This window comes from Calditrichia bacterium (assembly GCA_020634975.1).
GTDB lineage: Bacteria > Calditrichota > Calditrichia > RBG-13-44-9 > J075 > JACKAQ01.
Map to the genome: position 1 here is coordinate 1 of JACKAQ010000004.1, position 379,475 is coordinate 379,475.

A 379,475-nucleotide genomic window follows, 5' to 3' on the forward strand; every position below is an offset into this window, starting at 1 on the left:
TAACAATCAGCTCCACAGGATTCGCTCGCTCTCCTGTGAGCCCGGGCGTTGGGCGGCCTTGAAAGACTATCGAAGGGTAATACAGCATTAATGGAGATCTAAACCGTGGCAAATGCCGAATTTGAAGATAGAGACTTACTTATCAACGAGATTGAACGTAATCTGTGGGAAACATGGGCAAACTGGGGTCGAGGGCCTGGCTGTGTCCTCCATGACGAGAGCGATGTTCTCTGGTTCGAAACTCCCCTACCAATCATTCCCTATAATGGCGTACTCAGATTCAGTGTCAGCAACGACTCCGAGCATCAGGTCAACGCCATCATAAACCGCTTTCAAGATCGTCGTGTTCCCTTCATTTGGGTGCTCCATCCTTCCTCGCAGCCCTCTGATCTGTCGCACCGATTAGTTGATCGCGGCCTAAAGGATGTTGAGCCAATCTATGGTATGGCGAGAAGCCTGGCTTCCTTACCTGACCTTCCGGCGTTGCCTTCCAACATCCAGGTTCGGAAAGTCGAGGATGAGCACGATGCAAATGCATTGATCCAATTCGCTTCCTGGCGCTGGAGTATTCCAGAAGAACACCAACCGGCGTATTCCAAGATTGTTTCCCAAGGGTTCCGCTTCGGAATGCCAGAGGCTAAGGCGCATATGTGGCAAGCGTGGCGCGAAGATCAGCCAATTGCGAAAGTCGCGCTATATCTCGGCTCCCGTTCAGTGGGGATCTATGCCGTCGCAACTCGCTCAGAAGCTCGCCGCCTCGGTCTCGCAAGTTTTCTGACTGTCACGGCTCTTCATTATGCGCGTGATGCCGGTTATCACTTGGCCGTTCTACATTCCACTCCGATGGCTCAAAGGCTATACAAGTCCTTAGGGTTCAATTCAATTGCGGAGTTTCGTCTCTTCGCTTCAGACGATGTTCATATATAAAGGGTGGCCGCCCAACACCGCGTGCAGCAGACAAGTGGGATTCGCCCCCTAAAAGGAGTGATTCTGTGGTCGAACCTTTTCCTTCAAAGCAGCTTCGTCTTTTCCCACCCACTTGCGGCTAACGCAAACCGATATATCCCTTAACAGCTTAACAGAAATAGGAGCAAGAGATGAATGAACGAAAGAAAGTTGTCCTGGTAGGGTGGAATCCAGATGTGGTTGACTACAAAAAATGGCCAGGACTGACTGCTGAGAAGTTACGTGCAGCATTAGAAGGAGATCGAGATAAACTTAATTCGCTTGGATATAGTGCTGAACTACTCTACATAAATCACGCAGATACGGCTTTCGAAACAACGAGTAAGGCACTGACAGAAACAGCATATGATTGTGTTCTTATTGGAGCAGGAGTCAGAACTGTAGACGAACACTTCCTTGTTTTTGAACAACTGATCAACGCTGTCCATCAGTCTGCTCCTTCTGCCAAGATTTGTTTTAACACCAATCCCGGCGACACTGCTGAAGCTGTGAAACGCTGGATATAACAAGACCTTTCAGCGGACGCAGTTGCTAACGCGCCTGCTCCACAAAAGGCTGGCGTTATACGCTTTTGTTAAAATTAATTTGGCAAAATCGTAATGCTTGTGATAATGCTAAAATATAAACAATTGCATATATACTGCTAATTGGTAGGATAAGAACAGAAATATCCGCCATCGGTGTCCTCAATATTAAACAAATAGAATCAAAACTTTATACAATAAGGCGTTGAAAAATGGATATTAAAGAACTTTACAAAAGACCAAATATCGAACAAGACAAAAAATTGAAGAATAAGTATGTTTTTTTCAATAAACTGATTAATGAATTAAAGAAAAAAGAAATACCTTCAGCGATAGTTACTTCAGTTAACCAAGATATTGAAGGGATTAACTCATTTTCCGGTTCGAATAAAGACTTATTGAAACAATTGAGAAAAGCGGAGTCCAGCATATTGAAATTGATTGAGCAAGAACTTAAGCTCGTAACGATAAATCATTACCGTAATCGGTTAATGGCTTTAGGCATTGCATTTGGCGTTTCTTTAGGAGTAGCGTTTGGAGCTAGTTCAGGAAATATGGCGTTTATAGGAATCGGAATACCTATAGGAATGGTTATTGGTCTTGCTGTTGGAACTGCAATGGATAATAAAGCTAATGAAGATGGCAATCAGCTTGACGTAGAAACTGAACGCTAAACGAGAAAAAATAAACCGTATAAGACGCAGTTTATTCAAATCGTTAGAATTTATATTTTTGGTTATTATCGCGTATAACAAATCGTTCAAGCCGACCCCGTCAAAGGCGGGTCGCCTTAACTCTTGTCGTTAGATTAAACCTGTCTATCTTGTCCAACTACTAAAATTGACAGCTCTACCCCAAAAACAATCCCTTGCAAAAACCCCGGTAAACCGGTAATCTGTATCGAACAACCGTTAACTACAACCGATGGAGAATCGCATGGCAGACGATGAGCAAGCGACATTCGAATGGCAGGTAAATATCGTATGCGGAAAATAATTGCAGCCTTAAATATGACAATTGACGGGGTTTGCGACCATACTGCCGGAATACCCGATGCCGAATTACATCAACATTATACAAACCTGTTAGATCAGGGAGATACAATTCTGTATGGCAGGACGACGTATCAACTGATGGAATATTGGCGAACCGTGCTGGAACATCCTTCTGAAGAACAAGCAATGAATGACTTTGCAAGGGCTATAGACAGGATTCCGAAAATCGTTTTCTCCCGCACGCTTAATACGGTAGACTGGGAAAGCGCAACCCTGGCAACACGTGACTTAAAGGATGAAGTGTTGGCACTCAAGCAATCCCGCAATGGCGGGAGTAAGCCCATTTTTGTCGGTAGTCGCAGTTTGATTATTCAGCTGATAAAACTAAATTTGATTGATGAATGCCAGCTTTGCATTCATCCGGTTGTTGCAGGTAAGGGGTTGCCTTTATTTGAAGATATTAACGACCGGATTCTTTTTAAACTCGTTAAGCATAAAACCTTTAACAGCGGCGCGGTAATCCTGTATTATCAACCGAAGTAGGAGAACACCATGGCAGACGATGGGCAAGCGACATTCGAATGGAAAGCACCTCAATTTCATTTTCAGGTGAATTGGGGCGGTGTGCTCATGTCGTTTCAGGAAGTAACCGGGCTGGACAGCGACACCGATCCAATAAAATACCGTTCCGGCAATAGTGATGCTATTTCATTAGCCGAAATGCCCGGATTAAAGAAATCTGGCAATATCATCCTGAAAAGAGGTACTGTGGCAAGCGATACCGCATTCCGGGAATGGTTTAACCAGATTCAACTGAATGAGATCAAGCGCGTGCCGGTTACTATCCGCCTGATGGACGAAACCGGTGCAGCAACAACAACCTGGACAGTAACCAATGCCTATCCGCTAAAGATTTCCGGCACTACTTTAGACGACGGTAGTGGCAATGCTGCTATTGAATCTATCGAAGTTGCTAACGATGGGTTTACGATAGGGTAATGCCGGGAGATTCCTGCGCAGTTCGAAGAATTGACATCCGCCTTTGTCACCCGTTCGAAGAGTTGACATCCCGCTTTTTCCTCCTTTGAAGAGTTGACATCCCCCTCAGTCCCCTTCGAAGGGGAGGTTTTAGAATCTTTCCCGTTCGAAGAGTTGACATCCGCCTTTGTCACCCGTTCGAAGAGTTGACATCCCGCTTTGTCCTCCTTCGAAGAGTTGACATCCCCCTCAGTCCCCCTTCGAAGGGGGAAGTTTTAAAGGTTCGCCCTTTGTAGGGGAATAATGACTGTGCTGTACTTTACCTGCCTGTTCAACACCGCCGTGTGTCCAATGTTACAACATTGTTAAAGTTACAGTTTGAACATATCGATAATTATTCTCGACAATTCTAAGCAATACGGCATCCTCGATGCTGTTACAACAATTCGGTTGAACAAATTATTTTCGGAAAGTGCGGGGTATGGTAAAGACCTTTATTCTCAATCAATTGCATAGTATCCACGGTAAGGTGATGTTGGCGGTTACAACTGTTATGGTTCTGGTATTGGCTGCAAATGTCGTTATTTCGAACTATGCCATCCAGAAATATGAAGCATATACCGCTTCGCTCACCAATAAGCTCCTTACAGAAACGTATGAAAAAGAGCTGATGAGCACAACCCAAACGGCGGTTTCTATTGTAAAGGCGGTGTATCAACGCACCGATCTGAATTCGGCTGAAAAGCTGGCGTTAACCCGTTCGCTGTTACATCCGGTTCGTTTTGGCAAGGAAGGTTATTTTTTTGGTTATGAGTTGAACACCGGTGTAAACCTTATCCATGGCTCCAAACCGGAGTTAAACGGGAAAAATCTCTGGGATGCAAAGGATGCCAATCAGGAATATTTTATTCAGGCGTTAAACAAAAATTCGCAAAAAGATGGCGTGTTTACCAAGTATTTTTATCCCAAAATAAATAGCGGTGCGAATGAATCTTATCCGAAACTGGCGACATCCTATCTGATACCTGAAGCCAATATGTGGATCGGAACCGGTGCCTATATAGATGATATCGAAACCAACCAGGCCAAATTTTCAACGGAAATTCACGATATGATCGGCGGTTACAAAGCAACCGCGCTGCAGTTTTTTATCATCTTGTCAATTGTCAGTTTGATCAGTATTTCGTTTGTCGTAAAAAAAATCACCCGACCGATCAAAACCGTTACTGCCATTGCAAAAAGTATCTCGTTGGGCGATCTCGATCACCGGATTTCTTCTACCCGGAAAGATGAGGTGGGGCAGTTGTTACAGTCCTTCCAGCTAATGGGTGATTATTTACAGTCGATGGCAAACACCGCAGAAAAGCTGTCCACCTTTGATTTAACGGCAGATGTCCACCTTCAATCTGAAAAGGATCGATTGGGATTGGCTTTCACGCAAATGGTGGACAGTTTGAAACACCAGGTAAAAGAAATATCGGAAATGGTTCGCGTGCTAAATGCTGCCGCAAACCAGGTTTCTGCATCTTCCACAGTAGCCAGTCAGGCGACGTCACAAATCAGCGCGGCAATCCAGCAACTTTCCATTGGGGCAAGTGAACAATCCAATGCAACGGTTCAGGCAAACAGTTCTGTTCTGGAAATGAAACGAACCATCGATGGCGTTGCCGAAGGCGTTAACAAGCAATCTGAGGCGGTGGCAAAGACGGCAAATTTTAGCAATCAAATGGCGTACGAAATAAAGCAGGTTGCCAAAAGTGTTAAAGTGGGGATGGAGATGGCCACCAATGCGACCGGCGCCGCAAACAAAGGTGCGGAAATTGTCAATTCGACCATAAACGTGATGCAAGTGATCAAAACCAAGGTCGATAAATCGGCTGAAAAGATGTTGGAAATGAACAAAAGCTCAGAGCAGGTTGGCTCCATTATCGAAACAATTGATGATATTGCATCGCAAATTAACTTGCTCGCCCTGAATGCGGCAATCGAAGCCGCCCGCGCCGGTGAACACGGCAAAGGGTTTGCCGTTGTTGCGGACGAAGTGCGAAAGCTGGCTGAAAAATCGTCGAATGCTACCAATAAAATTGCAGCCCACCTCAATGCCATTAAAAGCAATGTGGTTTCGGCAATTTCATCGATGGAAGAAGGATTGGCAGAAATCCAGAACGGTGTTGAACATTCAAACCAGGCCGGCAATGCCATCCAGACCATTATTCATGCGGTTAAAAATGTAAATGCGCAGGTTAACGGCATTTCAAATGCTTCGATAAAAATGAGCGAATCTTCCAATGATATGATTTCGGCAATGCATCTGGTATCGGATATTGTCGATCAAAACAGCGCTGCTGCGGAAGAAATGGCTGCCAGCTCTGTTCAAATCTCTCAGGTTATCGGTAATATCGCACATGTCAGTGAGGAAATCAGTTCCGCCATTGCTGATGTCGGCAAAGCCACAGAACAAATGGATCAGCAGGTGAGCGCGGCGAGCACTTCTTCGCAATCGCTGGGCGAGATTGCCGTGGCGTTATCAAATATTATCAATCAATTTAAACTGTTGGACAAGCCGGCAGTTGGTCGTGACGAACGAGTCCCCACAGTTGAGATATCTGCGCCATACACGGTTCAGGTTTAATGTGATTGATTGATATTAAGCTGTCACGAAAATGCGGGACGCATATATGCGTTCCGCAACAGAAATGATGGTTAACATCCTGCCCAACAGCCACACGCTTTGTCAATCCTGCTCGGCGGCGAGGGCGCTCCTTTGGGGCAGGAATCTCCCGAAAGCCAGCATCGTTTTATTCCCGTCCCGGAATTCCATCAGAAACAAAACCACAACCCTCGCGTAAGCAACATTCAGGAATCCACCGTTTACAGCGTTTTACGTCCTGATGTGCATTTGGCAATTCCCCAACAAATCAAACAGCAGTGTAATGTCCATCTCAATAAACAGAAAGCAATATGAATGAAAATTATCCCGATCATCGCAATAGCCGTTACCGGGTTCTGGATTAATGCGGTTTATTCACAGGCGTTGACAGACACAAATTCTGCGATTATTCAGCACACGATTCATTCTGATATTCTGCAACGGGACCAGCATATCCAAATATATCTTCCCGATGCGTATGTTAGCGCATCGCGCCGTTTCCCGGTGCTGTATATCCTCGATGGCCAGTTTTATTTTTATTATGGCGTTGCTTTTCAGCAAACATCGGAATGGCAGAGCAAATCGCCGGAATTTATTGTGGTTGGTATCTCTACGAGCGATAAACAGCTTCGCGAACTGGATTTCGATATCGACCAGCGGCGCCAAAATTATCGCGAATTTCTGGAAAAAGAGCTAATCACATTTGTCGATAGAACCTACCGGACGATGGATGACCGCATGATTTTCGGTTGGCAGTCTGCCGGGTATCTGGTGATCGAAACATTATTCCAGCGACCTGATTTGTTTACCGCATATTTTGTCGCCAGCGGTGCCGTTGCCGATTCGGCTGACTTCGAGCAATTTGCCAAGCGCGGACTGGCATCCGAAAGATTTCTTTACTATACCCTCAGCTCCAGCGAAACCTGGGCGTTGGGTGCGTTTAACGATATCACCAAAAAGCTGGACGAAAAAGCGCCCGAATTTTTGCGCTGGAAAAACGAAATGCTGCCGGAGGAAGATCACTGGTCGACGCCATATCGCACCATTTACCGGGGGATAACCGAATACTATCGCCCGTTTCAACCGCTGCAATTCGATAGTCTTGAGGCTTTTGAACTTGCCGGTGGGTTGGATCAGTTGGTCAGCCATTACCAACAAAGAAGGGAGCGGTATGGCGTATCTCCGGCAATCCATCCCTCAACCATTTTCAACCTGTTAATGCTTTCAATGCGGGCTGATGATTACACGTCGTTCCATTTTTTTATGAACCACTTTACGGGTGAAGTTCCCGGGCTTTATCCGGCTCGCTGGCATCATCGATACGGCGCGTTTTATTTACAACACGATCAGCCGCAACAGGCGTTGGTTGTATATCAAAAGGCAATTGAACGGATGCCCGGGGAAGCGCAATTATATGCGGGAATGGCGGAAGTTTTCCTGAAGCTCGGAGATAAAAAGCAGGCAGCTGTGGCGTATCAAAAAGCAGCAGAAATTGCCAAAGCAATGGACGATCCCGAATGGATGGAATACAGTAAAAAACAATAGTGGCACTACCTGGTTGATTGCGCAATACTTTTTCCAAATCGAGAAATAAAAAATTATAAAATGAATTTCATTTAATGGGTTGGTATCTTGTTGTTGTTTGTTATCGATAAACCCAAATGGAACGAAAATTATGCCGAAATCCGCGAAACCTTCTCCGGGCGTGTTGCTCCGCAAACCGTTTGAAGATGAAATCAACCGTTGTAAAAATGCCATTACCACCAACCCGAATGACCCTACTTTTTACGCATATCTGGCACATGCGTATATTGTGTTGTGGTGTTATGGTTTTATTCCGCATGCAGAAGCGCTTCCTCCAGCTACTGAAGCGGTTGAAAAAGCGTTGGCAATTGATCCGGAATGCGGTATGGCGCATACCGTTTTGGGGCTGATCCGGGAGTCGCACTGGCAATGGGACGCTATTGAAAGCGAGCTGAAACTGGGCATCCAGTTCGCGCCGGACGATGCGCTGGCACATAACTGGTATGCCAATTATCTGTATGCCAACAGCCGTTTTGCAGAAGCTTATATAATGGCGGAAACAGCCGTAACGCTGTCATCGGACCCCGGATTGAAGATCGGTTTGGGCGCCATCAGCTATTTTACGCAGGATTTTGAACGATTGAAGCGGGAAATGCTGGCGGTGATTGCGGATCATCCCGATTATGCCCCGGCGTATGACTGGCTGGGAATGGCATATATCCAGCTTCAGGAATTTGATAAATCCATAGAAGCATACGAAACGGCTGCAAAACTTTCCGGCAGATTGGCGGAGATATTGGGCGGGTTGGGTCATGCCTATGGCATCGCCGGAAGGGAAATCGACGCCCGGAACATCCTGAACGAAATGAAGGAATATGCCGAAAGCGTGCATGTGCCGCCGGTGCAAATCGCTTTTGTTTACGCCGGTTTGGGGGATGATAACAACACTATCGCGATGCTGGAACGCGCCTTTGCCGAGAAATCGTGGGAACTGATTTTTATACGAACAGAACCGTGGTTTGAACATTTGCACGATGATTCCCGGTTTCAACGGATTGTTGAGCGAATGCAATTCCTGCCGTTGGGCTAATTCAATAGCACCGGGTTTAAGCCCGGTGCTATTGAATTTCGGTAATTAATGTGCGTTCGGGCAGCCGCAGCCGGGCAGTGTGATGCCTTCGCCGGGTTGCCAGATCATCGCGTCGGAGGTGTTGGGATTTTCCCAATAAAACGGCATCCGCTTGAAGTTGCCGGTCACCGTTTCGTTCATCGAATCTGCATCAAATAACCGACCGTTGACCATCACATATTTCACAAATTCAGTGTTGCGGATGTTTTCCAGCGGGTTTTTGTCCAGCACCACCAGATCGGCCAGTTTGCCGGTTTCCAGCGAACCGATATCGTGATCCATCCCGATGTAATGCGCTCCGTTCAGCGTTCCGGCGCGGAGCACTTCCAACGGCGTCATGCCGCCCTGGGCAAACATCCACAATTCCCAATGGGCACCCAATCCCTGCAATTGTCCGTGTGCACCAAGATTCACCTTCACACCGAGGTCGGTCAGCGCTTTGCAAATTTTTGCATGTTCCACATGTCCATATTCGTCATCCGGGGAGATATCCCGGCGGCGGCTGCGCGAATCAACAATCGCCCGGGGCGTAAAGTTCAGCAGGCGCGATTTTTCCCAAACGTTGGTGTGGTGATACCAGTAGCGCTCACCGGACTGCGTGCCGTAGCTGACCACCAATGTTGGCGTGTATCCGGTTTCGCTGTTCGACCATAATTTCAGCACATCGTCATACACCGGCGCGATGGGAATATTGTGTTCGATGCCGCTGTGCCCGTCCAGAATCATGCTCATGTTGTGGAAAAAGAACGAGCCGCCTTCCGGCACCACATTCATTTCCAGTTCGCGAGCTGCCTGAATCACCTGCTGGCGCTGTTCTCGGCGTGGCTGGTTGTAGCTTTTTACGGAGAATGCGCCGACCGCTTTCATCCGGCGCAAATGCGAACGGGCATCGTCCAGACTGTTGATCACTGCCTTGAAATCGCCTTCCGCACCGTAAAGAATCGTCCCGGTGGAGTAAACCCGCGGTCCAACCATTTTCCCGGCTTTCACCAGTTCCGATTGGGAAAAGACCACTTCGGTGGTTGCCGAAGGATCGTGGGTTGTGGTTACGCCATACGCCAAATTCGCGAAATACGGCCAATGCTGCTGAGTTGTGAGATCGTTCGAAAAGTGCCCGACGTGGGCATGCACATCCACTAAACCGGGGATAATCGTTTTGCCGGACGCATCAACTGTTTTGGCATCCGACGGAATATTGACAGATGCGCCGATTGCCGTGATGCGATTGCCATCGATAAGTATCGTGCCGTTTTCGATCACTTCATCACCCTTCATGGTGATGATGCGGGCGCCGGTGAGCGCCACTTTCCCGGCAGGCACATCCGTTGCCACAAACACATCCAGCGCAATGCCGGTGGTGTCGATTGCCGGAAGGCTGTCCGGTGCGCCGGGAACAAAGGCAAAGGTTTCCTGCAAATCACGGGTGAAATATTCCGGTCCGGTTACCCAGTGCAGCGATTTGCTATCGCCCGACCAGTGCAAATTGGTGCCCGCGTCGCGGGTCACTTTTTTCACGGGAATGGCGCTGCTCTTGCTGCTCAAATCGATCGCGCCGCCGGTTTTGGGGAAGGGCGTGATATACACATTATACAATTCCTGAAAGGCAACCCATTGTTCGTCCGGGCTGATGGCAACTTCTGTTGCATATTTCGAGGTGAAGTGGTCGCGTTCATTTTCACCGAATAAGTCCACACTTTTCAACGATTTACTGCCGCCATCGCGAAACAGGAAAATACGGTCGCTGGCGCGATTGAAACGGGGATATTCGCCGCGTTCCGTCACAAAGTTGCCCACCTGATTGGCAACGTCTGCGGCAATCCAATAGATGCCCGGTTTTACGGCGTAAGTATAGCCGCGCACCGAGTTGCCGCCCGCTCTGCGATACGCGATCATCGTGCCATCCGGCGAAAACGCCGGTGTGTAATAATGCCCTTTGCGCCGGGTGAGCTTTTCGGATTTGCCGCCGCGCAACTGCACCTTGCGAATGGCACCCATCGCAGTATCGTTCCAGGTCACGTAAACCACCGATTTGCCATCCGGCGAAAACGCCGGGAAAAACTCGAACCAGCCGCTGTCGCCGGTGAGACGCTCGATTTTACCGTTCGGCAATTGCTTTTTCCACAACTGCCCGACAGCGTTAAACACCACCCATTTTCCGTCCGGCGAGGTGGTGGCATGGCGAATCATTTTGGACTGGAATTCCGCCGGGGCAACGTCCTGTTTGAAGCGAACGGCTGTGGCAATCGATTGTTTGGATTCCACTTCGAAGGGGATTTCCATGAGTTGTTTGGTGGCAACATCAATTCGCCAGATTTTCCCTTTTGCCCAAAACACGATCGATTTGCCATCGGGCGTCCAGTCGAAATTGGGATACACGCCGAAGATCGCCCAGGTTTCCTGCTGATCGCGATTGAGACCGTCGAACAACGGGCGCATTTCGCCGGTGCGCAAATCGTAAGTGAACAGCACGGATTTGGCGCGAACCCGCCGCACAAATGCCAGATGATTCCCGTCCGGTGAAATTTGGGGACGCGCTGCGCCGCCCTGCACCGAAATCAAATTGTCCAGTTCGCCGGTTTGCAAATCCAGCCGGCGGATCACATAAATTTGTCCGTTGGGATCTTTGTTGTATTGGAAGGTGCTGCCGCCGCTCATGTCCTCGCTGTAATACACGTATCGTCCGTCCGGGCTGATGCACGGCTCTCCGGCGTCCTGCTGGTCGTTTTTGCGTTTGGTGAGCTGCAAGCCTTTGCCGCCGCTGCGGTGATACATCCACATTTCCCCGGCACCGAGCGAACGTCCGCTGGTGAAGTGCTTCCGGGCAACCAGATATTCGCCGTCGGGTGTCCACACGGCGTTGTTGAGCAACCGGAAATCTTCGTCGGTCACCTGTTTGCGGTCTGAACCGTCGTGGTTCATCGTCCAGATGTTGTCGCCGCCACCTGCATCGCTGGTAAAGCTGATTTTTCTGCCGTCCGGGCTGAAGCGCGGCTGCACTTCGTAAGGCAATCCGCCGGCCAACAGCGTTGCTTTTCCGCCGCTCATCGGCATGATGTAAATATCACCGAGCAGGTCAAATACAATTGCCTGTCCGTCCGGACTGACATCGAGATTCATCCACGTGCCTTCTGTCAGAGTGAACGAAACCGTGTCCGCCGGTCCGTATTGGTGGTCCACTTTCCAGTGTTTGAAATCCGGTCCGGTGTTGCTGCTGTCTTTTTCCTGCGCGAACAGCAGTCCGGCCGATACAATTATTGCAAACAATGTGCGCATTGTTTTTTGCATTGGTCCTCCGTAAATGTCATTTTTTGCACCAAAACATACAGAAAAATTGCCGGATTGCAAAACGGTTTCACATCACTTGTTTTCGAAATAGGTGGGGAGTAAGGATTTTTTGATTGAATTGAGAATGTGTGGTGCTTTCAAAAAATTTGAGAGCACCACAGATGGGTAAGTTTTCTATCGCACAAACTCAAAATTGGGATCGCCGTAATAGATGTATGCCAGAAAGGTCGGGTCGCCGTTTTCTGTAAAATTCTTACGGGTTTCGCGGAGCAGATCGGCAACGTTTACCGGACCGTCTTTCAATTTGTCATCGAGAATTTCGTAAAATCTGACCGCGAAATCCGCAGCGCTGGCATCGCCGAGCGGCCACAATCCGCCGATGTATCCGCTGGCGCCGGTTTCCAGAACGGCTGGCGCCCAGCCATCCACAAAATTGGCTACGTTATGCGATTGCCCGACATCGCAGGCGTTGAAAAAGAAAAACGGGTTGTTACGCGGGGAGCCGGAGGCAATGCCGCGCCAGGTCAGCAGATCGAGTTTGGCATCTTCCAGCAAAATAACATACTCCGGAATATTCTCGAAGCTTTGTTGCACTTCACCGTGACCGGCAAAATGAATAATACCCGACGGAAAATTACCGAACAATTCCTGCAGCGGATCAAATTTGCCGGAAACCTGCCGGAATCCGTTGATTGATTGAAGCGCGGCAATTTCTTTCTGTTGACTGGGAAGCGCCATCCGGCCCTCATATCGCGGTGAAATGAGCACCAATTCGTTCATTCTGTTGCGCTGCGGCGGACGGGACAGCACGTTAAAATTGCCGCTGATGTGCCATCGGGCGATGCGGAATCGCGTACCCAAAAAATCCGGTTTATCGAATCCGTTCATCGCTTCGGTGGTGTGCATCAACTCCCAGGGAATTCCGGGATTGTTGGTGTAAATCTGGATCGATTTGAATTTGTCGCCGCGTTTTTGCAGCAATTCGCGGATGGCACTTTTCAACTCTGCTGGTGCCAGTTCTTTATACAATTGTTTTCCGAAAGCCTGCAACCGCAGCACCCGTTGGGCTGGTTTTTCGTTGCTGACAGTGCCGGTTGGCGCGTTGATGGGCACCGCGCCACGGGTGATGGTCATCGTTTGTTTTTGCAGCCAATCCGAGCTGCGCGGGGTGATGACAAATTCTCCGGAATACGGCTGCAAATACGGCGAGTTGATCTGCAACTCATATCGCCCGGCGTTTTCGGCTTCAAAATCTTTGAGAATCCAGACAGTCAGATCAGGTGTCTGGTAATCTTTCGCCAGACTGATGCTGGGCACCTGGGTAATTGTTTCGCTGCCGCCGTTGATTTCGGGAAGATCGCCCCGGAGATTCGGCTCTGAACGAATGCCCGGACGGGCACCCGGTACACTTTCGATTTCTTCGTTGGCGCTGGCAAACAGCTCATTTTCCAGCCCGGAAACCAGAATCCTCCGGGAAATTTTTGCCAGAAAAGTGCCTTCGTGCCATAGCGTTGCATAAATGGTGCTCTGCGAGGGCGCACAGTCCGCCCCCGGCACCCGTATTTTATAGATTGCCTCGCTGGAATTTCCCTCACGCGGCAGCGTAATTTGGGCAATATTTTTGCCGTCGAGCACCTCAAATTGCGGCGCTGCGATAATCACATCGATTTGCCATTTATCGCGATCGGGCAGCCGCATCACCAGTTCGCCCCGGGAGGTCGATTGTCCGGCGAGAATCTCCACTTCCGGCGTCAGCAAATCGGTGGTCAGCGAAATTTTTACATCAAAAGTGGAAGCGGGTGTCACTGTTTCTGGCGCTTTTAGGGTCGGGTAGCGAATGACATCGATGACCATTTCTCTGGGGGGGAGTGAATTTTCGGCTGATAAAACTGGCGATCTGTCATCAAACTGGTTTGGACGATCCGGAAGACCTTCCAATGATTTGGGTTTTTGATAAAACACAATTTGAGAATCCCTCAGCCGCGCTATCTCGTTGTTTGCTGCGAGAACATCCGGGTGGTTTTCGCCAAGAAAACGGGTCATCTGCGGCAAGACATATTGGTATATTTCCAACGCGTTGCCGGTATAATTGCGCCGTTCGTAGGCTTTGGCGAGAACGATCAAATCGTTGCAGGCTTCCAAAATTTCCTGCTGATTGTCGCTGTTGCTTTCCTCAAAAACATCGATGGCGCGTTTTAGCAACGCACTGATTTTATCGTAATTATCGACATCATTGCCATTGTATGCGCCGGCCAAATCCCGAAAATCCCGCCCGATAACCGGTAACGCCGGATGACCGCTGCCGGCTTTTTCAATCACAATTTTATAGGCGCGGTTGAACAATGCTTCGGCATATGTCAATTCGTTCATCGATTCAGCCGATTTGCCGAGCAGCCGGTAATCGCTGGCAAAATCCGCGAGTTCCGGGTTGTCTGCACCCAATTGCACGGCCATTATCCGGAAATTATTGTCAAACTGGGCTTCCGCATCGCGCAGCAAATTGTTTTTCTGATACAGCTTGCCAAGATCGCGAAAATCCATAGCCAAAATAATTCGGTCCGGATGAATTTTGTCGATGGTATCATCCCATATTTCTTCGGCTCTGTGAAGATGACTTTCGGCGTCGCGGAGCTTCTCTTTGGTCATTTCCACCCGGGCGAGCACCCGGTAATCCTCGCCGAATCCGGCAATATATGCATCATTTTTGCCCAACGAATTGGTGATATATTTGTAAGATATTTCCAGCGTCGTTTCGGATTGATCGAAATTGAATTCCGCCAAAAACTGTTTGGAAACGTCCCGCAGATTTTCGGCAGAACGCAGCACTTCCGGATCATCAGTGCTGAGCAGTTGGCTGAACTGGGTCAACGTTTTTTGATACAAACTCGATGCGTCGGATAATTCCCCGCGTTTGGAATAGAGCAGCGCCAACGCCCGTAAATCACGGCTCAAATAGGTTAAATCGTAAGTCCTGTAACCGATTGCGAGTGAAATAATCCGATACGATTGCTCATACAATTGCTGCGCACGCGGCAATTTTCCCCGCGATTCGTAGAGAACTGCCAGATTCCGCAAATCCTCAGCCAGCGGGCGCATATCCGGATGATATTGTTTCCGGGTGACCAAAATGCTGCGATATGCATGCTGATACAGCGAATCTGCCGCACCAAATTCACCCAACCGGCTTTTGAGCAAACCGAGTTTCCGTTGGGTTTCGGCAATCAGTAGGTGATTTTTGGGAAGCAGTTTTTCGCGAATCCGCAACGCATTTTCCAGATTTGGCAATGCCGCAGCGTATTCACGCAAATTGAATTGGAATTCGGCGATGTTTTGGTAAGTTGTGGCGACTTCCAGATGATTTTCACCGAAAACATCGGTATAGAGCTGCAACGCAACTGTAGAGGAATCGATGGCCGTTTGGTATCGCTTGTTTTGATAGAGCTTCAATACTTCCAGATCCAGATGCCGCGCTTTTTCCAGTTTTGTGGATTTTGTTTCATCGTCCAATACCGGACGCTGAGCAACAAGAGGTTGTATCAATAAAAGCAGAATTGTCAATAATAACAACGGTTTATGTCGGCTAAACCGGGATGCTGATTGCCTCACGCAATGCATACAAATCTCCCATATTTGGTATATTTGTAAGATAAATCCCACACATGAATATGCGATCAATCTACATCACAAATTTGTTTTATGCCAAAAATTTTGTGGTAGGCAAAAAAAAGGGAGCATTAATGCTCCCTTTTGTAAATAAAACAGCGGAAATCAGTGAATATTTTCAGAAATAACCGCGCCGGCAACTAACGGCGCAATGGCAACCCACGGTTGATCGTAATTGCCGAATGGCGGCAAATTGCGGCGGCTCGGGGTGCGCAAATGGTATTCGGTGATCGCGGCATATTTTCCCGGCGAACGGCCGTGGAACAATTTGTAGCTGATCACCCGTCCGGTGCGGTCTTTCTCAACCGAAACCACAATCCCGATGTGGTGAATTTCTTTACGATTTTTCAGGTCGTGTTCGGTAAACTTGTCGAACTTTTTACCGCGATTGCCATAAAACATCACCATTCCGGGACGGATAAGGTGCGACATCCGCAGCGGATCGCTCACCAAAATCAGCGAGCCGCGCTCGTGATACCACAGCGCCAAATCGCGGGAACTGCGGTATTTTTTGGGTGACGGAAAATCCTGGTGCTCGCAGGTTTTTTGCATTTCCCGCAAAAACCGGTGGAAAATGCCGGAACAATCCGTGAGTTCGCGGCTGTTGTAATATATTTTTTGCGCCTGAATCCGTTGGGCAATTTGCTGAACGGAACGCGCCGCAACTGCCGGACTGCCGTGAAAACTGCACCCGTAAACGTCCAATTTAGCGGGATTTACATATTTTTTTACCAGACGTTTGTCCGTCGATTGGGATGGTCTGTTTTCCTCTTTTGTGTGGGTGGTTTTCCGGGTGGTTCCGGAGCCATCGCGGGATGCACTCCCGGTGTAGCTGCTGCGGTAAGTGGATGAACAACTGAACAGAAAAACCGGCAGAAACACGAACAGCAACCATCTGTTTCGTGCGCTCACCAAATCCCTTTTAAACATTCGCTTATCCATAAGTGTCTCCCTTTTTCTTTGCGTTAACGGTTTTTGTTTGCCCCTCACCGTTAATCTGCCTTGCATCTGTTATTGTATTCGGCAACAACAGTGCCAACCTGATATTTGTATTTTTATTGAAACGTTTGGACGATAATTGTCAGGGTCAAAATTGGGATATTGATTGACGTAAGCACCGGAAATTTATATCTTTGGCATGTTATCGCTGCATTGCCGGAATAACCGGCTTCAAATGACTCCGTGAATCAGCAAATATCCAAATAAAATTTGAACAGAAACCAATGATTGTTAATGTGGGGCGAACATGTTAAAAAAAATTGACCTCAACCGAAAGCTGGAAAAATCGGTTTACAAAGAAAAAATGGATGAACTGGAAATCCATTTGGGACAACTGCAACGCCAAATTCTGGAATATAAAATTCCGGTAATTATTTTGTTCGAAGGTTGGGAAGCGGCGGGCAAAGGGACGCTCATTAACCGACTGATTTTACGGCTGGACCCGCGCCAATTTAGTGTTTTTACTGCACGAGAGCCCAATGAGGAAGAAGCTTTTCGCCCGTTTTTGTGGCGATTTTGGAAACGAACGCCGGCAGACGGACGGATGTCGATTCTCGACCGGAGCTGGTATCGCCGGGTGTCGCAGGATCGCGTGAACGGTCGATTTCCGAAATCCGAATGGGAGCACACGTTTCGCGAGATCAATTTTTTCGAACGCCAGCTAACCAGCGACGGTGCAATTATCATCAAATTTTTTCTGCATATTTCCCAAAAAGAGCAGAAAAAACGCTTCAAAAAATTGCAGAAAGATCCCGCGATGGTTTGGCGAATCACCGACGAAGACTGGATCAGCCATCGCCAATACGATGAGTATCTCGCGGCATATGAGGACATGCTGGCGGAAACCGACACCGCCGTTGCGCCATGGCACATCGTCGAATCGCATGATGTGCGTTTTGCAACCCTCAAAATATTTCAGATCGTTTGCCAGAAATTGGAAAATGGACTGAACATCGCCAAAAAAGCAGCGCAGGCAACGGAAGCTGTTCCGGTTGAAGCGGCGGGCACGGATGTGGAATTGCGCACCTCCATTCTCGCCGGTGTCGATCTCGATAAATCGCTGGATCGCAAAGATTACGAAAAAGAGCTGGATAAATATCAGGAACGCATTCGCGAACTGGAGCACACGCTGTATCAAAAACGCATTCCGGTGGTCATCGTTTACGAAGGGTGGGATGCCGCCGGAAAAGGCGGCAACATCAAACGGCTGACCCAATTGATGGACCCGCGCGGTTACGATGTGATCCCGATTGCTGCACCCAACGATATCGAACGCAAACACCATTATTTATGGCGATTTTGGAAGGAATTTCCCAAAGCCGGACATTTTGCCATTTTTGACCGCAGCTGGTACGGGCGGGTAATGGTTGAACGTGTGGAAGGATTTTGCAGCGAAGCGGAGTGGAAACGCGCTTACCGCGAAATTAACGAAATGGAGGCGCAGTTGACCAATTTTGGCACGGTGATCGTCAAATTTTGGCTGCACATCGACAAAGAAACCCAGCTACGCCGCTTCAAATTGCGCGAAGCAACGCCCCACAAACGCTACAAAATTACCGACGAAGATTGGCGAAATCGCGAAAAATGGGATTTGTACGAAGCCGCAGTGGACGAAATGCTGTTCCGAACCAGCAGCACTTACGCACCGTGGACGATCATCGAATCCAACTGCAAACTGTATGCACGGGTTAAAGCGCTGAAGACGGTTGTCGATGCTATTGAACAGCGATTAAAATCCGAAAAGAAAAAATCTTGATCCAATCGACGAAATAAGCGCAATATTAACAATGAGTTATGTATGTTGAAAATTGAATTTCGCATCGCAGAAAAACTGAATCTGGATCGATTGTTGAGCGAATCCGGTCTGCCGTTTTCTTTAGAAAAAGAGAGCACTGCCAATGGCCGGGTGCGTTATTTTGATACATTTGACTGGCGATTGTTTGCCAAACAACTGGCACTCGCAAAAAACGGCCGGAAATGGGAACTGCACAATTTATCTCAAAATGAAGTTATCGCGGCAGAAACCCTGACCGGTTCACCGAAATTTTCTGAAGATTTTCCCGATGGCGATTTGCGCCGGAAAATTGCGCCGTTGCTGGAGATGCGTGCGTTGCAACTGCGCGGTGATGTGCACATCGAAACGTCATCGTTCAGGGTGCTGGATTCGATGGAAAAAACAATTGCCAGGTTGAGTATAAACAGGCTGTTAACGAATACAGAATCAAAACCGGTTTATCATTTAACGATGGTCGGTTTGCGCGGTTACGACGAAGCGTTCAACCAGCTTTCGAACGCTGTTGCGGATCATCCGGCAATCGAAACGAGCAACAGCGCTTTTGAAGCAATTATGGCTGCCGCCGGTCAGCAACCCGGTGAGTACAGCGGCAAATTGCAGCTCAATTTGCGGCAGGAAATGACTGCGCTGGATGCTGCGCGGGAAATTTTCGGGCAATTGCTGGATATCATCCGGCAAAATGAGCAGGGCACAAATGACGATCTGGACAGCGAATTTTTGCACGATTTCCGGGTGGCGATTCGCCGGACACGATCCGGATTGAGCCAGATTCGCGGCATTTTTCCGCCGGACGATGTTGAGAAATTCAAAAATGCTTTTGCCGATTTGCAACGCCAAACCAACGATTTACGTGATTTGGATGTTTATCTGATGGATGCGCCAACGTATCGCCAATTGCTCCCGGAGCAGCTTCGTCCGGCAATTGAACCGGTGTTCGCACATTTGCAATCGGAGCGAAAAAAAGCGTTGCGGAAAGTCCGTCGGGCGCTGAACAGCAGCGAATATGTGGAATTGCTGAACGATTGGCAAAAATATCTGAAATATGCCCAACCGGAAGTGGCACCGAACGCGGTTATGCCGGCTGTTGAATTGGCAAAACAGCGGATTTACAAACGCTACCGCCGGGTGATAAAAGACGGCAAAGCCATCGGCACAGATTCGCCGGACGAGCAATTGCACACGCTGCGCATTGATTGCAAAAAATTGCGCTATCTGCTGGAATTTTTCGAAAGCCTGTTTCCGGCAGGCGAGGTGAAACAGTTGATTAAACAGCTCAAAAAATTACAGGATAACCTTGGAAAATTCAACGACTTAAGTGTGCAGATCGATACGCTGTACGATTGGCTGAATTTGTTCTCCAAAAAAGGAAGCGGCGTGCAAACCGTTGCGGCAATCGGCAGTTTGATCGGCACATTGAGCGAACGCAAACGGCAAATGCGGGCAGCATTTCACGATACATTTGCGCAATTTTCGTCGCAGGAAATTCGTTCGCAGTTTAAATCTTTGTTTGCGGAATAATTTGGGGAAAGCGGGCGCTTTCCCGGAAATGGTGTTACGATACCAGTGTCGTAACGAATATAAAATTATAAACTTACGGGCTTTTTTGTTTTGCAAATAATCGCAATTTATCACAGCAAAGGCGGTGTGGGTAAAACCACAACTTCGGTAAATCTGGCGTATCAGGCGGCGCAGAGCGGGCAACGAACGCTCATTTGCGATCTCGATCCGCAGGCTGCATCCACATTCTATTTCCGGGTGAAGCCCAAAATCAAATCCGGTGTTAAAGGATTTGTAAAAGGCGGTAAACAGCTTGCCCAAAATATCAAGGCAACCGATTTTGAGAATCTGGATTTGCTGCCGGCGGATTTCCGTTTTCGAAGTATGGATCTGGAATTGGCGGAAACCAAAAAATCGAAAAAACGCCTGCCTAAAATTCTGGCGGATGTGGCGGAAGATTATGATTTGATCATTCTCGATTGCCCGCCGAACCTGTCCAATGTGTCGGAAAACATTTTCAACGCGGCGGATAAAATTGTAGTACCGCTGATTCCCACCACGCTTTCCGTGCGCAGTTTTGAGCAAATATTGCGATTTTTTGAGAAAAAAGGCTACAAAACCCGTAAAATAATCGCGTTTTTCTCGATGGTGGAAAAGCGCAAACTGCTCCATCGCGAAGTAATGGCTGAAATGATTTCCGGGTACGACAATATTTTGCCCGTTGCCATTCCTTTTCGCTCCGATGTAGAAAAAATGGGTATCTACCGGACGCCGGTTCAACTACTCGCACCGCGATCGCCGGTGGTGAAGGCTTACCGGGAATTGTGGAAAGCGTTGCAAACGCCTGCAAAATGATCGAATACTGCAAATCTTAACACAATTGTAACACACTCGCTGCCAAAAGATTGTAATTTGAACGTTATCCAATTTGCTATTTCCGAACCGGAACCGGCGCTCATTTTTCCACAAACGACTACGCATATTATGAGAACAGACATTCGCAACAAAGAACTCAGTTGGCTATCGTTTAACGAACGATTGCTGCAGGAAGCGGAAGATTTAACCGTGCCGCTGCTGGAACGCATCAAATTTTTGGGGATTTTCTCGAACAACCTCGATGAATTTTTCCGGGTGCGGGTGGCGACGCTCAAACGCATCGAAAAGCTGGGTAAAAAAGCGGTCACCATTATGGGGAATGCACCGCAGGATGTGCTGCACGAAATTCACAAAAATGTGCTCTCCATGCAGGCGCGATTTGAACACATCTATCAAAATATTCAACATGAGCTTGCGCAGCACCACATTTATATTATCAACGAAAAAGAGCTGGACGTTCAGCAAGCTGAATTTGTGCGCAACTTTTTCCGGTTTGAAGTGCGCGGTGTGATCACGCCGTTGATGATCGATCAACTGGTAAATTTCCCGGAGCTGGATGATCATGCGATTTACCTCGCCGTGCGGATGTGGAAATCCAATGATCCGGAATCGGAAAATCATGCGCTGATCGAAGTGCCGACGGCAACGCTGTCGCGATTTGTGATTCTGCCGCAAGTCGGGGAAAAACAATGTATTATCCTGCTCGATGATGTCATTCGATTCAATCTCGATGCCATTTTTGCGATTTTCAAATACGACCGATTCGATGCGTTCACCATCAAATTAACTCGCGATGCGGAGATCGATCTCGATGACGATCTCTCCGAAAGTTTGCTCAAAAAAATTTCCAAAGGCATTTCCAAACGGAAATCCGGAACACCGGTTCGTTTCATTTTTGATCACGAAATTCCCGGCAAATTTCTCAAATACCTGATCCAGCAAATCCACCCGGATCAGGTGAACAGCAATTTTATCCCGGGTTCGCGCTATCACAATTTCAAGGATTTTCTCGGCTTCCCGAAAATTGGTCCGGCGAGTTTGCAATACGAACCGCACGCACCGCTGCCGCATCCCAATCTGGATAATCACGAAAGCATTCTGGCAGCTATCGCCAAACAGGATATTTTGCTGAGCTATCCCTACCAAACATTTGTGCACGTGATTTATTTTCTGCGCGAAGCGGCGATCGATCCGCATGTGCGGTCGGTTCACATCACCATTTACCGGCTGGCGGGAAAATCCAAAGTGGTGAACGCGCTGATCAACGCCGCGAAAAACGGGAAAGAAGTGACGGTTGTGATGGAGCTGAAAGCCCGTTTCGATGAAGAAGCGAATATTTATTGGGCAAAAGTGCTCCGCGACGAAAATATCCGGGTGATTTTCAGTCCGCCGAAATTTAAGGTGCACGGCAAATTGATTTTGGTGACCCGCAAAATCGGCGATAAAATTACCCGTTACGTGAATATCGGAACCGGGAATTTCAACGAATCGACCGCAAAATTATACACCGATCACGCGCTGCTGAGCGCAGACCCGCGACTGACCGGCGAAGTGCAAAAAGTGTTCGAAGCGTTGGAAATCAACTTTGTGCAAACAACTTTCCGGCACCTGCTGGTGGCGCCGTTCAACATGCGCAAACGCTGGGAAAAGCTCATCCAGAACGAGATTTCCAACGCGAAAAAGGGAAAACCGGCGTATATCATCGCGAAATTGAATAATCTGACCGATCCGAAAATTATCAAAAAATTGTATAAAGCAAGCCAGGCGGGCGTAGTCATCCGGCTGATGATTCGCGGGATGTTTTCGGTTGTGCCGGGCGTTCCGGAAATGAGCGAGAATATCGCGGCAACCGGAACGATCGATCGCTATCTGGAACACACGCGCATTTTTTTATTTGCCGATGGCGGAAAAGAGCAGATTTTTCTATCTTCCGCAGACTGGATGCCGCGCAATCTGGATAACCGGGTGGAAGTTGCCTGTCCGGTTTACGACAAAAATATTCGCGCTGAATTGCGGGATTATCTGGAAATTCACTGGCGTGGAAATGTAAAAGCCCGGGTGTTGGACGCAAAATTGAAAAACGAATACAGCCGGCAGGATGAAATCTGCAAAGTTCGGGCGCAGGAAGTGCTGCACGAATACTACCGGCTGATTCTCGAAAATAACGGCAAACGCCCAAAATTGAGTGATTTGCTGCCCAGAATTGCGGATTGCAACACCAACGGCACGCTGCCGAATGTCAAAAATTTTAATGATTTATCCATCGAAACCGTTGAAGCTAATCATGAAAAAGACTGATTTACCACCCCATACGCTGGAATTTTCGCCGACCGTTCACCCGACCGCGTTTATCGCGCGCGGCGCGCAGGTGATGGGCGATGTTCGGCTGGCGGCGCACGCGTCGATCTGGTATAATTGCGTGGTTCGCGGCGATATCAATTATATTTCCATCGGTGAGCGCAGCAATATCCAGGATGGCTGCATTTTGCATCTGGAAAACGATTTGCCCTGCGTTGTCGAAAACGATGTGACGGTAGGGCACGGCGCGATTTTACACGGTTGCCACATCGAGCCGGGTTGTCTGATCGGCATGGGCGCCATCGTTCTTTCCGGTGCGGTGGTGAAACGCGGCAGCGTGATTGCCGCAGGCGCGGTGGTTCGCGAGCATTCGATTGTTGAACCGTATTCGCTGATGGCCGGAATTCCTGCCAAATGCATCCGCACGATGGACGAATCCAGTTATGAAAAAAATTTGCTCTGGGCTGAAAAATATGTGAAAGTCGCCCAAAAACACCGCGAAAAAGGATTTGCCGCTACGGAGTAGCGGTTACGCGGCTGTCCTCCCACAACAGCATCGCTTTTTTGCGAGCGCTTCCCCAACGATATTCATTAAATGCACCGGATTTACGAATTACCCGATGGCATGGAATCAGGTAAGCTACGGGGTTTTTCCCCACGGCGCTGGCAACTGCGCGAACCGCCGTCGGCTGGTTGATCGCTGTCGCAATCGCTTCGTACGATATCACCTGTCCCGAGGGAATTCGCAGCAGTGCTTCCCACACTTTCATCTGAAAATTGGTGCCTTTCAAATACAAATGCAGCGGTGCCTGCGGCGTTTGGTCATCGCGAAAAATATGTTGCAGCATCTCGCCGGTTCTCGACTGATTTTGCACCAGATTCGCATGTTTCCAGCGGTGTTGCAATTCATCCAGCAAATTTTTGGAGGTTTCCCGCACAAACATTAAATTGGTAATTCCGCGATCGGAAACCGCCAGCAAACATTCACCAAAAGGCGAGGGATGAAAACCGTATTGGATATCGATACCGGCGCCGTGCTGTTTGTATTCGCCGGGCGTTACGGCTTCGCATTGCACGAACAAATCGTGCAGCCGTCCGGGGCCGCTCATCCCGCTTTCGAAGCTGGCATCCAGAACGCTGTGTGATTGTGCGAGCAATTGTTTGGCGTGCTCTTTGGTCAAAAATTGCAAAAAACGTTTCGGGCTGATGCCCACCCAACGGCTGAACAATCGCTGAAAATGGTATTCGCTGAGATTGGCGGCAGCGGCAACCGACTGCAAATCCGGCTGTTCGCGATGGTGCGTTTCGAGATAGTTGATCGCCGTTTCGATGCGCCGGTAATCGCTGGAAAGCTGTTCTAAATTCATGGTCATTCCTTTTTTTATCAAAATAATAGCGATTCTGCAACGGAAAAACCACCCGCTTCTTGCGGATGTTTATCGAAAACGGAGAAAAAATGAGTCACTACCGGAAAGAATTTGGCGATTGGGGAGAGGATATCGCGGAGAAATTTTTGCTGGAAAACGGTTTCACAATTCTGATGCGCAACTTTCGTGCGGCGCGCGGGGAAATCGATATCATCGCGCGGGAGAAAAATTGCATCGTTTTTGTGGAGGTGAAAACGGGAAATTCACACAAATTCGGACCGCCGGAGGAACGGATAACGCCCGCGAAGCAGCGCCAATTGTATAAAATTGCCAATCAGTTTATCGCGGAAAATCCCAAACTGGACTGCGATTTCCGGTTCGACGCAGTGATCATCGACGGCAGCCGGGAACGGCACGAAATCCGCCATTACCGGAACGCGTTCTATTTCTGATCAGGAATGAATAACCGTATTTGCCGTAATTGCGCCGGTTACCGTTGCGACAACAGCGGCTTGCACGCTTTCGGAAACGGCATCGCCAACCGGATCATCGCTGATCAGCATGCGAATGCGCTGCTTTGCCAGCCGGCGCTCCGGTTTCGCGAAAACCTCCTCGACCAATCCGCAGGCTTTGACGAGGCTGAGCAGCGCCATCGTTTCCGCATCAGCGGGCGCGTTGTTCAGCACGACAGCGTGAAGCTGTTGCCGAACCAGCGTTTCCTGCCGGCTGTCGATCATCGGATAACGATGCGTTGCAAAAAAGTGCAGGAATCGCTGCTCGTCATCGCGAAGAATGCCTTTTTCGACCAGTTGCCGGGCAACCCGTTTTTTGATGTCCGAAAATTTCATGTAAATCCGGGCAACCCAATATTTTGGAGAGCGCGGTCGCGCAGATTCGCGGATGAGCCGCAGCACATCGTCCAGCAGCGGATCGCCGGTTTCCCGGTCATCGGCAACTACAATATTTTTGTTGACGACCGACAGGCATTCGCGAAACGTCAGTTCCATCAGTGCGGCGCCAGCCAATCCGTGCGGTAACGCATGCGACGCGTTGAAAATTACCGTGCCTTTTTGGTCGTGAAATGCTAATAACAAAACTTTTTCGGGCAGGGTGAGTTCTACTGTTATATTTTTCATGATAATTTTATATTTTGAGTTAAACTGATCAAATCGTACCTATATATTTGACGCAAAATGGCTAAAAAAGTTTGTTAAATAATTTTAGAGAAAGCTGATGAAACGGATCGTTTTTGTATGTTTGGGAAATATTTGCCGGTCACCCGCCGCGGAAGGTGTGATGCAATCGATGGTCGAAAAAGCGGGGCTGGCCGATGCCATAAAAATAGATTCTGCCGGAACTTCCGGGTGGCACATCGGTGAAAAAGCGGATCGGCGTATGCGCCAAACGGCGGACAATCGCGGTTATTCGCTCACCAGCCGCTCGCGCCAATTCCAGTCTCCGGTCGATTTTGAGACCTTCGATTTAATTGTGGCGATGGATGACGACAACGTTCGAGATTTGAAATCACTGGATCGCAGCGGATCATTTGCGCATAAAATTGTGAAAATGACCGATTTTTGCCAAAATTGCCGGGAAACCGAAGTGCCCGATCCGTATTACGGCGGTGCACAGGGATTTGAACACGTACTCGATTTGCTGGAAGACGCCTGCGCCGGACTTCTCGAGCACATCAAAAAAACGCTGTAAATTTTGGACAGGATAGATAGTAGCGGTAATTCATGAATTACCGCTACTTCTGATCCACAAACTCAATTATGACAAATTTACACAAACAAATTGAAACATGGGCCGGTGAGCCGATCGCCCAAAAAAGTGGTGTCGGTGGCGGGAGCATTGCCAGCACCAGCCGGATTCGCTTTGCTTCCGGTCGCGAAGTGTTTTTGAAAACCGGTGCGAATCATCCAAAAATGTTTCCTGTAGAGGCAAACGGGTTGGCGGAATTGCGCAAATCCGGCGCCATTCGCGTGCCGGAAGTGCTGCATGTGACCGGCGAAATGTTGCTGCTGGAAAATATTTCCACCGGAAATCCGCGAGGCGATTTCTTCGAACGTTTCGGGCGTCAGTTTGCAGAATTGCATCGCCATCATGCGGAAACATTTGGTTTTTATGAAGATAACTTCATTGGTGCAACGCCGCAAATCAATCTTGCAGCAGGCAAATCTGCCCAAAATTGGGCAGAATTTTTTTGGGAAAAGCGCCTGCTGTTCCAATACAAACTTGCGGAAAAACGCGGTTACGCCACGCCTGATCTGACCAAATTATTCGGAAAACTGGAATCTGCAATTGCTGATTTGCTGGCTGGCAGCGAAGAGCCGCCATCGCTGTTGCACGGCGATTTGTGGAGCGGCAATTTTTTAGCGGATGAAAATAATGAACCGGTACTCATCGATCCGGCGGCATATTATGGTCACCGCGAAGCAGATTTGGCAATGACACAACTGTTCGGCGGTTTCAGCGAATCCTTTTACGCAGCCTATCGCGAGGCTTTTCCATTGCCGGATGGCTGGCGGGAACGGGAAAATTTATACAAATTGTATCATGTGTTAAACCATCTCAACCTGTTTGGCCGCGGGTATTACAGCCAGGCAATTTCGCTGTTACGAAATTATTTCTGATGCAATCTTAAAAAATTTCGTATATTATAAGAACGGACTAAAATATGTTGTCCGGGCTTTGCTTGATTGTCCGTAACTTGTTTGCAGGGCAATTTTTCAGGAAGTTTGATAATACAAGGAAGCAGCAGCGAAGCCAAGAATTACCATTAGTTAGAAAGGCACCTATGACTGAAGTGCAGTCGCGTCAAATTTTTTTGGTGATGGTGTTTTGGGCATTTGCTTTTTTTTGTCGTCCGGTGGCTGCTCAGGCAACAGCAGACCACCCGTATTTACCACTTTCCATCCCGGATCACGACGTAAAACCACTCCGTAATTTGGTCGATCCCCAGTTTCAAAAATCTCTCGAAGCACGGTTGCAGCAAAATCCCCTTTGGGCGAAATTGATGGCAGACAAACGGCTGGCTGTCGGTTTGGTAGATTTGAGTGATCCCGAAAATGTAAAATTTGCCAGAGTCAACGGCAACCAGATGATGTACGCAGCCAGTTTGCCAAAGCTGGCGATATTATTGGCTGCGGAAAATGCCATTGAGGAAGGGAAAATCCCGAATACGCAGGATGTGCAAAATGATCTGCGTATCATGATCAGCCAATCGAATAATCAAGCTGCAACCCGGATGTACCGAATGGTCGGTGGCGCAAAATATATCGAGAAAGTGCTCCGCAATCCACACAACCAATTTTACGATACGCGTTACGGCGGCGGATTGTGGGTGGGACGTCCGTATGCCAAAGGCGGGCAGCGATACGGCGATCCGATGAAAAACCTCAGCCACGCTGCAACGGCAACGCAGGTTTGCCGCTATTATTATTTGCTGGCGATGGGCAAATTGATCAACCGGCAGCGCAGTGAAGAAATGTTAGGCTATCTGGTTGATCCGGAACTGCACCACAAATTTGTGAACAGCATCGAACGGGTTGCGCCGGATTGCAAAATATACCGGAAATCCGGCACGTGGCGAAACTGGCACGCGGATTCCATGTTGTGCTGGGGACCGAACTGGCGCCGTTATATTTTGGTGGGGTTGGTGGAAGATGCCAAAGGCGAGCAGATTTTACGTGATCTGGTTCCGGCGGTCGAAGAAGTGTTGCGCAGTCATTCCGCCGCATACGAAGTTCAGTAAAAACAAAGAATTATCAATTGAAAATATAAGCTCCCGGAATTCCGGGAGCTTTTTTTATTCGCTCAAAATTTTATCGATGAATGTTGCAATCGACTGATGCTCAACGGCGGAATTTTTTTTGAGCACGTTGGACATCAACGCGACGTAATAAATTCGTCCATCCTCATGCTCTACTATCGCGACGGAATTCATATAATTATCAACATTCCCGCGATATTTTCCGCACTCAAAACCCTCTTCTTTTTTGCATTTATACAAGCTGCCGGATTTGAAATAGACCTTTGCCGAATTCAGTCGCGGCGATGCCGCATAACGAATTCTGCGGGCGGTCAGGTATAACATTCGTTTGATTTCCAGGCTTGACCACGAATCCACCAGCTTGCCCCGTTCCATCGCAACCAGATATTTCATCAACGCGCGAGGTGTGGCGTAACTGCGTGCGCCGGGCACACGGTTTTGTCCGGTTGCGGTGAAAAAGCTGCCCAATTGCCACTCGTTTTCGGTAATGCCGACGGCACGAAGCGGGTCGTTCACAACCGAAAGCGCCATGATTTTCAGCGAATCCTTGCGGGTATTTTTGAAAAATTCGGCTTCCTGCTCGAGTGATGGTGGGTAATTTTCGCCAAATTGACGCATTAACAGCATCTCTTTCCAAACGGTGCTGGCTGCGGCGTTGGAACTGGCGGAAAGCATGTGATCCGTCCATTCGTATAGCGAAAACGTGTCGCCAATCCGCACGGCACGCACGGCAAATGCTTTGGTTTCGACATTGTAAACCGGTACTTCGTGATGGTTGGGCATCGCCCATTGATCGGCGATAATCATGCGGTTTCGCATCAGTTCGATGCGTTTTTCCGGTGCATCCGGGAACAGCCGCTGGAGTTCGGTGAACAATCCGGCGGCAATCGCAAGCTTGCCAACGCTGCCGGGATTAAATTCGCGATCCGCCTGCCGTTCGGCGTAGCGAACCGGTTTTCCGGGCGTTACTTCCAGCACGGAAACAGAATAGCTTTCGTCACGATTGGGGAACAGCGCATCGATTTTTTTCTGAAAATCTTCGCTGACAGGTGGCAAACTTGCCAGGCTGTCGCCCCGTTCGTTTTGCAGATTTAGCAACATATCGCCGATGCTTTTCTGCCCACCGGACGGCGGTTTGGTGCCGCGCAACTCGCCGTTCATCACCAGTTGCAGTCGCAACAATCTGCGAATGCCGGTGATCAAATATCCGTCATACGGATATGCCTGCAAAAAATCACTTGCAAACAAACTCAATATTAACAGCAATTTATAGATTGGTTTTTGCATATTTCGATTCCCAGTTTTCAGTCAAGTTTGATAAACGTGCGATGGAATGTTGCCGCAAAGGTGCAAAGCACACAAAGAAAGATTTTGAATTACACTGACACCTTTAGCGTTGCGAAGCAGGAGCTTCGCAACGAGTATAAAAAAAATCGCGATCTTGCGCCTTTGCGGCAAAAAAATCCTAAAACACAACCGATCGCGCGATGAGGTATTGGGCAATAAAATACGTCGAGAGAATGAGCAATTGCGCATTGCGAAATCGTTTCACGAAACGGTTGAACGCCAGCGAAGTATCGGAAATGACGAACAGAATTGCGCCGATCATTCCCCAAAGCGCAGCCGGCGATTGCAGTTGATCCCACCGTGCGGCAGCCAGCCAGCCCATCGAAGCGATTGCCGTCGCGTAAATTGCAACCGGTATTCGCATTTTTCCGAGATGCCGCCATGCGTAAGCCACAAATAATCCTGCCGCGAGAAAAAATATCACCAAAAAGATGATGCTGTCAAACGGCACAATTTCCCGGGAAAATGCCGCAATATAAAACAGATGCGCGATCAAAAAACTGACCAAACCGGGAATAAAGCGATCGCCCGGCAGCATCAAAAAAATATCGCCGAACAGCGAGAACAGCAACCCGAGCAAAATCCATTGCTGATAGGTTGCATCCGCACAAACGAGCGAACCGGCGAGCAGTAAAATAGCAATTGTCGTCAGCGGCTTGAACAAATACACCTGCCAGCGCGGACCGGAATATTCGGCGCGAATGTTCAGCGCAGCAGAAAGAAAAATGGCGGTTGGCAAGATGATTTCGGGCATTTTCGTAATTCGTTTCTGTGGTAAAAGGAGGGATTTTCTGCATCCCAAATCCCAATTTGATTGGAAAGAGATAAAGTTTAGCCGGGAACAAATACATGATTCGGAGATCATTTTATGTCATTCCCGCAATCTTTAAGCGGGAATCAAAAGCTTCAATATTCCGGATGCCCGATAAAAGCGCTCGGACAAGGCAACACCAGTTGTGGATAAAAAAACGCAATCCGCAAATGGAAAATTTTGGTAACTACCTATTTATTCAACACTTCGACCACTTTTCCGCGCAAAATATTCACGGTGGCGTCGGTGATTTCCACGTTCACAAACTGACCGCGGCGAAAATCGCCTTTCGGGAAAATCACGATTTTGTTGGCATCGTTGCGACCCTGAAATTCATCTGCAGATTTTTTGGTGAATTCCTGATCGATCAGCACTTCGTGAATTTGCCCGATGTGCGCCAGGTTTTTTTGGTAGGAATGGCGCCGCTGGATCTCGTTCAATTTCACGATGCGTTCGGTTTTTACCGGCTCGGGCACGTCGTCCGGAAATTTGCGTTTGGCAATGGTTTGCGGGCGTTCGGAATATTTGAAAATGAACGCGGAATCGTATTGCACAGCTTCCATCACGTTCAGCGTTTCCGCAAATTCGGCGTCGGTTTCGGTGGGGAATCCCACGATAATATCCGTGCTGAGCGCCATTTGCGGATACAACTCGCGAATCTCATCAACGAGATCGAGATATTCTTTTTGGGTGTAGGTGCGGTTCATCATTTCCAAAACGCGGTCGTTGCCGGCTTGCAGCGGCAGATGAATCTGTTTGCACAATTTGGGATTTTCGGCAATCACTTTCAGCAGTGGGCGCGGGAAATCTTTCGGGTGCGGGGAGGTAAAGCGGATGCGCTCGATGCCCTCAACTTCGCTCACTTTTTCCAATAAATACGCGAAATCGTTGCCTTCAAATTTGTAAGAATTGACGTTTTGCCCGAGCAGCGTGATCTGGCGAAAGCCCTGTTCGGCCAGTCGTTTAGCTTCGTCCACCACGTTTTGAGGGGATCGGCTGCGTTCGCGACCACGGGTGTAAGGCACAACGCAAAAGGTGCAGAAGTTATCGCAGCCGCGCATCACGGCAATCCATGCGTTCACACCTTCTGTCTGGGTGGGATAGACATCGCTGTAAGTTTCAAATTCTGATAGGGTTACGTCCCAATTTTTTGCATCATTTCCGTTGACATCCATATCTGCCAGCAGTTGCGGAAGGCGTTTGTAGCTGTCCGGTCCGGCGATAAAATCGATGGGCAATTTGGGATTTTCCAGCAATTGTTTGCGGAAATTGGTGGCCATGCAGCCCAAAATTCCGACCTGCGCTTTACCTTTTCCGTTGCGTTCAGACTGGATCCTATTGATCCGGCTGAAAACTTTGTTGTTGGCGTTTTCCCGAACGGAGCAGGTGTTCAGCAGCACGATGTCCGCATCCGTTTCCGTTTGGGTCAGTTCGTAGCCGCTTTCCGCCAGCACGGATTTCACGATTTCCGTATCATACACGTTCATCTGGCAGCCGTATGTTTCGATAAAGACTTTTTTCATCCGATCATTCCTAAAAATTTTTTCCAATAGCCCAAAAATTTACAACCTTTCGCCGGATGAACAAAGAAAAAATTAACTCGGCAGGATTTTGCAAACGCAAAAAATCGATTGCCGGAAGCGCTTGAATATTTCCAACGATTGCGATAACTTGTTGAAAATTTGTAAGCTGGATTGGATGTTACATTTTTGAAATCCGGTTGTTTTTGGATTCAGGCGACTCCTGCCGCCACGCCGAAAGGCACTCCATCGGAGCAGGAGTGACCGGAATATTGTCATTCCTGCGATGGCAGGAATCCCCATATTCAGGTTAATCACGAACTAATCGGGAATTATCCTGCAACTGACGGTTAACAATTAAAAAGGGAGAAAACTGTGGCGACGACTGATCAACGGGTTATCCGGCGCGGGCCATACCCGGAACTCACCTGGCCGGCGATTCTTGTGGGCTATTTTTTGGGTGCAATTATTACGTTGAGTATTGGTTACGCCAGTCTGATTCTGGGCTTTTCAATCGAAGGATCGGAACTGGCGGCAATTTTAGGCTTCGGGATTTTGCGCGGCATCATGAAGCGATCGAGCATTGTGGAAAACAACATCAACCAGACGATCGCCAGCGGCGTAAACGGCGCTTCGGCGGGGATGATGTTTTCTGTACCGGCGCTGTTTATTCTCGGCGAAACCAGTTTCAACCCGATACTGATGGTTTTTGGCTGTATGGCTGGCGCTGTTTTGGGTATCGCATTCATCATTCCATTGCGTAAACAAATGATTGATTATGAAAGACTTACCTATCCCGGCGGTGTAGCGGTAGCTGCAATCTTGAAATCACCCGGCGCGGGCATGCGCAAAGCCATGTTCATGCTTGGCGGCGCGGCGATCAGCGGGATTGTGCATTTTCTTTCGCTGTCCACCGGATTTGAAAACTGGGAATTAGGCGCCATAATCGGGATGCCCGGCTACATGAACGGCGTTTGGTACGTATCGATGCTGACGCTCGGTGTGGCGTTCATCGCCGGTCGCGGCGGCGTATTTTTCATTATTGGCGGTTATGTGTGTTACTGGATTTTGGCGCCGATTTTAGCGGCGCAGGGGCATATTTTGGCAGATGTCAACCCGAATACCTTGCGGGTGGAATTGTTTCGTCCGGTGGGTATCGGGATGTTGATCGGCGGCGCAGTTGCCGGAATTTTACTGGCCTTCCCGCTGATCGTCAGCGCGATTCGCAGCATGCAGAACGCCGCAAAAATGGGCACCGGACTCTCGAAAGATGAAATGCCCATCAAGTTTTTGTATTTCGCAATTGTCGGTGCAGCGATTTTACTGTTCATCATTGCGGTAACTTCAACGCGGGAAATCGGGCTGGTTCGTGGCGGATTGATGGCCATTATGGGCACGCTCTGGATCTGGATTGCCGGCGTTATTTTATCCGAATGCATCGGGCGTACCAACTGGTCGCCGCTCAGCGGGATGACACTCATCGCAATTACCATTTTTATTTTTATCGCCAGCGGCATTGCTGATAGCGCAGCAATTATTTCTGCGGTTACTGTCGGTGCTGCCGCATGTGTCGCAATGGCGCAAGCTACAGATTTGATGCTCGATTTGAAAACCGGATACCTTGTTGGCGCGACGCCCAAAAAACAGCAAATCGGACAGTTTTTGGGCAGTTGGCTCGGTCCGATTTTGGTGATGACGCTGATATTTATTTTGCATCAGGCAGATGGTTTGGGCAGCGAAAAATTGCCTGCGCCGCAGGGACAGGCGCTTGCCAGCGTAATTGAAGGCATTTTGGGCGGCGATGTGCCTCGAATGAAATATCTCGCCGGCGCAGGTTTGGGCGCGTTGCTCAGTTTCAGCGGCATCGGCGGACTGGGAATTTTGGTTGGATTGGGATTTTACCTGCCGTTCAATATTGTGCTTACTTACAGCCTCGGCACGCTCGGGCGAGTGGTTTTGGATCGTGTGAAAGGTCATCGTTTTAGCGAAGATATCGGTATTCCGGTTGCCGCCGGTTTGATCGTCGGCGAAGCGCTGGTCGGTGTCGGTTTCGCAATGGTGAAAGTGATTCAGGGTGCGATGGGTGGCTGATGCAGCGGCACGGAATAATGGAAAAGGATAAATGATAAAGGATAAAGTGAAGAAGGCAAATAGCTGATCGCTAATGGCTTTAACATAGAGGAATTTAAGAATGAAATTATTTGGTTTTATTTTGATTGCTGCCGGCTTTTTGGGCGGATCGTATCTTACTTCGCTGGACCCGAAACTGGTCGAATGGAACTACTTTTTACCGATGCTGGTTGTCGGTATCGTCGGCGTTGTGATTGTGCGAATGGGCAACAAACAGGCTGCACAGGAAAGCGGCAAAGTGAGCGAAAATTTAGGCGTAATTGATCGCAGCATCGCAAATCTCGTAAAAAATGTTTCCCAATTGAATCGCGACAAAGACAAAATTCATACCTATGATATGCACAAAAAAATCGATGCGCTCTTGCTGGAAGATCTCGATGCGTTTGCAGAAGCGCGGGAAACCATTGCGCATGTGCACGGTTTGGCAAATTATGCGGATGTGATGAATCATTTCGCCGGTGGCGAACGCTATCTTAACCGGGTTTGGTCGGCTTCCGCGGATGGATATATCGACGAAGTGAATGAGTATATCGGGCGGGCGCAGGAGCAATTTGAGGAAGCGCAAAAGTTGTTGAACAAATTTACCGGAAAATAAATTCTTGCCGGTAACAGCTTTGATGTGATTTCACGGTTCAATAAAAAACGCATAGCGGCAATAATAACCGCTATGCGTTTTTTATGGGTATCTAAGCCTAGCTAAAACAACAACTAAGCTTCGTCAATGATTAGAAACCAATTGATGCGCCGATTGCAATTACCTGGTTCTTAACGTCTGCTTCATCGGCAGAATCATCAAAGGAACTCAGGCGAGTAAATAGCGTCATCAAATCCAACCGTCATTTTACCGGCTCCAATATTGATACCCCCGCCGAACACGAGGTTAAAATCCGTACTTTGATATCTTCGATATCTTCCTCAAAGAATCCCGTTTGCTTCGGCTTTGACTTTCGATGAAGCTTTGATACCCAGCGCCGGTCCGGCGAAATGTTTGGTTTTACAGTGCTGCCTTCGACCGGGATAATGAATTTGAATAATACCGGTATTTGGATGTAGTCTAACTTCATCGTTACATCAACCGTGGTTCCGTTAATATCCTCTTTCGATTTGGCACCCTGCATTGAGTAATATACTTCCGGTTGAATTGCAAACATTTTGTCGATGCCAATCTCACCAAACAATCCGGCAGCAAATCCGGTTCTTGAGTCCACATCGGAGATGTCATCACCGCCTATTGTTGCGATGTTCAATCCCGCTTTTACGCCTTTAACAAAGGTTGGTTGTGCTTTAGAAACTGTTGTTAGAATCAAGCATGCAGAAACAACCATAATAGCTAAAATACGTATTTTCATGATATTTCTCCATACGTTAATTTGATATAAATTTTATTTAGAGGGAAGTTTCAAACAATAGGACCTCGTCCTTGTAGCACTGACCGAATTTAGTATCATAAAGAGATAGATCAATGGTTATTTATTATTCACAAATCATAGCGAAGTTTGGTTGTAAATTGTAAAATAATGAGGGTTGAGTGTCTGAAAAACAGTTATAAATCCGGGTATTTTGTAGGGTTAATTTAAACAAAATTTCATATAAAATAAAAGCCGGGACAATTGACTCTGGCAACAATCCCGGCAAATGTCCATCACTAACGATGAGGAAAACTGATAGTAAATCGCTTAAGTGTTATACACATGCACATCCCGTTGCGGAAACGGAATGCTGATGCCTTCGGCATCGAACCGGGTTTTCACGGCTTCGTGCATATCAAAATACAAATCCCAATAATCTGCAGATTTTACCCACGGGCGGCAAACGAAATTAACGCTGCTGTCGGCAAGCTCCGAAAGCGCGATTTTCGGTGCGGGTTCTTTTAACACGCGCGAATCTTTTGCGATCAGATCGTTCAAAATTTCTTTCGCTTTTTTAATATCGTCATCATAACCGATGCCGAAAACCATATCGACACGGCGCATTTCTTTCGCGCTGTAATTCTTTATATTTCCCGAAGTTATTGCAGAATTTGGAATTACCACAGCTTCGTTTTGTGGGGTTGCCAAATTGGTTGTCAGAATACTGATGCCCTCAACTTTTCCGGCAACACCGGCTGCTTCGATAAAATCACCCACTTTGAACGGTCGCAAAATAATCAGCAAAACACCCGCGGCAAAATTGGACAACGATCCCTGCAACGCCAAACCGACCGCCAAACCGGCAGCACCGATTATTGCAACAAATGAGGTTGTTTCGATGCCCATTTGCGTTAACGCCGCCAAAATGGTCACAATCAATAAACCAAAATAGACGATCTTTTTCAGAAAATCGACGAGCGTCTGGTCAACTTCTTTGTTGATCAGGAGCTTGCTCATTGAATTGCTGATCTTCCGGGAAAGCCATTTACCGATAATATATGTCGCTATCGCGCCAACCAACCGCAGGGCAAACAGCGTAAAATTTTGCTGAACATATGCCAAAATTTCATTGAAATTTTCCAAAATACGACCTCCGTCATTTATGTTAAAATATGCATATATTAGATATAACAATAAATTGAGCTGTTTTCCACGTTTATCTAAATTAGGGATTTTGAGCAAAATTGGGTGAAAATTTGAGGCTTTTTGGTGGGAAATGAGCAAATGCGGGTTGAAAACTGCGTAAAAATGAAAAACCGGATTGTCCGGTTAGAACAATCCGGCGTCATCGTTAAATGCTATTGTTGTTCGATGCGGAAGTTGCCGCCGCCACTGCTTTCGAAAAACAGGGGTTCCATCGACTGAATGGATTGCTCGCGAATCGATTTGCCATTCAGCGAAACGCGATAGCTTCCGGCAGCCAAACCTTCAATCACATGCAGCATTTTTTTGGATGATTTTGCCGAATACGACAGCGAAAGCTGCGGCACATCGGCGGTGTTAAACATCGCTACGCGATTTTGGTTGATGAACGCGCCGGTAAAAACGCCATCCGATAATTTGGAAATATCTGCCATCTTTTGCAGCGTTCGGCTGTCGCCAATTTGCATGACAGTAAGGTATTTGGAGAAACTGCTGTCTGTCACATCTTCCGCTTCCAGCCGGTGACTGCCTGCCCAATATGCGCCCCAATCTGTGTAAGGTCCGCGTTTGGCGAGTAGATTGCCTTCTGCATCGGTGAACCAGTAGTGTTCGCCATTTTCGGAGCCGCCGCGCAGCCGCAGTTGCAAATGCTGCGGTTCCAGAAATTTGACAAATAATCTGCCATGCGCGTCAATCAAATTATTAGTAACGGAAACGGTGCTGCCGCTGTTTGCCAGCCAAAATGCGGTGCCTTTTTTCTGCCATTCGCCATCGAGCAGTTCCGGGCGAGTGGGCATTTGCAGCAGCCAGCGCCGTTTGATGGTCGAATCGCTGAGCGCGATATCGTCGAAAATCACCACAAATTCGTTATTTTGATAATCCGGTGCTGCCGGATCGCGAAAATAGAGCAGCACACGGCGCATTTTCTCGACATAATTTTCACCTTTGTATGCCCGTGTTGCGTCAAAATCCACGAAATCAAATTTGCCCGGCTCGAAGTGCGCATTCCGCAGCACACCGATGTGGTTGGCGCCGCCCGTCTGGTTGGCAGCGTCCCACGGTGCATCTGCATCGTCGTTCACTTTGGTGGAATAATCGTATAATTGGGACTCCTCTGGATTATACAGCGCCACTTTGCTGTGATAAACCGCCGCGCGGGTTTTGTTCGATTTTGGCAGATCGCTTTTGCCTTTGGCAACGCCGCCGTCCAGCGCCAGCGTGCCGTATTTGAAAATGGTAAACGCGCCGTGATCTTCATCCGCATGGCGCGGCAGCGAATATTGCGAGGTGTAGAAATTGATTTTTGTGGCGTTTTCGCTGTGCAAATCGCTGAGTAAAATGACATCGCCAAGCCCGAATCGCCCGGAAAGCGGCAGTTTGAACTGCTCCGCAGTAACGGATTTTACATCCGAATAGCCCCACAAAAATTTGAAAAATAGCCAGTATAATCGCGGCGGCATTGTTTCGTAATAACCGGCAGGTTCGGGTTTTCGCTCGCTATCTTCGATAAACCAACGGTAAAATCCGGCGAGTTCCGGCTGTGCTTTTTTGACGGCGGCAATCACCGGCGTTACCTGTTTTACGGCATCGGCATCCCATTCACGCAGGGCAACCGTGTCGTTTCGCTGCGCGTAAATTTTGCGTTTTTCACCATCGCTGATTTTTCCAGGGAGCAGATAAAAATAAATGTAGCGCGGGATATCGCGGAACCAGTCGAAACGGGTGAACATATTTTCGCCCAACGCGGAAGACAGCGCAGCAGCCATAAAATACACATGTGATGTGCCGCCGAAAAAATAGCTCGCGCCTTCGCTCCAACCGCCGGCGTTTTCCATCACGTGATCGCCGTGCGCAAAAATGCGATCCACCCAAACCGCCAGCGACATTTCGAACATTTCATCGGTGATGGCTTTGTACGAATCACCGAGCGGATCGCCCCAAAGCACAATGCCGCCGGCACCGGCGTGATGGCAGTGCACCAGCAGCGTTTTCCCGATTTTTACTTTTTTGCCGGGATTAACTTCTTTGTCGCGGCGATTGTACAGGGTGATCAGCGCATCAGCAATCGTGCGGCGCTGTGGCAGCGAAAGCTTATCGTAGCACCAGTCGTAAACAATTGATAATGCAATATTTATATAACCACCCTGACCCTCGGATTCAAAAATATTGCAATGCGTCGTTTCGCGATATTTTTCGCTGGCAGCCACGCGCTCGGCGATGATTGCAGCGTGCTCAAACGCCTTTTGGGCGTATTCATCTGCGGAAAATTTGAATGTAAAATTACCGAAAAATCCGCTGGCTGCGGCGTAGCTCATGAATGAGAAATTCTGGGCGTCCAGCAGCAGATAGTTGTGTTTTTTCCCGGCGGGATCGTCGTAAAATGCCGTGTCCACCGCCTGAATATACGTTTCGAAATCCGCCGGCTCGTAGCTGGAAATATAGTCGGCGATTTCCGAAAAGCCGGATTCGGTGAAAAATAAACGCGGATGCTGGCGTTTGGCTGCCGGGCTGTCCGGCGAAATTTTGTATGGCTCTGCACCAAAACCGCTGGCGCTTATCGTGCACAAAACGACTAAAAAGGTTAAACATTTGCTGATTGCTGACATCAATTTTCTTTCCGTTTTATGAAACTATATCCGATTTTCTGGTGCATATTACAACAATGGGCATTTTGTGTATTGATTTGGTTCACAATAAAATAAAGCTGAGCGCTAAATCGTTAATTTTACGAAATGGTGAATCAATTTTACGCCTTTTTCCGTAAATTGGCGTGTTCAAACAGTAAAAATCAGGTGAAAAATGGGCAAACCGATATCGGAAACATTTCAGCGAATTTATAAATTATACGCCAGCGATCTGAGTATCACGGAGATTGAGCGACTCGTAAAACGCGATGCGCCGGGTATTTACGATTATTACCTGCGCGAAGCGCAAAAGGTGGATCAGCAGAAAAATCCCGTTGAGCGAACCATCCGTTTGGTTGGCAATTTGTTTGAAGCGTTTCTGCGAAAATTGTCGCCATCCCGGCGATTGTTTTATTCACTGATCCTTTTTTTGTTCATTTATTCTGTGGTTGGCGCGAGCTGGTTTTGGGCGATCGGCTCATTTGTGCTGCTGAATGTGTTGCTGGCGTTTGAACTGGCGGACAAATTAATCGCCAAAGATGAGCTGGAAGTCGCCCGCGATATCCAAATGAACCTGATGCCGCAACAGCCGCCCGCACACCCGAATTTCGAAATTTCCAGCTATTGCGAAGCTGCCCGCGAGGTTGGCGGCGATTATTTCGATTTCATCCACCCGAAATCGGAAAAAGGCGTAAGTTACGTAATGGTGGGCGATGTTTCCGGAAAAGGGATGGCTGCCGCATTGCACATGGTTCAGGTTCAGGCGCTGTTGCACAGTTTGATCGAACAATATGATTCGCCAAAAGCAGTGTTGCAAGCGCTCAATAAACAGGTGAAACCGATCTTCAATTCCCGCTGTTTTTTTACCATCAATCTTGCTAAACTGACCAACGACAACTCGCTGCGGTTTTGTCGCGCGGGACACATGCCGTTGCTGATTTACCGCGCTGCAACTGATGATTGCGAAACGATCACGCCAAACGGTTTGGGAATCGGTTTGCACAATGGCAAATTTGACGAATGTCTTGCGGAAGTTGAAGTTGGAACACATCCCGGCGACGTGCTTTGTTTTTTCACCGATGGCATTGTGGAAACGATGAATGCCCAAAAAGTGGAATTTGGCGAGCAGCGATTTCAAGAGGCGCTTTGCGCAAATGCCCATAAATCTGCCCAAGACATCCAGACGGCAATTTTATCCGAACTGGCGCATTTTCGCGGCGCAGCCAGCGCCAACGACGATCTGACCTTGGTGATCATGAAAGCCCGCTAACGTTATTAAACAACGGTCATGCTGAGCGAAGTCGAAGCATTTCCGATGATTAAAATCTGAAGCCATAAACACTATTTCCCCGGCGATTGCATTGCCGTAAATCGATAAACCCGGATAAACACCTGTTTCCTGCCGAACAAATCCCGATGCGGATATTCTGTTGTTTTCACCAGATTTGCAATTCCCGACAATTCACCCACCAGCTTTTTTTCATCCGTTCCAAAATGTGATGCAATAAAATAAATATTTGTTTTTGTTGAAATTAGTGATTGCCGTAAATCGGCGGTTATCAGCGAATCGCTTTCGCGGGAAATGCCGATGATGCGCTGCGGTAGCGAGCTTCCGTAATAATCGAACACATCGCGTTTGCAAAAATCCGCGCCGATTAGCAGCAGGTCGTCCGGTTTCGCCAGCTCCCCGATGTCCGTTGCAACATTGCGCCACGGCGCGCGTGTGTCGTTCGAATAATAATTGAACAGCGACCAACCGCCCAAACCAATCAGCAGGACAATTGCGGCGTTTCGCCAGCGTAATGGCAATCGGGCAACGCCGATAGCCGCCAACATATAAAACGGAATCGCCGCCGCAATCGGGTAGCGAATCAGATAAAACGGACGCAGCACCAGCGACATCGTGATAGGCACGAGAATAGGGGTGAGCATCCAAAACATTAAAAATTTGAGCGAAGATTTTTGGGGTGATCGAACGCCAAAACCGACACCGAGGAGCGCAAAAATAATCGCAAAAATTCCGAGTGATATCGATCCGCCAAATTGGATAAACGTCGCTAAAAAATGTTTGACTTCCGGTGGGTTGATCCAATATCCTTTTTGAATCTGGAGCACCAATTGCATTAAATGCAGCGCATACGGCAGAAAAGCAAGTGCGGTTAATCCCTGTAAAATTAACCAGTTGGGGAGGGAAGGTGCCGGCTTTTTTTGCAGGGCAAGATAGAGCCACCACAGATTTTCGAACAGTACGATGAACCATCCGAAAATATGGCTGTAAACCAGTAAAATGTTCACGGCAAGCAGCGCGATTTGCCAGATTTTCCGGTTGTTCCGCAGCCATTCCAAAAAACAAAAAACGGAAGCCAGCGACAGCAAATTGAGCAACGCGTAACTGCGGGTTTCCTGTGCGTAATACACCTGAAACGGGCTGATTGCGAAAATGAGCAGGGTAAGCAGGGCAATTTTTTTATCGAATAACCGGCGAGCCAGCAGCCAAATTAGCGGGAACGCCGCAATGCTGCAGAGTGCCGAAAAACTGCGCGCGGCAATTTCGCCGGTGCCAAAAATGTTCAGCCAGAAGTGCAACAGATACAAAAATAGCGGCGGATTGTGATCCACCGGCGCTGCGGCTGCAAAAATCTGATCGAACGGGTGCGCCGCGAGCCGGATGCTCAAGCCTTCGTCCAGCCATAAACTGTCGGCGCCGATCGCAAAAAAGCGGGTGAAAATTGTAATTGCAAACAATCCCCCGAGCAGATATTTCCCGTAATTTTCCATCACCAATGTTGCGGAAAACCAACCGGATTTGCAATACCGGCAAAAAAATAACGCGGCAAAAATTTGCCGCGTTTGGAAAAAGAATGATAATCAGGCGATGATCAGCGGATAAAAATCATCCGTCTGGTTTGCACAAATTTCTCTCCGGCATCGATGCGGTAAAAATATACGCCGGAGCTGATCTGCGCTTCCGGCTGCCACTGCAATTCGTATCGTCCGGCGATGAACTGGCGATTCGCAAGTGTAGCAACCCGCCGACCGAGCAGATCGAAAATTTGCACTTTCACTTTTGCTGATTCCGGCAAATCAAACAATATTGTTGTTTGTGGATTAAACGGATTCGGGAAATTTTGATAAAGCGCAAACGTTTCCGGAATAGCCGGATGGCTTGTTTCGTCGATTCCCACAAAAATATCGTTGATTTGGCCGGGCGTTCCATTACCCAGTGAAGCCGTCCAACTTCCCGGCAGCGTATTATCGAGATTGGGATTTTTTAGCGATAGTGAGGCCCCATTTCCGTCTGGTTCTGTGGGCCAGGGCGCGTTATCGTCATAGGTGAGCGAATCGACAATTTCGTTGGCGGCATTATACAGCCGGAGCAGTTCGCCGTTGCCGCTCAGCCCAAAACCGGTGTTCCCGAGATAATTGGTGACCGACGGGTAAACCGATGTGAACAGCACGGTATCGCTGCAAATTACCGCAAATGAATCCGGCTGAAGTACAAACCCATCCGGGAAAAAAAAGTTATGGGTATCGTCTTCATCGCGGAAATACCAGCCGCTCATGTCCACCGGTTCGCCGCTGTTGTTGTAAAATTCCACCCAATCTTCCGAATCGAACGGTGCTGCGGAATTGTAATTGACTTCATTGATGACAACCGTCGCAAACTGGCTGTTGTCCTGTTCAAAATTGGCGACGGCGAGTACGCCTTGGCTCATCGGCACAACAACGTGGGCAGAGTCTGCCGGTTCGATGCCTGTCCAGCCGGTGAATCGGAACCCCGGACGCGCAATTGCGGTCAGTTCAACAGGAATATCTTTAAAATATTGTCCCAGCCAGGGAAATTTGCTGACAGTAATTGCATTCACCTGAACTGAACCGGCATCGCGTAAATTGCTGCTGAGAACAATGTTCAGCGTATCCGAAACACCCAGTTCCTGCATGATGTGCGATCTGAAATATGGCTGACGCTTTCGGGAAAATGAGCGCATCTGTTCGATATTCCATTCCCAATCTGCCGGGTTTTGGTCCCAACGGGATAATGTCGTATCGATTTCGCTGGCAATTGCTGCTGCTTTTGCATCGATTTGCGAAAGCAATATTTCCGGACGAAAAATGCTGTTCATATAATCCGCACTGCGATTGATAAAATCTTGCCGGAATTCGGGGTTTTGGATCAGTTTGCGGAAAAGCAGTGTCGACCACGGCGGATTTGGCCAATCTTCTCCAACCGGATCGAGCATCATCGCCAGTGTATTGTAGGAATGGTTTGATGAGCTTAATAGATTAAAGCCGAAATCTGTATCGAAAATAATCCAACGCCAGCGTCCGTCCTGCCGGGCAGGGCGCCAGAATTTGATATTATTTCCCGGCCAATCGCGGTTGTCTATAAAAATTTCTGATACTGTGTAGCGGAGAAAATTTTCCACATCCATTTTGGTTTTGAGATACGCATAATTGGCAGGGTCACTTAAATCGTTGGATTCAACAAAGTTGATCATTGCTTTGTAGTGATCCGTTGCTCCGTAAACACTGACAGCGTCACCTTCGAGAATCTCAATACTATCCGATGGAATATGGGTGTTTGATTCGATGAAATGTTCGTTGATTTTTTCGCGGATATTGAGAATGCCCCAATACACACCGTTTAAATAAAGCACAGCCGGACGGTAAGCCAGCCGTTCAATTCCGGTCGGAGCGATGGCATCCTGAATAAATCCATCGCGAAACATGGTTCTGCCCCAGTCGTTGCCGCTGTTGCGCAAGATAAATGCCTGAAATTCATTGATATTTTTATCGGCAAATATTGGGTAGTCAAAGCTGCCGGCGCCATATTTTCCACGGGCGAACACCGCAAGTGATTTTTGGGGATTTGCCCGGGAAAACCCGCCATAAATTTTAACACCCGCACCCTGATTTATCACCTGTGAACCATCGGTTTCAAACAGCTCGATATTTACCGGGCGTTCCCAATCCTCCCAAAAGTTGGCACCGAAAAATGGCGGCACCGGCTCGTAATCGTTTCCGAATACGTAAATGCCGGAATCCTGATCAAAAAAATGTCCAATGTCCGTGCTGATGGAAATTACCGGCAGGTCATGATTTGTACCAAAAAAATAAGTTTGGGTATGCTGACCGCTGGGCAACTGCCCCGGCGCAAATGTTCGTGCACGAATAACAGTTGTTGTATTGATTTCGATCGGGTTGCTGTAAACTGTCGCGGTTTCGGTTGGAGCTTCGCCATTTGTTGTATATCGAATGGTTTCGCCGGGATTTAATCCGCTCAATACGATGCTTTGTGGCATATCGAAAAAACCGCCGGAAATCGAAAATTGCGGTTCGGAGGCAATGCCACTATACCCATTACTGATGTTCGGGAAACCGGGTGTCGCTGGTGCAAAATAATACAGTGTGTCGCTGCCGTCCGGCATACGACCCCAGCTGATATCCGATGGCAGGTTGACATACGCCAGAGAGTCGATTACCATGCCTGTTGGCCCGCTCAAAAAAACAGTTTCGCTTTCAGCGGACAGTTTAAAATTGGTGTGTAATCTGGGCAGATTCGGCTCGATCAGCGGATGTACCGGTCGTCTGCCTGGAAACTCATTACGAAAGCCCAGTGTCAAAAACGGGATCATCGTCAGATCTGATGATCCGGCGCTAATGTTATGCGCCTGTATCGCCAGCACATTTTCACCCTCCCGGAAAAGCGTGAGCAAGCTATCCAGAGAGAACCGGTGCGGCGGTTTGCCATTGATAATTAATGCCTCATGCTGTTCGTTGGCCGGTTGATTAAATGCCGGATGAATACCGTCCATATTTGCCCGGGCAATTTCCGTTCCGTTGAGATATGCAACAAAACCGTCATCGTAATCGATGTGTAAAAGCGCGTGTGTCAGTTGGCTCGTATCGGCAATGTTAAACGTATTGCGGATATAAACCGACAGAATGCCGTTGGCAACTATTGTGGAATCGTCATCATCGCCATAGCCAAAGCCACTGGGTCCCCATTCCCATTGAGAATCGTTGAAAGCGAGCGTATGCCAATCAGTTGGCGGTTCGGAAAATCCGGGTTGATATCGCCAAAAGTCACCCCAGGTGATTTTGGTTTCCCAATAATTGGCTGTGTTGCGGCGATTTTTATCCGATGCGTAAATTATCCTGAATTCACCGGGAGCCATATTTACATCCGGAAACTGCCATTTTTGAAGATTTGAACGGTTGTCGGACAGCCAGAAGCCAGTGAAATTCTGTGTTGTGTTACCTGCGTTAAACAGTTCAATCCAGTCCGGATAATCGCCGTCTTCGTCGATGAACGATTCTGTGTTGGAAGCGACAACTTCGTTAATTTTAATGGATTGAGAAAATAGTGCGGAAGTTGTGTAAAAACAGAAAGTTAAGATCCATAAAAGCAATTTCATTCAGGTGCTCTCCCGAAAAAAAACAACCTCAAAAATTTGATAAATCAACATCTGATCACAGCTATTAAGGTAAGAAAAAATTATGAAAATATGCAGAAAACCTTTTTAATTTCAGGAGCATCCCGGTGAGCGCATGCGTAAAAATCCAAAAAAAATGCATCGATCAGAAAGATGGATGCATTTTGGTTAACAGCTAACGTGTTTGATTTCACTTTAGAAGTATTGTTGGCGAGAAAAAAGCCCGGATTAATCCGGATTTCCCTCATCACCGGACACAAAATCGCGGGAAGCTTTGTGCAATGCAGTGAGTGCAAACATATACGAAAATACGGCAAGCGACGGAAATTGGGTGTTTGCAGCAATTGCACCAACTCCGAGAATCGTTGAAACGATGCCTTTTTCGATATTCCGTTTGCGCTGCTTTTTGGACGTGCGGTCTATTTTTTCGCTTCGCAGGGCGTCGTACATCGCAACTGCTTTGCGATGGTTTTTTTCCAGCAATTCCCGAAGCGACTGATTTTCTTTGATCAGCTCAGCCTGCTCCTTTTTCAGCAACTCGGCTTCGTGCAGGCGTTTGGCAAGTTCATCCCGTTTCATTTTCATTTCCTGCATCGCCCGTGCTTCTTTGCCAACAATTTCTGAGTGATTTTTACTGAGCTTTTTCTGAATGTCATCCATTTGCGACTGCAATTTTTGGGCGTTGCCTGTAATGATTTCGTCGAGTAACTCAACGAGCTGCGGATCCTTTAGCTGTTCCATCACCACCTGAAATGCGCGTTCTGCCTTTTGCTCGGCGATGCGTCGGTTACCGGACGACTGGCTGAGTCGCTGGTGCGCCGTTTTCAATTTGCGCAAATTCTCCAATAATTTCCGGATATTTGGATTAATAATAGCCATTTGTCATTCTCCCTTGAAATGGTCTGAAATTACGCGAATTATCCCTCAGCACAGACAACGATAATTTGAAAAACGGGCAAAAATTTGTTTTCCCGTGACCAAAATATTGCTATCATTCTTGCTCTGTAAACGCCCGGTCATTTAAAAAAGTTTTGGAAATTCACGAGGAAATTGGAGATAGGCATGATTTTATCCGGAAAAGACATTTACTCACGTTTGGGAAAAGAAATCAAAATTGAACCGTTTTCGGAATCGCAGTTGAACCCGAACAGCTACAATTTACGGCTACACAACGAATTGCTGGTTTACAACGAAACCGAATTGGACATGCGCAAAAAGAACGAAGCAACATTAATTACCATTCCGGAAGATGGGTTGCTGTTGGAAACGCACAAACTTTATTTGGGCAGAACCATCGAATATACCGAAACTGACGGTTTGGTGCCGATGCTGGAAGGTCGCTCCTCCGTTGGGCGATTGGGGTTGTTTGTGCATGTGACCGCCGGTTTTGGCGATGTCGGTTTCTGTGGATTTTGGACGTTGGAAATTTTTTGTGTGCAGCCGATCCGGATTTATCCGGGGGTGGAAGTTTGTCAGATTTATTACCACTCCATTTCCGGCGATTACGAAAAATACCACAGCAGCAAATACCAGAACAATAGCGGCATTCAAACAAGCAAATTGTATAAGGATTTCGAGAAATAAAGAACCAAGTGTAATCCGTACGGGACAGTAATAGTACCGTACGGTACACTTATTTTAACACCCCGCCAAAGTGTCCCTTTTCGTACAGATCATCATTTTTAAAAAATAATTAAGTCTAAATTTTTGTAAATAATAGATTTATGGCATCTTGATTTTTACGATCACCATTCATTTTCCTGTTTTGGCACGTCGATTGTTTTATCCCAATGCGAATGCGATGAAATAAAATGTAATCAGATTATTCAACAAACTATACCAAAACCAAAGGAGAATGTATCATGAAAATCGCAGCAGGAATTCGCAGCAAAGCAGCAATTGCAACGTTCGCAGCAGTATTATTTAGTGGGTTCGCATTTGTCGGGTGCGACAAAGAAAACAGCGTCGCGCCGAACACATCGCAAAATGATGTTAGTGCTACGTCTGATGCCGCAGAAGTTACCGCCAGCGCCGTTGGTGAAGAAAATGGCGGAATGGTGGATCAGTTGGGCGATGCGTTGGAAGGTGCCAGCACCGACAATTTTCAGGGATTAGCCAAAACAACTGACGGTGAAACGATGGACGCCGTTTACGATCCGGTTGCCGGAATGTGGACGATTACCATCAATCGCGAGCGCGGCGATATCAACGGTAATTATTATGCAGCAATCGCGCGAGTGTATCACTACCAATTTTTGAATCAGGCCGGCGATCCGCAACAGTTCTGGATCACCAATGGCGATACCGCCCGAACCATCAAATTTGACATCGTTTCCGGCAGCGGCCGGCACATAACGCCACGTTTGTCGCAACAATTGAATCAGCTGGAAGGCAATTTTGTTGTCACTCAGGCGCACCTCCGGAATCTGGTGATTAACGGCACTTACGCCCGTGCCGCTGTGGATACGGTCACTACGCATCGCGCAGTTCGCACACTCGATCACAGTATTTCGCTCCAAATTACCGATCTCACCGGACCTCGCGGCAAACGCTTCGATCTGTCCCGCAAAATCAGCGGAACGATTAGCGGACATGTGAGCGCGTATGCCACATTCCAAAGCGGCAGCGGTTACGGCGAACGCAATATCGAACGCGATTTTACCATCGTGATCGGCGACGGAAAAGCGAACATCAACATCGGTGGGGAAACATTTGAGGGCGAAGTGCAAACCGGTGAAATTGTCGACTAAAAAAACAGTATCTCGTAGCTCCTCCACACAAAAAAGGCGGTCAAATTGACCGCCTTTTTTTATGCAATTTTGGGCTGATTTCCAAATTTTTTGGGTGAAGAATCCGACGCGATTTGCCGGAGAATGGTGCGGATTCCGGCGGAACCGGCAACGATAACCGCGCTGGTCAGGTTGAGAAACAAACCGTGTTCAACAATTCCGGCACAGTTGTTCAATTGTGCAGCCAGTTCGTTGGGTTGGGTAATTTCGCCAAAATCGGTATCGAGTATCAAATTTAGTTGATCGGTGAAAAACGGGGTTCCGTCGGGTTTTTGGCGCAACGCGACAGTCCCGCCAATCGATTTCAAGAAATTGGAAACCGCATCTACCGCAAACGGAACAACCTCGATGGGCACTGCCCATTTGCAGCCGAGTGCCGGTGAAAGCTTGCTTTCATCCACGATAATCACATTTTTCCGGGAAGCCTGGGCGAGTACTTTTTCGCGGAGCAACGCACCGCCGCCGCCTTTGATGAGGTTGAGTTGCGGGTCAACTTCGTCCGCACCGTCGATGGTTACGTCGATCACCGTGTGTGCCGCAAAATCGGTCAGTGGAATGCCAAGTTCGCGGGAGCGCAATTCTGTTTGTTCGGAGCTCGGGATGCCTGCGATGTGTTGCAATTCACCGGTTCGGATTTTTTCAGCGATTTTTTCCAACGCAAACCGAACGGTACTGCCGGTACCGAGTCCGACAATCATCCCGTTTTCGATCCACTCAACGGCGGCGTGGGCAGCCTGTTGTTTCAGCTTTTCCTGCGGTGTCATGCCAGTTTTTCCGTCAATTCGTTGATTGCTGCAATCACATTTTTGGCGTGGATCCGGATGACCTCGCGACCGGCATCTTCCAAAGCTTTCCGGTCACCGAGCGCCTGCGAATGTTTCAAAACCCCAAAGGAAACCGCGGAAAAATCCATCCCGGGTTGATCGGGAATTGCGGCATCTTCCAATATTTCATCAGTTATTTGAATGAACAATCCGTTGCCTGCATCGCCTTTGTGCAACTGTCCGGTGGAGTGTAAAAATCGCGGACCGTAACCGATGGTGGTTGCGGTGTGATAGCGTTTTTGCAAAACCGTGCGGAATTTCTGCAGCGCTTCATCTGTTGCGGCGTCCATTTTTACGTAAGCCTGAATAGAAATATAGCCACGCGGCATCAGGTCGCCGTTGCCATCCGGCAGATGTTTCAAGAATTCAGAGAGCGCTTCGTCCGGCGTTTTTCCGCTCACTTTTCCAAAAAGCGTCATTTTTTCGGTGCTGAGTGCCGGGGTTTCGTCGGGTAATTTGCCTTCTTTTTTGTAAGCATCCAGCATTGCGCGGGCAGAAATTTTGGCGGATTCCACATTCGGCTGATCAAACGGATTGATTTTCAGCGAAACACCGCTGATTGCCGTGGCGATTTCCCACCGGAAAAATTCGGTGCCGAGATCGTAAATATCGCGCAACGTGATGTGCACAATCGGGTGTCCCGCGTCCGCAAGTTTGTCCAAAGCTGCTGTCGTTTTGGGATCGGATTTGAGGCTGAGATAGACAAAAACGCGGTCGTTTCCGTAAAACTTGGGCGCGAGCAATGCTTCGCCATCGACCGGCAAAATGCCGAGGCCTTCTTTTCCGGTGCTTTCGGCGATCAGTTGTTCCAGCCATGCGCCAAATGCACTGATTTCCGGTGCGGTTACGAGCGTCAATTTGTCGCGACCGTTTTTGGCGAGTTCGCCCATCATTGTGCCGAGAATGAGTGGTTCATTATCGGATAAATTGCTTTCGTGTTTGCTCATATCTACCGCAATTTCGGCACGTTCCAGCAGTTGGCGAATGTTCATTCCGATGACCGCCGCCGGAACGATTCCGAAAAACGAGAGCGCGGAATAGCGTCCGCCGATGTCCGGATCGTTGAGAAAAATTTTACGGAAATTCAATGATTTTGCCATGTCTTCCAATCCGCTGCCGGGATCGGTAATGGCAACAAAATGTTCGCCAACCTTATTCTCACCCAATAATTCCAGACACTTATTGTAGAAAAATTTCAAAAACGAAAGGGTTTCCACTGTGCCGCCGGATTTGGTGGACACAATGTAAACAGTGTTTGCGGGATTACTGTTGGCGTAGGCATCCAGCACTGCGGCTGGATCTGTGCTGTCCAAAACAGATAAATCGAGATACCCTTCCCGCACGCCAAATGTTTTCCTGAACACTTCAGGTGCCAGGCTGGAGCCGCCCATTCCCAACAGCAGGGCGTGGGTAAAGCCTTCATCGCGAAGCTGATCGACAAAAGATTCGATTTCACCGGCAGCTTCCAGCGAAACGTCCGCGCTGCTCAACCAGCCCAAACGATTGGTAATTTCGGTGGGATCGTCTTTCCAAATGGTGTGGTCTTTTTGCCACAAACGGCTGGCGATTTTCTGCTTTTGGAACTGCTGCAATGCCCGGTTGACGGTGTTTTCATATTTGCCGAGCGAAGCGCCAAACCGTTTTTGGTCAGACATCATTCGCTGGCGTTTGTCGGTAATGCTGTTCATCAGCGATTCAAAAGATTTGGCAAATGCGACAACACCCTCATCCTGCAATTTTAGGGTAATTTCGTCAATATTGATTCCCAAATCGCCCAATTGCACCAGTTGGCGCTCGGCTTCAGCCACATTTTCAGTAATAGTTGTGGCAACAATTCCGTGGTCTTTGAATGCGTCCATCGTTGCAGGCGGGAGCGTGTTGACGGTATCCGCGCCGATGAGCGAATCCACATACATCGTATCCGAATAACCGGGATTTTTGGTGCCGGTGCTGGCCCACAGCGGTCGCTGAACGCGGGCACCCAGTTTTTCGAGCGCATCCCATCGGGAACCGCTAAAAATTTCACCGAACATTTTATAGGCAACTTTGGCGTTAGCGATGGCAATTTTGCCTGCTAGATCGCTGTTATCGATTTCTTTTAATTGATTGTCAACCGCCGTATCCACCCGGCTGACAAAAAATGAAGCCACCGAGGCCACCCGGTTCACCGGATGTCCGCCCGGCACTTTCGGTCCATTTTTGGCGAGAATTTCTAACCCATCCAGATAGGCATTGGCAACTTGCAGATAATTGCTCAAGCTGAAAATGAGGGTCACATTTATATTGATGCCAACGCCGATCAGCTCCGCGATTGCCGGAATTCCGGCAGGCGTTGCCGGCACTTTGATCATCACATTCGGGTGATTGACCGCTTGATAGAGGCGTTTGGCTTCTTCAATGGTTTTTTGCGTATCGTTTGCCAAAGTGGGATCAACTTCGAGGCTGACGAAACCATCTTTTGCATCTGTCGCATCGTAAACCGGGCGTAAATTTTCTGCTGCCATGGCAATATCCTCAATCGCCAACGCTTCATAAATTTCCTGAACGGTGTAATTTTTTTCGATGAGCAATTGCATTGCGCTGTCGTAATCGGAACTGCCCGCAATGGCTTTTTCGAAAATAGTTGGATTAGAGGTGACACCGCCTAATCCTTCTGAAACCAGCTGTTTCAGTTCACCGGTGGTTAAATATGAACGGCGAATAAAATCCAGCCAAATGGATTGTCCATGATTGGCTAACTGCTTTAATTTGGACATAAATACTCCCGGATGTGTAAACTCAGGTTTCATTGTTAGTTGATCAATTTTAAGGCTAAAAAATTAGCGGTACAACGCTGCCAAAGCAAAATCAATTTTATTTTCATTTCTCAAACCAACTGCAGACGCCATGCCAATCACGCAGATTTTTGAAATTTGAATAACACCACTTGTGCAGTTGCGATTTACAGTTAATACCGGTATTTTCCATCGCAAACTTTAATTTGATTCAGGATACCCGCTGCAAATGTTAGATATAGACGCAATTCAACTCAATTTTGATCCGGGAAGCTTGCTGGCACTGAACATTATTTTGGGCATCGTGATGTTTGGTGTTGCCATAGATATGCGACTCAGCGATTTTCGCACAATCATTTCACTGCCGCGTTCCATGCTGGTTGGGATGACTGGGCAATTTTTGCTCTTACCGGCGGTTACATATCTGCTGGTTCGGCTGATGGCGCCGCACCCATCCATCGCGTTGGGGATGATGTTGGTTGCCGCATGTCCGGGCGGAAATATTTCCAATTTTATTACGCATTTTGCCAAAGGGAATACGGCGCTATCGGTGGCGATGTCTGCAACATCCACGATGGCAGCTGTGGTAATGACGCCGATCAATTTTGCATTTTGGGCATCGCAATACGAACCGACCGCTGCAATTCTGAAAGAAGTTGCGCTCAGTCCGCTGGATTTGATGGGCACTGTTTTTCTGTTGCTCGGATTACCGATGACCGTTGGTTTGCTCATTTCTCACCATTTTCCGCAATGGGCGGAACGCGCCAAAAAACCGCTCCGCTATTTTTCGATGGCGTTTTTCGGCATTTTTATCACCGGTGCGTTGCTGGCGAATTTGGATAATTTCATGAATTACATAGGTTTAGTGGTGCTGGCTGTTTTCCTGCACAACGCGTTGGCGATCTCTATCGGTTACACGGGTGCGCGGCTGCTCAAATTGCCGGAAGCGGATCGGCGGGCGGTGGCCATCGAAACCGGCATCCAGAATTCCGGGCTGGGTTTACTGCTTATTTTCGATTTTTTTAGCGGATTGGGCGGGATGGCGCTCATCGCAGCGTGGTGGGGCATTTGGCACATCATCAGCGGAATGACGCTGGCGATTTTCTGGTCACGCCGGAAATCGACAATCTGATTTATTTGCGACCTTTTTTCCATGGAAAATAATCCCGTTTCATCGGTGGCCGGTTATTGGGCACTTCCCGCAGCGGTTCGCAGGGTTTTAATGTGTCACTAAGCTGTGCGGGCAATTGTTGATACAGTTGTGTACCGGCCGTTTTCCACGCCGCCATTTCATCGGTGACATCTTTTACGATTTTTGCCGGATTGCCCACCACTATTTTTCGATCGGGAATTGCCATCCCCTCCGGCACAAAACAAAGCGCACCGATGATACATTCCGCGCCGATAACCACGTTGTCCATCACCACCGCATTCATGCCCACCAACGAATTTCTGCCGATTGTTGCACCGTGAATAATTGCACCGTGACCGATATGCGCCGATTTTTCCAATCGCACAGTTACACCCGGAAACATGTGGATGGTGCAGTTTTCCTGCACATTGCAACCGTCCTCGATGATGATTTCGCCCCAATCGCCGCGAATGGCTGCGCCGGGTCCGACATACACATCCTGCCCGATGATCACATTGCCGGTTACGGTTGCGTTCGGATGCACAACGGCGCTCTCATGCACCACAGGGCGATATCCGTTGAATTCAAAAATATTTGCCATAATTAGTAAAGGATAAAGGTTAAAGGATGAAGAAAAAAAACAATTTGATTAGCATTCAATAATATTGACTGGGATTTGCAATGCCAATCCGCCTTCGGAAGTTTCTTTGTAGCGGCTGTTCATGTTTTGGGCGGTTTCCCACATGGATTGGATGACCGCATCCAGCGAAACTTTTGCGGCTGCCGGGTCGCTATCCAATGCGATGTTGGCAGCGGTGATCGCTTTAATTGCACCCATGCTGTTGCGCTCGATGCAGGGAATTTGCACCAATCCGCCGATGGGATCGCAGGTGAGCCCGAGGTGATGTTCCATTGCAATTTCCGCAGCCATCAACACTTGCTCAACGCTGCCGCCGAGGCACTCCGTTAGTGCACCTGCCGCCATTGCAGAAGATACGCCGATTTCCGCCTGGCAACCACCCAATGCGGCAGAGATGGTGGCGCCCTTTTTGAAAATGCTGCCAAGTTCTCCGGCAACCAGCAAAAATTTACGGACAGCTTCATCGGTTGCGTCATCGCAGAAATAGCGATAGTAAAACAGCACTGCCGGAATTACACCGGATGCGCCGTTGGTTGGCGCCGTCACAATCCGCCCGAACGCTGCATTTTCCTCATTTGCGGACAGCGCAAAACAGCTCACCCATTTCAAAATGGTCTGAAACGAGGGATGAATTATTTTTAGCGCAGCCAGCCATTCCTGCCGGTTTTGCGGCTGAATTTCGCCCAACAATTTGCGGTTCATTCCGGCGGCGCGGCGTTTCACATTTAGTCCGCCGGGCAATTCGCCCTCGGTGTGACAACCGCGGTAAACGCATGCTTTGATCGTATCCCAAATGTCGTCCAGTTTTGTGTTCACTTCGTCGGGAGTTCGCCAGGCGATCTCATTTTTCCAGACGATTTCACTGATCGATAATTGATTTTCAAGACAATAATATAGCAAATCCGCCGCCCGGTTGATCGGATACGGCAACGGTGGGCGTTCATCGATGATCGATTCGCCTTCTTTGATGACAAATCCACCGCCGATCGAAAACCAGGTTTCGCGGAACGGTTTGCCTTCAGATAAGTGGAATGTCAATCGCATGCCGTTTGGGTGAAAGGGGAGGGGATCGGGATGAATAATCAGCTCAAACGGCACCGGAAATTGTCCGGCGAGGTTGAGTTTTCCGCAATCGCGAATGGCGCGGAATCTTTCCCGGACCGTTGATGTTTCGGTGGTCAGATAATCTTCGCCGCTCAATCCCAAAACGGCAGCCATGTTGGTGCCGTGACCGGGACCGGTTTTGGCTAATGAGCCAAAAAACTCGATGGTTATCCGAACAACTTTATCCAATAATTTTGCGGAACGGAGTTCCGAAAGGCTCAATTGCGCGGCTTTCCACGGTCCCATTGTGTGCGAACTGGATGGTCCGATGCCAATTTTGATCATGTCAAAAACGCTGATCTGTTCCACAGAGTGATATTTCCTTTCCCCAAAATCGGGCGAATTTTTCAAAATCAAATTTAACGAGCGGTAATCGTTAATAAAAATGAAATACTAAATGGTGGTCTATATTTGGAAGGCAATTTTTTTCAACACAAAAAAAGCCCTCTTTTTACGGAGGGCTTTTTGATAGAAATTTTCTGACACAATAATTTACGGCAACAGACTGACAGCCGTTTGGGCAACACTCATATTGCCGGACGGGTCGAACGCGCGAACGTAAATGGTGTGTGTAATGCCGGTAGCATATCCGCTGAAATTCCATTGATATTCATACAACGGAACGGTGTCGGTAACCTGTTTGATGCCATCGATGAAAATCTGGACGCTGTCCACTTTTGTGTCATCGAAAGCATCGGCGACAACCCGGATTGAGGGGATCTGGCTGACCGAGAAAATATTTTGGGCATTCGGATCCGGGAAAATAATCGATACGGTCGGTGGGATGACGTCTGATCCGTTGTCCGAATCAACTGTTACGGTGATAAAATCCGTTGAAATGTTAAATTGATCAGTATCGTAAACCACCGCAAAAATGTTGTGTGTTGATGCATCCGGCAATGTGGAAGTATCCCACTGACGGGTGAACACATTGTCTGTATTGTCTGTATCCGTACCGATGCGGAAGCCGTCAACCACAAATACCACGCTGTCAACTGCGTTTGCGCCAACCAGATTATCCACTCGCGCAACCAGATTTACCAACCCGCGAACCGTTTGGCGATCGATCGGGTTTTCCATGGAAGCAACCGGCGTATCCAGTTCGTAGTTGTCGCTATTAACGATGACCGATGTAACATTGGACGAAATGTTGTATCCGAAGCGGTCGTATGAAATCGCAAAAATGGTGTGAGCGGAACCATCAACCAGCGAAGCAACATCCCATTGATACAAATACGGGAATTGGGTATCTGTCAGCACTTTGGAGCCATCAATGTAAATTTGCACACTGTCAATCGGGTTGTTGATCGACCGATTGATGCCGACTGCAACATTCACAACACCTGTGACAATTTGCGCGTTCACAGGATGTTGAATAGTAACAACCTGCGGCAGTGTATCTTGCGAAAGGTCTGTTAATGTTACAGATGTAATGGCAGAAGGCCCGATGTTGTCATCTTCATCAATTGCATATGCGGTGATAAAATGTTGCCGGTTATCGGCAATGGGCGTTGTATCCCATTCGTATCGAATCACATCGTCATCAACAGTACGAACTTCAGTACCATCGATAAAGAGGCGCAGCTTGGTAACAGATTTATCGTCAGATGCTGTAACGAGGATTGGCACAACCCCATCAATGACAGCGCCACTTTGGGGGTTCAGAATGGTGGTTACGGGCGGACCATTATCCAGTTGTTCCAAACATCCCGGAGCAATAAACATTAACAAAATGGTCAATAAAAAAAATAGCGCAAATTTCCATCTGCGTTGCTTCATCGATTTCCACTCCTGTTTAAAAGTTATATCCGTTTTCAAGGCACGTAAAAAAAGGCATTTTCCATAATGAATTGTGACAGGTATCATTAAACTGTGCAGTATATTCTTTTCGTATGCGAATGTTGAATTGTGTTATCAAATTAGTTCGTTCGAAAAACTGTGAGAATGCAAAAATCCTTTTACATAGATTGAAATCTGTTTTATATTATTATGCTTGCATCATCGGCGTAACCGCCGCAGGAATTGAATATTTTTTTAAGATTCCGGGATAAATTTCGGTAAAACACCGGACAAACAAAACAGGAAAAAATAATGAGAATGACTAAAAAATTGATTTGTGGTATTTTTCTCGGAATAATAGTCGGCATTGCCGGCAGTGGGTGTAGCTCCACGATGCCACCGGTCAACAGTGGCACAACTACCCAACCGGCAACTACCGGAACGATTGATGAATCGTTTGATCCGGTTCTGCTAAACGACGATAATCTGTCCTTTCCCGAAGCCGCCAGCATCTCAACCCCAACAATTGACAACAACCAAACCAACACAGACAACCAGGATACCAAAGTTTTCAATAAGCCGGTTGATGGCTTCCGGATTCAAATTTTTGCAACCAAAGATATCGAAGTTGCGACGTTGCAGAAAAAAGAAGCCGAATACGAATTTGCAAATGACGGCATCGCAGTTTATATCGAATTTGATTCACCATTATACAAACTCCGGGTTGGCGATTGCACCACCCGCGAAGAAGCTGAACAACTGCACACACGCATCAAACAACGTGGATTTTCTACATCATTTGTTGTTAAAACCAAAGTGAATACTGTTCCTGTATTGCCGGAATTATCAGCACCGGAAACTCCGGAAGCGCTGCCTCGCGATAATTAGCATAATTCCGATTTTTTTCAGCTGCACTGCACAATGCAGGGTGTGCGTCGGTTATGTACGGCTTACAGGATGTGAATATGAACAATCATTATTTGTGTTTCAGGAGGATTTATGGCCGGCCATTCTAAATGGGCGAATATCAAGTTTCGAAAAGAGCGTCAGGACGCCAAAAAAGGTAAAGTTTTTACAAAATTGATCAAAGAAATTACTGTCGCTGCCCGTTCCGGTGGTGGCGATCCGGTGATGAACGCACGATTGCGACAAGCTATTCAGGTTGCAAAACAAGCCAATATGCCCGCCAAAAACATCGAGAACGCCATTAAAAAAGGCACCGGAGAAATGCCCGGTGTTATTTACGAAGAAATCAATTACGAAGGCTACGGTCCCGGCGGTGTGGCATTATTTATCGAATGCATGACCGACAACAAAAACCGCACTGTTGGCGAAGTACGGCACATTTTGTCCAAACATGGCGGAAATCTTGGGGAATCCGGCTGCGTTGGGTGGATGTTTGATCGCAAAGGATTGATTCGGGTAGAAAAAGAAAATTACGATGAAGAAGAGTTGTTGATGGTTTCTATCGAAGCCGGAGCAGAGGACCTCAAAGTGGAAGATGAGGTTTACGAAATTTTCACAGCATTTGAAGATCTGGAAACTGTCCGCACCGCTTTGGAAGAGCAGGGAATCACCATTAAAGAATCGGAAACTACCCGCGTTCCTCAAAACTATGTGCCCATCGACGGAAAAGACGCCGAAAAAATGTTGAAAATGCTGGATTCGTTGGAAGATAACGACGATGTCCAAAACGTTTTCGCCAATTTTGATATGGATGAAAACGTAATGGAAAGCTTGAGTAACGAGTAAATATGATTATTTTGGGGATTGATCCCGGGTTGAGTATTACCGGGTACGGGGTGATCGAAATTGTCAACAACCGACCGCAATGTGTGGCTTACGGCGGCATTTATAACCGCGGAAAAGATTTACCGATCGCCCAAAAACTCCAGAAAATTTATGAAGGTATCGAAGAGGTTGTAAAAACGCATCAGCCAAACCATTGTGCCATTGAGGATATTTTTTATCACGAAAATGTAAACACCGCAATTGTTATGGGGCATGCCCGTGGCGTTGCGATGCTTGCGGCACAACAGTCAAACGTCAATATTTTTGAATATACGGCGAGAGAAGTGAAAATGTCTACCGTCGGATTTGGTGCGGCGGCAAAACAGCAGGTACAGGCGATGGTCAAAAATCTGTTGGGGTTGCCAAAACCACCGACACCGCAGGATGCCGCAGATGCCTTGGCAGTTGCAATCTGCCATTTTAACCGGGTTAAATTTTTGTCATTGAAACGCGGGGCCAGATAACCGAGGATGATCGAGAGAATTTCGGGAAACATCATCGAGAAAGCCCCCACATTCTGCATCGTGGATTGCCACGGAATGGGAATTGGGTTGCATATCTCGTTAAACACCTTCCAGTATTTGGAACGCAGCGACGCCAGCCAGCCGGTTCAATTACTCACCTATTTACACGTCCGCGAAGATGTGTTGCAGCTCTACGGTTTTTCGGAAATGTCTGAAAAAAAGCTGTTTCAGATGCTGATTTCTATTTCCGGGGTGGGACCGAAATTAGCAATTGCTATTCTCTCCGGCAGCTCAACAGCAGATTTGACCCAAGCGATAGCCATGGAAGATGTGGCAATGCTCACCCGGATTCCCGGTGTCGGCAAAAAAACCGCGCAACGGCTGGTGCTCGAGCTAAAAGAAAAAATTGGCAAACAAGCCGAAGTGCAAAAAATTGCTGCGATGGCACAAGCCGCCGATTCGCCGCAACGGCATATAAACGAAGCAATAATGGCGCTTTCCGAGCTTGGCTACAAACCGCGCGATGCGCAGGTTGCCATCGAAAAAGTGGTGAAGCGCGCCGGAAAAACGCTTTCTCTCGAAGAAATTGTTGTCAACGCTCTGCGGGAATTGTAGATTGTTCGGCAACAACAGGTGATGAATATGGCAGAAGAAGAAAAATATCATCGGGATGCGCTCGATCCGTTACAGCGAATGGACGATCAGGCCATTGAAGCGGCATTGCGGCCATCTGCATTTGATGAATTTGTCGGCCAAACAAAAGTAGTTGACAATCTCAAAATATTCATCGAAGCCGCATTGCAGCGAGGAGAAGCGCTCGATCACGTGTTGCTGTATGGTCCGCCGGGACTCGGCAAAACCACACTGGCGAATATCGTCGCGCGGGAATTAAGTGTGGATATCAAAACCACCTCCGGCCCGGTGATGGACAAAGCCGGCGATCTGGCGGGAATTCTCACAAATCTGCAGGAAAAAGATGTTTTGTTTATCGATGAAATTCACCGATTGAACAACATTGTTGAAGAATATCTGTATTCCGCAATGGAAGATTATACGCTGGATATTATGATAGACCGAGGCGCGAATGCCCGGAGTATCCAGATCAGTTTGCCCAGATTTACTCTCGTTGGCGCAACCACCCGCGCGGGATTGTTGACTGCGCCGATGCGGGCACGGTTTGGTGTTGTGCTGCGGCTGGATTATTATAATGCAGAAGATTTGTTTCACATCATCAAACGATCTGCCGGATTGCTGCAGGTTACAATCGATGATCAGGGCGCAATGGAAATTGCCCGACGTTCCCGTGGAACACCACGCGTTGCCAACCGGCTGCTCCGCCGCACCCGTGATTTTGCCCAGGTTAAAGCAAATGGTGAAATTACCAAAGAAGTTGCCGATCATGCCTTGAAGATGTTGGAAGTTGATGAACTGGGTCTGGACGATATGGATAAACGCATCATCCAAACCATCATCGAAAAATACAACGGCGGTCCGGTTGGCATCAACACAATAGCAGTAGCCGTTGGCGAAGAAAGCGATACGATCGAAGAAATTTACGAGCCGTTTCTTATACAAGAGGGTTTCATCAAGCGGACGCCAAGGGGAAGGGTTGTAACAGCGTTGGCTTATGAACACTTTAACTACAAAAGGCGTGGAGAAAATGGATTTCAAACCGAGCTTTTTTGAGGATGACAGCGGGGGGAAGTATAAGTTATCCGATTTTTCGTATGACTTACCCAATAAATTGATTGCCCAATATCCGAACCCCGAAAGAGGCAAAAGCCGGATGTTGGTGATCAACCGGGTAAAAGAGCAAATTGAACACCGCTCTTTCGAAGATATTGTTGAATATCTCAAACCCGGCGATTGTCTGGTAATCAATAACACCCGTGTTTTTCCGGCCAGATTAATTGGCACAAAAGATAAAACCGGCGCAAAAGTAGAAGTCTTTTTGCTGCGAAATCTCGAAAACGGGATTTGGGAAGTGATGGTCAAGCCGGCCCGGAAAGTCCGTTTGGGCAATCGCATCGTTTTCAGCGACGATTTTACCTGCGATATAATTGATAACACGGTATCCGGCGGACGCATTATCGAAGTGCACTGTCAAAGCGATTTTTACGAAACGCTGGATCGCATCGGACAAACACCGTTACCACCCTATATCAAACGCCCGAACGAAGAAATTGACCGGGAATTTTATCAAACGGTATATGCCGAAAAACGCGGTGCCGTTGCCGCACCCACTGCAGGACTGCATTTTTCGAAAGAATTGGTAGAGCAGATCGAAGCCAAAGGTGTGGTTCTCGCTCCGGTAACTTTGCATGTTGGAATGGGAACGTTTAAACCTGTCCAGGTGGATGATATCTCCCGGCACCAGATGCATTCTGAATTTTATGAGATTGGCAGCGATTCCGCAGATAAAATTAACAATGCACGCGAAAAAGGGAAACGTGTTCTGGCAGTCGGCACAACCAGTGTCCGAGTGTTGGAAACCATGGCCGGCAGAAACGGCAAAGTGCGCCCAGGTCAGGGCTGGACAGATAAATTTATCTTTCCGCCGTATCAATTTCAGATTGCAGAAAGCCTGGTAACCAATTTCCATTTACCGCAATCGACATTGTTAATGTTGGTCAGCGCATTCGGTGGACACGAAATTGTAATGCACGCCTATCGCGAAGCGGTAAAAAAGGGTTATCGCTTTTTCAGCTATGGCGATAGCATGATGATATTTTGATCAAATGTTCAAATTAAACTGCGTTTTATGTAAATGATCAGATATTGAGCCAGCTATATTTTTTCGATAAATGATTTGCCGTTGATTCCAAAAATCACGGCAATTCCTTCCTCAAATTCTGTTGCTCGTATCCCTCCGCTGTTGATACTAAATACCGTTTTTTATTGAAAAATTGCCAATTTTGGTGTGGTTTGATATTCATTTGTTCACGTGTATTGTTTTGCGTTGCGGGCACAAGCTGACGAATATCGTATGTTCTGAAAATATTCCATTTTTTTCTTGCATTATTAGCTCCAAAATGTGATATTTTGTGGCAGAAAGTGGTAAAGATTCCACTCTTTTCCACTGAAAAGGAGAAAATAGGAAGCATGAGCGGATTTTGGGGAAGTTTCAACAGCAAAATGGATGGCAAGGGCAGAATTAATTTTCCGGCCAAATTCCGCAAAAATCTCACGGAAGAAGATTTAGATACGCTCATTTTGATTCGCGGCAGCGAAGGATGTATTTCCTGTTACCCGCTCACATCGTGGGAGGCAAAAATACAGCAAATCCGTGATCAGGTTGCAAGTGATCGGGAATTTGCGGTTGTTTCCCGGCAGTTGATGTATCAGGCCAGCGAACAAACTGTTGATAAACAAGGGCGTTTGAACCTGACATCTGAATTGGTCAAATATGCGGAATTGAATTCGGATGTATTGATCATGGGTTACGAAAATAAAATTGAAATCTGGAATCGGGATAAATACAATCAGTTGGTAAAATCGACGGAGGTGGATTACTTAAAAATTACCAGCGAATTGGATATTTAATAACCTGCAAGGATGTGTACATGGGCTATGGTTTTCATGAGCCGGTGTTGGGGAGGGAGGTTGTTGAATACCTTGTCATCGATCGGCGCGGTAAATACGTTGATTGTACGCTGGGTGGCGGCGGCCATAGTCAATTAATTCTTGAATTTCTGGAAAATGATGGATTTTTGATTGGGCTGGATGCCGACACGGAAGCTATACAATACGCATCGCAACGGCTTCAGCGCTTTCCGAATACGCACTTTCGACAAACATTCTACGATCAAATTGATGTTGCACTTTACGAAGCTGATAAATATCCGGTTCAGGGAATTTTGTTTGATCTCGGTGTTTCATCGTGGCAAATAGATGTGGACGAGCGAGGGTTCAGCTATCAAAATGACGGCCCTTTGGACATGCGGATGGATCAGCGACAAAGCCAGAACGCTGCTGATGTGCTGAATAATTATACGCAAGATCAGTTAGAACATATATTTAGAGAATTTGGCGAAGAACGGCACTGGCGTGCCATCGCCAGAGAAGTTGTGCGCACACGTTCATCGCAATCATTAAAAAACACGAAAGAATTGGTAAAAATTGTCCGTTCGGTTATTGGTGAGCGACATCTGAATAAATCGTTGGCCCGGATATTTCAAGCGATACGCATCGAAGTAAACCGGGAATTGGAGCGTCTGGAATTTGCGCTCGAAAGTTCATTTCAAATGTTGGATAAAGGCGGCAGACTCGCCGTCATTAGTTATCATTCTCTGGAAGACCGCATCGTAAAAAATTTTTTTAAGGAAAAAGAACGGGACTGTATCTGTCCGCCGGAATTCCCAACCTGTGTGTGTGATAAGGTTTCGGAAATGCGATTGGTAACCCGAAAGCCGGTAACTGCATCGGCGGAGGAAGTCAAAAATAATCAGCGCGCCCGTAGTGCAAAGCTTCGCATCGCGGAAAAAACGATAGCGTTTAAAGGCTAAGCCGGAAATTAAGGGATTAATGGCAACTGTAAAAACCAAAACCAGGCAACCTGTGAGAAAACCTGCAACCGGACGAAAATCACAGAAAATACCAAAAAAAACCAACCTGAATTTAAAAAAAGGGGTTCGGAGGGCGGTTTACGATTTATACATCATCAGCGTTATCTTTCTGATTATGTTGATGTTAAGCTCTGCATTTCTGTTGTATCAGTGGAAAGATTACAAAATAGTTGAATACAGTAAGGAGATTCAGGATCTACGCTCGGATGTGCTGAAATTACAAAGCGCGGAAAGTCGCTATCGCGCACGGATCAATTCCGATTTAATCAAATATCACCGGATTGCAGAGGTTGCCAAAGACAAGTTGCAACTGTTGCCATCTGTGGAAGAGCCGGTCATTTTGACGGTCGATAAACGCCTGCTGGATGCATATGTTCAAAAAGATAACGAAAACAAAAACGAAAACTAAAACCCGTCGGTCGGCAAGAAAAATGGATGCCGGAACCCGACGGATATTGGTTGTTGCCGGGTTGTGGGCCTTTGGTTTGCTGCTGGTTGTTGGCAAGTTGTATCAGGTGCAAATTCGCCAGCATGAATTTTATAAAGAAAAAGCCCGCAGCTACATTGAGCACAAACGAACAATGCAAGCTGCCCGTGGGACCATTTCCGATCGCAATGGCGAACCGTTGGCGGTCGATTTGATGCATTATTCTTTGGCTGCGAAACCGGCGCAATTGGTGGAAAAACGTGCTGTTGCGCGAAAGATTTCCAAAATTATTAATGAATCGTATGATGATGTTTATTCTAAAATTAACAATAAAAAATCGTTTGTTTACCTGGCACATCGTTTAACGCCGGAACAGGCTGCACAAATCCGCGATTTGTCGGACAAAGGGTTGCTACTGGAGCGCAAGTTTAGCCGCTCTTATCCATTTAAAGAAGTCGGGGCACATTTGGTTGGTTACTGCGATAACGATAATAAGCCCGGCGCTGGCATTGAATTTTCATACGATGAGTATTTGCACGGAAAAGACGGATCGTCCATTTTTTTGCGCGATGCACACGGCGGTCAATTTCCGAGCATGGATTTGCCGACCCGCGAGCCGCAAAATGGAAAACACATTGAAACGACAATTGATATTGTTTATCAGGGCATTTTGGAAGCAGAATTGGGCATCGCCGTCAATCAGCACAAAGCGGACAACGGCTCAGCAGTGCTGCTAAATCCGCGTACCGGCGAAGTGCTGGCAATGGCCAATTATCCGCAATTTAATCCGAACGAATACAGCAAATATCCGGTGAAAAATTTTAAAAATCAGGCGGTTTCGGATTTGTACGAACCGGGATCGACATTTAAAATGGTTTCGCTGGCGATGTGTTTGGAACAACTGCATTTGAATATGGATAGCGAATTGGTTTTTTGCGAAAACGGTCGTTACCAGCTTGCGCAAAAAACGGTGCGGGATCACCAAAAATTTGCCTATCTGACCGCCCGGCAGGTGTATGAAAATTCCAGCAATGTGGGCGTGATAAAATTGGCGGAAAAATTTCCGGCAGCGCAATTTTACCGGTATGCCCGGGATTTCGGTTTTGGTGAAAAAACCGGCATCGATTTACCTGCGGAAATCAACGGGATTTTGCACAAACCGGATAAGTTTTCAAAATATTCGGTGTCGTACATGAGCATCGGATACGAAGTTGGCGTTACGCCGCTTCAGCTTGCCTCGGCGTATGCCGCTGTTGCCAATGACGGTAAATTGATGCAGCCGTATGTTGTTCGTCGGGTGGTTGATGAAAGCGGAAGGGTTGTCAAAGAAAATCGGCCGACAGAACTGCGGACGGTCATTTCGCGGGAAACCGCCCGTCAAATGAAAGAAGTGCTCAAAGGCGTGGTTGAAAACGGCACCGGACAGTCTGCCCGTGTTACCGGTGTTACAATTGCCGGGAAAACCGGAACGGCGCAAAAAATTGATCGTTCGACAAATAGTTATACTTCAGAAAACCATATTGCATCATTTGCGGGATTTTTTCCGGTAGAAAATCCGAAATTTGTGTTGCTGGTTGTGGTCAACAATCCACGAAACGGGCAGTACTACGGCAGCCAGGTTGCCGCGCCCGTGTTTCGCAGAATTGCTCAGCGAATTGTTGGTTTGGCAGTGGAAGACGAGCCAGTCAGCGATCAAAATCTGGCAAGAATCGCACTGCCGGAAATGAAAAATATGCTTCCGGCGGTTGAAGGAATGTCTGTTAAAAATGCTACAAAAACACTGGAAAAACGCAACCTGAAAGTAGATATCACCGGCGATGGCGACACCGTTTTCCGGCAAGAACCGGAAGCCTTTTCGCAGTTTAAGGAAGGGCAACTGGTCACGCTTTACACAGAAACACGCCCGTTGGCGGAAACCGGAAAAATGCCGATGGTTGTCGGAAAAAGCATGAAAGAAGCCCTGCGGATTTTGGGAGAATGGGACGTTCAGGTAGAAATTGAGGGAAGCGGCATCGTAATCAAACAGCTACCGGTTGCCGGTTCGAAAATGGATAATAGCGGTAAAATAAAATTAATCTGTAACCCTGCGTGAGCATATTCAACATGCGCAAATTTAGTGAAAACAACAGTTTCGCAAACTTTCTGAACGGGTATCCCGGTTTGGTAAGTTGCGATGCACCGGCAGAAGAAATCAACTACTGCCAACTATCGATAGACAGCCGGACGATTACGCCCGGTGCGCTGTATGTTTCGCTTCGCGGGGAAAATCACGACGGTCATGATTTCGCGCTGTCTGCATTGGAAAAAGGCGCATCAGCAGTGGTTGTGGAGGATGGTTGGTGGGCACTGCACCGGACAGAATATCCGGTTTTTGCCGATCATTCCACCCGGATGCCGGTAATTATCGTGCACGATTCGCTGGATTTTTTGCAGCAATTGGGCGCCTGGCATCGCCGGCAATTTGATGTGCCGGTCATCGGCATCACCGGGTCGAACGGGAAAACCACTACCCGGGAAATGATCGCCACAGTTTTGGAGCAGCGATACACGGTTTTTCGCAGTTCCGGCAATAAAAACAATCACATCGGATTACCGCTAATGTTGTTGCAACTGGATGATAATATTGATGTTGCGGTGTTGGAGTTGGGCACAAATCATCCCGGGGAAATTGCGCTACTGGCAAATTTGGCGAAACCAACGGCTGCAGTAATCACGAATATCGGCAAAGGACACATCGGATTTTTCGGCACCGAAGCAGCTGTTTATCATGAAAAAACGGCGTTGTTTGACGCGGTTTCTGCCAAACAACCGATTTTTGTGAATGTGGAAGATAAGTATTTGAAAAACTATCCGCTTAACGGGCGGAATGTGGTAACCGTTGGTTGGGATAAATCCTGTAAAATTTGGGCAACACCGGACGGGCAGGACAAGCTCGGCTGTCCCCGGTTTTTGTTGAACGGAAAACAGGCGATTCAACTGAAAATTCCCGGTCAGCACAATATTATGAATGCGCTGATGGCCGCCGCCATCGGTTTTGAATGGGGATTAACCGATCAAGAAATTGCCGATGCGTTGCAATCGTTCGTTCCCACTAACCAGCGCATGCAACTGATCGAAAAAAATGGCATCTTGATCATCAACGATGCATACAACGCCAACCCGAATTCGATGCACGCGGCGATCCGGTATTTGTCAGATTTACCCTGCGACGGGAAGCGAATTGCGGTTTTGGGCGACATGCTGGAACTTGGAGAATTCTCTGATTCAGAGCATGCACAATTGGGGAAAATGATTGCGCAAACACATGTGGATATTCTATTTACGTATGGCACTGCAGCGCGATTGATCCATGATTCCGCAGTCGAAATTGCAGGTGATTCAATTATTGCAAAATGGTGCGAAAGCCACGAGGAAATTGGTCGAGAATTAAACCAAGTCTTATCCACGGGTGATGCACTGTTGTTAAAAGGGTCTCGGGGAATGCGCATCGAGGCAGTGTTGAATTATATCAAATTTTGACGTTATTTAGTCTTCCGCGCATTGGTTCGAAAAACAGGGATGCAGTTGTTCGTGGAAAATCAGAGGGTTCAAAAGGGAAAAATTTCCGGAAAAAGGTTCCGGATCTGATGATCCACTCGCTTCAGGGGAATTGGCATGCTGGCAGATTTACTATTTGAAATGCGTGATATCGTAAGCGGTTTTAACGTGTTTCGCTATATCACCGTCCGGGCGGCATTTGCGGCAATTACGGCGTTACTGTTCAGTTTTGTGATCGGTCCGCAAATTATCAACGCGCTGCGGAATTACCAAATCGGCGAAACCATTCGCACCGATGGCCCGGCAACGCACCAGGTTAAAAAAGGCACACCCACAATGGGCGGATTGATCATTTTGGGCGCCGTTTTTCTCTCGGTTTTTTTGTGGGGAAAATTGAACAATTTTTATATCCAGATGATTTGTTTGTGCACTTTTTGGATGGGCGTTGTGGGATTTATCGATGATTATCTAAAAGTCATCAAAAAAATGAAGCGGGGGCTGATCGGACGCTATAAAATGGCGGGTCAAATAACCCTGGGGTTAATCGTGAGTTCATTTATTTATTTTAATCCGGAATTTGTAACGAGCGGCTTGAATGACAATACCAGCGTCCCGTTTTTCAAAAACTGGGAATTTGATTTTGGCATTTTATACATCCCATTGGTGATTTTTGTGATAACAGGAACGTCGAATGCTGTTAATCTAACAGATGGGTTGGACGGGCTGGCAGCCGGATTGATCGCTATTGCGATGCTGGCTTTTGCCGGAATGAGCTATGTTACGGGAAATGTTGTATTTAGCGATTATTTAAATATTGTTCACCTGCCCGGAAGCGGGGAGTTAACCGTTTATTGTATGGCAATTGTTGGTGCGGCGATGGGGTTTTTATGGTTTAATGCACATCCTGCGGAGGTTTTCATGGGAGATACCGGGTCATTAGCATTGGGAAGCACGCTCGGAGCCATCGCCGTATTGATTAAAAAAGAAATTTTGTTGGTTATTATTGGCGGCGTTTTTGTTGCAGAAACGGTAAGTGTAATTATCCAAACCAGCTATTTTAAATACACCCGGAAAAAATATGGTGAAGGGCGGCGATTTTTCAAAATGGCGCCGTTGCACCACCATTTTGAGCTGAAAGGCTGGCCGGAAACGAAAGTAGTTGTGCGGTTCTGGATTATCGGAATTTTACTGGCGCTGATGACGCTGACAACGTTTAAAATTCGCTAAAATTTTTGCGAAATTCAGACAAACATTTTTAAGAAAAAGACTAAGTAATAAGTTTGTAACCATGATATAATATTTAACTTAGGTGATTCAAAACAAACGCAGGGACTTGCGGAGGATTCATCATGAAAAAGGATTTGCAGGAAGCAAAAAATCCGGTGCAACTTTCACTTTCGGGCAAAAATATTGCCATCTTAAACGATAAAGTGGAAAGCACAGAACTGGTCGGGCAGTTATTGGAAGAAGGTGCAAAAATTTTGTTGAGCAACGAAATTCCGGAACCCAAATCTAACCCGACGCTAACGGAACTGGCCAATCGTGGTGTGATGATGGAATTTGGCGGACACAGCGATATCGTGCTGGCAGCAGAGCTCATTTTTGTCTGCAACACCGTCGAATCGGATGTTCAGGTAATTAGCAGTGCGCAAAAAATGGGTATCCCGGTACTCGGTTCCGATGAAATGGTAAAAATGTTGAACAATCAGAAAAAACAGCGGGCAGAAAAAGAGGAAACGATCGATATTTCCGAAAAATTTTTGCAGATGGAAGATGTCGCCAGTTTCGCTCCGCCCGGTTTGATAAATAAATAAAGTAACAGAAACGAGTTCAAAATTTCCAGTGCAGCCATGAAAAGAAGACAGTTGAACAAGCCATTGGTACTCGCATTTTTTGGGTTGATGTTTATCGGTATCATCATGGTTTACAGTTCGAGCCCGTTTTATGCGGAAGCGATCAGCGGTGATCATTTTTATTTTTTGAAACGGCACTTGCTCAATCTTTTTGTGGGATTAATTGCGTTGGTGACCGCGTTTAGTTTGCCGGTCAATAAAATTCGCGGTTATACGTGGATTCCGTTGGTTATCGCCGGATTTTTGTTGATGTATGCCGCAATTGCCGGAACGCGCTGGGTCAATTTTGTTATCATCAAAATTCAGGCTGTTGATATTGCGAAGCTTGCAATTATTCTGTTTTTTGCAGATTCTATCAGTCGCAAAGAAAAAATAATGTCGCAATTTAGCGAAGGTTTGTTTCCGCACTTGTTCCATTTGGCGCTATTTTCGCTATTGGTGTTGATGCAGCCGGATTTCAGCAGTGCTTCGATGTTGCTGCTGATCGGGTTGACCATCCTTTTTGTATCGCCGGTAAAGCTTTCGCACCTTGCTCTGACGGGTTTGGCGGCTGTGCCTGTGCTGATTGTTGCTGTGGTTACATCGCCATATAAAATGCGCCGGGTGATCTCATTTCTGAACCCGAATGCGGATACGCAGGGTATCGGGTATCAGGTTCACCAATCGCTGATCAGTCTGGGAAAAGGCGGCGCGAGCGGTGTCGGATTTGCCAACAGCACCCAAAAAATGTTCTTTTTGCCGGAGGCGCACACCGATTTCATTTTTTCGATCATCGGTGAAGAATGGGGATTTATCGGCACGTTGATTGTCGCGGGTCTATTTTCGGTGATTTTATATCAGGGTATCAAAATGGCATTGCATGCGCAGGATAGTTTTCACAAATACCTGATTGTTGGCATTACAGCACATTTTGTTTTTTATGGAATGATAAATATGATGGTGACATTGAGCATAATGCCGGCAACCGGTTTACCGATGCCGTTTGTGAGCTATGGCGGAACCGCACTCGTTTTGTCCTGCTTTTTTGCAGGATTGATGCTCAATATTGCCGGCGAAATTCAGCCGGTTCGTACACGGCGCGTTAAACAGCGATCGCCAAAATCAACACGTATGGCGACGCCATCATTGCGGAAGGCTTAACCAAAATGGAGCGATCGAATATTCGTGTGCTGATTGCCGGCGGCGGTACTGGCGGGCATGTTTATCCGGCGCTCGCGACTATCGAAGCTTTGAAAAAACAGGGAGTTACGCAATTTTTGTATGTGGGTGGAAAAAAAGGTATCGAAACGAAAATCGTGCCCAAATATGGTATCCCGATGGAAACTATCTGGATATCAGGAATCGCCCGCAGCTTTACCTTAAAAAATTTGCTGTTTCCGTTTAAAATGATGTCCAGTCTATTGAACAGTTGGCGAATTGTCAGCAATTTTAAGCCGCACGTTGCGATCGGTACCGGCGGATATGTGAGCGGGCCAATCCTTTTTGCTGCGGCAAAACGCGGTGTTCCGGTGCTCATTCAGGAACAGGATGTGCATCCGGGTGTCACAACCCGTTTGCTTGCGAAGTATGCCAAAACCATTTGCCTGGCTTTTCCGGCTGCTGTCGAAAAATTCAGGGAAATGGCAGAAAAATTAAAAGTAACCGGAAACCCGGTCCGGCAGGATTTGGGAAAGTTGAGTAAAAATGAAGGTCGTGACATTTGGAAACTGGCGCAAAATCGCCAAACTATTTTTATTTTTGGTGGCAGTCAGGGTGCGCGATCTATTAATATTGCCATGCAAAATCTTCTGCCGAAGCTATTGAAAACATATGATTTGCAGGTGATTTGGCAAACCGGTGAAAGTCAGTATCAATCGGTTGTGGAATCTGTCGCAATCGACCCGAAACGGGTGAAGGTTGTGCCGTATGTTCAGGATATGGATGCTGCATACGCAGCAGCAGATTTGGTAATTTGTCGTGCCGGTGCGTTAACGCTGGCAGAGCTGGCGATCGTTCAGAAACCGGCGATATTGATTCCGTATCCGTTCGCAGCGGGCGATCACCAAATTCATAATTCACGGATGATTGAAACTGCCGGTGCAGCAACGATGATCCCGGAAGGGGAGGGGTGGGAATCCCGATTACAATCGGCGATTGAAAACGCACTCAATAAACCTGAATTGTTGGCGCAGCAACAACATGCATGGCAGCCATTAGCGCGCCCAAATGCCGCACGTGATATTGCAGCCGCAGCACTTTCGCTCGTTGAAAACCGTTAATTTTGAGGATGTAGAATGGCAATTAACAACAAAAAAAGCTTGCCCGGATTGATGTATCCGACGCCTAAAATTATTTTTTGGGTGGCTGTTTTGGCAATTGCAGGCTACGGATTGTTTTTTGTTGTGAAGCAAATTGCCATTCGTAGCGGGTATTTTAAAGTCGAATTTGTAAAGTTTTCCGGCAACCGTTATTTGGATGAAAAAAATATTCAATCGTTTGCAAAAGTTGATCTGAATCAATCGATATTTGATGTAAATTTAGCATATATTACCGATAAGATGTTGGAGAATCCGTACTTACGCGGTGTAAGTGTTTCGCGGATTTTGCCTTCGTCAATTCTTATCGATGTTCAGGAACGCGAGCCAATTCTTTACCTGGCAGATCAATCTGTTTATATGGTGGATGAAACTGGGATGGTCTTACAAAAACTGCCGCGTATGCTTATGGGAAAACTCCCCATCATTACGGGGCTTTCCAAAAAAGCAATCGAAAAAGATAGCACAGCTATTCAGGCAGCTATTCAATTGGTTCGTAAAATCCGCGAAGTGGACGCTTCTCTCGTTTCATTCATTTCCGAAATTAATTTCCGCGATCAAAAAACCCCGGAGCTGGTGCTGGTTAAAGGCGCTGCTCGGGTCAAGTTAGGCACTACTGACTACTACCAACGCATTTATCTGTTAAGCGAGCTGCTCAGCAAACAACCGATTATGGATCGGTTACCTACAATCCGAACGATCGATTTAACGTTTGCCGATCGTGTTATAGTTCAAAATAAAAGTTAAGTAACAGAAGAAAAATCAAAGAGTTGAGCATCAATGGAAGGTAAAATTATTACCGGATTGGACATCGGCACAACCAAAATTTGTGCTGTAATTGTCAAAGAAGATCCCGACGGCACGTTGAATGTCGTTGGCATCGGGAGCTCGCCATCTTACGGTTTACGCAAAGGCGTGGTCGTGAATATCGATAAAACCGTTCATGCAATTGAAAAAGCGATGGAAGAAGCACAGGCAATGGCCGGTGTGGATGTGGATTCTGTTTTTGTCGGTATTGCAGGTGATCACATTCGCAGTATCAACAGCAAAGGGATGGTCGGTGTTTCCCGCGATGATCACGAAATTACCCAGGAAGATGTTGATCGTGCAATCAGTGCAGCCAAAGCGTTGGCATTGCCCATCGACCGCGAAATTATTCACGTTATTCCGCAAGAATTTATTGTGGATGACCAGGATGGAATTGCGGATCCTGTCGGGATGTCCGGTGTGCGGCTGGAAGTGGAAGTACACATTGTAACTGCGGCGGTAACTTCGGCCCAAAATATCATGCGCAGCGTGCAGCGGGCGGGTTACAACGTGCGGCAAATTGTGCTGGAACCGTTGGCATCCAGCCTCGCGGTTTTGGATGACGACGAACGGCAACTTGGCGTAACGTTGGTAGATATTGGCGGCGGCACAACGGATATTGCCATGTTTTTCGAAGGGCATATTCAGCATACGGCAGTGGTTGCGTTGGGTGGACAGCATGTCACCAACGATATCGCCGTCGGATTGCGCACACCGCCGGAACAGGCTGAAAAAATCAAAGTTCGCTACGGCACGGTTTCCCGCGCGACGATTACGGAAACGGATTCAATTAACGTTCCCGGTGTAGGCGGACGGGCGCCGCGGAGTATCTCCAAATCTGTTTTGGTGGATATCGTTGCCCCGCGAATGGAAGAAATTTTGACATTGGCTTACCAAAAAATGCAAAAATCCGAATTGCTGGATTTGATGGGCGCTGGCGCCGTAATCACCGGCGGCGCAGCATTGTTGGAAAGCTCTGCAGAAATGGCCGAATCAATTTGGGGAATGCCGGTCAGGCTTGGCATACCTAAACACCTCGGCGGTTTAACGGATTCCGTAAAAAGCCCGATTTACAGCACCGCAGTTGGGCTTTGTCTGTACGGACCAAAATATCACGATGACGAACTATTAGCCGGCACGGATGACGAACCAGGATGGGATGATGTGTTAGGCAGCTTTAAGAAAATATTCAAGCGTTTCTTTTAAGGTTCACGGAGGAGCTGAAAATATGGGTAAGGAACTTTTACGCTAAAAGGAGGCATTCATGGCCATTGAGTTTGACGAACGAGCAGAACTGAACGCCAAGTTGAAGGTGGTCGGCGTCGGCGGAGCCGGCGGAAACGCAATCAACACGATGGTTCAGGCAGGATTGGCCGGTGTGGATTTCATTTCCATTAACACCGACGGCCAATCGCTGGAACAGAACAAAGCACAGACCCGCATTCAGATCGGCAAAGAGCTGACCCAGGGTTTGGGCGCTGGTGCAAATCCGGAAATCGGACGCAAAGCGGTTGATGAAGACCGCGAAGAAGTGAAGCGCTCTATCGCCGGTGCGGATATGGTGTTTGTAACCGCAGGTATGGGCGGCGGAACCGGAACCGGTGCTGCACCGGTTGTCGCGGAAATCGCTAAAGAAATGGGTGCGCTGACTGTTGGTATCGTCAGTAAACCGTTCAATTTTGAAGGCATCAAACGACTGCAGCGGGCTGAGGCCGGCATACAGGAAATGCGCCGTCAGGTGGATACCCTGATTGTCATCCCCAACCAGCGGCTGTTTGCGGTAGTCGATAAATCCACCCCGTTGTTGGATGCGTTCAAAGTTGCAGACGAAGTGTTGCTCCACGCAACAAAAGGCATTTCCGATTTGATCACCGTTCCCGGTTTGATTAACCTGGATTTCGCCGACGTTCGCACAATTATGTCCGAAATGGGCGACGCACTGATGGGAACCGGACACGCCTCCGGCGAAAGCAAAGCGGTTCAGGCTGCCCAGCAGGCCATCTCCAGCCCGTTGCTGGAAGGCGTTTCCATTCGCGGCGCGCGCGGCGTTTTGGTGAATATCACCGGTGGAACGGATATGTCTTTGTATGAGGTAAGTGAAGCAACCTCAATTATTTACGAAGAAGCCGGCGAAGACGCAAACGTCATTTTCGGTGCTGTGATCAACGAAGAGCTCAACGATGAGATTTTTATCACTGTGATCGCAACCGGATTCAATACCGAGGAAAAAGTGGTCATCCAACCGCCGGCAACCAAAACGGATGCCAACGCTGGTACTACTTCCCGGTTACTGGATTTGCCGACGTTTATGCGTGAAAAGAAAATCCGCACCGATGAATCTGCAACGCCTGCAGCCGGAATGCGTCGTGTGGAGAACTCGGGTTCCGACGATCTGGATGATTTGGATATCCCCACATTCCTTCGTAAACAAATGGATTAATTGCTACAATATTTTCTGCTCGTCGTGCCAGTTGGCACGGTCATGAATGCCAGGAACGGCAACACATTCGCGGGGAAAAGCAATATCTTTTCCCCGTTTTGTACGTCAATGGCAACAATTCCTTTTTTCCGCTCGAAAAAGTGGTTCCGTTGATTTGGTAATCAGCCCAATAAACTGCTTGATTTACCTGACACATCATCTTATTTTTCGCGCCATGGAAACCAATTATTTAATGATATTTTGCACGGTTCCCGATACCAAATCAGCCGAATCCATCGCATCTGCGCTGGTGAGCGAACAGCTTGCCGCATGTTGTAATATTATCCAAAATGTGCGTTCCGTCTATTCATGGAAAAACGAAATTTGCGATGATACGGAGTTGCTGCTCGTTATTAAAACTACTGTTGATGCATACGATAATCTGGAAGCAAAAATAACCGAACTTCATCCGTACGAAGTCCCGGAAATTTTGGCTATTCCGATATATAGAGGGTCAAAAGATTACTTAAACTGGGTGGATAGCAATGTCAATATTGGATGAACAATTTGATGAACAAGATGACAATCTTGAGATGGAATACTGGCGGGATGATGTTGCCAAGATTCGTGATGATTCAACACACGGTTCTATTTTTCTGGCAAATATTGCGCTGGATGTTGTAGAAGAATTTGTCCAGAAGCAATTGTATCGCAACCGTACCGAGCTGATTCAGGCGCTTTCCAAATTGCGAAATGCGCTGGTGCGGGCAAAACCGCTGATGGCACTAATTTACAACCGCACATTTCATGTCCTGAAATTTATTCAGGATATCCCCAAAGAGCAAAAAGATATCGACATCATCAAACAATCCACACTGGATGAAATCGCACGGATTCGGGCACAGGGCGTAAAAAACGCAGCTAGTGTTGCTAAATTTGGCTGCCGGTTGATCCTCGAACATCACACCGTGCTCACGCATTCCTCCAGCAGTGTTGTCGAATCCATTTTGATGGCAGCCCGCAAACAGAAAAAACGCTTCCGTGTAATTTGCACGGAAAGTCGCCCGTTGAACGAAGGCGCAGCAATGGCTAAACGACTAGCGAAAGCCGGCGTAAAAGTGAAGCTGATCGCCGATGCAGACATTGCGCGTGCGGTGGAAGAAAGCAATTTTGTTCTCACCGGAACGGATCGTTTTACCGAAACACATTTTGTCAACAAAACCGGAACGTTCGCAATCGGATGTCTCGCAAAATATATGAACAAACCAATGTATATCGCCGGGGAATCGGACAAAGTATTGCTGAAACGCACCTATCCCGTGCGCTTTTTGCCCGACGAACCCAAAGAGCTGTTTTCGGACAAAGTGACCAATTTACAGGTCGATAATTTTTATTTTGAAGAATCCCCGCTTTCCTTTGCAGATAAAATTGTGCTGGAAGACGGCATTATTGAACTGAAAGAATTTATTGATCGCTACCTGTAAGTTGAATTGATCAGGCAAGGTGATGGAGCGAATATGGCGAGGGAAGATGCCCGTCTGCGAATTTTAGCGGCAGATGATGATCCGGTAATGCGCAGGCTGTTTCAAAATTATCTGGCGGACGACCAGTTTGAACTGGCGCTCGTCAGCGATGGTGAAAGCGCGATTGAGAAGGCACCGCTCTTCCAGCCCAAACTTGTTTTTCTGGATGTCATTATGCCCAATATGGACGGGCTTAGCGCGCTGGCAACGCTGCGTGAAATGAGCGGATTTCGCCAAACGCCGGTTATCATCATCACCTCCCGAACGGATACCGTAACGCTGATTCAGGCCATCGAAAACGGTGCAACCGACTTTCTCTCCAAGCCATTCACCAAAGAAAAACTCAAACACAAAATCCGGTTTTTGTTACAGCCGGAAGACGAACGACAGGAAATTGCAGGGTTATTTTTTATTGAGTCTATTGAAGAAACAGTTGAAAATATCTCCGATTTACGTCGGAAAATGTTGCTCAATATTGAATATATCTATCTGTATTTATTGAAATTAGTTGTGATGGAAAACCCTGCCGAAATCACACCCGTTGCCTGGCGATTATTAAACAGTATTTCCGCTTTAAAACTTAATCCTTTAAAAGGAAAAGTCGTGCAAATGATGGCAGCGGTAAAAACCCGTGAATGGGAAGGCGCCATAATCTACCTCGAAGAAATTTATATATACCTCAAAGATTTAGCCCGTCAGGAACAACTATCCTGATCCGGATAATTGCTAAAAAAATATTGAAATTTTGTTGGATCAGCCACTGGTTATTTCCACCCAAAACCTTATATTAGCCTGTTCTGTCCAAAACCTGTTTGACAGAAATATTTCACGAATAGGAGAATTGCGTGTGAAGGAGCTGGCAAAACGGATTTCTGTTGCGCTTTGGGGCATTCCGCTATTGTTGTATTTGACTTACGAAGGCGGGTATTTTTTCGCCCTGTTTACGCTGATTGTGAATGGTATGGCGCTCTGGGAATTTTACCGTATGTTTGAAAATCAACAGATTTTTGCTCACAAAATATTGGGCACGATATTGAGCAGTGTGTTTTTGGTTGCCACTTTTTTTTACCCGGAAATCTGGAATTTTGGTGTGATTGCAACTATTGCGCTGTTGCTTTTGGCGCATCTGCAAGTTCAGAAAGGCTTGGCGAGTACCAATACCGTTTATACAATTTCCGGATTTGTTTACATCACTTTATTGCTTTCTGCGTTGCTGAACTTGCGATTGGCATTCGCTGATTGGTCGCCGGCGTATGTGATGTCGGATGCTCACATCGGCGGTTATTTTGTGATTGTTTTTTTTGCATCGATCTGGATTTGCGATACGGCGGCATATTTTGGCGGTCGATTGATGGGCAAGCATAAACTCGCACCCAATGTCAGCCCCAATAAAACAATTGAAGGTGCGGCTTTCGGTTTCATTTTTGGGATACTCAGCTTTTGGGGATTAGCAGCGGTGTTGGTTCCGGAAATGCGGGTTGAATATGCGCTCGTCAGCGGCGCAATTGTCGGTGTTTTCGGGCAAATCGGCGATCTCATCGAATCGCGTTTTAAACGCGACGCAGGCGTGAAAGATACCTCTGCACTGTTGCCCGGACACGGCGGATTTTTCGATCGTTTTGATTCAATTATCTTCGTATCGCCCTTTTTGTGGACGCTGTTTAAATTTCAACTGCTTGGATGATCAAATGGTTGTAAATATTATGTTTACGCCCGTTGTTTTATCGCACCTGTTTCACTAATAAATACATTTAGAGGTAAATCCCGAATTAAAATTAGAATTCTCAATTTTGTTTAAAATCAACATTGCTATCGAACAAGTGTTCTAAATTAGTTGTCAGGAAATACGGAAGTTAAACGCTTTAACCAACAGGATGCTGCAAGGATGAAAACAATTTTACACACGGAAACGCTCGATTCAGCTGCTGCGAATTATCTTGCGCTTTATAAAGAATTTGTCCAGCTGCAATTGTATCAAAAAGCAGAGCAAACCTTGCTCGTTGCGCTGGAAAAGCTCACCCACCATCCCGATTTGCTCACACAACTCATCGAACATTATATGATGCTGGATATGACCGATAAAGCGATGACCATTGCCAACCGGTTGATTCGCCAATACCCCGATTTGAAAATTGCATACAGCTTGCGAGGAATGCTTCACGAAAAAAACGGTGATGAACGCCGCGCTCAAAAAGATTACGAACGCGCCGTGAATCATGTAAGTGAGGACGAAGTTTTTCTGCGGCGACTGCTCAAAATTCAAATCAAATTCGGTGAATTTGATGAGGCGCTGCAGTTAATCCGGGCATATCAGGTTGTGTTGCGCAATCCCGGTTTTATGGCGGATGTCCAGGCACTTCTTCATTTACAATTGGGTGAATCCAATCCGGCATTTTCTACGCTGCGCGGCGCGTTAATTCGCAATCCGGGCAGCAAAGATTTGCTGATGGATTATCTCAAACAATCGAATCGCAACGGTAAAAGAGCACCGGGCGAAGTCTATTATTTGCTCCAAAATTCAATCCCGAATCTCACGGATCTTACCATTGATGATCTTGCCGATCTGGAAATTGATTTTTATGAGCAGCAGGGCGATATTGACCGGGCACTGGAGTTGGTCAGCGAAAAGCTGATCGAAGAACCGGACAACTATTTCTGGCGGAAGCGCCGGGCGTTTATCAAACTGGAATCGGGGCAAATTGAGGAAAGCGTGCCGGAAATGCGCATCCTTTTTTTGCAAAACGCGGCGGATAAATCATTACGTAAAGCATTGGAAAATTACTACTTAATGATGGATCAATCCGAGCAGTGGAAAATGCTGGTGCAGCAGGCACTTCGCGAACAGGAAAACCAGTTGCCGCTGTATCATTATTTGCGGCGCATCGGTGGAAACCCGGATTGGCTGAATTTATGCCGCATGACCAATGCAGAATTCCAAACAGAAATTGAGCAACTTGAGCTGGCTACTTCGGATATTCGCGATGTGACATATCAAAAATTACCGCCCTATGCGCTGGAAATGTTTCTCTCGCATCTGGCGATTCATCACTCAATTCCCAGTCCCGAAGAATTGTGGCGGTTGATTTCAAACGAGCGTGCAAAACGTAAACAAATTCCGCCGTTCGAACTTGATGATTTGCAAGATTCCTATCCAGCCTGGCTGTTTGGCATCCACATTTATTTGATGTTCCGCCATCACACCCAACTCAACGTGGCGTTTGTGCCGTCGTTGTATCAGTCCGAGCAAATTGCCTCAATCGTTATCAATAACGAAATTGAGATAGAAATTGACCTTTCGCCCACATTGGCGACCAGTAAACGTTATCTCAAATCTGTGGTGAAAACCAAAAACGGTTTCCGTTGGCGGATGCATGAATTTGTGCCCAAAACGGATCTCAACATCAACAAAATTCCGCTGTATTCCGCACATCAATTTACTGCATTGCTGGAAGTTTTTTCAAATGATCTGGAAGAAGAATTGCCCGGATTGCTGACGAACACTGAAAAATAATCCGCTTTTTTTACCTGAAAATATTGTGAATAACATCGATCGCGTGCTGCTGTGAGATAAAATACGGGCTGGTCGCGATGGTGACAAATTGTGCAATTCCGAGATATGAACGAATTGCATCCAGCTTGTCGCTGTCGCGGATGTAGCGCATTTCATCAGCAAAAAAATCCACATCGATATCCAGCACAATCGGCTCGTCGAACCGGCGGGTGAGCGAATAACTGCTGTCAATAATTTCTACAGATGAAAACAAACCCAACCGCAGTGCAGGCTGAATAAAATTCCCGACATTCAACTGGAAATTAGTGTAATCGAACGCCGCAGGAATGGTCATTTCATCAAGTGACTTCGGATAAACGGTCGGTTCGCGCATATCGCTGTGCTGATCGACATGAACCAGCCGTAATCCTGCCGGAAAAAAACCGGCGCGATAAGCCGCAATCCAGAAACAAAAAGCGTGATTGTGATTGTCAAAAATGAAGATAGGTTGATGGTTGCGTTGCCAAAAAATGAACTGCTCCAAACCGGGCAGGTTGTGTTCCTGCCCGGTTTCAACTTCAGAAAAAACAGTAGCTTCGCCAATTTGTAAATCCGACAGCGAACCCAAAATCAGCGGCGGTACAAAAATGCGCCGGTTACTGCGTTCGGCAAAAGAAAAGGCATTGTTTCCCACCGGATCTTCGATATAAAAACCGCTGTAAAGCCGCTGCAATTCTGCAATATCGATGGCGCGATCCCTCGCTATTTCAATTTGATCATTTTGAACGAATCTACAAAATCGTTCACTTTCAGGCGATAAATATAAACGCCGCTGGCGGTTTCCTGCCCGAAAGAGTTGCGCCCATCCCAACGGATTTCGTAAAATCCGGCAGGCTGTTCGCGATCCACCAGGGTAACCACTTGCTGACCCAAAATATTGAAAATCGCAAGTTCCACATTGCCCGGAGCAGATAATCGGTAGCGAATATACGTTTCCGGATTGAATGGATTCGGGTAGTTGCTCAGTAGCGCATAACTTTCCGGCTGGATCATTTCGATGGCGCCGGACTGCGCTTCGATAAATGCCGGCGTTCCGGCAAGCAGTGCAAAACGGTTGTTTTCGGATGCATCCAGATCGCGTAGCCGAACAATGCTTTCGCTCGTTAATTCAATGATATTATTGTATTTACGATCAATCAATTGCAGTTGGAATCCGGCTGGCAAGCTTTCCACGCCGTTCACAAAAAAGTCTGAAACGCGGTTGCTGCTGCGCAAATCGAAATACCAGATTTGCCCTTCTGCATCCACTGGGCGGAAATCGCTGCAGAAATTTTGGTAGCGGCTTTGCCATTCCGGCCGGTGAAATTGCAGCGACACAAAATCGCGGGCAACCGGTGTCGGGTTGCGAAAATCGAGCGCGTCGCGGGTTGGCAGCGCATCGTTGCGCATCCCGATAACGTTCACATCAAATGTCCGTTCGCCTTCGGCGATAAGCTGCAATTGCCACTCGTTCGCCGCTAATTCTTTCGGTAATCGGTTACTTTCTGTTGCTGCCAACGGATCAAAAGTTAGTGTCATCGCTGCGCCGGTCGGGTTGAAAATGGCGTATCCGTTAAACGGTGCCATCGCAAAATCCTGCTGGATTTGCGGTGTCCAGCCCGATTTTTTGGCGAGCGAACCCCACCCGTTATCCCATGCGTAAACCGCCAGCGAATCTTTCAAATCTGCCGAGACCTGGCTCCAGTTTACCGGTACGGTGAACGGATTTCCAACCTGGTTCCAGCCCGGTTGCAACGTGTAATTATATGGCTCAGTGGGCAAAACCCTGCTTTCCGGGAAGTCCGGCGAAGTGCTGGCAACCGAACCCTGCGCATCGTTACGAAGATATATCCAGAACGCGTTGCCCGGTTCAAATTGTCCGTAATCGCCCATCGCATCGAGTGCTGTGCGATCATAATAATTGATGCTAAATCCTGTAGAATCAGTGCGATAGATGCGCCAATTATCGTCGCTTTCCGCACCAAAATCCGCGAGAACTGCGCTGATCGCGCGATCACTTTCGTTAATTGGCTGCATCGGAAGCGAGAACATTTGCCAGCGATTTTGGGTCGTTTCCGGGAAGTTGTGCACAATTGCGCCAGCCGGCACCCGAACGGCAGAAAAAACGGTGTCCGTGGTGGTCAGTTGATAATCGTCATCAACCATCGTTACGATCGTCAGTCCGGCGAGGGTTACGGCGCTGGCAGGAATAACGGCTTCGTAACTGCCGCCGTTGGCTGTAAAAGTGAGCGTTTCATTTACGGATTGATCCGCGGAATATGCCACGCCGGTAACGCTCCGTATCGTCGTATCCGCCTGAACGGTTGCGGTAACGGTTGCTGCTGTTTGATAAACAACATCCGAAACGGATAGCGCGGAAAATGTCGGTGGATTGACCACTTTCGCTTTCATAAAAACGCCGGTTGTGCGTCCGGTTGCCGAGTTGCTGTAAACAATCAACCGGGCGGTTTTGTTGCCGGTTGTGGCGGATTGCGCACTGAGCATTTTGGTCAGCATTCCGCCGTTGGGGGCGATGGTATCCGGGAATGTGGTTGCATCAACCACCTGAAAATCGTCGGCGTTCAACCCGGTGATGCCCAGACTATCGATAATCAACGGTGCGCCGCCGCTGTTTTCCATCACAAATTCAACAAGATTTTGTCGATTCACCGCCGCAAAATCGAAATCGAGCGTATCTGCCGGGAGCAACAATCGGGGCAAAACGCCCAAGCCGGTCATCGGTACTTCAAAATTAGGGTGATTCGGGTCATCGCTCAAAACGACCAAAGTGGCTTGAAAATCGATTTCGGCATCCGGTAAAAATGAAATCGACAGCGGATAAACGCCACCCGGTAAAACGACGCGCGGCAACGTTGGTGGTGCGGTAAACCCGAAGTTCAGCGATTGCGTGCCAGTGATTGCCAGCCCGTTGATTGTCAACGGAACGCCGCCATTGTTTTGCAGAAACACAGTGTCTACCGTGCTTTCGCTGACCACAACTGCGCCAAAAGCGAGTGTGTCAATAGCACTGCCAATTTCCGGCAGCGCGCCGATGCCGTTCAACGCGATGCTGAGTAACGAACGATTGGGATCGTCGCTGATCAATTCCAATGTGGCATTTTTTTCGCCCAGTGTGTTCGGGGCGAAGCGCACGCCAATTTGCAGCGTATCGGCATTCGGCAACATTTTTATCGGAATATCCTGGTTAAGTATCAGATTAAACTGGGTGTTATCGTCGCCAACGAGATTGGTATCGCTGATGGTCAAAATCGCTGTGCCGGTGTTTACGATATTAAAAAATTGCACCGGTGCGCTGCCCAGCCGAACTGTGCCGAAGCCCAGCGAATCTGCGGACGCGCTGATTTGCGGCTCCGTACCCGATCCGCTCAGTGGAACGATGTATGGATTTTCATTCGGCGAATTGTTGGTGATGCGCACTTCCGCCGCTTTTTGTCCGGTCGATGTCGGGGAAAATGCGATTGCCAGCTTCAGCGTATCTTTATCCGGCTGGATGGTGAGCGGGAACGAAGGCAGTTGGACAATTTCAAACTGATCCACCTGCGCGCCCTGCAAAATAATATTGGTGATCACCAGCGGCGCCTGACCTTCGTTGAAAATGTCCAGCGTATCGCTGAAAGTTTGCCCGACGCGAACACCGCCGTATGCGATGCTTGTCGGATCGGAATTGATATTCGGTGCGACACCCGTTCCGGAAAGTGCGTAAAAAAACGGGTTTTGCAGACTGTCGTTACTAGTGACGGTTACGGTTGCAGTTTTCAGTCCGTCCGTTTGCGGGCGGAAACGGATGGTTACACCCGCAGAATCGCTGCCCGGCTGAAGCTGTGCCGGCAGGGTTGGCAATGTCACGATGTCAAAATTCGCGGTGTCGCCGATGGTCAGTTCAATTGTGTTGATGATCAGCAGCGCTGTGCCGTTGTTTTTCAGATAAAATGTCCGCTCCAACTCTTCGGAAACCGGCACGCTGCCAAATTCGAGATTTTCCGGATTGGCAACCAGCACCGGATTTACCCCGTTACCACTCAGGTTGATGAGCAGCAGGCGATCTTGCGGATCGGGATCGTTGTTGGTAATTGCCAGCGCTGCGGATTGCACACCGGCGGTATCCGGTCGAAAACCGAGCTGGAAAGTGAGCGTATCGCCGGGATGAATGTTGTGCGGTCGCGGTGGGAAATTGAGTATTTTGAACAACGAGTCCGGATCGCTGAGAATGCTCAAATCGTCGATAATCAGATCGCCTTCGCCAGTGTTGTAAATCGCGAAGTCCAGTGTTTTCAATACTTTAACCTGAACATCGCCAAAGTTGAGATTTGTTGCGGAAACTTCGATTTGTGAGTGAACACCTCGACCGGAGAGCGGTACCTGCAGCGATGGCTGAGCCGGATCGTCGCTGAGAATGACCAATGTTGCAACATAATTTCGTTCGATATTCGGCGCGAAACGGAGCGTGACGGTCAATGTGTCGCCAGCGGGAACTGCCTTCGGGAAAACCGGCGGATTTACCAAATTGAAGCGGTTGGCGTTAGTACCCACGACCCCCGCATCGTCGATGGTGAGCGTGGTGTTACCGGTGTTGATCATGTGTAACGTCATCAGCGAATCGTGATCAACCAGCACATTCCCGAAGTTCAGCAAAGTGGGTGAAACGGTAATTTGCGGTGCGATGCCCGTTCCGGTCACCGGAACGGTTGTCAGCGGAGAATCAGCATCGTTGCTGACAATTTCCAACGCGCTGCTTTGGAATCCCCGGAATTGCGGGGAAAATTGCACGGTCACGTTTATCGATTGGCCGGTGAGCAAGGTTTGCGGCAAAACCGGCGGAGAAACGAGCGAAAAATCTGCCGCGCCGCCAACCGCCAGCCGAACGCTGTCGATTTGCAGTGGTGCGCCGCCAATATTTTCCAGCGTAATGATTTCGGTGACGCTCGAATTCATGACCACTTCCGCAAAGCTGAGGCTGTCCGGCGAGGGTTGCAAATCCGGCACGATGCCGGTACCGCGCAACTGGACAATTTTCAGCGAATCCGCGCCATCGATGTTTGTAAAAATCCGCAACGATGCCGCTTTCGCACCCGGAGAAAGCGGGGCAAAGCGTACCGAAACCGGCGGCGATGTGCTGTCCGGCGCAATGGTCAGCGGAAATGTCAGCGGGTTGGCAAGGGCAAAATTGCCTTCAACGCTGTTCATTACGATGCCGTTGATCACCAACGCAGAATCGCCGCTGTTGGTGATCGTCACCGAACTCAGCGAGTCTTCGCCAACCAGCACTTCTGCAAAATTCAATGTGTCGGGCGTTGTGGCAATTCCCGGTTGTGCAATTGCTGAAATGGTCAATCCTGCTATAAAGATTGCGATCAGCCGTAGCCAAATGTTCATCCTGTGCTCCATTTTTACCTCAAATTCATCATCAAAAATCACCGAGCTAAAACCCAAAATCACCCTTTTTTCATCTTCAAACCCAAAATTACGGCATATTCGGCGGCAAGCCGATGGCGGTTTTCGTTTTTGGCGGATCGTCGCCGTTGTTGGAAATTATAAAGTATGCTGCTGTTCCCACCGCCGCTGCGCCGCCGTACAGCAAATATTGCATCAACCCGATACCGGCAACTGGAATAATTTTAGCCTCGTTATCTGCTGCTTCGAGCGATTCTTTCGTGATCACCGGTTGCGCCATCGCTGCGGCATCGGAGCGGGTGAGCGTGTATTCGGGCAGGCGATAGGGGATGATGTCATCGCCATAAATTTGTGCGAGATATATTTTGAATACATCGCTTTCCTGATTCACAAAAATGAAGTTGTTTTTGCGGGCATCAAATTCCAGAATGTAGGGATAGGCTGTGTGCAGTTTTCCGAAATAATAAACGGATTGCTCTTTTTTCTCCAGCCGGCGCTGCACATTTACGGAATACAACGGGTAATTTTGCTCCGGTCGATTTTCCTGGCAAAGGATTGCATCGCCGCCGGCCAGCCACAGCCCGTATGTTCCGGCGAGGTGCACATTCGGGAAAATCTCCGATTTCAACCCTTCCAGATCCTTGTTATGAAGATTGCCGTCTGCGTTGTATTCCATCGTGACAAGATACAGCGATGCCATTTGGTCATCCAGCAAGCCTTCGCCGACAAACAGCAATTGCGCACCCGTATGCGGATTCCACGACGGGCGGCTGTAATTTGCCAGCGGATCGTTGGTTACGGGGTAGTAAACTTCCGGTGTTGCCAGCACATCCGCAACGCGAATTTGGTAGGTTGGCACCTGCCGTCCCTCAAACCGGACGAGTTGGGAAAATGCAATCAACTGGGCATTCGGATCGGGATTCCATGCGATGTCTTTTTCTTCCAGTGGCGTGTTGGTGACCTGTTTCAGCCGGAAATTGTCGGCGTTCCGATTCAATTCTGCGATGATGTTGTCCACTTCCTCGACAACGTAAATATCGCCATTGCCGGATCTGTGGGAAATAAACGCCAGTTGCCGTCCGTCCGGGCTCCATTTCGGGGTTTCGTCAACGGATTCATTTGTCGTCAATCGCAGGAAAGTTGTGCCGCCGGCAAAGCCGAGATAAATATCCGCGTTATCCGACGCACCATTGCTTTTGAACGCGAACCACTGGCGCCCCTGATCGTCCAGTACCGGTCGCCAATCGAGCTGGGTGTGGTAAATGCCAGCCAATTTCAGGCTGTCTTCGAGACCCAATTTTACACCGGCTTCGGGAATTACAGTTCGCACTTCGGTCAGGCTTTTTGCAGCCAAATCGTAAACATATAAAAAATTGCGGTTGTCCGAAATGCGCTCAAATGAGATCACCTGTGTTGGAAACGGCGAAAATTGCGGTCGGGTTAACAACCCGTCCAGCCCTTCGGTTGCGCTGGAAAAAACCTCCAGTGCGTTACCCTGCATTTGCAGTGCAGACTGCGCCTGCAACATTCCCCCGATCAACAACCCAACCCAGATCATGCGAATTAATCGATGCATTCGTTTACCCTATGTTATTTTATTTACTGATGTTTAGTGCAAGTTAATAATATTCCGGCGATGGGGAAGGATCGCCCGAGGAAAAAAATAAAAGTGGAAATTCGAGTGATAAACAAGGAAAGCTGCAGTAACGGTAGCGTTGCCGTAAAATTCATACCTTTGCCGTCATCAGATGCATCGCGGTGTTCCCCAACAACCGAAATGCAGAACCATTTTAGATGGTAAAAAAACTACAAAATCAGCGTAAATAATTTGACTTTTCTGGAAAATTATATAGTTGAAAACTTACATAATTCAGGCGTTAAATTCAATATTAAAATACAGTTGTTGCAAATATCACAGCCAAGATAAATCATTCCTGAGCCGCTGCCGTGACGAATGCAACTTTCGACGGGCGATTTGTAACATGTTGGCGCTTTTTTGGCAAAATATTACAACTTTCTATCCCGGATTTTCATAAAAAACGAAATTTGTTTTTCCGAAATGGGTTAAACCGATTCGCCATTGGCGATTTTCGTTTTGAGAACTGTGGCATGTTTACGGATTTCGGCAAGCTCGTTATCGCTTTTCCGGTCGAGATTGCGATATTGCATCGCCATCCGCTGGTTTTGCGAAAGCCGGTTTTTGTGACGATCCAGAAAATCCCAATAAAGTGTGGTAAACGGACAGGCATTTTCGCCAACCGCCTGTTTGTATTGATAGTTACAGCTGCCGCAATAATTGCTCATTTTGTTAATATAATTGCCGGATGCGCAATATGGCTTTGTTCCGACAATGCCGCCATCGCCGAACTGGCTCATGCCAAGCGTATTCGGCAGGCTCACCCAATCGATCGCATCGAGATACATCGCCATGTGCCACTCGTGGAATTTTCGGGGATGTGTGCCGCTCAACTGGGCGAATAATCCGAGCACCATCAGCCGGTGAATGTGATGGGCGTAGCCGTGATCAATCACCATTTTCATCGAATGGCGCACACAATTCATGTCGGTTTTGCCATCCCAGAAAAATTGCGGCACTTTTGCCGTGTGGTTCAGCGCGTTCATTTTCAGAAATTCCGGCATTTTCTGCCAGTAAATTCCCCGGACAAACTCCCGCCAGCCCAATATTTGCCGGACAAATCCCTCCACCGCGTTGAGTGGTGCGCGTCCGTTTTGCCACGCGTTTACGGCGGCGTTCACACATTCGCGTGGATCGAGCAGCTTCACATTCAGCAGCGCGGACAGCCGGGAATGGTAGAGAAACGGTTCGTCGCTCCACATGGCATCTTCAAATGTGCCGAAATCCGGCAGGCGTTTCTCGATGAAATCTGCCAGAAAAGCGCGGGCATCGTCGCGGCTGACCGGCAACTGAAAATGCGCCAGCGAGCCCGGATGATCCGCAAATCGCAATTCGACCAATTCGATAACTTTTTGGGAAATCGCATCCGGCGCGAACGACGGCATCGCCGGAAGGTCATCCGGCCCGCTTTTCGGGAAGGATTGGCGATTGTCGTGATCAAAATTCCATTTGCCGCCGACGGGCTCGTTTTTGCCGTCCATCAAAATGCCAAATTTGCGGCGCAAATCGCGATAAAAAAACTCCAACACCATATTTTTACGCGACTTAGCCCATTCACCAAATTCATCTGTCGTGATGTAAAAATGATTGTCTGTACGAATTTCCAGCGGCACATTCTGCGATTTCGCAACGGATTTCAACTGTTCGTGCACCCGCCAATCGCCCGGCTCGGTGACGACCAGCTTTTCCGGTTTCAGCGATTGAATGTCTTTCGCCAGGATTTCCGCAAAATTTTTCCCGCGATCGTCCGCAGGATTTTCGCCCATTTCCGTGTAATGCACGGTGAAACCGCGGACGCGCAATGTATCCCGAAAATGGCGCATCGCCGAAAAAAAGAAAGCGATCCGCAGTTTGTGGCACCAAACGTGGGTCGTTTCTTCGGCGTTTTCCGCCATCCAAATGGCATCGGCTTTTGGATCAGCATCGTCGAAAATCGGCGCGGTTGTGCTCAGTTGATCGCCCAGCACGATCAGTAAATGTCTCGGTTGATGTTCGGGATTGTGTGCGGGCATATATTTACCTTTTTAGGTAGAAATGACAGACTTGCGTTCCTTTTTGTCATTCCTGCGAAGGCAGGAATCTCATTTGTCATTTAAAAAGAAACGAATCCAGTCACCCAACGCAACGGATTCCGAAAATGAGGTTTTTTACAACCGGCGGGAAATTTCGTGGTGATTCACCAACACGTGGCTGATGTATTCGGTGGATTGCTCAATATGCGGAATTTTGCCGTATGGCTCAAACCGCCCGATGTCCTGAGTAGTGGAAAGTCCGGCGTTGTAGCCGACCACGGCGGGCAGCACATTGCCGTTTCGGGCGCGAAGATGGCGCGCCATCATCAGCACCATTCCGGATAGCGGTTTTTTGTAGGTAAAGCGCTCATCGAATCCTAAAATGAAGTTTAAGTCGTTGCGATCAAACAAGTTACGGTGGGCAACATTTGCGGTCAGATAGTCACGAAACTGGTCGCGTGCCTCCGATCTGCGCCGGTCAAATTCATCCAGCCGTTCGATATAATCTTTATATATTCGCGCGTCGCGGGCGTATCGATCGGATTCGTTATTGGCGATAATCGCCAGCATTTCGTTAAAATCGAAGCGCCGTTTCGGGCGGCTGGTGCGGTAAAAATCGCGCCGATCACGGCGAATCTGGTAATATTCCGCGTTTTTTCCGGCGTAATCCGCCATCCGGTACGGCGGTCTGCCGTGTTCGGGCAGCGTTCCGGCACAAAGCATCTGGTATTCCTGCGCGGTCGGTTGCACAAATTGGCAAATGCCCACCGCCAGCGAAACGGAAACGGCATATTCGTAAAAATAGGATTCTTTCATGATCATCGCGAGGATGAGCACGGGATCGACCGGATACACCCGTTGGTGCTGGCGCAGCGCAGCCATCATCCATTGGATAATCCAGTGCACCCGGATTTCCAGATCAATCTGATGAAACGGTTTGCGCCAAACCGGCATATTTTGAGTGGAATAATGGGTTTGCAGCATGTCCAGAACGGCGCGTTTCAGCGATCCGGCAAATGCATCATCGGTGCGCGGGCGATAGCTTTCGGGAATGACGATATTCACCGGCACATCGCCAACTTGCGGCGGTGGCGCAGCCATCAGCGAACGGCTGTCACAAAGCGCGGCAATCGCTCCCGCGCCCACCAATTTTAGAAAATCTGTTCGATTTAAGCTATTCATTTTCAATATGTTGTGTCAACCGTTAACGGATCACCTGAAACCGGTTCATTTGCACGCCCTGCGGTGTTTCCAGCCGGTAAAAATAATTGCCGCTGGGCAAATCACTCGCATCGAAAAATACGCGATGGGTAGTTGCGCTGCGATAGCCTTCGTCAACAACGGCAATGCGGCGACCGAGAATGTCGTAAATCGCCAGCCGGATTTCCTGCGGCTGCGCCAGTTGATACAAAAATACAGTGGACAACGTCGTCCCCGCAGAAAGCTGCACCGGATTGGGATAATTTTGCCCCAACGTGACGTTCTGTCCGTAATTTGGTGCCGGCGTTCCGGCCATAGCCGTTACCACCAAACCCAAATAATCCGAAATGCCGTGCAACGTTGCGAACGCAGTCTGGTCGTATTGCCCGGCGGTGGCACAATTCATATCTTCGTAAGTTAACGCCATCACGTCTTCGCCGTGATTCATCCACCACCAGCTTTCCGGGTATTGGTTCGGCGTGCCGTTTGCCCAGCTTACATAATAATCCCACGGTTCGATGCCCGTTGGGAAATAGCTTTGCACGCCGCCGATAAATTGTTTCTCCAATTGGGTGAACGGGAGCGATGTGCCGTTTTCGTGATGATACACAAAATAGCGTTTGCAGGCGATCGCCGAGTGCATGTTTAGCGCCACTTCGATCGGCTCCGGCGCGTTCATCAATTCGATAAAACGGTTACGCAATACCGTAACTTCCGGCTGTTGAACCGCGTCATCCCAACCGCTTTCGATATCGATGCCGTTGGCGTTTTGGCGCGGCAGCCCGAGTTCCACACCGTCTGGATTATACATTGGCAAAATGAAAAACGTGCAATTATCGCGTAAAAACTGCGCAAACGGATCTTCGGACAACAACATGTTGATAATTTCGTCCGTCACCCAAAATGCCTGCACCTCATTCGGGTGGGTCCGGGCGTGGATAAAAACGGTGCGCCGGGGAACCAGCGGCAGCGTTTCGGCAGTAATTTTCAACTGCCAGATTGCCCGGTTGAGCACGCTCGCGCCAATCGAATCGATGGTCACGTATGGGCTTTCCGACCATTTACCGAGATCGACCAGCAAACTATCGTAACTATAGCCCCAGTTTTGCCCGAGCAAACGTTGCATTTGTGCGGAAACTTCCGGGTCGAAGCCGCATTTGTCCTCACCCAAACTGATGTAATTTTGGGCGTTCAACACGCCAAATCCTGATAAAATCAGAAAAAAAACAGATGTTCGGAGAAATTTTCGATTCATTTTAAAATAGCCTTTTCATTTTACTTTTGAGAAAAATAACCAACTGCACCGGCGAATTCCACCCCTTTTTGGGCGAATTCCGGTAAAATTAAGGAGTTACAAAAAGCAGATATCGGTTGAAAATATGATGCGATACACCTATTTTTCAGGGTCATTGGAAAAAATGAGGCTAAACAATTGAAGAACATTTGCAATTATTGGCAGATCGCGATGCTGATGCTGTTGATCGGCTGTGCGCCGAAATCCACCAAAACCGCTGTGCCGGAAGATCCGAATGCACCGATTTTCACGGATGCCGGCGAGGTGATGTCCGTTTCGGTTGCAGCGGAAAATGTGCGGCAACGCCCGAACGGAAAAATTCTCGGTCAACTTCGGGAAAATCAGAAACTTACGATTGTGAAAAGAAGTGGAAACTGGGTATGTTTTTCCAATGAAAAATTTGCCCGTGGCTGGATTTGGGGACCATCGGTGGGTTACGATTACATCAATTTATACAATCCCGCAACCTATTTTGACAGCACTCGGAAAACGTTTTACGATATCGATTATTTCCGGCGGATGTTTTCGCAACGCGGTGAGGTTCGCCAATCATTTTCAACGTCGTACGAATTGTTTTTTGGGGAAATCGGGTTGGGCAGCCACGAAACCACAGTGCTGAACGTGGTGGAAGCCAGTGACGAAATTGTTGCGCACGGCGTTACGCTTTTTGTTGAACGCAATAGCGAGCGAATCACCAAAATTAAAGTGAATTATTACCAACCGATGGACGGAATAGAGAATGCGTTGGCAAAAAGCGAATTGCCAAACATTCAGCCAACTGAAGAAAATAACGGACATGTCATTTGGCGGGAAACGCTCGTTCCGGGGTTGATTGTCGATCTCGAGCGCCGAGAATGGGACAGCAATTGGTTTTCCGGGCTGTGGTTTATGTTGCCGGAAAAGTAAGCGGTAAAGCGCTGTTGTGTTTTCTTAGTTGAGTAAAAACAATAACTTGGTTTTGATGCGGTAACGCTCGCTCACATAATTGTGTGAAAAAACTTTGCCAGCAAACTATCTTCGTAAAGGCTGCGCCCGATTTGTGACGAATCGATAGCATTGCCGCCCATTGTTGAATCGGCGAGTTCCACAAACTCGCTGTTCTTTTGCGGCGGGTCGTCCGGTTGAATGTGCGGCGTTCCGCTGAGCAACATCACCAGCAGCACTACGGCAATGCCCAAAGCCGCCTGATACAGCGGCACTCGGTGCTGAAATATCCCCGAAAATTTCTCCCAAAAACTGCTTTTCGGCTGCTGTTTGCGTCGCTGTTGCAGATGCAATTGCAGCAATAATTGTGTTTCCGGTTTGGGCTGCAATGCTGCTGCTTCCGACTGCAAAACGGTCGGAACGATGCCAATGTTAAGGGCGACAGCACTGCATTTGGGGCAATGTTGCAAATGTGCTTCCAGTTTTTCGGCGTCGGCGGTGCTCAGCTCATCCGAATACTGTTGTGCCAGCCAATTGTCGAATTGTTGGCAATCTATTTGTACATCATGTGTGGGTTTCATTGTCGTTATCCTCCTGTTTTTCCGGATGATACGCCCGGAATTTTTGCGCCAGTTTCCGGGTCACGTAATGCAACCGGGATTTGGTTGTTCCCTCTGCACATTTCATCACGGCGCTGATTTCCTTTATTGAAAGTTGTTCCTGGAATCGCAACACAAAGGCGTTTCGCTGATGCGCATCCAGTTGTTCCAATTCTTGCCCGATCAATTCGCGAAGTGTCCGCATATCAATTGTTTCTGCAATATCGCTGCCGATATCGGGCAGCAAATCCGGATCGAAACCGTTTACTGTGCCGCGCCTAACCGCCTGCCAGCGATATTCATTTTTGCACATATTTCCGGCGATGGTGAACAGCCAGGTTGAAAATCGCGCGCCGTTGCGGTAACTGTCGCAATTATCGATGATTTTTGTGAACAAATCCTGCAAAAAATCCTGCGCTTTTTCCGCATCGCCGCCGAGCATCCGGTAAAAATAGCCGAGCATTCGCTGGCTGTATCGCCGGTACAGCTCGTCGAATGCGTGCGTATCGCCCGCGCTGATGCCAGCCATCAAATCTTCATCGCTGATCTGGCGATAATTTTTGCTGAAAAAACTCATTCGTTCTCAATTTTCCGGAGTTGCGCGGAAACGGATTCGCTGAGCTCCGCTTTTTCCGCGGTTCGCAAAATCAGGCTGCGAAATTTTTCCGCTGATTCGGTCTGATTATTTTTTTTGGCATTTTCGAACAAAATAATCATTGCCGGGAGGTAATTTTGGTTGAGATATTTCTCCACCAATCGCCGGGAAATTTGCTGTTCCCGATACCAGTCGTTCGACAAATAATCCGTCCGGAAGCGTGACCAGTTGTTATGCAGCGGCAGCAGATTATCCATTCGCGATGCGCTGTATCGCGATGCCAAACCGGTCAAATACAGCGATTTGCTAATCGGTTTTAGCTGATCACTTTCGACGGTAACTGCAGCGTAAACAGGCGTTTGCGGCGATTTTTTTGCAATATATCGAATTAACTCAGGCAAAAATTCTTCGGCAGAGAATTCCGGTAAATCCGACAGGTCTGCGGTATTCAATTTGCTTTCTAATTTGTTGCGTAAATAATCGCGATCTGCCTGCAGCAGATAAATATTCCACACGGCAACATCCTGTCGGATGCCCTGCGATTGCAGCACCCACGCCGGATAACTGTCGTTATCGCCATTGGTGAAAAGAATCGCGTTTTCTGCGCAACTCATCAACATATTATAATTGTAATCCAGCAACGCGGTGGGAATGTCGCCGGTTTCGTATAATTTTTGGCAGAGAGTTTTTGCCGCCGCATTATCGCCGCTCAATTCCCGAGTCACGATCAATCCGTAAATCGGTTCGGGATGTTTGGGATTCAACCGGTGCGCTTTTTCCAGCGAAGCCTGATCGCTTTGGTCAAACCGGTGACTCAAAAACAGCGTTTCGATGGCGTCGGGTACCTGCGTGCGCATCTCCCGAATGATCTGTTCCAATTGCCCATGTTTTTCCGGCGATGGCTTGCCAAAATAACTGTATTCCGTGCTCAGATAATAATTTCGCCAGGCTTTTGCATCTTTGGGCGTTTGTTGCACCTGTTGCTGCCACAATCGGGTTTGTTGGCGATACCAATCGTGTCCCAAAAATCCGCTTTCGCGAATAAACGGCACATATTCCGGTGTCGATTGGGAAAATCCAAACCCGATATTCACGAACAATAGAACTAAGATCAGCGAAAATAAGCGGTTGCGAAACATCTTCATTCCCTTTTTGCTTTGTTCGTAAAGTTGATACACGTAAATTTTGATTCGGTTCAACGGAATGATAAAGTAGTTAATTTTTTTATGCGCCACAGCGCAACAGTGGCAAAAAAATATTACTGATTGCAATTAATGAAATTACCGAGAGCACATCATTTGAGCGATGCGGAAATTGCGGCGCAGTTGTTGGTCGTTCGTGCGGATTTGCCGTTTTTGAATCGCGAAAGCAGCGAAGCGCGACAATTGTTGCGTATGCAGCAGTCGCCCGTTGGCGGATGGCAACTCACTGCCGGGCATCCCGCTGATTTGCGATTTTGGACCCAACGACTGGCTGCGGAGAGCCGGATTCCCCAAATTTTTGCGGGCGAAATAGCGAACGGAATGGCTGATGTGCTGCCGCAAGCCACCCGCTTTCCGGCGTTTACAGAATTGTCGTTAATGGATGATCCGTCACTCGTTGCCGAAGCTGCGGGAATAATCGCGCGGGAAGCGCGAAGCGTCGGACTGAATGTGCTGGCGGGAATTCCGTTTCCGGAAACAGATGCGAAATTGATTTCCAAAAAAATCGTAAAAACGACGCAGCAGTTCAATATTGCATGTTTTGCGAAGATTGCCGGGAACGATTCAAGTGGACTTTCGGGGGAAATTGGCGATGCGGCATCCGCCGGTTTTTCCGGTGTAGTGTTTGATACCCAATCGTTCGATGCAGCGATTTCGGGTGTTCAATCGGCAAAAAATATCATCACGATGATCGACTGGCAGGAAGAAAACTGGCAGCAGTCGTTGGTTTCCGGCATCGCTTTGTTGCGGATCGCCACCGCCGATTTTGGCGATGTTCATCAACAAATTCATGCGGCAATTTCAACAAACAGCGATCTGAAATCCGTTGCCTGCGCTGCGGTTGACCGGTTGCTCCGGTTCAAAAAATGGCTGCATTCGATCCGACCATCGCAAACCCACCCGATGCGTCCGTTCCGGGAAATTGCCCATCCGAAACATCTCAAATTTGCGGCATTTCTGGCAAAGCGCCTCACCGAACTGGCGAAATAAAATCGGGCATTCTCACCAATCAATCTATTCCGATACAAATTTGCGAATGGCAGTGGCAACCATTTCCAGGTTATCCGTTGCCAGAATGTCTGCCCCGTTGCGCAATAAATCTGTGTAAACGCCAATACCGCGGTTGTTTGCGCGCCGGTCCAGGTTACCGATGGTGCCGAGAATTGCGCGAATGTTGTGGCTGTGAATGGCGTCATACAATTCCCGCTCCGGCTCGGAAACGCCGGTGAAAACCACCAGATTTTCCGCTGGAATTTCGCTGGCAACCAACCGGCTAAACCCTTCCATATCACCCGCCGATGCGGAAATCATCAATTTGGGATTGCGTTGAAAATATGCTTCGGCGGTTGCCAAATTGTAGGTAATAACCATCACATGCGATTCAGCGGCGTATGCGGCAATCGTATCGACGATGGTTTCCGGCTGAATGCCGCCTTTGATATCGAGTGACAAAATGGCTTTGCCATCCGCCCATTTCAGCACTTCGGCGAGCGTGGGCACCTGAAAATCGGTGAGGTTGCCATCGGGACCCACCAATTTCTTTGAGCGAATTTCCGCAAAAGTCATTTCGCTGACATTTCCGCGTCCGTTGGTTGTGCGATCGATGGTGTCATCGTGCATCATCACCAACACATTGTCGCTGGTTTTGCGGACATCGCATTCCAGAATTGCCGGTGTATACCGAAGGGTATTTTCAAATGTTTCGATACAGTTTTCGGGGAATCCGGGCATCGGGCCGCCACGGTGGGCGCTCGCCAACGGCGTCGATTCCGGTTGCCAGCGAAGGTATTCGCTCAGCGCTTCGAAAGATTCGAAATCGCGATATTGTGGTTCGCCGATGACCGACGGATTCGTTTGGCAGGCGAACAAAATTGCCAAAAAAACAACACAGAAAGAGACCAGAAATTTTCTCAATTTTTCCTCTTTTACATTCAAAAATAATCAGATGCAAAGCATACCAAATAAATGATGCATTTCCAAATCTGATTGAAAAATTGTAGCTAAAAAAAGCAATTGCCTAACTGTTGATGAAAGTGCCGTTACCAAGCTTTTGAGGTGATGATTAATGCGTAAACTAAATTATTTCAACAGATCGAGCCACCTGTCCCATCCGGTGTCGCGGGCGGTTTTGTTGGCTTCGGATGCATTTTCGGCTTCCCCGGCGCGCATAAATCCGTGACCGGCGCCGTCGTAAATAACCGGATCGTAGGTTTTTCCGGCGGCTGTCATCATTTCGGTGATGGTGGGAATGGAAGCGTTGACGCGGGCATCGTTTCCGCCATAAAATCCATAAACCGGGCAGGCAATTTTCTCGATCAGCGATGTGTCATCCGGCGGAGTGCCGTAAAAAACAAATGCTTCGGTGAGTTCGGATTGGTTGGTTGCATACAAAAACGACTGGCTGCCGCCCCAGCAAAAACCGGCTACGGCAACATCGCCGGATGCGGCGGGAAGGCTTTTTACGTATTCAAAAATTGCATTCAGGTCGGCGGTGACTTGCTCCTGTTCCAATTTGTAAATCGCTTCGCGGGCGGCGCTTTGATCGGCAAAATCGCTGGTTTTCCCGCCGTCTGGTGCCATTCCGGAGAGCAGATCCGGCGCTATTGCGATATATCCTCTTTCCGCCAGTTGATCGGCAACGCTGCACACCCAGTCGGTCAATCCGCGATTTTCGTGAATCACGATAACGGCTTTGGCTTTATTTTCCACTTCCGGGAACACCAGAAACGCCTGCACTGCGCGTTCGCCATGTGTAACGGAAACCCACTCGTGATGGCGCGGTGAGTTGTTCAGCCGTTCGCGATCCGGATTTTGAGCGAGCAGCAAACTGCTCAAAAAAATGAATACAAATAATCCGGTGAACAACCGGAAGTCACATTTATTTACCATAAATCTTTCCTTTCTTATGGGATTTTCGGCAAAAAAACGTCCTTTTTACCCAACCTATCGCCGAAAATATTCAATTTAATTAACTTAATAATAAGCGAAAGCATGCAACAAACCAATCGAATTTTTATGGTAAATGGCAGTTTAGCGGTTTGTAAATGTTGAAAAATGACACCACCATTTTGGGAATCTTTGCCATTTTTTAATCGATCAGAAATTCGAACATCCAATAAATGTTCAAAAAATAATCAGTAAATTAAAACAGAATTTGATGGAACGGGTGAAAGAATTGGGCAGGAACATTCCCGGGTCCGCAGTTTTCAAACCGGATTGCTAGCCAGCCCCGAACGAAAACACGAGCCAATATTGCGATTGCAAAATAATGGAAACCACAGTATCTTTTGAAAAAAGAAAAGCTATGCAACAACCCGTTATTCTGATTACCGGCGCAAGTCGCGGCATCGGTGCAGCAACCGCAACTTTGGCTGCGCATAATGGTTACGCTGTTTGCATCAATTATAATAAAAATAAAACGGCTGCGGAAGCGCTCGTCCGCCAAATTAAGGATTTGGGCGTTCGTGTGATGGCCGTAAAAGCAGATGTTGCCAACGAAACCGAAGTGCAGCAAATGTTCCGAAACATCGATAGCACATTCGGGCGATTGGATGCGTTGGTGAACAACGCGGGCATTCTCGAAAAGCAAACCACTGTTCAACAGATTGATGCTGCGCGGCTGCAACGGGTATTTGCAACCAACGTGTTCGGCAGCTTTTTGTGTGCGCGGGAAGCCGTTAAACGAATGTCTGTCCAAAACGGCGGGCGCGGTGGCGCGATTGTAAATGTTTCGTCCGGTGCTTCCCGGCTCGGTTCGCCGGGTGAATATGTAGATTATGCGGCATCGAAAGGCGCAATCGACACATTAACCATCGGTTTGGCAAAAGAAGTTGCGGCGTCCGGCATCCGCGTGAATGCGGTTCGCCCGGGATTTATTTATACCGATATTCACGCCAGTGGCGGGGAGCCGGGCAGAGTCGATCGCATCAAAAACAGCATTCCGTTACAGCGCGGTGGAAATGCTATCGAAGTTGCTAAAGCCATTTTGTGGTTGTTGTCGGATGAATCATCGTATTCAACCGGTGCAATTCTGGATGTAACCGGCGGCAAATAATTTTTTTGCAATCCATTTCAAATAACAATATTGTATGAATTAGCAGAAAGGTCTTCCGATGGAGCACACCAAATATCATTATCAGGCGATTGTGACCAGCGTTTACGACGGCGATACCTGCACGGTGGATATTGATCTGGGTTTCAGTATGTGGATAAAAGGCGAAAAGCTGCGGCTCTTTCGGATCAACGCACCGGAAATTCGCGGCGCTGAGCGCGAAAAAGGACTGGTGTCGCGCGATTTTTTGCGCGAGCTGATCGACGGAAAAGAGATTCTTGTGGAAACCATCAAAGATAAAAAAGGGAAATACGGTCGTTATCTCGCCGAAATCTGGCTGGAAACACCGGACGGCTGGCTGAACATCAACACACATCTGGTTGAAAACGGACAAGCCGTTTTTGCTGAATATTGATTTGCAAAAGTCGTGCGGCGTTAAAAAATAATCACAATGTTGCTCTGTGTTTGATCGCTCGAAACAGGATGATTGATAAGGTTATCGCCGTCAATGGCAAAACAAAAAACAGCATGGCTGAACTAAAAATGGGCAGCGCATCGTGTTGAGTGGCAGCCAGCACCAGATATAATGTGTATGCAATATAATAGCCGAGCAGCAACATGCCTTCCCAGCGCGAAATTTGCCCGTCTGTAAAAAATATCGGGAAACAAACGAATGCTACGGCAATCATAACGGGAATATCAAACCGGAAAACGGCATCGGAAATGGTGATTCCGTTTGGGGAAACTACGCTACTTAAACCCAATACAACCATAATGTTAAACAAATTGCTGCCTACCACATTCCCGACGGCGATATCACGCTCTCCGCGAATGCTCGCGATGATGGATGTGACCACCTCCGGGAGCGATGTGCCGGCTGCAATTATCGTCAGCCCGATAATCAACTCGCTGATGCCCAAACGTGTGGCGATAATTACAGCGCTCTCCACCAGCCATCGCGAACCAAAAATCAGCAGTAGTAAACCGCCAAGCACCATTGTAATATTTAGCAACCACTGTCGTTGCGGAGATTGCCCGTTTGCCGGATTTGATCGAACATCTTCGGTAGAAACCCGCTCTTTTCTACTCTGGTAAACCAGAAAAATTGTGTAACCGATAAATCCGCAGAACAGCAACAGCCCGTCGATTCGCCCTAAATTGCCATCCATTGCCATAAATAAAACCGCTACCGAAATGATAATCATTAGCGGTACATCCAGCCGCACCAGTTGAACAGATACAACCAACGGCGCAATGAGGGCGGAAATACCCAAAATCAACAGCACGTTAAAAATATTGCTCCCGATGACATTTCCCAAAGCGATACCGGATTGACCGGTCAACACAGCTTTAACGCTGACAGCCAATTCCGGCGCGCTCGTGCCGAAAGCCACCACTGTCAATCCGATTATCAGCGGCGAGATGCCCAGAGCGCCGGCAATCCGGGATGCACCGCGAACCAAAATTTCAGCGCCAACTATCAAAAAAACGAGTCCGGAAACAAATAAGAATGCTACCAAAGTATGTCTCTTTCATTTTATGTTTTAAACATTCTATGGAATTTGCTATTTCTTCGGATCATCTGCAATAGAATTCGCCGTTGGAAATATCTGAGAAGATTATTCTTGCATTCCTCAATTCAGATTTTTAATTTTTCGCCTAATGCAGCCGGGATCTCTCCTTAGAAACCTCCCCCCTATATTTAATTTAATTAGACCCGGCTGCAGCTTTATTTTTTCTCCGAAACCTTCACCCAAAAGATGAGAAATTATTATGATTCGCACGATTGTATTTTTGTTGGCTTGCTGCATTTTCCTGCCGGTTTTTGCACAGGACTGCGATTTTGATTGTACGCTCAAAAAGCATTTGGATGCCATCCAAAATCAGGATTACGAAGCGTTTGCCAGTACCGTAACTACCGGTGACAGCATCATGTTTATTTTGCCGAACGGCAAATATTTTGAATCCACAGCTACATTTCACGAGTTGATCAAAGGCTGGTTTGCCGAAACAGGCTGGCACTTCAATTATAAAATTATGCGCAAATTTGTGGGAACCGATTTGGCAACAGCGCTGCTTTTGGTGAGCTACGATGAGGATGACCGGAATGGAAAACCGTATCACATCAACCATTTTTTGAACCTTATTTTCCAAAAAGAAAATGGGGAATGGCGGTTGATTCACGATCAAAATACGAAAACAGAACTCGAATAATTAAAAGTTGCATGCACTTTAATTTACAGATTTGAGTCGTCGTCCCTCGCATTTGAAATCACCGTGTCACAATCCGGAGATAGAGTCTTGAAATACCCCGAAGTTGAACAATTAGCCAACACTGTAAAACGACTCGGGTTAACATTTGCAATCGGCGAACCATCAGAATCACTGGAAAAATTGTTTTACCGGCGAATTGAAATGACCGTTGGCGATGATACTTTTTCTATCCCGGTGATGGACGAATTTGAGGATGTACCCGATTGCAAACCGGTTGTTATGTTGCAACTGGTGTTGCAGGAATGTGAATTTTTTGAGGACGCAGCGGATTTTTCACATTGGGCGGAAGATGTTGGATTAAATAAATCGGAGCCTGTGGTTGTCGAAATTTACAATGAGATCGCCGGACTTGTTCCGAAATTGCGGCGTATTTTTGGCGAGAATTTACACGCCATCCCGGTATTTGAAATAGAGTTCAACACCGGAATGGCTAAATATTTACGCGATTTTTAAATGATGATAAATGGTTAAAAAACAGAGGTTTTTATTACTTTCCTTTGCCGAGACCGTAAGGTTTGTAGATATATTCTTGTACAGCGTAACCTGAGATATACCAATTTGTAAATGTCGATCCACCGGAGGTTCGCCAATCATTATAATGATAATATGCCTCATCAATGAATCTACCTTCAAAGGGATATTCCCAAAAAAGCGGTAGTTCCAAAGCCCAACTATTATTATCTGCTGTCCTGTAATATATTCCCATAGTAGTATCCGAAGCATCGTCAACGGTGTTAAAATAGCTATTATCAGCCATTTGGGTAGGTGGGTAGTTATTCAAATGAATTTCACGCCCGCGTTCACCATCAACAAATATAAACGGATTTAACTGCAAATCACTCAAAGGTCTATCGAATTCAATACTCAGGTTGATTGTGTCAATAGGGCTCGCTTGGTAACCTTCCTGTGTATTAACGGTTGTTGCGCCACCGATGGGCGAAATTAATGAAAGAACATCATCAAAAACGATGATGACGGCATTTGATGACCCCAATTCTGTTCCATTGGGAGATAGTTGAATATTACCTGTTGTAAGCTGACTCCCGGTTAAGTTTTTGATATTGCTTTCGAGTGTGTTTAATTCAAAACCAAAACCGTTATTTTTGTCTGAACCAGCCGCACGCACGAGCAACGTAATGAACAAATCAGTTATCTCGTTTGATGAATTGAACCATTTTTCAGTCTTGTAAGAAATTACAAGATCATTGAAATCCTTATCACCCATGGTTGGCCAATCATCTTCAATAGCCAAGGTTTTATAATCGCTGATTATAATATAAGAACATCTCGGATCACACGGAAATTCATCCCAATAATCTGGAATGCCATCGTTATCACAATCGGGTGGCGTTTCAACGGGCGGTACATCTGTCAAGTCTAAAGAATCTGCATCAAAGAAAACAACAATATCGTTAAAATCGTCGTTCATTTTTCCCAGATAATTATCTCGCCGGAGCTGCTCAAATCCCACAAATACTTTGTTTATGGCTAAATCTTTTATCATCACCATGTGCTGCTGTTCCGCAGGATCGACTACCTCATTGTATTGCGGATCGGAGTACAGTTGGTAATATCCGGGATCGATGGTGCTATTTGACAAAATGAAAGAATCGAAAAGCAGTCCCCAGCCAACCTCGGTATTTGCCGGAATGGTTCCCAAAGAAACCGTATTTCCGGGGAGAATCGTGTGCCACCAAGGTTCAGTCGGATCGGAAAAAACTTCATATTCAACGTGTGGGAAAATGATATTAAGGTTAATATCTTCCTCTGTTGCCGGCGGGTTGCCAACCGGATAAGTATAATACCCGAATGAATTTGGGTAACCGGTTCCTTCATGAAGAAAAATCACCGACAAATCCACTTCGCCGATTGTTACAGCGTTTGTTTCATTGCCGGTTGCCACATATTCGGGATGATAGGTGAATACGCTAACTTCTTCCGGCAATGCGTTGTTCAGAGAGATCAAAACGTCCGCAGGCACTGGTGTGTCCGCGGCTAGATAATCCGGCGTTCCGCGACTGTCCCATGTGCCCATGTAAAGGATATTTGGCGAATAAATGCTGGTATCGACGGAAAATTTTTTGGGTGTCTGTTTAAATGTTTTTTTGGCGAATGATTGTTGAACACCTTGCCCCAATCTTAAAACAGCATTTCCCGATGACGGGTTTAAGACCCCCGCATTTTTTATCCCGAAAAATGCGATTTGCATATATAGTTCGCGGATGTCAAACGGGACCTCGATAGTAGTTTCGAAAACGCCATCGTTTTCAGTAAATCCCTCAACAATAATATTCGTGGGGAGACCGTCATCATCAAATTCATTTGTGGATAAAATACATCGTCGATTGTTTAGCTGTTCCCCGGTTGGCAAAATGGCTTCAAATCGAACGGATAGTGTATTGTTTGTCTGGTAGGTAAACGTTGCAGGGATTTGGGGGTTATCGCTGCTATCATCGGTGACGAGTTTTTTACAACCTGATCCCAGTAAAATAATTACGATAAGTGCAAGAAAAACATCCCTTAAGTATCTCATGATTAACATCCGTGTTAAAATTGATAATGATTATTTAACCATATTTTTTATCGGAATATTGGGCAGGGATATTAGCGAGAATATAATATTGTGAAAGATAGATAAAAAAATCGCCCGATTTGGTAACCGGGCGATTCATCATCCGGTGGTTACACCGAGATGTTGCAGGGATGGTATGCTGGTATCTTTTTTTCTCGAATTTTTCACTGGAATCAAAATTCAGTGAACTGTTCAAATATCAAGTTAAACAGCCACAAGTTCGTGATAAACATTGATTAATCAAAATATTTTTTTTGAAATATTACGATGTCGGGCGTTCCGGCGCCGGCATTTTTGTGTGGAAATCGCTATCGAACCGGAATGCGTATTGATCGAGCAATTCGATGATTCTTTCGTATTTGTCGGATTGAATAATCAGCCCCGCATGATGGTGCCGGTTCATGCGCCAAACCACTTCCGGATCGCTATATGCCGTTGTATCCGGATGCTCCTGTTTTGCCAGCGTGGTAATTATTCCGCCGTAATCGTTGCGAACTGTTGGTAATTCATACATTTTTCCGTTTGGCAACGATTCCAGCCGTGCCCACTCCCGCCACAAATTGATGCCGCTGGATGCCTCAACCATCTCCGCGAGATGCGCCCCACCGACCCGTGCGGATGTTTCCAGAAAATAAAACCGTCCGTCCGATTTTGCTTTGATGTATTCCGTGTGCGAAACCCCGCGAATCAATCCCAACGAGTTGAGCAGTTCGCGATTGAGCCGGTTCAGTTCAACTTCGTCGGCGGAGCCGTGCAGAACGGTGTGGCTGCGGAATATGCCGCCTTCGTGGGTAACTTCCCACGGCGTTGCCATATATTTGCTTACGCGATTGAACAACACCTGGCCATCCACCATAATGGCATCCACGTGATACACTTCGCCGGGAATAAATTGCTCAACGAGATAGTGCGATTGCTCATCGCCGAGTGTGTTTACAAAATCCCAGAATTCCTGCGCATTGAACGCTTTTTTGATACCCACAGCCGACGCCTGCATCCGGGGCTTGATCACCCACGGTCCCGGAACGGCGGCAAGATATTGGTTAACCCGCTCATGATTCAGCACATGCTCAAACGGCGGCACCAGAATGCCGTCTTCGTGGGCTTTTTTGCGCATGGAAAGCTTATCGCGGAAATAGCGGGTGCGGGTATCGCCCATGCCCGGAACGCGCAAATGCTCGCGGAGCGCAGCTGCTTTTTCCAGATCAAAATCGTCCATCGGAACGATGCGGTCGATATGTTCAGTGCGCGCCATAAAACTGACGCCTTTGATCATGTTTTCGATATCCCATTCGTAATCCGGTTCGTCCATGTAAAAAATTTCATCGATGCTTTCGCGGGGCCAGTTTTCGTGCTCCAACGATTTTGCCGTGAGCAACAACACCCGGCAACCCTGCCGTTTGCATTCCCGCAAAAACTCCTCGCCTTTAAAGTAACAGGCAATGCACAAAATAGTGATGGGTCTATGATTATTTGACATCGGTGAATTCTCCGCCGCCGGTTTAAATAGTTGTAAATTAGTAAGTTAAAAAAATGATTTTGTTGTAAAACGATCCTGCAGATGTTGGGAAATTTCAAAAATTATCCGGTGAATTTGCCGCTGCGCAACCGCTGCGATTCCATGAGTTCCAGTTCCCGAGCACCGGAAATCACCACTTTGGCATCCGGCACAAAATTCAGTTTGTTATCCAGCCGTTCGTAATTCACCACGTTTAAAATCACTTTCATGGCGTTTAGACGGGCTTTGTGTTTGTTATCCGAACGGATGATCGTCCACGGGCATTCCACGGTGCTGGTGCGTTTGAGCATGCGATATTTCATTTCAGTGAAATCGTCCCAGCGATCTTGCGCCTGCAAATCCACTTCGCTGAGTTTCCATTGGCGAAGCTTGTCGTTTTTCCGGCGTTCAAACCGGCGTTTTTGCTCATCTTTGGTAACGCTGAAATATAATTTGATGAGGATTGTGCCCTGGCGAACCAAATCTTTCTCAAAACCGATCACCCCGTGCATGAAATTTTCATATTCTTCATCAGTGCAAAAACCGAAAACCGGCTCCACCATTGCGCGGTTATACCAGCTCCGGTCGAACAACACAATTTCGCCGCCGTGCGGGAATTCCGCAACATATCGCTGGAAAAACCACTGGGTTTTTTGCTCCTCGGTGGGTCTGCCCAACGCGACAACGCGATAATGCTTTTCATTCATATAACGGGTTACCCTGCGAATGGTGCCGCCTTTTCCGGCTGCGTCTCGCCCTTCGAACAGGATAATCATTTTCTGTCCGGTTTTTTCCAGCGTTTGCTGCATTTTGATCAGCTCCGCTTGATAGGGCTTAAGCTCCTTTTCCTGAAGATACTTACTTACTGCTTTTCGATACAGTTTTTTGTTGGTGATGGCGTTGTCTTTCAGGGATTTGTATTCGCGGATCAGTTGATCATATTCGATGGTTTCCCCGTCAATTTCCACCATTTTTGAGTTACTTTTTTCGATTTCGTCTGTTTGAAGTGACCCGTTATCCGGTTCCATTTTACGCCCCCTGTTACGTCAAAAATTCCTGAATTCTTACAATAAAAGGTTACAAATTAGTATTGAATATTAATCAAAAATCGGATGTTATCCAAAAGTTTCCATTTTGAATGCAAACGAAAATCTTTCGAAAAGTGAAAATGTTGGCAAGAAAATGGGTTTTTAGGATAAATGAATAATGGATCGCTGTCGTCTAAATGCAAACGACCCAAAAATGAATGTTACCAACGAGGTATGAGATGAAAAAATTACTGCTGCTGTTGCTGATGTCAACGGCAATTGTTGCCGGAGATTACGGAAGTGTGGAGGGATTTGTCCGCGCAAAAACGACCGGAGATGTGTTGTATGGAGCCAATGTGCATTTAGGAAAAACCAAATTCGTTGTAACTACAGATTCGCTCGGCTATTTCCGGATCGAAAATGTGCCAGTGGGTAGATACATGCTTCGGGTCGATTGCTTCGGTTACCATATGTTAAATCAACTGGTGAGAATTTCAGCGAATTCTTCTGTACGGATGGACGTCAACCTGATTGAAAAGACAATTGAAAGTGAGCGGGTTTTCAATTCTGACAAAGAAACACCACAGATGCAAAATAAGGAAAAAAGCGGGGTATTCGCTTTAGCGACTGGCGCATTTGAATACAAAAAAAATTCAGTCAAAATAGAAGATCTGTTCGGTACCGAAGAATATTCCCGGATTACCGAAAGCGGATTTCGGGAAGTGATTGCCAGTCCGATGTCCACATTTGCGGCGGATGTGGACGCTGCATCGTATGCCAACGCCCGCCGGTTTATCATGCGCAACCAGATGCCCCATCCCGATGTGGTTCGTACCGAAGAATTTGTGAATTATTTTGATTACGATTATCCGCAGCCGGAGGGTGACCATCCATTGTCGATCAACATCGAATACGGCGAATGTCCGTGGAACAACGATAACCAATTGGTTCACATCGGTTTACGCGGAAAGGAAATTGCCAAATCCGATCAGAAAGCGAGCAATCTGGTTTTTCTGATCGATGTTTCCGGATCGATGAAATCGCCGGATAAATTGCCATTGCTGAAAGAATCCTTCAAAATGTTGGTGGATAATTTATCGCCGGAGGATCGCATTGCGATGGTTGTTTACGCCGGAAATGCCGGGTTGGTGTTGCCCGCCACAGACGGAAATGAAAAGCGGAAAATTATCGATGCGTTAGACGAATTGCAGGCTGGCGGCAGCACTGCCGGCGGCGAAGGTATTCAGTTGGCATACAAAGTTGCCAAAGAAAATTTCATTAAAAATGGCAACAACCGGGTGATTTTGGCAACGGATGGCGATTTTAACGTGGGCATTTCCAACACGGCGGAACTGGTGCGTTTCATTGAGAAAAAGCGCGACGACGGCATTTTTCTCACCGTTCTCGGATTCGGCAGCGGCAATTACAAAGATAACCGGCTTCAGGAATTGGCGGATCGCGGAAACGGGAATCATGCTTATATCGACAATATTTTGGAAGCGAAAAAAGTGCTGGTCAACGAGATTACCGCGACGTTGTTCACCATCGCAAAAGATGTAAAAATCCAGGTTGAATTCAATCCGGCTAAAGTGAAATCATACCGGCTGATCGGTTACGAAAATCGCAGGCTGAACACGGAAGATTTTACGGATGACAAAAAAGATGCGGGTGAAATCGGCGCCGGGCATACAGTTACCGCGCTGTATGAAATTGTGCCGGCGAATGCGACGGTTGCCCGATCCGGTGATAACAAATATACCCAAACCGTCATCAAAAAGTGGCGTTCGATACGGACGAAGTCCTCACGGTTCGCATTCGTTACAAAGCGCCGGATGGCGATGTGAGCAAAGAATTCAGCAACGTGCTGGACAGCGCACCTCAATCCGTCCGCGAAACCGGCGAAAATTTCCGGTTTTCCGCCGCCGTTGCCGAATTCGCGATGCTGCTTCGCGATTCAGAATTCAAAGCGAACGCATCGCTGACATCGGTTTACAATTTGGCGAAATCCGCCAAAGGCAACGATCCGTTCGGCTATCGCGCCGAATTTATCAGTCTCGTTGAGCGCGCAGATATTCTCACCAAAAACCGGGAGTAGGGGAGTGATGCCATAATCCGGGGATGAAATTGAACAGGAATTCTTCGATGCGGTTTATGTATTTATTTAACAGTAACGCAACTATTTTTGACAGGATTTACAGGATTTACGTGAAAGTAGAGGCAATTCATGAATTGCCTCTACTGCCGTTCATTGCAAATCAGATCAAAAAATCAGCTGAGCAAATCGCGGATAAATGTTTCCGCATTTTTCCAGCACAATTTCTCAAGTTCATCAGTGCTTAAAAACGGTCGCAGATTATCGAGAATTTGCGGGAATTTCCCGGCGTTGTTGTGTTCGGGAAAGTAAACGCTTTCGCGATCCGTGCCTTCCAGCAGCGGTTTTTCGTAAAAGAAATCCGCACCGAACGCCAGCGCATCGCCTGCGCCGATTTCTAATCCGTATAAAATGTGATCGGTGATTCGCTCCGGCTCGGCAATGTCGATGTAGGGGCGCATAAAATTCATCCCGATCAGCCCTTTTCGTTCGATGACAGCTTTCGCCAACTCGTCAGGCAAATTACGTTCGTGATCGCAAACCGGACGGAAATTGGAGTGGCTGGCAATCACCCGGATGTCCAGTCCTTTTTTGTCGATGTAATTCAAAATGCCGTGCGCCAGTTCGTCACTGGCATGGGCAAAATCGACCGCGATTTTTCGTCCGTCGAGATAATCCAGCAGTTTTTCGCCATCCGGTTTTAGCCCGATATGACAATCGTTTCCACCGCCAAAACGGTTTTCGCTCCAATGGGTAAAACCGATGTAAAGCGGTTTCCCGCAATCTTTTATCATTTGCTCCAAATTTGCGAAACCGTTATCCAGCGATTCATTTTCTTTGCAAAATACCGTTGCGTTTTCGATAGAACTGATGACCTTGATGCGCTCACGCCAGGTAAAATCCGGTTTTCCGGAATTGTCCAGCAGCGGCTCCAGGTATGCTTTGAATTCCTTCAACATCCTGCGATACATTTTAACCTGTTTATCTCGCGGATCTTTTTTTTGCGGTTTGGGCGGAGAAAATATAGCCATCACTTGCAACCGCACATTGCCGCGCTGCAAATGGGGAATGGCGCAACCAATGTCGTCTTCGTTCATCGGGTCCAGCTTGTTAACGTAAGCCAAATATCCCGTCATATCGCAATGAAGATCGAAGATCCATTCCATTTAGTTGTCCTTTGGGTGTTAAGTTATTAAATATTAAATGCTTATAATTTTAATAAGTATGGTCTCTAAAAACGCAGTTCATAAAATAAGCAAAAAATAAAAAAATCGGCATGGGAAACTGAAACATATTTTTAAAACGTGCCGTAGTCTGTTGCGTGTCTCTAAATCAATACCTCCTCCTAAGCCGTCAATTTCTCCAGGATTGACGGCTCTTTTTTTTGGAGGATTTTCCCTGCAACAATGTTTAGAAAATTTCTCACAAAAAAACCAACTTTATCATCGATTCGTTTAATTAATCAAACTGTGGAGCCTTTTCTCTAACGGCTAAATTTTTTTACAAAAAAAATCAAATTAGCTTGTGAGATATAATTTCATGGTTTAAGTTGAACGGACTTTTAGATAAAAATGCCTGCTCCAACTCAAGCTTTCTCATTATTTACGCTCGCTCGTTTTGTTCCGGAGCTTTAAATAAACTACCCATAGATACTTTTTTAAGCCAAATGAACCATTACAACGAGAAAGAAGTCGTTCAAAAAATTTTAGATAATGATCCCAAAGCGATTGAGATCATTATCGATGTTTATTTGGAACGAATTCGCCAGATTGTTTTTCACAAGCTGGGACGTTCCAATGAAAAAATTGAAGATATAAAAGACATGTCAATGGAAATCGTATGGGAAGTTATTGTAAAAATTCAATCCGGTAATTTTGATCACGAAAAGGGCACGCTTTCCCAATACATTTATGGCATTATCAACAACACTTGCAAAAATTATTTCAAACAGCAAAAGCGGCTGCAAGTGAAACGGTTCAGTGATCACATTACGATGGAAGATCAGGACCCCAATCAAAATCTCGACAACATTTTGAGTATGCTTCATTTTAAAGATGCCCAACTGAGCGAGCGCGATAGAGAAATTGCAAATATCATCGAGCACGCACTCCGGCAATTGGATGAAAAGCATCGAAAATTGGTATATTTGAAATATTTTAAAAAAATGTCCTATGAAGAAATCGGGGTTTCAGAGAACATTGAGATTAAAAAAGTTAAGAGCCGGCTTTTTGAAGCACGGAAGCGTTTAGAATCGCTTATTTCAAATTTATTAAACAGATTTCCAAACATTTAAAAGGAATTAGATAATATTTGGAAAAGGATGATCAAGTATGTGTTTCTTTCAAAATAAAATTGGGGACATTGACATGCATTTGGAAAAGTATTTTTCCGGTGAGTTGTCCCAATCCGATTTAGCTGAATTCGAACTACATTTAATAGAATGCCCGGAATGTTTCGAAAAATTCCGAAATGCATCGAACTTTTGCAGGGTTGTGGACGAACGTGGCAGCGAAATATTCAGGGAGTTTCTTGACGAAAAGGAGTTTGATAAACATATATCGATTGAGAAAGATGCCGGCAATTCCCGAATCTGGTTTTCGTTGGCAGCCGCTGTAGTATTGTTATTGGTAACAATATCAGTTTTCTTTTTTGCGTTTCCCGATCAGAAATTGGCTGGCGAGGCATTCGAGCCAAATCCTTATTTGGAAGAGCTGGTTAGTCTGGAAACTGGTGCGTATCGATCGATTGAGGTTTTTAATCTTAGAGCGCCCAAAAAAGATCAGGTTTTCGAATCCGGAGAAGAAATTGTTTTCTCATGGAATGGGCAATCAAATTCCGGTTTTTCATTAAAAATTCTGAATAACGATGGCAAACAAATCGTAAAATTTCAGACACCGGGAACCGAATTTCAATACGCAAATACCCTCACAGCCGGATTATATTATTGGAAAGTTGAAGCCGGCTCAAATATTTTGATGAACAGGTTTTACGTCAAATAGAAAGTCTCTCCGCATCACTCTCACTCCCTCCCGTTGCTTACCTCCGATGCAAAGCAATCCAAAGCGGGAGGGATGAGAGCTTTTTTTCTCCAATAATTCACTTACCGCAAACCATTATTTACAAAAAAAATTAATATCACAAGAAAAAAACTTGAACATTGTTCAAAATTGTTGTAAGTTGAAATTGAACACTGTTCAAGCGTCGAACGGGTAATTCAAACCATAGGGATTGACATGGCTATTGCTGTCAAAAATAATTTGCGTCGACAAATTCTGGATGCGACCCGGGAGTTGTTGGTAGAACGCGGCTTAACACAACTTTCTGTCAGAATGATCGCCAGTGCGGTTGGTTGCAGTGTCGGAACGATTTATACTTATTTCGAAAATAAGGATATTTTGATCCATTCACTGATCGAAGAAGGGTTCGACAGGCTGGTAGAATCACAGACGTCTATCGCTGAGGCAGTAACAGACCCGATGGAGCGGTTGAAGGCATTATGCCGGAATTATGTCCGTTTTGGGTTAAATAATCCCGAATATTACGAAATTATGTATCATTTGAACCCGGAACGGATGGCGCGATACCCGGCTGAAAAATATCGTAAAGCGCGGCGAAGTCTGGAAGTGTTGGCACGTGCATTGGAAGACGGCAGCAATACCGGAAATATGCAGGTTCACGAGCCATATCTTGGGGCTCATATTATTTGGTCGATGTTGCACGGTTTGGTAACGCTGATCCAGTTTCAGCGGGTTGATGTAAAAATAGATCAGGATGAGTTGATTGAGCAGGCGATCCAGCAATCCGTTTTAATTAAAACGGTGTAAAAAAAATTTACTTACAAATTGAACGCTGTTCATTGTTTTAAAAAGAGAGCATGTTTAAAATAAAATTGTCTTTTATGTAAAAAAATCAGGAGGTCTTCATTATGCCAGCAACGGGTGGATTTTTACCCTTTCGCAAAGCGGCGGTTTTAGGCGCAGGTGTGATGGGTGCGCAGATTGCCGCACATCTGGCAAATGCCGGTTTGCAAGTTGTTTTACTGGATATTCCCGCCAAAGAGGGCAACAAAAACAGCGTTGTTGAAAGCGCTTTTGCAAAAATCAAAAAACTGAAACCGGCGCCGTTTGCAAATAAAAGTGCAATCGACCGGATTCAACTGGGAAATTTTGATGAACATTTACATTTGTTAAAAGATGTTGAATGGGTGATCGAAGCGGTTATTGAATATTTGCCAATCAAACAACAGTTGATGGCAAAAGTGGAAGCCGCCGTCGGCAAAAATGCAATTATTGCCACCAATACCAGCGGTCTGCCGATCGCCCAAATTGCAGAAGGCAGATCCGAAGATTTCCGCAAAAGATTTTTGGGTACCCACTTTTTTAACCCGCCCCGCTATATGAAATTACTCGAATTGATTCCCACACCGGATACGAATCCGGAGATTCTCGCTAAAATCGAGTGGTTTGGTCGGGTGCATTTGGGAAAAAGTATTGTCATTGCGAAAGATACGCCAAATTTTATCGCAAACCGGGTTGGTGTTTACGCAACCATGCAAGCGATGCGGTATTTTACTGATGGCGATTATTCGATCGAAGAAATCGATGCGCTGACCGGGCCGCTCATTGGACACCCGAAATCTGCAACGTTCCGTACGGCGGATGTCGTCGGTTTGGACACGCTGAAATATGTTGCCGATAACCTTTACGAAGCACTGCCCAATGAGAAAAATCGGGAAAAATTGAAATCGCCGGAATTGCTCGGCAAAATGGTTGAAAACAAAATTCTGGGACAAAAATCCGGTGCCGGATTTTACAAAAAAGCCGGCAAAAACATTCTTTCGATCAATAAAAATACTTATCAATATGAGCCGGCCCAAGCGATGGATTTAGGCGATTTGGAAGCCTTTCGCAATGCCGGAAAATTGCCGGATCGCATTCGGGCGCTGTACAATGATTCGGGTCGCGCCGGAACATTCACCCGCGAAACACTGCTGGATTTGATGGGTTATTGCGCCAATTGCGTGCCGGAAATCGCGGACAATCCCGCTGATATCGACAAAGCGATTCGCTGGGGTTTTGTCTGGGATATGGGTCCGTTCGAAACATGGGACGCTCTCGGATTTGACAGAGTGCTTGCAGATATGCAAGAGCACGGCATCGATATTCCCGATTGGGTGAAAGATATGCAAAAAAATGGTGCGAAATCTTTCTATCGTTCGGAAAACGGTGGTTTGGCAGCATATGTTCCGGGCAGCGGATACATTGCGGAACCGGTATTTTCCGATGAAATTCATATTCCCCAAATCCTTTCCGGTAAAAATAATATTGTGTTCGAACGCAAGGAAGCCGCGCTGCTGGACATGGGCGATGGTGTTGCATTGTATGAATTTCGCTCCAAAGCAAACTCTCTGGGCACGGACGTTGTGCAGGGCATTTTGCAAGCCATCGGGACAGTGGAAAAAGGCAATTTCCGCGGATTGGTAATCGGCAACGAAGGCAAAAATTTCTCGGTTGGCGCCAATCTCGGCGAAGCTGCATTTGCGTTACAAGCCGGTAAATTTGATCTGGTGGAAGGTGCAGTTGTCGGATTTCAGGAGATGATTAAAGCGATCAGATACGCCCGTAAACCGGTGGTGACCGCGTTGCACGGCATGGCGCTCGGCGGTGCCTGCGAAATCGCGATGGCCAGCACCAACGTGGTAGCCGCGCTGGAAACATATATCGGGTTGGTGGAACTCGGCGCCGGATTGATTCCGGCCGGTTGCGGCACAACCCACATGGCAGCATGGGCCGCCAATCGCGCCGCAAACGAATTCCCGAGCCAGGTGCAGGAATTTGTGGCGAAAGCATTTGAAAATATCGCCACGGCAAAAGTGGCAACCAGTGCGTTCGAAGCGATCGAAATGGGTTATCTCGGTGCGCAAACGCGAGTTGTTATGCATGCGGATCGCCGGTTGTTTGTGGCAAAAGAGGAAGTGCTGCGGCTCGCCAATCAGGGATACGCACCGCCACCGGTTCGCCAGATTTATGTGCTAGGTGCAGATGGACGCGCTGCGCTGGAAACCGCTGCATATCTGATGCAGCAGGCGCATTTCGCAACGGAATACGATCGCTATCTCGCCAATCGATTGGCGTGGATTATGACCGGCGGCGACATCACCATGCCTGCCACAGTGGACGAACAATATCTCTACGATCTCGAACGCGAAGTGTTTTTGGAGCTGCTACAACAGAAAAAAACGCATGAGCGAATTCACAGCATTCTAACCACAAACAAGCCGTTACGAAACTGATGTAAACGGTTGAAATTATTAAAAATGCAATTGTGAAAATCGAGAAAAAACGGTATTAAAAAACGACGGAGATAATCAAATGACAAACAACGCATACATTGTGAGCAGCGTGCGAACTGCAGTCGGCAAAGCCAAACGCGGAACGCTGGCTGCCACCCGACCGGAAGAAATGGGCGCAGTTGCGGTTAACGGCGCCATCGAAAAAGTTAAGGGGTTGCAGCCGGAAATGATCGACGATGTGCTGATCGGTTGCGCCATGCCGGAAGGTTCGCAAGGGCTGAATATGGGGCGACTGATCGCCCAAAAAGCCGGGCTGCCGGACGAAGTGCCCGCCGCAACCATCAACCGGTTTTGCAGCTCCGGGTTGCAAACGATTGTGATGGGTGCGCAGGCAATTATGGCCGGACACTCGAATGTTGTTGTGGCCGGCGGTGCAGAATCAATGAGCATGGTGCCGATGACCGGATATCATTTTTCCCCCGATCCCGAATTGCTGGCGAAAGACCCGGATGTCTACATTTCAATGGGAATAACCGCGGAAAACGTGGCACAGCGATTCAATATTTCCCGAGAAGATCAGGATCATTTCGCGCTGAAATCGCACCAAAAAGCGGCGGATGCGATTTCGTCCGGGCGTTTCCGGGATGAAATTGTGCCGATGCATGTGAAAGCTGCGATGTATCAAAATGGCAAAGTTGTCAAAATGGAAACCGAGTTCAACGTTGACGAAGGTCCGCGGATGGATTCGACATACGAAGCGCTGGCGCGATTGCGTCCCGCATTCAAAATGAACGGAACGGTGACCGCCGGAAACGCATCGCAAATGTCCGATGGCGCTGCAGCATCGGTGGTGATGAGCGGTCAAATGGTTGAGGAATTGGGTTTGCAGCCGATGGCGAAACTGGTCGGTTACGCGGTCGCCGGTGTTGCGCCGGAAGTGATGGGCATCGGTCCGATCAAATCGATTCCGAAGGCGCTGAAGCAATCCGGTTTGTCGCTGAAAGATATTGGTTTAATTGAACTTAACGAAGCTTTTGCATCGCAATCGCTGGCGATTATTCGCGAACTTGGCATCGATGAATCCATCGTAAATGTGAACGGCGGCGCGATTGCACTCGGGCATCCGCTTGGCTGCACCGGTGCAAAATTAACGGCATCGCTGCTGCACGAAATGCAGCGTCGCGGTGTTCGCTACGGTATCGTTACGATGTGCATCGGCGGCGGCATGGGCGCAACCGGCATTTTCGAAAATCTGATGCATTAATCATAATTTTTAAATCTGAAATAGAATTTCGAATCAGTTTCATTTTTTAAAGGGGTCAAATTATGGAAGCATTTTTAGGTTTTTTAACGCAATTCCCGGTTTGGGCGAGTGTGGTCGGTGCGGTGGTGCTGGTTACCTTGCTCGGATTTTTTGGCGTGTCGCTGTGGGGATGGATTGCGCTGGGCGCCGTGCTGCTGGCCGGATTTGCCGCACCCGTTTGGCTGTGGGCAATTCTGGGCGTTGTGGCGCTGTTGTTTGGCGTTCCGCCGATTCGCCGCGCCATTGTCACCAGTCCGTTGGTGAGTTTTTTGCGCGCCAATAATTTTTTACCGGTCATTTCGCAAACCGAACGCACCGCCATCGAAGCCGGAACGGTTTGGGTGGATGGCGAGTTGTTTTCCGGCAAACCGGATTTCAAACGGCTGATGAACGAGGCATATCCCGATTTAACGGATGAAGAAAAAGCATTTCTCGACGGACCTGTAGAAGAAGTTTGCAAAATGACCAACGATTGGGACGTTTACCAAACCCGCGATTTGTCGAAAGAAGTTTGGGATTATCTCAAAGAAAAACGTTTTTTCGGACTGATTATTCGCAAAAAATATGGCGGGCATGGGTTTTCCGCATCCGCAAACAGCGCGATTGTCAGCAAGGTTTGCACGCGCAGCGGCCCGTTGGGCACAACCATCATGGTGCCGAATTCTTTGGGGCCTGCGGAATTATTGCAGCATTATGGCACAAAAGAGCAGAAAGAATATTATTTGCCGCGATTGGCGCGCGGGGAAGAAATGCCCTGTTTCGCGCTGACCGAACCGAACGCGGGATCGGATGCCGGCGCTATCTCATCGAATGGCGTGGTTTTTCGCGGTTCCGACGGTGAGTTGTATCTGCGCCTGAACTGGAAAAAACGATACATCACACTGGCGGCGATTTCCACGGTTTTGGGTTTGGCGTTTAAACTGCGCGATCCGGAAAATCTGCTCGGCAAAGGGGAAGATTTAGGCATCACCTGCGCACTCATTCCCACAAAAACCGAAGGTGTTGTGCTCGGTCGTCGACACGATCCGTTATACAACCCGTTCTGGAATTGCCCGACAGAAGGTCACGATGTGGTGGTGCCGATCGATTCGATTATCGGCGGGCCGGAACAAGCCGGAAACGGTTGGCGGATGCTGATGGAATCGCTGGCGGTCGGTCGCGGAATTTCGCTACCGGCATCGGCGGTTGGCGGCACCAAATACGCCGCTCGCGTTGCGGGCGCATATTCGCGGGTTCGCCAGCAATTTGGTTTGAACATCGGTAAATTTGAGGGCATCGAAGAACCGTTGGCGAGAATCGGCGGTTGGGCGTATCTGCTGGAAGCATCGCGCCGTTACACTTGCGGCGGTTTGGACAGCGGCGCAAAACCGGCAGTCATTACGGCGATAGCAAAATACAACACGACAGAATTGCTCCGCAAAGCCATCAACGATGGCATGGATATCCTCGGCGGTGCAGCTATTTCACGCGGACCGCGTAATTTGCTGGCACACGGTTATTTTTCAATCCCGATCAACATTACTGTGGAGGGCGCAAATATTCTGACCCGGACGCTGATGATCTTCGGTCAGGGCGCCATTCGCTGCCATCCGTACGCATACAAAGAAATTTCTGCATTGATGGAAGGCGACGTAAAAGCATTCGACAACGCATTCTGGAAACACATCGGTCACGTGGTGCGCAACATGTTCCGCGCGATGGTGCTCAGCCTTTCCCGTGGCGCATTTGCCAGTGTTCCGGTGAGCGGTCCCGGTAAAAAATATGCCAAAAAATTAGCCTGGGCTTCCGCATCTTTCGCATTTTTGGCAGATACGGCAATGGGTATGTATGGCGGCGATCTGAAACGGAAAGAAAAAATCACCGGTCGTCTGGCGGATATTTTTTCGTGGTTGTATTTGTTGACCGCAACACTGCGCCGTTTTGAAGCCGAAGGCCGCCGCAAAGAGGATATTCCGCTGCTGGATTGGAGCATGGCTTACGGTTTATCGCTCATGCAAAATGCATTTGCAGAAGTTTATCAAAATATGGGATTCCCGTTTGCCGGTCCGGTTGCGCTGTGGTCGCGAATGAACGTGCTCAGCAAAGCACCCAGCGATTACACCGGTCACAAAGTTGCGCAAATTCTGCAATCTCCCGGCGAACAACGGGATCGATTGACGAATGGCGTTTTTGTGCCGGATGATGTTCAACAAGCGCTCGGTCGTTTGGAAAACGCTTTCCGTTTAGCGGTTGACAGCGAACCGATTCTCAAAAAAATCTATGCTGCAATCAAATCTAAAAAATTGCAGAAAGACCGCCCGGATAAACTGGTGATGAAAGCGGTGGAAGCCGGTATCATCACTTCAGCCGAAGCCGATATTCTGGCAAAAGCTCACGCTGCCCGCGAAGATGCCATTCAGGTCGATTCGTTTACGCAGGAAGAATATCTGGAAACAGCTAAATCGAATCCTGTTCAAAAAACGGTCAGCCGTGAAGTTATTTTGAATTAACCTGAGTCATTACAGCAACTCAACAAAAAGCCGCAGGGGTTTTGGAACCTGCGGCTTTTTTGTTGTGATGCCGATTTAGTTTGTTTGATATCATCTATTAAAATGATATGTATCATGAAAATAGCTGCGCAGGAACGATTTTATTTGACAAATTCGCTAAATGATGGTAAAATATCGAGTTTGATACAGATTTTGGTCCAAATTTGCAAAGTTAGACAAGCCTGTTGAATTTTGAATTCATTTTATTGGTTGTGCTTAACTATACTACTTAACGTGGAGGATTACATGAAAAAAGGGTTAATAGTGCTTTTCTGTTGGCTGCTTGTCTTCGGACTTTCGGCATCGGCACAAAACGGGTCGATTGCCGGAACTGTCATGGATGCGGAATCCGGGGAAACGTTGCCGGGTGTAAATATCATTGTGGTCGGCAGCACGATGGGCGCTGCCAGTAACATTGATGGCAATTATGAAGTACGCAACGTTCCGGCAGGTAATTACCGGGTTTCTGCCGATTTTATCGGATATCAATCCGATACGCTGAGTGTTACTGTTGTTGCTGGGCAAACCGCCCGTTTGAATTTTTCTCTGGCAACCGCCGCTGTAGAACTTGGCAATGTTGTTGTGGTTAGTGCATCCCGCCGTGCGGAAAAATCGCTGGAAGCACCGGCTTCCATTTCTGTGATTAATGAAGCAGAAATTCGCGGCGAAATTGCACCCACATCCGTTGCGATTTTGCGAAATACAACAGGCGTTGATATGGCTCAAACCGGCGTTGACCGTCAGGAAGTTGTTCTCCGCGGATTCAACAACGCATTTTCCGGTGCGGCTTTCATTCTTACCGATTTCCGTCAGGCAGCTGTCCCGTCGTTGGGCGTCAATATTCACTCCATTATGCCAAATATGACGGTCGATATCGATAAAGTGGAAATCGTGCGCGGTCCCGGTTCGGCGCTGTATGGCCCGGGTGTGGATGCCGGCGTTATCCATTATATCACCAAAGATCCGTTCCAGTATCCCGGAACATCCATTTCCGTCGGTGGCGGCGAGCGCAATTTGGCGTTTACCCAATTCCGTACCGCCGGTGTCAGCCAGGCGAACGGCAAGCTGGCATACAAATTTTCCGGTCAATATTCCCGCGCGGATGACTGGGAACTTGATCCCAACAATCCTGTCGATGCAATCCAATTGGATGGCAATGCTCGTCCGCGGGATTATGATTATCAAAAAATTAACCTGAACGCATTGTTGAAATATCGCTTTAACAACGAAGTTTCCTTCACATTGAACGGCGGTTATGCCGCTTTGGATGGAACCGTGCAAACCGGTATCGGCACCGTTCGTGCTGAAGATTTCGGTTATTCCTATCTGCAAGGTCGCCTGCAGGCCGGCAGATTGTTTGCCCAGGTTTACAAAAATTTCAACAACGCCGGAAAATCATTTGTGTATGACAACGGTTTGGCTGTGGTTGATAACAGCACCCAGTTGAACGTACAGGCACAATATGATTTTGACATGTTGAATGATAATATGAACGTCATCGTCGGTGTGGATATGGACCAAACGACACCGGAAACCGAAGGCACTATTAACGGCCGCAACGAAGGCAGCGATGAAGTGACAGAACTTGGCGCATATGCGCAATCGCTGTTTAAGTTGGGCTCCAAACTGGACTTAACCCTTGCTGCTCGCGGCGATTATAACAACATTTTCGAAAAGTGGGAATTCTCCCCGCGTGCTGCGCTGGTTTTCAAATTAAACAATACCAATTCGTTACGTGCAACTTACAACCGTGCGGTTACCTTGCCGGGTAACAACTCACTGAATCTTGATATTGTTGCCGGAACCGCAGGTGGCGGTTTAATCACCGTTCGTGGTCGCGGTGCCCGCGATGGCTACACCTGGCAGCGCAATTCCGCATACGGCACATTCGCCAATTCCGATCTGGTTGCCCGCAGCCTGAACCCGGCAACTTTGGGTGCTGCACAGCCGGTTGGGTTACCGTTAGACGCTGTTTACAGCACTGTCTATAACGGTTTGGCTGCCATTCCGTTACAAACACTCCAGCAATTGCTTGTTGCAAACGGATTCCCCTCATTACCGTTGCAAAGCCTTGGCGCGTTGGTTGCCTTGCTCAGCCCGCAGGCTACGCCGGTTAACGGTTTCTCGAATGGCGTGTTAGGAATTGTAAATCCGACAACCGGTGAATTTTCGATTGTTCAAGATGTAGATGACGTAAAACCGTTGGATAACACCGAAACCCAATCCTTCGAATTCGGTTACAAAGGCATTTTTGGCAACAAGCTGTTGTTTGCCGCAGATGCATATTATACCAAAAAGAAAAACTTCATCGGCCCGTTGCTGGTTGAAACACCGATGGTTTTGGTACCAACATTGTCTGCTGATTTGGTTGCGGCAATGGCAACAGGAATCTCCAACAATGCTGTGTTAGCTGGAACATTGGCACAATTAGGCCTCACACCAGCCCAAGTTGCCGGGTTGCTGGGCGGACTTGCCGCCGGCAGCTTGCCATCAGCAGAAACACCGGTAGCGATTGTCGTCCCGGCTGAAAATGATCTGGGTGTTGGTCAAGTGCCCGAATTGATGCTCACCTACCGCAACTTTGGTCAGGTTGAATATTGGGGCGTGGACGTTACGATGCAGTATCTTTTCAACGAAAAACTGAGCTTTTTCGGAAACGTTTCAGTAGTTAGCGACAACTTCTTTAATAATGAAGATTTGGATGAAGCCAATGCAGATTTGGCGCTGGCTTTAAACGCACCGAAACTGAAGGGAAAAGGCGGTTTCAGCTATCAGGTTCCCAAAAGCATCAGCTTTGGCGCATCCGGCAGATATGTTGAAGGCTTCCCGGTTGCCTCCGGCCCATATGTTGGCGGACGCCCGGCACCGTTTACGGACGACCCGACAACCGCTCCCGGCGTGGAAGATTACTTCCTGCTGGATGTAAATGTGGGTTACGATCTTCACAATGTGATGCATGGTTTGCGCGCAGACCTGAACATTTACAACGCATTGGATAACCTCCATCGCGAGTTTGTCGGTGCACCGGAAATTGGTCGCATGGCAATGGTTCGTTTGGGCTATACTTTCTAAAAATTAGCAATCCATTTTATTGCGAAAAATCCCGGTATTTCTGCCGGGATTTTTTTTTATCCAATCCAAATTAGCCTCCCGAAAATCTTCTTTTTTTGCTGTAATGATGTTCCACAAATGTTAATTTCAGATAGTATTTAACACACATTTATGGGGCGAAAATTAATTTTCGCGAGGGGAAAATGATGAAAAAAGTGTTGTGCCTGCATTGGGAGAGCACCGAATCCACAGAAACAGTAACATTCCTGAACAAAAATATTCAATTTATTCGCAAAGGTTGCCGGCAAGCGGTTCACCGCGCCCGGGAAATAATCGCGGAATATGACGGGCAGGTGGATGCCATCGCGTTGGAGAATATTCCCATCTGGCTGGAGCTTGGCAAAAATCGCGAAGCACACGATGTTGGTGAGGCGCTGGCAGGCATTGCCAAAAAAACACCGGTAACCGACGGCGCAACCATTCGTGGCGGATTGGAAAAATGGGGCATCATTTTAGCTGATCGGGCGCAACCGGGCATTTTCAGCAGGAAACGGGTGTTGCTCACGCCCGGGCTGAACCACAGCGGAATGGCGATTGGTTTGGAGCGGCGCGGATGCAAATTGCGTTACGCCGATCCGCTGGTGTATTTCGGATTGCCGGATTTTCCCGGCGTCGGCAGCCGGCTTTCGCTGGAAACGGCAGCTGCGCCAACGTTGGAGCGGCTCAAAAATATGCCCTATCAACGGCTGAATTTCGAGAGCATCGGGCAAAAACGGCTCGATCACGATGACCTGTTTGCCAAATATGATATCATCGCCGGCGATGTGTCGATCATCCGGAAATGCGCTCCCAAATTATTGAAGCGAAAAATCATTCTGGTCAATTATGCGACAGAGGCGGATATCGAAGATCTGCGCCGCCGCGATGTAGCGATTGTGGTTACGCTGATGCCATCTCCGGACGGTCCCGGTGCGCTGGGACGTTGGCCGGCTGCCGTTATCGAGGCATCGTTAATGGCTGTCCAAGCTGATGGAAAACAACAGTTTAGCGAAGATGTTTATCTGGATTTACTCTCAAATTTACGCTGGGTGCCGCACATTCGTTATTTGCAGCCGGGCGAAGCAAATGTCAACCGGTTTGCGTTTGTGATTCACCCGTTGAATATTTCGTTTATCCACAAACACCCGAGTTATCGCTGGACGAGCAACTTGCCGGACGGTTTGGTCGAAACCATTTCTGCATACATGCCGCCCCGCTATCTTTCCCGGATCACCGGTGGAAAATCGCCGACAACCGGGCAGCAAATTGAGGGACATCTCATTTCGTTGGGCGCAACGCCCCGCCAAATGATGAAACGCGGCGAACGGTTTACCTATGACCGGTTAAACCAGGCTGCCAAAATTGCCGAGCGGCTCGGTGCCCGGATTATGGGTTTGGGCGCATTTACCAGCGTGGTTGGCGATGCGGGCATCACCGTTGCGCACGAAGCGGATATCGCCATCACCAGCGGTAACAGCCTGACGGTTGCGGCAACGCTGGAAGCTGCCAAACAGGCCGTTGTGCAAATGGGCACCTCCGATTTAACACGCGGAAAAGTGATGATTATCGGCGCAACCGGTTCCATCGGATCGGTTTGTTCGCGGCTGTTGGCGCAGGCGATTTTGGATGTCGTGCTGGTTTCCATCGAGCCGGAACGGTTGATCGATCTCAAACAAACCATCCTCAAAGAAACGCCAAAAGCCAAAGTAACCATCGCAACCCGGGCGGATGAATTGCTCGGCGATTGCGATTTGGTGGTCACAACCACCTCCGCATTCGGGCAACGGGTGATCGACATCAGCAAATGCAAACCCGGCGCGGTAATTTGCGACGTGGCGCGTCCGCCCGATATCAACGAGCGCGAAGCGGCGCTGCGTCCGGATGTGCTGGTTATCGAAAGTGGGGAAGTGCTCATTCCCGGCGATATCGATTTTGGTTACGACATCGGGTTGCCGCCGGGAACCGCGTACGCATGCCTCGCAGAAACCGCGTTGCTGGCGATGGAAGGGCGTTTTGAAGATTACACGCTGGGCAGAAATATCACCACGGAACGGGTGAAAGAAATTTATCACCTGTTCAAAAAACACCAGTTTCAACTGGCGGATTTGCGCTCATTCGGAAAAGTAATAACACCAGCGGATTTTGCCGCAAAACGGGCGCTGGCTGCCAAATTTCACGAAAATCAGGAAAAATTCCGTAAATTTCAACGGGAAGCGGGTGAAAAACTGGCGCGAATTCCGGTGATGGCTAAAGGCGTGCAATCGTCCAAAGGAAACGGCATCGCCAAAACCGTCGGCGCTGCGCTGGCAATCGGAACGGCAGCGTATTTGTTGGGCAAGCGGAAAGGCAAAAAAGGCGCAAAATAAAGCCGCATTTATATGTCAGGACACGGTCGCGACCGTTCCGAAATAGAAAATTAGTTCTGCTCAAAAAAAAGGCACCGTTTTTCAAAAAGGTGCCTTTTGTAATTAATGTCCGGTTCGTCCGGTAAATTCGTCCATCGTTTTGTTGATGCCGAAAAAGCTGATCACCGCATCAAAAACGCTCAGCGGCAACACCCGAACCATGTATGCAGACATGACAAATCGCGGCATCACCAATCGCCGCCGGTTGCCGCGAATGGCACCGATAATCCGTTTGGCAGCATATTCCGGTTTGAGGATCGGCAGAATCCACGGAAAGCGCGTTTTTACGCCCGCGAACATGCCCGTGTCGATGTAAAACGGGCAAATAACGGTCGTCCGTACCGGCGATTTCAGCCGTTTCAATTCCAGCCGCAACGATTCGTCAAATCCGATCGCGGCAAATTTGCTGCTGCAATAGTCCACCATTTTGGATGTGCCGACAATCCCGCCGGCGGATGCAATGGTCACGATATGCCCGCTTTTCCGGCGCATCATTTCCGGCAAAAATGCCCGGCTCGTCCAAAAAAGCGCCAAAGTGTTCACCTGAAAGGTGCGCTCAATTTCTTCATCGGAAATTTCGGTGAGTACTTTTCCGGACACAATACCGGCGTTGTTGATCAAAATATCCACCGGGCCGCATTCGCTGAGCACCCGTTTTCCGGTTTCGGCAATGGCTGCGCGATCCGTCAAATTGCAGACATACGTGGTTACTTTCGCGCCGGTGTTGCGCAATTCTGCGGCAGTTTGATCCAACCCTTTGGCGTTCACATCCCACAAAATAAGGTTCGCACCTAACGCCGCCGATTTTTGGGCCATCAGTTTTCCGATGCCGCTGGCTGCGCCGGTGATCAGCACGTTCCGTTGGTTAAAATCAGACATTTCACCCGCTCCGTTTCATTTTTAAATAATTGTATATAATAAGGTTATAGCACTTTTTCAACCAACCGGATCAATTTTTTCACAGTGCCCGTGTAGGGCGGGAACAGCAGCGTGATCGGCGTATTTGAAAAATGTTTGAGCACTGCACGACCGTGTGAAAACGCTTTAAATCCGAAAAATCCGTGAGAGCTGCCGATACCGCTGTGATTCACACCACCAAACGGCAAATTGAGGTGAGAAAACTGCAGCGCGACATCGTTAATGCAGGTGCCGCCGCTGGTGGTTTGATTCAAAAAATAGTCCGTGTTTTTGCGATTGCGGCTGAAAATATACAGCGCCAGCGGTTTCTCCAGTTTGGCAATTGTGGCGGTCGCTGCTTCGAGATGATCGAAACGCAAAATCGGCAAAACAGGACCGAAGATTTCCTCCTGCATCACCCGCGAATCCGGCGAAACATCCGTGAGAACAGTGGGGGAGATGTATTTTTCCGCAGCGTCGGACTGTCCGCCGGCTGCCAGCGTCGCACCGTTTTCAACGGCGTCGCGGATCAACTCAACCAATCGCTCGTGATGCCGTTGGCTGATCACCCGGGGATAGCTGTTGTTCGCTTTGCGCTCCGCTTCGGTTTCGCCGTAAAGTTTGGCGATGTAATGCTGCACTTTTTCCAAAAATTCCGGAAATACTTTGCTGTTTACCAACACATAATCCGGTGCAACGCAGGTTTGCCCCATGTTGAGATATTTGCCCCAAACCACTTTTTTGGCGGCGTCGTTGATATTGGCGCTTTCGTCAATGATCACCGGCGATTTTCCGCCCAATTCCAGCGTCACACTGGCGAGGTTTTCCGATGCCGCTTTCATCACAATTTTCCCGACATTCGGGTTTCCGGTGAAAAAAATGTGGTCAAACGGCAATTTGAGCAATTCTGTGGCAACTGTTGCATCGCCTTCGATCACCGCGATTTCGTTTTCCGGGAACACTTCCCCCAAAATTTTGCGGACAACCGCATTGGTTTGCGGCGTGAATTCGGAGGGTTTTACCATGATGCAATTACCCGCTGCAATCGCGGAAACGACCGGTCCGAGTGTCAAATTGAACGGATAATTCCACGGTGAAATAACCAGCACAACGCCGCGCGGTTCGTAGCGGATCCAGCTTCGGGTGGTGAGCGCGACCAGCGTTGGCGCAACCCGATGCGGTTTCAGCCATTTTTTGAGATGCCGGATGGCATAGCGAATTTCCCCGACAACCTGCATGATTTCCGTGAGATCGGTTTCCGCTTCGGATTTGCGAAAATCCGCGTTCAGCGCGCGGTAAATGGCATCGCGATTGGCTTCGATGGCTTTGTGCAACTGCTTTAATTTTTGAATGCGTTCTTTTGCGGTGGTATTGGCAATCTGTGGATGAAACGCTTTCTGCTGTTCAAAAATTTTGGGGATTTGCACCGAGGTTTCCGCACCGTTTGTTCCGGTGTGGTGCGATTGCAGGGTTGGGGAATTCATGGTTAATTCTCCTAAATCGTTGAATATCTGGTAAAAAATGTGTTACTTAAACGCTGTATCAGGAAAATGCCAATGGTATGTTTGCGAAAACTGTCTCGGATTCTGGCAGGCTCAGCGTCAAAGTTTTTTGCTAAAAAATTGCAGTGTTCAGTAGCGTTTCGCTACTTATTTTCTGCGATGTAATTTACGCATTATCAGAAATTTATGCAAAAGTAATATGCAATTAAAGTGGTGAATTTTCACATTATGTTGAACGCTGTTCAAGTTCAGTGAATACAACTAATTAACCTAATTACAAATCAGAAAAACACCGGAAAAAGTGACAATGGCAGACAAATCATCCGCAGCGCCGACAGTGCTGATCACCGGCGCGACAGAGGGTATCGGTTACGAATTGAGCAAAATTTATGCAAAAGAAGCCTACGAATTGGTGCTGGTTGCCCGCAACGAGGAACGGCTGAAATCCCGCAAACGTGAGCTGGAGGATGAATTTGGCGTGCCGGTAGCCATCATCCGGATGGATTTGTCGGAGCCGGGTGCTGCAAAAAAACTGTTCGAGCTGACCGAAAAGCATGAAATTGTGGTGGATGAATTAATCAACAACGCCGGATATGGATTGATTGGCAGATTCGATAAAATTTCGCTGGACGACCAACTCAACATGATTCAACTAAATGTCGCCGAAATGACGGCGCTGTGCCGGTTGTACCTTGAGCAAATGGTGGCGCGGGGCAGCGGTAAAATTATGAATGTCGCATCAACCGCATCCTTCCAACCGGGACCGATGATGGCAGCTTATTACGCCACAAAAGCCTTTGTGCTCCATTTAACGGAAGCAATTGCTGTGGAAACAAAAGGTACCGGCGTGACGGTTTGCGCCCTTTGCCCGGGACCAACGGCATCGAAATTTCAGGAACGCGCGGGATTCAAAAAACCGTTGCTGACGCAGATGGGCATGATGTCTTCGGCGTCGGTTGCGAAAACCGGATTCACCAAAATGCAGCGCGGCAAAACAGTGATCATCACCGGTTTGATGAACCGGTTGTTTGCGCAATCCTATCGCTTTTTCCCGCGAAAAATGATTCAATCGGTTATTCGGATGTTGCAGAAAAATCGGGAATAAAAGGGATAAAGGATAAAGGGTAAATGATAAAAAAAATCGGGCAGGATAAAAGGCTTAACTGTTTACCCTGCCCGTTGTTTGCAAATTGGTTATTTGCTGTAATAATCGATAATTTCCTGAATGGCAGCTTCGCAAACGACACAAAATGTTTCCGCACTTTTGGTAAACATGATGCAATCGATTTCCGGGCGATACATGCCTTTTGAGGCATAGCCCGCGCCTTCGAACGCACCAACTTTTCCGGCAAATTTGCTGTTTTGCAAATAGCGGTGCATTTTCTCGCTGTGCTCGCGATCGAGGCGATTGTATAATTCTTCCGCAGATTTCACTTCCGCAGCCGGTGCATTATTGCGCTTTAGTTCTGCCACGCGATTGTTCAATTCCCGCCGTTGTTGTTGCCACGCCAAATCCATCGAATCAAAATCTGCTTTTTCCCACGGTGTGGGCATTTCGATGCCCGGCGTCAGTTTGTCGCGCCATTTTATTTTGGCGGGATCGGTTTCTTTGGTGACATTCGGCTCCGCCGGCTCCACGCCTTCGGGATAAAATTCGTTGTAGGCAACGGATGATGTGTAATATTCATCCGCCAAACCGAGCAGCGAATGCCCGAATTCGTGGACAAATAAATAAGTGCTCCACTGGTTATCCGCGGTAAATGAGCAATACCAATTGTAAATCCCGCCACCACCGTAACGATAATGGTTGACCATAATATACAGCGCGTCGTACGGCACATGTGCGGCAATGTCGCGCAACGTTTTGTTGTCTTCGGTGAGCAAATATCGTTCGGAACCGAGTGAGTTGAAGGTTGCGTTCAGCGCCGTATTTTTAAATGAATTGTGGCGCGGTTCGTCCACACCGCTGTCCAGCGAGGGTTTTAACACACCGTATATATTGAAGTTAGCGCGATTGGATTTATACGGTTCTTTGCTGAAAAAATAATCGGTAAACCGTTGTAAATCTTTTTTGAATTTCGCGGTTTCATCTTTTGTGTAACCTTCGCCGATGAACGCGATATCCACTTTTTGGTGCGGAACGCCCCCGTTTTGACTTTGGATTACCAAAATATCCGGGTCTTTCGGCTCTTCGCGAATCACGGAAACCGCTGCCGGATCGATGGTTACGCTGTAAATTTCTGACATTTTATTGTATTTATCGCGCTTTTCGATGCTCATCCGAATCGGCGCTTTCGGATACGGCAGCAGCGCCGATTCGTGATAGCTGCGTTTGATGCCGTTCGCTGCATCTTCGCTGGTGGCGTATTCATAAAAATAGGTGTTGAAACCTTTGGAATAAATCAGTTCGCCGCCGCCTGCGTCGTAAATTTTCAGATAATATTGACCGTTATCGAAATGATCGATCAACTGGTTGCGGCTGCCCGCCCAAACGCCGTATTGATACACATGATCCAGCGTGACAAATTCGCTGGCGGCATCGCCGATGTGGAAATAATCCACCCGCATCGTTTTGTCGATGAAATATTGCTCAAATTTGGGATTGGCGTTTGCCGAAATCGCAAAAAACAACAGTGTCGCGCACAGCATTTTACAGGTTTGCATAGGTTCCTCCAATAACGGGTGATAGATTTTCGAAGTTGCAACTATCTTTTGACGGTGATTTTTGGCTTGCTATCCGCCAGCTCAAACCGGATGAGATGTTCATCCATTTCTTTGGCGTTTGGCAGTTTTGAGAAATTGAATGTTTCCAACAATTTTATTGAACGGTGATTTTCAAAATGGACTATCGCCAAAATGGATGTGAGGCGCAACTGTCGAAATCCAAATTCGATGACGATCGAAACGGCTTCCCGCATCAGCCCTTTACCGTGAAAATCCGGCAGCAGCTCATATCCGATTTCGGCAGTGAATTTATCCATCGAAAAATTAAACAAACAGATGGTGCCAATCAATTTCCCGGTGAGATTTGACATGATTGCCCAATAAAAAGCGTCGCTATTTTCAATGCTTTTGTTGATGTTCAAAATAAAACTTGTGGCATTTTCAATAGAAAGGCACGGCTGTCTGTCAAGATATTGGTTTACGGATGGGTCGGCGCGCAACGCAAAAATTGCTGCGCTGTCGCCGGTCGCCGGTTTTCGCAGGGTTAACCGGTCGGTTTTCAAAATGGGGAATAGTTCACAATTATTGTGTATCATTTCATTTGGTTTCAGGCTGCCGTTATTGGCAGATATTTGGTTTGAGTGTTTGTTGAAAACGCATCAAATTTATTGTGCAAAACGCTATTTCAGCAACAGCATTTTGCGCGTTTGGCTGAATGAAGCTTGTTGCGATGTGGGAGAAATGGCGCTGAGTTGATAAAAATATACCCCGCTCGCTAAATGACTGCCATCGAAAAAAACGCGGTGTTCACCGGGATTCTGCGGTGCATCGATCAGCGTGCGAACTTGCCTTCCGGCGGCATCAAAAATCGTTAGCCGGATATGGGCAGATGTTTCCAATTCAAAAAATATGGTAGTTTGCGGGTTGAAGGGATTGGGATAATTTTGCGCCAGCCGGAATTTTACCGGCGCATTTACGGGATTTCCGGAGATGCCGACAACCGGATGATCGTATCGGTAAATGACGCCGCCAATTCCCACGGCAAACGCTTTTAGCGAATCCATAAAAACGATGTCGAATAAATTGGTACTGTCCGGTGTGTCAAAACTTTGCCATGTGATACCGCTATCCGGCGAAATAATGTATTTTTCCGATGTGCCGACCGCTGCCCAGGCTTCGGCATCTGTTCGGAAATCGACGGCTGTGGCCGTTCCGCGCGCATTGATTCCCGCCAAAGTGATGTATTCCCAACTATCGCCGCCATCGGTGCTGCGGGCGACGCTAGCGCCGTACTCAAAGTCGCCGCCAACGGCAAGTATGTTCAGCGAATCGAGAATGTGGATATCGTAAAGCGGCTCCGGACCGATGGGCGTAACGTCCCAATTTTGCCCGTAATCCTGCGATCGCCAGATCATCCCGGCGTTATCGATAAGCCCGCCGCTGGCGAAAGCATATTTCGTGCTGTAAAATGTTAAACATCGCACCGGGAAAAACTGGAACATTGAGGGGTCCAGCCGTGAATAATTCCATTTTACGCCGCTGTCTGTTGTGCTGGCAATAATGCCGTTTCTGCCGGAAACCCAGCCATGAAGGGCGTCAAAAAAGTGGATATCGAATAAAATCTGGTTTTCCTGCGGAAACAATTGCTGGCTCCAGGTGTCCCCGCCGTTTGTGGTGCTCAACAACAGCGTTCCGATGGGCGGTGCATCGTTTTTCCAGCCGATCACCCAGCCGGTCAGAGAATCGATAAATGAGATGCCCACAATATTAAAACCGATTCCGCTATTCAACAATTCCCAACTGTCGCCGCCATTTGTTGTGCGCAAAATGGTGCCGCCTTCGCCGACAATCCAGCCGTGCTGATCATCTACAAATATGATTTTGTTGAGATCCTCTGATGTTGGCGACGTTAGTTTTGTCCAATTTGCCGAAACAAACGCGGGGGAAACGATAATGCAGAGCGCAAAAAGCATGCGCAGAAATTGGGGCAATGGATGCATGAACCTACCTTTTTCATGTTCAAATTGGTTTACCGGTCAGAATTTAATGATTGGGGAAACCAAATGCCAATCTTTTACTCCCCAAAACTTTCGGGCTTGGGCGCATAAATTTTTTGGAATCATCTCTTTGGTTTATTATCATTTGAAGGTTCAAATGTTCACATAAATTTCCGATTACACAATCGAAACCGATGCGCCCTTTTGTCGTCACGGCAGATGCCAGAATAGAAAATCTGTGTTTTTAAATTCAATAATATTAATTGATTAGGAGACGTTCATGAATTCAATGCGACCCTTCCGGAAGTTGTTATGGATGGCAATAGTTTTTTCGCTGTTGATCGCGGGAACTATGATTGCCCAACAAGCGGAAACGCCGTTTTTTATGGCTACATACGAAATGGAATCCGGATTGAAAAGCGCACCGATGACCGCGGAAAAACCGGTTCTGGTTTTCTCGGACGATGTGTATGTGCCCAAAACACCGTGGCTTCGGGTGTTTTTTGAAAATGTGGCGCTCGGTGAAAACAGCTATTTGCAACTCACCGGGTTGGCAGACGGTGCCCGCCAGGCGTTAACTGCCCGGACAATTGCGGAATGGGAAAATGCCAGCGCATTTTTCAACGGCGACCGGATTCGCATTGAATTATTTGCCGCACCCGGCGATATCGACATCCGGTTTTCGGTAAAGGATGTGATGGTTGGGGAATGGGTTGGCAATGTGCCGCTGCCGATGAGCATTTGCGGCGCTGATGACGACCGGATTCCCTCCGAAGATCCCAAAGCCGGGAGAATTGTGCCGATCGGCTGCACCGGCTGGATTATTTCCAACGGATTGCAACTCACTGCCGGGCACTGCCTCGATGCAACAACTGCGCAAGTGCTGGAATTTAACGTGCCGATGTCGCTGCCGGACGGCACTGTCCAGCATCCCGCACCGGAATTTCAATATACCATCATCCAGTCCAGCCGCGTTTTTGTAAATGGCGGCGTCGGTAACGACTGGGGAAAATTTGAAGTGCAAAACAATTCGGAAACCGGCGAACAACCCATTCAGGCGCAGGGCGAATCGTTCGAATTTGTGCAGGATTATTCGCCGGCAGAAATTCGCATTACCGGCTATGGTGTGGACGGTCCCGCACCCGGACACGGCAATGGTCCGCGCGACGAAACCAACCAAACCGAACAAACCCACGTCGGACCGAATATGGGTTCCAGCGGCACAACCATGCGCTACCATACCGATACGCAGGGCGGCAACTCCGGCAGTCCGGTTATCGACGAAGCAACCGGAAGAGCGTTGGGCATCCACACCCACGGCGGCTGCAGCACCGGTGCCACATCCAGCAACGCCGGAACCAGCTTTTTTCACCCGGATTTGTGGGAAGCGATTAACATCGCCGATCCGGAAGATCCACTACCGCCAACAAATATCACGGCTTTCAGCGATGCAACAACGCCCACATCGATACAGATCGATTGGACAGCGCCCTCGGCTTTGGTGGACGGAACACCGATTTTACCGACAGATTTTGTGATCGATATTTTGCGTGAAGGTTCGCTGTTGAATTCCATAAACGGAACTATTGAAACGTTCACAGATGAAGGCTTAACCACAGGACAAACATATACTTACACATTGTTGACCAGGCTCATCGCAAATGACAGCACCAGCCAGGAAGTGAGCGTTAGCGCGGTTGCCGGCGGCATCGATGCGCTGATCTGGAATCCCACATTGTTGGCGAGCGCCCAACAAATTGTCGATCGCGCCAAAAATGACCCCCGGGGCGAAATCAACTTTTCAGATGCCGTTGCCCAATTATCAAAAAACGCCGAAAACGTTGCGGCAATTTCCGATGCGTTGAGTGCCAACGGTATCGTCAGTTTGACCGTTGCGGAGCTGCCCGCGGATTTGAGCAACGTGGATTATCTTTTTGTGGTGCTCGGTCATTTTAGCAGTAATTATGTGATCACAGCAGGTAGCGCGGAAGCCGCAACCATCGAAGATTTTATCGCCAGCGGCGGACATGTTTACATGGAAGGCGGTGATGCCTGGTTTTGGGATCCGGGTAACGGCGGTCACAATTTCGGAACCACATTTGGCATCAACGGGCTTTCCGATGGCAATAGCAACGGCGAGTTAACCACAATTGCCGGTGCCGGAATTACTGCCGGACAGGATTTTGCATACAATATCGGCAGCGACAGCTATCCCGATCACATCGCTGCGATCGGAACCGGCGCAATCATTCACAGCAACACCAGCCCGGCGTTCAATTGCGGCGTTGCCAATGCCGCACAACCCGGCGAAACCCGTGGGAACACCGTCGGCGTTTCGTTCCAGTTTATGGATTTGGTCGATGGCGCATCGCCCGCAACCAAAAATGAGCTGATGGCAACCTATCTCGCATTTTTCGGGCAAACCTCGGAAATCACCCAAAACATGGTGTTGAACGAAGGCTGGAACATGATTGCCAGTCCGGCGCAAATGGCTGATTCTGCTGTTGTTACGATGTTCCCGAGTCATGTGAGCGGCACCCTTTTCAGCTTCAACGGCGCGTATGTTTCGGAAACGCATCTCGCCCGTAGCAAAGGCTATTGGCTGCGATTCGATTCCACCGAAACAGTGGCATTGAGCGGCACGCCGCTGGATGCGTTCACCGTAATTCTGGATGCTGGTTGGAACATGATTTCCGGTCCTTCCTGCGAAGTGGCAACCGCCCAAATTTTCGATCAGGATTCGGTAATTATTCCCGGCACATTTTACAGCTTCGATGGCAGCTATTCACAATCGGATACGTTGAAACCGGGACTCGGATATTGGGTTCGCGCCAGCGATTCCGGCGCAGTGACGATCTCGTGCACCGCACCGGTCGCCAAAATAGCGGCGCTCCAAAAACCGGATTTGAGCGCAATTCCGGCAATCATCATTTCCGGTGAAAACAATATTTTCCAAACACTGTACATTGATGCCCGTTTGCCGGAAGCTGTTGAAAAAACAAGATTTACACTGCCGCCGGTTGCTCCGAAACCGCTGCTCGATGCCCGTTTTGCAGATGATTCGTATCTCAGCGAAAGCAGTGAGCAAACCATCGTTTTGCAAGCTGAGCGATATCCGTTGCGGTTGCAAATGACCAATTTGGGCAGCGCAAGTTTTGAAATTTCAGAGATGGCGGGCACTGCGATAATTGCCACCCACACGCTCCGCGATGGCGATATTTTGCAACTGACAAATCCTGCCGTGAAGCGATTGTCCATCCGCAAAAGCGGGTTGGAAACCGGTATTCCGCTGCAATTTGCGGTTGAGCAAAACTACCCGAACCCGTTCAACCCGGCCACTGAAATCCGTTTTGCGCTGCCGGAGCAATCGGACGTCCGGGTGGAAATTTACAACGCCATCGGGCAAAAAATCGCAACGGTGATGGATGCCAAATTACAGCCGGGCTACCATCAGGTTCGTTGGGATGGCAAAAACCAATCGGGCAATTTTGTTGCCAGCGGTATTTATTTTTACCGCGTTTCCGCCGGAGAATTTGTAGCTCATAAACAAATGATTTTAATGAAGTAAGGCGAGCAATTTATTCTATCAAAACAGCGCTGTTCAACCGTTCAGCGCTGTTTTGTGTTGCTTCGGAAAAAATAAAAAGGTCATGCAGCTACAAATGAATAGTGCATATCGTCAATAGATTTAGAGGCAATCGTGTGATTTCATTAAGCAAAATAATCTCAAAAAAGAGGGATTATTATTGTAAAGCCCGCATTATTTTATTTTATTAACCCGTCTTCAACAGCTAATTTGGCTGCACAGCTGATGCCATACAAAATGTAAATCCGGGTCCAAATCCCTGAAATTATCTTTCACTGTAAAATTTTGATGCCATGTTAAAACATCTTATTTTGTTTTTTGTGATTGTGAGCTTGCTTTCCTGTAATAAAACCACCCGCTCCGATGCTCCCGAAAACTCCCCCGATCAACCCGCACCAGCAACACAATCAGTGGAAAAATACAAAATGATTGCTGCCGATAAATATCAAAATAATGTGCGATACAGCCTGAATGACGACAGTACATATGTGATTTGTACGAGCGTAACAAAATCGGTGCAGCTAAAAATTACCCGATTTTTCATATTTGACATCGCCAATGACAAAGTGTTGTTTGAAGATTCGGTAATCAACGGCTCGGTTGCTTGGCTAAATGCAACGCAGGTGCAAATCTATTCGCAACCCGGCATTGTAAAAGGGGATGAGAGCGAAACCGCAGCGCCGGGCAGCTATATTTTTGATGTGGTTCAGCAGAAAAGAATCGCTCCGGCGGGATAAAAGTGTATCTTAAGCATTTTCTATTTGATTGTAAGTCTTTGTAAAATAAATATTTAATCATTTCGTATTTTTTACAGGAGTAAAAATTGATGAAAAAAATATTACAGATTGGATCTGTGGTTTTGGCATTTTGCCTGACACTCATTTTTCTGATTAACGGGTCTTTTTTGCCGGAAGCACGCCTGTTTTCAGATGCTGATCAATCGATCGCGGAAAGTGCGGACGAACAAACGGCGATTGCACAAAAAAAAGCCGCGTTGTTTTCTGAAAAGAAAAAGAAAGTGAAGGGCATCGAAAAAAAGGATAGCCCGAATTTATATGCCGAATGGCATAACGGCATCCGCACCCGCGATGGCGAAACCCGTCCAGGTTACCCGATGAATTATAAATTTAAAGAATTGTTAAAAGCGCGTAACATGCAGTCTACTATGGAGTTAACGACGGCCAAAGCGAGTGCGGATTCACTGGACTGGATTGAGCGCGGGCCGGGAAATGTGACCGGACGCGTGCGCGGTCTGATTGTAGATCCGGACGATCCATCACATAATACCTGGTATGCCGGATCTGTCGGTGGCGGCGTTTGGAAAACTGCGGACGGTGGACAAAGCTGGGAAAACCTGACAGCAGATTTACCGAATTTGGCCACCAGCACTTTGGCGATGGCGGCATCCAATACCAACGTTATTTACATGGGTACCGGCGAAGGATTTGGAAATGTGGATCAGCTTGACGGTAGCGGATTGTGGAAATCGACCGACAAAGGCGCAACTTGGTTGCAGTTGACCAGCACGGCAAACAATCCCGAGTTCGAAAATGTAATGCGAATAATCGTCGATCCGGCGGATGAAAATGTGGTTGTTGCCGCCGTTGCACCGGGATTTTACGCATCGTCGAGCCAAACGGCAGGCATTTATCGCAGCGAAGATGGCGGACAGACCTGGACCAAATATTATACCACAGGCATCCGGATCGAACATTTGATTGCTAATCCCGAAAATTTCAACACCCAATACGCCACGCTGAACGGCAACGGCGTCATCAAATCTACCGATGGCGGATTGTCCTGGGCGAACGCATCCACCGGAATCGGCAGCGTCGGTCGTCAGGAAATTGCCATCGCCCCGACGGATACAAACCGGCTTTACATTTCAGCGGTTGGCGGGTCAACGGGGTCCATTTTGTATGTATCGGATAACGGTGCTGCATCGTGGTCTGCCGCATCGGAACTGAGCGGCGGCGGTTTCAATTGGTTAGGCGGACAGGGTTGGTATGATAACACCATCGCCGTAAATCCGTATGACGAAAACGAAGTTTTTGTTGGCGGCATTAATATCTGGCGCATCAATGTGGTGAACCAGAGCGGCAACTGGCGGAGCACAACTCAATATATTACAGATGTTTACGGTCAATTTGGCGGTAACTCGAAAGGCGTGCACCCGGATCAACACAACATTGTGTTGACAAAATCTACCTTTAGTGCCGGAGATTATTTATTGTTGAACGCCAACGACGGCGGCGTTTCGGTATCAGAAGATAAAGGCACCACCTTCAAACAAACCGGTTTTGGCGATTTTTCCGGCGGAGGGCTTACCTCTTTCCAAACCAGCCAGTTTTATGGCGTCGATAAAGCGCCGGGCATCGATCGCTATGTAGGTGGTACGCAGGATAACGGCAGCTGGGTGTCGCCGGAAAACCCCAACGAAACGTCAACCTGGATTGCCGCGCCCAGCGGCGACGGATTTCAGGCGGTTTGGCATTATGGCGATGCCAACAAAATTCTCGAAACATCGCAGTTCAACAGCATTTATCGCTCGTTAAACGGTGGACAAAGCTGGCAATCGGTTTCCGGTGGTGTTAGCGGTAACGGGCCGTTTTTCACCAAACTTGCCAAATCCAAACAAGACCCGGATCTGGTGTTTGCGGTCAGTTCATCCGGTGTTTTTCGCACTGAAAATTTTGCAAATAGCTGGACAATGACCCCGATGCCATCCGGCTGGATCGGCAACAGCTCGTTCACACATATCAAAATATCGTTGATTAAACCGCAAGTTGTTTGGGCGGGACGCGATTTGAGCAGCAGCAATCCACTGTTCGTTTCAACAGATGGCGGACTTTCGTTCAGCGCGACAAATGTGTACAGTCAGGTGCCGATGGGGCGCATCTCCGGATTGGAAACACACCCGACCGACCCAAATACAGCGTTTGCCCTGTTCTCGTTTGCTGAGGCACCCAAAATTCTCAAAACTACCGATCTCGGGCAAACCTGGGAAGATATCTCCGGCTTTGGCACAAACAGCACCAGCAGCGCCGGTTTCCCGGATGTTGCGGTTTACAGCCTGTTGGTGATGCCCTATAACACAGATATTATTTGGGCCGGCACCGAAATCGGCATTTTTGAAACCACCGATGGCGGCGCCAGTTGGGCATACGCAAATAACGGATTTCCGGCAGTTGGCATTTATGAAATGCTGATTGTTGATGACCAAATTGTGGTTGCGACCCACGGTCGTGGCATTTGGTCGGTATCCCCGCCGGAGTTGGCCGGTTACACACCGCCGCCGGCAACGCTTTCGCCACGGCTGCTTTCCGCCAACGGAGTGGGTGGCGTTATCAATTTGAATGTGCAATTGCTTTCCGAATTTGATTCTACACAGGTTGTCGTTGCCGGACAGGTCGAGTTTACATTGGGCGCAAATGTTGCGCCGTTTGACACAACATTTGACGTAATTCCGCAAACATCCGGTTCGGTGGATGTTTCGCTGGCTTCGTTTAAAGATGGCGAATTGTTCAAATCTTCATCCACTACCGTTCAGTTGATTTCGCTATCACCGCCGCAGGCATCATATTCGAACAATTTTAACAGCCCAACCAGCGATTTTATCGGCAACGGCTTTTTTCTTCGACTTCCTGCCGGATTCAACAATCGCGCCATTCATACGGCGCACAACTATTCTAACGGCGTAGAGCTGACCTATATGCTGACGGTACCGATTATCGTCGCGAACACCAATGCGCTGATCAGCTTCGACGAGATTGCCATTATTGAACCGGGCGAACCCGGTTCCGTTTTCGGCGATAACGATTTTTGGGATTACGTAATTGTGGAAGGCTCCGCCGATCGCGGTTTAACCTGGGAATATTTGCTCGACGGATACGATGCACGAGAATATCCCGAATGGTTATCCGCATACAATAACACCGGATCGATCGATTCCACGCTATATAAAAACCGGGTGATCGATATATTGGATACGTTTTCACCCGGCGAAGAAATCCTCATTCGCTTTCGCCTGTTTGCCGATGCCGCAGCCGTTGGTTGGGGATGGGCGATTGATAATTTGAATATCCAGAACGTTGTGGGCATCGCCGAAGACGGTGCGTTGCCGCAGGCGTTTACGTTGGCGCAAAATTATCCCAATCCGTTTAACCCGAGCACAACCATCAGCTACCAATTACCTCAAAACAACGATGTCGTGTTGAAAATTTACAACACACTCGGGCAAGAAGTCCGGACGTTGGTAAACGAACGCCAAAACGCCGGTCGTTACGAAATTGTGTGGGATGGGTTGAATAGCAACGGTGCGGCCGTTGCCAGCGGCATGTATATTTACAAAATCCAATCCGGTGAATTTACCCATCAGCGGAAGATGATGCTGGTTAAATGACGGTTATTTGAAAGAAGAGATTTACCATCGGTCATGCCCGATTGTCTTTATCGGGCATCCGGACCACCGGAATCGATTCCTGCTAAAAAATTGCGGGAATGACAAATGCTGCGGACAACGAATTCAGCAAAGCCGGTCATATAATGGACAGATGACCTGATAGCAAATAAAAAAATCGAACGCTACCCAAATAATCTCATAAGATTTTAACGAAAAAGCCCTGCAAATCAGCAACATTTGCAGGGCTTTTTTGGTTTCAGATTTCCGGCTTTTTTCATCTTGAAAAATTCCTCTGCCAAAATCGAATATATAATGATGTCCTCAAAAACGCCGTCTTTTAACACCTTTTGGCGCAACAACCCTTCCCGACTCATCCCGATTTTTTCCATCACTTTTTGAGATGCCACATTTTTGGGAATAAAATTGCCGTGAATCCGGTTCAGTCCGAGTTCCTCAAAACCATATTTCAAAAGTCGTTGCGCTGCTTCTGTAACAATACCTTTGTTCCACCACGTTCTGCCAATCCAATATCCGATTTCCGCAGATTTGTTGTGTGGATCAAAATCTTTCAAACTGATCGAGCCAACCAGCGCATTCACCTGTTTCAAAATAATTGCAAATGGTGTTTCCGTGCCGGATTCGCGCAGTTGCGGATGCATGGCAATCCACTGTTCCGCATCATGCCGGGTGTACGGATGCGGTAAACGGAGCGTCATTTCGTAAATTGAGTAGTCGTTTGCCAACTCTGCAACGCGCTCAGCATCGTTCATTTCAAACGGTCGCAAGCGCAACCGTTGCGTTTCCAAAAAAGATTTATAAATATTCATATGCTGCTCGTCAAAATTTAATGTCTGGTTACTTTCCTTTATGGAATATATATTGCTCAACCGATTTGTGGCGATTAATTTTGTAACTACTCAATTAAAGAACAGATTTCCGGCAGGTCAATGGATTTTGCCGAAATCCAAATGTGAACAAAAAATATTGTTTTCTGATGACTGAAAAGAAAGAGAATCCGCAAGCCGGCAACCCGCTTCACGGAGTAACCCTTGAGATGATGTTGAACCAGTTGGTTGACCATTACGGATGGGAAGAATTGGGGAAAATTATCAACATTCGCTGTTTTAATTACGATCCGAGTATTAAATCCAGCCTGAAATTTTTGCGCAAAACACCCTGGGCCAGAAAAAAAGTAGAAGATTTATTCCGCTGGCTAAAAGCATCGGAATCGTATCTTTCGGGCGATGAATCTTGATTTATTATTTTGTTTATATTTTGAAATAAGGTAGCTTGCGGTCATCGCTTGTTTGGTTTACCTTTCATGATGGATTTGTAAAGCTTGCCAAGTTCTTTATCCCGCTGCCGTTTTTCCAGATATGTCCGTTCGTTATACGCCGATTCCCGTTGGATTTTCATGTAACTTTCGTATCGTTCGTTACTGATTTCACCGGATTCGAGTGCCTCCAAAACCGCACAACCTTTTTCGCCGGAATGTGTGCAATCGTTGAAACGGCAATTTTCTGCGATCTCCGCAATCTCCGAAAATGTTTCCGAAATCCCCGATTCCACACCAATATTTCCCAATTCTCGCATGCCAGGTGTATCGATCAGCAATGCTCCATTATCCAAAATAATCAATTGCCGGCGGGTGGTGGTGTGTTTTCCGCGTTGATCTTTTTCGCGAACTTCGCCGGTTTCGAACCGTTCGTCTTTCAATAAAACGTTGAGCAGCGTGGTTTTGCCAACGCCCGACGAACCGATCAGGCAGTAGGTATGCGCCGCTTTTAATCGATCGGTAACTGCCGGAACACCGACACCGCTGACGTTGCTGAACGGAAATATCTCAGTTTCGGGCGAAATTTCCTCGATTGCGTTACACTTTTCCTGCAGTTCCTCCGGCGAAAGCAAATCGCTTTTGCTCAGCAAAACTGCCGGCTGGATGCCGGCTTCGTAAATCATCACCAAATAGCGCTCCAATCGCCGCAAATTAAAATCCCGGTCGAGCGATTGAACGATAAATGCGGTGTCCACGTTGGCGCAAATCACCTGAAAATCGATTTTTTTGCCCGGTGTTTTGCGTTTTAAAACAGAATTTCGCGGAAAAATTTCGTGGATAATCGCGAACGTATCGTCATCAAAATATTGAACGTGCACCCAATCGCCAACTGCCGGATAATCGAGCGGGCTCGACGCGGTTAATAGCATTTTTCCGGTAATTTCCGCGGTTAAAACGGCTTTGCCGTTGTGGATCAAATAATTATCCCGATTGACGGCAACCACTCGCGCCAACGGATAATCCGCCAGTTTTTGCGGATCTATTTGATCTGTCTGAATGCGCTCAATGCCTAATTTTTCCAGTGCCATAGCGTTGTTTTCTCTGGATTTAGGTGCATCAACAAGTGTTTGAATCCTGTAAGATTTGATCCATTAAAATAATCGGGAACGAATGTGCGTTTCAAATACATGATTATTGTTTCTCAATCAACGACACCATTTTTTCAACATCCGTTGTTGGTAATTCGCAGGCGAAATTGCGACAAACATACGCCGTCGCTTTATTTTCGATAGCGGATAATTCGGCGGTAAACGGCGCAATTTTGGTAATTTCGGGATTTCTTTCATTCGCGGGACGATGCAGCACCACCGCATTCGGCAAAAACCGGCGGTGCAGTTCGCGAATCATGGTTTGGGTATCTGCATTTTCGCGGTCGCCGACAACCACAATTTCGCTGGTTTGGCGCGTGCCGAAATCGAGTCCGCAAAGCAACATGGTGTAGGCGATGGGCGATTGCCGGATCATATCCGAAAATGCCCGCCCGATTTTCTCGGCATGATTTTCAAACTCCGTTCGTCCGGTGAGGCGTGCGAGGCGTTGCAAATTGAGCATCATTACTGAGTTTCCGGAAGGAACGGCGCCATCGTAAATTTCTTTTTTGCGAACCAGCAACTGCTCTGCAGCGTCTGCGGTGAAAAAATATCCGCCGTTTTCGTTATCCCAGAAATCACTTTCCAAAATATCCGTAAATTCAATTGCAGCCTGCAGATAGCGGGTGTCAAATGTCGTTTGGTACAGTTCGGTAAATCCCCAAATCGCAAATGCGTAGTCATCCAGATAGCCGTTGATTGCGGCATCGCCGTTGCGATAGCGATGGAAGAATTTGCCATTTTTCTGGCGCATGTTTTCCAGCATAAAATCGGCAGCATTTGTTGCGGCAGCCGCGAATTCAGGGGCATCGAACGCCTGCGCCGCGCGGCTGAGCGCCGCAATCATCAGCCCGTTCCAGTCGGTGAGGATTTTATCGTCTTTCAGTGGATGCACCCGTTTTTCGCGTTCCGCGAACAGCTTTTGGCGCATGTTTTCCAAATTTGCCGCCAGCGAATCGGCGGTTGTGTTCAGCCCCGCTGCAAGTTTTTCCAACGGTTGGCGCAGATGCGGAATATTCGCGCCGGTGCGGTGCCCGGTGGCTTCTTCCATAAAATTGCCCTCTGGCTCAATCCCATAAACGCGATTGAACAATTCCGCGTCAGTTTTGCCCAAAATTTCCGCAATTTCCTGCGCCGTCCAGACGTAAAATTTGCCTTCTTCGCCTTCGCTGTCCGCGTCTTCGGCGCTGTAAAATCCGCCTTTTGCGTCGGTCATATCCCGCAACACATACGTGATAATTTCCCGGGCGGTTTTTTCGTAAAAGGAATTGCCGGTAATTTGGTAAGCTTCGGCGAACGCGATGGTCAACATCGCCTGATCGTAGAGCATTTTTTCGAAGTGGGGGAGGAGCCAATATTCATCCGTTGCGTATCGGTGAAACCCGAAACCGACGTGATCAAAAATGCCACCGAGGCGCATTTGCTGCAACGTGTGCTCAACCATTTGCAACGAAATTTTATCGCCGGTTCGTTGATGGTAACGCAATAAAAACAACAGGTTATGCGGTGTCGGAAATTTGGGTTTCTCGCTAAAGCCGCCATAATTTTTATCATAATTTTGAGCGAGTTGGGCGAAGCCGGTATTCAGCAATGTATCTTCCAGCACGCCGCCCGGCGTGTTGCCGGAAACGCGGTTCAGCGCGGCGGTAATTTGCTCCGCAGATGTCATGATTTTATCGCGGTCATTTTGCCATGCTTCTTTGATGATGGGAATCAATTCCATCATTCCCGGGCGATTAAACCGCCGGTTTTTGGGAATGTAGGTTGCCGCATAAAACGGGCGTTTATCCGGCGTCATGATGATCGTGAGCGGCCAGCCGCCGCTTTGGGTCATCATTTGGCAAACGGTCATGTAAATATTGTCGATGTCCGGGCGTTCCTCGCGATCAACTTTGATGTTGATAAACGCATCGTTCATGAGCGCCGCAACGCTGGAATCTTCGAACGATTCATGTGCCATTACGTGGCACCAGTGGCAGGTGGAATAGCCGATCGATAAAAAAATGGGTTTGTCCTGCGCTTTTGCGGCAGCAAATGCTTCTTCGCCCCACGGATACCAGTCCACCGGATTTTCGGCGTGCTGGAGCAAATAGGGGCTTTTTTCGTGAATTAAACGATTGTATGCGTCATTTTGCATGATGTTTCCGGTTTTGTTGGATTGATCCTGACAGCTGATTGCCAGCCCAAATAAAACTATCAGCAAAAATGGCGAATGGCAAACGGATTTTTTTCGGAAATCAGATTTTCGGGATGTAAAAAAGTGGGAGTGCATGACAGAAATTTCGGGATTAACCGAGCCGCCGGATTGCCAGCATCGTTACGTCATCTGCCTGCGGTTCGCCATCGGCAAACGATTCGATTGCGGTGAGAATTTTTTCGACGAGCTGTTGCACCGGCTGGTTTTTCGGGGCGGATGAAACGAGTTCGTAAAGCGGATCTTCGCCCCATTCCTCGCCATCGGCGTTCACCGCTTCGTTTACGCCGTCGGTGTAGCTGAGCAGCAAATCGCCTTTCCGCAATGTGATGTTTCCGGTCTCGTAAGTGTAAACCGGCAACACGCCCAAAATCAGCCCGCCGATGTCTAAAAACTCCATTGTTCCGTCGGCACGCAGCAAAATGGGGTTGTTGTGTCCGGCGTTTACGTATTCAATATTGTTTGTGGCTTTATCGAGAATCGCGACAAAAAAGGTGATGAATTTATCCATTCCGGTGTTGTCGTAAATCAGTTTATTTAATCGACTTACGACTTCCTCGATTGGCAAGCCGACTTTTACGAGCACCCGCAGTGCAGCCTGCAAATTGGCCATCAGCAGTGATGCGGGAACGCCTTTTCCGGACACATCGGCAATTGCCAGCGCAATCCGCCGGTCGTCGATGGGGATGATGTCAAAATAATCGCCGCCAACCTGTTTGCTGGACGCGTTCATGCCGTACAAATCGTAGCCGTCTAATGCGGGAATGGCCTTCGGCAGCAGTTTTTTCTGGATGTTCCGGGCAACATTTAGCTCCTCTTCCAATCGCTGTTTTTCCAGCGTTTCTTCGAAAAGCCGGGCATTTTCCAGCGATGTGACCGCCTGGCTCACCAACGTGGATAAGAATTCCCGGTCGGTTTCGGTATAAGTTTGTCCGGAGATTTTTTTGCCGAGCAGCAAATAGCCGATCAATTTTTCCTGATGCTGCATCGGAATTAGCGTTTCAACTTCTTGTTTTTGCAGGAGTTGCTTTAGTCGTTCATTTTTGATTTGAGAAACAGCAATTGCGGATTCCGGTTGTTTGAACGCCAGCAATTCCGGGTAAAGTCCTTCCAGCAGATCACTTTTGAAACCGCGCGATTCCTGCCGAACCAGATGATCGTCGCGTTTGAGCAACAGCGCATATTTGGTGATGAGCATTTGCCCCATCACCGCGTAAATCAATAATCGCAGAATTTTTTGGGCGTCCAGCGTTGCGGAAAGACCGCGTGCGATATCGAACAGCGTGCGGAGTTCCTGCACTTTTTCATCGAGCTGCCGGTTGATTTGTTTGATTTCTTCCAGTTGCAGCGCGTTATCGATAGTCGTGGCAGACATATTCGCCAGCGAATTGAGAAAATTGACTTCGTCATCGCTGAATTCATTTTTCGTGAGCTTTGCGCCAAACATCATAAAACCGAGCAACTGGTTGTTGTTTACAAACGGAACACCCAATTCCAGCCGCGATTCTTCTACAAAAGCTTTCAGTTTTGGCGGGCATCTCTCGCCCATTTTTTCGAAATGTTGGGGTGTAAAACAATCTTCGGGAATGTCTTTTTGATCAAAAACAGTTTCCTGCAAGGCTTTGGAAATACCTTTTGCCATCACAACTTTGTATTGGCCATCCTGTTTGAGGATGATGCCGCCGCGCGAAATCATCATTCTGCCCATGGGAATAAGCATCACATTGTTGAGCACGCGCCGCAGCTCCAGCGATTCGTTGATCAGTTGGCTGATTTCAAATAGTGAGGAAAGCTCCAGCAATCGCCGGTTCACTTCATCGATCGATTGTTGGGGATATTTTTCGGAAAGATAGTCGAACAGTTGGGTCATTTAGTTACCCGTTGGTGCGGATTTTGACCATTTTTACTTCGTTTCGCACACCGGGTTTTATGTTGAAAGATACTTTATCCATCAATGTTTTGATCAGGTGCACGCCAAGTCCGCCCGGTTTCATGCGTTTGAGGTATTCGTTCATATTGGGGGATTTCAAATCGTTGGGATTAAAACCCATGCCACGGTCTGCGATGGTAATTTCGATGCGGTCCTTCCGGGTGCGAACGGTGACCAGTATTTTGGGATCACTTTTGTCATCGCCGGTGTATGCGTGGGTAACCACATTTGCACATGCTTCGTCCACTGCCAGTTCAATCTGATAAATATCGTCATCAGAGAAACCAATATTTGCTGCAATTCCGGAAATGAACTTGCGTACAATATCCAGATTTTCGGATTTTGCCGGCAGATTCAATCGAAAAGTGTTTTTAGCAGTGCTCTTTTTGGTTTTATTCATGAAATTAATATCCTGACATTTCACTGGGTAAACTTGCCCGTCGCTTCGCTGGTGCTGTCGTAAAACTCGTATAAACTGGGGAAACCCAACAAATCAAATACTTTAAATACGCGCGGTGTTACCTCTGTCAGTTTAATATCGCCGTTATTGTCTCGAACTTCTTCGATGAATCCCATAAATACACCTAACCCGGCAGAGCTGATGTATTGCAGCTGTTTCATTTCAACAACAATGTTGAAGCGATCTTCAGCTACAAGGGTATTCAAGGCATTTTCAAACTCGGGCGCTGTATGCGCATCCAGATAGCCTGACAAACACAGGATACTTACCTGGCCTTCGTCTTTGCGCGCGACTTCAAAGTTTGCCATCCATTCCTCCTTCTAATACAGGCAGTGCATTATCTACGTGGGTAATACCTGAGTTGTTACCCGATGCCACATTTTTTTGCATTTTAAACGGAACAAAATCTTATAAAATCTTGATTATCCCAGATAATTGAGACGATCGTATTTTCAACAGATACAACAGCTTGCGAAAATGAATTTTCCGCATTGAATTTTTAGCATATAAAATAACCCGTACGAACGAGTAATCAAAATATATTTCACGATTTTTATATCAGATAACGGGATTACACGATTTTAGATGCAATAATATTTTTTATTTTTCAGGAATACCGGTGGGGGCGAAAAATTTATTAATCGAGCAGCAATTCCAGTGGTTCCGATAAAATTCGGGTGCCGGCGCTGTTTCGGGATTCGCTGATGCGGTTGCCCTGTGGATCGTGCAAAGAAACGATGCTGCGGCTAACATCCGCCACCACAATAGTTTGGTCGGATGGGTTCACACCAATGGCTTCGATGCTGCCGAACTCCGCTTTGCGGAAAATTTCCTGACCGGCGGCGTTCATTTTCACCAGTGCGTCGTCGCTGCCATCAATTTCCTGTGCCAGAAAAATAGCATCGGGGCCGATCACGGTAACCCTGCGGTAACGTCCCTGCAAACTGATCGGTGTTGTATTATTTTGATTGTCGATTTGCAACAACTGGCTGGCAGTTGTTCCGGCGGAAAGCGCATAAACATTCCCGCCCAAAACAGCAATGTCCCGACCTGTAAAGCCGCTATCAAACGGCCAGTCGGCGGTTAGGCGGGCAACGCCGGCGTTGATTTCGTATCGTGATATTGCCTGATCGCTCATCACCCAAACGGCATCGCTTGCAGCGCTTTGTTTGATTCGCCGGTAATCGCGGTTTTCATCCAGTTTCGTGATGCCGATTAAATTATTATTGAACAGCACAAACAGCCGTTTTCGCACATTGTCAAGTACATATAATTGCCGTTCATTCACATTAAAAAACAGGTCCTCGGCTTTGGACAGCGAATCGAAATAGAAAAACCTTTCCCGCCCATTTTGCCGGTTCAAACTGACGATGCTTTTGAGATACGTTGGCGTGCTAAACCAAAACAGAGAATCGCCGGATGTTGGTGTCGCCCAGTTTTCGGATAAAAATTCGGTTCGGTAGTCGCGGAGGGTGTGTTGCAAATCGTAACTGAGCAGCTTCACATTTCGGTCGTCGGTGGTGAGCACCCACCACTTGCCGTTTCCGATGAGTGTGCTTTCCACATTTGAGGGTGTGGATTCCACATTTGTGCCGAGCACGGAAACTCGGTAATAATAGCGCTGACCGGGCTGCACTTGAAAATCTGTGAATTGCGTTGTGGTTTGGGATACTTCCTGAAATCCGAGCAAATTTTCTGGGCTTCCGATTGAGCGATAAACCCGGAATCCGGTGATATCCTCAACCTGTCGGTTGAGTTGCCAGCGCAGCGTAATCTTATCCGATTCCGGCAATAGTGTTAGCGAAATTACCTCATCCGTTTCTCCGGGTTCAAACGGGTTGCTGCGTCCCCGCTCGGTACATCCCCAAAAGTAGAGAGATGTAAATACAAAAAAAATAAGCAGATAAAGAAATAGATGTGGTGATTTTACCGGCGGTTTCATGGATGTCCGAATGTTCAGTTCCGTTAACAAAATTTATTCATTGCGGCACATCGCCCAAAACATGATCGCATGCCGTTTGAAATATAACATCTCTAACAACAAAAGGTTTCCACAGCGCCGTGAAAACCTTTTGAATGAAAATTGAAAAATAGTCTATTTACATCAGTTTTTTGTTGCTGCGATAACATCGTCGTAATCCGGTTGCTGAGCAATATCCGGAACCAATTGGTTGTATTGAAGGATGCCCTTTTATCCACAATAAATACCGAACGTGCCAGTTGACGCCATTCTTTTATTAACACACCATAATTCGTGCCGAACGAAACAGTCCGGTGATCAGAAAGCAGAACAACTTTGTCAACTCCTGTTGCGCCGCACCAGCGTTTTTGGGCAGGTGGTAAATCTACACTAATGGTTAAAATGACAACATCATCGCCAAGTTGCCCGCTATTTCATTAAACCGTCGGGTTTCCATATCGCAAACACCGGTGTCCAGGCAAGTGCATGCAGAAATTATTATTGTCTTTCCTGCAAAATCGCTGATGGACTTTAACTGGCATCAACCCAATTGCAGAAAAATCCGGTGCTTTTTGTCCAATAGAAATATTTTCACCAACCAAATTGAGCACATTGCCGCGTGACGTAACAGTTTTTTGATCACTCATAAAAACACTCCGTATATTGTATTGAGTTTAACCTGTTAAAAATGATTGCGAAATATAATTCCCTTTGATAACGGATGGAAATCCTTTCAAAAAAACAGGTTTTTCGCTATGAAAAATGTGATAATTCCAATCGATTCTTTTTTTTTGGAAATAGTTTGTTAAATTTTGCTACACGTATTTTAAAAAAATATAGATTGAAACAATAAATTAAATGACAGCAACAACAGATTTTTCTGAAAAAGCGGCAGCGATTGCGGAGATTTTGAACCGGCTGTATCCCAACCCTCCGATACCTCTGAAACATGAAGACGCTTACACACTGCTCATCGCGGTGCTGCTTTCTGCGCAATGCACGGATGAACGGGTGAACAAAGTAACGCCAATGCTCTTCGATCGGGCGAAAACACCGGCAAAAATGGTAACCCTTGCTGTTGCTGATATTCAAGAAATTATTCGTCCGTGCGGGCTTTCGCCGCGAAAATCCAAAGCGATTTATGAATTATCGCAAATTTTGCTGGATAAATTTGATGGCGAAGTTCCGGCAACCTTTGAAGATCTGGAAGCATTGCCCGGCGTTGGGCACAAAACGGCATCTGTGGTAATGACGCAGGCTTTTGGCGTTCCCTCATTTCCAGTTGATACCCATATTCACCGGCTGGCATACCGTTGGGGATTATCGTCCGGGAAAAATGTTGAGCAAACAGAAAAGGATCTCAAAGCAATTTTTTCGCCGGAAAGTTGGGCTAAATTACATTTGCAGATCATTTATTTTGGGCGCGAGTATTGTCCCGCACGGGGGCACAATCCGCAAGAGTGCCCAATTTGTAGCAAATACGGGCGCGAAAATCTCGATCGGTGATCCGCCAAATTCGGAAAATTCGCATAAAAAATTTAAAATTGTGCGATTTGAAAGAGAGATTACCCCGAATTTGTTGTTAATTTCTTTCGGAGTTGAGAAATACATTCTATCGTCGGTCATCCTGACCAGTAAATTCCGTTATCAACAATATGCCTGTGCGAATGAGATTAAATTGAATCAGGAGCGGTAAGTGACAGATTTATCAAGGGAGGAGTTTTCTTCCTACAACTACTCTAAATATTTTGATCTGGCTCCGGTCGGTTACATGACGTTGGACGCTGCAGGAACAATCGTTTCGACAAATTCGCAAATTGCTGCAATGCTGAACGCGAATGTTGAAGAATTGGTATCGAGCAGTTTTATCAATTTTGTTTCATTGGAAGATCAGGATAAATTTTTACAATTTCTGACACAGCTTTCCGATTCCGGAGAACGGGCAACTTGTGAAGTTGATATCCCGTTGGATAATGTTGAAAACATAGTGCTGGAGCTGCACGGTATTGCCGTTTTTGATGCAAATGGTAACCAGAAAGGCTATTATCTGGGATTGATGGATATTACGCGAACGAAACGACTGGAGCTTCAACTGGTGCAATCGCAACGGTTAGAGGCGTTGGGCGTTCTCGCCAGTGGTGTCGCGCACGATTTCAATAATATTTTGGGTGCCATTTTGGGCTTTTCGGAATTGACGCTGTATGAGTTGCCAAAAGATAATCGCCAGCGAAGTTACATCGAGCAAATCCAAAAAGCGGGTCTTCGCGGTAAAAATCTGGTGGAACAAATATTTGCCTATAGCCGCCGGGTATCGATGGATCAAAAACCGGTGCCGTTACAGGTTGTGCTTGCCGAGGCAGTGAAAATGCTCCGCGCATCCATTCCCGCGAATGTGGAAATTCGCACCAATTTCAGCATGGAATGCGAAAGCGTAATGGCAAACATTACCCAAATACACCAAATTGTCATCAATTTATGCACGAACGCGTTTCACGCCATTCACCCTGGTCCCGGAATAATCGAGCTTATTCTCGAGCCGCTCACCAACGATTTGGTTGATGAGCAGGTCGAGTTGATGCCAAAACCTGAATATTTCATTCGGCTAAAAATAAAAGACAACGGCAAAGGGATGGATGACGACACGCTCCGGCAAATTTTTAATCCTTTTTTTACCACAAAACCGGCTGATTTGGGAACCGGGTTGGGATTATCGATAGTCCAGAATATCGTCAAAAGCCATTATGGGCAGATGTCCATTTACAGCACGCCCGGCGTCGGCACGGAATTCAACATTTATTTTCCGGTAACAGATGTAGACAGTGCAGACGAAGTGGATGAAATTGAAGACATGGAACGCGGCGACGAATCCATTTTGCTGGTGGATGACGAGCAATCGCTGGTGATGGTCGGGCGTAAATTGCTCGAGCATCTCGGATACAAAGTTACCGCAGTGAATGAGAGCTCGCAGGCTTTGGAGTTGTTCAAAGAAAATCCGTTCGGTTTTGATCTGGTAATTACCGACCAAACCATGCCGGAACTCACCGGTGTGGAACTGGCGCAGCAAATTACCAGTATACGTGTGGGAACGCCGATTATTTTGCTGACAGGCTACCGGAATTCGGAAACGGTTTCGGATGCGCGGGCAGCGGGCGTCTCGGAAATTTTGACGAAACCGATTGATATTCGGGTGTTTAGTCAAAAAATCCGCAGGGTGTTGGGAAACACCTGAGTCCCTGAAAACTGAAACGATCGAGATAATATGTTTGCCAAATTACTATTTGTTTTTGTCACCATTCCGTTGGTCGAAATGCTCATTTTAATCAAATTGGGCGAAGCTATCGGGTTTTGGCCGACGATGGCAATGGTTGTCGTAACCGGTATCATTGGCGCATCGCTGGCAAAAGCGCAGGGATTTCTGGCGCTGAATCGCATTCGCAGCGAGTTGAACACCGGCAAATTGCCCGCCGACGAACTGGTGGATGGGCTGCTGATTCTGATTGGCGGCATCGTGCTGCTAACCCCCGGATTGCTCACCGATTTAGCCGGATTTTCGTTGATGGTCCCGGCGATCCGCACGGTTATCCGGAAATGGCTGCAACGCCGCTTCAAAGGATTTTTGAGCAATCGCAGCAATGTTTTTGTAACCGGTTATTCCCGAAAACCGGAATACACCGACGACTACCGGATCGAAGAATAGCGGAAAAATTTCCGATTGAAAAACGGGCTCAGCGTATGATACAACAGTATTTTCTGGGCTGCCCGATATGGGCAAACCGCGAATGGGTCGGCGAATTTTTTAGTCCGGACGCCCGCCCGGCAGATTTTTTGAAACAATATGCCGACGTGCTCAACACAGTGGAAGGCAACAATACGTTTTACGGATTGCCCAAAAAAGACACCGTAAAACGCTGGTACGCAGAAACACCCGCAAATTTTCGCTTCAGTTTTAAATTCCCCAAAACCATTTCGCATGAACACAAACTCGGTCATACGGACAAATTGCTGGCTGAATTTTTGGATACAATGTCGCCATTGGCGGAAAAACTGGGCATCCTCTTTTTGCAGTTGCCACCCGGTTTCGGTAGCGAAGGGCTGCCCGCTTTGGCGCGATTTCTGGAACAATTGCCGGGCGAATTTGAATATTCGGTTGAAGTTCGCAACGAGGATTTTTTCCGGGAAAACGGCGCCGGCGCCGCGTTGAACGAGTTGCTCGCCAATCGCAACGTAAATCGAGCAATTTTCGATACCGCAGTATTGCATGAAATGGAAAGCGACGACCCGTTTGTAATTGCTGCCCAAAAACGCAAACCCAAAATGCCCACCCAATTTGTGGCAACCGGAAATCACCCGTTTGTGCGATTTGTGGGACACAACACGGTAAAACCCAACCTGCCATTTTTGCAACAATTAGCCGTAACCGTCGCCAGTTGGATTGAGGGCGGGCGCGCACCGTTCGTCTTTTTTCACTCGCCGAACGATTTTTACGCACCGCATTTGTGCCGCGCATTTCACCAAATTTTGAAAGAAAAATTGACATCCGTTGATGTGGGAAATTTTCCCGCGTTTCCTGCGGAACGGCGGGATGGGGAACAACTCAGCCTGTTTTAGCTGTCAGCGCAGCGATCGCCATTTTTCCGCTAAGCGCTGCACTTTCGATGGTTGCGGGCAGTTCTGTATCTATCCAGTCGCCGGCGAGAAAAAAATTGGCAATCCCGGTTTCCGTCATCGGGCGATGGCGCAGGCTTTCCGGTGTTTGCAAAAATGTGGCGCGTTTTTCGCGAATAATTTTATGTGCTGCCAACCCGAAATCTGATTGCAAATCCTTCAAAAAATAGTGCCGGAATTCGCTGTTCACCTGTTCGAGAATGGCTGAATCATCGGCGTTCGCCAGATCGAACGCGGCGCTGATCACCAGCGAATAGCCGTGCAAATCTGCGTCACCGGTTGCCGGTAATTCAAAAATCCATTGTACCGGCGAATCGACCAAAGCAGCCGGAAATTGTGTTGGGATCGGTTTCCGCAACCACAAATACACCGTAATAATTGGCGAATACTCAAATTTATCCAGCGACAACGACAGTTTGTTTCGCGCTTCCGGCGAGGATTCCAAAATGCGGGAAAGTGCATGCGGCGGTATTGCAGAGATTGCGGTTTTGACTTCAATTCGCTCACCGCGATGCGTTTCCAGTGCAGAAATGCGTTTATTTTCCACGAGCATTTTTCGGACAATTGTTCCGGTGCGCAACGCACCGCCGTTTTTCGCCAAATATTCTGCAAATGGTTTGGCAAATAACTCACTCAACCCGGTTTTCGGGATTCCCAATCCACAGGTTTTGGCGTTGCCCAAAAATGCCAGTTTCAGGGTTTGGTGCAGTAAAAAGGCACTGGCTTTGTGAACCGGCGTGTTCAGCGTTGCCAGCGTGATCGGTTCCCACAATAATTTTTCCAAAAACGGGGCGTTGCCGACGGAATCCAGCCATTCGCGGACCGTCGCGCCGCGCAGATCTTCCGCGGAAGTTTTCAGCCATTGCCAACCGAATCGCCGCAAAAATCGCCAGTCAGCACCAGTCAGCGGCGCATGTCGCACCAGCGGCAGCAAAAAATGAAACGGTGCGGGAAGCCGGCTGGAGCGGAACGCGAATTTTCGCTGATTGTTTAGTTGAAAATAAATTTCGAGAGCAGGTTGAAAATGCACACCGTCGATCGAGCCGAGCTTTTTCAACAACCAGATCGTTTCGTGATAGGCAGCGGAGAGCACATGCTGTCCGTTGTCGATGGTGTGGGAAATATCTTTGGCAAAAAGGGAGCGGGCACGACCGCCGGGATTTGGTGTGGCTTCGAGCACCAGCGGTTGCCAACCGTTTTCGATGGCGTGAACGGCTGCGGAAATTCCGGCAACGCCGCCGCCGATGATCACAACCTGGCGATCGTCCATTTTAGCCGAACATTTTTATTGTTGAAACCGTGCGGGCAGTTACCCAGATTTTTGCGGGCTTGCTGAGTTTGATCGGCGTTTCCAAAACCTGGAATTTTTCAGACTCTATCTTGTGCAATAATTTAAAATAAACGTTTTTCATGATTTCTGCGACCAGCATGTTCCGGCGTTCATTTTCCGGCAAACAGGCGTTGGCTTTGTCGTAAAATTCGTGGGCACGCTGCGCCTGAAATTCCATCAATGCCACAAAACGATCGCTGTAATTGGCTTGCATAATTTCGTTTTTGTCCACGTTGAAGCGATATAATTCATCGTCGGGCAGGTAAATTCGCCCCAATTTTGCATCGGTGCCAACATCGCGGATGATGTTGGTCAACTGCAGCGCGATGCCCAAATTTTCCGCATATTCTTTGATCATCGGATCGCGATAGCCAAAAATCTGGATGCACATCAGCCCCACACAGGACGCGACGCGATAGCAATACAATTTCAGATCGTCGAACGAGCGATATTGTAAATCGTTGAGATCCATCCGAACACCGGCAATCAATTCCAGAAAATATTCGAATGGAATTTTGAAGCGCTCGGCAACCTGTTGCACAGAATCGAAATAGTTGGAAACTTTGCGGCTGAAACAATTCTTCAGCTCAATTTCCCATTTGTTGAGCTGACGGATGCGCTTTTCCAGCGGGCTGGCATCGTCTGCAATATCGTCGGTTTGGCGGCAAAATGCATACAGTGTGTAAATCGCCTGCCGCTTTTCTTTCGGCAGAAAAAAGAACGAATACAGAAAGTTGCTTTTGCTCTCGAAAGTGATTTGCTGTTCGGTTTGTTGTTGCATATGAAATCCTATTTTCCGCTGGTTATGGTTCGAAAAATCAGTTTGATCCAATCCGTTTTAGCCAGTTTCGGTCGCGTTTTGAGCACATCGTAATTCATATTTTCAATTTTTTGGAGAATTGCCAAACCGCCTTCAACGGTGAGTTGCAACTCCTTCCGCAGCCGGAAATCGACGCTGGAAAGCAGCGGTTTTCCGGTGTTGAACAATTCTCGGGTTTCCCGCACCAACGCTAGGATGCAGTCGCGAAACGCCGGATTTGTGTCGCCAGCAAACAGTTGATCTTCTGAAATACGGTGCTTTTCCAAAAAATCTTTCGGAAGATACACACGATTTTTGGCAAGATCAACACTAACATCCTGCCAAAAATTGGTGAGTTGCAACGCCGTGCAAATGGCGTCTGAGCAGGCGAATCGTTCCGCATCGCGATAGCCGTTGAGCAGCAAAATCAACCGCCCAACCGGGTTAGCGGAACGGCGGCAATAGTCACGCAACTCTGCCATATTTTCGTATCGATTTTTTTCGAGATCCTGCAAAAATGCGCTCAGCAAGTCATCGAACAGCGAAACCGGTAAATCGCAAACCCGGATGGTGTTTGCCAGCGCCAAAAAAATCGGATGCGTCGTTTCGCCGGAAATTGCCGCGTGCAACTGCTCCCGCCAGCGCAGCAAGCCCTCGCGATCAGCAAACTCGTCTGCGAGATCATCGGCGTGGCGGGCAAAAGCATAAATCGCGTAAACATGCCAGCGCATTTTTCGGGGCATCAACACCGAGGCAACCGGAAAATTTTCGTAATGGCTTTGGGTAATCTTTCGGCAGTGCGCATATGCCGACCGCAATTCGGGGGAAATGGTGCTAAATCGAATTTCCGGTGCTGTTTTTTTGTCCAATCGGTTGCTGTCCGGCGTTTAAATTTTCAGGTTAAAAATAGCGTGTTAGCGCAATGCGTTCAATGGGAAAATCATATTTTTCGGGAAATACGGCGCAGAATCCGGGTGTTTTTGCAAATTACGCGTTGTGAATCCGGCTAATGCAACAAGGGTTTTGGACGATAATTCATCAAATAAACGCCATTTTTGCCTGCGTTTTTTTGTGAAATTTCAATACCGTGAAAGGAAATTCATGAGTACCAGCCGGGCGAAGGAAATTGCCGAAAACGAAAAAATCAAACGACTGCAGGTGTTGGAAACCGCTGAAAAAATGGCGCGCAATCATTGGTATTTTAACGATCTGGTTGAGCACATTAACGTTGGCATTGTGGTGTTTGATTTGCTGAAAGAGCGCATCGTTGCGATGAACAAAACCGCCGAAGGCTATTTTCGCAACACGGTTAAACCGAAAGATTTTTATACGTTATACAACATTTTTTTCCGCAACAATCAGGATTCCCAGTTGAACATCAACTGGTATATTCCCCGGGCGCAGGTGCTCACATACGGCAGCCGCACTTTTGGCTACACGATCCATCCCATGCAGGGCGGTTACATGGGGCTTTTTGTTCAGGATATTACCCAAAAAGAACGCCAAAAAGCGCTGGAGGATGCCCGGGAATTTGTGGAAGTGGTGGATTCCGTTTTTGAAGGCGTACGCGATGCGATCGATTCGCCAACGGAATCGTTAAAAATGACCCTGCAATCCCTTCGCGATCAACTGTTGAAAGATGAAGACAGCGCCAAACTGGCGCAAATGGATCGCGCGCTGGCGAAAGTTGAGCAAATTGAATCGCTGCTGCAATCGATGAAAGATGTGCAATCTTTCGAACCGGTGAAGATTGAATGTGTCGATTTGGTGCTATTTGTAAAACGATTTGCGAAATTGTTGAAACCGTATCTGGACCGGCGGGAAGTGAAGCTGCAAACCGTTTTTCCGGATGACGAGGTGCTCTGCGCGATCGATCCGGAAATGTTCAAACGCGCACTGCTCAACGTTTTGGCAAATGCCATCGATGCGATCGAAAATAATGCCGCACCGCAAATCACTATCACGGTTTTCCAGAATAATGACCGGATTCATTTGACGGTTGAGGACAACGGCATCGGCGTGCCATCGCTGTTGCAGGACAAATTATTTTACCCGTTTTACACCTCCAAACTCGAAGCTACGGGTTTGGGATTAACCACTACACGAAAAATTATCACATTGCACAACGGCGATATTTCCGTAAAAAGCATTCGCGGTGTGGGCACGGTTCTGGAAATTATTTTGCCGGTGGAAAATCCGCCCAAAAACGCCATGAAATAAATTTTCAAAATTGGTTCATTAAGAAATTGAACGCCAGCCCAACCGGTTGGCGTTTTTTTTTGTAAATTTCGTGAATCAGTGGAAATACAATTTCATGAAATATCGCTTTACAGAATAAAATTCTCGCCGTATTTTTCAACAAATCAATAGATAACAAATAGATAGGTGCGCAAATGGCCATTTTCCGCAGTTCGATAAACACCGGTGATTCCGCCTTTGGGCGATACGACGGCCTCAGCCGGATCATCTCAAATGTGCTGGATGAGCTGGATCCCGGCGCAGACAAAGCCGATAAACGGCGCTGGATTCGCTGGCATTTTCTCTACATCATTTGGTGGGAGGGCGACCGCGCACGGGCACGGCAACAATACAGCGGCGGACCGGCGCGCGGATTGATGCAACTGGAACCGGCAACTTTTTGGGACATCACCCAAAATTTCACATTTAAGGCAACGCGGCGCATTCAATGGCTGGCGGATGCCGCCGGTGTCAGTTACAGCGAAATGGAACAGGCGCTGAATGCATATGTCGAAAATAACCGGGTTTGGGACGACGGGCTAAACTGGTGGCGCGGCAAAAATAGTTGGCCAACTTCCGGCGGTGCCGAAAGAAAAATCGAAAATTGGCTCTCCAATGTGGACAGTTTCGCGATGGTGATGATGCGGTTTCACTTTGCACGATTGGGCGGCGGGCATCGGTTTCCACCGGAAAATACCGCAAATTTATCCGATAACCCGCAACGCGACCCCTATAAACCGGAACATTCGCTCGGCTGGGCTCGATGGTGGAAACGCTCGTTTCCGAATGCCGGGGAAGAGGAGCGTCAGCGCCGGAATTTTGAAACCCGTGCAGCAGATCTGGACAATGTTGCCACCGGACGCAACGACGACCCGGGTTCCGGCGATCCCGGTAGTGGCGATCCCGGTAGCGGAAACGGTGGCGGCGGTGGCAAATGTTTTATCGCGACAGCCGTTTACAGCGCAGACAGCCCGGAAGTGCAATTGCTCCGGCATTTTCGCGATACGCAATTGCAACCCACCTTTTTGGGGCGTCAGTTCGTAAAATTATATTATCGAACCAGCCCGCCGATGGCGCGGTTGATTCAAAAATCGCGATTGCTGGTGCGGATTTCCCGGTCATTGCTGGATCGCGGCATCTCGATTCTCAAAAAGAAAAAATGAATTTTTAAACAGGAAAAATAGATGAGTCAAATTCAAGAAAAACAATCGGTTAAGTCAGTGAAACATCCGCATTTGCAACGGTTGTTGACAGAAAATAAAATGGTTGCAGAAGCCAGCGCCACGCTCGTTTCCCAGTTTTCACCGGCGCAGCTAAACTGGAAACCGGATGCCAAAATATGGAGTATGCTGGAAAATTTTGATCATTTGAACATCATTATGGGAATGTATTTCCCGGCGATGGAAAAGCATTTGAACATGCTCAAAAGCCGCGATCTCAAAAGCACCGATGCGTTCAAACCAACCTGGTTTGGGAAAATGTTTGTCGGGATTGTGTTGCCGGAGAGCACCCGCAAAATGAAAACGGTGGGCGTTTTTGTGCCGCAACAGGGCACGAAAGACCCGGAAGAAGTGATGCAGCAATTTGAGAAAAATATTGCACAACTGGATCAAATGATTTTCGAAAGTGACGGATACGCGCTGAATTATAAAAAATTTGCATCGCCAGCCAGCGCTTTGGTGCGGCTGACTTTGGGCGAAGCGCTTTGGCTGCAGGTTGCCCACAATCACAGACATTTGTTGCAAGCCAAACGTTTACAAGAACTTAGCGATTTCCCGAAAGTGTAAAAATATTAGTGCGATTCCTGATTCGATCAAATATTACATAGCTGCAGAGAATTTTCCCTGCAGCTTTTTTTACATCAATATTGATTGGGCATCGTGCCAACCATTGCCATTGTCGCCAGAAAAAATATGATTCCCACTACAGCCAGCACCAAACCGATGATCAGCATAACTTTGGTGATAAAAAACGCCGATTTCTGTTTTTCGAACGCCATTTCCAACGTAACCGTACTGCCTTCGTTTAAATAGCGATTAAAATTATCTGCCGCTTCGCGAATGCGCAGGCTGGCGATAATATACGGCACGCCGATAATCGCGCCGATAATGCTGAGGCAATTGAGCGCACCGAGAATGATACCCATAATTCCTACAAAATTCATGTGACCGGTCATTTCCCGAACGTCCTGCTGGGCTTTGGGGCTAAGTGAATCATTCATAAAATGATCTCCCATATTGATGTTAAGTAATATTATTTAATGATTTGCGGAGAAACTAAAACTGGATTCGCATGCCTTCTTCGGCAATTTTATAGCCTTTATCGATAACTAATTTTCGTGCATCGCTGTCCGGCTGCATCACCGGATTGGTGTGATTAAAATGGATAAACACAATTTTAGCGCGTTCCGATTCTGGCAGTGAATCAAAAAGCGCCATGCTTTCGCTGATAAACGGATGAGGGATTTCACTCATATCGCGACCGGGAATTTCGCCATTTTCAAAAAATGTGCCGTCGAGAAATGCCACATCCACCTTGCTTATCTCGTTGATAATATTGTGGTTCCATTGGTTCCATTTATCGATGTCCGGAATAAACAGCGCCGATTTTTCCCGCCCGTTGATGCGAAACGCCACGGTTTCGCTGAATTCATCGCGATGGGGAACGCGGATGGGCTGAATCGTCAGATGTTCGGATAGCGTGATAACAGAATCTTCAGCTATCGGCATCAGCCGGATGTTTTCCAATTCCACCAACAATTTCCACGGCCCGTTAAGTTGCAAAAAATCAGTCATTTGCGGCATTGCGAAAACCGGCACATGTTTGGCGCCCATAGATTCGCGACCGAGATACATCAAGCCGGTGTAGTGCCCGATGTGCGCGTGCGTCAAAAAAATACCGTCGGGAATTTCCGAATCGAGCGCCGGAGAGTTGGATTGCAAATTGCGCATCTGAAAACGCAAATCGGGCGTTGCTTCGATCAGCCAGCTTTTGCCGGCAGCTTCGTCCACAATTCCGATGCTGGCGACCATTTTTCGCAAGCCGGGCTGTTGCCAAACGGCTGCACAACATGATTTTTTGCAGCCAGCCTGCGGAAATCCGGCATCCTGCGCGATGCCCAAAACGATTAAAAATTGTGTGGGTGAATTTTTTTTGCTTCTGTGCCAAAACAGTCATGCTTAAAATCAGCAAAAACAATATGTTGTATTTTATAAACGGTTGATTCATCCGGTATGTCACCAATTCAGTTTTTCATTGAAAAAAGCGACTAATTCATCTGCATTTTTTTCGTGTTGTGCAACATTCGGATGCCAATCTGCACCGAAACCATTTTCGCCCTGTGTGCTCAGCGAAAAAGTGAAAACATTGCTGTCGCCATTTTTCTCTGCGATCGTAACCGCCTGTTTTATATAGTGTTGGCAGGTTGACAATGCATCGCTGGAAAGCATCGGACCATCCAGACAAATGATTGTTGCCGCCGGATATGCCACCCGGATTTTGCCGAGAAACGCGGAATAATCGCCGATAAATTCAGTTGCTTCGGGAATGCCATTGGCAAAATCGTTGGTGCCGAGATTGATAACGGCGACATCGGGCTGCCACTGCGAGAATTGCCATTTTTGGGGCGATTGTGGGTAAATTTGCTCGAACAATTCCGGCAGCAATCCGGTGCGGCTGCCATCGTAATTCCGGTGAACGCCGCGTCCCGAAAAGCAAATAGCGCGATATTCCGCGTCCAGTTTTCGGGACGCGATTGCGCCGAACGCCCGGTAGCCATCCTCTGTTGCAGCGGTGAAACCTTCGGTTTCGGATGCGGCTTCGTTCCCAAATCCGCAGGTGATGGAATCGCCGATAAACTCAATTTTTCGCTGGGGCAACTGTGGTGGGGAAAGCAGCAATCCGCCCGCATTCAGTCGGATGCCTTCGAAAATCCCCACGCCGCACATCGCCTCCGTTCGCCGGAAAATGGTCACACTGTGCGCTGCTTCCGGCAAATTTTCGGCAAGTCGATATTCGTTTTTTTCGGGAGCGGCGTGCAGCAATTGCGGTGGATTGTTATCGATAATCACGGTGTAAACATTTTCCGTGTGCTCCGGATCGTCGGGCAGATGCCGCAAAAAAATGCCCAAATCCGAACCAAAAAACCGGAACCGGATGCATGAGCCGCTCCATGAAAAATGCGGAACTTGTGGGTCGGTGCGATCAAATCGCCCGATATATTGGAAATGCGGATGATCCGCAGAGATATCAACTATCATTTTTGCCGGATCTGCTAATTGCGTGTAAGTTATTGTTTTACCTGAGCTTGTTGTTAGAATTATTGGTTGCGCAACTTATCAAGAAGCGGTTTTACCAGATCGCTCCACATTTTATAACCTTCCGGGGAAAGGTGCAAACCGTCTTCGATAAACCAGTGTTTTTCCGGTGTGCCGTCCATTCCGAGCATCGGCGTAGCGGTATCCACATAGTGCAACTGTTTGTTGCTTTCGCTGAATTCGCGGATCATATCGTTGCAGCGCGCCATTTCCGTCCATTGCTCCCAGCGCAAAATGCTCGGTTTTATCGGCACGTAAACGATGGCTGTTTTTGGCAGCGATTCGCCGACAGTTGCGACAAATTTTTGATAATCGGCGAACACCCGTTCTGCTGATTTGCCGTAGGCAACGTCGTTATCGCCGGCGTAAAAAACGATGATTGCGGGGCGATAGGGCAGCACAATTTTATCCGCGAATACGTTGACATCGGAAATATGCGAACCGCCAAATCCGCGATTAATTACCGGCAACCCGGGAAATAATTCAGCTGTCATCCACCCGCGGATGCTGGAACTGCCAACAAACAGCACGCCGTTTTCCGGAACTGCGTTTTGTTTATCCCAATCGGTAAACCGGGAAATTTCCGATGCAAATCGGTCCGGGTTGGGATCTTTGATCTCTTCCTGCGCCAATATCGGCAAAATAATGCACAAATAAAATGCAGCTAAATATTTGAAATTAAACAAAATAAGCCTCCAAAATGAATGGTAAAATTTCTTACGGGAAACGATTTTCGCTTTTCATTACAGCCAGAAGATATTACAAAAAAATAAGTTATCTTCGAAATAATTTTGCGGTAATTTTTTTTGGATTGGTGGCAAATCGGGGAGAATCGGCAAATTATCAAACGCTGTTTCGAAAACAGAACAGCCGGCAAAAGTTGATTTTTTGCCGGCTGTTTGCAGGTATTCGGTCAAAAGCGGTTCAGAAAATCTGAGTTGCTTAAGTTAAATAATACCATCATTTTAGCTTGTTATCGTTACACCATTTTTTCGATGTTGACCATGAACGCTCGCGGCGGATGATCGTCATCCTCTTTTTGGGGCATTTCCGAAATATCATTCATTACTGCCTCTGCCAAATCTTTTTCCACAATTGTAAAATAGAGTGTGGAATACAGGTTCTCATCAGGTGCGCTGCTGGATGACCACCAGCCATATTTTCGCAGTGTGTCCGCTGTGTGACCGACAATATCCACTTCGCTGTAAATATGCACTTTGTGGCGTTTCAGTACTTCGCGAATCTCATTTTTGTAATCCGAAAGACTCATTAAACCGATCAATTTCATGGCTACCTCCGGCTATTTTTTGCTTTGGGCTTTAACCGCTGCCACTGTGTCCTTCGTTGCGGAAGGTTCTTTTGGCGGTGATTTTTTTACATTTGTGGAATTCCCGGACGCGGATTGTGGCGTGGTTTCGGGATAATTTTTGCGTTCGACTAAATAGTAAATCATCGGGACTGCGCCCAGCGTGAGCACAGTGGATGCCATTGCGCCCCACATCAGCGCGATGGCCAAACCTTGAAAAATGGGGTCGAACAAAATCACGATTGCGCCGATGACCACGGTTCCGGCAGTCAGCAAAATCGGTCGGGTTCGTACGGCGCCTGCTTCGATAACGGCTTGTTTTAACGGCACGCCATCATCCAGCCGCAGTTGCACGAAGTCGATAATTAATATGGAGTTACGCACCATAATTCCCGCCAGCGCAATCATCCCGATCATCGATGTTGCAGTGAAAAATGCACCGTGCAGCCAATGCCCCGGCAGAATCCCAACGAGGCTCAACGGAATAGCAACCATCATCACCAGCGGCACTTTGAACGACTGGAACCAGCCGATGATCAGCAAATAAATGATCACCAAAACCACCGCAAACGCAGCGCCGAGATCGCGGAAAACTTCGTAGGTAATTTGCCATTCGCCGTCCCATTTCATGGAAACTTGTTCTTCCAGAAACGGCTCGCTGGTGTATAGCGGGTCGATTGAATAACCTGCGTTCAGGTCAATTTTTTTGATTTTTTCGTCCATGTCGAGCATGGCGTAAACCGGGCTTTCGATTTGATCGGCGACATCGCCCATCACGTAAACCACGCGCCGCTGGTTTTTGCGATAGATCGTTTTATCCTCATACCGTTCTTTCACAGTCACTAAATCGGTGATGGGAATGAGTTGACCGTTTCGCGATTGCACCGAAACGTTGGTTAGCTGGTCCACCGATGAACGCTGTGCGCGACCGAGCCGCAGCTCGATACCAACCGGCTCGATTTCCGAGGGCAGGTGCAGCAAACCGACATCTGCGCCGTTCAGCGCGATGCGCAGGGTTTGCGCCAGTTGCTCGGTGTTCACGCCGGTGAGGGCCGCTTTTTCTTTATCCACGCTGATGGTGTAAATGGGTTGATCGTCTTCCACCATCCAATCGACATCCACCACGCCGGGCGTTTGTTCGAAAACCTCGCGAATTTGTTTGGCGACCGCCAGTTGCTGGTCGAAATCCGGTCCGTACACTTCTGCCAAAAGGGTGGAAATGACCGGCGGTCCGGGCGGCACTTCGGCAATTTTGATGCGGGCGCCGTAGCTCTCACCGATTTTCTGGATTTCCGGGCGCAACCGTTTGGCGATATCGTGGCTTTGGTCGTCGCGTTCGGATTTGTGCACAAAATTCACCTGGATATCGGCGACGTTCGCACTTTCGCGCAGATAGTAGTGGCGCACCAATCCGTTAAAATTGATCGGTGCATAAGTGCCCACATAGTATTGATAATTCTCAACTTCCGGCACTTCTCTGAGGTATGCAACAACGTCCTGCGCCACCGTCGCGGTTTGTTCCAGCGTGCTGCCTTCCGGCATATCGATGATCACCTGCAGCTCGCTTTTGTTATCAAACGGCAGCATTTTTACTTCCACAACCCGGAAAAACAACATCGAAACAGCCAGCAGCAGCAGTCCTGCAATACCCCCTAAAACGATTTTCGCTTTGCGGGGATTGTTCAACAGCGGCAGCAGCGTTTTGTTATAAAAACGATAAATAAATGAATTTTCCAGCCCTTCGGTTTCGTCGGTGTGTTCGCCCTGTTTGAGCAGTCGGTACGCCAGCCACGGTGTGGCGATCAGCGCAACGAGCAGCGAAAACATCATCGCCAGCGATGCGCCGATGGGCATCGGGCTCATATACGGACCCATCAAACCGGAGACAAAAACCATCGGCAATACCGATGCGATCACCGTAAACGTTGCCAGAATGGTCGGGTTACCGACCTCGCTGATGGCCGCCAGCGCCGCCTGCATTTTTGGCAATCGCCGCATTGAGAAATGCCGGTGCAGGTTTTCTGCGATGATGATCGAATCGTCCACCACAATCCCGGTTACAAAAATCAGCGCGAACAGTGTCACACGGTTTAGGGTGTAATCAAACAAATAATAGACAAACAGCGTGAGCGCAAAGGTGATTGGCACAGATGCAAACACCACCAAACCACCGCGCCAGCCGAGAAAAATCCCGACGATAATCGTTACCGCGATGATCGCGCCGAACAGGTGTTCGAGCAATGTGTTCACTTTTTCCGATGCGGTTTTGCCGTAATTCCGCGTTTCAACAATGTTGATATCCGACGGAATAAGGTAACCTTGCAACCCCTCTACTTTTTTGGAAACCATATCCGCCACGTTCATCGCATCTGCGCCTTTGCGTTTGGCAATAGCGATGGTTACGGCGGGCATATCCTGCGGAATCCCGTTGCTGAATCCGCCCTGACCGGCTTTCGCCGCCGGTCCGATGCCGTAAAACACGTAATTGCTGACTTCCTCCGGACCGTCAACGATGGTGGCTACATCCCGCAAATACACCGGATTATTGCCGAAAACGCCGACAACCAGATTTTCCACATCGCGGACATCCTGCAAAAAATCACCGGTTTCAACAAGATAATCTTTGTTCATCTGCTGAAAACTGCCCACGGTCAGGTTTTGGTTGGCACCCTGAATTTGTTGTGCGATCTGCAGCGGATCAACATTGTGCGCACGCATCCGGGCCTGATCGAGAATGATCCGCACTTTCCGGCGCAGCCCGCCGGTGAGTTCCACTTCGGAGACGTCGGTGAGTTTTTTCAATTCTTGGGTGAGTTCGCTGCTGACGCGCCGCAATTGGTAATTGTCGTATTGTTCGCTCCACAGCGTGAGCGTCATAATCGGTACATCGTCAATGGACATCGATTTGATGAGTGGCGGAAAGGTAACGCCGGCGGGCAACTGGTTCATGTTTTTCATCATGGTGCTCCAGAGCTTCACCAGGCTTTCCTCGGTATCGTCGCCGACAAAAAAGCGGGCGGTGACGATTGCAAAATCCGGGCGCGATGCGGAATACACATATTCCACACCGGCAATTTCGCTGATAATCCGTTCCAGCGGTTTGGTAATTCGTTCCTCAACCTCTTTGGCGCTTTTGCCGGGATAGGGGACAAAAATATCCACCATCGGCACCACAATTTGCGGTTCCTCTTCCCGTGGCGTGAGGTATGCCGCGAAAATCCCGATCATCAGCGCCGTGATGATCAGCAGCGGCGTCAGTTTCGAGTCGATAAAACTGTTGGCTAATTTGCCCGCAATTCCGATTTTCATCCGTTCACCTCCGTGTCTTTGGCGTTGGAAATCGGGCTGTTTTTCAGTTGGACGTCAACCGGCTGGCCGTCCAGCAATTGCGGATTGAGATCGGTAACGATCACATCTCCGGGATTTACGCCGCTGAGCACTTCAACGCTATTGTCGTATTTGCGTCCGGTGCGCACCCAGCGAAGCCGGGCTTTGTTTTCCGAATCGATCACAAAAACGCCTTCCAACTGTCCGCGTTTGAAGATCGCCGAAGTGGGCACCAGCAACGTTTCATCGGTCGATTTGCTCAGCGAAATCCGCGCGAAAACACCGGATTTGATATCGTGACCGGGATTATCCAAAACCACTTTGATTTCAAATTGACGGCTCATCGGATCGGCGCTCGGCAAAATCTGGTCGATCGTTCCGGTCAGATTCCGGTAGCCGGATTCGCGCTCGTTCGCCCCGATGCTGACGTTGACTGCCATGCCTTTTTCCAAACTGCCGATCACATTTTCCGGCACTTTGGCAACGATTTTAACTTTGTCCAGATTCTCAACTTCCAGCAGCGGCATGCCCGGATTAGCCAGATCTCCCGGTTCAATCATTTTGCGCGTCAAAACGCCGGAAAACGGGGCGCGAAGCTGGGAATAGCGCAGCATTTCTTCAACTTCTTCTTTTTGTTGATGCGCCGCATTCTTCTGCGATTCGGCAGCGGTGAAAGCGGTTCGCATGTCGTCCAGCTCTTTGCTGGTTGCTGCTTTGCTGGCAAACAACGCTTCGATTCGCGCGAGATTCTTTTTGGCATTTTCATATTGGGCATCTGCCGCAGCGATGCCGGCTTCTGCCTGGGCAAGTTTGGCTTGCAAATCCGCATTCTGCAACTTAAGCAATATTGCGCCTTGCTGAACACTTTGCCCTTCTTTTGCGTAAATGGCGTCAACCCATCCGCTCAGCCGTGTGGAAAGCCGGACGCGCTCCAGCGGTTCAACCGTGCCGCTGTAACTGCTGCTGGCACCAACAGATTGCGCTGCAATTTTAACCGCGCTCACCGGAACCGTTTCTTTGAATGTCGTTTGTTTGGGCGCTTCCTCGCCACCGCAACTGACCAACAGTAACCCCAAAATTAACCCAAATACCGTCTTCATTTTTACTCCTTAAAATGGTTTCTATTTTCTGATTTTTATTGTCCGGTTGCGAAATTCAACTGGCTGACTGCCAGCTGAAAATCGTGTTTTGCTTTCAACAATCGCAATTTTGCGTTGGTAAACATGGCTTCGCGATCCAGCAAATCGCTGGTTTTTTCCAACCCTTCGCGATAGCGCTGTTCGGTGATGTGCAAGCTTTGCTTCGCCTGACGAACACCCTGTTCCGCCACTGCGATGCGTTTTTCTGCAACTTGCAGATTGCGCTGAGCCGCGCCGATTTCGTTGCGTGCCTGCTGCGTTGCCTGCTGCAATTGCAGCGACGTCTGATGTTTTTGTGCGGCAGCCTGTTTCCGGCGACCGAAATGTCCGAGTCCGTCAAATAGTTGCCACGAAAGGCGAACGCCGACGGTGTAATTGTCCGCATCTTTCGCAAATGCGTCGGCTGCGTTCCATTCCTGCATGCCGAATGCGTTCAGCCGGGGCAGCCATGCACTGCTTTTCGCGAGCAAATTTCGCGATGCCGCTTTTTGGTAAAAATGGATCGCCAGCAAATCAGCGCGATTCAACAATGCCGATTCAAATTTCCGGTTTTCAGGTTGCAACGCGATGTGCGACAATGTGTCGGTTGGCTGCAAAATCGTCGATTCCTCCATTCCCAAAATCAACCGCAGGGCGTCGCTGGCGTTTTGCACCTGATTTTCCGCGAGCAACTGCTGTTCCTGCAACTCCGCCAACCGCACTTCCGCCGCCAAATATTCCGCCTGACTAATGATGCCCTGATCATATGCGGCTTTGGCATCGTCGCGGTGCGCCTGCGCCGATTTCAGCGCTTCGTCAATTGCTTTCCGGCTCTGATCGGTGAGAATTAATCCAAAATATGCCGCACGGGTTTGGTGCGCAATCGCCTGCCGGGTTCGTTCAACGCCTTGCTGTTTGGCTTTCGCCATCATGCCGGCTGCGGCTTTGCCAAAAATGGCGTCAAGGTTTATCAGCGGCAATTCAATCTTGAATTCAGTTGTGTAATTTTCAAACGCATCCGGTGCATTGAGGGAGGATAGCGCAAAATCTGTTTCGGCAAAAACACCCTGTTTCAGCTTCAATCCAAAAACCGTCACCGGATCGTCAGATTTTACAAATTGTTCGGAAATGGTAAAATGGGGGAGAAATCCGCTCCACGCTTCAAGATTTTGCCCTTTGGCTTCATCATATTGGGCTTGCGCGATGCGGAGTTGATAATTGCTTTTTGCGCTCATTGCCAGCGCTTCATCCAGCGAAATCGATCGCCGGGGGAGCTCATCGGATAAACCGGTGAGCGCAAACATCAGTGAAAATAGTAGATAACCAATCACAAATCGTATGTTCATTTATTCTGCTCCTGAGGCTTCAACCGTTTTCTGTATTGCGTTTATTTATTAATTTTAAACTATTGATAATAATTAACTTGATTCAAAAATTAATAACGTTTCCTGAGTGCTCAAATCCGTTCTTTCACATGAACGAATATTTGATGTGTGCAAGTATTGCTGGTTACAAAACTATATATATAAATTTTTATATATTATTTATTTCTTGAAAATTCTGATTTTCAGAGAGGAGAGTTAAAATCAAAACAGAAAGTGCATGTTCCGGAAACAGGATCAGCCGTCACGGCGCATAGATTTTTTAATGGCATCGATCTCTTCTGCCGAATATTTGCGTCCCAAACCGATTCCGGGGCATTCCTCCGCAACAATATTCCAGCGATAGGCCGATTTCAGATTTTCCGGCCAAAACGGGAACGTGCTGCACTGCAGCGGTCGCGCCGTGTAAACGCTGCAGCGATCGTTTTCCAACAAAATGCAGTCGCCGTTGTCCCGTGATTTTAAGTGAAGTGTATCGCCATCGTCAAATGATTCCGCAAATTTTTCGAGAAATTCCGGTTTTGGCATTTGCAAAACGGCGGCAATATTTTCTGCTTCTGCATGAGTTAAACTGACAATTCCGTCGGATTTGGTGCAGCAATTGCCGCACTCTGTGCAGCCAAAGAACAGTCCGTTGCGGTAAAATTTCTTTTTGAATTTTTTGTTCATTTACAATCAATCATCCGGCATTTACGGGCAAGCTGCCATTGGTAGACGGTGTTTTTTTATCTGCTGTTAAACCGCTTTGCCAATCTTTAAATTTTTCTATTTCATCGTTTAGCAAGCTTACCACAAAACCGATTACCGCTGCATCATCAACAAAACCAAATCCGAACAGAAAATCCGGTACCAGATCCAGCGGATTGACGAAATATAAAATCGCCGCCATTATCGCAATGATGGTTTTCCACGGCAGGTGTTTGTAATCGCCGCTGCGATAGGCTTTGGCCATTTGAATCAGCATGTCCAGTTGCTCCCAAACATCTTTCAATCGCTGGCGATAAAATTGTGCTTTTTCCGCCGCGTTGGACAGCAATCCGGCAGTTTTATCGGGATCGTTGAGTATTTCTTCTGCTTTGGCTTTGGCTTTCTGGTAACCGCGCGGTTCTTTTTCATTTGCCATTTTACATCTCCAAATATTTGAAAATACCGAGGTTGTGGTTGTAAATTTGTGAACTTCGGCGTAAATTTATCACGATCAAAATATATGCTAAATATACCCGGATGATACGAAAAACCCAATGTTCAATTTTTTTGGAAAGCTGACTTTTGCGCTGATCTGCCTGATCGGTTCGGTTGCCTTTTCCCGGGCAATTGTCGATTTTGTGCAATTTTGCGGATTCGATCCAGCGCATACGTTTTGGCCGTTTTTGGCTGGCGCTTCGCTGTATTTTTTGTTGTGGGCTATTTTTTTTGCCCATCGTGAACCGTTTTGGAGCGTGCTGGAGCACGAAATCATCCACCTGATTTTTGCGGTGCTTTCATTCAAACGGGTGCATTCGATTTATGCGGGTCGCAACGGCGGCAGGGTAGAAACCGAAGGTGATAATTTTGTGATCGCACTGGCGCCGTATTTTTTTCCGCTGACAACCGTGATCGTTTTGCTGTTCAAACCCGCTGTAAATTACGAATTACAGTTCTGGTTGAACGGCGTGTTAGGTTTTTCGCTCATGTTCCACCTCATTTATTTGTTGAAAGAATTCCATTTTAATCAACCGGATTTGCAGCGAAACGGCTTGCTGTTTTCTTCGATAGTGATCATTTTTTTCAACATTTTGTTTGTGGGATTGTGCATTTCATCGTTGCAGGGCAATTGGCAGGATATGAACGTTTTTTTGATTAGCGGATATGCGGAATGTCATTCTTATGTTGAATCTGCCCGACAGGTTGTCTGGCAAAGCAGTCAGGCGCGTTTGCCCTGATCCGAAAACGCTACAGCGCCGTTTGAAACCAACCGTTTGATCTCCGGGAAAAAGCGATCGATTTCAGAAGCTATTTCACGAAATACCTCACGATACACCTCGATTTTTCGCCCGTACGGATCGGGAATGGATAAACGTTTTTCCGGCGTTTCGTTGCTGTATTCTTTCAACAGAAATATTTTATCGGCATGTTGCGGGAATATGGAAACGAGATCCAGTTTGTGCTGAATGCTCATGCACAAAATTAAATCCGAGTCATTCATAATTGCTGCGGTGATGCCGGTTGAGGTGTGCTCGCTCGCATCCAGCTTGTTTTCTTTGCAAACGGCGATGCTGTTTTCTGCTGCAGATTGCCCGCCGCGTGCCCAGGTTCCTGCTGAATCAACTTCAATTTTTCCGGATAGCCCGGATTTTTCTACTTTATCGCGCAAATAATATTTGGCAATCGGTGTACGGCAAATGTTGGCGGTACAAATAAATAGTATTTTAAACATTGCTCTCAATTTGTTTTATCTGTCGATTGGTTTCCTAACGTCCGTGCACAAAAAAATCTAAGGTCATTTGGTCTCGTTTCAAAATGGTTTTTTCAGTTCGGATAGTTTCGGAAAATTTCGTCGAATTCTTTAGCGGGAAAAGCACCGGTTCGGATGATTCGATAGGTATCCAGCGTGCTGTTCAATTGAACAATCGTTGAAGGAATCTGGTATCTGCAAGTGCCGCTATCTAAAATAAAATCAACATGTTGTGCAATTTTTATGGAGAGCTTTTCCGCAGAAACCGGCGGTGCTTCTCCGGAGAGATTGGCGCTGGTGGTGATGAGCGGCACACCCGCAGCCGCAACCAGTTTTTGGCACAATGGATCGTCCGGAAGCCGAAATCCCAGCAGCGGAAAGTCATTCCAGAACGCAATTTTGGCATCGCGAATCCGTGGCAACAGCACCGTTACCGGTGCGGGAAATAGCGTTTCGAGAAAATTATGCATCTGCAAATTGTCTAATCCGGTTAATTGAAAAATGCTGGCCACGTCGTTAACGAGCAGCGAATACGGTTGCTCCGGCGGTCGTTGTTTGATGATTGCCACCCGTTCCAGCGCGGCTTCGTTGTCCCAGCGGCAGGCGAGTCCGTACACCGTTTCGGTGGCATGTGCGATCACGCCGCCGTTTTTGAGGCAATCCGCTACGTTTTGTGGAATTTCGTCGGTTATTTTTAATTTAATGGTGTTCATTTTATTAGTAAAACGAGTTGTTTTTTTTAGTTTTAGTCATTGGGAACAATTATAAAATATTACAAAAAATAAAGCTCTGAGGTTGTGAGCAGGGAGACCCCTGCATACGCAGGGGTGACAGCAACACGGTCACAACATTAACCGGAATCCCGGGCGTTGTCGAGAATTTCCTGTGCCAGCGAAAAAACCCGTTCCGGGAGCAGCGTTTTCATGCAGGCAAACGTGCCGATCGGGCAGGCGTCGCTGCCGTGTCTGCCGCAGGGGCGACATTCCATGTCTTTAATTTCAGCAACTTTATCCAATTTTCCCACCGGATAAAAACCAAATTTTTGAACTGTCGGGCCGAACACTGCCAAAACCGGCGTTCGCACGGCAACGCCCATGTGCATCGGTGCGCTGTCGTTGGTAATCAGCATGGCGCATCGGGAAATGAGCTGTGCAGATTCCCGAAGCGACAGTTTGGCGACAGCGTTGAGAATATCGCATTTGGCTGTGCGGATGACCGTTTCCGCAGTTGCCACATCGCCGGGACCGCCGATCAGCAGCGGCTGAAATCCCGATTCGTGCAGCCGCTCTGCGAGTGTCGCAAAATATTCCGGTAGCCAGCGTTTCGTAGCCCAAACGGAGCCCGGAGCCAGCGCAATAAACGGTTTTTTGCTAGTCATTTGCTGTGACGAGAGCCAATTTTGGACATTCGCCACATCTTTTTCGGAAAAATTGAGCGACGGCAATTCGCCCAACGACGGCGAAACGCCGAACGGCTTGAGCAAATGCAGATTCCGTTCAATTTCGTGAATGCCGTAAGGGTAGGGGAGTACATCTGTCAGCAACATTCGTCCAGCGCTGCGATGGAATCCGATTCGTCGGGGAATACGCGCCAGCCACGCCAGCGCCGCGCTGCGCATTGAGCGATGCGGGATAATCGCGAGATCGTATCGCTGATCGCGAAGCTGTTTCGCCAGCGCCAGATAATTTCGCCAGCCGCGATCTTTGCCGCGTTTGTCGTAAATCCACAGTTGGGAAATGTCGCGGTGCGTTTCAACAATATTTTTGGATGCGGGAATGGTCAGAAAATCGATAGTCGCATCGCCGAAAATGCGAGCGGCAACCTGCGCCAACGGCAGCGTGAGAATCACATCGCCGATAAATGCGGTTTGAACGATCAGCACCCGGCGAATTTGGGATAATTCAACAGTCATCCCGATAATATAAATCCGGTTCGCCCAATTTTGCCAATATTAAATTTCTCCGCGCAGCGATTTGCTGATGACCTCGGCTTTGGAGTGCACATGCAGTTTTTGGTAGATATTTTTGATGTGATATCGCACCGTTTCGATGGAAATATCCATCCGGTCAGCGATCATTTTGTAGCTCAGCCCGTCCACCAAGCCCACCACAATTTCCTTCTCTTTGGGCGTGAGCGGCGATTTTTTCTGCAACAATTTTTTGCCCGGCTGAAAATACTGGATCACTTTCCGGGCGATTTGCGGGGACATCGGCGCACCGCCATCGTGCAGCGTTTCGATGGAATTTTTGATCTCTTCCAACGGCGTATTTTTGAGCAAATAACCGGACGCGCCCGCGCACAGCGAGTTGAAAATTTTGTGGGAATCGTGATACACGGTAAGCATAATAATATCGATATCGGGATGCTGATCTTTGATAATCCGGATACCGTCGATGCCGGACATTCCCGGCAAGCCGATGTCCATCAGCACCACATCCGGCAGCGAATCCGCTTCCAGCAGCTTCAAAAACGATTCAACGGAATCCGCAATTAGATCGCAACGCATACTATTTTGGCGATTCAGATAGTTCACCATTGCCGTGCGAATATCCGCGTCATCCTCTACAATTCCAATTTGCAGCATCATTTTAAAAGATAAAAAATATTTGGCGGTGGAAAAAGCCCCATTTTCATGTGGGGAATAAAAAGCAGGAGAAATGAAGTTTCTCCTGCTCGTAAGTTTTGAAATATTGAGTTTTATTGAATGGTAAGTATTGCGCGGTCGCCGGTTCGGAGCGCAGCGATATACGGATTTCCGTCATGGGTGATCGTCGATTTGACAACCTGCGACACATGAACCGCCAGATGTTGCGATGCGGCATCGCCGAGTAAATCCTGCAATTCGGCAGCCGTAACGGTATAAGTGCCGGGATTGTTATCCAGCGTTACGAAAACAGCGCCGGGCATTTCGTGCGGCATCGGGCGATCGCCGGGTTTGTGCCCGTGTCTGCCTTTTGGTCCGCCGGGACGATCGTGGGCTACAATTTTCAACAGCACCGGATCATCGGTTGTGCCGCCGGACCAGTTGATGACCAAATCCTGCGCGGCATCCACCGTATCTCCATTTGCGGGGCTATCCACAGAAATTGCAGATGATGGCGCGGTCAGCGCAACCGTCAGCGGCGTAAAATTATCCGAACCGCTGATTATCATTTGATACGTTTCACCACCGACAAACTCAATTTCCTGCGCTGTCGTGTTGCGGGGATGATTGAACAAACTATAAATAAATCCGCCCATTCGGGTGGCTTTTTCGCTCAGTGCGATGCTGTTTCCGGCGTAGCTGATCGATACATCGCCGAGATCGACGCCGCCGGCTTTCCGGCGAATGCCGATGGCACTCAGCTCGTCGTAAGCCACTGCAAACGCGTGGCTACCGGTGGTTTCTTCCTGCTGATCGGGTGTGATAAACTGGTTCCAGCCGATCGAAAACACGCCATATGCGGAATCGAGCGGCACAATGCCACCGTCATCGAGCTGCTGAACATCGTCCTGTACGGCGAGCAACAGCGCCAAATCACCGGAATTCAACACTTCCGAAGTATTTGGTCCGGATGCGTTTTCGGTGCAAGCGACCATCGCAACTGCGAGAATTAACATCAAACCAACGCGAGAAAAAATACGAACATACATCATAATAAACTCCTTTTTCTGAATTTGAAGAACTAGACATCTGTTGTTGTGGATATCCACACTTATCCCGGGTTGTCACAATTTCGCAGAGGCGAACTCCTTTTTTTGTGCATTCGAAAGTTTTGACAACCACATTTTAGATTTCTTGCAAAAAATTTTGAAAAATTTCACCTTTTTGATAAGTTTAGCCGGTGCAAACGAAACAGGCGGACAAATGAACAGATTGCCATACGCAATAATCGGTGCCGGGCCATCCGGGTTGGCGGGCGCGCGAAATCTCCAAAAATACGGGATTCCATTTGTGGGATTCGAGGCGCACAGCGATGTCGGCGGGCTGTGGGATATCAACAATCCGCGCAGCACGGTGTATCAGTCGGCGCATCTCATTTCATCCAAAAAAATGACGGAATTCCGCGAGTTCCCGATGGCGGAGAGCGTTGCCGATTACCCGTCGCACGGTGAATTGCGCAAATATTTCAGCGATTTCGCGACCCATTTTGGATTGCGCGAACACTTTCGGTTCAACACAAAAGTTGCCTCGGTTGAACCCGATGGTGACCATTGGCAACTGACCACCGAAAACGGCGAACGCCATACGTTTGCGGGCATCATTATCGCGAACGGGACGTTGGCGGAGCCGAAAATTCCCCAAATTCCCGGTAATTTCAGCGGGGAAATATTTCACTCGTCGAAATACAAATCGCCAAAAATTTTTGAAGGGAAGCGGGTGTTGATTGTCGGTGCGGGAAACAGCGGCTGCGATATTGCGGTTGACGCCGTGCATCACGCCAAATCCGTAGCGATCAGCGTCCGGCGCGGTTATCATTTTGTGCCGAAATACGTGCTCGGCAAACCGGCGGATACGATGGGCGGATTGTTCAAGTTGCCGCCGCGACTGAAACAGATGGCGGACGGATTTATCCTGAAATTTTTCACCGGCGATCCCGAAAAATTCGGTTTTCCCAAACCGGATCACCGGATTTACGAATCGCACCCGATTGTCAATTCGCTGGTGCTGTATCACATTGGGCACGGCGATATTTCTGTAAAGTCAGATATTGCAAGGCTTGACGGCGATTCGGTTGTGTTCACCGACGGCACCGCCGAAGCGTTCGACCTCGTTTTACTGGCGACGGGATATAAATTGCACTATCCGTTTATCGACCGGAATTTGCTCAATTGGCAGGGCGACCATCCGGGATTGTATCTGCATATTTTTCATCCGGAGCGGGACAATTTGTTCGTTTTGGGCATGCTGGAGGCTGCCGGACTCGGCTGGCAAGGTCGATACGATCAGGCGGAGCTGATGGCGCGATTTATCCGCGCTTCCGCCGAAAACCATGCTTCGGCGACACAATTCCGGCGCGATAAACAAAATATTAACATCGACTTAAGCGGCGGCTACAATTACATGAAACTGGAACGGATGTCGTTTTACGTGCACAAAGATACTTATCTGAAAGTATTGCACAAACATTTGCGGCAGTTCGCAAATGTGCTGCCTTTGCCTGAAAAATCAGCCGTTTTGAGTGGATAAACTTTTGCGAAAGTCGTGCATTTCATACTGCAAGAAAGATTTTGTGTATTTGGGTAGCAATCTGTTTTTGCTATAAACCGGGGATTCCTGTATCTGCAGGAATCTCCAGATAAACAAAAACGACTCGAATAATAACTTTGCGCACTTCGCGTCTTTGCGGCAAATAAATAGAAAACATATGGTTGAGAATTTAAAAATGACAGTTGATCCTGAAAATCGCCGCTTCAATTTTGAGCGATTTGGCAAATCGTATCACATGAAAATCGAGACGGCGGCGGATTTGCAACTCGCGCTGTCGCTGGACGAAGCGCACTGGATCGCGTCGACCGCACCGCACGGCACCATCAACGCGGATGCCGTTTTTCTGCGGCGGCTCGATACAGATAACGATGGTCGAATCCGTATTTCCGAGGTGAAAACTGCCATCGAATGGCTGTTCGCGCAGTTAACCGAAACCGGCGGTGTCGATACAAAAAGCACGACCATCCGGCTTTCTGCGATCAATCAACAATCGCCGGACGGCAAGCGAATTTACGATGCCGCAACCAAAATATTGGGGCGAATCGGCAAACCGGATGCAACGGAATTACTGATTTCGGATGTTCGCAACATAAAAGCGGAAGAATTACAGGGCGGACTGGATGAAGCCGGTATTGTGCTGCAAACCGCCACAAACGACGATAATTTACGAGTTGCGATCGAAGCTGTGCTAAAAACGGTCGGTGGACAACCGCACCCGAACGGCGGCGAGGGCGTGACGGAGGCATTGCTCAATCAGTTTCTGGATGAAGCCAAACTGTATTCCGACTGGTATCAAAAAGGGGAGCTGACGAAAGGAGAACAACGGACAGAAATTATGCCGTTGGGTGCGGAAACACCGGCAGCATATCGCAGTTTTGTGGCGATTCGCGAAAAGATCAACCAATATTTTACGCTCTGCGATGCAGTTCGTCTGAATCCCAAATTGTTGCAATACATCGAAGATGACATGTTTGCGCCGGAAAAAACCGATCTTTCAGACATCCGCGAAGTGGAAAAATTGCTCGAACGCGCGCCGATCGCTATTCCCAACAATTCGGTAATTCTCGATTTGAACGACAACATCAATCCGGTTAATGAAACGGCGTTTCAGAATTTTGTAACGCAGACGATGGTGCCGGTGCTCGGTAAAACAACACAGCTCAATCGCGCCGATTGGCGGAAAATAAAAGACACGCTGCAGGCGCATCACGAGTGGGTGACATCCGAGCCGCAGGTGAGCGTGCGCAGCCTGCCTGTCGCGGATATCCGGGGATTTTTGTCCGACAAAAAATGGACGCAGCAACTGCGCAAATTGCTGAAAGAGAGCCACAAAACCTCGCTCGATCTGGACAATATCCGGCTGCTGGAAAAGCTGATGCTGTATCAGGGCGGTTTGCTGGAATTTGCCAATAGCTTCATCAGTTTTCCGCATTTGTATGACCCGGAAAGCCGGGCGTTGTTTGAGATGGGAACGCTGATAATGGACGGGCGACACTTTACGCTGGCGGTGAAAGCGCCGGATCGCAACCTGCACGCCAAATTCAGCACGGTGAGCAATATGTTTATGCTCTACGCGGAAATTATCTCGAACGACGGCAAAAAATTATACGAGGTGGCGGTGCCGGTCACGTCGGGAAATCGTGGCAATTTGCATGTCGATAAGTGGGGTATTTTCAAAGACATACACGGTCAGGAACACCACGCCCATGTGGTGCATATTGTCGAAAATCCGATCAGTTTGCTGGAAGCGATTGCCGCGCCGTTCAAACGGCTCGGTCATGCGGTTACGGCAAAACTGGAGGAAATGACCACCGAAGCACAGAAAAAATTGGAACAAAAAGGTGCTCAGGTTGTCACGAGTGTCAAAAACGGCGAACCCGTTGCGCCACCGCCGGAACCGGAAAAACAACCAGCTGCCCAACCCGCTGGAGGATTGCTCGCCGGTGGCGGCATCGCGATTGCAGCGTTGGGTTCGTCGGTTGCATTTATCACCAAAACCATTGCGGATTTGGGTTGGGTGGTGATGCTCGCCGGTGTGCTCGGCGCGTTGCTGGCGGTCATGTTGCCGGCAGTGATCGTCGCTTGGCTGAAGCTGAAACGCCGCGATCTCAGCGCCATTCTGGAAGGCTCCGGTTGGGGCGTTAATTCGCGAATGCGCCTCAATCGCGGGCAATCGCTCACCTTCACCAAACGACCCGCTTATCCGTTCGGCAGCAAAGGCATCCCGCATCGCAGCCCGTGGTTTTGGGTGGCGTTGGTGATTGTGATATTGGCAGTTGGTGGATTTCTGATTTTTCGGTTTTGGTAATGTGTTTTAATTAATAGAATTGAAAAAGTGATTGCCTTTATTAGCACAACACCAAAAAAGGCGGTCAGAAAACAGGCTAACAAAAAAACCTTGCAGGATATCAAATCCCGCAAGGTTTTTTTTAGAAAATGGACGTTATTTTCAAAAATTACTTCATCAAAATCATTTTGCGGACGGCTGAAAAATTACCGGCGGCGATGCGATAAAGATAAATGCCGCTGGCGACAGATTGTCCGTTGCTGTCTTTGCCATCCCACATTATTTCATGAAATCCGGCGTCCTGCGTGCGGGAAACCAGCGTGCGGATTTGCTGCCCGAGTGCGTTGAAAATCACCAACTGAACATCGCTGCGCTGCGGCAAAGCGTAACGGATTTCGGTTGTGGGGTTGAACGGGTTTGGATAGTTTTGCTCCAACGCAAATTGCGTCGGCAAATTGGCGGTGATTTTGCCAAATGCCAACCGCTTCACTGCCGGGTTGGTCAGCACAATTTCCATGCCTTCCTGAACCGGATGTTCGGCGACAACCGTTGTGCCGAGCATTTCCCGCAGCACAAATTGCTCACCGGAAACCACCGGCAGATTTTCCGCACGAACAGCCAGTGGCCAGGCAGATGCCTGCAATTCAATTTGTGCTTCCGCACCGGAAATAGCCAGATAATCGCCGCTGAAGCGGGCATCGAACAAACCGGCAGGCGGCAACGGCGGCATGCGCATTTCTGTGGCATTTTTATCGGAAAGCGCGGCAACGTTAAAATACAACGACTGGCCGTTGCCGTTGGCATCAGCAATGGCAATCCGGCTTTCGCCGCTCAAATCCAGTTGGGCAACCGGTGCTATTTTCGCCGGTCCGGCGCATGCGATGATAATATTTCCCGCCTCCGACGCGCGAATCCAGTAGCCTTTTCCTGTGGAAATCTGGGTTGCGGTTTGATAGGTTCCGTCGAATTCGTAAATCGGTTGGATCACAATATTTCCCGGGTCCTCAATGTTGCCAATCGGCACATCGCAAAATGCGCTGCCAACCAGATTCCAGCCTTCGTCCAATTGAACCTCAAATGACTCCAGCGGCAATCCGGTAATCGGTAAAGATTCGGTTGCACCGTTGCGCAGCCAATATCCTTTTCCGGGAATTAAGTCATCGGATTGCTGATAGCTGCCGTCAAAATAAAACGGTGCCTGAATGGCGTTGGGGAACAGCGTTTGATAATTGCTGTCGTCCATTGTCATTGGCAGGCTCATCAAATTCCAACTGTTTTCGAGCGACATGCTGAAGGTTTGGGTATTTTCCTCAGAAGTGAGCAGATAATTCACTGCGTTTTCCAGCAGATTCGCCGCAACATTCTGGTCGGTGAGCTCCGCAAAATTGAATGCAAAAAAAACAATCTGGGCGCTGCGCGGATCGGTGTTGTCATCGTAAATCGAAATACCTGCATAAGTTGGATGATCTGTTGTTCCATAAAGCAGGTAAGCACCGCCAACCGCATTTACTGCATCTTCGCTGCCCCAATCACTGTATTCAATGGTCATAGACGACGGAATTTGATTTGGCGTATTGACCATTGGATGATTTTCCTGACTGGAAACAATGTTAAGCGGTCCCGCATTATCTGCGTTCCAATCGTTTGTATGCAGCACATTTGCCGCAAATGTCGGATAGCCCGGAGATTGGGCGGCATCGTAACCTACTTCGCCGCCCTCGATGAGCAATTTATTTGCAGGATCGCTCACCCAGTTTTCCAACGCTGAGCGATAAGTTGCACTGGAAACCGGTGATTGGTTTAATCCGCTGGATGAAATGATCATACTGTAATTTCCCCAGGTTGCCGGATCTGTGGTTGCCGGTGTTTCCACCGAAACCAAATAACCCATCGCCGAAAGATAGCCTTCCATATTGTTGGCGGTGACGCCGAAGGGGTGTTTGGCTACATCACGAACAGATGTGCCTTTTTCGCTGATGTTTTCCAGCTTTGCTGATGCGGGATCATCATCGATAATCAGCACCAGCCCGAGCACATCGGTGATTTCGAAGCTGTGATAACCGCTCGCCGGATCGCTCGATTGATTGCTTTGACTGGATGCATCCGTTGCGATGATGCGATATTCCACGACATCGCCAAAATTCAGGCTCCCGGCAGGAATATCAAACGCACCGCTGAACAGATCGCCGCCCGCATCTGTGATTGCAAACGAGCCGCTCATCGCGCCGCCGTTGACGACATATTCCACCACCACGCTGCCGATGCCCAGGTTATCCGTAACTGTGGCAGAAACCGTTGCCGGCCACACCAGCAACGCCTGATTTCCCAATGGATTGTGGTTGATTTCCGGTGCCAGCACATCGCTTCCCGTCGAAAACGAGTGGAAATTTGCCGGCGCATTTGCGGGGCTGGTGGACGCCAGATTCAACGCATCAATCGCGCGAATATAATATTGATAAGTTGCCAGCGAGCCCGTGCCGGGAATATTCGCGGTGTAAGTTGAGCCAACGGCGTTCATATCCAGCGTATCTGTAAAACTGCCGTTTGTGCCGTAAATCAACTGAACGCTCGTGAGCACATTTGCTGCGGAAATGCTTCCGGTAACCGTATACGGACCGATCAGGTCTTCCGTATCGGTTAGCGGCGTGTGGGTAATTTGCGGCACCGGAACGGTGATGTTGTATCCGCGATTGGTAAAATGAGTGACGATTGACGTCAGATTTGCGCCGCCAAACAGGTTGATATCTGCCTGGACAAACGCCTGCGCTGCATCCTGCTGATTGGTTGAGCTGTTGGTCATTGCCAACGCTTCCAGAAAATTGGAATCTGTGGCAAACCTGCCGATGTCATCCCAAATTTGCATCAGCGTAGATGCCCACATTTGACCGTCCGTATGCACGGAACCAACCAACCCGCCGGGATAAGTTGCGGTATAATTCGTGACCCGTCCACCCCAAAACGGGTTGTGCCCATCCCATTGGAAAACCCACCAATATTGAGGGTCCGCCGGAGTCCAAAAGTTTTTGCTGCGATTGTACGAGTTCGCCCAATAATCGCCACAGCCTTCGCTCAAACCGTTAACTTGCGATAATCCGCCGTTTGTGAGCCAGTCGTGCAATCCGTGACCCAGTTCGTGCAGAATCACATCGGCATCTTCGGAATCATCCACACCGCCTTCGCCCCAGGCTAATTGCCCGGTGCTGGAGATATAATGCGAGTTGTCCGAACCGCTCAATCCGTGCGGATCGCCTTTGACGCCGCCGGAATATTGGTAGGGCATCAAATTGAAACCCAGTTCTTCGTTGATGTAGCGCATCGAGGCATCGAGGTGATAATACACGTTCGCCGCTTCGAAAGCAGATGCGTTTCGCAAATTGTGCCATTGGTTGGTCGCCTGCGAAAATAATCCGTTGAACGGCGATTCCGAATCCACGATCTGGGCGTAAGGTCCGCGAAGGTGGTAATTGGTGCCGTCGAATTCGATGTCCAGCAAATCGCGCTGAACGGTGTGTGCAGTCAGCGAATCGCTGTTGGCATCGTTGTTATCTACAAATTGTCCGCTGTAGTTGACCCTCGCATGCGTCAGCGGATCGGGATCGAATACCCAGCCGGAACCGGTCACATTTTCAGTGGGTCCGCCGTAAACCGCTTTATCTTCCACCCGGAAAATGTCGCCTGAATGAGCATCGACCAGCAATTCCCAATCGCCGAATAAATCTTCTGCCGGAACGATAACGATTTTATGCGCCAGCCGCGTTTTGCCGGCGTTGTGATACACCACGGTTTCTGCTTTTTCAAACTGAATTTGCCCCTGAATGTTCAGATACGCTTTCGCCGATCGCGTTGCTTCTGCGATGCTGATTGCCGGAACGGTATTGTCCAGTTTGGCAAGCGGTTTGTAGTCGCTCATCACAAATGTTACGGTTTCCGAACGGTTCAGCGTTACGACGATGTCGCTGTTGTAAACCGGAAATCCGCCAACCAACTGCCGAAAACGGACATGCAGCCCACCGGGCGTTTCGATTGTCCGGGTGTGAGACAGATTTCCCAAATTTTCGTTTATGTGAAGCAATACTGCGTTTTCTTGCAAATACTGCCGCGCCATCACTTCCGGCGATGCAGCTTTTACCGGGTAATTTACCCGATACAGCGCAACCGGCGCACCGGTGATTTTGCTCACCCGCATATCCGCATAACGGATGGTTTCTTCTATCTCGTTTTCCAATTTTTCGAGCTGTTGGTGTTGCTCCGGTTTTTTGGCAAATAACGCCATCGACCAAATAGAGAGCGCCAGAAAAATTACCGGCAATCGTAACTTGCGTCCGGTCATTCAGATCTCCTTTCAGTATGAATTAACATTTCCATATTGGGCTTTTGAAACAGTTGTTTCGGAAATTGTATGTCGTTTTGAGAATGAGGTAACCAAAATTTCAGTTCAAAAGGTAAACCAGAATCGTATAATAAACAAATGAGATTTTGGTGATTTCTGAAAGAAATTGCAGCAGTTTTGGAGTGAGTAAATATTTACATGTTTATATGTAACTGTGCGGGATTGCTCACATCAAAAATAGCGTAACACTTATTGGATCAAAGGAAAAATGTACATCGCACAAACAAAAACATTTCAAAAAGGAGCAGTAAAAAATGAGCTATTATTTTTCCAAAAAACTGGACATATCCTTCGAGAAAGCCATTGAACGAACGACGGATGTGTTAAAAGAAAACGGTTTTGGCGTACTGACAGAAATTGATATTCAGGCAACGCTGAAGAAAAAGCTGGATGTCGATTTTCCGAAATACCGGATTCTTGGCGCGTGCAATGCGCCTTTTGCGCACAAAGCGTTGCAATCCGAGAGCAACATTGGGCTGATGTTGCCGTGCAACGTAATCGTGAAAGAATTACCGGATAAAAGTATCGAAGTTTCCGCAATCGATCCGATTGCATCGATGCAGGCGATCGAAAATCCGTCGCTCGGTGATGTGGCAATCGCAGTTCAGGCGTTGCTCAAAAAGGTGATCGACAGTCTTTAATCACATCTGGTTAATGCTGCGGTAATACTGCATATTACAAGTTGTTGCGAGCACGAATTTCAGCTCATTTTTCATGGAATTTTGTCGTTATTTGAGAGAGGAAAGTTTAATAATTTCAACTTTTCGGTAAGCTTAATAAAAACAGTATGTTTTATTCGTTTGCGGAACTGCAGGATTCCCGGAAAAGCGACAAAATGGAAAAAACGCTGAATATAAAAGGTTTGTTTGTAAATCATAATATTGCACCTGTTACCCGCGAAAATCATTTACAAAATTTCCAGAGTTTTTTAACGGCAGCCAAAACTGGGTTTGGTATATCAATGGCATCAGCGGTTGCGGAAAAACAACCCTGATTTACCAGATTATCGATCAGATTCTGGAATCGGATAAAATTCCGTTTGTTTACCTCAGTTTGGAATCGACGCCGCAAATTGTCGATCCGGTTAAAATGGCGGAGCACATCGCAAAAGGGCTGACAGCCAACATTGAAAATCCCATTACGGATGCGGTTCTGGAACCGATTCGCAATCAGCTCAAAAATGCTTTTGCATCGTTAGGAACGGGCATTCGCAAAGGGTTGCAAAATGAGAATCTTCGCCGGTTAGCGAATCAGGGCTGGCGCGTTTCTGCAGATCTGATGCGGTTCGCATTCAGCAAAGCGATTGAGTCGATCCAATCCGAAATCAAGTCGCGCGTTTCACCGGAGCAAAAAGCGGTCATCATCATCGATGATTTTGAGCAGATGTCCAAACACACCGGTATCGAATTTCAGAAATGGTTTTGGGACACATTTTTGGCGGATCTTTCCGGTTGCTGCCCAAAACTTCGGGTGGTGTTGTCGAGCGCACAGCGTCCGCGTTTTCCGGTGGGATTCAATTTTATCGAATACAATATCGGGATGTTTTCCGGTCCGGAAACGTTGGAGATGTTTCAAAATGCCGGTTTACCCGATCGCGAAATGGCATCGTGGGTGTATAAACTAACCCGCGGCCATCCGTTGTTTATGAACATGCTCATCGACCTCGTCAAACAAAAAGCGGTTGAAATTGAAGAGATCGAAACGGCTGTTAATCAGGATGTAAAACCGGGTCAATGGGTTTGCGGATTGTTTTTCGATCGGTTGCCCGAAAGCCACCAGGCTGTTGCAAAAAACGTCAGTTTATTTCGCAGATTCGATTTGCAAATGCTGAACAAGGTTTTTGCGATTCTGGAATCGCCGGTGGAAGAATCTGTGTTGAATGAAATTACCGGCACAGCGGTGATCGGCTCGGACGGCGATAAATATCAAACCCACGAAATTATCCGCAAATTTATTCACAACCTTTCGTATCAGGAAAATCGCGAACATGCGCAATCGCTTTACCGGGCAATCCAGGTGTATTTTTATCCGGAAGAAAACGCGACTATTTTATTGGATCAGGAAGATTTACTGGAACGATTTTATTACCAATTTGTCTCCAATCCTTCCGCTGCATATTATTCGTGGAAACACCATTTGCAGCAACGGCTGAAGAAGTGGAAACCCGGCTATGTTTACCAATTGCTTCATATCGCCCGGCGGTTTTTACCGGATTCCGATAAAAACGTGCTGGCTTTGCTGGAAACCGTTGCCGGAAAATTTTATTATACTCAATTGCAAATTGCCGATTGCCAACTCAGTTTGAAAAAGGCGCTTACGTTGAACCGGCATATGGATATGCGCAGCGAAGAAGCCCGATTGCTGCTGATGCTGGGCGATGCGTTTTTGGCGGTAAAAGAAGTGGAATCGGCGTTGGAGCATTACAACTGGGCAATGGCGCTGTATAAATCCATGAAAGACAGATTGGGTGAAGCCGAAGCGCTCCGGGCAATTGCCTCCGCATATTCAGACATCCAGAAATACACATCTGCCGAGGATTTTTTTACCAAAGCAGCCGGTTTGTATCATTCGATGCACAATTCCAGCGGCGAAGCGCTGGCGTTGGGCGAATTGGCGGATCTGTATCGCAAATCGCGTCAATACGATAAAGCGCAAGATCAGTTGAAAAAAGCCCTCGACGCTCTCCAAAAAAATGATGACCTCAGCACGGAAGCAATCATCCTCAAAGTTAAGGGCGAAGTTAGTTATCTGCAGGGTAATTATGATGACGCGATCCGCTGTTTCGATGCCGCGATGAAGAATTTCCACATCGAAGGCGATCATCTGGGAACGGTGGAAACCCTGCACAAAGGCGGCAACATTCTATACGCCAAAAAAGATTTTGATCAGGCTGAAGTTATTTATGATCAGGTGTTGGGTATTTATGAATCGTATCACCACCCGTTGGGAATGGCGTGGGCGCTGAAAGATATCGGCGATATCAAGTTCGCTGAAAAGCAATATTCGGAAGCGACGGATTTTTATTTGCGCGCTCAAAAAATTTTCCTTGAAATGAAGGATTTATCGGGTGAAGCGCTAACCCAGCAAGCGCTGGGCATTGTGAACGCATTTTACGGTCGTTGGGAAAAAGCGATCAAACATTACGAAAAAGCGCTGAAATTGCACCAGATTTTGAAAAACCGTCCGCAGGAAGCCATCGTGCTGAAGCTGTTGGGGATTGCCAATCGACGCCAGTATCATATCGATCACGCGCTGAAACATTTTCGCCGTGCGTCCAGTATTTTCAACGGTTTAGGTGAAGTTCGACACATGCTGGAAGTGCTCATCGGGATTGGTGAAATTTACAATTATCGCAAAGAAGTTGCATCTGCTGTGGAGCAATATCAGCGGGCGTTGGTGTTGGCAAAAAGCATTGGCGACGAAAGCGAACAGGCGCATATTCACATGGCGCTGGGCGTAGCCTGGCAAACCCAACGCGATCCCGAAGCGGCAATTGAACATTTCAATAGCGCGATCGTCATTTTCCAAAAACAGCACAACAAAGCCAAAGAAGCAGAGGCGATAAAAGCCATTGGCGATGCCTACCAAAGCGTTCGCCGAATGGACGCGGCGTTGAGCATGTACGAACGCGCCGTAAATCTATTCAAAATTATGAAAGATGAAAAAGGGGAAGGGGAGACGCGGCTTGGCATCGGTAACATTCACAAATCGGACGGCAAATTTGATGAGGCTACCGCCAGTTTCGAACAGTCGCTGACCTGTTTCCGGAATACAGAAGAATGGCAGGGTGAGGCAGAAGCGTTGTTGCAAATCGGCGAAGTGGAGCTGCTCCGGCAACGGTTTGATGAATCTGAATCCCGGTTGAATGCGGCATTGGAAATTTGGGGAAAAACACAGGAAATTCCCGGTCAGGGACGGGTGATGAAGGCACTCGGCGATCTGCACACGGCACAATTCGAATTTGATATGGCGCAGGCAAATTATCAGGCGGCGGTGGATTTATTCCACAAATCCGGGTTTCGTCCGGGACTTCCGGCGGCACTCAAGGCGCTCGGCGATGCAACAGCCCGGAAAGAGCGCGACCTCAGCCTGGAATTTTACGGGCGGGCCCTGCCGCTTTCCCGATCGCTGGATGAAACGGTTCTGGAAATGGAAATATTGCTGGCGATGGGTGAAATTTATCGGCAGCGAAAAGAATACGAATCGGCGAGAGAACATCTGGATCGCGCGTTTGGCGTATCGCGGATGCTCAACGATCAAAAAGCCGAAGCGGATATTATGATGGTGCTCGGTCAGGTTTTTTTGGGTATGCGGGAAGTGGACAGCGCCATCGGTCAATTTAACAAAGCCGTTTTGTATTTCCAGAAAAATAATTTGAAGACCCGCGAAGCTGTAGCATTGCGTTTGATGGGCGATGCGTATCGCACGATCAGAAAATTCGACAGCGCCCAAAGTATGTACGACAAAGCCATGTCCCTTAGCCAAATTATGAAAGATCGCGAGGTGGAAGCGCAAACCTGCAACGCCAAAGGCGAAATTTTTGTGCTGCAACATCAGTATGATAAAGCTGTCCAATATTTCGATAAAGCGATAGACATTTTCTGTGAAACCGAAAATTATCTTGGCTGTGCCGAATCGTTCATCGAAAAAGGCAACCTGTTTTTGAAGCGACAACAGATGGAAGCTGCACAGGATATATTTCAGAAGGCGCTGGAAAGTTCGCAAAAAGTGAACAATCCGGGGTTGCAGGCGCGTACTTTCAAATCGATCGGCGATGTATTTTTGGAAATCGATGAACTTGGCGAAGCCAGAATGCACTTCGAAGCAGCGCTAAAATTATTTCGTACCGCAAACGACCGCCAGGGGCAGGGCAGAACGCTAAAAGGTATCGGGGATGTATTCGCAAAAGAGGATGAATTTCAACCTGCGATGGAAAATTACAGCCGGTCGTTAAGCCTTTCCCGAACCAACCACGATTTGGAAAATGAGGCGCACACGCTCCGCGCGATCGCCCGGCTTAACCAACGCCGCAAAAATTTTGAAACTGCGATCAATAATTATCAAAATGCCGTTTCCATTTTCCGGCAAATAGTAGACAAAATCGAAGAAGCCGCAACGTTGGAAACGTTGGGTAAAGTTAATATTCAGCAAGCAGATATGTCTTCTGCACGCCGGCAATATCAACGTGTTTTGGAGATTTATCTTTATTTGAATAATTCGGAAAAAGTAGCTGAGAGCTATAACCAACTGGCGTTTATCAACTATCAAAGGGGTTATAATCCTGAGGCACTTGAAGCATACAATGCAGCTTTAAATGGGTTTTCAGCGGTCGGAAATGAGGTAGGCCAGGCAAAAGCACTTGTGGGTACCGGCAATGTTTTGTCTGAAATGGAACGGTTGGATGAAGCAGAAAAATATTATCTGCAAGCTGTCCAATTGTATGAAAAATTAGGCGACACCATCGGCATTGCCGATTGCCAACTGGCGCTCGGCAAATTGTATTACAAAAAGCAAAAATACGATTCCGCGCGAGAGGCTTACCAAAAAGCGCTCAGCGGACATCAAAAAGCGGGTGATCAGGAAAAAGTAGCGAAAGATTTGTTGTATGTTTCGAACGTTTTGCAGGCTTTAAAACAAGGTGAAGCGGCAATCCAGATGATTGAATTGTCGCTCCAGATTCATATCGAACAAAAATTGCCGGGTGTAAAAAGCGTGACCAAAAAGCTGTTGCGTATGCGAAACATCACCGGCAATAAAAATGCGAAAGCGTTTTTGCAAGAACTCACCGACCGTTGGGTGAATCGGCAGGATTAGTTTTTTTTGTTTGCCGACCCATTTCCATCCAGCGATTCCGCAACCAAAATGGCGATATCTTTTGTATCCAGCTGCTCACTGCGATTGGTTTCGTTGATGCCATCGTGCAACATAATGGAGCAGAACGGGCACGCCGATGCAATCATTTTTGCGTTGGTTTCCGTTGCAGCTTCGTCCACCCGATTTTGGTTGACGCGCGGTTTGTCCTCTTCCAGCCACATTCTTCCGCCGCCGGCGCCACAGCAAAATCCTTTGTTGCGTGAACGCGGCATTTCTTCCAATTTTACACCGGGAATCGCGCTGAGAATTTCGCGCGGTGCATCGTAAACGCCATTATGGCGACCCAAATAACAGGAATCGTGATAGGTAATCGTTTGGCTGTTGCTGTTGGTGAGTTGTAATTTGCCCTGTTTTATCAGCTCGCTGATTAACTCGGTGTGATGGATAACTTCATAATTTCCACCGATTTGCGGATATTCATTCGCCAGCGTATTGAAACAATGCGGGCAACTGGTAACCACTTTTTTGAAACTGTGGGCATTGAGCGTTTCCACATTTTGGGCAGCCAGCATTTGATACAAATATTCGTTGCCGACTCGCCGTGCCGGGTCTCCGGTGCAGGTTTCTTCTTTCCCCAAAATCGCGTAATTGACGCCCGCAGTGTTAAAAATCTTGACCATCGATTGCAGCGTTTTTTGCGCTTTTTGATCGAACGCACCGGCGCAGCCCACAAAAACGAGGTATTCAACATCGCCCTCAGCATCGCGCATGGTGGGCACATTCAGCCCTTCCGCCCATTCTTCACGGTCGTCCGGTGCCATTCCCCACGGATTGCCGCTGTTCTCCAGATTTTTGAAAATGCTCGTTAATTCTGCAGGAAAACGGCTTTCTTCCAAAACCATGTGTCGGCGCATTTCCACAAATCTATCGATAAAATCGATGAACAGCGGGCAGGCCTCTTCGCAAGCTTTACAGGTGGTGCAGGACCAGATCGTTTCGTCTTTGATCACTTCTCCAACGAGTGCGGAACCGGCGTATTCAGCCGTTTCCGTTGCGCCGTTGCCGCCGTTTAACTGGCTGGCCATCGAAAGAATCCAGGGCGTTTTTTCATACAAATGATCGCGCATATGTTCATTAACCACCTTTGGCGAGAGCGGTTTTTCGGTTGCGTACGCCGGGCATGCTGCCTGGCAACGTCCGCACTCCGTGCAGGTGTAAACGTCCAAAATATCTTTCCAGTCGAACTGCTCGATTTGCGATACGCCGAACCGCTCGATGTCGTCAGCTTCCAAATCCATATGCGGCAAAGTGCTCGGTTCCAGATTCCGGAAATACACGTTGAAAGCAGAGGTGATCACATGAAAATGTTTGGAAATGGGCAAATATGCGAGGAAAAAAAGCAGCACAACCATGTGCAACCACCACGAAACGCTGTGTAGAATCGCCAATCCATTTGGCGATAAATTCATTGAATTCAATAAGTTGGCGGTGAACGCTGCCATAAAAGAAAATGCTTCGCCAGTCGGTTCACCGGCGGCAACCAGCGATCCGTTGATGAGAAAATCGGTGAACATCAACGTAAAAATCATCGATAAAATAAATAGCGCATCCAGCGATTGTGTGATTCGTTGGGGACGCAACACCAGCCGGCGAAACACCAAAAATACAACCATGAAAAGCACCACAACTTCAAAAGCATCTCGCAGAAAAATATACGGAGCGCCAAAAATGCCGTCGGGTCCAAAAAAAGGCAGGTGAAAATCGTGGAAAAATGCCCGAAAAATCAAATGGACACTGTTAATCGAAACGGCCAAAAATCCCCAAAAAACGAGTGCGTGCATCAATCCGGCGCCGATATGTTTGGGATCGAGAATCCGCCGTTGACCGAGCCAATACACCAAAACGCCTTTCAGGCGTTCCATCGGGCGATCAAAACGGTTGATCGGCGTTGCCGCTTTGAGTACCAAAAAACGCATCCGCATGAAATAAACAAACGCACCGGCGGCGGACAGCAGAATTATCGCGAATATTATTTTGGAAAAAACAGTCGCAGTTGGGATCATAAATTGGGTCTCCTTGCAGATTCGATTGCCCAGCCCGGGAAGTGTTCGAATAACAACAGTTGAGCGGAGCGAAGTTACGCAAAAATTTATGAGTAGAATCGGATTTTATCAAGCAGAATATAACTTGGGAAATTTTGGCACTGGCAAAGCAATGCGCAACCCAATTGATTTTGTGTCGGTAAAATCAAATAAAAATAATAGTTTAGAGCATTTCCAATTTTTTATGGGTTACATTGTTTTGAAAAAATGAAAAAAAATCTGGACAATGTAACTTTTGCAAATTATATTCGTTTCAAGAAAATGACTGACAGTCAGTAAATAGAAATGAGTTTAGGACGTTAAATGGGAATTGCAGAAAGAAGAGAACGGGAAAAGGAGCAGCGCCGCCAAAGTATTTTGGACGCAGCGGAAGAATTATTTTTCGGAAAGGGCATCGAGCACACCACAATGGACGATGTTGCGGAAGCAGCGGAAGTCAGCAAAGGCACGTTGTATCTGTATTTCAAAAATCGTGAGGATATTTATCACGGCATTTATTTGCGCGGATTGGATGTTCTGAAAAGCTATTTCGAAGAAGCGTTGCGTCAGGAAGGCGACGGACTTTGTCTCGTTCGGGAAATCGGGAAGGCATACTATCGTTTTTCGCAAACGCACTCCAATTATTTTCATGCGATGAACGAAATGGATCCCGGAAAAATTGAGCACACGGATGTGGAATCGAACGGATTTAAATGCCATTTGCTCGCCGAAGATGTGAAAAAGCTGGTCGCCAAAGCCGTTGAAATCGGAATCGAGGATGGCAGTATCCGCGCCGAAGTTAACCCAAAATTAATGGCGTATGTGCTTTGGGGACAAACCAGCGGCGTAATTAAATTGATTAACAATTTGGGCGAGCACATGCGCACGCTCCATCACATCGAGCCAGAGTTGATGATTAATGTTTTGTTTGACCAGATTTATCATGGATTGCGAACGGACAAATAATTGAACGGAATCTAATATTGCGTGGCTAACGCAATATTTTTTTACACTTTAACTGACTCGCAGTCAGTTTTTCAAAACCAGTTTAAAGGAAGTGGAAATGCTAAAATACAGTCGTCATTTACTCCTGTTGATGCTCGTTTTTACGACGGTGGTTGGTGCTCAATCGACAATTTTATCGCGATATGTGGAAGAGGGCATCGATAATAATCTCGGTTTGCTAAAAGAAACGCTGGCGTTAGAGCAGAAACAATCGGCTGTTCGGCAGGCGCGCGGATTGTATCTGCCGGATGTTACGTTTCATGCCAATTACACATGGGCAGACGGCGGACGTTCCATCGATTTTCCGGTGGGCGATTTGTTCAACCCGATTTACAGCACGCTGAACGGTTTGACAGGCAGCGCCAATTTCCCGACCAATCTGGAAAATCAGGAAATCCAGCTGTTGCCGGACGATTTTCACGAAACAAAATTGCAGATTATCCAGCCGATTTTTAACTCAGATATTTATTTCAATTATCGCGCCCAGCGGGATTTAGTGGATGTTCAGGCTGCCCAACGCGAAGCGTTTATCTCCGAACTCACCAAAGAGATAAAAAGCGGCTATTTTCAATATTTACAATCAGAAGCAGTGCTTAAAATTTTCGATCAGACAATGGTTGTGCTGAAAGAATTGCGGCGCGTGAACACCCGTTTGGTGGAAGCGCAAAAAGCCACGAAAGATGTTATCAGCACATCGGATTTCGAAATCAGCGAACTGGAACAAAAGATTGCAGTTGCGCAAAAAAATCGCAACCTCGCGAAAGCGTATTTCAATTTTTTGCTAAACCGCGAACTGGAATCCGTCATCGAATCGGATAGCTCAATCGCCGCATCTGCCAACCAAACCGCGCTGGCGGACGCCAAAGCACTGGCTTTGCAGCAGCGTCCGGAGCTTCGCCAAATTTTATCCGCCCAAAATGCCGCCGGAAAATTGCGCAAAATGAATCAGGCCAGTTTTCTACCTAAAATTTTTGCCGCCGGAGAAGCCGGATATCAGGGTTACCAATACAAATTTAACGATTCGCAGGATTACTGGCTGGTGCGCGTTGGGCTGGAGTGGAATTTGTTTAACGGATTTCAGACGACATCCAAAATTCAGCAGTCAAAAATTGAGGAAAAGCGCCTCAAAACCCAATCGGATGAATTGGAAAAACAAATTCAACTGCAGGTGATTGAGGGATTTTATGGTGTGCAGGCTGCGCAGGCGGCGGTTCAGTCCGCTCAAAATGGCGAACGCGCAGCGAGCGAAAGCTTCCGAATTATCAAACGGAAATATGAAGAAGGTCAGGCATTGCTGGTCGAGTTTTTGGATGCGCGGAACAAACTGACCAACGCGCAGCTATCGCTGGCAATTGCCCGATACGATCTGCTGATTCAACAGGCAAGTTTCGAGCGTGCCATTGGCAATTAAAAAATTAACCAAGTAACACAATAATGAGAGATACAAAGATGAACCCGACCGGATTTACCAAAGAATATGAAATCAGGTGGTGCGATGTGGACCCGAACATGCACATGCGCCACACGGTTATCGGCGATATTACTGACCACATTCGCGGCGTGTATTTTGAACAGCATGATATTTCATTTCAAAAATTGCGCGAAATGATGGTTGGACCGGTATTGCTGCAATACAGCGTCCGTTTTTTGCGGGAAGTGATGATGTATGAAAAAGTGCTGGTGGAATTTCAGATTAAATCGTTGAGCCGCGATTTGCGAAAATTCCGGTTTTACCACCGCATTTATAAAATGGACGGGCAAATTGCTGCAGAAGTGGAGGTGTTTGGTGCATGGATGGATCTCGTCAAACGCAAAATTACAGTGCCGCCGGATTTGGTTCGAGGTGTGCTGGACCATGCGCCGATGGCGGATAATTTTGAATGGATGGATTGAGATTTGAGAATAATAAGTGATTTTTAAAGGATAAAAAGCTCTACATGCGCTGAACGAATCCGAAGCGCGAAACCATCTGAAAAAACAAAACTAAATACCTGTAAACAGGAGAGATACAATGTTGAAAAAAATTATATTCCATAGTTTTTTGGTTACCGGAATGCTCGTTTTGGCGGCTTGCGGAAAATCTGATGCGACGCCAACGGCAGATGCACAGAACCGCCCGCATCCTGTGAAAATTGTCAAAGTGGAGCAAACCAGCGCACCGATTCCCATCGAATCCAGCGGTAAACTGGCATCCGAAGCGGAGATGTTGTTGTCCTTCAAAATCGGCGGAGTGGTCGATCGCATTTTGGTGAATGAAGGGCAAACGGTTAGCGAAGGCCAACTGCTCGCTCATCTCAATTTGACGGAAATTGACGCCCGGGTTCGCCAGGCGAAAAACGCATTTGAAAAAGCAGAACGCGATATGGCGCGCGTAAAAGATTTGCTGAAAGACAGCGTTGCCACGCTGGAACAGTATCAAAACGCCAGCACCGGATACGAAGTTGCGCAGGCAGATTACGAAATTGCGAAATTTAATCAGCGTTATGCCAAAATCATCGCGCCGACGAGCGGCAAAGTGTTGCGCCGTTTTGTGGAGCGTGGCGAGCTGATCAATCCGGGAATGCCCGCGATGCAGATCGGCACGGCCAGTGCATCTTCGCAAATCATTCGCATCGGTGTATCGGATCGCGATGTGGTTCGGCTGGCGCCCGGCGACACAGCGCAAGTCCGTTTCGATGCGTATCCCGGCGCAAAATTTTCTGGATATGTGACCGAAATTGCGGCGGCTGCAGATCCCAAAACCGGCACATTTGAGGTGGAACTCACGCTCGAGCCATCCAAACTGCTGTTGAAGAACGGTTTTGTCGGAAAAGTGAAATTGTTTCCCGCCAAACAATCCGCATATTATCGCATCCCGATGAGCGCGCTGGTCGATGGTTCCCGCGATTTGGTGAGCATTATGATTCCGGTAAATGAGCGCACTTCCGCCCGGAAAATCACGGTTCGCCCGGAACATGTCGGCACGGATTATTTTACGGTGCTGGCAAGCGAAGCTGGCAAAATTGGTGAAGTGATCACCGATGGCGCAGCATATGTCCGTGATGGCGAAACGATTTCGCTCGTCGGTAACATCAGTGAAATCAAGACGATAGCTGAAAAATAAATTGCAGCCGTTTCAAAAAAAGCGGTGCAACGGCCTTCAATTAATTGAAATTACCATCAGAAAATAAAGTAGAAACAACTATGAAACTCCCGGAAATTTCCATCAAAAATGCCCAATTTGTGCTCATTTTAGTGATTATGGCGTTGCTGGTTGGCTTTATGTCTTTTCTGCACATGCCGCGTTCGGAAGATCCCGCGCTGACGTTTCCGCGATACATCGTTGTGGCGATTTATCCCGGCACCAGCCCGGAAGATATGGAAGAACTGGTTGTCGATCCGCTGGAAGAAGCCATTCACGAAGTTGAGGAAATCGACGAAATTATTACGACCATTTCCGAGGGATTGGCGGTGATTCGCGCCGATGCCGCGTTTGGGGTGGATATCGATGCGATTTACGATAAAGTGCTCCGCGAAATCAACAACGTTCGAGGCGATCTGCCCAAAGATTTATACAGCCTCGATACTCGCGTGGCATCGCCGCAGGATGTCGCGATTATGCAAATGGCGTTGGTTTCGGAGGAAGCGCCATATAACCGCTTGCTGGATTATGCGGATATTTTGAAAGATAAACTGGAAGCCCAAAACGGGGTGCGAACGGTTGAAATCGAGGCGTATCCGGAGGAGCAGGTGCGGGTTTCGCTCGATTTTCAGAAAATGTCGAACCTGAATATTTCACTGTCGCAGGTGATCGGTATTTTGCAGCAAAACAACGCGAATATTCCCGGCGGGGAAGTGGATGCGGGCAGCAAATCGTTCAGCATCCAAACCAGCGGCAGCTACAAAGATATCGATGAAATCGGCAGTACGGTCGTCAATAGCGACGGTGAAAAGCTGGTGTATTTGCGCGATATCGCAGATGTGCGGTTCGATTACGCGGACGATCTGCACATCGGTCGCCACAACGGGAAAAAGAGTGTATTTCTCGTAGTTACGAAAGATAAAGAAAGTAACATCATCGAATTGACCGGACGTCTGCACGGCATGATGGATGCATTTCAGTCGCAGATGCCATCGGATGTGCAACTGCTCACCGCGTTCGAACAGGCGCCGGCGGTTGCCGGTCGCATCAACGATTTTTTCATTAATTTGATGCAGGGCGTCGCACTCGTCGGTGTGATCATTTTTCTGTTTCTCGGGTGGCGTCCTGCGGTGATTATCTGCACCGTTATCCCGATTTCGGTGATGATTGCTATAGGTGTGCTCGATTTTAGCGGATACGCGCTGCAGCAAATTTCCATTGCATCGCTGGTGATTGCCCTCGGTTTGCTGGTGGATAACGGCATCGTGGTCACAGAAAATATCCAGCGATTTGAGAAAATGGGAATGAACGCCACCGAAGCTGCCATCAAAGGTACCGGCGAAGTGGGATTTGCGGTGATTGCTTCAACGATAACCACGCTGCTTTCGTTTTTCCCGCTGACGCTGATGCAAAGCGGTCCGGGCGAATTTTTGCGCACGCTGCCGCTCACGGTAATTTATACGCTGACCGCATCGCTGATTTTGGCGCTCACATTTACGCCCATCGTTGCCGCCCGGTTTTTGAAAGCATCCGCGAAGAAAAAATCTGGTCCGATTGATAATTTGATGAGCAATTTTCGGGATAATTTGTATTTGCCATCGTTGCAAACGGCGTTGAAATATCCGGGTCGATTTATAGCAGGTTCTGCAATTGCGTTGATTGGCTGTTTCGCGCTGTTCCCGGTTGTGGGTGTCAGCTTTTTCCCGACGGCAGATAAACCGCTGCTGCTCATCGAAGTGGATACCCCTTACGGCACCAGCCTCGCCCGAACAGATGCGGCTGTGCGTTTTGTGGAAAACGTGCTCGACTCCGTCGATTTTGTCCGCGATTACACATCGAACACCGGAAAAGGGAATCCGCAAATTTATTACAACCGCATTCCCAAAGAGCTGAACAAAAATCACGGGCAGGTGATTGTCAATTTTGCGGAATGGAATCCGGAGAAATTTTACGCGACGCTGGCGCATTTGCGGGAGAAATTTGCGACCTATCCCGGTGCGGAAATCACCTTTTCGGAGCTGAAAAACGGACCGCCATTCGCCGCGCCCATCGAGATAAAAATTCTCGGTGATGATTTGGACAAAATGCGCGAATCGTCGTTCGAACTGGAGCGGATTATCCGCGAAACGCCCGGAACGCTGAACGTGATCAACCCGTTTGCCCGTCGCAAAACAGATTTGAAAGTGGCGATTAATCGCGATAAAGCCGGGATGATCGGTTTGCCCGTAAATGACATCGATTTGGCGGTTCGCGCCAGCCTCACCGGCGTAACCGTCGATGAGCTGACCATGCGCGACGGTGACAATTATCCGCTGGTTGTCCGGCTGCCGTTCGATGAAAAACCGGGTATCGAGGATTTTGAAAAAGTGTATTTGACCACCCGGACCGGCGCACAAGTGCCGCTGAAACAGGTTGCCAACATCCAGTTTGAGTCAGGCATTGCCCAATTCGGGCGATACAATCAGCGCCGCAGCGTCGCCGTAACCGCCGATGTTTTTGATGCGGATAAAACCAAACAAATTACCGAAGCAATCATCGAGCGACTGCCGGAAATACAACTGCCGGAGGGCAGTGAATTTTACATCGCGGGTGAATACGAAACGCAACAGGAATCATTCGGCGATCTGGGGCAGTTACTGCTCGTTGCGCTGCTCTCTATTTTTGCGGTGCTGGTGGCGCAGTTCCGTTCACTCATCCAGCCTGTGGTCATTTTTTCCGCGATTCCGCTGGCGTTCACCGGCTCCATTCTGGCATTGTTTTTTACCGGCTGGACGTTCTCATTTTTCGCATTTGTCGGATTCACCAGTCTGGTGGGGATTGTCGTGAACAACTCAATCATTTTGGTGGATTATACCAACCAGCTGATTCGCGGCGGAACGCCGTTGCGTGAGGCGCTGGAAACGGCCTGTCAAACCCGCTTTCAGCCAATTGTGCTCACATCTGTGACCACGATTTTGGGGTTGCTGCCGCTCACGCTGACGAACACCAGCCTGTGGTCGCCGCTCGGCTGGACGATCATCGGCGGGATGGTTTCATCCACATTTTTGACACTGGTGATTGTTCCGATTCTCTATAAGTGGGTAACGAAAGAAGAAGCGATTGCCGTTTGAGCATAAAAAAAGGAGCCGGCACCCTTCGCGGATTCCGGCTCCTTTTGTATGGAGACGAGTATGTTCATTTTCTCTTTACGGTAATTATCGGAAAAAGTTGTTTAATGTTTAGTCGTTTTTTATGTCAGGGGACAATTCTGTAAAAATGTTGATTGATAATGGAATATTGCGGTAAATGATGAATTATTGTTCATAAGTACCAAACAGCCTGGTGACTAAAAAAACAGGTTGTGTGACTTACCTAATGATTGAGATTTAGGAAGTTCTTTACTGAAGATGCTTTGCCCTTTTTCTCAAAATGATTGTAGTCGTTTGCAATCCAAAGTATATGTTCCCCAATAACATTATCTGAATTAATGTAGCTTTCATAATAGATCCAACCCAAAACACCACTTAAATAATTGGCGGCGGCAGAGTCATTTGGCCGCGACAGAATTTTATATTCAATATTGATAGAATCTGCCGGAATATTTTGGGAAGGTTTCTGTCCAATGTAAATATCACCGATATAATTTGCACGTTGTTTATCGATGGTAAACGTTATATCCAGACTATCTGCGTTGACATCAACGTTTGAAAAATGATCAACAAACCGGATTTCTTTGACCAGATAATTACCCGGTTGGATACAAAACCCAAATGGCTGATTCGGTTTTAGCTGTATCATAAATTCGAAGTCATTAGAAAAGTTCGAAGCAAGGTTTATCATTAATATTTCGATAAATTTGATTCTCTGAAGCCTTTCCGGAATTTTTCCGGCAATTATTTTACCGTTCTGATCGACTGCCAACACAATATCATTAAATGCATAATATTTGGGCTTCGGATCAAAAACAGGGCTTTGCTTTTCTTGATCGAAAATTATCCCTGAAGAATCTTGTGAAATGATTTCACCCGATAACGCCTTGTATCTTCCCCGTTCCCAAATTAAAATTGCTGGCGCTATACCTTCCCACTTCGCCTCGTACAAAAAGTTGCCTTCAATAGTAGTCGAACAGCCTTGTAAATCCTCAATTTTTGTAAGTTTTATCGCATTACTGCATCCGGTAAAAACGATTACCCCGTATGCAAAAAAGAACCACAGGTAAATTAACTTTGTCTTTTTCATTTGATCGTTACCGCCTCCATATGCAAGGTATTTAAATATTCGAATCAGTTCACATATCCCATTGAAGGAAATATTTGTCATCACAATTCACGCTTTTGAGGTTGTTTAGTTCTTTGTAATTGAAATGCTCAGGCTTGACAAAAACAGAATAAACAGAGAATCTCCGCTATTATCAAGCCGGATATGGTCTTTCAGAAGGTTAAACTATTAATTGATTTGCGCCACTATCATAAATATTTATGCTCATCCATTTTTGGATAAACAGCATTTTTTTATATTTTTTCCCGATTCCACAGGGACATGGATCGTTGCGAGCAGTTCTCAATGTATTTTTTTCAAATAGCTGGGTACAGCGCTTTCAATTAATTGTTTGTCAGAGTATTTTTGGAATTTCATCCAACCGTTCCTCAGATAATATTTGTGCTGCCAAATTGATTTTGCCTAACAGATAATCCGGGTGTTCAGAACAATACGGTTATTTGATGGTAATCGGCAAAAAAATCCCCGGAAATTTTCACCCCCGGGGATTAAGAATTTTCAGATGAAAACCTGTCTATTTGGTCGCTTCAACCATTAATTCCGTCATTCGGGTGACAAACTCGGTCGGGTCTTTCAGCGTGCCTTCCAGCAATGCGGCGCCTTCGTAAATCTGCAAAATGGATTGGCGCAGCAACGCGTCTGTGCTGCTGCCCATGTTCAATTTGGACAAATTTTTGATGAGCGGATGCGATGTGTTGATTTCCAGAATCCGTTTGGAGCCTGCGAAATCTTTTTGCATCATTTTCATCATTTTTTCCATTTGCGGGTCCATGCCCTGTTTGCCGATGACCAGCGTTGCCGGAGAATCGACCAGCCGGTGCGATTCCATCACGTCTTCCACTTTGTCGCCGAGTGTTTCTTTAAACACGGTAATCAACGATTTGGAGAGATTTTCATTCAACGCTTCTTCGCTGCGGGCGTCATCTTTTTTGACGTCGATATCCGCATTGTCGATCGATTTGATGGGCTTTTTCTCATATTCATTCAGGCTGGGAACGATAAAAACATCCGCCGGATCGGTGAGCAACAGCACCTCGATATCGTGCTTTTTGAAATATTCGAGATTCGGATTGCGTTCCAAAATGGAGCGGGTTTCGCCGGAAACGTAATAAATTTCTTTCTGGTCGCTATTCATCCGGGTCACATAATCTTTCAGTGTCGTGAATGCGCCGGCTTCGGTTGTAGTGCTTTCGAAGCGCATTAAATTTACCAACCGGTCACGATTGCTGAAATCCGTATTCACCCCAAATTTCAAAAATTGACCGAAATTATTGTATAAGGTTTGAAATTTTCCGGGGTCCTGTTTTGCCATATCTTCCAGATGCGACAGAATTTTGTTGACAATTGTGGAGCGGATTTTAGACATCGCCGGGCTGTTTTGGGTGACCTCGCGGGAAACGTTCAGCGGCAAGTCTTCCGTATCGACAACGCCTTTCACAAACCGCAAATATTCGGGCAATAACTCTTTGGCGTCGTCCTGTATAAATACTTTGTGGGAATAGAGTTGCAACGATTTTTCCTCGTCCATTCGCACATACGGTCCGGGCGCTGTAGCAGGGAAAAAAATGATCGCTTTAAAATTTACCGCGCCTTCGATGGAAAGGTGCAAATGGCTGACCGGATCCTGAAAATCATTTGCCACAAATTTGTAGAATTCGTTCAATTCTTCCTGTTTGATATCGCTTTTGTTGCGATGCCAAAGCGCGTCTACTTTGTTGGCGCGTTCGCCGTTCAATAAAATCGGGAAATCTACAAAGTTGGAATATTTGTTGATGATATGTCCCAACCGGTGGCTCTGGCTGAATTCCTGGCTTTGCTCATTCAGCGTAAAACTAATGGTGGTGCCGCGGGTTGGTTTGTCGATTTCCTCGATGGTGAAAGTGCCCTGTCCGTCCGATTTCCAGCGATAGCCTTTGGCATCCACATCCGCGTGGCGGGTTTCGATGATCACTTCATCGGTGACCATAAATACCGAATAAAAACCGACGCCAAACTGGCCGATCATGTCGGCATCAATTTTTTTGTCGCTTTTTTTCATTTGTTCGATGAATTCGAGCGTCCCGGAGCTGGCAACTGTCCCGATGCGCTTTACCAAATCATCGTGATTCATCCCGATTCCGCTGTCTGATATGCTAAAGGTATGCTTTTTCTCATCCACATCGATGCGGATTTCCAGTTTCGCATCGGCATTAAATACGTTTTGATCCGTTAACATGCGGAACCGAACCTTATTCAGTGCGTCCGAAGCGTTGGAAATCAACTCGCGAAGAAACACTTCCGGATGCGTATACAACGAGTGAACAATGAGTTTAAGTAACTGTTTTAACTCGGCTTGATACTCAAACTCCTGAGCTTTGCTGGTTTTAGCTTTTGCCATGTTTCCTCCATGTGTTATACAAATTTGTTATTTTCTGAAGTAATTAAAAATTTACATTCTGATTGTTCGAAATCCAAACATACAAAAAAAATCAGGTTAGGGCTAAACGGAGTAAACGGAACGAAAAATGACTGTGCAAACCGGAAACCGGCGCAAAATTGCAACGTATAATTGCGTTGTCAAAGGAGTGCGTGATTAATCGAAGGAGCGAAAGTTGGAATTTAACCGGAGAGCATTTTAATGAAGATTTTCATGTCTTATGCAGGTGTGATCATTCTTTCTTTGCTGATGTTCGGATTGCTGTTTTACAGTTTTTACATTGTGATATCATCGCCGAATAAGTATGATGCCGATAATCATTTACCGGATCAACACCCCTCGGAAAAACCTGAACCATCGCAAAAGAGCAAAACCAACATTGTGAAAATAGGGGAGGAGCATACCGGTCACAAGCCGAGTCACCCCCAAAAGCCGAAAAACCGGAAACGGGCGGCTTGATTTTCAGACAGACAAAAAAAAACGGCGAACGCAGTATGCATTCGCCGTTTTTTTTTTGATTTCGTTTCGGTAATTATTCAGCCGGAACCGGGTGTGCGATTTTTTTCCACATTTCTTCGAAATTGAATTCTTTGAATGTGGGGCTTTCTTCGTTGTGGCAAGTGCGGCACTGTTTTTCGGCAGAACCGTCTTTAACGCTGATCGCAGTCATGCCATTGGCAATGGATTGTTCACGATCTTTCATGATCGTTTTCTTTTTGTACATCGATCCGGCGCCGTGGCAGGTTTCGCATTGTACACCGTCTTCCATGCTAAACCGTGCGCTCATCATTTCCGCTGGTTGATCGTAACCGGTAACGTGGCATTTCAAACATTCTGGCGCTTCATGCGGTGCTTTTGCAATACCTTTTTCTTTTGCAAATTTTACCGCATCGGCTGATTTCAGGGTTTCAAACGCTTTGGCGTGTGCGCTTTCGCTCCAGATGCCAAATTGATTGCCCTGTTTTTCGGTTTTGTGGCATTTTTTACAGCCATTAACGCCGATGTATTTTAACGTTGCGGAATCCGCATCGTCTTCATCATCTTTTGCGTCCTGAGCGTATGCCATTCCAACCATCAATAATGACAAAAATAACAACAGAAATCTCTTCATACTGTTTCCCTTTCCTATACGTTTGTTAGGGTTTTTTATCCAAAATTACGGATTCAGGCCAGTGTGGCAATCAGTACAAAATCCGTCTTTCCAGTCTTCATCGCCGTCCGGGTGAACAAATTCCAACGTGCTGCCTGCCTGGGCAAACTCCATTTCGCCGGGTGTACCCTGCGCGGTAATGTTGTGGCAAAGGTTGCAGTCCATAGAAATCTTTTCACCTTCGGGAGTTACGTGTGTATTGTTATGGCAACGGAAACATCCGTTAAATTGCAAATGCCCGATATGATCGGGATATTTATCCCAACGTACGCCCATTTCCGGAAAGATGTTCTGTGAATAAGCGTGTTGCATGGCTGCAATTGCTTTGTCGATCGATTCTCTTTCCTCTTCAAATATATCAGGATAATCTTCTTCATAAAAGGATAAAACTTGTTCTTCTATTGCCATTTTCGCCGAATCTATTGTACTGAATTTTTGATCGCAGAGTTCCAGCAAAATGGTTTTTATCTCTGGCAGGTCTTTTGAGATTTCCCCGGATGTAATTGCGCGGTTAACAAAAGTTACCGGCGGTAAAAAATCGTGCGACGGGCGAGTGTGGCAATCCATGCAGTCCATTGTGCGGATATCTTCAACAGAAAATGCGCCTTCTTCCAATGGGTTTTCTTCATCCTGATACACTTTTACTTCGCCGGTTTTCAGGTTTGTGTAGCGAACCCAAGGCAATGTTTCGCGATCGCCGCCTTCGGCGATATATTCAACCTTAATATCAGGATTGATATGCCAGTGGATACCTTCGCTCAGACCCAGCGCGGAGTGATCGGCACCGATTTTCATAATCATCTCGATATCCCACTGGGTGTTTTCTTCATCCTGCATATAATAGGTTTCTTTGCGCAATTTACGGGAATAAAATTTTTCCGGCCAGTGACATTTTTGGCAAGTTTCCCGCGCCGGTCGCAAATTATGGATCGGTGTCGGGATCGGTCGCGGGTATTTGTTGCTTAAAACTGAATATACCTGATACAAACCGGAGAGTTTGGAGCGGACATACCAATCTGCACCTTCGCCAACATGGCATTCCACACACGATACACGGGCGTGGGATGAATTTTGGTAGGCTGTAAATTCCGGACTCATCACTTTATGGCAAATTTCGCCGCAAAATGTGGTCGATTCTGTGAAGTGAAACGCCTCGTAACTACCCACAGCAGATGCAAACAGCAGAAACGTTGTGCCAATGGTGAATACCATAAATGCATGGCGGTGTTGCTGGATATTTAAATCGACCATCGGCCAGGTTCGTTCTGTGACTGGCTTTCCCGCTTTTTCCCGGCGATTGAATCGCCACATACCGAATGGGATAAGCAGCAATCCGATTATCATAACTGACGGCAGCAAAATATAAATGACAAGCCCTAAATAGGCATGTCCGGAGCGCCAGAAAACGGAAATCGTAAACAAAAAAAGAATCATGGATAACGCGATAACGGCAATGGTTGCGCCGATCAGCGTTAACCAATTGTGAGTAGAACGCGGTAAATGTAATTTCATGCAGCTCTCCCGAGTGTAACTGGTAATCTATTTTAAATTATGGTGATTTGGTTAATTATTGGATTCATCCTCCGCTTCGGCTTTTTTAATGCGTTCTAATTCCAGCGCGTGTTCTTTTTCCATTTCTTCTTCACTTATTTTTCCGGTCAACCATGTGAAGTTCATCGGATAAACATCGGGATTGAATATGACGTAATAAATATGCCATACCACAATTGCCAGAAACGCCAGCCATGCTTCGTAATAGTGAATCACTTCGCAGACATCGATAAACAATTTGGAAAACCAGGCCATCGACTGGTTCTCGAACCAGAGGGCAAACCCGGTGAGGGTCATCACGATTGTTCCCCAAATCAGTGCCCAGTATTCGGCTTTTTCGATGTATCCGAACCGGTCAAACGCTGGTCGGGATTTCGAGAAACCGAGATAATATTTCATCATCAAAACAAGATCTTTTGCATCCTGAAGCTTGGGCAACATATCCTTGAATAGCCCGAATCCGCGTTTTGTTGCAAACAGATAGCCGATATGATACAACGAAACAGCAACCATACCTACCGCAGCAATCCGGTGTAATAGGCTACGGAGCGTAAAAATTGGCTCGCCGCCCCACTGCCGCAACAAGACAACCCACCATGCGTCAGGAAATTTTAACATAAATCCGGTAATAACCAACATAAAAAACGTGGTAAACAATATAAAATGCTGAATTCTCTCGTTCACAGACATGCGAATATAGTGTTTTTTGCGTTTCGCCAGCTCGTGAGCGGTAATCTCTTTTTCATATTGATCGTGGTAATGTTCTTTTACTTTTTTGGCCAAATCCAAAGAGTTGTGCACAACCATCCCGCCAATGGTGATCAAAATGATCAAAATATAAATTGAAGAGATCCAGTTCAGAATATCGTCGCCGCCGCTGGTGGCACTAACGTGAACTTTACCAACGGTGAAGTTGGCGTTGGCACCCGGATGGCATTCACCGCAGGTTTCGGCAAGATTGCTGACATGAATTGTGGATAACGAATCTGTAGACGGCAAAATGTTGTGCACACCGTGGCAACTGGCGCAGTTGGCAACTTCAGTTGAGCCGAAACGCACTGCTAATCCGTGATAGCTATCCTGATACGACGAGTAATTACTTTCCGGCAGCCCGAATTTGCTGGCTAACCGAACAGAGTTGTGGCAGGGACCGCAAACCTGAACAGCAACGTTACCCGGAGCAACCGGCGAATTTGCAACGGTATGTTCCAAAATATTGTGTTCACCGTGACAATCGGTGCAGGTTGGTGCGTCCTGCAATCCTTCGCGAAGTGCATCGCCGTGAACACTTGCGTTGTAAACTTCGGCAATTTCCGTGTGGCACTCACCGCAGGTGTTCGCGATGTTAAATTTATTAACTTTGGACATTGCGTCGCCGGCTTTCAGTGCGCCGTGGGCACCGTGGCAATCGCTGCAAATGGCAACAGTTGTGTCGCCCTCAAAAAACTTTCGCCCGTGAACACTGGTTTTGTATCCGTCGATGAAGGATGATGTGTGCGTCATCCGTTCACTCACGCCTTCGCTTTCGAGGTGGCAGCTTAAACAGGTCTCAACTTCCAGTTGTCGGCTCATTTTCGAACCGTTGCCGGTGATGGTAATGGCCTGGTGTTCGTTGTGGCAAAAAATACAGGTTGGTGCGGTTTCAAATCCTTCTTCCAGCGCAACGCTGTGTTCGGATTTCATGAATTCTTCAACCACATCATCATGGCATTCGTTGCAGGTTTGGGCGAGATTTACCGGGTGAACCGGGGAAGCCAGTGTATCTACTTTGAAAATGTTGTGAGCACCGTGGCAATCGCTGCATTCCAAATCGTCGCCATGAATCATATTCGTAAATTCGCCGGGCGTTTCGGGCAGCGAAAACTCTGCCATTCGACCGCTGATATCTTCCGGCGCATCGGTGTGGCAGCTCAGGCATGCTTCGGAGCCAAGTGTTGATGCGGTGTGCGGCGTGTGGCAAGTTACGCATTCCGGGCGTTCATCGATAGTTGCGTGAACGCTGCTCATCAAAGCTTTATTCTCATCTTTATGGCAGCTTACGCAATTGTTTTTTGCAAAATGCTTCGGTTCTGGCAGGTGAACATTGCCGTGGCAAGAAAAACAGTTGAGTTCTCCCGCATGAGCACTGCGCATCAGATGTTTGGTATTGTCTTCGTGGCAGGCTGCACAATCAACCGGTTTTGCCACTTCTGTGTGTGGTTCTTCATCGGGATCGTATCCGATGTGGCATTCTACACAACTTAAATCCGCGTGAGCGGACATGCTGAATTTTTTGGGATTTACGTTGATGGAAATTTCCTTTCCTTTTTTTTCCATCGTAAATTCCGGATCATCATGACAATCAAAACATGCGGTGTTTGCGACCTGAGAAAAAACAGCTGTTGAGGTTCCCAAAACGAAAAGGGTTAGTATAATTCGGGTAAATTTATCCATGACTCTACCTTCTTACGAGGCAATCAAAACGATCAGATTTTCCTGTAAGTATTCTTATAGCGTGATTTGTATGTTTAGTAGTTAATTTCACCGATTTCATTTCTTCAAATTAGCACGATTAATCAGCCGGTGAATGGTCCGTCTATCGACGTCACACGCTTCAGCTGTGCGGCTAATATTCCAGTCGTATTTTTCCAGTTGATATTGTAAATAATCCAGCTCGAAAGATTCAAGAACCTGATCTTTAGCTTCTTTATATGTCAGGTTATCCCATTGATGAAACGAGATGTCTGTTTTGCTGTTTTTGAGATTTGCCGGCAAATCGCTCGCTGTAACCTGCGGCGGTGTTGCCAGATAATATGCACGTTCGGAGATATTCAACAATTCTCGAACATTGCCCGGCCATTTGTATTGATGGAGCAACTGTTGGGCATCTTCCGAAAAGGATTTGATACCCCTGTGATATTTTTGATCGAGCTTTTGAATGAAATGATCCGCGAGCAACATGATATCCGAATCGCGTTCGCGTAATGACGGAACCTGAATGTGGATGGTGTTGATGCGAAAATACAGATCTTCCCGCAGTAAGCCTTGTTCCACACATTCCTGAGGATCACGATTGGTTGCGGTAATAATACGCACGTCCACCGGAATTTCGGTTTTGCCGCCAATTCGGCGAATCTTCCGGTCTTCCAGCATCCGCAGCAGTTTCACCTGCAATTCTTGCGGCATTTCACAAATTTCGTCCAAAAACAGGGTGCCACCCATCGCCAACTCTGTCAATCCTGGCTTTGCCTGAAACGCGCCGGTAAATGCACCTTTTTCGTATCCGAACAGCTCACTCTCGAAAAGAGGAGCCGGCAACGCGCCGCAGTTTACGGGAATCAGCGGTTGGTTGCGCCGCAGCGAATGTTTATGAATGCTGCGCACCACCAATTCTTTACCCACGCCGCTTTCACCGGTAACCATAATATTTGCATTTCCAAAACCGACTTTTTGAACAAGCTCAAACACATTTCGCATGGGTTGGCTTTGCCCGATCATGTTGTCAAACATCGATGTGGGACCACTTTCAACCAACGCTTCCGGTCGGATTTCAGCCAGCGCATCGCCAACGGATTTGAGCAACTTCTCCCGGGAAAACGGTTTTTCTATAAAATCGAACACGCCGGTTTTGATGGCTTCGATGCCCTGCTCCAGCGAGCCATAACCCGTAACCATGATAACCGGCAAATATGGATGTTTCTCTTTCAGGCGCTTAACCAACGTAATGCCGTCCATTCCGGGCATGTTTAAATCGCAGATTGCCAACGTAAAGGATGAATCGGTTTCCAATATTCCCAATGCATCGTTTCCGGAAAGAACGGTTTTAACAGAATATCCCGCACGGGATAAAATCCTGTTATAGTTCACCAGCATTTCCTGTTCATCATCTACGACCAGAATATGGTTGTTGCCGGTGTTATTCATCTCTCGCCTCCAATTCAATAATAAAAGTTGTGCCTATTTCACAATCCTCATCCAGGTAAATTCGCCCGTTGTGGCGAGTAATAATGTTCCGAACGATAAAAAGCCCAAGACCAGTGCCTTTTCCCGGAGATTTTGTGGTAAAAAAAGCAGAAAAAATATCCTGTTTCACAGATGCCGGAATCCCGCTGCCGTTATCACTAAAAACAATGCGGTGCTGGGCGACTCCTTCCGGATTTGAAACCGTTTCCAGTGAAACAGAAATGCGACCTGCTTCCGGTGCTACGGCATCCAGACTGTTCGTGATCAGATTGCAAAAAACTTGCTGAAGCTGATTAAAATTGCCCATAGTTAGCACCGGCGATCCAAACCCGGAAAGCGATATTTGAATATTGCTTTTTTTCATTTTTGGCTTAATCATATCAACGGTGACGTTGATAACCTCAGTCAAATCAACAATTTGGAGCTGGTCGGGAAGTTTGCGGGCAAACTGCAAAATGCCGTGAGTCGTTTGGGCGATGCGCTCCGTTTGTTTGATGATGATATCCATATCGCTGACGTATCCGCTCACCCCGTTGCCGTGTTGATGCAATTCATCGCGAATCAATTCCGCGCGATTTAAAATGATACCGGCAGGATTATTGACCTCATGGGCAATTTCTGCGGTCACTTCACCCATTGTTATCAAGCGGTCTGCACGGGCAAGATTTTCGCGAATCAATTCCTCTTCCCGCATTTTCGATTGGCGAAGTTGTGCAACCGTCCGGTTAAATTCCTGTGCCAGCAATCCCAATTCATCTGTGCCTTTAATGTCCACTTCGGTTTCGAGCTTGCCTTTTGCCAACGCCTGAAATCCGTTCATCAAATTGAGGATGCGGTTTTCAATTTGGGTTTCAAATAAAATATTAATGCTCACCCATAATATGATGAAAATAAGCCCCGCACTGGCCACGAGCAGACGCCGGGTAGAGCTGTACATCGTTTCCGATTCTGCAAGTCCGACCTGAACATCCATAATGGCAATCATTTCACCAAAATTAGTGTGGCAGGGTGCGCATTCTTTTTGAATATAAACGGGATGCTGATGTGAAAGGGTGTTGCCGCTGCGCACGAAGGATTCTCGCGCACCACCGGGTAGGGAATGGATGTGCTCCGCAGCCGTATCCATTTTCAAAAAATTATTGCCAACTTCTGACGGGTTCGATGAAAAAATAATGTCGCCGTTAGGTCTGTAAATGCGTAAACCTTCGATATTCGTTTTATAGCGATAGTTTTCCAACGCCTGTTGAATTTGTTCTGGATTGTTATTCATCAACGCATCGAAAATGGATTGATAAACAGCGTGGGTGGTTGTTTCAACAAGATTGGTCGAAAATTCATCGTGATTTTTATCCAATTGATAAATCAGGAGTGCCAACGGAAAGATGACCACCAACAACAATAATATCATCAGATAAAATTTTATCCGGAACTTCAGCGATTGTGTCTTTTTTCGAAGCGCGTTAACAGTTGGTAACATCATATCATAAAGTCCGGCGGTCTTAAGGTTTACTTTAAATTCCAAATTCAATAATTCACAAACCGGTTAAAATGTCAAACCGTAAACCTTGCAAATTCTTTGCCATGTAAATCAATCGTTTCAAACATCTGTTTTACATGAGTTTAAGCATGCTCGATCGGCTGAAACCCCTGCCACTTTTCGAATATTGGGTCATAAAGTTGGGTAACTTAATCTATTGTTTTTAATAATGTTGTGTATATATATAGATTAGGTGTATATGTTGGCTCGTGGCACCCTTTCCCACGATGCTTCAGGCATTATTTTTCAACGGTTTTTTGTAAAAATTTTATTAAAAAAAATTTTTACAAAATGAATCACCAATCCACCCCAAATCACTGAAACTTTTGTCAAAATCGCCAAAATTGAGGCATGCTTGTCACAGGTGGGACATTTGTGTCACAACTCATAAGTGGTTTATAAACAAGGATTTATGTGAGTTTCAGTATTTCCGGCGACATCCATGTCTCTTAAATTTAATAACGCTCAAAACGCTTTTTTACTTAAAAGCAATAAAAACAATAGTTTGCGACGCAGCTTTTGGTTGGCATACAATCTGCATACCTAACCGGTAAACAAATGATATTTCCTGTTGGGAGTATTTTAGAGATGTTTCAGATAATAGGTATGACAAATTATTCGAGAGCTTTTAACACCCTGAGTGATAAGCAAATGAACCAAGTCGCAGTGAAATTGTTTGAAGATCCACTATCCTTTATAGATGCAGCGCTCTCTTTGGAAGAGGGAATTGCGGTATTGGATGTTGATCTGTTAAAATCACGCACGACGGAATTGGTCAGCATTCTTCAGAAATTCGATGAAAAGCTCCCCATCATTATATTTACATCAACAGAAAATCTGGCTGTGTGTTCAGATGTCTTTTCCATGGGCATCAGTAAGTATTTAACAAAGCCAATTACCCCGCAATGCTTTAAAACGCTTGTGGAATCCATAAAATACACAATAAACAAATCTAACAAAGACGTTTAGTTAGGAGGACGTACCGTGAGTAAGCGTATTCGACATTTTATCGTATCAGTGCTATCGCCTGCGCTAATCCTCGGTGTTGCATGGTTCAGCGGTTGTGAAAATGAAAAAGAAATCATTAAAACCGTTGAAACAATTGTTCGCGATACTGTGACAGTTAACATTATAAGTGTAGATTCAATTTACGCTTTGGCTGATTCAGTAACTGAAGGGGCAACCATTAAGTTTACTGCGAACACAACACTTCAGGCAGGTGCAGGAGCTTTAACTTTTTCATGGTTCGCCAGTGGTGGTGAATTCCATTCTACCCAGGGCGATACTGTTGAATGGAAAGCACCGGATGAACCTGGTGTATATATCGTTTCTGTTCATGCAACTGACGGAACCAATATTGGTATCGGCACCCGCCAGGTTGGTGTGGCAATGTATATTCCCACAGTAACACCGTTTTTCCTTGGCGATGTAGCCTGTGCAAATTGCCACTCAAGCCAGCACAATGACTGGGCAGAAACCGGTCACGCACACGCATGGCAAACCCTGATGGAAAGCGGACACCCGGCAAGCTATTGCTTCCCGTGCCACGCTGTTGGTTATGAGCCGTCTCCGTTAACCGGTAACAGCGGTTATGACGAAGCAGCCATCGAAAAATTTGTAAACGTGCAGTGCGAAAACTGCCACGGTGCAGCATCGGATCACCTTGCTAACGGCACACCTGATCCGACCAAAGTTGATGTATCGTTTAACGTGCAAACTTGTGGCAAATGCCACGATGGTACCCACCATCCGTTCCTGACGGACTGGGAACAATCTCCGCACAATCTTGACGTGACAGCACATTCAAGTGCATCATGCTCCGGTTGTCACGAAGGTGTTGCTGCTGCATATCGTTTGTCTGGCGATGTCAGCAATTTCTACGGTAGTGGCTCGATTGCCGCACGCCCAGACACCAGTGTTGCACCGTGGGAACCGATTAACTGTGTAACCTGCCACGATCCGCACAATACCGATAATCCCGGCCAATTGCGCACCGTTGCTGACGTTCCTTTGGTAACAGCAAATGGCGCTTCGCCAATTATCACTGAAGGTGGCGTTGGTAAACTTTGTATGCATTGCCACCACGCACGTCGCGGCCCGGATGCTCAAGTTGTTCAAGGTTACGGACACTTTGGTCCGCACGCTAACCCGCAGGCAGACATGATGCAGGGTGCAAGTGCATATCACGCAGTTGCAGATCCGAGCTTCGAATGGGCTGATCCTTCCCACTTGAACGTGGAAAACAGCTGTAAAACCTGTCACCTGTCTACCAAAGAATTTGGTGCAGGACCTGGCGGTGCAGCTTACACTGGACACACCTTCCTGCCGAAAGTTGATGCTTGTGTTGGCTGCCACGGCGCCATCGCAGACTTCGACGATATTCGCGCACTGGAAGACTTTGACGGCGACGGTTCAATCGAAGGTATTCAAAGTGAAGTTACCGGTCTGATTCATCTGATCGAAGATGCTTTGGTTGCAACAGGCTTGGACACAACCGGACTTGGTTTCGAAGGCGCACTTGGCGATACAACACGCGGTACATTTGTACAGCGCGGTGCTGGTTACAACATGCTGTTTGTTGAAGAAGACAAGAGCCTTGGTGTTCACAACCCGGATTATGCTATTCAAATTCTGCAGCAAAGCTATCAATATCTGACCGGTGCTCCGGTGCCGAATGCAGTAATCCTTAGAAAAGGTGAACACAAAGCAGTATCTAAATTCTAATGGCGGAATTTTATTACGCTAAACCGAAGTTAAATCGAAGCAGAGTGCAAAAATGAAATCGCGAAACCTGATTTACTGGCTAATAATAGCGTTCAGCATATCTGCAATGGGGCAAGTTAGAGTATCCGGCTCGTTTCAAACGTCTGTCTATTCGTTTGAGCGGCCGGATGCCGTTCAGCAAGGTGATTTTTACCAGGCTCTGCGATTAAAAATGTTCTCAAACAGTTACCCGCAATTTGCGTTAAATACGTATTTGCGGGTAGCTAAACAAGGGAACGCGTCCTGGAACGAACGGCTCTACAACCTATACGCAGATTGGAAAGATGCCAAAAATGTTGTTCAAGTTCGCCTCGGTCGCCAGTTTGTTTACAAAGGTGTGATTAACGGAACAATGGATGGCGCACTGGTTTCGGCAAGTCCGCTGAAAAATCTGAAAATCGGTGCTTTTCTGGGTGTCGAAACACCTTTCGACCGGGAAATGCGTCTGGTATCTACAGATAGTTCGGCTGTCGGTGGGTTTCTGGCATATCGTTTTTCGCGGAAATTAGCCGTCGATCTCAGCTATTTTCAACGCCAGCGAAACAGCCTGAACATTTGGCATTTGGCCGGTGCTGCGCTTCACGGCGAAGTCCGGAAAGATTTGTTCTACCAGGTTCAGATCGATCACAACATGGAAACCGAAAAACTGCAGGGAATGCGTTACCGGCTGAACTATTACATGAATAAATGGTCGTTCACCGGTGAGTATGATTTCCAGCGCCCGCGCGTTTGGGAAGATTCGTATTTCCGGATTTTCAGCAGTTCCCGGGAGTATCAGCAGTATCGTGGAGCTGTCACCTACGACCTCGATCCCGTTCAGATCGGCGCACAATATTTGTTCACCGATTATGAATATGATCAGGCCAGCCAGGTAATTCTCAATGCCGGAAACCGTTGGGGATTGATCGGTCTGGTGTTTCAGGGGGGGTACGCAGGAGATAATACCGGTGTGTACGGCGATGTCCGCTACCCGATCATGTCCAACCTGACCCTCAAATTATACGGCAGTTACAATAACTACCAAAGGCATCTTGTTGAAATTAGCGAAGACGCCATTGCTTTTTCCGGCGGCGTAGATTTTCGCCCATGGGAATTTTTATCATTAATGGCCGATGTTGAGCAGAGCAGCAATTCTTTTTACGATAACGATGTTCGCGGGCTGTTCCGCATGTTATACTGGTTTCGTCGCTAACGAAACATTAAGCCAAAACAATTAGAAACCATAACGAGTGCGCAGCAATGAAGCGGTTCAATATACTATTACTATGGAGCCTATTGGCAGGAGTGACGATTGCCATCATCGCACAGGATTATGACGATCAGAAGTTCGTTTTTTCGCACAAGAAACACGTGATCGAAGAAGAAATTGAATGTGCTGATTGCCACTCCCCTGCAGAAAGCAGCAAAACCGGTCTGGATAACCTCTTGCCGGCAAAGACAATCTGTCTGGACTGTCACGAAGCAGAGGAAGTCGGCAATTTTGATCTGGTATATTCAATTGAATCCTACAGCGAAAAATTCTCTCACGAGCAACATATCGCTGCCGGAAATAATTGCGAATCCTGCCATAGTGCTGTATCACAAAAAGAAGAGGCATTTCCATACATCCTGCCCACAATGGCGGAATGTATGAACTGTCACGAACAGCAGGTGGTTTCCGTGGAATGTGCAACTTGCCATACACCACTGGAAAACCTGAAACCGATGAGCCACACCATCAATTTCGTAAACAATCATGGCGATCAGGCGCGGATGTCTGCCGAAGAAATGTCGGCGGATATGAGCTGTATGGTTTGCCACACTGAGCAATACTGTCAGGATTGTCACGAAGGCGAAGATCTGGCACGTTTCACTCACCCGCTGAACTACGAATTTACCCACGCACTGGAAGCACAAATGAACGCAAAAGATTGCGCCGTTTGCCACTCCGAGCCGGAATTTTGTAATGCATGCCACCGTGACAATAATGTTTTGCCGCGCAGCCACAAAATCGGTTGGGTAAATAATTTCCCGAATGATGGTGGCAGACACAGTATAGAAGCGCGGAACGACCTCGGTGCATGTATTTCCTGCCACGATCAGAATGCGCAAATTATTTGTCAACAGTGCCACGGCAACTAATCAGGTGAAACTATGATGCGTAAACGTTACATTGGACTACTACTGATTCTGGGCTTGGCCGTTTTTAGCGGCTGCCTGGATAAAAAAGATAGCGTGAGTGTTTCCACACACCCGGAAGGTTGGAGCGAACAAGCCTCGGCAGATTTTCACGGCAGTGCGTTGCTCGATAAATCGTTAAACGAAGAAAATTGCCAAAGCTGCCACGGCGCAGATTATTTGGGCGGTTCTTCGGGTTTATCCTGCTATTCTGCCGGTTGCCACTCGCATTATCCACACCCGATGGGATTTGCCAACTCAAATTCCGGCGATTTCCATGCGGATTATATCTCGGAAAATTTGCGTTGGGATATCGGTTCCTGCCAAAGTTGCCACGGTACGGATTATGCCGGAAACGGGGCTCCGGAGAAAAACTGTCTTACCTGTCACCAAACGGCAGGCGGACCGGAAGCCTGTAACCTTTGTCACGGCAACAGCGAAAATGCCGCACCACCGAGCGATCTGTATGGCAACATGGCCAACACAGATAAAGCCGTTGGTGCACACCAGGCACACCTTACGGGAGATACCTGGAGCACTTTTGCCAACCAGTGCATGAATTGCCACACCGTTCCTGCTGCTTATAGCGCACCTGGCCACATCGATGATACGCCGCATGCAGAAGTGAACTTCAGCAATTTGGCAACTTTCGACGGACAAAGCGCAACGGCATACAACAGTGATGCATCATCGTGCGCAAACGTCTACTGCCACGGTGGATTCGAGTTCAAAAAAGATGAAAGCCAGTATCCATGGGCATATACCGAAGATGCAATTTCGGGTAATAACCCGACGTTGTATTGGAATGTTGGTAATGCCGGACAAGCGGTTTGCGGTTCCTGCCACGGTTTGCCGCCGGCAGGACACATCACAGCACAAACCTGTGATGGCTGCCACGCCGGTGTTGTGGATGCAAATTTCAATATCATCAACAAATATTTGCATATTAACGGCAAAGTTGATGTTTTTGGAACCCAGCTGGACTTGCTGACCAAGCCTTTGGCATCTACCGAACGCTAATCTTTTGTTCAACAAATGTAAAAATGAAAAGCCCGCGAATTAATTTCGCGGGCTTTTTTTTGGGTATGAAAATTCAATTTTTAAAAATTTTACTTCACCAATCTGAGTTCTCCAAATACGCTGGCGTTAATGTAACCCAGGTTTTTATCGCCATTTACAGGTTCGATAACAACATCCCCAAAAATGCTCCCGTTGTGAACTATTGTCGCTATCGCAATAGGCTAACATAAATCCCAATACTTTTCCTGCTGTTAATTCAACCGGTTGGGCGGGCGATTCATTTTCAGAATAGCTATCCTTATAATCATCGCCATAAACGGTTATCTCAACTTCCCAAAAAATATTGTATGGTGCAGAACCGCTTCTTTGCCACCGACTCTTGATGTGATCGGGATATGTGCGGAGATTTTTCGTTTCGGTTCCATCCTGATTTATCGAAATCGGCCCTTTATCCACCGCCTGATTATCCAATGCGATATGATATGCAAACGCATTATAATTGTTCAAATGGTCACCACCACTTTTGTCTTCATCGATAAAAATTTCCAGTGCGTCGTCGTCCCAATAATTTAGCAACGGATCGGGGTGGGCATCGTGCAAAATATCGTCGGTGATTTCGGCGAGCAAATACAATTTCTGTGCTGTCCACACCAGTTTATACCGACCGCTAAAATCTTCCGGTGTCGGCATTTCGCCGAGCATATGTTTGTCCATTGCACGCCACTCGGCTGAATCCCAAACATCTTCATTTGGAATACCATCGATGAGTGGTGCGTTTTGGGCAAATGGCGCAAGATATGCCGGGTTGACCTGGGCATTACTGCATCCAAAAAGTAAAGAAAAAATTAACGTTAAATATAGATACTTCACATGATTCTCCATTGTTTTGGGGTTGCCGGATATTGGTTTTGTTTGTTTAAAAATCATCAATAAATTTTTTTCGCAGTCGTCGTAGAGGAAATTCATGAATTTCATCTACTATTTTTGTGGGTTTTGATCGATAGTTGCTGGCATTTCAATCTTCACGGAATAAACGCGATTTTTTTCAATTTCTCGAAATATCGAATCAGCCAAAACGATATCGTCAACAGTAATTCGTGTTTTGGAAATATTTTCACGTCGCTGATAATCAATCTCAAAAGTTGCGCCGCGAAATTTTCGGTTAACTTTTGCAAATTCCCAATGCGATGGCAGTTTCGGTTCAAAACGCAACCCCTCAATTGTTCCTCTGATGCCGAATAAACCATCGATCAAACAGCGATAAAACCAGCTTACCGTTCCGGTGTTGAACAATTGGCTGGAACGCCCGGCAGTTTCCGGATATTGATAATACGCACCGCGATAATAGTTGGGAATATAAATTGGCATCTGCCCACGCTGCAGATAATCTTCTGTTTCATTTCCGGGGATCATTTGCCGGAGCAGCTTGAATGCGCGATCGGATTTGCCGATTTTATATAAACTGTAAATATAAAATATGGCGGCGTGATTGTAAACAGAACCATTTTCAGCGCTTCCGGGAAATTTTTGGGTTACACGTCCCACATCTTCGCGCATTTTTGTGTATGCAGGCGCCAACATTGCCACGCCGAACGGCGTTTCAAGCTGCGTTTCGATAGCTGAAATCATGTTTTCAACTTGCACCTCATCAACACAATCCGCCAAAATCGCCCAGCTTTGGGGATTCAGAAAAATTTTACCTTCTGCATCTTTGGATACGCCAAATGCAATATTATCATCCGTAATGCCGCGAGCAAACCAGTTTCCATCCCATAAAAAAGTATTGACAATCTTGCCCAATTGTTGGGCTTGGGTCAGAAATTCAGTGGCTAACGCCGGTTCATTTTTTTGTTTACACACTGTTGCCCAAATTTTCAGCACATAAATGGTTGCAATCGACAGCCAACCCGATATTCCCTTTCCCTTATGCCCAACCATGTTCATCGGGTCGCACCAATCACCTTGCGCGATAAAACTTAACCCACGTTCGTCGCGGTTTTCCAGCAGCCAGTTGAGTGCATTGGTAATGCGTTCAAAAACGGTTAATTCCGAGTTATCTGCTTTACTTTTTACAATTACTTCCAAAAGCTCCACGTCATTGGTTTCATCCAGATACGCCTGCAAACATACCGGCAGCCAAATACAGTGATCCGTATGCGGAATTTGATTGATATATTTTAGCTCCGCATTTTCATGCAACAAAATACCGTCTGGCATTGCGCCGCCGGATTCCTGTTGGCTGAGCGCATGCAAAAATGCTGACCGGGAAACATCAGGTTTGATGTAAACCATTCCCATATTGTCTTGCAAATAATTGCGGGTTTGCGGATCTGTCGTTAGCCGGTTTACATCTCCGTGATAAAAAATTTGTCGCGCTAACCAGTTGTTTACAAAAGAATTAAAATGTGCATCAGGAGTTTCGATGGTGAGGCAACCTTTTCCATCATTTATATAGTTGCAATAAATTTTAACCGGCTCCGAAAATAATTTTTCAGATAAATATCGCTTTTTCAGGGATGCTATTCCGGGTTCATCTTTTGCGGGTCCGAATATAAAATGATAGATTTTTTCGGCATTCTTTTTCAACTCGATACGATACTGCAACGCCGCTGTCGGTGTTTCATATCTCGCAATACCGTTTGATAATTGAAGTTGCGTAACACCGTCCGGATTGTTCAATCCACCTTCGCCCTCAAAAGCTTCGCGTCGTGTTTCCCATGAAGCCGGACATTCGCTGTGCAAAAAAAATGTTTTATCGAAACGCATTTTTATTTTGGGATAATCTGCAAGCTTTTGATACGGGGTAACGCATGAAGCGATGATGCCACCAAGTTTTTGAGAATATTCTGCAGATTGGTTCATCCAACTCATATACCCAATGGTAAAAAAAGGATAGACATTCAATTTTCTGGTTTTACTGCTCGAATTGCGAAGGGTTAACGTCCATAGCTCAACGACATCTTCTTTGGGCAAATTTAAGCCAAATTCTATTTCAATATTTTTATGCCGGATCATCCATTTGATATCACTTTTTCCTGCAGAAAATACAAAGCTGTCCGGCATTTTTCGAACGGGTTCATACGGTATCGAAAAAATTTCCCCATTTTCTTCATCTTTGATGTAAACAAATCGACCGGGATGATGGGCGTAATACGGCTGTTCTGGCTGCATAAACGTCTTTATTTCGAGATTTGGCGCATGAGAATATTTTTCGGCATCGTTGTGTAAATATTGGGAAACAGCAAAACCGCGACAGTTTAGCTGGATCATCATTTTTTTATTCCACAAAAAAGCAGATGCCTTTGGCATCGCTATCGGCGTGGTTAAGTTTACCCGACTGCCATTTTCAGAAGCATATATCAAATCTGTTGATTCGTGTTTTTTCAACTCGTTTTTTCGCTCCAAATTATTCACCCTGGCTTTGTGCACGGTTTTTTAAATCTTGTTGAATGATGGCAAGCTGCTCTTCGGTAAGCGTGTAAAAGCTGACGACAACCACGGCTATTAACGCAAAAATTCCTGGCATAACGGTTTGTAGCCAAACAATCCCGGTTTGGGATGCACCGCTCTGCGCCTGATTTGCAACATACCCGATTGCAGCCAAAACCCATAACATACCGGCGCTGCCCAAAGCGCCGCCCAGTTTTTGCGAAAATGTTGCTGCAGAAAATGTCATCGCGGTCGCGCGGTTGCCGGTTTTCCATTCGTTATAATCAGCGGTGTCTGCATACATGGACCAGGTTAATGGTGATTTTGGTCCCAACGCCAAACTGATAAGGATATTCAATGTGAACATTGCCCAAATCATATCTTTTGGTACAAAGAAAAAGAGGATCGATAAACCGCCAACTATGCCCATAAGTATCATTAAAAGCTTCATTTTATCGACATATTTTGTCATTACCGGTGCGAGTAAAGCACCCGTGGCGTAAGCAACCATTTGCCAAAACAGGTAATCGGGAAGCAGGTCCGGCTGTTCAACAAAATAAAGAAAATAATAGTACGCCGACCCGCCGCGCATGGTTATTGTCATCATGATAATCATCGCGAGCGCAAATAGAATCAGCCAGGGCTTATTTTTTAGCAGATCTTTTATGTCATCAACCGGATTGGTTTTTTGGGTTGGCGGTGGCAGAATGCGCTCTTTTGTGGTAATGAACGTGATAAAAAATAATCCGGCAGCAACCAATCCATACAATGCCATTGTTAATTGCCAACCGGCGACATCGTTTCCGTTGCCGAAAAATTCGACCAATGGCAACGTATATTTGTTAACCAGTGCGCCGCAGGTAAAGGCAAACAAAAATCGAATACTGATGAGGGTGGTTCGCTCCTGGCTTCGCGCAGTCATCACGCCGGAGAGTGCGGAATAAGGCGTGCTTAATACCGTATAAAACAACATCATTAACGTGTAGGTGGCATATGCCCAAATAATTTTACCGTTTTCTGCCAAATCCGGCGTGGTAAACGTTAACACAGCACTTGCCGCCATCGGTAAACCCGCCCAAAGCAAATAGGGACGAAATTTTCCGAAACGGGATTGGGTGCGATCCGCGATGGCGCCCATTGCCGGATCGGTAAATGCATCTATAATTTTGGTTACGAACAACATTGTTCCCGCTGCTGCGGCAGAAATTCCAAAAATATCGGTATAAAAAGCGGCTAAAAATGATGCGATGGTTGTCCAATACAAATTGAATCCCATATCGCCAACGCCATATCCCAGTTTTTCTGTGATGCTCAATTTTGCCATGCGATCGATTGTTAACACCTTTGCCAATACAACTCCTTTTTTCTACCAGATTTTAGTCCTGAACAGCAAATAGTTGTTGTTTTAAATAGCCAATTATATTCAACTTGAGAGCATTTTTTTATGTTAAAACGAAACAGGTGGGACTCTATTAAAATATTAAGTATTGCCATGGTTTTATCCAAAAAAGCCATGGCAATACCCGAATTATTTATGTTCAATTCTCATCTTTTCAAATGAAAAACGCATTTTTTATTGATTTTTATACAGCTCATTCCACCATTCCGGCTGATTTTTCAGATATTTATCGAACCACGCGAAGATGGAATTTTGCCACAATAATCGTTTGCGATAATCCAGAATGTGGTGATCCTGTCCGGCAACCCGCACATACTCAACCGTTTTGCCGAGCAATTTCAACGCGACATAAAATTGATCGCTTTCGCCGCGCGGCACGTTGGTATCGCTGTCGCCGTGGAGCAGCAAAATGGGCGTTGTTACTTTATCCGCATTAAATAACGGGCTTTGATTAACGTAAATATCTTTGCGATTCCACGGAAAACTTTCCGCAGTTGCAACAGATGAATAGAGGTAGCCCCAATTTCCTTCGCCCCAATAGCTGGCAATCGAACTGATTCCCGCATGCGAAACCGCAGCCGCAAAAATATTCGAACGGGTGACCAAGTGCATTGTCATGTATCCGCCGTAGGACGCACCCATGTTGCCAACCCGATCGCGATCCACAAACGGGTGCGCATCCAAAAATTTCTCGACACCGGTCAAAATATCGTTGGCAGCTTTGTTGCCCCAATCGTTGACATGCAGCGCCGAAAATTCCTGACCGTAACCGGGAGCACCGCTGGGCTGGAGCACATAAACCACGTAACCTTGTGCCGTATACAAATTTTTGGGATACCGTCCGCCAAAACTGCGATCCGTAACCGACGTTCCGCCGTAATAATAAACGATCGCCGGATATTTTTTCGCCGGATCGAAATTGGGCGGGTAGTACACACGACCATCAATGGTTTTGCCGTCTGCGTTGGTAAATTTGAAATCTTTGAGATCGCCAAAACGCACGTTTTCAAATTCTTTTGCTGCCGGGTCGGACAGTGTCGAATGGCGTTTTTTAGCGAGATCGATAATGTGAACGCGATGCGGCATTTGCGCGCTGGAGCCGTAAACCACGGCAATTTGAGCTCTGCGAGCAACATCCACAGAGTTAATCACATCGAACCCGCTTTTGATGGGCTCAAATGCGCCATCCGAAAGGTGGTATTTATATAGCCGAACATACTCGCCCTCACCGACGGTCAGATAAATCGACCGACCGTCCGGGCTCCACGTGGCACCGTCAATTGTCGGGTCAAACTCCCGGGTGAAAGCGGTTACCGCGCCATCGCCCAAGGAATACAGAAACGCCTGACTGTCGTAATCATTCGGGATCATGCCTTCCGGCAGATTGACGCCTTTATTATTGAATAACCGCGCCGAACCGGTGAGCAGCAATTGTTTGCCATCCGGCGAATATTGGACGTTGCCGAACCACATTTCTTCGAACAGTGTATCGACTGCCAGCGATTCCAGATCAAGTTCGATGAGTGCCGTTTTTGTATACGGGCGATGTTCGTAATCATCCACCGATGTCGAGAACAGCAATTTTGAACCGTTCGGATGGATCGATTGCAGTGACGTGCCCAAATTTCCGGCGGTCAGGCGCTGCCGGGAGCCGTCCGGCAAATTCACGCGATACAGAAAACTGTTGTTGCGAAAAGAAGACCAGCGATCGCGCGGGCTTTGGAGCCGCTTCAGTCCCGTATCGTTTTTCTCCGCTTCATCGGTAATTGAATAAATCATAAATTGTTCGTCCGGCGACCACTGGAAATAGCCAAAATTTTCCACATCTCTTAAAATCGGGGTCACCGTGCCGTTGGGAAGATTGACGATCCAGACAGTGCTTTTACCGTCGTTACTTTCTTCGTATGCGAACAAATTGCTTTTCGGCGCCCACTGGATGCCGCCGATGGCCGTGCCACCCTGATAGGTGCGAATGTTTTGGCTGGTGTTCACGTCGATTAATTCCAGCCAGCTCTCGCTTTTTGCAGTTGCGGGATTCATTTTGGAATACGAAACCGCTGCAATTTTCCCATCAGCGGAAATCGACACGCCGCGAATCATCGTGCGATCGAGCAACTGGTGCGCATCGACAATCTTTTTGGGTGAAGTGGATACGGTAATCACCGCATCCGAAGTTGTTGAAATTGAACCACTTAACTGCCATTTCGATTCATTTTTCGGATCGCGCAGCGATTTCACAACCAGCACATGTTTGCCGGTTTCCAGCGTCAGTTTTTCTTCAATTTTGCCGGGTTCTTCGTTTTCGGAGGATGATTTTTCAGCGATTTTTTGCCCATCCAGATACACTCGCGCAAGATGCGCGGTTTGCAATTTTAGCGTCGCCTTGGCAAAACGGTCGGTTTCCAGATAAGCCGCCAACCAAATAACTTGCGGTTGATCGCCACTGCCGGAAAGCTGCACATTTCCCGATTCGTCTGCGGCTAACTCGCTCCAACTCAACCCCAATTGGTCGTTGGTAATTGTCGCGATGTCAACCGGCTCAAAACCCAACATCTGGCTAAGTTTGAAATCATCACCAGCGAGCGCCGGCACAGGTGCGGAAAATGGCTCGGTTTTCAGCCACTGGCTTATTTTTATGGAATGTTCTGTTTCCGGTGCACCGGCGTTTTCCTGAGCATTCATGCTAAAAATTCCCCCCACTAATAATCCGAATATCAAAAATTGATAACATCTGTTGAAAAGTTGCACCTCAGGTTCTCCTTGAATTAGTGAATTTATGATGATATTATAGATAAGAATTGTCATAAACAAAAATACTTTTGTGAAACATAACTGCTGTGATTTCGTTTGTGATTGTATTCTCAAAAAGAAAGGTTCAAATGAACACCATTAATCAAAATCATAAAAAACAACAACATAGAGTCGTGATTATCGGCGGGGGATTTGGCGGATTATACGCTGCCCGTAAATTGGGCAATGCGCCGGTTTCAGTAACCCTCATCGATAAACGGAATTTTCACCTGTTTCAGCCGCTGTTGTATCAGGTGGCGACCGGCGGTTTGTCGCCCGGTGATATTGCATCGCCGATTCGTGCAGTGCTTAATCGGTACCGAAACATTCGCGTTATTCAGGGCGAAGTTAACAAAGTTGATCCGGTTGCGAAAGTCGTTTACGCCAACAGCGAGGCATTTCCATATGATTCGCTGGTGGTTGCCACCGGCGCGACGCACCACTATTTTGGAAATACGGAATGGGCGGAAAACGCACCGGGACTGAAAACAATCGAAGACGCGCTGCAAATCCGCAGCTATATTTTTGAACAATTTGAAATCGCGGAGCGTGAACCGGATCCCCAAAAACGCCAGGAATTGCTGACATTTGTGCTCGTAGGTGGCGGCCCGACCGGTGTCGAAATGGCGGGAGCAATTGCCGAATTGGCGTTTTCCACGTTGCGGAAAGATTTTCGCAATATTGATACCGGCGATGCCAAAGTAATTTTGCTGGAAGCCGGACCGTTTATCCTGCCGGCGTATCCGGAAAAATTATCTGAAAAAGCCAAAAAAGCGCTCGAAAAACTGGGCGTAATTGTGCGAACGAATACGATGGTAACGGATATTCAGCCCGGAAAAATCCAGGTTAAAACGGAAAGCAATTCCGATCTAATTTCAGCAAAAACAATTGTTTGGTCGGCGGGCGTCAAAGCATCCGGATTCAGCAAAATTCTCTCAGCTGCAACCCATGCGGAAACGGACAGAGGCGGCAGAATCGCTGTGAACGCGGATTTGTCCATTCCCAATCATCCCGATATTTTTGTGATCGGCGATCTGGCGTTGTTCAAACAAGATGGAAAGCCGTTGCCCGGCGTTGCCCCGGTTGCAATGCAGCAGGGAAAATACGTCGCAAACCTCATCCGCAACAAAGTTAGCGCCAAAAAAACAGCGCCATTCAGATATTTAGACAAAGGCAATCTCGCGGTGATCGGGCGGAACGCGGCGGTCGCGCAAATCTGGAAATTTCATTTGTCGGGGTGGCTGGCGTGGGTCATCTGGCTGTTTGTGCACATCGCGTATTTGATTGAGTTCGACAACCGGATGATGGTGCTGTTCCAATGGGGATGGAATTATTTCACCCGGAACAGCGGCGCACGGCTGATCACCGGCGAGATCAACAAAATTTTTGCAGCAAAAGAAACGGTGGAAAGCGAATAAGTTTGTCGGTGGGAAAAGAACGCCTGCAAATTTTCAGCGAATTTAACGCCGGGAAAATCGATCCAAAACCTGTCGGTAAACCTCCGTCGTTTGCGAAACAAACGCGGGATAGCTGAATTTTGTTTCTGCAAATTGTCGCCCTGTTTCGCCGATATTTTGGCGTAACTCACTATTTTTCCCGAGTTGCAGTAAATGTGCCGTCATTTGTGCAGCGTTTCCCGCGTTACAGATCAGTCCGTTTTTGCCATCTTCAACAATTTCCGGCAACACATTGATATCGGTCGAAACGATGGGTTTTCCCATCGCCATGTATTCCACGGCGATCCGGCAAATCACTTCCGATCCGTTCGATGCAACCACGCCGATATCGAGGCTACCGATCAAATCCCGGGCGGAAATGGCGTCATCGCGCGGCACAAAAACCAGTTTGTCGCGAATACCCAACGATTTCGCTTCTTCATCGAGCATTTCCCAGGTGATGTTACAAACCTCGCCAGCAATCAAAAATCGCGCTTCGGGAATTTCTGCGGCAACCGTTTTCGCCGCTTTCAAAAACGTATCGTGATCCTTTACCGGATCCAGCCGCGCGATGATGCCGATTAACAACTGATTATCCGAAATCCCGAGTTTCCGGCGAAGTTCCGGGTAGTGGGGGAGCGGGCGGAAATTTTCCGTGTCGATTGCGCTGTAAATGACGGCGCTGCGTTCTGCAAAAATCGGCCAAACCGATTGATATCGCTCATAACTGGCGCGGCAGCTAAATATAAAATAATCAGTATTTTGGTGAAGATATTTGTTGAGAAACCGGCGCTTTGGCGGACGCACATCGCTGACGGTGCGGATCACCGGAATTTTTGTCGGCGACAGCTTGTTGACCAGCACCGCAAACGCCATATCTTCCGGACGATGGGCGTTGATCAACGGAATCTGCTGATCGCGAATCAACGTTTTCAGCGCATTTAAATTGCCCGGCATTTTCGCCGGATTGAGCGACTCCAGATTGATTTCCGTGAACGTTGGTAATTGCCAATCCTGCGCTTTTTGCAACGGCGGACTGCCCGCCCTTCCCGCAACAATTGCCGGAAAACCCTGGCGATTCAGCGCATCCGCCAAACTGATGCCGTAATATGCGCTGGCATTCCACCAGCGAACAGAAACCAGTTGCAGCGATTTTAGCGATTCATTTTGGCTCAATTGCCGCCTCCGGCACGCTTTTCGAGAACGGGCTTGAGCACTTCCCAAACGTTTTCCGCCACAATTTTTTGTCCGGCGATGTTCGGGTGAACGCCGTCCGCGAGGTTCAATGCCGGTCTTCCGGCGACATCTGCCAGCAAAAACGGGATCAGCGCTGCGTTATTTGCTTTGGCAACTTTTGGGAATATTTCACGAAATTCTCTCACATAGCTTTCGCCCATGTTTGGCAGCGCCTCCATTCCGGCGATGACAACCGCGCAATCCGGATTTTTCTCGCGAACATTTTTGATGATATTTTGCAAATTTTCAGTCGTAACCGTCGGCGGAAATCCGCGCAATCCATCATTCGCGCCGAGCGCCAGCACAAAAACATCCACCGGACTGCGCAGCAACCAGTTCAATCGCCGCAAGCCACCGGCGGAAGTTTCGCCGCTTAGCCCTGCGTTGATCACCGAAAACGGCAGTTTCAGCGAATCGATTTTTTCCTGAATTAATGCCGGATACGCCTGGGTTGTCTCCAATCCGTAACCTGCTGTCAGGCTGTTTCCTAAAAAAAGAATCGTTTTGGATCGATCGGATTTCTGCGTATTATTTTCCGGTTTTGTTTTGTTTTGAGCCTGCGCAGCGGAAAGCGCGAAAAATAAAACAAATGCTAAGCTGTTAAAAATCAGATACTTGAAAAAAATAGTTTTTTTACACATTAACTTAAATTCCGGTTTAATGAAACTTGCGTCCGTCGTCGGACGTTTTTCAAATCCAGTCGAAAATATGAATCAGTATTTGCAAACGAACAATCAAAAAATAAAAAGCAGGGTTAAATGACTGCCATTCTGAAAGTTGAAAATCTCGGGAAATCGTATCGCAGCGGCGAACGCAATCTGACCGTATTGGACGAAATTTCATTCGAAATCGAAGCCGGGACAACCTGCGCCATCGTCGGACCGTCCGGCAGCGGAAAAACTACCTTGCTCGGTTTGTGTGCGGGGCTGGATCGCAGCAGCACCGGCGATGTGCTCATCAACGGCATTTCGTTGTCATCGTTAAATGAAGATGAACGGGCAGCGGTTCGCAACCAGTTTGTCGGCTTTGTTTTCCAGAATTTCCAATTGATTCCCACACTCACGGCTTTGGAAAATGTGATGGTGCCGATGGAGTTACGCGGCGAAACCAACGTTCGCGATACTGCGGCGGAGTTGCTCAATCGGGTTGGGCTCGGTAAACGGTTGAACCACTATCCCGTACAGCTTTCCGGCGGCGAACAGCAGCGGGTTGCACTGGCGCGCGCGTTTATCAATCGCCCCAAAATTTTATTTGCGGACGAGCCGACCGGCAATCTCGACGACGAAACCGGAACCGCCGTTTCCGAATTGCTATTTTCGCTGAACCGCGATGCCGGCACAACGCTGGTTTTGGTGACCCACGATCTGGAATTTGCCCACCGAACCCAACGGATTATTCGCCTGAAAGGCGGAAAAATTGTTTCGGACGAACCGACAGCGTTGGTTGAATCTGCACAACAAATGGAAATCGACTAAATTTTATGAACGAAAAATTACCATTTGAAAACACACAAACATCAATATTCGGTAGTTTGGTGAATCCGTGGGTGTGGCGGATGGCCTGGCGGGACAGCCGTTCCCAACGCGGGCGCTTGTTCCTTTTTATGGCGGCAATTGTTGCCGGTATCGCGGCGCTGATCGCCATCAACTCGTTTGGGCGCAATCTCGAAACCGCTGTGCAAACGCAGGCGAAATCGCTGCTCGGTGCAGATTTGATGCTCAGTTCCCGGCAGGAATTCTCAGCGGAAAGCACAGCGCTGATCGATTCGCTCGCGGGTTTATCGGTGGACGGCGCGTTTTCAAAAGAAATTGTCTTTGGCTCGATGGCCTATTTCCCGCGTACCGGAAACACGCGCCTGACCCAAATTCGGGCGCTTTCCGGTGCGTTCCCGTTTTACGGCGCGTTGGAAACTGCACCGGAAGCTGCGGTTGAAGCCTTCCGTCGCGGCGAAGGTGCGCTGGTCGATCGCGGGTTGATGCTGCAATATCAATTAAATACCGGCGACACGGTGCGGGTCGGGCAAACTGCATTTGTTATTTTGGGAGAGTTGAAACAGGCACCCGGACAGGCGGATGCCGGAGCAACCATCGCACCGCGCGTTTATATTCCGCTGGCGAATTTGGAAAGCACCGGGTTAATCACTTTTGGCAGCCGCGCCCGGTATTTCGCATATTTTCAATTCCCCAAAAATTTCGATGCCGATGCGTTGGAAGAATCGCTGAAACCGCAACTCCGCGCACTCGAACTGCGCGCCACCACCGTTGCGGAGCAGCAACGCAGCTTTGGGCGGGCGCTGCAAAATCTCTATCGATTTTTGAATTTGGTGGGATTTATCGCGCTGTTGCTCGGCTGTTTGGGCGTTGCCAGCTCGGTTCATGTGTACATCCGCCAAAAGCTGGAAAGTATCTCGATTTTGCGTTGCCTCGGTGTTCCGGTGCGACAAACGTTCGCCATTTTTTTGATCCAAACAATTGTTCTGCAAGGATTTGCAGCGACACTCGGCGCGATATTGGGCGTTGCTGTTCAAACCGGTTTGCCGAGTATTTTAGCCGATTTTCTGCCTGTCGATGTCGATTTTTCTATTTCGTTCGCTGCGATTGGCGAAGGGCTGTTTATCGGTTTAGCAATGGTTTTTCTCTTTTCGCTACTGCCGTTACTTTCGGTGCGAAAAGTATCACCACTTCTGGCGATTCGGGCGTCATTTGAAACTGAAAAATCCAGCCGCGATCCGTTGCGATGGCTGGTGATTGCCGGCATTGCCGTGCTCATTTTTTTGGTCACATTGTATCAGGCCCAAAATATGGGTGTTGCGATGGGATTTTTCGGCGGATTGCTGCTGGCGTTCGGCGCGTTGGCGGGCGTCGCAAAGCTGCTGATGTGGGCGGTTCGCCGCTTTTTTCCGCAACGGCTCAGCTTTATCTGGCGGCAGAGTTTGGCAAATTTGTATCGCCCGAACAACCAGACGTTAACACTGACGCTCTCGCTGGGATTGGGTATTTTTCTGATCAGCACGTTATTTCTTACCCAAAATACGTTACTCAATCAGGTTGCCCTGACTGATAGCGGCAATCAGCCCAATCTGGTGCTGTTCGATATCCAGATTGACCAGCGCGAAGCTATCGAAAATGACATCCGCGAAGCCGGATTGCCAATTTTGCAAAATGTGCCAATTGTGACGATGCGGCTGAAAAGCATCGCCGGACGAACCGTGGACGATATTCTGGCAGACAGCACCTCGAGCATTCCGCGTTGGGCGTTGTCACGCGAATATCGCTCGACGTATCGCGATTCGCTGGTGAGCACCGAGGAAATAATTGCCGGAAAATGGATTCCACGGGTCGAAAGCGTCAACGATACTGTGCCGGTTTCGCTGGAAGAGGGCATCGCAGCCGATCTCGGTGTGAATATCGATGACGAACTGGTTATCGACGTGCAGGGTGTGCCCATCCCGGCACGGGTCGCCAGCATCCGGAAAGTGAACTGGCAACGGGTTCAACCCAATTTTTTTGTGTTATTTCCCGCTGGCGTTTTGGAGGAAGCACCGCAATTTTTTGTGCTGGTTACTCGCGCGGCATCGCAGCAGGTTTCGGCGCAGGTGCAGCAATCGATTGTCCGCGATTTCCCGAACGTTTCGGCGATTGATTTGGAGCTGGTGCTCCGTACGGCAGAATCGATTCTCAGTAAAATCAGTTTTGTGATCCGTTTTATGGCGCTGTTCAGCATCCTCACCGGTTTTGTGGTGTTGATTGCCGCGGTGATGACTTCGCGGTTCCAGCGCATCCGCGAAAGCGTTTTGTTGCGTACACTCGGTGCAAAACGCCGCCAGATCAGCCAGATTTTGGCGTTGGAATATTTTTATCTGGGCAGCCTTGCAGCGTTGACCGGGCTGATATTGTCGGTCGGCAGTGGTTGGGCGTTGGCAACTTTTGTGTTTGATGCGGCATTTGTGCCGCCAACCTGGTCGCTGGTTGGCAGCGTTGCGCTGGTCGTTTTGTTGACTATCGCATTGGGTATGTTAAACAGCCGGGGCATCGCCACACGTCCGCCGCTGGAAGTGCTGCGTGCCGAAGGTTAAATATTATCGAAATAAAAATGGAACAGAAATGTCACCCGAAGAAAAAGATCAGATTACCCAAAAATTGTTGCAGGAAATTGAAGCAACCAAAAAAGATATCGAGCGATTGGAGGAGTTAACCCGCCCGATTGCGCCGGATAACGCCATCGGCAGGTTGAGCCGGATGGAAGCGTTGAACAGCAAAAGCCTCAACGAGGCGGCGCTTGAAGATGCGCTCATCAAATTGCCGAAGCTGGAAAATACCCTCGCCAGAATTGATCAGCCGGATTTTGGCAAGTGCAAAAAATGCGCTGCCGAAATCCCGTTCAAACGGCTGTTGTTCATGCCGGAAAGTAGCCTTTGCGTTGCCTGCACCCGCCACCGATGATTGAGTTTCGCACATCGTTTTTCGATAAAAAATGATTAAAAAACTCCGTTTGCGTTCTCCGTTTTTGTCAAATTCCATCGAATGCCCGCCGCATGTTTTCCACCCAAAATCAATTGGTAAAGCTGTTTAACGCTTTGCAAAACTGCCATAAAATAGTATATTGTCCGCCGGAGTTGATCAATAACAATCATGCAAAACGAGCGATTTTTCATGAAAAAAATTATTATCACCGGCGCAAACGGACTGCTCGGGCAGGCACTCGTGAAAACGCTGGAGGGAAAGCACGAACTGCTCGCAACGGCTCGCAACGCATCATTTGCGATTCCGGAAATGTCTGTTAATTATCAAAGTATGGACATCACCGATTGGAATGCTACTCGCGATCTGGTTGGCGCTTTTCAACCGGATGTGATCATAAATGCCGCCGCATACACAAATGTGGACGGTTGCGAAACCCATCGCGAAGAATGCTGGCGCGCCAATGTGAAAGGCGTGGAAAACCTGGCTCGCGCAGCCCGTCGAAACATGGCGCAACTGGTGCACGTTTCAACAGATTATATTTTCGATGGCGAAAACGGACCGTATGACGAAACCCATCCGCCCAATCCGCTCGGCTATTACGGCAAAGCCAAACTGGCATCGGAAAATACTGTCCGCATGACCGGGATTCCGTATGCTATCATTCGCACAAATGTGGTTTACGGGGTTGGCGCCGGTGTCAAAAACAACTTTTTCCTTTGGGTGTATAACAGTTTGAAATCCGGGAAAAACATCAATGTGGTCACCGACCAATTTAACAATCCCACATTGGCAGAAGATTTGGCAACGGGTATTCAACTGCTGATCGAAAAATCGAAATACGGCATTTTTAATATCGCCGGTGAACCGTATCTGAATCGATTCGATTTTGCTTGCAAAATTGCCGAAGTTTTCGGATTTTCACAGGATTTAATCCATCCCGTAACGTCGGATGCACTGGTTCAGGCATCGCCGAGACCCATGCGGGGCGGGTTGGTAATTGACAAAGCAAAACGAGAATTGGATTATCATCCCCGGTCGCTGGAAAATGCGTTTACATTTCTGGCACCATTTGTGGATGCGGAAAATCTGGAGCGCTGATGAAAAAAACGCTGATTATCGTTCCGACTTATAACGAACGAGAAAATGTTCCTACCTTGCTGAAACACGTTTTTGGATTGAACATACCTGATTTACATATTTTGATTATTGATGACAATTCGCCAGATGGTACCGCAGAGCTGATTCACGAAGCGATGAAAACGGAAGATCGCCTGTTCATTTTGGAACGCCCCGGAAAAATGGGGCTGGGAACGGCGTATATCAGCGGATTTCGCTACGCGCTGGCGCACGATTACGATTATATTTTTGAGATGGACGCGGATATGTCGCATGATCCGAAGGAAATTCCCAATTTTCTGAAAGCCATCGAAGAAGCGGATTTGGTGATCGGCTCTCGCTACCTGAAAGGTGTAAATGTGATCAATTGGCCGCTTTCCCGGTTAATTTTGAGCATGTTTGCCAGCTATTACACCCGGATTGTCACCGGATTGCCGTTGTTCGATTGCACCGCAGGCTACAAATGTTTTCGTCGCGAAGTGCTGGAAGCCATTCCGTTGGAAAAGGTTCGTTCCAATGGCTATTCTTTTCAAATTGAAATGAATTTCAAAGCGTGGAAACGGGGATTCAGCATCAAAGAGATCCCGATAATTTTTTACGATCGCACGGTGGGAAATTCCAAAATGTCGCGGAAAATTATGTACGAAGCTGCATATATGGTTTGGAAATTGAAAATTGCCAGCCTGTTCGGAAAATATTAATCCGCAAACTAAATTGATTCGACCCATTTTTTTGAAATACATCAAAAAATGTGTATATTGACCTGTTATTTGAGAATATGATCGCAGAGGTTTTGCATTGAAAAAAACGTTTCGGGTAATTTTAGATTTCGAAAAACCGGTTGTTGAACTTCAGAAAAAAATCAATGAAATGGAAGAATACGCCCGGGAAACCGGCGTTGAGATTTCGGATGATTTGAACCGGTTGCGCAAAAAAGCGGACACGCTGCGTCAGGATATTTACTCCAAACTGACGCCCTGGCAACGCGTTCAGTTAGCGCGTCACCTCGACCGCCCGTTTACGCTGGATCACATCCGGCGCATCAGCGATGAATTTATCGAGCTGCACGGCGACCGGGCATTTGCCGACGATCCTGCGATGGTTTGCGGCATCGGCAAAATTGATGAATTCCGGGTGGTGATGATCGGGCACCAAAAGGGCCGTGATGTGAAAGAAAATCTCTATCGCAATTTCGGGATGTCCAATCCGGAAGGTTATCGTAAAGCGTTGAGAACAATGAAATTAGCCGCAAAATTTAACCTGCCTATTTTAACATTTATCGATACACCCGGTGCATATCCCGGGCTTGGCGCAGAGGAACGGGGACAGGCGGAAGCGATCGCCCGTAATTTGCTGGAAATGTCCCGGTTGCCAGTTCCTATTATCGTTACGGTTATCGGCGAAGGTGCATCCGGCGGCGCGTTGGGTATCGGCGTTGGCGACGTTATTTTGATGATGGAAAACTGCTGGTATTCAGTAATTTCACCGGAAGGCTGTGCCGCAATTTTGTGGAAAGATAACGCTAAAGCACCCATCGCTGCAGACGCAATGAAGCTGACGGCGCCGGATCTCAAAAAGCTCAATATTATTGATAAAATTGTACCGGAACCGCCCGGCGGCGCACATTGGGATCACGATGCAGCAGCCGTTTTGTTAAAAAAAGCATTGCTCACCGAGCTGAAACGGTTGACAAAAATTGCTCCGGATAAACTCGTAGAAAAACGAATTGAAAAATATGCCGCAATGGGCGCATGGAGTGAATAAGGGAGGCTAAGTATGTTAAGTGAAACAATGTTAAGTATTCTTGTTTGCCCGAAATGTAAAGGCGATTTGCGATACGAGCAAGCCAATTCCGAGCTGGTTTGCGAAAATTGCAACCTGGCTTATCCTATCGTCGATGATATTCCGAATATGTGCATCGATCAGGCGATCCATTTAAACACGATTGATGCGCAACCCGGGCAATCGGATGATCAATCGCCCACCGAAGCACCCTGATCATCGCTGAACACCTGTTCAATGATCATCAATAGTTGGTGCAGGTCGTATGGCTTGGAAAGAATTGTGTCTACGTATGCTTCGTGGTTGATCAATTCATCTTCTGCGTGCATTCCCCAACCGGTAACCAAAATTACCTTCGAAGCTGGCAATAATCCCTTCACTTTTTCGGCAACTTCCCAACCGGACATTTCCGGCATTCCCAAATCTGTCAGAACAACATCATAGTCGCATTCGCCGATTTTATCCAGCGCTTCTTTTCCGCTGGTAGCCATATCCACCCGGTCAAATTTCAATTTCAGCACTTCGACAATCGTTTTGAGCAAGTCGATTTCATCATCCACAACCAGTAATTTGATGCTGCTGGAGGTTTTGATTTTTGGCGAAATTGCAATTACCGGTTTATGTTCCTGATCGGGAATTTCCGTTGAAATCGGTAAATACAGAATAAATTTGGTACCGACACCCACTTCGCTTTCCACTTCGATATCACCACGCAATGAGGTTGTGATGCGATAAACGACGCTCAAACCCAATCCGGTTCCATTCCGGCCTTTGGTTGTGAAAAACGGATCGAAAATCTTTTTGCGAACTTCCGGCGGCATTCCGCAGCCGGTATCTTGAATAATGACAATTGCTTCGTGTGTTTTGGGTTCACGCCACGTTTCAATTTTTAATTCTCCGCCATCAGGCATTGCATCGAATGCGTTGAAAATCAGGTTTGTGAAAATTTCCCGGAATTCCGCAGGATTGCCGGAAACCACCAACGACGGGTCCATATTTGTGGTGATTATCGTTTCCTGCCCTTTGATTTGCGTTTTAGCTTTAATTTTTTGCTGAGAGAACATCAAGCTGTCGTTGATCAAATCTTTCAGATACAACGGTTTTGCCTCACGCGTATCCTGTCGGTGATTCAGTTCCTGCAGTTTGCGAACCATTTCCGCGCCGTCTTTCGCGGCTTTTTCGATCACATCGAGATCTTCCCGCAAAAATTTCTGTTTGATGTTCATTTGCAACAATTGGGTTCTGCCAAGAATCGTCATAAGATAATTGTTGAAGTCATGTGCAGCGCCCGATGCCAGCTCGCCAATGGTTCGGATGCGTTCTGTTAAAATTAGCTTGTCTTGCAACTGTAAACGTTCGGTAATATCGATGCCGGAAAGATAAATGCTATCCTCCTCTTCAGGCGCAAAAACGGTAAACTGGAACACCTGGTCTTCCAGATTGTGCAGATATTCCTGTGCAATCCCGATAGGGAAAGAATTGCTCTGCAATTCAAACAATAACGTTACCGGTAGCAATTGCTTTACTTTTTTGAGCTTCAGATTATGAGTCAATTGTTTCGCTGTGTTATTGGCGTAAATAATGTTGCCGGCTTTGTCTAAACTCAACACAATATTGGGATCAACTTCTGGAAAGCGGGAGAGATAGCGAATCCGCGCTTCGCGTTCGCGATCCTGCGTTACATCCTGAATGGTAAAAATGCCGCCAATAAAATGTTCGGAGCGATTAAACAACGGGAAAAACTGCCGGATGAGTGATTTGCCAGTGCCCACATCAACCCAATCGACATTTTTGTGATGCTGATTCGTATCCGGGTTCGAATGAACCGCGATTTTGTGTGATGATATATCGAAAAATTCCGAAAGATCGAACGAACTTCGGTGATTTTCTTTGTTGAAAATTTGCCAAAATGTTTTGTTTACCCTGCGCGATTTGAATTCAGCATCAACCACCACCAACCCGATCTGAACCTCATCGAATGTCATTTTCCATTCCTGCTCTGCCTGAATGGTTTGCTGGAACAATTGGTTGTGATCCAGTGCGAGCGTCAATTCTTTCAGAATCGATCGCATCAACTCCAGATGCGAAACATACGATAAATCCGGCAACATTTGTTTACAAACACCCATCAGCATCACGTCGCCGTGAATGGATGTGGCATCTTCGATGGCCAAAAATGTGGTCGGATTCAGTTGCTTTATCTCTTCGCTGAATGACTGGATAAACGGCGGCACTTCGTCATCATTCACATAAAAGAAGGGTGATTTCGGAAGTTTGAAATTAACCGGAAGCTTTTCGGGAAACAATTTTTCGCAAATGCCCTGCACAGAGTGTTTTGCGATGCGTTGCCATTCCACGCCATTGTGTTTCTGATAAATCGCCAGATGGTCGTATGAAAACGAAATTGCCATATCGATAAGTGCTTCATTCAAAATAAAATTGGCGGAAGCGTTATTTTTGATATAGCTGAACAAATTATAAAACAGGTGCAACTTGCGGTTTTGCCGCTCCAACTGGTCGAATTGCATGCCGTTTTTCAATGCGACGGTCAGGTGGTTGATAATTTGTTCGATGAATTGAATATCTTCTTGTTTTATCGCTTTAAAATTGCTGAACGAAACGCTCAGGATTCCCAAAATTTCATCTTTAAAATGAATCGGGAAACAGATTAAATCGCGAACACCCTTTGATTTCAATTGTTTGAAATAATTTTGTTCGTGATCGTGCTGGAGTGTCTGGACAAAATAAATCGAATGGGAATTGTTGAATTCCATCGTCGGTTCAAAGCGGATCAGTTTTTCGTTCGAAAAACGTCCGGAGTTGTTTGCTTCGCACTCATAAATCAGGCGATAAATGCCGTCTTTCGGAAAAACGGGGATAAAAAAACTGAGCGACTGGAATGGAATAATTCGCTGAAATTTTCGAGAAAAACCGATCAGCGTTTCGCGGATATCCAGCGTGGCGTTCACAATTGCGGACAAATCTTCCAAAAAACTGAGTCTGGCATTTTGGCGGGTAATCTGGTCTTCGCGCAGCGCCATTTCCAACCGGTGGCGTTTTTCGCGGGTAATATTGCGGATGATGCCCACCAGCGCCAATAATTCATCGTGTTCGTCCCGCACAGGCTTGATGTCCATGTGGATCGAAATCGGCAGTAAATTTGCGCCCTGCTGAGTGACTTCGCCTTTCCAGCCGTGATAAATGGCTGCCGGAAAAATATCTTTTTCCAGCTCCGGCGTGTGATAAATCCCAAACAAAGTGAATAGCGATTTACCCAATAATTCTTCGCTGCTGAACCCGGTGATATTTTCCAGCGCTTTATTAACAAACAGTATTTTGCCGTTTACGCGCGGTTCGATAATCAGGATACCCTCGCCGATGCTCTCCAGCGCTTTCAACATCAAACTCAGAATGCTGGAAGTTTCCTGTGGATCATTTTGGCTGATACCCGCTTTTTTTACGATGTTTGGCAGTGAGTAAATGATCTGCTGCAAATTGGCGTTTAGCTGCTCATAATTCAGCAAATTTTCGAATCGTTTTTGGGATGCCAAAATCAGCAACCGGTCTCGCAACCGAAACAGCGAGTCCACCAATTGTTGAATCGTCAAGTTGGTTTCATTCATGTGCGAATGAATAAGCTCGACATTTTCCAGCAGCAAATGTTGCTTGCCGTTTAAAATCGCATCGAAAAATATTGCGGAAAGTTTTTTGTTGGTAAGAATATGATCGTCAAAAAAGGCGGCAGTCCGAATTGCGCTTTTCCATTCCCTTAGAATAATATCTTCCATTTTTGCTCAACTGTTTGAGGTTGCTTAAAATGAGTAACAAAATAGTATCGCAATGAAGAATCAGATTTTTATCAAAATAGAATATTATAATCGGAAGCCGTAGTATAATCTTTAGTGCTTAAATGAAAGTGTGTGTATTTTTTTTACATTAAATACTACAAAAAAATTACTTCACTGTCGCTGTAATGGTTTTGTAAAATATAGAAAATACAATGATTTAGAGCTTTTTAAATGGAGAGGGTTGACCATTTTTCAAATCATTTACTGTCGGTTTTGGACAACACGGCGTTGTAAACAGCTTTTGTGTCCATTGCGATGCGGTCCCATGAAAAATGTTGAGCGATGTGTTGGGGGAGATCGGGAAATTTAGGCGCCTGCAATGCCGTTTCGATACCGCATTGAATATCTGAAACATCAGCTGGGTTGACATAAGTCGCGTAGTCGCCAAAATACTCCATTGTTCCGCCATGTGGTGTAATAACGATTTTTGCTCCGGCAAGTGCAGCCTCCAGCGCTGCTCTGCCCGGTGTTTCAAATTGCGATGGGAGCACAAAAACCGAGCTCGCCGCATACGCCGAAGCCAGCATTTCAGATGTGTTGGGTAATCCTTCGATGAACAAAATGTTGGGATTTTTCCGGATTGCCGAAAGTATTTCCGGTGTTTCGCCGGTTTGCAAAACCCGGTCAATGAGCACGGTCGGGTGATCAATTTTTTCCAGCGCCCGAACAAGATTGAGCACATTTTTGCGTGCCGGACCCAAATGCCCGACATGCAAAATGAAATCTTTGAGGCCATATTTTTCGATGAACGGTGCCGGATCGCTATTCAAAAAATGCGCAGAAACACCATTATGCAGCACCCGGATTTTTGCGATCGGGAGATCGTAACTCTGTCGCAGCAACTCGCCTTCGGCGATGGTATTCGGGAGCACCATTTCCGACCAGTTGCAAATGTCCCGGGTGAATCCCCATTGCCACCAAACACCCTGCCAAACTTTCCGGGTCAGCAGATCGATCCGGCTGATTGCCCTGATAATTTTGGGGTTGCGGCGGCTGTAAAAAATCGGGTTCACGACAAATTTGATGTTTTGATATTTCAGGTTTCGCGCCAAATTGTAAACCGCAAAATTCGCCCCAAACAGATGCACCAAATCGCAATTGAACAGCTGCTCGCGGGCATTCCACATATCAAACAGTTGCACATCGACACCCAAATCCCGGAGGTGTGTGGTCAGCGCTTTAATTTTGACATCCGGTCCGCCGCCGTACAGCGGAACGCCTTCGTGGGTTGCAAATACAATTTTCATTCGGAATTGTTCAATTGCTAAATAGTTGAATTTATTGAAATAATGTTACTCGTTTGATTTCGCTTTGCGAATTTGTTTCCAGCGGCTGTAACGCCAGGTGATGTCGTGCACCAGCATTTGGGCGGTGTATTTGTGCTGCTTTCCGGTTGACTTTTGGGTCACAGATTGCTGATAATCCAATTGAACCGCATCGGTTGTTTCATCAATTATTTGATCGGCGAATTGGAATAAACGGCATTTTTCGCCGGGAAAAATAACCGCCAATCGCGCTTTTTCCGATGGATGTTCAACCGCCAGATTCAATTTGTTGTCCAACCAGTCTGCCCGCCAGTTTAATTGATCGCGAAATTGCCACCATTCTGCAAATTCAGCCATCGTTCCTGCCGGAATTTTTTTGGCGCGGATGTATTCAAAAATGCTGTCGAAAACCACCAGGTTTTTTTGCCCGGGATGATGGTAGAGAATCACCGGATCGTTGGCGGCAACCTGCCGGTCGATTGTCGCGCGATAGTAATCGATCATTTGCGCCGGCGAATGTTTTGCCCAATGCAATCGTCCGGTGCTGACCGGATGAACGGGAATTTGCAGCGTTTCGCTAAAACCATCGCCTATCGCCGGCCAAGACGGGAGGTCGTCGTATCCGGGGGCAAATTCCGAAGAATAGCCGAATTGCTGCCCGGAAATTGCCGCAGCCAGCTGCGGATGCCATTCGCCGAACGGCGCAGCAAAGCCTTTAGGGCGAATGCCGGCGTGTTGCAAAATGTTCAGTCCGCGCCGAATATCGCGGGCGTTTTCGCCGGTTGTATCAAAAATAGCGTGCCGGAAACAGTGCAGCGCAATTTCCTGATTGGTCATTTTAGCAAATAAATCGATATGGTTTTGGGCGGAGCGCGTTTCCACAAACCAGGTTGCAGAAATGTTGTGTTTTTTTAGCAAATCATGCAATGCTGTAATTTCGTTCGGGTGTGCAAAATCCGTATCGATGCGAAAACTGAACCGGGATGTTGCGCCGTCGGCAAATGGCCAGCAAAACACCAGCGGTAATTTGCGATGTGCAAACAATTGGACAATCGCCGAAAAAACGATTTTTCGCAATCCGGATTTATCCACCGCACAGACCCGTTCGGAGGGGAATCGTTCGTCACCGTAACGGGGAAAATTTACTCTGCAGGTGCGAAATGTTGCCGATGCTGCTGCAAATCCGTCCGGAAAAATTACAATTTTGCCATCGCCAAACGGCAAAACAGCAGTTGTGAATGTGCCGTTTTGGTTGGTGAGTGCGTTCGCCGATGTTGCCACTCGCGAATTCAGCGGAAGCTGAACCGCCGGTAAGTGGTTGAAAAAAATATCGTTAGCCGGTTGCAGATGGGTGATTTTCAATCGGCGGGTCGGGACGACAAAAATAGTTTCCGCAACGGAAGCTTCGCAAATCGCACATCCGCCATCGGTGACATATTTCTGGATTTTCGCGGGATGAAACAGGGCCGTATCGTTGATAACGATTGCGGGAAAATCCGCAAGCTGCTGCGCCGAATCTCCGGCGATATCAAACGGAATACCGGATTGGAGCAGCCAGTGCGTCCAGTGAACATCCGGTTTTAGCAATCCGATCGATAATTTCACAACAGCATCCTTTTCAAAAATTCACGGTCTTTTTTGCTGAATTTACCCACCCACAGCAAAACGGGCAGGTAAATTAGAAAAAACATACCCCAAATCAAAATGCCGTTTTGGCTGTGCAGAAACAAAAATGCGATTGCAGCACAGCCCAAAATCAGCGGTAAAAACAGGGTTCGGAACCAATGGATCGCCAATGTCTGTCTCAGAAAAATGCTGCTGGCCAGCAACGCAACCAGTTGGTAACAGCCGAGCGCCAAAATCATTCCGTTGATGCCTTGCCAAAAGGTTAGCCACACGCCCGTTAGCATGCTGATGACAAACGCAATCCCGTAACTTTGTGAATACGCCCGCTGATTTCCGGTTCCGGCAAGCGTAAATCCGACCACCGAGTTGACAAACGAGCCCAGAAAAAAAAGGCAAAGGAGTTGAAAAAGCGGGATCGCCGGTAAATATTCAGCGCTGTAAATAATTGGGATTATTAAACTTGAACCCAGCGCAGCAAGAGTGGCAATGGCAACAGCGGAAAAAGTGACGATGCGCAGCGTGTGTTCCACAACTTCGGAAATTTCGCTATTTGTTTTGTCGGAAATACGGCTGATTGCCGGATAAAAAACGGTGTAAAAAATCCGGTCGATGACCAGCAACGCCAGCATCAGCCGGAAAGCGGCGCCGTATTGCCCGGCGATTCCGGGTTCGTTCAATCTGTCCAGATAAAAAAATGGCAGTTGCAACACAATTTGGGAAAGAATGGTCGCGAGCCCCAGAGGCAACGAACTGCGCCAAATGCCAGCTAACGCAGTTACAGAAGATGGCGGTGAAATCATGAAGCCGTTCCGGAAAAAGCGCCAACCGAGCCACAACATATTTACTGCCGCGCCGGCAACCCACGCCCAGGCTACCCAAACCACATCTTCCGATGCGGAAACGAGCAAAATCACCAACAACAAATAGGCAACCATTTGCAGTGTTCGCCCGGTTGCGACGATGCCCATTTGGCTTTTTCCCTGAAAATACCAATCCAGAAATGCGCCGTTGGGCAGCAGAAAAAGACTAAAAATGAGCGTTAGTTTTCGGATGGACGGATCCGTTTGCAGAAAAAAAGCGTAAGCCATCAATACAGCCATTGCGATCAGCGAGAGCAGCAATCGGGTTGTGAGAAGTTCTCCGGTAAATTGCGGGATGTTGAGTGTGTTACGGGCAATTTCCCGAGTTCCAAACAACGGAATGCCGCCGGTTGACACAATAATCGCATAACTGAGCGCCGCCATCGCGATGTGAATTGAGCCGAATGCAACATCGCCAACTGTTCGGGCAAGATAGGCCGTAACCAGAAAACCCAACACTTTTGCCAAGCTGTCGCCACCAAAAATGGCGAGCATATTTTTGCTGTGCAGCGATATTTTCACTCAGTCACTCGTTTTCATTCGTTTGCAATTGCTTTGCCAAAAGCAGTATTTAGGCTATAGTTACTGAATTTATTGCTTTTTTATCAATAATTTTTATTTAAATTTCGAACCGTTCGAATAATTGCGAACAAATGCATCAATGGAAAAACAGCGACATACGAATTCCACAACTGACCTGACTCCGGCACATACCCTAACAGACAAATCGCGGATTTTCCCAAAAAGACCATCAAGCGGAACGAATATGCTCCGATCTATTAATATCGTAAATAAAACGGAATAGCAAAGCTCATGGATGCGTTACTCAAAAGACTACCCATTTCAATAAAAATTAATTCTTTAACAGTGGTAATTCTTGCGCTGATTATCGGTTTCGGATTTTACAATTTATATACAGTACATCAGCAAGTTTACCAGAATTTTTATCGGCAATCCGCGTTGTCTGCCGCAGGTTTGACAAACGAAGTCGCGCCCTCAGTATGGATGAACAATGGCGAATTAACCCGGACAATCGTAAAAAGTTTTGCCAATACGCCGTATTTAGTGTTCATCCGGATGAACGACACGGGCAACAAACGCCTCGATGGGTTTAACGATAGCATTTTCGATTCAACCGTTGAGGAAATTACCGCCACAGGCAATCGCGTTTGGGAAAGCGACAGCGTTCTCGCTTTGCGAAATCGCATCATTTATAATAAAGAGGTGCTCGGTTTTACGATTGTCGGTTTTTCGAAAACGGAAATTGTGAAAAGTTACCATGACCACGTTGCCAAAACCGCAATTATTGGTGGGGGATTGGCGCTGTTGTTAATTATCTTTAGTTTTTTGATCACACGCTCAATCACAAATCCGATCAAAAAAGCGCGCCAGGAATTGGAAAACAACCTCGCCAACGCCAGCGATTTTAGCATCCGCCTGCCGGAAAAAGGTGGAAAAGAGCTGTTCGAATTCAGTCAGGCGTTTAACCAACTGGCAGAAGCCGCCGAAGAAAACTGGTTGCAACTCTATCAACAATTGCCCAACAATCAGGGATTTTTCTCGGATAATCCCATTCCGATGATCATTACCGATCCGTTTTGGAATATCCGAAATGCCAACAAAGCTGCCCGGCAACGGCTGACCGGAACAGAAGATCCGTTGCAAGATCGTAATCTGGAAGATTTTTTGCTGTCGAACGATATGGCCGGGATGATTGAGCAAATCCGTGAATCCGATGACAATTTGCGAAACACAACGGTTACGCTGAAAAATAGCGCGGGAAGCAAAACATCTATTTTGATTGATGTGGTTTTGCTGCGAAACGAATTTTATGCGGTAACTGATTATCTGTTAATATTGCACGATTTAAAGCCCGCTTTCCCGGACGATCCGCAAACACGGGATGAACTTGCGGCGTTAAAAGAAACTTACAAATCGCTTCAAAATCACGATTTGCAACTGCGGGACGAAGTGGGTGTTGAACGCCACCAGCGTCAACGGTTGGAGCGGCTGATCCGCGCTGCCGAAAAATTAGTGGTGATGCAGGATGCCGAACGGATTTATCAGGCGTTGCAGTTCGAAAGCACCCATTTGCTGGGCTGTAAAGGCTCTGCCGTATTTTTGTGGGATGAAAACAGCGAGCGATTGCTTCCTTTTTCGCCGAATGCGATCAACGGTGTCGCGAAATCCAAAACACTTCGCAACAGCGGCGGGATTGTCTGGAATGCGTTGAAAACGCAGAAAATCCAATATCTGACCGCAATTGACGAAGCAACCTATGAGGAAGTTGGCTTTAGCGGTTCTGAAGCGATGGCGATGATGGCGATTCCGATGATTCTCAGCAGCAAAAAATTTGGGGTTATCGTTTATTGGCGGGATGCTGAACAGCCGTTCATTTCGGACGAAGACCAATTTATTTCGTTGCTGATACACAACGCCATTGTTGCGTTGGATCGCTGCGATCTTCAAAAACATCCGGAAATTTCTGCGGAAGCGGGGGAGAACAGCGAGAATCTCCAGAAATCATTGCAGGATGCGTTCCAGCAACAAAAAATGGAGAGTCTGGAAATTTTGGTGGGCGGAATTGCGCACGATTTCAACAATATTTTGGGAATCATCACCCCAAATGTGGATTTGCTGCGCATGAAATTAGACGGCAATACGGAAGCCATCAAACGGGTAAACGCGATCCAAACCGCTACCAAACGCGCAACGGATCTCACCCGGCAAATGGTTATTTTTACACAATCTGACCAGTTGAATTTGCGGGCGATTTCTCCCAACCGGATTATCGAACGGGTCGCGACGATGTTGCAGCGCGCCTTTGGCGATCTGATCAAAGTTGAGCTTGCGCTGGACGCGAAAATTCCCGGTATCAACGGCGATGAAAGCAAGCTGGCGCAGGCGCTGGTTAACTTGTCCGTAAATGCCCGCGATGCAATGCCGCGCGGCGGAACACTCACCTTCCGCACCACAATTGACAGCTATTCTCAACCAGGCGAAGCGACGCCGCCCCAAAAATATGTGCGCATTACCGTTGAAGACACCGGCATCGGGATTCCCGAAAAACATTTGTTCAACATTTTCGATCCGTTTTTCACTACCAAACCGCCCCGCAAAGGCACCGGATTGGGATTGGCTGTGGTTTACGGCATCATCAAAAGTCATGGCGGATTTATCACGGTTGAGTCCGAGGAAAATAAAGGTTCAAAATTCCATATTTTTATTGAACCGGTTGCCAGAAAAAAAGCACAGCAATTGCCTCCGCAGCCAAAAACCAGCAGCGAACCTGCAACAAAAGGGACACCCATTTTGATTGTCGATGACGAGCCTTTGGTTCGGGAATCGTTGCGGGATTTGTTAAATTATCTCGGTTATCGCGTTTACGAAGCGGAAGGTGGTCGCGAAGCGATGCAGCTTTTTGATAAACATCGCGAGATCAACATTGCGATTGTGGATTTTGCCATGCCGCAAATGAGCGGCATCGAAACTATTCGCGGGTTGCGTTCGATGGATCAGTCGCTAAAAATAATATTATCAAGTGGTTACGCAGATCAGGAAAAAGCAGTTTCCCGCCATAAAGGGATTCAGGCATTTTTACATAAACCGATTCATCTGGAAAAATTGTCCGAAGTAATGGAGAGCGTGTTGCAAACCACGGCGTAAATTTAATTTGAATTTCAGCAATAAAAAAGCCGGTGAAGCGAACTTCACCGGCTTTTTTTATCAAATTTTTCTGGAATTAGAAACTGACGCCAAATACGATAAAGGTAATTTTCGCATCGGGATTCAAAATGTAGGATGCGCTAAACATGTCTTTTGCGACTGTCAGCCCAACGTTTACAACGTTGAAAGAATCATCGTCGCCGGCATCTTCCAAAGTGTATGCGCCGTTCCCGCCACCCACAAAAACAGATGCGGTAACATCATCTTTTGCATATGCTTCGTATGCGCCTTCGAAATAGAGCGAATTGTCATCATCGTTGGTCAAAAAAACGCCAGCCAACAATGAAAGTGGACCCTGGGTAAAGGTACCGGAAGCTTCAATAAAATGGTAGCTTGCGCCATTGTCGTCTTCGCCGTATTTGAAAAATTCATCCATTCCTGCTTCCATATTCGGGAAGTAATAATCCGTCACCGTAATGCTGACGGGACCTTGTGAAAGTGTGACATACAAATCGTTTTCATAACCGCCATCGACCGGCATAATGGAGTACGAACCCCATGCGCCAACCTCCAAAGCTCCGGCGGTATATGAAATATAGGGTTGTACAGAAGCTGCGTTTCCGAAATCCGTTCCGCGCCAAACATATCTGCTGACCACATCTGCACCCAGCCCAAACTGTGCGGAAGCTGCGCCCCAACTCATCACTACTGCTACAAATACCACCTTAACCATCGAAACAAGCTTCATGAAAAATCTCCTTTAGATTAAATGAAATGAATTAAAAAGCCAAGCTAAGCTGAAAATGTTAAATCTTGAAAAAATATAACATAGAAAGGTCGACAAAAATCCTGCAATCATTAGAAATCAACTTTCCAGTTGTTCAATTGCTGTGCCACAATTGGTTTTGCGATAACCAGGGACCGGATAGTGGGTTAACAAACCAAATAAAATGAATCAGATAATATCTCGCAAATACTTGTTTCTAAACGAAATACACAAAATTGTAGCGGCGACATATTTTCTGTTAAATTACAAATGGGAAATTATTTTGGCAACACACAATTATGTTAGGTAAGGTAGGTAAATCGGTTGAGTCTCTGCCCGGGAATATACACCATGTCTAAAATAAGGCAGTTTTTTTAGTGTTTTGAGTGCGGGACCACGCCATTTTTTAGTCAATAAATTCCAAATAGGTGGTACAAAAGTTCCTCACGCCACAATTGTTCCCAAATATGTGTAACATATTGTTTGTTATGAATATAACTAAAAAATATAGAACCGATCAAAATTTGAATCGGTGATATTGTACCACCCTCTAATTTAATAAATGTTTAGAGTTGAAGTATCTAAAGCCAATTAAAACAGAACGTTAAGTTCTATTCATCTGTTCTGGCAAGATTCTTGTTTGTGATTTAAGACAACAAATTAGCAATTGTTCTTTAATGCAACACTCAAGCCAAAATTACAACGTGGCTTGAAAAAAGTAAGCAGTAAGCGAGAGGTAGTGGAACGATGGTTGTTTCTAAATGTAAGGCGATGAAGGTGCCATTTTGGCAACGAACGTATATCAACCCGGCTAAAATGTCCGGCAAACTGTATGCTGCAGCAACCATTTCCCCGATTAGCCTCCCTATTATCCCCTCAATTATTATTTCATCAATTATTCTCCTCCTTAGTCAGCTACTTACAATTAAGATCGCCTAACAAACGCTCTCAGTTGTAAGTAGCACGACCCAAGCCTCCAAGCTGAATTAAAACAAGCGCGAAGGTGAATACGAATGCCGCTGGCATTTTGAGTATTCGCAGATGGTAAATATCAAATATTCAATGCTGAATATGGAGAATTTCATGCGAAGCGACACAATAAAAAAAGGTTTTGAACGGGCACCGCACCGCAGTCTGCTAAAAGCAACCGGCGTAACCGATGACGATTTTAGCAAGCCGTTTATCGGGATTTGCAACTCGTTTATCGAAATTATTCCGGGGCATGTGCATTTGCAGGAACTCGGCAAAATCGTGAAAGCGGCCGTTCGCGAAGCCGGTGGCGTTCCGTTTGAATTCAACACTATTGGTGTAGACGACGGCATTGCGATGGGGCATTATGGGATGAAATATTCGCTGCCCAGTCGCGAAATTATCGCAGATTCGCTGGAAACGGTTGCCGAAGCGCACCAATTGGACGGGCTGATCTGCATCCCGAATTGCGATAAAATTGTGCCGGGAATGCTGATGGGCGCGATGCGTGTGAATATCCCAACCATTTTTGTTTCCGGCGGCGCGATGGCTGCCGGTCGAATGAGCGACGGGCGGAAAGTTGACCTCGTTTCTGTATTCGAAGGGGTTGGCAAATTCCAGTCCGGCACTATCGACGAAGCGGAATTGAAAGAGTTGGAAGACAATGGCTGCCCAACCTGCGGATCGTGTTCCGGCATGTTTACCGCAAATTCCATGAATTGTTTGATGGAAGCATTGGGAATGGGTCTGCCTGGAAACGGTACTTATTTGGCGATTTCCGAAGAACGCCGGGAACTGCTGCACAAAGCTGCCAAACAAATTTTATGGTTGATTGAAAACAACCTGAAACCGCGCGATATCGTAACATTGGATGCGTTAGATAACGCATTTGCGTTAGATATGGCGATGGGCGGCAGCACCAACACCGTATTGCACACGTTGGCGATCGCCCACGAAGCGGGTGTGGATTATCCGCTTTCACGACTGAATGGAGTGGCTGCAAAAGTGCCGCAAATTTGTAAAGTATCGCCAGCATCCAATTGGCACATTGAGGATGTGGATCGCGCCGGCGGCATCAGCGCAATTTTGAATGAGATCGCCAAAAAATCAGGTGTTTTGAAAAAAAATTGCATCACGGTCACCGGAAAAACGCTCGGCGAAAACATTTCCGGAGCCGAGATAAAAGATCCGGAAGTGATTCTGTCCATTGAAAATCCCCATTCGGAAAAAGGCGGTTTGGCAGTGTTGTTTGGCAATTTGGCGCCGGATGGCGCGGTCGTAAAAACCGGCGCTATGGAAAAACACATGCACCAGTTCACCGGTCCTGCGGTGGTTTTCGAATCGCAGGAAGATGCCTGCGCCGGTATTTTGAACGGCAAAGTGAAAAAAGGTGATGTGGTTGTGATTCGCTACGAAGGTCCGCGCGGCGGTCCGGGTATGCAGGAAATGCTCGCGCCAACCGCGAATATTATGGGAATGGGGCTTGGCTATCACGTTGCGCTGATCACCGATGGACGGTTTTCCGGCGGCACGCGCGGCGCATGTATCGGGCACGTATCGCCGGAGGCAGCAGTCGGCGGCGCGATTGCGCTGGTTCAACCGGGCGATTTGATAAGCATCGATATACCCAACAATAAATTGGAAATTCTCATCGACGATGCGGAGCTGGCGCGCCGCAAAGCCGCATGGCAGGCACCGAAACCGCGCGCAACCAAAGGCTGGCTGGCGCGATACGCTGCGATGGTCACATCGGCAAATACCGGCGCAATTCTGGATGTCAATCAATTGAGGTCACCAACGCCGGCGGTGGTTCGCCAACCGGAAAAAAGCAACGGAAATAATGGCTCAACATCAACCGTGCCATCGACGGCAACAACAAAATAATTCAAAAAATGCAATTGTTTATTTGCATTTAAGGCTCGAAAAATTATCTCTAAAGTATTATAAAAACTAAATTTGACGGAGGTTCTGGAAATGATTGTAGGAACGACCCGGGAAGAAAAGCAGGAAGCTGCAAAATTTGAAAATGGGAATGCCGGTTTTGCCGGGAAAATGATGACCGGCGCACAAATTTTTGTTCGTTGTCTGTTGGATGAAGGTGTTGATACCATTTTTGGTTATCCCGGTGGCGTCGTGTTAAGCGTATACGACGAGCTGTATAAACGCCCGGAACTTCGCCATATTTTTATCCGCCACGAACAGGGCGGCACGCACGCAGCGGACGGATATGCCCGCGCAACCGGAAAACCGGGCGTGATTTTGGTGACATCCGGACCGGGTGCAACCAACACCGTAACCGGCATCGCAACGGCGTTTATGGACAGCATTCCGCTGGTGGTGTTCACCGGACAGGTGCCAACCTCGCTGATGGGCAACGATGCGTTTCAGGAAGCGGATACGATGGGCATCACCCAGCCGATTACCAAACACAGCTTTTTGGTGAAACATGTTGAGGAATTGCCGGAAACGATTCACAAAGCGTTTCACATCGCGACGACCGGTCGCCCCGGTCCCGTGGTGATCGATTTGCCGAAAGACATGCTGTTGAGCAAAACCGAATATTATCCCGCCAAAGATCGCGAAGTGGAAATTCGCGGCTACAAACCGGTTTCCAAAGGCAATCCGCGTCAGGTGAAAAAGGCTGCAGAAATGCTGGCGGCATCCAAACGCCCGGTGTTGTATGCAGGCGGCGGTGCAATTTTGAGCAACGCCAATGTGGAACTAACAGCAATCGCGCACCGGTTGAAAGCACCGGTAACCACAACATTGCAAGGTTTGGGCGCGTTTCCGGAAACCGATCCATTGTCTTTGGGAATGTTGGGCATGCACGGCACCTGGTACGCAAATATGGCGATGCAGGAAGCCGATTTGATCGTCGCGATCGGTTCGCGATTTGATGATCGCGTTACCGGCAGATTGGATGGCTTTGCCCCGAAAGCGCAGATAATTCACATCGATATCGATCCGACCTGCATCGGCAAAAATGTGGAAGCCGATTTGCCGATTGTCGGCGATGTAAAAGAAGTGCTGACCGAGCTGATGCCGCATGTTGAACCATGCGATTCTGCCGAATGGCTGAAAACCATCGATCAGTGGAAAGCGGAGCATCCGCTGCGGTTCAAAAAAGATCCGAACGTGATCAAACCGCAGGAAGTGGTGCAGCAATTGTCCGAACTGACTCGGGGCGAAGCCATCATTTCCGTGGACGTCGGGCAACACCAGATGTGGGCGGCACAATATTACAAATTCACCCAGCCGCGCAGTTGGCTATCCTCCGGCGGATTGGGCACGATGGGTTACGGTTTTCCGGCGGCAATGGGTGCGCAGGTTGCCTGCCCGGATCGCACGGTTATCGCCATCGTCGGTGACGGCGGATTTCAGATGACCTCCGGCGAATTGGCAACCGCGGTTGCCTATAAAATCCCGGTGAAAATCGTGATCGTCAACAACGGTTATTTGGGAATGGTTCGCCAGTGGCAGGAGCTGTTTTTCGAAAATCGCTATTCGCATGTGGAATTGGGCAGCACCAATCCCGATTTTGTGAAATACGCCGAAAGCTTTGGCGCAAAAGCATTCCGCGCAACCACTCACGCCGAAATGCGCGACGTTTTCCAAAAAATGATGGCGGAAAAAGAACTGCCGGTTTTGGTGGATGTGCAGGTTGCCCGCGAAGAAAATTGCTATCCGATGGTTCCCGCAGGCGCAGCGCTGCACGAAATGGTGGAGGGCGAATAACGATGCGGCACACAATTAACTTGCTGGTTGAAAATAAAATGGGATCGCTTTCCCGAATTGCCGGATTGTTTTTGGCGCGCGGATACAACATCGACAGCCTGTCCGTCGGTGATGCAGAGGAAGAAGGCTTGTCGCGGATGACGATTGTGGTGCACGGCGATGATAAAGTGATCGAGCAAATCACCAAACAGCTCAACAAAGTTGTGGACGTGCTGCGCGTAAACGATCTCACGATGGAAAGCTACGTCAATCGTGAACTGGCGCTGATCAAAGTGCAGGCGTTGCCGTCCAAACGCTCCGAAATTATGCAAATCGTCGATGTGTTTCGCGCCAAAATTGTGGACATCAGCCCGCAAACGCTGACCATCGAAACTACCGGCAGCGAAGACAAAGTGCAGGCGATGATCAACATGCTCCGCCCGTTTGGATTGAAAGAGGTTTCCCGAACCGGACGAATCGCCATCAAACGCGAATTTCAGGGCGAGACAAACTAAGAAAAAACAATCACTAACAGTCACCAATTTATGATGAGGTTCCAATGAAAATCTATTATCAAAAAGATGTAAACAAAGCCGCACTGAACGGCAAAACCGTTGCAGTTTTGGGATACGGCAGTCAGGGACACGCCCACGCGCTGAACCTGAAAGAAAGCGGTTACGATGTGGTTGTCGGATTGTATCAGGGCAGCCGCTCGTGGGAAAAAGCGCAGACAGACGGATTGCGCGTCGCAACAGTTGCGGATGCCACCAAAGCGGCAGATATTATTATGTTTCTCACGCCCGATCAGGTTCAGAAAAAATTGTATGATACAGAAGTAAAACCCAATCTCGGCCGCGGCAAAGCGCTGGCATTTGCGCACGGATTCAACATCCATTTCGGGCAAATTAAACCGCCGGAAAATGTGGATGTCTGGATGGTCGCGCCGAAAGGCCCGGGACATCTGGTGCGCCGAGTGTATGCGGGCGGCGGCGGTGTGCCCTGTTTGCTGGCGGTGTATCAGGATGCCAGCGGCAAAGCGCACGAAACCGCGCTGGCGTATGCGGACGGGATCGGCGGCACCCGCGCAGGCGTCATCGAAACAGATTTTGCAGAAGAAACCGAAACGGACTTGTTCGGTGAACAGGCGGTTCTCTGCGGAGGTGTGTCCGAACTGGTGAAAGCCGGTTTCGAGACGTTGGTGGAGGCAGGTTATCAACCCGCAATCGCATACTTTGAATGTTTGCATGAATTGAAGCTGATTGTGGATTTGTTTTACGAAGGCGGCATCGAAGGGATGTATTATTCCGTATCCGAAACCGCGGAATACGGCGGTTTAACGCGCGGACCAAAAATCATCACCGATGACACCAAAAAAGCGATGAAACAAATGCTGGCGGATGTTCAGGAAGGTCGATTCGCGCACGAATGGATTCTCGAAAATCAGGCCGAGCAACCGATTTTGAACGCCAAACGTCGCCAATTGTCGACGCATCAAATTGAAGAAGTGGGCAAAAAACTTCGCGACATGATGAGCTGGGTGAAAAAATAACCCGCAGAATTGCAAAAACAGAGAGGACTTCCAATGAAAACGGCTGTCGAATTATTTGATACAACGCTCCGGGACGGTTCGCAGGGCGAAAAAATAAATTTTTCGGTTGAAGATAAATTGAACATCGCCCGGCGGCTGGATGAATTTGGCATGCACTTTATCGAGGGTGGCTGGCCCGGCTCCAATCCCAAAGACGCCGTATTTTTTGATCGCGCGAAAAAGGAAAAATGGCAGTTCAGCAAACTGACTGCCTTTGGCAGCACCCGCCGCGCGGACCGTTCGCCGGAAACGGACGACAATTTGCAGATGTTGCTGCAGGCGGAAACCCCGGCAATCTCCATTTTCGGGAAAACCTGGTCGCTGCACGCGACAAAGGCGCTGGGCGTTTCGCTGGAGGAAAATCTGGAGTTGATTTATTCCTCCGTGGCGTATCTCAAATCGCACGGTCGCGAAGTGGTGTACGACGCCGAGCATTTTTTCGACGGCTATAAAAATAATCCCGATTACGCGCTGAAAACGCTGCGTGCCGCCGCACAAGCCGGCGCAAATGTGCTGGTGCTCTGCGATACCAACGGCGGCAGTTTGCCGACGGAAGTTTATGAAATTGCCCAACGCGTCGTGTCGGAATTCGATTGTAAAATCGGCATTCACGCGCACAACGACGGCGAACTGGCAGTGGCAAATACGCTCAGCGCCGTTCGCGCCGGGGCGCGTCATGTGCAGGGAACTGTCAACGGATTTGGCGAACGCTGCGGCAACGCCAACCTCATTTCGGCAATTGCTAACCTTCAGTTAAAATTAGACTTTAGCTGCGTTCGCCCGGAAAGTTTGCAGGGTTTGAAAGATCTCTCCGGATATGTGTACGAACTCGCCAACGTCGCCACGCGCGACGAAGCCGCGTTTGTCGGCAACAGCGCGTTCGCACACAAAGGCGGTGTGCATGTCAGCGCGGTGATGAAAGATCCGGTGCTGTATGAACACATCCACCCGGAAACCGTCGGGAACAGTCGCCGCGTGCTGGTCAGCGATCTGAGCGGGCGCAGCAACGTGGTTTACAAAATGGCGGAACTCGGGCTGGAAACCGCCGCATCCAACGAAGTGAAGGAAGTGGTGCAGCAGGTGAAAGAGCTGGAACATAACGGCTATTATTTTGAAGCCGCCGAAGCCAGTTTTGAATTGTTGGTGGAACGACGCCGCAACAAAGTGCCCACATTTTTTAGCCTGACCGGATTGCGCATCAATGTGGAACGCGACGCGGAAAACGAGCCGCGCAGCGAAGCCAGCATCCGCGTTTCGGTGGACGGGCACATCGAACACACCGCCGCCGAAGGTGACGGTCCGGTGAATGCGCTGGACAACGCGCTGCGCAAAGCGCTGGTGCGCTTTTTCCCGGACATCGCGCTGGTGAAACTGGTGGACTACAAAGTGCGCGTGCTTGCGGAAAACGGCAGCGGCACTGCGTCCCGCGTTCGCGTGCTCATCGAGTCGCAGGCGGGTGACGAGCGTTGGTCAACCATGGGCGTTTCGGAAAATATTATCGAAGCCAGTTGGCAGGCGCTGGTTGATTCTTACACCTTCTTTCTCTATAAAAAACAACACGTTGAACAGCCACGGGAGGAACCGCATTATGCCTCGTAACATCTATATTTTCGATACGACTTTGCGCGATGGCGAACAATCGCCCGGTTGCAGCATGAACCTCGATGAAAAGGTGTGCATGGCGCTTCAGCTCGAAAAACTGGGTGTGGACATCATCGAAGCCGGTTTCCCGATTGCTTCAACCGGCGAATTTGTGGCTGTAAAAGCGGTTGCGGATGTGCTGGAACGCGCCACCATCGCGGCGCTTTGCCGCGCCAAAAAAGAGGACATCGACCGCGCGTGGGAAGCGATAAAACATGCGGTTTCGCCGCGAATTCACACGTTTATCGCCACCAGCGACATTCATTTGCATTACAAATTGGGCATGAGCCGCAAACAGGTGTTGGCTGCCGTTCGCGAAATGGTGTCGCACGCGAGCGGTTTGTGCGCGAATGTGGAATTTTCCGCGGAAGATGCCAGCCGCAGCGACGTCAATTTTTTGGTGGACGTGACCGCAGCGGCGATCGAATCCGGCGCGGCAACGGTTAACCTACCCGATACGGTAGGATACGCACTACCGGAAGAATACGGCAACATTTTCGCAGAAATCCGGCGTCAATTGCCGGAAGCGAAAAACATCCATTTGAGCGCGCATTGCCACAACGATTTGGGACTGGCGGTGGCGAACTCGCTGGCGGCGATCAGCAACGGCGCGGATCAGATTGAATGCACAATCAACGGCATCGGCGAGCGCGCAGGCAACGCATCATTGGAAGAAATTGTGATGGCGCTGAACGTTCGCGGCGAAATTATGCAAACCGCAACCAACGTCAACACCCGCGAAATTTTTCCGACCAGCAATCTGCTCACCGAAATCACCGGTGTTTCCGTGCAGCCGCACAAAGCGATTGTCGGAAAAAACGCTTTCGCCCACGAAGCAGGTATTCATCAGGACGGCGTGCTGAAAAATGCGTTAACTTATGAAATAATGACGCCTGAATCTGTCGGCGTTACCGGAAACAATATCGTTTTGGGCAAACATAGCGGCCGCCACGCGCTGCAAAAACGCTGTTCGGAATTGGGTGTGGAACTCGGCAGCGATACCTTGCAGGAAGTTTATGAAACATTTTTAAAAGTCGCGGACGAAAAAAAAGTTGTGAATCAAAAAGATTTGCAAGAAATTTTGAGAAGTGGTGGCTGGATCGTAACTTCCGAATTTTCAAAAGAACGTGTCGCATAAAAATGCGATCAATGGCAGCAACGTTTCAGTGAAAATGGCGTTGAAAGAGATGATTCACAACGAGAGCTGAGTCAAATTAAAAACCATTTGAAGAATAGAGGCTGAACGACAATGGGCATGAATATTACGGAAAAAATTTTGGCAAAAGCCGCCGGGTACGGACGGGTGGAAGCGGGCGAAAATGTTTGGGTGAACGTGGATGTGCTGATGACGCACGATGTTTGCGGACCGCCGACTATCGGTATTTTCAAACGCGAATTTGGCGCGAACGCCAAAGTGTGGGATCGCGATAAACTGGTGATTATTCCAGATCACTACATTTTTACGGAAGACAAACACGCGAACCGGAACATCGATATTTTGCGGGATTTTGCCAAAGAGCAGGATTTACCGCATTTTTACGATGTGGGCACCAGCCGTTACAAAGGCGTTTGCCACATCGCACTGCCGGAGGAAGGCTGGACACGTCCTGGCGAAGTGCTTTTTGGCACAGATTCGCACACTTGCACCGCCGGTGCGTTCGGGCAATTTGCCACGGGCATCGGCAATACCGACGCTGCGTTTATTCTCGGCACCGGAAAATTATGGGTGAAAGTGCCGGAAACCATGCGTTTTGAAATCGACGGTGAGATCCCACGTTACGTAATGGCGAAAGATATCATTTTGAACATTATCGGCGATATCGGCGTGGACGGCGCATCCTATCGCACGATGGAATTTGCCGGCAGCGCCATCGAAGCGATGACGATGGAAGACCGCATGACGCTCTGCAATATGGTTATCGAAGCCGGCGGGAAAAACGGTGTGATCGCCGCGGATGCCAAAACCGAAGCATATGTTCAGCAACGCACCACCAAAACTTACGAGATTTTCCACAACGATCCCGATGCCAAATTCCACAGTGTTCGCCGCTATCGTGCGGAAGATTTGAAACCGATGATCGCCAAACCGCACTCGCCGGATAACAAAACCACTATCGATGAAGTGATTGATACGCGGCTGGATCGTGCGTATATTGGTTCCTGCACCGGGGGCAAATTTTCCGATTTTTGGGCGGCAGCGGAAATCCTGAAGGATCACCGGGTGGGCGTGGATACGTATGTTGTTCCGGCAACCATCCAAATTGCCGAGCAGTTGAAAGAAGCCACAATGGACGGACGCACACTCTGGCAAATTTTCGAAGATGCCGGTGCCAAAATTGGCAACGCATCCTGCGCGGCGTGCCTCGGCGGACCGTCGGATACTTTCGGCCGGTTGAACAATGATGAAGTGTGTATCTCCACTACTAATCGCAATTTTCCCGGAAGAATGGGCTCCAAACAGGCGCAGGTGTACCTGGCTTCGCCATACACCGTTGCAGCTTCGGCGATCACCGGAAAAATTACCGATCCCCGGGAATTCGAAGTTTTGGTGTAGGATATTTTCATAGAAATCAATAATTTGGAATCGAAAAAAAATCAGAAAACGGTTATCGAATAATGGAAAAAGTGATCAAAGGAAAAGTGTTTGTCGTGGGTGATGACATCGATACAGATCAAATTATTCCCGCGCAATATTTGGTTTACAGCCTGGAAAAACCGGGCGAACGGGAAAAATACGGTGAATACGCCCTCTCCGGTGTGCCGATCGAGGCATCCGGTTTGCCGAAGGGCAACATCCCATTTGTTGCAGAAGGAAAACACGAAAGCGACTTTTCGATTATCGTTTCCGGGAAAAATTTCGGATGCGGATCGTCACGCGAACATGCACCCGCGGCATTGGAAATTGCTGGTGCAAAAGTGGTGGTTGCGCCCAGTTATGCCCGCATTTTTTATCGCAACGCGGTGGATGGCGGTTTTGTCATTCCCGCAGAATCGGTTGATGTGTTGGTAAATCACTTCCAAACCGGCGACGAAGCAGAAATCAATTTTGACGAAGGAACAATTATTAATCACCGGACAGGCGAGTCGTTTCCCATCAAAGGATTGGGCCAGGTGGCTGAAATTCTGGAGGCGGGGGGAATTTTCGCATACGCCCGGAAAAAAGGCATGATTGGAGGATCTGTTCATGCATGAGGGACCCAGTGTTAAAAAAATCGTTTTGCTGCCGGGCGACGGCGTGGGGCCGGAAATTATGCAGCAAAGCGTAAAACTATTACGCGCGTTGGAAGAACCGTTTGATCTGCGGTTCGAATTTGAGGAATTGCCCGTTGGCGGCAAATCGATGAAACAATTTGGCGTGCCGCTGAGTGCGGAAACGCTGGAAGCCTGCCAGGCTGCCGATGCAGTGCTGCTCGGCCCGGTCGGCGATGCTGCATACGATAAAAATCCCGATGAATTGCGACCCAAACATGCGTTGGTGGAACTGCGCACCGGACTGGGCGCTTATTGCAATATTCGCTCCATTCGGGTGCGAAATGTGGTGCCGCAGCACCTCCCGGTAACGTCTACCGTTACCAAAAATATCGATTTTGTGGTGGTGCAAACCATGCGTAACGGCTATTATTATCACGAGATAGCTCACAAAAATGCGCATTGGGAAACCACCCCGGAACGCAGCACGTTTAGCAAAAGCGAAATCCGCCGGGTTGCCCGAAGGGCGTTCCAGTTGGCACAAATTCGCCGCCGAAAATTGACCGCAGTAACCGATTTGAGCAGCCCCACCAGCTCCCGGATGTGGCGCTCAATTGTGGAAGAAACCCATGCCGAATATCCCGGCGTGAAGTTGGAACTGGTTCACATTACCGACGCCATTGAAATGCTCGATCGCTCACCGTATGAATTTGATGTGATTTTCAGCGAATCGCGCTACGCCATGAAAGTAAACGAAGCTGCCGGAAAACTCAGCGAATCCGTCGGGATGCTCGCGTCCGCCTGTTTGGGCAGCGGCGTCAGCATTTTCCAGCCGATTCACGATACAGACCAGAAAATTGTCGGGAAAAATCTGGCGAATCCCATTGCGATGATGAATTCGATTGCGCTGATGCTGCACTATTCATTCGGGATGTCGCTGGCGGCGCACAACATCGAGGATGCGATTGCCGCAGTTGTGGCGCGCGGATATCACACCATCGATATGCCCGTGCCAAACGGCGTGGCTGTCGGCACAGAAGAGATGGTCAATTACGTGTTGGAAGAAGTGCTCCACTGTCTCGGTGCACCCTTTTTAACTGCATGATTTTACTGAATATGGAACAGAACGGATAGACGAGGAATTGGATGGCAGATAACATAAAATTAGCGATTATCGGCGGCGACGGGATCGGTCCCGAAGTGATGAACGAAGGGTTGAAACTGCTCAAAGCGCTCGAAAAACCGCTAAAATTATCATTTACTTTTGAAAAACATTTGGCCGGCGGTTGCTGTTTAAAAACGCACGGCGTCCCTATTTTAGATGAAACGTTAAAAGCCTGCCAAAACGCAGATGCTGTTTTGCTCGGCGCTGTCGGATTGCCGGAATGCGACAACAACCCGCCGCACCTGAAACCGGAACGCGCACTGTTGGGATTGCGCGCCGCGCTCGGCGTGTATTGCAATTTGCGTCCCGCGAAAGTGTATGAAACGCTGGTCGATGCATCGCCGCTAAAACGCGAACTTATCGAAGGTATTGATTTAATGGTGGTTCGCGAATTGACCGGCGGCATTTATTTTGGCAAACCGGCTGAGATTTCTGCAGATGGTAAAAGTGCAGTAAATACAATGATTTACAGCGAAAAAGAAGTCCGGCGCATTGCTCACAAAGCATTCAAATTAGCTCGCCAGCGCCGTGGAAAATTGACCTCGGTAGATAAAGCGAATGTGCTGGAAGTTTCCCAACTGTGGCGAAAAGTGGTGGCTTCCGTTGCTGCAGAATATCCCGATGTGCAACTCGATCACATGCTCGTGGACAATTGCGCGATGCAACTGGTGCGCTGGCCCAAACAATTCGACGTGATTCTCACCGGCAATCTGTTTGGCGATATTTTGAGCGACGAAGCCAGCGTGCTCACCGGTTCTATCGGCATGTTGCCATCTGCCAGCATCGGCGACGGCACGCCGTTGTATGAGCCGGTTCACGGTTCCGCGCCGGATATCGCCGGACAGGGCAAAGCCAATCCGGTAGCGATGATCGCGTCGATCGCGATGATGCTGGAATATTCATTCAATCGGCCGGAAGCGGCTCGTGCCATCGAGTCAGCAATCGAATCCACATTGGCAAACGGTTTCCACACCGCCGATTTACGGGTGGAAAACGGTAAACCCGTTTCAACCATTGAAATGGGCGCGATGATTACCCGGCAAGCCATGCAATTGCTGAATACTCCCGAAGCTGTTGCATAACCCCAAAAGTCGAGTAAAGGAAAAGATAAATTGGCGCGGCGGTTTCGCGCCAAAAATTCAGGTTCCGTAATCAACAGATTTTAGAATTTGTCTTATCTGCGCTGTCTTCACTTCAATTTTTGATCACATTTTTGCGACAATTTGGCTCAACCCGGCGGTTCGGGTGCGACTGTCTTCGCTTTCACATTCAACCGCAAAGGAGGGTGACCTATGCCCAATGAGCTATTGCCAGAGCAACAAAACGGAAACAGTTGCGAAAATACCTCGTTTTTTCCATCCAAACAGGGATTGTACGATCCGCAATTTGAACACGATGCCTGCGGTGCAGGATTTATTTGCAGCCTCAATGGCGAAAAATCGCACGACGTTGTGGAACGGGCGTTGGAAATTCTCGTCAAATTAACCCATCGCGGGGCAACCGGGCACGATGGCGGCACGGGTGATGGCGCCGGAATTCTCATCCAGATTCCCGATGCGTTTTTGCGGGAAGTTTGCGAACCGCTCAGCATCGCTTTGCCCGCCGAAGGCAATTACGCAACCGGACTGATTTTTTTCCCGCGAAGCTCCACTGAACGCGCCTGCTGCATCCAGAAATTCGAACGGGTGATTGAAGAAGAAGGACAGGAGTTCCTCGGTTGGCGGCGCGTGCCGGTGAATGCGTCCGTGCTCGGCAAAACCGCGCAGGATAAAATGCCTTCAATTATGCAGGTGTTCATCGGAAAAGGGCGCAACATCCGCAGCAATCGCGATTTCGAGCGAAAATTATTCGTCATCCGCAAAGTGATGGAACGGCAAATTCGCGAGTCGCAACTCAAAGAAAAACAATACTTTTACATACCCAGCTTATCCAGCCGAACGATGGTTTACAAAGGTTTGCTATTGGCAGACCAGATCGAAACATTTTACGAAGATTTGCAAAACAAAAACCTCGTCAGCGCGCTGGCGCTGGTGCATCAGCGATACAGCACCAACACATTTCCGTCGTGGCCGCTGGCGCAGCCGTTCCGCTATTTGTGCCACAACGGTGAAATTAACACGTTGCGCGGCAACGTGAACTGGCTGCACACCCGCGAATCGTTGTTCAAAAATGATGATTTTGGTGCGGATATGCAGAAAATTTTCCCGATCGCCACACCCGGCGGCAGCGACTCCGCAGTGCTGGACAACGCGCTGGAACTGCTTTATCACACCGGTCGCTCGCTCCCGCATGCCATGCTGATGCTCATTCCCGAAGCATGGGAACACCACCAAAGTATGTCGCCCGAAGAAAAAGCATTTTACGAATATCACGCCTGTTTGATGGAGCCGTGGGACGGTCCCGCATTTGTGCCGTTCACCGATGGCGAAATTATCGGTGCGGTGCTCGATCGCAACGGATTGCGTCCGGCGCGATATACGATCACCAAAAAAGGCTATGTGATCATGGCGTCGGAAACGGGTGTGCTGGATATCCCGCCGGATCGAGTTGCTGCAAAAGGGCGGCTGGAACCGGGAAAAATGTTCCTCGTCGATATGAAAAAAGGGCGCATCGTCGAAAACGCGGAAATTATGCGCGAACTGGCGGCGCGTCAGCCGTATGGCGAGTGGCTCAAAAATAATCAGGTCGATTTTGCTGATTTGGCTGATCCCCAAACATATTATCGCGGCAACCCGGAAACGTTGGTACAGCGCCAACGATTGTTCGGCTATTCGCAGGAAGATTTGAAATTGCTGCTCTCGCCGATGGCGAAAGATGGCAAAGAGCCGATCGGCTCGATGGGCGACGATACGCCGCTGGCGGTGCTCTCCCAAAAACCGCGATTGCTGTATGATTATTTTAAACAATTGTTTGCGCAGGTGACCAACCCGCCGTTGGACGCAATGCGCGAAGAACTGGTTACGTCGCTGGGATTGAGCATCGGAAAAGATTCGGATATTTTCCACGAAACGCCGCAGCACTGCCGGTTGTTCAAACTCGATCAGCCGGTTCTCACCAACAAACAGCTCGCGCAAATCCGCTCGATGGTCGGCGACATTCGATCCGAAACGCTGGACATTATTTATCCGGTGGTGGAAGGCGCTGCCGGGCTGGAAAATGCCATTCAACGATTGTGTGCCCGTACAGCAGAACTGGTTCGCGAAGGTGCGGCAATTATTGTGCTTTCCGATCAAAAAGCGGACAATGCCAATGCGCCGATTCCGGCAGCTCTGGCAACATCCGCAGTGCACCATCATTTGATTCGCGAAAAATTGCGCACCCGCTGCGGACTGGTTATCGAAAGTGCCGAACCGCGCGAAGTGCACCATTTCTGTTTGCTGGTAGGTTACGGCGCCAGTGCGATCAACCCGTATCTCGCCTTCGAAACCATCGAAAATTTGCAGGAACGCGGCATTTTATCCAGTCTCGATGCGAAAACGGCGATTCGCCGCTACATCGACGCGATTGGCAAAGGCATTCTCAAAGTGATGTCCAAAATGGGCATTTCCACGCTGCAAAGTTATCAGGGCGCGCAAATTTTCGAGGCAATCGGATTGAGCGACGCGGTGGTGGACAAATATTTCTGTGGCACGCCGTCGCGCATCGGTGGCATCGGTTTGGATGGTATTCACCGGGAAGTGCAGCTGCGATTTCAACTGGCGTATCCGGAGCGGGAAATTTCCGAAAATCCGGATCTCACTGTTGGCGGAAAATATCAATGGCGTCGCGATGGCGAATCGCACCATTTCAACCCGCTGAGCATTGCCAGATTGCAACAGGCGGCGCGCCAACGCGATCCAAAATCATACAAAGAATTTGCTGATTTGGTGAATCAGCGCAACAAAGATGCCGGAACGCTGCGCGGATTGCTCGATTTTCGCATCAACGATCGCGAGCGAATTCCGCTGCACATGGTCGAAGATTGGACAGAAATTGTCAAACGGTTCAAAACCGGCGCGATGAGTTACGGCTCGATCAGCAAAGAGGCGCACGAATCGCTGGCGATTGCCATGAACCGCATTGGCGGGCGCAGCAACAGCGGCGAGGGCGGGGAGGATGCCGACAGATTTTTGCCGGACGGCAACGGAAATCTGCGGCGCAGCGCCATCAAACAGGTTGCCTCCGGGCGATTCGGCGTAACCAGTCACTACCTCGTCAACTGCGATGAAATCCAGATCAAAATGGCGCAGGGCGCCAAACCCGGCGAGGGCGGGCAGTTGCCGGCGTTCAAAGTGTATCCGTGGATTGCTAAAACGCGCCATTCAACGCCGTGGGTCGGGCTGATTTCGCCGCCGCCGCATCATGATATTTATTCAATTGAAGATTTGGCGCAGCTCATTTTCGATCTCAAAAATGCCAATTCGCGGGCGCGAATTAACGTCAAACTGGTGTCCGAAGTGGGTGTGGGCACGGTTGCAGCGGGTGTTGCGAAAGGCAAAGCGGATGTGGTGCTGATCAGCGGACATGACGGCGGCACCGGCGCATCGCCGCTCACTTCGCTGAAACACACCGGATTGCCGTGGGAACTCGGTTTGGCGGAAGCGCACCAAACGTTGGTTTTAAACGACTTACGCAGCCGGATTACCGTGGAAGTGGACGGGCAGCTCAAAACCGGTCGCGATGTGGCTATCGCCGCGCTGCTCGGCGCGGAGGATTTCGGGTTTGCGACCGCGCCGCTTATCGCGATGGGCTGTGTGATGATGCGCGTCTGCCATCTCAACACCTGTCCGGTGGGCATCGCTACGCAGGACCCGGAATTGCGCCAAAAATTCAACGGACAGCCGGAGCATGTGATCAATTATTTTTATCTGGTCGCACAGGAATTGCGGGAAATTATGGCGCAACTTGGCTATCGCACGCTCAACGAAATGATCGGGCGAACCGAGCGATTGCAAATGGATCCGGCGGTCGGACACTGGAAAGCCGGCGGCATCGATTTGAGCAAATTACTGCACAAACCGCATCGTCAGCATCGCAATTCCACGCTGTTTTGCTCCCAACAACAGGATCACGAATTGGATGAGCAACTCGATCATTCGCTGATCGAAAAAGCCAAACCCGCGTTGGAAAACGGCAAAAAAGTGCAGATTGAAACCAATATCTGGAACGTGAACCGCAGCGTCGGCACGATGCTCAGCAGCGAAATTTCCCGAAAATACGGCGAAAACGGGTTGCCGGAAGATACCATTTCCATCACCTGCAACGGCGCTGCCGGGCAAAGTTTTGCCGCATTTGGTGCAAAAGGCATCACGTTTCGCATCAATGGCGATGCCAACGATTATTTCGGAAAAGGGCTTTCCGGTGCAAAACTGGTGATCACACCGGACAAAGCTGCAACGTTCAAACCGGAAGAAAACATCATCCTCGGAAACGTGGCGCTGTATGGTGCAACCAGCGGCGAAGCGTATATTCGCGGGATTGCGGGCGAGCGGTTCGCGGTTCGCAACAGCGGTGCAAATGCTGTTGTCGAGGGCATCGGCGATCACGGCTGCGAATACATGACTGGCGGACGGGTAGTGGTGCTCGGCAAAACCGGACGCAATTTTGCGGCGGGGATGAGCGGCGGCATCGCATACGTGCTGGACGATTCGCACAGTTTCCGCGAATATTTGTGCAACACGGAAATGGTCGATCTCGAGCCGTTGGAAAATATCGGTGATGTTGCGGAATTGAAACGGTTCATCGAAAACCATTTGCTGTTTACCGACAGTTCGCTGGCGCGCTGCATCCTCAATTATTGGGACGAATTTCTGCCCAAATTTGTGAAAGTGATGCCGCGCGATTACAAACAGGCGCTCGAACGAATTGCGGAAGAACGATTGAAAAATCAAAATATGCAAACCAGAATGGTCAAACGCGGCGCGTGATGGGTCAAATTGCGATGTTGGGGCGAACGGCCGTTCGCCCTTACTGTCTGATTCAAGAACAATGAAAACAATAGCTTAGGATTGCTCAAATGGCAAAAATAATCGGATTCAAAACCTTTCAGCGCGAGATGCCGGAACGTCGCCCGGTGGATGTTCGTGTGCAGGATTACGGCGAAATTTACACCCATTTTCCCGGAAAAAAAGTGCGCGAACAGGCTGCCCGCTGCATGGATTGCGGCGTGCCGTTTTGTCACGTTGGTTGTCCGTTGGGCAATTTGATCCCGGATTGGAACGAGCTGATTTACAACCATCGTTGGGAAGAGGCGTATCGCCAACTGGCTGCAACCAACAATTTTCCGGAGTTTACGGGGCGATTGTGCCCGGCACCGTGCGAAGAATCCTGCGTTTTGGGCATCACCGATCCACCGGTGACGATTGAAATCATCGAAAAATCGATCATCGAAAAAGCATTCAAAAACGGTTGGGTGACAGCAAAGCCGCCCGAAAAGCGAACCGGAAAATCCCTTGCGGTGATCGGCTCCGGTCCGGCGGGATTGGCGGCGGCGCAGCAATTGAATCGAGCCGGACATTCAGTGACGGTTTTCGAGCGTGATGACGCCATCGGCGGATTGCTGCGATACGGCATCCCCGATTTCAAAATGGACAAAAGCGTGCTCGATCGCCGATTGGAAATTCTGAAAGCGGAGGGCATCGAATTTGTCACCAACGCGGCGGTGGGCGACAGCGTATCAGTTGCCGACCTCAAAACATTTGACGCAATTGTGCTGTGCATCGGCGCAACCAAACCGCGCCGGCTCAACAACATTCCCGGCAGCGATTTGCACGGCATCCATTTTGCGATGGATTATCTCACCCAGCAAAACCGCATTTGCAACGGGGAAAATCCGGCAAGTTACAACGGCAGTCGCATCGATGCGGCGGGCAAACACGTTATCGTCATCGGCGGCGGCGATACCGCCAGCGATTGCATTGGCACAGCCAACCGGCAGGGCGCAATTTCCATCACCAATTTTGATTACCACGAAACACCGCCGGAGGGACGACCGGCGCATCAGCCGTGGCCGTTTTGGCCGGACAAACTGCGCAACAGCACATCGCATGAGGAAGGTTGCAATCGCGAATGGAAGGTGCTCACCAAAACATTTTTTGGTGATAAAAACCGGTTAACTCATGTTAATACGATAGATGTGGAGTTACTGGTTCAAAAAGGCAAGCCGCATCAGATCATCGAAATACCCGGTACGGAACGCACCTGGCCGGCAGATTTGGTGCTGATCGCCATCGGTTACACTGGCCCGGAAAAAGGCAGTTGGCTGGATGAACTCGGCGTAACCTTCGATCAGCGCGGCAATATTCAAACCGGTGATAATTATCAAACCGCTGCACCCCGCGTTTTCGCAGCAGGCGACGGGCGAATGGGGCAATCACTGATTGTTTGGGCAATTTCCGAAGGTCGCGAGGTTGCCCGCTCGGTCGATGAATTTTTGATGGGGCGCAGCGATCTGCCCACAAAAGGCAACCACCCGGAGTTGCCAAAAGTTTAATTACAATTTGAAATCACAATCCTTCTGTCTTCAAAACCTTCCGGCTTTCGGAAGGTTTTCTTTTTTAACCAATCGAAAAAAATATGATATTGAGTTGGGTATCAAAAATTACTATTATTTCCCCAGCCTGAAAAAAATAGGTGTAGATGTAAACTTTTTCTCCGGATGCTCCAAATCTGGAAAAATAGAATTTAGCTGAGTTGAAAAAGGACACTGATATGTATATAATTAACAGATGGTTAGCCTGTCTGTTTTTATTGATAACACCAATCGCTGCACAAAATAGAAGTGGTGGGCCGCAAGGCACTATTTCTGGAAAAATTCTGGATGCAGCAACAAAAGGTGCCGTTGAATACGCCAATATTGTATTAAATAACGCGACGGACAGCAGCCAGGTTACCGGCACTATTTCGCAATCGGACGGCTCATTCCGGTTGGAAAATTTGCGTCCGGGTAAATACTATGTAGAAGTGTATTTTTTGGGCTACCAAACCCAACACATCAACGATGTGCAGATTTCCCGCAGAAATCCCACGGTTGACGTTGGCAATATTCTCATCCGGCAATCCACAGTCAGCATGAATGCGGTGGAAGTTGAGGGCGAAAAAGCGCCGATTTCGTATCAAATCGACAAAAAAGTGATCAACGTGGAGGGGCAGCTCACTGCAACTTCCGGCTCTGCGGTGGATGTGCTGGAAAACGTGCCGTCTATCCGGGTGGATATCGAAGGTAACGTCAGTTTGCGCGGCAGCGGCAGTTTCCGGGTGCTCATCGACGGGCGCCCGACCATCCTCGATGCCAGCGATGCGTTGCAGCAAATTCCTGCCAGCACCATTGCCAATATCGAAATTATCACCAATCCTTCCGCAAAATTTGACCCGGAGGGAACCGCCGGAATTATCAACATTATTTTGAAGAAAAACCGCAAATCCGGTCGCAGCGGTTTTGCCAATGTCAACGCCGGTTTGGACGACAAATACGGCATCGACGGAACCGTTGAATACAAAACCGAACGATACAGCACGGTGTTGAGCGTCGATTACAATCGCCGTAATTATTCCGGCAACGATATCGATGAAAACCGCACCACCCGCGATGGCGTGACCTCCTTTTTGTATTCTGAAGGCGAATCGCAACGCGGACGAATCAATATGGGGCTGCGCGCCGGATTCGATTATTTTTTGACAAGTGACGATATTTTGAGCTTTGGCGCGCGGGTCGGCGATCGCACTTCCGATCGCGATGCGAGTCAGGAATACGATGAATGGACCAGCCTCGCGCCCGAACCGGTCATTTATACCAATTCAACCGAACGTGAGCGCAGCGGATATTTTTATGCGATTCATTCAAATTATCAGCACAAATTCGGGATGAAAGGGCACGAACTCAGTGCGCGATTATCGTGGAACTATCGCGAATCTGATGAAATGAGCTCCAACGCATTGCTCAATAATGCTGCGGAAATCACCGAAGGCCGTCGCACCACCGAAAATGGGCCCAGCAGCGATTTCAGTTCACGGCTCGATTATGAGCGACCGCTCTCTGAAACATCAAAAATGGAGTTTGGCTACACCACCGATGTTGATAATTCGACCGACAACACCGCACTTTTTGAATTCGACACAGATGTAAATGATTACGTTGAGCAAACGGCGTTCAATAACTATTCAAAATATAAGCGAAGCATTCATGCGGTTTACGGAATGTTTGCCGGCGAATACAAATCGCTGGGCGTTCAGTTTGGCTTGCGCGGCGAATACACCGGACGCGAAATTTTTTACGAAGACAGCAACGATCCGTTCAAAATAGACCGGTGGGATTATTTTCCGACGATACACAGCTCCTTTAAATTTCCGGGTGGTCAGCAAATGATGGCCAGCTACACTCGTCGCATCGATCGTCCGCGCGGCTGGTCACTGGAGCCGTTCGAAACCTGGATTGATGCGTATAACATTCGCATCGGAAACCCGGCGTTGCAACCGGAATATATCGATTCTTACGAATTGGGAATGCAAACCTATTTTGGCAAAAACCTGTTTTCTGTAGAGACTTATTTCCGGCAAACCAACAATAAAATTGAGCGGATTCGCTCTGTTTATGCGGACAATATCACGTTGCACACTACCCGGAATGTCGGAAAAGATTATGCGCTGGGCAGTGAATTTCTGTTGAATCTGGATGTCACCAAAAAATGGAATGTCAATCTCATCGGGAATTTGTATAATTACCGGGTGGAAGGCACGCTTTTCGATGAATCATTTGATCGCGAAAGCTTCAATTGGGGCAGCCGGATCAGTAATTCGATCAAAATAACCAGAGATTTTCAGTTGCAGGTGGATGGCAGCTACCGCAGCCGTTCGGTTTCTTCGCAACGGCGCGAATCGGGATTTTTTATGGTGAACAGCGCGCTGCGATACGAATTTATCCAGAAACAAGTGATTGCAACGTTGCAGATCCGGGATTTGTTTGATTCTGCCAGCCGCGAGTCCGTTTCCGAAGGGCCGGGATTTTACAACTTCAGTTCATGGAATCGCCAGTCGCCGATGGTGATGCTAAACGTGCGATTTAACTTCAATAATAACAAACCTGAACGCCGGAACCAAAATCAAGGCGAAATGGACGCCGATGACGATTTTTAGCGTTCTCGCAGAAATATAAATTTGACAAAAGTAACCAACGCAGCCAACAAATCGCTGGGCAAAGAGGAGTATTTGCGATATGCCCGGCATATTTCGCTGCCGGAAATCGGCGAAGCTGGACAGGTGCAATTAAAATCTGCAAAAGTGCTGATCGTCGGCGCGGGTGGATTGGGATCACCGTTGGCGCTGTATCTGGCTGCTGCCGGTGTCGGCACCATCGGATTGGTCGATTTTGACGTTGTGGATCGCAGCAATCTCCAACGTCAAATTTTATATGGCGAATCCGATATTGGGCAGCTGAAAACCCTTTCGGCGCAACATCGCATTGCAGATCTCAACCCGAATGTGCGGCTGATCTCCCATAATTTACCGCTGCGAGCGGAAAACGCGCTGGACATCATTCGCGAATACGACATTATCGCGGATGGAACGGATAATTTTGCCACCCGTTACCTCATTAACGATGCCTGCGTGATGTTGGGAAAACCCAATGTTTATGCCAGTATTTTTCGCTTCGAAGGGCAAGTATCAATTTTTGATGCGCGCATAAGTGCTTGTTATCGCTGTGTTTATCCGAATCCGCCACCGCCAGCGCAAATCCCGAACTGCGCGGAAGCCGGCGTTATCGGTGCGCTGCCCGGCATTATCGGCAGCATTCAGGCGATGGAAGTGATCAAATGGATTACCGGAACCGGCGATACGCTCACCGGAAAATTGCTGTTGTTCGACGCATTATCCATGCGTTTTGAAACGCTTAAATTACGTAAAAATGAGAAATGCCCTGTTTGCGGCAAAAATCCGTCGATAACTACTTTGTCAGAAACTGAACTAAACTGTGGAGAAGATAATATGTTTTTTCGAAGAAATACGGACGACGAAATCAGCGTGCGCGAATTGCACGAAAAAATGGAAGCCGGCGAAGATTTTGTGTTGCTGGATGTCCGCGAACCTGCCGAAGTGGAGATCTGCACGCTGAAAAATTCCATCCTGATTCCGTTGAACACCCTGCCGAATAATCTGGGTAAACTGGATACCGAAGCAGAGATTTTGGTGTTTTGCCGTTCCGGTGCCCGCAGCAAATCCGCCCAGAATTTCCTCAAAAAAAGCGGATTCAAGAATGTTAAAAATGTAACCGGTGGTGTGCTGGCCTGGTCACGCGAAATTGATCCGACAATGCCAACTTATTGATTTTATTGGGATTGTATGTGTATTCGAAAGGATATATTTTTAGAATAGGTCGGTGAAAATCTTGTACCGAAAAAATGGTGCGGGATGGCGCAGCAATACATCAAACCACTTGTTTGATGTAACTCTCTGGTGCAAAAATTTGTTTAATGGCTTTAGACAATGCTAAATCCCGGCTACCCATCATTAATACGCAACTGTCAGATTCCAAATGATTGGGTAAAATCGCTTTCAGCTCATCTGGATGGTCGAGCATTGTGATATCTTTTTTTCGGGAGTGATTCATTTTTTCAACACCTTCGGCAATTTGCCGGGCGTTTTTTCCCACCGTAATCACGGTGTCAATCGGCGAAGCCGCAACAATGTAGCCAATTTTAAGGTGCTGCAACCGCGAGCGCGGACCTGAATACCGAATATCACCAATAACAAGCACCAATTTTTTTGCAAAATTTTTGAATTGAATTAGCGATTCAAGTTCTTTCGTAACGGCGTTTACCGTTGCATCATAAGTGTAATCGAGTATGAAAACCCCTTTTTCGTTGAGCAGGTTGCCGCGATGGCGCAGCAACGAAAACCGCTTTTCCAACCCATGTTGAATATCCTCAAAATCGATGCCCATCGAACGTGCAATGGCTATTGCGGTCAGCGCGTTATAAATGGATGTGGAGCTGTAAACCGGTAAGTGGATATTGTAATACCCGTTGATTTTAAACGAAATGCCCGCCGGACCGTGGTAGTGGATATCGCTGGCGTAAAAATGCGCGTTTGTATTCAGCCCGAATTTGATAATACGCGGCGTTTTCGCATAATTGCCGAGTGTGCTGACCAAATCATCATCGATATTCAGCACTGCGATGCCATCTTCCGGCAAATGGCGAATCAGCTCGGTTTTGGCATCGGCGATCAAATATTTATCCCCGAGTGTCGCAAGGTGCGCTTCGCCGATGTTGGTTACAGCAGCGATGTTGGGTTCGGCTACTTCCACTGCCAGTTTAAATTGTTTGTTATCGATAACGCCGATTTCGAGCAGGGCAGCATCGTGCGACTCATCCAATCGCAACAGCGCGCTGGTTACGCCGTGAGCTGTGGAGCAATTTGGCGGTGTTTCCAACAATTTCATGTGTTGGCTTAAAATAGCAGAAACCATTCGTTTCGTGGTTGTTTTGCCTTCCGCACCTGCGATGGCAATAACCGGAATATCGAACTGACGGCGATGCGCCAAAATTCGCCGCAAATTTAAACGGATATACGCTTCCGCATCCGCTTCCGGCAGCAGCGAAATTTCTTCTAAATAGAGCTGTTCATATTTATTGTTGGTTTTATCCACTAATCAGTCCTTGGTGACTCGGTCAAGTGAATTTCGGGAATTTCGTTCAGGTGGCCATGAAAAAACAGATACTGAAAATATTGGCGCAATGCGTCCCAAATGGCTTCGTCAGCACGAAAATACAAATTACTATTCAATAAGTCAAAGTAAAACGACCAGTCGATTGGCGGTTCGGCAAGTTTTTTGGCGATATTGGAAACATTTCGCCAGCCCAATTCCAATGATCGAATCAACCAGGATTCCATGTCCGGCAAATCAGATTCCCGGTGTTTCACAACAATTTTGTGGATGAACGGCTGTTCCGTTTTGTCGCCCCATTCTTCAACTATATCGATGTAACGGTCTGTTAACGCCGCAAATTTCATTGCCAGTTGCCCTTCCAAAAAACAGGCATTGCTGTGCCGGAAAATTGATTCCAGCGAGGTTGTATCGCCCAATTCCGTCCAATTTACATCGATTTCATAAAATTCTTTCAACACCAGTTCCGCCAGATTTCGGTAGTTTGAGTCTGCGTTGTTTGCCGCGATATTGTGCAAATCTGTCAGATTATCTTTAAAAAATAGCAGCGCCATTTTCGATGCGCTTTGCGATGCGCAAATAACAGACGGAAAAATTGAAAGTTCGCTGCTGTGCCGCGCATAATCTGCCGGAGAAATAATAGCAACCTCAATTTCGCGATCCAGCAACGCCTGACAGCTTTCCGGGCTGCTTTTCTGAACCAGTTCAACCCGGTCAACCAATGCCGGAAGGTGTTGAAAACCGTAGATTATCGGTAAATCTAAAATGTCAAACGATGTGCCAAGTGTAATTTTCATAATAGTTTAGAATATATTTAATCAGCTTTCGCGGGCAGATACAAATAGCAATCTGTGCCTTGCCCGTTTTCACTTTCAAAAAAAATGTAACCGTCGTTTTCTTTCATGATTTGGTAAACGATGGAAAGCCCCAATCCGGTTCCGAACGATTTTGTGGTAAAAAACGGGTTGAAAATTTGTTTCAAAATATCCGGCGGGATGCCACACCCATTGTCAGAAATTTGAAGCTCCAAAAACTGCCGGCCTTTTTCGTATGCGGAATAAGGGAAACGATGGTTGGGATCAGCCGCCTCACTCAATATATATTGGCGAAAAGACACAGTAATTTTGCCATTTTCCTGGATTGCATCGACGCTGTTCAACAGCAAATTGACCAATACTTGTTGGATTTGGGCGGAATCGACAAAAATTCGCGGCAGGTTTTCTTCACGGGTTTCGAGGTATTCGATATTTTTGTTTCGCAGATTTTGCCGAACGAGGCTGAGCACATCCGGCAGCAGATGGTCGATCTCATAAAATCGCCGGTTGGGTTTGGACGGCCGGGCGTAGGAAAACAGGGTGCGCAACAGATCATCCATTCGATTTACCAGCCGGATAATCCGGTTGAGGTATTCATTTCGCGAATCAATTTCTTCCATTTCTTCCTGAAATGTTTGCACCATTGCTTTGATGCCGGCCAGCGGATTACGGATTTCGTGAGCGATGCCGGAAGCCATCACGCCTAACGAAGCGAGGCGATCCATCCGGCGCATTTCTTCCTGCACTTTTTTGGATTTGGTGATGTCTTTCAGCGAAATGATATAACCGTTTTCCTGCTCAGAAAAATCTTTGAAAGGGCGTACGGTAAAACCAACAGCCATCCGGTTGCCCTGAATATCGCGTAATTCGACTTCGGGTCGGTCAGATTCCGGTGGATCATTGGCGGTTTGAAGCATTTCCTCGACAGTTTCTTCATCCAGAAAATTACCGAGAGAATGGTGCAATGCCTGATCAATTCGGATGTTCAGTAATGTTGCGGCATTTTCATTTAAGTATCGAATAAACAATTGTTTATCGACAACAACGATGCCAAAATTCAACTGATCGAGCAGGTGTTCACCAAATCGCTGTATTTGCTGAACCTGGGTTTTTATGCCATTCAAATCTTCCGGCTGTTGCGAAAATTCCGCCGTAAAATTGACTAACGGTGTCATCATTTTTGCCAACTTGTGGTTGCTTTCGCTGATCAGCGTACCGTTTGTATTGAAAATCCCGAGCATGCAGGATGATTGATCCCATGCAGTAAACGGATGTAACGACAACGAGTTTGGCATCGCGTTTGATAACGCGGATAGATCGACCGGTATCGTACCAGCATCGGAAAAACTCTGAATATGCAACGATTGGGGAAAACTCAACGCTTTAATCAACCCGGGCACACGTTGCGTGTGAAAATGCTGGATCGGTAGAATTTCCGGGTTGGAGCTTGCTGCAACAGTCGCCTGATGATCGGATGTTTGTTGCAGAACACAGGCACAATCGGCGTCACAAATCCGGGCGAGATTTTCCAAAAATGATTGAATGGAAGAATAGGGGAGCGAGGTCTTTTTCTGCTCTGTTGACTGTGAAAAAGCGATTGAATACTGTTTGAGTCCCGATTTTAGCTGATCGCACTCCTGTTGCAATTGGGATTGTTTTTTCAATAGCGAATGATAGCGCAATAAATTGCGCATATGCAGTTGCAAATCTAGTTTGTCAAAGGGAACCGTCAGGTATGCTTCGATGCCCAGTTGAGCCAGCCTGTACCGTAACCTGGGTGGTTTATCGCGTACGAGCGCCAAAACCGGAATGTTCACCAGCGCAGGTATTTCTCGAAAAATACCAAAACGGCTGAATTGGTTTTCGGGAAATGGAAGTGTGTTTAAAATAATAAGCTTAACTTTGGGAAGGAGTGCCGATGTTTGCTCAAGTTCTTCAAAATCCAGAAATTCAAAATGATACCGGGAACGATCCAGTGCTTTTGAAATGAATTGTAAATGCGATTCACCGGAACCTGTCAGCAAAATTTTCACCGGCAAAGCCTATCCCCCTGAAAATTGTTAACCGGAAAAAATCGACTTGAATTTTTCGTAATCCAGAATGATGATTTTCCCCTTGTGCTTTTTCAGATACCCTTGAACCATCAATGACTTGATCACCCGCGAAATGGTTTCCCGGCTGGTGCCGGCCATATTTGCGAGATCCTGTTGCAGCGGCAACTCACTGATTTCTACCTGACCTTTCCGGAACAAACCGGAATCTTCGGCAATTCGCAGCAGCGTACTGGCCACACGTCCCGTTGCATCCTGCAATGACAACGATTTGATGTGCTCGTCACTTTTGCGAATCCGCTGTGCCAACTCTTTGAGCAAATTGATAGCAATTTGGGGATAATCATGCAGCATCTGCAGAAAATCTTCCCGGCGTATCACCATCAGTTCCGATTCCTCAATTGCCGTAACATTAGCCGACCGTGTTTGTCCATCGAGCAGCGACATCTCCCCGAAAAAATCGCCCTCACTCAAAATAGAGAGGATCACTTCTCGTCCATCATCGCTGATGCGGGAAATTTTAACGCGACCACCCAAAATCACAAACATGGTAGAGCCGATTTCTTCCTCGATCAAGATCAGGTTGTCTTTGTGATATTTTTGCCGGCTGGCAACATTCATCACTTTTTCGAGATCTTTTTCGCTCAGCTCCGAAAAGAGAGGAATCTCTTTTAGAATTTGAATCTCCATGCAAAAAGCTCCTGTATTAGTACTCGATAACGTATCCCTTCAAATTCAACCGGTTATTTATTTCGGGTAAAGCAGTTTCCGCTTGATTTCGAGATTTGTATTCACCGACGACAACAATATATAGAGGCTGTCCGTCTTTTTCTTTCTCAAGAATTCTTGTGGTTGAATAATAACGGCGATATTTTTGCGTTGCGCGACGGGCATTTTGCAGCGTTGTAAAAGCACCTGCCTGAATAGCAAACATTTCGCCGGTGCCGTCTCCGGAGCGAGGCTGGCTGGATATCGGCTGGCTATCTTCACGATCCGCCGGTGATTCCGACCGCGGATTTCTGGCGCGATTGAGTGTGACTAAGCGATCCATAAAATCGTTGTCGGTTTCTATCCGACGGGCTGTTTCGTAATAACCGCGGGCGGAATAAAAATTGGAAATCCGCTCGCGGATAAACCCGCGCAACCGGTTATCGCTGGTGCTGCCGTAAATTGCCAGCATGTTTTGAGTGGCAACTTCTGCGTCACTAATAAATAACGATTCAACAAAATTTCGCCAGTCAACCGGGCGGATCGACTGCCGGTCGCGCAATTCGCGCAATTCTTCCGTGCGATTTTGCGCATACAATTCTGCCAATTCCCGGGCATCCTGTCCAACAACAGAATAGCTCAGCAGCAGAATCAGGATAATCCAAAACTGTTGATACTTTTGCACTTCGGGCATATCCATTGTGGGGTTTCGGTTGAATATTGGCATTCCTGGCAGTGATAAACCGGCGTTAATGTTCCGTGAACCGTTTCGAAATACGCCATTGATTGCGTAGCCGCCTGTTTATACTGCCCTTTTTGATAGAGATGCTCAATTTTGTGCCGCAAAATTTCCAGCGAATCCGGGAGTTTCTCTTCCAATTGCTGTATAATTTCCATAGCGATGTCGAATTCACCTTTTTTGCTGTGAATTCGTGCAAGTGCTAATCCGGCATGAATATTACTGCGATCGTTGTTGAACAATTCCTGATACATGCGTTCTGCATCCAGAAAACGATCCAGATCGAACCAAACTTTTTCCAACTCTGAGAAAACGAAGTATGATTTTCGCGGAAATTGCTGACAAAATTTACTCCATATTTTGGCTGCATCTTCCAATCGATCCTCAAAAATATAAGATTTTCCGAGGTAATAATGTGCTGCCGAACATCCGCTATCTTTTTTTAATGCTTCTTTAAAACGAACCCGGGCGTCTTTTCCCAAATTTTGTTCCTGAAGTTCGATACCCAAAAATACCAAAAAAAGTGCTGCTTTTTCTTCAATCGAATCCGGAAAACTATCCCGGAAACGCTGAATTAAATCTAAAGCTGGTTGCCACTGGTTCATTGTTGCCAATGATTGCAAATATTGTTGCAAAAAATGGGCATCGGGCGTGTTATCGAATTCCAGCACTTTTTCGGCCGCTTCCACGGCATTTTTGAAATCCTGCTGAGCCAGATAATCATTGAATAAACTTCTGTAAATTTTTGCCCGGAAATCGGCAGTCAATCCGCCGCGCAGCGTCAGGTCTTTATGAATCCTGGCTGCGTTGCTGTGCAATCCGCGTTTGCGGAGGACATCGCCCAATCGGAGGTAAGCTTCCACATTTTCGGTGTCGTTGCGCACCGTTTCTTTCAGCTTTTCGATGGACAGGCGATCGTTACCGTCAACAAGGTGTTCCAACGCTTCAAGGTAGGTGCTTTTTTGAACCGGAGTTACATTCTGTTTGCGGGAAAACCAGTAAACCAACGCAATTGCACCAACGGCAATCATCAAAACGAAGAATTCAAAAACGGGGGCATTACCCATTTGTGCCATCCTGTTGGACTGTTTTTTCTCCGGAATATTGAGCTGCGTTTAATTGTAAAAGCGCATCTTCTGGTATTTCATCGATGGAAATATTTCTTAAATTCTCCAGTTCGGTCATCAAACGGCTGTTTTTTTGCTTTAATTCGCGTATTTCTGATTGGTGTTGAATCACGGAAAAAGCCATGTAAATCGCACCGATTACCGCGCCGATGGTTACAGAAACCAAAATAACCGCTAACAGGCTGACTTGCGGAATTGTTTGATTTAGAAGATTCAACGTTACATATTGACTGCTGTTGCTCGCGAGAATATACAGTGCAATTATAAAGATGAAAATCTTCAAAAAATTAAGGATGATTTTCATAAAAGGAACCCTATTTGATTACAAGATATAAAAATAAACTCTTTAACCACCAAAATCAACGGATTTTAAAGGTTTGTGAAGAATTTTGGTGCACAAAAGTTGGCAAATCTATTTCCGGTTGATAAACCGATACAAAATGTTTAGATTTTTGGCAAAAACGGTAGAACAATGATTAAACGTGATTATTTAAAACAACCTATCCGCAAGCAAATTAAAGAGTTACGGATGCATTGGCAAATGTATTTTTTGCCGGCAGCTTTATTTTACGGTTTGGCAGTCTGGCATTTGCTGTCCATTCATCCGTCGGTTAAACCGGAAATGGCAGCGTATGTTAAAAATATCGATTTGGGTGGGTTTATCATCGCAATCCTGATGGCGGTGGTGATCCTGCAAATCAAACGGCAGTTTTTTTCGCTGCGATTTGCCCGAACATTTGTTGCAGAAGCCATTCAGCATCAAGCCGATATTTCTGACGCAGATGTGGTTCGTAATATTTTTCGCGTCTGGAAAGCCAAATTTTCCACAGTTTGGCTGTTGGGAATGTTAATAATTTTGGTAGGCGTTGCCAGTTATTGGTTGACATTTAGCCCGGCAATCAACTTTCATATTTATTTTGTAATCGGCGCATTTTCGATGGTTATAAATTTTCCCCGGCAGGATTTGTTTATCGATTTACCGTGGCAAATTGCCGAAGCCCGTCGCGATAAAGATGCTGCAGAACGCACTGCAATGGAGAAAAACGAGGAATAATCAAGCCCGAAATTTCGCTGCTTCGTATGCGGACCACAAATGCATAATCCAGCCTAACAACACCAGCCACAGCAGCACATCCAACACAAAATGAACCAATCCGCGCAACGCGCGACCCTGCAATAATTGACCCAATCCGGGAATAAACAAACTACACAATGCCGCAATCACATTTCCGCCGGAACCCGGTTCTGCCATTTTTCTGTCTCCTTTTTTGATCTCCTTTTCAAACGGAAATCCGGTCGAATTGATTCAGTCTTTTTATTTTCGATTGATACGAAATAACGCGTAAACTAACCGTTTTGCTGCTCCCGGCTGCGATATCTCCACAATTCCCTGCGTAAAAACTTCGCGATTAACGATAACCTGATATTGCAATTGGCTGTCGCCATTTTGGGCGATCTGCACCTCCGGCCAATTTTCATTTTCCGGTGCATTCCAATTGATGTTGAAATCGTGCAGGTCATCTTCGATATGTTGCCAGTGGGTTTCGTTCGCCAGCGATTCGTTCACATTCAGCCGGAACGCCATCTGCAAACCGGAAAACGGCACCAGCTCAGGATAATTTTGATACAGCATGTTCGTGTGAAAAATCCGTTGCGGTTGCCAGCCTTCTTCTGCGGCAATTTCGCCGGCGTTCTGGTGGATTCTGGCGATCAGCAGTCGTTCGTACTGATTGTCCAATTTGCTGTCGCTGAGCGTTTCGGTGAGTGTGTCGTATGCTTTTTCCGACTCGCCATCTTCCCGCTGCAGCATTCCGCTAAAATATCGATAATAGCGATCCACATTTTCGCGCGGATCGGTTTGGGCATCTTCGCTGAACACTTTTTTGAAATAATTGGTGCTGTAATTTTGAATAATGAACCAGAGCTCGTCAAAACTGATGATCGATTCGGAGTGAAACGGGCGATAAAAAACCATTTCGCGTTCGGGATTATCTGCCATTTCGTTGGCCAGCCGATAGAGCATCGTATATTTTTCCAGCGTCAATCCGGGGAAGCGTTTCCACCAATCAAAGGCGATCCAGTTATTTTTATTCTCGAATTTGGTTGCCTTCAGCCGGGCATTTGTGAGCATCAATTGCAATGTTTTTAGCATAAACCGATACTGATCTTCGCGAAAGGATGTATTGTAATGCACCTCTTTAAAATTTTCCGCTTTGGCAAGCGCGCTGGCGCATTCGTCCAGTTGTCCGGCGTAGAGATACATCCGGGCGAGACAGAGGTTATCCCAGCCGTAGCCGATGGTGTAACCGTGGCTGTCGCGATCCGCCTGTAGATGCGCTGCACCGGCGAACGGTGTATCTTTGCTGACCTGCACAATTGAAAATCCCTGCCAATGCCCGCCGCGACTGCGCGATCCCATATCCGGCACATCGGAGAAATATTTTTCAGCCTCGCGCAAATCCACCGCGGAAAGGTAAGTGTAGCCGAGATTCACGTTTTTCGCAAGATTATCATCGCCGGGCATTTTTTTGAAATAGCTGGCAGCCAGCTCCGGATTCAAATTATAGCCATACAAAATGCCGCGCGTGTTGGCCAGCGTGCTCATCGGGCCTTCGATAAACGAGCTGTTGAATGCGTTGTAAAATGGCGTGTTCGGCACGAAAACGCCCATAATTTCCCGGCGGATAAACCCTACATTCTTTTTGTAACGCATTTCCATCGTGTCGGAATAAGCGACGGCTTCCTGCATATTTTCTTCGATGCTGTCACGCAGAAAACCGTATTTTTCGCTGGTGTAAATTCGCGATCGAAAATACAGCCAGGAAATCCAGTGCAGCGACTGAAAATCGAAAACGAGGTTTTTGCTGAGCAACCTTCGCGATGCCGCGTATGCGGAATCCGGCTGTTCCAGTGTGATGTACGTGTTGATTAATCGATTGGAAAGGTCGTAATAATCGAGCTGTTTGAGCAGATCGCGCCATGCGCCGCCAAAAATAGCTTCGCCGTCGATCCGGCGTTTCAGCAGCCGCCCGAAATCTTTTTCGAACAAATCGATTGCTTTTCGCAGCGGCGGAACCGCTTTGGCAAGCCCGGAAAGTTCCTCCGCACGTTCGGAAAAATGGTAGCCTTCAATCAAATAGCCAACATAGTATGTGCTGTCCAAATGTTGCGCCTGATTCGCCCGGCGATACGCTTCCGCAGAATTGTATTCGTAACCCCAGCGCAAGCTGTCGATGGTTTCGCGGGTGCGATTTTGGGCTTCGGCAACTGTTGGTGCGGCAAACTGGAGCAGCGCCGCAGCAATCCAAATCATCAGGTGTAATTTATATCGCGAAATGCTCATTGAGTTGTTTTCCGATCGTCGATTGTTTTTTCTGAAAATATCCCTGAAAAGTAAAAAAACTTCGGTCTTTTTGAAAATTATTTTTTATACTGGTCTGATTTGATATTTGTTCGCTGAAAAATGCTGTCGCATTGGAAATCTGAAACGTGAAAAGCCGGAATTAATGACGCAACGATATAACATTTTGAGTATTTTATCTATTGTTTTTATTGGACTTGTGGTGTTGTATCCATCGCTGGATATTTATTTTGTCAGCGATAATATCGGGCACATCGAACATGCGGCAAAAAATGTAACCCTGCTGGATTATCGCTATTTTCGCCCGCTCACCATCGCCAGCCTCTGGCTCGATCTGCAGATCTGGGGCGCCAATTTCACCGGATACCACATCACCAATCTGGTGTTGCACATTATAATGAGTGTTACGGTTTATTTGCTGGCGATTATGATGGTTCGCAGCCGTTTTTTCGGACTCAGCGCCGCATTTTTCTTTTTGCTTCACCCCATTCACAGCCTTGATATTTTCTGGATTTCCGGCAGAACAGACATGATCTGCGGAATTTTTTACATCAGTTCGCTGTTATTTTTTATCCGCTATTTTAAGACCGAAGATTTGCGATACAATTTTGCATCTATCCTGTTGTTTCTTCTCGCTTTATTGTCCAAAGAAATGGCGGTTTCTCTGCCGCTGGTTGCGCTGGTATATGCCTTTGTTTTTGAGGAAGGACACTTTAGGGTCAGAGTGAGAGAAGCATTTCGGCTATCTTCTGTTTTTTGGCTGGTGCTGATCGCATATCTGGTGTTTCGCTATTTGAACATCGGTGATGCGGCGTTTTCCAATGCCGACCACAATTTGGCAAATCCGCTGCTGTTATTCAAAAATTTGGCAATTTATCTGGGATTATTGGTAATTCCCGGCGGGCACATCGAAATTGCGCAATATTTTCAGGCAAACCCGATGGCGTTTGCAGTGGCTGCGATAGCCGCTATTTTGGTGCTGGTTTTTTCTGCCGGATTGTTTCGTCGTTCGCGATTGCTGTTTTTTACACTGATGTTCACTTTGATCACACTTTTGCCCGTTTTGCGATTGGTGATGCGCTGGTATTTATACATTCCGTCGGTGGGAATTTGTTTGGGTTTGGCGTATTTGTTGTATTTGGCCAATCGCTCCAAACGACGTATTTTTGTGCTTTCGTATGGCGGTGTGTTGTTGGTTTGCTGGATTTACGCTATGTTTTTAATGACAGATCAACGCCGCTGGATCGAAGCGGGAAACCTCTCCCGCGAATACACCGGAAAAGTTGCAGCCACAATTGCGGAGAAGCAACTGCGTAGTTGCTACCTGCTGAATGTACCCGGCGAGCTTGCCGAAGTGCCGGTAAATATGTTCGGTCTGGGATCGTTCCTCAATTTCCGGTTGCGCCATGAATTTAATTATTCCGATTCTGTAAGTGTTAAAAGAATCAGCTACTTATCGCTGGCAAGCGAGGATGATTTCCGGAAGCAGGTTGCCCACAAAACCGGTGAAAATGAATACGAATTGGCGCTTTTCCAAACCGGTGCGCATTACTTTTTTCCGAAACGAACGGATTTGCAGAGAATTGCTTTTAGCAAAGGAATGGTGATCGAAGAGCCTGATTTTCAGCAGGAAATTTTGGAAGTGAATGACCGCAAACTGCCTGTCCAGATGATTGTCCGAATGAAAAATATCGGTGATCCGGTTTTGATTTTTCGCGATAGCGAAGTGGTTGTGGCATTGCCCGATTCAATGGTTGTGAAAAATCCGTAAACAATTGATATTGTGTTACTTAACGCCCAAATGTCACGCTGATTTGGCGAACGATTGTTCGCCGCTCTTTTGGTGAAATTTCTCCGAAAATCACAAATAAAATACCCGCCAAAACCCCCAAAACCGGCAATTCGATCAGCAGTTGCCAGGCTTCCGCAACCCAAATCTCACTCAACCAGAAACAAATTCCGGTGACAATCGCGCTGCGAAATAGTGATTGCAGCGGAAAAATTCCCGGCATCAACCGGGATACCAGCCACATGCCGGCAATCGCGCCGATCAGCGATCCGCCGGTTGTTACGCTTGCTGCGCCGATCATTTCAAATTGCGGTACGAAATGCCAATATCCCGGCAGCACCAACAGAATCAAAGCAGCATTTAAAAACAAGCTCCAATTTGGGAAACCTTTTGCAACCATCAGCGCTGTGGACAGAGAAATGAGAATTGCAGCTATCTCACTGAATATTAGGATTTGAAAAACCGGTGCGGCATCCGTAAATTCGCTGCCGAACACAAACGGCACAATTTCGTGAACCGAACCGGCGACGATCGCCGCCAGCGGCAGCAATCCCAGCGCCAGCCGCAACGCGTTCCGTGCTGTCGATTGTGCCTCCAAATGACGATTTTTGCTGAGCATGTTGCTCACGGTTGAAATCAGCAATGGTGAAATCGAGGTCATGAAAATAGTGCTGAGCATCAGCAAATTTTGGGCAGCGCCGTAAAATCCGGCTTGCGCTGCGCTGCCGTTGAATATTTTGAGCGCCAGCAAATCCGCACGTTGGTAAATGCGCCGGGCAGTTGCCGACCAAAACAGCAACACGCTGTATCGCCAAAATGTGCCCAACGGCACCGAGGTTTGTCGCCAAATCGGCAGTTTCAGCCAACGCACTGCAATTGCCAGTTCGATGACTGATGCAGCTATAATTCCGGCAATTGCTCCGGCAATTGAATAACCGAGCCACACCAGCAAAATCACGAAAAACAATCGCCCGATCCAATAAATTACGGCTGCAGAGGCGCGTGGTTTAAATCGTCCGGTGCTGATAAACACATTTCGATAGCCGCGTGCCAGGCAAAAAACAGGGATATCTAAAGCAAATAATTTTAAATATTTAGCGAGTTCTGGTTCGTTGACAATACCGGCAATCCAATCTGCCGAAACCCAAAAAACACCGGCACATGCAGCGCCGATCAAAAAATGCAAACGCAAAATCGAAACAGCAAACGGTCGCCAGTTTTCCTGCTCGCTGAGCAATTTGAACGATGCCCGGGAAAATAGTGAGGTCACGCTCCACTCCACCCACGACACCAGCGTTGCAGCCAGCACCAGATAACCATATCCGGCGGGACCAAATTGGCGGCTCAAAAATGCCGCCGTCACCAGTCCGGTGGGTAAAGCCAGCGCTTCGCCGAGGAAAATCAGCGCGCTGCCGTTCAACCAATTTCTTTGGGAAAACATTTATTGCTCCGGATTGAGATAGCCCAGAAATTCACCGAAAGACCACGCAGCTAACCCCAGAAAAATCAAAGGGCTGGACGTGATAAATTGCTGCAGGTAAACACGATTTTGAAACGCCCGTTTGGCAGTTCGGGCGAACAGCAAAAACGGCAGGGAAGGGGAGAGGAGTGCAAATACCAGCCGTCGATTACGGGAAAACTGCTGTTGCCGGCAGCGCATTTGCGCAAAACTTTTTCCGTGGAATGGCGCATGCGCCAGAAATTTTCTGAAGCTGGTGAGGTTGATGTGCGAAACCATAATCGACGGCACAAATCGCGCCCGGATACCGTCGCGGGCGATTCGCCAGTGAAATGCGCTGTCCGAACAGTAAACGCCCTCGATAAACGGACCGTAATTGTTAAACGTATCGCGGGTGATAGAAAGGCAACAGGTGGGAATTTCCGCCATTTCGCGGCGGGGAAAGTTGGGCATCCACTGGCTGAATTCGCAAAAATAATACGCCCAGCCTACATAACTTTCGGGATTTCCGTTGCCCACAGCGCCGCCGATAACCGGATGCGGCGTTTCGTGTGCCAGCACAATTTCTTCAATCCAATGTGAATCGGCGATGCAATCCGCATCGATAAACGCAATAATTTCGCCCGTAGATTGCCGTATTCCGTAGTTTCTGGCATCGCCGGGAAATTTGCGCTCCGAAAAGGTGAACAACCGAACCATTGGGAATTCCCGTCGAATAAGATTGCCGGTGCCGTCAGTTGAGCTATCGACAACCACAATTTCATAAACGCCCTGATAGGTTTGCCGGAACAGCGATTTCAGGGTTTTCAGTATTGTGTTGCGCGAATTAAACGATGCAATAATGATCGAAACGACAGGTTTTTCCATAAGCTTTCTTTGGTTGACGATGCTATATTACAATTTTTCAGAGCGAAACTTATGCGTCATTTCACGAAATGGGGCATAAAATATTTTAAATTTATTGAATGTTTGATCAACCGGAAAATCGCCCGTGAATCGCTTTCACTATCATTTTTTAACCGCCACAAAACGACTGCTGCGGTGGGCGCTCAACCGGATGTTTGGCGAAAAAATAGCGATTTATTTTTCACCGCTGCGATGGGCAAACGGACTGGATCTGCAATTCCACTCACCTTTGAAAACGCGGTTTTTGGAACAGGCGATGCGCTGCTGGCGATCGCACGATCAGCCGCGCCGTTATTTGAAACCGGGTATCTCGCTCGCGGACTTTTTTTCGGCGATGAACGCGGACGGAATCCGCTATCTCGTGCTGCGCTGGTTCGAATCGCTACCGGATGTACAGCCGGGAGAAGATATCGATTTGCTGGTCGCAGACAACGATATTGCGAAGCTGGAAAAATGGCTTTCGCCCCATCAAACAAACAATTCACAACTATTTGATATTTATAGTGTTAGCGGCATCAGCGGGACCCAATTTCGTATCGCGTTGCCATATTTTCCGGCGCATCTTTCCGGTGAATTATTGCGAAAACGGTTGCAGTTGCCAAACGGCGTTTTTGCATCAGATTCCCGGTTGCACTGGTTGAGTTTGGGTTTTCACGCAGCGTATCACAAAGCGGAAAAATCGGGTTTTCCTGTTGCTGCAGATGACCGAAAGTTTGCCCAAAATTCTGATCATGATTACCAGAGAGCATTGGAAAAAATCGGGGAAGTTGCCGGATTACCGATGCCGAATAATTTGACGGATTTGGATAAAACGCTGTTCGAACACAATTGGGCGCCGCCGGTGGATTTTGCGAGAAAACTGGCTGAAAACCACAGCCCCTGGCTGTTGAAAAAATACCCGCGATCCGATGCGGCTTTTTGGGAAAATGACCAGAAAACCGATGCCCGGGTTTCCGTTTTTCTCGTGCGCGAGTGGGCGCAAAAACATAACCTCATCGATCTGATTCGCAAAACAATCGAGCGTCAGGGTTTCGAAATTGTTTTGGATGCGGCGCTCACCGAAAATCAGCAGGAAATTGCTGCAACCCGGTTGCGCGGCGGCAACTGGAATCGCGGACCGTATCCGGTTTGCGGCGGTCGTCCGGTGTGGTGTTTTGTGGCGCTCGATCAAACCCCGCCGGAAATTCCCGGAAAATTGCAAAAGCAACTCCCTTTTTTGAACAATCCCAACACATTTTGGGTGAAACAGTCGCTTCGGGATGCAATAAATACCCAACTGCCGCCGGCGCAACAGGTTAATTTTTTGCATGCCTGCGACGATCACGCCGAAGCCCGGGAATATTTGCAACTGCTTTTTCCGGAAAAATATGATGATATTTGCCAAAAAATCTGCCAAATGATCGCCCAATTTCAAACACCCGAAACGGTGATCCGTCAACTTAGCCGATACTCCCGGCGCGCAATAGTTGAGCTGATCGAGTGGCGCGGTGAAACGGCTGTTCGGAAGACATTCAAATCGGGGCGCAGCAGGTTTTTGGCTCGCGAAGTTGAGCTTTTACAGTATTTTGGGGCAGAAGGCCAGCCGGTGCCGCAACTGCTGGAAAACGGTGAAAATTATCTGATTTCCTCATTTGTTGATGGCGAAACGCAAATTTCCTATCGAAAAAAACAGATTACCGCAATCAATAGTTTTCTGAAATTTTTATTCGAAAACGGATACGCCCATCTCGATTTCAAACCGGATTCCCTGATCTGGAAAAATGACGGTTTAGTTGCAGTCATCGATTTTGAATATTGCCAGAAATACGACGTCCAGCCAACGGAATTCCGGGATTCGTACGATTTGCGTGGTGCGCCACCAACATTCACCGGCGATATTCCCGTTGGCGGGCAGTCATTTATCGATCACTGCTGGCGAAAATCAGCCGGAAAACCGTTGCGAAAACGCATGTTTTAATGTTGCGAAAATATTCAAGATCACGAGAAATGTTTTGTTTTTGCTTTTCCGGCAACATATATTAGCGACTTCAAAAACAAACAAAGGCAGTTGGTGTGAATCGGTTATTTCAACATTTATTTTCTGAAATTTTCCGGATGTGGCAAATCGCTACTTCACGCAATTTGTTTGTTTCCCCCACCCAAATTTCACCATTCAACCCGTTTGCTCCGCTTTCCCGTCGCGTATTCCCGCGTAGGCCCTAATGGGTCTAAAAAGCGCGACATGACAAATTTGTCAACTTCCTATGTATAATTTATATCCTTTAAAGGGTTGTATTTTATTAATTTAAAGTGAATTAAATTCCCTGTACATTTTAACTTGGGAGACCGCAATGAAAGCGGAACAACAGTTTGCAGCATCAGATTTTTTGATAGAAAATGCCAATGATCATCATAAAAAATACGCAGAACGGATCGCTGAAATGCTCGAAGAAAGCGCCCGCGCTCGCGGCATCGGCATTGCCCGGCGCTCTGCAGAATATATCGCCAAAAAAATGCAGGAAGGCAAAGCGATCATCGCTTTTCACAAACCGAGCGGGCAGCTTGCCGGTTTCACTTACATCGAAACGTGGACGCACGATAAATATGTTGCCAACTCCGGCCTGATTGTTCAGCCGGAATTTCGCGGCTCAAATCTCGGCAAGCGGTTAAAACATGCGTCTTTTGCGCTGTCGCGGAAAAAATATCCCGATGCGCGAATTTTTTCCATCACCACCAGCCACGCAGTGATGAAAATGAACACGGAACTCGGTTTTTCGCCGGTGCCTTTTTCCGAACTGACAACCGACAAAGAATTTTGGGACGGTTGCCAATCCTGCCGTAATTACGACATTTTGATGCGCAACGATCGCAAAATGTGCCTTTGCACCGGACTGATGTTCGATCCTGAAGAAAAAAAGAAAGCGTTCCAGAAAAAAATGATGCGCAATAAACTCGTTGCGGTTTTGACGAGCGTGATCACTTTGCGGCGTCAACGGTTGTCCAATGGCAAACTGACCGTAAAACCGGCGATGAAAAAATTATGAACATCTCTGAAAAAACAATTCGGGTCGGGATTGTGGGCGGCGCTGGATACACCGGCGGCGAATTGCTGCGTATCCTGTTAAATCACCCAAATGCGGAAGTTGCATTTGTTCACAGCAGCAGCAATGCCGGAAACGCGCTGTCGGATGTTCACACGGATTTGTTTGGTGAAACCGATTTGCGGTTCACCGATACGTTAAACGATGCCATCGACGTGTTGTTTTTATGCGTCGGTCACGGAAAAGCCGCCGAATTTCTGGCGAAAAATGCCAACGCCGAACATGTTAAAATTATTGATCTTAGTCAGGATTTTCGACCGGAAACGGATGGCTTTGTTTACGGACTGCCGGAGTTGCAGCGGGAGCGAATCCGGACGGCGCACAAAATTGCCAATCCGGGATGTTTTGCCACTGCAATTCAATTGGCGCTGTTGCCGCTTGCCAAGGCGGGCGAGTTGTCGGAAGCAGTTCACGTCAGCGCGATTACCGGCTCCACTGGTGCCGGACAATCGTTGTCGGAAACCACTCATTTTACATGGCGAAACAACAATATTTCGGTGTATAAAGCGTTTCAACACCAGCACTTAACAGAAATCCGGCGAAGCCTGCAACAGCTGCAAAGCGGTTGGGATGCTGCCATTCATTTTATCCCGTTTCGCGGCGGATTTACCCGGGGTATTTTGGCGTCTGTGCATCTCACTTCTCATCTGGCATCGAACGAAGCAGCGGCGTTATTTGCGAATTATTACAGCGAACACCCGTTTGTGCGATTGTCCGAAATCAACCCGGATTTGAAACAGGTGGTGAACACCAACAACGCCATTTTACACACCGAAAAACATGGCGATCAATTGCTGATCGTCAGCATCATCGATAATTTGGTGAAAGGCGCATCCGGGCAAGCGGTGCAAAATATGAACCTGATGTTCGGGCTGCCGGAAACCGCCGGGCTAAAGCTGAAACCGGTCGCATTCTGAAAATTCCAACATTCCCATTAACAAATCGGATCAACAATGAAATTATTTGATGTTTACCCACGTTACGATATTGCGCCGGTTCGCGGCGAGGATGTTTTCGTTTGGGATGACGCCGGGAATCGCTATCTTGATTTATATGGCGGGCACGCAGTGATATCGATCGGGCATTCCCACCCGGATTATGTAAGGCGGATTTCGGAACAGCTCAACCAACTCGGATTTTATTCCAATTCGGTAAACATGCCGATTCAGGATGCGTTGGCGGCGAAGCTTGGCGAATTGTCCGGCTATCCGGAATACAATTTGTTTTTGACAAATTCCGGTGCCGAATCGATTGAAAATGCCTTAAAGCTGGCATCTTTTTTCAACGGTCGAAAAAAAGTTGTGGCGTTCGGCGGCGCATTTCACGGGCGGACGGCTGCCGCAGTAGCAGTAACGGATAATCCCAAAATTCGCGCACCGTTTAACGAAACGGAACAGGTGATTTTTCTGAAACTGAACGATGCAGATGCGGTTCAAAATGCGCTGCAAAGTAATGATATTGCAGCAGTTATTGTTGAAGGAATTCAGGGTGTCGGCGGCATTCAGGTTGCGGAAAATAATTTTTTGCAGAACATTCGCCGATGCTGCGACGAAACCGGCACACTGATGATTCTCGACGAAGTGCAATCCGGATACGGTCGCAGCGGGAAATTTTTCGCCCATCAATTTGCAGAAATCCAACCGGATTTGATCACAGTGGCAAAGGGAATGGGCAACGGTTTCCCGATTGGTGGTGTGTTGATTCATCCAAAATTTGAGGCGTGGCACGGGATGCTGGGCACAACTTTTGGCGGAAATCATCTCGCATGTGCCGCCGGACTCGCCGTTTTGGAGGTTATCGAATCCGAACATCTGATCGAAAATGCCCAAAAAACCGGCGATTTTCTGCTGCAATCGCTGAAGCAAATGTCCGGTGCAATTCGCGAAGTTCGCGGGCACGGATTGATGATTGGTGTGGAATTGGAAAAACCTTGCGCAGATTTGCGCAAAGCGTTGCTGTTTGAGGAGCGTATTTTCACTGGTGTTTCTGGCAAAAATACCATTCGACTGTTGCCGCCGTTAACGCTGAAAACATCGCACGCAGAATATTTTTTGGAGAAATTTGAGCAAAGAATTCGGCAGTTGTGATACGGTGAAAAGTGGATTTACTCCACTTTTTCCAGTTCGGAAGTGCTGATGCTGTAATAATGTTGCAGGTCGATCAAAATTTCCAGCTTTTCGGTTGTCCCGCTATTGCTGTCGGGTTTGTAAATCAAGCCTAACGGTTGATAATTCCGCGATGAATAAACGTCCATCCGATGTAAATATTCACAAATTGTTTCTGCTCGCCAGTTTGCCAATTGCTGAACCTGAATCAGGTTTTCCGAAGAAACTTGCACATACCGGACAATCACCGGCGATTCGGAAAATTCGTTAAGCAACAGAACTGCGTCGTTTAAGCTGCTCAGGCTTTGCGGCGACAAATCGTATGAGCCTGGATTGAATTTTACAGAATCCATTTTAAGCGACAGAAAACCGTTTTGCTGCTCAATTTTTCCGGGAAACCGCGCGAGCATCCGTTCCACTTTTCCCTGCAACAATTCCTGCCGCGCTGAAGCCGTGAGATGTGCCGCAAGTTCGCGCGTCAAGATACGATTTTCTTCAATCAATTCGGCATTTCGTTGGATCAAATCCTGATTTTGTTGTTGCACATTGGCAATCGCAGCCCGCAAATCTTTGAATACAGCTGACAAATCTTCATCAAACCGAATGGTTGTAAACAGATCTTTTGCCAAAATGCGGAACTCGCTTTGCAAATCTGTCAAAAAGGTTTCCTGGGCGATGTTTGAATGTTGCAGCGGTTTTAACTGATGCACCAAAAACAACAGCTGGCGGGCATTTTCGATGAGCTGCTGGCTTTTTTGAGTAAGCTGCATAAACGGCGGATTTTTGCGGGATAGCAAGTTTTCCACATCGCGAAGCAACTGCTGTGTTTTTTGAAACTGGTTTGGCGCCACCGTTTCTGCGCCAAGTTCGGCGCTCTCGTGGAGGAGGATGCGCACTTCGCCGAGTAATTTATCGCGAATCGCTTCCTGCTCAGCCTGTTGATAGAGATCGCGGGCTTTTTGTGCGGAACGGGTGTTGCGTTGATTTTGCAGATTTTCTGCGGCGCTTTGCAGCGATTTTTCCGCATTTTGGAAAGTGTTGGTCGATAAATTTTCCGCACCGATATTGATGGCGCGTTCCCGCGCTTCCAGCACATCGGATAATGCTTTTTGGGTTTGGGCAGCTATTTCTGTCCACTGCTGGAGATCGTTTGTGAGCGCGTCAATTTGGGTCGGATCGGATGAAGCGGCGTTTGCTTCCCGCAATCGTTCCAGTTCATTCTGAAATCGGGAATACAAATCGGGATACAACACATCACCGAGATGTATTTTTAGCGTGGCAATTAAACGTTCCAGTTGAACAAGCGAAGCGGAGCTATCCGCCAGAAGTGAAAAGTGTATCAAGCATAGAATTGGGAGAATAAATCTCCATATTCTCATTTTCATATTGATTTTCCGAATTCGTTAATCGGCAAGGATCAATTTAAAAATCTTTGCCAATGTTTCAAAGTGCTAATGTCCAATAATCCAAAAATATCCGTAAAAACTGAAAAAATATGCAGAAATAATACGGAAAATCATTGCTTTTTGTTGACAGAAAGGTGTTGTTTCAAATATGCGGATAATCCGCTTAACGGCAACGATTCCTGTTTTCCGTTGATCATATTTTTGATATTTACGGTTTGTTTTTCCTGCTCATCCGGTCCGGCGATAACAACAAAATGAATGCCTTTGTCATTTGCAAGTCCAAATTGCCCGCGAAGTTTTGCGTTTCCGGAATATAAATCGGTGTTGATTCCCGAATCGCGCAGCAAGTTGGTAATGTGGATGGAGTAGGGGAGAAATTCTTCTGCGAAAACGGTTACCAGCACTTCGGTAGTTGTTCCCAGCCAGTCCGGAAACATGTTCAGTTCTTCCATTACAGTAACGATACGTTCCAGACCAATCGAGCTGCCGGTTGCCGGGAAGCCGTTTCCGCCGAACATGCCGATCAGGTTATCGTACCGTCCGCCGCCGGTGATGCTGCCGATTCGCGGTTCTTCAACAATGGTTTCGAAAATGGGACCGGTGTAATAATCGAGCCCTCGAGCCAAACAGGGGTCGAACAAATAGTTGTTCCGGGGGATGCCGAAGCTGCGAAGCAAATCGACCAGTTTTTCAATTTCCGCAACGCCTTCGATTCCGATGTTGCTATCTGCAAGTCCGTCGCGTGCTTTTTCCAGTCGTTCCGCATTTTCTCCGGAAATATTCAAAATATTCAATATTTTTTGAACTGCGTCATCTCCGATGGCTAAATCTTTGAGTAAGTTCTCAACGCCATCTTGTCCGATTTTATCCAGTTTATCGATGGCACGGAAGATTTCGGTTGCCAAATCCGGGTTTACACCGGCAGCTTCCACAATTCCGGTGAGTACTTTTCGGCTATTGATCCGTATTTTGAATGCAGGAAAGTTGAGACGGGTCAGAATTTCCGACGTGACGGCGAGTAATTCGGCATCCGCCAAAACGGATTCGCTGCCGATGGTGTCGATATCACACTGATAAAATTCCCGGAAGCGCCCTTTTTGGGGTTTATCCGCCCGCCAAACGGGCTGAATTTGGTAGCGTTTGAATGGTTTTGGCAATTGCGGATACATCGCCACAACCCGGGAAAGCGGCACGGTGAGATCGTAGCGCAAACCGACTTCGCGATCGCCGCGATCTGTAAAGCGATAGGTCAACCGGTCACCTTCTTCACCATATTTACCGGAAAGGGTTTCCCACATTTCGATAGTCGGGGTTTCCAGTTGTTCAAAACCAAACTTTTCGAAAACCGTTTTGATGATGTTGATAACGTAATTTCTGCGCACCATTTGTTCGGGTAAAAAATCGCGGGTTCCTTTGTAAATGCGCGGTTTTATTTTGCTCATTTTATTTGTAGCCTCAGTATTGTCATGTTTAGCAAAATGTAAATAATCGGAACTTTGATGAATAAAAATATTGGAACCGAAAATTTGGCAATCAGTTGGGTAATGCACCTTCATCAATCCATTGACCGATGGCTTCGATTTCATCATCAGCCAGGCGTGCGCTGCTGGGCGGCATGCGGGAAATATTTTGAGTGCTTTGAAAGAGCAATTCGTACAGCAAGCTTTGGGTCCGTGAAAATGGCAAAACCACTAATCCCGAGTTGCTTAAAAAATTTAATGGTTCGCTCTGCAAATCCAGTCCACCGGCGCGCGTGCCGGAATCGTGACATGGTGCAAATGAACAATTTTGTGAAAATATCGGCTGAATATGCAGCGAATAACTCAAATCTTTTGCAGGAAAACGGCTTTCTCCCGGTTCGGTGGGGTCGCCGTCACCGCTGCAGGATAAAGTTATTGTAAAGGTCAATACCCAAATGCCCGATATTAGTAATTTTAACAGAGCGTTTTTGCAGTTGTTTTTAAAAAAAATCATTGCCATTATTCCCATTCATCAACGTTTTAAGGCGCGTAAAATACAACATTTGTGATAAAAATTAAAGCGGAAACTTACGAAAAAGGCGTCAGCTAATGGATGTAAACATGCTTAATGAAACGACTACACCCAAAATTCTGGTAATCGATGATGATCCGTCCGTGCACCGCTTGCTGGCAACCTATTTCAAACGGCGGAATTATGTGATGGAAAGTTGCGAAGACAGCCAGAATGCTGTTACGCATATCCGAGAATTTGAGCCGGATTTGGTATTGATCGATTTGATGATGCCATCGCTCGATGGTATCAGCGCATCCAAACGAATCCGTAATATGGAAATGCAATCGTATTTGCCTATCATTATGCTCACTGCAAAAAGTGATGACCGCGATGTGGTTGCTGCATTGGAAGCCGGTATTGATGATTACATTACCAAGCCATTTGAATTTGACGTGTTGGAAGCAAGAATACGCAACATGTTGAGATTAAAGAGCTTGCAGGACCGGCTAATGCACAAAAGTAAAGAATTAAATGACGCCAGCGAACAAATTAACCGGTTGAATCACGTGTTGGTCGATACCAATCGCCAATTACAGAAAAAAATTTACGACCTTCGCAGCATTTTCGAAGTCAGTTATAAAGTGATGGGGCAATTGGAATTTGAACAATTAGTGAAAGATGCGCTCATCAATATTCTGGGGATATTTACCGCAAAATCGGCAGTGCTGCTGCTCGTAGATCCGGAGCAAACAGATACGTTTCGCGTCGTTGATGCGCGTGGAATTCGCAATATCGATTTGCGAAAACTGTTGCTTCACCGGCACGATAAATTGATTCATTACATGGAGTTAATTAAAAAAGCATTTCAGATACGCAATATATCCGAAGAATTTCGCGATGTGGTTCCGCAACTCCGCGAGTTGGATATCGAGGTGCTCTCGCCACTGTATCAAAACGATGAGTTAACCGGTTTGCTCTGTCTCGGACCCAATTTTAAAGATGAAGAATATTCACTCGATCAGCTGGAAACGCTCGGTATTGTGTCCAACATGCTGGCAGTTGCGGTCAGTAATGCCACGCTTTATGAAAATATCCGCGCGATGTCATACACAGATGGGATGACAAGTCTGCACAATTACCGCTTTTTCGAGCTGCGTATCAAAGAAGAAATTTCCCGCGCCCGCCGCGATGGATCGCAACTTTCTTTGTTGATTCTTGATGTTGACTATTTTAAGAATTATAATGACACACTCGGACATCCCGCCGGAGACGATGTTTTGCGAAAAGTGAGTAAAATATTGCAAACATCCGTTCGGGATAACGATATTGTCGCCCGCTACGGTGGTGAAGAATTTGCCGTAATATTATCTGGTGCAGAAAAACAGGGTGCCATAAAACTGGCCGAACGTATTCGCGCAAAAGTGGAAGATGCATCATTTTATAAGGAAGAAATTCAGCCAAGCGGGCAATTAACCATCAGCCTGGGAGTCGCAAGTTTTCCGGATGACGCAATTCGTGAGGAAGATTTGATTCAAAATGCAGACAAAGCACTTTATCAGGCCAAAAAGAATGGACGCAACCGGGTGGTTGCCTACACAGAAACATTGAACACAGCATGAAAATTGGGATCGCTTGTTATCCAACCTACGGTGGTAGCGGTATTGTAGCTACAGAACTTGGTAAAAATTTAGCCCGCCGCGGACACGAAATACATTTTATATCCTATGCGTTGCCGTACCGGTTATCGGGATTTTTCAGCAACATTATGTTTCACGAAGTGAAAGTGCCGGAATACCCGCTATTCGAATACCCGCCATATGCGTTGGCGCTGGCAACACAAATTGCGACAGTTGCAACCAATAATAATCTGGATTTGGTGCATGTTCACTACGCCATCCCGCATGCGGTTTCAGCTTGTTTGGCGCGGGATATGATCAAATCCCGCCATCGCCTGAAAGTGGTAACAACGCTCCACGGGACAGATATTACATTGGTGGGTGCAGATCCTTCATATAAACAAATAACGCAATATGGCATAAATAAAAGTGATGCGGTAACCGCGGTTTCCAATTTTTTGCGGGAAGCAACCATCAGCACTTTTGAGCCGGAAATTCCCATTCGGGTGATCTATAATTTTATCGACGGCCCGCACAGCAGCGAAGAAGATTGCCGCTGCCTGCGCGAAAAATTTGCACCGAATGGCGAAACTATTTTAACCCATCTCTCCAATTTTCGTCCGGTAAAACGGGTGCAGGATACGATCGAAATTACCCGGTTGGTAAAAGAAAAAACGCCGGTAAAACTGGTGCTGATCGGCGATGGTCCGGAGCGTTCCCATGCCGAAGAATTGGTGCGAAAATACGGTTTGCAGAATGATGTATTTTTTCTCGGGAAACAAGAAGATGTGTATTGCATGCTGAATGTCGGAGATATTTTTCTGATGCCCAGTGGAAACGAAAGTTTTGGGTTGGCAGCGCTGGAAGCGATGTCCTGCGGGCTACCCTGCATCAGCAGCAATGCCGGCGGTTTGCCGGAGCTGAATATTCACGGCGAAACCGGATATATTGCACCCGTGGGCGATGTATTGGAAATGAGCAATCATGTATTGAAAATAATCCAGACCCCGGATTTGCTTTCGCAGTTATCTCAAAATGCACAGCACCACGCAATTAAAAATTTTCATTCCGATGCCATAATGAAGCAATACATCAAGCTTTATGAAGAAGTCCTAAGTCAATAATTTATTGGCACTCAGTAACTTCTTGCTTGACCAGCGATTTAAAAATGATTATGCTTACGATTGAATCAAAAAAAATTACAAAATTGATGGCAGTCGCTTTTTTTGATATTTTTTTAATGTTAATTAACACATGAATTTAATTTGGATGCTACACAGCTGTAACACAAAATTAATTGATATCCGGATAAAAGCCATCAATCGTTACAATTTATTTCCCGGTTAATTAATGAATGTTTCGATAATTTCGAATATGAATCAGGTAGCAACTGAATCGAAATCATAATTTTTGAGGTTCGTGATGATTGAGGCAAAAATAAACGGATTGTTTTTGACCCAGGCTCAAACCAGTGGGGTAATTTTAAAAGAGATCAACGGAGACCGCACATTGCCGATTATCATTGGCGATAATGAAGCATCGTCTATTGCGCTTGGCTTGGAAAACGTTGCACCGCCTCGTCCAATTACTCACGATCTGTTTTTGAACACACTGGATGCGTTGAAAGCCCGAATTGAGCGGGTTATTATCACCGACTTGCGGAACAACACCTATTATGCGCTGATCGAATTGCGAAGCAATTCCGAACTTATGGAAATTGACGCACGACCCAGCGATGCCATCGCGTTAGCTGTACGGAGAAATGTGCCCATTTTCATTAAAGAAGAAGTGATGAATAAAGGTGCATTCAGCAGCGATGAAGAGTTCCAGAACATAAGTGAACAACAGATAGATTCTGAAGAAAACCGATTGGACCAACTGCGCAGGGAATTGCAGGAAGCTGTAGAAAAAGAAGATTACGAACGCGCAGCAGAAATTCGTGATCGGATCAACCGTTTGGAATCTCGCTCATAGTCAACCGCTGCTCCACGTGGCTACGAACAGGACGTAAAACCAGGGAGCGACAATGGATCGGAATCCACTGCGCATTAAGTTGTATGGCGTGCGAGGTAGCTATACGCCCACAAAAGGATTTAGGAGTAAAATCGGTGTAAACACAATTTGCATTCGTGCAGATATTGGTGAACACACCATTATTTTTGATGCAGGAACAGGCATCATTAATTGCGGTTCGGAAATTCAGCAAGAATTGACCCGCTTCTCGCAACCTCCTGAAAAATATAGACTTCACCTATTTTTTTCACACCTCCATCTCGATCATCTCGAAGGCTTTCCCTATTTTCCGCCAGCCTACGATAATCGCTGTGAGATCCACTTTTTATCACCGCGAATACTAAACTGGACGGTAGAGCGGGCATTCACACAGTTGATCCATCCACCGTTATTTCCGCTCGATTTTGGTGAACTCGCATTTCAGCGACATTTTCATCAGATTGCTGAAAATCTGGTTGTTTACTTTAACGATACCGGTTTTATCCAAAAACCGGTCAACGAACCGATGGCTGAAAACTGGTTGTTGAAAATTTCAACGATGCGAAATTTTTTGCACCCGAAAGGCGGGTCATATTCTTTCCGGCTGGAAACCCCTGAAGGCAAAAGCGCTGTATTTGCATATGACACGGAAGGATTTATCGGCGGAGACCAGCGGTTGATTGCTTTTGCGAAAAATGCAGATCTGCTCTTTCACGATGCCCAGTACACAACCGATGAATATCCACAAAATCAGGGTTACGGACACAGCACCTACCAAATGGCTTGCGATGTTGCCAGTTTGGCAAATGTCGGAAAATTGATGCTCATCCATCACGATCCCAACCATTGCGACGAAGATTTGATGAACATCCAAAACCAGGCGCAACAATTATTCAGTAATGCCTTCGTCGCTGTCGAAGAATCTGTTTTTTTGTTGTGAAATAATACCTCAAAAAATAATCCAGCCGAAAACATGTCTAAACCGTTGTTTACAAAAAGTTAACATAAACAACGGTTTTTTGCATATGTTGCAATTTTTGTTGCAAATCAATACTATTTAATTACAAGCCTTCACTTCTAAATGCAATATAACTGTATCTGAACGACAGTTCCGGTTCAATCATTGAGCAACCGGGGGCGATTAAATTACTGCCGATGAAAAAATTTCGGAGGCAAAATGAAAATCGCTGAAAATCTGCACCATTGGGATTGCGCACTGTTTCATCAAATTTTTACGCTGAATGGTAAATGGCTGGCTGATCGCCTGTTTATTTTCATAACGAAAAGTGCAGATGGTTATCTCTATGTTTTTATTGGATTAATGACGGCAGCTAATCCAGGTTTAAATACGCTCACATTGTTAACTTCAGCACTGTTAGCATTCTCAATTGAACGCCCGGTTTATTACCTCGTCAAAAACAATGTCAAACGCATTCGTCCATTCGAACAATTGGGTGTCCGTAATTTGATCGCTCCGCCGGACAAATTCAGTTTCCCATCCGGGCACACTTCCGCTGCTTTTCTGATGGTAACCCTGTTCAGCCAGATATTCCCGGAAATTTCGCTGTTGCTTTATTTATGGGCTTTTTCTGTCGGGTTTTCCCGGGTATATCTCGGGGTTCACTATCCGGGGGATGTGGCGATGGGCGCAATTCTCGGCATCTGTAGTGCCGCGATGGGCGTATGGCTTGCCATAATTTTTCAATCTCTGGTTTGAGCGGGTATCAAAATTGAATTTTGGAAAGGGGTATCCAATGAAAGTGGTTTATTTCGCAGACAGCTTGCCACCCATTGCAGATGGCGTCAGCCACACCATGTGCCGTTTGGCAGATTCGTTGTTAGCGAACAACGTTCAGTTCCAAATGATATCGCCATTCCAGCCGGGTGAAAATTATCGCTGGAACAGCCGGGTGATTAAAATTCCCTCAGTGCGATTTCCGCTGTACCGGCAATACCGGCTCGGTTTGCCCCAAATTAGCAGGATTGCCCAATTTGTTCGGGCGTTTCAACCCGATATTATTCACGCTGTAAGTCCAACATTTATGGGCGTTTATGCGCAAAAACTGGCGATGTCAATGAATGTTCCGGTTGTTGCCAGTTTCCACACACACTTTTCATCATATTTCCGGTATTATCGCGCAGGGGCATTCGAAAAGCTTGCGGAAAAAACACTTGCCAGGTTTTACAACCGATGTGATGCAACATTTGCCCCTTCAGAAAACATCATCGAAATGCTAAAAAATCAGGGTGTAAAATCGTTGAAATTGTGGACTCGCGGTATCGACATCAACCGGTTTACGCCCGCAAAATACGATGTGGATTTGAGATTATCCATCGATGCCGGAACAAAACCGGTATTATTGTTCGTCGGCCGATTGGTCAAAGAAAAAGATTTGGATGATCTGATCAAAATGGCAAAAATTCTGGAGCAACGCAATTTACCGCACAAACTGGTGATTGTCGGTGATGGACCGATGCGAAAAGAGCTCCGTTTGAAGCTGAAAAACGCGGTTTTTGCCGGACACCAAAGTGGCGAGGCGTTGGCGAAATGGTTCGCTTCGGCAGATATTTTTGTTTTTCCATCAACTACGGAAACATTCGGAAATGTGATTCTGGAAGCATTCGCATCCGGTTTGCCGGTTGTTGCTGCCAATGCCGGTGGGCCCGCAAGTTTAGTGAAAACAGGGATTAACGGCTATTTGGCAAAGCCAAATTCGCCGGTGGATTTGTGTTTGTGCGTAGAAAAATTGTTGGACAATCGACCGCTCCGAATCAAGATGGGAATGAATGCGCGATCATTTGCGGAGCAATTTTCGTGGGATGCGGTCAATCGCCAATTGTTGACTGATTATCAACAAATAATTGAAAATTATCATTTTAGCCATAGCCGAGTATTTGTTTCTAAACGTAATTCCGGAAAACATTTGGCACCGGTATTTCAGAAAAAATGGTTGGCAACAAATTTCAATCAAAAATAGGAAGTGAACGACTCAATTTATGAAGATTTGCGATATCACCCAATCGTTTAACGAGAGCAGTGGCGGGATACGAACCTATATCAAAGAAAAACAAAAGTTTATCCAATTCCATTCGGATTGCGAGCATGTGCTAATTACTGCCGGCGATCGCGATAGCTACACGCGAAAAAGCGAAATGTCTGTTTACACGATCCAGTCGCCGGTGATTCCGGGATGTGCGCCGTATCGATTATTGTGGCGAATGGATAAAATTTACCGAGTCCTCGAAAAAGAAAAACCCGACATTATCGAATTTGCCGACCCGTATTTTATGGCGTGGTCGGCTTTGCGTTTTCGGACACATCGGCGCAGCCGGGTTTTGGGGTTCTATCATACTGATATTTCAACAGCTTATCCGCGATTATTTGCTGATAAAATCGGGATCAAATCTCTGAATCCGTTGATTTTTAACAGTGCGAGGTCGTATGTCTGCAGCCTGTACAATCGCTGTGACGCGACGATTTGTGCATCCAAAATTGTGTCCGACCGACTGGAGCAATTGGGTGTGGACAACATTCACCGCATTTCTTTTGGCGTAGATTTTCAACAATTTTCAGCCCCGAAATACGGCAACGGCATTCGCGGACGGTTGCAAATTCTGCCGGAAGAAGTGCTGTTTATTTATGCTGGCAGATTCGATTCCGAGAAACGGGTAGATGTGTTGACTGAAGCCTTTTCCGGCATTCCCGACAGCTATCCGGCAAAGCTGGTGTTGGTTGGCGATGGCGTGCTGAAACCCAGGCTTTTGGCGATTGCCGAACGGAACCCTCGGATAATTATCCTCCCGTTTGTTGATAAAAAACAAGAGCTTGCAGACTTGCTTTCTGCTGCAAATGTGTATGTTACCGCAGGTCCGTTTGAAACATTTGGGTTGTCCGTTGCCGAAGCGCAGGCGGCAGGTTTGCCGGTCATCGGCGTAAACGGCGGTGCGCTGCCGGAGCGGATATCACCGCAAAACGGAATGCTCGCCGCTGTTGATGATGTCGCCGATTTGCGCGAAAAAATGGTGCGGATGATGATGGCGGATCGTGAGCAAATGGGGCGTTTCGCCCGGTTGCATGCCGAAAAAAATTACTCATGGGAATCCACTTTCGGCCGACTGTTTGAATTATACGAATCATTATTGATTCCGAATAATTTGTCTGTCAAATCCGCAGCTTAATGAAACAGAATTACCCAATGAAAACGAAAAAACAACGTTCGAAATTTTATCATTTATTTAACTGGATGATTGCTGCGATCATCATTGGTGTTGTATTAAATATCGGATTGCTATTTTGGAGCGGTGAATCGCCGGTGCTGAAACAGGTTTCCGGTGTATTTTTGCAGCATTGGTGGTTGCTCGTTCCGCTCAGTTTGCTCACCTGGTTTACCCATGCATTCCGGATGCGATTGTGGTCGATATATCTAAAAAAAACAATCACCTGGCGCGATTCGTTACGCATCGCTGTAGGTACGGATTTGGGTGCTGCAGTCAGTCCCACATCGCTCGGCGGCGGTCCCGCGAAACTGGCATTGCTTATGCAAAAAGGCTTCAGCGGAACCGAAGCGACCTTGCTGACACTGCTCGGCAGCATCGAAGATTACATCTTTTTTATGGCTTTTCTGGTGCTGGTTATCTGTCTGAAACCGGATCAAATTGCTGATTTATTGTTGCCGATATTCGATAATCTTAACCTGTCTGTGGTAATTTTCACAACGCTTTTGTTGTTGATAATCGCGACAGTCTGGCTGCTGCTGAACCATTTCCGAAGCAATCGCAACTCCGAAAATAGGCTGATTAACCGGGTTGCAAAAATTACAAATCACATTCGAACATTCTTTTCAACGCTGCGAAAAATTCTGACAGACGGCAAGTTGTTTTTGGGAATAAACCTGGTGATCACCAGTGTTCAGTGGCTCGGGCGATATGCTATAATTCTCGTATTGCTCTCATACAACGGTGTGGCGTACGATGTTGTCGATGTCATATATCATCAATTTGTGGTGTTCGCATTGATGGGTCTTGCCCCAACGCCCGGCGCAACTGTCGGAGCGGAAGCGGCGTTTTTTCTGTTGTTCAAAAGCATGGTTCCGGAAAATCTGATCACATCACTAACATTGATGTGGCGATTTTTCCTGCATTATTTTCCACTGATTGCAGGAGTGTTTGTGTATTTTTTACTGAGCCGTAACGGCTATAAATTTAATATATTTAGCACCACAAATAAATCCGCTCCGGGCAGCAACGAGCAACCGCAAATGATATCGTGAAAAAAAGAATTAAATTTATTTGTTGCAATTTGCATAATTCATTATTACGATTTGGCTGGAATTACAACCATTAATAAATAGATTTTAAAACTAAATTTTGGAAATCATCTCATGAAAATCGCTCGGAAATACAGCATGCAAGATCTGCCGTTGCGCCGAATCACTCTGCGATTTGCGGGCGTTTCGATAGATGATATAGATATTTTTCTCCGATCGCGGCGATGGTTTCATCCATCCCGGTAACAGGTGATCTGATTTTTTTCAGAAAAAAGCCGCGATCGAATTAACGATCGCGGCTTTTTTATTGTACGCGAAAATGAAAATAAACAGCAGTTTTTTATACGAGGTGGATTATGACTAAGAATTTACGACGACTTTTCGCGGTATTGGATCGCTGGAAATGGCGTTATTTCAGCGCGGGTTTGCTGATGATTTTGGCAATTGCGCTGCAAAGCATCGAACCGCGCATCATTCAGGTTACGGTGGATTATGTGATCGCTCATTTCCAAAACGGTGAATCTGCGGTTGCTATCGCCCAAAAAGATGCGGTGATGCGCATTTTTGAACAATTGCTGCCGGCGCTCGAACGGGAAAATTTACCGGTAATTTTGATGATGATGGGCGCTGTGCTGTTGCTGCTGGCGGTTTTTCGGGGCGGATTTAGCTACATCGCGCAACTGATGATGGCCGACAGCACAGAAAAAGCCATCAAACATTTACGCGACCGGTTGTTTTCACACGTTCAAAAATTACCGATGGCCTACTTTACCACGATGCCAAAAGGCGATTTGCTCCAGCGCAGCACCGGCGATATCCAAACAGTGCGCGGATTTATCCACAGCCACATCGTGGAAGTGATGCGCACGATTGCGCTGTTCGGGTTTTCATTTGCGATGATGGCATCGATCAATCTCGAATATGCGCTGATGAGCACTGCGTTGGCGCCCATCCTGATCGTCAGCAGCTACGTTTTTTTTAAAAAAGAACGCAAAAACTGGGAAATGGTGCAGGATGAAGCGGACAAACTGGATACTGTGGTACAGGAAAATTTGAACGGGATTCGAACCGTGCAGGCATTTGCCAATGAAAATCACGAAATTGCGAAATTTGCGGAGCGCAACCAAAGCAAGCTTTCCGCAGATTTGCAGCACCTGAAACTGCACACATTTTTTTGGCCGGCGTCCGATTTTGTGGTTGGCTGCCAAATAACGATAACCGTTTTGGCGGGCGGATATTTGGCGATAAACGGCCAAATTACTGTTGGCGAAATGCTCAGTTTTTACGCATACGCCACCATGCTGTCGTTTCCGATGCGTCAGTTTGGCAAAATTTTATCGAAAATCGGAGTGGCAACCGTAGCGATCGGGCGAATTCACGAAGTGCTCGATTCTCCGCTGGAGCGGCAGGACGGTTTCGCCAGAGATGAGAAACTGCGCGGTGCGATCGAGTTCCGCGATGTCTCATTTCGCTTCGATAAAAATGCCCGGGAAAATATTCTGAAACGCATATCCTTCAGCATCCAGCCGGGCGAAAAAGTGGCGCTGGTTGGTGCAACCGGTTCGGGTAAGTCTACTATTATCAAACTGTTAGTTGGCTTGTACGATCCCGATTCCGGGCAGGTGTGTATCGACGGGCATCCGGTGGAATATTACTCGCCGCGATATCTGCGTCAGCGAATCGGGTTTGTGCTGCAATCGCCGTTCCTTTTTTCGACGACGGTAAAACACAACATCGCCTACGCAGATCCGCTTGCGCCGAAAGCCAAAATTTGGGCTTCGGCTCAGCTGGCAAAAGCGGATCAACTGGAATCTGTACTGCCGGACGGATACGAAACGATGGTCGGTGAAAAAGGCGTGACGCTTTCCGGCGGACAAAAACAGCGGGTCGCACTCGCGCGAACGCTGCTCACAGAGCCGGATATTCTGGTGCTGGACGATGTCACTTCCGCGGTGGATACTGAAACGGAGCAGGCGATTTTCGAGGCGTTGCAAAAGGAGCAAATGCGCAAAACCACGATCATCATTTCGCATCGGGTGACCACTATTCAGCAGGCAGACCGGGTGCTGGTGATCCATCAGGGGCGCATTGTGCAGGAAGGAAAACCGGATGAATTGGCCAATATTCCCGGGTATTTTCGCGATATCCATCTCATCCAAAATGCGCTCGAAGCGGAAATTCAGCAAAACATTGCGGTGTTACCCAATTGAGCCGAAACGACAGAAAATAAACCGTGCATTTCCGGTATGCAAATGCCGGAAATGCTCAAAAAATTTCGATTTGAAAGGTGTGATAGTTTATGAGTCAACAATTGACAGACAAAAAATTTGAGGGCGGTGGGGCACTCGGCCCCTTTCTCCGGCAGATTTTTAGCTACAGTTTTCGCTACAAACGCTGGTTTTTTCCGCTGGCGGGAATGGCGATTGTAGTTGCATTAGTGGATGCGTTTTTTCCATACATTTGGTCGCTATATCTGGACGAAGCGATCACGCCGGCGGTAGAAACTTTTCAAAAAACGGGCGAGTTGCAAACCGATTACAGCAAACTTTATAGCTTCGGTTACACCTATCTCGCATTTCTGATTGCCCAGGTTACCGGCGTTTTTGTGTTTATCTGGTATGCCGGTAAAATACGCCATACGGTTATTTACGATCTCAGAAAAGAGATGTTCGAGAAGCTGCAAAAGCTCTCGTTTTCCTATTACGATCGTTCGGCAATCGGCTGGCTGATCTCGCGGATCACCTCCGATACCGATCGTGTAACCGAAGTAATTTCGTGGGGAACGCTGGATTTGGTGTGGGGCGTTTTTACGATCCTTTCCTGTTTCGGGATCATGGCGTTTTACAACTGGAAGTTGATGCTGATCGTGCTGTTCAGCATGCCGGTGCTGGCGTTGCTTTCGGTTCACATGCGCCGCAAAATTTTGGCGTATTCGCGGGAAGCGCGGCGAATCAACAGCGAGATGACCGCCTATTTTAACGAGCACGTTCACGGCATCGAAGTAAACAAAGTGAGCGCGCAGGAAGATAACGCAGCCCTCGGCTACAGCGAAAAAAGCCAGAAAATGCGCCGGGCATCGTATCGTGCGGCGTTTTTTTCGGCGATGCTGGCACCGTTGGTGATGATCATCGGTGCGTCGGTCGCGGGATTGATCATCTTTTTCGGCGGACAATCTGTGCTCACCGATAACGGCTTGACCATCGGAATGCTGGCAGCGTTCATCAGTTACGCGACGCTGGTTTACGGACCGATTCACGAATTGACCAATTTTTATGCGTCGGCGCAGGGTGCGGTTTCGGCGGGCGAGCGGGTGTTTTCGCTGCTGCGCGAACCGGTCGAAATGGCGGATGAGCCGGGCATGCCCGATTTTGACGACATCACCGGCGAGGTTCAATTTTTAAACGTCGATTTTCATTACGTCGCCGACCAGAAAGTGTTGAAAAATTTCAACTTACACATCCGTCCCGGCGAATCAATCGCTTTGGTTGGACCAACCGGCGAAGGGAAATCGACCATCGCCAGCCTGATCGCACGGTTTTATCAACCGCGCGGCGGCGCAGTTTTGATCGATGGTGTGGATTATCGCCGGCGAACGTTGCACAGTTTGCGCCGCCAAATGGGCATCATTTTGCAAACGCCGCACGTTTTTTCCGGCACGATTCTCGATAACATTCGTTACGGCGATTTCGACGCAACCGAAGCGCGTGTGGCGGAAACGCTGCGGATTATCGGTGCGGACGATCTGATTCCGCGTTTGAACGAACAGGTTGGCGAAAGCGGCGGCAACCTCTCCAGCGGCGAAAAACAGCTCATTTCATTCGCGCGGGTGATCGTGAAAAATCCCAAAATTTTGATAATGGACGAAGCGACGTCATCCGTTGATACGCTCGCCGAAGCCAAAATCCAGAAAGGGATTGAACAGCTCATCAGCGGGCGAACATCGATCATCATCGCGCACCGGTTGTCCACCATCCGCAACTGCGACCGTATTCTGGTCATCCGCGCCGGCGAAATTATCGAAGCCGGCAGCCATCAGGAATTGGTTGCGCAAAAAGGACAGTATTACAGGCTTTACACCCACCAATCGCGGGAAGCCCTGCCTTCGTAAACAACATCAGCCGGTGGAAATCAACCCATTTTCGCCGGTTTTTTTGCCCGGTCAACCGGTAATTTCTTTTACTGGATTTTAATTTATTGAAGATTTATGTTTGATTATCAAATATTATTCACCAACAAATTCGGGTCGAAATATGCAAAAATTTAACATCCCCAACACAGATCTGGTCGCGTCGCATATCGGATTTGGCTGTATGAATTTGGGCGGGCAATGGCATCGCCAACCGTATTCTGCAGAGGAACGGTCGCGGGCAATTGCCGCCATCGAAATCGCGTATGAGTGCGGCATCAATTTTTTTGATCATGCGGATATTTATGTTTTTGGTAAATCCGAGCAGATTTTTTCGGAAATCTGGCAGATTCATCCCAATCTTCGCGATGATATTATTTTGCAGTCCAAATGCGGCATTCGTTTCCCGGATGATCCGGAAAAAGGATTGCCGGGGCGATATGATTTCAGTTTTGAGCACATCGTAACCAGCGTGGAAAATATTCTCGACCGGCTGAAAGTGGACAATCTGGATATTTTATTGCTGCACCGCCCGGATCCGCTGATGGAACCGGAGGAAGTCGCAAAAGCCTTTTTTGCTCTCCGTTCATCGGGGAAGGTGCGCCATTTTGGTGTGAGCAATTTCACTGCCGGGCAAATTGCGTTGCTGCAAAGTTACATCGATCAACCGCTGATTGTCAACCAGGTTGAGTTGAATTTATTGCATTCGCATCTCATCAATGAAGGAGTAGTTTTCAACAAAAACAATGCCAATGCAAGGTTTACAGATGGGACACTGGATTATTGCCGGTTGCACAAAATGTTTATTCAGGCATGGTCACCGGTTGCGCAAGGCGCCATTCTTCGCGACAGTTCGGAAGTAAACGAGCCACATTTGAAGGCAACAACCGCGCTGGTTCAGCAATTAGCGGAAGCCAAACAAACCAGTCGCGAAGCAATTGTGTTATCATGGTTATTGCGCCATCCGGCAAACATTCAGCCGATTATCGGAACAATCAAACCGGAGCGCATCCGGGCATCCGCAATGGCAGATGCGTCGCTATTGACCCGTGAAGAATGGTATTCGCTATTTGTTGCGGCACGCGGCGGGAAAATGCCATAGTGATACTTTTTTGCGGAATGAGTTGCGGCAGGTAAAAAAACGGCGATTAAAAGAACATCAGTAAGCCCAAAAAAAATAGGATGATAAACAGCGTCCGGGTGAATCGCTCCGCTTCAAATTTGCGATTGAGCAGGCTGCCAACATACGATGCCGCAAAAACCGCCGGCAGCGAAAACAGGTAAAATTTACCGAGTTGCAATGTCCACAATCCGTTTAAACCGTGCCCGATAGTGATTAAAAAATTTGCCGGCAGCAAAAATCCTTGCATAGTTGCCCTGAAATTTGCCGGTGGCCAACGTCGCAAAGTGCCGTAAACCACCGCCAGCGGGCCGTTGGTGTTGTACGCACCACCGAGCATTCCTGCAAAAAAGCCGAACGGGTATGCCCAGCGATCATTTTGGATAGGGGAGAGACGCGGTTTGGCGAGATTGTAAACAGAAAATCCGATCAGCAGTAACCCCAAAATCCCTTTGATAATCGATTCCGGCGCATAAATCAGTGCATACATGCCGATCGGGATGCCAAAAATGCCGCCGATGAGCAGTTTGGATGCCGCTTTAAAATCGAGCTTACTCCAGCTATCAACGAGAATCAAAATGGCATTGCTCAACCCGATGAGCGCAACCAGCGGCGTCGCGGATTTTACGCCGATGAGTAACGCGAGAAGCGGCATTGCTACAAGCGCATCGCCAAAACCGAACGTGGAACGGGTGAGGGAGGCAACAAAAAGGATCGCAACAACAATTAAAATCAGTTCCATTTGAGAAAAGCTATCCGCAATAAAATCAATCGGTTAAAGTCGTCAGGTTTAATGTGGCAACGCGTCCGTCTGCGCCGGCGGCCCATGCTTTGTTGCCAAATACATCGAGTGTGTAAAATCCGGTTTCGCTGATCATTTGCCAATTCAAACCGTCATCTGATGAAAAACTGCATCCGGTTCGACCGACTGCGATCAGGAGTTTTTGCTCGCCATTTTGCAAATATCGAACGCAGGACCGATCGCCGGTTTGCTGCGCGCCAGCCGGTGATTTCCAGCTTTTTCCACCATCGGTTGTGCGTAAAACGGTATTTTCGGGTTGCTCCGGTTGTTGATAATCGCCGCCGACAGCAACGCCGTTTAATGCATCCCGGAATGCCAGCGAAAAAATGCCCTGCGATGGAGAGCCGCTGCGCATTTTTGTATCGAAAACCTGCCAGCTTTGCCCGCGATTTGCGGAAGTGAACACTCGTGCAGCCGTTCCGCCTGTCGCAATCCAGACATTATTTTCACCGAAAACCGAAACACAAGTGCCGCTGGCAGCAAAGGCGTATTCGCCTTCGATGGTGGCCGGTAGTTCATCCGGTGCAAATTCACGCCAGTTTTTTCCGCCGTCTGCGGTGCGGATCAGCAGCAATTTTCCGGCAACCGGATCGCTAAAGGCGATGCCGTTTTGTGCATCCCAAAATGCCATTGCACAAAAAAAACCGTTTTTATGCGGATTGGTAAACCGGCGCTGCCAGTTTTTTCCGCCATCTGTGGTTTGGTAAATTCGGGATTTTCGCCCGGACCGCAGGCTAAAAGCAGGGCGTTGTTTTTGTCGAAAACCTGAACATCGCGAAAGTCCAGCGAATCAGCGCCGGGCACGTTTCCGGGAACCCAGTTTTCACCGCCATCATTCGTAATTGCGTATTTTCCCATGGAGCCGCTGATCCAGACGAGTGAAGTCAGATGCCGCATCGATGCCCCGCAACGAGGTGGATAATCCGGAATTTTGCATCTGCCAAACTGGTTTGTTTGCAGTCTGGGCATGCAGTAAAAAACTCATCAACATCAAAAAAATCGGGAGGTGGGATGAATGTTTGGCGAGTCGATTTTTCATAGCAGCCAAACTTATCGAATTTGCGTGCGAAAAGCCAATGGCTTTTGAATTTGCCGATGCACCAATTTTTACCCGGATCATACGGCAACCGTCGATTTTTCTGTCTCAACCGCGTCTACCAATTCCCGGTTTTTTCTGCCGATGAGGAATGCCAGCAAGAGCCAAATTCCCACAAGCGACATGTTGAAAATTGCAAATCCGGTGATGGAAAACGACAGCCAGGTAACGCCAACAAAAACGATTGCTGCAGAAAGCACATCGCCGGCGCGCACGAAAAACGAATCGATGGCCACTTTGGCTTTGTATTTCTCCTCGCGGGTTGTCGGTAAAAAGAGGATGTGTCGCACCGTGTTATTGAGTGAATAATCGGTGGCGTTTTCGGCTGTTTTTGCCCAACGCAGTAAATTCAACATCGTCGGAAATAACGCAATAAGGAAGTATCCGCCAAAAGCGATCACCGGTAAAGTCATGATCGCAAAGCGAACGCCCAAATATTTCAGTATTCGCGAAACGATGAAAAGTTGCATAATCAAACCAACCACCCCAACGATAAAATAATAATCAGCGTAAAACCGTGCGATAAATGTATTCTCCGAAAAATCCCCTGCAGGACTGCTGGCAGCGAGTCGCGCAGCTTCGTCGGACACTGCCCGCCCGATGATGTATTCGCCGGTCGTATTTACCCAATTGGTGAACAGCATTAACAGGGCAATGAGCAACAAGTACTTATTTTGATAAACGACCCGAAACGCCCCATCTTTGGAAAATTCCGGTTCGGATTCGTCGATTGACTGAGCAGATTTTTTTGTTGATAACCGCTCATTTTCACGGCGAAAAAGATAATTGGTGATCAACAGACTGGTCAGCAAAATCCCGGCGGAAATAAGCAGCATTTCGTAAACATCGACAAAGTCGATTAACATTCCGGCAATTTTTGGTCCGATGACACCGCCCGCCGAAGCGCCAAATCCGATGATCACAAATAAGCGATTGCCTTCATCCGGCGTGTATACATCGTTCGCGAACGACCAAAATTGGGCGATAATCGTCAGGCTGAAAATCCCGACCCACAGAAAAAACGCAACACCTGATGGAATGCCGATCAAAATCAATCCGTAAAACAGGATCAAATTGGATACAAAAAACAGTGTCACATAATTGATGAGCTGTTTTCGGGGATATTTTCCGGCGAGCCAACTGTAAAATCGCAGTGCGCCCATCAAAATAACCACTTGCAGCGCTGATGAATAGCTTTTGATTTCCGCACCGCCACCGGTGAGGATCAGCGGTTCGCGTACAACTTTCGCGATGAGATACGCGGTTAAAATCAGGAAGATATTTAGTGTCATCAATAGCGCTGTAACGCCTTCGCCGCGATTGATTTCTGTGAATAATCCGATAAACTTTTCCGTAGCACTTTTTCTATTTTCCATCCGGGTTTTGCCCTTTGCAATTTTTGCCTCAACATCTATCTGTGGTTTTGTCTCAGAAAACTCGTCTCGAAATGAGCTTACGAAAGATATTAACAATAGATGTTGAAAAAATCAAAAAAGTGTCGTTTTAAAACAAAAACGCCCGACAGATGGTGCCGGGCGTTAAAAAAAGCGGTTGATGTTCGATCATTTATTATAAATCGCCACCGAGTGAAATATACCACATTGGTTTGCTGGAGCCTTCCAAATCGTAATTCCACGCGACGTCGATGCGCATCAAAAAGTAGAGGAAATACACTCGTGCGCCAACGCCGTAGCCGCTCACGAGATCTTTAAAGCGGCGTTTGCCGTCCTCTCCAACTTCGGTGGCGCGCCATTTATCGTTGCTGTACCAGTTTTTACCGGGAAAATACGCGGTGCCGATATCATAAAACATCACGCCGCGAATATTAAACAGGCGAATCGGGGGGAATCCCAATCCCAAAAACTGGATCAGCGGGAACCGGAATTCCATATTTGCCAACAAATAGCGGCTGCCTTCCGCTTCGTAATATCTGGCGCCACGCAGCGGCGTTACAAATTCACTAAAGAAAATATCGCCAATGGAATTGGTGCGGAATCCGCCGTTTTTGGTTTTGTAATTGATCCAGTTATCGATTCCGCCGAGGAAAAATCGTTGCGGGTTATCGCCAAAACTGGCTGCACCGCTCATCCGGAATGCCATGCTATATTCGCGATTGAGCATAAAATATTTGCGATAGTCTGCCGAAACCGTGCGAAAATCCCGGCTGTTGGTTTCATATTTTGGACTGGCGAGAAGCGATAACGCATACCGGCTGCCATCAATTGGACCGGTGTATCCCCATAAAACTGAATCGTGGACATACGAAATTGTTGGCAAAATTGTGCTGACCCGTTCATCCTCCGCAGATGATAACGACAGGTTTTCCAGCAAAATATTATACCAGTTTAGGCTGCCTTCCAACCGGCTGAATTTGCTGAACGGGTAAGATGCCAGCACATTCAATCCGTAGTTTCGGTAGCGTTGCAACTGGAAGCCATTGCTGAAAACCCATGCGAGATGGTACCCGCCAAATCCGAGGCTGATGCGTTTTTTCAGGTTTAGATAAAATATACTTAAGTCGCTGTTTTTTAAGTCGGATACGAGGTTAACATTCAGAAAGATTTTGTGATCGCCCAACAGGTCGCTGAATGCAAAAGTGGTGTATCCGGAGAAGCCGAAAAAGGTGTTGTAGCCCGCTGCACCGGTTACAACATCCGGCGAAAACTTGAGCTTGTATTTCCGCACTTTAAAATCGCCTTCGGCGTTGAGATAGGTTGTTGTATCCAGTTCAACTATCTTTTCTTCTTCCTCTTTTGCTTTATCCATTTTGTATCGGGTAAAGACATAATTGCTGTAACTGATTGGCGACGACTGGTCACCTTTGGTGATTGACTGCGGCGTTTTTTTATCCGATTGCCAATTGCGGGCGTAAACCGGCAGTTTTTCGCTTTTCATATCCTTTACAAATTCCGTATCGCGAAGCACTTTTGGCGACATTTCCATAGGATTATTCACCATATAAATATCGAAGCCGCCTTTGTTAAATGATGAAAACACCATTTTGTTGGCGTTACGATCCCAATTGATTTGCAGAACGCCTGAAATAATATTGGTTACGGGATAATCGTTCAACGATTCCAATTGGCTGAGATTCACATCGGAAACGGCACCGGAGTCGATTAAAACGGGATCGAAATATCCGGTTGGGCGATCGAAATGATGGATGTAGAGGTTGGAAATCCCATTTCTTTCGGAAAGATATGCCATCCGTTTGCCATCCGGTGCGAACAAAGGATTGGATTCTGACCAGGGTGTGTCTGTCACGCGTTCCATTTGTTGATCTGCCAATTGGAGAATATAAATGTCACGCTTTTCATAATCATGTTTTGTCATCTGAAAATCATCAGGCAGTGGAACGTTGTTCAAAAATTCTTTTCGATCAGATACAAATGCCAATCGTTTACTGTCCGGCGACCACGATGGTTGATCATCCGTAAACACATCGTTGGTTAATTGCACAACTTCCTGATCAGACAAATTGAGATAGTAAATATCGCTTTGATTATTTTTGTTGCCGACGAAAGCAATTTTTTCACCATCCGGCGACCACGCTGTTGTGAATGCGCCGTCGAGATCTTTCAAATCGTAATTGGTGATGTCGCCGTTTTTCACTTCAACAATATATATGGCATCGTGCGAACCGCTTTTTGCAGCGAAAGCCAGTTTTTTTCCGTCCGGGCTAAAACTCATTCCGGGGCGCAGAAATTTTAATTCTTCGAAACTTTTGGAGCGTTCGCCGGAAACGAGCGTTCTGATAATCCGTCCGTCGAGTGCGGACATCAAATAGATATTCTGCGATCCGCGACGATCGGAAATGAAAGCAACTTTGTCGCCATTCGGCGATATTGCAGGGCTTACGTTGAGGTAGTTCGGCACACGTGTGTGGTCTGTCAACCGTTTGGCAAATTCCACCGGCTCTTTGCGATCAGCAACATCCGGCCAATATTGCCGCCGCAAATAGCGGTGCCAGCGATCGGTAAATTCTTCCGAACCCACCCCGACAGATGAGCGAAGCACTTTTTCGAATGCCACTTTGCCGCGCATTTTGTGGAGCATTTCGCCGATTTTATCCCGTCCGTACGTGCTGGCAATATACCGGAAAACCGAAGCGCCACCTTGATACACCAGATAATATTGCAACGCTTGCAGGTTTGGCATGTAATTGTTCAGCACGGCATCACGAACAATCATATCTATTCGCGTATCCCAACCTTGCGACTGAAATTCAGCCAGACCTTCCGAAAACCACAGTGGCGCCGGCGTAACCTCCCCGACAATCAGCGATTGAACGGAGCCGCCATACAGCATGTCGTTCATGACAGCGTGCACCAACTCGTGATGGATCACATGCCGGAATTGTTCGTATGAGCCTTCAAACGGCACAACAATCCGGTTTTTGTATAGCTCGGTAACGCCGCCGATACCTTCTTCGAGATATGAAATAACCACGTTTGTCTGTTGCCAGTCATTGTGGGAATTATATACAATAAAAACAATTCGTTCACGAATATCGAACCGGAAATCGCGCTGCAATTGCACATACGCGGATTCGGCGATTTCTGCCGTAAATTCCGCAATTTCCTGACCGCCTTCATAAAAATAAATATCGAAATGTTTGGATTGAATGTAATACCACTCAAAATCTTTGTAAATGACCTTGTTTTTGCCAAATCCATAAACGGGTTCTGATCCGACGACTGTCATCGCCAACAACAAAATTACGGCATAAAACCACTTCATTCGAAAACTCCTGTATATGGACAATAAAAATTTTGTATATTTGAACCGAAACACGAGTTAAAAGTTCAATAAAATAACCTGTTTGCGTCAATAAAAAAATTCAGGGCAGCAAAAAGATAAGGGACATACTTGCGAAAATCCAATTCATTTTTCTGTGAAGCAAAATCTTTTTTTACCGGTTGCGATAACGGAAAATTATATCCTGGAGAAATCGGTTTACCGGCTCCGGACGCAACCGCAAATCCGGGAATTTCTCGCATTTCGCAATTTCTGGTGGTGCTGATAACTTTGTTTCTCCAAATCAATTTCGTTTACGCGAACAATGAATCCGAAACCGTAACCGTGCCCTGGGATAGTGTGCTTGCGGAAATGCAGGTTATTTCTTCGCTCAGCGAAGCTGATTCTGTTAGGGAACAGCTTTATACGAATCTGTTTGAACGATATCAAATTAGCATCGATGATTACCGGAAATTTCACCGTGATTTTATGCAAAAAGACCGTGAGGGACAGCGGCTATTTTTGGAAAATATTCAAAAAATTATTCAACATCGTCAGGAAAAACCGGTATCCGACCCAGATAAAATAGATAGCCAACGACAATCATTCAATACCCATTCCGGGTTATTTTCAGATTATGCACTAATTTTTGCCACATCTAAAGATTATTCCTTGGTTTTACGATATTTATAAATGTTTTTGTATAAAATATGATCATAAAAATTAGCCTTTTTTAAAATTATGACACGCGACACTTCGCAATGAGAATTCAACTTTAATTTATTATTCAAAAGCTGAATAAGTGCAAGTTTTTAGCATGTCAAAATCTTCAAAATCGGATGTGTTAAATTTTTAAATTACGAGAAATGTTATGTTACAATGGTTTCGAAAGCAAGAATCGTCGCATGCTGAAGTTAACGGAAATGGTAACGATATGCATATCGCACTAATGCAAAAGATGGTCGAGTTTTTGGAAGGGCAGATTTCTGCACCAAAACGCGCCACTTCCGTTTTATCGCATGTATCACGATTCAAGGAATTGCCGCCATCGTTTCAGGAAAAGGAACTTCCGGCACTCTATCTCAAACTCGAACAATATTTGTGTGACGAAGATCCGATGCAAAAATTCACGCGTCTGGCACTTCGGAAAACCGTCCAGTATCGCTACGAACCGTTGATGGAATTGGAAAATTTCAACCCCATATTCGAAGAAAAAGCGGCACAGGAATTTCTGCTTTGCCAAATGTTGTTGAAACAATTTATTGCCAAATCACAGGTTCATTTCAAAAATTCGGACACAACTTATTTTCACAATATTTCTGAATGGGTGCACACAATTCCTCAATCGGGTGCAAAAGAAATTCCTTTTGAAGCTGCAGATTCGCAGCCGGCTACTTTTGATGAATGGACCCCGGTTTTAACGCGATTTTCCCAACGATTCTATCAATTTTTGGTGGAAAAATTGGGTAAAGATATCGCGGATGAATTGTATGAAAACAGCTATCGCGAATTAGGGGAATCGTATCGGCTGCTCGAAACTTTCCACGTGATTGTTCAATTGCTGCCGGAAAGTTTGTTGGATGAAAGCAAAATCGGTTTCCTGAATTCGGATCAGGTTAAAAATGTTTTCCTCAATAAAATCAACCAGTTACAGAAAATTAATGAAGCGCTGAATCAGAAAAATACCGAACTGCAATCTGCACAGGATGATCTGGAAGCAGCGCAAGAATCAACGCTGGAATCTGTTGAATTGTTAAATCTGGTGCTGAATACCGTTGATGAAGGCGTTATCGCGACGGATGAAAATGGCAAAATTATCATGATCAACGAGCAAGCGCTTGACATGTTCGGATATACCGAAGATGATCTGATCAAAAAGGATTTTACCGTTTTGTTGCCGGAAAAATACCGCGATCAACATCGCTTGGCTGCGGATTCGGTTGAAAAAACGGGTCTTTCCAAAGCTTTTGGCGAACGACTGACCGTCGAAGGATTGCGAAAAGATCGTTCGGTTTTTGCGCTGGAACTGGAGTTTAATCGGACAGATATCGGCAAAAAGTCATTTTTTACGGTTGCGCTGGAAGATTTATCGCAGGAATTGAAACACGAAACGGAATACAAAAAAGCGTTGAGCAATCTTCGGGCGATTCGGGATTCCTATCGTCATTTGATGGATGTTGTTCCGGAAATCGTTTTCACTTTGTCTGTGGATGGCGATTTTGTGTCGATTAATCCTTCTTTTGAGCAAGTCAGCGGTTGGGATCGTGAAGAATGGTTGGGCAAGCCGTTCACGCAATTGGTTCATCCGGAAGATTCCAAAATAACGCTGAAGGCGTTTCAAAATGTGTTGCAAAATCAGGAAACCAGACTGGATACCTTGCGGTTACGCAACAGTGATGATGTGTATATCAGCGGAAAATTCCGCATTACGCCGCAATTGCTCGACGGAAAAGTGAGTGGTGCCATCTGTTTGCTCCAGATTACCGAAGCGCAGGCGGCTGTTGAAGTGGCGGAAAACAATCCGCAACTGGCAGCGGAACTGGATGACCAAAAAGAAATCACCCGTTCTCTCGAACTCGCGATTCAGGAAAAAGACGAAAAGCTGGAACAACTTGATGCGGATTTGCATCTCGCAGAAAACCGGTTCCGTAAAATGATGTCGCTGAGCAATGTCGGTATGGGCATTCACACCAACGGGCGTTTGGCGATTATCAACGAAGCCGGAGCGGCGATGCTGGGTGCGGAATCACCGGCGGATTTGACGGACAAACACATGCTGGATTTTATTGCGCCAGAAGACCGGGAGCGTTTTCAGGATATCATTTTTAATATGCTCAAATCCGGTGACGATGCGCCAAAAACCCAGCTAAAAATGCAAACTGTTGATGAACGGAATATCGATGTTGTTTATCAGGCAACGCCGGTTGTTTACAATGGATCCCAAGCTATTCAATTTACAGTTGAAGCCGAAGCGGCATTTGAAATCGACACACCCGAAAGTGCGGTTTCTTCAACGGGAAAATGGGATACTTATCTTCAGTTTTCCCCCGATGCAGTGATGATTAACGCGCTGGACGGACAGGTGTTAAAAATGAATTCCCGTGCGGAATCGTTACTCGGTGAATCGGCTGATGCGTTGTCCGGCAGTTCTTTCATGAATCAGATTTCCGATGAGGAACGCGATGCGGCATCCCAAAATATTTATTTGATGATGCATGGACGTATGGAATCGATTACCGCAACGCTGGTAAATTCAGAAGGTATCGAACAATCGGTGCAACTGTTGGCAAAACGCATCCAATTTGGCGAAGATGGCGCAATGCTGTTGCATTTGCGTCCGGCTGTTGCGGCTACAGAAACCGCTGGAGATTCAAAGAAAGAAAGCGAAACATTAAAAACGCAGATCAGCGAGTTGGAACAAAAGCTTGCCGAAACCTCAGCTAAAATCAGTGAATACGAATCACAAATCGCCTCACAAGCTGAACTCGCAAATGAAGAAACACAATCGCAAATAAAAATTTTAGAGCAGAATTTGGAAGAAACTCATCAAAATTATCAGGATGTGCAGGCGAAGCTGACAGCGGCGCTTGCCGATGTTCAGACAAAGGAGAGTCAGCTTATGGAAACACAAAATCACGCTTCCGAAATGGAAACCCGTGTGCAGGAACTGTTGCAAAACAGTGAAGAAATGGAATTGCGTCTGCAATCGTTAAACAACGAATACAAAGAAACACAGGCGAAACTGGAAGAAGCGAGAGCCACGTTGTCTGCCAATCAGCAAACGGACCGGCAGATAAAAACCAACGCGGCGATGATGCAGGCAAAATTGCAAAATACGCAAATGAAACTGAATGCCTTGTTAAGTGAATATTCCGAGCTCAGTGAAAAACATTCGGTTATCAAAAATGAATACACCGAATATAATGAAAAAGCTGAAACGGCTCAACGGCTGCATGAAAAGCTATTGCAACGGATAGAAGCAGCTCGCGAGGAACGCGATAAATTGGAACAGATGCTGGCAGAAACTCGGGTAGCATATGAAACGGCAACCGGTAAACTGTCATCTTTGGAAGCGAGTGTTTCCGGTAAAACCGAGGAAGCCAGCCGCATTAGCGAAGAATTGTATTCAACCCGTCAATCGCTGGAAACTACAAAATCAGAACTGGCATCGTTGAGCGAACGGAAAACCGAAACGCAAACGATAGTTGATGCACTTGCCGAAAAACTGCGCGAAACAGAATCAGCACTGAGCAATCTGGAATTGCATTTGCAGGATAAAAAAGAAGAACGCGATACGCTCGAACAGCAGGTCGCAACGCTTTCCGGTCAAACAAAACATCTGAACGATCAATTGGAAGAGCTGACCGCACAAACCGAAGAAAAATCAGCCAGATTACAAACCTTGCAAAATAGGGTTGAAGAAACTGAAGCGAATCTGCAGGATCTGGTTGCCCGCGAAGTTGAAGCGGCAAACAAATTGACCGCAACCCGCCGTGATGTTGAATCAACGGAAAACCAGATTCAAAAAGCCATCGCCGATTTGGCAGGTTTAAACGAAAAAGTTGCGGCAGCGACAGCCGACCGCGATTCTCTGGTGGATGAGTTGAACACTGCCCGTGCAGATCTCGACGCGACGCGTGCGGAGCAAGAGCAGATCGAATATGCATTCAACGCCAAACACGGTTCGATGCAAGAGCTGGAATCGCGATTGACTGAAATGAACGAATTGCTTGGCAAAGAAAAAGCGCGGGTTCAGAAATTGCGCGAGTTATTCCCGATTGGTCCGGGCAAACAAATTCGCGAAGATAACGATTATTGGCAAAAAGTTTGGGCTTTCGCTGATGACCCGAATAATGAATCGTTATTCTAAGCTTAAATGGTTTGAAAACAGTAGTTTAATCAGAATTAATCAAACGCGGTCCGGCAGTTTTCGGATCGCGTTTTTTATTATTTTCTGCTAAACACGAATTTTTACAGGTTGTTTTGATAACAGAAAAGTTGTACATATTCTGAAAATTCAACGAAAAAAAGGTGAAAATGACATTCCTGAAATCGCTGTTTATTTGGATGCTGTTTGTTTTGCTGCCGCACATTTGCGTTGCGCAGCAATGGCAAATCAGTTTGGTCGATTCTTTCCCGAAGAGTGACGCGGCGATAAAAATAGGGAAGGGAGCAGCAATCGACACCGATTTTCAGAATAACATTTTTGTTCTCGATCGCGGTAATCATCAATTGCTGAAGTTTAGCTTGGATGGCAAATTACTCGATCAAATCGGCGGTTTTGGCCGAGGAAATGATGGCTTCGATAATCCATCGGACGTTGTGGCTAATACATCGCTGGATGTTTTTGTGGCAGATTATTATAACCGGCGGGTGGTTCGATTCGATAAAAATCTCAATTTTCTTAGCCAGCTAACCTCGGAACTCGATCCGCCGTATGATTTTGACCGGGTGCTCAGCGTCGCGGTTTCGCCGCAATATGACCTGTTTTTGCTGGAAGACCGGGACAACCGGATTATCAAATTCAACCGGTTTTCCGAAGCCACGGCGGTTTTGGGAGGAATGGACGATCCGTATGCCCAGTTGCTCGAACCAACCGATTTGGCGCTGGATGCCAATTTGCAACTATACGTTGCCGATCCCGGGCAGCAGGCGATTGTTGTGTTCGATTATCTCGGGAATTATTTGCGTAAAATAGAACACCCGGCGTTTGAGCAACCCCGGGCGATTTCATTTGATTCTAAAAATAATTTGCTGGTAACAGACACCGCAAAACGGTGTATTTTTGTGTTCGAGAAAGGGCTCCGCTTTAGCGGAACCATCGACGCCGGATTGTTGCATCGCGACATTGTCGGCGCCGTAAAAATCAATGCCGAAAAGCAGAAAAAACAATATGTTGTGGTGTTGGGTAACAACCGCTGTTTTGTGCTGGAAATTACCCAAACATCGCCTTAACGCGATTTCACCAAAACAGTTTTTCCCGCCACAGATGCCTGATATTCTTCATTATACATCGCTTCCGCTATCGCCGCCGGCAGACTGAATTCGCCAACAGTAACCGCGTTCAATTTCACGACGAAATCGGCATAGCCTTCGTAACCGTTCAAATCGAAAAACCACATTACCCGGTCATCGCGAATATCGAGATAATTTTCGCGATTGAGGCGATAATTATTCATCCAGCCGGGCATTTCCTCACCACTCAACCGCGTATTTTGCACTTCCCATCCTGCGGGCAGCACTTGAACCAGCGCCACATTTTCAATATTCCTGTATTGCCGCTGGCTGTTTTTCACCCGGAAATGTGCCCAAAAAACCTGCCCCTGGGTAACGTTTGCCGGATCAATTGCCGCGCCGTCTTCGTTGAGCCATTCGACGGTCAGTGCCAGGTTTTTCTGTTCGGTTTTCATGTCGCTTTGCAGCGGAATGCCATCCCAAATCAGAGTTGCGAACGTGCGTTTTGCAGAACTTGCGCCATCGACGGTAACGGTCAGATCTTCGCCAAATCCGCTTTCGATGGGAATTTGCACTGCCCAATCATTGGTATCGAAAGGAATTTTGGAACCGTCCGGCAAGGTGATATTGCCAACCAATCTGGGTTTATTCGAACCCTCGCGTTTCAACGCGTTGAGGTATTTGCCGAGCGACAGCATGCAAAATCCCAATGTGTGGGTGGAATACCATTGATCGTTGGAAATAGCTTCGGAAATTTCGTTGGCAATGTTATCCGCTTCCGTCCAATTGCCCATCATTTGCAAAATTTCCAGAATAATCGCGCGGTCGCGCAGCGTTGAGCCAAAAGTGTTGCCAAATTCCCAATAGTCATTCACGGAAGTGTTGAGATTCTTGGTGATTTCGCTGGCCACATTTTTAACACCGGCGAGATAATAAGCGCCGGCCAACAGCCATTTTTCGGTATTTTTCATCTCTTTCAGGCTGTTTTCTTTGAGCAAATTCATTGCGGCGAGGTGCGGTTTTCCGGCTTTAGCCAGCAAATAAACGCGGTAAGTGCGTGTCAGCAAATCGTCACGAGTGGTGTTGGCCATCGATTGCTGAAATTTGACCCAGCCATCGAGCAAATCTTGCGGCACACTGTAGCCCAAATTTTTGGCTTCGAGCAGAAAATGTCCGGCATAATTGGTGCCCCAGGTGCTCACTTCCCTGTTGCCCGGCCAATAGGAAAATCCGCCGGATGGCAGTTTGAATCGCCGCAACCGGCTGATGCCTCCGTTGATATTTGCATCGATATCGATGGCTGCACGCCGCGCAACCGATTGTCTTTTGGTCGCTTCGCCGATGAAATCTTTCAAAAATAATTGCGGGAAAACCGCCGATGTGGTTTGCTCGATGCAGCCGTACGGATAGCGGATCAGATACCACAATCGCTGACCGAGATCGAGATTCGGGCGCAGCGAAACGGTGATCGACGCATTGTTCGAACCCGCAATGCCGCGATTGGGAATGAGCATGCTGACGCTTTTTCCGGTTTCGATCGATTGCTTTTCCGCCGATGAAACGCGCGGCGAATTGGCGCGAACATCGATATCGGTAACCTCTTCTGCGCTGAAATTGGCGCTTTTTACGGAAATCGTGATTTTCGCCGGACCGATTGCCGGTTTAGCTTTTACGCGGAACATCACATCTTTATCGCCGGTACCGGGGAAATTGAGCTGCGCTTCCGTTGGGGAAATCGCTTCCAGCGGACCTTCCATTTTCATCGAAACCGTCACATCGCCGATGCCTTCTTTCATTGCGAAAACGGTTGCAGGAATGGCGAATTCATCACCCGCACCGATGACGCGCGGCAGCGACGGTTGCACCATCAGCTCGGTTTTCACCGGAATTGCCTGTTCGGCGGAGCCATATCGATTGCCGGTTGCGCTGATGACCATCACCCGCACCGAACCGATGTAATTCGGCATCTCAAAATCGACCGTTGCTTCACCGTTTTTGTCGGTTTGCAGCGGCCCGCGGAACATCGCAACCGGTTTAAAACGGCGCCGTTTGTTGTCTGCGGATTGCGATTCGCGATAATCCTCCATGCCGCCGCCGATGGAAAATGTGCGGAAAATGTCGCCTTTATTCGCACCGATCACATGTCCGAAAAGATCAAAACTTTCCACACCCAGTCGTAATTTCTGGAAAAAATATTTCCACGGATCGGGCGTTTTGAATGCCGTAATGTCCAGCAATCCCTCATCCACAACGGCGATAGTAAATTGGGTTGACTGTTTATCTGTGGTGCGCACTTTTACAGAAAACGGTGCTTTGCTGCGCAACTCTTTTGGTGCATCGATCTCCAAAAATTGTCGCGACGATTTGTTTTCCACATTCAGCGGAACAACACCGTATGTGCGCATCGGGCGGTCATTTCCGGTTTGGCTGTGCGGCTGGATAACGGACAGCGTGAGGTAAACCGTCGGTGTCATTTCCGTGGTCAATTCGATGGGGATTTCCATCTCCTCATCGCCGGATGGCGTGAGCCAGCCGGTGCTCAGCACGCGCTGACCTTTTTCCATCGTCACCAAAATGCGCCCCTCTTTTGGCGCGGGGAATGTAACTTTTGCGGTTTCGCCGACCTGATACTGGTCTTTGTCGGTTTTCAGCGCCAGCAATCCGGCATCGCGCCCGGCAGCGGCATCGCCCCAGCGATACGCGTTCATAAATACGCCGGCAGTGTGCCCGTTGTCGCCATCCTGAATTTCGATGAGATACATGCCGTTGTCCGGCGGCGTAAATTTGATGCTGGCCGGCAGCGATTGCGAAACGATGCTGCCTTCGGCAAACAGGTCAGTACTGCTGTGCGATTTGAATCTCAGCCGGAAATCTTCGCGATTTTCGTATTCCCACCACCAATAGCGCATCCCTTTGTAAATTCTGTAGTTAAGCGGGTTGCCCGGTGCGACATTCCCATTCGTGTCCACCAAAATGGATTGGATATTTAATTCGTTGCCAACCTTTGCGTAGCCCCAGTCAAACTCGGGCAACTGGATGCCAACATAGCGATCGAACGGATGAATCGGGACGGTGATGCTGTTGGTGTTCGGGCGCCCGCCCTTCTCCAAAACGGTGCTTTCGATGCGGGCGGAAAGCGCTGTCGGTGCGTTACCGGTTTCGGGCAATTGCCAGCGAATGATTGCATCGCCGTTGCTGTCCAGCCGCGATTCGTCGATCATCATATCGATGGTTTGAAATTCCAGCGTTTGGTTATCAAACACAAAATTTTTGAATTTGGAAAATACCGGCGGCTGTTTCTGCAAATAAATGTTGGTTCGCGAAAGCAAGCCGTTTGCCGGATTGCCGAACAAATATTGGCTGTGCAAGTTGAGATTCAAAAAACGATCCACGCTGAAAAGCGTTGTTTTTTCTGGTGTTAGCTGCACTTTCAACCGGAAAGGTGCGACCGTTTCGATTTTGAGCGTATGGCTAAAATCGCTGCTACCGGCTTTGATATTTACCGCGTAATTGCCGGTCGGATCTTCCTCGCTGCCCTGAAATTGAAAATGATAAAATCCGTCTGTCGCCTGCCGGTTGGTGCTTTCGAATACTTTTTGTCCGAGCGGATTGTTGATGGTCATCGTTACGGGATGATTTTCCGGAAATGTGCCGTCCTCATTCCGGGCGATCACGCTAAAATTGACCGGATCACCGGGGCGATACACGCCGCGTTCGGTGTAAATATATGCGCGGGTGCCTTTGGCGACATCGTTGATACCGTCCGTATCAAAAGTAGATAAATTCCAGCCCATTTCGTTGGGTTTAATGACGCTGCGCTGTCCGTTATCTTCCACTTCGATGTAAAACACATTGTTTTCTTCGGTGGCAAATTCCGCCATCCCTTCGCCGTTAGTGGTCGCAGTGTTGAGCAATTGGTTTTGGTAGCTTTTAAATCGCACAGTTGCACCGCTTATCGGATTTGTTGTCAGCAAATTTGTAGCAAAAACAATGTGTTTATTGAATGCTTTTTTGTAAGTCAACCCGATATCTGTGCTGATAATCGGTTTGTAAATATTGCCGTTCGAATACAAATAGCCGTAGGAATACGGGCTGGAATAATAATCATCGTAATAGCCGCGCCGGTTTTGGAAGGCTTCGCGTTCTTCGTCTGTGCCATACAACATGTCTTCCATCTCGAACGATATGTGTAATAAATACAGACCTTTATCGCCGCGTGGAATTAAGGGTTTCAAATCCAGCTCGTGTTGAAGCCAGGTGTTTCTGGTTTCGCCAATTTCAAGCTTGTCGTCATAAACACTGACGCCAACGCGGTTTACATACATGCTGTTGAAGCTTTCGCTGCGTTTTTCGCCGCTTTCAATTTGTTCGGTTTGTAAAAATTGCCCGAGGTTGTTTTCGTAAACCCGCATCACTTGCAGCCGTACTTTGCGCACATTCAGGGTCGAAAACAGCACTTTTTGCTCGTTCGCCGAGGGCAGAAAAACGCCATCGCTGGCAAATTTGATCTGCGGTTTCAGTTCCTCGATCGATACTTCCATTGACGATTGTGTAGCGATTCGCGTGCCGAACCGGCTGCGGATTCCCGGTAACACTTGCACGTCATACGTTTCGCCGTGGTTGAAACCACCGGTAAGCACCACTTCTTTTCCCATTTTTTTGAGATTGAATGGGGTTTGGGGAACAACAGAAATCATCCCGGAAATGTCCTGAGTCGCGTCCAGTTCATCAGAAAAAGTAATGGTGATTCCGGGATTTTCGCTGTCGATAAGTGGTTGAATATCCTGAACTTCCAGATTGGAAAGCGGGGAGAGGTCGAATTTTTTTCGATAATCCTGCGATAGCGCCAGCGGAGAGTCGTCTATCGCAAGCTCAAAATTAAGGCGTTTGCTGCCGCGCTCAAATTCCGCGCTGGTGAAACGAAAGGTTTTGTCGCCGGTTTGCTGTGTCCAGTTGATCGCCAGCGATCGTCCGTCCAGCTTCAGCGAAGTTGCTTTTTTCACAGCTTCCGATTCAGCCGGTTCGGTGAACGATATTTCGCCGGAAACCATCAGAAATCGGGGATTGTTGCTTTCGCGCAGCTCAAAATCAGTTGTCGCTTTGGCAATTTCGCGCCCGGCAACTTCGAAATTGAATTCCAGCGGCAACGGATTTTTATCCGCCAGTTTGGGCAACAGCTTTTCGATGATCAGTTTGCCCGAATATTTTTCGCGCATGGGCAGTTTTGCGTTCGGTTTGAACACCAGCGTTTGGGCGTTTTCCCATTTGGTAACGCCATCAATTCCCGGTGAAAATTCGAATACTTTTTCCGACACTGTCTGTCCGACGATATTTTGTTTGATAATTTCAGATGTGAATCGCACTCGAATTTCATCATCTGACGCAATAACGCCGGATGTCACCTGGCTAATCAGTTTCGCGGTTTCTTCCGGATAGCCGATTTTTCCCGGTTGATCAGTCGAATCTTTGCCGCAGGAAGCCAACACCAACGCAGCAACGGTTATCAAAAAAAATGTTTTTAACCCGATTAATTGCCTGCTCATTCCGTTCTCCAGTGAGGTTGATATATCATTAAATTGCAGGGATTTCCAACGATTTTTTAATGCATGAAATTACGGATGTTTACCCAAAAACAAAAGAACAGATTCACGAAATTCTCATTGGTTTTGCTTAGCCGACGCTATTTCTGAATCTGTCGAAAATTAACAGAATCACATTCGATTTTATAATTCTAAAACCAGATTTTTTCGCCGGTAAATTGCCCGATTTTATCAGGAATTTTTCCAAAAAAAGGATTTGAATTGCTGTTTTTTTTCAAGATATTCACTGTCTGTTATTTTCAAGTTTACGTTTCGAAATCCCTTTTTTAGTACCTTTGATAATTCTTAATCTCAATCCTGTATTTGATTTTGTTTGGGCGGTTTTATCTACCAATGAGAAAATCTAAATTTTATAAAAACAATCGGTTAAGCACACCCAAATATACGATTGAAATCAACGGCTAACATACTACCAATTCATCCAAACATGGAGGCATTTATGCAAAAAACCAGACAGGCCGTCTTATGTTTATTCCTATTGTTGTTTGTCGGCAGTCTGCAGGCGCAGGAATTTAGCGTGCCCGTAACTGTAACAGATGGCGAAAACACGTTGCAATTAACCATCGGGATGAGCGCGGTTGCAACCGACACATTTGATGTGGGCATCGATGCGCTTGCTCCTCCGCCCCCGCCGAGTGAAGCATTTGACGCACGTTTAAAATCAAACGGAAACGACTTTATTACAGATATTCGTGCCAGTTCCACAGATACCACCGCTTTTCAGGTGTATTATCAGCCCGAGCTTAATCAGGGTCCGATAAAGCTGACCTGGGACAAAGATGCGCTGGCATTATTAGGCACATTTTACATTACCGACAACCTGACCGGCACCGTATTTGGTCCGGTTGATATGACCCAGGTAGACAGTTTGATTGCGGATAATGCCTTTGTCACCGAACAGCTTCGCATTGTTGTGATAGCAAATCCGGTGCTGGATCCTCCCGCAAACCTGAATGCAGTTGGCGGAAATGGCGTTGTAGATTTAAGTTGGCTGTCTCCGGCGAAGTCCCAAAAACTGCTTCGCCAGCCTGAAGCACTTACACGTAAAGATAATGAAAACACCGGTTTGACTGATGACCGCGCCGTTCCGGCGATGAGTGTTTCAGTTGCGTTGCTTGGCTACAAAATTTTCCGGTCAGATGATGGCAGCACATTTTCGCAGATCGATTCGATCGGTGCTCCGGCAGCCGCATTTGCGGATAGCAGTGTTATCAACGGCACCACCTATTCCTACTATTTGACCGCAGTTTACGATGAAGGCGAAAGCGTTCCCTCCGATACCGTTTCCGCAACCCCGGAAGCCCCTGTTCTCAATATTCTTTTCGAAGAAGTTTTTGCAGATACAACAGCACCGCCGACCGGCTGGCAGGTGATCGACAATGACGGCAGCGGAGGATCTTGGGATTATGTGCAAGGTTTGAACTTTAGCAGCGGTGTTGTTTTGCCGCAAGCGGGTCAAAGTTTCTGGCACAGCAGTTTCCAGGATGCCAACGGCTTTGTGATCGACGAATGGTTGATCAGCCCACGGATTCCTGCAGCCAATTTCGAAACACTGAGTTTCTATGCCGGCTCCATCGGCGGCTCGTTCCCGGATTCGCTGAAAGTGCTGGTTTCGACCACAGGCAGCAACCCTGCTGACTTTACCGAGATTGCCTACTTTCAGGTTCCGGGTCCCACCGGTAGCTGGACCGAATTTTCTTTTGATATTTCGGCCTTCTCCGGCTCGGCGATTTATGTCGCCATCAACTACTACATCACCGATGGCGGAACGTCGGGTACCAATTCGGATAATGTTTGGGTGGATCACCTGACCATCACCGGCGAAGCGATTCCGCCGGATGTTGTTTTTGCTGATGATTTTGAAAACGGCAGCAGCAATTGGGTGTTGCAATCGACCTGGGCTGTCACCGATGAATCTTCAAATTCACCGACACATTCACTGACGGAAAGCCCTGGAGGCAATTACGCAGCCAACCTGAATATTTCGGCAACCCTTGCAACAAGCATCGATCTGTCGTCTTACTTCAGCGCCGAGCTGTCATTTAATGCACAATATGATATTGAGCAGGGTTTCGACTACATGTATGTTGAAGCCTCAGATGACGGCGGCTCAAGCTGGATAGAGCTGGATGTCTTTGATGGCACATCCCCGACGTGGCAAAATTATAGCTACGCGCTGAGCGGCGTTGTTGGCAGCAGCGATGTCAAAATCCGCTTCCGCTTTACCAGCGATGGCGGTTTTGAAGTCGATGGCATGCATATCGATGATGTTCTGATTACCGCCAGCAGCATCGATGCCGATCCGCCGTTGATCGTCCATACCGGTCCGGCGTTTTATGCCGGTGTAAGCGAAGCCTTTGTCCGGGAAGCGGAAGTGATCGATATTTCCGGTGTTTCGGCAACCGCCATCAATTATATGGTAGATGGTGATACGACAACCAGCGCAGCATCGGACAGTACGGTTGGAGATGTCTATTTCTACACTATTCCGGAACAACCGGCCGGTGCCAATGTGGCTTATTTCTTCAGCGCTGAAGACAATGCCGGAAATGCAACTACCCAAACAACGATGTTCGAATACATCGCTGGCGATCATTTGATTTTTGATAATGGTGTGGTGGATTTTGTTAACAGTTTCGGTCCCGGCAGCACCTCCGGTCTTTTGGGTGCGGCAGTGCGGATCAGCGTTCCCGAGGGTGAAAAAGCGCAACTGACAACGGCGTTAATCCGTAATTACACCGATGTCAATCGCCCGAATTCGGATATGCTGTTACATGTATGGGCTGATAACGGCGGCGTACCCGGCACCGATCTGATTACGCCGATAACGGTAACGCCTGAAGCAACACTCGAGAACACCAGCCCGATGACCCGGGTAGACCTGCGCTCGTATGCAGCAGAGTTGAGCGATTTGCTGGGCGATTTTTTCATCGGATTCACTGTGCCGAGCGGGGAAGTTTGGGTCACACAGACCACACCCGGTACCTTTGGCAGAACGTTTACTTTTAATGGTACCAGCTGGGGCGCAGAAACCGATGATTATCATTTCCGTGCGGTTGTTAAACTGGATCCGGCGGTTGGCATCGAAGATGACCAAATATTGCCGGTACAATTCACACTTGAGCAAAACTACCCGAACCCCTTCAACCCGAGCACCACGTTGAAGTATGCATTACCGACCAACGCAGATGTTCGGTTGGAAATCTACAACGTTCTGGGTCAGTTAGTAAAAGTGCTGGTAAATGCAGACCAGACCGCCGGATTTAAAACGGCTATCTGGGATGGCACCAACCAATACGGCGAAAAAGTTGCTAGCGGTATTTACATCTATCGCATCAAAGCGGCTGATTTCGTTCAGTCCAGAAAAATGATCCTGATGAAGTAAGTTTTCGAATGATATTCTTTTGCAGCGGCGATATATTATTTTACAGTATATCGCCGCTGTTTTTTTAGCAATAATTAATGTAAAATGAAATACTACATATCTGTGCGGTTGAAAAATGCCAAATCTGATGGTATATTTTTTCTTGAGAGGTTACAATAACAAATCTTCATTTTGTCTGGGTGTTGCAGTGATTCGGCTGACTTTAGCGAGTTGCTCTATCGAAATATTTTAGCGTATTAACTCCTATTCTTCCTACTTCGCTTGCTCTTTATACGACTACAGAATCTCCTGCTCAAACTCTTCTGCAACATCCTGACAGGCTGAAGAATTTTTGTTTTAAGACATGCCTGATTTACAAAATTATCCCAATAACAATTTACAGCTTAACACCCCATTCTCGGATAACTGTCAGTAACTTATTGATTTCTATCGGTTTACTGATGTAGTCATCCATGCCGGCAGCAATGCATTTTTCACGATCTTCCTGCAATGCGTTTGCTGTAATTGCAATAATCTTTGGCGAATGTGCCTTCCCGAGCGATTCAATAATCTTGCGTGTTGCTTCCAGCCCATCCATTTTGGGCATTTGCATATCCATAAAAACCAGATCGTATTTATTGTTTAAAACCGTATCAACTGCCGCCAAGCCATCAGGAACGATATCAATTTCATAACCCATTTTTTTAAGCAACCGGGATGTAAGTTTCTGGTTAATCGGATTATCTTCAGCCAACAACATTTTCAGTGGAATTGCTTCTGCGATGGAGGCATCGAGACGTGGTTTCGGCTGATTCAATGCGGGCAAAATTGAGGCGCTTGTATTAAAAATATTTTCGACAGCATCAAAAAACTGTTCCTGCCGGATAGGTTTGGTGAGTATGATTTTAAAATATAGTTCAACTTTTTTCTGAATGTCTTCATCGCGATTTAACGATGTCATCAAAATAAGCGGAAATTGAAATTTTGCGTCTAACTGATGCAATTGTTCGGCAAACTGCAATCCGTCCATTTCCGGCATTTGCATATCGATGATACCAAAATCAAAATGTTTGCCGTTTTTAATCTCCGCCAACGCATGCACCGCCGAAGCAAAAGATTGACTTTTGGCGCCAATTTTTTCCAGTTGACGGCTGACAAATAACCGGTTTGTAGGATGATCATCAACAACAAGCACTAATTTTTGATCAAATTTATACAAATCCGGCGTAAATAATTGTTGATTTGGTGTAGACTCATCCGATGCAATATTGAATGTTACGCAAATGTGGAATGCGGTGCCTTTGTTCTCTTCGCTTTCGAACCAAATTTTTCCATTCATTAGTTCCACCAGGCGTTTGGAAATTGCAAGTCCCAAACCGGTACCGCCAAATTTGCGGGTTGTTGAGGCATCCACCTGCGAAAATGATTCGAACAATCGGCTTTGTTTGTCCAACGGAATACCGATTCCAGTATCCTGAACACTCAATTGTATTTGCAACTGATCTTTGGATTTTGATATAACCTTCGTATAAACAGTAACTTCGCCTTCATTTGTAAATTTGAGTGCGTTACCAACAATATTGCTCAAAATTTGTCGGACACGCATCATATCACCAACAACCATTGCCGGAACATCAGCTTCCAAAAAGCTGCCCAAACCCAACCCTTTGGCGGTTGCCTGAGGAGCAAAAAGATCGACCACTTCTTCGATCATTTTCAAAATATTAAACGGACGATTTTCCAGTTCAATTTTCCCAGCTTCAATTTTTGAGAAATCCAGAATATCGTTAATAATATGAAGCAAATTTTCACCGCTGGAGCGCAATGTTTCAACATATTCCAGTTGTTCAGCCGTGAGTTTGGTTTCGGTGAGCAACATCGTCATTCCGATAACGCCATTCATCGGTGTGCGGATTTCGTGGCTCATTGTTGCCAAAAACTCCGATTTGGTTTTGGCTGCAGCTTCTGCGGCAATTTTGGCGAGCTTCAGCTCTTCTACCGTTTGGCTGAGGGCATCGGTTTTTTGCTCCAACTGAAATTTTGTTTCCATCAGATCTGCCGCAAGTTTTTCCAATCCCAACTGAAATTCCCGGGCTTCGGTAACATCCCTCAAAATGAAAACGGCTTCCTGGTCGTTGATGGCAACGCAGCGCGCCTCATAAATATGTTTGCTGTTATCTGCTTCGAAAATCAATTCGGACTGCAACATTTCACGACTTGCAGTAACTTGATGCACCATTTGGCGAATCTTTTGAATGGCTTTTACCGGTAATTCACTACTTTCCAGCGATTTACCAATATGTGAGGAGCAGTTTTTGCAAAGTATTGTATCTTCTGATTTTATGTCCAACAAAATTCCATCCGAACTGATCCTGAAAATCGTGTCGGGAATTGCATCCAGTAACGCCTCGGTCCGTTCGCGTGATTGGTGCAAATCAAATTCTGATTTTTTTCTGCGGGTAACATTCCGGATAATTACCAGATAATCCTCGTCCCGGCTTTTCGCGATACGCGCTTCATGGTTTTGCATATCGCCGGTGTTTCCCGGCAATCCAAATTCGAACACCGTGACCGGGTTTTGGTGATCCAGTTTATCAAAACTATCAATAAATTTGGCGGCTAACTCTTCCGGGAAAATTTGTTGTAATGTGCTGTTTTTGATGTTCGCTAACGTGAACGGCAGTTGAGTATTTTCCGTGATGTTCGCGTTTAAAATTTTACCATCGCGGGTGATTTGCATCAGGGTATCGGGGAGCGCATCCAACAGGGTGCGGCTGTTGGATTCACTTTTACGCAATGCATGCTCAGTAGATTTAAGCTCTGTAATATCGTGACCTACTGCCAAAAAACCAATGTGTCCGATATGCGAATCATTAAGTGGCTCAAACACCCAATGCAAATAACGCGATTCATTTTTGGAAAACGGTACAAACAAATCCAACTTAAATTGACGCGCAGCCGTAAGGTTCTCAACAATCTGCGACTGAATATTTTCCGGGAAAAAATCCTGAAAATTGCAACTGACAGCATCTTCATTTTTAACCCGGAAAAACTTGCAAAAAGCCTCATTCACAAATGTTAAAAATCCGGTTGGCAAAAGCCTGCAAACGATTTCACTTTGGTTTTCAATCAGAAAACGATATCTGGTTTCGCTTTGGCGAAGCGCTGTTGCGGTATTTTTTTCTTCTGTAATATCTCTGGCAGAGATAAAAACCAATTGCTGATCGGCATCTGCAGATATTTTCCATGCAAACCAGCGATAATCGCCGGACTCGCTGCTAAAACGGCTCTCGAGCCGGGCAACCTGGTTACCTTTGATTACTTCCTGAATTTTATTTTTGGCGATTTCGCTATCCTGCGGATGAATCAGCGAAATCACATTTTGGGAGAGCAACGCGCTGCAATTTGTGCCGAGTGCTTTTTCCCAACTGGGGTTGATTCGTTGAAAATTTCCGTCAAAATCTGTAATTCCCAACATATCCTGTGACAGTTGGAAAAATCGATCGCTGATAAACTCAGCATTTTTCTGCTGTTTTTCGGTTTCAAAAACCTTGATATGCTGTTCCAGCAAATTGGCGATTGTTTCGAGAATTTCCAGTTCAAATTGCCGAAAAGCCGATTCCCGCGTATCCGGGGAAAAAAAGACAATCGCACCTGGAACATCGTTTTTGATGTTGAACGGCGTTGCGATAACCGTATTAATATTACCGGAAACTTTCGGGTTTTCCAGTTCCTGCATACCCTGCACAAAAGCGACTGTGCTTTTTTGCGAGAGCATTTGTGGCAGGTAAAGCTCCATCAATTCATTTTCCGGCGAATATGTTGGCTTTCCAAAGTTCGTTAATTCAGAATATAGCTGTTGTTTTCCGTTGGCAGGGTCATAAATCATTCCCATATCGGTACGGAAAATTTCGCATCCTTTTTTCAGATACGCGGCGTAAAGTTCATCAATATTTTTGTATTCTCCCAGGCTCAGGTGATGGAGCCGGGTGATACTCATCGAAAATAATTCCAGTTCGATAGATGTTTTGGTGAGCCTTTGCTGGCTTAAACGGCGTTCCGTCAAATCTTCAACGGAAACAATCATCAACCGGTCAGGGCTTATCAAAACCTCGTTGGAGATCATTCGCCCCTGAAATAGAAACCCTTCGAGTGAAAGAAAATCATAAAAACGGGTAGCCTGCGGAACGGCAAACTGGTTTTTCAGTTCGTTTTCATCAGCGATATTTATAAAGGGCGATGGGCTAATCAATTGGTTGAAATTAATCATCAGCAAATCTTCCAGATGTTCAGCATGGAACATCGAAAGTGCCAATTCATTACACATAAAAATCAATTGGGTATCCGGCTCAACGATAAACATTGCCCGACCAGCATTGTTGAACAATGCTTCAGAAATTTGCCTGATCCCGATCATTCTTTGTTGCAATGTGTTATCCAACATTTAAAACTTAACCTCAGTCAGTGGTATCGTAATATTTTTTGACAAAAATATTATCGGAATACTGCCGGGTAAGTAAAGTAAAAATAACGTTAAAATGCCGGATTATTTCGTCTGTAAAGTAGGATGAAGTAGTTCAATTTCGCACAAATTCATATGTCTTTTGCGGCGTCGGCATCCAGCCACCATTCCAAAATTCCGTTTTTGGGGTGAACCATTGCGGCTGGCAAATTGGAAACAGATTTTTCTTTTTTGAGAATACGCGAAACCAGTTTCTGCTTTTCTGCTCCGGTAACCAGAAATGAAATGCGCCGGGCAGCGTTGATTACCGGTAATGTTAGTGTCACGCGTTTTTGCCCGCTGGTTGGATGTGTTGCTACCGAGCAAAAGTTTGTGTCGGATAGGGTTTCAGAATTAGGAAACAGTGATGCGGTATGCCCGTCTGTTCCGATCCCCAACAAAATCCAGTCAAAAATCGGGATGTTTTCTGAATTCAGCGGTAAAAATTTTGTGAGTTGTTTGTTGTAATTTTCAGCCGCTTTTTCCGGTTTTGTTTCGCCGTGAATCCGCATGATCCGGCTTTTGGGAATTGAGATCACAGAAAACAGGCTTTGCTGAACAACGCCAAAATTGCTTTGCGGGTCTTGTGGCGGAACGCAGCGTTCATCGCCCCAGAAAAAGCGAATATTTTTCCAGTGAATTTGGGTGTTGTAAAGGGATTGCGCCATAGTTTCGAACAGCAATGTTGGTGTTGTGCCACCGGATAATGCAAGATTGAGTGATTGACGATGTTTTTTGGAAAAAGCAGAACGATGCACAATTTCCAGTGACAGCGAATGGGCTAACAATTGCGGGTTATCGTAAATTTTGACGAACGGTTGCATTTTTATACCGAAGGTGTATATTTCACCAGATTTAGCAGATATCTTTGAATTATTTAAAAAACACAGTTTCTGAAAAAAATGCAAATTTCATTTGAGGTCGAGAAAAAAAGTTCAGTAAAAAGGGTGAAACCGTTTAGGAATTTATTCATTAAAAATTTAGATTGACTAAATTCCCTTTGAATGGTGATGTTTAATATCTTACGATTTAAAATAAGTTAGCCTGATTTAAATAACAAGTTTTTTCGGGGAGAAAAATTGATGAATGAGCAGCAAATTGCACATATAAAAACGTTGGGAGATCTCAAAAAATCCGGATATAACCCCAAAACGATTAAACAGGAATTGCGGGAAAATCTGATAACGAAACTGAACCGGAAAGAGCCGCTGTTCGAAAGTGTACTGGGTTACGAAAAAACCGTAATCCCCGATATTGAGCGGGCAATTTTATCGCGGCACAACATCATTTTGTTAGGTTTGCGCGGTCAGGCCAAAACCAGAATTGCCAGATTAATGACCCAATTGCTGGACGAATATGTCCCGTTTGTGGGAGGTTCCGAGCTGAACGATGATCCGCTCGCGCCGATTTCCAGATATTCAAAAGACCTTATTGCGGAGCTTGGCGACAGCACGCCCATCGATTGGCTGCACCGCGACGACCGTTACGCCGAAAAACTGGCAACGCCAGATGTTTCCGTTGCCGACCTCATCGGCGATTCCGATCCCATCAAAGCAGCCAATTTGCGGCTGCCGTATTCGGATGAACGGGTGATCCATTTCGGGCTGGTGCCGCGCTCCAACCGCTGCATTTTTGTGATAAATGAATTACCCGATTTGCAGGCGAGAATCCAGGTTGCGCTGTTCAATATTTTGCAGGAGGGCGATATTCAGATTCGCGGATTCAAGCTGCGCATTCCGCTGGACATCAAATTTGTGTTTACTGCAAACCCGGAAGATTACACCAATCGCGGTTCCATTGTAACACCGTTGAAAGACCGGATCGAAAGCCAGATTTTGACCCACTATCCGAAAACAGTGCAGATCGCCCAAAAAATTACCGAACAGGAATCGGATATTGCGTTGTCGCAGCAATCGATGGTGCGCGTCAGTCCGATTGCGCAGGAATTGCTGGAGCAGATTGCTTTCGAAGCCCGCCACAGCGAATACGTGGACAGCAGGAGCGGTGTTTCCGCCCGTTTGACCATCGCCGGATATGAAAACCTGATTAGCGCTGGCGAGCGCCGTGCGCTGCTGTTTGGCGAAGAGCGCACTTTTGTCCGCGTTGCGGATTTTTGGGGCGTGATTCCCGCCATCACCGGAAAAATTGAGCTGGTGTACGAAGGCGAGCAGGAAGGTCCGTTGAAAGTGGCGCACATTTTGATCGGGAAAGCCACCCGCACGGTATTCGCGAAATATTTTCCGAATCCCGAACAGTTCAAAAAAGAGCAGGAATTTAACCCATATCAGAAAATTGTCAGTTGGTTCGGCGAAGGCAATCACATCGACATTTTAAACGATATTTCGGAAGAAAACTACCGGAAGCAGTTGCTGAAAGTTCCGGGATTGCGTGAGTTGGTAAAAAATTATTATCCCGAAGCCGAAGCGCATGAGCAGCAATTCCTGATGGAATTTGCCCTTCACGGATTGGCGGAATATTCGTTTTTGAGCAAACAATTGGTCGATTCCGGACTGCAATTCCGCGATTTGCTGAGCAGCATGTTCGGTGGACAAGATGACCGGGAAGATGACGAATTTTCTGACCGGGATTTTTACGGTTGATTAACAACTTTAATCATAAAATGGAAAAAAACCATTTCTTCACTGCAACCGACATTAATTGTTGAACGGGAATCGCCGTTGGCGCTGATAACCCTCAACCGTCCCGCCGTTCACAACGCCGTGAACGAACAAATGATGGATGAATGGGAAAATGCGTTGGACGAAATAGCGGCAGATGAATCGATTCAAACGATTATCATCAGCGCCGCCGGCGAAAGTTCGTTTTGCGCCGGTGGTGATTTGCGCTATTTTGCCACGCTAAAAACCGCGGAATCCTGCCGGAAAATGTCCGTTCGCATGCAAAAAATTCTCAACCGTTTGTATTTGGGCAACAGATTTGTCATTGCTGCTGTTAACGGGCAGGCACTTGGCGGCGGTTGCGAAATTTTAACCGCTTGCCACTACCGGATTGCGGCTGATAATGTTTCGTTCGCATTCCGGCAGGCGCCCAACGGGATCATCACCGGATGGGGCGGGGGAGTGCGGTTGCTTCGCCAATTGCCGCGCTCAATCGCACTGCGGTTGTTGCTAACCGGCGAACGCTTTTCTGCGTCGGATGCCCTGCGTTTTGGATTCATCGATGAAATAGTGGCGCCCGAAACCGTTTTGCAAACTGCCCGTCAATTGGCAGAACTTACTCATAAAAACGATGCTGCAGCTCGCCGGATTTTTGTGCAACTGAGCAACCGGATCGCCCAAAACGGTTCTCCGGAAATCAGCGAATGGGAAACGGAACAGTTTGTCAATTGCTGGATGGGCGAAACATTCCAACAAATTCTCAACAAATTTGCGTAACACACCTTTCGCCGGAAACCTGAGTGCGGTTTTTAGCGTAGCTATTTTTTATCCGGTTTTTTAAATCCACGATGTTTAACTCAAACAGCGAGAATCCCATGAACCACATAAAGACCGCTATTTTTGCCACTATTTCGACGCTGGTTTTGGCAGGTTGCCAATCTCAAGCCGAAAACGGCGAACCGGTAACCGGCGACCCGCAAATGGTAAAAGTAATCCACTCATCCGAGGCAACGGTTGACATCGAAAAAAATTGGCCGCAATGGCTCGGTCCCAATCGCAACGGCGTAGTTTCCGGAGCGACGGTTCGTACCAACTGGGCGGAAAAAGAGCCAAAAATTGTCTGGAAAATTGAGCTGGGTTCGGGATTTTCCGGCATCAGTATAGTGGATAACAAAGCTTTTACAATGGCATCGGACGGCGACAACGAGTTTGCAGTTTGCCTCGATGCCCGCACTGGAAAAGAAATTTGGCGCTACAATACTGGTCAGCATTTCTCGGATTGGCAGGGTGGCTCCGGACCGCGTTCCACACCATCGGTGGATAATGGGATCGCATATTACATCAGCTCTCACGGCTCCGTTTTTGCGCTAAACGCGAATTCCGGCAAGCTGGTTTGGCAAAATGATTTGCGCAAAAATTTTGGTGCAAAAGTGCCGCAATGGGGGTTTAGCGGCTCGCCGTTGGTGGACGGAAATCTGGTTTATGTGGAAACCGGCGGCAACTCCGGCAAAGCGTTAGTGGCATTTGATAAAACGGATGGCAAAGTCGTTTGGACATCGCAATCGGATAACATCGGTTATTCCTCACCGATCATCGTAACAGCCGTGGGTGTTCGCCAATTGATATTTTTTACCGGATCGCATGTGATGTCTGTTTCACCGGAAACCGGAGAGCTGTTCTGGAAAACCCCGTGGGAAACTTCGTACGACGTAAACGCCGCAACACCGGTGTTTATCGCGCCGAACCGGCTGTTTATTTCGTCCGAATACGGTGTTGGCGCTGCCGTTTTCGAAATGACCGCAAACGCTGGAAAAATATCGGTGCAGCAAATCTGGAAAAATCGTGAGATGAAAAATAAAATGGCTACATCGATCGTTCACAAAGGATACGTTTACGGCATCGATGGCAGCATTCTCAAATGCATCGACGCTGCCACCGGTGCAGAAATGTGGAAAGCCCGTGGCTACGGTCAGGGTTCGCTGATTTTGGTCGGCGAAAATCTGGTGTTGCTCGGCGCACGCGGAAATGTGGGGTTGGTGGAAGCGAATCCCCAACAATTTAATGAACTTGGAAATATGGAAGTACTCGCCGGTCGCAGTTGGACGGTACCAACATTTGTTGATGGCTATCTATTTGTCCGCAACCTCGAAGAAGCTGCCTGCATCGATTTAAATTGAAAGGTTAAATATTATGAAATACAGATACTTATGGATTATGATTGTCTGGATTTTTCTGTATCTTTCCGGTGCTGCAGGCTTTGGCTTTCCCGATGAAAACGGCAGCGACTGGACACAAATGCGCGGCTCCGCTCGCGACGGGATTTCTACCGAAACAAAGCTGGCCGATCGCTGGCCGGAAAGTGGTCCCGCAGAAATTTGGCGGAAAAATATTGGCGACGGTTATTCCGGCGTTGCTGTTTCGGGTGATCGATTGTTTATCACTTTTTCGCACGATGGCAAAGAAAAGCTCTTTTGCCTGAATGCCGGGTCAGGTGGTGAAATATGGCAATTTGCGCTAAACGACCATTTCGATGAGCAGTTTGGCGACGGACCGCGAGCCACACCCACCATCGACGGCGAAACCGTGTACGCGATCGGGTCGTATGGCATTTTGTATTCGCTGAATGCAAAAAACGGCCAAAAAAATTGGGAATTGAACATCCATCAAACCTTCAGCGACGAGCAAAATGGCCCGTATAATCGCGGGTATGCCTCATCGCCGTTAATTTTAGGCGATACGCTGTTCATCTGCGGCAGCATTCCCCCCGGAAAAACGGTGGTCGCGCTGAACAAACACACCGGCAAAACCATTTGGACATATCAAAACGGCACCACTTCATATTCATCGCCAATGTTGATGCACATTTCCGGGCATCCGCAAATTGTCAGCAGCATCGGTTACGGCATGGCCGGAATCGATCCCAAAACCGGCGCGGAATTGTGGAAATATCGCTGGGAAACATCCTACGAATTAAATATCGTTCCGCCGTTGCAAGTTGCGCCGGACAAAGTGATGATTTCATCCGGATACGACAAAGGCGCTGCGTTGGTGCAACTGCAGCAAAAAAACGGCAGCTGGGAAGTGAACGAGTTGTGGACAAACCGGCTGTTCCGCAATCATTTTAACGGTTCCGTGCTTTTGGATGGATTTTTATATGGCTTCGATAACAAAAATTTAAAGTGCATTAACGCACTCACCGGCGAAGAACAGTGGGCAAACCGTGATTTTGGCAAAGGTTCTGTAATTTTGGCGGATGATAAATTGTATGTGCAGGGCGAAAACGGCCAGATTGCGTTGGTCAAAGCAACGCCAACCGGATACACGGAGTTGGGTCGCCACACCGCGTTAACCGGTCGATGCTGGACAATTCCCGCGTTGGCAAACGGCAAATTATACGTTCGGAATATGAGCGAGCTGGTTTGTTACGACGTCAAATGATCCCGAATTGGCGGGTAGCCGCATCCGGTTTCCTGCCGAATGCAAATAAAGGATGGGTGGATTGCGTTGAAATTTCCTGATGATGTAACTTCTATTGCCCACCTGCGTTAATTTTTCAAAACTGACATTAAATAATGATTGTGAAAGGATATGTTGAATGAATTTAACCCGGTTCATTAGTGGATTACTGTTGATGATTTCCGTGACTCAAGTTTTTGTTTTTGCGCAAGATACGCATCCCGAAATGACCCTCGTCGATTCTGTGGTTGTCACCGAACAGAAGGAGGGCAAAATTGCGACCTATAATTTAACCGCAACCAAACTGCCGGTGCCAAACCGGTTGACTCCCGCCAGCGTTAGCGTGGTTACACAGGCTGTTTTCAACGCCCAAAACAGCACGGTGCTCGGCGATGCTTTGCGAAATATCAGCGGCATCAATGTGCAAAGCGGGAACGGTGTGTACGATTATTTTACCATTCGCGGATTCAACTCGCTGGACAACGGGCTGGTGCTCACCAACGGCACCGCCGAACCGGAAGTCACGTTTTACAATCTTTACAACATCGAACGGGTGGAAGTGCTCAAAGGTCCGGTTGCGTTTTTGTATGGCGCGAACCCGCTGTCCGGCACGGTGAACCTGGTGCGGAAACAACCGCAATTCAGCCAGTTTGCGCGCTCCGGCGTCAGCTACGGCAGCTTCAATTCCTTTCGCGGCACGTTCGATTCGAATTATGGCAATGCAGATCGCGGATACGCATTCCGGGTGAACGGTCTGTATCAGCAATCCGATTTTCATCGCGATGACAAAGAAAACGACAGCTACGCCGTAAATCCATCGCTCACCTGGCTCATTTCCGACCGGATAACACTCCACGCCGATTACGAATTTGCAACCAGCAATTATTCGCCGGATGCGGGGCTTCCGCTGCTTTTCGCCACCGGCAATCCGGCGGATCCGCAAATTCCGGATGTCCCCGTAGAAGAAGCGTACGAAACACCGTTCGATTTCTCCGAGCAGAAAATTAATCGCGCCAAAGCGAGCCTGAGCTATTCAATTTCACCGCAGGTGTTGCTGCGCAACAAATTTTATTTCACCAAACTCGATTGGCAATCAAAAGGAACGTTGCTCAACGGCGCATATCCGGATGGTTTTGGCGGAACAACGGTCATCCGTTTTGTGAACAGTTTGGACGATGTTCAAAAAATGATCGGTAATCAGCTGGAATTGCAGGCGAATTTTTACACGGCCGGCGCCAAACACCGGTTGCTCGCCGGGGTGGAATTCAGTCGTTTGCAGGATGAATTCCGGCTGGGATTTGTGCCGCCGGTTTTGCAGCCGGGTTTCCCCGGAATTTCACCGGTCAGCCTGAACGATCCGGCGGATGCGACCACCGAAGACATGTTCAATTTCGTGATTCCCAACCTCGATGCGGATGCGTCAATTACCAATATCGCGCCGTATCTGATCGACCAAATTACCGTATTTCAACAATTGCAGGTATTTCTCGGCGGGCGGTTCGATAACATTTCATACGATGATAACCGCACCTTTTACGACGTAACCTCCGGACAGCCTGCCGGAACATTGGTTGAGGAAAAAGATTTCAACCGGCTGAATCCGCTGGCTGGTTTGGTCTATTCGCCGCGCGAAAACGTGTCGCTGTATGGCAGCATGGGTAGCGCGTTTGCCCCGCCGTCCACCCAGATCGGGGTTAGCGCCGATGCCGAGGAAAGCAACCAGATCGAGTTCGGCATAAAAAGTGAACTGGCAAACGGTCGCCTTCGCGCAAATGTGGCGTATTTCGATTTGCGAAAAGATGATTTTGCCATTCCGCAGGGCGACGGCACCGCAATTGTGGCGGATCAGCGATCAAAAGGCGTCGAGCTGGAAATCATCGCGGAGCCGTTGCAGGATTTGGTGCTGTTCGCCAACTACGCATTTACCGATGCGGAGCTGACAAAATTTGTCAAAAATGGCGTTTTCGATTATTCCGGCAATCGTCCCGCATTCGCGCCGGAGCATTTGCTGAATATTTTTGCAATCAAGGATTTTGCCAACGGGTTTGGCGTGAATGCCGGTTTGCGCTTCATCGGCAGCCAGTTTATTGATGAAGATAACGCGCTGGAGCTGGATGGATACACTACCATAGACGCGGGCATTTTTTACCGGCTGAACAATGCGCGGCTGGGCGTGAACCTGAAAAACATTGCCGGAACTGAATATTTTACAAGAGGTTACGATAGCTATTCAATCATTCCCGGAAACCCGTTTGCGGCGTACGGAAGCATCGAAATCGGGTTGTAAAATGAAATATCTGGTATTCACATTGCTGCTGTTGCTCTATTTATTGCATAACGATTTGTGGTTGTGGCACGATGCTTCGTTGATCGCCGGTTTGCCGGTCGGGTTGGTGTATCACATCGTTTATTGTTTTGCAGTTGTTGTTGTGATGGCGTTGCTGATTAAATTTGCCTGGCCGGATGACGTTGCGGATCAATCGGAAAGGCAGGCTGATTCGTGATAACCGGTATTATTTTTGGCTATCTGGCAATTGTTCTGCTCATCGGATTGCTCAGTCACCGGCTGTTTCGCGGCACGGGAACGGATTTTTTTCTGGCGAGCCGCTCAATCGGATCGTTTGTGTTGCTGATGACCCTGTTCGGCACGCACATGACCGCATTTTCTATTTTGGGCGCGTCCGGCGAAGCGTATCACAACGGCATTGGCGTGTTTGCGCTGATGGCGTCGTCTTCCGCGCTGATGGTTCCGGTGACCATTTTTTTCCTCGGACCGCGATTGTGGGAAATCGGGAAACGCCACAATTTTGTTACCCAGGTTGAATTTTTCCGGGCGCGCTACCAATCGGATGTGCTCGGTTTGCTCCTGTTTGCGGTTATCGTTTTGCTGATGATTCCGTATCTGCTCATCGGCGTGATGGGCGGCGGCATTACGATGAACAGCATGACCGGCGGCGCGATTCCCCGATGGGTGGGCAGCATCATCGTTTGTGCGGTGATTTACACCTACGTCGCTTACAGCGGATTGCGCGGCACTGCATGGGTTAACACCTTTCAAACACTGGTATTTATGATACTTGGCGGCGCTGCATTTTTTGTGATAGTCCGGTCGCTCGGCGGCATCGAAACAGCCATGAAAACCGTTGCCGAAATTCGCCCGGAATTGCTCATTCGCGGCGAAAAAATCCCGCCGGTGAAGTTGTTCAGCTACACGTTTATCCCGCTGTCTGTGGGCATGTTTCCCCATATTTTCATGCACTGGCTTTCCGCAAAAAGCGCCCGCACGTTCCGATTGCCGATCATTTTATATCCCGTTTGCATCGCGATTGTCTGGATTCCCAGCGTGTTGCTCGGCGTGATGGGCAACATCGATTTTGCGGGATTGCAGGGTCCCGCAGCCAACAGCGTGCTGGTGCAAATGGTTGCGCAATACGCGCCCGGCGTGATGGGCGGGTTGCTCGCCGCCGGCGTGATCGCGGCAATTATGTCCTCACTCGATTCCCAAACGCTGGCGCTCAGCACCATGTTCACCCACGATATCGTCAAAACGCGCCGGAACAACACACTGAGCGAACGCGGGCAAGTGTGGCTCGGTCGCGCCTTTGCCCTGGCGATTTTGTTGGTTACTTTCGGGCTGTCGTTGATTGTCCGGCAAAGTATCTTTAAATTGGCTGTGTGGTCGTTTAGCGGATTTGCGGCGCTGCTGCCGATTGCCATCGCTGCGATTTATTGGCGAAAAAGCACCGCAAACGGGATTATTGCATCAATTATATCTGTCGCGATTTTATGGATTTACTATTTCTCGATGGCCTGGGACAATCCCGGATACAGCGTCGGCGGCAGCGGATTGATGCCGGTTGCTGTGATGTTCACTGTTTCAGCAGTTGTGTTGATTGTGATTTCGTTGCTCACCAAAGCACCGGAAAAACAGGTGCTCGACAATTTTTTTCGGTAACGTTGATGCATAAAAACAGCAGACGCGAACCTTCGTAGATGCGGTTGACCTTTTCAGCGGTCATTCCTGCGAAGGCAGGAATCTCCATTTTCTGTCAGATGTCTTTGCAAAACGCTGCGAACTTTTCGATATAAAAAAGTGTTGAAAGATTCAAAAAAATGAATGATAAACTAAAAATAGCCTACATCGCAGCCGGCGCAGGCGGCATGTATTGCGGCAGTTGCATCCGCGATAATTCGCTGGCGCGCGCCATCCGCGAACTGGGACATGACATCGCGCTCATTCCCACCTACACGCCCATGCGCACGGACGAGCCTGCGGAAAGCATCGACCGTGTGTTTTACAACGGCATCAGCGTGTATCTCGAGCAAAAATTTGCGTGGGCGCGCAATCGCTCCGGCTGGCTGGATTGGCTGATGGATCGCCCCGGCATCGTGAATTATCTCGCCAAAGTGAACGCCTCCACCAACGCCCGCGATCTCGGCGAATTGACCGTTTCGATGCTCAAAGGTGAGGACGGTTTTCAGCGAAAAGAGCTGCAAAAACTGGTCGATTGGCTGAAAAATGATTATAAGCCGCAAATTGTCCAAATCACCAATTCGATGCTCGCGGGGATGGCAAAGGAGATCAAAAATGCGCTGGATGTGCCAGTGTTGTGCGCGCTGCAGGGCGAGGATATTTTTCTCGATGACCTGATTGAGCCGTATCGCACAGAGGCGATTGCGTTGCTCCGCGAACGCGCAAAAGACATGGACGGCTTCATCGCAACCAGCGATTATTACCGCAATTTCATGAGCGAATATCTGGCAGTGCCCACCGAAAAAATTCATTCGGTGCGACTGGGCATTGGTCTGGACGGACACGGAAAAACAGAGCGTAACATCAATAATAACAATCCATTTGTGATTGGCTATCTCGCACGTATTTGTCCGGAAAAAGGGCTGCATGTGTTGGTCGATGCAGTTGCAGAACTGGCGAAACGAACCAGCGAAAACAGTGTCCGGCTGAAAATTGCGGGCTATCTCGGCAAACGCGATCATCACTATTTTGAAGGTGTGAAAACCGCCATTCGCAATCACGGCATCGAGCATTTGGTTGAGCATGTCGGTGAAGTTGATCGCACAGACAAAATCGCATTTTTGAACAGCCTCGATGTGCTGTCCGTGCCCACCGTTTATCACGAGCCGAAAGGACTGTTTTTGCTTGAAGCGCTGGCGAACGGTGTTCCGGCGGTGCAGCCCAATCACGGCGCTTTCCCGGAAATTTTATCCGCCACCGGCGGCGGTGTTTTGTTTGAACCGGATTCACCCTGCGGACTGGCTGATGCGCTGCACGGTTTGTTGGAAAATCCCGATTTGCGTGCACAGTTGGGAAAAAATGGCAAATCCGTAGTCCACCGCGATTTTTCCGATCAAAAAATGGCGATGGAAACACTGAATGTCTATCAACAATATCTCGGGATGTCAGTTGCAGATGCGGCTCCGGTGCGAACGAAAACAGGTTGAGGCGAACGAAAAATGCTGTCAGTCAAACATCTGGTTAAAAATTACCAAACGGAATCCCAAACGGTAGAAGTGCTTCGCGATGTGTCGTTTGATATTTCCGCCGGCGAATCGCTGGTAATTACCGGCCCCTCTGGTTCCGGAAAAAGCACACTATTGCATATTTTGGGAACGCTCGATTCGCCGACATCCGGCGCTGTTTTAATTAATGGAAAAAATCCGTTTGAATTGGCGGATGCGGAATTGGCAAAATTTCGCAACCACACTGTCGGATTTGTGTTTCAGGATCACCATTTGTTGCCGCAATATTCTGTACTGGAAAACGTGTTGCTGCCCACGCTCGCTTTTCCAGTCGATAGCCATAAATCGCGCGATCGCGCAACCGACCTGATCGAGAAAGTCGGGTTGTCGCACCGGATCAATCATCTTCCGGCGGAGCTTTCCGGCGGTGAGCGCCAGCGGGTTGCGATTGCGCGCGCGCTGATCAACGCGCCAGCCATCGTTTTGTGTGACGAGCCCACCGGAAACCTCGACCACAGCACCGCCGATACGCTCGCCAATGTGCTGTTTGATCTTCATCGATCCGAAAAAAATATCCTCGTTGTTGTCACCCACAGCCTCGATTTGGCACAGCGTTTCGCCAGAAAATTTCGTATATTGGACGGAAAATGTTTGGAAGAACATTAATCCAAAATACTGTTTTGTAAAAAATTTTGGCAGAAAACCACTCAATTTTTGGAGAAATATGATTCGCAAGTTTTCTCTGATTGCAATTGTAAGCACCTGTTTCTGTTGCGCTTATGCGCAGGAAATCGCAGCCTGGGATACAGTGGACATTCGCTATCGCCGCGCAGAAGTGTTGTTCAGCACCAACGAGGATGTCATCACTATCAAAGTGCCGACCTATTTGAACAAATTTGATGTAATGGAGCAAATCAAGCTGGCTGTTCAGTTTCCGGGAACGCCGCCACCGGAGAAAAAAACAACTGTTTTTGTGCTCCGGGATGATCAAAATAAAAATGACAAAACCAAAAATTGCGGTATTTACAAACCCGGAAAAGGCTACCAATGGCGGTTGGATGATTGGCAACAGGACGATGCGATTTTCGATTACGAACCGAGCGAAGTCGATAAGTTGTTATATAACACGATCTTGGACAGCATGTATGCCCAGGAAATCAGCCCGCTGACATTTGAGGAAAATGAGAGTGATACAAAAAAGCAGATCGCCAAAATGTTCGAAAAAAGCGTTGCGGAGGTCGATTCAATTTATTTTCGGGTGATGTGGTGGCGTGGTTTGCAAGCTGCCAAAAAATGAGATCAAAAAAAAGCCTGTCGTTTGACAGGCTTTTTTAATTTATCGAACAACGATGTTTACCAATCGATCGGGAATAACTATAATTTTTACAACCGTTTTGCCAACGATCAACTCCTGCACGCGATCGGTTTCCATCGCCATTTTTTCGGTGGCTGCTTTGTCCAGTCCGACCGGCAGCGAGAGTTTGTAGCGCAGTTTTCCGTTCACCTGAATCACCACTTCCGATTCATCCTGCACCAGATATTTTTCATCAAATTGCGGCCAATTTTCATACGCCAGCGATGTTGTGTGACCCAGTTTTTCCCACAATTCTTCGGCGATATGCGGGGCAAAGGGGCTGAGCAGCAGCACAAAGGTTTCCATCACGCTGCGGGGGCATTTGCGCCATTTGTTGGCTTCGTTTACAAATGTCATCATTTGCGCGATGGCGGTGTTAAACCGCATGTTCTCAATATCTTCGCTCACTTTTTTGATGGTCGCGTGCAGATGGAACATCTCATCTTTACCCGGCTCGATATCCTGAATCTGCGGCATCAGCCGTCCGTCTTCTTCCACAAACAACCGCCAAACGCGATTCAAAAAGCGATAAACGCCCTCAACGCCTTTCATGCTCCACGGTTTCATTTGTTCAAGCGGACCCATGAACATTTCATACAATCGCAGCGCATCTGCGCCGTAATCTTCCACCACTCTATCCGGGTTGATCACGTTTCCGCGACTTTTACTCATTTTGTAGGATTTCGCCTCAATGCGGATTGCCGGGTTTTCCCGCCAAACAAATGCATCACCGCGTTTTTCGGTCTCATCTTCGTTCAATTTTTCGGCAACTGCTTTTTCGCCGCTGCTTTTGATGGTGTTGTCGCTTTGCACCTGCTCAACGGAAACGGGATTTCCGCTGCCATCGCGATAGAGCACGTATTCCATTTCGCCCAAAATCATGCCCTGATGCACCAGTTTCCGGAACGGCTCTTTTGTGGAAACAACGCCGATATCGAACAGCACCTTGTGCCAGAATCGCGCGTACAACAAATGCAATACCGAGTGTTCCGCGCCACCAACATACAGATCGACATTCATCCAGTATTTCTCTTTTGCGGGATCGATCAGTGCGTTCGCGTTGTGCGGATCGATGAAACGCAAATAATACCAGCACGAGCCGGCCCACTGCGGCATCGTGTTAAATTCGCGAGTGTAAATTACGCCGTCTTTTTCAACAAATTTCCAGCTTTCCGGCGCGTTCGAAAGCGGCGGCTGCGGATTTTTGTCATCTTTGTCGCCCGCTTTGGGTTTGAAATCTTCCATTTCCGGAAGCGTTAGCGGCAGCTCGTTTTCGTCGATGGCGATGGTGCTGCCATCCGGGTGGTGTAAAATCGGGAACGGCTCGCCCCAATAGCGCTGGCGGCTGAACAACCAGTCGCGCAACTTGTAATTGATCTTTCGCTCACCGATGCCTTTTTCTTCCAACCAGTTGATTATTCTGGATTTGGCTTCCGCAACATGCAGCCCGTTCAAAAACTGGCTGTTGATTGCCGGACCATCGCCGGTGAACGCTTTGCCCTCAAAATCCGCCGGCGGTTGAACCGTGCGAATGATCGGCAGATCGTAAATTTCGGCAAATTCCCAATCGCGTTCGTCCTGTCCGGGAACCGCCATAATTGCGCCGGTGCCGTAAGTGGACAGCACATAATCGGCGATCCACACCGGAATTTTGCTGCCGTTCACCGGATTGATGGCGTATCCGCCGGTGAACACGCCGGATTTTTGTTTTTGCAATTCGGTGCGTTCGAGGTCGCTTTTTCGGGCGGCGGCTTCGCGATAGGCAACGATTGCATCGCGCTGTTCCACTGTGGTTAATTTATCCACCAGTTCGTGTTCCGGTGCCAAAACCATGTAGGTTGCGCCAAACAGCGTGTCCGGGCGAGTGGTGTAAATCAATATTTTTTCTTCACTTCCGTCAACAGAAAAAGTAACTTCCGCACCTTCGGATTTACCGATCCAGTTTTTCTGCATTTCTTTGGTACTTTCCGGCCAATCCAATCCTTCCAGATCTTCCAGCAGCCGTTCGGCGTATTCGGTGATTTTCAGCATCCACTGGCGCATCGGCCGGCGATACACCGGATGCCCGCCGCGTTCACTTTTTCCGTCGATCACTTCCTCGTTTGCCAAAACCGTTCCCAACGCGGGGCACCAGTTTACCGGCACTTCGGCAATGTACGCGAGCCCTTTTTTGTAGAGTTGCAGGAAAATCCACTGCGTCCAGCGATAATAATTCGGATCGGTCGTGTCCACCTGGCGATCCCAATCATACGAAAAACCCAGCGCCTTTAACTGCGATCGAAACTTATCGATATTTTTTTGCGTGGTCACTGCGGGATGCGTGCCGGTTTCGATAGCATATTGCTCTGCCGGCAAACCGTAGGCATCCCAACCCATCGGGTGCAAAACGTTGACATTGTTCATGCGTTTATATCGCGCAATAATGTCTGTTGCGGTGTAACCTTCCGGGTGTCCGACGTGCAATCCCGCACCGCTCGGATACGGAAACATATCCAAAACATAAAATTTTTGTTGATCCGGATTGAAGGATTCCGGCGTGCGAAAAGTTTTGTTGCCCTCCCAATAGGCTTGCCACTTCTGCTCGATCGTCCTGAAGTCGTATCCCATTCGAAACTCCATTGATTATACATCAAATTGAAACAGTACTTTTGCATATTTTAAATCTATGCAAAATCATAAATTATGGCTACGCGAACGGCGAATTTATGAAATGTATTTTGTGATTTCAAGCTTTTTGGAAAGGAACAAGGGCAAAGCAAAATCGTATTTCATTGTATTTGGCGCGTAAACACTCTATATTGCGGTAATTAAAATGATACATTAACCAAACGTATAACTATTTATGATTCAACTACATAGACGCTTTATTTTTACACTGCTCCTGATATTGACAACTTTGCTGCAAATTGTTCCGCTGCATGCGGATGGCGATTTGAAAAAGCCAACCCAGCCGTTGCCCCAATTTAAATGGAAAGTGGGGGAGGAGCTGGAGTATAAAGTGAAATACAGTTTTTTGACTGTAGGAAGCTTAAAATTCTGGATTTTGAACAAAGATACGCTCGCCGGACGCAACGTTTACCGCTGCCGGATGCACATGAAATCCAGTTCGGCGATTCCCTTTGTCAATCTCGATGACACTTATGAAAGTTTGATCGACGAAGATGTTTATTCGCACCGCGCGGAAGCCTGGGAACAGGGTGGCGACCACATTTTATACACCCGATACGATTTCGATTATGAACAAGGCAAAGTGCTCATGTTCATGGAAAAACGCTACAAGGATGACGACCGGACAGAAGTTGTGCTCGATTCCTCCACCGTTTTGAACGGACGGGTTCAGGATGGTTTTTCGCTGCTGTTTTTTGCGCGCGCAAATGTAGAGCGCAGCGATACTGCGGACGTCACCGTTTTTTCATTTAATAATTTCAACCAAACCAACATCAATTTTACCGGCAAAGTAGAAGATTTGAAAGCCAAAGGCGAAAAAGTGGATGGCTATTTTCTCGATGGCAAAATGAAATTTGTGGGCATTGCCGGATTAAAAGAAGATTTTGAAGGATGGTTTGCGCAGGATGCCCAACGCGTTCCGCTGCATGCCAGAATGAAGGCTTTTCTCGGAAGTGTGCGATTGAATTTGCATAAATGGAATAACTGGGACGGAGAAATAAAATCACTGGAAGACGACGATTGAACCGGCACTGATACTGGAACGAAGCTATTCCACGCAAAATATTCCCGGCTTCCTCAATTTTAATGGAACAAGATGGGAGTTTGCTGTGATGTTTTTTAACAAAAAACGTAGCCGAATTACGATCAACCAGATTATTTACGATAGCGATACGCATATTTTAGTCGACTACAATGGCAACCGGTTGTGGCTGCGACGGTCCAGAATTGATATTGTGCCGGATGATGATGGAAAAATTGTGATCGAACTGAGCAACCGTTATTTAAAGGACAAACTAAAACACAGAAAAACGTAAGTGTAATATTTTTATAAGATTAGACCTGAAAAAAAGGGCGTTTTAAAACGCCCTTTTTTGTTTTAGAAAATTGAATTTTCGCTAAAAAATATTTTCCAGCGATTTACAAAGCATTTCCAGATATTGTTTATCTGCCGGTGTAAACGGCTCCAGTACATGCGAATCAATATCCAATTCCCCGATAATCGCACCATTTTTGAAGACCGGCACCACAATTTCCGATTTCACCGTTAAGCTGCACGCCAGATAATTATCCTCTTTTGAAACATCCTGAATCACGAATGTTTCCTCGCGTTCCGCAGCCTGACCGCAAATGCCGGTGCCAAATCCGATCCGGGTGTGGTCCGTTTCCGCGCCCACATACGGCCCCAAAACCAGCTCTCGTGGCGATTCCGGATCAACGATGTAAAACCCCACCCAATCAAAATAGGGAATTTCCGATTCGAGCAATTTGCAAATATTCATCAGTTTTTGGTCGCGATCGCCATCGCCGGACAACACAGCTTCGGCACGCTGCAAAATTTTTTCATACGCCTGTTGTTTATCAAAATGGGTCGCTGTCATTGCTTTCCTTTCTTTAAAATCAATTCAATTTTGCCAAATCTAACGATTTGAAAAGCGTTTTGCAATTGCAGAGAGAATCGCAAATTGGTCAAAAAATATTCAGATTCTAATGATAAGTGCATGGATTTCTCCCGGAAAATTGATAAATTCCTTTTTACCTAACCCAAACAGAAGATGCTTTATGAAATGGACACCCGCAATTGTTTGTGTTGTTATATTTTTTGGATTGTTCGCTGCGCTGGATCGTTCGATATCGCCGCAGGTTCCTTTTCCGCTGGGAAAATTTTTCAACCCGTACAGTGGATTTTGGGCAAATGGCGACAAAAAAATGCCGTTGAACGAAACGGTCGATCTGCCGGAATTGAAGGAATCTGTTGCAATTTCGTGGGATGATCGCGGCGTTCCGCATATTTTTGCCCAAAATGATCACGATTTATACATGGTTCAGGGATTTGTGGAAGCACGCGACCGGTTGTGGCAAATGGAATTTCTGACATACGTTGCCGCCGGAAGGCTTGCCGAAATTCTCGGAAACAAACCGCAAATTGTGGCGCACGATCATTTTCGCCGGCGTGTTGGAATGGTTTACGCGGCGGAAAATGCGCTCAAATCTGTTCGGCAGGATGCCCAAGCCTATCAGGCGGTTGAAGCTTACGCAAAGGGCGTCAACGCATGGATTCGCCAGCTCGATGAAAGCAAATTGCCGCTGGAATACAAAATTCTGGATTACAAACCGGAAATCTGGACGCCGTTGAAAAGTGCGCTCGTGCTTAAAATGATGTCGTGGGATTTGACCGGACGCAACGAAGAAGTGCAGTACAGCGAAATCCGCAACGCTATGGGTGGCGAAACAACCGCCAATTTATTTGAGGCGACGCCATTTAAAATGGAAGCGATCATGCCCGAAAATATTCGCTGGGCATTTTCACCGGTCGATCGCCCGAAAGCGCCGGACAGCCTGTTTTCCGGCAAATTTCACACAGATTTCGACCAGATTATCCAGCCTGAAGCCAACAACGGCAGCAATAATTGGGTGGTTGCGGGCAGCAAAACCGCCACCGGAAAACCGATTTTGTGCAACGATCCGCATCTGAAATTGAACCTCCCGTCGATTTGGTACGAATCGCAATTGATTTCCCCATCCGTAAATGTGTATGGCGTCAGCCTTCCCGGCGTTCCGATGATCATCATCGGGTTCAACAAAAACGTGGCGTGGGGTGTGACCAACGCTGGCACGGATGTGATGGACTGGTATAAAATCAAATTCAAAAATGCGCAGGCAAACGAATATTTTTACGATGGCGAGTGGTTGCCAACCCAAAAACGTTCCGAGGCGATCAAGATTCGCGGCGCCAAAACCGTTTTCGATACCGTTGCGTACACCCATCACGGACCGGTCAGTTATATGGATGACGAAACACCGTTTTCCGATAACGTTCCGACCGGCGCAGCGCTTCGCTGGACCGCGCACGATCCTTCCAATGAGGTGAAAGCATTTTATCTGATGAATCGGGCGGAAAATTTGCAGGATTATAACGAGGCGCAGCATTATTTTGAATGCCCTGCCCAAAATATTGTTTTTGCTTCAGTTGATGGTGATATCGCACTGCGCCATTCCGGAAAATTCCCGGTGCGTTGGCCGCAGCAGGGACGATACATTAGCGACGGCACAGACGCAGCGTACGACTGGAAAAATTACATCCCGTTTTCGCAATTGCCGTATAGTGAAAATCCCCGGCAGGGATTTTTGGCATCTGCCAACCAAAAACCGGTGGACGAAAATTACCCATATTTGATGCTCGGACAGTATGCCACATTTGAACGCGGCGCCCGCATTCACGAACGGTTACGCGAACTGAGTGAAATTACCCCGCAGGGGATGATGAGACTGCAGCTCGATAACCGGAATTTGCGCGCTAGAACCGTTTTGCCAACGATGTTGGCAGCGCTGGACACAACCCAAATGACCGCCGGCGAGCATATTACGTTCATCGAATTAAGCAATTGGAAATTCGACAATCAGCGCGATTTTATTGCGCCAACGATTTTTGAACACTGGTTCGAAGCGCTCACAGCCGCCATTTGGGATGACGATTTGCCCGGAAATGCCAACAGCGTTTTTCTTTACCCGAACGATGATGTGACGATGCGCCTGCTTTCCGAAGATACTGCCAGCACTTATTTCGATGACCGGCTGACGCCGGAAGTTGAGCAATACGGCGATATCGTTCAAAAAACATTCCGGGAAACAACCGATAAGCTAACCCAAAAATTCGGTGAATTTGGAAATGCCTGGCGATGGGGAACCGCACGGGGAACGGAAATTCAGCATCTTGCGCGAATGTCCGGTTTGGGGCGAAAAAAATTGCCGACCGACGGCGACGCGATTGCGGTAAACGCAATCAAAGCCAATCACGGGCCATCGTGGCGAATGATCGTCCAACTGGATTCGCCAAAACCGATCGCATGGGGCATTTATCCCGGCGGGCAAACCGGGAATCCCGGTTCCAAAAAATATGACCAGTTTATCGATCCCTGGGTTGCCGGATTGTATTACGAATTATTGTATTTGACCTCACCCGGCGAAATTCACGAACGGTTGGTCAACAAAACCTTTTTCCAGAAAACAAACCAACGCTAAACAGAAGTGACGCTATGATTTTATTGATAATCGCCATGCTCGTGCTCTATTATTTTCAGCCATATTGGTGGTGGATTTTGGTTTTGCCACTATTTTACGGCCTGATTTTTGGCAAAAAACCGTTGAACAGCTTTTTGGTAGGATTGTCCAGCGCGGGATTGGTTTGGATAGGCGTAGCAACCTATCAGTATTTTAACGATGCCGCCATCATCGCCCAAAAAATTGCGGAAATGATGAACGTGGGCAGCCCGTTTTTGCTGATCGGAATCACCGGATTAATTGCGATTATTTGCGGTGGTGTCGGTGCGCTCACCGGGAATGTGCTGCGCAACCTGTTCCGGTAAACATATTTCTGCATCATTTATCAAAAGAAAGGCGGGGATTACCCGCCTTTTACAATTAAAATTGGTTCGAAATTTGGTTTACCACCAACCGAATCGCGGTTGGTTCAATGCGATGATAAAACATGCGATAACCCCAATCCAGACAAACACATACAGCGGCACAAAATACTGCCGTTTTTTGAGCATTTCCGGAAAGTGAATCGGAGTTTCGGCAAATTTGCCGCGCGGTTTGCTGGGGAAGAAAAACGTTTTATACGTTTCGATTGTGGCAACTGTAAAACCGATGCCGCACAGCGCAATCAGAAAGAAATTTTGGGTGAACAGTGCAGCCAGCGCACCGTAAAAAAACGCGAATGCCGGACTGCGGAAAAATTTGAACGTTTCAAAACCTTCGATGGGCGCATCTTTCCACGCACCGCCGAAAGCGGAAACCCACCCGCCGATGCTGCCGGCCAAAAAAATACCCAGCCATCCGCTGAACACTTCTTTATTGGTTTCCATATAATTCAACCCCAAACCGATCAAAATGATGCCCAATGCATAACCCGCGCCAACGGTCAGCCGCGCGCTGCGGCTTTTCACCACTTTGCCGAACACCGCAAACTGCATCGGAATGGTGTATTTGGATTGATCCTGTTCGCGTAAAAATGTTTTGTAATATTCCAGAATCAGGCGTTCGATAGCGTATGTGGAACCAAACAGCAGCCAGATATTCGCTGCCATTGTTAAATCCAGTTTGCTGACCCACCAGATTACCGGCGCTGCAATGCCGCTAATAACAATACTGCGAAAAAATTGCCGGTTCGTGAAACCCTCGTGCGGCGAATCTTTATACATTCCCCAGGTTGAGGTGTGGGCGCCGGCAAGTAATCCGGTAATCAGTGCAATAAAAAATTCCATGCGAGTGTTTATCCTCCATTCTACAGTCGTTGATATTGTTCATTTCATAACAAGCTTTCAATTTAACACAGTCACACTTTTTTTCCAACACTCTTGAACACTTCGCCAATTTGCTGGCTTTTTTGCCAGCCCTGCGGAGGCAAAAAGAAATTTGCAATTAATTCTTGATAATGGAATCCAGAATCTATATATTTGCCAGCGTTTTATTCGGGGTGTAGCGCAGCCTGGTTAGCGCGCCTGCTTCGGGAGCAGGAGGTCGGAAGTTCGAATCTTCTCACCCCGACATCATCAACTAAGTGAACTAGCCCGCAAATTGCGGGCTTTTTGCTTTAAACCGAAATGCAGGAAACGCCCAATGCCCACACAATCCAATGATATGTTACATCTCGTACTCGATGGCGAAAGCCTGACCATCGATACCCTCGTCACCGCCGCCAGACATCCCAAAATCCGGGTGAATATTTCCGAAGACGCCCAAAAGCGCATGAAACGCAGCCGCGATTGGGTGGATCGCGTTCAGAAAGATGGCGAGCCGGTGGTTTACGGTATCAACACCGGATTCGGTTCGCAGGCGATTGTTTCTATCGACAAAGAGAAATTGCACCTGCTCCAGCAAAACCTGATTATGAGTCACGCTGCCGGAACCGGCGATCCGCTGCCGCTGGATGTTGCCCGCGCAACGATGATGCTGCGCGCCAATACCCTCGCCAAAGGCTTTTCCGGCATCCGGGTTGAAGTGGTCGAAACCGTGCTGGAAATGCTCGAAAAGAACGTAATACCGTGGCTTCCCTCGCAAGGCTCGTTGGGGGCAAGCGGCGATTTAGCGCCATTATCGCATCTGGCATTAGTGATTTCCGATATCGGGCGAGTGAAAAATCCGGAGTACACCGGTCGTGCCTACATTTTGGATCCCAAAACCAAACAATGGGAACTGACCAACGGCAGGGCAGCCATGAAACGGGCTGGCATTCCACAAGTCCGGCTGGAAGCAAAAGAAGGTTTGGCACTGAACAACGGCACCCAGGTTACCACGGCAATTTTGGCGCTGGCCTATCACGATGCCCAACAATTGGTTAAACTTGCTGACATTGCCATGAGCATGAGTCTGGAAGCGTTGCAGGGCATTTATTCCGCATTTCGCCCGGAAATTCACCAATTGCGCCCGCATCCCGGGCAAATCGACACGGCGGAAAATATTCGCCGGTTAACTGAAAGCAGCATGTTACTGGATCGCCATTTTGAACAGGTGCAAGATGCCTACAGCCTGCGCTGTCATCCGCAGGTGATGGCCGGTGTGCGCGATACGCTGCGGTTTATCGAAAATACCATCACCATCGAGATGAACGCAACGAACGATAACCCCATTATTTTCCCGGATTTACAGGAATACAGCAAAGCCATTTCCGGCGGTAATTTTCATGGACAACCGGTGGCATTTGCCGGCGATTTTTTGAGCATCGTGCTTTGCGAAGTCGGCAACATTTCCGAACGGCGTATTTTCCGGTTATCGGATAAAAATCTCAATCGGGGACTACCGTCGTTTCTGATCACCAATCCGGGTTTGGAAAACGGGTTGATGATTGCCCAATACACAGCTGCATCGCTGGTATCGGAAAACAAATCGCTGGCGCATCCGGCCAGTATCGATTCGATCCCATCCTGTGAAAATCAGGAAGACCACGTGAGCATGTCGCCGATCAGCGCCCGGAAAGCCCGGCAAATTCTCGCGAATGTTCAAAAAGTGGTGGCAATTGAGCTATTATACGCGGCTCAGGCGTTGGAGCTGATTCTCAATCGCGAACGCCAGAAATTTGATACCAGCCCGGAATCGCTGTTCGGAAAAGGCACATGTGCGGCATTCGAAACGATCCGTAAACACGTTCCGTTTCTGGAAAAAGATCGCCCGATTTATCTCGATATCGAAAACATGCTGGCGCTCATCCAAAACGGCGAACTGCTGAAAAAAGTGGAATCAAAAATCGGTCCGCTGAAATAATCTGCAACAACCAACTTCATGAAAATCAAATACTTGGATTCAAAATAAAAGGGTAACACATGGAATGGATTGCTGACCCGCAAGCGTGGGTTGCATTGCTAACGTTAACGGTTTTGGAAATCGTTCTCGGTATCGACAACATTATTTTTATCACCATTTTAGTGGGACGTTTGCCGGAAAAGCAACGCAACAAAGGTCGCATAGTCGGATTAGCGTTGGCAATGGTGATGCGCATTTTGCTGCTGCTGTCCATCACCTGGATTATGAAACTGACCACACCGTTATTCACCGTTTTGCAACAGGAAATTTCCGGGAGAGATCTCATTTTATTGATCGGCGGATTGTTCCTCATTGCCAAAAGCACCCGGGAAATCCACCATTCGCTGGAGGGCGAGGAGGAGCATCACGCGAGTACAAAAGCTGCCAGTTTTGCGGGAATAATCACCCAAATTGCCATCATTGACATCGTTTTTTCGCTCGACTCGGTGATTACCGCCGTCGGTTTGGCGAAAGATGTTGCGGTGATGATCATCGCAATTGTGATCGCAGTGTTAATTATGATGGCATCGGCAAAAGCAATCGGCGAATTTGTGGATGAACACCCGACGCTAAAAATGCTGGCGCTGAGCTTTTTAATTATGGTTGGCGTTGCGCTGGTCGGCGAAGGATTCGACATGCACATTCCCAAAGGCTATATTTATTTTTCGATGGCGTTTTCCGTGGTTGTCGAAATGCTCAATTTGCGCATCCGCAAAGCCCGCAAACCGGTGAAATTGCGGAAAGCGATTCAAAAATGATTTCGCAGCAAAATAGATATTTCCAATAAATCGTTGGCAATGATCGATAGAATTTACAAATTGCGGTGTCCCGAAAATTTGATATTTGGGGCACCGCTTTTTTTTGAATCAAACCGAAAACCAATGAGGTAAACGCCATGCTGAACCGCATTCGTGGCTTTATTTTGATCATAAATACGTTGATTCCGCTAATTTTGATAACCGCCATCGGATTTGGCGGTTGGTATGTGTATCAAAAACTGGCGGAGCCGGTGCGAAAAATGAGCGCCACCCTAACCAGTCTGAACGCCAACGCCAGATTTACGATTGACCAATCCGGGCGTGCATTCGAGCGATTGGCGGAGCCGCTGCGCGAAGTGCGCACGAAAGTATCGTTCGCGGCGGATTATATCGCCGAGATGCCCGTGAAAATGCCCGATTTGAGCATACCGAACCTGTCGCTGAACATCCGGCCGGAAATTGAACGGCTGGATGAATACCCGTGGTTTTATCTGGAAATGAAACCGGTGGAAGTGGGCATGCCCAGCATCAACGGTCCGGAAATTCCGGGATTGACCGAAACCAAATCAACATTTTCCAGCATGTTGGGAATTATGGATTCTATGGTAGGCATTGTGGATATCATCGCCGGACTGAACCAACTGGAAACGGATTTGCTGCGGTTGGCGGTCGATACGGGACAGGTGCTCGCCGCCATCGGCGATATTTTTGGCAAATTCTGGACGATTTTGAAATGGTTCATTCTCTTCGCGCTGATTTGGCTGGTTTTTGGTTACGCATATTGGACGGTCCGCCGATTAAACGAAGGCGTTAAGTTGTTGTTCAATCTCGAATAATCGACCGAAATAAATTTGTCTGATTCCCCGATTTTCCGTAATATAGACCAAACAAAAAATGGTGAAAACTATGGGATTCCTCGATTATCTTTCTGCAAACAGCAACGGAATTTGGGTGCTGCTCGGCATGATTGCAGCGGCAATTTTGTTTATTCAGTGGCTGGCGTGGATTTTCAACAAAGGGCGCTATTCCCGCCCGAAGGACAACAGCCAAAGTCCTGTGCGGAACAGCATCCGTTTTTTGCTGGCGGAAGCGTTGGCAAAAATCATCAACGATTTTCGGCATTTGCTGGCGCTGATTCTGGTATCTATTTTTGGACTTGCACTGTTTTATGTGATGTTGAAAGCCGGCGGCTCGTTTGATAATATGCTCGAAGGTGTGCAGGCAGTTGCAGCAGCGCTCGGCGGATTGATCGGCTCAATTATGGGCTATTATTTTGGCGAATCTTCTGCCAAACCGGTCATGAATACGCCGGTTGGCGGCAACACAACGCCGGATGAAATTGAGCAGGGCGACCAGCATCGCAATGGCGATAATGACATCCGCCCGGCGCCGGTTCCGCCACCACCACCACCGCCATCCGATTCTTCGGAGCGCAACGATCACGAAGGAATTTAGGGGGCAACATGTTGAAAAATTTAAGCTTGCATGTCGTTGATTCCGTGTTCGACCCGAACAGCACCGAGAAAAAAGTGTTTGTCCGGCAACGTGAAAAATCGACGCTATACAAAGTGTATTTGTATATTTCCGGTGGCGATGTCCCGTTTGTTCAGCAGGTGACTTACCGGCTGCATTCCAGTTTTCCGAACCCGGATCGCCAGGTGTATCGCACACCGTCCAACCCGGATTGCCAATTGATTATCTGGACATGGGGATTGTTCACTGTTCAGGTGACCGTGCAGGACAAAAACGGCTATTTTTACACATTCGAACACCGGATGTCATACGACCGGGAATTGACGAATGTGCCCGCCGAAAATTATGTTTGGGAAAAGTGATTCGTTTCTTTTTGATGATTTTTTACAGGATAACAGGATTGACAGGTCTCGTTCCAGGCTCCTGCCTGGAACGTTAATACATCATGAAAACCGCTCCACCGCCAGTGCGGAAATATCTATTTCCGGTGAACGGTTGGTGGTGAGATCCGCAACCAGTTTGCCGGTTTCCGGTGCCAGCGAAATACCGATCATCGCATGACCGGCGGCAACCAACACATTTTTATACCGCGAAATCCTGCCGATATACGGCAAGCCGTCCGGCGAAACCGGACGCAAACCGGCCCACGGCTCCACCGAATCGACTTCCGACAAATCAATTTCCGGCAAGTAGCGCGGGATTGCTTTCAAAATGGCGTTCACCCGCCGTTGGTTGATGTTGAAATCCAGCCCGCCCAATTCCATCGTTCCGGCAAAGCGCAGCTTGTCGCCCATCGGCGTCACCGCAACCCGTGCTTCTTCCAAAATTAGCGGCGTTTGCAACATTTTTCCGCCCGGTTTTATGGTCACGCTGTACCCTTTTCCGGGTTGGATGGGTAATTTGAGCCGCAATTGTTTGGCAATAATTGGCGAAAATGCACCGCCGGTAATCAAAAATTCGTCTGCCCGGAAATCGCCGCGATTGGTTCTGGCTGCCGTTACCATTCCTTTGTCGATAGCGAATCCGGTTGCGGATACGCCGGTGTGGATTTCCACACCATTTTCCCGGAGCAACCGGGTCATTTCGGTCAGGAATTTGCCAGGATCGATATGCGCATCCTCCGGAAAATATGCGCCGCCTTTGGCGGAAGTTTGCACCGTTTCGTCCATCTCGTGAACTTCCGGCGCTGTCATCATCCGGCAGTCCAGCCCCATTTGTTGACCCTGTTCCACCAGTTCTTCCAATTCGTGCCAGCCGGAATCCGTGTTGCACAACATCAGCAATCCGCGCTTGGTCAACCCGAAATCGATGTTCTCTGATTGGGAAATTTCCCCGAAAAGCTGTTTGCTGGAAAGGTGCAACTTTAACAGTAAATCACGCGATTTTTTGACATGCGCAGCCGTGCATGCTCCGCGAAATTTCCACAGCCAATCCAGCAATTCCAGATCCAGCCGCGGTTTGATGTAAAACGGGCTTTCGGCATCGAACATCCATTTCATGCCCTGCGCGATTGCGCCCGGCGCAGCCAACGGCACAAAATGGCTCGGGACAATCAATCCCGCATTGCCGGTGGATGACCCGAAACCCAATTCTTTTTGTTCGATCAGCGTTACGCTGTGCCCGTCTTTTTGCAAAAAATATGCGGCGCACAAACCAATGACGCCGCCGCCGATAATCACAATTTTTTTCTGTTCCATTATTGCCTCAAACCACTTGAAATCCGTGTGCGTACGGGTCGTCATCATCGATAAAAATGGTGTTGAGACCGGTAATTTTCGCCCAACCTTCGATGCTCGGGACAATCGCCGTGTAATCGCCGACGGTTGTTTCCCGCTCAACGCGGCAGCGGAACAGGCTCCCGATAATGCTTTCGTGAACAAAATCTTCGCCCACTTTCAACTCCCCGTGGGCAAATTTCTGCGCCATCCGCGCGGAAGTTCCCGTGCCGCATGGCGATCGATCGATAGCTTTATCGCCGTAAAAAACCGCGTTGCGGGCGTGCGCTTCCGGGTGTTTCGGTTTGTCGCTCCACTCCAGATGGCTCAAGCCGCAAATGGTCGGGTCGTCCGGGTGCACGAAGGTGTATTTTTCATTCATCCGTTTGCGGATAATCGGGCTATATTGCAAAATTTTTCCGGCGCCCAGCGCATCGATGCCGCGATAATTGCCCTGCGGCTCCACAATCGCGTAAAAATTACCACCGTAAGCCACATCGATGGACAGTTCGCCCAAATCGGGACAGTCAACCGTCAGATGCGCCGAATGCAAAAACGACGGCACATTCACGATGCGAACGGAGGTCACTTTGCCCGATTCATTTTGCTGATAATGCGCGTCCACGCGACCAGCGGGTGTTTCCAGCCGAAGCAATCCGGGTGTTTGCGGTGTAACCAGCCCGCGCTCGATGAGCACGGTAACCGTTCCGATAGTGCCGTGTCCGCACATCGGCAAACAGCCGCTGGTTTCGATGAACAGGATTGCCACATCGCAATCATCGCGGGTGGAAGGGTAGGGGATGCTGCCGGACATCATGTCGTGACCGCGCGGCTCGAACATCAGCCCGGTGCGAATCCAGTCGAATTCTGCCAAAAAATGCTGGCGTTTTTCACTCATTGTGCGCCCTTCCAAAAACGGTCCGCCGCCGGCGACAACCCGGACAGGATTGCCGCAAGTGTGCGCATCGATGCAAAAAAAAGTATGGCTGCGCATGTTTTTTTCTCCGATACAACCAGATGTTATTGTTGATGTTATGGGTGGCTGTTCAGCCCGAGCGCCTGACGAGTGAATTTTTCGAGATAATCCAGCAACGCGTCTGATGCGGCGGCGGCGCTGTCCGCATTTTGGTTGGCAACGGCTTTCACCAGATTGGCATGCAGATCGGCTGCGGTGGTCAGATCACCGCTACCCTGATAAAAATACCAGAATCGCCGGCAGTGGGAGTGGAGCGGGGAATTTGCCAGAACGGCAAAACTGTTTTTGCAGGCGTTTTCCATAATGCTGTCGCTGACCTTGTCCCAGCGCATAAATTCTGAAATGTCATTAGCTGCTGCGGCTTTCACCAATTCGTAGGCACATAGTTTGAGGGTTTTGCACTGGTCGGGCGTGGCGCGTTGGGCGGCTTTGCGGGCGATCAGCCGGTCAAGTTCACGACGGGTTTCCAGAATTGCCAGATACTCTGTAAGGTTGATTTCCGTAACAATCATCCCGCGCCGGGGCAGCGAAATAACCAATCTGTCGGCGATGAGGCGTTGCAGGGCTTCCCGCAGCGGCGTGCGCCCGATGTTAACCCGTTTGCTCAGCTCCTGTTCGGAAAAAGCAGTGCCGGGCAACATTTTTAGCGTTACAATCATCTCTTCGACCAGTTGATATGCTTTTTCGGACAAGCTTTGAGTAACTGACGATGTTGATAATGATTCGTCCATTTTTTCCGGCCCTTCACTGATTGATGTTGAATTAAGGTTAAAAATATAGCTAATATATCAGAAATTCAACCGGGAAAAATTTTAGTCGATGCACTTTTGAAACGGTGGAATATTGAAATCTGGCCAATTAACGATCGTTGCCCATTTTAGCCACAGAGCTACGCGGTGCGCTGCGTTCTCTGAGGAAAAAATGATGATGGAATCCGCAAATGTGTTGAAAAGTCACATAATTTTTATGTCTTACGACTATTTTTTTCACATTTGTTGCAAAATGGTGCACTTATGCCAATATCATCAGCGTGTTTGCCGGTTTACTTTGCATTCGTGATACCATTTTTTGCACCATTGTCGCGATATTCCACAGGCTTGTCGCAACAATCCACAGCATAAGCGGAAAATGGTGTATCTGTATTGCAATATTTTGTGTGAATGTCGTAAAATTCGACAGGCTTGCCAAAAGCGAAAAGTCAATAACCATTTATTCTTAGGGTGTTTGTTTGGCGCGACAAAATGCCTCGATTTTACTGATTTTTATTAACCCAACATTTGACTTCAATAATAAATATAGATATTGAATCTTCATAATATACACGCTAACTTTCAATCGTCATCGCAAAAAAGTTTCCTTCATATAATGCTATCGCTAAAAAAATTAGAGGCCGTTATATGAATTTGCTTCTTGTAAAATGCCTTCGGCTAAACCACCTGATCATTTTTCTACTGGTTTTATTTTGTGTATCAGTGAAAGCATTGGATCCCCAGAAACGGATTACCCAGTATGATATAAAATTTACCGCAGCAGCGATGGCCTGCCCATGAATACATTAAATTTTGTTGTTCCGGGACCCAATGGCTATATCTGGATCGGTTCACAAGAGGGGTTGGTAAGGTTTGACGGCAAGCGTTTTGTTTCTGTTGATGACATTTACGGCACGCAAATATCCGGACATCCGTAACTACTATGGCGGTTGATAAGAGGGGAATTATTGGATACTTTCACCCGGAATGGGCGTTTATATCATAAACGCCGAAATGTTATTTTTGATAAACAACCGTTTCCACCCGACTCTCGATTTTATTTCTCTCAGAGGACATTAAGCACATCATCGGCAACGGAAGCTTGTATCAGTGGACCGGAAATCATTTCGAAATAAGCAACAAATATGGCATTGATAACACAACTCGGCTGAATAACATTGTCGATGATGATGGAGGAAATACCTATTTTAAAGAAACAAACGGCGCATTGAAAATCTGGAACGGAGCCACCGTTGTGGAAATTAGCACCGATGCGCCACTCATCTCATTTCATAAATTTCCTTCCGGTGACATCATTTGTAAATCTACAAATCGAAAATTCTATGTTATTGAAAACCAACACCTTAAACCGTATCGTTTTGATAAATATTCCCCGCAAACAGACTGGACATCAAATCTTTTCGATGCAACATATTATAGCGAAGACAAAGAAAAAAATCTTTGGTTTTTAACAAATCAATATGGTATCGGAAGGCTAAGCAGGGGAAAATTGAATATCTGACTGCCGGTAAGGGGCTGCCCGGTGATAATATGTCATTTGTCAACATCGGCGAAGACCACGAGGGCAATTTATGGGCTGCCAGCGGTATGGGATTGATCAAGATTTCCGAAACCAAGTTCAGTGCGTATGGCTTGACAGAAGGCATACATGGAGGCGGCTCATCGATTTGTGCCGATGATGAAGGCAATGTTTGGTCAGGGTTAACCGATCATATTGTTGATAAATATGACGGAACAAGATTTGTTGGGCAAAAGGCTTACCAAAAATTGTTGATTTGGCGAAAAACAGTATTTTTCCATCGGAAGATGGTGTATGGATCGGTTTGCGAAGTGAAAAACTGGCACATTATTCATACGGAGATGTTGAAATATTTGACTTACCAAAATATGCAACCAGTAATATAAATGATGAATATCGATGGAGTCAGCCTTTAACAATAGCGACAGATGATAATAATACGGTATGGACCGCATACAACATTTGGGAAAATTTTAGCATTTACAGACAGACATTTCACAAATATTATTTCATTAGATAGAAAATATCACATTCGTTCACTACTTAAATCCCGTGATGGTGACATTTGGGTAGGTGGCGACGGACCAACCTTAGGGAAAATTGTCAATAACGAATTTGTGCCCGTCGAAAACATAGACATGAATGATCGGCTGTTTCCGGAATCTGTTTTGGCGCTTTACGAAGATGCCGATGGCGTTCTGTGGGCGGCACAGAATATCGTGGCTGATCCGAATGGAGAATGATAAAACTACCTGGTTTTCAACCAGAGACGCTCTGTATTCCGACCGCATCTATTCTGTTCTGGAAGACAATTCCGGGCGATTGTGGTTTAGTTCTAACAAAGGAATATTTTGTGTTGAAAAACAGCAATTAAACAGAATAGCCGCCACAGGTCAACGTGAACCGCTGAATTGCCGGGTGTTTAACCATTTGGACGGTATGCGACAGGCAGAATGTAACGGGCGGCGGCAGCCGGTTGCCTGGAAAGCGCCGGATGGTAGATTTTGGTATGTGACGGTGATAGGGGCAGTAAGTATTCACCCGGACAGTTTTACACCAATCCGGTGCCGCCGCCGGTTTATGTGGAACGATTTATCACAAATGGTCATCCGGGACGATTTATTTTGCCCGGAGAAAATGAAATGCAACTATCTGCTCACCACCGCGATTTGGAAATTGAATACACAGCACTCAGCTTTTCAGTGCCGGAGCGAGTGTCTTTAAATACCAATTGGAAGGCTACGACAACAACTGGATCGACGCCGGTAACCGGCGCTCGGCATTTTACACAAATCTGCCGCGCGGCGAATACACCTTCCGGGTAAAAGCCTGCAACAACGATGGCGTGTGGAATGAAACCGGCGCAGCGATAACATTTACCATCCCGCCGGTCTGGTTTGAAACGTGGTGGGCAAAAGCTTCTTCGGTATCCTGGCGATGTCCGCTTTGGTGTTGGCAAGCCGGATGTATATCCGCAAAAACCTGGACCGTCAACGTATGCGATTGAAAGCAGAGCAAGCCACCCGGCTGGAACAACTGGATGGCATGAAAACCCGGTTTTTGCTAATATTTCCCACGAATTCCGGACACCCTTGACGCTGATTTTGGGACCGTTAGAACAATTCCTGGCTGGCAAAACACCATCAAATCCGGAAAATGAATACAGGATCATGCATCGCAACGCCCGGCGATTGCAAGGGTTGATTAACCAGTTGCTGGATTTATCCAAGCTAGATGCGGGCGGTTTGAAATTGCAGGCGCAACCCACGGCAATCGGGCAATCGCTGAAAACCTTGTGCCATTCATTTCTCTCCCATGCGGAACAATTGGGCGTCCGGCTAATGCTGGATTTTCCGGAAACGGATCAAATTGTTTATCTCGACCGAGAAAAATTTGAAAAAATCCTGACCAACATACTTTCCAACGCATTCAAATTTACACCAAAAGGCGGGGTTGTGCAGGTTCGGCTGATGCTGCAACAGCAGCAATTTATTGGACATTCCGGCGGTGAAGGGGATACTGTCAAAATCGAAATTTCCGATAGCGGCATCGGTATTATGCCGGAACAATTACCGCACATATTTGACCGGTTTTATCAGGCGGATGGTGGGCAAACCCGGGTTCAGGAAGGCAGCGGCATCGGGCTGGCGCTGGCGCGGGAACTGGTCGAATTGCATCACGGCGACATTCGGGTTGCCAGCGAACCGGGCAAGGGCACAACCTTTTCCATCAAACTGCCAACCGGAAAATTGCATTTGCAGGATGAAGAAATTATCAGTGAAGATCTCCCGAAGTTCATGATTTTCAACCGACGGTAAGGGACATTTTGCAGCAGAAAAAGTGGCTGCAAGTTCAACAACCAATCCGGTTGTATCTGAATCTGCGCCGCTGGTGCTCATTGTTGAAGACAACGCCGACTTGCGATACTATTTGCGCAGCCAGTTGAGCGACAACTACCGGATTGCCGAGGCAGAAAACGGGAAAAAAGGCGTCGCATTGGCGCAGGAATACATGCCCGATCTGGTGATCAGCGATGTGATGATGCCGGAAACAGACGGTTTTGAGCTGTGTCATCAGCTAAAAACGGACGAACGCACCTGCCACATTCCGGTAATTCTGCTCACTGCGCTGGCATCGCCGGAAAACAAACTGGCGGGATTGGACAACCGGGCAGATGATTACATTATCAAGCCGTTTATGCGGATGAATTGCGAGTGCGGACTCGCAATCTCATCGACAATCGCGAAATGCTCCGGCAGCGGTTCCGCGCTGCATCCGGCATTCAGCCGGCAACTGTGACGGTCACCCGTCACGATGAAGCATTTTGAAAAAAGCACTGTCTGTAGTGGAAGCACATCTGGCAGATCAGCGCTTTTCGCTGGACGACTTTGCCGGTGAAATGGCTGGAGTGCCAAAACCCTGCAGCGCAAAATAAAGGCGTTGACCGGCTTTACGGCGCATGAATTTATTTACGATATCCGTTTGAAAACCGCCGCACAACTCCTCCGGGAAAGCGATGAAACAGTAACCACCATTGCTATCGATACCGGTTTTTCGAGCCCCGGACATCTGGCAAAATTGTTTCGAAAACGCTTCGGGATGTCCCCGTCTGTTTATCGTTCAGTTAACACACCCACCTAAAAAATTTCGGCACACTTTTTATTGGTTTTTTGCCCGGGTTTGTCCTGTGTGGTACAAACAATTGTCCGTCAGGTATTCGCAACCATCACCTCAAATTTATTATCTTTCAGCCGTTGTTACCATACATCAAAGTTCTCAATAACCAAATTGTTTGCGGACATAATCGCTTCCGCGAAACAGATGTTTCATTAACCACACAAAAGGAGGTTTCTTATGAAACGTTGGTTGATTGTAATCGGTTTGATTGGTTTCACAGTGTTGCAGGGCTGTGTTGAGGATAAAATGCCGTTGAAACAGTCGGATATTATCGATCTGGAAAGTGAGGATGACAATGTCTATCAACTTGAGATGCAGGATCGATACGATGATGCGTTTTTCAGCGAGAACACGTTGTATAAAACTGTGACCATTCCGGCAGGCTCCAACGATGCCCTGCAAACTGCGATCGACGCCGTTGGTGAAAAAGGCACTGTCCGGCTGGCAGCAGGAATGCACACGGAATCCGGCACGGTGATGATTACCCATCCGTACGCATTCTCGGCGAGCCTGGTGCCGTTGTAAGATTTGACAGCGATGCTTTTGTTAATGTGGGAGAGATTCAGGCGGTTTTTACATCAAAGATACTTACCGGGTGCTGATTGACAATCTGGAAATCCGCCCGGTGGGATCCATCGGCGGCACCGCTCTGCTCATCCAGGACAGCTATCGACCCCGCATCCAGAATTGCAAATTTTACGATTTTGAATTTACCATTCTCATCGAAGAAGGCAACGATACCCGGCTGTATGACAATTTTATTTCCGCAACGCCTGAATGGATGACCAATCTTTTGAGGTTTTGCCATCACCAATATCAACGGCGATCGTGTCCGTATCGAAGGCAATACGATCACGAATGCATTCTTTGGTGTCTGGGCTGCGATAAAAACGGGCGGTTTAATAACAATGAGCTGTTTAACAATTATATCGGGTTGATATTGTGCAACGTGCCGCCCAATAATTTTCCGCTGCCGGACGGCACGCTAGCCGGATCGTTGACCCCGGCTGAAAGCTGGCGAGTGAAAGGAAATAATTCCCATGATAATTTTGATGCCGGCTATCTGGTGATTGACGGTGCAAACCATAACCGTTTGACCAATAACGCCGCCAACAACAACGGCACTTATGACATTGAATTGGTCAGCGATTCGTGCGTTTCGGGTTTTAACCCCACATCCTATGAAAACGTGGTGATCACCAACCAATACCCAGATATCATCATCAAGGACTGTGGCATAGACAATCTCATCAAAGACAATCTGGGAAACCTGGTTGATAACAACGCAGATCCCTGTTTTAACAAGATTATAATGCGCAAAAAGTTTTGAGATGTAACACTATCTCATAGGATGGGAGCAACCCTCGCCAATGTCATTTGGGCGGGGGTTGTTTTTTTGCTTTAGTCCACATTCTATAAAATATATCCTCTTTTATTAATGAATGTCCTTAACGTATCCTTTATTGACCCACATGTATTAGCCAAAATCGGTGATGATTAATTAATTTATTCACGAATCATCAATCGTTTTTACCGGATCCGTCAAACTGGGTTTTGGCGACATCACATACAGCAGATGATGGTTCAGTAAATATACTGTCAAAATTGTTCATAGAAAGATATCAACTCACTCACAGATGTAATAAATCATGTTATCTGAAACGCAAAATCTCTGGAGGTTTTTATGAAATCCTTACGTTTAGTGATGATTGTGTGTTGTGTTTTTGGTTTCTGAACAGTTGCGACCGGGAAATTGCTGTTGCACCGGCGCCCGAGATTGCCATAGCCGAAAGCGAGTTGAGCGATGTAAATGGCTCTGCAAACCTCGCGATGGAAGTGGTCAACAGCTTCAACTGGCAGGTTGAAATGGACGACGAAGTCAGTCTGCAGGTAGATGTTGCGCTGGAGAAAAAAGGCAAGGGCGGAATGAAAGGATTTGATCGCATTCCCATCGATGACGACATCGTGCACTATCGCATAAATATCCAGGTTACCCCGGTCAGTATGATGTTATCGGTTTGCACCGGGTAGTAAAAGAATCGCGGAAAAATCATCCCATCAAAACTAAAAGGACCTTTTTACCAGCATGGCGATGCCAAAGATTTTGCAGGTATGATGCTGCCGGGCACGCTGTCGCCGAACACGCCGGACGATTTCGGGCTGGCGGTGTATCTCGCCAAAAAGAATGTGGATGTCTGGGGCATCGATCAGGCCTGGACACTGGTGCCGGAGGGCGAAACCAATTTCGATTTTATGGCGGATTGGGGCATTCAGCGGCAGGTGGATGATTTGAACACGGCTATTTCCGTTGCACGATTTGTCCGCGCGATAACCGGGAACGGTGTCCGGAAAATGATCCTTTGCGGATACAGCAGCGGCGTCGCCACCGGATATGCCTTGTTGAATCAGGAAACCCAGTTGCACCGTAGGTGCCGTCAGGTTAGCGGATACATACCGGTTGATCTTGCGATTCTCGCAGAAGACGGCTCATACTGGCAGCAGGTATTTGAGGCTGATTATTATTTGGAGATGGATTTGATCAACAACGGCATTTATCAACTGGACATCCCTTTCAAGCCAGTCGGGTTTCTCGCACGGACAGATCCGGACGGCGCTTCGCCGATTTTCCCGGGATTTACCAATCTCCAGGTGTCGTTGTTTTACGGTGGCGGACAGGTTTTTGGGGATGGTGTAAATTTCCATTATCTCGGCAACTATCTTGACAACGGATTCCCTGCGGCGTTCAGGTTTATTTCCAATGAAAAATGGTATGATTTTCTCGAATCCGCCCCGCCATTTGAGCCGGTTCTGTTTATCGCAGAATATGATGCGTTGATTTCCGGCGTCATCGATTTGCCATTCGATGATCATTTTGCCGAAATCAAGGTCCCGATTTTTAACGTGGGTGCCGGAGGCGGTTTTGGGGAAGATATCATTTACGGCACAACCTTTCTTGGCAGCACAGATATCACCCATCACATTGCGAGCATAAACGGGCTGGACCCGCTGGAAGACTTCGGTCATATTGATATTTTCACCGCAAGCGAAGCCAAACATCTGGCGTGGAAACCAATTTATAACTGGATCAAAAGCCATAGCCATTGATTTTAAAGGAGATGGATGGAGAAATTCTTTCACTCGGCTACTGCCAAAGCAGTTTAAATAATAAAAGCTGCAATAAGATTGGACAATAAGTTCTTGCGAGTTTCGAGTTATGTCCGTCCCGATTTTATTGGGATAATCGGGCATCAAAATGTTGAAAATAAATGGATGCCCGATATCCATTCATTACAAATAAACCCCGTAACCGTTAATGTTACGGGGTTTATTGATCCGGTATCTCAAACTCAGGAAATCCACCCCAGCTTCAGTGCTTTACGGCTGAGCAGCACCAGACCAATGGCTACCAACAACACGACGCCCTGCATGACATAAACAACAGGGCCAGCCATTGCAGCCGCATTGCTCATTCCAAACAAAGCAATATCCTGAACAACAACCCCGGCGAGAGAGAGCATCAGCACCAGATTTGCCCAGCTTTTCCGCAGGATAAGACCCAGGCAACCCAGCGCGCCGCCCCATACGGCAATAGCCGTCGCGCCTACCGCCCATGCTGGGCGAGCGGCATATAATGCCTGTTCGGCCTCACTCATGGCGGCGATGTCCTCAGGCGTTAGCATAACATCGGAGAGGTATGCAAGGCATCCCAATAAATTCCAAATAAATGCTGCAATTGCAACAGGCTTAAACCACTTTGGGGGCGTATTCATCATTGCTTCTCCTATATTTGGGTTTTTCTAAAACGATTGTAATGATAACTTTTAAATGATTAACTGTTGTTATGCGTTGTTAGCCACAGAGGCACAAAGCGCACAGAGATTTTTTACTGTTACTTATTTCACCACGGATTCACACGGATGATCACAGATATTTGTAACAAGTCTTTATATTCAGTTACCGAATAAATCAACTGAGAGTCCGGGCAAACAATATTTGAAAAGTAAAACATAAATGTATTAACTGATGTTACGCACAAGTATCCGATTATCGATAAATTAGCATCCTGAGTAGCCCGCTTCGGGCGTATCGAAGGGTGCGGTCAATCAGTGAAATGCCGCACCCTTTCGATACACGCCTTCGGCGTTACTCAGGATGCTGGTTCCGAGAAGTTTTTGACCAGTGCGTAACATCAGTTATTAATTCATTTGTTCTTTCTGTGATGTCTGTGGCTCTTGCCGAATGCACTACTTCGTGGGTGACAAAAATTGAACAACTGCGTAAAAGCAGTTATTTATCAAAATACTGCCCAATTTAAATATAACATATTGGTAGCTTTTTGCAATTGGTGGGAAGTGCGGGTGTGGAACAGCCAAAAATAGGGATAGCAAAATGTCTTTACCGGAACTTACCCATGTGACATTTATCGTCTTCAATCTTTCGGGAGAAAAAGCTGCGACCCTGATACGGATAATCACAGAGAAATACCACGGCAACCTTTTATAATAAATGCATGTTTTTGCTGATTATAACCTTTTCTTCTTACACCATCATTTAAGATATTTTTAAGAATTTCTGTGCGTCTCTGCGTCTCTTGCCGAAGGCTTTCACTTCGTGGGTGGCTAAAATGCGTAACATCGGTTATTATTTTTCTTGCTTTGTGTGTGTGTGTGTTAATTTCGGCGTCAATCAAAGCATTTTTATTACTGTTTAGCGCATTTTTTCTGTAAAGAGCAGTAATTTGTTTACCCTCAATAATTTAACAAAACATTTTTGCAAGCAGGAGCAAGCCGATGATACGGTATATCATACCCGTTTTGCTTATTTGCCTTCTTATTAGCGCTGCGACGGACGCCCAAACCAGCAGACCCACAGGTGCGGCGGCAAACGCAGGCGCATAAACCACCTGGCAAGCCATAGCCAGCCGTATTCCCGGCGGGTTAGACGCCAGGCGTATTGCCCACTTGGAAGAGGAATGGCAGGTGGCGGAGATAGAGCCCAACCTCCTGAAAATGACCCACAAGCAAACCGGAATAATGAAATACGTGGATATTACCGAGCACCCACCAGAAAACCTGACACCTTCCTCAAGTGAGCAGGTGATTGATCTGATAAATGCCGATACCACGCTGTATAATTGGAAATACAAAAAAAATTAACATGTTCAAAATTGGAAGCCTTGTTGGATACCCGATGGCTATCGGAGACTTCAATAACAATGGCAAACCAGACCTTGCAGGATCGTATTTACCCGGTCAAAGCACGGATCTGGCTGACTGTGCTATTGCTGAGTTACAGGATGACAGCACTTTTGTGATTAAAAGGTTTTACCCGGACACAGTAGAGATTGCTTTAGCAGCCACAGATGTAGATTCTGATGGGCAGCTTGAACTCAATTTTAAATGGATGGCTCAACGTTTTGCTAATATTGAACAGAAAACCTTTGGTGAGTATCCCGACACACTCAATTTTTACACCGGATGTGGGAATTTGGAGGGCAGGTGGCCTCAGAAACATTTACAGACCTTGACAATGACAACTTCATAGATGTGATTTATGCTGGTGACGATTCATTACCACCATGTTGTCGTAAAATATTTGTGGCAGAATACAATCCGGCAATCAATAATTTTGAAAGAAAATTTAGTGTTCGTCCCCAGCCGGATTAGAGCATTTCCGGTTTTGGAGTGGGCGATCTTGACAACGATGGTTTCAAAGGAATTTGCCACCGGCAGCGCATCCTTTCCTGCTCATATTTATATGTGGGAAAACACCGGCAATGATACCTATGAGCAGGTGTATCAAGATACCATGAGCATCTCCAATGCCTATATGACAACCACCACCAACGACATCGACAATAACGGGAAAACAGAGTTATTCCTCGGTGGTAGCAGCTTTTCCGGCGGCGTGCCCATATCACGTATTTATTGGTTTGAGGCGGATGGAAATAATGTTTATCAAAAAGTGAGAACTTTTTACTCGTCGGAACAGAGGTCTTAGGATATACAGCACTCTATACTTATGATGTCAACAGTGATGGTGTAGATGACTTAGTGTTTTCCTTTTCGTTTTCTATTGCAATGCTTGTATGGAATAACACGACAATGGTATTCGATCTTTTTATTATGATTCGTGGGAAAAACTGCGCCAGGAAATTCATAGTATTAATATGTATGACATATTTAATGATGGACAGTTGGATTTATTTGTAAATGTAGTTGATGTCATTACAGCGCCGCGAATTAGAACCTATTTTTATCGACCGAATACTATTTCCGGTATCTCTCCGACCGGGCAGCCTATTGACAATATTAAATTACATCAAAACTATCCCAATCCTTTTAACGGAACTACACGCATTCGTTTTCAATTGCCTGCTCAGGGCATTGTAACATTAACCATTTATGATATTCTCGGAAAGGAGGTGGCACGGTTAATAGATCAGAAATTATATGCGCCTGATAATTATGAAACTGTCTGGAATGGCGCCAACCAAAACGGAAAGGAGGTGAGCAGCGGTATCTATTTCTATGAAGTGAACATTGTTTCTCCAATGGAGCAAAGGGAAGTTTTTAGACAAATCAATAAAATGTTGTTAATCAGGTAACCGAAAGGAAAACATCATGTTACAACGATTGAATTTGTTCGTTTCTATCCTGTTGCTGTCGATGGCTGTCTTCTCCCCCAAAGCAGCAATTGGAATACAGCAATTGATTTAAATGTTTCAGCAGACCGGTATGACCGGGTTGATCTTTATACCGACGCTGACGGCAACCATGTCATTCTCCAGAAATCCAACCAGTTGACATACTATTTATTTGACGCTGAAGGGACCCAAATCCGAACTTCCACCCGGATAACAACGTCGCAGAAACCCCCGGTTAAGTCGTATTGTTGGTTGGGAAGGAGATTTATACATCATCTACAAGGAAGGTGACAAGATCAAAACCCAGAAATCCACCGACGCCGGAGCAAACTGGTCAACTTCGGCTGTTAATGAGATTGAGATGAGTAACAGCATTAGCAATGGTATCGATGCCTGGACGGATGAAGACGGGATTCACCTGGTTTACTCCTATTACAAACAGCAGCGATTCCGACTATGAAACAAAATATCAACGGAATCCTTCTAATCAATCCAGTTGGACAGCAGACAAAGTAGTCACCGATGAATCTGGTGTAAATGGCGGCTTCCCTGGTGTTACCACTTCAAGCAGCCGTGTGCATGTCACCTTTACCGCCGGAGACTGGGATGATCCTGTTGGTAACAGAGATGTAGCCAAAACCCGCGATTTATCCAGCAGCACCTGGCAATCCTCTTATGAACTGTTTGACGATACCGGGTTATCCTGGGTAATTGCCACTTCCGGTTATCTTCACGGCTTTTACTACGATTTTGTGCCCTTTAGGTATGATTTGTACCACAAAACACGCAGCTTAACCGGCACTACATGGTCTGGCTCTTCCTCGCTTATTCTTGTTAACTCCGATCCGAGTGAGCCTATCGGAATGGCTGTTACCAACGACGGAAACTGCACATAACATATTTTGCTGGAGAAGGTGAGTATAGAGAATGGCAGGGTAGTTGGTCCAGCGCCTATACATATACCTCGGATTATACATTTAATCAGAGAATTTCCGCCAACAGCAACGATGTTTACGTAATCTGGATTGACGACGATAACGAAACCCTCAAACTTCGCCAGCGCGATTTCGCGCCGCTAGCGCCTGTAAACCTGGCTCGGTCAATCTCAAGCTCGCACCCGCGCATTGATTGGGATGCGAATGCGGAAGCGGATCTGGATGAATACGAAGTCTGGAAGAAAAAAAAGGCACCGGCAGTTGGGGATTGTTGGCAACCACCGGCAACGATTATTATGTAGATGCCACTGAAAGCGGGGTCAGCTTAAATCCTCAGGTCAATAATATCGAGATCAAATACAAGCTGAAAGCAGTTGATCTTGCAAATAACAAATCAGCTTACTCAAGCGAGGTGACATTTAACCAAAGCGGTGGCGGACTGGACAAAAAAAGGCAACCCAAACGACGATGCTTTGCCAACAGTGTTTGCCCTGGCGCAAAACTACCCGAATCCGTTTAACCCGACAACGTCTATCCGATATGCATTACCGGAAGCGACCCATGTGACATTAACGGTTTACAATCTTTCCGGCGAAAAAGTGGCGACCCTGGTAAATGGCGAGCAGGCAGCGGGTTCATATGATACTGTTTTTGATGCATCCGGACTGCCTTCCGGTGTTTATCTGTATCGCTTAACAACCCCGGTTGTTACCCAAAGCCGTAAAATGATGATACTAAAATAAAAGCCTGCCGTTATTTGGAGAATCCCTGGTTTGAGCGCCCGGAATCTCGGTTACGACAGGCTTTGTTGTGCCATGATTTGAAATATTTACAGCATCAATTTAACCAGAAAAGTAACGATTGGGAATATTTTCTGTAAAAAAATGGATTGACATTACAATTTCCGTAAAACAACCTAACGCCTTCCACCACTGGAAGGCGTTATTGTCCGTATGTTTTCAGTTTATTTTATTATTTTTCTTGCTTTGTGTGTGTCAATTTCAGCCAGTTTCTAAAAGGAAGGGGCGCAACATCGCGCCGGATTTGAAACGGACTTACCGAAGCAATATTACAATTATTCTGTTTTTTATCGTTAGATTGCAACAGTCGTTGCCCGGCTTTGTTTCATTGCCATTTAAACGGATCCGGGATTAATTGCACAAATTCGTGATACGATTAACGCCTGTTTTTTAAAGATTTAGAGACGCTTCGTGAAGCATCTCTACTCTATGAAGCGCCTTTACTCTATGAAGCGTCTCTACAATTTGGGGCAGGATCCATCATTCTTTGCTGCTTACCTGCTCTTTAGATACGCCATTCTTTTTTCTTAAATCTTTTTTCTTTTTTAAGGAAGCAACCATGAAACCCTACCTGCCCATCGCCCTAACCGCCCTGCTGCTCCTGACCGCCGCCTGCAGCAAGAGCAGCACCAATCCGCCCGACCCGCAACTGACGCTTTCCGCCGATACTGGTGTGATCGAAGCCTGGCTGACCATTACCGCGGAAGATGCCGGTGGCACTGAACTGCGGCTCACCCGCGACGGAGTGGAGCGGATGCGCTTCACTGCCGTGGCGGAAACCACCGTGGTGGACACCGGATTGCTGCCCAACCACAGCTACACTTACCGCACGGAACTGCTGCGCAATGGCAAAACCGCTGCCAGCCAAACCCATACCCTGACCACAATGGACACCACCAGCCATGATTTCCAGTGGGAGGTTTTTGAATTCCCCAGCCCCTACGGCAGCGGAGTGTTGCGGGATGTTGCCATTATAGATGAGGACGACATCTGGGCAGTAGGCGAGATTTACAGCTACAGAGCCCAGCCCTGGCTGCCCTACAATGCCCTGCATTGGGACGGGCAGCAGTGGGCGTTGATGCGGATAAAAACCAACGCCTGCGGCGGTGTGGATTACCCGCCGATAGAAACCGTTTTTGCCTTTTCCGCCAATGACGTGCTATTTGCCCATATTGACGGAAGTATTACTCGCTTTGATGGCGTAACCTTCGTCAACGATTGCAGCCTCATTACCCAACTAAATGGTTCTGCAAGAAAAATGTGGGGGCGATCTAGTAATGATTTATATGTTGTTAGTAGCAACGGGTTTATTGCCCACTATGACGGAGCGAACTGGCAGCGGATCGAAAGCGGAACAGCGTTGCCGATCAATGACGTATGGGGATCAGAAAATGAAACAACCAGTGAATGGGAGATATTGTGTATTGCCTCGAATCAATTTACTAATCAAGGGAAACAGCTTCTTCGTATAAATAATGAGGGTGTGACCCAGCTACCGGATAGCGGTTTATCCTGGGCATTGAATACGGTTTGGCACATCTCAGGGCGTAAGTATTTTATCGGGGGAGATGGATTGTATCACTCCCGCACTGTTAGTTCCGTCTGGCGCCGGGATGAGTCCTTTCCGCCATACTACAAAACCGCTGTAAGAGGAAGTGATTTAAATGATATTGTTGTCGTCGGATTCCGGTTGATGTGGTACTGGAATGGTCTTCGGTGGCACAACCTGCGTCAGGCATATATGCCTGAGGTATTTTCAGGGGTTGATATAAGGAAAAACATGCTGATCGCACTCGGTGGCACTGTTGTCGTCATCGGCAGAAGGTAAAAGACACATACATTTTTAAGAAAGTAAGGTTTTAAATGGGACCCACACGCTCTCCGCCTATAAGTTAGAATCATTGATAAAAGTGACGCCAGTGCAGCAACACCGGCGCCAATGAGAAGACAAACAAAACGCCTGATGTTCCGCCACTAATGTGGAATACGCGTTTTTGTTTGCCAAACGCAAAATAACCAACTTTGGTTTGTGTATCAAGCAAATTACGAAGGAGAAATATACATGTATCAATATATGAGAATTCACGGGTTAATGATTTTAGTTATATTTTTATTGAACTTAACACCCCTAATGGCGCAGCAAGGATACAACGGAGACGCCGATGGTATCCTACGCTGCACAATCCCTGAAACTCCAAAAGAAAAACAACTTCTGTTACGGAAATCCCATAAAGAATGGCTGCTGACGGGGAATTCTCCGAATACTTCAATTATCACAATTCCGGTTGCCTTTCACGTTATCCGTTACTCAGACGGCACTGCAAATGTTACAGATCAGCAAATAAATGATCAAATTGTTGTACTGAACTCAAGCTATGCCAACACCAATTTCAGATTCAGTCTTCACAGCATAGAGCGAGTCAACAACAATTCATGGGTAGACGCGACTTATGGTTCTTCTGCCGAAGGAGAGATGAAAGCATCTCTTGCCATTGATCCGGCACATGTTTTGAATTTTTACACAAACGATCTGCCTGGCACAGGGTTAGGGTATGCCCGATTCCCGTGGGATTTTCTGGAAAATAACCACATGCACGGTGTTGTCTGCGATTACGCAAGCCTGCCGGGTGGTACTTATATCAATTATAATGAAGGTGATACAGGTGTCCATGAAATTGGGCATTACCTTGGTTTGTGGCATACCTTTCAAGGCGGTTGCGATGCACCCGGAGATGAAGTAAACGACACACCCTATGAAGACTCTCCTGCCTCTGGATGTCCGACAGGCAGGAATACTTGTCCGGACCCGGGCGACGATCCGATTCATAATTTCATGGACTATTCTTATGATTCCTGTATGGATCATCTTACCCCAGGTCAGTCAGACAGAATAGATGTTATAATGCCTCAGTATCGTCCATCAATGTTTATTGTTCAGGTTACACAGGTTACGGTTGATCAACGTCGCGAATCAGGTCAGTTATTGACAGGTACGCAGGTTGCCCGTTGGGAAGGTTCCGGTTTTGTCAACTATACAATTCCAATCCCGTCTTTCAATTTCCCCACCGGTTCATTCGAATTTCTCAGAGGAAAGCAGGACTTGATCAACACTCCAACAGAAAAGTATAACCGCTGGGTAAAAAATTTGATCAGTGATGATCCTGATGTGACGAACCACCACATATTCGAGATCACTTCGGATATAAGTACTCTTACCTCGCGTTTCAAACCCACCTACTCCGGCATCACCCTGCAAAACAACTTCCTGAGCACTACGGGCGCGAACCCGGCTGGTGACGAAATCGCCTTCAAGGATCCCTGGCTGATCGATTATGCTGACCCGTTTTTTAGCAACAACCAGCGCAATCGCGGCATGAAGGATAGCGGTCCGGATGCGTTGATATTCAAAAACCGCCCCTCACCGTTTTACCCGGATTATTCCACCGGTTACAACGGGGATGTCTATCAGGGCGTGTTTTTGAATCAACCCTACACGGGAATTAACCCCGTCTATTACTCCGTGCAAGCCATCGACGCCCAGCAACTCACCGTCAACAGCAAAGCCACGATATGGGACTGGGCCGGCTGGAAATACGACCCGTTGGAAATCGATCTGGAAAGCCCTACCAGCAAAACCACTGCCGTGGTATTCAAAACCGCCAACTGCACCCTCACCGCCAACATGAAAGGGCGGCGGGTATCCGACAAACCGGAAGCCACCTTCGCCAATAACAGCAGCAAACTCACCCGCCACTGGGCAGACGCAATAACGCAGAAACCCTGGCTGGTCTATGAAGACCGGGGCAATATTTATACTGCCGAACAGGATGCCGGCAGCAACTGGCTGAAAGATGTAAGAATAGCTGCCGCTTCCAGTTCAACAAGCCACCATCATCCCGCAGTATCGTATCTGTATGAAGTTTCCGGCAGCCAATCCGATCAAAGGGTAGTGGTGTGGGAAAGCCTGGACATCAATAACGGTACTTATGATTTGCATACCACCACGGGTAGCCCGGGCGATTGGACGGCACCCGATGAACCGTTACACGCCTCGGTTGCAGGCTATCGCCAGTTTACCGCGCCATCCCAAACCGAAAACGCATACAGCACCGCGGCAGTGGCATTCCGGGGTGGCGGGATAATACCCAAAGCTTCCACCGAAACGTCATCCGGTATTTCTCTCTGGTTTACCTATGACGACTATACAGCCAACGTCACTACCAATTCTTCGGCAGATTTCCCGACCATCGACAACCGCGAATATCCAACGACACTTAATTTCCGGGAACCGCATTACATGCTGGCCTGGCACGAAAACACCGGGATCCAGTATCGTGAGGTTGAGCGGAGAAATGACCAGGGAGCCCCCGGATACAGTGGCGCAACGCTGCTTAATTCGGGTATCCAGGATTTGACAAACAACCTGTATCCGTCCATTTGTGCAAACCCGGAAAATGATGTTGATGAAGTGACCGGAGATTGTATTTCCAGCAGGTTTTCCATAAGGCGCTCGTTAGAATGTCTGCGGGCGTCTATTTCTTTATGTCAAACGTATGACAATAATGTATAAATTTGTGCTATGGAAAAGAAAATCCAATGTTACAGCGACTGTTCCCATTCGTTTATATAATGCTTATTCCACCCTATTTCAATTCAAACTGAATCCCCAAAAACTTTTCCTAAAGTTCAAGCCTTCTTAACCGAAACATAAAACAACAAATAACGAGAGATGCCAAATGAACCAACAAGGAGGTAGTGACATGGCAAGAAAAAACAAATCCATTGAACAATTATTCCACAAAATCCAGATCCTGGTGGATAACATCGAAGCCAACGATGCCATCAAAGCTGCGCTGGCCACGCGCGGTATAACCGCCGAACGGGTGACCGCCTTTAAGGAACAGTTCAATGTCGGCAAAGTGCAATACGAAACTCAGATCAGCAATTATTCCGGTAAAAAAGGCTTTAGCCTGCAATTCCGGGAAAAATTGAATCAGACCCGCAAAACCTACTCCGACGATGTGGAAATTGCCCGGATAGCCCTGGAAGATTCACCGGAATTTCTGGAATTGCTCGACCTGTATGGCTCGCGCGATGTAACGCTGGCCGGCGGGTTTGCCCAAATGGGGCGCTTTTACCAAAATGCCCTGGACAATGCCGATGTTAAAACAAAGCTGGCGGCATTCGGTTTAACCGAAGTGCAATTGCAGGCCGGGTTGACCAACCTGAACGCTGCGATAACCGCCAATTCCAAAATTCACGATGCCGCAGGCGATGCAGAGCAGTCCACCCAGAAGCGTAACGCTGTCGTAGCTGCATTGGGAAAAGAACGCAGCCGCATTCTCAAAATTGCCGGTGTCGCGTTGAAAGACCAGCCGGAATTGCTGGAAAAGCTTAAATAACTGATGTTAGGCATTAACTGTTTTGCCACGGAGA

Annotated in this window: 292 protein-coding genes, 1 tRNA gene and 3 pseudogenes; 179 read left to right on the top strand and 117 right to left on the bottom strand. The window is 47.5% G+C overall.

From position 1 onward, the window contains the following. Nucleotides 1-105 precede the first annotated feature (105 nt). The 9 genes from H6629_20095 to H6629_20135 all read left to right on the top strand — a co-directional run bounded on the left by H6629_20095 (nt 106) and on the right by H6629_20135 (nt 8,727). Nucleotides 106-927 carry a GNAT family N-acetyltransferase gene (locus tag H6629_20095; GenBank protein ID MCB9070083.1) on the top strand — a complete coding sequence of 274 codons (822 nt, stop codon included), beginning with the start codon at nt 106-108 and terminating at the stop codon, nt 925-927. 170 nt (nt 928-1,097) lie between these two features. Next, the gene (locus H6629_20100) at nt 1,098-1,472 is read left to right on the top strand and encodes a hypothetical protein (protein ID MCB9070084.1); all 375 of its coding nucleotides are present in this window, start codon (nt 1,098-1,100) and stop codon (nt 1,470-1,472) included. Nucleotides 1,473-1,702: 230 nt separating this feature from the next. Beyond that, complete coding sequence (locus tag H6629_20105; protein MCB9070085.1) at nt 1,703-2,164, top strand: hypothetical protein; 462 nt, start codon at nt 1,703-1,705, stop codon at nt 2,162-2,164. Nucleotides 2,165-2,473: 309 nt separating this feature from the next. Next, nucleotides 2,474-3,028 carry a dihydrofolate reductase family protein gene (locus H6629_20110; GenBank protein ID MCB9070086.1) on the top strand — a complete coding sequence of 185 codons (555 nt, stop codon included), beginning with the start codon at nt 2,474-2,476 and terminating at the stop codon, nt 3,026-3,028. 9 nt (nt 3,029-3,037) lie between these two features. Next, nucleotides 3,038-3,484, top strand: a complete 447-nt coding sequence (locus tag H6629_20115) for a phage tail protein (protein MCB9070087.1) — start codon at nt 3,038-3,040, stop codon at nt 3,482-3,484. Nucleotides 3,485-3,944: 460 nt separating this feature from the next. Continuing rightward, nucleotides 3,945-6,095 (top strand): cache domain-containing protein, encoded by a 2,151-nt coding sequence (locus H6629_20120; GenBank protein ID MCB9070088.1) that lies wholly within the window; start codon nt 3,945-3,947, stop codon nt 6,093-6,095. Nucleotides 6,096-6,194: 99 nt separating this feature from the next. Beyond that, on the top strand, nt 6,195-6,428 hold the full coding sequence (locus tag H6629_20125) for a hypothetical protein (GenBank protein MCB9070089.1): 234 nt from the start codon (nt 6,195-6,197) through the stop codon (nt 6,426-6,428). Next, complete coding sequence (locus H6629_20130) at nt 6,429-7,658, top strand: hypothetical protein (GenBank protein ID MCB9070090.1); 1,230 nt, start codon at nt 6,429-6,431, stop codon at nt 7,656-7,658. Nucleotides 7,659-7,788: 130 nt separating this feature from the next. Further along, entirely contained in the window at nt 7,789-8,727 is a 939-nt protein-coding gene (locus H6629_20135) for a tetratricopeptide repeat protein (GenBank protein ID MCB9070091.1), read from the top strand. Between the two features lie 45 nt (nt 8,728-8,772). Here the strand turns inward: H6629_20135 and H6629_20140 are convergent, their stop codons facing one another. The 3 genes from H6629_20140 to H6629_20150 form a co-directional block, all read right to left on the bottom strand. After that, nucleotides 8,773-12,051 (bottom strand): PD40 domain-containing protein, encoded by a 3,279-nt coding sequence (locus H6629_20140; protein MCB9070092.1) that lies wholly within the window; start codon nt 12,049-12,051, stop codon nt 8,773-8,775. 174 nt (nt 12,052-12,225) lie between these two features. Beyond that, complete coding sequence (locus H6629_20145; GenBank protein MCB9070093.1) at nt 12,226-15,558, bottom strand: tetratricopeptide repeat protein; 3,333 nt, start codon at nt 15,556-15,558, stop codon at nt 12,226-12,228. Between the two features lie 261 nt (nt 15,559-15,819). Beyond that, nucleotides 15,820-16,656 (bottom strand): hypothetical protein, encoded by an 837-nt coding sequence (locus H6629_20150; GenBank protein MCB9070094.1) that lies wholly within the window; start codon nt 16,654-16,656, stop codon nt 15,820-15,822. A gap of 304 nt (nt 16,657-16,960) precedes the next feature. Here H6629_20150 and H6629_20155 point away from each other — a divergent pair, with 304 nt between their 5' ends. The 5 genes from H6629_20155 (at nt 16,961) to H6629_20175 (ending at nt 23,705) form a co-directional block, all read left to right on the top strand. Next, nucleotides 16,961-18,469, top strand: a complete 1,509-nt coding sequence (locus H6629_20155) for a phosphate--AMP phosphotransferase (protein ID MCB9070095.1) — start codon at nt 16,961-16,963, stop codon at nt 18,467-18,469. A gap of 42 nt (nt 18,470-18,511) precedes the next feature. Further along, a complete protein-coding gene (locus H6629_20160) occupies nt 18,512-20,026 on the top strand; it encodes a CHAD domain-containing protein (GenBank protein MCB9070096.1) in 1,515 nt (504 codons plus the stop codon). A 90-nt stretch (nt 20,027-20,116) separates the two neighbouring features. After that, complete coding sequence (locus tag H6629_20165; GenBank protein ID MCB9070097.1) at nt 20,117-20,860, top strand: AAA family ATPase; 744 nt, start codon at nt 20,117-20,119, stop codon at nt 20,858-20,860. Nucleotides 20,861-20,989: 129 nt separating this feature from the next. Further along, nucleotides 20,990-23,179: a polyphosphate kinase 1 gene (ppk1, locus tag H6629_20170; protein ID MCB9070098.1), complete on the top strand. Its 2,190-nt coding sequence runs from the start codon at nt 20,990-20,992 to the stop codon at nt 23,177-23,179. After that, nucleotides 23,166-23,705 carry a gamma carbonic anhydrase family protein gene (locus H6629_20175; protein ID MCB9070099.1) on the top strand — a complete coding sequence of 180 codons (540 nt, stop codon included), beginning with the start codon at nt 23,166-23,168 and terminating at the stop codon, nt 23,703-23,705. The genes ppk1 and H6629_20175 overlap by 14 nt, the downstream gene beginning before the upstream one ends. Here H6629_20175 and H6629_20180 read toward each other — a convergent pair. After that, complete coding sequence (locus tag H6629_20180) at nt 23,695-24,552, bottom strand: methylated-DNA--[protein]-cysteine S-methyltransferase (GenBank protein MCB9070100.1); 858 nt, start codon at nt 24,550-24,552, stop codon at nt 23,695-23,697. The genes H6629_20175 and H6629_20180 overlap by 11 nt on opposite strands. Before the next feature lie 83 nt (nt 24,553-24,635). Here H6629_20180 and H6629_20185 point away from each other — a divergent pair, with 83 nt between their 5' ends. Further along, nucleotides 24,636-24,998, top strand: coding sequence for a YraN family protein (locus H6629_20185; protein ID MCB9070101.1), 363 nt, complete (start codon nt 24,636-24,638; stop codon nt 24,996-24,998). Here H6629_20185 and H6629_20190 read toward each other — a convergent pair whose 3' ends face one another. Continuing rightward, nucleotides 24,999-25,682: a GPP34 family phosphoprotein gene (locus H6629_20190; GenBank protein MCB9070102.1), complete on the bottom strand. Its 684-nt coding sequence runs from the start codon at nt 25,680-25,682 to the stop codon at nt 24,999-25,001. 97 nt (nt 25,683-25,779) lie between these two features. On the opposite strand from H6629_20190, the gene H6629_20195 reads away from it, so the two are divergent. From H6629_20195 to H6629_20205, 3 genes are all read left to right on the top strand, one after another. Then, entirely contained in the window at nt 25,780-26,253 is a 474-nt protein-coding gene (locus tag H6629_20195) for a low molecular weight phosphotyrosine protein phosphatase (GenBank protein ID MCB9070103.1), read from the top strand. A 68-nt stretch (nt 26,254-26,321) separates the two neighbouring features. Then, nucleotides 26,322-27,182 carry a fructosamine kinase family protein gene (locus H6629_20200; protein ID MCB9070104.1) on the top strand — a complete coding sequence of 287 codons (861 nt, stop codon included), beginning with the start codon at nt 26,322-26,324 and terminating at the stop codon, nt 27,180-27,182. A 200-nt stretch (nt 27,183-27,382) separates the two neighbouring features. Next, nucleotides 27,383-28,303: a serine hydrolase gene (locus tag H6629_20205; protein ID MCB9070105.1), complete on the top strand. Its 921-nt coding sequence runs from the start codon at nt 27,383-27,385 to the stop codon at nt 28,301-28,303. A 54-nt stretch (nt 28,304-28,357) separates the two neighbouring features. Here H6629_20205 and H6629_20210 read toward each other — a convergent pair whose 3' ends face one another. The 3 genes from H6629_20210 to miaB all read right to left on the bottom strand — a co-directional run bounded on the left by H6629_20210 (nt 28,358) and on the right by miaB (nt 32,002). Beyond that, nucleotides 28,358-29,608: a serine hydrolase gene (locus H6629_20210; GenBank protein ID MCB9070106.1), complete on the bottom strand. Its 1,251-nt coding sequence runs from the start codon at nt 29,606-29,608 to the stop codon at nt 28,358-28,360. A 178-nt stretch (nt 29,609-29,786) separates the two neighbouring features. Then, nucleotides 29,787-30,422, bottom strand: coding sequence for a lysoplasmalogenase (locus tag H6629_20215; GenBank protein MCB9070107.1), 636 nt, complete (start codon nt 30,420-30,422; stop codon nt 29,787-29,789). A 248-nt stretch (nt 30,423-30,670) separates the two neighbouring features. Beyond that, nucleotides 30,671-32,002, bottom strand: a complete 1,332-nt coding sequence (miaB, locus tag H6629_20220) for a tRNA (N6-isopentenyl adenosine(37)-C2)-methylthiotransferase MiaB (protein ID MCB9070108.1) — start codon at nt 32,000-32,002, stop codon at nt 30,671-30,673. Nucleotides 32,003-32,374: 372 nt separating this feature from the next. Here miaB and H6629_20225 point away from each other — a divergent pair, with 372 nt between their 5' ends. Together H6629_20225 and H6629_20230 are read left to right on the top strand one after the other, a co-directional pair. Beyond that, nucleotides 32,375-34,090, top strand: coding sequence for an OPT/YSL family transporter (locus tag H6629_20225; protein MCB9070109.1), 1,716 nt, complete (start codon nt 32,375-32,377; stop codon nt 34,088-34,090). A 100-nt stretch (nt 34,091-34,190) separates the two neighbouring features. Further along, on the top strand, nt 34,191-34,724 hold the full coding sequence (locus H6629_20230; protein MCB9070110.1) for a hypothetical protein: 534 nt from the start codon (nt 34,191-34,193) through the stop codon (nt 34,722-34,724). Nucleotides 34,725-34,965: 241 nt separating this feature from the next. Here H6629_20230 and H6629_20235 read toward each other — a convergent pair whose 3' ends face one another. The 3 genes from H6629_20235 to H6629_20245 form a co-directional block, all read right to left on the bottom strand. Next, the gene (locus H6629_20235) at nt 34,966-35,478 is read right to left on the bottom strand and encodes a PorT family protein (protein ID MCB9070111.1); all 513 of its coding nucleotides are present in this window, start codon (nt 35,476-35,478) and stop codon (nt 34,966-34,968) included. A gap of 327 nt (nt 35,479-35,805) precedes the next feature. Then, nucleotides 35,806-36,621: a mechanosensitive ion channel gene (locus H6629_20240; GenBank protein MCB9070112.1), complete on the bottom strand. Its 816-nt coding sequence runs from the start codon at nt 36,619-36,621 to the stop codon at nt 35,806-35,808. Nucleotides 36,622-36,836: 215 nt separating this feature from the next. Continuing rightward, nucleotides 36,837-39,287, bottom strand: a complete 2,451-nt coding sequence (locus tag H6629_20245) for a hypothetical protein (protein MCB9070113.1) — start codon at nt 39,285-39,287, stop codon at nt 36,837-36,839. A gap of 193 nt (nt 39,288-39,480) precedes the next feature. Between H6629_20245 and H6629_20250 the strand changes: the two genes are divergently transcribed. Then, nucleotides 39,481-40,575 (top strand): PP2C family protein-serine/threonine phosphatase, encoded by a 1,095-nt coding sequence (locus tag H6629_20250; protein ID MCB9070114.1) that lies wholly within the window; start codon nt 39,481-39,483, stop codon nt 40,573-40,575. Between the two features lie 71 nt (nt 40,576-40,646). Here the strand turns inward: H6629_20250 and H6629_20255 are convergent, their stop codons facing one another. The 3 genes from H6629_20255 to H6629_20265 form a co-directional block, all read right to left on the bottom strand. Beyond that, a complete protein-coding gene (locus tag H6629_20255; GenBank protein MCB9070115.1) occupies nt 40,647-42,083 on the bottom strand; it encodes a glycosyltransferase family 39 protein in 1,437 nt (478 codons plus the stop codon). Between the two features lie 101 nt (nt 42,084-42,184). Next, entirely contained in the window at nt 42,185-45,724 is a 3,540-nt protein-coding gene (locus H6629_20260; GenBank protein ID MCB9070116.1) for a CotH kinase family protein, read from the bottom strand. Nucleotides 45,725-45,970: 246 nt separating this feature from the next. Continuing rightward, on the bottom strand, nt 45,971-46,621 hold the full coding sequence (locus H6629_20265; GenBank protein ID MCB9070117.1) for a hypothetical protein: 651 nt from the start codon (nt 46,619-46,621) through the stop codon (nt 45,971-45,973). 183 nt (nt 46,622-46,804) lie between these two features. On the opposite strand from H6629_20265, the gene H6629_20270 reads away from it, so the two are divergent. After that, nucleotides 46,805-47,326 carry a dCTP deaminase gene (locus H6629_20270; GenBank protein MCB9070118.1) on the top strand — a complete coding sequence of 174 codons (522 nt, stop codon included), beginning with the start codon at nt 46,805-46,807 and terminating at the stop codon, nt 47,324-47,326. Nucleotides 47,327-47,604: 278 nt separating this feature from the next. After that, on the top strand, nt 47,605-48,492 hold the full coding sequence (locus H6629_20275) for a hypothetical protein (GenBank protein ID MCB9070119.1): 888 nt from the start codon (nt 47,605-47,607) through the stop codon (nt 48,490-48,492). A 59-nt stretch (nt 48,493-48,551) separates the two neighbouring features. Here H6629_20275 and rpiA read toward each other — a convergent pair whose 3' ends face one another. Continuing rightward, nucleotides 48,552-49,295, bottom strand: a complete 744-nt coding sequence (gene rpiA / locus H6629_20280; protein MCB9070120.1) for a ribose-5-phosphate isomerase RpiA — start codon at nt 49,293-49,295, stop codon at nt 48,552-48,554. After that, nucleotides 49,292-52,111 carry a bifunctional transaldolase/phosoglucose isomerase gene (locus H6629_20285; protein MCB9070121.1) on the bottom strand — a complete coding sequence of 940 codons (2,820 nt, stop codon included), beginning with the start codon at nt 52,109-52,111 and terminating at the stop codon, nt 49,292-49,294. Before H6629_20285 ends, rpiA begins: the two co-directional genes overlap by 4 nt. A gap of 247 nt (nt 52,112-52,358) precedes the next feature. Here H6629_20285 and H6629_20290 point away from each other — a divergent pair, with 247 nt between their 5' ends. Beyond that, a complete protein-coding gene (locus tag H6629_20290; protein MCB9070122.1) occupies nt 52,359-53,261 on the top strand; it encodes a bile acid:sodium symporter family protein in 903 nt (300 codons plus the stop codon). Between the two features lies 1 nt (nt 53,262). On the opposite strand, the gene H6629_20295 is transcribed toward H6629_20290, so the two are convergent. The 3 genes from H6629_20295 to H6629_20305 form a co-directional block, all read right to left on the bottom strand. Then, complete coding sequence (locus tag H6629_20295; GenBank protein ID MCB9070123.1) at nt 53,263-53,862, bottom strand: transferase hexapeptide repeat family protein; 600 nt, start codon at nt 53,860-53,862, stop codon at nt 53,263-53,265. A 48-nt stretch (nt 53,863-53,910) separates the two neighbouring features. Then, nucleotides 53,911-55,290, bottom strand: a complete 1,380-nt coding sequence (locus H6629_20300; protein MCB9070124.1) for an L-serine ammonia-lyase — start codon at nt 55,288-55,290, stop codon at nt 53,911-53,913. A gap of 207 nt (nt 55,291-55,497) precedes the next feature. After that, nucleotides 55,498-56,784, bottom strand: coding sequence for an Ig-like domain-containing protein (locus H6629_20305; protein MCB9070125.1), 1,287 nt, complete (start codon nt 56,782-56,784; stop codon nt 55,498-55,500). A gap of 312 nt (nt 56,785-57,096) precedes the next feature. Here H6629_20305 and H6629_20310 point away from each other — a divergent pair, with 312 nt between their 5' ends. From H6629_20310 to H6629_20420, 23 genes are all read left to right on the top strand, one after another. Continuing rightward, nucleotides 57,097-57,672, top strand: a complete 576-nt coding sequence (locus H6629_20310) for an SPOR domain-containing protein (GenBank protein ID MCB9070126.1) — start codon at nt 57,097-57,099, stop codon at nt 57,670-57,672. A 111-nt stretch (nt 57,673-57,783) separates the two neighbouring features. Next, nucleotides 57,784-58,536 (top strand): YebC/PmpR family DNA-binding transcriptional regulator, encoded by a 753-nt coding sequence (locus H6629_20315; protein ID MCB9070127.1) that lies wholly within the window; start codon nt 57,784-57,786, stop codon nt 58,534-58,536. A gap of 2 nt (nt 58,537-58,538) precedes the next feature. Further along, nucleotides 58,539-59,039 (top strand): crossover junction endodeoxyribonuclease RuvC, encoded by a 501-nt coding sequence (ruvC, locus tag H6629_20320; GenBank protein MCB9070128.1) that lies wholly within the window; start codon nt 58,539-58,541, stop codon nt 59,037-59,039. A 6-nt stretch (nt 59,040-59,045) separates the two neighbouring features. Next, nucleotides 59,046-59,654 carry a Holliday junction branch migration protein RuvA gene (gene ruvA, locus H6629_20325; GenBank protein ID MCB9070129.1) on the top strand — a complete coding sequence of 203 codons (609 nt, stop codon included), beginning with the start codon at nt 59,046-59,048 and terminating at the stop codon, nt 59,652-59,654. Nucleotides 59,655-59,681: 27 nt separating this feature from the next. Next, nucleotides 59,682-60,725 (top strand): Holliday junction branch migration DNA helicase RuvB, encoded by a 1,044-nt coding sequence (gene ruvB / locus H6629_20330; GenBank protein ID MCB9070130.1) that lies wholly within the window; start codon nt 59,682-59,684, stop codon nt 60,723-60,725. Then, nucleotides 60,700-61,773 carry a tRNA preQ1(34) S-adenosylmethionine ribosyltransferase-isomerase QueA gene (gene queA, locus H6629_20335; GenBank protein ID MCB9070131.1) on the top strand — a complete coding sequence of 358 codons (1,074 nt, stop codon included), beginning with the start codon at nt 60,700-60,702 and terminating at the stop codon, nt 61,771-61,773. Before ruvB ends, queA begins: the two co-directional genes overlap by 26 nt. A gap of 368 nt (nt 61,774-62,141) precedes the next feature. Then, on the top strand, nt 62,142-62,582 hold the full coding sequence (gene mraZ, locus H6629_20340) for a division/cell wall cluster transcriptional repressor MraZ (protein ID MCB9070132.1): 441 nt from the start codon (nt 62,142-62,144) through the stop codon (nt 62,580-62,582). Between the two features lie 20 nt (nt 62,583-62,602). Continuing rightward, entirely contained in the window at nt 62,603-63,544 is a 942-nt protein-coding gene (rsmH, locus tag H6629_20345; GenBank protein ID MCB9070133.1) for a 16S rRNA (cytosine(1402)-N(4))-methyltransferase RsmH, read from the top strand. Between the two features lie 52 nt (nt 63,545-63,596). Next, on the top strand, nt 63,597-64,013 hold the full coding sequence (locus tag H6629_20350) for a hypothetical protein (protein ID MCB9070134.1): 417 nt from the start codon (nt 63,597-63,599) through the stop codon (nt 64,011-64,013). Between the two features lie 22 nt (nt 64,014-64,035). Further along, complete coding sequence (locus H6629_20355) at nt 64,036-66,123, top strand: PASTA domain-containing protein (protein MCB9070135.1); 2,088 nt, start codon at nt 64,036-64,038, stop codon at nt 66,121-66,123. Between the two features lie 11 nt (nt 66,124-66,134). Then, nucleotides 66,135-67,550 carry a UDP-N-acetylmuramoyl-tripeptide--D-alanyl-D-alanine ligase gene (gene murF, locus H6629_20360; GenBank protein ID MCB9070136.1) on the top strand — a complete coding sequence of 472 codons (1,416 nt, stop codon included), beginning with the start codon at nt 66,135-66,137 and terminating at the stop codon, nt 67,548-67,550. A gap of 135 nt (nt 67,551-67,685) precedes the next feature. Beyond that, nucleotides 67,686-68,795, top strand: a complete 1,110-nt coding sequence (locus tag H6629_20365) for a phospho-N-acetylmuramoyl-pentapeptide-transferase (protein MCB9070137.1) — start codon at nt 67,686-67,688, stop codon at nt 68,793-68,795. 122 nt (nt 68,796-68,917) lie between these two features. Beyond that, nucleotides 68,918-69,382 carry a hypothetical protein gene (locus tag H6629_20370; protein ID MCB9070138.1) on the top strand — a complete coding sequence of 155 codons (465 nt, stop codon included), beginning with the start codon at nt 68,918-68,920 and terminating at the stop codon, nt 69,380-69,382. A 36-nt stretch (nt 69,383-69,418) separates the two neighbouring features. Continuing rightward, nucleotides 69,419-70,561, top strand: a complete 1,143-nt coding sequence (locus tag H6629_20375) for a cell division protein FtsW (GenBank protein MCB9070139.1) — start codon at nt 69,419-69,421, stop codon at nt 70,559-70,561. A 5-nt stretch (nt 70,562-70,566) separates the two neighbouring features. Further along, entirely contained in the window at nt 70,567-71,679 is a 1,113-nt protein-coding gene (gene murG / locus H6629_20380) for an undecaprenyldiphospho-muramoylpentapeptide beta-N-acetylglucosaminyltransferase (protein MCB9070140.1), read from the top strand. A gap of 90 nt (nt 71,680-71,769) precedes the next feature. Then, on the top strand, nt 71,770-72,462 hold the full coding sequence (locus tag H6629_20385; GenBank protein ID MCB9070141.1) for an FtsQ-type POTRA domain-containing protein: 693 nt from the start codon (nt 71,770-71,772) through the stop codon (nt 72,460-72,462). 33 nt (nt 72,463-72,495) lie between these two features. After that, entirely contained in the window at nt 72,496-73,728 is a 1,233-nt protein-coding gene (gene ftsA / locus H6629_20390; protein MCB9070142.1) for a cell division protein FtsA, read from the top strand. Nucleotides 73,729-73,786: 58 nt separating this feature from the next. Then, nucleotides 73,787-74,962: a cell division protein FtsZ gene (gene ftsZ, locus H6629_20395; protein MCB9070143.1), complete on the top strand. Its 1,176-nt coding sequence runs from the start codon at nt 73,787-73,789 to the stop codon at nt 74,960-74,962. Nucleotides 74,963-75,176: 214 nt separating this feature from the next. Continuing rightward, complete coding sequence (locus tag H6629_20400) at nt 75,177-75,503, top strand: divalent-cation tolerance protein CutA (GenBank protein ID MCB9070144.1); 327 nt, start codon at nt 75,177-75,179, stop codon at nt 75,501-75,503. Further along, on the top strand, nt 75,487-76,425 hold the full coding sequence (locus H6629_20405) for a hypothetical protein (GenBank protein ID MCB9070145.1): 939 nt from the start codon (nt 75,487-75,489) through the stop codon (nt 76,423-76,425). The genes H6629_20400 and H6629_20405 overlap by 17 nt, the downstream gene beginning before the upstream one ends. A 33-nt stretch (nt 76,426-76,458) precedes the next feature. Continuing rightward, nucleotides 76,459-77,178, top strand: a complete 720-nt coding sequence (locus H6629_20410) for a response regulator (protein ID MCB9070146.1) — start codon at nt 76,459-76,461, stop codon at nt 77,176-77,178. Nucleotides 77,179-77,311: 133 nt separating this feature from the next. Then, nucleotides 77,312-78,148, top strand: a complete 837-nt coding sequence (locus H6629_20415) for a phosphatidate cytidylyltransferase (protein ID MCB9070147.1) — start codon at nt 77,312-77,314, stop codon at nt 78,146-78,148. 201 nt (nt 78,149-78,349) lie between these two features. Next, entirely contained in the window at nt 78,350-79,975 is a 1,626-nt protein-coding gene (locus H6629_20420) for a tetratricopeptide repeat protein (protein ID MCB9070148.1), read from the top strand. A gap of 10 nt (nt 79,976-79,985) precedes the next feature. Here the strand turns inward: H6629_20420 and H6629_20425 are convergent, their stop codons facing one another. From H6629_20425 to H6629_20450, 6 genes are all read right to left on the bottom strand, one after another. Further along, entirely contained in the window at nt 79,986-80,687 is a 702-nt protein-coding gene (locus H6629_20425) for a UPF0489 family protein (protein MCB9070149.1), read from the bottom strand. Between the two features lie 29 nt (nt 80,688-80,716). Continuing rightward, nucleotides 80,717-85,387, bottom strand: a complete 4,671-nt coding sequence (locus tag H6629_20430) for a choice-of-anchor D domain-containing protein (GenBank protein ID MCB9070150.1) — start codon at nt 85,385-85,387, stop codon at nt 80,717-80,719. Nucleotides 85,388-85,475: 88 nt separating this feature from the next. Then, nucleotides 85,476-86,981 carry a PD40 domain-containing protein gene (locus H6629_20435; protein ID MCB9070151.1) on the bottom strand — a complete coding sequence of 502 codons (1,506 nt, stop codon included), beginning with the start codon at nt 86,979-86,981 and terminating at the stop codon, nt 85,476-85,478. A 488-nt stretch (nt 86,982-87,469) separates the two neighbouring features. After that, nucleotides 87,470-89,053, bottom strand: coding sequence for a cryptochrome/photolyase family protein (locus H6629_20440; GenBank protein ID MCB9070152.1), 1,584 nt, complete (start codon nt 89,051-89,053; stop codon nt 87,470-87,472). A 135-nt stretch (nt 89,054-89,188) separates the two neighbouring features. Then, nucleotides 89,189-90,235, bottom strand: coding sequence for a transglycosylase SLT domain-containing protein (locus H6629_20445; protein MCB9070153.1), 1,047 nt, complete (start codon nt 90,233-90,235; stop codon nt 89,189-89,191). A 22-nt stretch (nt 90,236-90,257) separates the two neighbouring features. Continuing rightward, nucleotides 90,258-91,508 carry a T9SS type A sorting domain-containing protein gene (locus H6629_20450; protein MCB9070154.1) on the bottom strand — a complete coding sequence of 417 codons (1,251 nt, stop codon included), beginning with the start codon at nt 91,506-91,508 and terminating at the stop codon, nt 90,258-90,260. A gap of 177 nt (nt 91,509-91,685) precedes the next feature. Here H6629_20450 and H6629_20455 point away from each other — a divergent pair, with 177 nt between their 5' ends. Next, the gene (locus H6629_20455) at nt 91,686-92,453 is read left to right on the top strand and encodes an SH3 domain-containing protein (protein MCB9070155.1); all 768 of its coding nucleotides are present in this window, start codon (nt 91,686-91,688) and stop codon (nt 92,451-92,453) included. Between the two features lie 71 nt (nt 92,454-92,524). Here H6629_20455 and H6629_20460 read toward each other — a convergent pair whose 3' ends face one another. The 3 genes from H6629_20460 to H6629_20470 are packed head-to-tail and all read right to left on the bottom strand — an operon-like array spanning nt 92,525 to nt 94,804. Further along, nucleotides 92,525-93,052, bottom strand: coding sequence for a zf-HC2 domain-containing protein (locus H6629_20460; protein ID MCB9070156.1), 528 nt, complete (start codon nt 93,050-93,052; stop codon nt 92,525-92,527). Beyond that, nucleotides 93,036-93,647 (bottom strand): sigma-70 family RNA polymerase sigma factor, encoded by a 612-nt coding sequence (locus H6629_20465; protein ID MCB9070157.1) that lies wholly within the window; start codon nt 93,645-93,647, stop codon nt 93,036-93,038. The genes H6629_20460 and H6629_20465 overlap by 17 nt, the downstream gene beginning before the upstream one ends. Then, nucleotides 93,644-94,804 (bottom strand): hypothetical protein, encoded by a 1,161-nt coding sequence (locus H6629_20470; GenBank protein ID MCB9070158.1) that lies wholly within the window; start codon nt 94,802-94,804, stop codon nt 93,644-93,646. Before H6629_20470 ends, H6629_20465 begins: the two co-directional genes overlap by 4 nt. A gap of 135 nt (nt 94,805-94,939) precedes the next feature. On the opposite strand from H6629_20470, the gene H6629_20475 reads away from it, so the two are divergent. After that, nucleotides 94,940-95,857, top strand: coding sequence for a hypothetical protein (locus tag H6629_20475; GenBank protein MCB9070159.1), 918 nt, complete (start codon nt 94,940-94,942; stop codon nt 95,855-95,857). Between the two features lie 24 nt (nt 95,858-95,881). Here H6629_20475 and H6629_20480 read toward each other — a convergent pair whose 3' ends face one another. Together H6629_20480 and H6629_20485 are read right to left on the bottom strand one after the other, a co-directional pair. Then, the gene (locus H6629_20480) at nt 95,882-96,781 is read right to left on the bottom strand and encodes a glycerophosphodiester phosphodiesterase family protein (protein ID MCB9070160.1); all 900 of its coding nucleotides are present in this window, start codon (nt 96,779-96,781) and stop codon (nt 95,882-95,884) included. Nucleotides 96,782-96,946: 165 nt separating this feature from the next. Then, nucleotides 96,947-97,756, bottom strand: coding sequence for a dienelactone hydrolase family protein (locus tag H6629_20485; protein ID MCB9070161.1), 810 nt, complete (start codon nt 97,754-97,756; stop codon nt 96,947-96,949). A gap of 415 nt (nt 97,757-98,171) precedes the next feature. On the opposite strand from H6629_20485, the gene H6629_20490 reads away from it, so the two are divergent. Together H6629_20490 and H6629_20495 are read left to right on the top strand one after the other, a co-directional pair. Further along, nucleotides 98,172-98,921: an SDR family oxidoreductase gene (locus H6629_20490; GenBank protein ID MCB9070162.1), complete on the top strand. Its 750-nt coding sequence runs from the start codon at nt 98,172-98,174 to the stop codon at nt 98,919-98,921. Nucleotides 98,922-98,979: 58 nt separating this feature from the next. Further along, nucleotides 98,980-99,333: a thermonuclease family protein gene (locus tag H6629_20495; protein MCB9070163.1), complete on the top strand. Its 354-nt coding sequence runs from the start codon at nt 98,980-98,982 to the stop codon at nt 99,331-99,333. Between the two features lie 31 nt (nt 99,334-99,364). Here the strand turns inward: H6629_20495 and H6629_20500 are convergent, their stop codons facing one another. Further along, nucleotides 99,365-100,438: a calcium/sodium antiporter gene (locus H6629_20500; protein MCB9070164.1), complete on the bottom strand. Its 1,074-nt coding sequence runs from the start codon at nt 100,436-100,438 to the stop codon at nt 99,365-99,367. Between the two features lie 253 nt (nt 100,439-100,691). Here H6629_20500 and H6629_20505 point away from each other — a divergent pair, with 253 nt between their 5' ends. After that, complete coding sequence (locus tag H6629_20505; GenBank protein ID MCB9070165.1) at nt 100,692-101,132, top strand: nuclear transport factor 2 family protein; 441 nt, start codon at nt 100,692-100,694, stop codon at nt 101,130-101,132. Nucleotides 101,133-101,219: 87 nt separating this feature from the next. Beyond that, on the top strand, nt 101,220-101,645 hold the full coding sequence (locus tag H6629_20510) for a hypothetical protein (GenBank protein ID MCB9070166.1): 426 nt from the start codon (nt 101,220-101,222) through the stop codon (nt 101,643-101,645). A gap of 34 nt (nt 101,646-101,679) precedes the next feature. Here the strand turns inward: H6629_20510 and H6629_20515 are convergent, their stop codons facing one another. From H6629_20515 to ppk2, 3 genes are all read right to left on the bottom strand, one after another. Beyond that, nucleotides 101,680-103,725, bottom strand: coding sequence for an LruC domain-containing protein (locus H6629_20515; protein MCB9070167.1), 2,046 nt, complete (start codon nt 103,723-103,725; stop codon nt 101,680-101,682). A 301-nt stretch (nt 103,726-104,026) separates the two neighbouring features. Continuing rightward, nucleotides 104,027-105,244, bottom strand: a complete 1,218-nt coding sequence (locus H6629_20520; GenBank protein ID MCB9070168.1) for an ATP-grasp domain-containing protein — start codon at nt 105,242-105,244, stop codon at nt 104,027-104,029. 101 nt (nt 105,245-105,345) lie between these two features. Beyond that, nucleotides 105,346-106,233 carry a polyphosphate kinase 2 gene (ppk2, locus tag H6629_20525; GenBank protein ID MCB9070169.1) on the bottom strand — a complete coding sequence of 296 codons (888 nt, stop codon included), beginning with the start codon at nt 106,231-106,233 and terminating at the stop codon, nt 105,346-105,348. A 323-nt stretch (nt 106,234-106,556) separates the two neighbouring features. Here ppk2 and H6629_20530 point away from each other — a divergent pair. Further along, nucleotides 106,557-108,385: pseudogene (locus H6629_20530) on the top strand (von Willebrand factor type A domain-containing protein). A 173-nt stretch (nt 108,386-108,558) separates the two neighbouring features. Here H6629_20530 and H6629_20535 read toward each other — a convergent pair. Then, nucleotides 108,559-109,548: a membrane dipeptidase gene (locus H6629_20535; protein MCB9070170.1), complete on the bottom strand. Its 990-nt coding sequence runs from the start codon at nt 109,546-109,548 to the stop codon at nt 108,559-108,561. A gap of 383 nt (nt 109,549-109,931) precedes the next feature. Here H6629_20535 and H6629_20540 point away from each other — a divergent pair, with 383 nt between their 5' ends. From H6629_20540 to H6629_20575, 8 genes are all read left to right on the top strand, one after another. Then, nucleotides 109,932-110,675 (top strand): sigma-70 family RNA polymerase sigma factor, encoded by a 744-nt coding sequence (locus tag H6629_20540; protein MCB9070171.1) that lies wholly within the window; start codon nt 109,932-109,934, stop codon nt 110,673-110,675. 73 nt (nt 110,676-110,748) lie between these two features. Then, complete coding sequence (locus H6629_20545) at nt 110,749-111,381, top strand: T9SS type A sorting domain-containing protein (protein ID MCB9070172.1); 633 nt, start codon at nt 110,749-110,751, stop codon at nt 111,379-111,381. Between the two features lie 234 nt (nt 111,382-111,615). After that, nucleotides 111,616-112,206 carry a TetR/AcrR family transcriptional regulator gene (locus tag H6629_20550; protein MCB9070173.1) on the top strand — a complete coding sequence of 197 codons (591 nt, stop codon included), beginning with the start codon at nt 111,616-111,618 and terminating at the stop codon, nt 112,204-112,206. A gap of 101 nt (nt 112,207-112,307) precedes the next feature. Next, on the top strand, nt 112,308-114,674 hold the full coding sequence (locus H6629_20555) for a 3-hydroxyacyl-CoA dehydrogenase/enoyl-CoA hydratase family protein (GenBank protein ID MCB9070174.1): 2,367 nt from the start codon (nt 112,308-112,310) through the stop codon (nt 114,672-114,674). 79 nt (nt 114,675-114,753) lie between these two features. After that, nucleotides 114,754-115,938, top strand: coding sequence for an acetyl-CoA C-acyltransferase (locus H6629_20560; protein MCB9070175.1), 1,185 nt, complete (start codon nt 114,754-114,756; stop codon nt 115,936-115,938). A 62-nt stretch (nt 115,939-116,000) separates the two neighbouring features. After that, nucleotides 116,001-118,466, top strand: coding sequence for an acyl-CoA dehydrogenase (locus tag H6629_20565; protein ID MCB9070176.1), 2,466 nt, complete (start codon nt 116,001-116,003; stop codon nt 118,464-118,466). A 285-nt stretch (nt 118,467-118,751) separates the two neighbouring features. Beyond that, complete coding sequence (locus tag H6629_20570; protein ID MCB9070177.1) at nt 118,752-121,577, top strand: TonB-dependent receptor; 2,826 nt, start codon at nt 118,752-118,754, stop codon at nt 121,575-121,577. Nucleotides 121,578-121,762: 185 nt separating this feature from the next. Further along, the gene (locus H6629_20575) at nt 121,763-123,961 is read left to right on the top strand and encodes a serine carboxypeptidase (protein ID MCB9070178.1); all 2,199 of its coding nucleotides are present in this window, start codon (nt 121,763-121,765) and stop codon (nt 123,959-123,961) included. A gap of 102 nt (nt 123,962-124,063) precedes the next feature. Here H6629_20575 and H6629_20580 read toward each other — a convergent pair whose 3' ends face one another. Then, nucleotides 124,064-124,879: an SDR family oxidoreductase gene (locus H6629_20580; GenBank protein ID MCB9070179.1), complete on the bottom strand. Its 816-nt coding sequence runs from the start codon at nt 124,877-124,879 to the stop codon at nt 124,064-124,066. A gap of 44 nt (nt 124,880-124,923) precedes the next feature. Continuing rightward, nucleotides 124,924-126,381, bottom strand: a complete 1,458-nt coding sequence (locus H6629_20585; protein MCB9070180.1) for an aldehyde dehydrogenase family protein — start codon at nt 126,379-126,381, stop codon at nt 124,924-124,926. Between the two features lie 325 nt (nt 126,382-126,706). Here H6629_20585 and H6629_20590 point away from each other — a divergent pair, with 325 nt between their 5' ends. After that, nucleotides 126,707-127,504 (top strand): SDR family oxidoreductase, encoded by a 798-nt coding sequence (locus H6629_20590; GenBank protein ID MCB9070181.1) that lies wholly within the window; start codon nt 126,707-126,709, stop codon nt 127,502-127,504. 89 nt (nt 127,505-127,593) lie between these two features. Here the strand turns inward: H6629_20590 and H6629_20595 are convergent, their stop codons facing one another. The 3 genes from H6629_20595 to H6629_20605 form a co-directional block, all read right to left on the bottom strand. Further along, nucleotides 127,594-129,048 (bottom strand): peptidase M64, encoded by a 1,455-nt coding sequence (locus H6629_20595; GenBank protein ID MCB9070182.1) that lies wholly within the window; start codon nt 129,046-129,048, stop codon nt 127,594-127,596. 56 nt (nt 129,049-129,104) lie between these two features. After that, nucleotides 129,105-129,659, bottom strand: a complete 555-nt coding sequence (locus H6629_20600; GenBank protein ID MCB9070183.1) for a GNAT family N-acetyltransferase — start codon at nt 129,657-129,659, stop codon at nt 129,105-129,107. 84 nt (nt 129,660-129,743) lie between these two features. Next, a complete protein-coding gene (locus H6629_20605; protein ID MCB9070184.1) occupies nt 129,744-131,063 on the bottom strand; it encodes a T9SS type A sorting domain-containing protein in 1,320 nt (439 codons plus the stop codon). Nucleotides 131,064-131,376: 313 nt separating this feature from the next. Here H6629_20605 and H6629_20610 point away from each other — a divergent pair, with 313 nt between their 5' ends. The 3 genes from H6629_20610 (at nt 131,377) to H6629_20620 (ending at nt 139,048) form a co-directional block, all read left to right on the top strand. Beyond that, nucleotides 131,377-134,628 carry a T9SS type A sorting domain-containing protein gene (locus H6629_20610; GenBank protein ID MCB9070185.1) on the top strand — a complete coding sequence of 1,084 codons (3,252 nt, stop codon included), beginning with the start codon at nt 131,377-131,379 and terminating at the stop codon, nt 134,626-134,628. A 311-nt stretch (nt 134,629-134,939) separates the two neighbouring features. Beyond that, nucleotides 134,940-135,383: a hypothetical protein gene (locus H6629_20615; protein MCB9070186.1), complete on the top strand. Its 444-nt coding sequence runs from the start codon at nt 134,940-134,942 to the stop codon at nt 135,381-135,383. An 89-nt stretch (nt 135,384-135,472) separates the two neighbouring features. Continuing rightward, the gene (locus H6629_20620) at nt 135,473-139,048 is read left to right on the top strand and encodes a T9SS type A sorting domain-containing protein (GenBank protein ID MCB9070187.1); all 3,576 of its coding nucleotides are present in this window, start codon (nt 135,473-135,475) and stop codon (nt 139,046-139,048) included. A 227-nt stretch (nt 139,049-139,275) separates the two neighbouring features. On the opposite strand, the gene H6629_20625 is transcribed toward H6629_20620, so the two are convergent. Continuing rightward, nucleotides 139,276-139,875: a GNAT family N-acetyltransferase gene (locus tag H6629_20625; protein MCB9070188.1), complete on the bottom strand. Its 600-nt coding sequence runs from the start codon at nt 139,873-139,875 to the stop codon at nt 139,276-139,278. A gap of 167 nt (nt 139,876-140,042) precedes the next feature. Here H6629_20625 and H6629_20630 point away from each other — a divergent pair, with 167 nt between their 5' ends. Further along, complete coding sequence (locus H6629_20630; protein MCB9070189.1) at nt 140,043-140,303, top strand: DUF2132 domain-containing protein; 261 nt, start codon at nt 140,043-140,045, stop codon at nt 140,301-140,303. Between the two features lie 41 nt (nt 140,304-140,344). Here the strand turns inward: H6629_20630 and rsgA are convergent, their stop codons facing one another. From rsgA to tpx, 7 genes and pseudogenes are all read right to left on the bottom strand, one after another. Beyond that, nucleotides 140,345-141,412, bottom strand: coding sequence for a ribosome small subunit-dependent GTPase A (gene rsgA, locus H6629_20635; protein ID MCB9070190.1), 1,068 nt, complete (start codon nt 141,410-141,412; stop codon nt 140,345-140,347). A 103-nt stretch (nt 141,413-141,515) separates the two neighbouring features. After that, complete coding sequence (locus tag H6629_20640; GenBank protein MCB9070191.1) at nt 141,516-143,609, bottom strand: thioredoxin domain-containing protein; 2,094 nt, start codon at nt 143,607-143,609, stop codon at nt 141,516-141,518. A gap of 151 nt (nt 143,610-143,760) precedes the next feature. Continuing rightward, nucleotides 143,761-145,536, bottom strand: coding sequence for a SpoIIE family protein phosphatase (locus H6629_20645; GenBank protein MCB9070192.1), 1,776 nt, complete (start codon nt 145,534-145,536; stop codon nt 143,761-143,763). A gap of 4 nt (nt 145,537-145,540) precedes the next feature. Next, complete coding sequence (locus H6629_20650) at nt 145,541-145,996, bottom strand: ATP-binding protein (protein MCB9070193.1); 456 nt, start codon at nt 145,994-145,996, stop codon at nt 145,541-145,543. Between the two features lie 20 nt (nt 145,997-146,016). Then, the gene (locus H6629_20655) at nt 146,017-146,364 is read right to left on the bottom strand and encodes an STAS domain-containing protein (protein ID MCB9070194.1); all 348 of its coding nucleotides are present in this window, start codon (nt 146,362-146,364) and stop codon (nt 146,017-146,019) included. Nucleotides 146,365-146,693: 329 nt separating this feature from the next. After that, complete coding sequence (locus H6629_20660; protein MCB9070195.1) at nt 146,694-148,028, bottom strand: fibronectin type III domain-containing protein; 1,335 nt, start codon at nt 148,026-148,028, stop codon at nt 146,694-146,696. Nucleotides 148,029-148,160: 132 nt separating this feature from the next. Then, nucleotides 148,161-148,663: pseudogene (gene tpx / locus H6629_20665) on the bottom strand (thiol peroxidase). A gap of 211 nt (nt 148,664-148,874) precedes the next feature. Here tpx and nth point away from each other — a divergent pair. From nth to H6629_20685, 4 genes are all read left to right on the top strand, one after another. Continuing rightward, the gene (gene nth, locus H6629_20670) at nt 148,875-149,522 is read left to right on the top strand and encodes an endonuclease III (GenBank protein MCB9070196.1); all 648 of its coding nucleotides are present in this window, start codon (nt 148,875-148,877) and stop codon (nt 149,520-149,522) included. A 190-nt stretch (nt 149,523-149,712) separates the two neighbouring features. Next, nucleotides 149,713-151,245, top strand: coding sequence for a response regulator (locus H6629_20675; GenBank protein MCB9070197.1), 1,533 nt, complete (start codon nt 149,713-149,715; stop codon nt 151,243-151,245). Nucleotides 151,246-151,275: 30 nt separating this feature from the next. Continuing rightward, nucleotides 151,276-151,713, top strand: a complete 438-nt coding sequence (gene fxsA / locus H6629_20680) for a membrane protein FxsA (GenBank protein ID MCB9070198.1) — start codon at nt 151,276-151,278, stop codon at nt 151,711-151,713. 35 nt (nt 151,714-151,748) lie between these two features. Then, nucleotides 151,749-152,624, top strand: a complete 876-nt coding sequence (locus H6629_20685; GenBank protein ID MCB9070199.1) for a DUF72 domain-containing protein — start codon at nt 151,749-151,751, stop codon at nt 152,622-152,624. Here the strand turns inward: H6629_20685 and H6629_20690 are convergent. From H6629_20690 to hpnC, 3 genes are read right to left on the bottom strand one after another with little or no spacing between them, the layout of a single operon-like run. After that, nucleotides 152,611-153,951: an FAD-dependent oxidoreductase gene (locus H6629_20690; GenBank protein ID MCB9070200.1), complete on the bottom strand. Its 1,341-nt coding sequence runs from the start codon at nt 153,949-153,951 to the stop codon at nt 152,611-152,613. The genes H6629_20685 and H6629_20690 overlap by 14 nt on opposite strands. A gap of 1 nt (nt 153,952) precedes the next feature. Continuing rightward, entirely contained in the window at nt 153,953-154,792 is an 840-nt protein-coding gene (hpnD, locus tag H6629_20695; GenBank protein MCB9070201.1) for a presqualene diphosphate synthase HpnD, read from the bottom strand. A gap of 8 nt (nt 154,793-154,800) precedes the next feature. Continuing rightward, nucleotides 154,801-155,598, bottom strand: a complete 798-nt coding sequence (gene hpnC / locus H6629_20700; protein MCB9070202.1) for a squalene synthase HpnC — start codon at nt 155,596-155,598, stop codon at nt 154,801-154,803. A gap of 313 nt (nt 155,599-155,911) precedes the next feature. Here hpnC and H6629_20705 point away from each other — a divergent pair, with 313 nt between their 5' ends. From H6629_20705 to H6629_20715, 3 genes are all read left to right on the top strand, one after another. Continuing rightward, nucleotides 155,912-157,030: a GHKL domain-containing protein gene (locus H6629_20705; GenBank protein ID MCB9070203.1), complete on the top strand. Its 1,119-nt coding sequence runs from the start codon at nt 155,912-155,914 to the stop codon at nt 157,028-157,030. Between the two features lie 173 nt (nt 157,031-157,203). Then, the gene (locus H6629_20710) at nt 157,204-158,211 is read left to right on the top strand and encodes a hypothetical protein (GenBank protein ID MCB9070204.1); all 1,008 of its coding nucleotides are present in this window, start codon (nt 157,204-157,206) and stop codon (nt 158,209-158,211) included. A 21-nt stretch (nt 158,212-158,232) separates the two neighbouring features. Continuing rightward, complete coding sequence (locus H6629_20715; GenBank protein MCB9070205.1) at nt 158,233-158,835, top strand: DinB family protein; 603 nt, start codon at nt 158,233-158,235, stop codon at nt 158,833-158,835. A 74-nt stretch (nt 158,836-158,909) separates the two neighbouring features. Here the strand turns inward: H6629_20715 and H6629_20720 are convergent, their stop codons facing one another. The 10 genes from H6629_20720 to H6629_20765 form a co-directional block, all read right to left on the bottom strand. Next, the gene (locus H6629_20720; protein ID MCB9070206.1) at nt 158,910-159,269 is read right to left on the bottom strand and encodes a DUF5362 domain-containing protein; all 360 of its coding nucleotides are present in this window, start codon (nt 159,267-159,269) and stop codon (nt 158,910-158,912) included. 55 nt (nt 159,270-159,324) lie between these two features. Continuing rightward, entirely contained in the window at nt 159,325-160,170 is an 846-nt protein-coding gene (locus H6629_20725; GenBank protein MCB9070207.1) for a pyrroloquinoline quinone biosynthesis protein PqqB, read from the bottom strand. A gap of 114 nt (nt 160,171-160,284) precedes the next feature. Continuing rightward, nucleotides 160,285-161,307, bottom strand: a complete 1,023-nt coding sequence (locus H6629_20730) for an SGNH/GDSL hydrolase family protein (GenBank protein MCB9070208.1) — start codon at nt 161,305-161,307, stop codon at nt 160,285-160,287. A 59-nt stretch (nt 161,308-161,366) separates the two neighbouring features. Further along, entirely contained in the window at nt 161,367-162,050 is a 684-nt protein-coding gene (locus H6629_20735; GenBank protein MCB9070209.1) for a hypothetical protein, read from the bottom strand. A 293-nt stretch (nt 162,051-162,343) separates the two neighbouring features. Further along, nucleotides 162,344-162,652 (bottom strand): hypothetical protein, encoded by a 309-nt coding sequence (locus H6629_20740; GenBank protein ID MCB9070210.1) that lies wholly within the window; start codon nt 162,650-162,652, stop codon nt 162,344-162,346. Nucleotides 162,653-162,664: 12 nt separating this feature from the next. Further along, nucleotides 162,665-165,979 (bottom strand): efflux RND transporter permease subunit, encoded by a 3,315-nt coding sequence (locus tag H6629_20745; protein ID MCB9070211.1) that lies wholly within the window; start codon nt 165,977-165,979, stop codon nt 162,665-162,667. Next, nucleotides 165,976-167,097, bottom strand: coding sequence for an efflux RND transporter periplasmic adaptor subunit (locus tag H6629_20750; protein ID MCB9070212.1), 1,122 nt, complete (start codon nt 167,095-167,097; stop codon nt 165,976-165,978). Before H6629_20750 ends, H6629_20745 begins: the two co-directional genes overlap by 4 nt. A 35-nt stretch (nt 167,098-167,132) precedes the next feature. Continuing rightward, nucleotides 167,133-168,461, bottom strand: coding sequence for a TolC family protein (locus H6629_20755; protein ID MCB9070213.1), 1,329 nt, complete (start codon nt 168,459-168,461; stop codon nt 167,133-167,135). A gap of 273 nt (nt 168,462-168,734) precedes the next feature. Beyond that, nucleotides 168,735-169,166: a YkgJ family cysteine cluster protein gene (locus H6629_20760; GenBank protein ID MCB9070214.1), complete on the bottom strand. Its 432-nt coding sequence runs from the start codon at nt 169,164-169,166 to the stop codon at nt 168,735-168,737. A 10-nt stretch (nt 169,167-169,176) separates the two neighbouring features. After that, nucleotides 169,177-169,620 (bottom strand): DUF1232 domain-containing protein, encoded by a 444-nt coding sequence (locus tag H6629_20765; GenBank protein ID MCB9070215.1) that lies wholly within the window; start codon nt 169,618-169,620, stop codon nt 169,177-169,179. A 118-nt stretch (nt 169,621-169,738) separates the two neighbouring features. Between H6629_20765 and H6629_20770 the strand changes: the two genes are divergently transcribed. Continuing rightward, nucleotides 169,739-170,419, top strand: a complete 681-nt coding sequence (locus H6629_20770; protein MCB9070216.1) for a hypothetical protein — start codon at nt 169,739-169,741, stop codon at nt 170,417-170,419. On the opposite strand, the gene H6629_20775 is transcribed toward H6629_20770, so the two are convergent. The 5 genes from H6629_20775 to H6629_20795 all read right to left on the bottom strand — a co-directional run bounded on the left by H6629_20775 (nt 170,401) and on the right by H6629_20795 (nt 174,567). Continuing rightward, nucleotides 170,401-170,913, bottom strand: a complete 513-nt coding sequence (locus tag H6629_20775) for a low molecular weight protein arginine phosphatase (GenBank protein MCB9070217.1) — start codon at nt 170,911-170,913, stop codon at nt 170,401-170,403. The two genes, H6629_20770 and H6629_20775, sit on opposite strands and share 19 nt — an antisense overlap. A gap of 92 nt (nt 170,914-171,005) precedes the next feature. After that, nucleotides 171,006-171,644, bottom strand: a complete 639-nt coding sequence (locus H6629_20780; protein ID MCB9070218.1) for a threonylcarbamoyl-AMP synthase — start codon at nt 171,642-171,644, stop codon at nt 171,006-171,008. A 137-nt stretch (nt 171,645-171,781) separates the two neighbouring features. Continuing rightward, the gene (waaF, locus tag H6629_20785; protein ID MCB9070219.1) at nt 171,782-172,843 is read right to left on the bottom strand and encodes a lipopolysaccharide heptosyltransferase II; all 1,062 of its coding nucleotides are present in this window, start codon (nt 172,841-172,843) and stop codon (nt 171,782-171,784) included. 39 nt (nt 172,844-172,882) lie between these two features. Continuing rightward, complete coding sequence (locus H6629_20790) at nt 172,883-173,515, bottom strand: response regulator transcription factor (protein ID MCB9070220.1); 633 nt, start codon at nt 173,513-173,515, stop codon at nt 172,883-172,885. A 113-nt stretch (nt 173,516-173,628) separates the two neighbouring features. Next, nucleotides 173,629-174,567, bottom strand: coding sequence for a hypothetical protein (locus H6629_20795; protein ID MCB9070221.1), 939 nt, complete (start codon nt 174,565-174,567; stop codon nt 173,629-173,631). Nucleotides 174,568-174,778: 211 nt separating this feature from the next. On the opposite strand from H6629_20795, the gene H6629_20800 reads away from it, so the two are divergent. Both H6629_20800 and H6629_20805 read left to right on the top strand, forming a co-directional pair. Continuing rightward, nucleotides 174,779-176,101 (top strand): NAD(P)-binding domain-containing protein, encoded by a 1,323-nt coding sequence (locus H6629_20800; protein ID MCB9070222.1) that lies wholly within the window; start codon nt 174,779-174,781, stop codon nt 176,099-176,101. A gap of 196 nt (nt 176,102-176,297) precedes the next feature. Further along, nucleotides 176,298-178,430, top strand: a complete 2,133-nt coding sequence (locus tag H6629_20805; protein ID MCB9070223.1) for a hypothetical protein — start codon at nt 176,298-176,300, stop codon at nt 178,428-178,430. A 148-nt stretch (nt 178,431-178,578) separates the two neighbouring features. Here the strand turns inward: H6629_20805 and H6629_20810 are convergent, their stop codons facing one another. Beyond that, nucleotides 178,579-182,739 (bottom strand): T9SS type A sorting domain-containing protein, encoded by a 4,161-nt coding sequence (locus tag H6629_20810; protein MCB9070224.1) that lies wholly within the window; start codon nt 182,737-182,739, stop codon nt 178,579-178,581. Between the two features lie 314 nt (nt 182,740-183,053). On the opposite strand from H6629_20810, the gene H6629_20815 reads away from it, so the two are divergent. From H6629_20815 to H6629_20825, 3 genes are all read left to right on the top strand, one after another. After that, nucleotides 183,054-183,440: a DUF302 domain-containing protein gene (locus H6629_20815; GenBank protein MCB9070225.1), complete on the top strand. Its 387-nt coding sequence runs from the start codon at nt 183,054-183,056 to the stop codon at nt 183,438-183,440. 194 nt (nt 183,441-183,634) lie between these two features. After that, on the top strand, nt 183,635-183,793 hold the full coding sequence (locus tag H6629_20820; GenBank protein MCB9070226.1) for a hypothetical protein: 159 nt from the start codon (nt 183,635-183,637) through the stop codon (nt 183,791-183,793). 59 nt (nt 183,794-183,852) lie between these two features. Beyond that, nucleotides 183,853-188,613: a tetratricopeptide repeat protein gene (locus tag H6629_20825; GenBank protein ID MCB9070227.1), complete on the top strand. Its 4,761-nt coding sequence runs from the start codon at nt 183,853-183,855 to the stop codon at nt 188,611-188,613. On the opposite strand, the gene H6629_20830 is transcribed toward H6629_20825, so the two are convergent. Then, entirely contained in the window at nt 188,610-190,676 is a 2,067-nt protein-coding gene (locus H6629_20830) for a (Fe-S)-binding protein (protein ID MCB9070228.1), read from the bottom strand. The two genes, H6629_20825 and H6629_20830, sit on opposite strands and share 4 nt — an antisense overlap. An 88-nt stretch (nt 190,677-190,764) precedes the next feature. Here H6629_20830 and H6629_20835 point away from each other — a divergent pair, with 88 nt between their 5' ends. The 6 genes from H6629_20835 to H6629_20860 all read left to right on the top strand — a co-directional run bounded on the left by H6629_20835 (nt 190,765) and on the right by H6629_20860 (nt 197,930). Continuing rightward, the gene (locus H6629_20835; GenBank protein MCB9070229.1) at nt 190,765-190,926 is read left to right on the top strand and encodes a hypothetical protein; all 162 of its coding nucleotides are present in this window, start codon (nt 190,765-190,767) and stop codon (nt 190,924-190,926) included. 92 nt (nt 190,927-191,018) lie between these two features. Then, nucleotides 191,019-191,660, top strand: coding sequence for a TetR/AcrR family transcriptional regulator (locus tag H6629_20840; GenBank protein MCB9070230.1), 642 nt, complete (start codon nt 191,019-191,021; stop codon nt 191,658-191,660). Nucleotides 191,661-191,757: 97 nt separating this feature from the next. Beyond that, complete coding sequence (locus H6629_20845; GenBank protein ID MCB9070231.1) at nt 191,758-193,110, top strand: TolC family protein; 1,353 nt, start codon at nt 191,758-191,760, stop codon at nt 193,108-193,110. Nucleotides 193,111-193,133: 23 nt separating this feature from the next. Then, complete coding sequence (locus tag H6629_20850; protein ID MCB9070232.1) at nt 193,134-193,592, top strand: acyl-CoA thioesterase; 459 nt, start codon at nt 193,134-193,136, stop codon at nt 193,590-193,592. Nucleotides 193,593-193,710: 118 nt separating this feature from the next. Continuing rightward, nucleotides 193,711-194,802, top strand: coding sequence for an efflux RND transporter periplasmic adaptor subunit (locus tag H6629_20855; protein ID MCB9070233.1), 1,092 nt, complete (start codon nt 193,711-193,713; stop codon nt 194,800-194,802). A gap of 80 nt (nt 194,803-194,882) precedes the next feature. Continuing rightward, nucleotides 194,883-197,930, top strand: coding sequence for an efflux RND transporter permease subunit (locus tag H6629_20860; protein ID MCB9070234.1), 3,048 nt, complete (start codon nt 194,883-194,885; stop codon nt 197,928-197,930). A gap of 241 nt (nt 197,931-198,171) precedes the next feature. Here the strand turns inward: H6629_20860 and H6629_20865 are convergent, their stop codons facing one another. The 3 genes from H6629_20865 to htpG all read right to left on the bottom strand — a co-directional run bounded on the left by H6629_20865 (nt 198,172) and on the right by htpG (nt 201,454). Continuing rightward, nucleotides 198,172-199,038, bottom strand: coding sequence for a hypothetical protein (locus H6629_20865; protein ID MCB9070235.1), 867 nt, complete (start codon nt 199,036-199,038; stop codon nt 198,172-198,174). A gap of 199 nt (nt 199,039-199,237) precedes the next feature. Continuing rightward, entirely contained in the window at nt 199,238-199,363 is a 126-nt protein-coding gene (locus tag H6629_20870) for an SEC-C domain-containing protein (protein ID MCB9070236.1), read from the bottom strand. A gap of 228 nt (nt 199,364-199,591) precedes the next feature. Then, the gene (htpG, locus tag H6629_20875) at nt 199,592-201,454 is read right to left on the bottom strand and encodes a molecular chaperone HtpG (protein MCB9070237.1); all 1,863 of its coding nucleotides are present in this window, start codon (nt 201,452-201,454) and stop codon (nt 199,592-199,594) included. 240 nt (nt 201,455-201,694) lie between these two features. Between htpG and H6629_20880 the strand changes: the two genes are divergently transcribed. Further along, the gene (locus H6629_20880) at nt 201,695-201,952 is read left to right on the top strand and encodes a hypothetical protein (protein MCB9070238.1); all 258 of its coding nucleotides are present in this window, start codon (nt 201,695-201,697) and stop codon (nt 201,950-201,952) included. Between the two features lie 73 nt (nt 201,953-202,025). Here H6629_20880 and H6629_20885 read toward each other — a convergent pair whose 3' ends face one another. The 5 genes from H6629_20885 to H6629_20905 all read right to left on the bottom strand — a co-directional run bounded on the left by H6629_20885 (nt 202,026) and on the right by H6629_20905 (nt 209,616). Beyond that, nucleotides 202,026-202,559, bottom strand: a complete 534-nt coding sequence (locus H6629_20885; GenBank protein MCB9070239.1) for a cytochrome c family protein — start codon at nt 202,557-202,559, stop codon at nt 202,026-202,028. Between the two features lie 90 nt (nt 202,560-202,649). Next, complete coding sequence (locus H6629_20890; protein ID MCB9070240.1) at nt 202,650-204,155, bottom strand: NapC/NirT family cytochrome c; 1,506 nt, start codon at nt 204,153-204,155, stop codon at nt 202,650-202,652. A gap of 51 nt (nt 204,156-204,206) precedes the next feature. Next, nucleotides 204,207-206,510 carry a cytochrome b/b6 domain-containing protein gene (locus H6629_20895; GenBank protein MCB9070241.1) on the bottom strand — a complete coding sequence of 768 codons (2,304 nt, stop codon included), beginning with the start codon at nt 206,508-206,510 and terminating at the stop codon, nt 204,207-204,209. A gap of 213 nt (nt 206,511-206,723) precedes the next feature. Then, complete coding sequence (locus H6629_20900; GenBank protein ID MCB9070242.1) at nt 206,724-208,097, bottom strand: sigma-54-dependent Fis family transcriptional regulator; 1,374 nt, start codon at nt 208,095-208,097, stop codon at nt 206,724-206,726. Further along, nucleotides 208,090-209,616, bottom strand: coding sequence for a HAMP domain-containing histidine kinase (locus H6629_20905; GenBank protein MCB9070243.1), 1,527 nt, complete (start codon nt 209,614-209,616; stop codon nt 208,090-208,092). The genes H6629_20900 and H6629_20905 overlap by 8 nt, the downstream gene beginning before the upstream one ends. Nucleotides 209,617-210,192: 576 nt before the next feature. Between H6629_20905 and H6629_20910 the strand changes: the two genes are divergently transcribed. Genes H6629_20910 through H6629_20930 form a run of 5 tightly spaced genes read left to right on the top strand, consistent with a single transcriptional unit; the run spans nt 210,193 to nt 215,613 of the window. Then, nucleotides 210,193-210,642, top strand: a complete 450-nt coding sequence (locus H6629_20910; GenBank protein MCB9070244.1) for a response regulator — start codon at nt 210,193-210,195, stop codon at nt 210,640-210,642. Nucleotides 210,643-210,657: 15 nt separating this feature from the next. Continuing rightward, nucleotides 210,658-212,397, top strand: a complete 1,740-nt coding sequence (locus H6629_20915; protein ID MCB9070245.1) for a hypothetical protein — start codon at nt 210,658-210,660, stop codon at nt 212,395-212,397. Between the two features lie 52 nt (nt 212,398-212,449). After that, complete coding sequence (locus H6629_20920) at nt 212,450-213,628, top strand: hypothetical protein (protein MCB9070246.1); 1,179 nt, start codon at nt 212,450-212,452, stop codon at nt 213,626-213,628. Nucleotides 213,629-213,675: 47 nt separating this feature from the next. Further along, on the top strand, nt 213,676-214,557 hold the full coding sequence (locus tag H6629_20925) for a cytochrome c3 family protein (GenBank protein ID MCB9070247.1): 882 nt from the start codon (nt 213,676-213,678) through the stop codon (nt 214,555-214,557). 12 nt (nt 214,558-214,569) lie between these two features. After that, nucleotides 214,570-215,613, top strand: a complete 1,044-nt coding sequence (locus H6629_20930) for a hypothetical protein (protein MCB9070248.1) — start codon at nt 214,570-214,572, stop codon at nt 215,611-215,613. Between the two features lie 89 nt (nt 215,614-215,702). Here H6629_20930 and H6629_20935 read toward each other — a convergent pair. The 4 genes and pseudogenes from H6629_20935 to H6629_20950 form a co-directional block, all read right to left on the bottom strand. Then, a pseudogene (locus H6629_20935) lies at nt 215,703-216,495 on the bottom strand (CBM9 family sugar-binding protein). A gap of 96 nt (nt 216,496-216,591) precedes the next feature. Continuing rightward, complete coding sequence (locus tag H6629_20940; protein MCB9070249.1) at nt 216,592-218,922, bottom strand: NdvB protein; 2,331 nt, start codon at nt 218,920-218,922, stop codon at nt 216,592-216,594. A gap of 97 nt (nt 218,923-219,019) precedes the next feature. Beyond that, complete coding sequence (locus tag H6629_20945; protein MCB9070250.1) at nt 219,020-220,366, bottom strand: MFS transporter; 1,347 nt, start codon at nt 220,364-220,366, stop codon at nt 219,020-219,022. A gap of 249 nt (nt 220,367-220,615) precedes the next feature. Next, nucleotides 220,616-223,123, bottom strand: a complete 2,508-nt coding sequence (locus H6629_20950; GenBank protein ID MCB9070251.1) for a S9 family peptidase — start codon at nt 223,121-223,123, stop codon at nt 220,616-220,618. A gap of 197 nt (nt 223,124-223,320) precedes the next feature. Here H6629_20950 and H6629_20955 point away from each other — a divergent pair, with 197 nt between their 5' ends. Further along, on the top strand, nt 223,321-224,649 hold the full coding sequence (locus H6629_20955; protein ID MCB9070252.1) for an NAD(P)/FAD-dependent oxidoreductase: 1,329 nt from the start codon (nt 223,321-223,323) through the stop codon (nt 224,647-224,649). A gap of 42 nt (nt 224,650-224,691) precedes the next feature. On the opposite strand, the gene H6629_20960 is transcribed toward H6629_20955, so the two are convergent. Then, nucleotides 224,692-225,843, bottom strand: coding sequence for a glycosyltransferase family 4 protein (locus tag H6629_20960; GenBank protein ID MCB9070253.1), 1,152 nt, complete (start codon nt 225,841-225,843; stop codon nt 224,692-224,694). Next, nucleotides 225,840-226,544: an arylesterase gene (locus tag H6629_20965; GenBank protein ID MCB9070254.1), complete on the bottom strand. Its 705-nt coding sequence runs from the start codon at nt 226,542-226,544 to the stop codon at nt 225,840-225,842. Before H6629_20965 ends, H6629_20960 begins: the two co-directional genes overlap by 4 nt. Nucleotides 226,545-226,661: 117 nt before the next feature. Between H6629_20965 and H6629_20970 the strand changes: the two genes are divergently transcribed. The 7 genes from H6629_20970 to H6629_21000 all read left to right on the top strand — a co-directional run bounded on the left by H6629_20970 (nt 226,662) and on the right by H6629_21000 (nt 233,480). Further along, nucleotides 226,662-227,378, top strand: coding sequence for an ABC transporter ATP-binding protein (locus H6629_20970; GenBank protein MCB9070255.1), 717 nt, complete (start codon nt 226,662-226,664; stop codon nt 227,376-227,378). Between the two features lie 80 nt (nt 227,379-227,458). Further along, nucleotides 227,459-229,978, top strand: coding sequence for an ABC transporter permease (locus H6629_20975; protein ID MCB9070256.1), 2,520 nt, complete (start codon nt 227,459-227,461; stop codon nt 229,976-229,978). 28 nt (nt 229,979-230,006) lie between these two features. Then, on the top strand, nt 230,007-230,345 hold the full coding sequence (locus H6629_20980) for a conjugal transfer protein TraR (GenBank protein ID MCB9070257.1): 339 nt from the start codon (nt 230,007-230,009) through the stop codon (nt 230,343-230,345). Between the two features lie 210 nt (nt 230,346-230,555). Next, on the top strand, nt 230,556-231,464 hold the full coding sequence (rfbD, locus tag H6629_20985) for a dTDP-4-dehydrorhamnose reductase (protein MCB9070258.1): 909 nt from the start codon (nt 230,556-230,558) through the stop codon (nt 231,462-231,464). Beyond that, complete coding sequence (locus H6629_20990) at nt 231,464-232,183, top strand: polyprenol monophosphomannose synthase (GenBank protein MCB9070259.1); 720 nt, start codon at nt 231,464-231,466, stop codon at nt 232,181-232,183. Before rfbD ends, H6629_20990 begins: the two co-directional genes overlap by 1 nt. 97 nt (nt 232,184-232,280) lie before the next feature. Beyond that, a complete protein-coding gene (locus tag H6629_20995) occupies nt 232,281-233,246 on the top strand; it encodes an acetyl-CoA carboxylase carboxyltransferase subunit alpha (protein ID MCB9070260.1) in 966 nt (321 codons plus the stop codon). A gap of 12 nt (nt 233,247-233,258) precedes the next feature. Continuing rightward, nucleotides 233,259-233,480, top strand: a complete 222-nt coding sequence (locus H6629_21000) for a Trm112 family protein (GenBank protein MCB9070261.1) — start codon at nt 233,259-233,261, stop codon at nt 233,478-233,480. Here H6629_21000 and H6629_21005 read toward each other — a convergent pair. The 4 genes from H6629_21005 to H6629_21020 form a co-directional block, all read right to left on the bottom strand. After that, entirely contained in the window at nt 233,456-237,052 is a 3,597-nt protein-coding gene (locus H6629_21005; protein ID MCB9070262.1) for a PAS domain-containing protein, read from the bottom strand. The genes H6629_21000 and H6629_21005 overlap by 25 nt on opposite strands. A gap of 257 nt (nt 237,053-237,309) precedes the next feature. Continuing rightward, the gene (locus tag H6629_21010; protein ID MCB9070263.1) at nt 237,310-238,359 is read right to left on the bottom strand and encodes a glycosyltransferase; all 1,050 of its coding nucleotides are present in this window, start codon (nt 238,357-238,359) and stop codon (nt 237,310-237,312) included. 45 nt (nt 238,360-238,404) lie between these two features. Beyond that, nucleotides 238,405-239,982 carry a polysaccharide deacetylase family protein gene (locus H6629_21015; protein MCB9070264.1) on the bottom strand — a complete coding sequence of 526 codons (1,578 nt, stop codon included), beginning with the start codon at nt 239,980-239,982 and terminating at the stop codon, nt 238,405-238,407. Further along, on the bottom strand, nt 239,979-241,385 hold the full coding sequence (locus tag H6629_21020; protein MCB9070265.1) for an oligosaccharide flippase family protein: 1,407 nt from the start codon (nt 241,383-241,385) through the stop codon (nt 239,979-239,981). Before H6629_21020 ends, H6629_21015 begins: the two co-directional genes overlap by 4 nt. 291 nt (nt 241,386-241,676) lie before the next feature. On the opposite strand from H6629_21020, the gene H6629_21025 reads away from it, so the two are divergent. Beyond that, complete coding sequence (locus tag H6629_21025; protein MCB9070266.1) at nt 241,677-244,529, top strand: response regulator; 2,853 nt, start codon at nt 241,677-241,679, stop codon at nt 244,527-244,529. 76 nt (nt 244,530-244,605) lie between these two features. Here the strand turns inward: H6629_21025 and H6629_21030 are convergent, their stop codons facing one another. Next, a complete protein-coding gene (locus H6629_21030; protein MCB9070267.1) occupies nt 244,606-245,277 on the bottom strand; it encodes a hypothetical protein in 672 nt (223 codons plus the stop codon). 1,101 nt (nt 245,278-246,378) lie between these two features. On the opposite strand from H6629_21030, the gene ilvD reads away from it, so the two are divergent. The 14 genes from ilvD to moeB all read left to right on the top strand — a co-directional run bounded on the left by ilvD (nt 246,379) and on the right by moeB (nt 268,859). After that, nucleotides 246,379-248,148: a dihydroxy-acid dehydratase gene (gene ilvD / locus H6629_21035; protein ID MCB9070268.1), complete on the top strand. Its 1,770-nt coding sequence runs from the start codon at nt 246,379-246,381 to the stop codon at nt 248,146-248,148. Between the two features lie 168 nt (nt 248,149-248,316). After that, entirely contained in the window at nt 248,317-249,999 is a 1,683-nt protein-coding gene (ilvB, locus tag H6629_21040; protein MCB9070269.1) for a biosynthetic-type acetolactate synthase large subunit, read from the top strand. A gap of 2 nt (nt 250,000-250,001) precedes the next feature. Then, on the top strand, nt 250,002-250,493 hold the full coding sequence (ilvN, locus tag H6629_21045) for an acetolactate synthase small subunit (protein ID MCB9070270.1): 492 nt from the start codon (nt 250,002-250,004) through the stop codon (nt 250,491-250,493). Between the two features lie 44 nt (nt 250,494-250,537). After that, nucleotides 250,538-251,527, top strand: coding sequence for a ketol-acid reductoisomerase (ilvC, locus tag H6629_21050; GenBank protein ID MCB9070271.1), 990 nt, complete (start codon nt 250,538-250,540; stop codon nt 251,525-251,527). Nucleotides 251,528-251,560: 33 nt separating this feature from the next. Next, nucleotides 251,561-253,165 (top strand): citramalate synthase, encoded by a 1,605-nt coding sequence (locus H6629_21055; GenBank protein ID MCB9070272.1) that lies wholly within the window; start codon nt 251,561-251,563, stop codon nt 253,163-253,165. Continuing rightward, nucleotides 253,155-254,345: a 2-isopropylmalate synthase gene (locus tag H6629_21060; GenBank protein ID MCB9070273.1), complete on the top strand. Its 1,191-nt coding sequence runs from the start codon at nt 253,155-253,157 to the stop codon at nt 254,343-254,345. Before H6629_21055 ends, H6629_21060 begins: the two co-directional genes overlap by 11 nt. A gap of 111 nt (nt 254,346-254,456) precedes the next feature. Continuing rightward, entirely contained in the window at nt 254,457-255,761 is a 1,305-nt protein-coding gene (locus tag H6629_21065) for a 3-isopropylmalate dehydratase large subunit (GenBank protein ID MCB9070274.1), read from the top strand. Between the two features lie 62 nt (nt 255,762-255,823). Beyond that, complete coding sequence (locus tag H6629_21070; GenBank protein MCB9070275.1) at nt 255,824-256,399, top strand: 3-isopropylmalate dehydratase; 576 nt, start codon at nt 255,824-255,826, stop codon at nt 256,397-256,399. Then, nucleotides 256,392-257,501, top strand: a complete 1,110-nt coding sequence (locus H6629_21075; protein ID MCB9070276.1) for a hypothetical protein — start codon at nt 256,392-256,394, stop codon at nt 257,499-257,501. The genes H6629_21070 and H6629_21075 overlap by 8 nt, the downstream gene beginning before the upstream one ends. A gap of 41 nt (nt 257,502-257,542) precedes the next feature. Then, nucleotides 257,543-258,643: a 3-isopropylmalate dehydrogenase gene (gene leuB, locus H6629_21080; protein ID MCB9070277.1), complete on the top strand. Its 1,101-nt coding sequence runs from the start codon at nt 257,543-257,545 to the stop codon at nt 258,641-258,643. 210 nt (nt 258,644-258,853) lie between these two features. Then, the gene (gene gltB / locus H6629_21085; protein ID MCB9070278.1) at nt 258,854-263,467 is read left to right on the top strand and encodes a glutamate synthase large subunit; all 4,614 of its coding nucleotides are present in this window, start codon (nt 258,854-258,856) and stop codon (nt 263,465-263,467) included. Nucleotides 263,468-263,556: 89 nt separating this feature from the next. Continuing rightward, nucleotides 263,557-265,032 (top strand): glutamate synthase subunit beta, encoded by a 1,476-nt coding sequence (locus tag H6629_21090; GenBank protein MCB9070279.1) that lies wholly within the window; start codon nt 263,557-263,559, stop codon nt 265,030-265,032. Between the two features lie 218 nt (nt 265,033-265,250). Then, the gene (locus H6629_21095; protein MCB9070280.1) at nt 265,251-267,671 is read left to right on the top strand and encodes a TonB-dependent receptor; all 2,421 of its coding nucleotides are present in this window, start codon (nt 265,251-265,253) and stop codon (nt 267,669-267,671) included. Nucleotides 267,672-267,692: 21 nt separating this feature from the next. After that, a complete protein-coding gene (gene moeB / locus H6629_21100; protein MCB9070281.1) occupies nt 267,693-268,859 on the top strand; it encodes a molybdopterin-synthase adenylyltransferase MoeB in 1,167 nt (388 codons plus the stop codon). Nucleotides 268,860-268,959: 100 nt separating this feature from the next. Here the strand turns inward: moeB and H6629_21105 are convergent, their stop codons facing one another. Genes H6629_21105 through H6629_21135 form a run of 7 tightly spaced genes read right to left on the bottom strand, consistent with a single transcriptional unit; the run spans nt 268,960 to nt 275,945 of the window. Further along, nucleotides 268,960-270,183, bottom strand: coding sequence for a UDP-N-acetylmuramoyl-tripeptide--D-alanyl-D-alanine ligase (locus H6629_21105; GenBank protein MCB9070282.1), 1,224 nt, complete (start codon nt 270,181-270,183; stop codon nt 268,960-268,962). Next, nucleotides 270,183-270,998 carry a hypothetical protein gene (locus H6629_21110; GenBank protein ID MCB9070283.1) on the bottom strand — a complete coding sequence of 272 codons (816 nt, stop codon included), beginning with the start codon at nt 270,996-270,998 and terminating at the stop codon, nt 270,183-270,185. The genes H6629_21105 and H6629_21110 overlap by 1 nt, the downstream gene beginning before the upstream one ends. A gap of 17 nt (nt 270,999-271,015) precedes the next feature. Continuing rightward, nucleotides 271,016-273,055, bottom strand: a complete 2,040-nt coding sequence (locus H6629_21115; protein ID MCB9070284.1) for a PAS domain-containing protein — start codon at nt 273,053-273,055, stop codon at nt 271,016-271,018. Between the two features lie 21 nt (nt 273,056-273,076). Then, complete coding sequence (locus H6629_21120; GenBank protein ID MCB9070285.1) at nt 273,077-273,757, bottom strand: Crp/Fnr family transcriptional regulator; 681 nt, start codon at nt 273,755-273,757, stop codon at nt 273,077-273,079. 16 nt (nt 273,758-273,773) lie between these two features. After that, entirely contained in the window at nt 273,774-274,460 is a 687-nt protein-coding gene (locus H6629_21125) for an SPOR domain-containing protein (protein MCB9070286.1), read from the bottom strand. Then, on the bottom strand, nt 274,427-275,581 hold the full coding sequence (locus H6629_21130; GenBank protein MCB9070287.1) for a tetratricopeptide repeat protein: 1,155 nt from the start codon (nt 275,579-275,581) through the stop codon (nt 274,427-274,429). The genes H6629_21125 and H6629_21130 overlap by 34 nt, the downstream gene beginning before the upstream one ends. Then, on the bottom strand, nt 275,574-275,945 hold the full coding sequence (locus H6629_21135) for a LapA family protein (GenBank protein ID MCB9070288.1): 372 nt from the start codon (nt 275,943-275,945) through the stop codon (nt 275,574-275,576). Before H6629_21135 ends, H6629_21130 begins: the two co-directional genes overlap by 8 nt. A gap of 225 nt (nt 275,946-276,170) precedes the next feature. Between H6629_21135 and H6629_21140 the strand changes: the two genes are divergently transcribed. Then, nucleotides 276,171-276,695 carry a hypothetical protein gene (locus tag H6629_21140; GenBank protein ID MCB9070289.1) on the top strand — a complete coding sequence of 175 codons (525 nt, stop codon included), beginning with the start codon at nt 276,171-276,173 and terminating at the stop codon, nt 276,693-276,695. On the opposite strand, the gene H6629_21145 is transcribed toward H6629_21140, so the two are convergent. Together H6629_21145 and H6629_21150 are read right to left on the bottom strand one after the other, a co-directional pair. Then, a complete protein-coding gene (locus H6629_21145; protein ID MCB9070290.1) occupies nt 276,696-276,893 on the bottom strand; it encodes a hypothetical protein in 198 nt (65 codons plus the stop codon). It lies immediately after the preceding gene. A gap of 63 nt (nt 276,894-276,956) precedes the next feature. Beyond that, nucleotides 276,957-278,984: a hypothetical protein gene (locus H6629_21150; protein ID MCB9070291.1), complete on the bottom strand. Its 2,028-nt coding sequence runs from the start codon at nt 278,982-278,984 to the stop codon at nt 276,957-276,959. A gap of 163 nt (nt 278,985-279,147) precedes the next feature. Between H6629_21150 and H6629_21155 the strand changes: the two genes are divergently transcribed. Beyond that, nucleotides 279,148-280,773: a hypothetical protein gene (locus tag H6629_21155; protein MCB9070292.1), complete on the top strand. Its 1,626-nt coding sequence runs from the start codon at nt 279,148-279,150 to the stop codon at nt 280,771-280,773. Between the two features lie 19 nt (nt 280,774-280,792). Here the strand turns inward: H6629_21155 and H6629_21160 are convergent, their stop codons facing one another. Both H6629_21160 and H6629_21165 read right to left on the bottom strand, forming a co-directional pair. Next, nucleotides 280,793-282,232 carry an oligosaccharide flippase family protein gene (locus tag H6629_21160; protein MCB9070293.1) on the bottom strand — a complete coding sequence of 480 codons (1,440 nt, stop codon included), beginning with the start codon at nt 282,230-282,232 and terminating at the stop codon, nt 280,793-280,795. Continuing rightward, nucleotides 282,233-283,117, bottom strand: a complete 885-nt coding sequence (locus tag H6629_21165) for a glycosyltransferase family 2 protein (protein MCB9070294.1) — start codon at nt 283,115-283,117, stop codon at nt 282,233-282,235. It abuts the gene before it with no gap. A 124-nt stretch (nt 283,118-283,241) separates the two neighbouring features. Between H6629_21165 and H6629_21170 the strand changes: the two genes are divergently transcribed. The 4 genes from H6629_21170 (at nt 283,242) to H6629_21185 (ending at nt 288,323) form a co-directional block, all read left to right on the top strand. Next, entirely contained in the window at nt 283,242-285,113 is a 1,872-nt protein-coding gene (locus tag H6629_21170; GenBank protein ID MCB9070295.1) for a hypothetical protein, read from the top strand. Nucleotides 285,114-285,486: 373 nt separating this feature from the next. Then, nucleotides 285,487-286,179, top strand: coding sequence for a GNAT family N-acetyltransferase (locus H6629_21175; GenBank protein MCB9070296.1), 693 nt, complete (start codon nt 285,487-285,489; stop codon nt 286,177-286,179). Continuing rightward, a complete protein-coding gene (locus tag H6629_21180; protein ID MCB9070297.1) occupies nt 286,176-287,153 on the top strand; it encodes an N-acetyl-gamma-glutamyl-phosphate reductase in 978 nt (325 codons plus the stop codon). The genes H6629_21175 and H6629_21180 overlap by 4 nt, the downstream gene beginning before the upstream one ends. Before the next feature lie 36 nt (nt 287,154-287,189). Beyond that, nucleotides 287,190-288,323, top strand: coding sequence for an aminotransferase class III-fold pyridoxal phosphate-dependent enzyme (locus tag H6629_21185; GenBank protein MCB9070298.1), 1,134 nt, complete (start codon nt 287,190-287,192; stop codon nt 288,321-288,323). A gap of 17 nt (nt 288,324-288,340) precedes the next feature. On the opposite strand, the gene H6629_21190 is transcribed toward H6629_21185, so the two are convergent. From H6629_21190 to H6629_21200, 3 genes are all read right to left on the bottom strand, one after another. Further along, entirely contained in the window at nt 288,341-289,684 is a 1,344-nt protein-coding gene (locus tag H6629_21190) for a hypothetical protein (protein MCB9070299.1), read from the bottom strand. Nucleotides 289,685-289,857: 173 nt separating this feature from the next. Further along, entirely contained in the window at nt 289,858-291,189 is a 1,332-nt protein-coding gene (hisS, locus tag H6629_21195; protein ID MCB9070300.1) for a histidine--tRNA ligase, read from the bottom strand. Between the two features lie 91 nt (nt 291,190-291,280). Further along, nucleotides 291,281-291,655, bottom strand: coding sequence for a hypothetical protein (locus H6629_21200; GenBank protein MCB9070301.1), 375 nt, complete (start codon nt 291,653-291,655; stop codon nt 291,281-291,283). Nucleotides 291,656-291,828: 173 nt separating this feature from the next. On the opposite strand from H6629_21200, the gene H6629_21205 reads away from it, so the two are divergent. The 11 genes from H6629_21205 (at nt 291,829) to H6629_21255 (ending at nt 305,824) form a co-directional block, all read left to right on the top strand. Continuing rightward, nucleotides 291,829-293,340: a diguanylate cyclase gene (locus tag H6629_21205; GenBank protein MCB9070302.1), complete on the top strand. Its 1,512-nt coding sequence runs from the start codon at nt 291,829-291,831 to the stop codon at nt 293,338-293,340. Further along, nucleotides 293,337-294,461 carry an N-acetyl-alpha-D-glucosaminyl L-malate synthase BshA gene (gene bshA / locus H6629_21210; GenBank protein ID MCB9070303.1) on the top strand — a complete coding sequence of 375 codons (1,125 nt, stop codon included), beginning with the start codon at nt 293,337-293,339 and terminating at the stop codon, nt 294,459-294,461. Before H6629_21205 ends, bshA begins: the two co-directional genes overlap by 4 nt. A 298-nt stretch (nt 294,462-294,759) precedes the next feature. Next, nucleotides 294,760-295,311, top strand: coding sequence for a bifunctional nuclease family protein (locus H6629_21215; protein ID MCB9070304.1), 552 nt, complete (start codon nt 294,760-294,762; stop codon nt 295,309-295,311). A 52-nt stretch (nt 295,312-295,363) separates the two neighbouring features. Next, nucleotides 295,364-296,269: an MBL fold metallo-hydrolase gene (locus H6629_21220; protein MCB9070305.1), complete on the top strand. Its 906-nt coding sequence runs from the start codon at nt 295,364-295,366 to the stop codon at nt 296,267-296,269. Nucleotides 296,270-296,506: 237 nt separating this feature from the next. Beyond that, nucleotides 296,507-297,046 (top strand): phosphatase PAP2 family protein, encoded by a 540-nt coding sequence (locus tag H6629_21225; protein ID MCB9070306.1) that lies wholly within the window; start codon nt 296,507-296,509, stop codon nt 297,044-297,046. A gap of 37 nt (nt 297,047-297,083) precedes the next feature. Further along, entirely contained in the window at nt 297,084-298,307 is a 1,224-nt protein-coding gene (locus tag H6629_21230; GenBank protein MCB9070307.1) for a glycosyltransferase family 1 protein, read from the top strand. A gap of 19 nt (nt 298,308-298,326) precedes the next feature. Then, nucleotides 298,327-299,508, top strand: a complete 1,182-nt coding sequence (locus tag H6629_21235) for a glycosyltransferase (protein ID MCB9070308.1) — start codon at nt 298,327-298,329, stop codon at nt 299,506-299,508. Nucleotides 299,509-299,525: 17 nt separating this feature from the next. Further along, nucleotides 299,526-300,599 carry a flippase-like domain-containing protein gene (locus H6629_21240; protein ID MCB9070309.1) on the top strand — a complete coding sequence of 358 codons (1,074 nt, stop codon included), beginning with the start codon at nt 299,526-299,528 and terminating at the stop codon, nt 300,597-300,599. 353 nt (nt 300,600-300,952) lie between these two features. Continuing rightward, nucleotides 300,953-302,806 carry an ABC transporter ATP-binding protein gene (locus H6629_21245; protein MCB9070310.1) on the top strand — a complete coding sequence of 618 codons (1,854 nt, stop codon included), beginning with the start codon at nt 300,953-300,955 and terminating at the stop codon, nt 302,804-302,806. Nucleotides 302,807-302,895: 89 nt separating this feature from the next. Beyond that, the gene (locus H6629_21250) at nt 302,896-304,704 is read left to right on the top strand and encodes an ABC transporter ATP-binding protein (protein ID MCB9070311.1); all 1,809 of its coding nucleotides are present in this window, start codon (nt 302,896-302,898) and stop codon (nt 304,702-304,704) included. 142 nt (nt 304,705-304,846) lie between these two features. Beyond that, a complete protein-coding gene (locus H6629_21255) occupies nt 304,847-305,824 on the top strand; it encodes an aldo/keto reductase (protein MCB9070312.1) in 978 nt (325 codons plus the stop codon). A 46-nt stretch (nt 305,825-305,870) separates the two neighbouring features. On the opposite strand, the gene H6629_21260 is transcribed toward H6629_21255, so the two are convergent. The 6 genes from H6629_21260 to H6629_21285 all read right to left on the bottom strand — a co-directional run bounded on the left by H6629_21260 (nt 305,871) and on the right by H6629_21285 (nt 312,740). Next, on the bottom strand, nt 305,871-306,584 hold the full coding sequence (locus H6629_21260) for a sulfite exporter TauE/SafE family protein (GenBank protein MCB9070313.1): 714 nt from the start codon (nt 306,582-306,584) through the stop codon (nt 305,871-305,873). Between the two features lie 25 nt (nt 306,585-306,609). Further along, nucleotides 306,610-307,275 carry a hypothetical protein gene (locus tag H6629_21265; GenBank protein MCB9070314.1) on the bottom strand — a complete coding sequence of 222 codons (666 nt, stop codon included), beginning with the start codon at nt 307,273-307,275 and terminating at the stop codon, nt 306,610-306,612. Continuing rightward, the gene (locus H6629_21270) at nt 307,209-307,541 is read right to left on the bottom strand and encodes a hypothetical protein (GenBank protein ID MCB9070315.1); all 333 of its coding nucleotides are present in this window, start codon (nt 307,539-307,541) and stop codon (nt 307,209-307,211) included. Before H6629_21270 ends, H6629_21265 begins: the two co-directional genes overlap by 67 nt. A 219-nt stretch (nt 307,542-307,760) precedes the next feature. Then, nucleotides 307,761-309,116, bottom strand: a complete 1,356-nt coding sequence (locus H6629_21275; protein MCB9070316.1) for a translocase — start codon at nt 309,114-309,116, stop codon at nt 307,761-307,763. Nucleotides 309,117-309,309: 193 nt separating this feature from the next. Next, nucleotides 309,310-312,480: a PD40 domain-containing protein gene (locus H6629_21280; protein ID MCB9070317.1), complete on the bottom strand. Its 3,171-nt coding sequence runs from the start codon at nt 312,478-312,480 to the stop codon at nt 309,310-309,312. A gap of 65 nt (nt 312,481-312,545) precedes the next feature. Continuing rightward, nucleotides 312,546-312,740: a hypothetical protein gene (locus tag H6629_21285; GenBank protein ID MCB9070318.1), complete on the bottom strand. Its 195-nt coding sequence runs from the start codon at nt 312,738-312,740 to the stop codon at nt 312,546-312,548. An 82-nt stretch (nt 312,741-312,822) separates the two neighbouring features. Here H6629_21285 and H6629_21290 point away from each other — a divergent pair, with 82 nt between their 5' ends. The 3 genes from H6629_21290 (at nt 312,823) to H6629_21300 (ending at nt 318,432) form a co-directional block, all read left to right on the top strand. Beyond that, a complete protein-coding gene (locus H6629_21290; protein MCB9070319.1) occupies nt 312,823-313,170 on the top strand; it encodes a hypothetical protein in 348 nt (115 codons plus the stop codon). 241 nt (nt 313,171-313,411) lie between these two features. Next, on the top strand, nt 313,412-317,347 hold the full coding sequence (locus H6629_21295) for a PAS domain S-box protein (protein MCB9070320.1): 3,936 nt from the start codon (nt 313,412-313,414) through the stop codon (nt 317,345-317,347). A 167-nt stretch (nt 317,348-317,514) separates the two neighbouring features. Continuing rightward, complete coding sequence (locus tag H6629_21300) at nt 317,515-318,432, top strand: NHL repeat-containing protein (GenBank protein ID MCB9070321.1); 918 nt, start codon at nt 317,515-317,517, stop codon at nt 318,430-318,432. On the opposite strand, the gene H6629_21305 is transcribed toward H6629_21300, so the two are convergent. Further along, nucleotides 318,429-323,975, bottom strand: coding sequence for a hypothetical protein (locus H6629_21305; protein MCB9070322.1), 5,547 nt, complete (start codon nt 323,973-323,975; stop codon nt 318,429-318,431). The two genes, H6629_21300 and H6629_21305, sit on opposite strands and share 4 nt — an antisense overlap. Nucleotides 323,976-324,471: 496 nt before the next feature. On the opposite strand from H6629_21305, the gene H6629_21310 reads away from it, so the two are divergent. Further along, the gene (locus tag H6629_21310; GenBank protein ID MCB9070323.1) at nt 324,472-327,417 is read left to right on the top strand and encodes a choice-of-anchor J domain-containing protein; all 2,946 of its coding nucleotides are present in this window, start codon (nt 324,472-324,474) and stop codon (nt 327,415-327,417) included. A gap of 376 nt (nt 327,418-327,793) precedes the next feature. On the opposite strand, the gene H6629_21315 is transcribed toward H6629_21310, so the two are convergent. Continuing rightward, the gene (locus tag H6629_21315) at nt 327,794-331,813 is read right to left on the bottom strand and encodes a response regulator (GenBank protein ID MCB9070324.1); all 4,020 of its coding nucleotides are present in this window, start codon (nt 331,811-331,813) and stop codon (nt 327,794-327,796) included. Nucleotides 331,814-331,989: 176 nt separating this feature from the next. After that, nucleotides 331,990-332,721: a 6-phosphogluconolactonase gene (gene pgl, locus H6629_21320; protein ID MCB9070325.1), complete on the bottom strand. Its 732-nt coding sequence runs from the start codon at nt 332,719-332,721 to the stop codon at nt 331,990-331,992. Nucleotides 332,722-332,979: 258 nt separating this feature from the next. Between pgl and H6629_21325 the strand changes: the two genes are divergently transcribed. The 10 genes from H6629_21325 (at nt 332,980) to H6629_21370 (ending at nt 344,746) form a co-directional block, all read left to right on the top strand. After that, a complete protein-coding gene (locus H6629_21325; protein ID MCB9070326.1) occupies nt 332,980-334,497 on the top strand; it encodes a magnesium chelatase in 1,518 nt (505 codons plus the stop codon). A 78-nt stretch (nt 334,498-334,575) separates the two neighbouring features. After that, nucleotides 334,576-335,292, top strand: coding sequence for an enoyl-CoA hydratase/isomerase family protein (locus H6629_21330; GenBank protein MCB9070327.1), 717 nt, complete (start codon nt 334,576-334,578; stop codon nt 335,290-335,292). A gap of 98 nt (nt 335,293-335,390) precedes the next feature. Then, a complete protein-coding gene (locus H6629_21335) occupies nt 335,391-336,692 on the top strand; it encodes a PQQ-like beta-propeller repeat protein (GenBank protein MCB9070328.1) in 1,302 nt (433 codons plus the stop codon). Nucleotides 336,693-336,705: 13 nt separating this feature from the next. Then, on the top strand, nt 336,706-337,953 hold the full coding sequence (locus tag H6629_21340; protein ID MCB9070329.1) for a PQQ-like beta-propeller repeat protein: 1,248 nt from the start codon (nt 336,706-336,708) through the stop codon (nt 337,951-337,953). A 157-nt stretch (nt 337,954-338,110) separates the two neighbouring features. Then, entirely contained in the window at nt 338,111-340,258 is a 2,148-nt protein-coding gene (locus H6629_21345) for a TonB-dependent siderophore receptor (GenBank protein MCB9070330.1), read from the top strand. A gap of 1 nt (nt 340,259) precedes the next feature. After that, nucleotides 340,260-340,475, top strand: a complete 216-nt coding sequence (locus tag H6629_21350) for a hypothetical protein (GenBank protein MCB9070331.1) — start codon at nt 340,260-340,262, stop codon at nt 340,473-340,475. Continuing rightward, nucleotides 340,472-341,926 (top strand): sodium:solute symporter family protein, encoded by a 1,455-nt coding sequence (locus H6629_21355; protein MCB9070332.1) that lies wholly within the window; start codon nt 340,472-340,474, stop codon nt 341,924-341,926. Before H6629_21350 ends, H6629_21355 begins: the two co-directional genes overlap by 4 nt. Nucleotides 341,927-342,084: 158 nt before the next feature. Further along, nucleotides 342,085-343,431 (top strand): glycosyltransferase family 4 protein, encoded by a 1,347-nt coding sequence (locus H6629_21360; GenBank protein ID MCB9070333.1) that lies wholly within the window; start codon nt 342,085-342,087, stop codon nt 343,429-343,431. Between the two features lie 12 nt (nt 343,432-343,443). Further along, on the top strand, nt 343,444-344,115 hold the full coding sequence (locus H6629_21365; GenBank protein MCB9070334.1) for an ABC transporter ATP-binding protein: 672 nt from the start codon (nt 343,444-343,446) through the stop codon (nt 344,113-344,115). Between the two features lie 58 nt (nt 344,116-344,173). Further along, entirely contained in the window at nt 344,174-344,746 is a 573-nt protein-coding gene (locus H6629_21370; protein ID MCB9070335.1) for a hypothetical protein, read from the top strand. A 39-nt stretch (nt 344,747-344,785) separates the two neighbouring features. Here H6629_21370 and H6629_21375 read toward each other — a convergent pair whose 3' ends face one another. Further along, nucleotides 344,786-347,410, bottom strand: a complete 2,625-nt coding sequence (locus H6629_21375; protein ID MCB9070336.1) for a leucine--tRNA ligase — start codon at nt 347,408-347,410, stop codon at nt 344,786-344,788. Nucleotides 347,411-347,645: 235 nt separating this feature from the next. On the opposite strand from H6629_21375, the gene H6629_21380 reads away from it, so the two are divergent. Both H6629_21380 and H6629_21385 read left to right on the top strand, forming a co-directional pair. After that, nucleotides 347,646-348,494 (top strand): DUF3108 domain-containing protein, encoded by an 849-nt coding sequence (locus tag H6629_21380; protein ID MCB9070337.1) that lies wholly within the window; start codon nt 347,646-347,648, stop codon nt 348,492-348,494. Between the two features lie 88 nt (nt 348,495-348,582). After that, nucleotides 348,583-348,786, top strand: coding sequence for a hypothetical protein (locus H6629_21385; protein MCB9070338.1), 204 nt, complete (start codon nt 348,583-348,585; stop codon nt 348,784-348,786). Between the two features lie 81 nt (nt 348,787-348,867). On the opposite strand, the gene H6629_21390 is transcribed toward H6629_21385, so the two are convergent. Further along, nucleotides 348,868-349,350, bottom strand: a complete 483-nt coding sequence (locus H6629_21390; protein MCB9070339.1) for a GAF domain-containing protein — start codon at nt 349,348-349,350, stop codon at nt 348,868-348,870. Between the two features lie 181 nt (nt 349,351-349,531). Between H6629_21390 and H6629_21395 the strand changes: the two genes are divergently transcribed. Further along, complete coding sequence (locus tag H6629_21395; GenBank protein MCB9070340.1) at nt 349,532-351,991, top strand: penicillin acylase family protein; 2,460 nt, start codon at nt 349,532-349,534, stop codon at nt 351,989-351,991. 14 nt (nt 351,992-352,005) lie between these two features. Further along, a complete protein-coding gene (locus H6629_21400; GenBank protein MCB9070341.1) occupies nt 352,006-352,335 on the top strand; it encodes a hypothetical protein in 330 nt (109 codons plus the stop codon). Between the two features lie 78 nt (nt 352,336-352,413). On the opposite strand, the gene H6629_21405 is transcribed toward H6629_21400, so the two are convergent. Then, nucleotides 352,414-353,235 (bottom strand): hypothetical protein, encoded by an 822-nt coding sequence (locus H6629_21405; protein MCB9070342.1) that lies wholly within the window; start codon nt 353,233-353,235, stop codon nt 352,414-352,416. Nucleotides 353,236-353,443: 208 nt separating this feature from the next. On the opposite strand from H6629_21405, the gene H6629_21410 reads away from it, so the two are divergent. The 6 genes from H6629_21410 (at nt 353,444) to H6629_21435 (ending at nt 357,863) form a co-directional block, all read left to right on the top strand. Beyond that, nucleotides 353,444-353,518: transfer RNA gene (locus tag H6629_21410), tRNA-Pro, on the top strand. A 93-nt stretch (nt 353,519-353,611) separates the two neighbouring features. After that, a complete protein-coding gene (gene hutH / locus H6629_21415; protein ID MCB9070343.1) occupies nt 353,612-355,231 on the top strand; it encodes a histidine ammonia-lyase in 1,620 nt (539 codons plus the stop codon). Nucleotides 355,232-355,290: 59 nt separating this feature from the next. Further along, nucleotides 355,291-356,028 carry a TerC family protein gene (locus H6629_21420; GenBank protein MCB9070344.1) on the top strand — a complete coding sequence of 246 codons (738 nt, stop codon included), beginning with the start codon at nt 355,291-355,293 and terminating at the stop codon, nt 356,026-356,028. A gap of 137 nt (nt 356,029-356,165) precedes the next feature. Then, nucleotides 356,166-356,864 (top strand): hypothetical protein, encoded by a 699-nt coding sequence (locus tag H6629_21425; protein ID MCB9070345.1) that lies wholly within the window; start codon nt 356,166-356,168, stop codon nt 356,862-356,864. A gap of 70 nt (nt 356,865-356,934) precedes the next feature. After that, nucleotides 356,935-357,483, top strand: coding sequence for a hypothetical protein (locus tag H6629_21430; GenBank protein MCB9070346.1), 549 nt, complete (start codon nt 356,935-356,937; stop codon nt 357,481-357,483). Between the two features lie 8 nt (nt 357,484-357,491). Beyond that, nucleotides 357,492-357,863 carry a hypothetical protein gene (locus tag H6629_21435; GenBank protein MCB9070347.1) on the top strand — a complete coding sequence of 124 codons (372 nt, stop codon included), beginning with the start codon at nt 357,492-357,494 and terminating at the stop codon, nt 357,861-357,863. Nucleotides 357,864-357,944: 81 nt separating this feature from the next. Here the strand turns inward: H6629_21435 and H6629_21440 are convergent, their stop codons facing one another. Genes H6629_21440 through H6629_21450 form a run of 3 tightly spaced genes read right to left on the bottom strand, consistent with a single transcriptional unit; the run spans nt 357,945 to nt 360,923 of the window. Next, the gene (locus H6629_21440; protein ID MCB9070348.1) at nt 357,945-359,198 is read right to left on the bottom strand and encodes an FAD-dependent oxidoreductase; all 1,254 of its coding nucleotides are present in this window, start codon (nt 359,196-359,198) and stop codon (nt 357,945-357,947) included. A 7-nt stretch (nt 359,199-359,205) separates the two neighbouring features. Beyond that, nucleotides 359,206-360,210, bottom strand: a complete 1,005-nt coding sequence (locus H6629_21445; GenBank protein ID MCB9070349.1) for a 4-hydroxyproline epimerase — start codon at nt 360,208-360,210, stop codon at nt 359,206-359,208. Nucleotides 360,211-360,248: 38 nt separating this feature from the next. Then, on the bottom strand, nt 360,249-360,923 hold the full coding sequence (locus H6629_21450) for a GntR family transcriptional regulator (protein ID MCB9070350.1): 675 nt from the start codon (nt 360,921-360,923) through the stop codon (nt 360,249-360,251). An 815-nt stretch (nt 360,924-361,738) separates the two neighbouring features. Here H6629_21450 and H6629_21455 point away from each other — a divergent pair. The 13 genes from H6629_21455 (at nt 361,739) to H6629_21515 (ending at nt 368,763) form a co-directional block, all read left to right on the top strand. Continuing rightward, complete coding sequence (locus H6629_21455) at nt 361,739-361,879, top strand: hypothetical protein (protein MCB9070351.1); 141 nt, start codon at nt 361,739-361,741, stop codon at nt 361,877-361,879. 164 nt (nt 361,880-362,043) lie between these two features. Further along, nucleotides 362,044-362,463, top strand: coding sequence for a hypothetical protein (locus H6629_21460; protein ID MCB9070352.1), 420 nt, complete (start codon nt 362,044-362,046; stop codon nt 362,461-362,463). A 29-nt stretch (nt 362,464-362,492) separates the two neighbouring features. Then, on the top strand, nt 362,493-362,867 hold the full coding sequence (locus H6629_21465; protein ID MCB9070353.1) for a hypothetical protein: 375 nt from the start codon (nt 362,493-362,495) through the stop codon (nt 362,865-362,867). Nucleotides 362,868-362,909: 42 nt separating this feature from the next. Further along, nucleotides 362,910-363,224 (top strand): hypothetical protein, encoded by a 315-nt coding sequence (locus H6629_21470; protein MCB9070354.1) that lies wholly within the window; start codon nt 362,910-362,912, stop codon nt 363,222-363,224. After that, entirely contained in the window at nt 363,214-363,705 is a 492-nt protein-coding gene (locus tag H6629_21475; protein ID MCB9070355.1) for a hypothetical protein, read from the top strand. The genes H6629_21470 and H6629_21475 overlap by 11 nt, the downstream gene beginning before the upstream one ends. A gap of 7 nt (nt 363,706-363,712) precedes the next feature. Next, nucleotides 363,713-363,988: a hypothetical protein gene (locus tag H6629_21480; GenBank protein ID MCB9070356.1), complete on the top strand. Its 276-nt coding sequence runs from the start codon at nt 363,713-363,715 to the stop codon at nt 363,986-363,988. Nucleotides 363,989-364,073: 85 nt separating this feature from the next. Next, entirely contained in the window at nt 364,074-364,799 is a 726-nt protein-coding gene (locus H6629_21485; protein ID MCB9070357.1) for a hypothetical protein, read from the top strand. A gap of 22 nt (nt 364,800-364,821) precedes the next feature. Then, nucleotides 364,822-365,280, top strand: a complete 459-nt coding sequence (locus H6629_21490; protein ID MCB9070358.1) for a response regulator — start codon at nt 364,822-364,824, stop codon at nt 365,278-365,280. A gap of 141 nt (nt 365,281-365,421) precedes the next feature. After that, complete coding sequence (locus tag H6629_21495) at nt 365,422-365,622, top strand: helix-turn-helix transcriptional regulator (protein ID MCB9070359.1); 201 nt, start codon at nt 365,422-365,424, stop codon at nt 365,620-365,622. Between the two features lie 213 nt (nt 365,623-365,835). Continuing rightward, entirely contained in the window at nt 365,836-366,183 is a 348-nt protein-coding gene (locus tag H6629_21500; protein MCB9070360.1) for a hypothetical protein, read from the top strand. Between the two features lie 70 nt (nt 366,184-366,253). Then, a complete protein-coding gene (locus tag H6629_21505) occupies nt 366,254-366,988 on the top strand; it encodes a hypothetical protein (protein ID MCB9070361.1) in 735 nt (244 codons plus the stop codon). A gap of 386 nt (nt 366,989-367,374) precedes the next feature. After that, nucleotides 367,375-367,689 carry a hypothetical protein gene (locus H6629_21510; GenBank protein ID MCB9070362.1) on the top strand — a complete coding sequence of 105 codons (315 nt, stop codon included), beginning with the start codon at nt 367,375-367,377 and terminating at the stop codon, nt 367,687-367,689. 81 nt (nt 367,690-367,770) lie between these two features. Continuing rightward, nucleotides 367,771-368,763, top strand: coding sequence for a hypothetical protein (locus tag H6629_21515; GenBank protein ID MCB9070363.1), 993 nt, complete (start codon nt 367,771-367,773; stop codon nt 368,761-368,763). Nucleotides 368,764-369,005: 242 nt separating this feature from the next. On the opposite strand, the gene H6629_21520 is transcribed toward H6629_21515, so the two are convergent. Next, entirely contained in the window at nt 369,006-369,428 is a 423-nt protein-coding gene (locus H6629_21520; GenBank protein ID MCB9070364.1) for a hypothetical protein, read from the bottom strand. A 1,191-nt stretch (nt 369,429-370,619) separates the two neighbouring features. Between H6629_21520 and H6629_21525 the strand changes: the two genes are divergently transcribed. The 10 genes from H6629_21525 (at nt 370,620) to H6629_21570 (ending at nt 379,441) form a co-directional block, all read left to right on the top strand. After that, the gene (locus H6629_21525) at nt 370,620-370,814 is read left to right on the top strand and encodes a hypothetical protein (GenBank protein MCB9070365.1); all 195 of its coding nucleotides are present in this window, start codon (nt 370,620-370,622) and stop codon (nt 370,812-370,814) included. 34 nt (nt 370,815-370,848) lie between these two features. Continuing rightward, nucleotides 370,849-371,202 (top strand): hypothetical protein, encoded by a 354-nt coding sequence (locus H6629_21530; protein ID MCB9070366.1) that lies wholly within the window; start codon nt 370,849-370,851, stop codon nt 371,200-371,202. A gap of 9 nt (nt 371,203-371,211) precedes the next feature. Beyond that, the gene (locus H6629_21535) at nt 371,212-371,658 is read left to right on the top strand and encodes a VCBS repeat-containing protein (protein ID MCB9070367.1); all 447 of its coding nucleotides are present in this window, start codon (nt 371,212-371,214) and stop codon (nt 371,656-371,658) included. A 169-nt stretch (nt 371,659-371,827) separates the two neighbouring features. Further along, entirely contained in the window at nt 371,828-372,265 is a 438-nt protein-coding gene (locus H6629_21540) for a T9SS type A sorting domain-containing protein (protein ID MCB9070368.1), read from the top strand. A gap of 440 nt (nt 372,266-372,705) precedes the next feature. Continuing rightward, complete coding sequence (locus H6629_21545) at nt 372,706-373,200, top strand: hypothetical protein (GenBank protein MCB9070369.1); 495 nt, start codon at nt 372,706-372,708, stop codon at nt 373,198-373,200. Nucleotides 373,201-373,510: 310 nt separating this feature from the next. Continuing rightward, a complete protein-coding gene (locus tag H6629_21550; protein ID MCB9070370.1) occupies nt 373,511-373,759 on the top strand; it encodes a hypothetical protein in 249 nt (82 codons plus the stop codon). After that, complete coding sequence (locus tag H6629_21555) at nt 373,713-373,982, top strand: T9SS type A sorting domain-containing protein (GenBank protein MCB9070371.1); 270 nt, start codon at nt 373,713-373,715, stop codon at nt 373,980-373,982. The genes H6629_21550 and H6629_21555 overlap by 47 nt, the downstream gene beginning before the upstream one ends. 616 nt (nt 373,983-374,598) lie before the next feature. Next, nucleotides 374,599-375,867: a hypothetical protein gene (locus H6629_21560; protein MCB9070372.1), complete on the top strand. Its 1,269-nt coding sequence runs from the start codon at nt 374,599-374,601 to the stop codon at nt 375,865-375,867. 234 nt (nt 375,868-376,101) lie between these two features. Continuing rightward, nucleotides 376,102-378,609, top strand: a complete 2,508-nt coding sequence (locus H6629_21565; protein ID MCB9070373.1) for a zinc metalloprotease — start codon at nt 376,102-376,104, stop codon at nt 378,607-378,609. Nucleotides 378,610-378,799: 190 nt separating this feature from the next. Continuing rightward, nucleotides 378,800-379,441, top strand: coding sequence for a hypothetical protein (locus H6629_21570; GenBank protein MCB9070374.1), 642 nt, complete (start codon nt 378,800-378,802; stop codon nt 379,439-379,441). Nucleotides 379,442-379,475: the final 34 nt, after the last annotated feature.

Coding starts and splice junctions, on each gene's coding strand:
- H6629_21215 (MCB9070304.1), top strand. CDS start 294,760: ATGATTGAGGCAAAAATAAACGGATTGTTTTTGACCCAGGCTCAAACC.
- H6629_20130 (MCB9070090.1), top strand. CDS start 6,429: ATGAAAATTATCCCGATCATCGCAATAGCCGTTACCGGGTTCTGGATT.
- H6629_21395 (MCB9070340.1), top strand. CDS start 349,532: ATGAAATGGACACCCGCAATTGTTTGTGTTGTTATATTTTTTGGATTG.
- H6629_21065 (MCB9070274.1), top strand. CDS start 254,457: ATGGGCATGAATATTACGGAAAAAATTTTGGCAAAAGCCGCCGGGTAC.
- H6629_21120 (MCB9070285.1), bottom strand. CDS start 273,757: ATGGAGATTCAAATTCTAAAAGAGATTCCTCTCTTTTCGGAGCTGAGC.
- H6629_20810 (MCB9070224.1), bottom strand. CDS start 182,739: ATGACCGGACGCAAGTTACGATTGCCGGTAATTTTTCTGGCGCTCTCT.
- H6629_21185 (MCB9070298.1), top strand. CDS start 287,190: ATGAAATTATTTGATGTTTACCCACGTTACGATATTGCGCCGGTTCGC.
- htpG (MCB9070237.1), bottom strand. CDS start 201,454: ATGGCAAAAGCTAAAACCAGCAAAGCTCAGGAGTTTGAGTATCAAGCC.
- H6629_20255 (MCB9070115.1), bottom strand. CDS start 42,083: ATGGAAAATTACGGGAAATATCTGCTCGGGGGATTGTTTGCAATTACA.
- nth (MCB9070196.1), top strand. CDS start 148,875: ATGACAGCAACAACAGATTTTTCTGAAAAAGCGGCAGCGATTGCGGAG.
- H6629_21260 (MCB9070313.1), bottom strand. CDS start 306,584: ATGGAACTGATTTTAATTGTTGTTGCGATCCTTTTTGTTGCCTCCCTC.
- H6629_20890 (MCB9070240.1), bottom strand. CDS start 204,155: ATGAAATTACATTTACCGCGTTCTACTCACAATTGGTTAACGCTGATC.
- H6629_20275 (MCB9070119.1), top strand. CDS start 47,605: ATGAAAATCGCAGCAGGAATTCGCAGCAAAGCAGCAATTGCAACGTTC.
- pgl (MCB9070325.1), bottom strand. CDS start 332,721: ATGCAACCGTTCGTCAAAATTTACGATAACCCGCAATTGTTAGCCCAT.
- H6629_21165 (MCB9070294.1), bottom strand. CDS start 283,117: ATGGAAAAACCTGTCGTTTCGATCATTATTGCATCGTTTAATTCGCGC.
- waaF (MCB9070219.1), bottom strand. CDS start 172,843: ATGACTGTTGAATTATCCCAAATTCGCCGGGTGCTGATCGTTCAAACC.
- H6629_21110 (MCB9070283.1), bottom strand. CDS start 270,998: ATGAAAATTACACTTGGCACATCGTTTGACATTTTAGATTTACCGATA.
- ilvN (MCB9070270.1), top strand. CDS start 250,002: ATGCGGCACACAATTAACTTGCTGGTTGAAAATAAAATGGGATCGCTT.
- H6629_21360 (MCB9070333.1), top strand. CDS start 342,085: ATGAATGATAAACTAAAAATAGCCTACATCGCAGCCGGCGCAGGCGGC.
- H6629_20565 (MCB9070176.1), top strand. CDS start 116,001: ATGGAAGCATTTTTAGGTTTTTTAACGCAATTCCCGGTTTGGGCGAGT.
- H6629_20440 (MCB9070152.1), bottom strand. CDS start 89,053: ATGCCCGCACACAATCCCGAACATCAACCGAGACATTTACTGATCGTG.
- H6629_20925 (MCB9070247.1), top strand. CDS start 213,676: ATGAAGCGGTTCAATATACTATTACTATGGAGCCTATTGGCAGGAGTG.
- H6629_20940 (MCB9070249.1), bottom strand. CDS start 218,922: ATGCCAAAGGCATCTGCTTTTTTGTGGAATAAAAAAATGATGATCCAG.
- fxsA (MCB9070198.1), top strand. CDS start 151,276: ATGTTTGCCAAATTACTATTTGTTTTTGTCACCATTCCGTTGGTCGAA.
- H6629_20570 (MCB9070177.1), top strand. CDS start 118,752: ATGAAAAAAGGGTTAATAGTGCTTTTCTGTTGGCTGCTTGTCTTCGGA.
- H6629_21030 (MCB9070267.1), bottom strand. CDS start 245,277: ATGAAGCTTGTTTCGATGGTTAAGGTGGTATTTGTAGCAGTAGTGATG.
- H6629_20555 (MCB9070174.1), top strand. CDS start 112,308: ATGCCAGCAACGGGTGGATTTTTACCCTTTCGCAAAGCGGCGGTTTTA.
- ppk2 (MCB9070169.1), bottom strand. CDS start 106,233: ATGGTGGAAATTGACGGGGAAACCATCGAATATGATCAACTGATCCGC.
- rfbD (MCB9070258.1), top strand. CDS start 230,556: ATGAAAAAAATTATTATCACCGGCGCAAACGGACTGCTCGGGCAGGCA.
- H6629_20820 (MCB9070226.1), top strand. CDS start 183,635: ATGGAAAAAACGCTGAATATAAAAGGTTTGTTTGTAAATCATAATATT.
- H6629_21385 (MCB9070338.1), top strand. CDS start 348,583: ATGTTTTTTAACAAAAAACGTAGCCGAATTACGATCAACCAGATTATT.
- H6629_20305 (MCB9070125.1), bottom strand. CDS start 56,784: ATGAAGCAACGCAGATGGAAATTTGCGCTATTTTTTTTATTGACCATT.
- H6629_20290 (MCB9070122.1), top strand. CDS start 52,359: ATGTTAGATATAGACGCAATTCAACTCAATTTTGATCCGGGAAGCTTG.
- H6629_20465 (MCB9070157.1), bottom strand. CDS start 93,647: ATGAGTTTTTTCAGCAAAAATTATCGCCAGATCAGCGATGAAGATTTG.
- H6629_21380 (MCB9070337.1), top strand. CDS start 347,646: ATGATTCAACTACATAGACGCTTTATTTTTACACTGCTCCTGATATTG.
- H6629_20795 (MCB9070221.1), bottom strand. CDS start 174,567: ATGATGTATGTTCGTATTTTTTCTCGCGTTGGTTTGATGTTAATTCTC.
- H6629_20410 (MCB9070146.1), top strand. CDS start 76,459: ATGGCGAGGGAAGATGCCCGTCTGCGAATTTTAGCGGCAGATGATGAT.
- H6629_21205 (MCB9070302.1), top strand. CDS start 291,829: ATGCTTAATGAAACGACTACACCCAAAATTCTGGTAATCGATGATGAT.
- hutH (MCB9070343.1), top strand. CDS start 353,612: ATGTTACATCTCGTACTCGATGGCGAAAGCCTGACCATCGATACCCTC.
- H6629_21135 (MCB9070288.1), bottom strand. CDS start 275,945: ATGAAAATCATCCTTAATTTTTTGAAGATTTTCATCTTTATAATTGCA.
- H6629_21025 (MCB9070266.1), top strand. CDS start 241,677: ATGGATGCGTTACTCAAAAGACTACCCATTTCAATAAAAATTAATTCT.
- H6629_20310 (MCB9070126.1), top strand. CDS start 57,097: ATGAGAATGACTAAAAAATTGATTTGTGGTATTTTTCTCGGAATAATA.
- H6629_21405 (MCB9070342.1), bottom strand. CDS start 353,235: ATGGAATTTTTTATTGCACTGATTACCGGATTACTTGCCGGCGCCCAC.
- H6629_20840 (MCB9070230.1), top strand. CDS start 191,019: ATGGGAATTGCAGAAAGAAGAGAACGGGAAAAGGAGCAGCGCCGCCAA.
- H6629_20355 (MCB9070135.1), top strand. CDS start 64,036: ATGGATGCCGGAACCCGACGGATATTGGTTGTTGCCGGGTTGTGGGCC.
- H6629_20605 (MCB9070184.1), bottom strand. CDS start 131,063: ATGCATCCATTGCCCCAATTTCTGCGCATGCTTTTTGCGCTCTGCATT.
- H6629_21540 (MCB9070368.1), top strand. CDS start 371,828: ATGTATGACATATTTAATGATGGACAGTTGGATTTATTTGTAAATGTA.
- H6629_21530 (MCB9070366.1), top strand. CDS start 370,849: ATGGCTATCGGAGACTTCAATAACAATGGCAAACCAGACCTTGCAGGA.
- H6629_20245 (MCB9070113.1), bottom strand. CDS start 39,287: ATGTCAGCAATCAGCAAATGTTTAACCTTTTTAGTCGTTTTGTGCACG.
- H6629_20520 (MCB9070168.1), bottom strand. CDS start 105,244: ATGTCAAATAATCATAGACCCATCACTATTTTGTGCATTGCCTGTTAC.
- H6629_21455 (MCB9070351.1), top strand. CDS start 361,739: ATGAATACATTAAATTTTGTTGTTCCGGGACCCAATGGCTATATCTGG.
- H6629_20895 (MCB9070241.1), bottom strand. CDS start 206,510: ATGGAAAAAAAAGGAAAGGAAATTTCCATCAACGTAAATCCCAAAAAA.
- ilvD (MCB9070268.1), top strand. CDS start 246,379: ATGCGAAGCGACACAATAAAAAAAGGTTTTGAACGGGCACCGCACCGC.
- H6629_20745 (MCB9070211.1), bottom strand. CDS start 165,979: ATGAAAATCGGAATTGCGGGCAAATTAGCCAACAGTTTTATCGACTCG.
- H6629_20965 (MCB9070254.1), bottom strand. CDS start 226,544: ATGTGTAAAAAAACTATTTTTTTCAAGTATCTGATTTTTAACAGCTTA.
- H6629_20105 (MCB9070085.1), top strand. CDS start 1,703: ATGGATATTAAAGAACTTTACAAAAGACCAAATATCGAACAAGACAAA.
- H6629_21570 (MCB9070374.1), top strand. CDS start 378,800: ATGGCAAGAAAAAACAAATCCATTGAACAATTATTCCACAAAATCCAG.
- H6629_20685 (MCB9070199.1), top strand. CDS start 151,749: ATGATACAACAGTATTTTCTGGGCTGCCCGATATGGGCAAACCGCGAA.
- H6629_21255 (MCB9070312.1), top strand. CDS start 304,847: ATGCAAAAATTTAACATCCCCAACACAGATCTGGTCGCGTCGCATATC.
- H6629_20640 (MCB9070191.1), bottom strand. CDS start 143,609: ATGCAAAATGACGCATACAATCGTTTAATTCACGAAAAAAGCCCCTAT.
- H6629_21450 (MCB9070350.1), bottom strand. CDS start 360,923: ATGGACGAATCATTATCAACATCGTCAGTTACTCAAAGCTTGTCCGAA.
- H6629_21310 (MCB9070323.1), top strand. CDS start 324,472: ATGCAAAAAACCAGACAGGCCGTCTTATGTTTATTCCTATTGTTGTTT.
- H6629_20740 (MCB9070210.1), bottom strand. CDS start 162,652: ATGAAATTGATCGGTTTAATGAGTCTTTCGGATTACAAAAATGAGATT.
- H6629_20835 (MCB9070229.1), top strand. CDS start 190,765: ATGAGTAGAATCGGATTTTATCAAGCAGAATATAACTTGGGAAATTTT.
- H6629_20200 (MCB9070104.1), top strand. CDS start 26,322: ATGACAAATTTACACAAACAAATTGAAACATGGGCCGGTGAGCCGATC.
- H6629_20195 (MCB9070103.1), top strand. CDS start 25,780: ATGAAACGGATCGTTTTTGTATGTTTGGGAAATATTTGCCGGTCACCC.
- H6629_20970 (MCB9070255.1), top strand. CDS start 226,662: ATGACTGCCATTCTGAAAGTTGAAAATCTCGGGAAATCGTATCGCAGC.
- H6629_20905 (MCB9070243.1), bottom strand. CDS start 209,616: ATGATGTTACCAACTGTTAACGCGCTTCGAAAAAAGACACAATCGCTG.
- H6629_20575 (MCB9070178.1), top strand. CDS start 121,763: ATGAAAAAAGTGTTGTGCCTGCATTGGGAGAGCACCGAATCCACAGAA.
- H6629_20610 (MCB9070185.1), top strand. CDS start 131,377: ATGGCAATAGTTTTTTCGCTGTTGATCGCGGGAACTATGATTGCCCAA.
- H6629_20710 (MCB9070204.1), top strand. CDS start 157,204: ATGGCCATTTTCCGCAGTTCGATAAACACCGGTGATTCCGCCTTTGGG.
- H6629_20730 (MCB9070208.1), bottom strand. CDS start 161,307: ATGATAGTTGATATCTCTGCGGATCATCCGCATTTCCAATATATCGGG.
- H6629_20150 (MCB9070094.1), bottom strand. CDS start 16,656: ATGGATAAGCGAATGTTTAAAAGGGATTTGGTGAGCGCACGAAACAGA.
- H6629_20585 (MCB9070180.1), bottom strand. CDS start 126,381: ATGAATTCCCCAACCCTGCAATCGCACCACACCGGAACAAACGGTGCG.
- H6629_20270 (MCB9070118.1), top strand. CDS start 46,805: ATGATTTTATCCGGAAAAGACATTTACTCACGTTTGGGAAAAGAAATC.
- H6629_20430 (MCB9070150.1), bottom strand. CDS start 85,387: ATGAACATTTGGCTACGGCTGATCGCAATCTTTATAGCAGGATTGACC.
- H6629_21340 (MCB9070329.1), top strand. CDS start 336,706: ATGAAATACAGATACTTATGGATTATGATTGTCTGGATTTTTCTGTAT.
- ftsZ (MCB9070143.1), top strand. CDS start 73,787: ATGGCCATTGAGTTTGACGAACGAGCAGAACTGAACGCCAAGTTGAAG.
- H6629_21075 (MCB9070276.1), top strand. CDS start 256,392: ATGCATGAGGGACCCAGTGTTAAAAAAATCGTTTTGCTGCCGGGCGAC.
- H6629_21055 (MCB9070272.1), top strand. CDS start 251,561: ATGAAAACGGCTGTCGAATTATTTGATACAACGCTCCGGGACGGTTCG.
- H6629_20210 (MCB9070106.1), bottom strand. CDS start 29,608: ATGCAAAAACCAATCTATAAATTGCTGTTAATATTGAGTTTGTTTGCA.
- H6629_21095 (MCB9070280.1), top strand. CDS start 265,251: ATGTATATAATTAACAGATGGTTAGCCTGTCTGTTTTTATTGATAACA.
- H6629_21435 (MCB9070347.1), top strand. CDS start 357,492: ATGTTGAAAAATTTAAGCTTGCATGTCGTTGATTCCGTGTTCGACCCG.
- H6629_20180 (MCB9070100.1), bottom strand. CDS start 24,552: ATGACCATGAATTTAGAACAGCTTTCCAGCGATTACCGGCGCATCGAA.
- H6629_20230 (MCB9070110.1), top strand. CDS start 34,191: ATGAAATTATTTGGTTTTATTTTGATTGCTGCCGGCTTTTTGGGCGGA.
- H6629_21160 (MCB9070293.1), bottom strand. CDS start 282,232: ATGTTTTCCCAAAGAAATTGGTTGAACGGCAGCGCGCTGATTTTCCTC.
- H6629_21305 (MCB9070322.1), bottom strand. CDS start 323,975: ATGAGCAGGCAATTAATCGGGTTAAAAACATTTTTTTTGATAACCGTT.
- H6629_20765 (MCB9070215.1), bottom strand. CDS start 169,620: ATGGCAAATGAAAAAGAACCGCGCGGTTACCAGAAAGCCAAAGCCAAA.
- H6629_20790 (MCB9070220.1), bottom strand. CDS start 173,515: ATGCTGCAAATTGGAATTGTAGAGGATGACGCGGATATTCGCACGGCA.
- H6629_21325 (MCB9070326.1), top strand. CDS start 332,980: ATGAATGAGCAGCAAATTGCACATATAAAAACGTTGGGAGATCTCAAA.
- H6629_20975 (MCB9070256.1), top strand. CDS start 227,459: ATGGCCTGGCGGGACAGCCGTTCCCAACGCGGGCGCTTGTTCCTTTTT.
- H6629_20115 (MCB9070087.1), top strand. CDS start 3,038: ATGGCAGACGATGGGCAAGCGACATTCGAATGGAAAGCACCTCAATTT.
- H6629_20285 (MCB9070121.1), bottom strand. CDS start 52,111: ATGTCCAAATTAAAGCAGTTAGCCAATCATGGACAATCCATTTGGCTG.
- H6629_21230 (MCB9070307.1), top strand. CDS start 297,084: ATGAAAGTGGTTTATTTCGCAGACAGCTTGCCACCCATTGCAGATGGC.
- H6629_20420 (MCB9070148.1), top strand. CDS start 78,350: ATGAAAACAATTTTACACACGGAAACGCTCGATTCAGCTGCTGCGAAT.
- H6629_20100 (MCB9070084.1), top strand. CDS start 1,098: ATGAATGAACGAAAGAAAGTTGTCCTGGTAGGGTGGAATCCAGATGTG.
- H6629_20560 (MCB9070175.1), top strand. CDS start 114,754: ATGACAAACAACGCATACATTGTGAGCAGCGTGCGAACTGCAGTCGGC.
- H6629_20990 (MCB9070259.1), top strand. CDS start 231,464: ATGAAAAAAACGCTGATTATCGTTCCGACTTATAACGAACGAGAAAAT.
- H6629_20445 (MCB9070153.1), bottom strand. CDS start 90,235: ATGAATAGCTTAAATCGAACAGATTTTCTAAAATTGGTGGGCGCGGGA.
- H6629_21350 (MCB9070331.1), top strand. CDS start 340,260: ATGAAATATCTGGTATTCACATTGCTGCTGTTGCTCTATTTATTGCAT.
- H6629_20865 (MCB9070235.1), bottom strand. CDS start 199,038: ATGAAAAAGACAAAGTTAATTTACCTGTGGTTCTTTTTTGCATACGGG.
- H6629_21545 (MCB9070369.1), top strand. CDS start 372,706: ATGAAGACGGGATTCACCTGGTTTACTCCTATTACAAACAGCAGCGAT.
- H6629_20405 (MCB9070145.1), top strand. CDS start 75,487: ATGTCAATATTGGATGAACAATTTGATGAACAAGATGACAATCTTGAG.
- H6629_20920 (MCB9070246.1), top strand. CDS start 212,450: ATGAAATCGCGAAACCTGATTTACTGGCTAATAATAGCGTTCAGCATA.
- H6629_21430 (MCB9070346.1), top strand. CDS start 356,935: ATGGGATTCCTCGATTATCTTTCTGCAAACAGCAACGGAATTTGGGTG.
- H6629_20780 (MCB9070218.1), bottom strand. CDS start 171,644: ATGAACACCATTAAATTAAAAATAACCGACGAAATTCCACAAAACGTA.
- H6629_20580 (MCB9070179.1), bottom strand. CDS start 124,879: ATGTCTGATTTTAACCAACGGAACGTGCTGATCACCGGCGCAGCCAGC.
- H6629_21440 (MCB9070348.1), bottom strand. CDS start 359,198: ATGGAACAGAAAAAAATTGTGATTATCGGCGGCGGCGTCATTGGTTTG.
- H6629_20460 (MCB9070156.1), bottom strand. CDS start 93,052: ATGAAACCCACACATGATGTACAAATAGATTGCCAACAATTCGACAAT.
- H6629_21465 (MCB9070353.1), top strand. CDS start 362,493: ATGTCATTTGTCAACATCGGCGAAGACCACGAGGGCAATTTATGGGCT.
- H6629_21515 (MCB9070363.1), top strand. CDS start 367,771: ATGATGCTGCCGGGCACGCTGTCGCCGAACACGCCGGACGATTTCGGG.
- H6629_20690 (MCB9070200.1), bottom strand. CDS start 153,951: ATGGACGATCGCCAGGTTGTGATCATCGGCGGCGGCGTTGCCGGAATT.
- H6629_21295 (MCB9070320.1), top strand. CDS start 313,412: ATGCATATCGCACTAATGCAAAAGATGGTCGAGTTTTTGGAAGGGCAG.
- H6629_21000 (MCB9070261.1), top strand. CDS start 233,259: ATGTTAAGTGAAACAATGTTAAGTATTCTTGTTTGCCCGAAATGTAAA.
- H6629_20515 (MCB9070167.1), bottom strand. CDS start 103,725: ATGAGATACTTAAGGGATGTTTTTCTTGCACTTATCGTAATTATTTTA.
- H6629_21145 (MCB9070290.1), bottom strand. CDS start 276,893: ATGGCAGAACCGGGTTCCGGCGGAAATGTGATTGCGGCATTGTGTAGT.
- H6629_20190 (MCB9070102.1), bottom strand. CDS start 25,682: ATGAAAAATATAACAGTAGAACTCACCCTGCCCGAAAAAGTTTTGTTA.
- H6629_21180 (MCB9070297.1), top strand. CDS start 286,176: ATGAACATCTCTGAAAAAACAATTCGGGTCGGGATTGTGGGCGGCGCT.
- H6629_21225 (MCB9070306.1), top strand. CDS start 296,507: ATGAAAATCGCTGAAAATCTGCACCATTGGGATTGCGCACTGTTTCAT.
- H6629_20315 (MCB9070127.1), top strand. CDS start 57,784: ATGGCCGGCCATTCTAAATGGGCGAATATCAAGTTTCGAAAAGAGCGT.
- H6629_20615 (MCB9070186.1), top strand. CDS start 134,940: ATGTTAAAACATCTTATTTTGTTTTTTGTGATTGTGAGCTTGCTTTCC.
- H6629_21500 (MCB9070360.1), top strand. CDS start 365,836: ATGAAACGTTGGTTGATTGTAATCGGTTTGATTGGTTTCACAGTGTTG.
- H6629_20950 (MCB9070251.1), bottom strand. CDS start 223,123: ATGAATGCTCAGGAAAACGCCGGTGCACCGGAAACAGAACATTCCATA.
- H6629_20140 (MCB9070092.1), bottom strand. CDS start 12,051: ATGCAAAAAACAATGCGCACATTGTTTGCAATAATTGTATCGGCCGGA.
- H6629_21265 (MCB9070314.1), bottom strand. CDS start 307,275: ATGGCATTTTGGGATGCACAAAACGGCATCGCCTTTAGCGATCCGGTT.
- ruvA (MCB9070129.1), top strand. CDS start 59,046: ATGATCGAGAGAATTTCGGGAAACATCATCGAGAAAGCCCCCACATTC.
- H6629_21245 (MCB9070310.1), top strand. CDS start 300,953: ATGACTAAGAATTTACGACGACTTTTCGCGGTATTGGATCGCTGGAAA.
- H6629_20850 (MCB9070232.1), top strand. CDS start 193,134: ATGAGAGATACAAAGATGAACCCGACCGGATTTACCAAAGAATATGAA.
- H6629_20755 (MCB9070213.1), bottom strand. CDS start 168,461: ATGAACATACGATTTGTGATTGGTTATCTACTATTTTCACTGATGTTT.
- H6629_20435 (MCB9070151.1), bottom strand. CDS start 86,981: ATGCATCGATTAATTCGCATGATCTGGGTTGGGTTGTTGATCGGGGGA.
- H6629_20770 (MCB9070216.1), top strand. CDS start 169,739: ATGTTCAATTTTTTTGGAAAGCTGACTTTTGCGCTGATCTGCCTGATC.
- H6629_21275 (MCB9070316.1), bottom strand. CDS start 309,116: ATGGAAAATAGAAAAAGTGCTACGGAAAAGTTTATCGGATTATTCACA.
- H6629_21370 (MCB9070335.1), top strand. CDS start 344,174: ATGATTCGCAAGTTTTCTCTGATTGCAATTGTAAGCACCTGTTTCTGT.
- H6629_20655 (MCB9070194.1), bottom strand. CDS start 146,364: ATGGCAAACTTTGAAGTCGCGCGCAAAGACGAAGGCCAGGTAAGTATC.
- murG (MCB9070140.1), top strand. CDS start 70,567: ATGGAGCGATCGAATATTCGTGTGCTGATTGCCGGCGGCGGTACTGGC.
- H6629_20260 (MCB9070116.1), bottom strand. CDS start 45,724: ATGAAATTGCTTTTATGGATCTTAACTTTCTGTTTTTACACAACTTCC.
- H6629_21250 (MCB9070311.1), top strand. CDS start 302,896: ATGAGTCAACAATTGACAGACAAAAAATTTGAGGGCGGTGGGGCACTC.
- H6629_20630 (MCB9070189.1), top strand. CDS start 140,043: ATGACTGAAAAGAAAGAGAATCCGCAAGCCGGCAACCCGCTTCACGGA.
- H6629_21445 (MCB9070349.1), bottom strand. CDS start 360,210: ATGCGCAGCCATACTTTTTTTTGCATCGATGCGCACACTTGCGGCAAT.
- miaB (MCB9070108.1), bottom strand. CDS start 32,002: ATGAAAAAAGTCTTTATCGAAACATACGGCTGCCAGATGAACGTGTAT.
- rpiA (MCB9070120.1), bottom strand. CDS start 49,295: ATGACACCGCAGGAAAAGCTGAAACAACAGGCTGCCCACGCCGCCGTT.
- H6629_20365 (MCB9070137.1), top strand. CDS start 67,686: ATGCTGGCAGATTTACTATTTGAAATGCGTGATATCGTAAGCGGTTTT.
- H6629_21565 (MCB9070373.1), top strand. CDS start 376,102: ATGTATCAATATATGAGAATTCACGGGTTAATGATTTTAGTTATATTT.
- H6629_20485 (MCB9070161.1), bottom strand. CDS start 97,756: ATGGTAAATAAATGTGACTTCCGGTTGTTCACCGGATTATTTGTATTC.
- H6629_20300 (MCB9070124.1), bottom strand. CDS start 55,290: ATGATCAAAATTGGCATCGGACCATCCAGTTCGCACACAATGGGACCG.
- H6629_20160 (MCB9070096.1), top strand. CDS start 18,512: ATGTTGAAAATTGAATTTCGCATCGCAGAAAAACTGAATCTGGATCGA.
- queA (MCB9070131.1), top strand. CDS start 60,700: ATGGATTTCAAACCGAGCTTTTTTGAGGATGACAGCGGGGGGAAGTAT.
- H6629_20600 (MCB9070183.1), bottom strand. CDS start 129,659: ATGATACACAATAATTGTGAACTATTCCCCATTTTGAAAACCGACCGG.
- ilvB (MCB9070269.1), top strand. CDS start 248,317: ATGATGACCGGCGCACAAATTTTTGTTCGTTGTCTGTTGGATGAAGGT.
- hpnD (MCB9070201.1), bottom strand. CDS start 154,792: ATGCAACAACAAACCGAACAGCAAATCACTTTCGAGAGCAAAAGCAAC.
- H6629_21285 (MCB9070318.1), bottom strand. CDS start 312,740: ATGCGAGAAATTCCCGGATTTGCGGTTGCGTCCGGAGCCGGTAAACCG.
- H6629_20980 (MCB9070257.1), top strand. CDS start 230,007: ATGTCACCCGAAGAAAAAGATCAGATTACCCAAAAATTGTTGCAGGAA.
- H6629_21220 (MCB9070305.1), top strand. CDS start 295,364: ATGGATCGGAATCCACTGCGCATTAAGTTGTATGGCGTGCGAGGTAGC.
- H6629_20545 (MCB9070172.1), top strand. CDS start 110,749: ATGCATTTGGAAAAGTATTTTTCCGGTGAGTTGTCCCAATCCGATTTA.
- H6629_21155 (MCB9070292.1), top strand. CDS start 279,148: ATGACGCAACGATATAACATTTTGAGTATTTTATCTATTGTTTTTATT.
- H6629_21130 (MCB9070287.1), bottom strand. CDS start 275,581: ATGGGTAATGCCCCCGTTTTTGAATTCTTCGTTTTGATGATTGCCGTT.
- H6629_20235 (MCB9070111.1), bottom strand. CDS start 35,478: ATGAAAATACGTATTTTAGCTATTATGGTTGTTTCTGCATGCTTGATT.
- H6629_20930 (MCB9070248.1), top strand. CDS start 214,570: ATGATGCGTAAACGTTACATTGGACTACTACTGATTCTGGGCTTGGCC.
- H6629_20490 (MCB9070162.1), top strand. CDS start 98,172: ATGCAACAACCCGTTATTCTGATTACCGGCGCAAGTCGCGGCATCGGT.
- H6629_21535 (MCB9070367.1), top strand. CDS start 371,212: ATGCTGGTGACGATTCATTACCACCATGTTGTCGTAAAATATTTGTGG.
- H6629_21005 (MCB9070262.1), bottom strand. CDS start 237,052: ATGGAAGATATTATTCTAAGGGAATGGAAAAGCGCAATTCGGACTGCC.
- H6629_20205 (MCB9070105.1), top strand. CDS start 27,383: ATGGTGTTTTGGGCATTTGCTTTTTTTTGTCGTCCGGTGGCTGCTCAG.
- H6629_20760 (MCB9070214.1), bottom strand. CDS start 169,166: ATGAACAAAAAATTCAAAAAGAAATTTTACCGCAACGGACTGTTCTTT.
- mraZ (MCB9070132.1), top strand. CDS start 62,142: ATGAGCGGATTTTGGGGAAGTTTCAACAGCAAAATGGATGGCAAGGGC.
- H6629_20535 (MCB9070170.1), bottom strand. CDS start 109,548: ATGGAATGGATCTTCGATCTTCATTGCGATATGACGGGATATTTGGCT.
- H6629_21470 (MCB9070354.1), top strand. CDS start 362,910: ATGATAATAATACGGTATGGACCGCATACAACATTTGGGAAAATTTTA.
- rsmH (MCB9070133.1), top strand. CDS start 62,603: ATGGGCTATGGTTTTCATGAGCCGGTGTTGGGGAGGGAGGTTGTTGAA.
- H6629_21375 (MCB9070336.1), bottom strand. CDS start 347,410: ATGGGATACGACTTCAGGACGATCGAGCAGAAGTGGCAAGCCTATTGG.
- H6629_20845 (MCB9070231.1), top strand. CDS start 191,758: ATGCTAAAATACAGTCGTCATTTACTCCTGTTGATGCTCGTTTTTACG.
- H6629_21475 (MCB9070355.1), top strand. CDS start 363,214: ATGGAGAATGATAAAACTACCTGGTTTTCAACCAGAGACGCTCTGTAT.
- hisS (MCB9070300.1), bottom strand. CDS start 291,189: ATGAGCAAAATAAAACCGCGCATTTACAAAGGAACCCGCGATTTTTTA.
- H6629_20815 (MCB9070225.1), top strand. CDS start 183,054: ATGAGCTATTATTTTTCCAAAAAACTGGACATATCCTTCGAGAAAGCC.
- H6629_20450 (MCB9070154.1), bottom strand. CDS start 91,508: ATGAATCGAAAATTTCTCCGAACATCTGTTTTTTTTCTGATTTTATCA.
- H6629_21060 (MCB9070273.1), top strand. CDS start 253,155: ATGCCTCGTAACATCTATATTTTCGATACGACTTTGCGCGATGGCGAA.
- H6629_20155 (MCB9070095.1), top strand. CDS start 16,961: ATGTTAAAAAAAATTGACCTCAACCGAAAGCTGGAAAAATCGGTTTAC.
- leuB (MCB9070277.1), top strand. CDS start 257,543: ATGGCAGATAACATAAAATTAGCGATTATCGGCGGCGACGGGATCGGT.
- H6629_20855 (MCB9070233.1), top strand. CDS start 193,711: ATGTTGAAAAAAATTATATTCCATAGTTTTTTGGTTACCGGAATGCTC.
- H6629_21175 (MCB9070296.1), top strand. CDS start 285,487: ATGAAAGCGGAACAACAGTTTGCAGCATCAGATTTTTTGATAGAAAAT.
- H6629_20900 (MCB9070242.1), bottom strand. CDS start 208,097: ATGAATAACACCGGCAACAACCATATTCTGGTCGTAGATGATGAACAG.
- H6629_20120 (MCB9070088.1), top strand. CDS start 3,945: ATGGTAAAGACCTTTATTCTCAATCAATTGCATAGTATCCACGGTAAG.
- H6629_21520 (MCB9070364.1), bottom strand. CDS start 369,428: ATGAATACGCCCCCAAAGTGGTTTAAGCCTGTTGCAATTGCAGCATTT.
- H6629_20830 (MCB9070228.1), bottom strand. CDS start 190,676: ATGATCCCAACTGCGACTGTTTTTTCCAAAATAATATTCGCGATAATT.
- H6629_20620 (MCB9070187.1), top strand. CDS start 135,473: ATGAAAAAAATATTACAGATTGGATCTGTGGTTTTGGCATTTTGCCTG.
- H6629_20720 (MCB9070206.1), bottom strand. CDS start 159,269: ATGAATGATTCACTTAGCCCCAAAGCCCAGCAGGACGTTCGGGAAATG.
- H6629_20250 (MCB9070114.1), top strand. CDS start 39,481: ATGGGCAAACCGATATCGGAAACATTTCAGCGAATTTATAAATTATAC.
- ppk1 (MCB9070098.1), top strand. CDS start 20,990: ATGAGAACAGACATTCGCAACAAAGAACTCAGTTGGCTATCGTTTAAC.
- H6629_20295 (MCB9070123.1), bottom strand. CDS start 53,862: ATGGCAAATATTTTTGAATTCAACGGATATCGCCCTGTGGTGCATGAG.
- H6629_21315 (MCB9070324.1), bottom strand. CDS start 331,813: ATGATCGGGATCAGGCAAATTTCTGAAGCATTGTTCAACAATGCTGGT.
- H6629_20185 (MCB9070101.1), top strand. CDS start 24,636: ATGAGTCACTACCGGAAAGAATTTGGCGATTGGGGAGAGGATATCGCG.
- H6629_21390 (MCB9070339.1), bottom strand. CDS start 349,350: ATGACAGCGACCCATTTTGATAAACAACAGGCGTATGAAAAAATTTTG.
- H6629_21345 (MCB9070330.1), top strand. CDS start 338,111: ATGAATTTAACCCGGTTCATTAGTGGATTACTGTTGATGATTTCCGTG.
- H6629_21425 (MCB9070345.1), top strand. CDS start 356,166: ATGCTGAACCGCATTCGTGGCTTTATTTTGATCATAAATACGTTGATT.
- H6629_20475 (MCB9070159.1), top strand. CDS start 94,940: ATGAAATTACCGAGAGCACATCATTTGAGCGATGCGGAAATTGCGGCG.
- H6629_20800 (MCB9070222.1), top strand. CDS start 174,779: ATGAACAGATTGCCATACGCAATAATCGGTGCCGGGCCATCCGGGTTG.
- gltB (MCB9070278.1), top strand. CDS start 258,854: ATGCCCAATGAGCTATTGCCAGAGCAACAAAACGGAAACAGTTGCGAA.
- H6629_20110 (MCB9070086.1), top strand. CDS start 2,474: ATGCGGAAAATAATTGCAGCCTTAAATATGACAATTGACGGGGTTTGC.
- ftsA (MCB9070142.1), top strand. CDS start 72,496: ATGGAAGGTAAAATTATTACCGGATTGGACATCGGCACAACCAAAATT.
- H6629_20505 (MCB9070165.1), top strand. CDS start 100,692: ATGATTCGCACGATTGTATTTTTGTTGGCTTGCTGCATTTTCCTGCCG.
- H6629_20595 (MCB9070182.1), bottom strand. CDS start 129,048: ATGCTGTGCGCGACACTGTTGTTTTTTGCGATTTCGGCAAACGCCAAT.
- H6629_21150 (MCB9070291.1), bottom strand. CDS start 278,984: ATGAGCATTTCGCGATATAAATTACACCTGATGATTTGGATTGCTGCG.
- H6629_21010 (MCB9070263.1), bottom strand. CDS start 238,359: ATGAAAATTGTATTTGCAACCCACGAAGGCGTTCCGCTGTACGGCGGC.
- rsgA (MCB9070190.1), bottom strand. CDS start 141,412: ATGGCACTGGAAAAATTAGGCATTGAGCGCATTCAGACAGATCAAATA.
- H6629_20470 (MCB9070158.1), bottom strand. CDS start 94,804: ATGTTTCGCAACCGCTTATTTTCGCTGATCTTAGTTCTATTGTTCGTG.
- H6629_20645 (MCB9070192.1), bottom strand. CDS start 145,536: ATGACCCAACTGTTCGACTATCTTTCCGAAAAATATCCCCAACAATCG.
- H6629_21140 (MCB9070289.1), top strand. CDS start 276,171: ATGCATTGGCAAATGTATTTTTTGCCGGCAGCTTTATTTTACGGTTTG.
- H6629_21335 (MCB9070328.1), top strand. CDS start 335,391: ATGAACCACATAAAGACCGCTATTTTTGCCACTATTTCGACGCTGGTT.
- H6629_20400 (MCB9070144.1), top strand. CDS start 75,177: ATGGAAACCAATTATTTAATGATATTTTGCACGGTTCCCGATACCAAA.
- H6629_20370 (MCB9070138.1), top strand. CDS start 68,918: ATGAAAAAGGATTTGCAGGAAGCAAAAAATCCGGTGCAACTTTCACTT.
- H6629_20215 (MCB9070107.1), bottom strand. CDS start 30,422: ATGCCCGAAATCATCTTGCCAACCGCCATTTTTCTTTCTGCTGCGCTG.
- H6629_20775 (MCB9070217.1), bottom strand. CDS start 170,913: ATGTTTAAAATACTATTTATTTGTACCGCCAACATTTGCCGTACACCG.
- H6629_20265 (MCB9070117.1), bottom strand. CDS start 46,621: ATGGCTATTATTAATCCAAATATCCGGAAATTATTGGAGAATTTGCGC.
- murF (MCB9070136.1), top strand. CDS start 66,135: ATGCGCAAATTTAGTGAAAACAACAGTTTCGCAAACTTTCTGAACGGG.
- H6629_20625 (MCB9070188.1), bottom strand. CDS start 139,875: ATGAATATTTATAAATCTTTTTTGGAAACGCAACGGTTGCGCTTGCGA.
- H6629_20805 (MCB9070223.1), top strand. CDS start 176,298: ATGACAGTTGATCCTGAAAATCGCCGCTTCAATTTTGAGCGATTTGGC.
- H6629_20175 (MCB9070099.1), top strand. CDS start 23,166: ATGAAAAAGACTGATTTACCACCCCATACGCTGGAATTTTCGCCGACC.
- H6629_21560 (MCB9070372.1), top strand. CDS start 374,599: ATGAAACCCTACCTGCCCATCGCCCTAACCGCCCTGCTGCTCCTGACC.
- H6629_20860 (MCB9070234.1), top strand. CDS start 194,883: ATGAAACTCCCGGAAATTTCCATCAAAAATGCCCAATTTGTGCTCATT.
- H6629_20135 (MCB9070091.1), top strand. CDS start 7,789: ATGCCGAAATCCGCGAAACCTTCTCCGGGCGTGTTGCTCCGCAAACCG.
- H6629_21240 (MCB9070309.1), top strand. CDS start 299,526: ATGAAAACGAAAAAACAACGTTCGAAATTTTATCATTTATTTAACTGG.
- H6629_21090 (MCB9070279.1), top strand. CDS start 263,557: ATGGCAAAAATAATCGGATTCAAAACCTTTCAGCGCGAGATGCCGGAA.
- H6629_20495 (MCB9070163.1), top strand. CDS start 98,980: ATGGAGCACACCAAATATCATTATCAGGCGATTGTGACCAGCGTTTAC.
- H6629_20945 (MCB9070250.1), bottom strand. CDS start 220,366: ATGGCAAAATTGAGCATCACAGAAAAACTGGGATATGGCGTTGGCGAT.
- H6629_20590 (MCB9070181.1), top strand. CDS start 126,707: ATGGCAGACAAATCATCCGCAGCGCCGACAGTGCTGATCACCGGCGCG.
- H6629_20375 (MCB9070139.1), top strand. CDS start 69,419: ATGAAAAGAAGACAGTTGAACAAGCCATTGGTACTCGCATTTTTTGGG.
- H6629_20650 (MCB9070193.1), bottom strand. CDS start 145,996: ATGAATAAAACCAAAAAGAGCACTGCTAAAAACACTTTTCGATTGAAT.
- H6629_21070 (MCB9070275.1), top strand. CDS start 255,824: ATGGAAAAAGTGATCAAAGGAAAAGTGTTTGTCGTGGGTGATGACATC.
- H6629_20750 (MCB9070212.1), bottom strand. CDS start 167,097: ATGAAGACGGTATTTGGGTTAATTTTGGGGTTACTGTTGGTCAGTTGC.
- ruvB (MCB9070130.1), top strand. CDS start 59,682: ATGGCAGAAGAAGAAAAATATCATCGGGATGCGCTCGATCCGTTACAG.
- H6629_20715 (MCB9070205.1), top strand. CDS start 158,233: ATGAGTCAAATTCAAGAAAAACAATCGGTTAAGTCAGTGAAACATCCG.
- ruvC (MCB9070128.1), top strand. CDS start 58,539: ATGATTATTTTGGGGATTGATCCCGGGTTGAGTATTACCGGGTACGGG.
- H6629_20550 (MCB9070173.1), top strand. CDS start 111,616: ATGGCTATTGCTGTCAAAAATAATTTGCGTCGACAAATTCTGGATGCG.
- bshA (MCB9070303.1), top strand. CDS start 293,337: ATGAAAATTGGGATCGCTTGTTATCCAACCTACGGTGGTAGCGGTATT.
- ilvC (MCB9070271.1), top strand. CDS start 250,538: ATGAAAATCTATTATCAAAAAGATGTAAACAAAGCCGCACTGAACGGC.
- H6629_21270 (MCB9070315.1), bottom strand. CDS start 307,541: ATGCGGCATCTGACTTCACTCGTCTGGATCAGCGGCTCCATGGGAAAA.
- H6629_21365 (MCB9070334.1), top strand. CDS start 343,444: ATGCTGTCAGTCAAACATCTGGTTAAAAATTACCAAACGGAATCCCAA.
- H6629_20885 (MCB9070239.1), bottom strand. CDS start 202,559: ATGGCATACGCTCAGGACGCAAAAGATGATGAAGACGATGCGGATTCC.
- H6629_21235 (MCB9070308.1), top strand. CDS start 298,327: ATGAAGATTTGCGATATCACCCAATCGTTTAACGAGAGCAGTGGCGGG.
- H6629_21400 (MCB9070341.1), top strand. CDS start 352,006: ATGATTTTATTGATAATCGCCATGCTCGTGCTCTATTATTTTCAGCCA.
- H6629_20880 (MCB9070238.1), top strand. CDS start 201,695: ATGAAGATTTTCATGTCTTATGCAGGTGTGATCATTCTTTCTTTGCTG.
- H6629_21280 (MCB9070317.1), bottom strand. CDS start 312,480: ATGAAGTGGTTTTATGCCGTAATTTTGTTGTTGGCGATGACAGTCGTC.
- H6629_21300 (MCB9070321.1), top strand. CDS start 317,515: ATGACATTCCTGAAATCGCTGTTTATTTGGATGCTGTTTGTTTTGCTG.
- H6629_21420 (MCB9070344.1), top strand. CDS start 355,291: ATGGAATGGATTGCTGACCCGCAAGCGTGGGTTGCATTGCTAACGTTA.
- H6629_20955 (MCB9070252.1), top strand. CDS start 223,321: ATGAACACCATTAATCAAAATCATAAAAAACAACAACATAGAGTCGTG.
- H6629_20705 (MCB9070203.1), top strand. CDS start 155,912: ATGAGTACCAGCCGGGCGAAGGAAATTGCCGAAAACGAAAAAATCAAA.